The 461,373-nt window shown below is 45.3% G+C and carries 438 protein-coding genes, 8 tRNA genes, 2 pseudogenes, 3 CRISPR repeat arrays and 3 riboswitches (2 of these 454 running past the window's edge); of the genes and pseudogenes, 66 read left to right on the top strand and 382 right to left on the bottom strand.

Annotated features, from left to right (window positions below; translation table 11 throughout):
• Positions 1-840, bottom strand: the 5' portion of a protein-coding gene (locus AR1Y2_RS05545; RefSeq protein ID WP_137328081.1) for a LacI family DNA-binding transcriptional regulator. It extends 192 nt beyond the left edge of the window; the window shows 840 of its 1,032 coding nt (coding positions 1-840); its start codon is at positions 838-840; the stop codon falls past the left edge of the window.
• A 174-nt stretch (positions 841-1,014) separates the two neighbouring features.
• Here AR1Y2_RS05545 and AR1Y2_RS05540 point away from each other — a divergent pair, with 174 nt between their 5' ends.
• The 3 genes from AR1Y2_RS05540 (at position 1,015) to AR1Y2_RS05530 (ending at position 2,385) form a co-directional block, all read left to right on the top strand.
• Complete coding sequence (locus AR1Y2_RS05540; RefSeq protein ID WP_024728162.1) at positions 1,015-1,617, top strand: flavin reductase; 603 nt, start codon at positions 1,015-1,017, stop codon at positions 1,615-1,617.
• Positions 1,618-1,797: 180 nt separating this feature from the next.
• A complete protein-coding gene (locus AR1Y2_RS05535; RefSeq protein WP_137328080.1) occupies positions 1,798-2,064 on the top strand; it encodes a type II toxin-antitoxin system Phd/YefM family antitoxin in 267 nt (88 codons plus the stop codon).
• A 3-nt stretch (positions 2,065-2,067) separates the two neighbouring features.
• Positions 2,068-2,385 carry a type II toxin-antitoxin system RelE/ParE family toxin gene (locus AR1Y2_RS05530; protein WP_137328079.1) on the top strand — a complete coding sequence of 106 codons (318 nt, stop codon included), beginning with the start codon at positions 2,068-2,070 and terminating at the stop codon, positions 2,383-2,385.
• A gap of 13 nt (positions 2,386-2,398) precedes the next feature.
• Here the strand turns inward: AR1Y2_RS05530 and AR1Y2_RS05525 are convergent, their stop codons facing one another.
• From AR1Y2_RS05525 to AR1Y2_RS05500, 6 genes are all read right to left on the bottom strand, one after another.
• Entirely contained in the window at positions 2,399-3,262 is an 864-nt protein-coding gene (locus AR1Y2_RS05525; RefSeq protein ID WP_243118867.1) for a Cof-type HAD-IIB family hydrolase, read from the bottom strand.
• A gap of 153 nt (positions 3,263-3,415) precedes the next feature.
• The gene (locus tag AR1Y2_RS05520; RefSeq protein WP_137328078.1) at positions 3,416-4,822 is read right to left on the bottom strand and encodes an MFS transporter; all 1,407 of its coding nucleotides are present in this window, start codon (positions 4,820-4,822) and stop codon (positions 3,416-3,418) included.
• Positions 4,823-4,838: 16 nt separating this feature from the next.
• Entirely contained in the window at positions 4,839-5,780 is a 942-nt protein-coding gene (locus tag AR1Y2_RS05515; protein WP_137328077.1) for a sugar phosphate isomerase/epimerase family protein, read from the bottom strand.
• 29 nt (positions 5,781-5,809) lie between these two features.
• On the bottom strand, positions 5,810-6,727 hold the full coding sequence (locus AR1Y2_RS05510; protein ID WP_137328076.1) for a sugar phosphate isomerase/epimerase family protein: 918 nt from the start codon (positions 6,725-6,727) through the stop codon (positions 5,810-5,812).
• A 14-nt stretch (positions 6,728-6,741) separates the two neighbouring features.
• A complete protein-coding gene (locus AR1Y2_RS05505) occupies positions 6,742-7,755 on the bottom strand; it encodes a Gfo/Idh/MocA family protein (RefSeq protein WP_137328075.1) in 1,014 nt (337 codons plus the stop codon).
• 328 nt (positions 7,756-8,083) lie between these two features.
• A complete protein-coding gene (locus AR1Y2_RS05500) occupies positions 8,084-9,112 on the bottom strand; it encodes a LacI family DNA-binding transcriptional regulator (RefSeq protein WP_175403591.1) in 1,029 nt (342 codons plus the stop codon).
• A gap of 234 nt (positions 9,113-9,346) precedes the next feature.
• On the opposite strand from AR1Y2_RS05500, the gene AR1Y2_RS05495 reads away from it, so the two are divergent.
• On the top strand, positions 9,347-10,111 hold the full coding sequence (locus AR1Y2_RS05495) for a DeoR/GlpR family DNA-binding transcription regulator (RefSeq protein ID WP_137328073.1): 765 nt from the start codon (positions 9,347-9,349) through the stop codon (positions 10,109-10,111).
• 86 nt (positions 10,112-10,197) lie between these two features.
• Here the strand turns inward: AR1Y2_RS05495 and AR1Y2_RS05490 are convergent, their stop codons facing one another.
• From AR1Y2_RS05490 to AR1Y2_RS05470, 5 genes are all read right to left on the bottom strand, one after another.
• Positions 10,198-10,797, bottom strand: a complete 600-nt coding sequence (locus AR1Y2_RS05490) for a cytidylate kinase-like family protein (protein ID WP_137328072.1) — start codon at positions 10,795-10,797, stop codon at positions 10,198-10,200.
• A 210-nt stretch (positions 10,798-11,007) separates the two neighbouring features.
• Positions 11,008-11,607 carry a DUF3267 domain-containing protein gene (locus tag AR1Y2_RS05485; protein ID WP_243118866.1) on the bottom strand — a complete coding sequence of 200 codons (600 nt, stop codon included), beginning with the start codon at positions 11,605-11,607 and terminating at the stop codon, positions 11,008-11,010.
• 23 nt (positions 11,608-11,630) lie between these two features.
• Positions 11,631-12,395 (bottom strand): alpha/beta fold hydrolase, encoded by a 765-nt coding sequence (locus AR1Y2_RS05480; protein ID WP_137328071.1) that lies wholly within the window; start codon positions 12,393-12,395, stop codon positions 11,631-11,633.
• Between the two features lie 153 nt (positions 12,396-12,548).
• Positions 12,549-13,151: a cytidylate kinase-like family protein gene (locus tag AR1Y2_RS05475; RefSeq protein WP_137328070.1), complete on the bottom strand. Its 603-nt coding sequence runs from the start codon at positions 13,149-13,151 to the stop codon at positions 12,549-12,551.
• A 240-nt stretch (positions 13,152-13,391) separates the two neighbouring features.
• Positions 13,392-14,225 (bottom strand): AraC family transcriptional regulator, encoded by an 834-nt coding sequence (locus AR1Y2_RS05470; protein WP_137328069.1) that lies wholly within the window; start codon positions 14,223-14,225, stop codon positions 13,392-13,394.
• Between the two features lie 151 nt (positions 14,226-14,376).
• Here AR1Y2_RS05470 and AR1Y2_RS05465 point away from each other — a divergent pair, with 151 nt between their 5' ends.
• Positions 14,377-14,556: a hypothetical protein gene (locus AR1Y2_RS05465; protein WP_137328068.1), complete on the top strand. Its 180-nt coding sequence runs from the start codon at positions 14,377-14,379 to the stop codon at positions 14,554-14,556.
• A gap of 99 nt (positions 14,557-14,655) precedes the next feature.
• On the opposite strand, the gene AR1Y2_RS05460 is transcribed toward AR1Y2_RS05465, so the two are convergent.
• The 5 genes from AR1Y2_RS05460 to AR1Y2_RS05440 all read right to left on the bottom strand — a co-directional run bounded on the left by AR1Y2_RS05460 (position 14,656) and on the right by AR1Y2_RS05440 (position 22,963).
• On the bottom strand, positions 14,656-15,738 hold the full coding sequence (locus tag AR1Y2_RS05460) for a transaldolase family protein (protein WP_243118865.1): 1,083 nt from the start codon (positions 15,736-15,738) through the stop codon (positions 14,656-14,658).
• 374 nt (positions 15,739-16,112) lie between these two features.
• The gene (locus tag AR1Y2_RS05455) at positions 16,113-19,862 is read right to left on the bottom strand and encodes a phosphoribosylformylglycinamidine synthase (protein WP_137328066.1); all 3,750 of its coding nucleotides are present in this window, start codon (positions 19,860-19,862) and stop codon (positions 16,113-16,115) included.
• Between the two features lie 11 nt (positions 19,863-19,873).
• The gene (locus AR1Y2_RS05450) at positions 19,874-20,821 is read right to left on the bottom strand and encodes a M14 family metallopeptidase (RefSeq protein ID WP_137328065.1); all 948 of its coding nucleotides are present in this window, start codon (positions 20,819-20,821) and stop codon (positions 19,874-19,876) included.
• A complete protein-coding gene (locus AR1Y2_RS05445) occupies positions 20,818-21,756 on the bottom strand; it encodes a M14 family metallopeptidase (RefSeq protein ID WP_137328064.1) in 939 nt (312 codons plus the stop codon). Before AR1Y2_RS05445 ends, AR1Y2_RS05450 begins: the two co-directional genes overlap by 4 nt.
• A 4-nt stretch (positions 21,757-21,760) precedes the next feature.
• On the bottom strand, positions 21,761-22,963 hold the full coding sequence (locus AR1Y2_RS05440) for a cation:proton antiporter (RefSeq protein ID WP_137328063.1): 1,203 nt from the start codon (positions 22,961-22,963) through the stop codon (positions 21,761-21,763).
• 194 nt (positions 22,964-23,157) lie between these two features.
• Here AR1Y2_RS05440 and AR1Y2_RS05435 point away from each other — a divergent pair, with 194 nt between their 5' ends.
• The gene (locus AR1Y2_RS05435) at positions 23,158-23,475 is read left to right on the top strand and encodes a DUF1292 domain-containing protein (RefSeq protein WP_137328062.1); all 318 of its coding nucleotides are present in this window, start codon (positions 23,158-23,160) and stop codon (positions 23,473-23,475) included.
• Positions 23,476-23,592: 117 nt separating this feature from the next.
• Here AR1Y2_RS05435 and AR1Y2_RS05430 read toward each other — a convergent pair whose 3' ends face one another.
• From AR1Y2_RS05430 to AR1Y2_RS05405, 6 genes are all read right to left on the bottom strand, one after another.
• The gene (locus AR1Y2_RS05430) at positions 23,593-26,610 is read right to left on the bottom strand and encodes an EAL domain-containing protein (protein WP_243118864.1); all 3,018 of its coding nucleotides are present in this window, start codon (positions 26,608-26,610) and stop codon (positions 23,593-23,595) included.
• Positions 26,611-26,656: 46 nt separating this feature from the next.
• Positions 26,657-28,108: an extracellular solute-binding protein gene (locus tag AR1Y2_RS05425; RefSeq protein WP_175403590.1), complete on the bottom strand. Its 1,452-nt coding sequence runs from the start codon at positions 28,106-28,108 to the stop codon at positions 26,657-26,659.
• A gap of 117 nt (positions 28,109-28,225) precedes the next feature.
• The gene (locus tag AR1Y2_RS05420) at positions 28,226-28,786 is read right to left on the bottom strand and encodes a Maf family protein (protein WP_137328060.1); all 561 of its coding nucleotides are present in this window, start codon (positions 28,784-28,786) and stop codon (positions 28,226-28,228) included.
• Positions 28,787-28,851: 65 nt separating this feature from the next.
• Positions 28,852-29,421, bottom strand: coding sequence for a pyridoxal 5'-phosphate synthase glutaminase subunit PdxT (pdxT, locus tag AR1Y2_RS05415; protein WP_137328059.1), 570 nt, complete (start codon positions 29,419-29,421; stop codon positions 28,852-28,854).
• The gene (pdxS, locus tag AR1Y2_RS05410; RefSeq protein WP_137328058.1) at positions 29,421-30,296 is read right to left on the bottom strand and encodes a pyridoxal 5'-phosphate synthase lyase subunit PdxS; all 876 of its coding nucleotides are present in this window, start codon (positions 30,294-30,296) and stop codon (positions 29,421-29,423) included. Before pdxS ends, pdxT begins: the two co-directional genes overlap by 1 nt.
• 192 nt (positions 30,297-30,488) lie before the next feature.
• Positions 30,489-31,940, bottom strand: coding sequence for an alanine/glycine:cation symporter family protein (locus AR1Y2_RS05405; protein WP_137328057.1), 1,452 nt, complete (start codon positions 31,938-31,940; stop codon positions 30,489-30,491).
• Positions 31,941-32,130: 190 nt separating this feature from the next.
• Positions 32,131-32,223: riboswitch (glycine riboswitch) on the bottom strand.
• Between the two features lie 121 nt (positions 32,224-32,344).
• Between AR1Y2_RS05405 and AR1Y2_RS05400 the strand changes: the two genes are divergently transcribed.
• Positions 32,345-32,872: a DNA-deoxyinosine glycosylase gene (locus AR1Y2_RS05400; RefSeq protein WP_137328056.1), complete on the top strand. Its 528-nt coding sequence runs from the start codon at positions 32,345-32,347 to the stop codon at positions 32,870-32,872.
• Here AR1Y2_RS05400 and AR1Y2_RS05395 read toward each other — a convergent pair.
• Genes AR1Y2_RS05395 through AR1Y2_RS05365 form a run of 7 tightly spaced genes read right to left on the bottom strand, consistent with a single transcriptional unit; the run spans position 32,831 to position 38,673 of the window.
• Entirely contained in the window at positions 32,831-34,012 is a 1,182-nt protein-coding gene (locus tag AR1Y2_RS05395; protein ID WP_137328055.1) for a metallophosphoesterase, read from the bottom strand. The genes AR1Y2_RS05400 and AR1Y2_RS05395 overlap by 42 nt on opposite strands.
• A gap of 12 nt (positions 34,013-34,024) precedes the next feature.
• Positions 34,025-35,161 (bottom strand): aminotransferase class V-fold PLP-dependent enzyme, encoded by a 1,137-nt coding sequence (locus AR1Y2_RS05390; RefSeq protein ID WP_137328054.1) that lies wholly within the window; start codon positions 35,159-35,161, stop codon positions 34,025-34,027.
• A 19-nt stretch (positions 35,162-35,180) separates the two neighbouring features.
• Positions 35,181-35,801 (bottom strand): sulfurtransferase-like selenium metabolism protein YedF, encoded by a 621-nt coding sequence (yedF, locus tag AR1Y2_RS05385; RefSeq protein WP_137328053.1) that lies wholly within the window; start codon positions 35,799-35,801, stop codon positions 35,181-35,183.
• Between the two features lie 15 nt (positions 35,802-35,816).
• Positions 35,817-36,842 (bottom strand): selenide, water dikinase SelD, encoded by a 1,026-nt coding sequence (gene selD, locus AR1Y2_RS05380; protein ID WP_137328052.1) that lies wholly within the window; start codon positions 36,840-36,842, stop codon positions 35,817-35,819.
• 11 nt (positions 36,843-36,853) lie between these two features.
• Positions 36,854-37,090, bottom strand: a complete 237-nt coding sequence (locus AR1Y2_RS05375) for a DUF3343 domain-containing protein (protein ID WP_137328051.1) — start codon at positions 37,088-37,090, stop codon at positions 36,854-36,856.
• Positions 37,087-37,767 carry an MBL fold metallo-hydrolase gene (locus AR1Y2_RS05370; RefSeq protein WP_137328050.1) on the bottom strand — a complete coding sequence of 227 codons (681 nt, stop codon included), beginning with the start codon at positions 37,765-37,767 and terminating at the stop codon, positions 37,087-37,089. The genes AR1Y2_RS05375 and AR1Y2_RS05370 overlap by 4 nt, the downstream gene beginning before the upstream one ends.
• Before the next feature lie 3 nt (positions 37,768-37,770).
• Positions 37,771-38,673, bottom strand: a complete 903-nt coding sequence (locus AR1Y2_RS05365) for a deoxyribonuclease IV (RefSeq protein ID WP_137328049.1) — start codon at positions 38,671-38,673, stop codon at positions 37,771-37,773.
• 147 nt (positions 38,674-38,820) lie between these two features.
• Between AR1Y2_RS05365 and AR1Y2_RS05360 the strand changes: the two genes are divergently transcribed.
• Positions 38,821-38,905, top strand: a tRNA-Leu gene (locus tag AR1Y2_RS05360).
• A 90-nt stretch (positions 38,906-38,995) separates the two neighbouring features.
• Here the strand turns inward: AR1Y2_RS05360 and AR1Y2_RS05355 are convergent.
• The 16 genes from AR1Y2_RS05355 to AR1Y2_RS05280 form a co-directional block, all read right to left on the bottom strand.
• Positions 38,996-39,445, bottom strand: a complete 450-nt coding sequence (locus AR1Y2_RS05355) for a helix-turn-helix transcriptional regulator (protein WP_137328048.1) — start codon at positions 39,443-39,445, stop codon at positions 38,996-38,998.
• 16 nt (positions 39,446-39,461) lie between these two features.
• Positions 39,462-40,106 (bottom strand): SOS response-associated peptidase, encoded by a 645-nt coding sequence (locus AR1Y2_RS05350; protein ID WP_137328047.1) that lies wholly within the window; start codon positions 40,104-40,106, stop codon positions 39,462-39,464.
• A gap of 129 nt (positions 40,107-40,235) precedes the next feature.
• The gene (locus AR1Y2_RS05345; RefSeq protein WP_137328046.1) at positions 40,236-40,589 is read right to left on the bottom strand and encodes a PTS glucitol/sorbitol transporter subunit IIA; all 354 of its coding nucleotides are present in this window, start codon (positions 40,587-40,589) and stop codon (positions 40,236-40,238) included.
• 16 nt (positions 40,590-40,605) lie between these two features.
• Entirely contained in the window at positions 40,606-41,520 is a 915-nt protein-coding gene (locus AR1Y2_RS05340; protein ID WP_137328045.1) for a sugar phosphate isomerase/epimerase family protein, read from the bottom strand.
• 24 nt (positions 41,521-41,544) lie between these two features.
• Complete coding sequence (iolE, locus tag AR1Y2_RS05335; protein WP_137328044.1) at positions 41,545-42,438, bottom strand: myo-inosose-2 dehydratase; 894 nt, start codon at positions 42,436-42,438, stop codon at positions 41,545-41,547.
• Positions 42,439-42,457: 19 nt separating this feature from the next.
• A complete protein-coding gene (locus AR1Y2_RS05330) occupies positions 42,458-43,891 on the bottom strand; it encodes an MFS transporter (protein ID WP_243118863.1) in 1,434 nt (477 codons plus the stop codon).
• A 24-nt stretch (positions 43,892-43,915) separates the two neighbouring features.
• Positions 43,916-44,749 carry a sugar phosphate isomerase/epimerase family protein gene (locus AR1Y2_RS05325; protein ID WP_137328042.1) on the bottom strand — a complete coding sequence of 278 codons (834 nt, stop codon included), beginning with the start codon at positions 44,747-44,749 and terminating at the stop codon, positions 43,916-43,918.
• A 69-nt stretch (positions 44,750-44,818) separates the two neighbouring features.
• Positions 44,819-45,823 (bottom strand): Gfo/Idh/MocA family protein, encoded by a 1,005-nt coding sequence (locus AR1Y2_RS05320; protein ID WP_137328041.1) that lies wholly within the window; start codon positions 45,821-45,823, stop codon positions 44,819-44,821.
• A 392-nt stretch (positions 45,824-46,215) separates the two neighbouring features.
• Positions 46,216-47,244: a LacI family DNA-binding transcriptional regulator gene (locus tag AR1Y2_RS05315; protein ID WP_137328040.1), complete on the bottom strand. Its 1,029-nt coding sequence runs from the start codon at positions 47,242-47,244 to the stop codon at positions 46,216-46,218.
• A gap of 402 nt (positions 47,245-47,646) precedes the next feature.
• Positions 47,647-48,483, bottom strand: coding sequence for a class II fructose-bisphosphate aldolase (locus AR1Y2_RS05310; RefSeq protein WP_137328039.1), 837 nt, complete (start codon positions 48,481-48,483; stop codon positions 47,647-47,649).
• Positions 48,484-48,511: 28 nt separating this feature from the next.
• The gene (locus AR1Y2_RS05305; RefSeq protein WP_137328038.1) at positions 48,512-49,747 is read right to left on the bottom strand and encodes an MFS transporter; all 1,236 of its coding nucleotides are present in this window, start codon (positions 49,745-49,747) and stop codon (positions 48,512-48,514) included.
• A gap of 148 nt (positions 49,748-49,895) precedes the next feature.
• Positions 49,896-50,891: an electron transfer flavoprotein subunit alpha/FixB family protein gene (locus AR1Y2_RS05300; protein ID WP_137328037.1), complete on the bottom strand. Its 996-nt coding sequence runs from the start codon at positions 50,889-50,891 to the stop codon at positions 49,896-49,898.
• Between the two features lie 19 nt (positions 50,892-50,910).
• Positions 50,911-51,708, bottom strand: a complete 798-nt coding sequence (locus AR1Y2_RS05295; RefSeq protein WP_137328036.1) for an electron transfer flavoprotein subunit beta/FixA family protein — start codon at positions 51,706-51,708, stop codon at positions 50,911-50,913.
• A gap of 25 nt (positions 51,709-51,733) precedes the next feature.
• Positions 51,734-52,876, bottom strand: coding sequence for an acyl-CoA dehydrogenase family protein (locus AR1Y2_RS05290; RefSeq protein ID WP_137328035.1), 1,143 nt, complete (start codon positions 52,874-52,876; stop codon positions 51,734-51,736).
• A 149-nt stretch (positions 52,877-53,025) separates the two neighbouring features.
• A complete protein-coding gene (locus tag AR1Y2_RS05285) occupies positions 53,026-53,922 on the bottom strand; it encodes a LysR family transcriptional regulator (protein ID WP_137328034.1) in 897 nt (298 codons plus the stop codon).
• Between the two features lie 140 nt (positions 53,923-54,062).
• Positions 54,063-54,443 carry a BlaI/MecI/CopY family transcriptional regulator gene (locus tag AR1Y2_RS05280; protein WP_137328033.1) on the bottom strand — a complete coding sequence of 127 codons (381 nt, stop codon included), beginning with the start codon at positions 54,441-54,443 and terminating at the stop codon, positions 54,063-54,065.
• Between the two features lie 418 nt (positions 54,444-54,861).
• Here AR1Y2_RS05280 and AR1Y2_RS05275 point away from each other — a divergent pair, with 418 nt between their 5' ends.
• Positions 54,862-55,878 (top strand): YeiH family protein, encoded by a 1,017-nt coding sequence (locus tag AR1Y2_RS05275; protein WP_137328032.1) that lies wholly within the window; start codon positions 54,862-54,864, stop codon positions 55,876-55,878.
• Between the two features lie 143 nt (positions 55,879-56,021).
• Here AR1Y2_RS05275 and AR1Y2_RS05270 read toward each other — a convergent pair whose 3' ends face one another.
• The 25 genes from AR1Y2_RS05270 to AR1Y2_RS05150 all read right to left on the bottom strand — a co-directional run bounded on the left by AR1Y2_RS05270 (position 56,022) and on the right by AR1Y2_RS05150 (position 76,886).
• A complete protein-coding gene (locus AR1Y2_RS05270; protein ID WP_137328031.1) occupies positions 56,022-56,732 on the bottom strand; it encodes a tRNA threonylcarbamoyladenosine dehydratase in 711 nt (236 codons plus the stop codon).
• Between the two features lies 1 nt (position 56,733).
• Positions 56,734-57,150 carry a secondary thiamine-phosphate synthase enzyme YjbQ gene (locus tag AR1Y2_RS05265; protein WP_137328030.1) on the bottom strand — a complete coding sequence of 139 codons (417 nt, stop codon included), beginning with the start codon at positions 57,148-57,150 and terminating at the stop codon, positions 56,734-56,736.
• Positions 57,151-57,308: 158 nt separating this feature from the next.
• Positions 57,309-57,593 carry a hypothetical protein gene (locus AR1Y2_RS05260; protein ID WP_137328029.1) on the bottom strand — a complete coding sequence of 95 codons (285 nt, stop codon included), beginning with the start codon at positions 57,591-57,593 and terminating at the stop codon, positions 57,309-57,311.
• 142 nt (positions 57,594-57,735) lie between these two features.
• Entirely contained in the window at positions 57,736-58,335 is a 600-nt protein-coding gene (locus AR1Y2_RS05255; RefSeq protein ID WP_137330202.1) for a recombinase family protein, read from the bottom strand.
• Positions 58,336-58,398: 63 nt separating this feature from the next.
• Positions 58,399-59,232 carry a damage-control phosphatase ARMT1 family protein gene (locus AR1Y2_RS05250; protein ID WP_243118862.1) on the bottom strand — a complete coding sequence of 278 codons (834 nt, stop codon included), beginning with the start codon at positions 59,230-59,232 and terminating at the stop codon, positions 58,399-58,401.
• A gap of 44 nt (positions 59,233-59,276) precedes the next feature.
• Positions 59,277-60,560: a sn-glycerol-1-phosphate dehydrogenase gene (locus AR1Y2_RS05245; RefSeq protein ID WP_137328027.1), complete on the bottom strand. Its 1,284-nt coding sequence runs from the start codon at positions 60,558-60,560 to the stop codon at positions 59,277-59,279.
• Positions 60,561-60,756: 196 nt separating this feature from the next.
• Entirely contained in the window at positions 60,757-61,224 is a 468-nt protein-coding gene (locus AR1Y2_RS05240; protein WP_137328026.1) for a PTS sugar transporter subunit IIA, read from the bottom strand.
• Between the two features lie 13 nt (positions 61,225-61,237).
• Positions 61,238-61,537, bottom strand: a complete 300-nt coding sequence (locus AR1Y2_RS05235; protein ID WP_137328025.1) for a PTS sugar transporter subunit IIB — start codon at positions 61,535-61,537, stop codon at positions 61,238-61,240.
• Positions 61,538-61,552: 15 nt separating this feature from the next.
• Entirely contained in the window at positions 61,553-62,209 is a 657-nt protein-coding gene (gene deoC, locus AR1Y2_RS05230; RefSeq protein WP_137328024.1) for a deoxyribose-phosphate aldolase, read from the bottom strand.
• A gap of 35 nt (positions 62,210-62,244) precedes the next feature.
• The gene (locus AR1Y2_RS05225) at positions 62,245-63,492 is read right to left on the bottom strand and encodes a PTS galactitol transporter subunit IIC (RefSeq protein ID WP_137328023.1); all 1,248 of its coding nucleotides are present in this window, start codon (positions 63,490-63,492) and stop codon (positions 62,245-62,247) included.
• Between the two features lie 30 nt (positions 63,493-63,522).
• Entirely contained in the window at positions 63,523-64,416 is an 894-nt protein-coding gene (locus tag AR1Y2_RS05220) for an aldo/keto reductase (protein WP_137328022.1), read from the bottom strand.
• Positions 64,417-64,438: 22 nt separating this feature from the next.
• Complete coding sequence (locus AR1Y2_RS05215; RefSeq protein WP_137328021.1) at positions 64,439-64,732, bottom strand: PTS sugar transporter subunit IIB; 294 nt, start codon at positions 64,730-64,732, stop codon at positions 64,439-64,441.
• Positions 64,733-64,791: 59 nt separating this feature from the next.
• Entirely contained in the window at positions 64,792-65,724 is a 933-nt protein-coding gene (locus tag AR1Y2_RS05210; RefSeq protein WP_137328020.1) for a sugar-binding transcriptional regulator, read from the bottom strand.
• A gap of 213 nt (positions 65,725-65,937) precedes the next feature.
• Positions 65,938-66,693 (bottom strand): alpha/beta fold hydrolase, encoded by a 756-nt coding sequence (locus AR1Y2_RS05205; protein WP_137328019.1) that lies wholly within the window; start codon positions 66,691-66,693, stop codon positions 65,938-65,940.
• A 141-nt stretch (positions 66,694-66,834) separates the two neighbouring features.
• Positions 66,835-67,143 (bottom strand): DUF6442 family protein, encoded by a 309-nt coding sequence (locus tag AR1Y2_RS05200; RefSeq protein WP_137328018.1) that lies wholly within the window; start codon positions 67,141-67,143, stop codon positions 66,835-66,837.
• A gap of 84 nt (positions 67,144-67,227) precedes the next feature.
• On the bottom strand, positions 67,228-67,506 hold the full coding sequence (locus AR1Y2_RS05195; protein ID WP_137328017.1) for a GNAT family N-acetyltransferase: 279 nt from the start codon (positions 67,504-67,506) through the stop codon (positions 67,228-67,230).
• A gap of 21 nt (positions 67,507-67,527) precedes the next feature.
• A complete protein-coding gene (locus tag AR1Y2_RS05190; protein WP_243118861.1) occupies positions 67,528-68,670 on the bottom strand; it encodes a hypothetical protein in 1,143 nt (380 codons plus the stop codon).
• 90 nt (positions 68,671-68,760) lie between these two features.
• Positions 68,761-69,000, bottom strand: a complete 240-nt coding sequence (locus AR1Y2_RS05185) for a hypothetical protein (protein ID WP_137328015.1) — start codon at positions 68,998-69,000, stop codon at positions 68,761-68,763.
• Positions 68,997-69,608: a DUF1700 domain-containing protein gene (locus AR1Y2_RS05180; RefSeq protein ID WP_137328014.1), complete on the bottom strand. Its 612-nt coding sequence runs from the start codon at positions 69,606-69,608 to the stop codon at positions 68,997-68,999. Before AR1Y2_RS05180 ends, AR1Y2_RS05185 begins: the two co-directional genes overlap by 4 nt.
• Positions 69,601-69,918: a PadR family transcriptional regulator gene (locus AR1Y2_RS05175; protein ID WP_137328013.1), complete on the bottom strand. Its 318-nt coding sequence runs from the start codon at positions 69,916-69,918 to the stop codon at positions 69,601-69,603. The genes AR1Y2_RS05180 and AR1Y2_RS05175 overlap by 8 nt, the downstream gene beginning before the upstream one ends.
• A gap of 312 nt (positions 69,919-70,230) precedes the next feature.
• Positions 70,231-71,148, bottom strand: coding sequence for an Ig-like domain-containing protein (locus AR1Y2_RS05170; RefSeq protein WP_137328012.1), 918 nt, complete (start codon positions 71,146-71,148; stop codon positions 70,231-70,233).
• A 210-nt stretch (positions 71,149-71,358) separates the two neighbouring features.
• Positions 71,359-72,327, bottom strand: coding sequence for a carbohydrate kinase family protein (locus AR1Y2_RS05165; RefSeq protein ID WP_137328011.1), 969 nt, complete (start codon positions 72,325-72,327; stop codon positions 71,359-71,361).
• The gene (locus AR1Y2_RS05160) at positions 72,324-73,787 is read right to left on the bottom strand and encodes a glycoside hydrolase family 32 protein (protein WP_137328010.1); all 1,464 of its coding nucleotides are present in this window, start codon (positions 73,785-73,787) and stop codon (positions 72,324-72,326) included. Before AR1Y2_RS05160 ends, AR1Y2_RS05165 begins: the two co-directional genes overlap by 4 nt.
• Positions 73,788-73,797: 10 nt before the next feature.
• Positions 73,798-75,717 (bottom strand): sucrose-specific PTS transporter subunit IIBC, encoded by a 1,920-nt coding sequence (locus AR1Y2_RS05155; protein WP_137328009.1) that lies wholly within the window; start codon positions 75,715-75,717, stop codon positions 73,798-73,800.
• Positions 75,718-75,875: 158 nt separating this feature from the next.
• Positions 75,876-76,886, bottom strand: coding sequence for a LacI family DNA-binding transcriptional regulator (locus AR1Y2_RS05150; RefSeq protein WP_137328008.1), 1,011 nt, complete (start codon positions 76,884-76,886; stop codon positions 75,876-75,878).
• A gap of 152 nt (positions 76,887-77,038) precedes the next feature.
• Between AR1Y2_RS05150 and AR1Y2_RS05145 the strand changes: the two genes are divergently transcribed.
• On the top strand, positions 77,039-77,482 hold the full coding sequence (locus AR1Y2_RS05145; protein WP_137328007.1) for a MarR family winged helix-turn-helix transcriptional regulator: 444 nt from the start codon (positions 77,039-77,041) through the stop codon (positions 77,480-77,482).
• Positions 77,479-78,021 (top strand): flavodoxin domain-containing protein, encoded by a 543-nt coding sequence (locus tag AR1Y2_RS05140; RefSeq protein WP_137328006.1) that lies wholly within the window; start codon positions 77,479-77,481, stop codon positions 78,019-78,021. The genes AR1Y2_RS05145 and AR1Y2_RS05140 overlap by 4 nt, the downstream gene beginning before the upstream one ends.
• A gap of 176 nt (positions 78,022-78,197) precedes the next feature.
• Here AR1Y2_RS05140 and AR1Y2_RS05135 read toward each other — a convergent pair whose 3' ends face one another.
• From AR1Y2_RS05135 to AR1Y2_RS05110, 6 genes are all read right to left on the bottom strand, one after another.
• Positions 78,198-78,836 carry a YczE/YyaS/YitT family protein gene (locus tag AR1Y2_RS05135; RefSeq protein WP_137328005.1) on the bottom strand — a complete coding sequence of 213 codons (639 nt, stop codon included), beginning with the start codon at positions 78,834-78,836 and terminating at the stop codon, positions 78,198-78,200.
• Positions 78,837-78,856: 20 nt separating this feature from the next.
• Complete coding sequence (locus AR1Y2_RS05130) at positions 78,857-79,294, bottom strand: MarR family winged helix-turn-helix transcriptional regulator (RefSeq protein WP_137328004.1); 438 nt, start codon at positions 79,292-79,294, stop codon at positions 78,857-78,859.
• Between the two features lie 182 nt (positions 79,295-79,476).
• Complete coding sequence (locus tag AR1Y2_RS05125; RefSeq protein WP_137328003.1) at positions 79,477-80,466, bottom strand: bile acid:sodium symporter family protein; 990 nt, start codon at positions 80,464-80,466, stop codon at positions 79,477-79,479.
• A 231-nt stretch (positions 80,467-80,697) separates the two neighbouring features.
• A complete protein-coding gene (locus AR1Y2_RS17720) occupies positions 80,698-81,468 on the bottom strand; it encodes a hypothetical protein (RefSeq protein ID WP_243118860.1) in 771 nt (256 codons plus the stop codon).
• 220 nt (positions 81,469-81,688) lie between these two features.
• Positions 81,689-83,641, bottom strand: a complete 1,953-nt coding sequence (locus AR1Y2_RS05115; RefSeq protein ID WP_137328002.1) for a [FeFe] hydrogenase, group A — start codon at positions 83,639-83,641, stop codon at positions 81,689-81,691.
• 76 nt (positions 83,642-83,717) lie between these two features.
• The gene (locus AR1Y2_RS05110; RefSeq protein ID WP_137328001.1) at positions 83,718-84,677 is read right to left on the bottom strand and encodes a D-2-hydroxyacid dehydrogenase; all 960 of its coding nucleotides are present in this window, start codon (positions 84,675-84,677) and stop codon (positions 83,718-83,720) included.
• Between the two features lie 71 nt (positions 84,678-84,748).
• Here AR1Y2_RS05110 and AR1Y2_RS05105 point away from each other — a divergent pair, with 71 nt between their 5' ends.
• Positions 84,749-85,657 carry a PfkB family carbohydrate kinase gene (locus AR1Y2_RS05105; protein ID WP_137328000.1) on the top strand — a complete coding sequence of 303 codons (909 nt, stop codon included), beginning with the start codon at positions 84,749-84,751 and terminating at the stop codon, positions 85,655-85,657.
• On the opposite strand, the gene AR1Y2_RS05100 is transcribed toward AR1Y2_RS05105, so the two are convergent.
• From AR1Y2_RS05100 to AR1Y2_RS05085, 4 genes are all read right to left on the bottom strand, one after another.
• Positions 85,647-86,405, bottom strand: coding sequence for a DeoR/GlpR family DNA-binding transcription regulator (locus AR1Y2_RS05100; protein ID WP_137327999.1), 759 nt, complete (start codon positions 86,403-86,405; stop codon positions 85,647-85,649). The genes AR1Y2_RS05105 and AR1Y2_RS05100 overlap by 11 nt on opposite strands.
• A 25-nt stretch (positions 86,406-86,430) precedes the next feature.
• Complete coding sequence (locus AR1Y2_RS05095; protein WP_137327998.1) at positions 86,431-87,444, bottom strand: Gfo/Idh/MocA family oxidoreductase; 1,014 nt, start codon at positions 87,442-87,444, stop codon at positions 86,431-86,433.
• A 4-nt stretch (positions 87,445-87,448) separates the two neighbouring features.
• Positions 87,449-88,144 (bottom strand): deoxyribose-phosphate aldolase, encoded by a 696-nt coding sequence (gene deoC / locus AR1Y2_RS05090; protein WP_137327997.1) that lies wholly within the window; start codon positions 88,142-88,144, stop codon positions 87,449-87,451.
• A 302-nt stretch (positions 88,145-88,446) separates the two neighbouring features.
• Positions 88,447-88,998 (bottom strand): helix-turn-helix domain-containing protein, encoded by a 552-nt coding sequence (locus AR1Y2_RS05085; RefSeq protein WP_137327996.1) that lies wholly within the window; start codon positions 88,996-88,998, stop codon positions 88,447-88,449.
• A gap of 184 nt (positions 88,999-89,182) precedes the next feature.
• Between AR1Y2_RS05085 and AR1Y2_RS05080 the strand changes: the two genes are divergently transcribed.
• The gene (locus AR1Y2_RS05080) at positions 89,183-89,764 is read left to right on the top strand and encodes a LysE family transporter (RefSeq protein WP_137327995.1); all 582 of its coding nucleotides are present in this window, start codon (positions 89,183-89,185) and stop codon (positions 89,762-89,764) included.
• A 78-nt stretch (positions 89,765-89,842) separates the two neighbouring features.
• On the opposite strand, the gene AR1Y2_RS05075 is transcribed toward AR1Y2_RS05080, so the two are convergent.
• The 3 genes from AR1Y2_RS05075 to AR1Y2_RS05065 are packed head-to-tail and all read right to left on the bottom strand — an operon-like array spanning position 89,843 to position 93,375.
• Positions 89,843-92,119 (bottom strand): xanthine dehydrogenase family protein molybdopterin-binding subunit, encoded by a 2,277-nt coding sequence (locus tag AR1Y2_RS05075; protein WP_137327994.1) that lies wholly within the window; start codon positions 92,117-92,119, stop codon positions 89,843-89,845.
• Complete coding sequence (locus tag AR1Y2_RS05070) at positions 92,116-92,580, bottom strand: (2Fe-2S)-binding protein (RefSeq protein WP_137327993.1); 465 nt, start codon at positions 92,578-92,580, stop codon at positions 92,116-92,118. Before AR1Y2_RS05070 ends, AR1Y2_RS05075 begins: the two co-directional genes overlap by 4 nt.
• 3 nt (positions 92,581-92,583) lie before the next feature.
• Complete coding sequence (locus tag AR1Y2_RS05065) at positions 92,584-93,375, bottom strand: FAD binding domain-containing protein (protein ID WP_137327992.1); 792 nt, start codon at positions 93,373-93,375, stop codon at positions 92,584-92,586.
• A 445-nt stretch (positions 93,376-93,820) separates the two neighbouring features.
• A CRISPR array of direct repeats spans positions 93,821-94,306; the repeat unit is 30 nt; unit sequence ATTTCAATACAACTCTTGTTAATGTTTATC.
• Between the two features lie 602 nt (positions 94,307-94,908).
• Between AR1Y2_RS05065 and AR1Y2_RS05060 the strand changes: the two genes are divergently transcribed.
• The 3 genes from AR1Y2_RS05060 (at position 94,909) to AR1Y2_RS05050 (ending at position 98,602) form a co-directional block, all read left to right on the top strand.
• Positions 94,909-96,807 carry an acyl-CoA dehydrogenase family protein gene (locus tag AR1Y2_RS05060; protein ID WP_137327991.1) on the top strand — a complete coding sequence of 633 codons (1,899 nt, stop codon included), beginning with the start codon at positions 94,909-94,911 and terminating at the stop codon, positions 96,805-96,807.
• 42 nt (positions 96,808-96,849) lie between these two features.
• Positions 96,850-98,052, top strand: a complete 1,203-nt coding sequence (locus AR1Y2_RS05055) for an FprA family A-type flavoprotein (protein ID WP_137327990.1) — start codon at positions 96,850-96,852, stop codon at positions 98,050-98,052.
• A gap of 136 nt (positions 98,053-98,188) precedes the next feature.
• A complete protein-coding gene (locus AR1Y2_RS05050; RefSeq protein ID WP_137327989.1) occupies positions 98,189-98,602 on the top strand; it encodes an RrF2 family transcriptional regulator in 414 nt (137 codons plus the stop codon).
• A gap of 1 nt (position 98,603) precedes the next feature.
• On the opposite strand, the gene AR1Y2_RS05045 is transcribed toward AR1Y2_RS05050, so the two are convergent.
• The 5 genes from AR1Y2_RS05045 to AR1Y2_RS05025 all read right to left on the bottom strand — a co-directional run bounded on the left by AR1Y2_RS05045 (position 98,604) and on the right by AR1Y2_RS05025 (position 106,749).
• Positions 98,604-99,815 carry a Wadjet anti-phage system protein JetD domain-containing protein gene (locus AR1Y2_RS05045; RefSeq protein WP_137327988.1) on the bottom strand — a complete coding sequence of 404 codons (1,212 nt, stop codon included), beginning with the start codon at positions 99,813-99,815 and terminating at the stop codon, positions 98,604-98,606.
• A complete protein-coding gene (locus AR1Y2_RS05040) occupies positions 99,796-103,179 on the bottom strand; it encodes an ATP-binding protein (RefSeq protein ID WP_137327987.1) in 3,384 nt (1,127 codons plus the stop codon). The genes AR1Y2_RS05045 and AR1Y2_RS05040 overlap by 20 nt, the downstream gene beginning before the upstream one ends.
• A complete protein-coding gene (locus AR1Y2_RS05035; RefSeq protein WP_137327986.1) occupies positions 103,118-103,774 on the bottom strand; it encodes a DUF4194 domain-containing protein in 657 nt (218 codons plus the stop codon). The genes AR1Y2_RS05040 and AR1Y2_RS05035 overlap by 62 nt, the downstream gene beginning before the upstream one ends.
• Entirely contained in the window at positions 103,771-105,132 is a 1,362-nt protein-coding gene (locus AR1Y2_RS05030; protein ID WP_137327985.1) for a Wadjet anti-phage system protein JetA family protein, read from the bottom strand. Before AR1Y2_RS05030 ends, AR1Y2_RS05035 begins: the two co-directional genes overlap by 4 nt.
• Before the next feature lie 361 nt (positions 105,133-105,493).
• Positions 105,494-105,849: direct repeats of the CRISPR family, unit length 30 nt; unit sequence ATTTCAATACAACTCTTGTTACTGTTAATC.
• Between the two features lie 198 nt (positions 105,850-106,047).
• A complete protein-coding gene (locus AR1Y2_RS05025) occupies positions 106,048-106,749 on the bottom strand; it encodes a DUF6198 family protein (protein WP_137327984.1) in 702 nt (233 codons plus the stop codon).
• A gap of 149 nt (positions 106,750-106,898) precedes the next feature.
• Between AR1Y2_RS05025 and AR1Y2_RS05020 the strand changes: the two genes are divergently transcribed.
• A complete protein-coding gene (locus AR1Y2_RS05020; RefSeq protein ID WP_137327983.1) occupies positions 106,899-107,771 on the top strand; it encodes a LysR family transcriptional regulator in 873 nt (290 codons plus the stop codon).
• 27 nt (positions 107,772-107,798) lie between these two features.
• Here AR1Y2_RS05020 and AR1Y2_RS05015 read toward each other — a convergent pair whose 3' ends face one another.
• From AR1Y2_RS05015 to AR1Y2_RS05000, 4 genes are all read right to left on the bottom strand, one after another.
• Entirely contained in the window at positions 107,799-107,939 is a 141-nt protein-coding gene (locus tag AR1Y2_RS05015; protein ID WP_137327982.1) for a FeoB-associated Cys-rich membrane protein, read from the bottom strand.
• Positions 107,940-107,998: 59 nt separating this feature from the next.
• Positions 107,999-110,182 (bottom strand): ferrous iron transport protein B, encoded by a 2,184-nt coding sequence (feoB, locus tag AR1Y2_RS05010; protein ID WP_137327981.1) that lies wholly within the window; start codon positions 110,180-110,182, stop codon positions 107,999-108,001.
• Between the two features lie 93 nt (positions 110,183-110,275).
• Entirely contained in the window at positions 110,276-110,497 is a 222-nt protein-coding gene (locus AR1Y2_RS05005) for a FeoA family protein (protein ID WP_137327980.1), read from the bottom strand.
• A gap of 12 nt (positions 110,498-110,509) precedes the next feature.
• On the bottom strand, positions 110,510-110,725 hold the full coding sequence (locus AR1Y2_RS05000) for a FeoA family protein (protein ID WP_137327979.1): 216 nt from the start codon (positions 110,723-110,725) through the stop codon (positions 110,510-110,512).
• Positions 110,726-110,920: 195 nt separating this feature from the next.
• Here AR1Y2_RS05000 and AR1Y2_RS04995 point away from each other — a divergent pair, with 195 nt between their 5' ends.
• Positions 110,921-111,280 carry a metal-dependent transcriptional regulator gene (locus AR1Y2_RS04995; protein ID WP_137327978.1) on the top strand — a complete coding sequence of 120 codons (360 nt, stop codon included), beginning with the start codon at positions 110,921-110,923 and terminating at the stop codon, positions 111,278-111,280.
• Positions 111,281-111,316: 36 nt separating this feature from the next.
• Here AR1Y2_RS04995 and AR1Y2_RS04990 read toward each other — a convergent pair whose 3' ends face one another.
• The 8 genes from AR1Y2_RS04990 to eno all read right to left on the bottom strand — a co-directional run bounded on the left by AR1Y2_RS04990 (position 111,317) and on the right by eno (position 122,907).
• The gene (locus AR1Y2_RS04990) at positions 111,317-112,987 is read right to left on the bottom strand and encodes a sensor domain-containing diguanylate cyclase (protein WP_137327977.1); all 1,671 of its coding nucleotides are present in this window, start codon (positions 112,985-112,987) and stop codon (positions 111,317-111,319) included.
• Between the two features lie 83 nt (positions 112,988-113,070).
• On the bottom strand, positions 113,071-114,822 hold the full coding sequence (locus AR1Y2_RS04985) for an ABC transporter ATP-binding protein (protein WP_137327976.1): 1,752 nt from the start codon (positions 114,820-114,822) through the stop codon (positions 113,071-113,073).
• Entirely contained in the window at positions 114,819-116,615 is a 1,797-nt protein-coding gene (locus tag AR1Y2_RS04980; protein ID WP_137330201.1) for an ABC transporter ATP-binding protein, read from the bottom strand. The genes AR1Y2_RS04985 and AR1Y2_RS04980 overlap by 4 nt, the downstream gene beginning before the upstream one ends.
• An 81-nt stretch (positions 116,616-116,696) precedes the next feature.
• On the bottom strand, positions 116,697-116,828 hold the full coding sequence (locus AR1Y2_RS18160; RefSeq protein ID WP_282432136.1) for a hypothetical protein: 132 nt from the start codon (positions 116,826-116,828) through the stop codon (positions 116,697-116,699).
• Positions 116,829-117,066: 238 nt separating this feature from the next.
• Positions 117,067-118,929, bottom strand: a complete 1,863-nt coding sequence (locus tag AR1Y2_RS04975) for an AAA family ATPase (protein ID WP_137327975.1) — start codon at positions 118,927-118,929, stop codon at positions 117,067-117,069.
• 202 nt (positions 118,930-119,131) lie between these two features.
• The gene (locus AR1Y2_RS04970) at positions 119,132-120,790 is read right to left on the bottom strand and encodes an FAD-dependent oxidoreductase (RefSeq protein ID WP_207670575.1); all 1,659 of its coding nucleotides are present in this window, start codon (positions 120,788-120,790) and stop codon (positions 119,132-119,134) included.
• 10 nt (positions 120,791-120,800) lie between these two features.
• Positions 120,801-121,364, bottom strand: coding sequence for an alkyl hydroperoxide reductase subunit C (gene ahpC, locus AR1Y2_RS04965; RefSeq protein ID WP_137327974.1), 564 nt, complete (start codon positions 121,362-121,364; stop codon positions 120,801-120,803).
• Positions 121,365-121,623: 259 nt separating this feature from the next.
• A complete protein-coding gene (eno, locus tag AR1Y2_RS04960; RefSeq protein ID WP_137327973.1) occupies positions 121,624-122,907 on the bottom strand; it encodes a phosphopyruvate hydratase in 1,284 nt (427 codons plus the stop codon).
• 520 nt (positions 122,908-123,427) lie between these two features.
• Between eno and AR1Y2_RS04955 the strand changes: the two genes are divergently transcribed.
• Entirely contained in the window at positions 123,428-124,720 is a 1,293-nt protein-coding gene (locus AR1Y2_RS04955) for an MFS transporter (protein WP_137327972.1), read from the top strand.
• A 40-nt stretch (positions 124,721-124,760) separates the two neighbouring features.
• Here AR1Y2_RS04955 and ppdK read toward each other — a convergent pair whose 3' ends face one another.
• The 22 genes from ppdK to AR1Y2_RS04845 form a co-directional block, all read right to left on the bottom strand.
• Positions 124,761-127,388, bottom strand: a complete 2,628-nt coding sequence (gene ppdK, locus AR1Y2_RS04950; RefSeq protein ID WP_137327971.1) for a pyruvate, phosphate dikinase — start codon at positions 127,386-127,388, stop codon at positions 124,761-124,763.
• Positions 127,389-127,574: 186 nt separating this feature from the next.
• Positions 127,575-128,339: a DUF975 family protein gene (locus AR1Y2_RS04945; RefSeq protein WP_137327970.1), complete on the bottom strand. Its 765-nt coding sequence runs from the start codon at positions 128,337-128,339 to the stop codon at positions 127,575-127,577.
• A gap of 130 nt (positions 128,340-128,469) precedes the next feature.
• Positions 128,470-129,174 (bottom strand): C39 family peptidase, encoded by a 705-nt coding sequence (locus tag AR1Y2_RS04940; protein WP_137327969.1) that lies wholly within the window; start codon positions 129,172-129,174, stop codon positions 128,470-128,472.
• A gap of 165 nt (positions 129,175-129,339) precedes the next feature.
• Entirely contained in the window at positions 129,340-130,599 is a 1,260-nt protein-coding gene (locus AR1Y2_RS04935; RefSeq protein ID WP_137327968.1) for a DNA polymerase Y family protein, read from the bottom strand.
• Between the two features lie 127 nt (positions 130,600-130,726).
• Positions 130,727-133,696 carry a LamG-like jellyroll fold domain-containing protein gene (locus tag AR1Y2_RS04930; protein ID WP_137327967.1) on the bottom strand — a complete coding sequence of 990 codons (2,970 nt, stop codon included), beginning with the start codon at positions 133,694-133,696 and terminating at the stop codon, positions 130,727-130,729.
• Between the two features lie 181 nt (positions 133,697-133,877).
• On the bottom strand, positions 133,878-134,687 hold the full coding sequence (locus AR1Y2_RS04925; RefSeq protein ID WP_137327966.1) for an alpha/beta hydrolase: 810 nt from the start codon (positions 134,685-134,687) through the stop codon (positions 133,878-133,880).
• A gap of 91 nt (positions 134,688-134,778) precedes the next feature.
• Positions 134,779-136,761 (bottom strand): ferrous iron transport protein B, encoded by a 1,983-nt coding sequence (gene feoB / locus AR1Y2_RS04920; RefSeq protein WP_137327965.1) that lies wholly within the window; start codon positions 136,759-136,761, stop codon positions 134,779-134,781.
• Entirely contained in the window at positions 136,758-137,000 is a 243-nt protein-coding gene (locus AR1Y2_RS04915) for a FeoA family protein (RefSeq protein ID WP_137327964.1), read from the bottom strand. The genes feoB (AR1Y2_RS04920) and AR1Y2_RS04915 overlap by 4 nt, the downstream gene beginning before the upstream one ends.
• A 59-nt stretch (positions 137,001-137,059) precedes the next feature.
• The gene (locus AR1Y2_RS04910) at positions 137,060-137,860 is read right to left on the bottom strand and encodes an ABC transporter permease (protein ID WP_137327963.1); all 801 of its coding nucleotides are present in this window, start codon (positions 137,858-137,860) and stop codon (positions 137,060-137,062) included.
• 12 nt (positions 137,861-137,872) lie between these two features.
• Complete coding sequence (locus AR1Y2_RS04905; RefSeq protein WP_137327962.1) at positions 137,873-138,730, bottom strand: ABC transporter permease; 858 nt, start codon at positions 138,728-138,730, stop codon at positions 137,873-137,875.
• Positions 138,705-139,832, bottom strand: a complete 1,128-nt coding sequence (locus AR1Y2_RS04900; RefSeq protein ID WP_137327961.1) for an ABC transporter ATP-binding protein — start codon at positions 139,830-139,832, stop codon at positions 138,705-138,707. Before AR1Y2_RS04900 ends, AR1Y2_RS04905 begins: the two co-directional genes overlap by 26 nt.
• Positions 139,833-139,851: 19 nt before the next feature.
• Complete coding sequence (locus tag AR1Y2_RS04895) at positions 139,852-140,199, bottom strand: P-II family nitrogen regulator (protein WP_175403589.1); 348 nt, start codon at positions 140,197-140,199, stop codon at positions 139,852-139,854.
• Positions 140,200-140,216: 17 nt separating this feature from the next.
• Complete coding sequence (locus AR1Y2_RS04890; protein WP_137327960.1) at positions 140,217-141,296, bottom strand: ABC transporter substrate-binding protein; 1,080 nt, start codon at positions 141,294-141,296, stop codon at positions 140,217-140,219.
• A gap of 104 nt (positions 141,297-141,400) precedes the next feature.
• Complete coding sequence (locus AR1Y2_RS04885; RefSeq protein ID WP_137327959.1) at positions 141,401-143,125, bottom strand: ComEC/Rec2 family competence protein; 1,725 nt, start codon at positions 143,123-143,125, stop codon at positions 141,401-141,403.
• A 180-nt stretch (positions 143,126-143,305) separates the two neighbouring features.
• Positions 143,306-143,953 carry an HAD family hydrolase gene (locus AR1Y2_RS04880; RefSeq protein WP_137327958.1) on the bottom strand — a complete coding sequence of 216 codons (648 nt, stop codon included), beginning with the start codon at positions 143,951-143,953 and terminating at the stop codon, positions 143,306-143,308.
• Between the two features lie 21 nt (positions 143,954-143,974).
• Positions 143,975-144,631 (bottom strand): HAD family hydrolase, encoded by a 657-nt coding sequence (locus AR1Y2_RS04875; RefSeq protein ID WP_137327957.1) that lies wholly within the window; start codon positions 144,629-144,631, stop codon positions 143,975-143,977.
• Positions 144,625-145,419 carry an HAD family hydrolase gene (locus tag AR1Y2_RS04870; RefSeq protein WP_137327956.1) on the bottom strand — a complete coding sequence of 265 codons (795 nt, stop codon included), beginning with the start codon at positions 145,417-145,419 and terminating at the stop codon, positions 144,625-144,627. Before AR1Y2_RS04870 ends, AR1Y2_RS04875 begins: the two co-directional genes overlap by 7 nt.
• 204 nt (positions 145,420-145,623) lie before the next feature.
• Positions 145,624-146,073 carry a PTS sugar transporter subunit IIA gene (locus AR1Y2_RS04865; protein WP_137327955.1) on the bottom strand — a complete coding sequence of 150 codons (450 nt, stop codon included), beginning with the start codon at positions 146,071-146,073 and terminating at the stop codon, positions 145,624-145,626.
• Entirely contained in the window at positions 146,073-148,163 is a 2,091-nt protein-coding gene (locus tag AR1Y2_RS04860; protein WP_137327954.1) for a BglG family transcription antiterminator, read from the bottom strand. Before AR1Y2_RS04860 ends, AR1Y2_RS04865 begins: the two co-directional genes overlap by 1 nt.
• Positions 148,105-149,034 (bottom strand): class II fructose-bisphosphate aldolase, encoded by a 930-nt coding sequence (locus AR1Y2_RS04855; protein WP_137327953.1) that lies wholly within the window; start codon positions 149,032-149,034, stop codon positions 148,105-148,107. Before AR1Y2_RS04855 ends, AR1Y2_RS04860 begins: the two co-directional genes overlap by 59 nt.
• A 52-nt stretch (positions 149,035-149,086) precedes the next feature.
• Positions 149,087-150,361, bottom strand: coding sequence for an alcohol dehydrogenase catalytic domain-containing protein (locus tag AR1Y2_RS04850; protein WP_137327952.1), 1,275 nt, complete (start codon positions 150,359-150,361; stop codon positions 149,087-149,089).
• 21 nt (positions 150,362-150,382) lie between these two features.
• Entirely contained in the window at positions 150,383-151,726 is a 1,344-nt protein-coding gene (locus tag AR1Y2_RS04845; RefSeq protein WP_137327951.1) for a PTS mannitol transporter subunit IICB, read from the bottom strand.
• Positions 151,727-151,982: 256 nt separating this feature from the next.
• Between AR1Y2_RS04845 and AR1Y2_RS04840 the strand changes: the two genes are divergently transcribed.
• A complete protein-coding gene (locus AR1Y2_RS04840; RefSeq protein ID WP_137327950.1) occupies positions 151,983-152,402 on the top strand; it encodes a pyridoxamine 5'-phosphate oxidase family protein in 420 nt (139 codons plus the stop codon).
• Between the two features lie 61 nt (positions 152,403-152,463).
• Here the strand turns inward: AR1Y2_RS04840 and AR1Y2_RS04835 are convergent, their stop codons facing one another.
• Both AR1Y2_RS04835 and AR1Y2_RS04830 read right to left on the bottom strand, forming a co-directional pair.
• Positions 152,464-153,141 carry a fructose-6-phosphate aldolase gene (locus tag AR1Y2_RS04835; protein WP_137327949.1) on the bottom strand — a complete coding sequence of 226 codons (678 nt, stop codon included), beginning with the start codon at positions 153,139-153,141 and terminating at the stop codon, positions 152,464-152,466.
• Positions 153,142-153,189: 48 nt separating this feature from the next.
• Positions 153,190-155,595 carry a glycyl radical protein gene (locus AR1Y2_RS04830; protein WP_137327948.1) on the bottom strand — a complete coding sequence of 802 codons (2,406 nt, stop codon included), beginning with the start codon at positions 155,593-155,595 and terminating at the stop codon, positions 153,190-153,192.
• A gap of 233 nt (positions 155,596-155,828) precedes the next feature.
• Here AR1Y2_RS04830 and AR1Y2_RS04825 point away from each other — a divergent pair, with 233 nt between their 5' ends.
• A complete protein-coding gene (locus AR1Y2_RS04825; protein ID WP_137327947.1) occupies positions 155,829-156,725 on the top strand; it encodes a glycyl-radical enzyme activating protein in 897 nt (298 codons plus the stop codon).
• A 38-nt stretch (positions 156,726-156,763) separates the two neighbouring features.
• On the opposite strand, the gene AR1Y2_RS04820 is transcribed toward AR1Y2_RS04825, so the two are convergent.
• Positions 156,764-157,513, bottom strand: coding sequence for a DeoR/GlpR family DNA-binding transcription regulator (locus tag AR1Y2_RS04820; protein ID WP_137327946.1), 750 nt, complete (start codon positions 157,511-157,513; stop codon positions 156,764-156,766).
• Between the two features lie 203 nt (positions 157,514-157,716).
• Between AR1Y2_RS04820 and AR1Y2_RS04815 the strand changes: the two genes are divergently transcribed.
• On the top strand, positions 157,717-158,547 hold the full coding sequence (locus AR1Y2_RS04815) for a prepilin-type N-terminal cleavage/methylation domain-containing protein (RefSeq protein WP_137327945.1): 831 nt from the start codon (positions 157,717-157,719) through the stop codon (positions 158,545-158,547).
• A 136-nt stretch (positions 158,548-158,683) separates the two neighbouring features.
• Here the strand turns inward: AR1Y2_RS04815 and AR1Y2_RS04810 are convergent, their stop codons facing one another.
• From AR1Y2_RS04810 to AR1Y2_RS18155, 5 genes are all read right to left on the bottom strand, one after another.
• Positions 158,684-158,896 carry a glycine zipper family protein gene (locus AR1Y2_RS04810; RefSeq protein WP_137327944.1) on the bottom strand — a complete coding sequence of 71 codons (213 nt, stop codon included), beginning with the start codon at positions 158,894-158,896 and terminating at the stop codon, positions 158,684-158,686.
• Positions 158,897-158,915: 19 nt separating this feature from the next.
• On the bottom strand, positions 158,916-159,482 hold the full coding sequence (locus tag AR1Y2_RS04805; protein ID WP_137327943.1) for a glycerol-3-phosphate responsive antiterminator: 567 nt from the start codon (positions 159,480-159,482) through the stop codon (positions 158,916-158,918).
• An 87-nt stretch (positions 159,483-159,569) separates the two neighbouring features.
• Complete coding sequence (locus tag AR1Y2_RS04800) at positions 159,570-160,619, bottom strand: PTS fructose transporter subunit IIC (RefSeq protein WP_137327942.1); 1,050 nt, start codon at positions 160,617-160,619, stop codon at positions 159,570-159,572.
• Between the two features lie 19 nt (positions 160,620-160,638).
• Entirely contained in the window at positions 160,639-161,676 is a 1,038-nt protein-coding gene (locus AR1Y2_RS04795; RefSeq protein WP_137327941.1) for a 2-hydroxyacid dehydrogenase, read from the bottom strand.
• A gap of 484 nt (positions 161,677-162,160) precedes the next feature.
• Complete coding sequence (locus tag AR1Y2_RS18155) at positions 162,161-162,289, bottom strand: hypothetical protein (RefSeq protein ID WP_282432135.1); 129 nt, start codon at positions 162,287-162,289, stop codon at positions 162,161-162,163.
• Positions 162,290-162,783: 494 nt separating this feature from the next.
• On the opposite strand from AR1Y2_RS18155, the gene AR1Y2_RS18310 reads away from it, so the two are divergent.
• Positions 162,784-162,888: a helix-turn-helix domain-containing protein gene (locus AR1Y2_RS18310; protein ID WP_334295166.1), complete on the top strand. Its 105-nt coding sequence runs from the start codon at positions 162,784-162,786 to the stop codon at positions 162,886-162,888.
• Positions 162,875-163,120 carry a helix-turn-helix domain-containing protein gene (locus AR1Y2_RS18370; protein ID WP_334295164.1) on the top strand — a complete coding sequence of 82 codons (246 nt, stop codon included), beginning with the start codon at positions 162,875-162,877 and terminating at the stop codon, positions 163,118-163,120. The genes AR1Y2_RS18310 and AR1Y2_RS18370 overlap by 14 nt, the downstream gene beginning before the upstream one ends.
• A gap of 122 nt (positions 163,121-163,242) precedes the next feature.
• Here AR1Y2_RS18370 and metA read toward each other — a convergent pair whose 3' ends face one another.
• The 19 genes from metA to AR1Y2_RS04690 all read right to left on the bottom strand — a co-directional run bounded on the left by metA (position 163,243) and on the right by AR1Y2_RS04690 (position 185,071).
• Positions 163,243-164,148: a homoserine O-acetyltransferase MetA gene (gene metA / locus AR1Y2_RS04780; RefSeq protein WP_137327939.1), complete on the bottom strand. Its 906-nt coding sequence runs from the start codon at positions 164,146-164,148 to the stop codon at positions 163,243-163,245.
• Positions 164,149-164,168: 20 nt separating this feature from the next.
• Entirely contained in the window at positions 164,169-165,539 is a 1,371-nt protein-coding gene (locus AR1Y2_RS04775; RefSeq protein WP_137327938.1) for a ComEC/Rec2 family competence protein, read from the bottom strand.
• 12 nt (positions 165,540-165,551) lie between these two features.
• Positions 165,552-167,507: an NAD-dependent DNA ligase LigA gene (gene ligA / locus AR1Y2_RS04770; protein ID WP_175403588.1), complete on the bottom strand. Its 1,956-nt coding sequence runs from the start codon at positions 167,505-167,507 to the stop codon at positions 165,552-165,554.
• Positions 167,497-168,234, bottom strand: a complete 738-nt coding sequence (locus AR1Y2_RS04765) for a pseudouridine synthase (RefSeq protein WP_137327937.1) — start codon at positions 168,232-168,234, stop codon at positions 167,497-167,499. The genes ligA and AR1Y2_RS04765 overlap by 11 nt, the downstream gene beginning before the upstream one ends.
• A gap of 102 nt (positions 168,235-168,336) precedes the next feature.
• Positions 168,337-168,534 (bottom strand): heavy-metal-associated domain-containing protein, encoded by a 198-nt coding sequence (locus AR1Y2_RS04760; RefSeq protein ID WP_137327936.1) that lies wholly within the window; start codon positions 168,532-168,534, stop codon positions 168,337-168,339.
• A 42-nt stretch (positions 168,535-168,576) separates the two neighbouring features.
• Positions 168,577-170,178, bottom strand: coding sequence for an MBL fold metallo-hydrolase RNA specificity domain-containing protein (locus tag AR1Y2_RS04755; RefSeq protein ID WP_175403587.1), 1,602 nt, complete (start codon positions 170,176-170,178; stop codon positions 168,577-168,579).
• A gap of 2 nt (positions 170,179-170,180) precedes the next feature.
• Positions 170,181-171,248, bottom strand: a complete 1,068-nt coding sequence (locus AR1Y2_RS04750; RefSeq protein ID WP_137327934.1) for a GNAT family N-acetyltransferase — start codon at positions 171,246-171,248, stop codon at positions 170,181-170,183.
• Complete coding sequence (gene ispF, locus AR1Y2_RS04745) at positions 171,249-171,803, bottom strand: 2-C-methyl-D-erythritol 2,4-cyclodiphosphate synthase (protein WP_137327933.1); 555 nt, start codon at positions 171,801-171,803, stop codon at positions 171,249-171,251.
• A 496-nt stretch (positions 171,804-172,299) separates the two neighbouring features.
• A tRNA-Met gene (locus AR1Y2_RS04740) sits at positions 172,300-172,373 on the bottom strand.
• Positions 172,374-172,400: 27 nt separating this feature from the next.
• Positions 172,401-172,473 (bottom strand) — tRNA-Val (locus tag AR1Y2_RS04735).
• A 141-nt stretch (positions 172,474-172,614) separates the two neighbouring features.
• On the bottom strand, positions 172,615-173,904 hold the full coding sequence (locus AR1Y2_RS04730) for a C39 family peptidase (RefSeq protein WP_243118858.1): 1,290 nt from the start codon (positions 173,902-173,904) through the stop codon (positions 172,615-172,617).
• A 65-nt stretch (positions 173,905-173,969) separates the two neighbouring features.
• Positions 173,970-176,501 carry an AAA family ATPase gene (locus tag AR1Y2_RS04725; RefSeq protein ID WP_137327931.1) on the bottom strand — a complete coding sequence of 844 codons (2,532 nt, stop codon included), beginning with the start codon at positions 176,499-176,501 and terminating at the stop codon, positions 173,970-173,972.
• Positions 176,498-177,634, bottom strand: a complete 1,137-nt coding sequence (locus AR1Y2_RS04720; RefSeq protein ID WP_137327930.1) for an exonuclease SbcCD subunit D — start codon at positions 177,632-177,634, stop codon at positions 176,498-176,500. Before AR1Y2_RS04720 ends, AR1Y2_RS04725 begins: the two co-directional genes overlap by 4 nt.
• Positions 177,635-177,650: 16 nt before the next feature.
• The gene (locus AR1Y2_RS04715; RefSeq protein ID WP_137327929.1) at positions 177,651-178,478 is read right to left on the bottom strand and encodes a Cof-type HAD-IIB family hydrolase; all 828 of its coding nucleotides are present in this window, start codon (positions 178,476-178,478) and stop codon (positions 177,651-177,653) included.
• Positions 178,479-178,489: 11 nt separating this feature from the next.
• Positions 178,490-180,214, bottom strand: coding sequence for a single-stranded-DNA-specific exonuclease RecJ (recJ, locus tag AR1Y2_RS04710; RefSeq protein ID WP_137327928.1), 1,725 nt, complete (start codon positions 180,212-180,214; stop codon positions 178,490-178,492).
• A 78-nt stretch (positions 180,215-180,292) separates the two neighbouring features.
• Positions 180,293-182,551 (bottom strand): protein translocase subunit SecD, encoded by a 2,259-nt coding sequence (gene secD, locus AR1Y2_RS04705; RefSeq protein ID WP_137327927.1) that lies wholly within the window; start codon positions 182,549-182,551, stop codon positions 180,293-180,295.
• 13 nt (positions 182,552-182,564) lie between these two features.
• Positions 182,565-183,929 carry a thioether cross-link-forming SCIFF peptide maturase gene (gene scfB, locus AR1Y2_RS04700; protein ID WP_137327926.1) on the bottom strand — a complete coding sequence of 455 codons (1,365 nt, stop codon included), beginning with the start codon at positions 183,927-183,929 and terminating at the stop codon, positions 182,565-182,567.
• Between the two features lie 90 nt (positions 183,930-184,019).
• Positions 184,020-184,163 carry a six-cysteine ranthipeptide SCIFF gene (gene scfA, locus AR1Y2_RS04695; protein WP_006566408.1) on the bottom strand — a complete coding sequence of 48 codons (144 nt, stop codon included), beginning with the start codon at positions 184,161-184,163 and terminating at the stop codon, positions 184,020-184,022.
• Positions 184,164-184,216: 53 nt separating this feature from the next.
• Positions 184,217-185,071, bottom strand: a complete 855-nt coding sequence (locus AR1Y2_RS04690; RefSeq protein WP_137327925.1) for a PHP domain-containing protein — start codon at positions 185,069-185,071, stop codon at positions 184,217-184,219.
• A 73-nt stretch (positions 185,072-185,144) separates the two neighbouring features.
• Here AR1Y2_RS04690 and AR1Y2_RS04685 point away from each other — a divergent pair, with 73 nt between their 5' ends.
• Positions 185,145-185,507: a TIGR04086 family membrane protein gene (locus tag AR1Y2_RS04685; protein ID WP_137327924.1), complete on the top strand. Its 363-nt coding sequence runs from the start codon at positions 185,145-185,147 to the stop codon at positions 185,505-185,507.
• 22 nt (positions 185,508-185,529) lie between these two features.
• Here the strand turns inward: AR1Y2_RS04685 and AR1Y2_RS04680 are convergent, their stop codons facing one another.
• The 20 genes and pseudogenes from AR1Y2_RS04680 to AR1Y2_RS04575 form a co-directional block, all read right to left on the bottom strand.
• Positions 185,530-186,657, bottom strand: coding sequence for a 5-methyltetrahydropteroyltriglutamate--homocysteine S-methyltransferase (locus AR1Y2_RS04680; RefSeq protein ID WP_137327923.1), 1,128 nt, complete (start codon positions 186,655-186,657; stop codon positions 185,530-185,532).
• 66 nt (positions 186,658-186,723) lie between these two features.
• Positions 186,724-188,580 carry a recombinase family protein gene (locus AR1Y2_RS04675; RefSeq protein ID WP_007392129.1) on the bottom strand — a complete coding sequence of 619 codons (1,857 nt, stop codon included), beginning with the start codon at positions 188,578-188,580 and terminating at the stop codon, positions 186,724-186,726.
• Between the two features lie 54 nt (positions 188,581-188,634).
• On the bottom strand, positions 188,635-188,826 hold the full coding sequence (locus tag AR1Y2_RS04670; protein WP_001820669.1) for a hypothetical protein: 192 nt from the start codon (positions 188,824-188,826) through the stop codon (positions 188,635-188,637).
• Between the two features lie 71 nt (positions 188,827-188,897).
• Positions 188,898-189,128 carry a YdbC family protein gene (locus AR1Y2_RS04665; RefSeq protein WP_000659122.1) on the bottom strand — a complete coding sequence of 77 codons (231 nt, stop codon included), beginning with the start codon at positions 189,126-189,128 and terminating at the stop codon, positions 188,898-188,900.
• A 45-nt stretch (positions 189,129-189,173) separates the two neighbouring features.
• Positions 189,174-190,028: a ParB/RepB/Spo0J family partition protein gene (locus tag AR1Y2_RS04660; RefSeq protein ID WP_007392036.1), complete on the bottom strand. Its 855-nt coding sequence runs from the start codon at positions 190,026-190,028 to the stop codon at positions 189,174-189,176.
• Between the two features lie 8 nt (positions 190,029-190,036).
• Positions 190,037-191,002, bottom strand: a complete 966-nt coding sequence (mobV, locus tag AR1Y2_RS04655) for a MobV family relaxase (protein WP_007392109.1) — start codon at positions 191,000-191,002, stop codon at positions 190,037-190,039.
• 520 nt (positions 191,003-191,522) lie between these two features.
• Positions 191,523-192,555 (bottom strand): annotated as a pseudogene (locus tag AR1Y2_RS04650) (AAA family ATPase).
• A gap of 154 nt (positions 192,556-192,709) precedes the next feature.
• Complete coding sequence (locus AR1Y2_RS04645) at positions 192,710-193,183, bottom strand: RNA polymerase sigma factor (protein ID WP_007392105.1); 474 nt, start codon at positions 193,181-193,183, stop codon at positions 192,710-192,712.
• A gap of 84 nt (positions 193,184-193,267) precedes the next feature.
• Positions 193,268-193,693 carry an RNA polymerase sigma factor gene (locus AR1Y2_RS04640; RefSeq protein ID WP_036257229.1) on the bottom strand — a complete coding sequence of 142 codons (426 nt, stop codon included), beginning with the start codon at positions 193,691-193,693 and terminating at the stop codon, positions 193,268-193,270.
• 95 nt (positions 193,694-193,788) lie between these two features.
• A complete protein-coding gene (locus AR1Y2_RS04635) occupies positions 193,789-194,298 on the bottom strand; it encodes a sigma-70 family RNA polymerase sigma factor (RefSeq protein WP_024376807.1) in 510 nt (169 codons plus the stop codon).
• A gap of 490 nt (positions 194,299-194,788) precedes the next feature.
• Positions 194,789-194,959 carry a cysteine-rich KTR domain-containing protein gene (locus AR1Y2_RS04620; protein ID WP_004614788.1) on the bottom strand — a complete coding sequence of 57 codons (171 nt, stop codon included), beginning with the start codon at positions 194,957-194,959 and terminating at the stop codon, positions 194,789-194,791.
• A 54-nt stretch (positions 194,960-195,013) separates the two neighbouring features.
• Positions 195,014-196,933 carry a tetracycline resistance ribosomal protection protein Tet(O) gene (tet(O), locus tag AR1Y2_RS04615; RefSeq protein ID WP_137327922.1) on the bottom strand — a complete coding sequence of 640 codons (1,920 nt, stop codon included), beginning with the start codon at positions 196,931-196,933 and terminating at the stop codon, positions 195,014-195,016.
• A gap of 366 nt (positions 196,934-197,299) precedes the next feature.
• Positions 197,300-197,674 carry a TnpV protein gene (locus tag AR1Y2_RS04610; protein WP_003831705.1) on the bottom strand — a complete coding sequence of 125 codons (375 nt, stop codon included), beginning with the start codon at positions 197,672-197,674 and terminating at the stop codon, positions 197,300-197,302.
• Positions 197,675-197,776: 102 nt separating this feature from the next.
• On the bottom strand, positions 197,777-198,070 hold the full coding sequence (yajC, locus tag AR1Y2_RS04605) for a preprotein translocase subunit YajC (RefSeq protein WP_137327921.1): 294 nt from the start codon (positions 198,068-198,070) through the stop codon (positions 197,777-197,779).
• A gap of 59 nt (positions 198,071-198,129) precedes the next feature.
• A complete protein-coding gene (gene tgt / locus AR1Y2_RS04600; protein ID WP_137327920.1) occupies positions 198,130-199,257 on the bottom strand; it encodes a tRNA guanosine(34) transglycosylase Tgt in 1,128 nt (375 codons plus the stop codon).
• A 10-nt stretch (positions 199,258-199,267) separates the two neighbouring features.
• Positions 199,268-200,365, bottom strand: a complete 1,098-nt coding sequence (aroC, locus tag AR1Y2_RS04595) for a chorismate synthase (protein ID WP_137327919.1) — start codon at positions 200,363-200,365, stop codon at positions 199,268-199,270.
• An 18-nt stretch (positions 200,366-200,383) separates the two neighbouring features.
• Positions 200,384-201,295, bottom strand: coding sequence for a S1 RNA-binding domain-containing protein (locus AR1Y2_RS04590; RefSeq protein WP_137327918.1), 912 nt, complete (start codon positions 201,293-201,295; stop codon positions 200,384-200,386).
• 75 nt (positions 201,296-201,370) lie between these two features.
• Complete coding sequence (locus tag AR1Y2_RS04585) at positions 201,371-203,476, bottom strand: hypothetical protein (protein WP_137327917.1); 2,106 nt, start codon at positions 203,474-203,476, stop codon at positions 201,371-201,373.
• Positions 203,477-203,478: 2 nt separating this feature from the next.
• A complete protein-coding gene (locus AR1Y2_RS04580) occupies positions 203,479-205,272 on the bottom strand; it encodes a protein kinase domain-containing protein (RefSeq protein WP_137327916.1) in 1,794 nt (597 codons plus the stop codon).
• Between the two features lies 1 nt (position 205,273).
• The gene (locus AR1Y2_RS04575; RefSeq protein ID WP_137327915.1) at positions 205,274-206,023 is read right to left on the bottom strand and encodes a PP2C family protein-serine/threonine phosphatase; all 750 of its coding nucleotides are present in this window, start codon (positions 206,021-206,023) and stop codon (positions 205,274-205,276) included.
• A gap of 154 nt (positions 206,024-206,177) precedes the next feature.
• Here AR1Y2_RS04575 and AR1Y2_RS04570 point away from each other — a divergent pair, with 154 nt between their 5' ends.
• The 3 genes from AR1Y2_RS04570 to AR1Y2_RS04560 are packed head-to-tail and all read left to right on the top strand — an operon-like array spanning position 206,178 to position 208,017.
• Positions 206,178-206,525: a GntR family transcriptional regulator gene (locus tag AR1Y2_RS04570; RefSeq protein WP_137327914.1), complete on the top strand. Its 348-nt coding sequence runs from the start codon at positions 206,178-206,180 to the stop codon at positions 206,523-206,525.
• A 17-nt stretch (positions 206,526-206,542) separates the two neighbouring features.
• Positions 206,543-207,241, top strand: a complete 699-nt coding sequence (locus AR1Y2_RS04565; RefSeq protein WP_137327913.1) for an ABC transporter ATP-binding protein — start codon at positions 206,543-206,545, stop codon at positions 207,239-207,241.
• On the top strand, positions 207,235-208,017 hold the full coding sequence (locus AR1Y2_RS04560; RefSeq protein ID WP_137327912.1) for a hypothetical protein: 783 nt from the start codon (positions 207,235-207,237) through the stop codon (positions 208,015-208,017). The genes AR1Y2_RS04565 and AR1Y2_RS04560 overlap by 7 nt, the downstream gene beginning before the upstream one ends.
• Positions 208,018-208,086: 69 nt before the next feature.
• Here the strand turns inward: AR1Y2_RS04560 and AR1Y2_RS04555 are convergent, their stop codons facing one another.
• From AR1Y2_RS04555 to AR1Y2_RS04535, 5 genes are all read right to left on the bottom strand, one after another.
• The gene (locus AR1Y2_RS04555; protein WP_137327911.1) at positions 208,087-208,374 is read right to left on the bottom strand and encodes a hypothetical protein; all 288 of its coding nucleotides are present in this window, start codon (positions 208,372-208,374) and stop codon (positions 208,087-208,089) included.
• A gap of 1,052 nt (positions 208,375-209,426) precedes the next feature.
• Complete coding sequence (gene thrC / locus AR1Y2_RS04550; protein ID WP_137327910.1) at positions 209,427-210,914, bottom strand: threonine synthase; 1,488 nt, start codon at positions 210,912-210,914, stop codon at positions 209,427-209,429.
• Between the two features lie 156 nt (positions 210,915-211,070).
• Complete coding sequence (locus AR1Y2_RS04545; protein ID WP_137327909.1) at positions 211,071-212,210, bottom strand: M20 metallopeptidase family protein; 1,140 nt, start codon at positions 212,208-212,210, stop codon at positions 211,071-211,073.
• Positions 212,211-212,219: 9 nt separating this feature from the next.
• Positions 212,220-212,651, bottom strand: a complete 432-nt coding sequence (locus tag AR1Y2_RS04540; protein ID WP_137327908.1) for a DUF1700 domain-containing protein — start codon at positions 212,649-212,651, stop codon at positions 212,220-212,222.
• A gap of 37 nt (positions 212,652-212,688) precedes the next feature.
• Positions 212,689-213,294 carry a histidine phosphatase family protein gene (locus AR1Y2_RS04535; RefSeq protein WP_243118857.1) on the bottom strand — a complete coding sequence of 202 codons (606 nt, stop codon included), beginning with the start codon at positions 213,292-213,294 and terminating at the stop codon, positions 212,689-212,691.
• A 247-nt stretch (positions 213,295-213,541) separates the two neighbouring features.
• Between AR1Y2_RS04535 and AR1Y2_RS04530 the strand changes: the two genes are divergently transcribed.
• Positions 213,542-213,931 (top strand): thioesterase family protein, encoded by a 390-nt coding sequence (locus AR1Y2_RS04530; RefSeq protein ID WP_137327907.1) that lies wholly within the window; start codon positions 213,542-213,544, stop codon positions 213,929-213,931.
• A 73-nt stretch (positions 213,932-214,004) separates the two neighbouring features.
• Here AR1Y2_RS04530 and AR1Y2_RS04525 read toward each other — a convergent pair whose 3' ends face one another.
• Complete coding sequence (locus AR1Y2_RS04525; RefSeq protein WP_137327906.1) at positions 214,005-214,613, bottom strand: ECF transporter S component; 609 nt, start codon at positions 214,611-214,613, stop codon at positions 214,005-214,007.
• A gap of 125 nt (positions 214,614-214,738) precedes the next feature.
• Positions 214,739-214,888: riboswitch (FMN riboswitch) on the bottom strand.
• Between the two features lie 212 nt (positions 214,889-215,100).
• Here AR1Y2_RS04525 and AR1Y2_RS04520 point away from each other — a divergent pair.
• Complete coding sequence (locus AR1Y2_RS04520; protein WP_137327905.1) at positions 215,101-216,129, top strand: 3-deoxy-7-phosphoheptulonate synthase; 1,029 nt, start codon at positions 215,101-215,103, stop codon at positions 216,127-216,129.
• Here the strand turns inward: AR1Y2_RS04520 and AR1Y2_RS04515 are convergent.
• The 17 genes from AR1Y2_RS04515 to rd all read right to left on the bottom strand — a co-directional run bounded on the left by AR1Y2_RS04515 (position 216,100) and on the right by rd (position 234,029).
• A complete protein-coding gene (locus AR1Y2_RS04515; protein ID WP_137327904.1) occupies positions 216,100-216,663 on the bottom strand; it encodes a hypothetical protein in 564 nt (187 codons plus the stop codon). The two genes, AR1Y2_RS04520 and AR1Y2_RS04515, sit on opposite strands and share 30 nt — an antisense overlap.
• 151 nt (positions 216,664-216,814) lie before the next feature.
• Positions 216,815-217,348 (bottom strand): NUDIX hydrolase, encoded by a 534-nt coding sequence (locus tag AR1Y2_RS04510; RefSeq protein WP_137327903.1) that lies wholly within the window; start codon positions 217,346-217,348, stop codon positions 216,815-216,817.
• A 269-nt stretch (positions 217,349-217,617) separates the two neighbouring features.
• Positions 217,618-218,748, bottom strand: coding sequence for a mannitol dehydrogenase family protein (locus tag AR1Y2_RS04505; protein WP_137327902.1), 1,131 nt, complete (start codon positions 218,746-218,748; stop codon positions 217,618-217,620).
• A 42-nt stretch (positions 218,749-218,790) separates the two neighbouring features.
• Positions 218,791-219,498 carry a DeoR/GlpR family DNA-binding transcription regulator gene (locus AR1Y2_RS04500; RefSeq protein WP_137327901.1) on the bottom strand — a complete coding sequence of 236 codons (708 nt, stop codon included), beginning with the start codon at positions 219,496-219,498 and terminating at the stop codon, positions 218,791-218,793.
• An 81-nt stretch (positions 219,499-219,579) separates the two neighbouring features.
• A complete protein-coding gene (locus tag AR1Y2_RS04495) occupies positions 219,580-221,436 on the bottom strand; it encodes a PTS mannitol transporter subunit IICBA (protein WP_137327900.1) in 1,857 nt (618 codons plus the stop codon).
• A 68-nt stretch (positions 221,437-221,504) separates the two neighbouring features.
• Positions 221,505-222,305 (bottom strand): SDR family oxidoreductase, encoded by an 801-nt coding sequence (locus tag AR1Y2_RS04490; RefSeq protein WP_207670574.1) that lies wholly within the window; start codon positions 222,303-222,305, stop codon positions 221,505-221,507.
• A 681-nt stretch (positions 222,306-222,986) separates the two neighbouring features.
• Positions 222,987-224,495 carry a ribonuclease Y gene (gene rny / locus AR1Y2_RS04485; RefSeq protein WP_408608827.1) on the bottom strand — a complete coding sequence of 503 codons (1,509 nt, stop codon included), beginning with the start codon at positions 224,493-224,495 and terminating at the stop codon, positions 222,987-222,989.
• 119 nt (positions 224,496-224,614) lie between these two features.
• Positions 224,615-225,928, bottom strand: a complete 1,314-nt coding sequence (locus AR1Y2_RS04480; protein ID WP_137327897.1) for an alpha-amylase family glycosyl hydrolase — start codon at positions 225,926-225,928, stop codon at positions 224,615-224,617.
• A 29-nt stretch (positions 225,929-225,957) separates the two neighbouring features.
• A complete protein-coding gene (locus AR1Y2_RS04475; protein WP_137327896.1) occupies positions 225,958-229,095 on the bottom strand; it encodes an ABC transporter permease in 3,138 nt (1,045 codons plus the stop codon).
• A 9-nt stretch (positions 229,096-229,104) separates the two neighbouring features.
• Positions 229,105-229,809, bottom strand: coding sequence for an ABC transporter ATP-binding protein (locus tag AR1Y2_RS04470; protein ID WP_137327895.1), 705 nt, complete (start codon positions 229,807-229,809; stop codon positions 229,105-229,107).
• Between the two features lie 907 nt (positions 229,810-230,716).
• A CRISPR array of direct repeats spans positions 230,717-231,204; the repeat unit is 30 nt; unit sequence ATTTCAATACAACTCTTGTTTTTGTTTATC.
• A gap of 182 nt (positions 231,205-231,386) precedes the next feature.
• Positions 231,387-231,560 carry a DUF4250 domain-containing protein gene (locus AR1Y2_RS04460; protein WP_137327893.1) on the bottom strand — a complete coding sequence of 58 codons (174 nt, stop codon included), beginning with the start codon at positions 231,558-231,560 and terminating at the stop codon, positions 231,387-231,389.
• Positions 231,561-231,575: 15 nt separating this feature from the next.
• Positions 231,576-231,731 carry a dihydroorotate dehydrogenase gene (locus AR1Y2_RS04455; protein WP_243118856.1) on the bottom strand — a complete coding sequence of 52 codons (156 nt, stop codon included), beginning with the start codon at positions 231,729-231,731 and terminating at the stop codon, positions 231,576-231,578.
• Positions 231,732-231,793: 62 nt separating this feature from the next.
• Complete coding sequence (locus AR1Y2_RS04450; protein WP_243118855.1) at positions 231,794-232,177, bottom strand: DUF6512 family protein; 384 nt, start codon at positions 232,175-232,177, stop codon at positions 231,794-231,796.
• Positions 232,178-232,220: 43 nt separating this feature from the next.
• Entirely contained in the window at positions 232,221-232,586 is a 366-nt protein-coding gene (gene crcB / locus AR1Y2_RS04445; protein WP_137327891.1) for a fluoride efflux transporter CrcB, read from the bottom strand.
• Positions 232,587-232,589: 3 nt separating this feature from the next.
• A complete protein-coding gene (locus AR1Y2_RS04440; protein WP_137327890.1) occupies positions 232,590-233,147 on the bottom strand; it encodes a beta-class carbonic anhydrase in 558 nt (185 codons plus the stop codon).
• Positions 233,148-233,160: 13 nt separating this feature from the next.
• A complete protein-coding gene (gene ybaK / locus AR1Y2_RS04435) occupies positions 233,161-233,643 on the bottom strand; it encodes a Cys-tRNA(Pro) deacylase (protein ID WP_137327889.1) in 483 nt (160 codons plus the stop codon).
• Positions 233,644-233,870: 227 nt separating this feature from the next.
• Positions 233,871-234,029: a rubredoxin gene (rd, locus tag AR1Y2_RS04430; RefSeq protein WP_137327888.1), complete on the bottom strand. Its 159-nt coding sequence runs from the start codon at positions 234,027-234,029 to the stop codon at positions 233,871-233,873.
• Between the two features lie 132 nt (positions 234,030-234,161).
• On the opposite strand from rd, the gene AR1Y2_RS04425 reads away from it, so the two are divergent.
• Positions 234,162-234,806 (top strand): Crp/Fnr family transcriptional regulator, encoded by a 645-nt coding sequence (locus AR1Y2_RS04425; RefSeq protein WP_137327887.1) that lies wholly within the window; start codon positions 234,162-234,164, stop codon positions 234,804-234,806.
• A gap of 17 nt (positions 234,807-234,823) precedes the next feature.
• Here AR1Y2_RS04425 and AR1Y2_RS04420 read toward each other — a convergent pair whose 3' ends face one another.
• The 24 genes and pseudogenes from AR1Y2_RS04420 to AR1Y2_RS04310 all read right to left on the bottom strand — a co-directional run bounded on the left by AR1Y2_RS04420 (position 234,824) and on the right by AR1Y2_RS04310 (position 254,055).
• On the bottom strand, positions 234,824-235,327 hold the full coding sequence (locus AR1Y2_RS04420; RefSeq protein WP_137327886.1) for an O-acetyl-ADP-ribose deacetylase: 504 nt from the start codon (positions 235,325-235,327) through the stop codon (positions 234,824-234,826).
• A gap of 14 nt (positions 235,328-235,341) precedes the next feature.
• Positions 235,342-235,728: a hypothetical protein gene (locus tag AR1Y2_RS04415; protein WP_243118854.1), complete on the bottom strand. Its 387-nt coding sequence runs from the start codon at positions 235,726-235,728 to the stop codon at positions 235,342-235,344.
• A 75-nt stretch (positions 235,729-235,803) separates the two neighbouring features.
• Positions 235,804-237,279, bottom strand: a complete 1,476-nt coding sequence (locus AR1Y2_RS04410) for an ATP-binding protein (protein ID WP_137327884.1) — start codon at positions 237,277-237,279, stop codon at positions 235,804-235,806.
• Positions 237,269-238,587 (bottom strand): annotated as a pseudogene (locus tag AR1Y2_RS04405) (vWA domain-containing protein). The gene AR1Y2_RS04410 and the pseudogene AR1Y2_RS04405 overlap by 11 nt, the downstream one beginning before the upstream one ends.
• An 11-nt stretch (positions 238,588-238,598) precedes the next feature.
• Positions 238,599-239,570 carry a leucine-rich repeat protein gene (locus tag AR1Y2_RS04400; protein WP_137327883.1) on the bottom strand — a complete coding sequence of 324 codons (972 nt, stop codon included), beginning with the start codon at positions 239,568-239,570 and terminating at the stop codon, positions 238,599-238,601.
• Positions 239,571-240,265: 695 nt separating this feature from the next.
• Entirely contained in the window at positions 240,266-240,841 is a 576-nt protein-coding gene (locus AR1Y2_RS04395; RefSeq protein WP_137327882.1) for a helix-turn-helix domain-containing protein, read from the bottom strand.
• A gap of 301 nt (positions 240,842-241,142) precedes the next feature.
• Entirely contained in the window at positions 241,143-241,919 is a 777-nt protein-coding gene (locus AR1Y2_RS04390; protein WP_137327881.1) for an alpha/beta fold hydrolase, read from the bottom strand.
• A gap of 5 nt (positions 241,920-241,924) precedes the next feature.
• Positions 241,925-242,533, bottom strand: a complete 609-nt coding sequence (locus AR1Y2_RS04385) for a TetR/AcrR family transcriptional regulator (protein WP_137327880.1) — start codon at positions 242,531-242,533, stop codon at positions 241,925-241,927.
• Between the two features lie 73 nt (positions 242,534-242,606).
• Positions 242,607-243,350, bottom strand: a complete 744-nt coding sequence (locus tag AR1Y2_RS04380; protein WP_137327879.1) for a Nif3-like dinuclear metal center hexameric protein — start codon at positions 243,348-243,350, stop codon at positions 242,607-242,609.
• Positions 243,351-243,601: 251 nt separating this feature from the next.
• On the bottom strand, positions 243,602-244,087 hold the full coding sequence (locus AR1Y2_RS04375) for a ubiquinone biosynthesis protein (RefSeq protein WP_137327878.1): 486 nt from the start codon (positions 244,085-244,087) through the stop codon (positions 243,602-243,604).
• A 205-nt stretch (positions 244,088-244,292) separates the two neighbouring features.
• On the bottom strand, positions 244,293-245,669 hold the full coding sequence (locus tag AR1Y2_RS04370) for an FAD-binding oxidoreductase (protein WP_408608825.1): 1,377 nt from the start codon (positions 245,667-245,669) through the stop codon (positions 244,293-244,295).
• On the bottom strand, positions 245,670-246,332 hold the full coding sequence (locus tag AR1Y2_RS04365) for a methionine ABC transporter permease (RefSeq protein WP_137327877.1): 663 nt from the start codon (positions 246,330-246,332) through the stop codon (positions 245,670-245,672).
• A 1-nt stretch (position 246,333) separates the two neighbouring features.
• Positions 246,334-247,347 carry a methionine ABC transporter ATP-binding protein gene (locus AR1Y2_RS04360; protein WP_137327876.1) on the bottom strand — a complete coding sequence of 338 codons (1,014 nt, stop codon included), beginning with the start codon at positions 247,345-247,347 and terminating at the stop codon, positions 246,334-246,336.
• A 24-nt stretch (positions 247,348-247,371) separates the two neighbouring features.
• A complete protein-coding gene (locus AR1Y2_RS04355; RefSeq protein WP_137327875.1) occupies positions 247,372-248,223 on the bottom strand; it encodes a MetQ/NlpA family ABC transporter substrate-binding protein in 852 nt (283 codons plus the stop codon).
• A gap of 366 nt (positions 248,224-248,589) precedes the next feature.
• The gene (locus tag AR1Y2_RS18150; RefSeq protein WP_282432134.1) at positions 248,590-248,721 is read right to left on the bottom strand and encodes a hypothetical protein; all 132 of its coding nucleotides are present in this window, start codon (positions 248,719-248,721) and stop codon (positions 248,590-248,592) included.
• A gap of 88 nt (positions 248,722-248,809) precedes the next feature.
• A complete protein-coding gene (locus AR1Y2_RS04350) occupies positions 248,810-249,214 on the bottom strand; it encodes a VOC family protein (RefSeq protein WP_137327874.1) in 405 nt (134 codons plus the stop codon).
• Positions 249,215-249,276: 62 nt separating this feature from the next.
• Positions 249,277-250,191 (bottom strand): helix-turn-helix transcriptional regulator, encoded by a 915-nt coding sequence (locus AR1Y2_RS04345; protein WP_137327873.1) that lies wholly within the window; start codon positions 250,189-250,191, stop codon positions 249,277-249,279.
• A 177-nt stretch (positions 250,192-250,368) separates the two neighbouring features.
• Positions 250,369-250,441: transfer RNA gene (locus AR1Y2_RS04340), tRNA-Lys, on the bottom strand.
• Positions 250,442-250,484: 43 nt separating this feature from the next.
• Positions 250,485-250,556, bottom strand: a tRNA-Gln gene (locus tag AR1Y2_RS04335).
• 312 nt (positions 250,557-250,868) lie between these two features.
• The gene (locus tag AR1Y2_RS04330; RefSeq protein ID WP_137327872.1) at positions 250,869-251,798 is read right to left on the bottom strand and encodes an ATP-dependent DNA ligase; all 930 of its coding nucleotides are present in this window, start codon (positions 251,796-251,798) and stop codon (positions 250,869-250,871) included.
• Complete coding sequence (ku, locus tag AR1Y2_RS04325; protein ID WP_137327871.1) at positions 251,798-252,586, bottom strand: non-homologous end joining protein Ku; 789 nt, start codon at positions 252,584-252,586, stop codon at positions 251,798-251,800. Before ku ends, AR1Y2_RS04330 begins: the two co-directional genes overlap by 1 nt.
• Positions 252,587-252,687: 101 nt before the next feature.
• Positions 252,688-252,930, bottom strand: coding sequence for a hypothetical protein (locus tag AR1Y2_RS04320; protein ID WP_137327870.1), 243 nt, complete (start codon positions 252,928-252,930; stop codon positions 252,688-252,690).
• Positions 252,931-253,036: 106 nt separating this feature from the next.
• A complete protein-coding gene (locus AR1Y2_RS04315; protein ID WP_137327869.1) occupies positions 253,037-253,537 on the bottom strand; it encodes a hypothetical protein in 501 nt (166 codons plus the stop codon).
• Positions 253,538-253,551: 14 nt separating this feature from the next.
• On the bottom strand, positions 253,552-254,055 hold the full coding sequence (locus AR1Y2_RS04310) for a hypothetical protein (protein WP_137327868.1): 504 nt from the start codon (positions 254,053-254,055) through the stop codon (positions 253,552-253,554).
• 145 nt (positions 254,056-254,200) lie between these two features.
• Between AR1Y2_RS04310 and AR1Y2_RS04305 the strand changes: the two genes are divergently transcribed.
• From AR1Y2_RS04305 to AR1Y2_RS04295, 3 genes are all read left to right on the top strand, one after another.
• Positions 254,201-254,428 (top strand): helix-turn-helix domain-containing protein, encoded by a 228-nt coding sequence (locus AR1Y2_RS04305; RefSeq protein WP_137327867.1) that lies wholly within the window; start codon positions 254,201-254,203, stop codon positions 254,426-254,428.
• Between the two features lie 86 nt (positions 254,429-254,514).
• Entirely contained in the window at positions 254,515-254,775 is a 261-nt protein-coding gene (locus AR1Y2_RS04300) for a hypothetical protein (protein ID WP_137327866.1), read from the top strand.
• 16 nt (positions 254,776-254,791) lie between these two features.
• Positions 254,792-255,235 carry a hypothetical protein gene (locus AR1Y2_RS04295; protein WP_137327865.1) on the top strand — a complete coding sequence of 148 codons (444 nt, stop codon included), beginning with the start codon at positions 254,792-254,794 and terminating at the stop codon, positions 255,233-255,235.
• A gap of 136 nt (positions 255,236-255,371) precedes the next feature.
• On the opposite strand, the gene AR1Y2_RS04290 is transcribed toward AR1Y2_RS04295, so the two are convergent.
• From AR1Y2_RS04290 to AR1Y2_RS04100, 41 genes are all read right to left on the bottom strand, one after another.
• Positions 255,372-256,127 carry an N-acetylmuramoyl-L-alanine amidase gene (locus AR1Y2_RS04290; protein ID WP_137327864.1) on the bottom strand — a complete coding sequence of 252 codons (756 nt, stop codon included), beginning with the start codon at positions 256,125-256,127 and terminating at the stop codon, positions 255,372-255,374.
• A gap of 2 nt (positions 256,128-256,129) precedes the next feature.
• Positions 256,130-256,324: a holin gene (locus tag AR1Y2_RS04285; RefSeq protein ID WP_137327863.1), complete on the bottom strand. Its 195-nt coding sequence runs from the start codon at positions 256,322-256,324 to the stop codon at positions 256,130-256,132.
• Positions 256,325-256,340: 16 nt separating this feature from the next.
• Positions 256,341-256,625, bottom strand: a complete 285-nt coding sequence (locus AR1Y2_RS04280) for a CTP synthase (RefSeq protein ID WP_137327862.1) — start codon at positions 256,623-256,625, stop codon at positions 256,341-256,343.
• A gap of 44 nt (positions 256,626-256,669) precedes the next feature.
• The gene (locus AR1Y2_RS04275) at positions 256,670-256,918 is read right to left on the bottom strand and encodes a hypothetical protein (protein ID WP_137327861.1); all 249 of its coding nucleotides are present in this window, start codon (positions 256,916-256,918) and stop codon (positions 256,670-256,672) included.
• A gap of 19 nt (positions 256,919-256,937) precedes the next feature.
• Positions 256,938-257,828, bottom strand: coding sequence for a hypothetical protein (locus tag AR1Y2_RS17710; RefSeq protein WP_175403584.1), 891 nt, complete (start codon positions 257,826-257,828; stop codon positions 256,938-256,940).
• Between the two features lie 12 nt (positions 257,829-257,840).
• Entirely contained in the window at positions 257,841-259,481 is a 1,641-nt protein-coding gene (locus AR1Y2_RS04265) for a phage tail spike protein (RefSeq protein ID WP_175403583.1), read from the bottom strand.
• Positions 259,481-260,179, bottom strand: a complete 699-nt coding sequence (locus tag AR1Y2_RS04260; RefSeq protein WP_137327859.1) for a phage tail family protein — start codon at positions 260,177-260,179, stop codon at positions 259,481-259,483. The genes AR1Y2_RS04265 and AR1Y2_RS04260 overlap by 1 nt, the downstream gene beginning before the upstream one ends.
• On the bottom strand, positions 260,179-263,613 hold the full coding sequence (locus AR1Y2_RS04255; protein WP_137327858.1) for a phage tail protein: 3,435 nt from the start codon (positions 263,611-263,613) through the stop codon (positions 260,179-260,181). The genes AR1Y2_RS04260 and AR1Y2_RS04255 overlap by 1 nt, the downstream gene beginning before the upstream one ends.
• Positions 263,614-263,656: 43 nt before the next feature.
• Positions 263,657-263,833, bottom strand: a complete 177-nt coding sequence (locus tag AR1Y2_RS04250) for an MJ0042-type zinc finger domain-containing protein (RefSeq protein ID WP_137327857.1) — start codon at positions 263,831-263,833, stop codon at positions 263,657-263,659.
• Between the two features lies 1 nt (position 263,834).
• Positions 263,835-264,422, bottom strand: coding sequence for a bacteriophage Gp15 family protein (locus AR1Y2_RS04245; protein ID WP_137327856.1), 588 nt, complete (start codon positions 264,420-264,422; stop codon positions 263,835-263,837).
• 2 nt (positions 264,423-264,424) lie between these two features.
• Positions 264,425-264,823, bottom strand: a complete 399-nt coding sequence (locus AR1Y2_RS04240) for a DUF6673 family protein (RefSeq protein WP_137327855.1) — start codon at positions 264,821-264,823, stop codon at positions 264,425-264,427.
• A 63-nt stretch (positions 264,824-264,886) separates the two neighbouring features.
• Positions 264,887-265,411, bottom strand: a complete 525-nt coding sequence (locus tag AR1Y2_RS04235; protein WP_137327854.1) for a hypothetical protein — start codon at positions 265,409-265,411, stop codon at positions 264,887-264,889.
• A gap of 2 nt (positions 265,412-265,413) precedes the next feature.
• Positions 265,414-265,827, bottom strand: a complete 414-nt coding sequence (locus AR1Y2_RS04230; RefSeq protein ID WP_137327853.1) for a hypothetical protein — start codon at positions 265,825-265,827, stop codon at positions 265,414-265,416.
• 4 nt (positions 265,828-265,831) lie between these two features.
• On the bottom strand, positions 265,832-266,230 hold the full coding sequence (locus AR1Y2_RS04225; protein ID WP_137327852.1) for a minor capsid protein: 399 nt from the start codon (positions 266,228-266,230) through the stop codon (positions 265,832-265,834).
• Positions 266,231-266,620, bottom strand: a complete 390-nt coding sequence (locus tag AR1Y2_RS04220; protein ID WP_137327851.1) for a DUF6751 family protein — start codon at positions 266,618-266,620, stop codon at positions 266,231-266,233. It abuts the gene before it with no gap.
• On the bottom strand, positions 266,586-266,972 hold the full coding sequence (locus AR1Y2_RS04215) for a head-tail connector protein (RefSeq protein ID WP_137327850.1): 387 nt from the start codon (positions 266,970-266,972) through the stop codon (positions 266,586-266,588). Before AR1Y2_RS04215 ends, AR1Y2_RS04220 begins: the two co-directional genes overlap by 35 nt.
• A 10-nt stretch (positions 266,973-266,982) precedes the next feature.
• Positions 266,983-267,855, bottom strand: coding sequence for a P22 phage major capsid protein family protein (locus AR1Y2_RS04210; protein WP_137327849.1), 873 nt, complete (start codon positions 267,853-267,855; stop codon positions 266,983-266,985).
• Positions 267,856-267,872: 17 nt separating this feature from the next.
• Complete coding sequence (locus AR1Y2_RS04205; protein ID WP_137327848.1) at positions 267,873-268,487, bottom strand: hypothetical protein; 615 nt, start codon at positions 268,485-268,487, stop codon at positions 267,873-267,875.
• 224 nt (positions 268,488-268,711) lie between these two features.
• Positions 268,712-268,942: a hypothetical protein gene (locus AR1Y2_RS04200; RefSeq protein WP_137327847.1), complete on the bottom strand. Its 231-nt coding sequence runs from the start codon at positions 268,940-268,942 to the stop codon at positions 268,712-268,714.
• Entirely contained in the window at positions 268,939-270,468 is a 1,530-nt protein-coding gene (locus AR1Y2_RS04195; RefSeq protein WP_137327846.1) for a phage minor capsid protein, read from the bottom strand. The genes AR1Y2_RS04200 and AR1Y2_RS04195 overlap by 4 nt, the downstream gene beginning before the upstream one ends.
• Before the next feature lie 13 nt (positions 270,469-270,481).
• Entirely contained in the window at positions 270,482-271,819 is a 1,338-nt protein-coding gene (locus tag AR1Y2_RS04190; RefSeq protein ID WP_137327845.1) for a phage portal protein, read from the bottom strand.
• 14 nt (positions 271,820-271,833) lie between these two features.
• Positions 271,834-273,072, bottom strand: a complete 1,239-nt coding sequence (locus tag AR1Y2_RS04185) for a PBSX family phage terminase large subunit (RefSeq protein WP_175403582.1) — start codon at positions 273,070-273,072, stop codon at positions 271,834-271,836.
• A 52-nt stretch (positions 273,073-273,124) separates the two neighbouring features.
• Positions 273,125-273,640, bottom strand: coding sequence for a KGG domain-containing protein (locus AR1Y2_RS17705; RefSeq protein ID WP_175403581.1), 516 nt, complete (start codon positions 273,638-273,640; stop codon positions 273,125-273,127).
• A 261-nt stretch (positions 273,641-273,901) separates the two neighbouring features.
• Positions 273,902-273,974, bottom strand: a tRNA-Lys gene (locus tag AR1Y2_RS04175).
• Between the two features lie 46 nt (positions 273,975-274,020).
• Positions 274,021-274,488 carry a hypothetical protein gene (locus tag AR1Y2_RS04170; protein WP_137327843.1) on the bottom strand — a complete coding sequence of 156 codons (468 nt, stop codon included), beginning with the start codon at positions 274,486-274,488 and terminating at the stop codon, positions 274,021-274,023.
• 3 nt (positions 274,489-274,491) lie between these two features.
• Complete coding sequence (locus AR1Y2_RS04165) at positions 274,492-274,932, bottom strand: Panacea domain-containing protein (protein ID WP_243118850.1); 441 nt, start codon at positions 274,930-274,932, stop codon at positions 274,492-274,494.
• 405 nt (positions 274,933-275,337) lie between these two features.
• The gene (locus AR1Y2_RS04160; RefSeq protein WP_137327841.1) at positions 275,338-275,754 is read right to left on the bottom strand and encodes a sigma factor-like helix-turn-helix DNA-binding protein; all 417 of its coding nucleotides are present in this window, start codon (positions 275,752-275,754) and stop codon (positions 275,338-275,340) included.
• Between the two features lie 12 nt (positions 275,755-275,766).
• Positions 275,767-276,786 carry a nucleoid-associated protein gene (locus AR1Y2_RS04155; protein WP_137327840.1) on the bottom strand — a complete coding sequence of 340 codons (1,020 nt, stop codon included), beginning with the start codon at positions 276,784-276,786 and terminating at the stop codon, positions 275,767-275,769.
• Positions 276,787-276,811: 25 nt separating this feature from the next.
• A complete protein-coding gene (locus AR1Y2_RS04150) occupies positions 276,812-277,597 on the bottom strand; it encodes an adenine nucleotide alpha hydrolase family protein (RefSeq protein WP_137327839.1) in 786 nt (261 codons plus the stop codon).
• A gap of 496 nt (positions 277,598-278,093) precedes the next feature.
• Positions 278,094-278,546 (bottom strand): helix-turn-helix domain-containing protein, encoded by a 453-nt coding sequence (locus tag AR1Y2_RS04145; RefSeq protein ID WP_137327838.1) that lies wholly within the window; start codon positions 278,544-278,546, stop codon positions 278,094-278,096.
• Positions 278,539-278,700 (bottom strand): hypothetical protein, encoded by a 162-nt coding sequence (locus AR1Y2_RS17700; RefSeq protein ID WP_175403580.1) that lies wholly within the window; start codon positions 278,698-278,700, stop codon positions 278,539-278,541. The genes AR1Y2_RS04145 and AR1Y2_RS17700 overlap by 8 nt, the downstream gene beginning before the upstream one ends.
• A complete protein-coding gene (locus tag AR1Y2_RS04140; protein ID WP_137327837.1) occupies positions 278,693-279,103 on the bottom strand; it encodes a hypothetical protein in 411 nt (136 codons plus the stop codon). Before AR1Y2_RS04140 ends, AR1Y2_RS17700 begins: the two co-directional genes overlap by 8 nt.
• 1 nt (position 279,104) lies before the next feature.
• The gene (locus AR1Y2_RS17985) at positions 279,105-279,905 is read right to left on the bottom strand and encodes a hypothetical protein (RefSeq protein ID WP_243118849.1); all 801 of its coding nucleotides are present in this window, start codon (positions 279,903-279,905) and stop codon (positions 279,105-279,107) included.
• A gap of 4 nt (positions 279,906-279,909) precedes the next feature.
• A complete protein-coding gene (locus tag AR1Y2_RS04130; protein ID WP_137327836.1) occupies positions 279,910-280,263 on the bottom strand; it encodes a DUF1064 domain-containing protein in 354 nt (117 codons plus the stop codon).
• On the bottom strand, positions 280,264-280,893 hold the full coding sequence (locus tag AR1Y2_RS04125; RefSeq protein WP_137327835.1) for a putative HNHc nuclease: 630 nt from the start codon (positions 280,891-280,893) through the stop codon (positions 280,264-280,266).
• Entirely contained in the window at positions 280,893-281,513 is a 621-nt protein-coding gene (locus tag AR1Y2_RS04120; protein ID WP_137327834.1) for a Sak single strand annealing protein, read from the bottom strand. The genes AR1Y2_RS04125 and AR1Y2_RS04120 overlap by 1 nt, the downstream gene beginning before the upstream one ends.
• Positions 281,507-281,746, bottom strand: a complete 240-nt coding sequence (locus AR1Y2_RS04115; protein ID WP_137327833.1) for a hypothetical protein — start codon at positions 281,744-281,746, stop codon at positions 281,507-281,509. The genes AR1Y2_RS04120 and AR1Y2_RS04115 overlap by 7 nt, the downstream gene beginning before the upstream one ends.
• Positions 281,733-282,032, bottom strand: a complete 300-nt coding sequence (locus tag AR1Y2_RS04110; protein WP_137327832.1) for a thymidylate synthase — start codon at positions 282,030-282,032, stop codon at positions 281,733-281,735. The genes AR1Y2_RS04115 and AR1Y2_RS04110 overlap by 14 nt, the downstream gene beginning before the upstream one ends.
• Positions 282,033-282,142: 110 nt before the next feature.
• The gene (locus tag AR1Y2_RS18145) at positions 282,143-282,268 is read right to left on the bottom strand and encodes a hypothetical protein (protein ID WP_282432133.1); all 126 of its coding nucleotides are present in this window, start codon (positions 282,266-282,268) and stop codon (positions 282,143-282,145) included.
• Positions 282,265-282,492 (bottom strand): hypothetical protein, encoded by a 228-nt coding sequence (locus AR1Y2_RS04105; protein WP_137327831.1) that lies wholly within the window; start codon positions 282,490-282,492, stop codon positions 282,265-282,267. The genes AR1Y2_RS18145 and AR1Y2_RS04105 overlap by 4 nt, the downstream gene beginning before the upstream one ends.
• Positions 282,493-282,524: 32 nt before the next feature.
• Positions 282,525-282,737 (bottom strand): helix-turn-helix domain-containing protein, encoded by a 213-nt coding sequence (locus tag AR1Y2_RS04100; protein WP_243118848.1) that lies wholly within the window; start codon positions 282,735-282,737, stop codon positions 282,525-282,527.
• Positions 282,738-282,956: 219 nt separating this feature from the next.
• Between AR1Y2_RS04100 and AR1Y2_RS04095 the strand changes: the two genes are divergently transcribed.
• The 3 genes from AR1Y2_RS04095 to AR1Y2_RS04080 all read left to right on the top strand — a co-directional run bounded on the left by AR1Y2_RS04095 (position 282,957) and on the right by AR1Y2_RS04080 (position 285,546).
• On the top strand, positions 282,957-283,331 hold the full coding sequence (locus AR1Y2_RS04095) for a helix-turn-helix domain-containing protein (protein WP_137327829.1): 375 nt from the start codon (positions 282,957-282,959) through the stop codon (positions 283,329-283,331).
• 310 nt (positions 283,332-283,641) lie between these two features.
• Positions 283,642-284,271 carry a hypothetical protein gene (locus AR1Y2_RS04085; protein ID WP_137327828.1) on the top strand — a complete coding sequence of 210 codons (630 nt, stop codon included), beginning with the start codon at positions 283,642-283,644 and terminating at the stop codon, positions 284,269-284,271.
• A gap of 162 nt (positions 284,272-284,433) precedes the next feature.
• Positions 284,434-285,546 (top strand): tyrosine-type recombinase/integrase, encoded by a 1,113-nt coding sequence (locus AR1Y2_RS04080; RefSeq protein WP_137327827.1) that lies wholly within the window; start codon positions 284,434-284,436, stop codon positions 285,544-285,546.
• Positions 285,547-285,687: 141 nt separating this feature from the next.
• Here AR1Y2_RS04080 and AR1Y2_RS04075 read toward each other — a convergent pair.
• The 9 genes from AR1Y2_RS04075 to dpsA all read right to left on the bottom strand — a co-directional run bounded on the left by AR1Y2_RS04075 (position 285,688) and on the right by dpsA (position 294,181).
• Positions 285,688-285,760: transfer RNA gene (locus tag AR1Y2_RS04075), tRNA-Lys, on the bottom strand.
• Positions 285,761-285,812: 52 nt separating this feature from the next.
• A tRNA-Gln gene (locus tag AR1Y2_RS04070) sits at positions 285,813-285,884 on the bottom strand.
• 283 nt (positions 285,885-286,167) lie between these two features.
• The gene (locus AR1Y2_RS04065; RefSeq protein ID WP_137327826.1) at positions 286,168-287,658 is read right to left on the bottom strand and encodes an Ig-like domain-containing protein; all 1,491 of its coding nucleotides are present in this window, start codon (positions 287,656-287,658) and stop codon (positions 286,168-286,170) included.
• A 321-nt stretch (positions 287,659-287,979) separates the two neighbouring features.
• A complete protein-coding gene (locus AR1Y2_RS04060) occupies positions 287,980-288,852 on the bottom strand; it encodes a nitroreductase family protein (protein ID WP_137327825.1) in 873 nt (290 codons plus the stop codon).
• A 519-nt stretch (positions 288,853-289,371) separates the two neighbouring features.
• Positions 289,372-289,980 (bottom strand): cytidylate kinase-like family protein, encoded by a 609-nt coding sequence (locus AR1Y2_RS04050; RefSeq protein WP_137327824.1) that lies wholly within the window; start codon positions 289,978-289,980, stop codon positions 289,372-289,374.
• A gap of 30 nt (positions 289,981-290,010) precedes the next feature.
• Positions 290,011-290,622 (bottom strand): cytidylate kinase-like family protein, encoded by a 612-nt coding sequence (locus AR1Y2_RS04045; protein WP_137327823.1) that lies wholly within the window; start codon positions 290,620-290,622, stop codon positions 290,011-290,013.
• 218 nt (positions 290,623-290,840) lie between these two features.
• Complete coding sequence (gene asnB / locus AR1Y2_RS04040; protein WP_137327822.1) at positions 290,841-292,691, bottom strand: asparagine synthase (glutamine-hydrolyzing); 1,851 nt, start codon at positions 292,689-292,691, stop codon at positions 290,841-290,843.
• Positions 292,692-292,757: 66 nt separating this feature from the next.
• Positions 292,758-293,339, bottom strand: coding sequence for a dipicolinate synthase subunit B (locus AR1Y2_RS04035; RefSeq protein ID WP_137330193.1), 582 nt, complete (start codon positions 293,337-293,339; stop codon positions 292,758-292,760).
• Complete coding sequence (gene dpsA / locus AR1Y2_RS04030) at positions 293,339-294,181, bottom strand: dipicolinate synthase subunit DpsA (RefSeq protein ID WP_243118847.1); 843 nt, start codon at positions 294,179-294,181, stop codon at positions 293,339-293,341. Before dpsA ends, AR1Y2_RS04035 begins: the two co-directional genes overlap by 1 nt.
• A 156-nt stretch (positions 294,182-294,337) precedes the next feature.
• Here dpsA and AR1Y2_RS04025 point away from each other — a divergent pair, with 156 nt between their 5' ends.
• A complete protein-coding gene (locus AR1Y2_RS04025) occupies positions 294,338-294,706 on the top strand; it encodes a desulfoferrodoxin family protein (protein ID WP_137327820.1) in 369 nt (122 codons plus the stop codon).
• 298 nt (positions 294,707-295,004) lie between these two features.
• On the opposite strand, the gene AR1Y2_RS04020 is transcribed toward AR1Y2_RS04025, so the two are convergent.
• The 7 genes from AR1Y2_RS04020 to melB all read right to left on the bottom strand — a co-directional run bounded on the left by AR1Y2_RS04020 (position 295,005) and on the right by melB (position 303,778).
• Positions 295,005-296,267: a GHKL domain-containing protein gene (locus tag AR1Y2_RS04020; RefSeq protein ID WP_243118846.1), complete on the bottom strand. Its 1,263-nt coding sequence runs from the start codon at positions 296,265-296,267 to the stop codon at positions 295,005-295,007.
• A gap of 39 nt (positions 296,268-296,306) precedes the next feature.
• A complete protein-coding gene (locus AR1Y2_RS04015; protein WP_137327819.1) occupies positions 296,307-297,023 on the bottom strand; it encodes a LytR/AlgR family response regulator transcription factor in 717 nt (238 codons plus the stop codon).
• 527 nt (positions 297,024-297,550) lie between these two features.
• The gene (galE, locus tag AR1Y2_RS04010) at positions 297,551-298,546 is read right to left on the bottom strand and encodes a UDP-glucose 4-epimerase GalE (protein ID WP_137327818.1); all 996 of its coding nucleotides are present in this window, start codon (positions 298,544-298,546) and stop codon (positions 297,551-297,553) included.
• A gap of 17 nt (positions 298,547-298,563) precedes the next feature.
• Positions 298,564-300,066, bottom strand: a complete 1,503-nt coding sequence (galT, locus tag AR1Y2_RS04005; protein ID WP_137327817.1) for a UDP-glucose--hexose-1-phosphate uridylyltransferase — start codon at positions 300,064-300,066, stop codon at positions 298,564-298,566.
• The gene (locus tag AR1Y2_RS04000) at positions 300,056-301,084 is read right to left on the bottom strand and encodes an aldose epimerase family protein (RefSeq protein WP_137327816.1); all 1,029 of its coding nucleotides are present in this window, start codon (positions 301,082-301,084) and stop codon (positions 300,056-300,058) included. Before AR1Y2_RS04000 ends, galT begins: the two co-directional genes overlap by 11 nt.
• A 12-nt stretch (positions 301,085-301,096) precedes the next feature.
• The gene (locus AR1Y2_RS03995) at positions 301,097-302,377 is read right to left on the bottom strand and encodes a galactokinase (protein WP_137327815.1); all 1,281 of its coding nucleotides are present in this window, start codon (positions 302,375-302,377) and stop codon (positions 301,097-301,099) included.
• Between the two features lie 21 nt (positions 302,378-302,398).
• Positions 302,399-303,778, bottom strand: a complete 1,380-nt coding sequence (gene melB / locus AR1Y2_RS03990; protein ID WP_137327814.1) for a melibiose:sodium transporter MelB — start codon at positions 303,776-303,778, stop codon at positions 302,399-302,401.
• Positions 303,779-304,106: 328 nt separating this feature from the next.
• Here melB and AR1Y2_RS03985 point away from each other — a divergent pair, with 328 nt between their 5' ends.
• On the top strand, positions 304,107-305,126 hold the full coding sequence (locus AR1Y2_RS03985) for a LacI family DNA-binding transcriptional regulator (RefSeq protein WP_137327813.1): 1,020 nt from the start codon (positions 304,107-304,109) through the stop codon (positions 305,124-305,126).
• Positions 305,127-305,176: 50 nt separating this feature from the next.
• Here AR1Y2_RS03985 and AR1Y2_RS03980 read toward each other — a convergent pair whose 3' ends face one another.
• The 9 genes from AR1Y2_RS03980 to AR1Y2_RS03935 all read right to left on the bottom strand — a co-directional run bounded on the left by AR1Y2_RS03980 (position 305,177) and on the right by AR1Y2_RS03935 (position 313,718).
• Positions 305,177-306,232, bottom strand: coding sequence for an FAD:protein FMN transferase (locus AR1Y2_RS03980; RefSeq protein ID WP_137327812.1), 1,056 nt, complete (start codon positions 306,230-306,232; stop codon positions 305,177-305,179).
• A 15-nt stretch (positions 306,233-306,247) separates the two neighbouring features.
• Positions 306,248-306,748, bottom strand: coding sequence for a Gx transporter family protein (locus AR1Y2_RS03975; RefSeq protein WP_137327811.1), 501 nt, complete (start codon positions 306,746-306,748; stop codon positions 306,248-306,250).
• Between the two features lie 12 nt (positions 306,749-306,760).
• Positions 306,761-307,126 carry a NusG domain II-containing protein gene (locus AR1Y2_RS03970; RefSeq protein WP_137327810.1) on the bottom strand — a complete coding sequence of 122 codons (366 nt, stop codon included), beginning with the start codon at positions 307,124-307,126 and terminating at the stop codon, positions 306,761-306,763.
• A complete protein-coding gene (locus AR1Y2_RS03965; protein WP_137327809.1) occupies positions 307,123-307,851 on the bottom strand; it encodes an NAD-dependent protein deacylase in 729 nt (242 codons plus the stop codon). The genes AR1Y2_RS03970 and AR1Y2_RS03965 overlap by 4 nt, the downstream gene beginning before the upstream one ends.
• 141 nt (positions 307,852-307,992) lie before the next feature.
• Positions 307,993-308,457 (bottom strand): 6,7-dimethyl-8-ribityllumazine synthase, encoded by a 465-nt coding sequence (gene ribH / locus AR1Y2_RS03960; protein WP_137327808.1) that lies wholly within the window; start codon positions 308,455-308,457, stop codon positions 307,993-307,995.
• 32 nt (positions 308,458-308,489) lie between these two features.
• The gene (locus tag AR1Y2_RS03955) at positions 308,490-309,686 is read right to left on the bottom strand and encodes a bifunctional 3,4-dihydroxy-2-butanone-4-phosphate synthase/GTP cyclohydrolase II (protein WP_137327807.1); all 1,197 of its coding nucleotides are present in this window, start codon (positions 309,684-309,686) and stop codon (positions 308,490-308,492) included.
• 11 nt (positions 309,687-309,697) lie between these two features.
• Entirely contained in the window at positions 309,698-310,342 is a 645-nt protein-coding gene (gene ribE / locus AR1Y2_RS03950) for a riboflavin synthase (protein ID WP_137327806.1), read from the bottom strand.
• A gap of 4 nt (positions 310,343-310,346) precedes the next feature.
• On the bottom strand, positions 310,347-311,426 hold the full coding sequence (gene ribD, locus AR1Y2_RS03945; RefSeq protein ID WP_243118845.1) for a bifunctional diaminohydroxyphosphoribosylaminopyrimidine deaminase/5-amino-6-(5-phosphoribosylamino)uracil reductase RibD: 1,080 nt from the start codon (positions 311,424-311,426) through the stop codon (positions 310,347-310,349).
• A gap of 213 nt (positions 311,427-311,639) precedes the next feature.
• Positions 311,640-311,754: riboswitch (FMN riboswitch) on the bottom strand.
• Between the two features lie 386 nt (positions 311,755-312,140).
• Entirely contained in the window at positions 312,141-313,718 is a 1,578-nt protein-coding gene (locus AR1Y2_RS03935; protein ID WP_137327805.1) for an alpha-glucosidase, read from the bottom strand.
• A 177-nt stretch (positions 313,719-313,895) separates the two neighbouring features.
• Here AR1Y2_RS03935 and AR1Y2_RS03930 point away from each other — a divergent pair, with 177 nt between their 5' ends.
• A complete protein-coding gene (locus AR1Y2_RS03930) occupies positions 313,896-315,266 on the top strand; it encodes an MATE family efflux transporter (protein WP_137330190.1) in 1,371 nt (456 codons plus the stop codon).
• Positions 315,267-315,371: 105 nt separating this feature from the next.
• Here the strand turns inward: AR1Y2_RS03930 and AR1Y2_RS03925 are convergent, their stop codons facing one another.
• The 16 genes from AR1Y2_RS03925 to AR1Y2_RS03850 form a co-directional block, all read right to left on the bottom strand.
• Complete coding sequence (locus AR1Y2_RS03925; RefSeq protein ID WP_137327804.1) at positions 315,372-316,781, bottom strand: sensor domain-containing diguanylate cyclase; 1,410 nt, start codon at positions 316,779-316,781, stop codon at positions 315,372-315,374.
• Positions 316,782-316,911: 130 nt separating this feature from the next.
• Positions 316,912-317,295 carry a RidA family protein gene (locus AR1Y2_RS03920; RefSeq protein ID WP_330554849.1) on the bottom strand — a complete coding sequence of 128 codons (384 nt, stop codon included), beginning with the start codon at positions 317,293-317,295 and terminating at the stop codon, positions 316,912-316,914.
• Positions 317,296-317,384: 89 nt separating this feature from the next.
• Complete coding sequence (locus tag AR1Y2_RS03915) at positions 317,385-318,512, bottom strand: zinc metalloproteinase nas-26 (protein ID WP_137327803.1); 1,128 nt, start codon at positions 318,510-318,512, stop codon at positions 317,385-317,387.
• 12 nt (positions 318,513-318,524) lie between these two features.
• Positions 318,525-319,079 (bottom strand): signal peptidase I, encoded by a 555-nt coding sequence (lepB, locus tag AR1Y2_RS03910; RefSeq protein ID WP_137327802.1) that lies wholly within the window; start codon positions 319,077-319,079, stop codon positions 318,525-318,527.
• Between the two features lie 63 nt (positions 319,080-319,142).
• On the bottom strand, positions 319,143-320,429 hold the full coding sequence (locus tag AR1Y2_RS03905; protein ID WP_137327801.1) for an adenylosuccinate synthase: 1,287 nt from the start codon (positions 320,427-320,429) through the stop codon (positions 319,143-319,145).
• A gap of 117 nt (positions 320,430-320,546) precedes the next feature.
• On the bottom strand, positions 320,547-323,045 hold the full coding sequence (locus AR1Y2_RS03900) for an LTA synthase family protein (protein WP_137327800.1): 2,499 nt from the start codon (positions 323,043-323,045) through the stop codon (positions 320,547-320,549).
• A gap of 65 nt (positions 323,046-323,110) precedes the next feature.
• On the bottom strand, positions 323,111-324,241 hold the full coding sequence (locus tag AR1Y2_RS03895) for a chorismate mutase (RefSeq protein WP_137327799.1): 1,131 nt from the start codon (positions 324,239-324,241) through the stop codon (positions 323,111-323,113).
• A 1-nt stretch (position 324,242) separates the two neighbouring features.
• Positions 324,243-325,067 (bottom strand): 2-amino-4-hydroxy-6-hydroxymethyldihydropteridine diphosphokinase, encoded by an 825-nt coding sequence (gene folK / locus AR1Y2_RS03890; RefSeq protein WP_137327798.1) that lies wholly within the window; start codon positions 325,065-325,067, stop codon positions 324,243-324,245.
• Between the two features lie 14 nt (positions 325,068-325,081).
• Positions 325,082-325,888, bottom strand: a complete 807-nt coding sequence (gene folP / locus AR1Y2_RS03885; protein WP_137327797.1) for a dihydropteroate synthase — start codon at positions 325,886-325,888, stop codon at positions 325,082-325,084.
• Positions 325,889-325,897: 9 nt separating this feature from the next.
• Complete coding sequence (locus AR1Y2_RS03880; protein WP_137327796.1) at positions 325,898-326,371, bottom strand: HD domain-containing protein; 474 nt, start codon at positions 326,369-326,371, stop codon at positions 325,898-325,900.
• Positions 326,372-326,375: 4 nt separating this feature from the next.
• Entirely contained in the window at positions 326,376-327,653 is a 1,278-nt protein-coding gene (locus AR1Y2_RS03875; RefSeq protein ID WP_137327795.1) for a bifunctional folylpolyglutamate synthase/dihydrofolate synthase, read from the bottom strand.
• A 32-nt stretch (positions 327,654-327,685) separates the two neighbouring features.
• Positions 327,686-329,995: an endopeptidase La gene (gene lon, locus AR1Y2_RS03870; RefSeq protein WP_137327794.1), complete on the bottom strand. Its 2,310-nt coding sequence runs from the start codon at positions 329,993-329,995 to the stop codon at positions 327,686-327,688.
• Between the two features lie 102 nt (positions 329,996-330,097).
• The gene (gene clpX / locus AR1Y2_RS03865) at positions 330,098-331,399 is read right to left on the bottom strand and encodes an ATP-dependent Clp protease ATP-binding subunit ClpX (RefSeq protein WP_137327793.1); all 1,302 of its coding nucleotides are present in this window, start codon (positions 331,397-331,399) and stop codon (positions 330,098-330,100) included.
• A gap of 22 nt (positions 331,400-331,421) precedes the next feature.
• Positions 331,422-332,012, bottom strand: coding sequence for an ATP-dependent Clp endopeptidase proteolytic subunit ClpP (gene clpP / locus AR1Y2_RS03860; RefSeq protein WP_137327792.1), 591 nt, complete (start codon positions 332,010-332,012; stop codon positions 331,422-331,424).
• 31 nt (positions 332,013-332,043) lie between these two features.
• Positions 332,044-333,330, bottom strand: coding sequence for a trigger factor (gene tig / locus AR1Y2_RS03855; protein ID WP_137327791.1), 1,287 nt, complete (start codon positions 333,328-333,330; stop codon positions 332,044-332,046).
• Positions 333,331-333,462: 132 nt separating this feature from the next.
• Positions 333,463-335,466 (bottom strand): LTA synthase family protein, encoded by a 2,004-nt coding sequence (locus AR1Y2_RS03850; protein WP_137327790.1) that lies wholly within the window; start codon positions 335,464-335,466, stop codon positions 333,463-333,465.
• A 506-nt stretch (positions 335,467-335,972) separates the two neighbouring features.
• Here AR1Y2_RS03850 and glmS point away from each other — a divergent pair.
• A complete protein-coding gene (glmS, locus tag AR1Y2_RS03845; protein ID WP_137327789.1) occupies positions 335,973-337,793 on the top strand; it encodes a glutamine--fructose-6-phosphate transaminase (isomerizing) in 1,821 nt (606 codons plus the stop codon).
• Between the two features lie 304 nt (positions 337,794-338,097).
• On the opposite strand, the gene AR1Y2_RS03840 is transcribed toward glmS, so the two are convergent.
• From AR1Y2_RS03840 to fsa, 12 genes are all read right to left on the bottom strand, one after another.
• Complete coding sequence (locus AR1Y2_RS03840) at positions 338,098-338,586, bottom strand: hypothetical protein (protein WP_137327788.1); 489 nt, start codon at positions 338,584-338,586, stop codon at positions 338,098-338,100.
• Between the two features lie 101 nt (positions 338,587-338,687).
• Positions 338,688-339,557 carry a ribokinase gene (locus AR1Y2_RS03835; protein ID WP_137327787.1) on the bottom strand — a complete coding sequence of 290 codons (870 nt, stop codon included), beginning with the start codon at positions 339,555-339,557 and terminating at the stop codon, positions 338,688-338,690.
• A gap of 76 nt (positions 339,558-339,633) precedes the next feature.
• Positions 339,634-340,524, bottom strand: coding sequence for an ROK family protein (locus AR1Y2_RS03830; protein WP_137327786.1), 891 nt, complete (start codon positions 340,522-340,524; stop codon positions 339,634-339,636).
• 94 nt (positions 340,525-340,618) lie between these two features.
• Complete coding sequence (locus tag AR1Y2_RS03825; RefSeq protein WP_137327785.1) at positions 340,619-341,488, bottom strand: ketose-bisphosphate aldolase; 870 nt, start codon at positions 341,486-341,488, stop codon at positions 340,619-340,621.
• A 24-nt stretch (positions 341,489-341,512) separates the two neighbouring features.
• A complete protein-coding gene (locus AR1Y2_RS03820) occupies positions 341,513-342,367 on the bottom strand; it encodes a class II fructose-bisphosphate aldolase (protein WP_137327784.1) in 855 nt (284 codons plus the stop codon).
• 13 nt (positions 342,368-342,380) lie between these two features.
• The gene (locus AR1Y2_RS03815) at positions 342,381-343,463 is read right to left on the bottom strand and encodes a PTS fructose transporter subunit IIC (RefSeq protein ID WP_137327783.1); all 1,083 of its coding nucleotides are present in this window, start codon (positions 343,461-343,463) and stop codon (positions 342,381-342,383) included.
• 21 nt (positions 343,464-343,484) lie between these two features.
• Positions 343,485-343,799 carry a PTS fructose transporter subunit IIB gene (locus tag AR1Y2_RS03810; protein ID WP_137327782.1) on the bottom strand — a complete coding sequence of 105 codons (315 nt, stop codon included), beginning with the start codon at positions 343,797-343,799 and terminating at the stop codon, positions 343,485-343,487.
• A 230-nt stretch (positions 343,800-344,029) separates the two neighbouring features.
• Entirely contained in the window at positions 344,030-344,479 is a 450-nt protein-coding gene (locus AR1Y2_RS03805) for a PTS sugar transporter subunit IIA (RefSeq protein ID WP_137327781.1), read from the bottom strand.
• 22 nt (positions 344,480-344,501) lie between these two features.
• Positions 344,502-346,475, bottom strand: a complete 1,974-nt coding sequence (locus AR1Y2_RS03800; protein ID WP_137327780.1) for a BglG family transcription antiterminator — start codon at positions 346,473-346,475, stop codon at positions 344,502-344,504.
• Positions 346,476-346,663: 188 nt separating this feature from the next.
• Positions 346,664-347,602 (bottom strand): transketolase family protein, encoded by a 939-nt coding sequence (locus AR1Y2_RS03795; protein WP_137327779.1) that lies wholly within the window; start codon positions 347,600-347,602, stop codon positions 346,664-346,666.
• Position 347,603: 1 nt separating this feature from the next.
• Positions 347,604-348,425, bottom strand: coding sequence for a transketolase (locus AR1Y2_RS03790; RefSeq protein ID WP_137327778.1), 822 nt, complete (start codon positions 348,423-348,425; stop codon positions 347,604-347,606).
• 18 nt (positions 348,426-348,443) lie between these two features.
• Entirely contained in the window at positions 348,444-349,097 is a 654-nt protein-coding gene (fsa, locus tag AR1Y2_RS03785) for a fructose-6-phosphate aldolase (protein WP_137327777.1), read from the bottom strand.
• A 330-nt stretch (positions 349,098-349,427) separates the two neighbouring features.
• Here fsa and AR1Y2_RS03780 point away from each other — a divergent pair, with 330 nt between their 5' ends.
• Positions 349,428-350,507 (top strand): LacI family DNA-binding transcriptional regulator, encoded by a 1,080-nt coding sequence (locus AR1Y2_RS03780; protein ID WP_137327776.1) that lies wholly within the window; start codon positions 349,428-349,430, stop codon positions 350,505-350,507.
• Here the strand turns inward: AR1Y2_RS03780 and AR1Y2_RS03775 are convergent.
• From AR1Y2_RS03775 to AR1Y2_RS03735, 9 genes are all read right to left on the bottom strand, one after another.
• A complete protein-coding gene (locus AR1Y2_RS03775; RefSeq protein WP_137327775.1) occupies positions 350,504-352,108 on the bottom strand; it encodes an amidohydrolase in 1,605 nt (534 codons plus the stop codon). The two genes, AR1Y2_RS03780 and AR1Y2_RS03775, sit on opposite strands and share 4 nt — an antisense overlap.
• 70 nt (positions 352,109-352,178) lie before the next feature.
• Entirely contained in the window at positions 352,179-353,093 is a 915-nt protein-coding gene (locus tag AR1Y2_RS03770) for a diacylglycerol/lipid kinase family protein (protein ID WP_137327774.1), read from the bottom strand.
• Positions 353,094-353,160: 67 nt separating this feature from the next.
• A complete protein-coding gene (gene purB, locus AR1Y2_RS03765) occupies positions 353,161-354,591 on the bottom strand; it encodes an adenylosuccinate lyase (protein ID WP_137327773.1) in 1,431 nt (476 codons plus the stop codon).
• Between the two features lie 14 nt (positions 354,592-354,605).
• Positions 354,606-356,033, bottom strand: a complete 1,428-nt coding sequence (purF, locus tag AR1Y2_RS03760) for an amidophosphoribosyltransferase (RefSeq protein WP_137327772.1) — start codon at positions 356,031-356,033, stop codon at positions 354,606-354,608.
• A gap of 22 nt (positions 356,034-356,055) precedes the next feature.
• Positions 356,056-356,760, bottom strand: coding sequence for a phosphoribosylaminoimidazolesuccinocarboxamide synthase (gene purC, locus AR1Y2_RS03755; protein ID WP_137327771.1), 705 nt, complete (start codon positions 356,758-356,760; stop codon positions 356,056-356,058).
• A 135-nt stretch (positions 356,761-356,895) separates the two neighbouring features.
• Positions 356,896-358,095 (bottom strand): glycoside hydrolase family 3 protein, encoded by a 1,200-nt coding sequence (locus AR1Y2_RS03750; RefSeq protein WP_137327770.1) that lies wholly within the window; start codon positions 358,093-358,095, stop codon positions 356,896-356,898.
• An 80-nt stretch (positions 358,096-358,175) separates the two neighbouring features.
• Entirely contained in the window at positions 358,176-360,314 is a 2,139-nt protein-coding gene (locus tag AR1Y2_RS03745; protein ID WP_137327769.1) for a sensor histidine kinase, read from the bottom strand.
• The gene (locus AR1Y2_RS03740; protein ID WP_137327768.1) at positions 360,286-360,996 is read right to left on the bottom strand and encodes a response regulator transcription factor; all 711 of its coding nucleotides are present in this window, start codon (positions 360,994-360,996) and stop codon (positions 360,286-360,288) included. The genes AR1Y2_RS03745 and AR1Y2_RS03740 overlap by 29 nt, the downstream gene beginning before the upstream one ends.
• Before the next feature lie 94 nt (positions 360,997-361,090).
• Positions 361,091-361,735: a DNA-3-methyladenine glycosylase family protein gene (locus AR1Y2_RS03735; RefSeq protein ID WP_137327767.1), complete on the bottom strand. Its 645-nt coding sequence runs from the start codon at positions 361,733-361,735 to the stop codon at positions 361,091-361,093.
• Positions 361,736-361,885: 150 nt separating this feature from the next.
• Here AR1Y2_RS03735 and AR1Y2_RS03730 point away from each other — a divergent pair, with 150 nt between their 5' ends.
• Positions 361,886-363,925: a thioredoxin domain-containing protein gene (locus AR1Y2_RS03730; RefSeq protein WP_137327766.1), complete on the top strand. Its 2,040-nt coding sequence runs from the start codon at positions 361,886-361,888 to the stop codon at positions 363,923-363,925.
• Here AR1Y2_RS03730 and AR1Y2_RS03725 read toward each other — a convergent pair.
• Genes AR1Y2_RS03725 through AR1Y2_RS03715 form a run of 3 tightly spaced genes read right to left on the bottom strand, consistent with a single transcriptional unit; the run spans position 363,908 to position 366,718 of the window.
• Entirely contained in the window at positions 363,908-364,360 is a 453-nt protein-coding gene (locus tag AR1Y2_RS03725; protein ID WP_137327765.1) for an NADH-quinone oxidoreductase subunit NuoE family protein, read from the bottom strand. The genes AR1Y2_RS03730 and AR1Y2_RS03725 overlap by 18 nt on opposite strands.
• Positions 364,357-365,283, bottom strand: coding sequence for a tocopherol cyclase family protein (locus AR1Y2_RS03720; RefSeq protein WP_137327764.1), 927 nt, complete (start codon positions 365,281-365,283; stop codon positions 364,357-364,359). Before AR1Y2_RS03720 ends, AR1Y2_RS03725 begins: the two co-directional genes overlap by 4 nt.
• On the bottom strand, positions 365,231-366,718 hold the full coding sequence (locus AR1Y2_RS03715; RefSeq protein ID WP_137327763.1) for an FAD-dependent oxidoreductase: 1,488 nt from the start codon (positions 366,716-366,718) through the stop codon (positions 365,231-365,233). The genes AR1Y2_RS03720 and AR1Y2_RS03715 overlap by 53 nt, the downstream gene beginning before the upstream one ends.
• 225 nt (positions 366,719-366,943) lie before the next feature.
• Between AR1Y2_RS03715 and htpG the strand changes: the two genes are divergently transcribed.
• The 3 genes from htpG (at position 366,944) to AR1Y2_RS03700 (ending at position 370,483) form a co-directional block, all read left to right on the top strand.
• Positions 366,944-368,935, top strand: coding sequence for a molecular chaperone HtpG (gene htpG / locus AR1Y2_RS03710; protein ID WP_137327762.1), 1,992 nt, complete (start codon positions 366,944-366,946; stop codon positions 368,933-368,935).
• 190 nt (positions 368,936-369,125) lie between these two features.
• Positions 369,126-369,980, top strand: a complete 855-nt coding sequence (locus AR1Y2_RS03705) for an AraC family transcriptional regulator (protein ID WP_137327761.1) — start codon at positions 369,126-369,128, stop codon at positions 369,978-369,980.
• Positions 369,981-369,994: 14 nt separating this feature from the next.
• On the top strand, positions 369,995-370,483 hold the full coding sequence (locus AR1Y2_RS03700; protein ID WP_137327760.1) for a hypothetical protein: 489 nt from the start codon (positions 369,995-369,997) through the stop codon (positions 370,481-370,483).
• Between the two features lie 106 nt (positions 370,484-370,589).
• On the opposite strand, the gene AR1Y2_RS03695 is transcribed toward AR1Y2_RS03700, so the two are convergent.
• The 5 genes from AR1Y2_RS03695 to AR1Y2_RS03675 all read right to left on the bottom strand — a co-directional run bounded on the left by AR1Y2_RS03695 (position 370,590) and on the right by AR1Y2_RS03675 (position 376,137).
• Entirely contained in the window at positions 370,590-371,987 is a 1,398-nt protein-coding gene (locus tag AR1Y2_RS03695; RefSeq protein ID WP_137327759.1) for an MFS transporter, read from the bottom strand.
• 37 nt (positions 371,988-372,024) lie between these two features.
• On the bottom strand, positions 372,025-372,918 hold the full coding sequence (locus tag AR1Y2_RS03690; RefSeq protein WP_408608826.1) for a zinc-dependent alcohol dehydrogenase: 894 nt from the start codon (positions 372,916-372,918) through the stop codon (positions 372,025-372,027).
• A gap of 168 nt (positions 372,919-373,086) precedes the next feature.
• Positions 373,087-374,091, bottom strand: a complete 1,005-nt coding sequence (locus AR1Y2_RS03685) for a Gfo/Idh/MocA family oxidoreductase (RefSeq protein WP_137327757.1) — start codon at positions 374,089-374,091, stop codon at positions 373,087-373,089.
• A gap of 15 nt (positions 374,092-374,106) precedes the next feature.
• Entirely contained in the window at positions 374,107-375,000 is an 894-nt protein-coding gene (gene iolE / locus AR1Y2_RS03680) for a myo-inosose-2 dehydratase (protein ID WP_137327756.1), read from the bottom strand.
• 12 nt (positions 375,001-375,012) lie between these two features.
• On the bottom strand, positions 375,013-376,137 hold the full coding sequence (locus AR1Y2_RS03675; protein WP_137327755.1) for a Gfo/Idh/MocA family protein: 1,125 nt from the start codon (positions 376,135-376,137) through the stop codon (positions 375,013-375,015).
• Positions 376,138-376,370: 233 nt separating this feature from the next.
• On the opposite strand from AR1Y2_RS03675, the gene AR1Y2_RS03670 reads away from it, so the two are divergent.
• Positions 376,371-377,216, top strand: coding sequence for a helix-turn-helix domain-containing protein (locus AR1Y2_RS03670; RefSeq protein WP_137327754.1), 846 nt, complete (start codon positions 376,371-376,373; stop codon positions 377,214-377,216).
• Between the two features lie 136 nt (positions 377,217-377,352).
• On the opposite strand, the gene AR1Y2_RS03665 is transcribed toward AR1Y2_RS03670, so the two are convergent.
• The 10 genes from AR1Y2_RS03665 to AR1Y2_RS03620 all read right to left on the bottom strand — a co-directional run bounded on the left by AR1Y2_RS03665 (position 377,353) and on the right by AR1Y2_RS03620 (position 388,077).
• Positions 377,353-378,378, bottom strand: coding sequence for a sensor histidine kinase (locus AR1Y2_RS03665; RefSeq protein ID WP_137327753.1), 1,026 nt, complete (start codon positions 378,376-378,378; stop codon positions 377,353-377,355).
• Positions 378,371-379,054: a response regulator transcription factor gene (locus AR1Y2_RS03660; RefSeq protein ID WP_137327752.1), complete on the bottom strand. Its 684-nt coding sequence runs from the start codon at positions 379,052-379,054 to the stop codon at positions 378,371-378,373. The genes AR1Y2_RS03665 and AR1Y2_RS03660 overlap by 8 nt, the downstream gene beginning before the upstream one ends.
• Before the next feature lie 12 nt (positions 379,055-379,066).
• Positions 379,067-381,115, bottom strand: a complete 2,049-nt coding sequence (locus AR1Y2_RS03655) for an FtsX-like permease family protein (RefSeq protein ID WP_137327751.1) — start codon at positions 381,113-381,115, stop codon at positions 379,067-379,069.
• On the bottom strand, positions 381,105-381,875 hold the full coding sequence (locus AR1Y2_RS03650; protein ID WP_137327750.1) for an ABC transporter ATP-binding protein: 771 nt from the start codon (positions 381,873-381,875) through the stop codon (positions 381,105-381,107). Before AR1Y2_RS03650 ends, AR1Y2_RS03655 begins: the two co-directional genes overlap by 11 nt.
• Before the next feature lie 179 nt (positions 381,876-382,054).
• Positions 382,055-384,838: a fibronectin type III domain-containing protein gene (locus AR1Y2_RS03645; RefSeq protein WP_137327749.1), complete on the bottom strand. Its 2,784-nt coding sequence runs from the start codon at positions 384,836-384,838 to the stop codon at positions 382,055-382,057.
• A gap of 406 nt (positions 384,839-385,244) precedes the next feature.
• Complete coding sequence (locus AR1Y2_RS03640) at positions 385,245-385,523, bottom strand: DUF2325 domain-containing protein (RefSeq protein ID WP_137327748.1); 279 nt, start codon at positions 385,521-385,523, stop codon at positions 385,245-385,247.
• 62 nt (positions 385,524-385,585) lie between these two features.
• On the bottom strand, positions 385,586-386,023 hold the full coding sequence (locus AR1Y2_RS03635) for a flavodoxin (RefSeq protein WP_137327747.1): 438 nt from the start codon (positions 386,021-386,023) through the stop codon (positions 385,586-385,588).
• Positions 386,024-386,035: 12 nt separating this feature from the next.
• On the bottom strand, positions 386,036-386,596 hold the full coding sequence (locus tag AR1Y2_RS03630; RefSeq protein WP_137327746.1) for a DUF3793 family protein: 561 nt from the start codon (positions 386,594-386,596) through the stop codon (positions 386,036-386,038).
• A 145-nt stretch (positions 386,597-386,741) separates the two neighbouring features.
• Positions 386,742-387,578 (bottom strand): aldo/keto reductase, encoded by an 837-nt coding sequence (locus tag AR1Y2_RS03625; RefSeq protein WP_137327745.1) that lies wholly within the window; start codon positions 387,576-387,578, stop codon positions 386,742-386,744.
• A gap of 97 nt (positions 387,579-387,675) precedes the next feature.
• On the bottom strand, positions 387,676-388,077 hold the full coding sequence (locus AR1Y2_RS03620) for a tetratricopeptide repeat protein (RefSeq protein WP_243118844.1): 402 nt from the start codon (positions 388,075-388,077) through the stop codon (positions 387,676-387,678).
• A gap of 203 nt (positions 388,078-388,280) precedes the next feature.
• On the opposite strand from AR1Y2_RS03620, the gene AR1Y2_RS03615 reads away from it, so the two are divergent.
• From AR1Y2_RS03615 to AR1Y2_RS03605, 3 genes are read left to right on the top strand one after another with little or no spacing between them, the layout of a single operon-like run.
• Positions 388,281-389,054, top strand: a complete 774-nt coding sequence (locus AR1Y2_RS03615; RefSeq protein WP_137327744.1) for a nitroreductase family protein — start codon at positions 388,281-388,283, stop codon at positions 389,052-389,054.
• An 11-nt stretch (positions 389,055-389,065) separates the two neighbouring features.
• Positions 389,066-389,422, top strand: a complete 357-nt coding sequence (locus AR1Y2_RS03610) for an ArsR/SmtB family transcription factor (RefSeq protein ID WP_137327743.1) — start codon at positions 389,066-389,068, stop codon at positions 389,420-389,422.
• Positions 389,423-389,440: 18 nt separating this feature from the next.
• Positions 389,441-390,193, top strand: coding sequence for an EFR1 family ferrodoxin (locus tag AR1Y2_RS03605; RefSeq protein WP_137327742.1), 753 nt, complete (start codon positions 389,441-389,443; stop codon positions 390,191-390,193).
• 7 nt (positions 390,194-390,200) lie between these two features.
• Here AR1Y2_RS03605 and AR1Y2_RS03600 read toward each other — a convergent pair whose 3' ends face one another.
• The 7 genes from AR1Y2_RS03600 to kdpA all read right to left on the bottom strand — a co-directional run bounded on the left by AR1Y2_RS03600 (position 390,201) and on the right by kdpA (position 399,960).
• Positions 390,201-390,899, bottom strand: coding sequence for a response regulator transcription factor (locus AR1Y2_RS03600; protein ID WP_137327741.1), 699 nt, complete (start codon positions 390,897-390,899; stop codon positions 390,201-390,203).
• A complete protein-coding gene (locus tag AR1Y2_RS03595; RefSeq protein WP_137327740.1) occupies positions 390,883-391,980 on the bottom strand; it encodes a sensor histidine kinase in 1,098 nt (365 codons plus the stop codon). Before AR1Y2_RS03595 ends, AR1Y2_RS03600 begins: the two co-directional genes overlap by 17 nt.
• A gap of 11 nt (positions 391,981-391,991) precedes the next feature.
• The gene (locus AR1Y2_RS03590) at positions 391,992-392,690 is read right to left on the bottom strand and encodes a response regulator (RefSeq protein ID WP_137327739.1); all 699 of its coding nucleotides are present in this window, start codon (positions 392,688-392,690) and stop codon (positions 391,992-391,994) included.
• A complete protein-coding gene (locus AR1Y2_RS03585) occupies positions 392,683-395,391 on the bottom strand; it encodes a sensor histidine kinase (RefSeq protein ID WP_137327738.1) in 2,709 nt (902 codons plus the stop codon). Before AR1Y2_RS03585 ends, AR1Y2_RS03590 begins: the two co-directional genes overlap by 8 nt.
• A gap of 85 nt (positions 395,392-395,476) precedes the next feature.
• Positions 395,477-396,115 (bottom strand): potassium-transporting ATPase subunit C, encoded by a 639-nt coding sequence (locus tag AR1Y2_RS03580; RefSeq protein WP_137327737.1) that lies wholly within the window; start codon positions 396,113-396,115, stop codon positions 395,477-395,479.
• 20 nt (positions 396,116-396,135) lie between these two features.
• Positions 396,136-398,205 carry a potassium-transporting ATPase subunit KdpB gene (gene kdpB, locus AR1Y2_RS03575; protein WP_137330187.1) on the bottom strand — a complete coding sequence of 690 codons (2,070 nt, stop codon included), beginning with the start codon at positions 398,203-398,205 and terminating at the stop codon, positions 396,136-396,138.
• A gap of 24 nt (positions 398,206-398,229) precedes the next feature.
• Complete coding sequence (gene kdpA / locus AR1Y2_RS03570) at positions 398,230-399,960, bottom strand: potassium-transporting ATPase subunit KdpA (RefSeq protein WP_330554857.1); 1,731 nt, start codon at positions 399,958-399,960, stop codon at positions 398,230-398,232.
• Between the two features lie 267 nt (positions 399,961-400,227).
• Between kdpA and AR1Y2_RS03565 the strand changes: the two genes are divergently transcribed.
• Entirely contained in the window at positions 400,228-401,133 is a 906-nt protein-coding gene (locus AR1Y2_RS03565) for a DMT family transporter (RefSeq protein ID WP_137327735.1), read from the top strand.
• Here AR1Y2_RS03565 and AR1Y2_RS03560 read toward each other — a convergent pair.
• The 4 genes from AR1Y2_RS03560 to AR1Y2_RS03545 form a co-directional block, all read right to left on the bottom strand.
• Entirely contained in the window at positions 401,130-402,416 is a 1,287-nt protein-coding gene (locus tag AR1Y2_RS03560) for a homoserine dehydrogenase (protein ID WP_137327734.1), read from the bottom strand. The genes AR1Y2_RS03565 and AR1Y2_RS03560 overlap by 4 nt on opposite strands.
• Positions 402,417-402,579: 163 nt before the next feature.
• On the bottom strand, positions 402,580-403,239 hold the full coding sequence (locus tag AR1Y2_RS03555) for an alpha/beta fold hydrolase (RefSeq protein WP_137327733.1): 660 nt from the start codon (positions 403,237-403,239) through the stop codon (positions 402,580-402,582).
• 8 nt (positions 403,240-403,247) lie between these two features.
• Positions 403,248-404,384, bottom strand: coding sequence for a glycerate kinase family protein (locus AR1Y2_RS03550; RefSeq protein ID WP_137327732.1), 1,137 nt, complete (start codon positions 404,382-404,384; stop codon positions 403,248-403,250).
• An 18-nt stretch (positions 404,385-404,402) separates the two neighbouring features.
• Positions 404,403-405,491 carry a GGDEF domain-containing protein gene (locus AR1Y2_RS03545; protein WP_137327731.1) on the bottom strand — a complete coding sequence of 363 codons (1,089 nt, stop codon included), beginning with the start codon at positions 405,489-405,491 and terminating at the stop codon, positions 404,403-404,405.
• A gap of 152 nt (positions 405,492-405,643) precedes the next feature.
• Between AR1Y2_RS03545 and AR1Y2_RS03540 the strand changes: the two genes are divergently transcribed.
• Positions 405,644-406,072: a MarR family winged helix-turn-helix transcriptional regulator gene (locus tag AR1Y2_RS03540; RefSeq protein ID WP_243118843.1), complete on the top strand. Its 429-nt coding sequence runs from the start codon at positions 405,644-405,646 to the stop codon at positions 406,070-406,072.
• Positions 406,073-406,090: 18 nt separating this feature from the next.
• Complete coding sequence (locus AR1Y2_RS03535) at positions 406,091-407,512, top strand: MATE family efflux transporter (protein WP_137327730.1); 1,422 nt, start codon at positions 406,091-406,093, stop codon at positions 407,510-407,512.
• Positions 407,513-407,515: 3 nt separating this feature from the next.
• Here AR1Y2_RS03535 and AR1Y2_RS03530 read toward each other — a convergent pair whose 3' ends face one another.
• A complete protein-coding gene (locus AR1Y2_RS03530; protein ID WP_137330185.1) occupies positions 407,516-408,859 on the bottom strand; it encodes a citrate/2-methylcitrate synthase in 1,344 nt (447 codons plus the stop codon).
• Between the two features lie 154 nt (positions 408,860-409,013).
• On the opposite strand from AR1Y2_RS03530, the gene AR1Y2_RS03525 reads away from it, so the two are divergent.
• The 3 genes from AR1Y2_RS03525 to AR1Y2_RS03515 all read left to right on the top strand — a co-directional run bounded on the left by AR1Y2_RS03525 (position 409,014) and on the right by AR1Y2_RS03515 (position 411,703).
• Complete coding sequence (locus AR1Y2_RS03525) at positions 409,014-409,457, top strand: MarR family winged helix-turn-helix transcriptional regulator (protein WP_137327729.1); 444 nt, start codon at positions 409,014-409,016, stop codon at positions 409,455-409,457.
• 85 nt (positions 409,458-409,542) lie between these two features.
• The gene (locus AR1Y2_RS03520) at positions 409,543-409,929 is read left to right on the top strand and encodes a BlaI/MecI/CopY family transcriptional regulator (protein WP_137327728.1); all 387 of its coding nucleotides are present in this window, start codon (positions 409,543-409,545) and stop codon (positions 409,927-409,929) included.
• Positions 409,922-411,703: a BlaR1 family beta-lactam sensor/signal transducer gene (locus AR1Y2_RS03515; RefSeq protein ID WP_137327727.1), complete on the top strand. Its 1,782-nt coding sequence runs from the start codon at positions 409,922-409,924 to the stop codon at positions 411,701-411,703. Before AR1Y2_RS03520 ends, AR1Y2_RS03515 begins: the two co-directional genes overlap by 8 nt.
• Here AR1Y2_RS03515 and AR1Y2_RS03510 read toward each other — a convergent pair.
• Positions 411,681-413,699: a penicillin-binding transpeptidase domain-containing protein gene (locus AR1Y2_RS03510; protein WP_137327726.1), complete on the bottom strand. Its 2,019-nt coding sequence runs from the start codon at positions 413,697-413,699 to the stop codon at positions 411,681-411,683. The genes AR1Y2_RS03515 and AR1Y2_RS03510 overlap by 23 nt on opposite strands.
• 264 nt (positions 413,700-413,963) lie before the next feature.
• On the opposite strand from AR1Y2_RS03510, the gene AR1Y2_RS03505 reads away from it, so the two are divergent.
• Positions 413,964-416,084, top strand: coding sequence for a sensor domain-containing phosphodiesterase (locus AR1Y2_RS03505; RefSeq protein WP_243118842.1), 2,121 nt, complete (start codon positions 413,964-413,966; stop codon positions 416,082-416,084).
• Positions 416,085-416,170: 86 nt separating this feature from the next.
• Here the strand turns inward: AR1Y2_RS03505 and AR1Y2_RS03500 are convergent, their stop codons facing one another.
• Positions 416,171-418,081 (bottom strand): sensor domain-containing diguanylate cyclase, encoded by a 1,911-nt coding sequence (locus tag AR1Y2_RS03500; protein WP_137327725.1) that lies wholly within the window; start codon positions 418,079-418,081, stop codon positions 416,171-416,173.
• A gap of 21 nt (positions 418,082-418,102) precedes the next feature.
• Positions 418,103-419,089: a hypothetical protein gene (locus AR1Y2_RS03495; RefSeq protein WP_243118841.1), complete on the bottom strand. Its 987-nt coding sequence runs from the start codon at positions 419,087-419,089 to the stop codon at positions 418,103-418,105.
• A 168-nt stretch (positions 419,090-419,257) separates the two neighbouring features.
• On the opposite strand from AR1Y2_RS03495, the gene AR1Y2_RS17695 reads away from it, so the two are divergent.
• Positions 419,258-419,701, top strand: coding sequence for a hypothetical protein (locus AR1Y2_RS17695; protein WP_175403578.1), 444 nt, complete (start codon positions 419,258-419,260; stop codon positions 419,699-419,701).
• Between the two features lie 61 nt (positions 419,702-419,762).
• On the opposite strand, the gene amrS is transcribed toward AR1Y2_RS17695, so the two are convergent.
• From amrS to AR1Y2_RS03465, 6 genes are all read right to left on the bottom strand, one after another.
• On the bottom strand, positions 419,763-420,590 hold the full coding sequence (gene amrS / locus AR1Y2_RS03490; protein WP_137327723.1) for an AmmeMemoRadiSam system radical SAM enzyme: 828 nt from the start codon (positions 420,588-420,590) through the stop codon (positions 419,763-419,765).
• Between the two features lie 4 nt (positions 420,591-420,594).
• Positions 420,595-421,980: an AmmeMemoRadiSam system protein A gene (gene amrA, locus AR1Y2_RS03485; RefSeq protein WP_137327722.1), complete on the bottom strand. Its 1,386-nt coding sequence runs from the start codon at positions 421,978-421,980 to the stop codon at positions 420,595-420,597.
• Between the two features lie 21 nt (positions 421,981-422,001).
• Positions 422,002-424,905: a response regulator gene (locus AR1Y2_RS03480; RefSeq protein ID WP_243118840.1), complete on the bottom strand. Its 2,904-nt coding sequence runs from the start codon at positions 424,903-424,905 to the stop codon at positions 422,002-422,004.
• 10 nt (positions 424,906-424,915) lie between these two features.
• Positions 424,916-428,665, bottom strand: coding sequence for a diguanylate cyclase domain-containing protein (locus AR1Y2_RS03475; protein ID WP_137327721.1), 3,750 nt, complete (start codon positions 428,663-428,665; stop codon positions 424,916-424,918).
• A 167-nt stretch (positions 428,666-428,832) separates the two neighbouring features.
• Positions 428,833-429,528, bottom strand: coding sequence for a LiaF transmembrane domain-containing protein (locus tag AR1Y2_RS03470; RefSeq protein WP_137327720.1), 696 nt, complete (start codon positions 429,526-429,528; stop codon positions 428,833-428,835).
• Positions 429,525-429,986, bottom strand: a complete 462-nt coding sequence (locus AR1Y2_RS03465) for a LytTR family DNA-binding domain-containing protein (protein WP_137327719.1) — start codon at positions 429,984-429,986, stop codon at positions 429,525-429,527. The genes AR1Y2_RS03470 and AR1Y2_RS03465 overlap by 4 nt, the downstream gene beginning before the upstream one ends.
• Before the next feature lie 144 nt (positions 429,987-430,130).
• On the opposite strand from AR1Y2_RS03465, the gene AR1Y2_RS03460 reads away from it, so the two are divergent.
• Positions 430,131-430,913, top strand: a complete 783-nt coding sequence (locus AR1Y2_RS03460; RefSeq protein ID WP_137327718.1) for an HAD family hydrolase — start codon at positions 430,131-430,133, stop codon at positions 430,911-430,913.
• A gap of 252 nt (positions 430,914-431,165) precedes the next feature.
• Here AR1Y2_RS03460 and AR1Y2_RS03455 read toward each other — a convergent pair whose 3' ends face one another.
• From AR1Y2_RS03455 to AR1Y2_RS03435, 5 genes are all read right to left on the bottom strand, one after another.
• Complete coding sequence (locus AR1Y2_RS03455) at positions 431,166-431,735, bottom strand: hypothetical protein (protein ID WP_137327717.1); 570 nt, start codon at positions 431,733-431,735, stop codon at positions 431,166-431,168.
• A 56-nt stretch (positions 431,736-431,791) separates the two neighbouring features.
• Entirely contained in the window at positions 431,792-433,570 is a 1,779-nt protein-coding gene (locus tag AR1Y2_RS03450; RefSeq protein WP_137327716.1) for an ABC transporter ATP-binding protein, read from the bottom strand.
• Complete coding sequence (locus AR1Y2_RS03445; protein WP_137327715.1) at positions 433,563-435,293, bottom strand: ABC transporter ATP-binding protein; 1,731 nt, start codon at positions 435,291-435,293, stop codon at positions 433,563-433,565. The genes AR1Y2_RS03450 and AR1Y2_RS03445 overlap by 8 nt, the downstream gene beginning before the upstream one ends.
• A complete protein-coding gene (locus tag AR1Y2_RS03440) occupies positions 435,290-436,207 on the bottom strand; it encodes a cation diffusion facilitator family transporter (protein ID WP_137327714.1) in 918 nt (305 codons plus the stop codon). Before AR1Y2_RS03440 ends, AR1Y2_RS03445 begins: the two co-directional genes overlap by 4 nt.
• A 70-nt stretch (positions 436,208-436,277) precedes the next feature.
• Entirely contained in the window at positions 436,278-439,031 is a 2,754-nt protein-coding gene (locus tag AR1Y2_RS03435) for an ATP-binding protein (protein WP_137327713.1), read from the bottom strand.
• Positions 439,032-439,352: 321 nt separating this feature from the next.
• Between AR1Y2_RS03435 and AR1Y2_RS03430 the strand changes: the two genes are divergently transcribed.
• Positions 439,353-439,868 (top strand): ferritin-like domain-containing protein, encoded by a 516-nt coding sequence (locus AR1Y2_RS03430; protein ID WP_137327712.1) that lies wholly within the window; start codon positions 439,353-439,355, stop codon positions 439,866-439,868.
• Positions 439,869-439,877: 9 nt separating this feature from the next.
• Here the strand turns inward: AR1Y2_RS03430 and AR1Y2_RS03425 are convergent, their stop codons facing one another.
• From AR1Y2_RS03425 to AR1Y2_RS03410, 4 genes are all read right to left on the bottom strand, one after another.
• Positions 439,878-440,684, bottom strand: coding sequence for an MBL fold metallo-hydrolase (locus tag AR1Y2_RS03425; protein ID WP_137327711.1), 807 nt, complete (start codon positions 440,682-440,684; stop codon positions 439,878-439,880).
• Positions 440,681-441,466, bottom strand: coding sequence for an EFR1 family ferrodoxin (locus tag AR1Y2_RS03420; RefSeq protein WP_137327710.1), 786 nt, complete (start codon positions 441,464-441,466; stop codon positions 440,681-440,683). The genes AR1Y2_RS03425 and AR1Y2_RS03420 overlap by 4 nt, the downstream gene beginning before the upstream one ends.
• A gap of 153 nt (positions 441,467-441,619) precedes the next feature.
• Entirely contained in the window at positions 441,620-442,750 is a 1,131-nt protein-coding gene (locus AR1Y2_RS03415) for a DUF6070 family protein (RefSeq protein WP_137327709.1), read from the bottom strand.
• A 93-nt stretch (positions 442,751-442,843) separates the two neighbouring features.
• Positions 442,844-444,004, bottom strand: coding sequence for an amidohydrolase (locus AR1Y2_RS03410; protein WP_137327708.1), 1,161 nt, complete (start codon positions 444,002-444,004; stop codon positions 442,844-442,846).
• 173 nt (positions 444,005-444,177) lie between these two features.
• Between AR1Y2_RS03410 and nox the strand changes: the two genes are divergently transcribed.
• The gene (nox, locus tag AR1Y2_RS03405; protein ID WP_137327707.1) at positions 444,178-445,518 is read left to right on the top strand and encodes a H2O-forming NADH oxidase; all 1,341 of its coding nucleotides are present in this window, start codon (positions 444,178-444,180) and stop codon (positions 445,516-445,518) included.
• Positions 445,519-445,549: 31 nt separating this feature from the next.
• Positions 445,550-446,803 carry a [Fe-Fe] hydrogenase large subunit C-terminal domain-containing protein gene (locus AR1Y2_RS03400; protein ID WP_137327706.1) on the top strand — a complete coding sequence of 418 codons (1,254 nt, stop codon included), beginning with the start codon at positions 445,550-445,552 and terminating at the stop codon, positions 446,801-446,803.
• Positions 446,804-446,995: 192 nt separating this feature from the next.
• Here AR1Y2_RS03400 and AR1Y2_RS03395 read toward each other — a convergent pair whose 3' ends face one another.
• The 5 genes from AR1Y2_RS03395 to AR1Y2_RS03375 form a co-directional block, all read right to left on the bottom strand.
• Complete coding sequence (locus tag AR1Y2_RS03395) at positions 446,996-447,823, bottom strand: undecaprenyl-diphosphate phosphatase (protein WP_137327705.1); 828 nt, start codon at positions 447,821-447,823, stop codon at positions 446,996-446,998.
• A gap of 87 nt (positions 447,824-447,910) precedes the next feature.
• Entirely contained in the window at positions 447,911-448,174 is a 264-nt protein-coding gene (locus tag AR1Y2_RS03390) for a TfoX/Sxy family protein (protein WP_137327704.1), read from the bottom strand.
• Between the two features lie 93 nt (positions 448,175-448,267).
• Complete coding sequence (locus tag AR1Y2_RS03385; protein ID WP_137327703.1) at positions 448,268-448,726, bottom strand: hypothetical protein; 459 nt, start codon at positions 448,724-448,726, stop codon at positions 448,268-448,270.
• A gap of 62 nt (positions 448,727-448,788) precedes the next feature.
• Positions 448,789-449,250, bottom strand: a complete 462-nt coding sequence (locus AR1Y2_RS03380) for a GNAT family N-acetyltransferase (RefSeq protein ID WP_243118839.1) — start codon at positions 449,248-449,250, stop codon at positions 448,789-448,791.
• A 76-nt stretch (positions 449,251-449,326) separates the two neighbouring features.
• The gene (locus AR1Y2_RS03375; RefSeq protein ID WP_137327702.1) at positions 449,327-450,217 is read right to left on the bottom strand and encodes a deoxyribonuclease IV; all 891 of its coding nucleotides are present in this window, start codon (positions 450,215-450,217) and stop codon (positions 449,327-449,329) included.
• 51 nt (positions 450,218-450,268) lie between these two features.
• Between AR1Y2_RS03375 and AR1Y2_RS18140 the strand changes: the two genes are divergently transcribed.
• Positions 450,269-450,391 (top strand): hypothetical protein, encoded by a 123-nt coding sequence (locus tag AR1Y2_RS18140; RefSeq protein ID WP_282432132.1) that lies wholly within the window; start codon positions 450,269-450,271, stop codon positions 450,389-450,391.
• Positions 450,392-450,416: 25 nt separating this feature from the next.
• Here the strand turns inward: AR1Y2_RS18140 and AR1Y2_RS03370 are convergent, their stop codons facing one another.
• A complete protein-coding gene (locus AR1Y2_RS03370) occupies positions 450,417-451,286 on the bottom strand; it encodes an aldose 1-epimerase family protein (RefSeq protein ID WP_137327701.1) in 870 nt (289 codons plus the stop codon).
• A gap of 252 nt (positions 451,287-451,538) precedes the next feature.
• Here AR1Y2_RS03370 and AR1Y2_RS03365 point away from each other — a divergent pair, with 252 nt between their 5' ends.
• A complete protein-coding gene (locus AR1Y2_RS03365) occupies positions 451,539-452,234 on the top strand; it encodes a GntR family transcriptional regulator (RefSeq protein ID WP_137327700.1) in 696 nt (231 codons plus the stop codon).
• A gap of 42 nt (positions 452,235-452,276) precedes the next feature.
• Here the strand turns inward: AR1Y2_RS03365 and AR1Y2_RS03360 are convergent, their stop codons facing one another.
• From AR1Y2_RS03360 to AR1Y2_RS03335, 6 genes are all read right to left on the bottom strand, one after another.
• A complete protein-coding gene (locus AR1Y2_RS03360) occupies positions 452,277-452,627 on the bottom strand; it encodes a PTS glucitol/sorbitol transporter subunit IIA (RefSeq protein ID WP_137327699.1) in 351 nt (116 codons plus the stop codon).
• 14 nt (positions 452,628-452,641) lie between these two features.
• The gene (locus AR1Y2_RS03355) at positions 452,642-453,178 is read right to left on the bottom strand and encodes a PTS glucitol/sorbitol transporter subunit IIB (RefSeq protein WP_137327698.1); all 537 of its coding nucleotides are present in this window, start codon (positions 453,176-453,178) and stop codon (positions 452,642-452,644) included.
• 21 nt (positions 453,179-453,199) lie between these two features.
• A complete protein-coding gene (locus AR1Y2_RS03350) occupies positions 453,200-453,565 on the bottom strand; it encodes a PTS sorbitol transporter (protein ID WP_137327697.1) in 366 nt (121 codons plus the stop codon).
• A gap of 51 nt (positions 453,566-453,616) precedes the next feature.
• Complete coding sequence (locus AR1Y2_RS03345) at positions 453,617-454,246, bottom strand: PTS glucitol/sorbitol transporter subunit IIC (RefSeq protein ID WP_137327696.1); 630 nt, start codon at positions 454,244-454,246, stop codon at positions 453,617-453,619.
• A gap of 71 nt (positions 454,247-454,317) precedes the next feature.
• Positions 454,318-455,379, bottom strand: a complete 1,062-nt coding sequence (locus AR1Y2_RS03340; protein WP_137327695.1) for an iron-containing alcohol dehydrogenase — start codon at positions 455,377-455,379, stop codon at positions 454,318-454,320.
• A 157-nt stretch (positions 455,380-455,536) separates the two neighbouring features.
• A complete protein-coding gene (locus tag AR1Y2_RS03335) occupies positions 455,537-456,274 on the bottom strand; it encodes a glucosamine-6-phosphate deaminase (protein ID WP_137327694.1) in 738 nt (245 codons plus the stop codon).
• A gap of 369 nt (positions 456,275-456,643) precedes the next feature.
• On the opposite strand from AR1Y2_RS03335, the gene AR1Y2_RS03330 reads away from it, so the two are divergent.
• A complete protein-coding gene (locus tag AR1Y2_RS03330) occupies positions 456,644-457,339 on the top strand; it encodes a GntR family transcriptional regulator (protein WP_137327693.1) in 696 nt (231 codons plus the stop codon).
• Positions 457,340-457,400: 61 nt separating this feature from the next.
• Here the strand turns inward: AR1Y2_RS03330 and AR1Y2_RS03325 are convergent, their stop codons facing one another.
• A complete protein-coding gene (locus AR1Y2_RS03325; RefSeq protein ID WP_137327692.1) occupies positions 457,401-457,805 on the bottom strand; it encodes a transcriptional regulator GutM in 405 nt (134 codons plus the stop codon).
• Positions 457,806-458,080: 275 nt separating this feature from the next.
• On the opposite strand from AR1Y2_RS03325, the gene AR1Y2_RS03320 reads away from it, so the two are divergent.
• Complete coding sequence (locus AR1Y2_RS03320; protein ID WP_137327691.1) at positions 458,081-460,975, top strand: InlB B-repeat-containing protein; 2,895 nt, start codon at positions 458,081-458,083, stop codon at positions 460,973-460,975.
• A 55-nt stretch (positions 460,976-461,030) separates the two neighbouring features.
• On the opposite strand, the gene treC is transcribed toward AR1Y2_RS03320, so the two are convergent.
• On the bottom strand, positions 461,031-461,373 hold the end of the coding sequence (gene treC, locus AR1Y2_RS03315; protein WP_137327690.1) for an alpha,alpha-phosphotrehalase. Its footprint extends 1,301 nt past the window's final position; the window shows 343 of its 1,644 coding nt (coding positions 1,302-1,644); its start codon lies off the right edge, out of view — the gene reads right to left on this strand; it ends in the stop codon at positions 461,031-461,033.

The raw sequence follows: 461,373 nt of genomic DNA, 5'->3' as shown, positions 1-461,373 counted from the left end.
TATGACATATGGCCTCTTATCAAGCTTCAGCTTCTCAAAAGCCAGGCATACTCCAGCCTGTCCGCCGGATGCCACAAAGACTCCAGCCAGATCCGGTGCAATGGCCATTGTATTTTCGATGATCTTTTCCACTTCCTTTGTCTCATCAAAGCTGCTCTGGACGCCCAGCAGTTCCATTTCCGGATAGGAATTCTTGATCTCCTGCACGAAGCCTTCCACACGCAGACTGTTTACACTGTTGGTAAAGAATCCCGTGATCACGAGGACTTTGCCCTTTCCTCGTGTCAGCATTCCCATGAGCCCTGCGGCGGTACACCCGCTTTTCTTGTTATCCAGTCCCACAAAACATGCACGCTTGGTGCCCACGATATCGGAGTTAAATGTGACCACTGGGATCCCCTTTTCCTCCATTAAGCGGTTCAGCCGTTCCCTGACACACTCTGACTGCACCGGCATGATGGCAAGGCCGTGGATCCCCTCCGCTTCCAGTTCGTCAATGGCTTTTATCTGGGCTTCTTCATCTACGGATTCAATATCCTTCAATAAAAGCTCCACTCCCAGATACTCCAGCTCCCGCTCTGCATCACGGATCCCCGCTTTAACAGGGATCATAAAGGAGGCTTCTGAGAGCTGGGTGATGACCCCGATCTTTATATTTTTGTCTGCTTTCTGCGTGTTCTTTTTTGTCTTCCTGTTAGAATGATAGTCTAGTTCTTTGGCGATGGCCATGATCCGCTCTGCCACTTCCGGCTTGATTCTGCCCCGGTTATTAAGTGCCCGGTCCACGGTCCCCCGGGAGACCCCGGCACGCTCTGCAATTTCTTTGATTGTTCCTGCCATGTGCTTTCCTCACTTTTCCTTTTTATTTGACACATTGCACGCATTTGTTTTATTATAACCGCGCATTTCTGAAAAGTAAAGCAATATCCCATTCGGGCATTGCAAATGTGTCATAAAGGGATTATAATTCGAATATATTGACAATACTCATCAAGTATAGAAAGGGGTTTTTATATGAATCAAGCAGCAATGTTTCAACTAAGCTACGGTTTGTTTGTACTGTCAGCAAAAGACGGAGACAAGGACAACGGCTGTATCGTCAACACAGTCCAGCAGGTCACGACCACACCGAACCGTATTTCCGTAGCAGTCAATAAAGGCAATTACACTCATGATATGATCCGGGACACCGGTTCCTTTAATGTATCCATCCTGTCCGAGGAGGTTCCCTTTGATATTTTTAAGCATTTCGGATTCCAGAGCGGCAGGGATGTTGACAAGCTGAAGGATTTCTCCGGCTATGACCGTTCCTCCAACGAGATTATTTATTTAAGCCAATATGCGAACGCATTTCTCAGCGCTTCTGTGGCAGAGACAGTTGATCTGGGCACACACACAATGTTTATCGCCGATGTCACAGACGGAGAAGTCTTATCAAATATACCTTCTGTTACCTACGCATATTATCACAAGAATATCAAACCCCAGCCGCAGGAAACAAAGAAAACCGGCTGGCGCTGTAAAATCTGCGGATATATTTACGAGGGTGAAGAACTCCCCGCCGATTTTGTATGCCCGATCTGTAAACACGGCGCTTCTGATTTTGAACGAATCTAGCTAGAATAGGGTTGCTCTTACAATAAAATACCTCTAAAGCAGACACGGCAGACAGCCAAAACTGCTTTAGAGGTATTTTTATATCTTGATACAGATATCTTTCTGCCAAATTGACTATATTGTATAAAACAGTTATAATATAGATAGAATATTACTATCATCTTAAAAGGAGGAATCAGTATGAATATTCGTCCATCTGCGGCAATCCGTCAAAATTATAATGAGATTGCTGATATATGCAGAAAGACCTCCGAACCGGTTTTTCTTACCAAAAACGGTGAAGGAGATTTGGTTGTTATGGACATCGAAACCTATAGCAGAAGGGAGAAAATGTTAAAACTCAGAGAAGAACTTCTATCAATTGAGGAAGACCGGCTTGCCGGAAGATCCGGCTGCACTCTGGATGAGTTAGACACTTACCTTGATGATGTGATTACAGAGGTATAAAATATGACAGAATATGAAAAATACAAAGTCGTTGTTTCCGACAGGGCGGTAAAAATGTTAGGAACTCATATCCGTTTTATAGCACAGGTTCATAAGGAAGCAGCGACGGCTAAAAAGAAACAGATAACAGCCGCCCTGCATTCCCTTTCACATATGCCACAAAGATTTCCCTACTTTGAGGAAACGTATATTCCTTCAAACAAATATCATAAGATGTTTATTGAAAAATGGTATCTTGTTCTCTATCAAATTCAAGATAAAACAGTGTACATCGAATATATTCTCGACTGCCGGAAGGATTATAACTGGCTTATTCATTAGCACGAAACGCACTTTAATTTTTCAAAGCCAAGACTTCAATTGCCTTGGCAACTCCGTCACTGTTGTGATCGTCCGTTATATAATCCGCAATCTCTTTCATCTCATCACTGCCGTTTTCCATGACAACCCCGATCCCTGCCGCCTCGATCATTTGATAATCATTCTCGGCATCGCCGCAGGCCATGATATTTTCTTTCTTTAAGTCCAGGTGCTCCATCAGATGGGCCAGCGCATCACCCTTATTGCAGGAATGAAGAGAAATCTCCAAATTATTCTTTAAGGAAGCCACAACAGCATATAAACCACATTCTGTCAGTTCCTTCCTCGCCTTTGCCCGTTCTTCCTGGTCTTCAAAAAACAGCGTCATTTTTTCTGAAGTTCCGCCTTCCTTTTGGATAAATTCTTTTAAATCCTCTACCGGCGTCCTGGATGCACGGATCATCTCCTCGGAATACTCTCCCAGGTGAAATGATTCCAGCCTATAAAGCTCTTCTTTATAACAGTATACCTTTCCATCCTTTGCTATGCTCCGGAAAGCATGGTACGGATTGACCGCTTCCAAAAGCTTGAGGATCTGATCTGTGTCAAACTGGTTTTTGTAAATCGACCTCTGTTCGTGTAAATCATAAACCCTGGCCCCATTGCTCAGTATGCAGTATCTTAATCTCTTAAGATCCGTCAGTTCCTTCGGAAGCCCGTTCACTGACCGCCCGGTGGCCGGGACGATCTGAATTCCTCTGTCCATTGCCTCTTCTAATACTTCTACTGTCTTTTGTGTAACTTCCTTCTGGCTGGTCAGAAGTGTCCCGTCCATATCCATGGCGATCAATTTAATTTCCTGTTCTTTCATCCCGTCTCCCACTGTTCCTTTCAGCATGTTTTATACCCTTGAGAACCTCTTGCTAAATTCATCTGTTCCTGCTTCATTATACTCCAGATAAAACACCAGGAAAAGACCTCTCCGCTGATTTCATCACACAGAAAGGCCTTTTCGTCTATACAATCTAACAAACATATGAATCAAACAATTTTATTTATCTTCTTTTAACTCGATCTTAGCTTCCCGTTCCAGCAATTCTTTCATAACCTTCGGATATTCTTTATCCAGGTGATAGAAACAAAGGATGAAGATCATAATAACTCCCAGCACTGCAATCCCATAGATGAAAAGGTTTGAAATGGTACTCAGAGCCTGTGCGCTCTGGGCAGATGCATTTCCGCTGTATGTATTTGCCTCCATAATAAAACCGATGAGGGCAGAGCCGATCCCCTGACCGAACTTCTGTCCTGAAGTAACGGCCGACTGTATGGCACCTGCAGTACGCAGCCCTGTTTTCCACTGTCCATACTCAATGCAGTCTGCGATCATTGTAAAGATCATGCCCAGGATCGGTGTCATACCAATTCCTCTCAACAGACCGCCGAAGGTTACAAGGGCAATGCTCGTAGGGTTCAGCAGAAGGATCAAGGAACCTCCGATGATAAACAGGGCGCCCAGCATACACCAGTTTTTCTTGGTTGTAAAGTCCATGACCTTGCCAAGGAGCAGAGTCGCAATGATCGTGATCCCGTAGCATGCTGTATTTACATTTCCGATGATATTAGTATCACCTACGATCCATTTGCAGTAATAGGTGGCCATTGTCCCTGAAAAGGTCTGATACATGGCGAAGAATACGAAGAAAAGGAACAGCATGACAAAATATTTATTTTTAAATAATGCCGGTATGGCCTTTTTCAGCGGGATCTTTTCACCTGCCATGTCATCTTTCACCACAACTCTCTCCCTGACGGAAGCAAAGCAGAACAGCATCATAGCCGCTGCAAACACAGCGTAAATAGCAGTCAGCACAACCCAGTTTCTCTGGGAGTCCATTCCGCCTCCCGGCATCATGCCGAGAATCCTTGTAAAGAGCAGAGTTACCAGAATATTTCCAACCGGGCTCATTGCCATGCGGACAATGTTGATCTTTGCCCTCTCATCCTGGCTTCTGGTCATATAAGTCATAGTCGTGGCAAACGGCAGCTGAAACAGAGTATATACCACGGTCAGCATCAGATTGTAGGTAATAAAGATATAAACAGCCTGAGCCATCGGCGCAATCTGCGGAACTGTCATTAAAAGAACCGCTGCAACCGCATACGGGATGGACATTCTTAGCATCCAGACACGGGCCCTGCCGTATTTGGACCTGGTGCGGTCCACAATAAATCCTGCTGTGATGTCGGAAACCCCGTTAAACACCTGGGATATGGCGATGATCATTCCGATCACAGACGGTGAAACATGTGCCACATCTGTGTAGAACATGACCAGAAGACTGGTCGCTATGGTAAAGACAATGTTTGTAGAGATTTCTCCACATCCGTACGCAAACTTTTCAAATCCGGTAACACGGTCCTTCTGGGTCCATTTGTTATATCCGTTGAGATTCATTCCTTCACCTCTTCTCCTATTTGCTGATCGTCTGATTCAAGGCGTCAATGGAAGTGGCCAGTCCGGCTTCCACGCTCATAGTCAAGTCTTCCATCTCAAGTGAAACATGTCCGTCATACCCCATCATGTGACATACAGAGAAGAATTCTTTCCACCACTGAAGATCCTGTCCGCATCCCACAGCAACATAGTTCCATGTGCGGTTCTTTGTATCAGTTACCGGTTTGGACTCTGCCAGTCCATTGATGTCACACAGTCCCCGTTCAATTCTAGCATCTTTTCCGTGTACATGATAGATGCATCCCTCTAGTGCACGCACTGCGGCAATTGGGTCCGCCCCCATGGCGATCAGATGGGAAGGATCCATATTCATGCCGATCATCGGGTCAACGGCATCCCTTAATTTCAGCAGTGTCTCAGGATTGTAAACCAGCTGGCACGGGAATTCTTCGATGGCGATTTGTTTTACTCCATGCTTTTTACAGTGCTCTACAAACTTCTTCCACCAAGGGATTGCTACATCCTCCCATTGGTAGCGGACTGTTTCTACCATATAGTCCGGCCATGACACTGTGGATGTGATCCAGTTTGGAGTCTTGTCCCCAGGCGCGCCTGCCGGGAGCCCTGACATCATGACTAATTTCTCCACTCCCAGTCTGCCGGCCAGCACAGCGGTATCATAGATAGACTTCGTATGTAATTCTCCCATCTCTGCAGGTGAAAGAGGATTACCAGAACAGTTAAGGGCCGCGATCTCCATCCCTCTTTTTTCAATCTCCGCTTTGTATGCAGCCAGCTTGTTTTCATCCTCAAGAAGTTCCTGTGTAGGTACATGCTTGCAGCCTCCCCAGCCTCCCGCAGTCATCTCCACGGCGTCAATTCCTAGTTCTTTCACCTTATCCAGCATTTTGGTAAAGGATAAATCTCCTAATACATCTGTGCAAAGAGCTAATTTCATAATCTTACTTCCTTTCTTTTCTCTGATTTTTATTTTAACAGTTCCCGTTCAATGCGTTCTCTTGCTTCCGGCGCCTGTTTCTCCATCTTTTCCGGGAATCCGAACATGGATACACATGCGATGTTGTCTCCTCCGGCTTTCGGCGCATCTTCCCTTAACTGGCTGTTTGCGAAGTCCATCTCTCTTAACGTCTCAAAGATCCCGTCAAAGTCCACGTCTCCCTCTCCCATGGCTAAATGCTGGTGGATGGTCACATCCGCTTTTCCTCTTCCGTTTAACCACGGCGGGTTGGCGATATAGCGGCAGTCCATGGTCTGGTTGAACGTATCCGCAAACAGTACGTGGGTCAGTTCTTCCCCTGCGTACTGTAACATGGAGCGCACATCCCCTTTTCCCTCGTCATAGAAGAATCCATGTGGGGAAGAATACACATATCCAAGGTTCGGGGAGCGGAAGGATTTCACCAGATCACAAGTCTCATTGTTTAATTCGCAGAAGTCATACGGATGGGACTGGATCTCCACCCGGAGCCCTTCCCTCTCAATGATCGGCAGAAGTTCTTCCATAGAACGGAACCACATGCCGTTGCAGATCTCCTGCTGGTTGGGATCCCCGGACAGCTCCGTGTTGATTACTGGCACACCCATATCCACGGCGATCTCAATCATCCGTTTCCAGTTGGCTACTGCCATCTGTCTCTGCTCCTCTGTAGGTCCGGACCAGCGGTACACCACGATAAATGAGGAGATCTCCACTCCGGTCTCCCGGAGTGCTTTCCTGTATTCTGCCTCACATTCCCTGGAGAACAGCGGGTGTTTATAGAATGGATTGATCCTTGGATGCGGAGACTGTTCGATGTATTTATAACCCCAGTCTGCAACTTGATGCACCATCCGGTTGATATCCATCTGCTTTGCCAGCACATCCACGTCAAACGCTATTTTCATTCTTACATCCCTCCTTAATTATAAAAATCAGGTTTTTCTTCCATTTCAATTTTAACTACTGTCTGGTTATCTCTTGCTTTAGAAGCAGCCTTCGCTGTCACCTGTCCAACATATCCGTCCCACGCTGTCGGTCCGTCCACACGTCCTTCTTTTGTGGAATTGATCCATTCCTGGATTTCTACGTTGTAGGCATCTACGAATCTTGTGGACCAATCACTGTGGATTGCATGTCCACGGACAGCATTGGCGCATACCTCAATGTTAGACGGTTCAGGAAGATTTAAGATCGCATCCTCACAGCACACTTCACATTTAATATCATAGCAGTGCCCTGTGTTGACAAATGCCTCCACGTCAATTCTCACTCCTGATTTTGTAGTCAGGATCATTATCTGCGGATCCATCAGGTTTGCATGGGTCCTTCTTGTATTCTTAGCAAATACAACTTCTGCAGTGTCATAGTCTTCATCAAGAAGCCAGCGGAGTACATCAATCTCATGGATCATGGAATTTTCCACTGCCATCGGTGTGTCATAGCTCTCATCCACAGCAGGATTTCTGTGTGCACAATGCAGAAGAAGAGGTTCTCCATATGTACGGTTCTTGATCGCTTCTTTTAATTGACGGTATCCCTGATCATATCTTCTCATAAATCCGACCTGGACCAGCTGTTTACCCCCTGAGATCTCTGCCTCCACGATTCTTTTGCACGCCTCGGCTTCCGGTGCCAGCGGTTTTTCACAGAATACATAGATGCCTGCCTTGATCGCCGCCATAACATACTGCTCATGGTATGGGTCTATGGTTGTGACAATAACTGCGTCAATATCTCCGGAGGCGATCATCTCTTCCCCATCTTCATAAAACGTACATCCATAATTCTCCGCAACCTTTTTCCCGAATTCTGTATTGACGTCAGAACACGCTATTACCCTGCCGCCCTGCAGCTGGTCATTGATCCTCTCAATGTGCGTTCTTCCAATCGCTCCAACTCCAACAACTCCGATTCTCAGTTCTTTGTTATCCATAGTTCGTACTCCTTTATTATTCGCCATTTATGAGTTATATTAAAGAGCTCGTGCTCTTAACTTATGTTTTTATTATATCAGTTTTTTTTCAAAACACAATAAACAAAGTTCACAAGAATTTAACCTTGTTTTTGGTATAATTGTCCAGTTTCCAAATAATACTCTTGTTTTTGGCATGCAAAAAATGCGATTATATCAATTGTTATATATTTTTTTGATCATTTTAAAAGAGCTCGTGCTCTTTTTCTGGAGTAATTGTCTTTTATTAAGAATATGAAAAAACAAAAGAAGACCCGGGAATCTGTTTTCAGCATTCCCAGATCTTTTTCTATTCAATACATTCTTTTAAAATGATCTTCATGTCTGTATATAAGTGCTTGCGCGGCGGCTTCTTTTCATAGATCAGATAGTCCATCATCACGTCCAGGGCCTGGCCGCCCTGCTTTTTAAGCTCTGTTGCAATGGTCACGTCTACTACTTTTTCCTTGACCAGATCTAACACCTCCGGATAGTCTTCATAGCATATCACCTTGATATCTTCCCTTTTCTCCTGCCTCAGCACTTTGCCTACTTCCTTGACGCCTCCGCAGGTAATAAAAATACCATCCAGCTTCTTTTCTTTGTCCAGAAGCTTCTTTGTCTCCTGCACAATGATCGCAGGATCTTCGTCTGTACGGATGCTCTTGAGCATATGGATCTTCGGATACTCCTTCTCCAAAAGCCCCCTGAATCCCCCTTCCCTTTTGTCAAAAAAGAAAGACTGCCTGGCATCTCCGTCGCTGGTGAAAACCGCCACACTGCCTTTGCCGTTTAAAAACTCTCCCATGAGCCTGCCTGCAACCTTGCCTGCCCTGGAGCCATCCTGCCCGATAAAGCAGAACCTCTGGCTTCCTTTTATATCAGAGTTGACCGTAACCACCGGGATCTTCATGCTCATACAATAATTAATAGCATGGACAATCTCCTCGGAGTTGATAGGGCTTAAAATGATGCCGTCAACCTTTTTCTCAATCATCTGATGGATCAGCTTCAGCTGCCCGTTGATGTCAGGATACATCACACTGTGGTAGTCCAGCTGGATATCAAAAGACTGATAGGATGTAAGCTCCCGCCGTATCCCTTCCCTGACAATCTCCTCGGCATCCACCTTCAACAGGATAATGCCGATCCTTATGGTTTTTTTCTGCATTTTCAGAGCCTGTCCGATGGGATTTGGTTTATATTCGTATTCATCAATGATCCTCTGGACCCTCTGTCTTACCTCTTCACTGACACCCTCACGGTTATGTAATACCTTGTCAACCGTCGACCGGTGCACTCCGGCCATTTCAGCAATCTGTTTAATCGTAATCTTCATGCCCGCTCCCTCAATCATTATTTCCGTCTTACTGTAAACCTAGTATACCGCATTATACAGAAAAAATCTAATCCTCCCTGATAAAAAACAGGACGAAGTTTAGATCTTTAAACTTTATCACAACTTACCAAATGCTTCTTTTCAATTTACTCATAATATACTATAATAAAACAAAGCTTTTATTTTTATGACCAGACCAGGCCAAAATTCAAATAAACGAGAGGGAGTTTTCATATGCGTACAAAACGAATTGATGAAATAGAACAGTATATTACAAAAGAAAAGTCGGTTTCTTTGGATACCTTATGCGATATTTTCCAAGTCTCCAAAAACACCATCCGAAGAGATATTGACACGCTTGCAAAAGCAGGAAAAATAAAAAAAGTGTACGGAGGAGTCACATTAAATGACACTCTTCCGTCGAAAAAGCTGCTTCCTTTTGCAGAACGCCACGAAAAATTCGTAGAAGAAAAGAAGGCCATCTGCCGCCTTGCAGCCGATCATATAGAGGATGATGACATTATCTATATCGACACAGGAACAACCTGCCACAATATTGTGGATTATATTTCTGATAAACGATGCACCATCATCACCAACAGTCTGCAGGTTTCTTTGAAAGCTCTTCCTTATGAGAATCTGACCGTTATTTCCCTTCCAGGCTACTTAAAAAGGGAAACCCTCTCCTTTGTGGATGCGAAGATCTCTGAGTATCTTAAGGCTTTTAATATTGGCAAAGCCTTTATGGCATGCACCGGCCTTTCCATTGAAAACGGCCTGACAAACGCCTCCGAGGAGGAATATCGGGTAAAGGAAGCCGTTGTCTCCAACAGCATGCAGCGATATGTGCTGGCAGACCACTCAAAATTCGGCATCTTTTCTCTGATGACTTACTGCCCGCTGGATAAGATCAATTATATCCTTACGGACCAGCTTCCCCAGGAAGAGTATACAGATTTCTGCCGTTCCAATTCCATCACAGTGGAAACCATTGATTAAGAAGCCTATATTATAAAAAAAGGACAGCTCCGGGCAAAACCGGTTCTGTCCTTTTTTATCATAGCTAGAAAAGACATCACTTGTCATTACCTATGTTTTTCAATATACGACAAGATGACATCTGCTGCTTCTTCAAAACTGATCTTACCCATGTTCAGCGCAAGATCATAGTTTATCACATCGCCCCACTTCTGTCCTGTGTAGTAATTGTAGTAAGATTCTCTAGTCTTATCTTCCTTTTTGATGTCAGCCATAGGCACTTCCCGTCCCTCGGCTTCTGAAAGACGCTTCTGTCTGAATTCATCATCTGCATATAGATAAACAGATGTGACATTCTCAAAATCTTTTAAGATGTAGTCAGCGCATCTTCCGAGGAAAACACCGGACCCATAGCCTGCCAGCTTCTGTATGATCTTTCCCTGTTCTTTATACATCTGGTTATACACCGGAATATGACCGGGTGTTCCCATCATGACACTCAGGCCTTCCATATACTTAGAACTCTTCTTGTAATTAAGTTCCTCCATGGCCTGCTCATCCAGGGAGTCAAATCCAATCTTGTCTGCCGCAATGTATAAAATCTCTCTATTGTAATACCATACCCCAAGTCTGTCTGCCAAAATCCGCGCTACTTCAGTTCCACCGCTTCCATGCTGACGACTGATCGTGATCAATGTTTTTTTCATTTTTCAATTCCTTTCTGATTTACTTTTGCGGGTATACCATAAGATACCCATCTTATTTATGACTTATCACTATTATCATCCTTAATTTCCTGTTTCCGCTCTCATTATACTCAATTGATCCTCAGAATACTATAGTAAATTTTATTTTTAGTGAATTGATCATTGTTTATGTAAAAATCAGTCCGGCTCTTGTCAAGTTTATACAATACTTTATTTTTCAAATGAAATAAATCCGCAGTCGGTTGGGTGATCCAGGATCAACCCATTTTTATGCTTCAGAAGATAACATCCAATGGTAAGGTCCCCGCCTGCAGACAGCATATTCAGGACTGCAAGCAAAAAAACCGTATTATTGGGAACGATCATGGAAACTGCAAAAAGGCCCAGACCTAACACACAGAAAGGCAGATATAAGCCCACCGAATAACTGCCGAATTTCAATGGTTCTCTGCAGTGACAGTATGGAGTCAGCGAACTCCACATCACACCAAATGCAATACTTTTCCATCCATCTTTACAATTCAGACTCCACCCTAAACCATGAAGCAGTTCATGGACAAATATGGATGCAAAAAATAGTGCAAAAAAGAAGATCAGATTTCTTCCATTCATGGTCCACCCGCTTTCCCTCCAGCGGATGAAATATAAGATATAAGCTGCAACGCAAATTGGTCCGGCAGTAGCAAACGCCAAAACATTGGCCCTCAACACGGAAATGATCCCAGAGGATTCCTTATATCCTGCCTTTTTCATTTTTTCTCTCTGTCTCTCAAAATTTTCAATCCGTTCCTTCTTTTTGTCTCTATTCAAAACCTCTCTCTGCCTTTCCCGTATTATTTTGTTAAAAACTTCATACTCAACTGATAAAAATCACTTGGATTTGTAAGCATAGCAGGATGCCCTCCCTCAGGAAATAAATATATTTCTCCGTGTCCGATCTTTTTGAGTATATCCCCATAAACTTCTTCAAAAAAATCCGGAGATTCTGCAGATATAAATTCATCTTTCTTACTTCCTGTCAAAAGAATATCAGGTTTTAGGGACTGCAGTGGCTTATGAAAGAAGGTTCCGATCTCTTGGCTGTGTTTAAAGACAGCATTTGTGTCATTATCAACAACCTGTTTCCAGTCAGCACCATGCATACTGAGATAAAACATTCTTGTATTTTCATCCTGTTTAGACAGCGCTCTGTCAGCTTTGATATTTGCAATAAATGGTTCCAGAGGTTTTTCACCTTCAAAACTGTCTGCTATCACTTTATTGACAAGATGCGGAGCTTCTAACGCAGCATTGATGGCTGCCAGTGCTCCGCCGCTGCTTTCAATAATATTAGCGTTTGTATAACATTTTTCTCGTAAAAATGCAATGACCTGTTCTGCCTCGTAGAACCACAGATCTGCTGGAAATTCCTGCAATCGTTCAGATCTCCCATGCCCCAGGAAATCAATTAATATGACCTTAAAGTCGGATTGATACATTTTCACAATCTCACAAAACATATTTGAAGATGCCGTGTTCCCATGGAGGAATAATAAAGGCTTTCCTGCGCCGGTTTCCTCATAATACACTTGTTTGTTTTCAAACATAAAATGACTCAAGTCAAAGTCCTCCTGACGTCTTTCGATTTTCACCTTTTTTGAAACTTTTGCTTCGAGAACATTATAACCTGATACAGCAGACCCCACAAGAAAAAGAACACCACAAAAACCAAAGATTGGTTTTCATGATGCTCTGCCTTGATCTACCGTTGACTATTTCTGTCGTTTTTCTATGTACTCAAGAATCAAATCCGCACAGTTTTCAGGACTGATCTTCGTCATATTGACAGCCAGATCATAATTTTGTACATCGCCCCATTTCTGTCCAGTGTAATAGTTATAGTACGATTCTCTTGTCTTATCTTCCTTCTTCAATTCTGATTTTGTGACCTCATGGCCTTCCGCCTCAGACAAATGCCTTATACGGAATTCATCATCTGCATAGAGATATATTGTATAAACGTTATCCATATCTTTCAGCACGTAATCTGCACATCTTCCAAGAAAGACTCCAGAGCCATATCCGGCAAGCTTGCGAATGATCTTGGACTGTTCCTTAAACATCTGATTGTAGACCGGAATGTGTCCCGGTGTTCCCATCATAACACTCAGTCCCTCCACATAGCGGGAGCTTTTTTTGTAATTCAGTTCTTCCAGCGATTTCTCATCCAGATCATCCACGCCGATCTTCTCAGCAGCCATATATAGGATATCTCTGTTATAGTACCAGACATCCAGCTTGTCTGCCAAAACCTGCGCAACCTTTGTTCCATCACTTCCGTACTGGCGGCTGATGGTGATCAATGTTTTTTCCATAGTTTCTCCTTTCCAATCTCGGTTTTAGAAAATTATCATAATATATTCATAATTTGCAATAGTTATCTAACAATATTCAAATATATTATAAATATATATTCTAATTATACTCAATTTATCACCAAAAGTCTATCTCTTTTCCAAATTCCCGACTTAGTATACAGATAACCCATGGGAAAAACAATCTTTATAAAAGAAACAAAAGCAAGCTTGCTTATTCTTTGCAGGCTTGCTTTTGTTTTATGTCTGTCCTTTTCTCTCACTGCGGACTTCCCTCGGTGTGCTCCCATAGATTTCCCGGAACATTTTGATGAACAGTTTATAATTTTTAAATCCATGCTTCTCAATAAGATCCATGATCCCCTCTTCCGTGTTGCAGATATCATAGTATATGTGCAGCAGACGGACCTGGTTGACATATCTTGAGAAAGACACTCCCATATTCTTTTTAAAAAAGCGGCTGAAATACTCACGGTTCAGATAAAAATGAGAAGCGATCTCTTCCAGCGGGATCGGATCTCTGTAATGCTCTTCAATATAATCCGTGATTGCACCCAGACGTTTTAAAGCCCCTTCCTTCTCTGCAGTCCTCCCGATATCCTTTTCCCCGAAATGATTCAGCAGCTCATACAGAATCTCCATAGCGACTGCCTGGCTTTTTAGCTCATATCCCACGGGCTGTCTCACATACAAAAGGGGAAGCTTACGCAAAAGTCCGCAGACCGAATGGTATTCCTTTTCTTTTCCATGCTCCGCGCTCTCCCGGCTGCAGGACAGACGGAAGCTGTCAATGTCCTTGACGTAGTTCTTCATCCTTTTCCTGGAGAACTGGATTATGATCATCATGGACACTTCCGCACACTTCATCTCATGGATTTTATTGGAGTCAATGACCAGTAGATCTCCCGCTTTTGTGAGATACTCTTTCCCATCAAAGATCACAGATCCCGTACCGTTCAGCACATAGATCAGCTCGATGGCCGTATGCCAATGGGGAGGGGTATACTGTCCCTTGTTAGTCCAATACCTGATATCTATGCCTGTCCTTTCAAGTCTGTAGAGTGTTTCATACATATGTCAGCGTTTTCCTTTCCTATCATCCAGCCTCCATGTCAATATTGCCCTAAAAACTGGTCAAAAAATCATCTAATCAATCCTTGTATACAATGATATCATAGGAACCGTAAAAGAAAAACATCCATTTTAAAAGAAAGGAGGAACCGATATGACAAATACGAAAGCAGTACAGATGAGTGCAGCAAGCACTTCTCCAGCCAATACAGCAAAACTGTCCTTGAAGGAGAAAGTGAAAAAATATTTAATTGATAACTGTGATGTCATCAACGCCGGAATCACAGCAATGAACGGCGGTCATTACTATATAACGCATAAGAAGAGAATGTGAGGTACACATGCAGAACGATGAAACATCTAATGAACCAATGAAACAGTAAAACAGCAGGTATGATCCATAGAATACCTGCTGTTTTGCCGTCTATGTATTTTATTTTCTAATTGGTTCTCCAACCATCAGTTTTCTGATCACTCCGAGAAGGCTTTCATACCCTCCCAGGAACTGGTTAATGGTCTTTACAAAGGCTCCGTAGTGTACAAATTCTTCTGGTTTCAGGCCGTCTTCCTCATATGCCATAATAAAATCAGGGATCTTCTTCAGTTCATTTAGATATTTTTCCGGAACCGGGCGGTCCATACGCTCTTTTACTTCCACGTCGCTTCCGTTGATCTTCTCCTGCCAAGGCTGGGTGATGGTGAGCACCACGTCACCACCGATAAACTCTGACCAGTGGAAATAATTCCTGTATGCAGCGGCCAAAAGTCTTGTCTTATATCCGCGTTCCTGATAGATTTTATATGCATTCTTGAATGCTGCAACTCCCGCATACTCTAATGCGCACGGATCCAGGCACAGATTGTCCCGTTTCACTGCTTCTTTTACCCAGTCATCCGTGCGTCCCACCATGATGGTGCACACCGGTGTTATATTCTCGTTAGAAAGTCCCGCTTCTTCTCTCCGTTTCAATCCGCGCTCTACTGCCTCTGCCACTGCTATGGCCTGTGCCACAGTGAAAGATACGGTAGCGTTGATACTGATACCTGCGAAGGTAGCTTCCTCAAATGCCTTGATTCCCGCTGCAGAAGTCGGCATTTTAACCATGATATTCGGTGCCAGGTCCCCGAATCCGATTGCTTGTTCTGCCATTGCGTCTGCATTTCTGTATAATTTTGCGTTGGTCTGGATGGAGATTTTTCCTTTTTTATGATTTGTCTTTTCATAGACCGGATTAAGAAGTTTGGCTCCGCGCACTGCCATCTGTTCGATCAGGCGCCATGCAACCTCCTCCTCTGTTGCGTCCGGCATTTCATCGATCCACTTTATAAGAGTATCTTCCCAGAGATTCATCTCCTGATTTAATACATTTCCTACGATCACAGGATTGGTGGTAGCCCCGGTTGCTCCACGGTCGATGGCATACTCCAGTTCTTTTACCGCACAAGAATCGTTCCAGTATTCGGTCTGCGGGAATTTTTCACTAGTTTCAAACAGTTTTCCTTTTGCGTCTGACATAAAGAAGACTCCTTTCATGAGAAAGTCGTTGGTTACATAATGATTATATATTAGTATATCTTGGTGATATTTTCAATAGATAATCCTAATTTTAATCAACATATTATCATTTCATTTACATCAACCTTTACTTTTTCTCCAGAAACACAAGAATTCTGTAAGATTTGTTTATATTTCATTTAGAATTGTTTATTTTCTATCCATTGTTTCCTACGGTAATCCTGCTATACTAAAAACATACCTCATAAGACATGAAACACAGCATGTCCCTGAGGCAATCGTTTTTCATATATATTTTTAATCCTCTCTTTTCATTAAATATAAGAACCCCGCAGTGTATTCTGCGGGGTTCTTATTATGATACCGGGATCTGATTATTTAAAATAATTTACTCCTGAAAGGAAGATCTTTTGGTTCTTATTTCCGGCGATGTTATTGGAAACAAAACGTCCCATACGTTCTGAATGACCCATCTTTCCTAATACTCTTCCATCCGGACTTGTGATGCCCTCGATGGCATAATAAGATCCGTTTGGATTAAAGTCTTCGTTCATGGTCGGATCTCCATTTAAGTCAACATACTGGGTAGCCACCTGTCCGTTTTCAAATAGTTTCTTGATCACATCATCATTAGCTACAAAACGTCCCTCTCCATGAGAGACAGGAATGCTGAAGACATCTCCTGCGTTGACTTCATGGAACCATGGAGACAGGTTGGAGGTCACTTTTGTATATGCAATCTTTGAAATATGGCGTCCGATACGGTTCATTGTAAGAGTCGGTGACTGCTCTGACTGCTCTACGATCTTTCCTTCAGGCACCAGTCCAAGCTTGATCAATGCCTGGAATCCGTTGCAGATACCCAGTGCAAGACCGTCCCGGTTTGTCAGTAAGTCCATCACAGCCTCTTTGAGCCTTTCATTTCTGAATGCGGTGGCAAAGAACTTGGCAGATCCTTCCGGCTCATCACCTGCACTGAATCCTCCCGGGAACATGATCATCTGTGATTCTTTGATGGCCTTTTCAAATTCATCAACGGAATCACGGATTCCCTGGGCATCCAGATTCTTAAATACCTTTGTGATAACTTCTGCCCCTGCCTCTTCAAAAGCTCTGGCAGAATCGTATTCACAGTTTGTACCTGGGAATACCGGAATAAATACTTTTGGTTTTGCCACCTTATTCTTAGCAAAGTATGCCTTGCCCTTTGTATAATTTCTTGTATCCACCGCATCCTGGCTGCCCTCAGAGCGGGTCGGGAATACTTCTTCCAGGGGTTTGGTCCATGCATCCACAGCCTCTCTGAGAGGAACCACTTCGTTTCCAAGCACCAGTTCCGGAGTTGTTGTGATCTCTCCCAAGAGAAGGCTCGGAATGGCAAGTTTTCTGATATCCCTTGTATCCATCTCCACTACGAAAGATCCATAATGATTTTCTACCAGGTCCTTCAACTCAACTTCCTGGTCAAAGATGACGCCAAGACCGTTTCCAAACGCCATCTTAGCTACAGCCTCGATAGTTCCGCCGTATCCAATAGCATAGCAGGATTTGATGGCACCTTCCTCAATGAGTTTGTGGATACGTTTGTATACCTTTTTCGCCTCTCTGTAAATCGGCAGATGATAAACATCCCTTGGAATACAGATACGTACAAGGCGGTTTCCTGCGCGTTTCAGTTCCGGAGTGATCACATGGTTTCCGTCCGCCACGTCCACAGCAAAAGACACAAGTGTCGGAGGTACATCAATGTCATTGAAGGTACCGGACATGCTGTCCTTTCCTCCGATGGATGCCAGACCGAATCCGATCTGCGCATGGTATGCTCCCAGCAGAGCTGCAAACGGCTGTCCCCAACGCTCCGGATCTTCTCCCAGGCGCTTGAAGTATTCCTGGAATGTCAGACGGATCTTCTTGTAATCACCGCCGGCAGCCACGATCTTAGCAATGGAGTGTGTGATCGCATAGACTGCTCCGTGGAATGGGCTCCATTTGGATAAGTATGGGTCAAAACCATAACTCATCATGGTCACCGTATCCGTCTTGCCCTCAAGAACCGGAAGCTTAGCTACCATAGTCTGGACCGGAGTCATCTGATACTTTCCTCCATAAGGCAGAGTGACACTTCCCGCACCGATGGTGCTGTCAAACATCTCTACCAAGCCTTTCTTAGAGCAGACATTCAAATCCTTGAGTGTATTCATGCATGCCTCAGTAAAGGTCTTTGGAATCTCCTGGTCAAAGTAACTGCTGACACGGTGAGGGATTTCCACATAGACATCATTTTCCTGATGTGCTCCGTTGGTATCCAGGAATGCGCGGGACAGGTTCACAATCTCTTTATCTCTCCATGAAAGCACCAGTCTAGGTTCTTCTGTCACAACGGCCACGGCCACAGCTTCCAAATTTTCTTCCTCTGCATAAGAAAGGAATGCATCTACATCCTTCGGATCAAGAACCACGGCCATACGTTCCTGGGATTCAGAAATCGCAAGCTCTGTCCCATCAAGTCCGGCATACTTTTTCGGCACCTTATCAAGATCAATCTTAAGGCCGTCCGCAAGCTCTCCAATGGCGACAGAGACACCGCCCGCGCCGAAGTCGTTGCATTTTTTGATCAGAGTACTGACTTCTTCCCTGCGGAACAGTCTCTGGATCTTTCTCTCTGTAGGGGGATTACCCTTCTGCACCTCAGCACCACAGGTTTCAATGGATTCTTCTGTATGGACCTTGGAAGATCCAGTGGCTCCTCCGCATCCGTCACGGCCAGTTCTTCCACCCAGAAGTACAATGATGTCTCCCGGATCTGAACTTTCCCTGACTACATTCTTTCTCGGCGCCGCACCCATGACAGCACCGATCTCCATCCGTTTTGCCACATAATCCGGATGATAGATTTCATCCACAAATCCGGTCGCCAGTCCAATCTGGTTTCCGTAAGAGCTGTATCCGTGAGCTGCTCCGGTCACAATCTTTCTCTGAGGAAGTTTTCCCTTTAAGGTGTCCTTCAAAGGAACTGTAGGATCGCTTGCTCCGGTCACACGCATAGCCTGATATACATAGGAACGCCCTGAAAGAGGATCCCGGATCGCTCCGCCAAGACAGGTAGCCGCACCACCGAAAGGCTCAATCTCTGTCGGATGGTTGTGTGTCTCATTCTTAAAGCTTACGAGCCATTCCTCCTCTTTGCCGTCAATAGACACAGGAACCACAATGCTGCACGCATTGATCTCTTCACTCTCCTCCATGTCATTTAAAGCACCTTCTCTTTTCAGGCGGCGCATGGCCATCAGGGCCAGATCCATCAGACATACAAACTTGTCCTTTCTACCCTGGAAAATACTCTTGTGGTCCAGCATGTACTGCTCGTAGGTAGCCTCCAAAGGAGCACGGTAGAATCCTTCCTGAAACTTAATGTTCTTAAGCTCTGTGGAAAAGGTCGTATGGCGACAGTGATCGGACCAGTAGGTATCCAGCACACGGATCTCTGTCATAGACGGATCTCTCTGCTCTTCCTCTTTAAAGTACTTTTGGATATGGAGAAAATCTTTAAAGGTCATAGCCAGGTTCAACGAATCATACAGTTCTTTGAACGGCGTCTCTTCCATTTCCCTGAACCCCTCTACGGTCTTAACATCCTCCGGCTCTTCAAATTCCATCACAAGGGTATCCGGTTTTTCATTCGAAGACTCTCTGGAATCCACAGGGTTAATGCAGTATTCCTTGATCTGCTTTAATTCATCCTCAGTGATCTCTCCTTTTACCACATATGTAGTCGCACTCCGGATGATCGGTTCTTCGCTTTCGTTGAGCAGCTTCAGACACTGCTGGGCAGAATCCGCTCTCTGGTCAAACTGCCCTGGGAGGAATTCCACGCCAAATGCCATTTCCCCTTCTTCCATAGGAAACGCATCCTCGTAAATCTCGTCCACAGGAGGCTCACTGAACACTGTGCCCAGCGCCTTTTGATAGCTTTCCTCAGAAACATTTTCCACATCGTAGCGGATCAGAACACGGATCTTTTCCACATCCAGACCCAGATACTGCCTTACTTCCTCCAGCAGTTCCTTTGCTTTGATCGCATAGTCGTGTTTCTTTTCCACATAAACTCTCTTTACTTGTCCCATATGGTCCTCCTCTATTCGTGCAGCTTCTTTATGATTTGAAACGCGGAAGCGTTCTCCAAGATCATTGGATCCTTCTTCGCGTAAAAAACGATTCCGTCCACGTTGGAATGCACCTCAGAGATGATATCCCCCTCATAAGGGTCCAATATCTCTCCCAGGAGCTGTTCTTTGTGCACTTCTTCACCAACATTGACAAGGCGTCTGAAAAAGCCGGATGCTTTCGTCTTTACCTCCGCCATGTCCTCTTCTTCTATAATACTAGCAATATATCCATTATGGCAATTATATTTTAAAATTCCCATTCTTGTCAGGAACCTCAGAACAGCGGATACTGCCTGCTTTGCAGTCAGTTCATTGATGTGCCCTGTATCCCCGGAATAAACTGAAAATGCATCTGTCCCATTGATCTGCCAGTTGTAGTTTAATGTCTTGACATCAAAACTCCTGGATTTGCTCGTGATCACATAGGGCAGTCCGAATAAATTCGCCAGGCTTGCACTCTCCTTTCCGGTAGGCTGCATCCTGACATGGGGTATAAAATCCCCTTTCCGGTAAAAAGAAGGGAACTGAATCCCGTAGCGGTATCCCTTTACCTTCTCAAATATATTGGCAGCCAGACGGCTGGTAGGTTCTCCCTGGGGATTCCCCGGGAATTCCCTGTTGATATCACTGTTGTCGGAAACCCAATACCTCATCCCTACATTCATGGAGGAATTATTCAGGGACGGGATTACAAGGATCTCGTGGTCCCCGACGATGGCTCCGGATGTCTCCAGTTCCTTCAGTCTTTTGACCAACAGAGAGCAGATAAACAACTGCTGGAATTCGTTCCCCCTCATGGATCCGATAATACAGGCTGCCGGGTCTGCATCTTCTCCGGTGTTCCCAAAGCGGAATCCTTCTACCTTAAATTCTTCCCTCAGATAAGAATCTGTGGAATACAACGTCTCTTTGATCATACCCAGGCACCTCCCACAACTCTTGCGATCAGGGATCCTTCCGTCACCCCGGGGTGTTCTCTGACCGTCATCAGGATGCCGTCCACCGGCGCAATGATCTCTTCCTCCACAGCACCTAGAATGGGACTGGTGATGCTGCCGATGACCTCCCCCTGTCTCACACGGTCTTTCACTTTTTTGTGGGTCACAAACAGTCCGTTTGTCTCACAGTTCAGATAATGGATCCCGTCATCGTGAACAATCTGTGCCTGTTTTGGCTCTGCCGTCTCTCCCTGCCAGATACCCAAGACTTTCATAGTGGCAAAAACACCCTCTATGATCTGTCTGCAAAAGTCGTATTTAATCCTAAACGCAGCCCCTGATTCGGTGACCATACACGGTACTCCCCGCTTGTTCAGTGCATACGCAAGACTTCCTTCGTTCACCGTTGTCGAAGGATGGATCCAGATCAGGTCTGTGTTCATATATCCAGCCAGGCTGAGCAGCCGCTGATCCGCGTCACCGTTTAATCTCACCTGGGGAATCTCCTGCAGAAAAATATTGCTGGAATGTATGTCGATGACACAGTCAGAGTCCTCCATGTCTTTAAGCAGCTTAGCCGCCGTATACTCTCCAAGTTCCCCCGTCAGGTCTCCTGGAAATACAGTGCTGTAATCCTCCTGGGTGATAGGGATGCTTCGGCTCCTGGCATCCAGCCCCAGCGGATTGACCGAAGGATAAACATCCACGATTCCTGAGAGGGAATCGTAGTCTTCCTTGATTCTTTTGATGATCTCTCCGCAGATATACTGTCCGCCCAGCTCGTCACCATATAGGCCGGAGACAAGGCAGATCCTCTTTTCCTTTCCCGTCATCTCATCCGGATGCAGGGAATTCTTCTTAATTTTCAGTGTCTCCCGCACTGGAAGCTTTACTGATACCACTGTCTCAATCATGCTGTTATCTCTTTCCTGTCCTGTAGCTTAATCTGTTAAACCAATCTGAGAAAAATAGCTTCAAAAGGATCGGGGCCAAAAGTGTTGTGACCAGCACCATAATAACGATCGGAGCAAATAGGTCCTCACTGAGCAGTCCCACGTGGATTCCTTTCTGTGCAACGATCAGGGCCACCTCTCCCCGGCAGACCATGCCGGCTCCGATCTTCAGTGACTCCTTGTAGGAATATCTACAAAGTTTTGCTCCGACACCGCAACCGATGATCTTCGTCAATACAGCGGCAATACTGATCAGCACTGTAAAAATAATCAAAGTCTGGGTCATGCCGGCGACTTCCACCTTCAGTCCGATGCTTGCAAAAAAGATCGGTGTGATCAGCATATAGGATATACATTCCACCTTCCGGTGGATATAGTAGGTTTCTGGTATCCTGCACAGAATGATCCCAGCCAGGTACGCACCTGTGATATCAGCAATCCCGAACAATTCTGCCAAAAACGCTAAAAAAAGACAAAATGCCAACGCCAGCACCGGCACCCTTCTCCTGTGCACCTGCTCGTTGTTGACCTTCATCATAGACATTCTGCGGAAAAACTTGTACACAAAAAAACCGCCTGCCCCTGAAAGTACAAAAAACAGCGCCATTTTTCCTATGATCATCAAAACTCCTGTGACCTCCACAGTTCCGGCCCGCCCGATGCTTGTCATCACCGAGAGCAGGATAATCCCTAGGATGTCATCAATGATCGCCGCACCAAGGATAGCGGTTCCTACCCGGCCCTTGAGCTTTCCCATATCTTGAAGTGTTTCCACTGTGATGCTCACAGATGTAGCTGTAAGGATCACACCCACAAAGATGTTTTCCATCAGGTTCTTCTCAAACATGTAAGAGATGACGGCTCCCACTGCCAAAGGCACGACCACTCCGCACAGAGCGATCACCATGGCGGCTTTCCCGCTGCGCTTTAACTCCCTGATGTCCGTTTCCAGCCCCGCCTGAAACATCAGGACAATGACCCCAATCTCTGCCAGGCTCAGGATCGTATCAGAGGGTTCGATCACATTCAACACCACCGGCCCGAGGATAATGCCTGCGATCAGTGCTCCGACCACCGGAGGCATGTTCACTTTCCGCGAGAACAGGCTGAAAGACTTCGTCAATGCCAGTATCACCGCTATATCCAATAAGTATCTGTATTCTTCCATTATAAATAGCCTCCGCGCCAATATTCGATGGTATCGTATCACACAGGAAAACACTTGTCAAACCTATAACAATCTTTATGTCCCCTTGCTTTTTCCCTTATTATTTAGTATATTAAGAACAGCTCAAAAATGCAAATAAAATTAGTAGAATTTCTGTCAATTACCAGTAAAATTCTAAGAAAAGAGGTAGTCTAATGAGTGATGAAATCAACGTAGAAGCTGACGTATTTGAGGAAGAAAATCCAATCATCCATCTGGAAATGGAGGATGGGGTCCAGCTCGACTGCGCTGTGATTTGTATCTTCGGTATTGAAGAACAAGATTATATCGCCCTGGTTCCTGTAAAAGACCTTGAAAACGATGAAGAAGAGAGCGAGCTTCTCCTTTACCGTTATGAAGAACTGCCGGATGATGAAGTCCAGCTGGATAACATCGAGGACGATGAGGAATATGAGATGGTTTCCGCAGCATTTGATGCCATCCTGGAAGAAGAGGATGACGAAGAGGAGTAAGGCCTGAGCCTATTTCCTGTGCTACGAAAAAACCTTCGGCAACGGCTGATCAAAAGCCGGAGCCGAAGGTTTTTTATATCAAAGGGAATCATTTGACGATCAAGATTGTCAACCACCTTATGAGTGAGGGAATGGGAAGATAATGTGGGCCTGCCCATTTTGTTTTTCATTGTGCAGTTCCAGAAGTTTTCTCTTTTTCTGTTCATCAATCCCCTGCACCAGCAGGCTCGGTTTAGCAAAGTAGTATCCCTGGATATAGTCTGCTCCCAGCTTGACCACCGTCTGCATCTCCTCGTAAGTTTCCACGCCTTCTGCGATGATCTTGATCTGTCTTTCATGGGCATAATAAATAATATTCTTTACGATCTGCTGCTTATTATGGTCCTTATGAATATCCCGGATAATCTTCATGTCGATCTTCAGAAACTGTGCCGATACGCTCAGCAGTAAATGCTCACTGTTATATCCGCTGCCATAATCATCAATGGCGATACTTCCTCCCCATCTGCGCATCCGTTCTTCCTTCTTGGCCTGCATCTCACGGTTTCCGCGCTCCTCTTCCGTAATCTCCTGTACGATTAAATTCAAATATTCTCCATAATGGAATTCAAACCACTCCACATCCTTGTCGTCCAGATCTTGATTCGGAATAGAATTGATAAAGATCCTAGTCCCTTTTTTGACTGCTCTGCTCTGTATCAGATCCACAAAGGACTCCATAGATTTAAACCATGTGAGCCGTTCGATCTCATATAGCTTGGATTCCTGCTTTGCCAGAGAAAGGATCTCATAAACAGTTGGAATAGAATCCAGCCTGGACCGCATCAATGCTTCATATGCAAATGTCTCTCCTGTTGCCACGTCAATGATCGGCTGGAAATAGTACTCGATTAGTTCTTCTTCTATGAGATGATTCAGCTCTTCTTTATTCTGAAGCAGATATGCATCTTCATAATAGCTTTCACTGTCAAACTCACCGTATCTTCCTTTTCCTCTCTTCTTTACCTTATACATAGCAAAATCCGCATACTTAATAAGCATTGTATAATCCATCGTATTATCCGGATACCATGCGATACCGCCGGACATCCTCAGACGAAACTTCTGCTTGTTGGGAAGCACCAGATATTCTGCGTCCATTTTAGACCAGCAGCGCTTTATCTCTCCACGTATTTCATCCTTTGTATCATATCCGTAGAAAAATACAAAAAACTCATCTCCTGACATTCTGGCGACCACAGCATTCTCCGGCGTATAATTCTTAAGGCCCACAGCTGTCTTTTGGATATACTTGTCTCCAAAATCATGGCCATAAGTGTCGTTGAGAAATTTCAGATTGTCCAGATCGATCATCATCAAAGCAGCCTTTTTGAGGACACTCTCTCCCTGTTGAAACAGCTGGTCAAGCCTTGAGTTAAATGCCCTTCGGTTCAGAATGTTGGTCAGAAGATCATAATCTCTTTCATACTCCATTTTTTTCAGTTCCAGAGTTTCCTTCGTGATATCCTCTGCCAGTCCGACGATCTTATCTCCCCCATACTGAACGCTTAAGCGCACCCATACAGGATCTTTTTCTGTCGGTATCTCAAATATATAAATGTGGTACTGGTCATTCCGCTTGCTGATATACGGTGCAAACTGATGCATTTTTTTTGAGAATTCTTCCACCGACATATGATCCCACGTTTTATTGCAGTGGAAAACCCTGAAAAAATCATCTGTCATAAAGAATCGGTTTTCCTTCTGGTCGATTTCAAAACCGCCAATCTTGATGCTGGCCATCCGAAGAATCTGCGCAAACTTTCTGGCGGATTCAAATACATCCGAGCTCAGCTTTTCAAAAGAGGCTCCCAGCTCATCCAGTTCTTTGATCCCTGTTTTACTGAGAACAATCGGCCGGTTGGGGTCGCTGTTTTTTACATCGGAAGCCAGACTGATCACCGGCCGTGTGATCAGGATGCTGATGACCAGCACACCAATCGCGCTGGCAGTAAACAATGCCGCTACCACAATCACAAGAGTTTTGCTGAACTTATTGGAAAAAGCAAACAGCTCATCTGTGGGAACCACACCGATCAACGCCCATTTGTGTTCCACAAATGGGGTATTTGTATTATAGAGCTTCAAGTAATGAATATTGCTGCAAAGGATGTCAGAGTCTTCGCCGCTGATCGTATAAGCATTGTTATAATCTTCGGATGCCGTAAGCTGCATTTCTTTACTCTGCTTCATATACATATTGTACGCAGGGCCGCTGACCATTGCATTCTGAAACGGTTTTCCTTCCCCGCCGTCCTGCACTCCAAGGATATATGCGCTGGTCTTATTTTCACTGAGTTCGTTAAAAGAAATCAGCTTCTTAAGATAGTCCGTGGACAATTCTACGCCCAATACCCCGTAAACAGTACCGTCATCCAGTCTAAGAGGCACAGAATAGGAGATTACCTCCGAGGTGTTGTCCTTCAGTGTATAGGTAGGACTCCAATAACCCAAATCAGTTGTCTTAAGATCCGGATTCTCTACAGCTGCCATATAAGGCTCATACAAAAAGGAATAGTAGGGAGTATTAGAATCCCCGAATCCAAATCCTGAATTCCATCCGGTATCCATACCGATCTTCCATTTTTTCACCAGCTCTGAGGGCATCCGCTCAGCCAGAAGATCCGTGTTGTTTGCAGAAGGAGATGCAACAGGGTCGTAATCCCTGATGCAGATCCCCGGTTTGTTACGGTACTTGCCTTCCTTTTGATCTTTTGACAGGTCATCCGTATTCAGCACAACAAAAGCACCGGTCACCATATTCTGACGCATCAGTGAAATCAGTTCTTCTGTGCTTCCATCCAACAGTTTGGTATATACAGAACTGTTGCTTTGAATCTTTCGGAACCCTTCCGGGTCCTGTTTTTTCATCTTCTCCGCTGACTCATTGATGGCATTCAGGGCAGAATCCAAGTTAGACCAACGCTTGAGCATCTCATCCTCAATGTAGTTTTTCCGGTTGATAACGCGTTCATTAATGATATCTACAGAATTTTGATTCAGCCGCTTCATCACTCCGCCCCCAAACAAAAGCCCTGTAAGGACCGCTACCTGAAGAATGACCAATAGCAGCAGGGGTACCAATATTCTTTTCAAAATTGAATTTTGTCTTAACCGTCTCATACCCTGAATCTAAACCCCGTTAGCCTTCCAATGCTTTTAGTTCCTTTAATGTTTTTTCATACCACTGATCAAAATTTTTGTCCGTATTGTATTTTCCTACCGCTGCATCATAAGACATGCCGCCCTCAATGGCCTTTTCTACCGCTTTCCTGTCCTGACCTGCTTTATCTGACAGACAATATTCTAAAATATTTCTGATCTGGCTGCCGTTCTTTGCTGCCTTTGGCGTATACATCTTGTTGTTATTGACCGTGTTAACCGCCGTCTTGACTGTGTCTTTGATGTCTTCATTTTTTTCATCCTTCATTGCATTTTCCACAGTCTTTTCTTTATTTGCTTCTTTTTTCACCGGCAGATAACTGGAGGATTTGGCAAACTCAAAGTTACGTTTGGATTCAGTAAACCATTTTAAAAACTGGACAGATGCATATACTTCTTTGTCTGAGGATTTGGTTACAACCATTCCTGCACCCTGCTGCACTGCATAATCCTCGCCGTCCGCAAACTTTGGAACTTCGTAGGATTTCACCTGGATCTTATAATTTTTTTCATCATTGACCGTAACGGCTTTCGGATAATACGCAGCTCCTGAGCTGGATCCGGTAAAAGCGATCAGATTGCCCATCTTCATGTCATCGCTTCTGTATCTGCCGCTGGCAGTAAAATAACCTTTGATATAAGGGACATAATAATTATCCCAAAGTTTTCTCACGACCTTTTTATCAAAATTTACGGTACACTTGCCGTCTTCGATCTTCAAAAGATCCACACCCTGCTGCTTGGCACCCACAAAGAAGTAGTTTGCCATAGCATCTCTTCCATAAAATGCTTTTCCGTCATTTGGCTTCTTGGTTGCCTTATCTGTCCACTTGTAATACTTCTCAGCTGTTTTCACGAGACCTTCTATTGTACTCAGATCAGAAGTCTTGGCACCAGTCGCCTTGGCAAACTTATCCCAGTCTGTCTGGTTTACCGCAAGAACCTCTGTGGCTTTGGCTACAGGAAAGATCTTTAATTCACCCTTTTTGGAGAGTTCTCCTTCTTCAATATAGTTATCTACATATTCACTGATCTCGGACTTTGTCAGGTATTCATTCAGATCTGCCACAAGGCCAAGTTTGTTTACCTGATATGCGGTATCCGCGTAAGCCGCAAAAATATTCGGCATTTCACTTGCGCCGGCTTTTTTATTGGCTGAATTAAGTACCGTTTTCTCCAGGTCGTAGACATTTCCCTGGGCATAGGTCTCTACATAGATCCCTTGTTCCTTACCTTCCTTATTGTTGAATTGTCCCACCAGTTTCTCAAACGCTTCCTGCTGGGCTCCGTTGTAATAATGCCAGACAGAGATGACCGTCGGATTGTCCTTATCCAGTTCTACTGTCTTTGCCTCCTCTTTTTTTGTCCCGCATCCTGTCAGCAGTGACACTGCCATCAGGCAGGCAAGGAAATAAACCGCTATTTTTTTCATACTACTCCCCCTATTTGATTTATCATCAGTTCCTGTAAAAATATAATATAAGAATACCATATTTAACCTAAAACATCAAAAAAATTGGCAGCCAAACTTTTTTGTTTGGCTGCCATGCTATCTGTTCCATTTTTTTAACAAATGAAGAAATCTTGCAATCGGAAATCCCATCACATTATAATAATCTCCTTCGATGCCCCGGATAAAGCCTGCTGCCCTTCCCTGGATCCCATAGCCACCGGCTTTGTCCATCGGTTCCCCTGTGTCTATATACTCTTTGATCTCCTCCTCTGAGAGATCATAAAATTCTACAGAGGTCTCTTCGCAGAATACCTTTTTCTGCCCGTCTAAGATACAGGCAACCCCTGTACATATCTGATGCCTTCCGCCGCTCAGCAGCCGGAGCATACGGGCCGCATCCTCCTCGTTCTCCGGTTTGCCCAGGATCTTTCCGTCCTTGACTACTACCGTATCTGCGCCTACAACCAGACTGCCTCTTTCTGTCTGCCCTGCAATGTCTTCCGCTTTCATAAGTGCCAGTTCCATCACGGCTTCTCTCGGATCCTGCCTTGTAATCACTTCCTCCTTGCTGCTGGGGACCACAGAAAACTCCAGGCCGACCTGCTGCCATATTTCTCTCCGCCTCGGAGATCCGGATGCCAATATCAAAGTTTTCATTTCCTTCTCCTTTTTTGAATGCTCGATAAGAGTATTATAATTCAGCGGAGATGGTTTGTCGACTTTTAGGATCTCTCTGCCATATCAAGGAAATACCGATACACCCTGTTGTCATCATCCAGTTCAGGGTGAAAGGCTGTCACAAGCTGATTCTTCTGTCTGGCGGCGACAATACGTCCGTCTACAGAGGACAGAATGTCTACCTCTTTGCCAGTCTCCTGAATATATGGCGCACGGATGAATGTCATAGGGATTTCTGTCTCATCTCCAAAGCATCCACTTGCGCAGAAACTTCCAAGCTGGCGGCCATAGGCATTTCTCCTGGCGGTGATGTCCATTGTTCCAAGATGAGTTCTCTCTTCCCCCACGATGTTTTGCGCCATGAGGATCAATCCGGCACAGGTACCGAATACAGGTATTCCTTCTGAGATCATATGGATCAGCGTTTTTGTCATATTAAGCTCTAAAAGAAGCTTTCCCATGACTGTGCTCTCCCCTCCCGGCAGTATGATCCCATCCAGCTGTCTGTCTAAGTCTTTCCCGGAGCGGATCTCAAAACTCTCTGCGCCTAGAGCCTCTATCTTTTTCCGGTGTTCTATAAACGCACCCTGTAAGGCCAGTACTCCGATTCTCATTATCTGCCTCTTTCCGCCATTAGAAGCTGGATCTCATCCTCGTTGACGCCGACCATGGCTGGCCCAAGGCCGGAAGACAGTTCAGCCAGTATGGTGGGATCTTGAAAGTTTGTCACAGCCTTTACAATGGACTGTGCCCGCTTCTTAGGATCTCCTGATTTAAAGATACCGGAACCCACAAAAACTCCTTCTGCTCCCAGCTGCATCATCAGGGCGGCGTCCGCCGGGGTTGCCACACCGCCCGCTGCAAAGTTAACCACAGGAAGCCTTCCGTCTTTGTGTACCTTCAGGACTAGTTCATGCGGCACACTAAGCTTCTTTGCCTCATCAAACAATTCGTCCTCAGACATAGATACGATTCTTCTAATATCCCGGTTCATCCTTCTCATATGGCGCACAGCCTGAACGATATCTCCGGTTCCAGGCTCCCCTTTGGTCCGTATCATAGATGCCCCTTCATTGATCCTTCTAAGGGCCTCTGATAGATCCTTTGCTCCGCATACAAATGGAACATGAAACTTTGTCTTATCAATATGATATACGTCATCGGCAGGTGAGAGCACCTCACTCTCATCAATATAGTCGATCTCTATGGCTTCCAGAATCTGAGCTTCTGCAAAATGTCCAATCCTGACCTTTGCCATCACTGGAATCGACACTGTCTGCTGGATCCCCCGGATCATCTCCGGATCACTCATTCTGGATACACCGCCTGCGGCACGGATATCTGCCGGTATCCGTTCCAATGCCATGACAGCGCATGCACCGGCCTCTTCCGCAATCTTTGCCTGTTCCGGAGTGGTCACATCCATGATGACTCCACCCTTTAACATCTGCGCCAACTGTCTATTTAACTGGTAACGTTCATTTTTCATTGCTGCTTTCCTCCAAAGTTGTTTCCCTAAAAGTTCACGTATCAGACTGATATTGTAATTCATTATACAGTTTATTGGCATTGTCAAAATATCCAGTTTTTATATTTTTAATAGTACCAGTTTCTCAATAACCGCGTTGCAGGCCATATAACACAAAACACCCCCGGAGACCGGAGGCGTTTTACATTTGTTCTATTCAGCTGTCTGTTCACAGTTTGTGTCCACACCGCTGTTTTCTTGTTCAAATTTTAACTTGGCAAAGTATGCTTTTGTCTCTGCTATAACCACTGGGCTTAAGGCCGCCAATGCGATCAGGTTTGGAAGAGCCATCAGCGCGTTAAAAATATCCGCGATCTTCCATACCGCTTCCACGGTCATAAAAGGACCGATGAAGACAGCTAAGATATACAGGTAACGGTACCCCATTACGATCTTCATCTTACCGTTAGTGAGGTATTCCAGGCACCGCTCACCATAATAGTTCCATCCAAGGATGGTCGTAAATGCAAAGAATACAAGACAGAGCATTAAAATGAAGGACGGCACGACCGGCGGAAACGGCATTCCCATCTGGAATGCTTTTGTTGTCACCTCAACTCCCTCAAGGCCAACATTCCATGTCCCTGAAATGACGATACTGAGTCCTGTCATCGTACAGATCACGATAGTGTCAATAAACGTACCTGTCATGGAAACAAGGCCCTGACGCACCGGTTCTTTTGTCTGGGCTGCCGCTGCCGCGATGGGGGCACTTCCAAGGCCTGCCTCATTGGAAAAAATACCACGGGCAATACCGGACTGCATGGCTGCCAGCATGGTTCCCAATGCTCCCCCGGCCACTGCTTTGACTCCAAATGCGCTTTTTACAACAAGCACGATAGCTGCCGGCACTGCCTGTATATTAAAGATAATGATGCTAAGGGCAGCCAAGACATAGGCCACTGCCATAAATGGCACTACGACCTGGGAAACCGCCGCGATTCTTTTAATACCGCCAAGGACAACCGCCGCCACACAGATCGTGATGATCACGCTGGCAACCAGCACCATATAAGAATAATCCTTACCAAACAGGCGGATCATATGGGCATTGTTCGGATCAAAGAAGTTTTTTACCGCCCCGGAGATACCGTTCACCTGTGTAAATGTACCGATTCCAAACAAACCAACCCCTGCACCAAAAAATGCAAAGATCTTTGCCAAAGGCCGCCATTTTCGGCCCATTCCATTTTCTATGTAATAAAAAGGTCCTCCCAGCACATGGCCTTTTTCATCGATGGTCCGGTATTTAATGGCCAGAAGTCCCTCGGCATATTTGGTGGCCATACCGAAAAACGCAGCCAGGATCATCCAGAATAAGGCACCTGGTCCTCCGGCACAGAGCGCTGTTGCTACTCCGACAATGTTTCCGGTTCCGATGGTGGCTGAGAGCGCTGTGCAGAGCGCCCCGAAACTGGTCACTTCTCCGGATCCTCCGTCTTCATTTTTCACCATATATTTTAATGCCTTTGGCAAATGCCTGATCTGCAGGAGCCCCAGCCGGACTGTCAGATAGATTCCTACGGCTAAGATCAGTACGATCAGCGGGATTCCCCACACCACATCGTCAAGCCAAATGATAAAATTGTTTAGTTGTGATAACATGATTTTTTCTCCTCTTTCGTTTCCTGTATTCTTCTATAAAATATGTGATTTCTCCGAGGTTTTTATATTATAGTACATTTCAAAAGCAGTGCCTATAACGATCCTCGCGGAGCGTTTTTTATTTCATAGGGCACACTTTCCTATGGAATAAAAAAAGCCAAACCGAAAGTTTGACCTAAGAAAGAGTAAGCACGTATTCTCTGTCCTTTTGCCTGAGAGATAAACAGCGATGCTGTCGTACACCTTCGGCGCTCTTCCTTTGAGACTCTCCAGAGTGCATGTAGCATATACATACGTTAAGATATTAACACAGCTATTTTAGAATGGCAAGAATTTCTTTTCTTGCATCTGAGAAAGAAATCCCTTAACATAAATCTAAGAAAAATATGCAAAGGAGTTTTCATATGGAACATATGATTCATGAAATCAAACCTGTCTTTAACCACGAATCCAAAATCCTGATCCTGGGCAGTTTCCCTTCTGTAAAGTCCAGGGAGGGACACTTCTTTTACCATCATCCCCAGAACCGGTTCTGGAAGGTGCTGGCCGCCTGCCTTGGACAGCCTGTCCCTGGAACAGTGGAAGAAAAGACAATCTTTCTGCTGTCCAACCATATCGCCGTGTGGGATGTGATCGCATCCTGCGATATCCAGGGCTCCAGCGACAGTTCCATCCGCAATGTGACTCCCAACGATCTGAGCAATCTGCTGGCCCTGGCACCGGTGCGCACCATCTATACCAATGGCGGGACCTCACACAAACTGTTTCATAAATATCTGGAGCCGTCCCTGAACAGAGAGGCAGTAAAACTTCCTTCCACAAGCCCGGCCAACGCAGCCTGGTCTCTTAATCGCCTGGTCAGTGTCTGGGGTCCTGCACTCCGCCAGGGGTTATTTCCCGGTGAAGCGGACCGTGATCTCACAGATCTCTGACTTGGTTCCCACCCGCATAGGCGGTCCCCAGACCCCCGCACCGGATGTGACCACAGAACTCATAGCCCCTATTTTCTTATATCCACAGGAATTCTCCCACATGAGGGATGTAAGCACATTTCCCGGAAAGATCTGGCCGTCATGGGTATGGCCGGATAAGTCCAGATCCGCTCCCTCTTCTGACAGCTCCTTAAGCTCTTTTGGTTCATGGTCCATAACGATCACCAGTTTGCTCAAATCACAATCTGCCAGAAGAACTCCTGGATTCTTCCTTTCAACTCCCATTTTTTTCGCCTTAGATGGGTCTTTTCTTCCTGCAAGATAAAAACTCTGCCCTACCAGAACTGTTTTGTCATCCAAGACTTTGATCTTGGAACGTGTTAAGAACGCTCTCATCTGTCTGTCATCTGAGCTGTGCTTCTTTGTGCCGAATGTAAATCCGCCCAGGATCTTTTCATTGAGATCATGGTTGCCCCAGCATGCATATGTACCGTAGGTACTTTTTATTTTGGCAAGTTCCTTCTCTATCTGATCCGGATTCTTTACAGCCCGGTATTCATTGTCAAAAATATCTCCGGCAATGCAGACTAAATCCGGTTTTCCCTCATTTGTCTTTTCCACAACCCTGCGCACCTGCGAAAGTCCACTGTTATAGCCCAGATGCAGGTCCGCGATCAAAACGATCTTCAACTGATCCCTGCCTGGACAGGCTTTGTCCACTGTCACCTGGTAACTGGTGGTATCAACATGTCTGGCATGGACACTGCCATAGACAGTAAAGCACAGGACGGCTGCCAAAATAAATACACCTGCCCAAAAGGATATCCCTCGTTTCCTTTTCTGCCTCCTTCTGTTCAGGATCCATCCGATCATATCTGCAGCGGCTGTCAGTGAGACAGCGCAGAAAAACATCCCAATCCAATAGTTGCTGACAACTTTAAAAATCCTCTGCAGTTGGGACTGAGGCAGCAAAAATGCCGTCAGAAGGGATGTTGCCGTGCCCCAGTATAAGACCGTATATAGGATGCGGGGTTTCCTGGAATGAAACATACTAACATATACCGTGAGCCAATGAAGACCTCTTTTATATAAATAATAGTTCAGCAATAAATAAAACGGTGCCAAGATCACAGCCAGCATACATCATCACCTTCATCTTTCTTCTGCAATTTCTTTTACGGCCTTCACCACCTGCTCTGTCTGCTCTTCCGTATTAAAGCTGGAAAAACTGAAACGCACCATTCCCTGTACTTCGGTCCCAAAAGCTTTATGCATCAAAGGGGCACAGTGCCCGCCTGACCGGGTACAGATATCATACTCCTCCATCAGAATGCTGCTCACTTCCCCTGAGGGAAGTTCCTTTATATTCAGGCTGACGATGGGCGCTCTCTGCTTCGTTGTAAAACTTCCGTATACCTTTACTTCTGGAATTTGAATGACCCTCTCATAGAACATCTCTGCCAAGCAGAGTTCTTTCTCCTTAAGTTTGTCCATTCCCTTACTGCTGATATAATCGATTCCCGCGCCAAGGCCTGCGATTCCGTGGCCGTTTAAAGTCCCGGCTTCTAAAACCTCCGGCATCTGCTCCGGCTGTTCTTTCTCAAAGGTTTTGATACCGCTCCCTCCAACCTTTAAAGGCTCGATCAAAAGTCCCTGCCGCACTGCCATGCCTCCGGTGCCCTGGGGACCCAGCAGGCTTTTATGGCCTGTAAAGCAAAAGACATCAACATGGTCCTTCCTAAGATCCACAGGAAAGATCCCAGCTGTCTGCGCGCCATCTACGATCATCAGAATGCCCCGCTCGTGGGCCGCTTTTCCGATCCTGCGGATATCCATAAGATTGCCTGTAAGATTCGATGCATGTGTGCAGACGACCGCTCTGGTATTTGGTCGAAACAGAGCCTGTATATCTTCCGGGCAGACAGTCCCAAGCGTATCACAACCTGCTATGGAAAGTTCCACTCCCTGCTGTTCCAGCCGGTACAAAGGCCTCAGAACGCTGTTGTGTTCAAGGACTGTTGTCACCACGTGGTCCCCTGGACGAAGCAGGCCGCAGAGGGCTGTATTGAGGCTCTCCGTCACATTGGAGGCAAAGGCAATCTGAGAGGGGCCACAGCCGAACATTTCCCCCAGCTTCTCCCTTACCTGATATATGGTTCTGGAAGCGTCCAGAGCGGCGTCATGGATCCCTCTGGAACTGTTTCCCATGTGCCGCACGGCATCTGCCACTGCAAGAGCCACAGAATCAGGGCGATAATAACTGGTGGCCGCACTGTCTAAATAAATCATAAGCACCTCCCGGGATGATCTAAGGTTTGATGATCTTTCCTGCCTGCATCATAGTCTCTGCGATCATATACATGTTGGTCACTTCCCCGACGGCAAGCTGTTCTTCCAGTCCATAATGATTCAGGCAGGTCCCGCAGGTAAGAATCTCTGATCCCCCGGCTTCCAAGGTCTTTAAGTCATTTAATGTGTCTGCACCCTCACAGGAAAGCTTCGCTCCATTATTAAAAAGGAGGACGGTATCTGGTTTTTGCTCCAGCTGGGTCAGCGCAAACACAAACCCCTTCATCAGCATCTTTCCAAGAACCTCATCTCCTTCTCCCATCTTGTCAGAAGAAAGGACAACGACAATGTCTGAGAATTCCGCCGGTACTTCCATGTCCTGTACCTGAGGATTCTCTGACAGCTTATTGGCCTCTGTGCGTCCTGCCGTCATACTCACTTCAAAAAGGTTCGTATTCAGTTCCTTGGATAAAAAACCGTATCCCTTCTGCAGAGCCAGCTTTCCTAAGTTCTGCACCGCAATATCATTATCCACTGTCACGATCACCGTGCTGCCTTCCGGTGACTCTTCCAACGCTTTCTTGGCCAGGATCACCGGCATCGGACACTGTTTCCCCACTGCATTGATTCTTTTTTCCATCTTATGCTCCTTCCTTCATCGCACTGTGATCTTCTTCTCTCTTCGTTTCGTGATTCTACCCACGATCGCACACGGAAGTTCCAGTTCTTTTAACTCTTTTAAAGCACTTTGGGCATCTTCCTGTCTGACGCTGGCCAGCAGCCCTCCTGAAGTCTGGGGGTCAAATAATAATTCTTCCATCCAGAAAGGCACATTTAAAAACTCCACGTCACTACCCACTGCATTCCGGTTTCTCTGCCCTGCCGCTGTCAGGTAGAACTCATTTGCATAATGATCCGCACCTTCAATAAATGGGATAACAGACGAATCAATGTCCGCAGATTGAGCTTCCCCCAACATTTCAGACAAATGCTTCAAAAATCCAAACCCGGTCACATCGGTACATCCGTGGACCTCATAACCCGACAGGATTTCCGCCGCATATTTATTTAAGGTGGTCATAGAACGGACCGCCTGGTCATAAGCGGCCTTAGAGGCATCCTTCATCTGGCTGGCCGCCAGCACAATGCCCACACCCAGCGGCTTTGTCAGCAGAAGCATATCTCCGTCCTGCACACCGTTATTGGTAAGGATCTTGTCCGGATGAATGGTTCCCATCACTGACATTCCGTACTTTACATCTGAGTCCGCGATGGAATGCCCTCCTGCCAGGGTACCTCCTGCCTCCGTCACCTTAGAGTTCCCCCCAAGCAGAATCTCACCCAATATGTTGAGATCCATCTGCTCCGGGAAACATACGATATTCAGTGCTGTTTTCACTGTCCCCCCCATGGCATAAATGTCACTTAATGCATTGGCAGCCGCGATCTGTCCAAAGGTATACGGATCCTCCACCATAGGCGGAAAAAAATCCAGCGTCTGGACAACTGCCAGGTCCTCGCTGATTCGGTAAACCGCCGCGTCGTCTGCGTGATCGAACCCGACCAGGAGATTTTCGTCCTTATTTTTTGGTATCTTACTCAAGACATGGTCCAGCATTCCGGGTCCAAGTTTTGCTGTACAGCCGCCGCTCTTGCAGAACACAATATTCTCTTTTCCCATACATACTCTCCTTACAACAATATCTGGTAGATTCCTTCCGTCTCTATACCTTCCCGTTTGAGAATCTCCTTTATCGCAGTCTCCTCTTTCAGTTCCGCGCACCACGCCATTCCGCACCCAGCAGTGATCACCGGGGGCACTGCGATCAGACGCCCCTCAACACCGCTTATTCTGCAGTGCTTTTCCATAGCCATGGCACTGGTCGTATTGGGAAACGCAACGACCAGGCGGAGTCTCTTCTCTCTCATAGCGTAAATTCTTCTCCCGCTCTTGTTATCTCCCTTACGATTCCCTGATAAGCCCTTCCGTCATCACAGTTCAGATAGTGCCTTGATATCTTATATTCTCCAAAGGCATGCATCGGAAATACTACTTTGGGATGAATCTCTTCGATAAAATAGTTGATTCCCTTGCAGTATTTATCTTCCTGCCTCGGATCCAGCAGAAGAAATGCCAGATCGATATCCCGGCCCCTGAGCCGTTCTACTTCTTCTTTATAGGACCGGATCATATATTCATTGTCTTCCTCCGGCTCCCCGTTCCAGTACCACCAGTTTAAATCTCCTGCATGATAGATGGTTTTCCCTTCTGCAGTGACCAGAAATGCCACTCCTTCATCGTTCGATTTCAAAGTCTCCACCCGGATGCTGCCGATATCTTTAGTTTCATGTTCCCTGATTCTGGTTGTGTCTCCCAAAGCCTTTGCAGAGATATCCTCTGATAAAATATAGTGTATCTGCGGATAAGTCTTTTCCAGATTAAATATTTTGGGGTTGAAGTGATCCGGATGGCTGTGGGAAGCAAAGACATACACCTCTTTCTCCTTCGGCATATCAGGAATCTTCCCTTTATAATAGTCAAACAGCAACACCGTCTTTTCAAGTTCCACGCAAAAACCGCTGTGTTCAATAAATGTAACTTTCATCGTCTATTTACCTCCTGACTCCAAGATCTTTTCTTTCAGCTGTGGATCAAACACTCCCTTTTTGAGCATTTCAATCTCATATTTGTAAGGAGGATAAGAATTTTTTGTCCCATCTTCCTTGATATACGGGGTTTCCAGAATCTTCGGAACCTGCTCAAAATCTTTATGGTGTACGATGTGATTTAGTGCATCAAACCCTATTTCACCGAACCCGATATTTTCATGCCTGTCCTTTGCAGCACCCTTCGGGTTCTTGCTGTCATTGATGTGGAAAACCGCGATCTGATCCTTTCCCACAGCCCGGTCAAAGGAATCCATAACACCTTCAAAATCTTCAACAATATCCAATCCGCTGTCGCTGGTGTGGCAGGTATCAAAGCATACTCTCAGCTTTTCATTGTGTTTCACACCGTCATAAATGCGCTTCAGCTCGTCAAAATTTCTTCCAACCTCACTGCCCTTCCCGGCCATCGTCTCCAGTGCCACATACAGCGGCGTATCTCTTGTCAGAACCTCATTAAGACCTTCAATGATCCTGGCGATCCCGGCTTCTTCCCCGGCTCCCACATGTGCTCCCGGATGAAGCACTAAGGTACTGCTTCCCATGGCTTTCGTCCGTTCGATCTCCAGCGCCAGAAATTCTACTGCCAGCTCAAAGGTCTCCGGCTTTACTGTATTACCCAGATTAATAATATACGGCGCATGGACAACAAATGTCTCAATCCCCGATTCTTTCATAAGCTCTGAGGCCTCTTCAATCCTAAGCTCACTAACGTCTTTTCTTCTGGTGTTCTGAGGCGCACCCGTGTACACCATAAATGTATTTGCTCCGTAGGACAATGCTTCCTTTACAGATCCCAGAAACATTTCCTTGCCTTTCATCCCTACATGTGATCCTATTAACATCTATTCTCATTCCTTTTCTTTGATTTAATAAATTGCAGCTCTTATTATAAATCATAGGAGCCTAAATGTAAAAGGTATTATGTTCTTCAAAAAATACAAAAATTTAATTGCATTTCCATAAAATCCATGATATTATAACTGTGTTGTGCAGTCGTGGCGGAATTGGCATACGCGCTAGACTAAGGATCTAGTCCGGGCTAACTGGGTGAGGGTTCAAGTCCCTCCGACTGCATTCTTTTTATTTTAAAAGCTGATGCATCAATGAGTTCATCTCATTGGTACATCAGCTTTTTTGTTTTAAGTGCCCTCTGGCTTTGTTATGCTATTTCTTTTGTTTCCATACACTGGACATGATATCTTTTAATACCAGAAACGCATCGGTATCATTATAACCATAATCCCTTTTTAAACGATCCAGCATTGCTTTCAGCTGCTCGGCATACCCGCGGATTTGGACTTCCTTCTGATACGTGGATAGGATTGGATATTTTTTACCCCAGACCTTTGTCCAGTCGATCTTGTTCTGCATCTCTTCGCTTGTATTTTCAATGACCTGTTCTATTTCTTGTATATTTGGATCAAATTCTATCAGATCATCCAATGACAGACGATACAGTACAGCCAGGTTTTTAGACTGGCGGATATCAGGAAGGGTCTCATCTGTTTCCCATTTTGAGACTGTCTGCCTGCTCACACCTAATTTCCCCGCAACTTCTTCCTGGGATAATCCGCTTTTCTTTCTTGCGTTATATAAGCTATTTCCTAAACTCATATACATTACCTCCTCCTTATCTGTTATAAGATAAGTATAGGTTGTTCTCGTAAGAAACGCCACCAATCATATCTTGAAATTTCGCACGTATTCTTAACTTTCCGGATCGGGCCCGTCTCTGTTCCAGCTGTCCCGGTCTTTGATGCAGAAGAAATTCAACCGCATCATCGGAGAGTACCCATTGTTCTACCTGGTCTTTTTTAAGGACTAGCGGCATTCTGGAATGGATCTCTTTGACAGATTCATTGGCTTCTGTGGTCAGGATCACAAACTGCTGTCCTTTTTTGCTCTCACGAAGGATCCCTGCCATATACATGTCAGGCTGCTGCCTTTGATAGAAAGCATGCTTCACCTTGTCACGGCTCCATTCATAAAATCCTGCCGCAGGGATCACACAGCGGCTGCCCTGTGCATATTTTTTGAACATTCTTTTTTCCAGGACTGTTTCTGCCCTGGCATTGATGATCAGCCCCTTGCCGTCAAAGCGATCAAATCCCCAGGAACACAATTCCCCGGCCATCTCCTGTCCATATCTTAAAATGACCGGAGCCTGGCTGGAAGGATAAATCTCCCTTTTCCCTGCAAGACTTATGTCAATCATTTTTACTAATTCCTCCGCTTTTTTTACCGTTTCCTCATCGATAAAATATCTGCCGCACATCGTACCACTTCCTTTCTATCTGATTATTGTAACCAATTTCTATCCATCTTCATTCATATAGAACAAAGTGAACAAACCTAAAAAAAGAAATCCTGCCTGCTTTTTCTACTGACAAGATTTCTCCTATATTTATTCTATAATTGATATCCGGCTTCCTGCTTTTAATTCCGGCATTTCACTTTTTTCCACACAGATACTTCCTGGCAGACACTCTCTGTCACCGTTAAAGAATACCGTCAAATGGCCCAGTTTTCCAAGATTTTGGGCAGCAATCTTTCCTACTTCCGTGATCTTATATTCATTGTCATCAATGACCAGCCTACTCCCCGGTTTTATCTCTCCAACTACCGGATTGACTTCAACAAAATAACAAAAATCTCTCAAACTTACCAGTGCCGGTTCACCAAACGTGATCAAAAAACCTTTTTTGGCAAATGCAGACACATCACTTCCTACAGCCTTCACTGTTGTATGATAGATCATATGATTCATCCTTTCTTTAGAGAAGTTCCCGTTCAATACGTTCTCTTGCCTCCGGCGCCTGCTTCTCCATCTTTTCCGGGAATCCGAACATGGATACACATGCGATGTTGTCTCCTCCGGCTTTCGGCGCATCTTCCCTTAACTGGCTGTTTGCGAAGTCCATCTCTCTTAACGTCTCAAAGATCCCGTCAAAGTCCACATCTCCCTCTCCCATGGCTAAATGCTGGTGGATGGTCACATCCGCTTTCCCTCTTCCGTTTAACCACGGCGGGTTGGCGATATAGCGGCAGTCCATGGTCTGGTTGAACGTATCCGCAAACAGTACGTGGGTCAGTTCTTCCCCTGCGTACTGTAACATGGAGCGCACATCCCCTTTGCCTTCATCATAGAAAAAGCCATGCGGAGAAGAATACACATACCCAAGGTTCGGAGAACGGAAAGATTTTACCAGGTCACAAGTCTCGTTGTTCAGCTCGCAGAAGTCATACGGATGGGACTGGATCTCCACCCGGAGTCCCTCCCGCTCAATGACCGGCAGAAGTTCTTCCATAGAACGGAACCACATGCCGTTGCAGATCTCCTGCTGGTTGGGATCCCCGGACAGCTCCGTGTTGATTACCGGCACACCCATGTCCACGGCAATCTCAATCATCCGCTTCCAGTTGGCTACTGCCATCTGTCTCTGCTCCTCTGTAGGTCCGGACCAGCGGTACACCACGATAAAGGAGGAGATCTCCACTCCGGTTTCCCGGAGTGCTTTCCTGTATTCTGCCTCACATTCCTTAGAGAACAGTGGGTGTTTATAGAATGGGTTGATCCTAGGATGTGGGGACTGTTCAATGTATTTATAACCCCAGTCTGCCACCTGATGCACCATCCGGTTGATATCCATCTGCTTTGCCAGCACATCCACGTCAAATGCTATTTTCATAAAGCGGTACTCCTTTCTGAAAATCTATAAACCTGTTTTTTCTGCAATATATTTTCTTGCCTTTATTGCGTATTCCAGCGGATTGGCAACTGCCGGGTCCTGCTCAGCCTCCACTACCACATATCCTTCATATCCGCTTTTCTCAATGATGTCAAAGATCGGTGCAAAATCCACGTCTCCGTCTCCCGGTACTGTGAAGGTTCCTTCTCTCACTCCTTTTAAGAAGCTCCAGCTTTCTTTTCTGGACTGCGCCACCACGTCTGAGCGGAGGTCCTTTAAATGAATATGCTTTGTTCTGTCAATGTATTTTCCAAGCACTTTTATCGGGTCGATCCCTGCAAAGGAACAGTGTCCGCTGTCAAACAAAAGGTAAACCAGATCCGGGTCCACTTCTTCCATAAACCGGTCAATCTCTTCTTCTGTCTGGACTACAGTTCCCATGTGGTGATGGAAGGTCAGCATCATGCCCTTATCCTTGGCGATCTTTCCAAGCTTGTTCAGTCCTTTTGCAAGCAGCTTCCATTCCTCATCGTTCATCACATATTTCCCTACAAAGATAGGCTGGTCTTTTCCCTGGGTGCTGTAGCTCTGCTCGGAAACACCGATCACTTTTGCGCCCATTGCCTTTAGAAAATCTGTCTGTGCGATAAATTCTTTCTCTGTCTCTTCATACGGTCTGGAGATCAGAAAACTTGAAAACCAGCAGTTGCAGATTTCGATTCCTCTGATATCCAATGCCTTTTTTAAGGTCTTAATATCTTTTGGGTATTTTCCTCCGATTTCGGAACCTGTGAACCCGGCCAATGCCATCTCGCTGACACATTGCTCAAAGGTATTTTCTTTTCCCAGATCCGGCATATCATCGTTGGTCCATCCGATCGGAGCTATGCCCAATTTCACTTTATTTTTATCCAACATTTCTATTATTACCTCTTTCCTATAGTTTTCCTGAGAGTTCTCTCACCGTCAGTTCTGCTATCATTTCTTTATATGTCTTATCCAGCTTATAGCACAGTGCGATCAGCATCATGACAACCCATACCACGATCGGCACGTACAGATAAGTGGCTTTGATGACTGCGATGGCAGCCGGTGCCTGCTCAGCCGCTGTCTGGGCCATTCCGTTATATCCCACATAAGACAATGCTGCTCCGAGAGCGGCATTGGTGATTCCAGCTCCAAACTTTTGACCAAAACTCATGGAAGAGAACATCAGGCCTTCGATCCGTTTTCCTGACTTCCACTGACCGTACTCGATGGCGTCACTCGGCAGTGAATACTGAACTCCATAGAACGGCGACATTCCGATACCACGGATAATCGAGGAGAAAATTGCCAGTGGTACACTTGTGATGTTAAACAGGAAGACGATCTGCCCAGCAATCCCTAGAATACACCCGGCTACAATCATATTTCTCTTTCCATACTTCGGTATGAGCTTTGGCAGAAGAAGAATGACAAAGATCATCGGCACTTTCTCAGCCATAGATAAAGGCATGACCAGATTTACATCATTTAAAACATATTGGCAGTAGTAAGTAAGGTCAATTCCGAGAATGATCTGGTAAATGGTATAAAACAGCATCAATCCCAGGGAAATAAGAAAATATCTGTTTTTTATCATCAGCTTCAGGGCTGTGAACACTGGAAGTTTTTCTTCTGATTTTGCTGATACTTTTACCCGTTCTTTACAGCAGCGGAATGTGTTTAACAGAATGAGGACAGAGATGACAGAAAACACTGCTGTGACAATGATCCAGGCAAGCTGGGTGTTGTCAATTTTTACAGCCACCCAGTTGATGATCGGAAGCGTTAATGCCGTGACGACCATGCTGGCTGTAATGGAAAGAGACATACGGATATTGCTGATGGTCTCTCTCTCATGTTTGTCCCGGCTCATCAGAGAACCGAGGGTGTGGAATGGCTGGCTGATTCCCGTATACATGACTGTGTTTAATAAGTTATATGTAATAAATACATAAGCTGCCTGCACAGTTTTTGTGCCGTGCGGCACTGTCATCAACAGTACCGCGGCAATCGCATAGGGAATGACCAGTCTTAGGATCCAAACTCTGGATTTTCCATATTTAGAATGCGTCCGGTCAATGATGGTTCCCATGATGACATCAGACACTCCGTCAAATGCCCGGGAAGCAAGCATGATCATACCAATGACTCCTGCGGAAAGCCCGATCACATTTGTATAGAAGTAAACCAGCAGAGTGTTGGCCAATGTATATACAACCGTCAGCGCAGGGTCACCCACACAGTACGCAAGCTTCTCTGACATCTTTACTTTGGCAAACTCGCCTTCCAGTTCCTCATAATTTTCTTCCGCATTCATGTTCATCTTTAAAGTTTGTTCACTCATAGACATCTTTGTCCCCCTTATGCTTTATGCAAAGTATTTTGCTACGAAATCCCTTGTCACTTCAGCAGACTTTTTCACATTCTCGTCATGGGACATTTCATAATATTCTGGACGGAATTCTTCAATGGTACATACCCCGTCGAATCCGATCTTCTTTAAGGCAGCTGCGATTCCTGCATGATCTACCACACCTTCTCCCGGCCACAGGCGTTTATCATCACCGCATGATCCCAGAGGCAGATCCTCACAGTCATTCAGATGGTAAGCAAAGATCTTCTTTCCGTCCGCTGCTTCTAAATCTTCTAACTTAGAACACATCTCATGGAAATGGAAGGTATCCACTGTTACCCCTACATTGTCACGGTCTGTTGCTTTCACTACATCGTAAGCTGTCCCAAACTGGTTGATGGAGCAGTTCGGCGCCCCGCAGAATTCCAGTGATATCTTAATATCTTCTCCCACCTTATCGGATAAATAACGGAGACGTTCTACTGCTTCCTCTTTGATCTCTGTGATGCTCTTATCCTTTACATCAAAGGACGGAACAGTGATCAGCATCTTCATGCCGATGGCCTTGCACACTTCAATGATAAAATCAGTCTCTTCGTCAATCTCTTTTTCTCCGGCTTCGTCTCTCTGGTTAAAAAAGATCAAGGTATTATAAGCCCATGGTTTTAAATGATGGTTTTTAAACCAGTCCGCCAGTTCTTCCAGTGTGTGTTCTTTCAAATAATCCTTTACACAGTCAAATCTGATCTCGATGTAATCAAATCCGTATTTTTCACACGCTTCTAAGTCAGCCATCAGAGACTGTCCTTTACATTCCAGTGCAGTTGCTTCGTTAAATCCGATTTTCATTTCTATTCCTCCTGATTTATGTATTGATCTTATTTCCATGCCCTCGCGCAGTCCTGCAGTTTCTGCACCCTACTTATAAAATGCAGGTTTTTCTTCTGTGACGATCGGTTCAATCTGTCCTGTTTCCTGTGCTTTTACTAACGCATCTGCTGTAACAGCTGCCAGATATCCGTCCCATGCGGTAGGTCCGTTGATCACTCCCTGCTTCGCACAGTCAACCCAATTCTGAACTTCTGTGTCGTATGCATCTTCAAACCTTACAAAACAGTCTGTATCAATCGTTGTGGATACTGCCGCATTTTTTCTGATGCTTGGATAAGAAGGTTCCGCCATCTTGATGGCACCGTCTTCGCATACTACTTCGCAGTTGATGTCATATCCGAACTTGCAGTTGACGAATACTTCTACATCGATGCAGATTCCTCTCTTTGTGCGGAGCAGCATGATCTGAGGATCCTTTAATTCAGAGTGAGAGTATTTTGTCACCTTCGGCATAATGACCTGAGCGCTTTCATATTCATCATCCACTAACCAGTGAAGTGTGTCGATCTCATGAATCGCTGTATCATGTACTGCCATCGGAGTATTATAGTTTGTACCAACCTCCGGATTTCTGTGTGTGCAGTGAAGGATCAGCGGTTCACCGTATTCTCCTGACCGAAGCGCTTCTTTCACCTGAACATATCCTTTATCATACCTTCTCATAAATCCAAGCTGAATTAAATGTTTTCCTGAAGCAGCCTCCGCATCTACAATCTTCTTGCAGTCCTGCGCTGTTGTCGCCAGAGGTTTTTCACAAAACACCCTTTTTCCTGCTTCAATCGCCTGAAGAAGAGAGTCTGTATGTGCAAATCCTGGGGATACAATAAATACAGCGTCCACATCAGGATCATTGATCAGATCTTTTCCGTCTGTATATACCTTAGCTCCTCCTGCCAATGCCGCTGCTTCTTTTGCTCCTTCTTCAAAGACATCAGAAACTGCCACTACCTTTGCTCCCTGGATCTTGTTTGTGAGACGTTTAATATGATCTTTTCCCATGCCGCCACATCCGATTACACCTACATTTAACATTGTTCTACCTCCATATGCTTGTTATCTGATTATTTGTTTCATTTAGATTGTGAACTTATGATAACATTGAGTGCGCGTGCACGCAATAAACAACATGCACAACAATTCCAAACAAACTTTAGATAAATTCACCTGGACTATCTTTTCTGCACAAAAAATACAATACCGGACACCGATATTGTATCAATATTTATACATTTTGTATAACCACCCCAAAAAGTTTGTTAAGTTATGGTTATATTTTTATTAGTTTTATAACAAATGCTGTCACAACACCCATGCAAGATCCATAAAAAAGATGACGGCTAAACAGAAGGCGCCTCCCACAAGAGTTTTTCTTTATTGTCTGAAGGAGGCCTTTCCAGAGCCGACTGAAGACAATAAAGAAAAACTCATACATTGCATCTTGTCTTAATCACGATATCTGTATACCAGAACTCTCCTTTTCTAGTAGGATTTCCGCACAGAGTGTGGAATAATTCCATAACAGATTCATATCCCTGCACATAGGAGTTTTGCCTGAGGATAAAATTAATGACTCCTTTTCTTAAATTTTCCCGGTTTTCTCCCTCGTAATCGTGGGCGATCACTTTGATCTTTTTTTCCAGCCTGTACTTTTTCAAGGTGTCGCACACACCACTCTCCCCCTGGGCCGTAAGGTATATACCGGCCAGGTCCGGTGTCTCTTCCAGCTGTTCTTCCAGGAGCTTTCCCGCTACCCAGTCGTCATCATATGCGTATCTTGGCTCCATTGTCTGTATGCCCGGATAATGGTGTGCCAGTTCGTCCAGGAATCCTTTTGTACGCTTCATAGTTGCTACATTTTCCTGGGATCCGGAGAGGATCATCACTTTACCGTCCGCCGGAATAATCTCTCCCATAAGCCCCCCGGCCACTCTGCCGCTGGCATAGGAATCTTGTCCGAAAAAACAAAGTCTCTTTGTATCCTCCAGGTCAGAGTTGATCGTGATCACAGAGATATTTTCTTTTTCCACGTACTGATTAATCGTTCTCCTGAGCAGTTCATCGTCGGTTGGCACCAGTGCGATTCCCCTTACTCCGGCCTCTTTAAAATCATGCATGATCTTCAGCAGTTTCTTCACATCTCCTCCATGAATCCGCTCAACAAACACATGTCCTCCGAATCGCTCCACCTCTTCTTTTGCGGACTCTGTCCCTTCCAGCACGGCTTTCATAAAGGGAGTCTCCGCATATTGGATGATCACTCCGATCTGAAGGGCATGATTGGCCGTAGAGAGAGCCTTCGCCGCCATATTGGGCTGATAGCCCAGCTCCTTTGCTATTTCCTTGATCCGCTCTGCCACCTCCGGCCGGATCCTACCTCGGTTGTTTAAGGCCCTGTCCACAGTCCCTCTGGACACCCCTGCCAAATCTGCGATCTGTTGTATTGTAACTGCCATTTCCCTTCTCCTTTCGCGTTCCCGTGCACGCATCAATAGCTTTATTATAGCACACTGGAGCGGAGATGCAATTTCTTCATGTGTTGAATAAAGAAAAAATCCTCTGGAATACCCTGAGGACTTTTTCTATTAACAAAATATAATTTATTATGTGGAGCACACCAAGCCCGAAGGCATAGAATACGGTGTTCCCTGTGGGTATGTCATGTTCCACATGATTTCCGTTCGGCTCATAGAATGCCTCACTCCAATCATGCAGAACATAGACGTAGTGTCTGCTAGATAAGGATGACGGCGAAACAGAAGGTGCATCTACGATAGTTTTTCTTCATTGCCGGAAGGAGGCCTTTCCAGAGCCGACTGGAGATAATAAAGAAAAACTCACTGTGCTGTTGCCTATGTTTATCTGCAGTTAAAGATCTGGATATGGCGTTTTACGTTGTCATAGACACCCTTTACCATAGCTTCGTTCATATCGAAGTAATTATGTTTTCCTTCTGTCTCCAGATAGTTTTCCACTTCTTTTGTCAGGCTGTTAAAGCTTGCAGTTGCAATGTTCACTTTGCAGATTCCAAGAGAGATGGCTTTTCTGAAATCCTCATCTGTAATACCGCTTCCGCCGTGAAGCACCAATGGTTTGGCAGTAATATTGTGAATGTCTTCCAATACACCAAATTCCAAAGTCGGAGCTACCGGATAGTCCCCGTGGGCATTTCCAATGGCAACGGCCAGGGCATCCACTCCGGTCTGCTCACAGAAGACCTTGGCGTCCTGAGGCTTGGTGCACTGGATTCCATGGTCACTCTTTCCGTCTTCGCTTCCGCCTACCAGCCCTAATTCCGCTTCCACGGTTGCTCCGTACTGTGCTGCCAGAGCGACAACTTCTTTTGTTTTTCTGATATTTTCTTCAAACGAATCTCTGGATGCATCCAGCATAACAGAGGTAAATCCCAGTTCCAGCGCTTTTTTTACAGTCTCAATGTTAAGTCCGTGGTCCAGATGAACTGCCACATCCACCTTTGCCTCTTTTGCCGCCTGCACCATCATCGGCCCCATAAGATGAAGCGGTGAATGGGCGAGCCGCACTTCAGCGATCTGCAGGATGATCGGTGTATTCATCTCCTCCGCTGCCTGAATCGCCCCTTTGACCATTTCCATATTGCCCACACTGAATGCACCGCATCCTCTGTTTTCCTTTTTTGCCTGCTCTAATAACTGTTTCATTTTGACTAATGCCATGATTGATACTTCCTTTCTCTTTATTTTTTTACTGTAATTTTATCTGTGGTTTTACTTCCTGTTTCACATTTGCCTGTTCTTCACTTTTGATCTCTTTTTCCAGCTTTGTCAAAAACAGAAACGCCGCCGCGGAAAATGCAAAACCGATGAAAAATGTGGTGTTGACCGGAAACTGCTCTGCTGTAATAAAGTTTGTGATGCAGGGTGATAATGCCGTGACAACAATGATCCCAAACATCACGATCCCATAGTTCTGTCCCGAATGCTTCAGTCCAAAAATGGAACTTGACAGAGATGGAAAACTTCCCATAATGCCTCCGAAACAGCCGTAGATCAGCACGATTGCCAATGTGGTGAGCAGCTTCTGGCCTGACACGAGAAATGCCATCGCTGCCATGGAAAGAAGGATCACTCCCTTGATACATTGGATCCTGCCGATTTTATCTGAAAGGGAAGGGAGCACAAGCCTCATCCCTGCATTCAATATAGATCCCGCCATGACGGATCCTACCGCAAGCGCCGTGCTGACACCTCTGTCTGTCTGAAGTGTCTGCGATAACGGCGAGGTAAGATAGTATGCCATGAGACCGCACATCATGGTACACAGCAGGTAGTAAAATTTCTTTGTCCTTATCATTTCAGCGGAGGTGTACTGCTGTTGATCTCCATAGGAAACCGGTGTCTCCTTCTTTGCCGCCTCACTTGGACTTTTAATAAACAAGGTTCCCAGAATCCATGAGATTCCTATGAGAAGCCCAACTGTCAGAAATGCCAGCTTGGGACCTCCCGTCTCCAAGAGTGTTTTGCTCACCGGTGCCATGATAAGGCCGCAGATCCCATTTGCGGTGATCACCACCCCGGACGCAAATCCTGTCCTGTTCGGAAACCATTTCTGAGCAGTTGAAAGAATCGGTGCGTAGATCATTCCCGATCCGATTCCCTGCATCACTCCAAATGTCAGGTACATCCACACAGGTGAAGAAAGAAGCATATATCTTGAACTCAATACGCCGGCGGTAAAGACTGCCCCGCCTAAGAACATAGCGGGTGCAGGTCCCTTTTTATCCTGAAGCCTGCCTCCGAGAACGTTTCCCAATACAAAAAACATAGTCGGCAGATAAAAACAAATGGAGGCCTGACCGGTACTCCATCCGGCAGTTTTCATCACGTAAGGCTGATAAATCGACCATACATGGGGATAGCCTGTAAATAATATAGCAAAGGCTCCAAAAACCATCATTGCATTCCGTTTTTTCTTGTTCATATGACACTTCCCAACCTCTTGGTTATATTTTGATTATCTTTTGAGCTAATATTATCACTTTACCCATACGTTGTCAATAACAAATAAAAAGGAGGTTGTAATATCACCACAATATCACAACCTCCTTTTATATATAACAGTATGTATTTTATTTTCCTTTTACCGCCTTCACAGCTTCTGTAAGTTTCGGTACGATGGTATTTAAGTCTCCAACGATGCCGAGGTCTGCAATATCAAAGATCGGCGCATCCTCATCACGGTTGATGGCTACGATAAACTCTGAGTTCTCCATACCGGCTGCATGCTGGATCGCTCCTGAGATGCCGCAGGCCAGATATAATTCCGGACGCACAGTCTTTCCTGTCTGTCCTACCTGGCGGTCAGCACTGATCCATCCGGAATCTACACATGCTCTGGAAGAAGACACTTCACCTTCCATGACATCCGCCAGTTCCTCTAACACCTTGAACTTGTCAGCGCTTCCGATTCCGCGCCCACCGGAAACAAGGATCTTAGCCTCTGTAATGTCTACAGATTTATGTGCTGTCTTTACAGTTTCACGGACTTTTACATTCATGTCTGCATCAGAGAATTCTACTTTGAACTCTTCCACTTCACCGCTTCTGGATGCATCGTTTTCCAAGGCTTTCATTACTCCTGGACGGACTGTTGCCATCTGAGGACGGAAGTCTTCACACACGATGGTCGCCATGATATTTCCGCCAAATGCCGGACGGGTCATCATGAGGAGCTTTGTCTCTTCATCAATGGCAAGTGCAGTACAGTCCGCTGTCAATCCAGTATGGATCCTTGCAGATACTCTTGGGGCAAGGTCACGTCCGATGGAAGATGCACCATAAAGCACGATCTCAGGATCTTTTGCGTTAATCACAGCTGTCAGTGCCTTTGTGTATGGCTCTGTCACATAATCTGCCAGCATAATGTCATCTACGACAACAACTTTATCTGCACCGCAGGCAACTAATTCCTGGGCTTTTTCTTTTACGCCTGCCCCAAGCAGCACGGCAACGACCTGCTGTCCAAGATCATCTGCTAATTCTCTTGCTTTACCAATTAATTCGATTCCGACTTTCTGAAGTTCGCCGTCTCTCTGCTCAGCGAATACATATACGTCTCTGCTCATTTTATCTTCTCCTCCTCGCTTAAATGATGTGCTTTTCCTGAAGTTTATCAACAATGGATGCAACAGCTTCGTCTGCTGATAAATCTTTTAAAATAGTTCCTGCACCTTTGGCCTGTTTTGTAAAGGATTTCTTTACTCTTGTAGGAGATCCTTTTAACCCGATATTTGCCTGGTCTACAGTGTCTTCTAAGTCTGCAAGTCCCCAGACGCTGACTTCTTTTTCTCTGTATGCGTCAAATGCACCGTGGACTGTCATATATCTAGGTGTTGCCAATTCAGCCAAAGCAGTGATCAGGCAAGGAGTCTTTACTTCAATGATCTGATGGCGGTCTTCAAACTGCCTCTGGACGATCAAAGTGTCTTCCCCTTCCACATTCAGGGCTTCGACATAGCTCACCTGAGGAATTCCAAGATGTTCTGCGATCTGAGGGCCTACCTGAGCGGTATCTCCGTCAATCGCCTGGCGTCCTGTGATGATGACATCGTAATCCAATTTTTTGATCGCTGCCGCGATAGTGGAAGATGTTGCCCATGTATCTGCTCCTCCGAATGCTCTGTCAGAAACCAGAACTGCATCGTCACATCCCATAGCAAGTGCTTCTCTCAATGCCACATCTGCCTGAGGCGGTCCCATGGAAACAACAGTCACAGTGCTTCCCGGGCATTTTTCCTTTAACTGCAGGGCAGCTTCGATTCCGGCTTTGTCATCTGGGTTGATGATACTCGGAACACCATCCCTGATCAGAGTGTTGGTCTTTGGATCTAATTTTACTTCAGTTGTATCTGGTACTTGTTTTGCACAAACAACGATTTTCATCTCTTATTCTCCTTCCACTTTACGCTTATCTTAAAAGTCCGCCGCCGACGATCATCTTCATAGCTTCAGATGTACCTTCGTAAATCTCTGTGATCTTAGCATCACGGTACATTCTCTCTACCGGATATTCTCTGGAGTATCCATATCCTCCAAGAAGCTGTACGGCTGCTCTTGTCACTTCCACTGCCACGTCAGATGCAAACAGTTTGCACGCTGCTGCCAGAGGAGCATAGTTTTCATGATCGTCTTTTGATTTTGCCGCTCTCCATACCATAAGGCGCGCAGCGTCGATCTTCACTTGGAGTTCTGCGATCAGGAACTGTGTATTCTGGAATTTAGAAATCGGTTTTCCGAACTGTTTTCTTTCCTTTACATATGCAATGGCCTCGTTTAAAGCACCCTGTGCGATTCCTACGGACTGAGCGCCGATTCCGATCCGTCCGCCTGCCAGCGCTGACATAGCGATCTTATATCCTTTTCCCTCGCCCGCGATCAGGTTTTCCTTCGGTACTCTCACATCAACTAAAGCAACTTCACAGTTTGACGCAGCACGGATACCCATACGAGGGATATTCTTGCTGACTTCTAATCCCGGTGTATTCCTGTCCACGATAAATGCAGACATACCTCTTGTACCTGCAGTTTTGTCTGTAACTGCAAAAATAATAAATGTATCGGCAAAGCCTGAGTTTGTAGTGAACACCTTCTGTCCGTTTAAGATATATTCATCGCCGTCCAATACGGCATTTGTCTTCACACCGCTGGCATCGGTACCTGCTCCCGGCTCTGTAAGACCAAAGCATCCCACTTTAGAACCGTCAACCAACGGACGTAAAAATTTTTGTTTCTGCTCTTCTGAAGCAAAATCATTGATGCAGGAACAGCACAATGATGTATGTACGGAAATTGTGATTCCTGTGGAAGCATCTAACTTAGACATCTCTTCCATACAGAGTGTATAAGTTAAAACGTCTGCCCCTTCTCCGCCGTATTCTTTGGAATATGGAATTCCCATAAGACCGAATTTTTTCATTTTCTCAAGCAGTTCCATGCTGAATTCTTCTGTTTCATCCATGTCCCTAGCAATTGGCTTGATTTCTGTCTCTGCGAAATCTTTGAACATCTGCTGTGCAAGCAGCTGTTCTTTTGTCAATTTAAATTCAACCATTTTCTTTTTTCCTCCTGTTTGCTCTTACATTAAAACTTATTAGCATCCATACTATTAGCCCGCCAATACTTTGTAAGCTAAATATTCGTGAGCTAATAGTATCACTTTGTGAAAGTTGTGTCAACAGCTTTCGTTAATCTATTGTCTATTTATATTGTATACATGTCATCTTTGTGCAAACTGTTGAATATATCAAGGTAATCTTGTGAGAAAATACTATGACGACGCCATACAAATGTGAAGTCGTGTACGACAGAAAAATCTCTTAATTTAAGTTTTCTCAAAGTACCGTTTTCTAATTCTTCTCTCACTGCCGCTTCATATAGAAATGTAATGCCACAGTTTTCTGATACCAGCCTTTTTATCATATGAAGGCTGCTGATCTCATGTCTTATTTTAAAATCCTGGACATTCAGATTCCGTCCCTCCAGGCTTTTTTCCAAAATCTCACGTGTACCGGACCCAGGCTCCCTTGTGATCAATGGTTCACCCAGCAGATCTTCCAGTACATCCGGCTCCTTTTTAAACAGGTAGGAATTGCCGCACACTGCCGTGTACGCTTCCCTGGAATAAATCCGGTAGTCGTACTCTCTTTTTTCAAAATAGCCTTCCACCATTGCAAAATCAATCTGTCCACCGTCCAGCTGTCTGAGAAGCTCCTCTGTGTTTGCTATTTTCACAGACACCTCTGTATCCGGATTCTGTTTTATGTACTCTGCCACTGCCTTTGACAGGATAAAATCTCCGATGGTTAATGTTGCCCCAAAGTTGATCTTTCTTTTTTCCTGTTTCATCTCCTGAATGCTGCGTTTCAGATACATCTCATCATGGTGAAACGTCATTGCCGCATTACGGAACAAATCTCCTTCAGGAGTCAGCTGCAGTTTTTTCCCTTCCATCTCAAACAGCCTGATTCTGTATTCCCTTTCCAGCCATTTTATATGCTGGGATACCGCGGGCTGTGTAATATTCAGCTTCTTGGCGGCTTTCGTAAAATTCATCTGCCTGCACACTTCAAGAAACGTTAAAATCCTAAAATCCAGCATATGGCTCCTCCTGCTTATCCTTCTTTTATCGCTATCTGTATTTTAACACACTGCATCCAATTTTACATTTTCCCAGCAAAAAAGGACATCAAAATATATTTGAATGTCCTTGTTCCTGCACAGAAATATTGATTCATATATCATTGGGCATCTAGCTCATCTAACAGCCCTTTTAGTTTTTCCCCTTCTTCTTCAGATAATCTCCCGCTTAGAGCACTGATAAAGCTCTTGGGAGAACCATCAAACCAAATATCAAGCATCTCCTCCGCCTGATTCCTCCGATAATCTTCCTTTTGGACCACCGGTACGACATAAGAAAACTTCCCCCTGCGCTCAACCTTGACATATTCTTTTTCCTCCAGGTCAAACAAAAAAGTACGTACGGTTGTCCGCTTATAATCCTTGTCATATTTTTCTCTTAATTCTTCTATCAAAGTCAAAAATGGTATCTCGTCCTTACCGTAATTCCAAACACATCTCATGACGACCTGTTCTGCGTCTGTTAACTTTCTTTCTCCCATCAAATAATTCTCCTTATTCTTACACGCACACTTCATTGCCACTTCACTGTATTACTATAACATATTTTTTTGTTCACAGAAACCATTTCACTTCCTGTATTTTGATCACACCTTTCTAATGTTCAGGAGTTGATTAGAAAACTCTGGATCATGAATTTATTATACTCCAAATGCTAATGTCTTTTTATATAAATATTTTACCATGCTTTCCTCTTCTTATCAACTATTATCTTAGTTTATATTTCACTTAGGATTTTCTACAAAAAATGATCACACTTGCCGCACCAAACAATAACAAAATATTATCTTATTATAAAAATATATAATTTTGTATTATCATACTCTCATGATATACTCATTTCTGGAAAAAGAAAACTAAAATTAAAAAGATTCTGAAGAAAAGAAAGAGGTTTAAACTATGAATTTTGTAAGACAACACTGGTCTGGCATCCTGCTATGCATTGGGATCGCCGTCCCTGCATGGTTCCTCGGGAATTTATTTCCAGTTATCGGAGGTCCAGTTTTTTCAATACTCATTGGCATGATTCTGACATTGATAATAAAGGACAAAGGGAGTATGCGGCCCGGCATTGCGTTCACATCAAAAAAAATTCTCCAGTATGCAGTCATTCTACTCGGCTTTGGAATGAATCTGACAGATATACTGGCAAAAGGAAGGCAGTCTCTTCCCATTATTATATCTACCATCTCAACGTCCTTGATCGTGTCCTTCCTTTTATATAAGCTGCTGCATATGGATGCCAAAGTTTCCACCTTGATCGGTGTGGGTTCTTCCATCTGCGGAGGTTCCGCCATCGCAGCCACCGCTCCTGTAATCGAAGCAGATGATGAGGAAATCGCCCAGTCCATTTCTGTTATCTTCCTCTTTAATGTGATCGCGGCACTCGTATTTCCTGCCCTTGGAAGTATGCTGCACCTGTCAAATGAGGGGTTTGGCCTGTTTGCTGGTACAGCAGTCAATGATACCTCCTCCGTCACTGCCACTGCCTCTGCATGGGACGGTATTCATGGAAGCAATACGTTAAACGCCGCTACCATCGTAAAGCTTACAAGAACTTTGGCGATCATCCCGATCACCCTTGCTCTCGCTATTTACCGTGCCGGCAAAAAAGAGGAGGCACTGGAGGAACATGGAGCTAAATTCAGCTTAAAACAGGTTTTCCCAATGTTTGTCCTGTTTTTTATTCTTGCTTCCGTAGTTACGACCGTATTTTCCCTGCCTGCAGCTGTGACAGATCCGTTAAAGACATTAAGTAAATTCTTTATTGTCATGGCCATGGCTGCCATTGGGCTGAACACACATATCGTCAAACTTGTTAAAACCGGCGGAAAACCGATCTTCATGGGATTCTGCTGCTGGGTTGCTATTGCAGCGGTAAGTTTAGTGATCCAAAGCTTCATCGGCATCTTATAAGCTGTCCTATCGATTTACATCATAAAAAGAGAGGTAATCTATACCTCTCTTTATTTGCTGTTATAAAAATTTTAAAATCTGTATATGTTATCTATGCCAGCTAGAAAACCAATATTTCTGCTCCCATTCCTCTTTACCTGTCTTTACACTGACGTTAGATCTCTGATGACTTCCCCTGCTGCGATGAGCCCGGCCACGGAGGGCACAAACGCAACACTGCCGGGTACAGCTCTTCTGCCCTCTTCTCCGGACAGATCAACTTTGGGCTCCAAAGACTTTTCCTTAGAATAAACGACTTTCAGCTCTTTTACGCCACGCCTTTTCAGCTCTTTTCTCATAACCTTTGCCAATGGGCAGACTGATGTCTGGTAAATATCTGCCACCTCAAATCTTGTGGGATCCAACTTGTTGCCTGCTCCCATGCTGCTGATAACCGGCACTCCTGCCCTTTGGGCCTGCAGTACAAGTTCAATCTTAGCGGTTACCGTATCCACTGCATCCACTACATAAGAATACTGGTGAAAATCAAATTCGTCTGCGTTTTCAGGCAAAAAGAAGCATTTGTGGATGTTGACTTGTGCATTTGGATTAATCTCCAAAATACGCTCTTTCATCACTTCCACTTTGACTCTTCCCACGGTACTGTGGGTTGCGATGATCTGACGGTTGATGTTAGATACTGAGACAGTATCCCTGTCGATCAGATCAAATGTACCCACTCCGGTCCTAGCCAAGGCTTCCGCAACAACTCCCCCGACTCCCCCGACTCCGAATACAGCCACATGGGACTGCTTTAATATCTGGACTGCTTCTTCTCCCAAAAGCAATTCTGTTCTGATCCACTGGTTTTCCATATCACTCTCCAATAATTTTGACCAGCACACGCTTGTCCCGTTTGCCGTCAAATTCAAAATAAAAGATCTGTTCCCAAGTCCCAAAATCCAGACGGCCTTCTGTCACCGCCACGACGGATTCTCTTCCCATGACTGTGCGCTTTAAATGTGCGTCTGCATTATCTTCATAACCATTGTGCTGGTATTGGCTGTACGGTTTTTCCGGAGCCAGCTTCTCCAGCCACTTTTCATAATCGTGATGCAGACCAGTCTCATCGTCGTTGATAAATACACTGGCAGTGATATTCATAGCATTTACCAAGACCATGCCCTCTCTGATGCCGCTCTTATCAATGGCCTCCTGGACTTGATCTGTAATATTTATGATGCCCCGCCTGGAAGGCAGGTGGAAATGCAGTTCTTCCCTGTATGATCTCATAAAACCTCCTGAATGTCCTATTTACTATGAGTTTTTCTACATGATTGGAGTGAGGCATTCTAAGAGCCGAACGGAAATCATGTGGAAAATAGCATGCTTCTTGCTACATTATTTTAACGCATCCGATATTGTTCCGCAACAGTAAAGGTTTTTAAGATCTACAGCTTCTTAACCTCTATTTCGGTATAAAAGTTATCTTTGTTTTCCTCCAGGAACTTCTGTGCTTTTTGGGGAGAGAAAAACCGTACTCTCGCTCCTGTCAGGTACCGGACCGCTTCATTCCACTCCCTCAGGCTGTATTGGTCAGCCTTTACGGATCCCGCGATAAAACATGCCACCGGAAACCAAAACCCCGAGGGCAGATCGGACAGCTCCTGGCATCCCGCTTCTTTTACCAGATATTCAAGAAGTTTGTTGTTTTGATCCTTTTTCGTTCGTATCATTACTTCCCTCCAAAGAATGATAAAGTAGACTTTTTCGTTCGGCCAATGTATACTGAAAGAAACAGTTTTATCTCTTGTAATCTGGTCGTTTTTAGCAGTTTTATGTACAAAATGAACCGAATGATAATCTCTACCATTTCATTTATTTCTTTCTGCGCACCCATCTGAGAAAGGTATCCTGGGCAATGTGCAGCTGTTTGGCCGCTTTTCTGGAAGAAATCTCACCGTTTTCCCATTGTTGTTTTAATTTATCAAAGTTCTCCGGTATAGGCTTTCTGGGCCTTCCAAAATGGACTCCCCTTAATTTGGCCGCCCTGATTCCATCCATTTGGCGTTTTTTAATGTTTTCTCTTTCTGTCTGGGCCACATAACTGAGGATTTGGAGTACCAGATCTGCTATGAATGTGCCTGTGAGATCATCTTGTTTTTTTCTTGTGTCCAGGAGCGGCATATCCAGTACCACGATATCTGCCTTGATCTCCTTTGTGACGATCCTCCATTGTTCCAGTATTTCTCCATAATTGCGCCCCAGCCGGTCAATGCTCTGGATCACGAGGACATCACCCTCCTTAAGCTTTCTTACCAGTTTTTTATAATTGGGCCGCTCAAAGTTTTTTCCGCTCAGCTTATCTAAATATATGTTTTGTTTTTCCACCGCAAATGCTTCCAGGGCCAACAGCTGCCTAGTCTCATTTTGGTCTTTTGTGGATACGCGGGCATATCCATATACATTTGATGTTATAAAGATCACCTCCAATAAAAAAATAGTACCCTGGTTCACCAGGATACTATTTATTATGGATCTTTATCTTTCTTTTATAAACATATGCTCCAGATACTCGCTCTTGAATTTTTCAACAAAAAAATCGCATTTGCACAGGAACAGATAGTAGACATTCAGTCCGCATCCAGACATGGTCTCATAATTGCCCTGCCCCTTTGCTATGATCACGTCCGCGCCGTTTAATGCCTCTCTGGCCTCATGGCTGATCCTTTTCATACTGGTGCCCGCGATTCTGGTACCGTTTCCGATGACATTGGCCACATCAGGCATTCCCACCTGCCTGGCATCCTCCATGGATGCGTCGTTGGCCACGCCTGCCCCCCGGACAATCACCGTAACATGAAGATGAGGATAAAGTTTCTTTAATTCCTGGATCAGGATCTTATCCACCACGATCTCACCACAGTTATCTGTCACGTAGACAAGACTTTGTGCCGATGCGAGATCCTGACGGAAGGACTGGTAGACCTCCGGCTTAAGCCCCTTGATCCCATTGTTAAATAAAAGGTTTTCAAGCTGCTCGCTGTCGATCTCTCCTAGAGCTATGTAATCAATATAATTTCCCGCCTGAGCCGCCTGGACCGCAGTGACGATGGGATCTTCAGAATCTTCGATCCTCTGCTTGATCTCCTGTTCCTTTGAAAGCATCAGATCATTAAAATGCCGTTTCAGAGGATCAAAGGCAGTCTGAGTCCCAAAGTATTGTTCATACACTTCTGTAAACTCAGCCAGATATTCTGGCGGAGACAGTTCCATCTCCTCATCTTTTAAGATTTCCTTCACCTGATCAAGAAACTGCTGTTTTTTTTCTTCCTCGTGCTCCTGCTCCACTTTTCTTTGTTCACTGTTATACAAGCATTGCCTGCAAAATGTCCCTGTCCTCATACTATTCCTTTCCCTTATCCTCGAATCACTGACTCGTAAAAATCGTAAAACTTCAACAACCGCATAAAGGTCAGCCGCTGTCGGACATATGGGGATACTCTGGCTGTCCGTTCTTTCATCCTCTGTTCCAGTCCAAGATCCGTAAGCGAACATACTCCATTTACCTGATTAAGGTATGCTTTTAGCTGCTCATCCTCTGGCACTTGCTCCAGAATCTCTGTAAGCTGCTCCTCTTTTTGTCTCAAAATAGAAGGAGAAATTTCATCCAACAGATTCGGTTGATTCTCTTCTATTATAATATCATCCAATTTCCTGCCTGCAAAGCATTTTCGGATCAATTCCTCTTCAAACGGTACCGCATCCTTTAGCTTATAATCTCCCTTTTTCAGATATTCGGCTGCTTTGTGGTAGATGTCTGATGAGAGGACCAGTCCAACACCTACTTTTTCTCCGTGATAAAAATCAAGGTGAGAATTGACAGCCTCCATCTCCCAAAGGTGGGACATATGATGTTCTGTTCCCGATGCCGGCCTGGAATTCCCGGTCATCTGGATTGCGAGACCGGACAGCAATAGTCCATACATCAGCTGTTCATATGAAGCTATATTTCTCTCTTTCAACCCTGGAAGACTGCTGCACATGATTTCAAGGGCTTCCTCTTCCATCCGGCAGATCTCCTGGCAGAAATATTCTCCTGTAATCAGATGTGCGATCTTCCAGTCTGCCAGCGCAGTATATTTTCCAAGCAGATCTCCCACTCCCGAGGCCGTCAGCCTCAAAGGAGCTTCCTTCAAAATGTCGCTGTCTGCCACAATGATCTTCGGTGCACAGGAAGGAACCGTCTTCTTAAATCCCTGGAGCGTCATTGCGGCCACCGTGGATGTGTAACCGTCTACACTGGCTGCAGTAGGTATAGAGATAAATGGAAGATCCATATCAAAAGCACAGTACCTTGTAATGTCGTGAATGGTCCCCGATCCTGCGGCCACAAGCGCATCCGGCCGTCCTTGATCCTTTAGCTGGTCCATCACACGTCCAACGCTGGCCTCATCTGCATGAATATCCGCCCCCTTTAACAGGACTTTTGTAAGTCCTGTCAGTAAATCTTCTGCCTGTTTTCCAACAGCCTCATAGGTATTTTCATCGCAGATCATTGTAAGCTTTTTAAAACCAGTATCTTTTAAGATCCCGGGAAGTTTTTTTACGGCCCCCTCCTCCAAAAGAATCGTGTCGATTTCAATATTGTGTTCTTTTTTACAGGAACAAGCTCCCCTGAATTGGTTTAAATCAACCTTCATTTTAACCTACCTTTCATAGAGATAACAGGGACCTGCATCGCAAGTCCCTGAAAATTAGTGTCCGGTTTTTTCATTTTATGCTATAATACTATCTGTAAGAAAGAAATGCTCTGACGACGCTTCGCCCCAAATGAAGACTGTCTATGAGTGTTTCTTTTTTCTTTCTTCTTCATTATAACATTCATAACAAACCTTTCTACATATGATCTGTAAAAAATTGATTTAACAGTGTACTGATCTGCTCCGGTGATTGAAGGACCTTGAGCTGTTTCATCTCATGTTCATCAGAAATCAGCGAAACAAGTGTGCTCAGCACTTCAACCTGCTGGCTTGGCTCCTTGACCCCCAAAACAAAAGCAAATTTTGCGTTGACCTGAATCTCAGGCTCCCCCATGTGTGAAAACAAAACCGGTTCTTTAAATCTGACAAAGGAGATGGACGCCTCATTTACATGCTCCACATCTGTGTGTGGAATCGCGATCTCAAATGCTTCAGTCTTAAGCCCCGTTGGATATACTTCCTCCCGTTTTTTCAGTGCGTCAGCAAAGCTTTCTTTGACTGTACCTTTTTCACAAAGTCTGTTTCCGATCACTTCAAAAAACTGGTCTCGGTCTTTAAATGTCTCATCCAGCCAGATGAAATCTTCCCTGAAAATCTGCTCCATGCGTTCTCCTCCTTTATCTGCCGTCAAGGTTCTTTTCCACTTCTTCGTACAGTTTTCCGGTCCCCATCCACGGATACAGCAGACACAGTCCCTGAAGTACTGGGAGTGATGTGTTCAGATTTCCTGTAGCTGTGGAGATCACCATATCGCGTCCCTCTTCCAGGCCTTTTATGTCGGTAACCTCATATGTATTGACAATCGTCACCTCAGCCTTTATGTCTCTCTCCTTCAATCCTTCTTTTAGAAGACCTGCTGCTTTTTCGGCCTTTTCCTTTTTCATGCCTCCTGCCAGCAGTAAAGAAGTCTCTCTCATAACATCACGCTCCTCTTAGAATTCTTCCAGGATGGATTTGGTCTTGCTGATACCGATCCGGTCAGATCCCGCCTCGATCATCGCGATACAATCTGCCAAATTGTTGATCCCTCCTGCGGCTTTTACATGAACCTTCTCAGACACGGTCTCTCTCATAAGCTTAATATCTTCCGCTGTGGCTCCAGACGGTGCAAATCCTGTAGATGTTTTCACATAAGCGGCTCCGGCTTCTTCTGACAGCTCACAGCCTTTTTTGATTTCTTCTTTTGTGAGAAATGCGGTTTCCAGGATCACTTTGACGATACCCGGGGTAGCGTTTACCACTGCCTCAATATCTTTTTTCACATCCTCGTACTCGCCGTTCCTCAGAGCTCCGATGTCAATGACCATATCCAGTTCCACTGCTCCTCTAGCATAAGCGTCCACAGCTTCCGCTACTTTTGAAAAAGTGGTATGTGCTCCGGATGGGAATCCGATGACTGTTCCGATCTTGACATCTGTACCCTCCAGCACTTCTCTCGCCATGTCCAGATTGCATGGGTTGATGCACACAGACGCACAATGATTGTCTTTTGCAAACAAAAGCCCTTCCATGATCTCTTCTCTTGTCAGCTGCGGCTTTAACAGAGAGTGGTCTACTTTGCTCAATAATTCTTGTTTTGTCATTTCCATAATCTTTTTCTCCTTTTATTATAAAATGTGTGTGTTTAGCCAAATAGTGAGAATATCTTGACGAACAGCCACGATATCAAGTTTGCCCGGTCCAGATTTCCGATCTGGGAAGCTCCTGCCGGCATTTTGATTCCTGCGGTCAGTGCCATCTGGGTTTCAATAGGTGCAAGGTTGGTAGCCATGAGCAGCACACAGGCCATAACCACAGTTCCCACGATCAGCGCCCGGATAACATTTCCCTTGGACATGGCTGTGATCAGGCACACGATGAACGGGATGACCGCCAGATCCGCAAATGGCAGCAGCTTATTGCCAGGCAGGATGATCGCCAAAAATATGGTGATCGGCACTAACAAAAGTCCCACAGCGATAACAGACGGCTCTCCCAGTGACACTGCGGCATCCAGTCCGATGAAGATCTCCCTGTCCCCAAAATGCTTTGCCATAAACTCCCTGGCCGCTTCTGAAATGGGGATCAGCCCTTCCATCAGGATTGCAACCATTTTCGGCATCAGATACATGACCGCCGCCATCGTGATTGCAAGCTGTAAGATCGCATCAATTTTCTGTCCCCCTAGGAGGCCAAGCGCAAGACCGATGATCAGTCCCATGGACATTGGCTCTCCAAAGATACCAAAACGTTTCCGGATGGTCTCCGGGTTGGCATTCAGCTTATTCAGGCCCGGAATCTTATCGATCAGCCAGTTTAGAGGCACCACCAGCGGCAGAAATCCCAGTGCTGTCAAATGCGGAAAAGAGATGCCCGGCATTCCGAAAAACTTCTCCACATACGGCTGGGTGTAATCTGCCAGTATCAATGCAAGAATGGAAAGTGCGCTGGCTGCTACAATTCCCATGGGAAGGCTTCCACTCACCGTCGTCACTGCATACCCGACAAATGCAAACTGCCAATAGTTCCAAATATCCACGTTCATCGTCTTTGTAAGTTTCAGGGTCAGCATGGCAAAGTTGATGACAAGTCCAATTGGTATCATCAATCCTGCAGCCGCCCAGGCCCAGGAAATAGATGACATGGCGGGCCATCCGATATCAATGACCTGTAAATCCAGCCCCAGCCGTTGGGTCATAGCCTGGGCCACCGGTCCCAGCTGGTCTGTCAGAAGTGTGATGACCAGATTGATCCCGGTAAATCCGATTCCGATCGTTACTCCGGATTTAAATGATTTTGAGAATCCTGCCCTCATGATCAGCCCGAATACGAAGATAATGATGGGCAGCATGACCGTGGAACCTAATCCTAATATAAAATTCAATATTTCCATACAATTCCTCCCGTTGTACCTTTCAATCGTTTATGGTACCTTGTGGCCCTTGACTGCGGTCCAGACCATGAACCACTGTTCTGGCGTAAGCTTGTATTTCAACGCTTTAACCGGTCTTTCGGCCAAGCCGATCTCCCCTGATCCTGTGATCGGGATTGGCTTCGCCGGATGCGAGAACAGCCATGCAAAAGCAACTTCGTCTATATCCTCTGCACCGATCTCCTCCCGGATGATTTCCAGCACCTTACGAAGCCTTACCTCTTCCTCTCCTTCTCCTGTAAAGATTCTTCCTCCCGCAAGCGGTGACCAGAGCATCGGATGGATCCTCTCCTCCATGCACAGGTTCATCACTCCATTTTCCATGTTTTCCATTCGGAGTGGGGAAAGTTCGATCTGATTTGTGATTAAAGGCACTGTGAGATAAGATTTCAACAGGCGGAACTCGTCAGGCAGAAAGTTGGAAACCCCAAAGGTTCTCACTTTTCCCTCTTTTAACAATATTTCAAATGCTCTGCTAATCTCCTCCGGATCCATAAACGGGCTCGGCCGGTGCAGAAGCAATGTATCCAGGTGATCGGTCCCCATATATTTCAGTGACTTCTCAACCTGTCCGATAATGTACTCAGTGCCATAGTTATAATACTTGACACGTGCAGTCTCTGATTTATAGACAATGCCACATTTTGATATGATCTGCATCTTCTCTCTCAGATCCGGTCTCTTTTTGATGGCCTCCCCGAACTTTTCTTCCACTGTGTAGTCTCCGTAAATATCCGCGTGATCCATAGTTGTGATCCCCAGATCCAGACATTCCTCCATATAACGGATCAGCTCATCCGTGGAAAGGTTCCAGTCCAGGAGCCTCCAGAAGCCAAGAACGACTCTGGAAAACTCAAGACCTTCCGCCATAGTTACATATTCCATACCATACCTCCATACATTTGCCTTATTCTTTGAGCTTCTTCAAGACATCCAAGATCTGCTCATCCACTGCTTCCGGTTTGATTCCTGTCAGATAATTGATTGCAAACACTGACGGTGTGGTTACCGTATCCGGAACTCTTGTGCTGGCAACGATCAAGTCATATTCAGGAGCCATTTTTTCAACCTCCACGATCTTTACCTGCTGTACTTTAACAGCGAATCCATTGTCCTCGCACAAGTTCTTGACCCGGTTGGCAATCACTGTGCTGGTGGCAATACCGCTTCCGCAGGCGATCAAAATATGATATTCCTTCATCCTTCTACCTCCTTTCTCTTTTCTTCTTTATTTTTAAAACTGGATACCAGTCCTAAAAATCATTTACTCAGGTACTGTGCAGTATTCTGGTCTGTGATCAGAATATCAATGTACCCTGCCTCCAAAGCTGACTTTACAGAGGCATATTTTTCTTCACTCTCGACGACACAGATCTTATTTGGTATCTGTTTCAGCTGTTTCTCAGTAATACCGATACAGCGTTCTGTGATATTCTCACAGCAGATTTCACTGTCCTTGTCCAAGAATACAACAGAGACCACATCACAGATCGCGTCTTCTTTTCCCAGCTGCTTAAGGTCCTGTTCAGATATGTAGCCGGATTTGCTGATACTGCTGTCCTTGGCCAATGGATTACCGAGACTGAACACTGCATATTCTGCCTGGGATGTCTTTTCAATCACCTTCTTTACCTGCTCGTCGTTGATTAAAAACTCTTTTTCTTCTTTGCTGTTCACAAGAGCGGGAGCGATCAGTGACAATGATCTGCCTCCGGCTTTTTTCGCCAAAGTCGATGCAATGGTTGTCGCGTGCATATCCAGTTCGCTCTGTCCGTGTCCTCCGATGATAGGGGAAAACAATAGATCCGGATGATTCATTTTCTGGACATAATCCGGGATCAGCCTCATGGTGGAGCCCCATCCCACAGCGACTGTCACCCCGCCTTCCAGATGTCTCTCCAGATAGTAAGCTGCCGCGGACGCTACCTGTTCTTTTGAAGAATTCCCGATGGATGTGTCTATGACCACCACATCCTTTAATTCATACTTTTTCTTGACATCCTGTTCAAGCTCCGGATAGACGCCGGAGTAATCTATGATAATCCTTACAACCTCTTCCTCTTTGGCTTTCTGAAGAATCCTGGAGACCTTCATTCTGGACAACCCTGTCTGCTTTGCGATCTGCTGCTGGGTCATGTTTTCCTCATAATATAACTTGCTAATCAGTGTCATGGTTCTTCTCTGCATATCCATGTCATCACTCCCTTTTGTTCATTTGAACATATACTGTTACTTTGTTCATCCTTATGATATAACAGTTTTGTACAAAAGTCAATACAATTTGTACTTCCATAATTTAACTGTCCGATCACAAGGTATTTTAAATATAAAAAGAGACATGAGCCCCTGTATATTTCACAGAATCTCATGTCTTTTTTATTCATATGTGTATTTTGTAAAGCTGAATTATATCTCCAAAAAAAATCTGCGAATCTGCTCTGCCGCCTGAACAGCATTGGACGCAATGGCGGGATGGCCCCCTTTGTTAAACAAAATGATCCGGGATTGTTTGATCTGCTCTGCCATCTGCTCATATTCCTCTTCAAGGTCTTCCCTCACCATCTCATCTTCTCTGCTTCCCATGAACATTATGGGAACCGCCAAAGAGCTTAATGGCTTGTGAAACAAAGGCCGGTTTTCACCGGCGCACCAAAGCAGACATTCCGTATCCAGATCAACGACCATTTCCCAGTCCTCTCCCTGACACCATTCATAGAACTGTGCTGCCTCCTCATTCTGCTTCGCCTCCGCGCGTTCCTTTCTGAGATTTTCAGCAAAACCCAAGTGAAGTGTCCTTCCGTCAAAGCTGTCCGCAATAACCTTTCCGATCAGCTCCGGACAATCCAGGGCTGCATTGACTGCAGCCCACGCTCCGCCGCTGGTTCCAACCAAATGAACCTTTTCATAGTTCAGATGTCTCAGCAACGCAATGATCTGCTTTCCCTCCTGGATCCATACATCTGCTGGGAACCGGCCAATCCGTTCTGACCTTCCGTTTCCGAGAAAATCCATCCGGATTACTTTGAAATGTTCCGTATAAAGCGGAAGCAGCGGCTCAAACATCTTGGACGAAGCCGTATTTCCGTGCAGAAGTAAAACCGGTATTCCTTTTCCCGTCTCTGTATAATAAATTTTCTTTGAATGATAATTAAAATATGACATCTCTGCCCTCCTGATCTGCTGATTTTTCACCGTTCCAGTCAGACATCCAGGGCCTTAAAACAAGATAAAATTCATATAAGTAAAAGCCCTGCTGTCAGTGCTTTTTCATCCAGATTCCCATACACCTACCTCCTTCCTGCCTTAGATGCCCGCAAAATACCGGATCAAATTATAAATGATCAAAGCCAGGGATACTGCGGCGATGCATAACTGAGACTTTCTCCTTCTGTCTTTTAAATAACCGTAGGCCGCACAGCCAAATGCAGTTGTCCAAAACATTGCGAAGATATCCCCTGTGGGTATTCCGTGAGCGATATTCCAGATCACGATCAACAGGCCTACTGCCAGCGTGAACAGAATACTAAAAGACTCGCCTTCTATCCTGGTCTGCCGTTCTTTTTCTTCCTGCTGTTCCTTTTCTATCTGGTCAAATATCTTTTTTGCATTCATGACGTCAATCTCCTTCTGAAATGATCTTAAACCAGAAATGGAGAAATGACAAGCAGACTTTAAGTTTGCTTGCCACTCTTTGTATTATTTTGTTTTCAGAAGATTTTGATATTCCGGGTGCTTTTGAAACCAGCTGACTGCATAAGAACAAGTTGGAATTACTTTTATCCCCTTTTCGCCGAGCTGTTCTGCCGCCGCTTCCACAAGCTTTCCGGCAACTCCCTGTCCTCTGAGAGAATTGTCCACAAATGTATGGTCAATCAAAGCTGTATCTTTTGAAACTTCAGGAAATGTAATTTCTGCTATCGTCTTTCCCTTTTCATCTTCAGCGAAAATCCGATGTTCTTCATATTGAAATTCCACAATAGTCGTCTCCTTTTGAATTTATTCATAACCTATAGAATAGACACCATTTGTATTCTTTCCGATCTTGGATATTTTAATGTAGTAGGTACCTGCCCCGTTTTTCAGGCGGTATTTCTTTTCCTTTTGACCTGACAGCTTATAGGTCTTAAGCGGCTTTTTGCTGCCTTTTTTGTAGATCGTAATCTTTACTTTGCCGGAATTCATAAATACAGCTGTCTCGATATAACGTTTCTTCTTCGCAGTCTTTCTGTTCACGCGATACCACCGGGAAGCTTTTTCTGTATCCGTATATAGATCGATCATCTGGGAATCCAGCGTGATCTTCTTCGCTTTGGACTTTCTCGTCCTGTACTTTTTCGGAATCGGCGTTGGAGAATAACCGACCATATACGGTTGACCTGACTTTATTTTTACAGCAACTCTATAGCTGCCCTTAGAAAGTCCATAAATGGATTGAACCAAGACTTTTTCATTGGAAACTGCAGCTGTTTTAACCTTTGAAAGTTTCTTCCATCCGGATTTTGTCTTCTTTTGTATATTATACGATAATCCCTGACCACTCAGAGGAAGAGAAGGCTGTATTACCATAGCCCTTTTTTTCACTGTAAATTCATGATAGAAATAGCTTCCACTACCCGTCTGTAAATATAAATCATCTGACTTCATGGTTTTGACATGATCCATTGTCAAGATCGCTTCCACAGTAAAACTCTTACATTTATTAGGAAGTCTCAGTGAGTATACGGTTCCGGCTGGAACGGACTTTATCAAAGCGCCTTCCTTCTGGTATTCCCTTACCTCTTTTCCGGAGGCATCATACAAGGTTCCAAATACTTCGCCATCGTCATCAGATTCTCCTGCGATCATTAAGACTCCTGCCTGTTCTGCATATATTTTAACTGTCTTTCCCTGCCATGATGAATTATATGCATATCCATCCTTATCCGGGATCTCGGATAAACTGCGGTATCTCTTAACATGGATCTCCGGCTGGTTTTTCCCTGAGACCTTCTTTCCCGCTTTGAGAATCTTTTCTCCGTTTACTTTCAGCAGATCTGTTAAATCTGTCCTATCCTTTGCTGAAACCGGAATCCCAAAACTGCCTGCCGCTATCACAGCAGAGAGCAGAATTCCTATCAGCTGTTTCCATCTTTTCTTCATAACCATTCCTCCTGTTGACTTGTCTATTTGATTATTATATCAAAATCAAAGGAGATTTTTGTAACAAAACTATGTTAGATATATTACAAATCAGTCTGGCTCGCTTCCTCCGAATGTGAGCATGTAGACCCCTTTCTTTAGTTTGATCCCTACCCATGTACTGTGCTCTCCAACATGAATCGTCTGGTACCATTTTGGCTGTCCTTGTTCTTTCAGGTTTTCCCGCTGAAAATCTGCCATTCCCCAGCCAGCGCCGACCAGGATCATTCCAACAATCAAAAAGGCCGCTCCCAACAACATACACTTTTTCTTAAAACTGCTGATACTCATGCTTTCTCACCTCTTTTCCTGATAATAATACCAGCCAGCCATCGGCTGAACCTGGCAGTGACTCCCACAAAAATCTTTCCTAAAATCCAGGTCAGCAGACCAAACAAAACAAAGATTCCCGCGGATACCATTCCGACTCCAAGCTGTATGACTCCTGCCGCTGGGTTCTGGAATACTATAATGGCTGCGCCTCCCATACTGACTACCGAAAGCACCAGACCTGACACGGAGAAGGCCCCTGTGCACACCGGAATACACCAGATAACAATATATACCGATACTACCATCAAAGCCGCTGCCAATAAAAGGCATACCCCTGCCAGCATCAGAGATCCCCAAAGTGGAAACCCAAGGACCAGCAGAACAGCGATCAACCCTTTCATTCCGCCGGACAATTGTCTCCCCTCCTTGCCTTCCTGTTCCTCTAAGATCTCCTGTGCGATCACTCCCGGATTGCCGACTTGTTCCACTGCGTCTTCCTCTGAATAGCCGTCCTCCATATAATCATCGATGATCTCGCTGTAATAAGAAAGAGATTTTTCCCTCTCACTTTTGCTAAGACTTTTTAAAAGCCGCTCTAGGCTCTGTAAAAACTCTCCTTTACTCATTCTCCACCGCTCCTTTCACAAACTTATATATACCTGTAATCTGCTCCCACTCATCTAAAAATTCTCTTGTATGGTCTCTTCCCTTTTCTGTGATCCTATAATACTTTCTCAGCCTGCTGTTATGCTCCACCGTGTAAGTATCCAGATATTCGTTGTTTTCCAGCCGTTTCAGGATAGGATATAGTGTAGATTCTGAGATCTTAATACATCCCGATACATCTTTAATGATCTGGTATCCATAAGAATCGTCCTTACAGAGTGCTGCTAAAATACAAAACTCTAAAAAGCCTTTTTTTAACTGTGCATTCAATCTATCGCCTCCTTATGCATTATACTATATATTACATAGTATAATGTGTCAAGAGGTAATTAAGTTATTATTGAACAAAGCGGACAAGTCAGCGTCAACTCCCTAAATCCCTCAATCATGAGGGACTTGCTCCGCTTTGCGCGCCAAATGCAATTTGACGTAGTCAAATGATTTCCTTACGCATTCTGTGTGCATCCTCGCAGAGCGTTTTTTATGTCATAGGAGATTCCGTAGGAATTTCCTATGACATAAAAAGGCCATGGTTCTTTTACGAACCATGGCCTAACCTAAAATATATCTTTATTAAAAATCTTAATCCATTAACTCATATACAGCATTTCCATATACATCTACATAGGAGATATAAGTTCTTCCTCTAAAATCAAAGTTAAAGAAAAAGATGGAATCATCATCCGCATAAAACGATCCAAAAGCAAGCTCAACAAATGGCAGCAATACAGTCTCTCCAGGATCTACCCTGTAGTATTCCAGAAAAGACACACCATCTTCATCAGGATCACATAAATAAACATACTGATCCAAACTGCTGTATCTAGGATTTGTTACATATCCTAATTCATTTACAAAGATTCCTGTCCTGGACCGGTTGTTAATATTGATTCCTACTACCCGTGTATTTGCCCCATCGTCTGTATGTACAAATTGTACAGCAAACTTTGGAGATTCCTGCTTCACTGTAACTTTGCATTTAAATTTCTTAGAAGAAATCTTTGCTGTTATAGATACAGTTCCTGTCTTCTTGCCATAGATATATCCTTTGCCGTTTACAGTTACAATGCTTTTGTTGCTTGAACTCCATTTGACTTTCTGTGTATTTCCAGACACTTTGAGCTGATAATAGGTATCCTCACTGATTGATATAGAACTTTTATTTAATTTGGGAGTCTCAACCTTTACTTTGCATTTATATTTCTTTCTGCCGATTTTTGCTGTGATCGTAGCAGTTCCTTTTTTCTTGGCAGTTATTTTTCCCTTTTTCGAAACAGAAGCAACAGACTTTTTACTGCTGGACCATTTGGGCCTTTTCTTTGTACCTTTTACCTTTAATGTTTTGCTCTGCCCCTTAATCAATGTTATCTTTTTACTTGAGATTTTAATCTTTGCAGCATATACCTGCTCTGTTCCTGCAGTGATTGATGTAATACCAAAAGACAACACCAGCAAAAATGCTGTGGCCAATTTGAATATTCTTCGTTTATTTCCTTTCATGTTCTACCTCTTTTCTTTCGTATTGTCCTAAAAATTTTGTTATTATACCTAAAATCCCCCTTCCTATCTACAATTATAAATACTTATAAAATTGTTACAAGTCTTGACTTTACATACAAACACAACTTTTCTTTATATATAAGAAAAAACCATTTAATCCTGCACCCAGCAGTCTTAAATGGCTTTTTATTTTGATTCTAACTTATATTCTTATAGGCTGTTTCTGAACGCTTCCAGTTCTTCTGCCGTAGCCATAGCCGCCAATGCTCCCTCTTTCGTGGTCGTGTAGGCTGCATATGCATTTGCAAAATCCAAGTAACTCCTTAATGTATCAAAATCCACAGCTTCCAAGTCCGTGACATCATCTCTCAGAAGCTGGTATAAAAATGCTCCGATAAAAGAATCACCAGCCCCGGTAGTATCTCTCACTTCAATCGTATATCCCGGTGCTTCTGTCATTCCATTTTTAGTATAAATCTCTGCGCCGTCTTTTCCTTTTGTATAAATAACATACTTGGTTCTTCCGTTCAGCAGGTCAGAGACCGCTTCTTTTATGTCCGTATGTCCTGTGATGAACTCTAGCTCTTCATCTGAAATCTTAATGATATCTGCAAACGGCAGAAATTCATTGACCGTCTCCTTTAATTCCTGCAAGTCATCCCACAGGGAAAACCGGAGGTTCGGATCAAATGAGACGAGCACATCTTTTCCGTTGGCCATATCAATCAATTTTTTATGTGCCTCTTTCATTGGGGATTTTACTAGGTCAACACTGCAGAAATGGATCATTCCGCAGTCATCCAGAACATCCTGTTCAATATCGTACACACTATAACGCAGATCCGCGCTGTTCTTACGGTAAAACTTAAAATCCCTGTTTCCGTCTGATGCAAGAGAAACAAAAGCCAGTGCTGTCTCCGCTTCTTTATCTCTTTTAATCTGGCTGGTGTCAATCCCTGCCTGATCAAGCACCTCAACAATGTAATCGCCGAACGGGTCATCTCCCAGCTTGGTCAAAAACTTGGATGGAATCCCAAGTTTGGTCACCGCTCCCACGACATTGGCAGGAGCCCCTCCAGCCACTCTGGTAAATGACGGCACATCCTTTAATCTCTGTCCTTTGACTTCGGGTATAAAGTCAATCAGTGCTTCCCCGATTCCGCATAATTTTCTGCTCATTCTTTTTCTCCTATCTCTAAAGGCCGCAGGCAGTAGATCTTCATGGTTCCTGCACAGTCACCATCTATGCTCAGCTCGCCCTGGCTGCTGTATACTCTGGTGGTGAAAACTTCCTCACCGCCGTTTACAAAAATCTCTAGAGAAGTCGTATCCGCAAAAATCCTTAAGTCTCTCAGTTCCCCGATCCTAACGCTTCTGGTTGTCCTTCCGGCTCCGCAGTCACCCAGATCAAGTGTCAGCAGTCCGTCTCTGTAGGATAAGGTAACACCCTTCTTTAATGTCAGAACCGCATCGGTGCATTCAGTAAAATGGAATTCAGCCTCATAGAGCTTCAGATTACTTTCCATCCTGCCTTTATCAGAGAATGAACAAACCAATTCGCCCTTTCTCAGCTTCTCAATCTCACGGATTGGCTGCTGAATGAGCCTTCCATTCTTCATATGCAGTTCTCTTGGAATCGTCAGTGCATGCTGCCATCCCCGCTCCGTGGTAGGGTTGGTATACTGGGCATCCGGAATTCCCATCCATCCGATCAGGATCCTTCTGCCCTGTTCGTCCTCAAACGTCTGCGGCGCATAGAAATCAAATCCCCTGTCCAACTGCTGGAATTCATCATTCCCGCTGATCTCATATGACTTGTTTTCAAAATCATATTTGATCCTTATGGCTGTACACTGATGGACATTCTGATAGTTGATCCCTTCCGCCTCTACCCCCTGAGGGCAGGTAACCAGCATCATCTGTCCGTCCAGTTCAAACAGGTCAGGACATTCCCACATGTAACCAAATGGCTCCTTCGGAACGATCCTGTCAAAGTACTCCCAATGGGTTAGGTCCTTGGAGTGGAACATAAGAATCAGCCCCTGGCTGTTTTTATCCCTGGCTCCCTGAACCATATAATAATCGTCACCCTTCTGAATGATCTTGGGATCACGCACGTGGCAGCTCATATCTTGGGGATAGTCATCGGTTGTCATCAAAAGTTCCTTTTTAGAAAACTGATACCCGTCCTTGCTGGTTACATGAATAGTGTTGCTGCCTCTTCCTGAATTGATGTAATCATAATCATCCCTGTCAAAATACTTTAGATTCCCGGTGTAGAAGTAATGAATGGTGTCCCCTTTTACAAAGGCGGAACCGGAGTAGACGCCGTGGGCGTCAAACTCCGAATCCGGGAACAGGACCGGTCCTTCATCTACAAAGGAAACAAAATCTTTCGTCGTATAATGTCCCCAAAGCTTTAGTTCTCCAGTAGGTTCAAACGGGGTGTACTGATAATAGATATGGTAAGTCCCGCAAAACTGGCACAGTCCGTTGGGATCGTTGAGCCATCCCGTTTTCGGCATCAGATGAAACTTAAGCCTCATCGGATCTTTTGCTACTGCTTCTCTGTCGTTTTCATGTTCAGCATACCACTTTTCATAGTCTTCTTTCAATACTTTATTATACTTCTTAAACATGATTTCCCTCTTATCTAACAATCATTACCTGTGTGTTTGTATCTGCATCTGTCTTTGAGATGACTTCCACCTGGCCGTCGCCCTCCGCTAACATCATCATAGTCTGGGTACTATAGCCTTTTTCTTTCACCAGGTCCATATCAAATGTAAGGATCTTGTCTCCCTGTTTTAGCTTTGTTCCGGCTTCCACGAAGGTCTCGAAGCCTTCCCCTTCCATTTTCACCGTATCAATACCCGCATGGATCAGAAAGCTGTTTCCAGTCTCGGCCTGTATGGCAACTGCGTGCTTTGTCGGAAATATCATCGTAACTGTGCCGTCACATGGAGCATATACGGTCCCCTCAGAAGGATTCACGGCGATTCCGTCTCCCATGGCTTTGGAAGCAAAGGCCGGATCCTCTGACTCTGTGATCGGAAGCACCTCCCCCTTCATCGGAGAATAAAGCACGGTTTCTTTCACTTCTGGCTGTTTTGTCTCAATAGCTTCTGGTTTTTGCTCAACTTGTGGTGCCGGTTTTACAGTATCTGGTGTACCTCCAAGATTGTATTTCTTCCAGAAGACCACGGTAAGCCCTGCTGATACTGCCATAGAGAGGACCAATCCGATACCAAAGTGAAGGAAGTGATCCGGGTTCATGGAGATAAATCCAGGAAGCCCCGCTGCCCCAAGTGCCTGTGCCAGTGTTTTTGTTGCCGCCGCATATGCACTTCCCACAGCAGACCCGATGATGGCCGCATAGAAAGGATATTTTAATTTCAGTGTCACACCGAACATGGCTGGTTCTGTAATTCCCAGCAATGCTGAGACGCCTGATGCAGAACAGATAGATTTCATTTTCTGGTCTTTTGTGAGGAACAAAACTGCCAAAACTGCCGCTCCCTGTGCCACGTTGTTCATACTTGCTGTTGTAAAGATAAAGCTTCCGCCGGTGACTGCCTTAGCTGCCAGCAGCTGTGTTTCAATGGCGATAAAGCTGTGATGAAGACCAGTCATAGTGATCGGCGCATAGACCAATCCGAAAAGCCCGCCGCCGGCTGCCCCAAGTGTGTTGTATACCCATGTGATACCGTCTGCCAATAAGTTTCCTGCTTCTCTTAATACCGGTCCTACGCAGATGAAGGTCAAAAATGCCGTAACAATGATAGATAACAATGGTGTTGTAAGATTGTCAAGCCAGGTAGGCGTCACTTTATGAAGTCTTTTTTCAATCTGTGCCAGGATCCAGGAGACTGCTAATACAGGGAGTACCGTTCCCTGGTAGCCGATGGCCTGGATGTGGAATCCAAAGATATCCCATACCGGCGCCTGTCCAATCCCGATCTGATAAGCATTTAAAAGGTCCGGATGAACCATGATCATACCCATGGCCGCACCTAAGAACGGATTGCCGCCAAACTTCTTAGTGGCACTGAATCCGATCAGCACCGGCAGGAACGTAAACGGTGCATTTGCAAATGTATTGACTGCATCTGTAAGACCCTTCCACTGTGGATATAATTCAATGATTGATCTTCCGTCAAACAATCCTGCTGTTAAAATGTTGTTAAGCCCCATCAACAGACCGCCTGCTACAATGGCCGGGATGATCGGAACGAAAATATCACTCAGCATCTTTACAAAACGCTGTATCACTGATCCCTGTTTCTCTTCTTTTTCCTCCTCGCCGGCTGTGGAAGGTACATCCCCAATCTGTTTCTGTACTTCATCACAGACCAAATTCACTAGTCCGGAACCAAAGATGATCTGGAACTGGGACTGTGTCAAAAACACTCCCTTAACCCCCTCTAGGTCACTGATGGCATCCTCATTCCTCAAATCATTATTCTTCAGCTGAAAACGAAGCCTGGTCGCACAGTGTGCCACAGATTTAATATTTTCTTTACCGCCCACATTGGCGATGACCTGGCTTGCAATCTTTGCATAATCCATAGTTTTCCTTATCCTCCTTCTTAAATTTCCGGTATCGGTTCCATAATTGAATTATAGGACTTTTTTCTCTGTTCGTCAACACCTTTGCGGTATCGGTTCCACAAAAAATTGCACAAAATAAAAGGCCCCTTTTTAGGAGCCTTACACAAAAACGGGAGTTATCCCTTGTTATAATCCTTTAAATCCTCAAGTTTTACGCTGTTCCCCTGTATGAATTCATATTCTACGATCTGTTTCTTGGAAACCGGTTCCCCTTTTAACATCTTAAGAATCGTCTCCGCTCCCAGGTATCCCATACCATAGGAATCAAACTTTAAGGTCGTGAGCTCCGGAGTCAGCAGACTGCTCTCATCATATCCGCCGAACCCCACAACCGATACATCCTCCGGTATCCTTAAGCCCTTCTCCTGCAGAACTTTGTAGGCTCCGAATGCCAGACGGTCCGTGGCACAGATAATGGCATCCACCTTTTCTTCCTCAAGGATCTCCCTTGTGCACTTCTGTCCTCCGATAAAGCTGTAATCGCTTTTCGCCAGAACCGGTTCCACAATCCCGTAGGCCTTTAAACCGTCCAGAACTCCATCTTTCCTGTGCAGTCCTACTGCCACATCGGTTTCGTAGACGCCGATATATCCCACTTTCTTATGGCCGGTCTTTCCAATATATTCACCGACATATTTTCCAGCGTTATAGTCATCGTCAATAATAGAGATCCCTTCCTCATAATCCTGGGCCAGTACCACCACGGGAATCTGAGTCTCCTCAAAAATCTTCTTATGGTCCTTGGTCATGGCGATTGAACTGATCAGTATCCCGTCCACATTCAAATGAATCAGCTTCTGGATATTCTGAAGCTCCAGGTCGATATCATGATCAGAATTCTTGATCAATGTGGTGTATCCTCTCTCTCTCAGATAACGGTCAATGCTTGTAATGACACGGCTTGTAACCTTTGAATTCAAAGTAGGGACAACCACGCCGATCACACTGCTCTCTTTGGCTTTCAGCCTCGCAAATGTATTCGGTACATAATTGTACTGCTCGATCACCTTTTGAATCTTATCCCTCGTAGACTTTTTGACATATCCCCCATTAAAAAAACGGGAAACTGTACTTTTTGTTACTCCCGCCATCTCGGCCACATCAGCCATTGTTATTTTTTTTGGCATCGTGTATCCTGCCTTTCCTCATTCTTGACTTTATTGTAAGACGATTTGACAAATTGTGCAACTGTAAATACAAAGAGCTCTATTTTCACAAGGACTGCTGTTGACGAAATCATAATTATGTAATATATTACATATAGGAGGTGTAAGTATCTATGAAACTTAAAAATTATGATAGCAGACATCTGTTGTTTGGAACTTTATTTGCTGTTAACAATAAACTGCAGTCCATCGGTGACCGCTTTTATGAAGAAATTACCACAAAACAATGGTTCCTTCTGGCTGCCCTTTCTACATTTGAAGAGGCCCCCACTTTTAATGAACTATCGTCTCTAATGGGCAGCTCCCATCAAAATGTAAAACAGATTGCCCTTAAGCTCCAGCAGAAAGGCTATGTAAAAATAGAATCTGACGCTTCTGACCGGAGAAAAAGCCGGATCCACCTTACCGAAAAGTTCAAAGAACTGCAGCTGGCTTATGCCTCTAAGGAAACTCAATTTTTGGATCAATTATTTAAGGATATATCTGAGTCCCAGCTTCACACTGCACTTGAAACTCTGAATACCATGATAAACAATATGGAGGAATGTGACCTATGAAAAAAACTGCCGTAATATACTCTTCTGTCTATGGATCAACAAAAGAATACGCCCATTGGATCGCTGAATCTCTTTCCGCTGACTTATATGAAAACAAAAACCTGGACGCATCAGTCCTTAAGCCATATGATCTACTGATCTACGGAGGCGGTCTCTATGCCGGAGGTGTCAGCGGTATCTCACTGATCTCCAAGCATCCGGAATTGATACGGGACAAAAAAGTCTTTGTCTTCACATGCGGCGTTGCCGATCCAAAGGATCCCAAAAATGTAGAACATATTTTATCCTCATTAGATTCTGTTTTCTCAGCAGAATTAAAGCAGCTGATCTCCTTCTACCATCTGCGGGGCAGAATGAATTATGATCTTCTGAAGCCAAAGCATCGGCTCATGATGTGGATGATGAAAAAAATGCTCTTGAAGAAAAAGCCGGAAGAACGGACGGAGGAGGACAACGGAATCCTCGATACTTATGGGGCTGTCGCAGATTTTGTAGACCGGGACAGTATTTCCCCCATCATAGAGGAGGCGAAATTATGAGTTATTTACCACTATTTCCGTCGCGCTTTTGAAATGCGCTCCTCCAATAGTGGTGAATAACTTTCGAAAAGTGGCTCCTTTTTGACAGAAGCCCTTCTCCAGCAGACATTACGTCCATTTTCTACATGATTGGAGTGAGGCATTCTAAGAGCCGAACGGAAATCATGTAGAAAATGTCATACATTAAATAGCTTCGGTTCAACAAAATCCAAGATTCTGCCAAAGAATTTCGCAATGATCCCAACGGCCAGCGCTGCCACGATTGTACCTTCCCTGACTCCATGCAGATTGTGGAATAGAACAAATGACATCGCCCCGGCAAAAACAGTCATAGCCGCGTCAAAGCAGACCTTGGTCATCCCAAAGTCTGTGTTCCATGTGGACGAGACTGCTCTGACAAAGGATTCTCCGGGCAGCATAACCACATTGGCCAGCACTTCTATATACACGCCAAAACCAAGCACCAGGCATCCGGCCAGCAACGCCGCAAGTTTTACTATATAAGCTTCTGGCTGGAAGTTCTGGATCAACAGCATTGTAAAGTCAATGAAATATCCAAACAATACCGATACCGGTATCTGAAGAAGGTCCTCTTTTTTAAACCTTTTTTTCAGTATAATCATCTGCAGCATGATCAAAAACAGGCTTAATACAATGGTAAACTGCCCCAAAGTAAATCTGTATCCAAGACTCATCACGTATGGTATGGATGAGATTGGTGATGTTCCCAGATCTGCCTTTGTGATCAGGCTGACTCCAAAAGAACTGATAAATAATCCGATCAAAAATAAACTGTACCTCTTACATTTCTCCATATACCAATGTCCCCCGTTCTCTACTTATCTTTTTGCCCACCCATACGCTGAAGATTTTCATATATTGTAAAAAAGGATTCCATAAAACGGCTGATCTCTTCTCTTTCCATTCCCCGGAACGCCTCCCTCTCCAGCGCCTGAAACGCATCTTCTACCTCCTTCTGAAGTTTTCTCCCCTTTTCCGTGAGAAAAACATGCAGTGATCTTCGGTTGCCATTGAGCATCCTGCGCTCAATCATTCCCTTTTCTTCCATCCCTTGAAGTACTTTAGCTGCGGACGTAGGTTCTATCTGACATGCTTTTGCAATGTCCTTTTGTGTCATACCGTCAAAGTCTTTTAGATAGTCCAGTACTTTCGGCTGTCCCAAGGTAAGGTCTGAGGGCTTGAGATAGTCAAACAGCTTTTTATGAAAAATGGACTGGTTGACCATCAGCATATAATGAAAAGAATGTTCCATGATGAATTCCCTTCTTATCGTGAGTTTTCTCATTATTAGTATCCTTGTTATTATAGAACCTGATATCACAGGCGTCAAATGATTTCTTTCCACACTTGTCTGTATTACGAACGGAATAGAAAAAGAGCTTGTCCAATCTCTCTGTCATAAAACTTCTGAACAAGCTCAAATAATTTATTATGTTATGATTCTGCTTCTGCCGCAGCTTTTTGTTCTATCTTCTCTTCTTGTTTCTGATCTCTCTGAAGATAAATTCCGGCCAGTATCGTTCCTGAGATTGAATGCCATACACAGGAAACAGCGCTAGCCATAGCCGCCTGAGGTGCTGCCGCAAAGTGAGCTGTTGCAAGATTCGTTGCAAGACCTGCATTCTGCATGCCAACCTCAATAGAGATTGTACGTTTCTTTGCCGTGTTCATTCCAGTCAATTTACCGACTGCATAACCAAGTGCATATCCTAGACCGTTGTGAAGCAGTACTGCCACAAAGATCACAGCGCCAGATTTAAAGAAGTTTGCTCCCTGAAGCGCGATAACACCTCCGACAATAAGAGCAAGGCCGATCACCGAAATCCCAGGCATCACCAGCTGCGCTTCTTTAAATGCTTTCTTTTTTCCAAATAAGGTATTCAGGATAAACCCGAGTAAGACCGGAAGCAGCACAGATTTTACAATGGACATGAACATCGAAGCTGCATTGACCTCTATTCTCGCCCCCGCTAAAAAGAGCACCATCATAGGTGTCATAATCGGTGATAAAAGTGTAGATGCCGTGGTCATACCAACGGAGAACGGAACATCCCCATGGCATAAATATGACATAATGTTGGATGAAACCCCTCCCGGACAACATCCTACAAGGATCAGTCCAATGGCAATTTCATTTGGTAACCGCAGGATTGTTGAGATTCCATAAGCCAGGAATGGCATGATCAGGTACTGTGCTGCTGCTCCTATAAAAATGTCCAACGGGCGTTTTGCCAATACTTTGAAGTCCTCTGTTGTCAGTGTCAACCCCATCGTAAACATGATAACTCCCAGAACAAGACTCTGATTATTTCCCTGAACCCATGAGAAAATATCCGGGACAAAAAATGCTGCAATAGCTACTAAAATAACAAAAACAGATGTTTTACTGGACAGCACTCTGCTGATTTTTTGTAAGGTTTTCATATGTATCCTCCATCTTTCATAAATAGTTCTCTTGGATATTGTATTCTAATATACAAACCGTGTCAAGAAATGGGAATTACATATTCTGTTGAAAAAGTAGTAAAAAAAGACAAAGGCTAGTAAGCATAGTTAATTTTCATTATTTATTAGTCTTGATATTTTCTGGATTTATAATGATATACCCTGTAAGAATTCATTTATGTAATAGTATACTGGTAGTTAATTAAATTCCTATTTCCAGGGTGACCAATTTCCATACCAGGATCTTCGAGTTTTAAAATTATAGCCTGAGTCAGCCTGAATTTGCATACCTACGTCTCCATTAGCTGTAAATGCAGAAATGAGTACACTGTTAGGCTCACAATTAGTGCATCCAGTAAACGTCCTATAGACAAATACACCATTGTTTTTCAGTGTATTTGCATCTCCTGCAAAGACACCGCCATCATTTATTGAATCTATCTTTTTATTTATATTTCCTAAATCCACATTTAAATGGTCAACTCTGTCGTTCACATTGCTGATTGCTTTTGTATGAATCTCATACGATTCTATATTTACCAACCCCGCTGATTCTAGTTTCACTTCAAATGGTACAGTATTCGATGTATTGAAATAGAAATCCCACGTAATAGAAAAACCAGGACTTTCCGCTTCCGAAGGGATGTTTTTAGATTGTGATGCCTGTGCAATACAAAACAGGATCTCCCCTTCCTTTGGATCTGCTGCATAAAATCCTACCTGCCATAATTCATAACTTTCTTTCATTCCCCTATTTTCCAGCAAAACTGGAAGAATTGCAGTGTCTCCTTCTGTTCTGGCTGGCTGAAGTGTAATATCATATCCTCCCTCAGTGACACTTGTCTGCTGCCTCAGATCAACTACTGGTACTTTTTTTGAACCTGTAGCCACCCTTCTGATCTTTAATGACTCACCCTCTAAAAGCTTAGCCTGTAATGCCTTTCCTTGATCTGTCAATACTGTGTTTTCCCAAATATTCATATCCCTTACCCCCTGGTTTTTCACCTTTATAAAGCCAATGATAATATACGTCAAACTTCAGCTCCTCTTTCTTAGATCATGATCTCTATAAAAAATATAACATGATGACCAGGGGCAATGTGGACATGTTCTATGTAGTACAAAAAAGTGCATCGGATCCCACCAATGCACTTTCTTTGTACTATATTGAATTAACATACCCAAAAGGGCACCCCGTATCTTATAAACTAAAATACCTATCTAAATATCCTTCAAAAGCTTTCCCATGTCTGGCTTCATCCCTCGCCATTTCGTGGACTGTATCATGAATGGCATCAAGCCCTTCTGCTTTGGCACATGCGGCAAGCTCCGTTTTTCCTTCCGCAGCTCCATACTCTGCATCCACACGCATTTTCAAGTTCGTTTCTGTAGAATCAGAAACAACTTCTCCTAAAAGCTCGGCAAACTTAGCTGCATGATCTGCCTCTTCCCTGGCTGCCTTTTCGTAATATCGTCCGATCTCTGGATAACCTTCCCTGTGGGCATTTCTAGCCATAGCGAAATACATCCCTGCTTCCCTACATTCTCCTTCAAAGTTTGCGCGCAGATCAGCTATGATATCGTCAGGCGTACCTTTGGCAGCCCCGACCTCATGTTCTGCCGCCCATGTCTTTTCATTCTCCTGCAAAAGAAACTTATCAGCCCCCACATGACAGACCGGACATTCCCCAGGAGCTTCCTCTCCCCGGTGCACATATCCGCATACACTGCACACATAAGTTTTTTCAGCCACGGTTTCTTCGGCAGACTCCAGGTTTTTTGATTCTCCAAGTTCCTCACTCCTATCGTGATACATCGTATGAAGCATCTGCTCCGCCAGTTCACTGAGCGGCTCTCCGTAAAATTCTTCATACAATTTTTTGATCTGTTTGTTCTCATGGCTGGCCCTTATCTTCATGCCGCTGTCTCTATTATATAAGCTTTCGATTCTTTTTTCCTGTATGATTTCACCTTTGAATTCTTTATCCTTCGGCTGTCCTCCGCCGCCGATGCAGCCTCCCGGACAGGTCATCACTTCAATAAAATGATACTGTTTATCCGATGCCTTTACCTTCTCAATCATCTTTCTTACATTGGCTGTACCGTATACGACTGCCACATTGACAGTGAGCCCGTCAATATCAAGACTTGCCTCCTTGACACCTTCCATTCCCCGGACAGACTTCAGATCATAGAGCAATTCCGGTGATTTTTTCTTTGTGATGAACTTATATGCAGTCCTCAGTGCAGCTTCCATGACTCCCCCTGAGTTTCCGAAAATCACGCCTGCACCGGAGCCTTCTCCCATGAATTTATCAAAATCTGAATCTTCGAGGCTCAGAAAATCAATAGCTTCTTCTTTAGCCCACAGGGCAGCCTCTCTTGTAGTGATCACATGGTCCATATCCCTCATGTCCTGTTTTCCAAGGTATCCTCCTGCGTCCTTCATCTCTTCCCTGCGGATCTCAAATTTCTTTGCAGTACACGGGGTCAGTGCTACATTTACGATCTTCTCTGGATCGATCCCCATCATTTTGGCGAAATATGTCTTGATTGTAGGACCCTGCATACCGATGGGACTTTTGGCCGTAGAAATATGGTCTATAAGCTCTGGATAATATATCTCGGCAAACTTTACCCAGGCAGGACAGCAGCTGGTGAACTGAGGCAGCGGCTTTGTTCCCTCTGTAATCCTTTCAATCAGTTCGCTTGCTTCTTCCATAATGGTCAAGTCTGCACTGAAATTGGTATCCAGCACATAGTCAGCCCCCAGTGCGCGCAGAAGCGCTACCATTTTCCCCTGGACAAAAGCACCATCCTCCATGCCGAATTCTTCGCCCAGAGCTGCCCGGACAGAAGGCGATGTACTGACGACCACGATCTTCTCCGGATCCTTGACAGCCTCCTTGATCTCCTGGTATTCATAGGTCTCTGTGATGCTCTCCACTGGACAGACGTTGGCACACTGTCCACAGTTGATACAGACTGCCCGGTCCCCGGTCTGGGAAAGTGAATACGTTCCCAGCACAGATATGTAATCTTTACAAATATTCCTGCATTGGCCGCATTGAATGCACTTTTCTTCCTGTCTCATAATAGATGGATTGTCACAGTCGATTGGTACTCTTACATCTACTGGTAAATGTCTGCTCATTGGTTTCCCCCTTAAATAATATATAATTAGTAACGATTACTATTATTATATATTATTTCCCAGTGAACTACAATGATTATTTACAATATCCTGTCTGAAAATCTACCACATGACACAGTTCCTCTCCATTCAGATACCTTCTGACATTTTCTACTGCAATATCCGCAATAAAGTCCAGGGTCTGCGGCAGATGGAAATCTCCTGAGACATGGGGTGTAATCACCGCATTTTTAATATTCCACAGGCGGTGTTCCTGAGGAAGCGGCTCAGGATCGGTCACCTCAAGTCCCGCTGCATAAATATCCCCTGCGATCAGAGCATTGCACAAATCCTCCGTATTTACGGCATTTCCCCGTCCAGCGTTCATAAATATAGCTGACTTTTTCATCTTCTTAAACTGCTGCCTTCCAAAAACATTCCTTGTCGCCGGTGTGTTTGGAAGAATTGACAGGACCACATCCGCCTTGGGCAGCAAGTCATCCAGTTCCTCCATCGTATGCAGCTCATCGACCCCTTCTGGGCACTCCCCTATTCTCCGTTTGATCCCGATGATATGGGAATCAAATGCTTTCATCATTCTGGCAAAGGACAGTCCAATATTTCCAACTCCCGCGATCAGCACCTTATTTCCGGTCAGTGAAAGAACCTGGCCTTCATCGGACCAGTCACATCGGTTTTGGTTATCCCGGTACACATGCAGTTTTTTCTGTATGGACAAAAGCATGGCGAACATATGCTCACCCACAGCTTTTCCGTATGCCCCGGTGGCACTGGTCAGGATAGTCTTTCTGTTTAAAATATTCACTCCCATGTAAGCGTCTGTCCCGGAGGAATTCAGCTGCAGAAGCTCCAGGCGTCCAGACATGCCGATCATCCATGCGGGAACATTTCCAATGATGATATTGGCCTCCTGGACCATTTCTCTGTTCACATCCTCATAGGAGGAATAGGTAATGTCACAGTCCTTTGCAATCCCTTCCAGTTTTTCTTTATATGTATCACTCATTGGAACAACGGTCAAAATCTTTTTTCTCATTTTTTCGATTCTCCTCTATCCTGTTTGATTTTTTTATGTTTTATTATATCATAAGACATGGAGGAAAAAATATGAACCAAGAAAAGAAAGTTTTAATTATCGGCTCTTCTGTGGCGGATGTGATCATAGATGTGGAAAGACTGCCCAGGTCCGGCGAAGATGTGCATATTATAGATCAGCGGCTGTGTATCGGAGGCTGTGCCTTTAACGTATCCGATATCATCCGGCATTTCCAGATACCGCATTTGTTGTTCTCCCCGGCCGGCACCGGGATTTACGGCGATTTTATCAGGGAGGAATGGAAGAAGCGTGGGATCACACCGGCCCTTCCGGTCCCAGATTCCCCAAACGGCTGTTGTTACTGTTTTGTAGATTCCTCAGGAGAACGGTCCTTCGCCTCCTTTCACGGAGCTGAATATCTGTTTCAAAAAGAATGGTTTGATCTGATCGATGTCTCACAGTTTGACACGGTCTATGTGTGCGGCCTGGAGATTGAAGAAAAGACTGGGGAACATATCGTTGAATTTTTAGAACAGAATCCCGGTATTCAGATCTATTACGCTCCGGGTCCACGGATTGAAAAACAGCCAAAGGAGCTGATGGACCGCATTTTTGCTCTGCATCCTGTCGTACATCTAAGTGAAACAGAGGCGCAAACACTCACAGGCGCAGCAGACACAGACCATGCCGCCCGGGCAATCTTTGCAAAAACCAAACAGGATGTGGTCATTACGCTAGGAGAAAAGGGTGCCTACTGCCTGGAGCATGAAAACGGCCGCTTTCTGCCGTCCCGAAATGCAAAACAAGTGGACGCCACCGGAGCCGGTGACGCCCACATAGGAGCTGTTATCGCACTTAGAAAACTTGCCTGCTCTCTTCCAGAAGCGGTCCAAACAGCCAATCTTATCTCTGCTGCAGTGGTGGAAAAGAAGGGGGCATCCTTAGACCATGAACGATTTCTTCAATGTTTTAATAAATGACAGTGCCGAGGCTTTCAAACGCCTCCTTTAATTCATTGGGAAGGGATTCATCCAGGATAAATCCGTCAAAGGCTTCAATCTTTGCATAAGTACAAATGGTCCGTTTTCCTATTTTGGACGTATCGCAGACCAGATAACTGTGGTCGGACGCCGCCATCATTTCCTTTTTAATCTCTGCCTGGTCTATGTTGGGAGTGGTCGCACCCTTGGACAAAGAAACCCCATCCGATGACATAAATGCTTTCTCAACCGATATGTTTTCGAGAAACTTCATCCCCATGCTGCCCACAGTGCTCTCAAAGGCCGTCCGCACATGCCCGCCGATCAGGATCAAGTAAACTCCCTCTATCTTCTGGAGTTCCATTGCAACAGGCAGGTCATTGGTCACAACCGTCAATTTCTTTGCATCCTTTAACAGCTTCGCAAGCTCTAACATGGTGGTCCCGCTGTCAAGCAGGATCGTATCTCCGTCGGATATCATTGTTCTGGCTTTCTGGGCCGCCTTTTGTTTTTCCCTGAGATATTTTTGCTTTCTTGTGGCAATGGATTCTTCCACATTTAAAATATCTTCATTTAACAGAGCCCCGCCGTGGGTTCTCGTAAGCCTCCCGGCCTTTTCCAGTTCCATCAGGTACGTGCGGACCGTAGTTCCGCTTACTTCAAAGAGGCTGGACAACTCGGCACTGCTCACCCTCTTATTTTCCTTTAAAAGTCTCATAATCTCTTCTTTTCGTTCCTCTGCAAACATACGGTCCTCCTGTCAGTCTCTCCCTTTATAATGTCACAATCTTTTTCTCTACAATGGATTCGTTACCTGCTTTTACGATCCTCACGGCCATTTTTCCGTCCAGGCCGCTGCATTCCACCTCTGTATCATCTAAAATAGAACGGATAAAGCTCCTGTCTTCCGCTAAGTAGGCATCTTTAAATAAGAACTTCCAACTCCGGGTCGTCGGGCGTTTCAGCTCATGGTTTGGCGTACAAGTGAGAATCTTCTTTTCGTGGATATCTCCAAGACAGATGACTCCCTTTGTTCCAAGGATCTCCACTCGGGCATCATAGCCATACTGGACATATTGAGCCCCTTCCACACAGGCATGGATCCCGTTTTCAAACTCACCGGTCATGATCACGTTGTCATAAAAGTCAGGGTACTGCTCCTTGATCTCCTTATTTCTGAAATTCCCGCCGATGGCATAGACACTTTTCAGTTCACTCTCCGCAAACCAGCGGACCGTGTCAATGTCGTGGCTGCTGACCTCTGCTAAAGGACCGTTGCTCTTTTTGATATCATACATCCATTCTTTGGGCTTGCTGGGTCCTCTGGAATGGGACTTGACCAGAACGATATCTCCGATCTCTCCTTCTGCGATCATAGCCTTCGCCTCCTGGAAGCTCTCGTCGAAACGCCTCATAAATCCGATCTGAAGCTTGACCTGATGTTCCTCGGCTGCTTTGATCATCTCATCGCACTCTTCCTCGTTCATTGCCATCGGTTTTTCACAGAAAATATGCTTTTTGGCAGCAGCTGCTGCAACGGCAATCTCTTTATGGTACTTTGTGGGAGTCACAATATAGACAGCATTGATCTCTTCATTTTTCAGGACTTCTCTGTAATCTGTATAATACAGTTCAATCCCCAGTTCTTTTGCCGCACTTTTTGCGGTCTCCTCCATAGGATCACAGACTGCGATGATCCTTGCGTTTGGAACACTTCCCGTATAATTGTGTGCGTGGACCATGCCGGCCCTTCCTGATCCGATCAGACAAACCTTGACTTCTTTCATTGTGCTACCTCCCTTGACTCTGCATTTCTTTGACGATTTCAACACCTGCGCTGGTTCCAAGCCTTTCTGCTCCGGCCTCCACCATAGCAAGTGCAGTTTCTAAGTCCCGGATGCCTCCGGCAGCTTTTACCTTCACTGCATCTCCTACCACAGACTTCATAAGCCTTACATCCTCCACCGTTGCCCCGCCGGTACCAAAGCCTGTGGATGTCTTGATAAAATCAGGCTTTACTTCTTTTGCGATCTCCGCCACTTTTTTCTTTTCCTCATCGGTTAGATAACAATTCTCAAAGATCACTTTGCTGGTGACACCCGCCCTCCGGCACACCTCTGTGATCTGCTCCATCTCTTCTTTTATGTACTCATAATTCCTGTTTTTTACTTCCGCCACGTTGATCACATAGTCAATCTCATCTGCTCCTTTTGAAATGGCATCCTCTGTCTCAAAGACTTTGCACTCCAGTGTTGTCTGCCCTAAAGGAAAACCGATCGCCGCTCCCACATGCACCGGGCTTCCCTGAAGCAATTCTTTACACCGTTTTATCTGAGCCGGGTTGATGGCTACCATCTTAAACTGATACTGTTTTGCCTCTCCGCAAAGCTTTTCAAACATCCCATTGTCTGCAAACGCCTTTAAATTCGTGTGATCCACCATATTTGCCAACTGTTCTGCTGTGATCTTCATCTCTGAGCCCTCCATTTCGTTCACCTGCGTTTATTTTTGTTTCCTTGTGTTTATAGCTATATATTACCACAGGTAACATGATAGTGCAATACATAACCGAACAAAAGTAAACAAAAGTTTTTATAAGTACGATAGTTTTTCTCCATTGTCTCCAGTCGACTCTGGAAAGGACTCCTTCCGACAATGGAGAAAAACTATCATAGATGGTGCCTTTAGTATTGCAGCAACATGGTCCAGCAGACATTACGTTCATTTTCTACATGATTGGAGTGAGGCATTCTAAGAGCCGAACGGAAATCATGTGGAAAATGTCATACTTATGGATTAAATAATATCATGTGTAACTTGGCCGTTTCTTTTCCAATATTTTTGTACGAATGAATGGCATCGGCCTTAAAACGTATACTCTCGCCTTTTTTAACTATAAATCTCTGACCGTCAGCATAGATCTCAATTTCCCCTGTAAAGATTGTAATAAATTCTGTGGTCCCCTTTAAGTGGGGTTGAGATTCCCAATAACTGCTCTCATCTAATTCCAGATAATATACCGCAAATCTGCGGTTTTCATTATCCGGAAAAATTGAATAGTTTTTAACTTTTCCATTATCTTCGAGTATTGGCTGAATCTCTGATGTTTTTACAATCTCATATGGACTTTTTGGACGGACAGTCAAAGCGTCAAACGGCACTTTCATTCCATTTGAAATTTTCCATAAAGTAGATATGGTTGGGTTGCCATCACCTCGTTCAATTTGTGCAAGCATACTTTTGCTGACAGTGCTCAACTTTGCGAGCTCCTCCATACTTAATTTGTTTTCTTCCCGCATCCTTTTTATATTCTTAGCAACGATCATATTCATTGAATCCAAAATAAATCTCTCCTTCCCATTGACATTATAACGCACAAAATATATTATTATATCATACAAGTACAATATAATATTCGTTTTGTATTATTATACGATTTTGATCTTGTTTTGTAAAGCCAAGAGGAACCAGGTCAGAACAATGAGGCCACTACATTTTCATCACTTTAGCAGAAAGAGGTTATATATGTTCCATTTATTTGATTTTTTAATTTATTGTTTTATCACTGCCTATACACCGGGAGCAAACAATCTGCTTTCCATGAGTAATGCAATCCGGCTGGGATTCCGCCGGAGCATTCATTTTAATCTCGGCATACTAGCCGGATTTGCAGTTGTTATGTCTGTTTGTACGGCCTTTAGTGCAACCCTTTACTCAGTTCTCCCTAAAGTAAAAATCGTCATGCAGATATTGGGGGCAGCTTACATGCTGTACCTTGCATGGAAAGTTTGGAATAGTTCTTCTGAATTAAGTGCGGATGGTAGAAAAGAGGCTAGTTTTCTTTCAGGTATGATATTACAATTTGTCAATCCTAAAATTTACATCTATGCGATTACTGCAATGTCGCTCTATATCTTACCTGTTTATCATTCTACCACAGCCTTAATAGGCTTCACTGCAATATTGTCTATAATCGGTGCTTCTGGTTCTTTTGTATGGGCATTGTTCGGAGCGGCATTTTGTAAATTTTTCTCCAAACACATGAAGCTTGTTAACATCATTATGGCCCTTTTGCTTGTATACTGCGCTGCAGCCTTATTTCTTTAAAAGCCAGAAAGAAAAAAGAAGAGTTCTATAAAATTTCTTTCATAGACTCTTCTTTTCGGAACAAAGTTTTTTAGGTTTCTATCTTTTTTTCATTCCCATATAAATCTTTTCCGCTGTGATCGGAAGTTCTCTCACTCTTACTCCTGAGGCGTTATACACTGCCTCTGCGATGGCCGGATTTGGAGTATTAATCACGATCTCCCCAATAGATTTGGCTCCAAAAGGTCCTGACGGCTCATAACTGCTCTGGAATTCTACCCGGATATTTCCGGTGTCCAGTCTTGTAGGAATTTTATACTGCATAAAAGAATTGGCCGATGTCTTTCCTTTTTTATTGTAAAGAATTTCTTCATATAATGCCATTCCGATTCCCTGCGCCAGGCCGCCCTCTGTCTGAACCCTTGCAAGGCTTGGATTAATCACCGTTCCGCAGTCCACTACAGCTGCGAAATCAATAAGTTCTACGGCTCCTGTCTCCATGTCCACTTCTACTTCCGCTGCACCTGCCATAAACGGCGGGGGTGATGTAGGTGAAGAGTGGGACTCGCTGGCCTGCAGTGCCTCCTCATTGCCGCACATGACCTGGTTTCCAATATCTTTTAAAGATATTTCCTTTCCACTTTCCAGGTGGAAAACCCTTTTCCCGTCAAAATCTACCTCTTCCAACGGACATTCCAGATACTGGGCACCTTTTTTCAGAATCTTTTCTCTTAAGACTCCGCATGTCTTAACCACAGCCATTCCCGTAACATAGGTCGTGCTGGACGCATAGGATCCACTGTCATACGGAGAGACATCAGTATCCACCCCATGGACAATGATCTGTTCCATATCACAGTCCAGACAGTCAGCGGCCATCTGGGCCAGGATCGTATCGCACCCGGTTCCCATATCAGATGCGCCGATGATCAAACTGTAAAATCCGTCATCGTTTACCTTTATTGAAACTGCTGCCGTATCCACATTGGAAATCCCAGACCCCTGCATGGCAAGCGCCAGTCCGACACCCCTGACTTTCCCGTTTCCCATGTCTTTTCTCGGATATTTCTCATCCCATGAGATCATTTCCTTCACACGCTTTACACATTGGTCCAGTGTGCAGCTTGTGGCGGTCTCACCATAATAGGCAGGCATGATCTGGCCTTCTCTCACCATGTTCAGTTCCCTCAGCTTAACCGGATCCATTCCCATCTTATGGGCCAGTTCATTGACTGCGGACTCCACGGCAAAAATCCCCTGAGTAGCCCCATATCCCCGATAAGCCCCGGCTGACATCACATTGGTGTATACAACGTCATATGCAAAACGGAATGCCTCGGCCTTTCCGTACAGCGGGATCGACTTATGGCCGGAAAGCCCCACAGTCGTGGGCCCGTGCTCCCCGTATGCCCCGGTATTGGACAGTGTATAGACATCGATCCCCTTGATGATCCCATCTTCGTCTGCGCCGATCCGCACTTTCATCTCCATCTCATGCCGGGGACTGGATGCGATAAAGGACTCTTCTCTTGTATAGACAATCTTGGCAGGCTTGCCTGTTTTTAAGGTTACAAGTGCCGGATATACTTCGGTCACCACAGTCTGCTTTGCCCCAAAGCCTCCCCCGATCCTTGGCTTTACCACACGGATCCTGGACTTTGGGATATCCAGGGCATGGGCCAGGATCCTTCTCACATGAAAGGTAACCTGGGTGGAGGAAACCACATTCAGTCTTCCGTAAGTGTCCATATGGGTAACCGTGCAGAAGTTTTCCATCATTGCCTGCTGGTTGGCTTTCGTATGATAGGTTTCTTCCACATAATACTTACATCCATTCAGCACCTGGTCAATATCACCCTCTACCGTTTCATGGCTGGCACAGAGGTTCCTTTTGTTATCCGCTCCGACCTCGCATAAAGCCTTCCAGTTCTCTTCCGGATGCACCAGGATCTTTTGATCCTTGGCCTTTCTGAAATCCAGGACCGGCTCAAGTATCTCATACTCTGTTTTTACAAGCTTCATAGCCTTTTCCACTGCTTTTTCGGATACACCTGCGATGACAGCCACCGCATCCCCCACAAAACGCACCCGGTCATCTAAGATCCTGCGGTCATAAGGACTCGGCTCCGGATATGTTTGTCCTGCCATAGTAAACCTTTTGTCCGGGCAGTCCTCATGGGTCAGGATACATTCGATTCCCGGCACTTTCATGGCTCTTTCGGTGTCAATCTTCTTAATGACCGCGTGGGCATGCGGACTTCTTAAAACCTTTACGATCAAGCAGTCTTTCGGCGCCAGGTCATCTGTATAGACCGGCTTTCCGGTCACCAATGCCATAGAATCTACTTTTGGGACAGAGGTATTGACTGATCTCATAATGACTGTCCTCCTTTTTCTTTCATATAGTTCTGAATGGCGCGCATCTGCCCCTCATAACCGGAACAACGGCACAGATTGCCTGCCAGGTATTCTTTGATCTCATCCATGCTTGGATCTTCAAGCTCTCTGGTCATTGCGATCACGTTCATAATGAATCCCGGAGAACAATATCCGCACTGTTCCGCGCCTTCCTTTGCTAGAAAACTTCCGAAGTCCGCTGCTTCTTCCTGAATCCCTTCCAATGTTGTGATCTCTTTTCCCTCTGCTCTGGCTGCCGGCATGGCACAGGACAGAGACGGCTTTCCGTCTACCAAGACAGTACACAGCCCGCAGTTAGTAGTATCACAGCCTCTCTTTACGCTGTAGCATCCCAATTCTCTCAATAAATCCAGCAGCATGCAGTCCGGCTCAATGACAGCAGTCTGCTGTTTTCCATTTAACTGAAATTTAACTTTCATCCCTTATGCTTCCTCCAAAATCATCTTTGCTGCACGCTTCACGAGCACCTCTGCCACCGCCTGTCGGTACTCGCTGCTGCCCCTCATATTGCTTCCGAACTTCATTTCTGAAACTGCCTGCCCCGCTAAAGCTTCTGCCGATACAGGCTCCCCGCTGATGACAGCCAGTTCAGCCCTGACCGGTCTGGCTCCGATGGAAATATACCACGTGTCTTCTTTTTTGGAAACAGCGCAGGCCACCATTGGAAAATCAGTTTTGGTTGCCCTCTGGGATAAATAAACAATCTTTCTTTGATCCTTTTTAATGATGATCTTTTCCAGGATATCACGGTCCCTTTTCCTGCTTATAAACTCAGCAAGTGTTATTTTTCCTGCATGGACCAGGACTACTTCCGTATCCAGGGCCAGCAGACAGGTCAGCACGTCAGAAAATCCAAACCGGCCGTATATACTGCCTCCAACTGTAGCCTGATTCCTGAACTGTACACCTACGATATGGCGCAGACTCTCCCTGACTGCTCCGTCAAAACAGGCTTCCAGTCCCTGATGCGTCTCCAGGCCTCTCAAAGAACACATTGCCCCGATCTCAAATGCTTCTTCTGTTTCTTTTATATAGTCTAAATCAAGTCCGGACAAGTCAATGGCATTTTGTATGCGCGGTGAACAGAGCCTAAGCCACATCATCCCCCCAAGAACCCGGTTTGCCTTCTTCTGGTTAAGCTCATAGGCTTCCTCAAGACTTTCCGGCCTCAGATAATTTGCTATTGTTACCAATTCAATCTCCTCCATCGTCATTTGATAAAATCATTCTCTGTCCGACACTTTTCACCGTTTCCGGACAGAAAACACTAATTTATACTGTAACATAGAAATAAGAAAGAGTGAAAGAGTTTTTTTGAGAAAATCGCAGAATGGCACCTTCTGTTTAGCCGTCATCCATGTCCAGCAAACACTACGTCCATGTTCTACATAATTAGAGCGAATCATTCTAAGAGCCGAACGGAAATCATGGGGAAAATGTTACCTTTGTGTGCATTTTGCTTAGAGGGAGGTTTGAATCACCTTGGTAATGTAAAAAACAAAAAATCCGGCAATGCCGGATTTATAAATAATAGTTTCCCTAAATCTACAGAAGGTCAAACCTAAGTCTGCCATGGATACTATAGGGTAATGAATAAGAAAAGTCTGTCATCCAGCGAAGTATGACCGTAAGTTGATATTCGTGAGTTCCTGGGACTTAGCTATAATACAACTCTTGTTAATGATAATCGTAAGTTCTAACAATCAGTGCAATCGAACTTCATCATTTCAATACAACTCTTGTTAATGTTTATCGCTTGTACCCGATTAGAAAGTAGCTTTAATTCGTTGATTTCAATACAACTCTTGTTAATGTTTATCTTTGTAGCAGCACCCATTTCTTTTGCTTTCGCTGATTTCAATACAACTCTTGTTAATGTTTATCTCTTCTGCCGGCCGTCATCTTTTGTTTCCAGATGACATTTCAATACAACTCTTGTTAATGTTTATCGAGTTGCGAAACGGGCCGGTTTGGCGGTAATATTGCATTTCAATACAACTCTTGTTAATGTTTATCATCACTTCTGCTACAACAGACGCAAATGGAAACGATTTCAATACAACTCTTGTTAATGTTTATCAGTAAAGGATGCTGTATCCTTAATTTCCGCTGGAAATTTCAATACAACTTTTGTTAATGTTTATCCAACGCTTTTAAGCCATTCTTCTTTTTTATTATAGTCAGTTTTCCTGATAAAATCAATGTTTGCTCTCTTTTTTCCCAACCGATTTCATTTTTTTTAATTTTAATGCCAAAAACCCATTCATTGGCTTAGTTTGGGGATTCCCCGGGTCTTTTCAAATTTTCAGGTTGGGAAATCACCATTGTGGATCATATTCACTTTTAAAATATAAGATCACTCAATAATCTCCTCACCTAATTCTGTCGTCCCAGGAAAGCTTCCAACCAAAAGGCGCCACCTCCAACTATTTTTCTCCATGATCGGAAGGACACCTTTCCAGATTTAACTGGAGATAATGGATAAAAATCCTCGTGAATACTAACAGTATTTCTCCTCTTTTTTTGTGATACTATACAAACTTAATCAAGTTTATCTCAAAGCTATTTACTTCCACAAATCATAGGTATATACTGGAAGCAACATATACTTTACTTAATCAATCAAGTTTATATTTTCAACGTTTCTATCATAGTATTTTAAGTACCTTATCGTATGAAACACACCTGCCCAAAAGGCATGAGACCAGGGTGTGTCCCAGAGGGTACCGAATCAAAGGAGGCTTAATATGTTATTTCAAACAACCGAAGCTCATGAAGCCCTGCGCGCGAAAGTCAGGGAATTTGCAGAAACCGAAGTGAAACCTCTCACCTTCCTCTTAGACAAGGAAAATGAATTCCCAACAGAGGCTATTGAGAAGTTTGCGAAGATGGGAATGATGGGGCTGCCATATCCAAAAGAATACGGCGGGGCCGGGGCTGATGTGCTCAGTTATGCCATTGCCGTAGAAGAACTCTCCAGAGTGGACGGCGGAACAGGTGTCATTTTATCCGCCCATGTTTCCCTTGGAAGCTATCCGATCTTTGCTTTTGGAACAGAAGAACAAAAACAAAAATATCTGGTACCGCTTGCGTCAGGAGAAAAACTAGGCGCATTCGGCCTTACAGAACCTAATGCCGGAAGTGATGCCGGAGGAACTGAGACCACAGCAGTTCTGGAGGGGGACCACTACATACTAAACGGCGGCAAGATCTTCATCACCAATGCCGACAAAGCCGACACCTATGTAGTCTTTGCGGTCACTACCCCGGATATCGGAACCCACGGCATCAGCGCCTTTATCGTTGAAAAGGGCTGGGAAGGCTTTACGTTCGGGGATCACTACGACAAGATGGGCATCCGTTCCTCTTCCACCGCTGAGCTGATCTTTAACGATGTAAAAGTACCAAAAGAGAATCTTCTGGGCAAAGAAGGGGAAGGCTTTAAGATCGCCATGGCCACACTGGACGGAGGCCGTATCGGTATCGCTGCCCAGGCGCTTGGCATTGCCCAGGGAGCCTATGAAAACGCACTGGAATACTCCAAAGAAAGAGAGCAGTTTGGGCGTCCCATCTGCCAACAGCAGGCAATCGCCTTTAAACTTGCTGACATGGCTACCAAATTAAGAACTGCCCGCCTGCTCGTATACAGCGCTGCAGACTTAAAAGAGAATCATGAGCCATATGGTCTGGAATCTGCCATGGCAAAACAGTACACCTCAGACATTTGCCTGGAAGTCGTAAATGATGCTCTCCAGATCTTTGGAGGCACTGGCTATCTGAAAGGAATGGATGTGGAACGAGCGTACAGGGATGCAAAAATCTGTACGATCTATGAGGGCACCAATGAGATCCAGAGAGTTGTCATCGCTTCCCACATCATCGGAAAGATGCCGAAGACACAGACCACACGGAAGAAAGATCCTTTGACAGGCGCCCGCAAGAAAATGATCTTAAAAGACGGTTCCGCCCAGGAACGGGTTGAGACTGTGGTAGAAGCCTTAAAAAAAGATGGATATGACTTTACAGTTGGAATTGACTTAGATACCCCAATCTCCAAGGCGGACCGCGTGGTCAGTGCTGGAAAGGGCATCGGACCCAAAGAAAATATGAAACTCATCGAAGATCTGGCTGTGCAGGCCGGGGCTGCTATTGGTTCTTCCCGTCCGGTGGCGGAGACCTTAAAGTATGTGCCGATCAACCGCTACGTTGGAATGTCAGGTCAGAAATTTAACGGAAACCTGTACATCGCCTGCGGTATTTCTGGAGCCGGCCAGCATTTGAAAGGTATTAAAGATGCTACTACGATTGTGGCCATCAATACCAACGCCAATGCTCCGATCTTTAAAAATGCAGATTACGGCATCGTGGGAGATGTGGAAGAAATCCTTCCGCTGCTGACACAGGCCCTGGATAACGGGGAACCGAAACAGCCGGCTCCTCCTATGAAGAAGATGAAACGCGCTAAGCCTAAAAAGACCGTACCTACCTGGAAACGATATGTCTGTAATGGATGCGGATATGAATATGATCCGGCCAATGGAGATCCGGAGGGTGAGATCGAGCCGGGCACTCTGTTTGAAAAGCTGCCGGAAGAGTGGATCTGTCCGGACTGCGGTGAATCAAAAGACATGTTTATTGAAGTATAAATATCCCAAGGTTGGATTACAGATCAAAAGGAGGTATGATCCATGCATTGTGTTAGAAAAGTAACCGAAGATTTATATTGGGTTGGCGGCAATGACCACCGCCTGGCCCTGTTTGAAAATATCCATCCCATTCCCAGAGGAGTTTCTTACAACTCCTACCTGCTGCTGGATGAAAAGACCGTTTTGTTTGATACCGTAGACTGGTCCATTGGCCGTCAGTTCCTGGAAAACATAGAATATGTTCTTGGCGGAAGGCCTCTCGACTACATGGTCATCAATCATATGGAGCCGGACCACGGCGCTTCCATTGAGGAAGTGCTGCTGCGCCACCCGGAGGTGCAGATCATCAGTACAGAAAAAGCATTTATGCTTATGCGCCAGTTTGGATTTGACGTGGATGGCCACATGATCGAGGTAACGGAAGGCGATGTGCAGTCCTTCGGAAAACACGAAGTGACCTTCGTATCCGCCCCGATGGTCCATTGGCCGGAAGCTATGGTAAGTTTTGATATCACGGATGGCATCCTGTTCGCCGCCGATGCTTTCGGATCCTTCGGCGCCCTGGACGGAAAACTGTTTAACGATGAAGTAAATTTTGACCGGGACTGGATTGATGATGCCAGAAGATACTATACAAATATCGTAGGAAAGTATGGCCCTCATGTGCAGTCTCTGCTGAAGAAGGCCGGAACCATCGATATTAAAATGATCTGCCCGTTACACGGACCGGTGTGGCGGAGTGACCTGGGATATTTCCTGGAAAAGTATGATAAATGGAGCCGCTATGAGCCGGAGGAACAGGGTGTGATGATCGTCTATGCTTCCATGTACGGCAACACGGAGGCCGCCGCCCAGAATCTGGCGGCCAGGCTTTGTGAAAAGGGCATGACCAATGTTGTGATGTATGACGTTTCCAACACCCATGTATCCCAGCTAATCTCTGAGACCTTCCGGTTAAGCCATATTGTTTTGGCTTCAGTCACCTACAACCTGGGCATCTATCCTCTGATGCATAATTATCTGATGGATATGAAGGCGTTAAACCTTCAGAAGCGGACCTTTGCCGTCATTGAAAACGGCTCCTGGGCCTGCAAGTCCGGTTCCCTTATGAGAGAATTTATCGATGACATGAGAGAGATGGATGTGCTGGATGAGCAGGTAACCCTTATGTCCTCCATGACAGAAGATAATGGAGATGATATGGATACGCTGGCAGACGGCCTGATAGAATCTATGAAACAGTAAAAACCCATTTAAAAAAATCCAGGCCTGCAGAATTTTCTGCAGACTTGGATTTTTTCTCTGAAAGAATTTGCCCGGTTCCATTGACAGGTATTTTTTAGTTTGGTATATTTTCACTAAGATAAGGAGGGAGAACCGTATGCTGATTTCAAGAGAAACCGATTATGCCCTGCGGATTTTAAGGGCTTTAAGTGACGGAGAAAAACGTTCCATAGAAGAGATATGCAGTCTGGAAGCCACACCGAAGCAGTTTGCATACCGCATTATTAAAAAGTTAGAGAAAGCCGGATGGATCATCATTATGAGAGGGGCAGAGGGGGGCTGCCGGCTGACAGCCGACCTGCACGATGTAAGCCTCTATGACCTGATCCACGGCCTCGGAAGTGACTTCTGCATCAATGCCTGCTTTCAAGAAGGTTATGAATGCACCAGGGCTTCTGTCTGTGAAGACCCATGCCACATAAAAAAAGGCCTCATCAGGGTACAGGAATCCCTGGAAAAGGAATTAAAAGATGTCAATCTGCACAGTCTCATCTTCGGAACCCAGGACTAAATCAGTGACAGTGTTTTTTACTAATATCCACATCTTCTTTTGGTATTAGTAAAAAGCTCTCCTGTTCCAGTGCTTTGCCTTTTCTGGCCAACAGGTCTCTGAGTACAGTCAATTCAGGTATTTCACCCATATCCATACATTTCAGTTTTTTTAATATCCCTGGCTCCATGCAAACTGCATATGTTTCATATTTCCGGTAGGTTTCTGTGTCCATCTGACATGGTTTTACCTCGGGAAATATTTTCTGTTTGATATACGAATAAATCCGGATGCCTCCGTAATCCAGATCGCCGGAATGAAAATATTGAGTCCCTTTTGGCAGCATATCCCGCAGATTGATCAGAAATTCCCTCTCCTTCGGAGTAAAGAACCCATGACTATATATGATCAACATCTCTTCATCATACGGCATGGCCATATAATTTGCCTTATTCTCTATGGTCAGGACTCTTTTGATGTTTTCTCCCTTTTCCGGCATTGCGTGAGTCAGCGTCAGCGAATTCAGAACCGCACCAAACCGGAATTCCCCGAGATTTATCTTCTTCCCGTCCACTCTGATCCACAGAGGCCCCTTTAATGCCAGTTCCTGAGAATATTCCTCGATCAAAAGCTGGGACAAGATCTGGGTATCATTCATTCCCTCTTCTATCCCCGGGTGAAATTTTCTGGCAATGGAGAGCACAGTGCTCTGGAACTCATTTTCAAAAACCTTAGAGTCTCCCAGACAGTATTTACTGAACACTCTTTTATATAATGGCTCCTTTAACCGGTCCATCTCTTTAAGACATTGAAACAACAGATCCCTTTTTGAAAATTCGGAGGGAACATTTCCTTTTTCCAGACGTGTCAGACAATGGTTCAGGTATTCTTTTATCCACACTCCTTCAACGGATAAGGAAAACTCATCCACAGCCCGTCTTTGTTCTTCTATGACTTGTGACTTAGGAGGAATTCCCAACTGTTCATACATACGTGGAAGATCCCGGAGAGCATAGCAAATCTTACGGATATCATTCCCCACGCTCTCCCATTGAATGGTGATCAATCCCTGTTTCTCAAGCTCCTTTGCCTGTGTTATAAACTCTGTCTTTCCCACCTGGTCATACAGTTCCTGATGGACCAGGAAGGAGCGGTTTCCCTGCGCTCCTTCCTTCCAGTCCAAAGATGACCGTTCTGTTTTTTCTATGATAATGTTAAGCAGTTCCCTCTTCATTCTCCGCTTCCTCCAAAAGACTGTCAAACTCCCGTTTTTCAAATTCCTGGATTGATATGCTCTTTTTGTTTGGATTGGCGTAGACAAAGGTCTTGTCTACATTCTCCAGATAGTTCTGGATCTTGTCATTGGTGGCGCTTATGATGGCCTGGAATCCAAGTCCCCGTATCAGCTCTATACAGCTTGCCACCTTCTCTGCATCCATCTTTGAGAATGCCTCATCCAGGACCACAAGCCGTATGGTAGGGCTTCTTCTGATCTTAGGAGACAGATTGATCCGGTAGGCCTGGGCAAAGCTTGCCAGCAGTGCAACATAGAGAGGATTCTGCCCCTCACCCCCTGAGTTTTTCTTGATCATTCTGCTGAGTCCAATGGTGAGTTTTTCTTCTCCCTCTACAATCTGTTCCATATCAAATGAAAGGTAAGTCCTGTAATCTGCATATTTTTCCATGTTCCGTTTGGCCTCATCAAGCTCCTCCGGTGATGCATTCTCCGGCGGTATAAAGATATCGATCAGGTCGCTCATGACCTCCCCGTACCGGCTCTCATGTTCCATGGAAAACAGATTCATCTGATGGTCCATAGATGCGTCCAGCGTAGAAGGATCAATCTTCAGGGATTCATCCATAAACATCGGATAATAAATTCCATCCGGTCCCTTGTTTTTTGTGATACGGAACTGATATTTATCCTTTCCAAAGTCCAGTCTGCTTATAATGCGGTTCAGCTCGTCCCTTCTCTGATAAGCCTCCAGTATAGCGTATCTGATCTTGGAGATAAAATCATCCTTGAAATGTTCCGCCGCTGATCTGGCCTGCTCCCTGGCTCTTTCCTGATAGTCGGAAAGGTGGTCACATTCCAATGTGGACAGAAGTTTCTCATACGGCTCATTGTACTCGATCGCCGGTGAAAATGTCCGGTTGGGATATTCTCTTAAATAAGCGGACCGCAGTTCTACCAGTTCTCTGTACACTTCCTCTTTTTTCTCTTCTGCCTGTCTGATCTTTCGGATGGTCCCATTTTTCAGATTCTCGTAGTTAGAAGCGCTCCGGTCTTTCATGTAGTCCTCAAATGCCTGTTCCAGTTCTTCATTGAATTGGAAGCTCCGCTCCCGTTCCGTAAGCTCACTATTTGTGGAAAGGTGAAGCCTCTGCCAGTCTTCAATCTGTCTTTCCCGGTTCCAGACAGCCTTTGTCACTTCGCTCAGCAATTCCTGTTTCTTTGCCTGAAGTTCTTTATTTTCCCGCTGCCGTTCCTCCAATGCGTCGATGGATTCCTCTTTCATCTTCAGCATTTTGGTTTCCAGATGCTTTTTCTGCTCTGTTTTTTCCTTCATCACAGCCAAAGCTTTCTGCTGCTCTATGTACTCTTCCTCAGAACGCCCCAGAGTTTCCAGTCCCAGTATCTCTTCTGACTTCGACACCATATCCGCAAACGGCTGTTTCCTGGCCTCCAGCTGTTTTAACTCCTGATTAAGATCCTTGATCCTTTGCTTCATACTGCTCTCACCGATATAGGACCGCTTGGTATAGTCTGCTGGATTCAGCCTTTTTAACTGGAAATTCTTATAGAGCAGGCAGTCCGGTGTCACCCCTGTCCTCTGCTGCCTGAGTTCATCGATGGTATGACACTTGATAACCCTGCCCAGAAGCAGGTCCACAAAAGCACGGACATAAGGCTCCTTTGCGATAACTTCCTCAGCCAGCGCCTGGACTGCAACAACAGGTTTCTCTTTTTGAACCCGTTCTGTATCTAACACAGAGGCCCGGAAAAACTTATTTCCGTCCATCTCCCTGTAAACTTCCATGGCTGCTTTTGCATAGGCCGGCTCCACAACCATAGACAGCTTATTAGAGCCCAGATATCCTTCCACCGCTTTATGCCATGTCTCTGATTTCATATCCAAAAGGTCCGCAAGGATATGAACCTTTACAGCCTTGCCAAACCTGGTGCTTAAACGAGTCTGGAACTCATACCTGGCATCTTCCAGCTCTCTCGGATAAGCCTTGTTTCCTTTTTTCAGCTCGGCAAGTTCTGTTGTGATCTCCTTTTCCCGCTTTTTGATCCTCCTCAGTTCTGAGGAAGCCTCCTGCCGGTCATTCTCCACTTCTTCCCGGATCGTCTTTAAGCTGTGACGGAGTCTCCGAAGCTCCCCAAGACTTATATTTCCCTTACAAAAGCTTTCGATATCCCAGATCGTCTGGTTTGGTGTCACATCCAGGTCCTTCCACTGCTCCAGCTGGGCGCATGTCTGCTGCCATGCCGCCTTATTCCTTGTGAGCTGTTCCAGCAGTTCGTTTACACCTGTAAGCTCTGTTTTGAGATTCTCAAAACCACTGTTCGCGATCTGTTTTACCAGATCGTCATATTCTGCGGCAAGGACGGACAGCTCGTCAGACAGCTTTTTCCTGCTCTCCTCCTGCTGCTGTTTATCTCCCTCTGCCTTCTCCATCTTTTCCCTCAGATCCTTAATCTGCTCTTTTAATTGGAGCATCATGAGTTTTTCAAGACGGTACTGGCAGATCTCCACGTCTTTCCCCGCTTCAGTAAAATGGCCATAGCCGTCCCTGATCTCTTTCAGGCTTGTGATCTCCTTTAAAGTGTCCTCGATCTTTTTCCGCATTCTTCCGTACTGGAGGACACTTTCCTGCATATCCTCGATCTGAATATCCTGTTCCATGCAGATGTATTCCCGCACAAAATCTTCCAGCTTGATGTTCATTTTAAACGGTATGGCCCGCTTAAAAAGCCTTGGAAATTTATCTGCATCTAAACCTCCCAGATAAATATCGTAGAGTTGTCTCCTGAACCGTTCGTTGCTTGTACCGAAATAGAACTCCTCTCTGGCAAAGTTGGTCTGGATATATTCTCTCACTTCACTGGTGGCCATGGCTCGGCCCTCTTTCCGGTAGTGGTGTTCAGGGATCCCTCCCTTATGCCAGAAAAACAGCCTGGAGATTTCATTGGTGGCTGTCTCCACGTCAAAAACAACACCGACACATTCCTTTTCCCGGGTGACCGTCTGTTCAAGCTCCAGTACAATGGTTGTAGAAAAATTTTTGTTTCTTATATATTTGACCTCATTGTTGTCACCTACAGAGATCATGCCTCTCAGGTATTCGATCAGACTCCTGTCTGAGTCATCAGCCGCCGCCTTGTTGAAAAATCCCCTTCCGTCTGTATTGGCATAGAGGACGATCTGCAAGGCATCAATGACTGTGGATTTTCCGCTCCCGGAATGTCCCGTAAAGAAATTGATGCCTTCGCTGAAGGAAAGCACCTTTTTCTCAATATAATGCCAGTTATTCAGACAGATCTTCGATAGTGCTTTGAATGCCTGCTTGTTCTCCTTCGTCTTCTCCACGTTCGTCCTCCTCTGTAAATGTCTCAATCAGCTTCTGCACGTCATCCCCCAGCAAGACCGCATTAATACATGGGTATACGACCATCCGGCTTTCCTCGTTGAGGTCTTCCAGCACATCCATAGGTTCTATGATCTGATACCGTTTCAGCAGGGAAATGGTCTTTCTCATCTCTGTCGCGGATGAAAGGTTTTTCAGCAGATGAAAATCCCCGATCTTTTCGTTGATCTCCCCCAGAGATGTGTACACGTAGCTGCTCGTGGATGCCGCCTCCATCTGCTCATCATAAATAAGCTTAAGGATCAGCAGATAAATGGTGGCCAGCTTCGGAAGCTTTTCCCCCAGCACTGTCTCCCCCTGTATATAGAAAATCCCCATATGACTGCTCTCGTGCAACTCTAACCCTGCTATGGCAAAATATTCTCTTAGAAATTCCAGGTGCTGATTCAATATCCTGAAATCCTTCTGAAACGTAAATCTGCCGCTCCTCTTTTCGTATTTTCGTTCCAGCACGAAGGTCTGACGGAACAAGAGCTGGATGATGCGCTTGATATCGTCTTTTTCCTCATCGCTTAACCGTTCGTAATATTCGATCATGCCTTTCTCCTCACAAATAACAGATCCGGATAACGGTATTTCCCATTTTCCAGCATCGTTTCTTCTCTCTCCACTACCTGATAGCGGCTGTTCTTTCTGGTACAGTAGTCGTAGGCCAGGATCAGCTTTTCAAAAGCCTCATTATCGCTGATCTCCACATCCTTCATTTCCATATATCCATCCTTCATATGGCTCTCCAGGAATTCTTCAATCTCCTTTTTACTGTATCTGGTATGGATCTTATTCAGCTTTAATACTTCTTCTCTGGTAAGCTCCGGCATGTCCTCATCCGGTTCCAGCCTGCTGATAAAATCTTTTCTTTTTTTCCTTCTGTACAGAGACTTTTCTGAGAGGACTTCAAGCCGGGAAAGATTCATTTTTTCCGCCACCTTTGTAAGCCTCTCTTCTTTTGCCCTGTCTGTTTCCAAATGCTTTAACAGGCTCACGACCAATCCTTTCATATCCGCCTCGCCGCTGAGCATGTAGTTCAGTCTCGTCACCGTAGCCCGCACATACTTGGAATGTTCTTTGTCCATATTGGCGATCCTGTGCTCTATATCGTCAAAACCGCGCTCTATGGCATCCAGGGTTTCCAGCACATCTTCCTTTTCATCCCGGCCCTCTGCCCTGGCTTTGGCACGGACCTTTTCGATCCAAACTACGTCCTCCCTCATCTGCTGCAGACATCTCTTGATATCCATTTTATACAGATAGAAATTGTCATTGGTTTTCAGCATATGATACTTTTTCTTGACAATCTCCTCCACATATCCTTCCAAATGTTCTGACAGGACATCCCCGTAAAACTGCTGTTTTAACAGGCGTCCAAAAAACTTATCCATGTTATGGAGCAGATCCTGAAGTGCTTTGTTGAGTTTTTTTGTATTAATCAGGGCGGTTTTCAGCATGCCCAGGTTGATCCTTTTATCATTCTGAAAAGAAAATAGGGTAGCATACACGTTCTGGATATAAATCTCGGTGTCCTCCATCTGTGGATTCACCAGCTGTTCAAAAGCCTCCAGAAAAACAGCCGCATAGTCCGGGATCACGATGTTGGATGTGAGTGTGGCAAAATCGTCCAGCTTCTTCAGCCATCCGGTCTTTATGAGCCAGTTTAAAATCCGGTTGGGCGGAGTCTCCAACACATCCAGCTCTGACTCAAATTCTTCTCGTTGAAGCCAGATACGCTTGTCCGCGTTCCAGTCACTCAGGACCTGGATACAGACTTCCCTGCTCAAAAAGTAGTTGTTGTATTCATATTCTTCGCTGATCTTCAACAGCGCCTCTATGTAAAGATCCCGGTTCACAGAGCGGAATAAGCTCCAAAAAGAATCCGGAATATCGTATCCAAATCTCATAAATCCTCCTTTGTGTTATACCTTTTTATCATAACATAAAACCTATGAATTTTCACCAATGCTCCCGGCCTGGTTCAAAAGCAATCCTCCAAATTGGTGAAAACTTTTGTAAGTTAGTTCCTTGAGATATAAGGATGAAGAAATCAGGAAACTATAACATGAATATAGCAGTTTAGTACAACACAAAATCAGGGACAGAAATGTCCCTGTCCCTACATATAATAATTATTTAATTTAAATAAAGTTGGATAGTCTCTATTGTCCGTTTTGATATATTAAAATTAATTAGGATAACGAATTTTTACAACTCTTGTTATTGTTAATCATATCAAGATCTGTTTGATTTGTATTATCGTCAACAATTTCAATACAATTCTTGTTAATGTTAATCAATTTAGTACAGGATAGTGAGCAAGTTGTTGTTTTATTTCAATACAACTCTTGTTACTGTTTATCGGCCTGAATCCAGACTGGATTGATAAACCTATCACATTTCAATACAACTCTTGTTACTGTTAATCCCAGGCTTGCCACAGATAGCACACCCCTTATGCTATTTCAATACAACTCTTGTTACTGTTAATCACTGTATGACAGTTTTGAGAAAGATTACATTACACTATTTCAATACAACTCTTGTTACTGTTAATCATCAGTATATTTTTATATGTCAGACGATCATCCGTTATTTCAATACAACTCTTGTTACTGTTAATCCAACGTCTTTCCGTCATTCCTTCTTTTTATTATAGTCAGTTTTCTTGATAAAATCAACGTTTCCATCGTTTTTTCCCAACCTCCTTAAACTTTTAAACTTTTGAGCTTTTCGTCTATTATTGCCTTCAACCCGCCATTTTAAGCGCCTTCCAGCCATTTGCACGAAGGATCCGGTTGGGAAAACTCTCGATCCATTTCCTATCTCAGTGTTCTATAAAAACTAAATATAGGTCTCATCATTCTCTTTTTTGCTCTGTAAGAGAAACAGTAAAACTTGATGTGCCGGTCAAACCATTTCTGTATAACTGTAATGGTTTTTCCCGCAAACAGCGCGCATAAAACTGTGCCTGCCCCGATACCTTCCAGTCTGTTCAGAATAAACAAGGATATGATCAGTGTTGTTGTAAGGCAGGTGAGATCAAATGTTGTTTTGATTCTATTGTATGGTTTTTTCAGCAGCTTGGTCAGATCTCTCGGGAATGTATCGGTAGGGATGATCGGCATCAGACTGTTATTTGCAGTACAGATTCCAATGCACATCACAAAAAATCCGGTGATAAAATACAGACTTCTCATAAACCTGGAATCCGGAAGCATAACGAGCCATCCGCTGTGTAAGTCAATCATTCTGCCGAAGGCGATCCCCACGGCAAAGGAAAAACCATATTCCCATTGGATTTTTCTGCTCAGGATCATCAGTGAGAGAACCAGAAGTGTCTGAAACAGATAATTCCAGGTTCCAAAAGAAAGTACCGGAAAGGCAATGCTGAACACATAAGGCACAGAGGATATAGATGCAATCCCCATATCACTTTTTGTCATCAGAGCAACTGCCAGACTATTAAATATAATTGTAAAAAGTAATCCCAGCTCACCGGGAATTCTTAGTTTTTGATTCATTTTACTTCTCCTTCTTTCCTATATGCTGTATTATAGAAGCATCAATTCATTAAATCTATAACATGATCTGAATGAATTAATTCATAATCAGAATTGATTTCATTTATCATTCTTGATACTGCTTGATACAGTCAGGAAAGGAGTTTTCCATGAATCTTGAATATTTAAGGTACTTCTTAGTCCTTGTGAGGGAGCAACATTACGGCAGGGCCGCAGAGCAGCTGTCCATCTCCCAGCCTGGACTGAGCCACGCCATCTCTTCTCTGGAATCCGAACTGGGAGTTCCTCTTTTTGAAAAGAGAGGAAGAAACATAACGGTAAGCCGGTATGGAAAAATCTTTGAACAGGATGCAAAGAGAATTCTTGATACTGCACAGCAGAGCCTGCACAACTTCCACATGATCCAGAAAGGCGGAGGTCTGCTGAGACTTTCCAGCGCAGACTCTATGGCTGTCTCCATTGTCCCAAAATATATGTCTGAATTTAAACAGCAGCTGTCCGGGATGTCTGGTGATTTCCAGTTGACCACAGGACTGTCCCAGGAAATTATTGAAGATCTCAAAAAAGAAAACTGTGATATCGGATTCTGTGCCAAAGTAAAGCCAGAGTCTTCCCTGGAGTTTTACCCTATCCAGACCCAGCAGATGGTCGTCATAGTCCCTGACGGCCATCCTCTGGAAAATAAAGATAAGGTCACGCTCAAAGAAACCCTGCCGTATCCCCAGATCATCTTTGCAAAAGAATGCGGAATCCGTACGGATGTGTCAAAGCTTTTTGAATCCATTGGCTGTCAGCCTCACATTGCCTATGAGATCGCAGAAGACCGGGTCATGGTAGAATTAGCTGCCTACGGCTTCGGCATAGCCGTTATGCCAGAGCTTCCGTCCATACACAGACAAGGAATCAAGGCAATTCCATTGACGGAACCTTCCTGGGAAAATACCTTTTATATCGTTAGAAAGAAAAAGGATTATTACCCGCCTCTGGAACAAAAATTCTGGAATTTTGTCATATCAAAATAAAGGGCCTGAATTAGACTTACAGATTCCCTAGTGTCCGCAATGCCCTCCGCAGTTTTTACAGTCGTTTCCGCATTGAATTGACTTTCCTTTTTTCTTATCCCGCACCATGCTTCTGACAACCAGGCCTACGATGCCAAGAACAACCAAACCTACGATTAAAGTTCCCATGTTGAACCTCCTTTAAAGTCTGGGCCTGCACATTCGATGCAGGCCCATGTCTACCGGTTTTATTTTGCCCCGGTCACTCCATTTATGTCTACGTTTAACGTCTTGCTTTCTTTATACGGCCTCACTAAGAGATAGATAAATCCGATGACCAGTACAAAGGCTACCACTGTACCGATTCCAAAGGCTCCTGTGGTGATCAGTGTTCCGATCTGGTATACACAAAGTGAAACTACATATGCGAGAGCTGTCTGATATCCAATGGCAAACCAGAACCATTTTGCATTGTTCATCTCTCTCTTGATCGCTCCCATAGCCGCAAAACAAGGTGCGCACAGCAGGTTGAATACAAGGAAAGAATATGCTGCCGCAGTGGTCATACTTCCTGCGAGAGTTCCCCAGATTTCGGCACCGTCTTCTGCCACTTCCGCAAAGCCAAACAGGATACCAAAGGTACCTACTACATTTTCTTTTGCCACCAATCCTGTGATCGCAGCTACCGCTGACTTCCAGTTACCCCAGCCAAGCGGCGCAAAGATCCAGGAAACTCCGTTTCCGATAGCAGCGAGAATACTGTGGTCAAGTTCCATATCTGTGAGCATTCTGAACTGTCCGTCAATCCATCCAAAGTAGGTTGTAAACCATACAAAGATGGTGGAGAGAAGGATAATCGTTCCCGCTTTTTTAATGAAGGACCATCCACGCTCCCACATGCTTCTCAATACATTAGACACAGTCGGCATGTGGTATGCCGGAAGTTCCATTACGAACGGAGCAGGTTCTCCTGCAAACATTTTTGTTTTCTTTAAGATGATTCCAGAACAGATAATCGCTGCGATACCTACGAAGTAAGCACTCGGGGCCACCCACCATGCACCGTTAAACAGTGCACCTGCGATCAATGCAATGATTGGAAGTTTCGCACCACACGGAACAAATGTTGTTGTCATGATCGTCATCTTACGGTCACGGTCATTTTCAATGGTACGGGACGCCATGATACCCGGCACACCGCATCCGCTTCCGATCAGCATCGGGATAAAGGATTTTCCGGAAAGACCGAACTTACGGAAAATACGGTCCATGATAAACGCTACCCTGGCCATGTATCCGCAGGACTCAAGGAACGCAAGGAAAAGAAACAGTACTAACATCTGAGGAACAAATCCCAAGACTGCACCTACACCGGCAACAATACCGTCAAGAACCAATCCCTGAAGCCATCCGGCGCATCCGACAGCATTCAGTCCGGCTTCGATCACGGAAGGGATTCCTGGCACGCTGAGTCCGAAAAGTTTCCATCCGTCACCAAACACTCCGTCATTTGCCCAGTCTGTAGCCCATGTTCCGATGGTCGTAACAGAAACGTAGTATACAACAAACATGACAACCGCAAAGATCGGCAGTGCAAGAAACCGGTTTGTAACAAAACGGTCAATCTTGTCAGATGTGGTCATACTGTCTTTTCTGTTTCTTGTGAAGCATTTCTCGATAATAGAAGAAATGTATGTATAACGCTCATTGGTGATGATACTTTCTGTATCGTCATCCATGATATCTTCAATTTTCCTGATCTCGGCACTCACATCCGGAACCACCTTCATCTGTTCCTGGATCTTGTCGTCCTTTTCCAGCATCTTAATGGCAAAGAAACGTTTCTGCTCTGCCGGAATCTCGCTGCCCAGCTTCAGTTCCACCGCATCCAGCACTTCTTCCACTCTGGAGTCAAATGTATGTACCGGAGGAGCCGCCTTTTTGTTATTGGCAAGTGCTACCGCTTTTTCTGCCGCCTTTTTGATTCCGGTACCCTTTAGCGCAGAGATCTCTACAACTTCACATCCAAGCTTTTCACTGAGCTGCTTGATATGGATCTGGTCCCCACTTTTCTGGAGGACGTCTATCATATTGACCGCCATGATCACTGGGATTCCAAGTTCCATGAGCTGAGTTGATAAGTAAAGATTCCGCTCGATGTTGGTTCCGTCCACGATGTTTAAAATGGCATTCGGACGTTCCTCGATCAAATAATTTCTGGCAACCACTTCTTCTAAAGTGTACGGAGAAAGGGAATAGATACCCGGAAGGTCCATGATCGTGACATCCTTGTATCCTTTCAGCTTACCTTCCTTCTTTTCTACTGTAACACCAGGCCAGTTACCCACAAACTGGTTTGATCCCGTCAAAGCGTTAAACAGCGTTGTTTTTCCGCTGTTCGGATTACCAGCTAACGCAATTCTAATTGACATTTTGCATTTACCTCATTTCTTTTCATATATGCTTGTTTGCTTAAACTTATATATATTAGTTTTAACTAACCAATAAGTAAAATAGAGTAACTTTTACTCAACTACGATCATTCCCGCATCCGCTTTTCTCACAGATAATTCATATCCGCGCACTGTGATCTCTATAGGATCACCCAGCGGTGCAACCTTCCTCACAAAAACATCTACGCCTTTTGTAATTCCCATGTCCATGATACGGCGCTTAACTGGACCTTCTCCATTCAGCTTTTTCACTTTCACAGTATTTCCGCATGCAACTTCTTTTAACGTCTTCATCGTCTCTCCTTTTTAGTTCACCATAATCTTATTCGCCATGTCTTTTCCGATCGCCACTCTGGAATCTTTCACATTCACAATAACGTTTCCGCCAATGATAGATACGACAGTGACGATCCCGCCCACTACAAATCCGAGATTCTCCAGAAATCTTCTGGTTTCTTCCTTGCCGCCGACTTTACAGATGACATTTGCTTCCCCTTCACTCATCATAGTTAAAGGCATCATTTCTCCTTCTTTCTTTATTGGTATTGATTATCATTTCCGTTCCATTCACTAATTAGTATATTCTAACATCAGTTAGTAGTCAATATTTCCAATTGATACTTTTTATCATTAACTCTCAATTTGATGTTGTTTTGAAAATATGTTATACTTTTTCATGCTTAAATAAAATATAAAAATTAGAAATGAGGTAAATTCATGCATGCAAATGAATCTGCTGAAAATTATTTAGAAACTATATTAGTCCTGAGTCAATCACGTCCTGTAGTCCGTTCCGTGGATATCGCGACAGAGCTTGGATTCAAGAAGTCCAGTGTCAGCGTAGCGATGAAAAAGCTGCGCCAGAATGAACATATCACGGTTTCCCCAGAAGGATATATCTATCTTACGGAGTCCGGCAAAGAGATCGCGGAGATGATCTATGAGCGCCACAAACTTCTCTCATCCTGGCTCATAACACTTGGCGTGGATAAAGATATTGCGTCAGCAGATGCCTGCAGGATCGAACATGTTATCAGCAAAGAAAGCTTTGAAGCTATAAAAAAACACGTAAAATAAAGGAGGTGCCTTGCCGGCGCCTCCTTTTTATCTGACTTAACGCTTTGTCCTCTCTTTTGTTCCGTACATTTTGGCATCTGCTTCCCGGAACAGCTTATATACGAAAGCTGACTTGTCACTGCTTCCCAACGCATACCCTCCGGCCACATGAAGCCCTTCTGCATTCCCTTCACTTGATCTCTGGGTACTTTCTTCCAGATCGGCAAATGCCTTCAGGATCCGCTCTTCCGTTATCCCTTCCATAATGACAACAAACTCGTCTCCTCCGATGCGGTAACATTCTCCCAATTCTGAGAAAGCTTTTTTTATAAAACAGGCGGAATCTTTGATGAGGCGGTCCCCTGCCGTATGTCCGTAAGTATCATTGGTGTGCTTCAGATTGTTAATGTCAAACACCGCCACAGCAAACACTCCCAGTCCGCCCTTTAGCTGCAGGGCTTCCGCATCCCGGTCAAATGCCGCACGGTTGCCAAGTCCTGTCATAGTGTCCTTATACGCCAATATTCTGTAGGCCTCCGCCTCCGTACTAGTCTTGAGCAGTCCCACGCCCCTTTTCAGGCTGCCATAGCAGAGAAAAACATAAAACACGATCAGCCCGCAGCGGAAGAACAGTGAATTATCCCCGCTGTCCTGAGGACGGAATGCCAGCAAAGAGACCATGCCTCCCACAGCCAACGCGGTAATACCCGCCAGAACAAAAAAGGTGTCTCTGTTGCGGTAGCGAATCTGCTCCCTCAGACACAAAAAAATACTCAACACCGTAGCCGCCGCCATCAGGATATGAGTGACTGGCAGGATTTTGACCAGGTCAACGATGCCAGCCATATAGAACACCGCACAAAAAATCGCCTGGAGAATAAACAAAAGGCTCAAGAAGTCCAGCAGTTCCCTTCCATGGCGGCAGATCTGACGGAGAAAAAACAGAAATGGCACCGGCAGCAAAGTAAACAATAAAAACGATAGAATATACACCGGGGCAAACTGTTCTGTCAAAAACTGAGGGATCTTTGAATCTGTCAGGATCCATAGGGTAGAAATCAGAATAAAGATACCGAGAAACAAAAAATCCAGTTTGTTAAAGTCCAGCTTCTTCCAACGCAATAAAAAAAACACAAGAAGGAAAAACAGACCAAGCACCGTAGATAGCACCGAAAACAAAACGATATCCAGACAGTCATCCCTGATCATCTGCGTCACTGTGTTATGATTTCCCAGAATGACTTGGGGAAGCTTCCATTTTCCCGGGGTATACGGAGCGGTAATCTTAACAGCCAATGTTTTTCCATGCAGAACCTCCGGCAGATCTGTCACATTCCATACATTTCCCAGCATCCACCCTATCGGCCCTTTATTTTTTTTCCCGTAAGAGTATACCTTTTGTTTTCCAACAAATATTTCAACCATCTGGTGGTGATTTTCCATACAGAGCACAGCATCCTCCGGAACTGTTCCTGTCATATCCCGGTATATGGTCAGGCTTTTCCTGCCGTCGTCTTCTATGTATGCGGGAAGTCCTGGTATCTGTATTTTCTTCCCAGCTTCTATATAATACCAGCCTTTTGACAGGGTTTCGATCTCTCCCTCCTGATTGATTCTGATATTATCAGTCACAAAAGCCTTTTTACTGTAAAAGAAAGCTCCTATAACTATGACGAGAGACAAACAAAAAAGAAGGACAAGATAACGGCTCCTTATTTGTTCTTTCATTCTTACATCCCCCCGTCACACTTTTTGTTTATCTTAACATATGGAGGGCAAAAAGGCCAGCTTGCGCCGGCCCTGGTATCACTTTATACATTCAGTACAAATTTCTGGCTTTCTGACTGAAGTCTTGTCATGCGCCTGTAAATTCCCCCCTCTCTTTTTATCAGTTCTTTCGGCGTTCCCTGTTCCGCCACATCTCCTTCCTTTAAAACAATGATCTTATCAGCTCCCGCAACCGTTCTCATCCTGTGCGCTATTAAAAGCACAGTCTTCCCTTTTACCAGAGTAGAGATCGCTTTTTGGACTTTAGATTCATTCTCCACATCCAGAGATGCAGTAGCTTCATCCAGTAAAACTACAGGAGCGTCTTTCAGCAGTGCCCTGGCGATAGAAATACGCTGCCTTTCTCCGCCTGAGAGGGATGCCCCGTTTTCTCCGATGACTGTTTGGTATCCGTCCGGCAGCTTTTTAATAAAATCTTCGCACTGGGCAGCCCTGGCCGCTGCCATCACTTCTTCATCAGTGGCTTTTTTTCTTCCAATCCTGATGTTCTCCATCACTGTATTGTTAAACAGCACAACATCCTGGAATACAATTGAATAATTCTTTAATAGTTCTTCCGGATCGATCTTGCTGATATCCACTCCGCCCAGAGTGATCTTTCCCCTGGTTATATCATAAAATCTTGCCGCCAGCTTAGCCGCAGTGCTTTTTCCACCTCCGGAAGGGCCTACAAGAGCCGTCACTTCTCCCTGCTTTGCAGTGAAACTCACATCATTAAGCACTGCCTCTTCACCGCTGTAGGAGAACCCCACATTTTCAAAGCAGATGTCATAGCCTTCCGGTTCCATGTAGGTTTCTCCCTCCTGTACAGGCTCTTCCCGTACCTTCTTCATCCGTTCCACCACAAGGAGCGTACTGTATACGGCTGAGAGATTGGTAAGCGCACTGTTTAACGGATCATACACTCTTGTGGCGGCGATCAGAAACATCAGCAGCAGGAAGAAATCAATCTCTCCCTGTATCACCAGGCCGATACCGCACAGAACAGTGGTGGCGATCCCTATTTTCAGCACCATCTGTGATGCTGTCACAAACACCCCGTTGATCCATTCCATAGCGATGGTGGATTTCTCCACCTCTATGATCTTCTCATCCAATCCATTCAGATACTCTCTGCTCTGATTGTTAGCCCTCAAGTCCTGGATGTTTTCAATGCACTCCTGGATCCCATCGGAAACTGCCAGTCTTTTCTTTTTCTGCCTGCGTTCCCTGCGGTTGATGAAAGGCCTGGTGCCCAAAGTCAGCAGAAACGCAACAGGAACAGGCCAGAAGAGTGCAGCCGCCATCTTCCAGTTGACCGACAGCATACCCCCGGCTACTAAAATTGTAGAGATCACGGCTCCAAACAGTTCCGGTATAAAATGAGAAAATGCCTGTTCCATGAAAGCACTATCCGCCATGATTGTTGTTGTCAGATCCGAGAGATCACGCTTCCCGAAAAATGAAAGCGGAAGCTTCCTCAGCTGCTCTGCCAGTGAGATTCTCATATTGGCGCTTTCTGTGTAGGAAGCTAAAAAAGTCGCGTTGTACTGCAGGTACTCCAGAAAATAAATCAATACCAACATCAGCAGCCCCATGACTATATAAATTCCAAGTCCGTAGGATTTTATTTGAACACCAAAATACGGTGCAAACAGCTGGCTTAAAAATAGATATACAATTCCAACAGGAAACATAAGGCCGATATTAGTCAAAGTGCAGACTCCGACCGCTTTTGCCAGGTCTTTTCCACCCTGCTCTGTAAGAGCAAATTTCTTTTGCAGCCATTCTCTCATTTCACTGCCTCCTTTTCTACTTTCCATTCCGCAGCTGTCTGATATTCCTTCCACATTCCTGCGTAAATGCCGTCCTGTTCCATAAGGCTTTGATGGGTTCCCTGTTCCAGTGCCTGCCCTTCTTCCAATACAATGATCTGGTCTGCTTTCCTGATCGTGGAAAGCCTGTGGGCGATCATCAGCACGGTCTTGCCCTTTGTGATCTCCTGAAACGCTTTCTGGATCCGGTATTCATTATCCGGGTCCGCAAATGCAGTAGCCTCATCCAGCAGAATCACGGGAGCGTCTTTTAACGCGGCTCTTGCCAGCGCAATCCTCTGTGCCTCACCGCCGGACAGATAGACTCCCTTTGTCCCGACTACTGTCTCAAGTCCTTGCGGCATTTTGTCAATGATATCCTGACACTGGGCAAGCTTTATAGCTTCCTCTACCTCCTGTGCGGACGCGTCCGGCCTTGCCGCCTTGATATTATTTAACAAACTGTCTTTAAACAGATGGCTGTCCTGGAAAACAAATGCCACCTGGCGCATCAGCTCTTCTGTCTTCATGTTTCTGACGTCTACACCTCCGATCTGGATGCTTCCCTCATCCACATCATAAAATCTTGGAATCAGGCTCGCAGCGGTGGTCTTTCCCCCGCCTGATTTTCCCACCAGGGCTGTCACGCCCCCTTCCGGAATGACAAACGATAGGTCTTTTAAGGCTTCCTTATTTCCATCCTTATAAGAAAATGTCACATGTTCGAATATGATGCGGTAGCTGGCAGGAGACTCGGGCTTTTCCGGTTCCTCCAGGGGTTCTTCTCTTAATATTTCAAGAATTCTCCCAAGGGCATCCTTTGCCATCATGGTATTTTCACTGGTCCACATGATCTTGTTCATCATACTGACACCGATAGGCGTAAAAAACAGGTAAAACGTTAAATCCAGCAGGCAGTCTGTGTATGTCCTTCCCGCTGCCAGATTGCCGAGCAGCAGAAACCCTGCCGGGATCAGAAACAGAAAGACCGCATTGATGCTCACTGTATAGCTGCACATAGGAATCCTCATGGAAAGTGTGTAGTTCACTGCCCATTTTTTATACCTCATGATCGAATCATGAAAGCTCTTAAAGGAAAACACACTCTGCTGGAATGTCTTGACCACCGGGATCCCCCGCACATACTCCACAGCCTCGTTATTCATATCACCCAGAGCCGCCTGATACTGTGTCATACAGTCTTTCATTCCAGGCCCCATCATCTTTCCCAAAAACAGAACTCCGATGACCATGGGGATCAGGCTGATCAACCCAAACCGCCAGTCGAAAGTAAACAGCAGAACGAGGACAGCCACGGGAGTCACTAGAGCTCCTGAAAGATCCGGAAGCTGGTGGGCCAGAAATGTCTCTGTCTGTCCTGCTCCGTCATCGATCACCCTTCTGATCTTTCCGCTTCCTTTGGTCTTAAAGTATCCTATGGGAAGCCTGCCCAAGTGATGCAGGGCCGCTGTCTTCAAATTTCTGGCGGTCCTGAAAGCCGAGAGATGTGTACACATCAACGCCCCAAAGTAAATCAGCATACTGAGCAGTGAAAATGCCACAGCCATCCAGCCGTAGTGCACAAGCACGGTGCTGTCCGCCATTTTCGGCAGTGCATTTACCATATCACGTATGACCATCCATATATAAAGGAACGGTACCAGAGAAAACACCGCACTGATCCCGGACAGGATACATCCCATATAGGTGAGAAAGCGATGGTTCCCGGCAAAGGTCATCAGCCCCGGTTCCTTTTCCTCCGGCAGTGAAGTCATAATGTTCTTGAATTCTTTCATACTTATCATCCTCCTATTTAGTTAGTCCAGTCTAACTCATGGTTATATTTTTTGGGGCTTTTAAAGCCCCAGAACCGCACTCCATCCCGCATACTGAAAATCTTCGAGCACTTTCATATATTCCACTGCTTTTTCCAAGGGTATGTCGTGGGAAACCATCTCCGGAACATACCGTTTGGTAAATCGGCCCATTTCTTCTATTCTGCTCTTTTACAGGTTTTTTCATATAATCCTTATGAATTCTGTCATACCACCCGTAAAATCCTTCCGTGTTATATTTTAAACCCGCTTGATCCCTTCTGTCAATGAGATACGATGACAATATTTATCAATAATGGAGAAAAAGATAAGAGTCTCTTTTTCTCCATTATAAAAGCGCCTGTATCTTTACAAGCGCTTTCAAACTTCATCAAGCTGGTTCTCCTTCAAATTACTCGGTCTTAATCTTTATCTCTTTTCCAGAAAAAGCAATCCCCAGTTTAAGAATATTTTCAATACCATCTTCCCTCATTTCGAAATCATATCTCTTATTATCAATCTGAATTAAAGCTTCTTCCGCCAATGTTTCAAGTTCATCTGCTGCCAACCCCTTCTTCCACTTTAGTTCCATGATAATTCCTGGATACTTTTTCTCCCGTGGTATCAGGCTGATATCATATCTTCCATCTCCAGACTCTCTGTTAGATTTTATCTTATATTGATTATCCATCAAAGCAATTAACCCAAGAACTAATCCATGATAAAATCCTTCTGCTCCGGCATCGTAAAAGCTGATAGTTTTATCCATATACTCGGCGATTGCTGTTTGCAATTTCTTAAGATCATTTACATAAAGACTTTCTGCTATCTTGTTTGCAGTAGTCCTTGTGATTGCTCCAATCTGCAACAGATGAGACAGTATTTCACTTTTATAGACTGCCGCAATCTCTCGGTTTGGAATAGACACCTCACATAGGTAGGAACCATCGGCCTGCAGTTCTTTCTTTGGTATCTTCAAATAACCCGCTACTAATAACAGACTATAAATATTTGCAGGATCCTCAGAAAGAGATCTATAAACCACATTCTGATCAATTCTTGCAATGACTCTCTCTCCCTGCAAAAGAGCATATAGCCTTTCAGTAATATCATCTGTAGCTACCTTCAAAACATCCTCAAGGATTTCATTTTTTCCGGTATTCACCCAATATGCCTGGGGAATACACCCTTTTGAAATATAATTGATAACTGACCATGGATTATATATTTCCTCATTTCCAAAGAGATAACCATCATACCAATCTTTCAATTCCATTTCTTTGTCTAAAACTCTGTAGTAATCCAGCATCTCATGTACTTCTGAATCAGTAAACCCAAAGAAATTATCATATTCTTCATCCATTACAGAATTCACCGTTAAATTATTTAATCCACTGAAAATACTTTCCTGGGCAATTCGAAGGATTCCGGTAAGAAACCCATAAGAAAGATTCTTGTTATCCTTAAATGCTCCTGAGAAGAAATTTCTCATAAAGCCAATAATCTCATCATAAAAATTCTTCGAATATCCCTCCTGGATAGGAGTATCATATTCATCAATAATTATAATTGGAGCCTTGCCATAATGCTCAGTGAGCATCTTCGAAAGTTTTTGCAGTGATGAAGAGAGTTCTACTTCATTTGCCTGACCCCCTAGAATTTTTTTAAAGTAATCCAATTCATAGGTTTCCAGTTTATCACTTTCGCATAATTCCATATGTCTGCCAAACTCTTCTTGCAGTAATTCACTGATTTTTGCAAATGTCATATCCCAAGAATCAAACTTCACATCTTTAAATGTCAAAAACACGACTGGATATTTTCCTTGATGTGACCTGTATGCTTCGCCGCAATTCCAGATAGCTTTATCCTTAAAATATTTACTCGTATCGTCGTCCGAAATTTCAAAGAAAGCTCTAAGCATATCCATATTCAAGGTCTTTCCAAATCGTCTTGGTCTGGTAAATAGTGACACCAACGGTTTCTGATCCAAGAATTCTTTAATCAGCAAAGTCTTATCAACATAGTAGTATTCAGACTGCGCACGTACATAATCTGAAATGCCAATAGGAAGTGGTTTTTTTTCTTTGGCTACAGCTTGCTTAATGTATTTCCCAGATGAAACTCGACCATCAACAGGCTTTTTGGCATCATCAGGAATCTTCCATATTCTTCCATCCTTTATGGCGCCAGGTATCTTTCCCGATTTACAGAATGTTGTTACTGTACGTTCTGTAACGTTCCACACTTCTGCCATTTCTTTGCAAGTTTTCATCAATCTTCAACTCCAATCATAAATAAAGATTATTCTTTCCGTTAATTATAAGTCATATTCGGATAGATATCAATCATATTTAACTTTCTTCCGATATATGTTGAAGTGTTTTTCCTACCTTCTACCACGAAACAGGCTTCATGGGAATCCTAATGAAAAAAAGAGACTCTTATCATTTTTAGATAAAAATCTCTTTCTCATTTTATTTCTCTAAAAGACCGAGAATCTCTTCCACACTTTTCTTTCCGAAATACACGTCCTTTTCATCTACGATCATACACGGCACACTCATGATCTGGTATTTGTCTTTCAGCTCAGGATAATGGGCCATATCATAGATATCAGCCTCTATCCGGGGATTCTCCAGAGCAATTCTCTGCACAGCCATGACCAGTTCCGGACACATGGTACAGGATAAGGATACTACTGTCTGGATCTTAATGTTCCTGTCGATCTTTTTGATCCTGCCAAGCAGGTCCCGGTCAATTGCCTGTCCAGGACCGGCGGCATTATAGATCGCTATGATAAAGGAATTAAATTCATGCCCTCCGGGAACTCCGTGGAATGAGGTGCCAAGATAATTCCCGTCACCGTCACAGATCTGGATCGCCGGGTATTCCATACCTTCCGGATCGTCCTGTTCCAACTCACAGCGGATATGAGGGGACAGTCCCTCCATCTCTGAGGCAAAACCTTGCACTTCCCTGGAGATCGCACTGTCATCCGTATAGAACTTCAGGATCACATTCTTTTCCATCTTTTCAAAGACCGGTTTCAGCTGCCGCTTCATCTCTTCTGTCAGGAAACCGCTCTGATCCTTGGTCTCATCTGCAGGCACATCCACAGGTTTCTCCCTTTTTGGTGCCGGGATCTCTCGCTCCGGAAGCCTCAGCGCTTCATACATGCCGGAAAGATATTTTTCCAGTGAGGTTGCGGCCACTGCCCCGTCAGATACTGCTGTGACAACCTGTCTCAGATTTTTTACACAGATGTCACCAGCACCGTAAAAACCGTCTGCGCTTGTCTTCTGGTTGATGTCCGTCACCAGGTATCCGTCTTCGCTCAGCTCAAGGAAATCTTTAAAAAGTGCTGTGGCCGGTGCGTATCCCGCAAACACGAAAATACCAAAACTTTTTCCTTCCGGAGGTTCATACTTCCAGGTCTCGCCGGTTTCATTGTTTTTAAAGACTGCATATTGGAGTGTGCTCTCCCCTCCGGCCTCCACAATTTCTGTCTGGTAATGCACTTCAATCCCGGGATGGTTTCGTACCTGGTCCGCAATGGAGGCAGCACAGGTAAAATCCTCCTCCCTGACGATGACTGTAACTTTTCTGGCATACTTCGTAAGGAACATGGATTCCTCCGCAGCTGCGAAGCCTCCACCCAGAACAAACACGTCAAGGCCCGTAAAAAATTCACCGTCGCAGGTGGCACAGTAAGCCACTCCCCGTCCCTGAAATTTTGTCTCTCCCTCAAAACCGATCTTTCTAGGACTTGCACCAGTGGCCAGCACGATCCCCAGGGTCTCGAAGGTGCCTTTTTCTGTGACCACTTCTTTGATGTCCCCGTCCGGATGGATTTCGCTGACTTCTGCCATCATAAATTCCGCTCCGAAAAATTCCGCTTGTTTTCTCATGTTCTCTGTAAGTCTGGTGCCGTCGGTCTCAGGCACCCCCGGATAGTTAACCACCTCCGAAGTAATCGTGATCTGTCCGCCCATCTTTTCTTTTTCTATGACCAGCACACGGTATTTAGCCCTGGCGAGATAAATGGCGGCGGACAGCCCCGCTGGGCCTCCGCCTATAATGATGCCGTCATAGAGTTTGTTCATATCAAGTTCTTTCAACGTATCACCTTCCATTTATATTTAATTAGATCAATCCAACAAGATCAAGGCTTGGCTTTAATGTCTCCGCCCCAGGCTGCCATTTTGCAGGGCAAACTTCGTCACCGTGTTCTGCTACAAACTGGGATGCCTGTACTCTTCTGAATAATTCTTCCGCATTTCTTCCTACATTGCCGGCGATTACTTCATAGGCAACAATTTTTCCTTCCGGGTTGACGATGAAGCTTCCTCTCTCCGCAAGTCCATTTTCCTCAATCATAACATCAAAGTCCCTGGCTAATACACCAGTTGGATCTGCCAGCATCGGATACTGGATCTTCTTTATTGTCTTTGATGCATCATGCCATGCTTTGTGCACAAAATGTGTGTCACATGACACTGAATAAATCTCACAGCCTGCTTTTTTAAAATCTTCATATTTATTTGCTAAATCTTCTAATTCCGTAGGGCAGACAAAGGTAAAATCTGCCGGATAAAAAAAGAATACGGACCATTGTCCCATGATATCTTCTTTTGTGACCTCTTTGAATTCATTTCCCTGGTAAGACTGTACTTTAAAATCTGTAACTTCTTTCCCTATTAATGACATGCTGTTGTCCTCCTTTATTTTCAATTCCCTTATTGGTTAGTATTGACTAACTATCTGCAGTATATACGATTCCAGTTTTCAGGTCAATATCAATAATAACAATAAGAATTATTATCGTTTATACTCAAAATACTGTTCTCACTCCATAGAATCTCCGAAACGATAAATTTTATGAAAAAAACAGAGAGAGATACAGCAAAATATGTATCTCTCTCTGTTTTTTATGATTTGATAAACTCAGAATTTTACCATTTGAAGTCTAAAATGTTCCGACTCCCGGGTATACGGCACTTTCCCCCAGTTCCTCTTCAATCCTCAGAAGCTGATTATATTTTGCCACCCTCTCACTTCTGCTCGGTGCACCGGTTTTGATCTGTCCGGTATTAAGTGCAACAGCGAGATCTGCGATGGTCGTGTCTTCTGTCTCCCCTGAACGGTGGGATGTGACCGCTGTGTAACCCGCTTTATGGGCCATCTTAATAGCTTCCAATGTCTCCGACACAGAACCGATCTGGTTCAGCTTGATCAAGATAGAATTTCCGCATCCCATCTTGATACCTTTTCCAAGGCGTTCCGTATTCGTTACAAATAAGTCATCTCCCACCAGCTGGATTTTCTCTCCAAGCTCCTGGGTCATGTATTTCCAGCCGTCCCAGTCTTCCTCATCCAATCCATCCTCAATGGAGCTGATCGGATATTTCTCACAAAGTGATTTCCAGTGGTCCACCAGTTCTTCTGAGGTAAATTTCTTGCCACTCTTAGGAAGAATATATTCACCTTTGTTCGCGCCTTTCCACTCGCTGGAAGCAGCATCCATAGCCAGAACAAAATCACTGCCCGGCTCATATCCCGCTGCCTGAACAGCTTCCAAAATATATTCGATGGCTTCCTCATCACTTGCAAGGTCAGGCGCAAACCCGCCTTCATCACCCACGGAGGTTGCCAGCCCTTTGGATTTCAGCAAAGCTGCCAAGGCGTGGAATACTTCCGTACACCACCGGAGTGCTTCCCTGAAATTTTCTGCTCCCACAGGCATGATCATAAACTCCTGTACATCGACGGTGTTGGCCGCATGGGCACCTCCGTTTAAAATGTTCATCATCGGCACCGGAAGACGGTTGGCATTAACACCGCCCAGAAAACGGTATAATGGCAGATCCAGGCCTGCCGATGCCGCCTTTGCGCATGCAATCGAAACCGCAAGGATCGCATTGGCCCCAAGCTTTGATTTATCCTTTGTTCCGTCTACGCTGATCATCGCTCTGTCCACCGCGTAAGTATCGGATGCATCCATCCCTTTTAAAGTATCGTTAATGATCGTATTAATATTATGAACTGCCTTGGACACACCTTTTCCTCCAAAACGCTCCTTATCTCCGTCTCTTAATTCCAACGCCTCAAATTCTCCAGTTGAAGCTCCGCTGGGTGCTGTGCCCCGTCCGATTGTCCCGCCGGCTAAAAGAACTTCTGCTTCCACTGTAGGATTTCCCCTGGAATCAATAATTTCCCTTCCTATGACCTTTTCAATCTCTAAATAATCCATACTGTATCCTTTCTGTCGTGTCCCCTCTGCCCTGCGAAACACAGGGCAAAAGAGTTCTCCATGATTTATTCACTGTAGGTTAGCAATCGCTAACTATCTATAGTGTATCAGACGAAGCGTGCATTCTCAAGATTTCTAAAAAGGAATTATTCTCAATAAACAACTATCGTAGAAAACACCTTCTATTTAGTCGCCATCTTTATTCAGCAGATATTACATCCATGTTCTATATGATTGGAGTAAAGCATTCTAAGAGCCGAACGGGAATCATATGGAACATGTCATGAGTTATTCACCACTATTTCCGTCGCGCTTTTGAAATGCGCTCCTTCAATAGTGGTGAATAACTTTCGAAAAGTGGCTCCTTTTTGACAGAAGCCCTTCTCCAGCAGACATTACGTCCATTTTCTACATGATTGGAGTGAGGCATTCTAAGAGCCGAACGGAAATCATGTAGAAAATGTCATGAATAAAACACATTCCTACCGAGGATACTAATCATTAAAAAGACGGAGGAAACATGAAAAAAGTAAAATTACATTATGCATGGTTTATCCTAGCGGCTGTCATCCTTATAAGGGGATTTGCAGGCGGAGGTATCAATATGACTTCCGGCCTCTTCTTGTCTCCGGTTTCCCAGGAGATTGGTGTTGGAATTGGAAGTCTTTCCATCTATTTAAGTATCACCTCCATTGTCATGGTGTTTTGGCTCCCCTACGCAGGCCGTCTGATCAACAAATATGATATCCGAATCATGGCTGTGGCAGGAGCTGTCCTGCAGGCTCTCTCATTCGCCGGTTTTGGGTTCTTGAACAAAGTTTACGGATGGTACCTGCTGGCCATTCCCCATGCCATGGGCGCCACCATTTTAGTAAATCTGCTGGGACCTATCCTGATCAACCGATGGTTTTCAAAAAATGCAGGCACTATGCTCGGCATCCAGATGGCCTTTGTAGGCCTGTTCGGTGCAGTACTTCAGCCGGTGACTTCAAATATCATCACACAGTTTGGCTGGAGAACAGGTTATTTTTTCATAGGTGGAATTACCTTTGCCGTGGTACTTTTCACCGCTTTTATTCTTCTTAAAAACCGGCCGGAAGAAAAACATCTTCTTCCGTTTGGCGCGGATACTGAAACAGCAGGAAAAAACTCCAACTTCACCCAAAAGGACCAGCTGGAGATTCCAGAAAAAACTGCGCTGCATTCTGCCTCTTTTTATTTGCTGCTGCTTTTTATGATCGCTATCACCGGGATCGGTGTCTTTACCCAGCATATTCCTACCTATGGTTCCCTGTTGGGTTACAGTGTTAGGAAAACCGGATCGGCTCTGGCATATGCCTCCATCGGCAGTGCCATCGGCTCCGTTGCCATCGGGATCATCAGCGATAAGATCGGCAGTCTCAAAACCTGCTACGGAATGATCGGCATCGGCATCACTGCAGTGTCCGGATTTCTCTTAAGCCAGAGGAGCTTTGTCGTATTTGCTGTTTCCACTTTCCTTCACGGGCTGGTAAGCTCTGGTATCATGGTTTTAGCCCCGATCCTTACACTGAAATTTTACGGTCAGTCAGACTATGAAAAGATATTTGCCAAGATATCAATGGGCGCACCCATTGCCTCCATTGTGTTAGTTCCCGGTTATGGGTTTATCTACGATCTGACGGACAGCTACCGTGCCGTTCTATTTGGCATGATCTGCCTTCTGCTCCTGGCTTCACTGTGCATCACTGTCGGCTGGAAAAAACGATGTACGAAAGAAGGATGTCCACAATGGAGAAAAAACAGATATGATGGCAGGCAAAAAAGATCCTGAGCAATATGCTCAGGATCTTTTCTACTATACATTATACATCTTATTTTTTATCATTCAGCGCTGCCTGTGCTGCTGCAAGCCTTGCGATCGGCACACGGTATGGGCTGCAGGATACATAATTTAATCCAACCTTGTGACAGAATTCAACGGATGCAGGATCTCCTCCATGCTCTCCACAGATACCAAGTTTGATATCCGGACGGGTTGATCTTCCCTTTTCTGCTGCCATAGCGATCAACTGGCCGACACCATCCTGATCCAATTTGGCAAATGGATCTGATTCATAGATCTTGTTGTCATAGTATGACTCCAGGAACTTACCGGCATCATCACGGGAGAATCCAAAGGTCATCTGTGTCAAGTCATTAGTTCCGAAGGAGAAGAATTCTGCTTCCTCGGCAATTTCATTGGCCAGAAGAGCGGCTCTAGGGATCTCGATCATCGTACCGATGTGGTAATCAATGTCAGACTCATAATATGCTTTCACCTTCTCTGCTGTCTCAACAACAACATTCTTGACAAACGCTAACTCTTTCTTTTCTCCTACAAGAGGGATCATGATCTCAGGAACAATATCAAATCCTTTTTCTTGTTTCACTTCGATGGCAGCTTCCATGACAGCTCTTGTCTGCATCTTGGCGATCTCCGGATATGTGACTGCCAAACGGCATCCGCGGTGTCCCATCATCGGGTTGAACTCATGCAGAGATGCACGGGTCATGTTGATCTCTTCCACGGTCACGTTCATATCCTTTGCCAGAGCTGAGATCTCTTCCAGAGTAGTCGGAAGGAACTCATGCAGAGGCGGATCTAAGAAACGGATGGTGACCGGTTTTCCTTCCATAACCTCATAGAGCTCTTTGAAGTCCTTCTTCTGATAAGGGATCAACTGATTCAGAGCGATCTCTCTTGCTTCCTTGGTTCTTGCTAAGATCATACGGCGAATCTTCGGAATTCTCTCTGCGTCAAAGAACATATGCTCTGTACGGCAGAGTCCGATTCCTTCTGCTCCGAACTTCACAGCGTTCAGTGCGTCTGCCGGTGTATCTGCATTGGTACGGACTTTCAATGTCCTGATCTCATCTGCCCATGTCATGATACGGTCAAAGTTACCGCTGATGGTAGCTGGGATCGTGCGGATCTCACCATAGTAAACCTTACCGGTAGATCCATCAATCGAAATATAATCTCCCTCCCGGACAGTCTTTCCGCCCAGAACGAACAATCCTTTTTCTTCGTCTAACTGGATATCCCCGCATCCGGCAACACATGCAGTACCCATACCACGGGCAACAACTGCCGCATGGGATGTCATACCTCCCCGTGCTGTCAGGATACCTTCAGCCGCATGCATACCTTCGATATCTTCCGGTGAAGTCTCCAAGCGGACAAGGATAACTTTTTCTCCTGCCTCGTGGTGAAGCTTTGCAGTCTCAGCAGTAAAGTAAACCTTGCCGGTAGCAGCTCCAGGAGATGCTGGAAGTGCTTCCCCAATCGGAACGGCAGCTTTGATCGCTTCCGGATCAAAGCGCGGATGTAATAACTGATCTAATGCTTTGGCTTCAATCCTTGAAACCGCTTCTTCTTTTGTGATCATTCCCTCGTCTACAAGCTCACAGGCGATGCGGAGGGCTGCCGGTGCAGTTCTCTTACCATTTCTCGTCTGTAAGAAATACAGTTTTCCTTCCTGAATGGTAAACTCCATATCCTGCATGTCGCGGTAATGGTCCTCAAGAGTCTTGGCAATCTGCATAAACTGTTCATAACACTCAGGCAGGTCCTCTTTCAGTCTGGTGATCGGCTGCGGAGTACGCACACCTGCTACCACGTCCTCACCCTGTGCATTGATCAGGTATTCACCGTAAATCTGTTTCTCACCGGTGGATGGGTTTCTTGTAAATGCAACACCGGTTCCTGATGTATCTCCCATGTTTCCGAATACCATGGTCTGTACATTGACCGCAGTACCCCAGTCACCAGGGATATCGTTCATTCTTCTATAATAGATAGCACGAGGATTATCCCAAGAACGGAATACAGCCTTAATCGCTTCTAACAACTGCTCTTTCGGCTCCTGAGGGAAATCTTCCCCTAACTCGTTTTTATATATCTCTTTATAACGCACAATGACTTCTTTTAAATCATCTGCTGTCAGATCTGTATCAAATTTCGCTCCCTTGGCCTCCTTCATCTCGTCAAGGACAGCTTCAAATTTAGCTTTGTCCACTTCTTTTACAACATCTGCGAACATCTGGATAAATCTGCGGTAGGAATCATAAGCAAACCGTGGGTTGCCGGTCTTCTTTGCAAATCCTTCTACAGCTACGTCATTTAAACCTAAGTTTAAGATTGTATCCATCATACCAGGCATAGATACTCTGGCTCCGGAACGTACGGAAACCAACAATGGGTCTTCTAAGTCTCCGAATTCCTTTCCTTGGATATTTTCCAATGCCTTCATAGCATCGAAAATTTGTCCCTGTACCTCATCACTGATGTTTTCACCGCAGTCATAGTAATTGGTACATGCTTCTGTGGTCACCGTAAACCCCTGAGGAATCGGAAGTCCAAGTCCTGTCATCTCTGCCAGGTTGGCTCCTTTGCCGCCCAAGAGGTTTCTCATCTCTGCATTTCCCTCGTTAAATTGATAAACCCATTTTGTTGACATGTCTATACCTCCTAAAATAGTATGTTGTAACAATGTATGTCGTTGGACTAATTGTACCACAAAATATTTTGTTTGTTAATTATTTTTATACGTTTTTAACAATATATTTTCAATTTTATCACAAAAACTATTTATTTTCTCTAAATCGACATGTTTTTCTCAATTTCTTTTATCTTTCTTTAGTAACTATTGATAAAAAGGGAATCCCCGCAGTTCTTCTGGTGATGCGATACCGTTTTGCAGAGCCATTTCACGGTTGACCTTGTATAGTTCTGCCCACGTCGTCTGTCTGTACGGCACCACATAAAAAATGTCTAGAATTCCGCATGTAAACGCAGAAAGGATCATCCATCCGATGAAGGAAAGATCCAGCACAAAAGCGTCAAACTTCTGTCCGTCCATCATCTTCCTGCTGATCTCAAATGCCCTCTCCCTTGAGATGGAAGGATTCTCTGCCAAGATATACGGGATCATCGAATACGAATAGGATTTTACGATGCCCGGTATGATCAGCAGCAGGGTCCACAGCCATACAAATAAATTTCTTAGAAACATGGTCAACACGATGTTTGAATAATTTCCTCCCTGAAATGCCATGCCAAGGAGACCGAATCTAGCCTTTCTGTCACTGTTTTCCACAAAAAAACGGTTGCAGCCCACCAACAGGGGATTCCCGACAAATATCTTAATCAGTGTAAATCCCACAAAGAAAACCACAAGTATCCCCAGCAACGCCGTCAGGATCACCAGGAACTGTGGGCTGGTCAAAAGATCCATGGTTCCCCCGTCCCATCCCGCGTTCTCTATTTCATTCTTCATACCTCTGTAGGATGCATTCCCGGTCAGCTGGCCGTTGATGATCCCCGCAACCAGGGCTACCAGTACCACAATCCAGTAATTCCTCTTGATCGACTCTTTTCCTCTGCTTTTTAATTCAGCTCTCGTCCACATATTATGTCCTCCTTTTCTTGTCATCTTATGTGAAAGTTACAACAATTAGTATAACATTATCATTCGTACTTCGTCCATCTGAAGAAAAAAGCAGATGCCGTATTTCTAAACAGCATCTGCTATGATGATTCTAATTTTCTATATGTTTTTTCAGATCAACAGTGTTACCCACCTTCAGCAGGCCGTGGTCAATTCCTTTTTCCTGCTGTTTTTCTTCCGGTTTGGTATAGCTGATCTCCCAGAAAGGTCCTCCAGCGTCTGCGCCTTCTTTCCCCTGGCTTACGATCTTCTTTAATGACCATGTCTCAGCAGTCCTTGCACGGCTTCCCACATCGGCAACCTTGACCTTATCTTTTCCGACCATTCTCGTCACTACGATAAAATGGCCGTACTGTGTAAAGTCTCCAGGTCCCACCAAGGCTACTACCGGATGGCCGTTCTTCAGAGCTCTTGTAATGGCTTTATAATCGGTACCCAGGCCTTTGCAGTTTAATCCGTATTCCTTTGCAAGTCCCGGGATCACTTCATGGACACATCCTTGTCCATTAATGTACCAGCCTTTTTTATATGCGATCTTGCACATCTTCGGCACACTGACTTTCTTTCCAGTCAGTGAACTGTAACAGACTGCAATGCAGGTTGGCCCGCATCCCGCTGCTTTGATGGTGCTTTTTCCGATCTTCTTTCCTGGATAATCTGCCTGATTATAATAAACAACGTCAAGTTCTTTCTTGTCACCCTCTGCTGCCGATACATTTGTCACCTGTAAAAGCATGCCCAACATAACACAGCACATTACTGCACATACGATGCGTTTCATGTTCAGAATCTTCATTATCCTGTTTCCCTCCGATTCTATGCGCATTTTTCTCCACAATTCGAAGTATAACAAGGTTTCTCGCAAGAAGCAAGTACTATTTTTAATACTTTTGTAATATTTACATAAACAAAGCTGTGGATCCAGCGTCCTCAGCCAGCAGACATCTGTCTCTACTCCGCACTATATAATATATTTTCCATCTCCAAGTTTCTGCTCTCTTCCGGCGCTTCCAGCTCTCTGGTTCGTCTCCCCCTCTAGCAGTCTGGCACGTTTTACCGCGTCCATTCCGTATTTGTCACGGATAGCGTCAATAGATTGGTCCAGCTTTCGAAGCTTCTCCTTTTTCTGGTTTCCAAACAGATCCATCTGGGAAAATTCCTCTTTTGTGATGTCTGAGGCACGGACCCCAATCAGCCGGACAGGAATTCCACGGAAACTTTCCCGGTACAGTTCCTTTGCCGTCTGTACAATCTCATTTGTGATATCCGTGGGGGCGGGAAGTTTTTTCTGGTGAGAACTTCTGCGGAAATAGCAGTCCTTGATCTCCACTGTGATGCAGGAAGTCTTCACATGATCTGCCCTAAGTCTGGATGCCACGGACTCTGACAGAGACAGCAGGATTGGATCTGCCGCCTCAAAGGAAGTGATGTCTGACGGAAGGGTGGTGCTGTTGCCGTACCCCTTCGTATCGGCATGCTCTGCCTCCACAGGATCCCTGTCAATGCCGTTGGCATACTCATAGATCAGGATTCCGTGCTTGTTGCCAATATGAGACTTTAGAAGTTCTGGATCCATATGGGCCAGTTCCCCAATGGTCCGTATACCCAGATTGTGCAGCTTCTTTTTTGTAGCGGGGCCTACAAAAAACAGATGCTCCACAGGAAGCGGCCACATCTTTTCCGGGACCTCTTTAGGAAATAAAGTATGGACCTTGTTTGGCTTTTCAAAATCTGATGCCATCTTGGCCAGCAGCTTATTCGGCGCTACCCCGATATTCACGGTAAACCCAAACTTCTCATAAATCCGGTCTTTCAGCGTACAAGCCGCTTGATAAGGGCTCTCGTATCTCCCTACAGTCTCCGTCATGTCCAGAAATGCCTCGTCTATGCTGAACTTTTCAAGGACCGGGGAAAATGTCAGGGCCTCATTTAAAAAAGCCCTGGAGTACCGCTCATAGAGCTGATGACATGGCGGCCGTATGATGAGATCCGGACATTTGTTTAACGCCTCTCTGATGGTCTCCGCCGTTCGGATTCCCTTTTTCTTCGCTGGTATGGAGGCAGCCAGCACGATCCCATGGCGCTTGGACTCATCCCCTCCCACTATGGCCGGCACTTGCCTCAGGTCCACCTCATCCCCCCGCTCCTGCATTCCATAAACAGCCTCCCAGCTCAGATACGCAGAATTAACATCAATATGAAAGATCACTCTTGGCTTCATTCTTATCTCTCCTTTTACACTTCTGTCATTATACCATACCCGAACACACGTTTTCAACAAAAATGACTGCCCTGGAATTGGACCTTCCAGGGCAGTCTCCGGCTTTTGCTTTACAGCTGTTTTCGTCTTATTTTATCTTTACAAGATACTTCTTTGTAATGTTTCCGGATTTCATGACCACATAAACCTTTCCCCTTTTCCTGGCCTTAAATTTTCCCTTCTTGGAAATGGAAGCACGCTTGTTGGAAACTGACCATTTCACAGATTTCCTGGTGCCATAAGCCTTTGCCTTGAATGTTACACTGCGGCCTTTTTTCACCTTCTTATACGCTTTGGTTATTTTAATATAAGCTTTGACCGTTACCTTTGTTTTTAAAGTATAGGTCTTTCCGTTCTGCATCACACTAGCTGTGATATAAGCAGTTCCTGCTTTCTTTCCTTTCACATATCCAGACGAACTCACTGAGGCCGTCTTTTTATTGGAACTTTTATAAGAGACCTTAGCTCCTTTTCCTTTGTTTCCTATTGCTGCCCTATATCCCTTAGAGGCATAAATTACCTTCTTAGAGGTCATATAAGGCTTTTTCACAACTGATACCGTTGTCTTTAATATGTATGTTTTTTGATTCTGGACTACTGTAGAGGTGATCACTGCAGTTCCTGCTTTCTTTCCCGTCACATATCCGTAAGAGCTCACAGAAGCCACGGAAGCGTTGCTGCTCTTGTAAGAAACCTTGGAATCTGCTGTTTTGTTCTTAATGGATATGCGGAAACCTTCCTTCTCATCCAAGACCTTTTTTCCGACAGCAGACGGCGCCGCAGGCTCATAGACCTTCACTTGTTTTGTCAGCTGTACATTGTTTGCTCTGTACGTAATCGTGTAAGTGTCATCCACAGCTGTGAATTTTCTGCCACTAAGTGTAACTGTATTTCCTTTGGAATCCTTCACTTCTTCCGTCACTTTGACATTTGTATCTCCTGTGGAAATAATTTGTGCTGCTGCTTTCGGAACAGTATAGGAACTCCTCCGGGCCGCCGTAAAAGAAGCATCTTTCGGAATCGAGATCTCCGTGTCTGTCTCTCCCCAATAGAGTTTGGTGATCTCACCGATGGACAGTGCCCTGCTGTAGATCCTAGCGGATGCGATCTCCCCTTTAACAGGGTTTTGGATCTCACCGGTCTTATTTGTATCTGCACCCACAAAAAAATACTTGGCTCCATCTGCGGGTATTGTCCACTCTAAATCAGCTGTGACTGTATCCTTTAGTCTCCCGTTTATGTAAAGCTTTAGGACAGAACCGTCATAGGCCGCCACAGCATGAACCCACTTGGACTTATCGATCTGGGCCGTGGGTTTTTTGTAGCTGCCGCCGTGTCTGGACCAAAATTCCAAAGTCTTTCCGTCAGAATTCAGTTCAAAGCCTGCCCCCGCGCTTTCCTGGTCAGAAAATGGATTTCCTTTGCTGTCCAGTTTCATCATACACTCCATTGTGTAGCCTTTCTGCATCTTTGTATATTCATCAGACGTAAAATTGTAAGCAAATGCCGAACTGCCGTCAAATTTTGCGGTCTTTCTGCCGAGGACAGTATTCCCTACAATAACAGGGCTGCCCTTTGTAATCGTTGTATGTTTTGCATCAGACTGGTCATCTGCGGTACCAGTCTTAAAATCAACGTCCAAAAGATCTGCTTTTGGCGCTTCTTTCTTTAATTCATCATCCGTGAGCAGAGCCGCAGTCTTGATGTCCACTGTAAGTTTCTGTGTGCTCTCCTTCTGGAACGGATTGACAGCTGTAATCTCGATCCTATAATCCGTATCATCTGACAGTCCAGTCAAAGTCTTGGTCAGTTTCTGCTTCATAGGAGGGGCGTAGTAATCGGAAAAAGTCAGTTTATTCACATCCGTTTTACCAGTAGTTTTATTCATTGCCTTGATCCGGTAAGAATGAATCCAACCGTCGTCATTTTTGTCTTCGTTTCGTCCCTGAGTAAAGGTAAGATCAACAGAAGACTCTTTGACATTTGATGCCGTTGCTTTTGCCCCCTGCGGGAAAGAAGGCACTGCACTTTCCGTGGTTCTTTTCTCTGTAGTATAGGGAAATACCCGGTTCTTTACCATGTCAGGCACATTCAAACTCCATGGAGTTCCGATATATTTTCCTGCAGTCAGATCCATCCTGCGGATCGTCACCTGGTTCTTATCATCAACTTCTACCATCAGTGCCTGGGAAGCATTTTCACTGTCCGACGGCCTGGTGCCTTCCATCTTTCCTGACTCATTTTCAAAATAAGCCCCGATTGTACTATCCTGAATCGCAGTAAAACCAAGGTCCTGATTGATAGACCGCGGATCATTTAGTGTCGCATGAGAATGTCCGGAAAAGTTGATAACCTGAGGATATTGTTTCAGAAGTTCCTGAATCTTTCCAAAACTTCCATACCACTCATTGGTTACATAGGCCGTGTCCTTAAATCCATGGTGCTGTGCCAGAAAAATCGGCTTCTCTGGATCTTCTGCCGCTGCCTCTTCCAGCTGCTGCTTCAGCCATTCATAGTTATCAGAATAATCTCCACCATAGTTTTTGGCACTCATGGTGATGATATGATATCCGTCCCCCACAGTGATATTATTATTCGTATCCTGTTTATTGATTCCCTGCTTCAACTTCCCTGCCGCTGCTTTATAGCGCTCCACTGCCCCGGAAGCTGTATTGAATTCGTGGTTCCCCATCATCAGTCCCAGCTTCGTGCTGTCCTTAAGCTTCTCATTGAGAATATCCACCAGCTTATTGTATTCTCCCTCTGCTCCGTTGTTTGTTATATCCCCCACAAACACAGCCGCGTCCAGCTGGCTGTCTACACTGTAAAATGCGTCAAAGGCATTTTTCAGCTTCTCCGATGCGTCATCATTTCTGCCGATGTGCAGATCGCTTCCCACTGCAAATCGGACCTTCACACGGTCTCTGGAGATCTCCTGCCATTCCGTCTCCTGGGGTGCTGTCCATGATGCGGCTTTTACCGGGGCCAGAACACCTGCCGCCAGGAGCACCGCTGACATGGCGCAGGCTGCCGCCCGTTTCATTTCTCTTAACATCATTCCATCTCCTTTATCTCTCACCTAATTTCTGTAAAGCTTTTGAAGCCTCTTATATTGTAGAAGTATTCACAGCTTCTATCTGCCAGAAAAAGGTTAAGAGTCATTAAAAGATCGGAAAAGAATCGATTTGGAATGTAAAAAAAGAATCCCCTGTGTAAAACAGGAGATCCTCTGTGTTCCATCAGCTAAGATGTTTTTCGATCCACAAAATTGTGTCATCTATCACTTCATCTTTTTCTACTTCATTATATATCTCATGGAAAAGCTTTGCGTATATCTTGAGTGTTTTATCCCCGGAACGAATATCCCCGAACATCTCCCTTGAATCCCGTTCACTCACCAGACCGTCATTGGCACCGTGAAGGATTAACACCGGATCAATAAAACTGAAACTGTTCTTCTTCAGCCACTCCACACCATCGTAAATACTGTTCAACAGCGCCACAGAGATCTCTTTTTCCACCAGAGGGTCCTTGTTGTATGCCTCCACCACAGCTGGATCGCTGCATACCCCGTCTCCCAGCGCATTGGGTACATAAGTATCTGCCGGCATGTCCAGAGGAAGCTCCCCGGCACACTTTGTATGATATCTGGTCAGCGCTCCGGACAAAATAATACCGTCTGCCTTTCCGGGATATCTGGCACCGAAGCAGGCAGCCGCATAACCTCCCATGCTGTGTCCGATCACAAACACCGGAAGGCCCTGATTATGATTCTTGACTCTGTCCATCACTGCATTCACATCATCACTTATGGTCTCAAAATGATCATAATAGACCCGTCTGCCCTCAGACTTTCCGTGTCCCCTGTGGTCAAACCGGTAAACCATCAGGTTCTGTTCGTTGAGGCGTTCTGTCAGATACTCATATCTTCCTAAATGCTCACACAGTCCGTGGACAATGACCACTGCCGCTTTCGGCAAAGCCGTCACATCCTGCACCATATAAAGGCCTGTCCCGTCAAACGTGTGAAATGTAAATTCCTTTCTCATGGCATACCTCCCATCGTGGCTGGTTTCCTTGTATGTATCTATTTTAATACAATCCTCTGCCATTGAAAAGGAAATTCATTTGATATATGCACTATGTAATCATAAATAGACTGCCCACCTGGTAAACCACCACGGCCACAGCCCATGCAAAGATCATCTGAAAAGCCACCAGTCCAAGTGTCCACCTCGTGGATCCTGTCTCCTTTCTTATGGTCATCACCGTAGCCAGGCACGGAGTATACAAAAGACAGAATACCAGCAGGCAGTAGGCATTCAGCGAAGTAAATCCCATTCCAGACAGCATATGCAGGATATTGGCGTCAGACGAAGAAGATACCTGAAACAGGACCATAAAGCTTGAAGCTACCACTTCTTTTGCTGCCAGTCCGGAGATGAGCATGACTGCGATCTGCCACAGTCCAAGTCCCGCCGGAGCCAACGCCGGAACCAAGAACCTTCCAAACGACGCACCAAAGCTCTGGCTCATATCGCTGACTAAGCCGGTATGGTTCAAGTTAAGCAGCACCCACATGACAATAGATGCGGCGCAGATGGTGGTCCCTGCCTTGGAGAGAAAGTCTTTCAGCTTGCTCCATACATAGATGGCTATTGTTCTTTTATTGGGAGTCTTGTACTCCGGAAGTTCGATCAGCAGCGGCTGTTTCACCTTTCCCTTCAGAAGCTTGCTGTGAATAAATGCCACAAAAATCCCAAGCACTAATCCCAGAATATACATGGAATAAGCCACAGCCATGGCGGCTTTTCCGAAAAAAAGCTGGGAAAACACGAGATATATAGGAAGCTTGGCACTGCATGACATAAACGGGATCAGCATGATGGTCCTTTTCCGGTCCCGCTCATCCTCCAATGCCCTGGAAGCCATCACTGCCGGTACGCTGCATCCAAAGCCAAGCAGCATCGGTATAAATGCCCTGCCAGAGAGCCCCAGCTTGTCCATGACACTGTCCATGACAAATGCCACCCTGGACATATAGCCGCTGTCCTCCAAAAGACCCAGGCTCAAAAACAGAATAAAGATATTCGGTACAAAAGACAGTACGCCTCCCACACCTGCAAAGACTCCATCCTTGATAAGTGAAATCACCCAGGGGCTGGCGCCTATCCCCTGAAGTCCCCCCATTACATAGCCGCTCACATAATCGATGGCCATTTCCACATATCCTTTTAGAAAGTCACCAACAGTGAAGGTTAAGAAAAATACGACCGCCATAATACCGAGGAAGATTGGAATTCCCAAAATGGGATGCGTTAAAACTTCATCGATCTTGTCAGTAAATGCCGCCTTTTTCTCCTTATTGACCAGTACTTCATCCATAACCCGTTCAATGAAATGATATTTCTCATTGATAATATCATTCTCATAGGACCGGTCCACGATCCCTTCCACAAGGCTGCCGTACTTCTGGGTTACCTCGTCGTCCTGCTCCAGAAGTTTTATGGCATACCACCGGCTGTTCTCCATTTCTGGATAGTGTTCTTTTAAACGGAGCCGGATCTGTGTAATCTTCTCCTCAATCTGATCAGAGTAATCGAAGACCTGGCGGTCATTACCCTCTACCTTGTGATGGGCCACCGCATGCATGAGCACCTCAAGGCCTGTCTTTTTCCTGGCAGAGACTGGGACTACAGGTATGCCGAGCACCTCCGGAAGACGGTGAAGATCCAGCTCCATCCCGCGCTCCTTTACAATATCCATCATATTCAGCGCCAGAATCACTGGCTTGCCAAGCTCGATCAGGCATAATGTTAAATATAAGTTTCTCTCTAGAGCTGACGCATCTGCCACATCGACTATGACATCCACGTCATCCTGGAGAATATATTCTCGGGACAGCTTTTCTTCCATTGTATAGGATGTCAGGCTGTAGATACCCGGTAGGTCTACCAGTCGATACATATGGTTGTGGTATTTTAATGCGCCTTCCTTTTTTTCCACGGTGACACCGGGCCAATTTGCCACTTTCAGTTTGGCTCCTGTGTAGGCATTAAACAACGTTGTCTTACCGCAGTTTGGATTCCCTACAAATCCGACCTGCAATTCCTCTGCGCTCATGTTAAATCCCTCTTTTCTGTACGTTCCCTGACCTGGATCCCACTGACGATCTCCCTTCCGAGGGCAAACCGTGTCCCCCGGATTTTGATGATCACAGCTCCGTTACGCTTTTTGCGCATGACATAAATCTTTGATCCCTCTGTCATGCCGAGAGATTCCAGACGGCGTTTTGTCGCCAGTTCCAGTTGGATTTCTTCCACCAGATATTGTGTACCTGAATTTGTATCTGTTAATTTCATCTTTCGCTCCAAATTGATAATTGTTCTCAACAAAATAGTACGTCATTTGGTGCGTTATGTCAAGCTTCTTCCTTCTTTTCCATTCTCATCTCAAAAAATGTGGCAGCCAGCATCAGAACCACAGTTCCGAGAATCATCAATGTAGATAGCGCATTTACATCAGGTGATACTCCTTTTCTTACCATTCCGAGAATTCTGATTGGCAGCGTCATGCTGTCCGGGCCGGTTGTAAAAAAGCTCACGACCACATCATCCAGGGACATGGTCAGCGCAAGCATAGCTCCGGACAAAACACCCGGCAGGATCATAGGCAGTGTGACCCTCTTAAAAATCCTCCAGTCATTGGCCCCAAGATCTCTGGCTGCCTCCTCCACTGAAGGGTCAAACCCCGCAAGCCTTGAGCGCACGGTGATGACTACAAAGGGCATAGAAAATGTCACATGGGAAATGATCAGGGTCACCATGCTCATCTGCACTTTTACCATGGTAAAAAAGGCCAGCACCGCAATTCCCAGCACAATCTCAGGGATGACGATGGGGATATACAGAAGATTGCTGACTGTCTCTCTGCCTTTAAACTTATACCGGTACATGCCCACAGCACAGAGGGTACCCAGAATCACAGACAACAAAGTACTCAAAGCTACCACGATCAAAGTGTTAAAAAACGACTGCATCAGCTGCACATTTTCAAACATCCTCCCGTACCACTCCAGGGTAAATCCCTGGAAGGTCACATTAAGCTCAGACTGGTTAAAGGAAAATGCGACGACAACTGCGATCGGCAGATATAAAAACAGATAGAATAGACACGCATAGCAGAGCGCCAAGGGCCTTAATCCAGACTTTTTCTTTTTCATCACAACCTCCTTCTATACCATATCTTCGATACTTCCAACCCTTGAGTACAGCTTCATGATCACTATGGTCACCACAATCAGCGCGATGGCAAGCGCTGCCCCAAGAGGCCAGTTCCTGGCAGTCAAAAACTGATTTTTTATGACATTGCCGATGTTCATAGTTGTGGCTCCTCCCATCATATCAGTGATGAAGAAATAACCCAGAGACGGTATGAACGTCTGAACCGATGCGGCAAAAATTCCAGGCATGGTGAGCGGAAGTATAATCTTACGAAATACATGTGCTTTGGAAGCTCCCAGATCACTGGCCGCTTCCAAAAGAGAGTGATCCAGCTTTTCAATGGAAGAATAAAGTGGCAGCACCGTAAACGGGATCAACGCATATACCATCCCAAGAAGCACTGCTCCGTCCGTATAAAGCATTTGTAGTGGCTGGTGTATGATGCCCAGATGCAGCAAAAGTGTGTTTAAAATCCCTTCTTCTCTTAAGATGCTGTTCCATCCATAGGTACGGATCAGGGAGTTGATCCAAAACGGAAGCATAATCAGCAAAACACAGAAGGGTTTCCATTTCTTCTTTGTGTTGGAAATAATATAGGCAAACGGATAACCAAACAGCAGACAAAGTGCCGTAGTCTTTAAAGACAGCCAAAGAGAATCCATGAGGATCTTTATATATTTAGACTGGAACATTGTCTTATAGGCTGTCAGGTCAAAGGTATTGATAACACCTCCGTAAAGTCCCTTTTTCATAAAGCTGATGCCCACGATATATAAAAGTGGCAGCACTAAAAACAGCACCAGCCAGAGGATCGTAGGTGATACCGTTGCCAGAAACGGAATCTTATTGCTCTTCTTTTTCATTTTCATTCCCGGCCCCCTCTATAATTTCATAGACCCGGTCTTCCCGTGTGTGCATGACCACAGCCTTTCCAGGAAGCCAGTGAAGATATACGTTGGTGCCCACCGGGATAATCTCATCCTCTGGAGGATTTGTCATCTTGATCAGCTGGCTGTTTGGCAGCTCTATGATGGTTTTTATGATAGATCCAACAAAGATATGCTCCATTACCGTTCCCCGAATCGTAAACCCGTCCACCGGTTCCATGGATACTTTCATATTCTCAGGCCGTACACACACATAGACCATCTCATCGTAATCAAATTCCGGGGCGTCAAGCTCCACTTTGCCTGACTCCATCACAAGAGAGATCCTATGTCCCTTTTTCTCTTCAATATAGGCTTCAAATATATTGGACTCTCCAATAAAGTCCGCTACAAATTTGGTCTTGGGATGATCATAGATCTCCACAGGAGTGCCTAGCTGTTCGATCCTTCCCCCATTCATGACCGCGATCCGGTCGCTCATAGTCAGCGCCTCCTCCTGATCGTGGGTCACATAGATAAATGTGATCTGCAGCTTCTTCTGCAGTTCCTTTAATTCATACTGCATCTGTTTTCTGAGTTTTAAATCCAAAGCTCCCAGAGGCTCATCCAAAAGCAGCACCTTTGGCCGGTTCACTAAAGCCCTTGCAATGGCAACCCTTTGCTTCTGTCCTCCGGACATCTGAGACGGCATCCGTTTTTCCATTCCCTGAAGCTGTACAAGTTCTATCATTTCGTCGACTCTTTTTTTGATCTCGGCTTTGGGAACCTTTTTTTCCACAAGTCCGAATGCCACATTGTCAAAAACATTCATGTGGGGAAACAGTGCATAACTCTGAAATACAGTATTGACATTCCGGTGATTAGGAGCCCTGCCCGCCACATCTTCATCTTCTAAAAAAATCTGTCCCCCATCTGTCTCCTCAAATCCTCCGATCATCCGGAGTGTGGTTGTTTTACCACAGCCTGACGGGCCCAGAAGAGTTAAAAACTCTCCCTGGGCCACATCCAGATTCAGATGGTCAATGACAGATTTTCCTCCGTATATTTTTTCTATATCTCTTAAACGTACAATGACATTTTTCAACGAAGTTTCCACCACCCTTCTACAAAGTCTCTGCGCCCCGTTCTCCTGTACGGATACGCATCACATCATCCACAGGGGAAATAAAGACTCTTCCGTCTCCTACCTGCCCGGTTGCCAATTCTTCATGGATGGCTCCCAGCAGATCTTCTACGTCCTCTTCCCACACGACGACCATCACTACCACTTTTGGCAGAAGATTAATCTCAAAATTCATTTCCTCAAATTCAGGAATAAATCCTTCCTGGTATCCGCAGCCCATGGCTGTAAATACAGTCATACCCGAATAATCTTTCCTCTCCAGGATCTCTTTTAACTTTTCCAGCTTCTCCGGACGTATGATAATATCCAAACGTTTCATCGCTTTCATACTAATTCCTCCCCCAATCACTCTGTCTTTAATTTCGTATACAGATCATCATAGACACTTGCCGCATCCTTTACATCGTCAATATATTCTGCCCTTTTTAACTCTTTCTGATCGACATTTGCCCCGGGATTTTTCAGATAATGATCATCCAACAGCTTCTTTGTCCCGGTATTGATGCACACACCGTAGTATTCATCCAATACTTTTTTATAGTTTTCCGGCCTCAAAACGTAATTGATGAACAATCTGGCCTCTTTTGCATGCTTGGCTCCCTTGATGATAACAAAATTGTCCAGACACTTCTGGGCAGCCTCTTTTGTATAAATCACATCCAGATCCTTATTTTCTTCTATGGCCATGGCCGCATCCATGCTATACACAAGCCCCACTGCAACATCATTGGAGATCAACACGCTCTTGGGCGCATCCGCATCATAGACCTTGACATTCTTGGCAAGTTTCTTAAGCCATGGCAGGGTACTCATGATCTCATTTTTGTTTGTAGTGCTGGAGCTGTAACCCTTAACCTTCAGAGCCATTGCAGCAATCTCCCTGATATCATCCACCAGCACGATATTATTCTTAAGCTTCGGATTGGTGAGATCATTAAAACTCTTGATATCTACGTTAAGCTCTTTTAATTTCTTTTTATTTCCGCACAGAACGGTAAACGATGTCATATAAGGGATCGTATATTCATTGTTCTTGTCAAACGGCTGGTTTAAGGCGCTCTTGTCCAGGTATTTTACATTCTCGATCTCATCTTTCTGAATCGGTTCGATCAGATCCTGTTCTTTCATGGCATCGATCACGTAATTACTGGCAATGGTCATATCGTACTGACCGGTGCCTCCTGCCGTCAGCTTAGCCAGCATCTCTTCGTTGGATGTAAAGGTGGATTCTACCACTTTAATCCCGTATTCCTTCTCAAATCCATCCATGACACTCTGGGGGATGTATTCGGTCCAATTATAGACATATAGTTTCTTTGCATATCCGTCCTTTGTTTTCTCTTCTTCCTTCCCGCCGCACCCGGCCAGCAAAGATACGGTAAGTGCCATTAAAAGCAGCAGGACTGTCACATTTCTTTTTCTCATATCACTTCTCCTTTAAAATCTGCCATATTTAAAATGCCGTCAGCTTACACTGACGACATTCACTCTTCCTAACCTATTATCTACTATCTTTTTTCATTTGTCTATTATTTTTTTATATAAAATCCATTGGTTTTTCTTGTGGTGGTATTGCCGGATTTGTCAGTAAATTTCACATAGACACGAACCCACTTTTTCTTTGTCTTGTAAGTCACACTGTTTCCCGTCTTCCATTTATATTTTGAGTTCTTCTTTCCCTTGGGCACAATTTTATACTGAACCTTCGACTTTCCGCTGGTACCATAAGAAGCGGAAAAGGTAAGCTTAATAGATTTTTTATATTTTTTATTGTAACGGTTCTTGGCTGAAGTCTTGTAGGTCTTGATGCCTGACTTGCTGCCCTTGATCTTTGCACTGGACGGCGCGGAAGTATCCACCGTAAATCCTGGAAGCTTGATGACCGTGGAGCCAAGCCATGTATTATACTTCACATAAATCCTGCCCACAGAACCGTTCTTTACTGCCACAGAGCTGCCCGTCCGGTAGGGAACCGTTCGGTTGTCCTGTCCCTTCCTCACAAACTTGTATTGTACACTTTTCACTTTTGTAAACGGCTGCGGCACTCCAGAAAACTTGACCGTTATATTTTTCTTTTCGTATAACTTATAGCTGTTGGCTGCACTGTATGTTGTAGGCACCAGCTTATTTTTGCCATTGGACGAAACGCTGACGCTTTTCATAGTAGGGGAAGCCTTTTTGGAAGGATTATAATCACCTTCATAACTAGGAACATTGTTTCCTTTTTCTGTATTGACGGATAAGTTCATTCCATCAGAAGTTACAACAATCGTTCCTCTGTTGCTGGTCAGATAAACATCACTGCTCTCTAGGTCTTTTAAAGTTTTTGCTTTAGGTGATTTATTCTTATTATCATATCCATTGCTGACAACAGAAATAGACGCATTCACTTTGTCAATTAAATATTTATGATCAGAAGTATAATTTCCTACTTTGTCCTGCTCCAGAACGTCCTGCATTCCATGATGTGGAACCTTCAGAACTTGTGCAGACAAATCATATCCTTTTGAAACGATTTGCTGAATGGTTTCTTTCTGAGCGTCTCCTGTCATAAGAAAAGAATTCTTTCCATAAGAGATTTTGCATACAATGGAATACTTATTTTCCTGGCGTATATTCAGATCAACTTTTCTTCCATAAATAAAATCCATGTTCAAAGGACCGTAAAATGTGATTCTTGCTCCTCCTAAATATACAGATGAGCCTGCTGTTGGCACCTCATATTCTGTCTTTCCTTCATCTACTCTTTTTTGGATTTCTTCTTTCACTTCCTGGTAAGTTTCACTGCTGAACTCTGTATCTTCAATATCATCTGGGTCTTCATTCCCACTTGACTGATAGATTAATGAAAGGCTGTTTCCGTATATCTTCTCTACTTCAATAGATTCATCCTTTAAAACTTCTACCAAGCCACCAATATGATCCTGATGGGGATGCGTCAATAGTACAAATTCTAGTTTTCTAACATCATGATCTTTTAGATAACTATATAACCGTTTGCTTGTATCTACTATGGTTCCGTTTGTCCTAGTATACTTCTTTGGTCCCGCATCGATCAATGCATACTTAGCACTGCTTCCTTCCCCATATTGGAGCAATGCGCCATCTCCGGCCCCTACGTCAATAAAATGAATCTGAAATTTCTCAGCCGCCTGGACCTGCTTTTTCTCAATACTTCCCGTTGCAATCATTGTTGATACAACAAGTACCGCTGTCAGCAGATAACTGATCCACTTTTTGATGCCCGCTTTCATAAACAACCTCTTTCTTTTTGCATTCTCTAGTTTCCCTTTTACGTATATGCTCAGTAATTTCTTCTCCGTTTATAAAGATAACATGAATTTAATATATTTTCAATAAATCGTCACAGTTTTGTAACAAATAAATCTCCCCAGCAAGAAACTGGAGAGATTTTTTATTCTATAGCCTTCTGATTAAAAGCTTTTACACAATTCCAGAGTAATATCTTTCATGGAGGTGACGATATGGTCCACCGATTTTAATTCCTGATTGGCAACTTCCAGATTGCGGAATCCAATCACATTCATACCCGCACGTTTTGCAGCCGTAACTCCGTTATTTGAGTCCTCAATAACCAGACATTGTTCCGGCTTTGCTCCAAGCAGCACTGCCGCTTTTAAAAACACGTCTGGAGCCGGTTTAGGATGTCTGCAGTCCTTTCCGCTGACCAGCACCTGAAAGCATTGGCGGATTCCGAAGTAGTCCACAACCTGTTCAATTTCCTTTCTTGCAGAAGAAGAGGCCACTGCCAGAGGAATCCCTTCCTGGTGGATTTTCCGGATCAGATCCAAAGACCCATCAATGGCCTCATAACCTTCCTCACGGATCCTCTGTTCCCGGATCTCATCAGCACCCTTGACACACTCCTCCACAGGAATGTCAAGTCCCAGCATCTCTGTGGTGGTTTTCCACATATATTCTGAGGCTCCGCCGAAAAACTGCTCAAAATATTCTTTTGTGATGCTTTTGTCATACCGTGCAAGAAACTTGTTAGCTACAATATAAAACCCAGGCTCCGTGTTGACAATAACCCCGTCCATGTCAAAAATAACTGCTTCCACTCTTCTTCTCCATATCATCTTTTAGTTAAATAAACTCTGCAACGTTCCCAAGTCTGCTTCCTCCAAGGAATGCACAACCTTTTGGGCCGGCTCATGGGCCGGTTTTCCATATTCCGGATTACTGAAGCCGAGTACTTTCATGCCCGCCCTGCTGCCTGCGAGCACACCGTTGACGGAATCTTCCACGACCGCACAGTTTTTCGGATCCACACCCAGCTTCTCAGCCGCTGTGAGAAATATCTCCGGATCAGGTTTTGAATTTTCACAGTCCTCCCCTGTCACTAATGCATGAAAATAGTCAGACACACCTAAATCTTCTGTGATCCTGATAATATGATCCATAGGAGAAGAGGATGCCACCGCCAGCGGGATCCCCGCCTCATGGATCTCACGGATCAGTTCTATGGCTCCTTTAATCGGCGTAAATCCGTCTTCCTGGATCACCTCTTCATAAATCTCAAAGAATCGCCGGTTACAATAATCAACTGTTGTATCCAGATTCAGATATTCAATGGTGTCGGTAAAAAGTTTCTCCATCGTTGTTCCGAAGTAGCGGGCATTGTACTCCTCGTCTACGTATTCGTCAAATTCATCCAGCAATCTCAGCAGAGCTGTATAATACCCAGGTTCTGAATCTACAATCACACCATCCATATCAAAAATAACCGCTTTTAACATAAATCCCCCTTCAGTACTGCTTTTAACACCTTCAATACACCGTCTTCTTTATTGGAATCTGTCACAAAATTCGCAGCTTCCTTCACTTCGTCCCTGGCATTGGCTACCGCAAAGCTGTGGGCCGCCCGTTTGAGCATCTCAATATCATTGATATTGTCACCAAAAGCCAGAGTCTCATCTGCTGAAATGTTGTAATGCTCCTGAAAACGTTTCAGGGAGCTTCCTTTATTCACTCCAAGGTTCATACAGTCTACCCATTTTTCTCCTGCGCTTGCAACGTAGATCCTGCCGCCCCATCTGTCGTAAAACTCTTTTCCGACTGCTTCCTCTGCGTTTTGGTTGTGGAATACAGACACCTTACACACGCCTGCCTCTACCTTAAATAAGTCATCCACCATCACTGCGTTATAGCCGTAGTCGTCCTTCATATGGCGGTAGAGCATCTCCGAATCAAAATAGCTGGTCTCCCCGTCATTGAGGGCACAGGTACATCCCGGGATCTCCATGGCATCTTCCATAATACTTTTCACTATAAACGGATCCATCACATCCACATGCTTATATTCCTTAGATGTGATACAGGAACCATTTTCGGATAAAAAGATAATATCATCTTTGATCGGTTCAAAAAAACGCTCAATACTCTTTCTCTGACGTCCGCTGGCCGCTACAAAGAGTACTCCCCGCTTCCTGAACTCCCGGATCACGTCAAAATATTCCGGATTCAGATTCATAGCCGCTTCTTCCACCAAGGTTCCGTCAATATCAGTTGCAATTAGTCTAATCATGGGCATCCTTTCTGTAAACATTGATCATCATTACAGCAAGATGGTATCATATCAAAGCCTAAAATTCAATCAAACCATTTATAAATATTGTCAAATTTTCACCTGCCGGTTTCACTTCTCCAGTACAAAATCAGTTTTGCCTCCGCTTATCCAGATACAAAAATGGGCAGCCAATATGCTCTGGCTGCCCACCTTTTTTCATTATTATAAGCTGTTAAACATTTGATAGACTTTCTCTTTATCCCGGCACCGCACCAGCCGTTCTACCTGCTTTCTGTCACTGAAAATGTTGGCACAATGCATTAGGATTTCCATATGCTCATCTCCTATGGCCGCAAGCCCCATAACAACCTTGACCTGATTCCCATGCCAGTCAATACCCTCCGGATAGATCAAAACGGAGATCCCAGTCCTTAAAATCTGATCCCTGGCCTTCTTCTCACCGTGAGCGATGGCAAGCATATTGCCCAGATAAACAGAAAAGTTCTGATCTCTAGAAAGCATCCCTTTTATATAACCGCTTTTGATGTATCCGCTTTTCAGCAAAAGACTGCCCGCATTGATGATCGCTTCTTCCGGGGTGGCCGCCTTGCAGTTCAAAACAATATTTTCCTTCATCAGTACAGGTCTTTCTTCCTTGTCTCTATCTGTCATTACAATCCCTCATTTCCCTCTTCCCCAGCCACGCGATTTAAATAATCTTTGATCTGCCGTCTGAGTGCTGTGATATTATTGTTCTCCAGGTACTGAAGTATTTTCTCATCATTGACAAACCCTTCTGAAATAACTGCCAGTGTGTCCCTGATCTCCTTGTCCTCTTTTTTGTCCACGATCATCAGGACACCTTTGTCAAATCCCTTAAAATCCGGATGGGTACCGTGTCCATGGTCCAGTGTAAAAAACAACAGCACCGGCTTTCTATTGCCAGGAATGTTACAGTGAAAAATCAGAAAGTTCCGGTCTTTTAACGCCACCTGTCCATCCTTCTCCCGAAGGAGCACAGCGTCAAGACAGGCTTTTTTCTGGATCTCATCCATGTCGGTGTAGTCAAGAAGCCTGGTTACTGCCCCGGCTTTTCCCACGGAGGCATCCGCCGTAACAATCTGTAGGTCATCAAGCAGCTGCGGTGAGGTTGTTCTCCTGACGGTTCCCCTGTCTGGTATCTTATTTTGAATCTTTTGTTCCTTGAGTAGTTCAAAGTATACCTGCATCCTTCCAAAGTCCTCCTCTGAAAGCAGAGCCCCCACTTCAATAACCGGGATCTCCTGGTCCGGAAGCTTCAGCGTGGATACGATGATGTCAAGCCCCAGTCCCTCCTTTGCTGTCACCTGCTCCACAGACAGCGGAAATACTTTCACTGTTCCTGCAAACCGGTTTTTTATACTGGAGGACAAAAAGCTGGAGATTCCAATCCCGCTGGCACATACCACGGCCACGTTTAAGACAACAGACTGTTTGATCTGGGCTTTTTTCCGCTCTATGGCTGCGCCGAAATGAAAGGACAAATATGCGATCTCATCCTCATTGACTTCCAGATGATACTTCGTCTCCATTACCTGACAGACATGTTTACAGACGACAAAAATATCCCTGAAGTCTGTTTTGATCTGCTCCAACAGAGGATTTTCCAGTCTCATATGGTAATTGAGCCTGTGGAGCGTGGACCTTAAATGAGTCGCGAGACCTTGATACAGCACCTTGTCCTGTCTGAAATCGTCCCCCATGAGCTGTCCGAAAGCAGTGATTAAGTCATCCGCCACGATCATGCAGTCATATTCATCCAGCATTTTGGTCAGCTCATCCTGCTTCTCCACAGCATATTTCATTCTGGCTCCTTTTAAATGCATGAAGACATAAGCCACCTCTGATTCCGGCATCTTTATATGAAATTCTCTCTCAAAATATTCCGTCAGCTGTCTGGCTTTCTGATAATATGCATCTTTTTTAAGCCTTAAGAGCAGATCCTCCTCCATAGTGATGGTCTTTCCTGACAAAAGCCGTTCAATGGCAATGACGAGATGGATGACCAATCCTATATAGGAATGTCTCGTGATCTTGCTTAAAAATTCATCCTCACACTGCTTGAGAATAGAAATAACCTTTTCCAGGATCTCCTCATTTAAGAGATCCAGATTGCTGTTTCTCCCCAGACTGCGGAAATATTCTATAGCCTGGAATTCTCCTTCACTTCCCTGGAACTGCCCCACATCTGACTTCATGAGCTTTTCGTTTAAAAAATCAATGATGGCGTTTCTAAAGCTCTCCTCCTCACCTGTCACAGTGATACCAAGACCGGCTTTTTTCTCCAGGGAGAGCCGGTGCTCTTGAAACCACGGTCTGATTGCCTGGATGTCATTGCTGACCGTAGCCTCAGACACCATCAGCTTGTATGCGTAGTAGCCTAGTTTTTCTATATTTTTTCTCTTTAGAAACTCAATCGTTAACAAAGCCCGGCGCTGTTCCTTCGTGTAATAAAAAAGTGAAGAATCCCTGTCTGAGACTTCCATAAGGTATCTGGCCAATGCTTCTTTATCACCTGAAAGCCGGATTCCCTTTCCTGTTTTCGTCTCCAGCTGAACTCCCAGTCCAAAAAGCTCCTGATTGACGCCGCGTATCTCACGAAATAGAGTTCTAGTGCTGATTTTCAGTTTCTCTGCTGCCTGCTCCATCGGCAGAAATTCTTCCTCATCTAGTAAAATGCGGAACAGCTTGATCTGCCGAAGAGAAAAGAACTTCTGCTCCATCTCTCTCACCTCTGAATCTCAAAAGCACCTCTTTTGCATCTTCTTTTAACTTACGGTACGCTTCCTCCTGTACCTCATGATAAAACATATCTCCGCCGTTCTCCTTTAGTTTCTCATATACATGTCTGGCAGCGGCTTTCGACCAGTAAGAATGATAATTGATCTTTGTGATACCTGCCCTGATGGCCTCCTGTACCTGCGCCTGATCCACTCCAGATCCCCCATGCATGACCAGTCTGGTGCTCTCAGGCATCTTCTGACGAATCTCCCGCACCCGGTCAATATCCAGCATGGGCTCCTCCGCATAGATTCCGTGCACCGTGCCGAAGCAGACAGCCAGCGCATCCACCCCGGTGCGCAGTGCAAATTCTGCCGCCATGTCCGGGTCAGTGAAGGTCTTCTTGATCTCCTCTCTGCCTAAAAGCCTCGGTCCTCCGTGGGAATCTTCCGCCGTGCTGCTCATTGTCCCCAGCTCCGCCTCCACAGACAGACCCATCTCGTGGGCAGCCTTGGTAAACTCCCGGATCCTCTTTACATTTTCCTCAAACGGCAGGTCACTGCAGTCATACATAATGCTGGAATAACCGCACCGTATTCCCCGCATTACAAAGCTTAGATTAATACCGTGATCCAAATGTACACAAACCGGAGCTGTCGCTCTCTTTGCATACTCTACAGTCTGAGGGCCTATATTTTCAATGGGGATCAGGCTGTCATGCACCTGGACATGCCCGATGATCACCGGCACTGAGAGCTCACTGGCTGCATCCATGGCCGCCCTTGCCATCTCAAAGTTGGGGACATTAAAGCAGGGAATGGCATACCCGCCCTCTTCTGCCTCTTTTAATATGTTCTGTAAGTTCACTAACATGTTGTTACCTCCATTTTACCTGAATTTTTGATACTGTTCACTGGAAATATGTTCATTCATCGATCCATTTTCCGGCAAACAGGACTTTCTCCGCCTCTTTGCACCACACCCCATGGTTTTCTTTTAAAATATCCGCTATTTTCCGGTAAACCGGGTCTTCATCTGCATATTTTTCAAAATCTGTGAGTGCCATCAGCGGCAGATCCACGTGGGGATAAACCAGCTTCTTGCCTCCCGGAATATCCGGCAGGTTTAAAATAATGTCTGGCACCTCAGAAAGTCCCGACACATGGGTGATCATATACTCCGGTGTGAGCATTCCTTCTCTGGACAAATCAAACATTTCCCGGATGTCGTCCAAATTTCCTCCGCTGTTGCCTACATAATGAGTCCTTTTATAATGAATGTCGTAGAAATTGACTCTAGCTTTAAATTGTTCATCTGTCGGCCCCGCAAAAAAGTTCAGGCACCCGTTGACCGCCAGAAGGCCGCTGCCCAGCTCTACCAGGCTTTCCATTGCCGCAAAGACCATGATGTCATCATATCCTGTTCCCCCAGATAATACCCGGAGCTCCTGTTCTTCGTCTTCCATCTCCGACGGATTTACATACACAAGTTCCACGCCGTAGTCTGAGGCTTCCCTGGGACTGATCAGCTTTTCGGCTCTTTTGATCCTTTCCTCGTTGATCTCTGTCACCACAAGCTTCTTCGGCCTTGACGGTCCGTGGACCGCATAATCAATGGCTCCGATCCCCATCGGCCCGCAGGCTGCCATCAGAAGCATACTGCCGCCCTCTTTTGTGCCATGGATGTTGTCGTAGACAAACATATCCTCCATATAATCATGGATGCACGTATGGAAAGCACTGATGATGCAGGATACAGGTTCCCCCATGGAGGCAAAGGCAAAATAATCATCTTCATAGGTGAGAAGACAGCCAGATTCAATATAGCCGCCCGGAATAATCGTATAAGTCGCATTTCCCCCGAAAAACTCAAAAGAATAACCCGGAGCATCCTCGCTTCCCTTATAACGGATCCCCGCCTGCAAAAAACAGGAAGTTCCCGGCTCATATCTGCCTTTCCATTCCTCCCCCACTTTCTCAATGATGCCGGCCATTTCATGGCCGGTCACCACCGGAGTCTCGTGCACGTTCTCTGGTACCCTCAGGTGCTCCTTCCCTTTCATCGCTGCCTTATAAGTAGAAAAGCAGATCCCATTGGACATAACCTTGATCAGTATTTCATCATCCCTGATCTCCGGCAGTTCGGTTTCCCGGATCCGGATATCCTTCTTCCCATAAAGAGAAGCCATTTTCACACGCATACGATTCCCTCCCTCATCAATTTACTGCTGCTTTTTCAATTCCTCCACCAGCTGGTCATATTCCGGCGCCTCCACAAAATTGGATACCGCAATGATCCGCGCCGTGCTGTTATAAGATTTGGCCCTTTCCGCAAGGCTTGTGTGGGTCAGAATGATTTCCGCGTCTTCCGGAATCTCGTCCACAGAAGTATGGGCTACCTTAATGTTGATTCCTGCTTTGTTCAATTTGTTCGTCAGCGTTGCTGCCGCCATGGCGCTGGATCCCATTCCTGCGTCACAGGCAAACACGATCTTTTTCACTCCGCCGTCCAGAGAAAGATTCAGTGGATCAAAACTCTGGAAGCTGCCCTCATCCTCATCATCTTTGGATCTCTTATAAATAATAGAAGCCACGATGAAGGATACTGCCGTAGCCGCCGCAATTCCAGCCAGCACAGGCAGTGCGCCGCCTTTGGGTGCCATGGCCATATAAGCAAAGATACTTCCCGGTGTAGCTGCCGCCACAAGGCCGCTTCCAAGCAGAGAGTTGGTGAGTATCCCCGCGCTGCCTCCCAGGATCACAGCCAGGATCAAGGCCGGTTTCATAAGTACATAAGGGAAATACAGTTCATGGATACCTCCGAAGAACTGGATGATGATAGCCCCAGGTGCGGAACTCTTGGCTTCTCCTTTTCCAAAGAACCAGCATGCCAGCAAGACACCAAGCCCAGGCCCTAAGTTTCCTTCCAGAAGGAAGTAGATTGATTTTCCCGCCGTGGCCGCATCTGCCAGTCCCAAAGGTGTCAGGACTCCATATTGGATGGCATTGTTTAAGAATAAGATCTTTGCCGGTTCAATGATGATGGATGCCAGAGGAAGCATTCCTGCATTCACGATGGCTTTTACTCCGTTTCCAAGGGCATTGCTGGCTCCCTCAACCAATGGCCCCATGATCCAGAAACAGAGCATGACCAGCAGCATTCCTAAGATTCCGGCTGAAAAGTTATCATAGAGCATTTCAAACCCAGTGGGGATCTTGTCTTTTAACAGGCCGTCAAGTTTCTTGACCAGCCAGCCGCCTAAGGGGCCTGCGATCATTGCCCCGAGAAACATGGGGATAGACCCTCCGATGATAATTCCGAAGGTGGCAACCGCTCCGACCACCGCTCCTCTGGTGCCGTAGACCATTTTCCCTCCGGTGTAGCCCATCAGGACCGGAATCAGATAGTTGAGCATAGGGCTGATGACCGTTGCCATCTTTTCATTTGGAAACCATCCTCCCTGTAAAAAGATCGCGGTAAAAAATCCCCACGCGATCAGTGCGCTGATGTTCGGCAGCACCATGCCGCTCAAAAAACGTCCGAACTTTTGTACTTGCTGTTTCATAATGCCTCTCTCCTTTCTTTCAAAAGATTGTATTGTTGGTATGTCTTTATTATAAAGGATGTTTCAGGCAAATAGCTGCCTAAGCAATTCAACCTTGGCATGATTGAATGCTGTCAAATTTTTAGGCTGGCTTGGAGCAAATGTTTCTGCGTACAAAAAAGCCAAAAGCAACGTTCTTGTACATAGCTTTTTGGCGTGTTATCATGAATTAAAGAAGGAAAGGCCTGATAAAATATAAATTGGAGGGATAAGCACCATGTTAAAGAATCCAGCAGAAACCATCGGAAAGATGATTGATAAGGCAAGTACAAGTTTTATTTCCTACATCGATGAAGAAGGTTTTCCGGTTACGAAAGCCATGTTAAAGCCAAGGGAACGAGAAGGGATCACTACATTTTGGTTTACCACAAATACCTCTTCCAACAAAATAAAGTGTTTCAGAAAGAATCACAAGGCAGGTGTCTATTTTGTTGATAAGCGGTTTTTCCGGGGTATCAGTCTGACCGGAACAATGGAAGTCTTAGAAACACCGGAAGCCAAAGAAAGAATATGGCAGGACGGGGATACCATGTACTACAAAGAGGGTGTCACGGACCCTGACTATTGTGTCCTTAAGTTCACTGCGGTGAAAGGCAGGTATTACAGCAACTTTAAATCTGTAGATTTTGATATATAAATATTCCTATAGAAAAAGGACAGCCACTTAAAGTGTACCGTCCTTTTTCTGCATGAAACATCTATAATTGAGTAATATCCAAATCTCCGAAGGCTGCTCTCCAGTCAGTGTCAAAATCATCAACAGCCTTTCCGATGGCTGCCATTCCAAGGACATCGTGGAGAAGTCCCGGCTGTACAGTAGCCGCCTGAGCGCCGGCTTCAAACGCCGCATTGACCTGAGCGATGTTTTTAAAGCTTGCGGCCAATATCTTCGTTTTGTATCCATAGCGCTCGATCTGTTTCGCAAAACAGGAGATTGTGTTTTTGGAGTCAATGTCCATGTTCTCCATCCGGTTAAAATACGGTGCGATAAAATCAGCTCCGGCCTCCATGGCCAGATAGCCCTGGATCTTGGTATAAATTGCTGTAGCCGTGATGCCTGCCCCTTCTGCTTTTAACATACGCATGGCTTTCAGCCCTTCTTCTGTTGTAGGAATCTTGATAAAGACCTTATGATCAATCTTTTCCCTTATAGTTCTTCCCTCTGCTGCCATGGTCTCGGCATCCTTTGCCGTGACCTGGATATGCAGCGTCTTGTCTTCCCCTATCAATTCCCTGATCTCTCTGAAATGCCTGAAAAAATCAATCTTCCCTTCCTTTTTCAAGATGGACGGGTTGCTGGTGACACCAGTGATCGGGTAAAAATGACTGTATTCTTTAATTTCTTCTATATTTGCTGTATCAAATAAAAATTCCATGGTTAGATCCTTTCTAAATTCTATCAAGGTTTCTTCTATATCCAGTTTTTACAGTACCTGCTCGGTTCTCTCAATGATATCATCCTGGGTCTGTTTGGATAACACATTAAAGAATGCAGAGTAACCTGCCACACGGACGATCAGGTCTCTATGCTTTTCAGGATGTGCCTGGGCATCCCGGAGGGTCTCCCTGGAAACCACATTGTACTGGACATGGTATCCGTGAAGCCTGTTGAAGAATGTACGAATGATGTAGATCAGCTTCATTCTGTCCTCTTTCTTTGAAAGGATCTGCGGTGTTACCTTCTGGTTCAGCAGAACCCCGCCTGTGATATCTTTGGTCGGAAGTTTGGCAACCGTCTTAAACACCGCGGTAGGGCCGTTCTGGTCCATGGCATGGCTCGGAGAACACCCTTCTGAAAGAGGAGTATGTGCCTTTCTTCCATCCGGCGTAGCCAGCGTTCCCATTCCCTGGCCCACATTGGCTGAGATAGAAGAAGTTCCTGCGTAATAAGTTCCTCCGATGGGGCCTCTTTTGTATCTTGTATTGTGGTATTTTTTGATCTCGTCAATATAGACGTCATAGGCACTCCGAATCAGAGAGTCTACATAATCATCATCATTTCCGTATTTTGGAGCGGAAAGAAGGATATTCTGGATTCTCTCTCCCTCCGGTCCTTCAAAGTCATTCTGAAGGGCGTCCCACAGCTCCTGTTTTGAGATACTCTGGTCTTCAAAGACACATTTCTTGATGGCAGCAAGTGAATCCGCCATGTTGGCGATCCCCACCTGGAGTCCGCTGATGAAATCATAGACTGCGCCGCCTTCTTTCAGGGTCTTTCCTCTTGCAATACAGTCATCCACTAATGAAGAACAAAGCACATCCGGTACCGTCTCCTCAAGGACCATGTCACAGCAGGTTTCAATGATCACACTGTGTCTTGTAAAGTCACGTATGATTTTATCCCATGCCTTTTCGATATCTTCATAAGATTCCATGTCAAGGAAATGTCCCGCCCCTTCTGTAACCTTTACGCCAGATTCCGGATCTGTTCCGTCGTTCATGGCGATCAGCAGAGATTTTGGGAAGTTTAAAAAGCTCATTCCAGTACAGCGGTATCCCCATTTTCCAGGAACTGCTGTCTCTACACAACCGATGGCGCTGTAATTATAGGCATCTTCTTCCTTCACCCCTTTTTCAATAAAGGAAGGAATGATAATCTCATCATTGTTAAATGCCGGCATGCCGAATCCCAGGCGGACAACTTCAATACACTCTTTCATAAAATCATCATCAAGCCCGGCGTGGTAGCGGACCGTAAGGTTCGGCTGCGGAAGGTGGGTCTGGGCCACGCTTCTAAGGATCAGATAGGAAAGAGGATTGACTGCGTCTTTCTTGTCTGGCGTCTGTCCTCCGATAGTCACATTCTGGTACAGCGGGCTTCCTGCGCTGAACTGTGTGTGGGACCAGCTGCGGATCTTATTGATGGTATAAGTTTTCAGCCAGAGATTGGTCAACAGCTCACATGCGCTATCTTCTGTCTCAATACCTCTCTCCACGTCTTTTTTATAGTAAGGATACAGATACTGGTCCATTCTTCCGTAAGACAAGGAATGTCCGTTGGATTCAATCTGGAGCACCAGATGTACCAGCCACATGCTCTGTACCGCTTCTCTCATAGTCTCTGCCGGTCCATAAGGAACCTTTGAAAGAATACCGGCCATCTCCTTCAGTTCCTGTGCCCGTTTCGGCTCTGCTTTTTCTGCCATCTCAAGGGCCAGCTTTGCATAGCGGCCGGCAAAATCCTTCACGGCGCCGATGACGATCAGGATCGCCTGGTGGAAATAATACTTTTTCAGGTTTTCCATCTCTGTCAAGTCCAGCTTCTCCATTGCAGCTTTTGTCCGTTCTTCATAATCCTTCAGACCGCACTTCATGATCTTTTCATACTGGACAGCCAGATGTGCATCCCCTGAGGTGATATTTCCCTCCGCCTTGATGATCCCCAGATCGTAAAAAATCTTGCTGGAGGCGGGCATGGCCGCAAGTCCTTTGTCTTTTGTCGTATTGTGTTCCCAGTACGGAGCCAGTTCTCTCAATGTCTCCTTTGTGTCTTCTGTGATATAGAATACGTCTCCGTCCCGTTTCTCGAACTTGTCAAGTTCATCAACGACCCAGTCCATGGCATATTCCGGAAAGATCGGGGCAGACCGGTTGGCGGATGCCTGGTTTCCGGCAATCAATGTCTGCGGTTCGATGAAGATGGTCATATGCTCTAATATATTCTGAAGCATGTATGCCCTTTTTAAGATGACTGGCTGGTCCGCGTGCTCTTTGTAACTCTGTGTCGTATAGACAGCACGTTCCGCGCATACATACGGTTTTGCCTCTAATAAATCCTCCCTGAATTCATCCATGCGTTTTGTAAGCTTTCCGAAATGATTCTCTGCCATAATGATACCTCCCTGATATGGTTCGTTGATTCTATGCTCGCTTTTTTCATTTTCTTCTCTGTACCTTTAATATACGCTTCCATTTTCGTTTTGTCAATATTTTTATTACATTTGAAACTAATATATATTTTGTTAAAACTTATATTTACTTTTATTCATTCTTATGTTAAGGTTCTGTTATAGGAATAAACCAGTTGTTATTCCGCTTTGTTTCTGAAGAAGGAGGGTTTCAGTTGAAAGCAAATATCTTTAATATCCAAAAATTCAGTATCCATGATGGCCCCGGCATCCGGACCGTAGTATTTTTAAAGGGATGCCCGCTGCGCTGCCGCTGGTGTTCCAATCCCGAATCCCAGTCCTTTCACACGCAGATCCTATGGGATCCCGGCAAATGTCTGCACTGCGGCCTCTGTCAGCGGTCATGTCCCACAGAAAGTATCCGTTTTTCAGATGACAGCAGCTTCCACTTCCGCCACGAAAGCTGCGAAGGGTGTCTTTCTTGTATCAGACAGTGTCCAGGAAATGCCTTAAAGTATACCGGAGAAAAAATGTCAGTTGATGAAGTCCTGAAAGAGGTCATGAAGGATATCGACTTTTACGAGGAATCCGGCGGCGGTGTGACGCTGTCTGGCGGAGAAGTCTTGGCCCAGCCGGCATTCGCTGAGCTGCTTCTGTCAGAGTGTAAAAAGAAAGGACTGCATACGGCCCTGGAGACAACGGGGTATGCATCCCATGAAGTGTTTGTGTCTGTGACAGAATATGCGGACCTGCTTCTGTTCGACATGAAGCATCATGACAGCAAAAAACACCGGCTCTATACCGGTGTCCCAAATGAACAGATTTTAGAAAATATGAAATGGGCTGCAGAGCACGGAATAGAAGTCATTGCCCGAATCCCTGTCATCCCCGGCGTCAATGATTCCATTGAAGATGCACATGCATTTTGTGCTCTTTTACATGAAACCGGCATCAGCCAGGTAAACCTTCTCCCATTCCATCAGTTCGGTGAGAAAAAATATGAACAGTTACATATGAATTATGAAATGAAGGATGTAAAAGCCCTGCACCCTGAAGATCTCACAAAATACGCTGGAGTCTTTGAGGCAGCAAAACTTTCCGTCAAGATCTGAGGGACCTCCATATATAAGGAGGCCCCTGAGGTCTTTCTTTATTTTGCCGTCTCCACTGCAACCCTGTTTTGTTCAAGAATTTTCCTTGCATCCTCAGGAATCCCTGTGTCTGTGACCACCATGTTGATCTCATCCAGCCTGCATTGGAGTACGACGCCCTGCTGTGCAAACTTGCTGGAATCCGTCAAAATGATAGAATGTTTGGCCGACTCCGCCATATTTTTCATAGCCTCAGCACGCATCATATCCCCGCATGTGAATCCCGCCTGGGGAATAAATCCGTCTGTTCCCATAAAAAACTTGTCTACATAAAACTCTCTGGCACATTTTCTTACAAGAGGTCCAACCATGACCTCGGATTCTTTCTGATAATCGCCTCCCAGCAGGACAGTTTTTCCTGCGGCGGACTCTCTGATATGCCTTGCGATAAACGCCGAGTTGGTAATGATGGTGACATCCTTTTTCTTTCCCGCAAGATACTCTGCCAGCAGCGCACAGCTGGACCCCGACTCGATCATGACGGTTTCTCCGTCTGAGACAAGCTCTGCCGCCTTTTCCGCAATTTTTACCTTAATATCATAACGGACTGCCATGCGGTTGCTGATATCATCTGTATTGCAGATCACTGCATATCCATGTTCCCTTTTTAACAGCCCCTTTTCCTCCAGCGCATCCAGATCCTTTCGGATCGTCACCTGCGATACGCCGAGAGTTTCGGACAGCTGATTAACCTCTATCTTTTTCTGCTCATTGACCATTTCCAGTATCTTTGTCTGTCTCTCTGTCATGTCTTCACCTCTTTTTCTTTTATCATATCATATCCATATTTCATATACAATTTGATTTCTTTTCAAATAAAAGCAGGTTCCATGATACCGATGACGAGAAGGAATTCTGTCTTTTTCAAGAGATCCTGGCGTTTACCTATACCTGTTTTTTTAAAGATATGCTATACTTAAAGAAATAATGGGGAAAGGGGGCTGCATAAGAAATGGTAAAATCTATACGGAACAAAGAGGGATTCACTTTGGTGGAGCTGATCGTGGTCCTTTTAATCCTGGCCATCCTTCTGGCTCTTTTGATTCCTTCCCTGATTGGCTACATCACCAGCGCCCAGAAGAAAGCCTGCCTGGTCAACAAAGCAGGACTTTTGAGAGATCTCACCGCCGATGAGATCTATGAACTGGAAGGCTCCGGGAAGTATGACACTGCATATTTGAAGTCTCTGGCCAGTAAATCAGAGTACAAATGCCGCCAGGGCGGGGCCTATGACGTAAGCCGCGGCTCCGACGCAAGCATTGTCATCATCTGCAGGAAACACGATAAAGACTACGATTTTAACATGAATGAAGCTCTTTCCTATGTAATAGATAATAACCCTGAAATCGCCAAGCTGATCAAAGGTTATATGAATAAGAACATCGATTCCTCTTCCGGAACCGGAAAAGCTTATGAAAACCTGTTGAATGCCCTGGGCCAGGCGGGATTCAACGCAGGCCAGGCAGGCGTCAACTCCTGGTCTTTTCAGGGAAAAGGAAGCAGCTATTACCTATACTGGACAACTGAGGATATCACCACAAAGAGCCCCGGTGACAAGGTAAAAGTCATCCGATACAACTCAGCCAGAGGCACTTACACTGCCGGATATGTAGCTGTAAGACGCGAAACCTTGTCAGCTTCCGATTCCTCCGACGGCAAACCCCGTACCTATAACGTCCTTTCCAGAAGCGACAGTGACTGGGAGGAATATACTGGTGTGAAGCAGAGCGATGCAGACAAGAAAAATTATTCAAAGATCTATCAGATCTTTAAAAAGATGTAAGTAGACCTGAGCGTTATATATCGATCATATTTACTCCGGACAAAGAATAAGGGCGGCGGTCCAAAATCGCACGGCAAAGGGCAGATACAGTTTAAAAAACTGTACCTGCCCCAATATCTTTACACTGATAAATATTCTATTTCTTCGACTCCTCATCCCTGTCATTCTTCTTTTTGTCCATGCTCATACCTACAGCTACACCTATACACAGACCCAAACTGATTCCCATGGCCAGATTATGAAATATGCTTCCTAAGGCTACTCCAAAACATAAACCAAGGCTGACTCCCAATGAGATATAATTCTTATCTGTTTGACCGCTGACTTCTTTTTCCTCATCTTCGCCCATAACATATCCTTTCCACCGTTCAATTCATTTGATAGTTCCATAGCTTTGTATTGCTTGTTGTAATTCCATTGAAACCAGCCCGATACATAGTATCTACCATCTCTTTACTGTCAATAAACCCTCCTGCTATGTAGCAGCAGTCTTTGATCTGCTTGAAATAATCCAGAAATTCTGCTGCGTAATATGCCGGGCGCAGCTCAATGGCATCCGCTCTTGAAAGCTGTAAACTTTTTGAAGCCTGTTCCAAGGCAAAAGAATCCGAAAGAGTGATTCGCTGGATGGTCTTCATGCCTTCATTTTTGATCATTCCCAGCCGGATGTTCTGGAATCCCATTACACAGTCTACACGGTACATTTTCTTTAGGAACTCAAACGCAGTCTTATCGGTCCCCAATCCGCCGACGATCTCATGGTTGACTATGATTTTTTTATTAGCATCATGACATTTCTGAGACAAACTTTGCAGATTTCCTATATGGGCGCAGTTGCTCGTCAAAACCCACTCTTCTTCTGTACTCAAAGCCTCTGTAAAATATCTCAGGCTGCGTACCGCTGGTATTACATGAAATTTACCATCATCAAACATATAACTCCCTCTCTCATAGCCTTTTCTATATCATATCATTTATTTAAAATAATTTCAGGATTTTTTATATCATCATGAGTTTTCCCTCTATGGCTCCTGTTCCACCGGATGGCCGATAAAAATAACCAGTGCCGCTGAGATTAAAACCGCCGTTCCAAGACAGATCACAAATACAATCGGTTTATTCACCGCAAATAGGACAAATAACCCTCCATGAGGCGCCCTCATTGTCACACCAAGCGCAAAAGACATGGCTGATCCAATGGCTGACCCCACGCAAAAACAAAGAATACGTCTCACATCTTTCGCCGCATGGGGGATCGCAAATTCAGTGATCATACACAGGCATCCGGCAATACATCCCGGTATAGAGCTTCTGTCTTCTTTTGTAAAATAATTTTTCTTCACGAGCATCGCAACGGCCATTGCCATGGGAGGGGCCATAGCAGCTACAAAAACTGCCGCGATGGGAAGATAATTTCCTGTCTCCATACAGGCCAGCGAAAATGCATAGGCTACTTTATTACACGGTCCTCCCATATCAAAAGCGATCATGGCACCCTGTACAAGCCCTAAGATGATAATATTGCCTGTCCCAAGACCGTCGAGAAAATGGGTCAATGCAGTGGTTAAAGCTCCCAGCGGTCCTCCCAGCACATAGTGCATCAGCAGGCCAATCATTCCGCATCCAAGCAATGGGATGATCAGAGTGGGCAGCAATGATTTTAGTGATCTGGGCAGAGGCATTTTCTTCAGGCCCTCCACTAAACATCCGGCGATAATACCACCCACCAGTGCCCCTAAAAACCCTGAGGCATAGCCGATATTCCATGGATCCGTTGCTATCCATCCAGCATACATCCCCACACAGATCCCTGGTTTATCAGCGATGGAATATGCCACAAAGGCACCCAGAACAGGGACCATAAGTGTACCCAGGCCGATCTGGCCCAGATAATAAATTGTGGAAGCGAAGGTTTTACAAGGCCCTACTGCCGTCCCCACATCGTATCCCCCAATTGCAAAAGAGATCGCTACCAATATGCCTCCCGCTACAACAAAAGGAAGCATGTAGGATACACCAGTTGTAATGGCTGACATCACTGTGGCTTTGAATTCTAATAAATTATCTTTCAATATTTTTCTCCTTTTCTTTTTATCTATCATTTTCCTCTGTCATCCCTGTAAGGAAGTCTTTCAGCTTCTCAACACCAATTTCTACGCTTACAACCGGAGTGTCACTGGCCGTTCCGGCAAGGTGCGAGGTCAGTGTTATATTTTCAAGCTCTAAATATGGATGATCTGTGGGAAGCGGTTCTTGATCAAATACATCAATGGCTGCACCCCCGATCTCACGATCTTTTAAAACTTCCACAAGTGCACTGGTATCCACAAGCCCGGCCCGGGCTGTATTGATAAAATAGGCCGTTTTCTTCATCTTGGCAAATTCTCGTTTTCCCATGATTTTTTTTGTTTGGTCTGATAACCTCAGATGCATTGATACAAAATCGGACGCTTCTAACAACTGGTCTAGATCCACCACTTTCACACCGTCTTTTTCTATCATCTCCCTGCTGACAAAAGGATCATAGACCAAGATGTCACTATCAAATCCTTTTAGTTTTTTCGCCACCCTGGATCCGATCGCACCATAGCCTATCAGCCCAACCGTACATTTGTTCATATTATGGATGTATTTTTGATTCACATATGATTTTACCCATCTCCCTTCTTTCATATAGTGATGGCTCCTTGCTATGTTCTTATTTTCGGCTATCATCATGCCTACAGCTGCATCAGAAACGGCATCCGCACTTCTCCAGGATGTATTGATCAGCGGAATTTTACGCTTTGTAAGCTCATTGATATCCACATTTTCAATGCCTCCGCGAAGCACAACTGCTGCTTTCAGTTTTGGACAAGCCTCCAAGACCTCTTTGTTGATCGAGGTACAATGAACAACAAGAATCTCCTTATCAGGACAATTCTCCAGCAGAGTTTTGTAGGTCGGAGCCGCCTCTAACCCTTTTTGTTCCAGCAACAACATTCGATTGGTTACATCTCCCACGTCTTTCATTTCATCATCACTGACCATGGTAATACGAGCACCGAACTCCTCCAATTCTTTCATTTTACTCATAACCTCTTCTGTGATGTATCCATCATAGACGCATAATATTCTTATCTCTTTCATCCTGACAACCTTTCTGTAAACGAAGTGATTTGACGACGTCAAATGATTTCTTTACCCATTTTGTGTGCATAGTGCCCGCAGGGCTTTTTTGTTCCATAGAGAGGTTCAAAGATCTTTCCTATAGAACAAAAAAATGACAGAAAATTATGGCTGAGCCATAATCTTCTGTCATATTCAAATCTCTATACGACAATCATATTTTGTTTTAATTCAGGAATTCCTTATCGTTATGTTATCACAAAGATCTTGAATCTGTCAACGGCAGAACCAAGTTTCATCTTTGAGGCTCTAATGAAATTATCATAATAATGTATCTGCTTTCGTCTTTATTCTATCTCCTTTTCTTCAAGCCATAGAAAAGCGTTTTTCCTATACATAATACCATAGAGTATCTCTTTTCCTCCACTTTTTACTTTGTCATACTTTTTTTGTACATATGACTTTATCCTTAGTATTCAAAAACTCCAAATATTATTTTTCCTCTTTATTGTATCTTGTTAATCTCATCTGAAAAACATGCTGTAGAACCCGTTATCTCACTGCCGCTCACACTATAATATATAAAACCAATTGTAATTATTGTTACAACAATAATCCATTTATATTTTTTCATTGTTTTCTTCCTTTTTAAAACATCTTCTCATTGAGGCAAACTTTTTATTTGTGATCCGATCCATAAAAGACCATAGTTGACTACTTGCGCATAAAGCACTATCTACGGCTTGCCACTGCTCTTCACTTAGATTGATGTTGTCTATTTTTACTGTTTTTCCAGATATCTCTTTGGCGGCCTCCTCAAATCTCTGTTTTTTCTTTCTCTTTTAGATTCATTCTCGACAACAAATTAATAAAATCACACATATGACAAATCCCTTCTTTTGATTTTATATCAAGGTTATTATTCAAAAGCCAACCTATATATACAACATTGCACTCGGATTTTCATACATATTCAATATACGAGTATAATTTTACAATTGTTTTATAGAATAAAAGAGAGGAACTTTATATGATCAACTATAAACCTCTCTTCAAAACAATGTCAAAAAAACAAATTTCCTCCTATGCTTTATTTAAAAAGACTTTTCCAAATCAACTTATTATTCAATACAACAGGGAAACAGCATTAGTACAAACACAATTGACCAGCTTTGTAGATTATTAGAGTGCCCTGTCTCTGACATTCTTGAATATAAAGATGAAAAAGAATAATAAGACTATTCACAATCTAAGAGGTATATTCATGATCAGCTATAACCCATTATTTCGTACCATGAAAGAAAAAAATATAAGTTCTTATAAACTCTTAAAACGCGGGTTTTCGCGTTCGACCTATTATGCCATAAAACACGGGAAAGGTATCACGACAAATACAATTGACCAATTGTGTAAGCTTCTTCAATGTGAAGTACCAGATATCATAGAATATATAGAAATCAATTAACAATATAGAGTTAAAGAAAAAAGACAGATATAGCTTTTTAAAGTTATATCTGTCTTCACTAATTTCATCACATCCCATATATGTCCGCGAATCCCATAGAAAAACCTCATGAAAAGGTATTTCTACAAATCGTAAGGGGTCGCCTGATAAACGTAATAATTCAGCCAATTATAATACATAGCATTGGCATGGCATCTCCAAGATTTCACCGGTCCTTTTTTCGGATCGTCATCCAGATAATAATTCTTTGGAATCTCAGGATTAAGTCCCCGATTGATATCCCTTACATACTCCTGGTGCAGCGACATCACATCATATTCAGGATGCCCTGTGACAAAGATCTGGCTTCCGTCCTCGTTTAAGATCAGATATGGTCCGGTTTCCTCTGATTCAGCCACTACAGTTAATTCTTTACACTGTCTGATTGCCTCTCCGTCCACACCAGTGTTTCTGGAATGGGGAACAAAAAAGTAGTCATCAAATCCTCTCACCAGCAGAGTTTTTTTATGAAGGGGATGATGGCGGTATACACCCGAGATCTTTTGATCCAGCACATTTTTTTTCACTCCATAATGATAATACAATCCTGCCTGAGCGGCCCAGCAGATATGTAAGGTGGACGTAACATTCTTTTTCGTCCACTCCATGATCTCCGCAACTTCTTCCCAATAATCAACATCCTCAAATTCTTTCAGTTCCACAGGAGCCCCCGTTATGATCATCCCGTCAAATTTTTTATCTCTCACATCATCAAAATATACATAAAATTTTTCCATGTGGGATTCCGGTACATGCGTTGGTTCATAGGATGCCGTCTTTAAAAAAGTAATATCGATCTGCAATGGAGTATTAGAAAGACTCCTGAGCAGATGCAGCTCTGTATCCAGTTTATTTGGCATCAGATTTAAGATTGCTATCCTCAGAGGCCGGATATCCTGTGTCACTGCTCGGTCTATATCCATTACAAACACATTCTCTTCTTCCAGGATAGCCCTTGCCGGCAGGTCCGTATCAATTCTTATCGGCATAATTACACGCTCCTTTACTCTTATTTCTTCTTTTTTATCACAAATCCCTTTGTTTTAACCATTGTACTTCCGGAGATTGTATTGTACTTGATATAAAGGCTGCCTTTAAATCCTTTCTTTACCTTGACAGTCCTACCGGTCTTCCAGCGGTACCTGGTACTGCTCTTTCCCTTTTTCACCAGTTTATACTGAATACTCTTAATTCTCGTAAAAGACTGCGGTTTTGCCTTGATTGAGATTTTCAGCGGCTTTTTTTCTTTGACATTATATATATCTTTAGAATCAACGGAAACGATATCCAGCTTTTTCTTTCCATTGGACTTCACCGACATCTTTTTCAGAAGAAGAGAAGACTTTTTAGATGAAATATAGGTACTGGCTTTGGCAGGCTCATTTTTATTTCTTGAAGTACTGACACTCAACTTACTTCCGTTGGAAGCCACGATAATATTACCGTTATCGCCTGTAGTATAAATATTAGACTTGGAAAGTTCCCTAGTAATCAGACCAGAGGGCACTTTGTCTTTATTTCTATACCCATTGCTTATAATTGATATTGCAGGCTTCACCTTGTCAAAAAACTTTTTATGGTTGGACGAAAATCTGCCTTTTGCATCCTTGTTACGTACATCCTCATATCCGTGATGTGGAACCTTCAGCACCTGGGATTTGAGATTCAGTTTCTTATTTATCATGTTGTATTCAGTTTCCTGCTGGGTATCCCCTGCCATAAGAAACGAATTCCTTCCGTAAGTAATTCTGCACACCAGTGAAAATTTGTTAATCTGCCGGGAATTATAATCAACTTCTCGTCCATACTTAAAATTGCCCCGTCCAGGTGAATAAAATGTCAGCTTTGCTTTGCCTAGATAAATTGAGGACTTCATCCGTGGGACGACCACCGGTATCTCCCGCTTTTTAATCAGTTGATTGACAGTATGGTACGTTTTTGTACTATAAAAATCATCATCTCCCGAATAATGATTATAAACTGGCTGCTGTGTGGCATACACTGTTCCTACAGAGATTGACCGATCTTTCAGTATGGAAATAAATCCTCCGATATGGTCCTTGTGAGGATGTGTCATGATAACAAATTCCAGCCTTCGGATCTTATACTTTTTTAAATAGTTATGTACTCTCTGGCCTACATTGACCGTTTTGCCGCCCAGAAGCTGTGTAGTTTGAGGTCCTGCATCGATCAATGCGTATTTTGCACTCTTTCCTGAGCCATACTGAAGCATGGCACCGTCTCCGGTGCCAACCTCAATGAAATGCACTTTAAATGCAGATGCAGCTTCTGCCTGTTTTTCATTTCCCATAAACGCTGCTGCCGCGGACGTGACGATCATCACTGCTGCCAGCATCCATGAAATAATTCTTCGTTTCATCCTATATCTTCCTTATTTTATCATGTCCATAAATTCCTCTTCCGTTAAAATCGGTATTTCCAGCTCCCTGGCCTTTTTATTTTTTGATGACGAAGAATTCCTGTCATTGTTGATCAGATAGTCCGTCTTTTTTGTCACAGAACCTGTGGCTTTTCCTCCGAGTGCTTCGATCTGCTCCTGCAGCTGCTTCCGGTTTTCATAATGATTCAGGGACCCGGTGATCACAAAGGTCTTACCTTCCAATTTTTTCTCCGTGTCCGGCTCCTCCTGCTTCTGGATCTCCACATACTCAAGCAGGCCGTCCACAGTCTGTCTGTTATTTTCCAGAAGGAAATACTGGCTCACGGACTCACCGATGATCGGTCCGATGCCGTCGATCACCGTAAAATCTTCCGCCTGCGCAGTCCGGATGGCATCCAGGTCATCCCCAAAATGCCTGCAGATAAGTTTTGCGTTGGAAAGACCCACGTTGGCAATCCCAAGCCCATAAAGAAACTTGGGAAGAGTGGCTTTCTTGGACTGTTCTATGGCATCCACAAGGTTGGAAAATGACTTCTCTCCGAATCCTTCCATCTCCACGATCTCTTCTTTGTGTTCTTTCAGTGTGTACAAATCATAAAGCTCTGTTAAAAGCCCCTTTTCCATCAGCTTGTGCAAAGAAGCTTCAGACAACCCGTCCACGTTCATCGCGTCTCTCGACACAAAATGCGAAAAAAGCTTGATCTTTTTGGCACTACAGAATTGATTGGGACAGACTAGTGTCCGGATGCCGTTCTCTTCCTCAATCTCTGTCTTCCCGCCGCACGCAGGACAGGTATCGGGGATAGCGGCGTTGCCGCTTCTGGTATGGTTTTGGGCCAGCTGTGGGATGATCATATTAGCCTTGTAGACTGAAATCTGGTCTCCGACTCCCAGTTCCAATTCCTCCATGACACTGATATTGTGGAGGCTGGCACGGCTGACCGTGGAACCCTCCAGTTCCACAGGATCAAAGATGGCCACCGGATTGATAAGCCCTGTTCTGGAAGGACTCCATTCGATCTCCTCCAATGTGGTCTCCGCGATTTCGTCGGCCCATTTAAAGGCAATGGAATCCCTTGGAAATTTAGCAGTGGTTCCCAGGCTTCTGCCGTAAGCAATATCATCATAGATCAGCACAAGTCCGTCTGACGGCTGGTCATTGCTCTCGATCTTCTTAGAGAAAGACTCTACCTCAGAAGCCACTGTATCCGATGTGACAGTCACATAATCCACCATGTCAAAACCAAGGCCCTTTGCCCAGATAAACTTTTCTTCCACAGAATTATGGAAATCCACATCTGGAACATCAGCTACGGAAAAACCATAAAAACGGACATTCCGCTTAGCTGTCACCTCATTATTCAGCTGTCTTACAGAACCGCTGCATAGATTCCTTGGATTCTTATATCTACTGTCCAGATCTTCCAATTCTTCATTCATTCTTTTAAAGTCAGAATAGTGGATCACTGCCTCACCGCGTATCACCAGATTTCCTTTGTAGGCAATCTTTTTCGGCAGATTCACAAATACCCTGGCATTGTTGGTCACCACCTCGCCGACTTCCCCGTTTCCCCGGGTAACGGCCTTTGACAGGACTCCATCCTGGTAGGTGAGAACGATTGTAAGCCCATCCAGCTTCCACGAAAGCAGCCCCTTTTGATCTCCCAGCCATTCTGCCAGTTCTCCCACTTCCTTTGTCTTATCCAGGGAAAGCATTGGAGATGTGTGGGCCTCCTTTTCCAGGGACGTCAAAAGCTCATATCCTACATGGACAGAGGGACTGTCCGCCAGCACCGTATCTGTTTCTTTCTCCAGCTCCAAAAGCTCATCGTAGAGCTTGTCATATTCAAAATTACTCATGATCTCTTTATTTTCCTGATAGTAGGCTTTCGACGCCTCACTCAGGATCTGGATCAGTTCTTTCATTCGGTCAAACTTATCTTTCACAGGTCAGTTCCTCTTTTAACTTTTTTATTTCCTCCGGCGTAAGCTTCCGGAAGGATCCTTCTTTTAAACCACCAAGCCTGATATTCATAACCCGGACTCTTCTTAGTTTGGTAACCCTGTAGCCAAAATATTCACACATTCGGCGGATCTGGCGGTTTAAACCCTGGGTCAGGATAATACGGAAGCTGTCCGGTCCTTCTTTTTTCACACTGCATTTTCTCGTGACCGTGTTGAGATCCGCAAGAGGCACCCCGTTTCTCATCCCCTGTATAAACTCGTTGGTAATCCGTTTGTTGACGGTCACCTCATATTCTTTTTCGTGATAATTCCGGGCTTTCATGATCTCATTGGCCGCGTCACCGTCATTAGTCAAAAGGATCAGTCCCTGGGAGTCCTTGTCCAGACGGCCCACAGGATAAATCCTTACTGGGTAACCGACAGCATCGATAATATTGTTTTTTTCCTCTTTGCTGGATGTACACACAATACCTTTGGGCTTATGATAGGCCAGATATACAACCTGGCGGTCCATATGTACCGGTTTTCCCTCAAAGCAGACTTCCTGTCCTTCCATGACCTTAGTCCCCGGCTCAGCCAGTATTCCATCCACTGTCACTTTTCCCTGTTCTATATAAAAATCAGCCTGCCTTCTGGAACAAAGGCCTGCCTGGCTTAAATACTTATTGATCCTCACGGCGGAGGATTCACTCCGTCTTTCTTCCTTCATGTTCTCTCCTGTTTACTTCCAATTTTCGTACTTTACGATTGTACCACGATTGACTAAAAAATGCACGTGTCCATGGACGGTTCCCGGATCGTCCGGGGTATCTTACATCTCCTGTGCAAAATACCCCAGATCGCCTAAAACTTCTTTTGCCTTTTCTATCAAAGCGTCATCATCCTCAGGCAGAATAATGCTTTTTTCGTTCAGTTCTACTTCCGCCTCAATCCCTGCGTCCATCAGACCGATTTTGATCCGGTCCACACAATGGTCGCACATCATCTCGTCGGATTTTAAAACTTTCATTTCTTTCCTCCTTGTAGCCCACTCGGTGTTCTTGTCTTCTTGTCAGCGTTCCCACTTGTCGCAGAGCGCATTGATCTGATCCGCAAATTTGGCCAGGTCTTTATTGGCCCCGCCCTCACTCCTTCGAATCACAGACAGCAGGCGCTCACCTGCCGCCAAAAGCCTGGCATACACAGCGTTAGCCCTCTTGGTCCCTTTTCTGGCCTCTGGCACCTTCTTCGGTGCGACACGAAGGAGCCATTCTCCTGTCTCCAAGTCAAAAGTATCTCCGCTGTATGGAGCTTCTGCTTTCATCCCATACTCATGCTCCAGATATTCCGCAAAAATATCACAGGTCTCATCCTCTCCGTGGACGATAAAATATTTCTCCGGCTTTTCTTTAAATGCCGATGCCCAGACGGAAAGCCCTTGTTTGTCCGCATGGCCGCTCATACCTTCCAGGCGCACCACGTCGGCTTCGACTTTGATCGTTTCTCCGAACAGACGGACTTCACTTGCCCCTTCAACCAGAGCGCGCCCTAATGTCCCATAAGCCTGATAGCCCACAAATACAATTGTATTTTCAGGCTTCCATAGATTATGCTTTAAATGGTGACGGATCCGTCCTGCCTCACACATTCCGGAAGCTGAGATGATCACTTTCCGGTCTTCGTCAAAGTTAATAGCCTTGGAATCAATACTTGTGATGGATAGTTTTAAGTTTGAAAAGGTCAGAGGATTAATGCCCTGGTTGATCAGTGCCATGGCATCCTCATCAAATGTGTCGTGGATATTTTCCTGGAACACATTGGTGGCTTCCACTGCCAGGGGACTGTCCACATACACAGGAAAATCTCCGTGATTCTTTACCCTGTGCTCCTCCTTGATCTGACGGATATAATAGAGAAGTTCCTGGGTCCTTCCTACCGCAAACGAAGGGATGACCACATTGCCGCCTCTGTCAAAGGTCTTCTGTATCAGATCTGCCAGCTCTCCCACATAATCCGGGTGCTTCCCGTGGTAACGGTCTCCGTATGTGGATTCCATCACAACATAATCTGCACTTTCCGTATAGTGAGGATCCTTGATCAGCGGCTGATTATTATTTCCGATGTCTCCTGAAAAAACGAGTTTTTTCTGTACCCCTGATTCTGTCAGCCATACCTCAATGCTGGATGATCCGAGCAGGTGGCCGATATCCGTAAACCGGACGCTGATACCCCGGCTCACCTCAAGCTTTTCATTGTACTGGCAGCCCAGAAACTGTTCCATGACGCCCACTGCGTCATCCATCGTATAGAGCGGCGGTTCTTCCGGTTTTCCGGACCTTCTTGCCTTCCGGTTTTTCCATTCGGCCTCAAACTCCTGGATGTGGGCACTGTCACGCAGCATGATATCACAGAGATCTTTGGTGGCTTTTGTGGTAATGATATTCCCTCTGAAACCGTTGGCATAAAGCAGAGGAAGCAGTCCTGAGTGGTCAATATGTGCATGGGTCAGCAGCACAAAATCAAGATCCGCCGGATTGACAGGAAGTTCTGCATTCTCATATACATTTTTTCCCTGTTCCATCCCGTAGTCAACCAGAAACCGTTTCTCACATGCCTCCACATAATGGCAGCTACCCGTTACTTCATGGTCTGCACCGATAAACATTAACTTCATAGTCATACCTCCTCAGTGATATATACAGCGTCCATTGGTACCAGTTCCTGTAAACACGGATACGCTTTCAGGATTTCTTCTCCTTCGTATCCGAATACCGCTTTTGAAAATTCACCGATTGACAGCTCTCCCTCGGCCTTCTTCTCTGTCCTTCTGATCTTGGTCCCTTCCTTTGAAGTGGAAAATAAAAAAGTGCCGTTATTTTTTTCGATGACCGGATCTCTGACTGTCAATACAAATTCCTGGTCTCTTCTGCCCTTTAGGCAGCGGCACAGAGCTTCCAGACAGGTGATACGGAACATGATCTTCGGTACCTTTCTGCCATGTCTCAGGCATCCTGCAGATACTTGGATCTTCTGTCCGGGAAAGGCAGCCCTTAACATTTCAAGAAACCGCTCTTCCTCTTCGGCAAAACCCAGCCGTACATAGACGGCATCTTCCTCTCTGCCGTACGCAAACAGACCGCAGACCTTTTTCTGTTCCTTCCATACCATCAGACGTCCGTCCTGGCTCTTTGCTTCCGCGGCTGCCTGACGTAAATATGCCGCATCCATAACCGTATAAATATCATATGACTGCATCTGCTGATTTAAGAACTCAAGAACCGCTTTGGTATCCTCCTCCCGGAAGAATTCCAACTCTCCGGGGTATTTCCCTTCCTCTCCGGTAATCTCTGTCTCCGTCCAGTCTGAAACAAACACAAAATCAAACGGTTCGTAATAAGCCCTGTCCGCAGGCATCAAATATGTGAACGGTTCCCCATTCTCCGCCATATCATTGAGTGTCTTATAAAGCATCTTCCTCATAACGCCTTTTCTGCGCACTTCCTGTTTTGTGGCAACCGCCACAATGTAATGTGCGTTAAACTCCCGGTCTGAAATCTTCATCCGGTAAGGATTCAGATGGATCATACCCACAAGAGAATCTCCGTCCCATGCCAGGAGCACCTTGTTTTTGGGATAAACCAGATCAAAATAGTAATCTGCAAACGCCTGGGGGTCATGGAAAATGTCCTGATACATCTGACATATCAGTTCCCTGCGGCTTTTGTCATCATAAACAAGCTCCATCTATTCCCCTTTCTGACAGCCCGGGCATCCCTGGCACCCTGTCTGTCCTCCCGGCCTCAAAACATCTTCATAGATAAAATTGTCCACCGGTGTCAGCATACACACCGCATTGGCACTGATGCCGAGTCCTTCGCCTGTAAATCCCAGATGTTCTTCTGTGGTCGCCTTTACATTCACCTGCTTCCTTCCGATACCCAGAGCTTCTGCGATATTCTCTGCCATCTCCTCAATATAAGGCGCCAGCTTAGGCCTCTGCGCAATGACAGTAGCGTCTACGTTTTCAATGAGATAACACTCTTCCTCCACCAGTCTCCTGACTTCCTTTAACAGCCCGATACTGTCAGCACCCTTGTACTTTGGATCCGTGTCCGGAAAATGCTTTCCGATGTCTCCAAGTGCCGCGGCTCCGAGCAGAGCATCACTGATGGCATGCAAAAGCACATCTGCGTCAGAGTGTCCCAGAAGCCCTTTCTCGTATGGGACATGCACGCCTCCTAAGATCAAAGGGCGCCCTTCTACCAATTTATGCACATCATATCCCATTCCCACTCTCATATCCCATACCTCGCTTTCAAATAATTCTGTATATATTATAACGTAAACCATTTTTTTTATTATACCTTATCGTGCAAAGCTCGTCCATCCGAAGGATATAAAATACGGTGCGCCCTGTGGATATGAGTTTTTTTCTGTCTCGTCGGTCAGCTCCTCCAGAAGATATTTGATCCTTTTTCTACATGATTTCCGTTCGACTTTTAGAATGCCTCACTGCGCAATGCGCACCGCCTACGAGTCTTTACTTCAAGAAGAAAAACTAACGTCCCTTCGAATGCAAGGCCTCCGAACTGGTGAAAATGGACGTAATGTCTGCTAGAGATGCCTGTTGCAAGACAAAAGGCGCCACCTACGATAATTTTTTCTTCATTGTCGGAAGTAGGCCTTTCCAGAGCCGACTGGAGACAATGGAGAAAAACTCATAATTTAATACAAGATCCAAAAAAATTTTGCACAGAAAAAAAGACATGTTATATAACCATAACATGTCTTTTCATAGCGATGAGCAGATTCGAACTGCTGACACTACGGGTATGAACCGTATGCTCTAGCCAACTGAGCTACATCGCCATATCTTTATGCGTATCGCATAAAGAATGGGACCAATAGGGCTCGAACCTATGACCCTCTGCTTGTAAGGCAGATGCTCTCCCAGCTGAGCTATGATCCCTTGTCTCGCGACAAAAACTAGTATATAAAATAATGCGAAAAATGTCAACAAGTTTTTTTAAATTTCTTTAAAAAAATTTCCAAAGCCAAAAATACAGCCCGAAAATCCGTTCTTTTGGAGATTCGGGCTGCATTATATTTCTTACTGCTTTAGGAAATCAGAGAGGGTAGGTCCCTGGCTTTTTTCCATTGGATGTGTCATCTCCCAGAAGGTCTGGCCGATGGCTTTCGTCTGAAGTTCATCCACGATAGTCTTTAATGGATATTCCCTGGACTCCTCTTCCTTGATCTCCACCGATACCTGATCCCCGGCGTCAATGTCCAACAGCGTCACAAAGCTTTCTTTGGAGACGATGGCTCCCTGTTTCAGCGGCACAATAACACTCTGTCCCTGAGAGAGCACTGCTTTCAGATCATTGTAACGGTGCTTCTTCTGAAGCTGTTCCTTAGTCTCTTTCGCCTGTGCCTTGGCTTTTTTCGCCTTCAGTGTCGCTTTCTCTGCCTTTCCTGGTTTGTAGATCTCCCAGAATGGTCCTCCTGCAGATGCAGCCTTAGACTGTTCAATCACATCTTTCAAACGGTACTTGTATGTACTGCGCTGTCTGCTCCCCACGTCTGCCACTGTCACCTGATCTTTGTCATCAATAGCGACCAGTGCGATAAAATGTCCGCCCTTGGTAAAATATCCAGGACCCATGAGTCCTACCACCGGATGCTTCTTTTTCAGCGCATCCCGGATCTTTTTATAGTCAGTTCCCAGACCGTTGCATCCAAGCTGATAGTTCTTTGCCAATGCCGGCACCACTTCATGAACGGAACCTGCATTGCTGTAGTAGCCATGCTCATATGCCCAGATGGTCGTATCCAGCGGAGTCACCCATTTCTTCGTCAGCGAACTGATGCAGACTGCCATAGCAGTCGGTCCGCAGCCGCTGCTTTTAATACAGTAGCCATTTTGGTTCCATGCCGCATCTCCCTGGTTAAAATAGATAAATCCTGCGATGGTCTCCTTCTTATCCTTCATACTGAGGCGTGTGTCATTGTAGACCTTCGGGATAATATTAGAGACAACTTTTTCTTCCTTAAGCTTTTTGTCCTTTTTGAGCTTTTTGACCTTGTTCTTCTGTTTGATCTTTTTTGCTTTTTTCTTAGAAGTCTTGGCCGTTTTTTTCTTCTGCTCCGTCTTCTTGTCCTTATGGGTAGTCGTCTGCTGCTGCGCCGTAGTCTCCTGCTGTTGCTGTGCCGTAGTTGTGGCTTCTGTCCCGGCAGCTGTTGTTGTGCTCTCGGCGGTCGTTGTCTGCTCTGTTGCTGAGCTCTGTTCTGTTGTCTTTGCTGCTGTCGTTGCTTCTGCACCATATGCAAAAGAATTGCTGCCCACTACAAGGCAGCCGCAGAGTACAGCAGAGCAGATGGATTTCATGTGCTTGTTCATTCTGTATTCACTCCTTAGCTCACTCATTTATTCTCCATCCCCCAAGGTTCATTATAATCCTTTTCTCACAAATTCTCAATGATACTCCCTATATTTTTCCTCCGGACAACAATTTTTTGTTCAACCCTCTCAGAAAGTTCAGGAACATGGGAGATGATCCCGATCATCCGGCTGGCTCCGGAAAGTTCCTGAAGCGCTGACACTGCCTGTTCCAGGGATTCACTGTCCAGGGAACCAAATCCCTCATCCACAAAAAGCACCTCGATCTCAATACCGCCGGCACTGTTCTTTATAATATCCGAAAGCCCCAGAGCCAGGCAGAGGGCCGCCTTAAAGGATTCTCCGCCGGAAAGTGTCTTCACAGACCTTCGCCTTCCTGTGTAATAGTCCATTACCTCTATTTCTAAGTTATCCTTTTTCCTAGCATCCGTGACGGTCTCACTGCGAAACATCTCATACCGTCCCCCGGTCATTTTTAAAAATCTTATGTTTGCTGCCTTTAAAATATCTTGGAAGTATGTGATCAGTACAAACTGTTCAAAGGTCAGGCGAAGTCCGTTATCCCCTTTTAGCAGCCGATCCACGTCACCTACAATGCCGTATCTTTCCTCCAGCATTTCTTTCTTTTTCTGTTTCTCTTTCAGTGACTTGAGCGCCTGCTGTCTTTGGTGAAGGATCACGGCAAGCCTCTCCCTCTCATCCTCTGACCTTTTTATCCTTTCCTCCATGTCTCTCAGTTCGTCTTTCTCTATCTTTTGCAGATCCAGGCCAGACTTCTGCCTCTTCTTCTGCTCAAAGGACATCCTACGCTCACCGAGCAGCGTGCATGCCTTGGAAAGAGCTGTCTCAAGCGCGATACTCTCGGCGTCTTGCCGCTCCTTCCTGCTTTCATACTCCTGGAGTTCTTCCTCCAGGCGGTCATACTCTTCTTGAATATTTTCTGCACTGTCTGACATTTGCAGTTCTGTCTGGAAAGCTTTCAGCTGTCCTTCTGTCTTCACTGTGTTTTGCCTGATCTCGGCAAGCTTTTCTTCCTCCTCATCAAGAGAAAGCCTTTCCATAGAAATAACCTCAGTCTGTGTAACCGCTCTGCATTCCGGCTCATTGCCCAGTTCCTGCTGCCTTTTTTCCCAGTCTGCTTTTGCCGTGTGTTTCTTTTCCTTCAGCTCCAGCATCTTTTTATACCAGCCGTGAAGGTTCTCTTCGGCTTTTTCCGCCAGTTCCTTCTGGGCCTCCACCTGCTGCCTGTCAGGAACTTCCAAAGGAATTTGAGCGGGATCTGGGTGAGAGACAGAACCGCACACGGGACAGGGATGCCCTTCTTTCAGTTCTTTTGCCAAAATGCCGATGCTTCCCGCATAAAATGCAGACTGCACATCCATATAGGCCTCCTGTTCCTTCCTTCGGTGTTCCTCTGCTTTCCGGTACTGGTCCTCAGCCTGTTCAAACTGTCTGGCAATATTTTCATATTCTTCCCCGAAACGTCTTGTCTCTTCCTGTGCACGGAGCCATCTCTGCAGCCGTGCCGCCTCCACTCTTTTGATCTGCCCGGATTCCTGGTCCCTCAGTGCTTCATATGATGCTTTCAGCTGCCAAAAATGTTCCAGACGGCCCCGCAGCTCTTTTAAGACACCAAGCCGTTCCTTTTTCTGATCCATACAGGCTTTGAGACTTTCCGTCTCCTCTTTTTGCTGTTTGATTTTTCGCTGTTTTTCAGTAAGTTCCGACAGTTCCCTTTCCAGGCTGCTGATCTGGACTGTCAATTCCCCCAGCTCCTGTTGTATCTTCTCCGCCTGTTCAAAAATCTGTTTTTTTGAGTCATACTCATCTCTTTGCTGTCTGCTCTTTTCCTCCGCCCTCTTTGCAAACCTTTTCTTTTCTCTGAGTTCTTCCTCCAGATATGCAGCCACGGCTTTAAAGTCCTTTTTTTCTCTTGCCTCCCGGTATTCCTCTTCTTCCTCTGAAAGTTCTGCCGCCTCTTCCATTTTGCTGGTCAGTTCACGGATCTCACCCAGCAGGACCCTGGACTTTTCTCCTGCCAGTGCCTGAATCTTTTTGTATATCTGAGTATGAAAAATAGAGCGGAATACCTCCACCCGTTCGCTGGACCTGGCTACCAGGAGTTTTTGGAATTCTCCCTGAGCCAGCATGGAAATCTGGCGGAATTGATCATAGTTGATCAAAAGAAGGCGGGATAATTCCTCATTGACATTCGCTGTACCTGCCTTAACCGTTCCGTCCGGCAGTGTCAGGACTGCATCTTCCTTCTTGACCGTCATGCCGGAGCCTCTTTTTTTGGCCCTCATATATTTGGGATGCCTCTCCACACGGTATTTTTTATTTCTGTGGGAGAACTCAAGGATCACATAGGTATCCTCCTTCTGTGAGGCAAAGTCGCTCCTCAGGCTTTCCTTCGTCCGGACACTTCCACTGACCTCCCCGTAGAGAGCATAGGTCAATGCGTCAAAAATGGTAGTTTTGCCGGAGCCGGTAGGCCCTGTGACCAGAAAGAGGCCTCCATGAAGCCTTGAAAAGTCTATCTTGTTTTTCTCTGGATACGGACCCCAGCCGCATATTTCAAGGAACAATGGTCTCATCTGTCTGAACCTCCTTCCTCCAAAAGCTGTTTCAGAAAATCCATCCTCTTTTCTTCTGCCTCCCCGCTGGTCAGCAAAAGAAAGGCTTCCCCCAGTTCCAAAGGAGTTTTCTCCCGGACGTCAGCCGATATGCCGTTCCCGCCGGATCTCTGTCTCTTTTCTAAATTAAGCTCCATGATGTTGGGATAAGATGCACGGAGCTTTTCCATAGGATCCGCCAGTTCTTCCTCATCAGTGAGCACTGCACTGATATAATCCTCACAGTCAGCCGCCCCAGTAACTTCCGGATCCAAGAGATTCTCAAGCTTTCCTTTGATGCGGCGCATATCGTGCAAAGGAGTCAGCGGATAAGTCGTTACATTGACCTCTCCTTTTTGCTCTAGCTCGATGAGTGTCACAGATTTTTTATGGGATTCTTCAGAAAATGAGTACTTTAGAATAGAACCGCTGTAGCGGACCGAGTCCCTCCCCGCTCTCTGGGGGCCGTGGATATGCCCCAGTGCCACATAATCATAATCCTCGAACAGGGAATAAGATACCTGGTCCGCTCCGCCCACACTCAGTGAGAGCTCTGAATCGGACTGTCTCACCGGCTCTGTCCCCGTGACAAATTGGTGGGTAACCAGCACATTCCTCGCTGTCCGGTCAACTGGATGCCTCATTAAAACAGCGCGCATGGCCTCCTCATATGTTCGGATCTCATCATCTGGGTACAGAGCCTTTGCCTGCGCCGGCTTAAAATACGGAAGCAGATGAAGGATCAAGGTCCCGTACTCGTCTTCCATTTCAATGGCTGGAAACTCTTCTTTAAGAATCCCCTCCACATACACCTTCTGCCGGCCGAAAAGCTTCTGTCCAAACTCCAGACGCTCACCTGAATCGTGGTTCCCTGCCACAACAAATACAGGCACCAAGAGCTCTGAAACTTCCGTCAGGAACCAGTCAAACAATGTGACCGCCTCCGCGGGAGGTATGCTCCTGTCGTAAATATCGCCTGCCAAAAGGAGCCCGTTAACGGGCTCCTTTTTCAGCAGATCCAATACCTGCGTCAGTACATATCTCTGATCTTCTATTAAGTTCATTCCGTTTACCGACTTGCCGATATGCAGGTCGGCCATATGCAAAAAACGCATAATGCTCTGCTCTCCTCTAGTTCAGCACAAACCGTTCAATGGCACAGGCAACTCCGTCTTCCTCGTTGGACTTTGTCACAAAATCTGCCATCTCTTTCAGTTCGTCCATTCCATTTTCCATTACAACTCCAAAGCCTGCGGCTTTGATCATATAGGTATCGTTGGCAGCGTCACCGCAGGCCATCGTCTCTTCCATCGGTATGGAGAGATACTTGGCAAGCTGGGTGATCCCGTCGCCCTTGTCACATCCTATCTGGGTGATCTCAATGTTGTTAAAAAGCGCACTTGAAACACTGGCGATACCCAGGCCGTCCAGTTCCTTCATGACACGTTTCCGCTCCTCCAAGTCACCGAAAAATGCACTGACCTTTTCTATTCCGTCGCTGTTTTCCTCCACATAGGCCTCCAGATCATCGATCTTTTGCCTTGTCCTCAAGATCAAATCCTTCTGCTGGCCTTTGATATCAAAATCCTCCAGATGATTATAAAATTTCTCTTCCATATAACCCTGCCCGTTCCTGTAAATATCCCTGGTGCAGTTACACTGGGCAAGAGCACGGATCAGAGTTAGCACGGTCTCCTTCGGTATATGGTTCTTATATATGATCTTATCTTCCCAGGCATCATAAATGGTTGCCCCATTGCAGCAGATGGCATAGCGGATTCCTTCAATATCCCTGATAAAATCAGGAATGGCTTTAAAGATCCGTCCTGTGGCCGGTACAATGTGAACCCCTCTCCTCGCTGCCTCAGAAAGCACTTCCCTTGTGTGTTCAGAAATCTGCTTCTTGTCATTCAGCAAAGTTCCGTCTAAATCCATGGTTACTAACTTAATCTGGCTCATAACTGTCCTCCCTATGTAAAAAAGTAATGCTGTATCCGTATCTGCAGGCTCTCATTTCCCCTGTATACGTTAATGTCCGGATAATAGGTACAAGTGATGTACTGCTTTCCCTCTCCCATCTTCTGGCGGAATGACTCTTCTTCTTCAAAGATCATTCCGGTCATTCTTGTTCCCCTGTCACTCTGAAGTGACAGCCGGATTACATTTCTATTATCGCCGAATACCTGGATTCTTTCAATGAAAAGTTTTCTGTGTGCAAACAGAGGCCTTTTGTTTTCCTTGCCGAACGGCTCCAGCACAGCCATCTGTCGCACCAGCCCCATAGTGATATAATCAACAGGCATATCCACATCAATGGTCACCTTTTTTATAAAGTCCTCCTGCCCAAGTGTGCAGCATTCATTGATCCGTAACCGGAATTCATCCACTTTAGACTCATCAAGAAGAGAGCATCCAGCAGCCATGGCATGGCCTCCGAATCTGGTAAATACATCCTTCACCTCGTTCATGGCTTCAAACATATGATACGTCTCAATGGACCGTCCAGAGCCCTTGATCCCTTCTCTGCCTTTGGTCAGCACAAACACCGGCTTATGCAGTTTATCCTTCACTCTGCCTGCAATGATGCCCGCGATGCTCTCATGGCAGTCAGGCAGATAAATAACCAGTATCTTATCCCTATCATATCCATTCCGGCTGATCTGTTCTAAGGCATCCCTGACCCCGTCATTGGTCATTCCTTTTCTCTGGTCATTGAGTTCCTTTAACTCCTGGGCTGTCTCCAACGCCTCATCTGGGTCTGTTTCAAGAAACAGCTTCAACACCTTTTCTGCCGACTCCAGGCGCCCGCTGGCATTAATGCACGGACCGATAACAAATCCCAGATGATAAGAATTAACTTCTGAATCTTCCAGCTTATGTGCTTTTAACAGTGCCTGAAGCCCAATATTTTCTGTAAATCCGATCCGCTTTAATCCTTCTCTGACAAATATACGGTTCTCTTTCGTGAGATCTACCACATCGCAGACAGTTGCTATGGCCAGAAAACAGAGCAGAGGCTCCAGTTCTTTCTCCTCCCTGCCTTCTGCCCGGTAAAGTGCACTCATAAGCTGGAATGCCACTCCGGCTCCGCACAGCTGCTTGTAAGGATACTCACACCCCTTCTGCTTTGGATCCACTACCGCATCTGCCGGCGGCAGTATTTCCTGCTTCCGGCCGTCCTCCATCTGATACGGAACCTCGTGATGATCTGTCACAATAACATTCATACCGAGCTTTTTTGCCTCCGCCACAGGTTCAAATGCGGCGATCCCGTTGTCACAGGTGATGATCAGCCCGATGCCATCTTTTTTTGCTTGAAGCACCATGTCTGTATTCATCCCGTATCCGTCCTGGATCCGGTCGGGGATTGTGTAATCCACAGTTCCTCCGAGATTTTTCAGACTTCTCCACAATATATAATTTGAAATCACTCCGTCCACATCGTAATCGGAGATGATCCTTATCTTCGTTCCTGATCTAAGGGCTTCCTGAAGCAGTATGCATGCCTCTTTGACTCCCTTCATGGCCGCCGGATCTGATATATCTGAAAGAGTCCCTGAGAGATAACGGCGTATTTCTTCCTCATCTGTGATATCCCGGTTTCGGATCAGCCTGGCGACCACCGGATCGATGCCAAATTTCTTCCCGATCTGATCAAAATCTGCTTTCTTTTTGCTGATAAACCATTTTTCCATAAGTGACTTTTACTTCCCTTTCCGTGATGAAAGAAAACTGCAATCAAACCTTATGTCTGACTGCAGTTTTCAACTTCCCTATCGAATTCCTTTTTTCTTTTTCTTCTTTTTCTTTTTCGGCTTAGCAGCCGCATCCTGCTGACCGTCCTGTCCGGCAGACTTATCTTCTATAACCGCCTGAGGCTGTTTTTTAAATCCTGTTTTCATGAAGTACCAGAGCGGTCCTGTGATGCACACAGAAGAAAATGCCCCGCACACAACGCCGACCATCAAGGTCAGGGCGAACTGGCGGATCGATGATACACCCATGAGGAACAGTACAAATACCATGATAAATGTCGTCAGTGACGTATTGATGGATCTTGTCAGTGTCTGGATGATACTCTTATTGACAATACTCTTAAGCTGTGACTGGTCCGCCTCCTGCATATTCTCCCGTATACGGTCGAAAATAACGATGGTGGAGTTGATGGAATAACCAATGATCGTCAGCATACAGGCAATGAAGGTGCCTCCCACCGAAAGCCTGCCGATGGAGTACGCCGCAAATACGATCAATACATCATTCAACAGCGCTATGATAGCACTGGCTCCGAATTTCACATCCTTAAACCGGATGGCAATGTAGATCAGCATAAAGATACTTGCAATGACCACAGACACGATCGCATCTCTCTGCATCTCGTTGCTGATGGTGGAGCTGATATTTTCCGTTGTCACAGACTTGGCCTTAAAGTCTTTTTTCATGGTCTTTTCAATCTGTTTTCTCTGGCTTAAGTTCAACTCCACAGATTTGATGACCATCTGGTTGTTGGCTTTTACTTTCTGTCCTTGGACAGAGGTAGATTTGCTGACTTTTTCATAGGCGGATACAACCTTCTTTTCAAGGCTGTCATTTACTTTCACATCTTTATCAAATGTGATGGTGGAAGAGGTTCCCCCTGAAAATTCCAGATCAAAGTTCAGAGGGGTTCCCATCCTGGAACTGTTGATCGGAAGGAATGCAAGTCCGGCAATGATCACAATCAATGAAGCAGCCATACATTTTTTTCCTGCACCGATGAAGTCCCTTTCTTTGAGAGTTCTGGCCTTTCCATACAGCTTAGGGCTTCTAAATCCGAATTTATATGCAGCGGTGACTAAGAACCGGCTGATAACAAGTGCTGTAAACATGGAAATAAGAACACTCATCCCCAAAGTCTGGGCGAATCCCTTGACTGTTCCGGTTCCCTTAAACCAAAGGACTGCCACGGCGATCAGAGTAGTGACATTTCCGTCGATGATGGCAGATGCAGCCTTGTGGAATCCTGATTTAATGGCTGTCCCTACATTTTTGCCCAGAGCCACTTCTTCCTTGATCCTGGAATAGATAATAACGTTGGCATCCACGGCCATACCAATACCCAGGATGATACCGGCCAGACCAGGAAGGGTCAGTGTCACATTGAATCCGTTCAGGGCAAGCAGTGTCATCAATACATAGATGGCCAGTGCCAGGCATGCGATCACACCCGGAAGGAAATACAGTCCGATCATCAACACACACACCAATGCAAATCCGATAGCTCCGGCCTTTACGCTGGTCTGGATGGCATCCACACCCAGCTTAGCGGAAACCACGTTGGAACGCAGCTCCTTTAATTTTACCGGAAGGGAACCAATCCTGATGGATGAAGCAAGATTATCTGCAGCCTCATAGTTCTCCATCCCTGTAATGCTGCACTCCCCTTTTGTGATCACGCTCTGTACGTTAGGCGCGCTGATGATCTGGTTATCGTAGATGATATAAATAGGTTTTCCAACATTTTTCTTAGTGGCATCTGCAAATGCTTTGGTCCCTTTTTTGTCGAACTCCAGGGCTACCACATAATCCTTTGCCCCGTTATCTCCCTCAGTAGTCTGCGCTTTTGCTGATTTTACATTATTTCCGGTCAGCACCGTCTTCATAGACTTGCCGTCCTGGACCATAAATGCCAAAGTTCCCGGCTGTCCCAGTTCGTCCAGAATCTTATTTGCGTCTGTTACTCCAGGGATCTCAATATTGATCCGGTTTTTTCCCTGACGGTAAACCTCAGATTCGGTGCTGTAGCCCTCCACACGCTTCTGAAGTTTATACACAGTATCGTCGATATTTTTATCCGATACATTTTTGCCGTCTACCTCATAGGTGATGCTGACTCCTCCGGCCAGGTCAAGCCCCAGCTCAATGTTCTGTGCTCGGCCTATCTTATTTTTCCCGAGTCCTTTTGTGGTGATGAAAATTCCAAACACACACACAGCGACAAGCAGGATCAGCCCGGCGGCGTATCTTCCTTTCTTACTATTGTTTGTCTTCATAAGTTCTGCTCCTTTATTCTTCTTCACTCTGGTCTGCCAATGCAGCTTTCACCATCAGCGCACATTCCACACGCTTTCTCTCCAATCTACACCCTACATCGTAGGTGCCGTTGATCGTACCGTTGAGCTTATGGGAATTGGCGCTGCAACCTCCGCTGCAGTAAAATCTAGCGAAACAATCCCTGCAGTCTTCTTTGGAGTAAACGCTTGTCTTCTTGAATTCGGAGACAATATCCTGGCGGGTGACTCCGTCATATACAGTTCCCACGGCAAAGTCATCCTCTCCCACGAACTGATGGCATGGATATAAGTCGCCCCAAGGAGTCACTGCCAGGTACTCTGTACCTGAACCGCAGCCTGAAAGGCGTTTCGCCACGCAAGGCCCCCCTGTCAGATCGATCATAAAGTGGAAGAATGTAAATCCTCTGCCTTCCTTCTCTCTTTTGATGATCTCTTTTGCCAGCAGGTCGTATTCCTCCATGATTTTGGGCAGATCTGCCTCTTTGATCGTATATCTCTCTTCCTCCGGGCCGACAACAGGCTCCACGGAAATCTGATCAAATCCCTCGTCCGCCAGGTGCAGCACATCCTTAGAAAAGTCCAGGTTATCGTGGGTAAAGGTACCCCTCACATAATAGCTTTTTCCTGCGCGCAGCTTAGCAAATTTCTTGAACTTATCAATGATTAAATCATAACTTCCCTTGCCGTTTCTTGTAGGGCGCATGGTATCATGGACTTCTTTTCTTCCGTCGATGCTCAGTACCACGTTGGCCATCTCTCGGTTGGCAAATTCCATGACCTCGTCGTCCAAAAGGACACCGTTGGTGGTCAGAGTAAATCGGAATTTCTTGTTGTGCTCCTCTTCCAGTGATCTTCCGTAAGCCACCAGCTGTTTTACAACCTCAAAATTCATCAGAGGCTCCCCGCCGAAGAAATCTACTTCCAGATTCCTGCGGTTTCCTGAGTTCTCCACCAAAAAATCCAATGCCTGTTTTCCCACTTCAAAACTCATCATGGAGCGGTCTCCGTGGTACTCTCCTTCCTCTGCAAAACAGTATTTACATGCCAGATTGCAGTCATGGGCAATGTGCAGACAGAGTGCTTTTACCACAGTAGGGCGTTCTTTAAATTCTGTTATGTAATCCTCGTATTCATCCTCTGTGAACAGCACTCCCTGGCTTTCCAGACCTTTGATCTCTTCATAAACTTCCTCGATCTCTGCGTCCTTATAGCCGGAAAGTTCCTTTTTGATCTCTTCCAATGAGTGGCTAGTGTAGAGTCCAATAACTTCATAGCTCAGATCGTCCACTACATGAACTGATCCGCTCTCCACATCCAGCACCATATTATATCCGTTATTTTTGTATTGATAAACCACGTTGTTTTTTCTCCTTTATCTGTCCTTAACGAAAAGAGACGGTTCAAAAAGGAACCGCCTCTCTTTCTTACTGCTCTTTCCCGCCGTGGATTATTTGCTGTGCTCGCAGCTCTGGTTTCCTACGGTGCAGGATGTCTTGCATGCTGACTGGCAGGATGTCTGGCACTCACCGCATCCGCCTTTCTTTACTGTGTTCTGCAATGTTTTATTGGTTAGAGTCTTAATGTGCTTCATGCCAAGTTCCTCCTTCAATATGAATCTCTCTTATTCCCTTTTTAACTTGCCCATTATATCATATCCTTTTTGGAATTACAATAAGTTCTTAATTCCTCATAGAGGTGATCGGGCACCTTTAAATTCCCCCGTCCGGTCCCGATCTCAATATCCGGCTTATTGCTTCCATGGAAATCCGAGCCTCCGGTGGCCAGAAGCCCATACTTCCTGCACCATTCTGTAAGCTTTACAATCTGTCCGTAGTGATGGGAAGAATGGTATACTTCCAGTCCGCTCAATCCATAAGCAGTCAATTCTTTCACCAGTTCCTCGAGTTCCTGATTAGAAAAATGATACTGGAAAGGATGGGCGAGCACTGCCGCTCCGCCTGCATCCGTGATCAGCCGGACTGCATCCTCTGGGGCAAAGTAAGGTTTGGGAATATAATATTTACAGCCGTCTCCCACAAACTTTTTAAAAGCCTGGTCCTTGTTGCTGCAGTAGCCTTCCTCAATCAAAACTCGTGCAAAGTGGGCTCTTGTGATCACGGTATGTTCATTTCCGTGCAGAAGCTTTTCAAGTGTAATCGGAATCCCGTCCTCCTGGAATCTACGAATCATAGAAAGATTCCTCTGCCTTCTTCCTTTCCGCAGGTGTTCCAGGGTTCCAAGCAATTTTTTATCATTGATATCAATATCATAACCCAGTATATGGATCTCGTGTTTTTCGGCCTCACAGGATAGCTCGATCCCGGGCATAAACCGTATATCTGAAAGTTCCCCAGAATCAAGTATAGCTGGAATCCCCTTAACCGTGTCATGGTCAGTAAGCGCGATGGCATAAAGTCCTTTTTCTTTTGCCTCCCGCAGCACTTCCAGCGGTTTATTTGTCCCATCTGAGGCATCTGAGTGCAAATGTAAGTCAATCATTGTCTTTCCTTTCTCGCCTATAGTCATAGAATGAAGGCATCCTGCATAAAATTTTACTAAAAGGAGGCATCCCATGGAAAATAAAAATATTGGTATTTCACTCTTAAAAAGCTTAATTTTCTCCTACATACTGACAGGAATTATTCTATGTATTCTGGCTTTTATCATGTATCAGACCGAAGTCAGCACAAAAGTGGCGAACCTTGGCGTAACCTTTACCTATGTAGCCGCATCTGTATTCGCAGGATTTATCATCGGCAAAAAAATGGGAAAAAGAAAATTCCTGTGGGGCCTTGCCGTTGGCCTTCTGTATTTTGTCGTACTTTTTCTGATCTCTCTTCTTCTGGATCAAAATCAGACACTGTTAAGCGGAGAACGAATCACCGCAATGCTGTTATGCATAGCCGGAGGCACCTTGGGAGGGGCACTGGCGTAAACTTAAATGGCCGGCAGAGGGCTTATGCCCCTGCCGGTTTCTTCCATATATCATCCGCAATTCTCTTCATGATCCGGATCTTTTCCCACTGCTGTTCCTCTGTCAAAAAGCATTGTTCCTCCTCTGAGGCAAACCCACACTGCGGGCTCAGACAGAGCTGGGACAAGGATACATAATCTGAGGCTTCTAAGATCTTCTTCTTGATATCTCCATCCTTTTCCATCTCCGGAGATCTGGTGGAGAACAGTCCAAGCACGACCTTTTGATCTCTTATGTACCTGAGAGGTTTAAAATCTCCCGCCCGGTCGCTGTCGTATTCCAGGAAAAAACCGTCCGCCTCACATTCCCCAAATAATTTTTCTGCTACAAACTCATAACTTCCGGAAATGATACGCGCAGAATGAAAATTGCCCCGGCAGATATGAATAGCAACGGTCATATCTGCCGGCTTGCCCTTCAACACCTGATTGACCAGCCAGACATATTGCTCCACCAGATCCTCTATTTTAATCCCACGTTTCTGATAGACCTCCCTCCGTTCTTTTGAACAGAATTCTCCCCATGAGATATCATCAAACTGCAGATATCGGCAGCCTGCATCATAAAAGGCCTTTAAAGCCTTACGGTATGCTGTGATGATGTCCTCAAACAGATTCTTTTCATCCCTATAAGCAGGTATAGGACGGTATGTCTCCGGATGCACACAGCAGATCAAATGCAGCATGGCTGGTGATGGAATTGTCATCTTAGCTGTAGCTTTACCTGCAATAGACTTCAGAAACTTGTAGTGGTTTAGAAACGGATGATTGCCGAAACTGATCCTGTTGCAGATCATCAGTGTCTCGGGTTCTGTCTTTTCCTCCCTGAAGATCTCCGGTCTTTCTTTGTATTTTCTTCTCTCAATCCCGTTTAAATACCAAAGAAAATCAAGGTGCCACCACCGCCTGTGAAGTTCCCCGTCGGTGACCGCCTTCAGTCCGGCCTCTTTTTGTTTTTTTACCAATTCTCTGACCGCCTGGTTTTCAATCCTCTTTAGTTTAACGGCACTCATATCGCCCTGCTTATACTGCCTTTTGGCAGCTTTCAGTGTTTCAGTCCGCAGGAAACTGCCGACAATGTCATAATAATAGGGAAACGGTGTTCTGTACATGAATAATCCTCCTAGAAGCTTTCGCCAGTCCATGTCCTCTGATTCATACCCCTTCAAAAGTCGCCCTCAGTCGGTCATTTTTTGCGGACAGTTCATACATGCTATCCTTTTCTGTTCTCTGCTCCTGCGTTTGCTCTCGTTTGATTTCTCCCTCCGTATCTTCTTGGCACAAGCAGAACAATACCTTGATGCACCAGAGCCCGGGACATATTCAACGCCGCACACCGTACAGTTTTTAGCGGGCATTGCTGCCCACCGTTTTGTAGGTATGATATGTAATTCATCGACAAAGCCGATGAATTTATAGTAAATCTTGATTTCCTGCTTCACTGTTCCGTCTGCCATCTTCTCACGCTCCGAAACAAGTATCTTGTCTATGAGTGCGTTTATAACTGTTGCATCCAGTTCTTTTAAGCCTTGATAATTTCGGATAAGGGCGAGGAAGTCACGGATTCCCCGTGATTTCTCGTAGCTTTCATTAAGAGTTTCCGTCACCTCTTTCAGCCTTGCTTCAATTTCAAGCTGCTCTTTCTGGTATTTCCCCGACATCATCTCAAAATTCCGCTCGGTAATACGCTCCATGACCTTATCCTCGTAGAGAGAGGAAAACAGCCTGTCCAGTTCCGCAAGGCGTTTGTTCAGCTTCTTACGTTCTTTCTCTAATGCTTTCGCCCTGCTCTGGTCTGTTTCCGTGAGCCGCTTTTCTATGGCCCTGACCGCCTTTTCATCATTCACTGCCATATCCGCAAAACAGTTGATGTCGGCAAGAACGGCATTGAATAAATCCCTTGCTTCTATATTGTGGGCACTACACTCGCTTCTTCCGTTTCTTGCATAATTATTACATGAATACTGTACACAGTCGATAATCTCTGGGCGTTTCCTCCTGTGTACGTTCATTGCCCGCAGAGCACATCCGCAGTCCACACACTTGATAACGCCTGCAAAAATATTTACAAATCCTCCCTTGTTCTGTGGAAGCCTACGACTTGTAATAAGCTGTTGGACAATATCAAATTCCTCCTGCGTGACTATTCCCTCATGGGTATTGGGTATCACTTCCCATTCTTCGGGCAGCTTAGAGGGGCGTTTCTTGCTTTTCATATTGGCGGCAATCCGTTTGTAGCCTACAAGATTTCCCGCATATATCGGGCTTCTTAAAATGCTCCTCACGCTGTTTCCACTCCAAATATAGCGTTTGTCCTCGTTCCCCTCAAAATGACGTTCAAAGCCTGTTTCGCCACGCTCCGCCGCATAAGCGGCAGGGCGTAGGATATGCTGTTTATTAAGATGTCTGCAAATTTTGGCAACTCCATTCCCTTTTAATGCAAGGTCGAATATCTCTTTTACAACATGTGCCACTTTATCATCTATCAGCAGATGGTTGTGGTCGGCAGGGTCTTTGATATAGCCATAAGGGGCGGTAGTTCCCATGAATTTCCCCTGTTGAAACCTCGCCCGATATGCCGATTTTATCTTAACAGATATGTCAGCGGCATACATTTCGTTTAAAATGTTGCGGAAAGGCGTGATGTCCATAGCAGATTTATTCAAGGTATCTACGCCGTCATTGACCGCTATATACCTCACGTTATGCTCTGGGAAGAAAACTTCCAGATATAACCCACAATCAAGATAGTTTCTCCCCAGACGGGATAAATCTTTCGTAATCACGCAGTTTATCAGACCGCTTTCAATGTCTTTTATCATATTCTGGAAACTTGGTCTTTGGAAATTTGTACCAGAATAACCATCGTCCACATACGTTTTTGCTATGTGCCATCCCTGCTTTTTCACATAATCCGTGAGGATGGATTTCTGTGTCGCAATGCTCGCACTCTCGTTATCCGTACCATCATCTTTAGATAAGCGGCAATAAATGCCGACTAAATAGATTTTCTTTTCTTCTTTGATTCCCGCCATACTGTAAAACCTCCGTATCTGTCCTATCTGTTTTCATGTCCCATTGCGTACATTCTAAGCGGACAGCCCCTCATTGTCGAAGGTGTCGCCCTCGGCAATCTTCTTCCGAATATCCTCGGAGATAATCGGGACAAACGCTTCTGTAACGGTCTGTGTGCCGACATATTCACGGCTGATTATCATCTGCACTGGTGCTTTTGGCACGATACGCTTTCTCTTTTTATCTGCTTTCTTATCCTCGCCCATACTTAAATCTTCCTTTCCAGACAGGGCAGGGAAGAGTTTGGAAATGTCCCCGCCCTGCCAATCAGATACCATTAATCCTCGCTGTTTAATTCTTTCTGCAATGCTTTAAGGAGTGCCGCCGCTTCATCAGCGTTCAGCGTGATTCCCTTGCCGCACTTTTCACGGTTCGGGGAAAAGCTGCGGATGTCATACTTCGGCTCTTTCCCATTCCATGAAATGAGATTGATTTCCTTTGTGTAGCCACTGTCGCCCGTAGACAATACTGCGATTTCCTTTACGATTTCATACTGGATTTCTTTCATTCTCTCTACCTCAACTCTCTGTATTTACTTCCCGAAAAAAGAAGATTAGCGGCTGTCACGGTTGCGTTTCCTCTGCAACTCACGCTCCAAAAGTTTGATGATGGTTTCCTCCATCTGCTTCGGCGTTTTGTTCTTCGGAAAATATTTTTTCAGCTTGCTTGTGTTGATTTTCAAGGTTTCTTTCTGATTTCCCTTTTCCTCCGTCATAATCGCAAATATCATATCCATGTCAAGCCGCCCACTCTGGCTTAGGCTTTTCATCCGCTGTGCCTGTGAGAGTGAGGGCGTTGCTTCTTCGCTCTCCATCGTGGCAAAGAGGTTTTCCTGCTCGTCTTTCTTCAAGAAGGACAGTTCCACCGCAGGCGTGAGGGCGATTTTCCCCTCGTCCACCATCTGCAAAATCGGCGGTATCAGTTCCGTCAGGCGAATAAAACGCTGCACGGTCATCCTGCCCACGCCGAAGCCCTGTGCCACCTTGTCGTCCGTCCGCAACTTCGTCACAACTTGTGACGAGGTTAAGTCCGTGCGGAAACCCTGCCGCTTCATGGCTTCGGATTTCATCTTGTAAGCAAACGCCCGCTCCGATGGCAGGATATTCTCACGCTGCAAATTGCTGTCTACAAGGGTGATGATGGCTCGGTCACGGTCTAAGGGCAGGACAAACGCAGGCACGGTATTTATCCCTGCAAGTTCAGAAGCACGGACACGCCGCTGTCCCGCAATCACTTCATAGCCGTTCCCGTCCTCTTTCGGGCGTGTGATTATCGGCGTGACAATGCCAAATTCCTTGATGCTTTCCGCTAACTCTGACAGTGTTTCATCTTCTGCCACATGAAACGGATTGTCGGGGAACGGGTACAAGTCTTTGGTCTTTAACACCTTAAAATCCTGTTTCTTCATTCACATATCTACCTTTCTTTCGCTCTGCTTCTATGATTTTTCTGCAATTCTTCCAACACTTCGGGCGGTATTTTTGACAGCAGCCGCCCCATCTGCTCGTTGGTTCTCTGCAATTCAAATATCTTCTGATTCGCTTTCTGCACCTTTAGTTCCTGCTCGTACTTTTCATCACGCATACGCCCCGCATAGTCTGATTCCTGCCCAATTCTCTCTTTCAAACTGTCGATATACGCCTGCTGTTTCCCGATTTCCTTAGAGAATTTCTCCACGTCTGGCAGCCATGCAGAGAGTAAATCTAACGCTTTATCCCTTTTCTTCCCTGCGTTAAAGGCGTTGATGTCGGATAGGGCAGACACGATTTCTTCATACTGTTTATCAAGCCTACCGCCTAATTTATAGAGCCATGTGGGGACGTGTTTCCGCTTGGTTTCCATTGAGGACTGCCCCCGTTCAAGCTGATTCCACCGTGAGGACATCCGCTCATGGTAGGCGGTCTGCCACTCGGATAATGATTTCTGGTTGCCTAAGATAGCTTTCGCTGACAGCTTATTGTCTGGCGTAATCGGCACAAAGCAGAGGTGCATATGGGGCGTTCTCTCGTCCATATGGACGACAGCGGAGAGGATATTCTGCTTTCCAACACGCTCCGAAATGAAGTCAAGAGCCGTCTGGAAATACGCTTTTTGTTCTTCGGGCAGTAACTGGTTCATAAATTCTGGTGAAGCTGTGATGAGCGTTTCCACCATCATCACGCTGTCTTTCCTTGTCCTGCACCCCGCTTCGGCTACCATGCGGTTAATCTCTTTCTTGTAGGTGTACTTTGGTGGTGCTATGAGATGGTAATTGTTTTTAGAGCGTTCCATATCTATATCTGGGTTGCTTTTGTAGGCTTCTTTCTTCCGCTCGTTGTGGCGTTCACAAGCCGCAACGCCGCCCGCTTTTCGTTTCTGGAAACGCAGGATTGCATAAGGCATAGGCGGATTCCTCCTTTCTTTCGGCGGGTGACCGTCCTTTGGGGTGACAGCGGTGACGGTGGTGACAGCAGTTTTGGGATACCCCCTGCCGACTGCCGCAACTGTCACCCTCACCCCCTGCATGACGGTCATGTCGATGATGACGGTGTTTTTGGGATACCCCCCCCCTCGCAAGAGCCGTCACCGTCATGCCGCCATTCTTTTATCCGAAGCCGTAAGGCGTAGGATAGCAGGGCACAGCCCTGCCTTAAGGGAGTCCAGAGGGAACGTCTGGCACACGACTTTGCAGGGCAAAGTGTAGTGTGTTACACCCTGTAAACGCAGTCGGAAAAATCGGAATGATTTTTCTGACCGCAGGGGTGGTTTTACACGACCGAAAAGGGCGAGTAAATCTCACGCCTGCATTTTGCGTTTACGGGGTGTTCTCCCGTAGGGATGACAGCGGCAGGGTATCCTAAAATCACTGTCACCACCGTCACTGCTGTCACCCGCAGGGCAGAGCCGCCAGCTTTACATGGCTTTAAGCGTCAATGACAGTAACAGGGGGGTATCCTAATATCGCTGTCACCACCGTCACCGCTGTCACCCGCCCTCCTTGCAAGGGCAATCCGCCTGCCGTCTTTCCTGCGGCTGTACTGGTAGCAGATACGGTTCTCGCTTAAAAATGTGGTGCGGTATTCATTCAGCCATTTCGTAATCACCGTGGGTATGGTTTCCGTTTCCCCCATAGCGGCTAACAGTTCCGTTGCCGTGCCTATCCATTCTTCCTTATCCCTCATAAAATCCACCAACCGAAAAAGGACATCTGGTATCGTTTCTTTCGCAAGCTGCTCCTGCGTTTTCCGCTCCACAAGCTCCCAACGGCAATCACGGAAACGCAGCGTGTATTCCTGATAAGGCGTGTCCCTGCCCGTCACATACAGCTTGGCGGTGTCAGACGCACGTTTCTCCTTTTCCAGAACAAAGGTAGCGTCCGCACTCCCCGTTAATCCTGTCGTCCCAGACACCTTGTTGAACACGTCGCTGTCATTCTGCTTTCGGATGTGGTGTACGACAATGACCGCCAGAGAGTGCCTGTCGGCAAAGTCTTTGATGAGGGAGATGTCCCCATAGTCGCTTGCGTAGGCATTGTCTTTTGAAGCTGTACGGACTTTCTGCAAGGTATCAATCACAATGAGCCTGCTGTCTGGGTAATCTTTCAGATAATCCTCAAGCTGCACGATAAGACCGTCTGACAGCTTGCAGCTTGCCACGGCAAAGTGAAGCCGCCCGCTTGCTTCGTCCGTCAAGCGGAATAATCTGTCCTGTATGCGGCAGAACGTGTCCTCAAGGCAGAGGTAAAGCACGTCGCCCTCCATTGTCGGCATATCCCACAAGGGAAGTCCCTGCGACACGCATAGGCATAGCTTCAGCATGAGCCAGCTCTTGCCTATCTTCTGTGAGCCGCAGAACAGCGACAATCCTGTGGGGATAAGGCTGTCCACCACAAAGGACTGCTTCTCAAGCGGTTCATAAAGGAGCGTTTCGGCGTTGACTGTCTGTAACTTCTGCATGGCTTTCCTCCTTTCGGGCGGTGTCTTTGTTTTCGTTACACATAGGCGTTGACCTCCTTAGAAATAGATTTACTCCCACGAAAAAAAGTGAGAGTATGTAATGCCGCCAATCCCACACAAATAAAAAACAGATTTCTTTTTCGGGCGGTATCAGTCACGGTTGGAGATATTTCCTCATTTCCGCCTTTACTTTCTCCTTTGCAATCGCAACAGATTTCTGTATTGCTGAAGCGGTGCAATGCTCCATCGCAGCGATTTGGTAAAAATTGAAATCATGCTCGTAATAAAGCAGGAAACGCCGCCTTTGTATCTCTGGCAGGCTCTCAACCGCCTTACAGAGCGTTTCATTCCGTTCTTCTTCAATCATGCGTTCATCAAGGCTCTTAGGCACACGCAACGCCCGTCTGTAAAGGGTTTCGTCCCATACCTCGTTAAACTCCCTGTGCCGCTCGTCCCATTGGAGAAGATTCCTGTTCCTGCGTTCCATCTGCCGAAACTCCATAAAGAACTGTTCCGACACTTCCAACTCGTGGGATTTGCCCTGCCCGTCCTTAAAACTGATAAAATACCTTGTGCTACTTTCCGTGGATTCCTCCCGAAGCGTGTATGCCTTAACCCTGTATGCCATCCCGCTGTCCTCCTGCCAAAAAATAAGCGGGGAGATTCCACTCCCCACCCAGTAGCCCGCAGGATAATGGGATGTATTAGACGCTTACAAAATTTTCCGCAGCTTCTTCCGCAGATGGTCTAACCTCGCATAGATGGCACCAGTCGTCAAATGCACAAGCGGGGCAATCTCCTTTGTGGAATACCCCTGCATTTTCAGCAGGACGATTTTCAAGGTACGCCCGTCCACCGCGACTAATACTTGATAGAGATTTTCGCTCTCAATCTCGTCCAGTAACTCCGCAACCGTACCCACTTCCGTCTGCCACTCCCTGTCTGCCATGTCCTCAAGGTATTCCGCAACGTCATTCGTCCATCGGTAAAACCGCCTGTTGGAATTGAAGTCTGCCCTGTCCGCAATGCGTATCTGCTCAATGGTCGCTTCATCAACGCCGCACTCACGCAGCAGCTTTTCCTCCGCTTCTTTCCAGATACGCCATTTCCTGTCCTCCCGTCCGTGGTTATATGCCATGCTTCTTTTCCTCCAATCAGAATTGATTGAGAGGGCAGAGAAAAACCCCCTCATTTTCCCAAAGGAAAAAACAAGGGGGCTGAACGCCTTAAATTTTAATTTTCTATTATCTTTCTTAGTTTTCTTAGGATTCTGGCTTTGCGTTTGTTCACAACGCTCTGGGTTATGCCGAACCTCGCCCCGACTTCACGCTCAGAAAGTCCGTCAAAAAAGATTGCCTGTATCAATTCCTGTTCACTATCCGACAGCAAAGGCAGGGCGGCTTTCAGCCTGTCCACCATAACCGCATTGACAACGGTTTCCGCAATGTCCGCCGCTTCATCAGCGATAAAGTCTAAAGGCTTCCCCTCGCTGTCCGTAAATCCATCCAGAGAAAGCAAGCTGTTCTTCGTATCTAATTTTTTCAGATAACGCCACCGTTCCTTATCTCGGTAGAAGTCCGTGTATTGCTCCCTCACGACTTCAAGCAGACAGCCTTGAACGGGAATAAACAGCTTGTCCATGTAGGTCTGGTCGGATTCCCTGCGGCGGCAGAAATCCATGTAGGACAGTTCCACATATCTGCCGCTTTCTTTGATAAATACCTTTCTTGGTGCATATTTCACCATAAATACCTCCCATCTGAATTTTTGAAATGTAAAAAATCCAGATGGAGAGGCGGAGAACGACACCGCATATCAGAAACAGCCCTACGGCACTTTCCAACAAAAATCGACAAAAGAAAAACCGCAAAGGCTCTGTGACCTTTACGGTTATAGGAAATAGTAATTCTATTGTATGGAGATTGTACTTCTACTTTCAAGGCAGGAAGTACCGTTGCATAGGCAGAAATTTTTTTAACTGGTTTCCTGCCGTTCTCTGATATGCTATGTATTGATAAATTTTGCTTCGTATGAGCAGATAGATAACTGCCCGAAAAAAGGACATAAAAAAATCCCTCCAAATTTAAAAACAAATTCAGAGGGTAATTTAGGGTATAACAAAATAACCCACCCGAATATCGTTTTTTTTATTTGGTGAGTTTGTTCTTTCAAATACGAAACAAAAAGAGCCGATGATTCGTGAATTGTTCCACAATTTCATCGGCTCTGCGTCTTAAGCGTCTGGCTCTTTGATGACAGTTATCTTCAAGTTGTCAACTTTAATCAATCTTTCTTGTCTGCATTTTGGACAATAAAGGGGATAATTCTCCAAAACAGTGTCCTTCCTAATTTTATTACGGGTTTTGCTCCCACAAACAGGACACAATATCCATTCGCATTTCATCATAATTAGTCTCTAATCCTTTCAAATCTCATTTTATATGACTTTTGCAAGCTGTTAAGCTAACTTGTGGAACATATGCCGAACCTTATCTATACGGCTATTCGGGCGGCGGGGTTGGCAAATAAATTTACCAATAGCTGGCTGGTATCCTTTTAACTCTGTCAAGCAGACTCCCTGCCCATTTGTGAAATAAGTTAAATCGTTCCTGTATTCTTGAATACATCTAGCAGGGATTTCTCCTTTCAGAATGACCTCGTCATTCTTTATCTGAGTACTTACAATATCTGCACAATACCTTGGAGCATCATGATACGCCCGTGAGAGATATTCCTGCGGTGCATAAATTTCAAAGTGGAGATATGGCTCTAATAGTTCTGTCCCTGCTTTTTTTAAAGCCTGCTCCAATACGATAGGGGAAAGCAGCCGAAAGTCTGCGGGGGTACTTACAGGACTATAATACAATCCATATTCAAAACAGATTTTACAGTCTGTCACTTTCCATCCATACAGCCCCTGCTCGCAGCCATAAAGAACCCCCTCCATAACCGCATTTTGGAACGATTGATTTAAATATCCAAGTGAAACTCTGCTTTCATACTGCACTCCGCTTCCAATAGGGAGCGGCTCTATGGACAACCCGACAGAAGCCCAGAAAGGATTTGGCGGGACTTCTATGTGGATGGTATATTCTGCTTTTCTAAGCGGTCTTTCCATATATATAACAGTAGGCTCTTTTATTTCTGCCTCCACATGATATTTTTCCTCAAGGATGGCACAAATGACTTCCATCTGCACATTCCCCAAAAAAGAAAGTATAATCTCATGCGTTGTAGTATCCACATAATATTTTAAAAGAGGGTCGCCATCTGAAATTTCTGTAAGTGCCCCAAGCAATATTTCCCGCTGTTCAGATTTCTTTACTGCAATCGTTGTTTGGAGCATAGGGAGAGGATTTTCAATAAATTTTCTCTGCGGCAACAGCATTCCGTTCCCCAAAATACTGTTTAGCTGCAAAACATCATTTGGTAAAATTACAATATCACCAGAGCAGGCTGTATCGGATGAATATAATTCACCGTTTGTCGGAACACACATCTCTGTGATTTTTATTTTCTCTTTTTCAGATATTCTAATAACATCCCTCAAATGCAATGTTCCGCTATATATACGCACATAAACAAAACGCCGCCTTTTCTCTGAATATTCAATCTTAAAAACCTGCCCGCATAGTTCAGATTGACCTTCAGGCGTTGATGAATAAAATTTACTGGCAATCACTTCTATAAGCTGCCGAATCCCCAGATTGTTTTTAGCGCTTCCGTGATAAACGGGAAATAACGTTCCGTTTTGGAATCTCCTGTTTTCTTCCTGTTCCAGTTCTGACATTTTAAACGGTTTCCCTGACATATATTTCTCTAATAGTTCATCGTTTCCCATAATTACCGCATCCCACTGTTCCATATCGTCATTGTCCGTTACATTTATATGGGGATGCTGCCCAACCTTTTGCTTCACTATAATTTCCGAAGAAAGCTTTGCTTTCATTTCCCGATATACCATTGGCAAATCAATCCCCTCTTGGTCAATTTTATTGATGAAAAAAATTGTCGGAATCTTCATTGTCTGTAGTGCATGAAACAGTATACGGGTCTGTGCCTGTATGCCATCCTTTGCAGAAACTAATAATACTGCTCCGTCTAATACGGATAAAGAACGGTATACTTCCGCCAAAAAATCCATATGGCCTGGCGTATCTATAATGTTGACTTTTACATCCTCCCACTGAAAAGATGTCACTGCTGTCTGGATAGTGATTCCCCTTTGACGCTCCAAATTCATGGTATCTGTCCTTGTTGTGCCTTCATCTACGCTCCCTAGTTCTGCAATTGCACCACTGGTATACAATAAACTTTCCGTTAATGTTGTCTTTCCTGCGTCAACGTGAGCCAGAATGCCTAAGTTAATTATTTTCATGTGATTTTCCTCCTATCAACACCCAAAAAAGGGCATAAAAATACCCAGTGATAAATACTCCTATCACTGGGTAAATAACTCCAATAGCCCCAAAACACTTATATGTTTTCGGGCATATAAAATTACATGATAAAAGTATTCTTAAACTGGGTACAAAAAACTAAGCCCCATATTAAAAGTGAAACGGGACTGCTACTTTTTGTTCCCACTATCAAATTGACAGTTTATTTAAGAATACCTTGCCGCATATTTATTAACTCCTTGTATAATACTGAATCTAATTATATTCCTTAACCCTTTATTTGTCAAGCTGACAAACTAAAGCAGAAAAAGCGGCAGGATTTCCCCCTGCCACTAATCATCTGTTTATGCAAAAATAATTTCCTTTTCCACAATCTCCCTCGCACAAGCCCTTATGTTATTGAGGCATCCTGTCCATTCTAAGGCGTTTTCTGCCTTTAGCTGTTCCGTTATGCCCTGTGCCTGTTTCATACCCTCTATGAGCCTTTCAAAGCGTTCCTGTGCCTGTCTGTCAATGTCGGCAAGGTAAGCGTTAAGTCTGCCGCTTGTAAGAAGATTGGTGTATGTAACTTTACAGTGATGCTTCAGATAATCCAAATGCCGCTGTCCCCAGATGCCTATCGGCTGTTCTTCTTCGGCGGGTACAGTCAAACACGGTATTAAGTAATCGCCTTGCCTTTGATATTTGCCGCCCATTTCCTCAAAAATTGTCTTTGCCATTGTCTGTTACCTCCACATTCTTTTTTATTTTGAATGTCCGCAAAATCCGTCCTACATCTTTGGTACAGAAAGGACGGCGCAATGCAGCGCCGTCCCTGTGTATTAATCTTCTTTTGTTCCCTGGTTTGGTTTTTCGACCTGTGAAATCGCAGCGCGCTCCATAGGGATACGGCAGTGCTTGTCATTTCCAAATTCCACAACAATCGTTCTGTCATCTACAACATCCACTACAACGCCGTAAAATCCGCTGATCGTAAGTACACTGTCCCCTACTTCCAGAGAAGCAGCCAATTCCTTCATCTGCTGGTCTTTTTTCTTCTGTGGACGAATCATGATGAAGTACATACCTCCAAAAATTACGATGATCCACAAAATTAAGCCTAATTGTGATTGCATTTGTTTCTTTTCCTCCATTTAAAATAATAATATATCAAATTCAATTGCTTGAATCCTGATCACTTGTTTTCCATACCGAAAAGCTTTCTCTCTTTATACTCCTTGTAGCATCCCTGCTCGATGGCTTCCCGAATCTCCTCCATCATTGTATTATAAAAATATAAGTTATGCAAGACGCACAATCTCATTCCAAGCATTTCTTTTGCCTTGAGCAGATGCCGGATATAGGCCCTGCTATAGCTTCTGCATGCCGGGCATTGGCATCCCTCCTCGATAGGTCTGTGGTCCAGTTCATACTTTTTATTGAACAGATTCATCTTTCCGTGGTTGGTATAAACATGTCCGTGTCGTCCGTTCCTTGTTGGATAAACACAGTCAAAAAAGTCCACTCCTCTATCTACTCCCTCCAGAATATTAGCCGGAGTTCCCACTCCCATCAGGTAAGTCGGTTTTGCCTCCGGAAGAAACGGTACGGTTTCATCCAGAATACGGTACATCTCCGAGTGTGATTCTCCTACTGCCAGTCCGCCCAGCGCATAGCCGTCCAGGTCAAGACGAGAGATCTCTTTCGCATGATTGATCCGGATGTCCTCAAATGTCCCGCCCTGGTTGATTCCAAACAGCATTTGATGCGGATTGACCGTATCCGGAAGGCTGTTGAGTCTCTCCATCTCCTTTTTGCAGCGCACAAGCCATCTGGTAGTGCGGTCCACAGAATTCTGCATATATTCTCTAGTTGCCGGATGGGGCGGACATTCATCAAAGGCCATAGCAATGGTGGAACCCAGATTTGACTGGATCTGCATGCTCTCCTCCGGTCCCATGAATATCTTCCTGCCATCGATATGGGATGAGAAAGAAACCCCTTCTTCTTTTATCTTACGCAGCTTGGCCAGAGAAAAGACCTGAAATCCCCCGGAATCTGTAAGGATCGGGCGGTCCCAGTTCATGAACTTATGAAGCCCCCCGAACTCTTTGATTAAACGGTCTCCCGTTCTCACGTGGAGATGATAGGTATTGGAAAGCTCCACCTGTGTCTTGATCTGTCTTAAGTCATCGGTGCTCACCGCACCTTTTATTGCCGCGACTGTCCCCACATTCATAAAAACTGGGGTCTCAATCGTACCATGTACGGTCGTCAACCGGCCTCTCTTCGCTTTTCCGTCTTTTTTTATTAACTGATACATTTTCTCACCATTATTCGTATATTTTTTTCACAGAGTCCATGCTGGCACTCATGTTCATGAGCAGTCCGTCTGCAACAGTAATTGCCGCCATTGATTCCACGACTACCACCGCTCTCGGTACGATCATCGGATCATGTCTTCCCTTGACAGAAAGCTCTATCTCTTCACCGTCTTTTCCAGCTGTGGACTGAGTCTTGGCAATGGAAGGAGTCGGTTTGACTGCAGCGCGGAACACCAGAGGACTTCCGTCGCTGATACCTCCCAGAACTCCGCCTGAATGATTCGTCTTCTTTATAAATCTGCCATCCTGCCAGCAGTAGGCGTCATTGTTGACAGAGCCGTTGGATGATGCCGCCGCAAATCCATCTCCAATTTCAAATCCCTTGACCGCTCCAATGGAAAGTATGGCTTTGGCCAAGTTGGCATCCAGCTTTTCAAACACCGGGTCTCCGATGCCTGGCCTTAAGCCTTCCACAACACACTCGATGACACCTCCCATGGAATCTTTTTCTTTCATCATGCGGTCCGCATATTCCTGGACTTGAACTGCTGCTTCTTTATCCGGCATGTAAAAAGGATTCCTAAAAATCTCTTCCTTCTGAAACCGTTCTATATCTATAGAAATACCACCGATCTCTCTGGCATATGTGGAAATCGTGATCCCCAGTTCTTCTAACAGCTTGGAAGCCACCGCACCTGCAGCTACCCGTCCGATGGTCTCCCGTCCTGAAGACCTTCCACCGCCCCGGTAATCACGGATCCCATATTTGGCATCATATGTGTAGTCCGCATGTCCCGGCCGATAGATATCTTTAATCTGGCTGTAGTCTTTCGACTTCTGGTTCCTGTTATAAACAACCATGGAGATTGGTGTCCCAGTTGTCTTTCCCTCAAAAATCCCAGAAAGGATCTCTACCTGGTCATCTTCTTTTCTTGGTGTTGTATATTTTGACTGTCCCGGCTTCCTTCGGTTTAAAAACTGCTGGATCTCTTCCTGAGTAATCGAAAGCCCCGCCGGGCATCCATCCACCACGACTCCAAGTCCTTCCCCGTGTGTCTCCCCCCACGTTGTAATTCTGAATATTGTGCCAATACTTGAGCCTGCCATCTTTTGATTCCTCTCTGATTATAACTTAATATTTGCCAGCAAATCTCCAAGGCTAGTCTGTGCCTTTTCTTCTTCCTTATATTCTATACCAGTCTCAACTTTCTCAGCCTCTTTGGATTCCTCCAGCGCTTTCATGCTCAGGCTGATCTTGTTATCTGCAATCTTTAGCACCTTGACTTTGACCTTCTGGCCTTCCTCCACCATTTCCTTTGGACTCTTGATCCTTTTTTCACTGAACTGGGAAATATGGATCAAACCGCTGAGTCCGTCACCTAAATCCACAAAAGCTCCATAAGGCATGATATTTTCTACAGTGCCTTCCAGCACCATCCCCGGGCGCATCATCGCCATCTTATGGTTCAATTCTTCCTGTGCTTTTGCTTTAGCAACTTCTTTCGCTGACAATACAAGCCTGTTTTTGCTCTCATCCACAGTAATAATTTTTGCTTCCACTTCTTTTTTCAGCCAGGTGTTTAAATCTTCTACATAGTTCAGGGAAAGCTGAGAAGCCGGAATAAATCCCCTGATTCCTTCTACATAAACGATCACTCCTCCGTTGACAACTCCGCCTACGGTCAGTGTAAGTACTGTCTCCTCATCCATCAGCTTCTGTAAACGATCCCATGCGAGAACCTGATTGGCCTCCCGTTTGGACAGCAGGATATTTCCTTCCCCATCGTCAACAGACATTACTTTCGCCTTTACTCTGTCTCCCTCTTTTAGGACCTCAGGTAAAGTGACATTTGGATCATCACTGTATTCGGCTGCCTTTAGTATCCCCTGAGCATAGTACTTCAAATCGATGACTGCCTCTTCATCGCTGACACTTAAGACGTCTCCCTCAACTATATCTCCCTCATCCATCTTGCGGAAGGATGCTTCCAGTTCGTTCTCAAACTGTTCCATTGTTTCCTTTATTTCTTCTGCCATTTTAAATCTCCTTTCACGAAACCTCTGCAATAAGCCTCATTATAACACAGAATAAAGAAGATTTTAACTTGTTTCTTATGAATTTCGGGTCCGCCAGAAGAAAAACACAAGATAGAATGCTGTCAGGATATAGATGCCTGGGGCTATATACTGAAGGGTACTTTCAGAAATTCCGGAAGCTTTGGTATCTATTTCAAAGTTAACCGCTTTGCTGGACTTGCTCCCTGATACTCCCACAGCCTCTGCTTTGAGCCTGTGTCTTCCTGCGGCCCTGCACTGAACTATTGCCCGCCCTCCTGCAACCGGGATTTCTTTTTCATCTATCCACAGACCCGTCAGACGATCATTCTGATTCTGAACCTTCACCTGAATTTCTTTTTTGCCCTTATAAATACTTCCGTTTCTCACTCCTGATACCAGAATCACTGGCGGCTCTGCATCGTAGCTGAACACCAGTGGTTTTTCCACCGTGTTCACATGCCCGGTCAAATCCTTCACCTTTATCTTAACCTGATTTGTTCCGTTCTTAAGATACTGCCTGTCCACATACAGATCATCCCCTTTTCTCTCATACGGTACTGTCCGTCCGTTTACCGAAAACTCGGCCACGTAGGACGGTACAACATTCTTTATATGAAAACCGTATCTGGACTCCTTTTCCCCTGTGCTATTATTGCGCACAGTTTTTTGGACAGGTATGATCTCTGTTCCCTTACAGCTGACGGTAAAAGATACCTTTTCCGATGTCTTATTTCCGGCGCTGTCCCGGGCACGTACCTCAACACAATAGTATCCGTCCTCTGACAGCTTTTGATAGGAAATCTTAATCTGCTCTCCAGCCTGGCTTTTTTCCGTCTTCACTATTTTTCCATTCAACAAAAGCGAAATCTCTGCTGGACTTTCATCTGTACAGGAAACCTGAGGCTCTGCTGCGAAGCTGTAAATCCCAAAGGGCTTTACTCCCTGAATCTTAAGACTGGGACTTTTCCTGTCAATGAAAAAGTCTTCGGCAAAGGATTCAGCACAGTTGCCTGCCTGATCCTTACACTTTACGGAAAGCCTCTGTCTCCCCTCCTTGGAGAAACATACATCAGCTGTTGTTATATTCCCTTTTCTTTTTAAGTTCTTTATCTCCCCCGTAGTATCCCAGCGGATGCTGTCTATGTCCAGAAACTGATCTTTCATAGAAACCTTGATCCTGCATCCATCCCGTCTGTATGTTTGTCCCTGTTCCCGCTCAATAGTAACATCAGGTTGGGTTTTGTCTAGATAAATATAGTGACTCCATGAACTTTTGGACTTGTTGCCCGCCTCATCCTTCTGTCGTACCGTGACCTTATATTGTCCTTCCTCAGATAAGATCAGCCTGTTTCCCTCCACTGTCTTTGAATCCCCTGCCGTCAGGTCTTTGATCCTGATCCACGTCCTCAGGCGGGGACCCAGTCTCTTATTTTCTTTTACCTGGATCTTTACATCCTTTCGGTACCAGCCGCTTTTCTCTGCTTTCGCGCAGCTGACGTTCGGTCTTCCTGCCTGCTCCCTCCAGAAGTTCACGGGAACATGGACTGCTTTGCTCCGGTTCCCTGCTCTGGATACTGTCCTTACTTGATAAGTATGTCTTCCATTTGTCTGAACTTTAATGCCATCTTCTTTATATGTAGTCCACTGATCCTTTTTTGATTCTTTGTATTCATAACAGGAAAGACCGGAAAATGAACTGCCTCCTGAGAGCTTTATTTCAACCGGTCGATTCGTCCATGTTCCCTGCTCATATGGACCTGTATTAATCTCCGGCTCTTTTGGAGCTTTGGTCTCCAGGCAGAACTCCGGTACCGGATAGGATTCATCTTCATATACAACCGATACCCGATACCAGCCCTGCTGCCGGAAGAAGATACTGCCTTCTCTGTCAGACGTCCATTGAATATCTGATATATCCCATTTTTCTTTTCCGTCATTTCCCTCCGCAAAACAGATCACCTTCTCCCGTTGGACATCCTGCCTGCGCAGAGCAATCTTCAACTCTCTATCCTGTGTATAAAAAGTATCTGCCCCTCCATCTGCAAACTCCACTGCCAAAGCAGGTTCTTTCTTTTCTTCTGCAAAAACTGTATATCCAGCTGCCAGCGCCGCCACTGTAATCATAATCAGCAGTGCCAGTATCTTTTTTCGGTCCAACATCTCTATTCACTTCCCTCCCCGAGTATGGCGCCAAGTCTCCGAAACTCCGTATCCTTCCTGCCTCCAAGCTGTTCTGCCCTGCGATACATTTCAACTGCCATGTCCTTCCTGCCTTCACTGGCCAGATAAAAACCGTAATCTATGTATCCTCCCGGATCCTCCGGATATCGCCTGATCAACGCTCCGTACGCTTTTTCCGCCTCTTTTTTTCTATTATGCTCCGCCAGCATCCTGGCCTTTTTTCTCTGTATCCCTACCCTGTCTTCCTCTCTTTCCATAACATTCATATATTGATCCGCAGCTTCCAGCCATGGATCCAGCCCATATCGGTCTGCCGTTCGCTCATAAAAAGCTGCTTTTTCCCGCAAAACGGTCTTATTATCATAGGCATTCCCAGCTTTTGTTTCCATCTTCCTTATGAGGCTCCTCTGCACTTCGTCGATATCCTTAAATGTCTTTAGTTCCTGACCCTTTTGTCCATAAACCCTATATAGAAAATATATCTGCCGGAAACTGAAAGCCTTTTGTTCGAACCTTTCAAGAACCTTTTGCAGTTCAGCGGGCTTATATGTGCCGCCGCTAAGGATATCCGCAATCTCCGTGCAGGCCTGTCCAATCCCGGAAGGTTTCTGCTGCATCGACAAATATCTGTATGCCAAAGCAGGATCAGGAGAGTATCCGCCATCCCCCTCCTTCCCCTGTAGATACATCTCTCCCATGGTCATCAACAGATGTTCTTTTCCTGCGGCAGAAAATTCTTTTGCCTCTATGAATTCTGCGAGGACCTGCAGGCCTTCCTTTTCTTTTCCCACTGATTTAAAGTATTCTAAAAGACATTCATATGCAGATGCTCTTCCGGGTTGTTCATTTATGGCCATCTCAAAGTAGCGGACTGCCAGACCTGATAATTTCCCCCGCTCTTTCCCTGCCTCCTCCTGTGCCATGGACAGATAGCGGGTATATGCCGGCTGGCCTTTCTTCCCGGCAAATCCGATGTATATACTGATCATGACAGCAGCACATAACACTGCGGCACCGCACCGGTTCCTGAATCTCCTCACTTTTAAACGATGCAGCCTTTTTTGGACTTCTGCGGCAGATAACAGCCGGTCTTTTTTCTCTGATTTCATGCATCCTTGAAGAAGCCTGACAAATCCATTGGAAAGTCCATAGTTTCTATCATCCGCCCATTGATTCTCTGCTGGATGATTCCCTGTGGCCATATGATATAAAGTCACTCCAAGACTGTAAATATCACTCTGTTCGTCTACCTGTCCTGAAGCATCCATCTGTTCAGGCGGAGCATACCCCCGGGTCCCCTGTCTTTTGTTCCCTTCCTTTCCTAACTTCGCAGAGCCGAAATCAATCAAGGTTAGAGTTCCTCCCTTTGAAATCATCAGGTTTGCCGGCTTGATATCGCAGTGTATCACCGCCGGATTCCTCCCGTGGAGATAGCACAAGATACTGCAAAGCTGGATTCCCCACAGAACGGCCTGCCGCTCAGACACTCTCCCATGTCTTTTGATATATTCTTTCACTGTAATACCCGGGATATAGTTCATGGCCAGACAGACTGAATCCTTTTCCATGAACACTTCGATCAGCCTTGGAAGACCCGGATGATCTAAGTTCTTTAGGATCTCACCCTCCAAAAGACCTCCCAGCACTTGGCTCTTAACTCTCTTGATCGCAATATATTGGCTATGTCTTGAATCCCAGGCCAGATATACGTCACCCTCTCCTCCCCCGTCAATCTTTCTTAAAATGTGACAAGTTTCTGTAAAATCCCTGTTCATCTCATGATACTTTCACCACGATACAGGAGAGATTGTCCAGCTCTCCCCTTTCTTTTACCTTATCAAAACAGCTTCTGACCCACTGTCTCATCTCATCCTTGGATGCTTCCACCTCATAAATCTCTTCTTCCCTAAGCATGCCATAGAAGCCGTCGGTACAAAGTAAAAATTCCATGCCAGGCTTAAGCCTGCCGTTGTAGCAGTCTATGGTAATCTCCTTTGTGACACCGATACACTGCATCAGTATATGTTTTCTCGAATCTGTCTTTGCCTCCTCTTTGGTCAGCAGTCCCCGGCTCACTTCCTCCTGGACCAGTGTGTGGTCTCTGGTGACATACTTCTGCTCCCTGTCAAACCAATAGGCCCTGGTATCCCCGATATTCAGCACGAAAAAGCGGCGGTCTACGGCAAACAGAAGTGTCAGTGTACTGCCCATGGAATCTCCGTATTCTCTGCTTAAGAGAATCAGCCTGTGGTTGATCTTCTTGATGGCGGCCACCAGTTCCTTCTGTATCCTGGTGATCTTCATCTTTTGTTTCAGGAGAACCGGAAGTGTATGGGTAAACCAGCGATCCAGGGAACCCACAATATACCCGCTGGCAATCTCCCCTCTGCTAAGTCCTCCCATCCCGTCACACATAGCTGCCATCAGTATCTGCTTTCCGTATAATTCCTCTTCTTTTAAGAGATAAGAGTCCTGGTTGGAGTCTCTGCCGTTGCCCATGTCGGTCATCTCTACAATTTGAAACATAATGTAAATCCTCCTTTTTATTTCCATTTCTTGATTTGATTATACATTTATTTCCAATCTATGTCAAACGGGTTTTAAAAAATATTTATTGACTTTTTCTCAAGACTATTATATTATTGTACTAGATAGTTAATACAAGAAAGCGAGGTACACTATGGCATGGGAATTAACTGATGACCGGCCGATTTATCTTCAGCTGATGGAACATATCCAAGGCAATATCCTTTCCGGTATTTATCCCCTGGGAGGAAAGCTGCCTTCTGTAAGGGATCTGGCGGCTGACGCTTCCGTCAATCCCAATACGATGCAGAAAGCACTGTCTGAACTGGAACGGATCGGCCTGCTCTATTCCCAGAGGACCAGCGGACGATTCGTCACCGAAGATGAAAAGCTGATTCGATCACTGCAATCTTCGATTGCCGAAAAAGAAATTGCTGAGTTCTTAAAGAAGATGGAGCGGTACGGTCTGACAAAAGAAGATATCATCAACTTAATAAAATGACAATGAGAGGTATGTATATGAATTATATTCTTGAATGTAATAACCTTTCCAAGGTCTACTCTGGATTTCTAGCCTTGGACAGACTAAATTTAAAGATCCCTTCCGGGCGGATCATCGGATTATTGGGCCCTAACGGAAGCGGAAAAAGTACACTGATCAAACTGATCAACGGTCTTTTGACACCGACAGAAGGAGACATCCTTTTTGACAGCCAGCCTTTGGGTATTCACTCCCGGGAACACATTTCCTATCTTCCGGACCGCATGTATCTGCCGGAATGGATGAAGATCCATGAAGTATTTACTTATTTTGATGACTTTTATAATGATTTTAATATGGAAAAGGCACTTTATATGCTGAAGGATCTGGGAATCGATGAAAATAAGCGTCTGAAAGCACTGTCAAAGGGAACCAAGGAGAAGGTCCAGCTGATTCTAGTCATGAGCCGGAGCGCTAAGCTGTATCTTTTGGATGAGCCCATCGCCGGTGTCGATCCTGCAGCCCGAGATTACATCTTAAAAACCATTATTTCCAATTATAATCCGGATGCCAGCCTGATCATCTCCACCCACCTGATCAGTGACATCGAGACTGTCCTGGACGATGTCCTGTTTTTACAGAACGGTAAGATTACCCTGTCCGCAACAGTGGATCAGATCCGTGAAGAAAAGCAAAAATCTGTAGACCAGTTATTCAGGGAGGTGTTCAAATGCTAGGAAAATTACTTAAATATGAACTGAAAGCAACCGCCCGGTATTTTGTCCCTCTGCTGGCAACCTTCGGCGGAATCACACTGCTGTTTAAGCTGTTTATGGCAATGATCGGCTTTGGAAATGATCCGCTGCGCATGACATTCAGTATCTTTATCGTGACCATCTATGTGGTTGCTGTCATTGCTTTGTTCCTCATGTGCTTTATCATTTCGTTTTTCCGTTTTTACAAGAACTTTTACACAGATGAAGGCTATTTGAGCTTTACGCTCCCGGTTTCCATCAATCTCCAGATCCTGAACAAGCTTCTGATCAGTATTTTTTGGGTGGTGGTATCCACTGCAGCGTTCTTTCTCTCCATCTTTATCTTCCTGGCAGGTACGCCGTATTGGAATGATTTCTTCCACTTGATGTCCCTTTCCTTCCAGGAATTTAGCAAGATCGATGCAGGTATCAGATTCTTGTTCATCACAGAGACCTTGACCGCCTTGGTGCTCAATGCTGTGGCATCACCGCTGTTTATATATCTGTGTATCACCATCGGAGGACTTTTGCCAAACCACCGTCTGGCGGCGTCCATAGGAACTTACTTCCTTGCAACTGCGGCACTCTCACTGGTGACCAATATTTTTTCATCCCTTTTTCCGAACTTCATGAACTTTACAGGACTTGAAGAATTCTGCTATTATCTGATGCCTATGATGCTGATCGGCTGCATTATAGAAATCTTTGTTTCTTTCTTCCTGACAAGATACCTCATGGAACGGAAGACCAATCTTTAAGATCAATAAAGCCGGCAGGTGAGAAATTCTCACTCTGCCGGCTTTACAACTGCATTCACCTGAAATTGTCTAATCCTCTTCCTTTACCATTTCCAGATCTGCTTCCATGACTTTGATATCTCCACGGATTTTTTCGATTAGATTAAACAAATCAATATAATCCGCTTCCGGATAATCCATATGGGATTCAAAATACTGCCGTCCGACCTGCTCATACAGATCATCCAATTCACGCTTTGCAACACGGATATCATTTTTAATCTTTGCGGTATCCGCTACTTCCCTAGCTTTTTTTGCCGCTGCCTTCCCTGTAGTTGTAATTGTCTGTTCAATCTTATCAAATAAATCCTTTGGCATAATCAACGTCTCCTAACTAATATATTTTTCTTAAATTATACCTTATAAAGCGTAGCACGTCCACCCGTAGGGTATGAAATACGGGATGCCCTACTGGGTATACCTTATCGTGCGAAGTGCGTCCACCCGCAGGGTATAATATGTTCCACATAATTTCCGTTCGGCTCTTAGAATGCCTCACTCCAATCATGCAGAACATAGACATAATGTCTGCTAGATAAGAATGACCTCTAGACCAAAGATGCCATACTACATTGTTTTTCACTATTGTTGGAAGGATACCATCCCAGCGCCGAATAGAAATAATGGACAAAATTTATACCCTACCGTGCGAAGTACGTCACCCCCAAAGAATATAAGACATGGGATGCCCTTTTTAAATTTACCATTTTGTGCATTTTGCCCGGAGGGGTATTTTCTTAATATAAGGAGTTTTGTATAACTTTTGTACTGTAAATAACAAAAGTCCGGCAGTGCCGGATTTCTGAATGATGTTTATTAAATTGGGGGATCTACCTCTAAAATTTATAGGCAGTAAATCCTAGACCAGCCATGGATAATTGTAAACCCTTGTTAATATTAATCGCCGATAAAAAAAGCTACAGAAAAGTGCAGAATAACATTTTAATACAACTCTTGTTACTGTTAATCTTTCTTATGCGGAGACCTACGCAATTCTTTTCAAATTTCAATACAACTCTTGTTACTGTTAATCTACGCAGTATGCGAACTTAAAAGATTGCCTTGATGATTTCAATACAACTCTTGTTACTGTTAATCCAACGCTTTTAAGCCATTCTTCTTTTTCATTATAGTCAGTTTTCCTGATAAAATCAATGTTTGTTCTCTTTTTTCCCAACCGATTCCGTTTTTTTCAATTTCAAAGCCAATCCCCCATCCATTGGCTTAATTTGGACGTCTCCTGAGTCTTTTTAATTTTTGCGGTTGGGAAATAATCATTGCTCACTTTGCCTGCCTCTCTTAGAAACCATTCAACCAAAAGGGCATAAAAAGACAGCTGCGCGATTACAGCTGTCTTTCTACAATCTTCATTAAATATTCAATATTTTCTTTACTTCTTCTTCCATCTGTGCTGTCTCACATACAGTATCGTGGAGGATCGGTGCCGTCCTGATCTCCTCGATGGCGTTCGGCACGGCCACTCCTGAAATTCTATGTAATTCATCCACCAGCTCAAAATCAGACTTTTCATCATATTTGATATCAATGGCGTTCATCACACTTCTTGTGAACTTGTATGGGCTGGCTGTAGATGCGATCACTGCCGGAGTCTTATCGCCGCTGTCCTTGACATACTTGTCGTAGGCCACAGAAGCCACTGCCGTATGTGTGTCCAAAACATAGTTTTGCGCATCGTAAACCTGTTTGATCTTTTCCATTGTCTCTTCTTCCGTAGCATAAGCTCCAAAGAATTCAGAAAGCTGGTCTCTCATCTCTTTTGTGATCTCATATGCGCCGTCTGTTGTCAGTGCATTCATAAACTTCGCACACTGGTCAGCATCATTTCCTGTGATCCTGTAGATCATACGCTCTAAGTTGCTGGAGATCAGAATGTCCATGGACGGAGATGAAGTCACAACGAATTCACGCTTTCTATCATATTCTCCTGTCTGGAAGAAATCAAATAACACTTTATTTTCATTGGAAGCACAGACAAACTTGCCGATTGGGATTCCCATCTGTTTTGCATAGAAGGCCGCCAGAATATTACCGAAGTTTCCGGTAGGCACGACCACGTTCATTGGCTCTCCCGCTTTTACGGTGCCTTTGCTGACCAGCTCTGCGTATGCTTTTACATAATATACAATCTGCGGAACCAGACGTCCGATGTTGATAGAGTTCGCTGATGAGAACTGATATCCGTTCTCGTCCATAACCTTCGAAAGCTCCTTATTGGAAAACATCTTTTTAACCCCTGTCTGGGCATCATCAAAATTGCCGTTGATACCGATCACGAAGGTATTGTCCCCCTTCTGGGTCAGCATCTGCTTTTCCTGGATCGGGCTCACACCGGACTTTGGATAGAATACAATGATCTTAGTTCCCGGCACATCGGCAAATCCCGCCAACGCTGCTTTTCCTGTATCACCTGAAGTTGCGGTGAGGATGACAATCTCATTTTTTACTTCATTCTTTTTTGCAGATGTCACTAAAAGGTGAGGGAGAATGGAAAGTGCCATGTCTTTAAATGCGATAGTAGAACCGTGGAACAGTTCAAGATAGTAAGCATCTCCTACTTTCACCAGCGGAGCGATCTCCTTTGTATCAAACTTTTCATCATATGCGTTGGCGATACATGCCTTTAACTCTTCTTCTGTAAAATCCGTGAGGAATTCCTTCATCACTGCATATGCGATCTCCTGGTATGTCATCTTTGTCAGGTCTTCCACAGAAACCTGAAGCTTCGGAATGGAATCCGGTACAAAAAGCCCTCCGTCGTTTGTCAAACCTTTCAGAATCGCTTCGGAAGCTGTTGCTGTCTCTTCCCTGTTTCTTGTACTACGATAAACTAAATTCATAATTACCCGCCTTTTTATCTGGTTTTATATCATCTTCAAGGCCTTGTAACGGCCCCATTTTTCTTTGGCTATGATTATAGCATACTTGTGATTTGCGGTCTAGCACGAAATCCTGTACATTATGCCGCTTTCTCGTATTTTCTTTCCCTTTACCTGTCACTCTTCCATGGCGTAGGCAAGCATCAGTTTCACCCCGCTTAAAAGCGCGCGCTCATCCATATCGAATCGGCTGTGATGATTCGGAAATTGATCTTTGCCGCCGCCTACAAATGCAAATGCACCCGAGATCGTCTTTAAATAGTTGGAATAGTCTTCCCCGAGCATCATCGGCGGCACATGGACAAATTCATCCTCGGAAAATACCTTTTCTGCCCCCTGTCTGGCCCTATTTACTGCCGCCAGACCGTTTACCAGAGGCGGGTGGCTGGAAGGAGGATAATCTACAACCGCCTCTCCGCCCAACTGCCCCGCAGTGCTTCGGGCGATCTCAATAACACGCTCTTTGACCATCTGCTCCGTTTCCTCAGAAAATGTGCGGACCGTCCCTTCCAGTCTGGCATGGCCGGAGATCACATTTCTTGCTGTTCCAGATACCATTTTACCCACTGTGACCACTGCGGAATCCAAGGGATCCAGATTCCTGCTGACTACGGTCTGCAGATTCATGATCGTGGCCGCAGCGATCACTGTGGCATCCGTACACAAATGTGGCTTGCCCGCATGGCCGGCCCTCCCAGTAATATCGATCGAAAACCAGTCTGTTGCCGCCATTCTGGGGCCGGCCTCCACAGAGATCTTTCCTGCCTCAATACCGGAAAAAATATGAAGGCCGAAGATCTCATTTACACAGTCCAACAAGCCGGACTCCAACACCATATTGGCTCCCTGGGCAGTCTCCTCCGCAGGCTGAAAAACCAGGAGGATTTTTTTCTTTAATTCCTTTTCATGCTTTTTCAGTATTTGGGCAGCACCGAGGAGAACCGCCATATGTCCGTCATGACCACACGCATGCATGTATCCCGGACTCTCAGACATAAAAGGACACCCTGTCTCCTCTTCCACCCGCAGAGCGTCAATATCAGCTCTCAGAGCTATGACCCGGCTGCCTTCCCCGATCTCGGCGACCGCCCCTGTGGGGTTTAAGGATGTATACGGGATGTTCATCTCCTGCAGCTGTCTCTTTATATATCTGGTTGTCTTTTGTTCCTCAAAGGCCGTCTCCGGATGCCTGTGCAGATCTTGTCTGTATTGTACGATCTGTTCCATAGCAGCATTGACTTCGCGAATAATATCCATAGCTGTTCCCTACCGCTTTCCAAACACATTTTTGATAAGATAAATTAAAAGTAGAATGAGGATGAGCGGCCCGATAAAACGGAGTGCTACAGCAAATACACTGCCGACCAGGACAACCACGATGATCAGCGCAGCCAGGCAGCCTATTTTGGATAAAAATGAATCAAAAACAAAGACTTTCGATGAACTCTGTTCTTCACCTGCTGGTTCTTCATAGGTATCCTCATAGTAAATCTGCTCCCCGCCTTTCGTTTCAATGATCGATTTAGCAATCAGCCTGGGGCTTCCCAGTTCTTCTAAGATTTCCCGCTCAGTTCTGCCCGCTGCTTCCTGACGGCTGAAATAATCCCTGTAATAAGAAACAGAATCCTCAATCTCACTCTCCGCTACCTGTCCCTCCAGAGTCTCCCGGAGTTCCTTTAAAAACTCATATTTCGTCATCGCATGTCTCCTTTGGTATCTTTTTCTCTCTAAAATATCAGTAAAAGACCTCAGCCTCACTCAAAATGCGGAACTGACCGTCCCTGACTTCAGCCGTACTGATAGAACAATTCTTAAGCTTCGGTCCTTTCCAAAAGTCCCTGATCTCTCTTTGATACATATTAGTCAGCATCCCGTGGATGAAAGCTCCGTGGGTAAATAAGATCACACTTTCTGCTTCTTTTTCCATCGGAAGTATAAATTCCTCTAAAAATATCCTGGATCTTTCTACTACCTGAGCCGGAGTCTCCGCTCCTTCAATATAGGCCATCTGTTCCGGCCGGTCAAAGAAATCCAGAATCGGTTCTTCTCTTTCATATAATTCATTGATGTGTGCCCCTTCATAAGGTCCGAAGTTGGCCTCCTTAAGCCGTTCATCCTCCAGCAGAGGGATCCCTCTGCCCTCCAGGATGATCTCCCCTGTTTCTCTCGCTCTGCTCAGCGGGCTCGTGTAGGCCGCATCAAAATGGAAATCTTTCAGTGCTCTCCTGGTGAGCCTGGCTGCTTCCCTGCCCGCTTCACTCAGATCCACGTCTGACTGCCCCTGAATCCTCCGCACTTTATTCCATGGAGTTTCTCCGTGCCTCATCATATATAACTTCAATAAAATTCCTCCTCATCTGTTACCATACCTTATATCCGTCAAAAACTATTTTAACGTATTTATCAGCTTTGTACCATAGTATTTTCAGGACTTTTGTGACTTCGCTCTATGAGAAATATGTGCATTTATATACAGATTATTATAAAATCATAAAAAACTATGGCATTTTTATATTATTTTGCTATACTAAGTGTATAAAATGATACTAATCCTGAATGATTTGGAATAGAGTTAGAGAGGACAACTTATGAAAATTGAAATTGGAGACAAAATCACCCTTGCAGAAGAGGTCACTGACGAACTGACCGCCGCCCGCTGGGGAAGCGGAAGCCTTCCGGTTTATGCTACACCTGCCATGGTGCTTCTGGTAGAAAAAGCCGCTGTAAAGCTGCTGGAAGGAAAGCTTGATGACGGCATGACAACTGTCGGCACCAACCTGAACATTTCCCATGTTTCCGCAACACCCGTTGGCTGCAATGTCACCTGCCAATGCCACCTGACAGAGATCAACCGCAAGAAGCTGGAGTTTCAGGTTGAGATTATGGATGACAAAGGCCGCGTCGGTATCGGTACCCACGAGCGCTACATCGTAGCTGCTGATTCATTTTTAGACAATGCAAAGCAAAAGCTGAATTAACATAAATAAATACTATATGAAAGAAAAACTGCCAGTCCCTAACTCCAGGGCTGGCAGTTTTTAATATCGTATTTTAATGTTTTCCCTTAAGGATCGGTGAGATCCTCTTATAGACAAGAAATGTGATCACAACACTGAACATACCTTTGACAAAGGTGAACGGCATATTAAACCAGATCAATGCATCCCATAAGTTCTTGACATTGTGGTTGATCGCCTGGTAAGCACCGATGATCGCTTCCATCGGCATAAAATTCTCATAAACCGGATAGACGATAAAATAGTTTGAGAAGATACTCACAACCGCCATCATCACAGCTCCTATGAGAGCACCGATCAAAGCACCTTTCTGTGACTTATTTCTTTTGTAGATCAATCCTGCCGGAAGTACAAAGCAGACTCCCAGGATAAAGTTGGAAAGTTCACCGATTCCGCCGGAAGTGGTGTGCAGAACATTGACAACATTTTTAATAAAGCAGACTGCGATTCCTGATACCGGCCCCATGGAAAAGGCTGCGATCAGGGCAGGAAGCTCGGAAAAGTCCATCTTAACAAATCCAGGCATAATAAACGGCACGCTGAATTCAAAAAACATTAAAATGGTCGCCAAAGCTCCCAGCATTGCAGTTACTGTGATCTTTCTTACATTTACTTTACTCACTGTTACAGTTTCATTCATCATTTTCTTTCTCCTCCATTTAACAATGCTTTTATGATACGGAAACCTTCTGAATCTATCCCGTAAAATAAAAAACGCCCTTGTCACCAAAGACAGGGCTACACCGAACGATACAATAATACCGTCCTTCGTTACTTCTTCCATCCAGACTATACTGTTGGTTTGAGATTCACACTCAATCGGCCTTTCGGTTCGCGGACTCATCTCCCCCTAAGTGGAGTATCACCGCCAGTCGAGAATTGACGCTTCCTGCGTCTCACTCTGCCCTGAAGTTGGAGAATCTAATATTCTCTACTTCGATATGCAATTTTAGACTATGTTTATTATAGACAAATATTTCCCGTTTGTAAAGTGATCCTAATAACTTTTTTCTTTCATCTGCTGTTTTCCCTTCCCCGCTTTACAGCGCTGCGATAATTTGGTAAACTTATAACAATTGGCCTTTTAGGCCATCTACATACAGATTGAACTATAAAGGAGAGATAAGCTTATGGGTATGCATAGAATCAACAAAATGCCGTCTCCGGAAGAACTCCAGCAGGAATTTCCGATGAGCGATGAGGCAAAACGCATAAAAATAGAGAGAGATAAAGAAATACGAAAGGTTTTCACAGGGGAATCTGATAAATTTATCGTGATCATCGGGCCGTGTTCCGCAGACAATGAGGAAGCTGTCATGGATTATCTGGGCCGCCTTGCCGGAGTCCAGAAAAAAGTAGCGGACAAGCTTCTGATGATCCCGAGGATCTATACAAACAAACCAAGGACAAACGGCGCCGGATATAAAGGCATGATCCATCAGCCTGACCCTGAGAAGGCACCGGACATGGCTGCCGGCCTCCGCTCTGTGAGAAAACTTCACATTGATGCCCTGGAAGCCTTCCATATGCCAGCTGCCGATGAAATGCTCTACCCAGGAAACTGGCCTTACATGGAAGATATCTTGTCCTATGTAGCCGTAGGTGCACGTTCTGTAGAAAACCAGCAGCACCGTCTGACAGTCAGCGGATTTGATATCCCTGCCGGAATGAAAAACCCTACCGGAGGCGACCTCACCGTCATGATGAACTCCATCGTTGCCGGACAGGGCAGCCACAACTTCATTGCAAACGGCTACGAAGTGGAAACAGACGGAAACCCTCTGACCCATGCGATCCTTCGCGGTTCTGTCAACAAACACGGAAACAATGTGCCCAACTACCATTATGAGGACCTAACCCGCGTTGCCTACATGTACGAAAAGTTTGGCCTTGCAAATCCTGCGGTCATCGTGGATGCGAACCACTCTAATTCCTCAAAACAGTGGGACCAGCAGCCAAGGATCGTCCAGGAAGTTCTCCACAGCAGAAGCTTCCTGCCTGAGATCAAGTCTCTCGTCAAGGGTATGATGATCGAAAGCTACATTGAGGACGGAAGCCAGCCGATCGGAAACGGTGTCTACGGCCAGTCCATCACAGATCCATGCCTCGGCTGGGAAAAAACCGAAGAATTACTTTACAATATGGTTGAACATGTTTAAGATAGCCGGATTGATATAACTTTCCAATAAGCATCCGATTACCAGTAACAAAAGTTCCAGTTGGATTGAGAACTTCTTTAAGAAGGAATGACCTGTATCAAAGGTCATTTCTTCTTTTTTTTCATCCCTGACATTTCTCTGATACAAAAGGTACATAGACCCCCCGTAGCAGATATAGTGTGGAAACAGGCTCAAGATCACAATAAAAAGCCCGGCGATCCCCAGGTTCACCACCTGCAGTGACAAAATAGATCCCAGAAAAAAGGAAAGGCAGAACAGCCCGCCGTACAAGAGCACCACTGGTTTTAAGATAAATCCGACCAAAAACAGGATGCCGTACTGCTTTCCCCGCTTAAACAAAATATAGGGGAGCAGGCTGCTCCCTGATATGTACAGACCCTTGCCTCCCAGCACAAGAGAATCCATCTGCCCTCCGTATTCCAGGTAGTCTTTATACACCGCATTGGTAAAAAGGCTCCCGAGCACAAGCCCTGTCAGCACAAATACGCCAATGAAAAACTTTCTCCGCTCCATTTTGTCTCCTCCCTGATATCATTTGCCCCAAAAACCATACCCACAGCCTCGGGTGGGCGCGCTTTGCGCGTTAAGGTATTAGAAAAGGAGCCACATAAAATTATATGTGCTCCTCCGATGCATTATGTATGATTCTTTGGGTTGCAAGTGTTCAAGGCCTTTTCATATTCAGGTAAGTCATAATCCCGGAGATGGTTTTTGCGTCAACGATCTCTCCTTTAAAAATCATATCCTTCACTTTTTCCGGTGTCATCTCATACACATCAATAAATTCATCCTCATCCAGATTCTGCTCCGTCTTTTGCAGTCCGGTTCCCACAAAGATCGGAATCTTCTCATCACAGAAGCCGATTGCCGTCACGATGGTTATGAGATGTTCTATCTTTTCTGCCCTGCATCCTGTCTCTTCCTCAATTTCACGTTTTACACAGTCGTAACCGCTCTCCCCCTTTTCGATTCCTCCCGCCGGTATCTCATAGGTCATAGCATCCAGTGCGTTTCTGTACTGGCGGACCAGCAGGATATTTCCCTCCTCTGTCACCGGAATGATAGCCGCCGCCCCCGGATGCTTAACCAGATCCCAGGTCACCGTATTGCCATTCGGCAGGGTGATGATGTCTTCGTAAAAGCCTACCACCTTTCCCTGGTGTACAAGGTTTTGCTTTATCTTCTTATAATCGTTCATTTTGCTCCTTTCTTTCTGCAATATAAAACGGACCGTCCCTCTGTATACAGCGCGAAAACAGCATCCTGCCTGCACGGCAGAATACTGTTACAATTAACTTTCGTGGAGCAGCTCCTTTTGAATCACATCAACCTACATTTTATATGCCTTCTGATTAGTGCAATTCAAAAGAACAACAGGCGTCGTTCTACGATAGTTTTCACCAGTTCACGAAGCCTCGCATTTTAAGAGTTTAACGAAAATCATGTGGAAAATGGATTCCTTTTATTTTAACGGTTATACTCTTCGATCACACGCTGTACAATAGGGCTGTCTGGCTCCAGACCGGTATATTTGCACACCGCCTGCCCGATTCCCAGCTCCTTGATCTCCTTTTGGAGCTTCTGTGCGTTGGCATCCCTCGGCTCCGCATACTTAAAACCGGCCGCCATCCCTTTTGCAATGGCGTCAAAGCAGACTCCGTGTTTCAGACACAGCTGGGCTGCACCTGTGAGCCGGTCTCCTTTTGATAGCTTCCGGATCGGGTCATATCCAACACGGTAAATAGAATCTGGAAGCACGCCCTGAGCCGGAGCAAAATACACAAGATTGTGCAGTTCTTCCGGTGTAATCGGGTATTCCTTCATGACGGCTTCCGTCAGTTCCTCAACAACTTCTTTGACAACCTGCGCAATCTCAGGGTCGGCCTCTGACTCAGGAATCGTATGATATCCCTTAAGATACCCCATATATGCCAGTGTAGCATGAGGCCCATTGACCGCAATAACTTTGATGTCTTTTAACATCTCGATCTTGTCTGTAAGCTCCATCCACTCCACGTCACTGATATCATTGTTTACCGGCTGCTGGATCAGAAGAGAATTCACCGCCACCGTGTCGATATGTACATCATAATTACTGCTTGCATCCGTGCTTCTTCGTATAATAGAATCACGGATCACAACATTTTGGTCAAACCAGTTTCTTGCATCCTGGGATAAGTCTTTCTTGAAGGCCTCCGTGATTCCCGGGATCAGATAGTTTTTGTTTGTAATGCAGATCATTGTCAATTTGCGCTCCGGATGCACCTTAAAAAACTCTTCAAAGCACTTTGCCAAATACTCGGCCGCTTCCTCAAAATCTTCCGGATATAATGGCAGAACGATCACATCGGTCTCCAAAAAAGCTTCCATACAAGAATATGCTTCATCACATGTAAACGCTTGAAAATTTTTGACCGTACGGTTTTGAATCTCATCCACACGGTGCACCTTCACGTAGTAGCATCCGTGCTTCAAAAGTTCCTCTGAGACCCTCGGATCCTTATCCAGAAAGGTAATATTCCACCCTGCATTGTCGAATGTCTCTCCTACAAAGCCCTTTCCCAAACGTCCGGCTCCCACAATCAATACATTTTTCATTCTTTCCTCCAAATCTGTCTTCTGCCCACAGGCAGTTTCTATTTACTGGTCAGAGTCTGTGATCAGATAGGTAATATCTCCCGTCTTACATATCACATAGTTTGAAACAGACCCAATCTTTTCCCTTGTGACAAGTGCCGCGGTCTGGTATGAAACTGAGAGCATTTTCTGTTTTAGCTGGCATTCCTCCATGGAGGAATGACTGATGCCCACCTCATTGCTCATGCAGTAAATCCCCATAAAATATAAGTCCGGGTGCAGGGAGTCCAGCTGTTTGATGACTTCATATCCCAAAGTGGCCATGGATGATTTGTAGAGGTTCCCTCCCAGAGTGATCACGTCTACATTCGGATAATCCCGCAGAAGGAGAATGATCGGAATGCTGTTGGTAATGATCGTGCAACGGATATGCTGGTCCAGCTGCTTGACCAGCTGATAATTTGTCGTGCCGTCATCAATCAAGACCACAGATCCCGCTTTGATCAATTCTGCGCCTTTCTTAGCCAGACGTATTTTCTCCTCCTGGTTCAGGTCGATCCTCACGTCAAAATCTTCCTTCAAAGGCCCGTTTTTGACTGCCCCGCTGTGAACCTTTTTAAGCAGCCCCCTCTGATCCAGTTCTTTGATATCTCTGCGGATCGTATCCTCGGAAACTCCCAGTCTCACACTCAGTTCGCTTGCAATTATTTTCTTTTCCACGGACAGAATCTCTAAAATCTTATCCTGTCTTTCCGCCTTAAGCATCTTCATCGCTTCACCTTCTCCTATATTTGTTGTCTCATTAATGACATTATAACGAATCCTCCGAAAAAGGAAAAGCAAAAGCAGGTACTAAATGTTCTTTAATAACTCCATGATCTCTTTTTTATTCTTCGCATACCTCATCTTTTCTATGTTTTCCTCCTCGGCACAGATCAAAGCAATGTTGCTTAACATATTCAGGTGAGTTCCATCCTTGCCCGCAATGCCGATGACAACGTATGCCGTATTCCCATCCCCAAAATCAACTCCTTCCGGAATCTGGAGAACAGAAAGCCCTGAGGTGTAGATCTCCGGATCTGACGATTCGATTCCATGGGGGATCGCCAGATGGTTTCCGATATAGACAGAAAATCTTTTCTCCCTCTCCAGCATGTGTTCTATATACTTGGGCGACGTATATCCGTTTTCATTGAGGATCTTTCCTGCATACCGGATCGCCTCCTCTTTATCCTTGACCTTCACATTTAAAACAATGTTGTCCTCAGATAAGATAGGTTTTCCTTTTTCTTTTCCGTTTCTCTCCTCAATCACTTCCATCGCCTGGTCATAATCAGCCTCCTTAAGGAAATTTTTGATGGCAAGAAATTCTTTACCCTCATTGTCCACACTGATCCTGGCCCTCTCGATCAATCCTTCCAGCGTGATAATCATATCTGCCGCAGGGTCAATCTGGCTGGCTGATGAATTCTTTACTGTGATGTCCTTATATCCTTCCTTCTGCAGCCGGTTTTTCAGCACCGACGCCCCCATGGCGCTGGAGCCCATCCCGGAATCACAGGCAACAATAATATAGCGGATTGCTCCCCCTATAGAGGGTCTTCGGACACTTGACCGCTCTTTCGGCCTGTTTTCCTTTTTTCCCATGTTGACACCTGCCACGGCTAGATCTGCCTCTTCCTCCGGGGAACCCACAGTCTTTAAAATAAACGAACCAATCAGCAGTGCCACGACAAATCCGGCGGTGATCGCCACCACATTCGCCACTGCCGCATCCTTCGGTGTCATGATCGCAATGTTGATCAAACTGCCCGGAGACGGCATTCCCACAAGTCCTCCGCCTAACACGACCAAAAGGAACAAGGATGTGGCGAGTCCGCCCATGGTGGCAAAAATCATGATGGGATTTGCCAGCACAAACGGAAAATAAACTTCTCCGATTCCTGCAATCCCCGCGATGAACATTGCCATAGGAGCGGTCTCCTTCGCTTTTCCTTTTCCGAATACAGCGATGGAGCAAAGAGTTCCCAGCAGCGGTCCGCAGTTTGAATCCAACAGAAACATAAGGGATTTCCCCGCTTCCTGGGCTTGGGCAAATGCGATAGGTGAGATAATCCCGTGGTTTACAGCGTTATTTAAAAACAGCACCTGGGCAGGGCACATGAACACTGCCAGCAGAGGGATCAGTTTTCTTGTGATCAGGAAATTGATTCCTGCTGTTAAAAACGCAATAATTGCATTCACCACCGGCCCGATGATCAGATAGCCAAGGATAGCCAGTGCGAATCCAAGGATACCTAGGCTGAAGTTATTTATGAGCATTTCAAATCCCGGTTTGATCTTACCCTCCACTGCCCGGTCAAATTTCTTTAAAAGCCACGAGGACAGCGGTCCCATGATCATAGCTCCACTGAACATGGTGATGTCAGATCCCACAATGACACCCATGGTCGTAAATGCTCCGATCACGCCTCCCCTCTGGCCATGGATATTATAGCCTGCCGTATATCCAATCAAAAGCGGCAGCAGATAATTCAGTATCGGCCCCACCATCTCATTTAGTTTCTCATTCGGCATCCATCCTGTGGGGATGAACAGGGCCGCCAGAAGCCCCCACCCCACAAATGCGCCCAGGTTCGGCATCACCATGCCGCTCATGTGTCCGCCAAATTTACGGATCCTGTCCAGTACCCCTGCTTTTCTTTCCATATCCTATACCTCCGACTCTCATTTTCATAGGAACATGCATTGATATATCTTCTCTCATTATGGTGCTTTTACCGTGTGGATTTTGCCCCGCTTATGTTGACGGTAGTTCCGGATATGTAGCTTGCGCGGTCAGACATTAAGTAACAGATCAGGTCAGCAACTTCGTCAAGTTTTCCCGGCCTTCCCATAGGAATCACTTTTGCATAATCGGAGGAGATATGGTTCATATCCTGTCCTCTTGTGTATGCAAGCGCCTCCCATGCCGTGTCATTGTTCATCGGCGTTCTCTCATTAATGGACGGTGCCACTCCGACTACACGGATATTATAAGGCCCCAGTTCCTTTGCCCATGACATGGTATAGGAAAGAACCGCTCCTTTTGTGCCGGAATAACAGCTCTGGCCTTTTGATCCCTGCATTCCAGCCTCAGATGACATGTTGACGATGACACCAGATCTTTGCTTCACCATGAAGCGGGCAGCCGCCTGTGAACACAGGAAAACACCTTTTTGGTTTACGTTGACCATAAAATCGAAATCATCCTCCGTCATCTCATATTCCGGGCGCTTTCCGTAGAAATCTACCAGCAGTCTTGGACGGCTGACCCCCGCATTGTTCAGCAGTCCGTCGATTTTTCCGTATTTTTTTATGACCTGCTCCATCATCGCATCTACGCTGTCTTTTTTCGCAACGTTGCATTCCACAAAAAGGATGTGTTCATCATCTTTAAACTTGTCGTTATTTCTCAGATCGGCAACCACAACGTCTGCACCGTTCTTTCTGAGTGTCTCCACCACGTGCTCTCCGATCCCCTGGCTTCCTCCAGTCACGACCATTACTTTTCCACTTAAGTCCATCCAATTTTCCATGTCCATTCCCCTTTCTTTTTTGCATTATTCTGCTACTTCTTTCAGTCTTTGTGCATGTTTTTGCTTGTTTCTTCTGTTATGAGCTAATAATGCCAGCATATTCCCGCTTTGTCAAGCACATTTCCTGCATTTATTTGCATGTATTATCAATTAAATTTGCATATATCAACATTTATTGCGCTTTTATGCATTATTTCTGCGTTTTTTATTTTTGACCATCTTTGCGCACCAAATGCGATTTGACGCAGTCAAATAGTTTCCTCACGCATTTGTGTGCATAATGCCCGCAGGGCTTTTTTATTCTATAGGGAGGTTCGCAGAACTTTCCTATGGAATAAAATAAAGAACTCCTGCTATGGCATCTAAGCTTCATAGCAGGAGTTCTTTCTATGTTAATCAGCCGACTGAGTCCTGGTCAGGCCGTCATCCTGGCTGTTCAGCATGATGGCCTGAAAATACAAGAACAAAGTGGGCAAGCCCACTTCATCTCCCCATCCCCTCACTCTTTGAGGGGCTTGACAAGTTTGGGCGCCAAATGCGATTTGACGTGGTCAAATAATTTCCTCACGCATTTGTGTGCATAATGCCCGTAGGGCTTTTTTGTTCCATAGGGAGGTTCTAAGAACTTTCCTATGGAACAAAAAAAGCAGCAGATTGTTATCTGCTGCTTTTATATGTTGGTTATTTCGCGTAGTCCACAACCCGTGACTCACGGATAATGTTGACTTTAATTTGTCCCGGATAATCCAAATTGTCTTCTACCTGTTTGGATATATCTCTGGCCAGCAAAATCATATCATCGTCACTGATCTGCTCAGGAACTACCATTACACGAATCTCCCGACCTGCCTGTATCGCAAAAGTCTTATCAACACCCTGGAAGGAATCTGCGATCTCTTCCAGTTGCTTCAGTCTAGTCGTATAGCTTTCCAGTGTCTCACTTCTCGCTCCCGGTCTCGCTGCGGAAATAGCATCCGCCGCCTGGACAAGGCATGCGATCAGCGTCTCAGGCTCTGCATCCCCGTGATGTGACTCTACTGCATTGATGACGATTGGATGTTCCTTATACTTCTTGCACAGGTTCACCCCAAGTTCCACATGAGAACCTTCCACTTCATGGTCAATAGCTTTTCCAATGTCGTGGAGCAGTCCCGCACGCTTCGCCATCCTTACATCGACCCCAATCTCAGATGCCAGCAACCCGGAGAGCTGTGCCACTTCCATGGAATGCTTCAATGCGTTCTGGCCGTAGCTGGTGCGGTACTTCATCTTGCCCAGCAGACGCACCAGTTCCGGATGTATGCCGTGGACTCCAAGTTCCAGAGTCGCAGCCTCCCCGTCTTCCCGCATCTTTGTCTCCACTTCTTTTGTGGCTTTCTCTACCATCTCTTCGATCCTGGCCGGATGAATTCTTCCGTCCACGATCAATTTCTCCAATGCGATCCTTGCGATCTCTCTTCTGACCGGATTAAAGCTTGACAATACGACTGCTTCCGGAGTGTCATCAATAATCAACTCAACTCCTGTCATATTCTCAAGGGCACGGATATTCCTGCCCTCCCGGCCGATGATACGGCCCTTCATCTCGTCATTGGGAAGCTGCACAAGGGAGATCGTTGTCTCGGCTACATGATCCACCGCACACTTCTGAATGGCTGTGACCACATATTCCTTGGCTCTCTTTCTGGCGTCTTCCTTGGCTCTGGATTCCATCTCTTTTACGAGCATTGCTGTCTCGTGCTTTACGTCTTCCTTAACTGCTGATAATAGTTGTTCTTTTGCTTGATCAGAGGTCAGCCCAGAAATTCTTTCTAATTCCTGTAAGTGTTTGGACTTGAGCTCCTGCACTTTTGCCTTGTCTGCCTCAAAATTCTTCTCCTTGGCAGTCAGAGACTGTTCTCTGCGCTCCAGCAAATCTGCCTTCTTGTCAACCGTTTCTTCCTTGTTGAGAACGCGCTTTTCGTACTTCTGCAGTTCACCCCTGCGTTCCTTTGTTTCTTTTTCAAAGTCATGTCTCGCTTTTATAGTTTCTTCCTTGATTTCAAGTGAAGCTTCCCGCTTCTTAGCATCTGCTGCTTTGATGGCTTCATCTATAATATCTCTGGCTTTGCTCTCAGCGTTTCCAATGGTTACTTCCATGGCCTTCCTGCTTCTTTGATTGGCAACAAGGACGGAAATTGGCGCTACAATGACCAGAGTTGCGATAATGGCGATAATTATACTTGCCACAGGCCTCCTCCTTATTCAATTTTTTGTGCATAAAACACTTCTCTAATTTTATATGTTTTTGCACAAAAAGTCAAGAAAGCCTAACACTCTGGTTTAATTATCACAGCCTGATACGGTGGAATCAGAAGTCCTCCCCCAAAATCCACATCTTCTCCGGTCAAAAGGTCTGTCCCTTTTCCCGCTCTTGCGTCAAAATGCAGCATATAATCGTCAGGTCCCGCATTTAACGCCAAAATGAGTCTCTCTTCTCCGGTTTCTCTCTCAAATGCGATGATATCCTGTTCTGTACGGATCTCACGGTAACCGCCGCTTTTTAATGCCTCATGTGCGTCCCTTACCTTTGCAAGTTCCGAAATATAATCATAGAGATCTCCTTCTTCCAGATCTTCTGCTTTTACTCTCGGGCGCAGCGCGTCGTCACTGTCCGGCTCCTTGAAGCCCTCGATCCCCCATTCACTGCCATAGTAGACAGACGGAACTCCAGGCATGGCAAACATCAGCGCATAGATCAGCGGAAGATGCTTTTCTTCTGAAAGCTGGGTGGCGATCCTCATCACATCATGGTTATCTACAAAGCTGTACAGCGGAAGTCCCTGGTACAGTGCCCATGGATCTGGTCCAAACTGACGGTTCAGTGAATATCCGATCTCATGCATGTTGTGGGTATTAAAACTAGAATACAGGCCTTTATAGCACTCATAATTGGTAGCGGAATCCAGCATGTGATGGTTCACCAGAGTGCTGTAATCCCCGTGAAGCATTTCTCCGATGAAAACCATCTCCGGATTCTTATCCCTGGCGAAGTCCACCAGACATTTCATAAAGGTCCGGTTCAGCATGTAGGCCACATCCAGGCGGATCCCATCAATTTCAAACTCATCCATCCACAGGGCCACGGCTTCCAAAAGGTGGTTTCTCACAGCCTCATGATCCAGATTTAATTTTACCAGCTCAAAATGGCCTTCCCATCCCTCATACCAGAATCCATCGCCGTAATTGCTGTTCCCGTCAAAGTTAATGTAAAACCAGTCTTTATATTCTGATTCCTGCTTCTTTTCTAAGACATCCTGGAATGCCCAGAACTCTCTGCCCACATGGTTGAACACACCATCCAGGACAACTTTGATGCCCTGCTCATGGAAAGCCTGGCACACTTCTTTAAAGTCCTCGTTAGTTCCAAGCCTGTGATCGATCACTTTATAATCTTTGGTATCATATCCATGGCTGCTGGACTCAAATACCGGTGAAAAATAAATGGCGTTTGCTCCCATACCCTTGATGTGGGGAATCCATTCCTTTACTTCCAGGATACCATGTTCCGTTTCATCATCCACAAAAGCTCCAAGCGGAAAAATGTGATAAAAAATCAGGTCCTTCATAGTTAATTCTTTCATAGTCAATCTCCCTTCCTACCTTTGGGGTGTCATTCTGTGCTCTTTAAAGATTCTACCATGTTGATTTTCCGAAGCTGGAAAAACATCATAAAATTAATCAGTGCCGCAAAGCCAATGGTCAGCAGGACACTGTACAGATAACTGACCGGCATGATCGTTCTTCCGAACATGATCAGATCCACCTCCGCCGTCAGTATCACATACCGGTGGAGAAGCAGGCCCAATCCCGCTCCCACAGCTGTCCCGATGACGGTTAACAAAATATTTTCCCGATAGACATAGGCTGCGGTCTCCAGATCATAAAATCCAAGTACCTTGATGGTGGCAAGTTCTGCTTTCCTCTCCGCGATATTTATGTTGTTCAAGTTATATAATACTACAAAAGCCAGCAGTCCGGCAGAAATAATTAAGACAAATACAACAATGTTCAGATTATTCAGCATATCGTTCATCTCTTTTTCAAAATCGGAGATAAAGGAAACCGATGCGGCCCCATCCTGTTTCAGCAGTTCCCTGCCAAGTGTGGTCTCCAGCTTCTCTGACCTGTTTTTATTTTTTAACAGAATCTGGTTATACTCCGGCGCCTCGCCGTAAAGCTTCCGGTACAGGCCCTTTGACATATAAACATTATGGCGCATATAATTTTCTGTGATGTGTTCGACTTTTGCCCTGACTTTTTTTGTCTCTCCCTCCTTGAGGGTCACAGTATCCCCTTCTTTGATACCCAGAAGGCTGCAGACTTTCTCTGTCAGAATAATACCATTGTCTGAGAGCTCATAAGTCTCCCCGGATTTGCGGTCTTTGAAATGAATGTAGGACGTTATTTCCTTGACATTTTCCGGCACAGCCAGCGTCGCTGACTTGCTTTCCCCGTCAAATTCCACATCCACAGAAGCATTGTGAACTTTTGTGCTGCTTGGTATTGTATGCTGTTTTTGTATCCAGAATGCAATTTCCTGCTCTTTTTTTGCTGAAAGGTCCTCTTCCAGAGTGACGGACGCATCATACGTCATGATCTTCTGATACTGGTTCTTGGAAATGGCAAAAATAGAATCTTTCAGACCAAATCCCACAAGCAGCAGCGCCATACATCCTCCGATCCCAAAAACAGTCATGAAAAACCGTTTTTTATACCGGAACAGATTCCTCAAAGTCGACTTCCATGTAAAATTCAGATGCTTCCACAGAATACCGATCCGCTCCAGCAGGATCCTTTTGCCCTCTTTCGGGGCTTCCGGCCGCATCAGCTGGGCTGGTTTTTCCCTGAGCTCCTTATAACAGGCAAACATAGTTGCGCCAAACGTGATACAGACAGAGGCCGCGGACGCTGTCAATGCAAACCGTGTCTCAAACGGATGCTTAACCTGTCCAATCCCCGTATACATCATGGAGTAGGCCTCAATGATGATCTTGGGCAGGATCGTCTCTCCCACAAGCACCCCTACAATACTTCCTCCTGCTGTAGCCAGAAGGGCATACATCCCATATTTCTTCGCCACATCAAAGCCTGTATATCCAAGAGCCTTTAAAATACCGATCTGGGTTCTCTGCTCCTCCACCATTCTGGTCATGGTCGTAAGGCTCACAAGAGCCGCCACGAGAAAGAAAATCACCGGAAATACTTCTCCGATAGCACCGATCCTTTCGGTGTCACCTCCATATTCTACATACGACTGGATTTTGTTCCGGTCCAGCACATACCATTTGGGCTTTTTAATGTCCTCGATATCCTTTTTCGCATCCATTATCTTCTTTTTGGCCTTGGCAAACTTCCGGTCCGCTTTTTTCTTGGAGGAACGGTACTGTTTCTTCCCCTTTTCAAGTTCTTTTTCAGCGTCATTAAGCTCAGCCTTTGCCTCTTTGATCTTTTGTTCTCCACTCTGGAGTTCTTTTTCCTTTTTCCTAAGCAGTGAGGCAGAGTTTCTCAGCTTCTGCTTATTGGCCTTTAACTGTTTTTTGCCCTTCGCAAGCTTTCTTCTAGCCGCCTTTAAAGAAGTTTGCTGTCTATCCAGTTCCTTCCCGGCCTGTTCAAACTTCTTCTGCATCTCCGGCGGGATCTGCCCCATGGCCCCCGCCTGCTGCATCTGTTGTTTTAACTGCTCTTTTGCCTGTGAGAGTTGTTTTTCTGCTTTAGAAAGCTGTTTCTCATTTGCCTTGATCTCTTTCTCAGCCTTGGCAAGCTGTTTTCTGCCGTCGTTATAGCTGTTCCATCCCTTTTTAATCTGCTTTTTACCGTCGGAAATTTTAGCTTCCTGGGACTTTATCTCTTTTTTTCCCGAACTTATTTTATCTTCGGCATTGTCAAGCTTTTTCTTCGCCTTGGCAAGCTTTTTATCTGCTTTTTTCTTCTCCTTTTTATATTTATTCTCAGCCTTTTTAACTTTCTTCCTGGCTTCATTTTTGATCTCTTCTTGTCTGGCCTTACAGCGTTCCCCGGAAATATCTTTGATCTTTTTTTCTACTTTCTCAACCATATCGTCATACTCGTCAGTATAGGCCGTTTCCTTTGCTGCACCTTTTACGGACAGGTATAAATCCGTATACACATCCAGCTTGAAGTTCTCCTTTGGCACCACGGCAAAACCGCTGATCTGCCCATTTCCGATGGTTGCCGTTCCCCTGTCTCTGGACAGATAATAGGATGAATCCCCGACCCCGACAACTTTGAGGGTTGATTCTTTTAACGTGTCCCCAATATCATCATCCGTCCCGGAGGACAGGGTGATCGAATCTCCCACTTTGATATCGGAGTGTTCTACAACGTATGAATCAATCAAACACTCTCCATTTTTCTCCGGCATCCGGCCTTCTGTGACTTTGATTTGGTTGAGCTGGTCTGTGGCCGCCATAACCTTTAAGACCTTCTCTGTCTCATTGAGCTTACAGATCGTATCCACAGAATAACTAGGCTCCGCCACAGAAACCCCGGAGATTTCTTTGACCGCGCCTACATCCCTGTCCGTGATCCCCATGGTGCCCAGGACCTTAAGATCCATCAGCCTGCTCTCGTCAAACTGTGCATCTGCCGTGAGCTTCATATCCGGCTCCGTGACCCGCACTCCGGAAAAAAATGCAACTCCAAGGGCCACAATAAAAAAAATCGACATAAACCTTGGCAGCGTTTTCCGGACCATCATGAAATTATCTTTATGAAGTGCTTTCTTCATATGATCCACCTACCATTCTATCGTCTCTACAGATTGGGGCTCCTCATTGATCCGTATATCATGTACTTTTCCGCTTTTAATCTCGATCACACGGTCTGCAATCGGTGAAATAGCCAGATTATGGGTGATCACAATGACCGTTTTCTTTCTCTCACGACAGGTATCCTGCAAAAGCTTCAGTATAGACTTTCCGGTCTTATAGTCCAGCGCACCAGTGGGCTCATCACATAGTAAAAGCTTTGGATTCTTGGCCAATGCCCTGGCAATGGATACTCTCTGCTGTTCCCCTCCTGAAAGCTGGGCAGGGAAGTTTGAAAGCCTTTCTGAAAGGCCCACATCGGAAAGAATCTGTTCTGCATCCAATGGATTCTTGCTGATTTGAAGAGCCAGTTCTACATTTTCCAGTGCCGTCAGATTCGGCACCAGATTATAAAACTGAAACACAAAACCGATATCGTTCCTACGGTATTGTGTCAGCTGTCTTTTTGAATATTTTGCAATATCATTCCCGTCCACCAAAACTGATCCTGATGTGACGGTATCCATACCTCCCAAAATATTCAGGATCGTTGTTTTCCCTGCCCCGCTGGCCCCGATGATGACGACAAACTCTCCCTCATTAATGGTAAAATTAATTCCATCCACAGCCTTGGTAATGACCTGTCCTGTCTGGTATATCTTTCTTACTTCTTCTAATCGAATAAAATCATCCATGCGTTGTACCCCCGCGTTTGTTAAAAGATTTTCTTCATTATCTCCAGCTGGCTCTGGAAAAGCCTCCTTCCGACAATAGAGAAAAACTATCACAGATGATACCTTCTGTCTTTTCGGCCAGCTCCTCCAGAAGATATTTTATCTATTTTCCACATGCTCGGAGCGAGGCATTCTGAGAGCCGAACAAAAATCATACGGAAAATATCTCACTTAAATTTTAACATATTTGCACAAGAAATAATAAGTTTTTCTTCATTGTTTCCAGTCGGCTCTGGAAAGGCCTCCTTCCAACAATGAAGAAAAACTCTCAGAGGTGGCGCCTTTTGTCTTGTAGCAGCCTGCTCCAGCAGACATTACGTCCATTTTCACTAGTACGGAGGCCTCGCATTCGAAGGGACGTTAGTTTTTCTTCTTGAAGAAAAGACTCGGAGGCAAGGAGGTTCGATTCACTAAATTCTCGCCTCGCCTCTGGCTAACGTTCATTAAGTTCCTTCGAACGACCTTCTCACTAAGTTTAGCCTGCACTTTGTTTGTCTTCACTAAGTGCTCTAGGTCAGCGTCAGCGAGTTCCGAACGGGCCGCCGGAGAGGCTTTGCTGAAAGTTAGAAAATCTTACGTCCCTGAGACAGCAAGCCGGAGAACTGGTGAAAATGTAATACCTTATCGTGCGGAGCACGCTCACCCGAAGGGTATGGAACACGGGATGCCCTACTGGGCATACTTTATCGTGCGAAGCACGTCCACCTGTAGGGTATGGAATACGGGATGACCTTTTGGGTATACAAATTAAAATAGAAAAATCCGGTATTGCCGGATTTCGTAGAATTACTATATTGAAAATGTTTCTTACTGTTTATTAGATAAGAGAGTATTTGTTTATCCTATAAAGGCTTACGTTTCTGATAGAATTGAAGTACAACTTTTGTTTCTGTTAATCTATAAACCACGAGTTTTCTAAATCGTGGGAAGAGTTATTTCAATACAACTCTTGTTTTGGTTAATCCACAATGTACGTTTTATTTCTGTAATCGATAATTTATTTCAATACAACTCTTGTTTTTGTTTATCCCAGGAACAGTATGTGGGATCAGGACAGAACATGTTATTTCAATACAACTCTTGTTTTTGTTTATCTTTTTTAAAAGGCTTAGGTCTTTCACAGGAAGTCATATTTCAATACAACTCTTGTTTTTGTTTATCCGGGAAGGAAAAAACCGTACCATATGGGGACTATAATTTCAATACAACTCTTGTTTTTGTTTATCTTAATTGTGAATGTGGTCGGCAGTGGTTACAAGCATTTCAATACAACTCTTGTTTTTGTTTATCATTTTGGGACATCGCAAAAACAGAGATGGAAAATTTATTTCAATACAACTCTTGTTTTTGTTTATCCAACGCTTTTAAGCCATTCTTCTTTTTCATTATAGCCAGTTTTCCTGATAAAATCAACGTTCTCCATGATTTTTCCCAACCGTTTTCCATTTTTCTGCTTTTTCTCAGAATCAGCCTTCTATCCGCTATTCTAAGCGGTTCTTCAGCTTTTTTGCATATTCAGAGGTTGGGAAACTCCGATGTTATCTGAACTGGTTTGTTTCCGAATGGTATTCATATCCGATCCCAGAAAGTTTTGTACTGATCTCTTCCGGGTTCTCGCAGAGACTTTTGCACAGCTCTTCAAAGCTGTCATAATAATCCCTGAGCTGAGTGTTGATGTAACTTAATAAAATAACCGGATCCTTCGGCAACATTTCTCTGTCCCCTTTCTATGTCTCGACCACAAAAAAGCAATGTTCTTTTCCAAAGTCATAATAAATCTTATGTTTTTCTATATGATGAATCATATAAATAAGTCCAAAGCCATGTTCCATCAGATGCTTCTCTATGGCTCTCCATATTTCTTTGTCTTCCTTTGTTTCCACAAGGAGCGTCTCAGTCCCCCGCTCCTTGTCGCAATAATACAGCTTAATAAACAGACACCTCCCTATCTTCTTTTCCAGAAGAACGCATAGGAAACCAACACACTGATGGCAAAGATCAGTAAGTCCATGCCCAGCATATCTTTCTTTAGCACAGCGGTATAAGCATCAAACAGAACTCTCATGGCTATACACGCAAAACCGATTCCCATCAACAGACGGATCCAGTAATACCTGATATGTCCCTGCATATAACGGAACATCAAAAGCCCATAGATTAGATTTGGAAAAACCACCAGCTTATAATGCTCCACTACTTTCTCGCTGACTGGAAACAGCCACCAGAAAAACTCCGGCCTTCCGATCCAGTCGTAGATAAAATGCCACAGGCTGCCCACCACCGCAGTAAACAGGATTCCACCGAGAATGAATTTTTTGTTTCTTGACATTACAATCCCTCCTTTGGGATAGTATATGCACTTTTTACCATTGTTATCCTGTGACAGCCCGTCCTGCAAACACTGCCAGGACAGACAATATCACGCTCAATACAACATAAAAAATTCCTTCTCTCAATCTTCCCTCTGAAACCAGTGTCCCTGTTTCAAGGGCAAAGGTAGAAAATGTAGTAAAACCTCCGCAGAGCCCTGTTTTTAAAAATAGGACCAGATTTGGATTTCCTGTGGGAACTCTCCCTGTCCATCCGGCGATCATGCCGATCACAAGGGCTCCCAGCACATTGATGCCTAAAGTAACCACCGGGATCCTAAGCTGGGCCGATATAGGAATCAGTCCCAAAAGGTAGCGGAATACCGCACCGAGAAAACCTCCCAGCCCTACAAATATACACTGGACCATGAATTATTCTCCCCTGCACTCTTCCGTGGTCATAAGCTCGCCGGTTTCAGTGTTCATCACATACCCATAGATCTTGATATCCTCCGGGATCAGCGGGTGGGTGCTCAAAAGCTCCACAGTCTCATCCACGGAGTCAGAAACACAGTCAAAGCCTGCCAGCCAGGAATCAAAATCAATGCCGCAGTGACGGATAAAGTTAATCTTGTCCTCCTCGATACCCCGGTCGATCATATGCTGGATCATGCCTTCGCTGTTCATATGTCCGACACCGCAGTCTGTATGTCCGATAACCACGATCTCTTCGATGCCCAGCTCATAGACTGCGATCAAAAGACTCCTAACCACACTTCCGAACAAATGGCTTGTGACCCCTCCCGCATTTTTGATGATCTTCACATCACCATTTTTTAACCCAAGCGCTGCCGGCAGCAGCTCTGTAAGCCTGGTATCCATACATGTCAAAATTGCAATCTTTTTATCCGGATATTTGCTCGTCTTGTACTGCTCGTACATTTTATTTTTCACAAACACCTTGTTATACTCGAGAATATCTTCAATCATTTTCTTACCCTTTCTATTTCTTTACTAAGTCGGCAGTGGTGCCTTTGCAGGCCCTTAAATAATCCTCAGGTTTCAGCTCCGCCTGAATACCGCGCTTTCCGCCGCTGACAATCACAGTTTCCAAATCTTTGACGCTCTCATCCACCACGGTCTGATAGTCCTTTTTCATCCCTATGGCGGTGCAGCCTCCTCTTATGTATCCGGTGATCTTGTTGATATCCTTCACATGGATCATCTGCACTGATTTTTCACCCACAGCTCTGGCCGCCTTTTTAAGGTCCAGCTCCTGGGCAATAGGAATCACAAATACAAAATAATCTTTGCTCTTTCCCTCCGTGACCAATGTCTTGAATACTTTTTCATGGGGCTGTGAAAGCATATCCGCAATGGCTATGCCGTCAGTAAATTCCTTGCACTCATAGCGGTGGATCTCAAAAGGGATCTTTTCACGCTCCAGGATTCTCATCGCATTTGTCTTTGGCTCTTTTTTTGCCATGTTTCTTCCTCCCAACATCCAGAGAATGTATGTTGTTGTATATTATAGCACATTTTTTTGTGAGGACAATAGAAGACCAAAAGAGAGTTCTCCAGGAATAAGAATCATTACTTTGTTGTAACAAAGTATTCTATGGAACAAAAAAACGTCCCGCATTGTTGTGGGACGTTTTACATCTGCCAAGGAAGGCTGCATGCACAGCAGGATATGCTGTTTTGTGTTAAAACTTAAGCTTCTACAAATACATCTTTTCCAAGTCCGCAGATCGGGCATACCCAATCTTCCGGAAGATCTTCAAAAGCAGTTCCAGGTGCAATTCCCTGGCTTGGATCTCCTTCTTCAGGATCGTATTCATAACCGCATGGTTCGCAAAGATATTTTTTCATTTTTGGTACCTCCATATTTACAATTTATTTATATTATCTTTCATCTGTGACGTTAGTATACCACCATATCCATTATTTTTTCTGTTGCATTTGCAACATTTCTATGCCATATTTAAAAAAAGGAGGTTTTTTATGACGTATAATAACAATCCGCTGTTTACCGATATCACATCCAAAGACTGCCTGAAAATGCTGTCCTGCTTTCACTCTGAAGAAAAAATATTTTCTTCCGGCGAAACCATCTATCATTTTTCATCACAAAAACCAGTCATCGGAATTCTGCTCCACGGCGATGCCTCTGTGCTCCGCTATGAGTTCAACGGCAGCCGGACTATCTTAGAAAAGCTAGAGCCCAGCAGTGTTTTTGGAGAAATCCTGGCATTCCACTCCGAAGAATATGAAGCGATTCATCTTCAGTGTGACACGAACTGCAAAGTGCTGATGATCGACTATGATTCTCTCATGAAACCCTGCGCCAATGCCTGCGCCTGCCATACAAAGCTGATCCAGAATGTCACCTGGCTTATTTCCAAAAAGACCATGAGCTTAAGCCAGAGAGTGGAGGTCTTAAGCAAACGGTCGATCCGTGAAAAACTATACTGTTACTTTATGCAGGAATCCCTGCGGCAGAAGTCCCATACGTTCCAGATCCCATTTACCATGTCAGATTTGGCCGATTATCTGTCGGTGGACCGGAGTGCCATGATGAGAGAACTGAAAAAAATGAAAGAAGACGGCATCCTTTCTTCTGAAAAAAGAATGATCCGTCTCCTCTAATTCTATACTGGTTTTCATTAAAGTTCCAGCGCTGTTTCATATGCTTTTTTTGTCTTTTCATCAAAACAGACAAACTCAATACACTCAAAAGCCTGGCTTGTCTTACAGTACTCTTTTACTGTTCCAATAGCGATTGCCGCCGCTTTTGAGAGAGGAAACCGGAATAATCCCGTGCTGATGGACGGAAATGTCACATGACCGCATCCATGTTCCTCTGCCAGCTTAAGACAGCTTTGATAGCAGTCAGCTAACAGCTCTTCTTCACAGTCATCCCCGCCCCGCCAGACAGGCCCGGGCGTGTGGATCACATACTTTGCCGGAAGGTTGTACGCTTTTGTGATCTTGGCATCTCCCGTATCACAGCCGCCCAACGTGCGGCATTCCGCCATGAGCTCCGGCCCTGCCGCCTCATGGATGGCACCGTCCACTCCGCCGCCTCCCAGCAATGTGGGATTGGCCGCATTGACAATGGCATCCGCCGGAACTTTCGTAATGTCGCCAAGACTTATCTTTATCTCCATGATCCTATTCCTTTCTAGCGCGCAGACAACCCATAGAGCATTGCTACATAACAGGCAAAGTCTCCGATCCGTTTTCTCTGGTCCCCTAACTGTTTTCTCCAGGAAACATCAAGCCCCCTCTGTTCCATCATACCGCTCAGCAGATTCAGCGTATGTATGACATTATCGTGCTTTCTTGTCCTTCCATCATTGTCGCGCTGTCCCTTTCTGATCTGCTTCCAATTTGCCCGCAGATCAGCATAAACCGTCATTGCGCTCAGAGCCAGCTCCCAGAATTCCTCAAACTCTTCATCATCCTCCGGTGAATTTGAGAGGATTGCCTCGTATATCTCCATCGCTTCGTCAAACGGAAGGGGATTGGGCTGTGTCAGATAGTTCTCATACTTCAGATCTTTGTTCATAAAAAGGCTCCTTTCTTGGCATACTATATTACTAGTTTAACGTGCTTTGGAAGCTTTGTAAATCAATTTCAAACGTTATTTTTCAACCTCTTTTAACTGTTCCAGTATTCCTTCCTGCCTCTCGTCAAACAGCAGGCCTTTGTTGTATTTATAATAAGGATCGCAGCCATTTTCCCGGATAAAACGGGCGCTGTAAAAGTTTACGTTTAATTCTGTGATGAATACGACCATCTCCTGTCCCTCCCCGAAAGCTGCCTCCATGAAGTCAAATGCATTGAGAAGCGCTTCTGAGATATGCTCCACAAGCTGTTCTCTGTTTTCTGTCTCCGCCTTAAACCAGGCCCGGACTGCCTTTTCCTCGTCTTCCGGCTTTTCCTTCTTTAATTGTTTAACGTACAGTTCCAGCTTTTCTATAACTTGTTTCCAAATATGCTCTTCTTCTTTTGAAATCTGCTCCGCTTTCTTTCTCTCCTGAAAAGCGTTCTGTGCTTTTTTCAGAGTCTCTTCCAGGGAACCGTTTTCCATGTAATCCTTCAGCCAGGAAAACAGCTCTCCCACATAGGCATCGGTTTTTGCATATTTCACAAACAACTCATTTAATTTGCCATGGAGAAGATGCACGATGCTGAGCCGCTCATCAAACGGAGCAAACTTCAATTTCTCCAGCATATCTTCTGTAAAGGAACCGTTCAGGATCTCATCGATCTTGTAATCTTTCTTATATTTCCTGTAAAGCTCCAGATAATTTGCAAACTCTTTTGCAATGCCCATATGCCGGATATACTGGTAGATCACATCCCTGTCAATGGTCTTTCCAAGGCTCTCATATGCCTTGATAAACTCAGACAGATCTTCCCAGCCCCTGGCCGTGACAAACGCTTTTCCGTCTACGGTCGTCTCCATTTTATAAAAGTGATTCTGCCGGATCTCAAGATACGCCAAAACAGCCGGGTGGATCCCTGCCTTATATGCATACTCTTTCCAAACATCATAGTTGGCTTCCACGTCGATCATCTTGATACGGTCCAAAGTTACCACATCAAACTCCCGGACAGATTTATTGTATTCGGGGGGGTTGCCTGCCGCCACGATGATCCAACTCTCCGGCACCTTCTGGTTTCCAAACGTCTTACACTGCAGAAACTGCAGCATGGTCGGAGCCAGCGTCTCGGATACGCAGTTGATCTCGTCGATAAATAAAATTCCCTCATGAAGGCCTGTCTGCTCCATTTTTTCATAGACGGATGCAATGATCTCACTCATGGTGTACTCTGTCACAGAGTAGGAAACACCGCCGTAATCCTTTTCTTTGATAAACGGAAGGCCGACGGCGCTCTGCCTCGTATGGTGGGTGATCGTGTATGCCACCAAGCCGATCTGGCACTCCCTTGCAATCTGTTCCATAATCTGTGTCTTTCCGATCCCCGGAGGTCCCATCAGAAGGATCGGCCGCTGTCTGAGGGCCGGTATCTGATATTCTCCGAATCCGTCTTTTGTCAAGTATGCTTCCACAGAGTCTTTGATCTCCTGTTTCGCACGTTTAATGTCCATTTTGTTCTCCTTCTAACTCATCTTCACAAACAATCAGTTTCATCGCCCAGGCAGGAACCTGTGCGTCTTCGTATTCTTCTTCCATAAATATAAAAGCAGTCTCAAACGGAGGTTTTTTCTTAGGATAGATTCCCTGTCCGTCTGTGAAATATAAGACTCCTTTTAAACTGTAAAATTCTCCTTCTTCCATAAGTCTGTAAATATATTCAAAAGCAGGGCGGAAGTCCGTTCCTCCTTCTCCTTTAAGCTCCAGATGTTCCATGTATTCTTTCAGTTCTTTCTTATCCCGGACTTTTCTGTCTTCCTGGATCTTTTCATCACACTGGATAATATGGATATTCACTTTCTTAAGAAATGTCTCCTCTTCTTTTAAGATGCCATATGTCTCTTCTAAAAACTTCTTTACCAGTTCACCAGAACAGGACATGGAGGTATCTATGACAATGGCAAATTCCTCTACCTTCTTGACTTCTTTCCACTCCTGGGGCTCCACCAGAGGCATATTGCCATACATGCGCAGGCCATAGGTGTAAAACACATAGTCAAAAGAATCCTCGTCCACACCGATCTCCTCCCTGAGCACGGCAAACTTCTTTAAAAACTCCCGGTAATCATACCGCTCCCGATTCTCGATCTGCATCTGTTTGACCATATCCCCGGCATCCGCAGACATCTCCTGGGAAAAGGTTTCCATATCCAATTCCATTTTTTCGCTGATATCCTGCCACTGGTTCTGGACCTCCTGCTGCATCTTCGGCTGGTCTTTTGCAGGCCAGAAATCGTGGCTGTCCATGACAAACTCTTCTGTGATCCGCCGCAGTTCTTCTTCTGACAAGTCCCATTCCTTAATCCTTTTATAGATTCCTTCTGCCGTCAGCACCTTCAATTCTTTTCTAAGCCTTTTATAGATATCCTTCCGGAATGCAGTCCCATAAAGAGATACAACTCCAGTCTTCCACGATCGATGACTGACTCTGCAGCGATATCACAGCAAATATCCCACAGCTCTTTCTCCCGGTTTTTTTGTCCGGTGAGATGATGGAACAGACAGTGCAGAACCAGATGAAGATACATCCGGTTTACCAGCCTGCGGTCTTTTTGAAACAATTTTGCCAGATATCCGGGCTGAAAATAAATAGCTCTGCCGTCCGTGGCCATTCTTTCTGCTTCCGGATTGGCTATATAAATAAAACTGCTCAAGGCCAGGTCCATAAATCTCATATGAAGATAAAGCTCATCTCTGGATGCCATAAGGATCTGCTTTCCTGCCCCGATCAGGATCTCCTCTTTTTTTAAATCTTCCTGCATAGTTCTCCTAACTATAATTCAAATATTTTTTTCTTCGGAGGAAACAGGCGGAGCTTTTCGTTCATCAAATAACTCATACATTCCCCATCCTGTTTGTCGGCTGACTGTTCCATCGCCGCCTCCATGGCCGGCTCACTCCAAAGATTTTTCTCTGTCAGAAACCGCAGTGCCTCCAGGTCATGTTTTTTTACAAATCCCACGGCAATCTCCTGTGCGTGTTTCTTGATATATGCCGTATACTCGCCGTTTGGTCTGCTGCCAAGCCCGTATGGATACCTGAGTCTGCTGACTGCGATCTCGGATACAAGTTCCGGCCTTTCTTCTACCACAGCTGCTGAAAACAACTGGTCATATGCCTGGTAGTCCACTTCCCGTCTCATAAAGCATTGGCGGTATTTATAGCCTGACCCATTAAAATATTTTTCAATGATCCTGGCCGGTGTGTTTTCGACCGCTTCTTCATAAAATTCAGGAAAAACTAGTTTCGCAGTCTCCACAGAACCATCTTCCCTCCGGTAATGCAGAGTAGCAAACAGCTCATACCGCACCTCCCCGACAATCTCTTTCAGACAGGAGTTCTTCCCATGCTCACAGAAAATTTCCACTTGGCCAAGTTTACATCCGTTAAATACCCCGGTTCCAGTACCTTTCAGCGCATCTGAAAATGTCAGCTTCTTGAGCCGGCTACATCCATAAAACGCATACTTCCCTAATTCCTCCATTTGATTTGGAAGCTGGACGCTTTCTATCCTGTTTCCACAGAGAAGTTCTTTTTTATGGGCAAATAGGGTATCGTCATCTGTTTCATATATTTGTACATCTTCCTCTTCTTGTTTTTTCCACTCGGAAAATGCATAGTCCCCTAAGACTTTAAAAGGCTGTCCGTCCACTTGATCTGGAAGTGTCACAAAAGCGTCATTTCCGTAACAGCGGATAAGCTTAAGACCCTTTTTCTCTTTCTGGTAATGAATGGTCAGTCCCATTTCAAGTCGTATCCTTTCCGTTAGTTGCTTCTAATAATTACAGTCCTATTATACTACATTGGAAAAAAAAGAAAACAACCTTATTCTGGTGAAAATCTTTGTGTAATTTGAAATACCTTTTCTGCAAAAAAGGCAGCCAATTCTCATTCTGAATCAGCTGCCTGTGTTTTAAATTTCTTACTTCCTCTTTAAATTCCTGCTCTATATCTGCAAAATGAAATAGTTCATATTCCCCAAATGCTGACTGTAATCCGTTTATAAAGTTAAATAACCTATATCATTTAATTTCTATGCGATCAGTTAGCACTTAATTTAATACTTCTCCTTGAAATCATCTTCTTTTTTGATACAACTCTTGTTAATGTTTATCACGGGCCGCCAGCAGATGCATTACTCCTAGCTTCATATTTCAATACAACTCTTGTTAATGTTTATCCTAACACATTGTTATCGTTCGGATATTGTGTTGAAAATTTCAATACAACTCTTGTTAATGTTAATCCAACGTTTTTCCGTCATTCTTCCTTTTCATTATATTCAATTTTCCTGATAAAATCAACGTTTCCTTCTATTTTTCCCAACCGATCTCAATTTTTCTTACTACCCTCTCAGACAGCCCATATCTGGCTATTTTCCGTGGTTTCTTCGCAAGTTTTACTTTGTCCGGTTGGGAAAACTTTTGATTTACTTCCAGGTCAACTCAACAAATACATCATAGCTGCACAAACCGCCAATGTGATCAGTCCCGCACAGATCGCTAATGCCACCTTTTGATACGGCCTCTTGCCAGACTCCCTGTACTTTTGAATTTCATCCAAATGATTTCCTTCCATAAAGGCTGTAATTTCTTTATATGTTTGAATGTCATGCACCTTTTTCTGTTTTTCAATGCTCCAAGCATAGTACATTGTAATCCCAAACATTACAGCATAAATTGCGACCCCGATAAAATCCAAATAAAGAAACAACGGAACAGCTGATACGATCATCACCAGAAGCAGCACGGAATATACAATGCTGTCTCGGTTGAGTTTTTTAATATCCTCCATTTTAATTTGTTCTTTCATCTCATCCAAATCTCCTTTCACTAAAGTATCAAGAGAAATGTCAAACACAGAACTAAGCAGCAGCAAACTATGTATATCCGGATAATTCTTATCATTCTCCCAATTAGAAATAGTCTGCCTTGTGACAAAGACCTTCTCTGCCAATTCATCCTGAGACAGCTTTGCCTCAAGTCTGTACTTTTTTATCTGCTTACTGAAATCCATTTTGTCATACCTCCTGACTGCATTATATTATTAGTGGCTTGGATTCGCTATCAAAAGTGTTTTACATGGCTGATATCCGTTATGTAAAACACTTTTGTCATGACATTTTCCACATGATTTCCGTTCGGCTCTTAGAATGCCTCACTCCAATCATGTAGAAAATGGACGTAATGTTTGCTGGAGAAGGTTCCTGTCAAACAAAAGATGACATTCTGTGATAGTTTTTCTACATTGTCGGAAGGAGGCCTTTCCAGAGCCGACTGGAGATAATGGAAAAAACTATCGTAGGTGGCGACACATTTTATGTATCCTGTGACAAAAACGGTTCTGCGATTTTCATCCATTCGTCTGGCAGGTAAACTGCCAGATAGCCGTGTCCATATCTTTCTGCCTCATAGATCTCGCAGGACGGCACCAATTCTTTAAAACGCGCCGCCGATCTTTTTACACATTTCATCTCTTTGGATCCATACCAATACATGACCTGCGCAGTCACATTTTTTATCCGGTCATCGATCTTGTACTGAGCCATATAAGTGCGGTAGATGGTGAACATGGTCTTTTTTCTGAAATGTGGCATATCTCTCATATAATAATCCGAGATTTCTTTTGGCAGAGACATTTTAGGCATACACTTATTCAGAAATGCCAACTCCAGCCGGCTGGCGGTTTTGCTAAACAGCATCGGCCAGCAACATCTCATTACAGCAATACAGCACTTTGCAAGTCTGGGCTGAGGAAGGCAGAGGCTTCCGTCTATGATGGCTTTTTGCGCAAAGTCCGGCCTCTGGGATAATATTTCGATGACGATCTGCCCTCCCAGGGATACCCCTCCGATGGCGTAAACGCTGCCGCCCCAATGTTCGTCGATATATGTAATGATTTTCTCTGCACAGTCTTCGGTGGAGATATACTCTGTGCCATATTCCTCTCCATGTCCGTCCAAAGTCGGCAGGATCACATGATACTGCGGGGAAAGCATCCGTGCCTGCCTTAAATAATCCCACCACGCCTGTCCCCCTCCGTGGATCAGCACAACATGAGGCAGCCCTTTTTCTCCAAATTCATGAAATTTCATATCCATCACCTCTTTCGATATATGCTTTTCCAATGAGTTATCAACTCTTTAAAGTCTTTTTCTACCTGCTCAAAGTCCAGCTGACCTTCATGATATCTGCGGTATAAATAACCCTCGCAGGCCAGTGTGATCTCCTGAACCATCATCTTTACATCAATCTCTTCCCGGAAAAGACTGTGATCCATGGAATCCAGGAACTCCTGCTGTCCCATTTGATTTTCTTTGTCAATGAGCCTGCTTACATCCTTTTGTACTTCAGGATTTTGTTCATAATAGGCTTTCAGCGAAAATACCGATATATACGGATATTTCACTGAAAGAGAACATTTTGCCTTAAGATTGCGACAAAGCATTTCAAAAAAGTCATTGGTTTCCAATACCCCGTATTGTCTGGCGGCCTCTTGTGTCAGACACAGGGCATTGCTGACCAGAAATAAATATAATTCTTTTTTGTTGGTAAAATAGTAAAACAAAAGAGATTTTGATATTCCCGCCGCATCTGCGATGGCTGACATGGATGCCCTTTTATATTCATTTTTTGCAAACACCCGATAACCGGCTTCTATCATCCGTTCCCGCTTATCCTGGGGAAGCTGGTAAAATTTATCCTTCATTCATTTTCCTCCATTGACCGTTTCGTCCGACAAATCCAGCATATATCCATTGACCGATCTTTGGAAGACCCTTTTAATAATTTGGTTCTTTTATTCTCACAAGACGGATATCCGTACCTTTGGTGATCCTGCGAACCAGTGATTCCACTCCCAGTATTTCTGTGTTTGTATGGCTTCCCACAAGCAGATTCATTCCCACATGCTGTGCGTACTGCTGTGAATACAAGACATATTCGCCTGTCACGTATGTATCGCATCCCGCCTCTGCCGCAATCCTCATTTCGTTCGTCATATTGCCTCCGCCTGCAGCGACCGCTGCTTTCTTCACAGGCTTTTTATGGTTTTGATAAGAGCGGACTTTCTCCTGTAAAATCTCCTCCAGCCTTTTTGTAAACAACTCAAAACTAACGGGATCTGAGTCACCTGCGACCCCGCCATAGTACACTTCTGCATACGGCATCACCTTTTTAAGATTCTTGATTCCAAGAGCCTTTGCCAGCGAAGCACTTGTGCCAAACTCAGCGTCATCCAGCGGTGCATGAAAGTATGCATGGGTAATCCTGCCGCTGTCCAGCAGATCATTACAGCATTCTTTCAGGCCGTAAATAAATTCCCAGGAATCGTGATGGGTGATCAGAAAATCCACATCCTCCCGACTGGCCTTTTCTATGATCTCCTGAGTAAGGTTTGTGGCATATCCAATACACTTGATATCCCTGTCAATTTCATTATAAAATCCCCACTCCTGAGGAAACATCTCTAATTTCGATTCATCAAACATTTCTATCATGATTGCTTTTAGTTCACTGTACTTCATCAGGGTCTCCTTTTTGACTGTTTTTTGATTTTCATTATATAATAAAAACAAATGAACTGCCAGTTGCTGATCTTTTCCTAAATATTCTGGAAAAACGGACGTAACGTCTGCCGAAGAAGGGGCTCTGCCAAAAAAGGTAATCTAACAAAAGAATTATGACAAATGCAACATACTTGAAACGGTCTCAAAAAAACTGACGGTCCGGTTTTTGAATCAATCAAAACCAGACCGTCAGACATTTCTTAAGTTATTTATTTGTTCATTTTATATTCTTCTACTTTTTTAGTCTCAGTATTTTTCTTATAGATTTTTCCGTTGTTTTTATCAACGTAGAAATCTCCGTATTTTTTTCCGGAATCTTTGGATGTGTCATAAATCTCAAAATGATATCCTTTTGCACCGCTTCTGTATTCGGAAACATCTTTATCTTTATTTCTCACTTCGTACTGTCCGTCTCCGTCAGATCCGAGTTTATTAATCAGATAGTCATGGGCATCGTCGTAATTGTCAAAACCATTGGCTACATCATCTGCCAGGTCTTTTGCGCCATCAGCCACATCATCAGCTGCGTCTTCCACATCATCTCCCAGGTCATTGTTTGTTGCTGTTGTAGAAGCGCCTTCTCCTGTAGTCTCTGTGGTTGTTGCATCATTCTTGTTTGAGCATCCTGTAAACATTGCAGCAACACTTAATGTGAGAACTGCAACCATTGTAAGCATCCAACATTTCTTTTTCATTATGAACTCTCCTTTTCCTTTGGAATAATTATTTGATACCACTAGTGTTTCCAATGAAAAGGAAAATATACCTTAACAAAATTTTGTAAAATTTATAAATAATCTTATGCCTGCCGTTTACAATGTTTGCAATCCTACAATAGTTTATGTCCATTATTAGAGTGAGGCCCTTCCAGTGCCGACTGGAGATAATGGACAAAAACTCTTAATCAAATATTTTATTTGCATTCAATATATTTTTGGGGTCCAATGAAAGTTTCACCTGCTTCATCATCTGAAGATTTAAAGGATCCGTCGCTTTTTTCAGATACTTCTTTTTGCTGAGACCGATACCGTGCTCGCCGGATGTCAGACCGCCCAGTTCACTGCTCTTATCATAGGCAAAAGCAAGCACCTTTCTGCGGTCTTCCTCCCACTGCTCCTGTGTGCGGCTTCCCCGGACCACGCACAGATGGACGTTGCCGTCCCCCGCATGGCCAAAGCTGACCATCTGCACTCCAGTTTCCTGCTCCAGCCGGTTGATATATTCAATAAATTCTGCTGATTTATTAATAGGGACTACAATATCCACCGGTTCCTGCTCTGATTTTGCCTCAACGGCCTTCACAAGAGCACCTCGGATCTTCCACACTGCGTCAATCGTCTTCTGGTCCTCAAGCAGAAGCACATCCTTGGCACCGCTCTCTTCTGCCACTGCCTTAAGCTTCTCCACCCGCTTATAGATCTCTTCCGTATCATCCCCGTCAAATGTCAGAAGAATATAAGCCTGTGCATCTTTATAAGGGAAGGAAAGGCCGACATACTCTTCTCCCAGATTGACCACCTTTTTTTCCACAAATTCAATCGCCGTAGGGTCAAGATTTCCCCGGATCACGTTTAAGACGGCCCGGATGCCTGTATGTAAATCATCAAATGGAAGCAGGACACTCAGTGATGTCTGAGGCTTCACCGTAAGTTTTACAATGGCCTTCGTGATGATCCCCAGGGTTCCCTCGGAACCAATCATCAGATGCTTCAAAGACAACCCAGAGCTATCCTTTACTACCTTTCCACCCAGTTCAGCCACGCTGCCATCAGCAAGAACCACTTCCAGCCCACGCACATAATCTCTCGTGACACCGTATTTCACAGCGCGCATGCCGCCTGCGTTGGTGCTGATGTTTCCTCCAATGGTGGCAGTCTTCTCCCCTGGATCCGGCGGATAGAACAAACCCTCGGATTCCACTAATTTCTGAAAATCCTCCAGCACGACGCCTGGCTCGACGGTTGCCGTAAAAGTCTCCTTGTCGATCTCCAGCACCCGGTTCATCCGGGACAGATCCAGAACGATCCCTCCGTCTGCCGGAACCGTGGAGCCTACCAGGTTGGTCCCTGCACCTCTGGGAGTCACAGGGATTCCGTGTTCAAACGCATATTTCATAATATCGCTGACCTCTTTGGTTGACTCAGGAAAAACAAGAGCTTCTGCCCTTCCTCTCAGTCTGCCCAGAGTGTCCGATAAATATTTCTCTTCTATATTACTGTCAAAGATGACCCGCTCACTGTCGGGTATCACACAATTCAGTCCGTCCAAAGTTATCACCTACCGTTTCGTAAATTTTAACGCCACCTTATCTCCAAGCCACTGTCCAAGCTGGACAATGATGATCAACACGATTACCGTAAAGGTCAGGACTCCAGTCTCATAACGGTTATAGCCGTACCGGATAGCCAGGTCACCGATCCCGCCTCCTCCGACACTTCCTGCCATGGCAGAGTATCCGATGATGCTGACAAAAGTCACAGTCAGCCCGCGGATCAGGCTTGGAAGAGCTTCCACAAATAAAACTTTCCGGATAATCAGCCACACACTCGCCCCTGTAGCCACGGCTGCCTCCACAACTCCCTTGTCTACTTCGCTGAAAGAGCCTTCCACAAGTCTTGCATAAAATGCAACGGACGCAATAGACAAAGGTACTGCCGCTGCCGTTGCGCCGATGCTGGTTCCCACCAAGATCCTGGTCAGCGGGAGCAGCACTACAAGAAGGATGATAAACGGCATGGAACGGATAATATTAACGATGGTGCCGGCTATAGCATTGACAGTCCGGTTTTGATAAAACAAGGGATTTGCGGTCAAATGCAGCACCAGACCGATCAGCATACCAAATACCACGGCTGCCAGCATCGCGATCAGGACCATCTGGATGGTCTCTATGGTTGCGTTTCCAAATTCCAACTTAATGATCTCCATTGTTTCCTTCATCTTATCGTCCTCCCTCTATCTCTTCTAAGCGGTAAACATTTTCTCTCATATAATGAAGGGCTTTTTTTCGCTCGTCCTTTTTTCCTCTCAGGATCACGATTAACACGCCCAGCGGTTTTTTATGAATATAGTCAATCTTTCCATTGATGATGTCAATCACAACATCATATTGTTTGGAAACCTGGCTGATGACAGATGCATAGGCTTTTTCACCTGTGTAGCAGAGCTTCACCAATTCTTCATCCTCTGAGAGCTTCACCTCTTCCGGGACATGTACATTGAGTACCCTCTCCACAAGACTCCTGGTGATCTCTTCTCTAGGCTCCGCAAATGCTGAATAAATGTCACGAACCTCTTTGATCTCACCATTTTCCATAAATGCGATCCTGTCAAACAGCTTTTTGGCAACTTCCATTTCATGTGTGATGAACACAATGGTAATATTGTATTTTTCATTGATCTCTTTCAGAAGTGCCACAATCTCTTCTGTGTTTTCCAGATCCAGTGCGGACGTAGCCTCATCACAAAGCAGAATCTTCGGATCATTGGCCAGCGCTCTTGCGATCGCCACTCTCTGTTTCTGCCCGCCGCTTAAGTTTGCCGGATAGGAATCTGCCTTTTCTGGAAGATGTACCATCTCGAGAAGCTCTCTGACCCTTGCCTGGATCTTGTCTTTTGGATAATGGTTGGCATGAAGGGCAAACGCCACATTCTCGGCGATGGTAGAACCGCTGATCAAATTAAAGTGCTGGAAGATCATTCCGATGTCCAGCCGGACCTTACTCAGTTCTTTTCTTTTTAAAGAAGTGATCTCGTTCCCCTCGATCAGCACCTGGCCGCTTGTAGGCGGCTGAAGAAGGTTGATCACTCTGACCAGTGTACTCTTTCCTGCACCGCTGGGCCCTACGATACCAAAGATCTCTCCCTTCTCAATGGTCAGGTTTACATTCTTAACCGCCTGAAAATCCTGCTTATTCTGCTGAAATGTTACTCCAATATTCTTTAATTCAATCACAGTCTCTCACCTTTCTCTTTTCGTTTATTTTTCTCCGTATTTTTCTGTCCACCAGTCCGGTTTCTGGAAGGAACGGAAGCTGCTTTTTTGATCTGCCACTGCTTGATAAAACTCCTCAGACTCCACTGCTTCTTTCAGGTCTTTGCCAAGGCGGCCTTTCACGTCCTCAGTTTTTACTGCAATAACATTTTTGTATTGTTCTGCCAGCTTTTCCACAGCCAATGCCTTGGAAAAATCCAGGTCAGCGGCATATGCATAGTTCCCAGGCACCACTCCTATGGCAAGGCTGTCCAGACTCCTGGAAATCTGAGCCGCGTCCAGTGTAACAAACTTTAAATTCTTTGGATTTTGGGCTATGTCTTTTTCTGAAGCTTTGGTCTGATCGATTCCTTTTTTTAAAGTAATAACTTTTTCCTGGCTCAAAATTCCCAGTGCTCTGGCCAGATTGGAAGGATCATTAGGAATCCCGACCTTGTCTCCCTTTTTTAATTCTTTCAGGGATTTCAAGCTGTCTGAAAATATTCCGGCTCCAGCTGTGGGAACAGCAATCACTTTGCTGATCTTTAAATTGTTGTCAGCCGCAAATTTCTCTAAATACGCAGTGTGCTGCATTAAGTTCGCATCAATCTCTCCGTTAGCCAGAGCCTGGTCCGGAAGGACATAGTCGCTGAATTCCCTGACGGACACATGGTATCCCTTTTTCTCCAATGAAGGAGCAATAGCTTTCTTTACCATGTCTCCATACGGTCCTGCGCAGACACCGATGGTAATATCCTTTGCGGCGCTGGTATTTTTACTTCCGCATCCAGTCAATGCACTTAATGCCAATACTCCAATCATAACGATTCCTGTCAACTTTTTCAACGATTTTTTCATAATACGTTCCTCCATTTTTATGTAAATAACATTTCCTTTTCTCAATATGAAATCCCCATCAGCAAATATTCAGAAGATCTGCGGCCGTTCAGACTTCCTAAAAAAATTACAAGGACAAAATTCAAGAACAAAGTGGGCAAGCCCACTTCATCTCCCCAACCCCTCACTCTTTGAGGGGCTTGGCAACTTTGCGCGCCAAATGCGATTTGACGTAGTCAAATAGTTTCCTCACGCATTTGTGTGCATAGTGCCCGCAGGGCTTTTTTGTTCCATAGGGAGGTTTGCAGAACTTTCCTATGGAACAAAAAAAAGAAGACCATGCATGGTCTCCTCTATCACTGATCCGTTATGCTTTTTTATCGGCATTTAAGAAATATCCATACAAATATGATGTTCCGGTATTTGATTGTACGCAAAAGAACTGCACATGCTCTGCATCTGCATTTCCATACCCATCATATCCATCATGAGATTTTCATATGTCTTGATAAAATTCATAGCGGTAACTCCTTGTTTTAATTTCCTATCTTGCTTCTAGGTTATTTGAAATATTACACGGTATTATTGTATTTGTCAATACACTTTTTTAAGATTCTGGCCCCTGTCTGCCGAACGAACCGATCTCGATCAGGTTTCCTTCCGGATCTGCCACATAGCTTGTCCGCTGTCCCCAAGGTTCGGTCACCGGCGAAAGAACCGGCTTTGCTCCCGCCTCCACCACTCTTTTAAATTCTGTGTCCACATCCTCAAAAACGGGCACGTCAAAAGCCAGTTCCACCGTTCCGTTCATTCCGGCAGGATAGCTGTATGTGCGGGAAGTCATATCCTCAAAATCATTCCGCCCGAACATGATCAAACGCATATCTCCCGAAGAAAGCTCTGCATTGGGACTTGCGTCCCAGTCTGTGTCCATCCCCATAACGTCCCTGTAAAAAGAAACCATTTTCTCCATATCAGTGACAAACAATCCTGCAGCTGTCATTTTTAGCATCTCTGTTCCTCCTTTATTTCTGAATATTCTCAGTATATCAGCAGGAACCGGACATCTGTATGTCATGTTCTTTTGTATTTATTTAAGTTTTTCTCTAGATCAGCCACAAGATCGTCCACCAGGGACTTTGGCTCCATAACAGTCACCCGGCTCCCAAAGCTTAAGACCCACTGCTTCATGTTGTCATAACTCACAAAATCCCATTCAAAGACCAGGTTTCCCTGATCATCCTGTGAAAAACAGTCCACTCCATATTCCTCCACAAGGCGGTACTTAACTTCCTGTTCAAAAACCGCTTTTAACCGGACTGCATCCTGTCTGAAGTATTCCTGAAAATCCCTCTTTGTCTCACCCGGTTCCCTCACCTGATAGCTTTCCCGTGTCTCCTTAAGCTCCCACAGCCTGTTCAGTTTAAACATCCGGAAATCCTTCCTCTTTCTGCAATATCCATACACATACCAGGAGGACCACTGAAACAAAAGCAAATACGGCTCGATCTCCCGATATTCCTCCCCCTTGCTGTAATAATAACAAAAGGTGACGGTATGCTGTCTGGAAACTGCCTGCTTGATGAGTTCTATCTTTTCTTTTAAGGATTCCTCATAGTGGGAGGCCAGATCAATGAGAACAGCTCCCTCTGACAAAACGGTGTCCTCCGCATGTACAGACAGTTTCTCCATGAGCCTCAGAGTGACCGACGTCCTGGAAACACTGTCAATTCCCTGAAGTCCATCTAAAACCGCCCTCAGTTCGTCTTTCGTGAGTACGGTGCTGTCCAGCTTATAACCTTCCGCAATACGGATCCCTCCTCCGTAGCCCTGTTCAGTGATCAAGGGAATGCCTGCCTGGCAGATGGCATCGATGTCCCTGCCGATGGTCCTTCTGGATACTTCAAATCTCTCAGCCAGTTCAGGTGCCGTGACTCTGTCATTTCTGAGCAGCAGCGTGATAATCCCGATCAGACGGTCAATTTTCATATGAATACCTCCCAAGTATTATGATAAAAACAAAGTGGCAAGCCCACTTCAACACCCCAACCCCTTACGCATTTGTGTGCATAATGCCCGCAGGGCTTTTTTATTCTATAGGGAGGTTCGCAGAACTTTCCTATAGAATGGAAAAAACTCCGTTTCAAAAGAAACGGAGTCCTACGATGAGCGTGCGGGGATTCGAACCCCGGACAACTTGATTAAAAGTCAAGTGCTCTACCACCTGAGCTACACACCCTGATTATGTGATTGTAAAAATCCTGATGAAACAGGACTCAAAACTGGGCTAGCTGGATTCGAACCAGCGGATGCAGGAGTCAGAATCCTGTGCCTTACCACTTGGCGATAGCCCAACAGCTTTATTAATATATCACAGCAAAAATCTTATGTCAACAACTTTTTTACTTTTCTGGCAAAATATATGAAATAGATCTTTACCCTGATCTTCCTCATACGGAACTGAGCGTGCGGGGATTCGAACCCCGGACAACTTGATTAAAAGTCATATACTCTAAACCGCTCTGGACGGCTTGTTTTCGACATCTATAAAAATTTAATGGAACAAAAATGGAACATTTGCTCCGCAACTTTTTATATAATACCACAGCGTTTATTCTATTGCAACATATTTTTTATAAAAAGCCCGGCAGATTGCCGGGCCACTTTTAGACTTTTATATTTCTAGGGTCTACATCCGTACGGAACCCCTTAAATACAGGCTGTCGCAAGGCCCCTTTTGTATTAGGCATATACTGCACGATGCAAACATGGTCCGGGGTTACCCAGACTGCATTTTCATTACCAGACCCGACCGGAAAGATGGATATAGAGCTTTTTCCCTGCGGCACTAATTCTTCTATAATATACTTTGTCACGCCACTCGTAACGTGTCCCTTGTACAATAAGATTCCTTTTTGATATTTCCCTAATATAATGCTGTAAGTATTCTGCGCTTTTCTTATATATCCTGCTACAACGAAGTCCTCGTCTGCCATGCGTTTGAACTTTACCCAGTCCTTAGAGCGTTTCCCCATATGATATAAACTATTTATATTCTTTGCAACGACACCTTCTAACTGCTGAGAGGCAGCAATTTCATATAATCGTATTCCTTCGCTCCTAATATATCTCGAGATAGCCATCCGTTTAGTCTCTGCCGGAATCATCTTTTCTATTTCCAATTTTCGATCTAATAAGGATTCTTCTAATAAACTTTTTCCTCCACTGTATAAGCAATCATATACTACGAAAGAAGCCGGAAATCTCTCTGCTGCCATCTGAATCTTGAAATGATCTGTTAACATAGTTCTTCTTTGTAATTCATAAAAGTCTGGCACTCCCTGCCTCATGACTACGACCTCACCGTCTAATATACATTGATCCCGAACCTGTTTATAAACGTACTGAAGCTCCGGAAACTTAGGCAACATACTCATGTTTCTCTTATTCCTTAAATCTATTCCGCCTTTGTCCATATAGGCGAGGCAGCGAAAACCATCTAGTTTAAGTTCATAAATCCAGTCTGGATTGTCGAAAGGATCCCCCTGGTGCGCTATTAACATAGGAGAAGCTGATCTGTCTTGGAAAATATCCATTACTCATTTCCTGCCTTTTTATGTGGGCCGGACATCTCCAAACTTTTCTGCAATGCCTCCATCAGATCTATAACATTACCAGCCGGATTTCCATTGTCTTCTACTGCCAGCACATCATTGCCCTGGATCTTCTGCATTATCGCATTTCGTAATCTTTCTTGATACTCGTCTTTATATTCAGCAGCAATGAACGGTTTGGTCATGTTTTCTACTAGCATCTTGGCCATATCTAACTCATTTTTGTCTAAGGCCATTTTAGGTACCTTCTTAGGAATTTCTGCAATTTCATCTTCATAATACAGCGTCTTTGCTATAAGCCCGTCTTTTAATGGATATAATACAATCAGTTTTTCACTTTGACCAATTACGGTTTTAGCCAGAGCTATTTTTTTTTGAGAAAGTAGTGCTTGTCTTAATAACTCAAACGCTTTTTCAGCCCCAACTTCGGGAACAGCATAGTAATCTTTCTCATAGTAAATCATATCTATTTCTGTCATCTTAGAAAACTGTATGATATGAATGGTTTTGTCCTTCTTGGTCTTTATTTTTTCTATCTCATCGTTTGTCATAGTGACATACTTATTTTTTTCGTACTCATATCCTTTGATTATATCGTCCGGCATTACTTCCTTTCCGCAGTGACTACAATACTTCTTATACTTAATCCGTGCGCCACTTTCCTTGTCAAGTTGATTGAAATGTATGTCGTTATCCACGGTGGACTTATACAATCCAACTGGAATCAACACTAATCCCATGCTTATACTTCCTTTATGCGCTACTGCCATATTTTTAGCTCCTTTTTGATTTTTGCCAGTAGTATTTGCATAAAGAGATATAAATATTTGCGCACAAAAAAGCCCGGCTACCTGCCGGGCCTATACACTATTTATAATAATTCTATGTCAGAGATCCTCACAACCGTATTAAGAGGATCACTATTTTTCTCTATTACGTCAAAACAGTAATTGATCCAATTCGAATCGGTGAGCTGTATGCTCCAGGAATCTTCCGGCACTTCTCCTGTGCCGTCCCAGATCTCAGCCAGGGTTATTGCCCCCCCTATTTTCACATCAGGGAGATTGTTATTAAACTGATCCATCGCTTTTGCTTTCTCTACTATATTAATCATCTTTCTTACCTCCGTCATTTTCTTCTATTTTATCATATTGCTTGAATCGCTGATAGTTCTAATCTTCAAACTCTCTGCCTTCGTAACCTCCGGGGCGGGTGGATGCTCAAATAGTTGTAAGCATTTTTTGGAAAACCTCATCTTCTTTGAGGTCTTCGTTATCTTCCAAAAAATTCTCTATTTCCATATCCTGTACCCAGTCTAGGTCTGCATCCCACGTATAGATTATTGTTTCTTTTTTATTTTTAAATTGGCACGAAGAAAATGTATAATAGGTACCACACAATCCCCCATTTCCGTACATCAGAAATCCTTTGTCTCTCTGCACTTCTTTAAGTACATCCAAGACATCTTTTTGACGCTCAATCCTCATGGCTTCGTTATAGTCGAAGCCGGACATTTGTGATTCTGCGATATCCCAAAATACATTTTTTGCCTTTATATCTTCGTCTACGCTTCCCTTATCTCTAATAAAATACTTATCATAAAAATAATTAAACCGACTGGCTTGCCTAAGCTGTTCCTTTGTAAGACCAGCATCCTTAATTTGTCGGGCAATCGCCTTTTCCCTAGATTCGATTTCCTGATTTAGATCTATAAATCTCATTTTCGTTCCCTCCTTTACTTACCGGAAATACTTCCGCCCCATAAATATTGACTATCCATCCATAATTTATCTAACTTGTGATCTACTTCTGAATCTATATCGCGATATTTCTCGCTGTAGGAGTTGAGGATTTGCATCTGCTCCCTGTGCCCAATCGGTTTTCCGGTCTTTTCTCTGATTATCCTAGTTTCCTCCTGAATATTAAGTTCCATTAAATTGGCTATCATGTCAAACTTATACCCATTTCTAGTGAGGCCTCTCCATCCATCGATAAACCATTTTGCAGAATCTTCGGACTGAAATTTTTCTTTTGCAAAAGAAAAGTCGTATTCTTCGCAGATTTCAAGTCCTTTATTTCTTATATCGTTCGCCCATGCAACCTGTTTTTCTGATCCTCTTAATGCTATCATCTTTGCTTCCCTCCATGCTTTTTTTAATGCGGAGGAAATGGTTTCTTTAAATCTTTTTACCAGCACCCATGCTCTTTTCATAATTTTTGATAAATTGTATTTCTTCATCTTCATTTCCTCCTTATTAACTCGTTTCCTTTACTGTAATTACAGTATACCCTACTATTAGGGTTATGTCAATACCTTTTTACCCTAATATTAGTTGTTTTTTTCTCTTCTATATTGTATAATCAAAATAAAAAGGAGGAACGACATGATTAATTACAAAATAGATGTTTTAGAAACATTAAAAAAGTGTGGATATAATCAGACTAGGTTACAGAAGGAAAAGCTTTTACCTAAACAAACTATGACGAATATAAAAGCCGGGAAAAGCATTACTTTAGAAACTTTAAATAAAATATGTATTATGTGTAAACTACAGCCAGGGGATATTATAGAAGTCATCCCTACGGATGAGGAAAAAATAAAATATTATTAGATTCGCTTGACGCTACCCTAATTATAGGGTATACTATAGTTACAGTAAAGGGAACGAGTTAAACAAACATTAAGGAGGATGTTAAAATGAAGAAAACAATAGATTTATTAAATGAAGTAGTAGAACTTGGTTTCGATAGAGAAAGAGCTTTGAGAGATATAGACGCTTGTCTTGACCAGATTTTAGGGATTGACGAGGAGACTGGCGATCGACCTTCCCCTTTGACGGAAGAAAAAATCGAAGACGAATTATATAATGACATATTAGACGGCTTCAAAGCCGAAAAGGAAATGAATGAGTTTGCAAGAGAATCGCATAACGATTTTCTGGACGGACTTCAACTTTAAAAAAGGGGAAAAACATATGAAAATAAATCATTATACGATAAACACTCAACATAATAGAGTATCATGCACGGAAGAGGTGCAAGAGGAAACAATCGAATATCTAACAAACTTGATAAAAAACACGGATGAAGGAAATCCTATTGAGCTGCTCGACGGTGCAACAATGCTTTTGACAACTGAACCGGGCGCTTATATTGCAACAATCAAAGTCGGTGATGACATTGTGTTAGCCACCGCAGGTGCTTCTAATAAAATGCAAGCAAAAAAAATATGGCAACTGATGCTTGAACTCGCAAAGCCGACACTGCCAAATAAAATAGAATTATTCCCGGTTCAGCCGCCTTTCGTTTTAGATCTTATTTTCCCTGGCGCAGTATTCCATCAAAATGTCCTTTCTTGGACCGGGGATTTTACTCAGTGCCTTGGACACTTGTTGTTAGACAAAAACAACAAGTGGTAATTGACAATAAAGGGCGAGAAAAGTATAATAAAATAAACGGCAGACCCATATTGGGATTTAAAGTATAAAATAATGCTATTCACATTTAATTCTGCTATTTAAAAAAGCCCCGGAGCAATCCGGGGCTTTTCTTCTGCTATTTTTTCCGATTTTTATACAGCGCCGTGCAGGTCTTCTTTCCTGCATAGCTGCCTTTCTTCCAGCCAAGCTGTTTCCAGTACTGTTCTAATTTCTTCTGCGTTGCAGGCCCCCAGATGCCGTCTGTTGCAATATCTGCCCCGGATGTAAGATCATTTAGTTTTCCCTGGAGCCAGCGAATTGCATTTTTGCCGGAATCCTTTTTTACTGCTGTGTACTTCTTTGTTGCTGCTTGCCCGCCGATTGCCTTTTTAAAACTATTCCAGCCTGAATTGTCTGTACCAGCCCAATATGCGGGACATTCCTTTCCGTTCACGTCCCAGTGGCGGATCACATGAGATGCAGGGACACCATATTTTTTCATATAATATTTAACAAGGTCAATGGTCATAGCTTTTGTTTTAGTGGAAACAGTGACCTTTCCATCTCTGATTGTGTCACACATCTCTATTGAAATACTGTTCGCATTTGTGCATTTTCCGTAAAACTTTCCTGCTGCTCCGGAAAGATCATATTTGCCGCCCACTGCCCAGGCTATATTGCGTAGCGGTACAGACTTTACTACTATATTATCATCTACAAAGCAGTGTGCAGACGCCTTTACCACGTTATTCCTAAAGTATTTCCCGTTGTTTTCTGCCGTATCACCGTCATTTGCCGTGTAATGCAGAACGATATACTCTATATCCTTAAGATTCCGTCTGCCACCATAGTTCCGCTTATCAGCCCATACTTTCTTCCATTTAATACCCATCTTTATTCCTCCTCCGGAATCCCGGCCACAGAAGTCAGCAAGGAAATAACACCAGCCAATGCTGCTGTGGATAATACCATGCGCCAGTCAACAGAAGACAGCGCCGCCGTGGTCCCTATCGTTGCTACTGCCGTCTGTGCAACAGTCTTCACTGCTCTGATCCCCGCTGCACGTCCCCACTTTTTCCAATCTCTCATATTTGTACCTTCCTTTCTACTTGTCGATGATACTCTCTAAAAGTTCATCTCTGATTTTCTTCATGTTGTCAATTCCGTTTCCGGTGATCTGATGGTTCAGCATAGCAGCAAGGCATTTATTCTGCTGCTTCTGCATCTCCTCCAGATTGACCAGCCTTTTATAGTCTTTGACCGAGTGATCCTCCAACTTTTCCACTCGGTTCTTGAATTTAAAGGCCGGGTGCACGACCTTATAGATCACTGCCCCGGCCCCGCCGATGATACTGATACCTCCGCATATTGCTAAGATTTCTTGTAGCACTTCCCTCTCCTTATGTCTGCAAAATAAAAAGGCCCTTCGGCCCTCTACTGCTGCTCTGTCGTCTCTGTTGCTCTTGCGTCCTGTGCTGCATAAAACTGCTGCGTAAACTCTTCGATCTCCTGCCGCACCGCTTCTTTGTTTGCTTCATAAAGCTTGCTGTCTTGGATGTTCTGCGTTACGTTGTCTCCCTCGCCGTCTTCTGCCACAGTGGCATTCAAATATACCACCGTGCGGTCGGAATCCGGGACCTTGATCTCTCCTGTAAGCGTGATGCTTCTTTTAGTTTCTAACATGTTTGTCCCCTTTCTAATTTTAATCTTCTGGAAATGAAAATGCGATTGCTGCCCAGCTAACGCTTCCTTTTATCGCTGTTGCATCTTCCATTTTCCTCAGCCATTCTAGTTTTACGGTCCCATCGAACCCGAAGAGGTATCTTCCTACTGTAGCGCCTGTCGCAGAGTTTATATGATATATGTCGTATTTCGGTCGGAATCCCGCAGGCAACGTACATATTTTTACATTTGTGTTCTCAGCAGAACTTCCCCCTGCATATGTTCGATCAATCCCATAGTTGCCGTAAACATGCACAATTCCATTTTTCTTTCTATACATGATACTTGTTCCGATCTCCGGTTTTTTTGTATATATTCCACACGCATTTGTTCCAATGATTGGTTTCCAGCCTGTGTCAGAGGTTTTGTTTTGCAGCGCCGTATTTACATCGCTGATCGTCGATTGTAATTCTGTACAACGAATAACGAGAGTATTTATAGCAGCTACGAGACTGCTTTTATCTACTGTCTTAAGATTTTCTAAAATGCCATCCGCTTCATTTAAGTCATTCAAGTGCTCGACTATATATTCTGAAATCGAATTGTACCTATCAAGATCTATCTCTGTCCCCCGGTAAATCGCATCAAGGCGATCTTTTAAGTTCGCATACTGCGTACTGTCTCCAGCCAGTCTTGCATCTACTACTTCTGCAACAGAAGGGTTCGCTTGTGACATTTCTTCAAGTAAGTTATCATATTTTTTGTCTAGCAAGTCCTGTTTTCCTGTATATATATCTATGACTGCCTGCTTGGCCTCCATATCTGCCTTGCTTTCCTTGTTGATTGTATCAATACCGTCATGGATGCTTTGTCTTACATCCTTTCCTAAAACAGCATGTAGAATGTTCTGCAATGCTTCTTGTACTGTCATACTCGCTCCTTCCTATCCTATTCTTTTCCACATATATACAGTTATATAAGGAGGCAGATTTTTCCCTGCGCCATTCTGACCTGTGCTGTTAGTATTATGCGCCGGAACATTATGATAATGATTTCCATCTACCATGATTGCACTTGTACTTTTTCCGTTATTTTTGTCTGAAAATCCAAGGCTGCTTGCTGTAGAATTGCCAGAAGCAAACACCCCACTCCTCACGTAAGCATCGTGATCGTGCACTCCTGCATTGATTGTGTTTTGTGCATTTACACTGTGTATATGAGCGATCACGGCCGCATCCTTGTTTCCTCCAGGCTTCTCCACCGAATTAAACTCCCCCTGACTTGTATCTACTCCCACGATAGTCCGTCCTGTTGCAAATGCTGTCCAGCTGCCACCGAAAAATGACGCAGGATTCGCATTGTTTACAGAGATATAGATACTGCCGACCGGGTAGATCTTATTTGTAACTGCGTCCATCTCTACCTTTACTTGCTCAGCCTTGTTTGCTGCGTTATTTGCTGTGTTCACGGCGTTGTTAACTGCAGGTATAACATTTTGGATTCCTGAATTATAAACATTTTGGCTTTCCACAAGCGTCTTAATTGTAGAGCCAAGGACAATACTAGAATCCTCCGGTTTTTTAAGATTCTGGCTTTTTTTGCTTACCTGCATATAAGAATTAATTCCATGCGGCATGGATACAACCGGGATAAAATCTCCGACAGAAATTTCTTTTACATCGTAACCAAGGTCTTTCAGATCGACAGCGGTAAGTTCAATCGAAACAATTAAGTTCTTTAATGCTTCTACTTGCTCCTGTCCTTTCTGTTTCAATGTATTTGGGCTTTCAACATCCGAAAAAGAAACAGTGCCGTATATTTTCCCAAAAGTATCCACGGCTGACTGATCGTAGAGATAATCCACTCCATTATTTACGCTCGCTATCGTGATTGCTTTACCAGTAGCGCTGTTTGTTGCTCCTAAAGGGATTATGCAAGTTTTTATATCCTCGGCCTTTATATACTTTGTTATATCAAGTATATTTTCTCCATATCGCACCGACTGCCCTTCTCTATCCTCATAATCTTTCAAATAGTCAATATAGTATTTCCCGTTCTGCTCTCTCGTCCTGATATATCCGCCATAGACATTCAACAACTTATTTTCAATGTCGGCCCTGGTATCTGGATAACTATTCTCTGTTACTTTTACAGAATCACCTGTCATTGTGATATTCCCAATCTGAAATTGCTTATCAGGCTCAACCTGTGAATTATGAGCATTAATAAGCTGCTTGAACCGGTCCGCCGGCGAAACCGTAGAAGAATAAGGCCGCTGGATTGTGTCTAACAAAAAAGCGAGGTCCCCCTCGCATGTGACTGTTTTTTCTCCATCAAAGTCTGTTTCTTCATTCAAAATACGGCATCTAAAGATCTCTTTCTCATTTCCATTATCATCGAACCATATGATATGCAATTTTGATTTTAACTTTTCTAAATTGTTATACATCGGATTGTCTGGATAGATCACAAAAGAAAAAGAGCCGTTTTTATTCAGCTCTGTATCTAACTTGGGATCACTGATCTGCAGATCTTTATCCCATGGGTGATAGATATATTTGTCATTTAATTTTACCTTATACACTATAAACTTCCTCCTCGATATTCTACACTCACAGTCCCGTTCCCAGTAAAGGTCAGCACATTATCTCCTTCTATTAAAAGAAGATCCGGCGCCTTGCTCTTTCCTGCAGGAAGACTGTAGGTCTTTCTGTTGTGTGTCACACTCATCGAAACACTACAGTCAAATTCAGGGATCACTGGCATAGATCGCCCTGGTATATGCAGCTCAAGAGATCCAGAAACAGCCAGGTCTTTATATTCTCTTATGATCCCGTCCTCAAAAGAAAAATCATCCCACAGCCAATCTTCTGTAGAAGAATACTTTTCGTATTTATAGGGATCACGGTTCACTTCAATTTCAACCTTGCTGTATTTCTTGTTTATTTTATCTGTGTCAATTTTTACCCTTCCTTCATAGAAGAAAGTCTTTTCATTTCCAAGAATCACTTTTTCTCTTTTGCCATGCAAAGCATTAAAAATTTCACTGCCCTTGCGGAGCCAAGTGCCATAATCTCCATCTACAAAATCGAAAGTAAGTTTCATTGTTGTGTTTTTGTAGGTTGTGTATCCGGTCTGTACCTCTGTCAGATCAAGGTCCCCGTTTCTTCCAGGGACCTCTTTAAACTTTGTATCTGCCTCCGGTGAACCAACTTCCAGGGTAAGCAGCCTCATGCCCCATTCGGCAGCCAGGCTATATTTTCCTATCTGAACATCAAACATCAATTTCTCCTTTCGACTTTCCCTTGCTCTTTTCCAAGCTCTTTACTTACATGCGGAGCTATAAGCTTTCCTGTTGTTTTTCCATCCAATTCAACTGTACCGGTTATCTCTGCGTTTACCTGAACCGGACGGCTATCTTCTAAAACAACCACTTGTGCACCGCCCGATGGCCCGGTGTAGGACGGGACATCCGGTGTAGGATACTCTACACTTTCCACTTTTGCACGCATAGCAGCAAGGGAGGTATTAATTTCTTTTTCGATCTGCACCGTAGCTGCCGGCATGTATTTAGAAAAGGCAGAGCTAAGACCAAGCGGAAGATATTTTCCTACCTTGTCTCTTACTACCCGGGACGGGGATTTAATTTTCAGCTGTTTCTTCATGTCCTTAATGATCTGATTGCACATCTGCTTAACTGCTTTGGACATATTTTTTGTCTGTGACTTCATGCCGGACGTAAATCCAGCCATAGTGTCCTTACCAATCTGATTCACCTTCTTCTTTAGTGCGTTCAGATTTGTATTTAGTTCTTTCTGGTAGTCCTCTTGAAGTTTATCCAGGTCACTTTTAAAGAAGCTCTCTCCAAAAGATTCAGAGCCATTATAAATCTTATTCCATTTATTTATATAATCATTGAATTGTTTCGGATCAAGAGATTGCAGGTATTCCATGTAATCATTTGCATCGGAAACGCCCATTCCCAGGATTTCATCCATTAATGAATCCGGAATTTTGCCTTTCAGGGATTTGATCCGGTTTTGGTAATTTTCAATAGCTTCAATATTGCCATCCAGATCGTATAGGCTGCCTGTATCACGCATCTTTGACACCATATCACTCTGCTTTTGCATGATGTCGTTATACTTTTCTTGGAACTTTTCTGAAAGTTCTTCGATAGTTTTTTCAGCTTCTTTTACAATCGCTGCCGCCTGCTTCTTTACTGAGTTTGTATAAGCCGTAATCATTGCTTTTCCAAGGTTCGTGTAAGAGCTTGTCATTGCTTTCTTTTTCGCCTTGGTTTTTTTAAGCTCTTTTTCAAGATCTTTTGTGCTTTTCTTGTCTTTTTTTGCCTTTTTGATCTGCTTGTTTAGACTAGCAATTTTCTTATCATATTTCTTACTTTCTTTATCGCTACCCTTTTTTATCTGAGTATTGATCAGATTCTTTCCGGCTGTTGTAGTCTTCTCCACCTGAGAATCCATAGAATTTGACAAGTTCTCGACAAAGGTTTTCCCTATCTCTGAGAAGTTACCCTTTTTGCTTGCCGATTTTGCGGACTTTATAGCAGCATTGCAGAGACTTTCCATTGTCTTTTTTAGATTCTTCTGTTCAGCATTTATACCGGAAATAATACCGGTCACAATGTGCTTTCCGACTTCTTTCTTAAATACCCTAGATGGTGACTTGATTCCAAGAGATTTCTTTGCAGATTTTAAAGCATTTCCTGCAACATCTTTAAGTTTATTGAATAATGCGCCTGCAGCCGAACCAATTCCTCCTATGATCCCCTTTATGATGTTCCTTCCAACGTCTGCCCATTTAATGTTTCTGAATGCCGTTGCTGCTTTATTAGCCAGACTTTTGGCGGTGCTTGCCATTTTCCCCGCAAGACTTATAAGTCCAGAAGCAATCTTTTGTACGATTTGTTTCCCGACAGACAGCCAGTTTATTTTTGTGATATTCTGCATTATCGCCCTGGCCAGAAGTTGTGCGTTTAAAGTTGCTTTACTGACAAACATCGAAATTCCAGAAGCAATTTTAGATACAAGATTTTTACCGACAGAAAGCCAGTTTGTCGTTGTGATCTTTGTCCATAAACTTTTCACCAAGCTATTAAAGGCAGATACCACACTACCTTTTGCGGAAACAATTCCATTTTTCAGACTTGTTATCAGAGCCTTTCCGGCGCTTAAAAGGTTTATGTGAGTAAAGACATTAATGATTGCAAGTACAATTTGTGGAAGTGCCGCAATCAGCTGCGGAATTGCTTGTATGATCCCCTGAACAAGATTCACTATTATCTTTGCCCCAGCCGCAAGTAATTGCATTAATCCTGTGTCCAAGGCAGCACATAAGCCGTTTATAATCTGCGGAACGTATGTGATCAGCTGCGGTATTGAGTTTATAATCCCCTGCGCAATCGCTGTGATGATCTGTATTCCTGTACTGATCAGCTGTGGCAGATTTTGAATAAGGCCCATCGCCAGCTGTCCGATCATTTCCAGTGCCTTTGGTATCAAAGTTGGAGCATATTGCGAAATAGAATCTCCCACCTGCTGTATGATCTGCATTCCTGCACTCATAAGCGCTGGCGCAGCCTGCATAATTCCTTGTCCGATTGACGCAGCTATTGGAGCAATTGATTTCAGGATCTTCGGTATGCTCTGAGTTATTCCATTAGCTATGCTCGTTATGATAGAAACTGCGGATTGTGTAATCTCCGGCGCATGTGAACTGATCGCACTCGCAATCATAGGAATGAAAGAAATTGCGCTTGTAATAAGTGACGGAAATTTAGAAAGCAAGCCAGTTGTAATATTGGCTATAATATCCGCTCCAGCTTTAAGAAAGCGGTCCCCACCACCTTGAAATGCCTGCCATAATGCATTTAAGACTTCCGGTATCGTCTCAGCAAGCCTGGGAATAATCTCTCCAAGATTTTTTCCTATATTAACTGCGGCGGTTGCAAGAGCATCCGCAAAATCCTTAGCAGACCCAGAGCCATTCAAAAAGTTGTCATATGCCGCCTTAGCTGCATTCATTGATCCTTCAATCGTTGTTGCTGCCTCTTTTGCCGTTGTTCCGGTAATACCCAAATCGCCTTGAATGACATGGATCGCTTCATAGACGTCTTTCAGATTGCTTATGTCATACTTAACCCCGGATAACTTAGATGCATCCGATAACAGGCGCTCCATCTCTGTCTTCGTGCCGCCATATCCAAGCTTCAAATTATCAAGCATGGTATAATTCTGCTTTGCAAATCCCTGGTACGCATTTTGGATATCCACCATTGCTGTACCCATTTTATTTGCATTATCAGACATGTCAATCATAGCCATATCTGCGACTTTTGCAGCCTTTTGAGTATTTCCAGATGTGCTTTGTAACAATGATGCAGAAAAACTTGTTACATTTTTCATGTACTCATTTGCGCTCATACCCGCTGTCTTAAATGCATTATTCGCATTCTTAATAACCGTTTTCGCGCTATCCTTAAAAAGAGTTTCCACTCCACCGATATTCTGCTCAAGATCAGATACAGAATCAAGAGATTGTTTTGTCATTACGCCGAAAGCAGCGGTTACGCCAGCAATCGCTCCCGCCGTTACGGCAAGTCCTTTTTTTGCAATTCCGCCCAGCTTGCTTATACCTGCATTAAAACCCGCCTCATCTATCTTTGTATTAAATTTTAAACCGCCATCGTACCCCATGCGTTATCTCTCCTTTCGGACAACTGCACGGCTCAATGGCTCTCTAATGCATCACCTGTCTTCCTTCATTAATCTTTATTTCAACTTCTTTCCCACACTTTTTACACTTCAAAAAAACACCGCTGCTTTCTGCGGTATTGTCATAAATTATTAGGTGTGCGTGGCAGTGCGGGCAAACGTACCACTCTCTTGCAAATGGTATTTTCTCCTTTATCCCCATATCACCACATCATATTTCCAAAGGCGTCACCGATGTCTTCATCTGTCGCACTATTTTCTGTTATTGCAATCTGCCTCTGGATCTTCATGATCCTTTCTCTTTCTGCCTTGTCTTTAATTTTTCCAGCATCAATACTACGGTAATTCATTCGTTTTTTTAGTTCACACTCTTCGTTCATACCGTCAATCAACATGCGGAACTTCCACCAGTGCATATATTTTACCGTTGTTAGATCAATGCCATAACATTCCAGAAAGCCTGATAATATAAAAGGTGCGTCCTGCGTGTAGGACAGCACCTGTTTTTCTTGTCTCTTGCTTTCTTTTGTATCACTTTCGGTATCTGCATGATTCTCTTCTCCCCTGTAATCTGTCATAAAGATAGAGAGGGCTTTTAGGCAGTCATGGAAGTTGGCTTGAGGAGGATCTATAAACCACATCAGTATTAGCTCTGCCTTTTCCATTGTGTCTACCTCATCATCCCGGAGTAAATCTATCAACTTGATATACTCTCTAAAATCGGTCACTATTTTATACCTTCTCCCGGAAATCAATACATGCTCTGGAAATTTTTCATATAGAGGGTTCATCTCTAGTTGCCACGATATTTACTATTGTTTTTCTTGTGTTTACCTGGATAATATTTCTGGTTCTTTGCGATTCGTCTCTGATTTATCATCTTTACCTGCCTGATTGTAAAGCCAACAAAGTCATCTGCGATTTCTTCACATACCCTTATATTATGTTTCCCATTGAATATCTTGTTCCCGGTCCCCGGTCCGAACAGACTGTCAAACATGCGATAATAGACGTTACAATAGTTTCTTACAAACTCCACTGTTGCCCCGACTTTCTCCAATTCCTTCTGTTCTTTATCCACTGTTTCAAATGTCTTCATCATTTTTTCTAATACGTCGGCATCTGCTAAATCAAATTCAAATTCATTTCCGTTAATCTCCCAAATACGGATGTTGTCTTTTTCCCGGCTCATGGCTCAATCTCCTTCATTTCTTCATTTACTGTTTCGGTAGGCCCCTCTGGTTCTGGGGCCGTTTCAGGGTTTGGAAGTAGGTGCAGCTAAGAAAGTGCAGCTTTTCTGGTCTTCCGCTACCTTTGCATATCCTTTTATAATATTATCCTTGACTGCAAAACTGCCAGAGTATTGCAGTGCATCTGTACCATCTCCGGAGCTGTCTGGCAGGATAGAATAAGTTCTTTTTCTTGCAACATACTCATCATCTGCTTTTGCTTCTCCTTTGTCAAAAAAGTCGACAACTACGATTTCTCGTGTTTCGCCCTTCTGTTCATCGTCCTGTACGGTTGCCAGATCTTTTAATACCGGATCGCCCTGGTGATGATCAAAGCCATATTCAAGGGCTGTTCCGTACCCGGTTACATCGCTGTCCTGGCTGTCTTTATCTACGTACTGCCGCTCATAAGTGACCGGATTCTTTGATTCTGTAAGAGAAGTAAAGTGCTGCATCCGGTCAAACTGCGTTACCTCCCCATCTCCATCTACCGCAGGAACGCCATAAAAGGCCACCCGCTGGCTTCTTCTTACTAATTTTGCTTTCTCCATTCTTATACCTCCTGGGTGTAAAGAAAGCGACATTGAATCTGATAGCTGGCATAATCCGGCTCCATGCCGAATAGAAACCCGCTGTTTGTAACTTCAATGTCGCTTATATTTTTTTTGTTGTCATTTAATTCAGGGAAATTCCCTTCTCTGTTCTGTGCCTCAATCCATTCCGTGAAATCTGCAAGAAATCCACTATTTTCTATGGCTTCTCGCTCGTCCCCTGTGAAGCGCTCCTTTGTGCTAAATGCAAAGGCATATTGCCGCTTGGAACCTCCATCCACGTAGGTTTTTATTACCGGATCAACCGGCAGTGGATCAATGGAGTATCCAATTTCCGCCCCGGTATAATCTACCCTTACATGACCCTCTTTCAAGATTGGGCACGTAAGAATAAAATCCCGGACCGCCTCAATCAACTTTTTAGCCTCCCCTGGCAACCTTCTCAGCTCCTTCCAGTATCTTGTCTTTATTTGCTGCTTTCATGCGTTCAAACCACTTTGGCCCACGCAGCCCTTGCCCGCTATGCTCATAATACTGCCTGCGGGCATATGGAGCATTGTAGGATACTTCTCCGGAGCCGATGACCGTGCAAAGGGTTCCGCTTTTAATTAATGCACCAGTCAAGCGTGGCGTTAGAGGATCGGAAAGCCTTAACACCTCGCTGTCAACGAAACATTGCGCTTTTGATAGATTCCCTTCAATCCGAGGCGCCATACCTCCGGCCCATTCCAGTTTTGCCATTACTGTTCCTCCTGATGTCTTCTGCGTGTAGATCTGTCCACGTGGCGTCTTTACCACAAACTTTTTCTGTTGTGCCATCTACTCGCCCCCGATCCTGAAATGTGGAATTGTTGTATTTGCACGGTTATCTGACCAGCTTGTAATCCGGCAGCTTCTGTTAGGCAAATCAGAAGGTTTTACTATGTCAGGGCCTTTTCCCTGAATCACATAGTCATCCTTTTGTATTGTCCATACGTCAGATGCGCCCTCCATATCTTTGTATATCGCGGCATCCATGTAGCACAATTCATATTTCCCAGGGATACGTATTTTGAACATATCCTGATTTCTCAGTCCATTGTCGTCCTGCACAACCTTATTGTCAACTTTCCAGTGACACTCCGGTATATATGTTTTGTACCAGGTATCCATTCGGCTTTCAGGGTCATATTTTTTATTGTAAATTGTCAAGTCTGAATTTATGATCACATCGCACACCACCTTGATAAAGAAGCCCGGTCATCCACAAATTTTTTTCTATACACTCTTTTATTTCTTCACTGAAATTTCTTGTGTCATTGTATGTTATAGAATCTCCATCATTTGTTTCTGATTTCACATTAAAGTTCATTTCTTCTTTTTCATGTAAAATCTCCGCTACCTGGCAAGCCGTTATTTGAATATCATCAGCCCATTTGGGAATCAGTGATTGTATCCGCCCCAAACTATTGTTTCTGATTTCCATAGATGCAGAAAGCGCATACCGTGAAAATATTTCCTCCGGTATGGCTGATCCTGCAAAACTCGTCTTGTAGAAATCATATGTTACAAATGCAACCATGATACACCTCCTATCGAGATGCCTCTGTTTCTGTACGTTTGATATAAACCGTCTCTGGTTTTGAAATCATTCTTCCCCAAATCTTTCGCCCCTGGACCGCAGATGCACCAATGAAAGTTCCAGAACCAGAAAGATCCTGTAAATGAACCTCTACGGCCCATTCGTCTACTCTATGACACCAGTTTGGATGTCCTGCGATAAATTCAGTCGTGGTGACCTTTCCTCCAGTGGTTTCTGTGTCCTCATACAACAAATTATTTGATTCAAATACAGCGAACCCCGCTACTGATCCTACTGCTCCAGCATTTTTCATTTCCTGAGATAAATCTCCCTGCCGAATAAAATGGTCGTCTAACATCAAAACTGACTGAAATTCTGGGGAGACAATTAGCCATCTTCCATCCGATGGGACGCCTTTTCTTCCAAGGTATGCTTTAGCCTTTAATATTTCCTGATATGCTGTTTTCTCAGTCGCTGCCGTCTTAGTTTCTGTGACCTTTGTCCCACTTGTTGTTTCGAGACAACCAATTGAATCTGCGTCCATCTCAAGTGCAAGTGAATACCCCGCAGAATCTAAACGATCAGCTGTCAAATTGTCAGGAACAGATGCAGCATCAAAGCCATCAATCAGTTCATTTACTGCTTTATCTCTGTCAATGTTTAAATCCGCATAAGAAGTACTTCCGGTTTCAATTTTTATTCCGGTTTCCTTATTATAGTCTTTTACTTTTACTTCCGTATCTCTAACAGGAATCTTTACTTTTCCTGCCTTTGGATTTCCTTCATAATTGTTGTTAAAAATGTAATTGTCTCTTGTTACGAGCGTCTGTCGCAATTTTGCGTCTACCAGTGCAGAATAACGCACTTGTGATTCATGTGCCATTTTATACCTTCCTTTTCTTAATCAATCTTTAAGCCTGGGTTCTTTTTCAGAAATGCAGCCTCAACTCCAGAAGTCTTTTCTTTCGCTTTTTTCGTCTGTCTCTGTCCCCATGCTTTTTTCGGTTCCTTATCTTCCTCGTTTTCTGATGACTTTGTAAAATGAGGGTACTTTTTCACTACCTTTTCAATTGCATCCTCTATGTCTGTGTCATCATCAAGATACGAGTGTGCCAGAGCGATTACATCATCTACGCAATCTTTTGAAATGTCATGCTCGTAGCATAAGATCTTCATCTCTGCTTTCTGTGCCCTGACTTCCGCTTGTTTTACAGCGTCATCATCTTTTGATTCGTTTTTATCGGATTCATTATCATCCTTTTTTTCTAAAGACTGCTTTCGTTCCCACTTTCTACGCTCTCTTTCCAGACGTTTTTTGATCGCCTTATCAATATCAGCTTGTGTAAACTTCGCCTCTTCATCTCCGTTTTCGTCCGCTTCATCGTCGTCCTGGTCGTCACCATCACTGCCGGCATCACCATCGTCCCCTGCATCACCGCTTTCTGCAAAAAACTGCAAGTTCATAGGAAACTTCCGTGTTTCCATTTTTTCTTTCATTAATTCATTTTTTCTCATTTTTTTTACCTCCGTTTACTGTTCGTCAACTACCGTAGACAGTTTTAGGTCATAACTACGTTTGGACATAAAAATAACACGCCTTAGCGTGTCGATGCAGCTTAACCCTGCTGCTGGGAGATACCGGATCACCATTCTTTTCTATTTCTTGTTTTCAATTGTTTGCGCTCCTTTCCTTAAAAATCGGCGTAAAAATACCGCCGGTCCATTATTGACTGGCGGTATTAAACTAATTCAATCTGTAATGTATCACAAATTTCCGTTAATGAATTTCCGTCATAGAATGGATCATTCATCAAATCGTTTATATCTGTATATGTCTTTGCTACATTACCAAATCCTACTTGAAATTTATCCACGGACCATGGATTGATACACGCAAATTTCCCGTTGTACTCAAATGTAATGTCCTGCGTCAGTTCAAGTATCTGTTTTTTTAACTCTGACCTTTTCATGACAGATCACCATGCTCCTTCCTTTCAATTTGGTTCATCTCTCTGGTGTATCGCTTCTTAATCCTTCCTTTTTCCCATCTGTATATATGGACATGTTCTCCGTTTTCGCCATAATTATGAATTTTTTCATTTCCGTGATTTCCGGAATGAATCTGTTTGACCATATGGCCTTTTCGGTCATAGATTGTTCGATTCTTGTATTTTACTCCAGACTTCTCTTCCATGGTTTCGATAACAGCATTCTGCCTATACTTTCCAGGGATTTTAACATGTTCTTTCTTTGTCCAGTCGTCTGTTGTAATGATGATTCCATCTTTATTGTACCTGATTTTTTGGTACTTCACAATGGAATTATCCCGAGGGAGAACCCGACCTTTCATATCAGAATAAATTCTCTGTCTTTGTTGCCTTAGCCCCATTTTATTAGAGAACTTCGTATATTCATAAAGCTGATTATTGTATCTGATCTGGTCATCCAGTATCTTTTCTTTGTCTGTACCCGCTTCTTTCAACAATGTTATTTTTTCACGCTGAGCACGCATGGCTGTTTCCATTTTCCTTTGCTTCTGCGTTGCCTGGTATGTAGTATATTGCTTTCCGCCGTATTCCTTCGGAACATCCTCTTCTTTATTTTTGCTGTTCAGCCATTCATCTGTCCAGCTCCTTACCGAAATACCGGGAACAAATGGATAATACATATGATAGCAGTTTGCACCAAGCAATCCAGTCACAGTATATAGCCCGCAGACAGTCACAAGCTGTTCTTTTGTCCACACCTTGCCTTGCCAGATTCTATGTTCTGGCCTTGCCCCTCCGTGCCAATCTACTTCAAAGTGATCCGTTCCAAGCTTCTCGGCATTCATATCTGCCATTTTCCCAGATAGTTGTGAGATTCCGGTCATGATAGCTCTTCTAGCTGCTACATCTACCCGGTTGGACCATCCAGTCTGTGCATAATGAACGGTTCTCAGACCACTATTCGTTAACTGTGTTACGGTTTTTCTGATTGTGGATTCATAATCGAATACCCCTGACGCAATATCCATCATGGCTGCATCGAGAATATTGTTATAGGTCTGTGCAACAGATGTAAAATGCAGTTTCCCTGTCCAGGCATCCGGCATCATGAAACCTAACGATTTTGTAATGTTGAATAAGTCTGTATTGCTTTGCCGCTGGAATCCTTCTACTAACTGTTGCAACTCTAAATTTTTGTCAAATGGTATAAATTCCTGATTGACCTGCTCATATAGGGATTTATACCTCACATATTGACTGTTTATTACATTATCATATGCCTCAAAAGTCATTGCATAGCTGTCATCAAGGCACTTTTTTATTTCCTTTTCTATCTGCTCTGTAGAGTTTCCAAGTAAATGGTACTTCGTAAGTTGCCAGTCGGCAGTACTGGTGATTTCTCCAGTTTTCTTTATCCGGCGTACAATATCCCTTAATATTCGTTCTTCCAGATCAAGAAACCTTTTTTCTGCCCCATGTGACAATCGCTCTGAATACTCTCGATTCATAAGCTATCACCACCTATTCAATGATCTGAGCTTGTTGCGGAAGATTCTTCAAAGCCTCTTCTCTTGATTCCCCATACCATTTAGCCCGATACTCTTCTGGAGCCATAATGCCTGCAGCTAGGTCTTGACGGTCTTGCTGTCTCTGTGATTCTTTATCGGTTATAATGCTGTCATCAAATTCAATAGAAACGTCCTGATCTCCAGCACCGGACAGAAAAGCGATAGCGTTTACCATGCGGATTAATGCATCCTTTATGACTATTTCATGTTTCATCAGATTTTGATACAGCTCTGACTTCTCTGAAATAACTTCGGTTGCTGTCTTCGCCGTTCCGTTTTCAAAACGGTATCTATCGTTTCCAAGCCCACATTTCATGCTCAGAAGGTCAAGCATTCGCTGTAAGGCTTGTTCATGCTCTGCAGCCCTCAATGACATGTTGATTTCCTTTATTGATTTTGGATCTGTGTCATTCGTCTGATAAGAATAAAACTCTGTATCGTTCGGATCAAAAATGGGATTCACCGTCCCGTCTTCTTGCATCTGGATCTTTGCGAAAGTCGTAGGAACAATAATCCTTTTCTTCCCAAGTCGAAACTCATTACAGTAAGAATCATATACCAGATCAACTGCTTTTAGCTGATCAATGCCGTTTGCAAAGCAGCTCACACCCATTGGGCTGTCAAAGTCAATATTATTAATTATGTTTGGCGTGATAATCTGGAACAATGGCTTATCATAACCTGTTAATACAGTTTCCTCTATGTCATCCGGAAGGTCTAATTCCTTTCCGGATTCAGAACAAATATAGTGGTTCTCAATTACATATTGTGTCCCATCCTTCTTATGTATCTGGATATAAAATGCTTTCTCCCCGGATACGACAACAGGGCTTGCAAAGGCGCATTCTGTGATAATTCCATTGTCATGTGCGATTGGTCGTATCATTTCCGCTCTGATGTAATCAATAACTACTTGTTCATCCTGATCAAGATATTCCACAAAGGCCGCAGTGCCAAAAGCAAACATCATCTCAATCAATTGGTTCCCTTTAACCAGGAAGTTGTTATTTTCAAATATCTGGTTAAGGGATACGGAAAATTCACTTTCTGTGGTGATCGTGACCTTTTCATTCAACAATAGATTAGCCCAGTCCTCGCAGATCCTCTTTGCCATCTGCATTGACATGCGATCCTTACCAACTGTTTTCACTCCATTATAAACATTATACCGATGAAATTTCTTAACGTATCCCTGGTACCAGTCTTCCCACTCTGATAGATGTCCTAGCGTCTTATCTGCTTGTAGCACATATCCACTTGTTTTTAAGAACTCACTTACAATATCTCTCATTTCATCACCTGCCTTTATGCTACTATATACATAATGTCGCTCATAATAGTTTCTGTGCTGTACTCCGTACTATCAAGGCTGTCTACGTTCATTTGACCATCATCAAGACGTACATCCTGATTAGGCTTGCTGTCATCATAAACAGCCTCCTCAAACGCTTCTTTAATATGCGTGCAGTGTTTCATAATCTTCCATCTGCCCTGCGCAATCATGGAATTGTAAAAGGCAATCCGGTCATTGATTGGCCCTTTGATCGCATTCTTAATATCTATTGCCACCCGTTCCCTGATTATCGCTGCTTCTAGACCACTGATCAGCGTCTGTTCTGCGCTGTCACAATATGCTTCGTGGACTTTGTATCTGCTCTGTGCCCTCTTTACAAAGTCTATAAAATCATTTTCTAACTGTTTTGGATTTATCCTCTTCTTGCAGTAATACTCATCAAGCACAACCATCTGTCTGTATCCCTTTGTAAATCCTGTCAAGGTAAAAGAATGAGCTGACTTCGTACCTCCGAAATCAACTCCAATGATTGCATGTATAATTTGATTATCCCTGAGCCATTCTTCCGTAATCAGGTATTCATCTACATGATCTGCAAATTGCTGATAGATAAGGCCATCCGCCGCCACCCATTTTCCAAGGATAAACCGCTTGTAAAAAACACTGCCAAGAGGCCACGCATTTTTATAAAAATCCTTTTTACTTTGCGATAATGTAAGGTTATCCTCCATCGTGAAATGCAGATGATATACCTTTTTCTTGCTGTCTTTCTCTGCGGCTGCTTTTATGAACTCTTCATTGATATAATGATGCGGCCCCTCCGGATTGCAGTTCATCCATACCTTTGATCCATCAATAGAGCACCGGCCTATCATCTGATCAATAAATGACTTCGGAAATAAAGCTGCTTCATCTGCATATGCTCCGGCAGCAGTCAGGCCCTGCAAGGCATCCTGGCTGGCCTCTGTATTCGCCCCGTACAGGTAGTAAGTATTATCGCCAATCTCTATATGCGCATCCGATCCAGACCGGATGTATTCATATGGCCACCCCCATGCTTCTAAGATCTGTTGCATTGGTTTTACAACATTCTTTTTCAATGCTCCCATGGTCTTTCCTGCCAGAATAAAACTCTCCCCGGAAAACATCTCCTGGGACCAGATCAAAAACCCGCAGATACATGCAATCGTTTTCCCCGACCTGATAGATCCATCCGCTATGACAAAATCGTTTTCTGATGTCCTTGTCACTGGACGCCACCAGTTTATAAGTCTTTTCTGTTGACTTGAGAATGGTTTGAATCTAAATTCCGCTGCTTTCTTCTGTTTCTTTGGCATCGTCAACACCATCCTCTTCGTTAAATAAAGTATCCATTTCTTCTTGTGTCGGCCTCATGGCTTTCAAGAAGGATTGGATGCCTTCTGTATTGTCTGTATTTCCAGCCTCTTGGTCCCTGGCTCTTTTATCTCTATCTATCTTAATCTGTTGTTCTTCTATATCCAGATCAGACTTTGTTGTTTGCCCGATTGTGTCCCTGATCGCTTCAAAGGCTTTTACGTTTCCAGTCATCGCATTTTTGATTAGTGCGGCTGTTACGGCGGATTCAAGAGTATTTTCCAGTCCTAGTCCATCTAATATTGGCGCAAGTTCCGGATTATCTACTTTGGCAGTTAACAAGGCATTTAATGTCCTTCTAAGATCTGCTTTTTTTCTCCTGGCCTCTCCTGATGCCCTTCCACCTTTCTTGGCTATTTCTCGTAGTTCGCTCGTGCTTCGACTGTCAAAGCCCTTCCCTTTTAAGTTTTCTTCATTCGCCACAACACCACCTTCCTATCTATCTGTAAATAACGGAGAATGAAGGGATCGAACCTCCACCACGCCTCCAGGCTCTCCATACGGGCTAAGCCCGTAGCAATGTCTTTTGTGTGCCATGCCGGACACAGCAAGTTTGTTTTACGTCTCTGTTCTCCGCTCTGACGGTTGTTTTTATCGTGGTCGCTCCACGCCTGCATTCTTAGAATATGTGTTTTTGTATAGGATAGAATGCAGAAGACCCATTGCGGTTTGCAGTTGCAAGAATGGACACCCAGGGAATCGAACCCTGTACCTGCGGCTTAAAAGGCCGTTGCTCTACCATATGAGCTAGATGTCCTAAATTTTGTATCAAAAAAAGCACCTACAAATGGGTGCTTCGTAAATTATGTATGTCGTTTTGCTGATTTGTATATTTCGTGATCCTCATCATACCATATTACACGAAAAGTTCCATCCTCCAATATCCCATACAACCTATGCGTTCCTGTCAATCGAAGCGAAAACGCCTCCGAATACTCCTCAAGTTTTAGCTCTATCCATCTTTCCTGGGCTTCCTTGATAAATTCGTCGACGTTTTCAAAATGATTATTATTTCCTGTTCTTCTTCCTCCGGTTGCCTTTATGATTTCTCCCCAAGTCATCCCTTCATAATCTTTCATCTTTTCAATAATGTAAGGATAAATGTTGTCGCATTTCTGCAAACTCCATCTTTCATGCTCTACATCCATATCCTTGAAGACCCATTTAGGTGTTTTATCATAATAACTTTCAGGATTCTCAGTATTTCTTGCTTCTTTAATCCCTTTCGGTTTTTCAGAAACTTTTACCTTCTTCTTTTTGTTCTTTGACACTTGCTAAAGACCTCCATAGTAACTTTGCATGCTTTCCTTTGTAATTACTTCATTACAATATGCCCCTGGCGCACATCCTGCTCTTGCTATCTTCCAAGGAGCCTCTTTATGCGTAAGCTCGCTAAGCCACTGTGGTTCTTTATCTCCATAATATTCTAACACGTTATCCATAGTTTCCAGTTCATCTTCTGAAAATACATTTTGTATAGATCCACTATCCGTAAATATGTCTTCGTCTACCACAAACATTCCTCTATGTTTTTCAAATAATTGGGGACAAACTGGACCATTTGCCCATGCTTCAAACTCTTCATCAAATAACGGTACATCATCCCAAGCTAATGACCATGCCTGGCAATAATATGTGAGCTTCTCTAGTTTCATCGTTGTCATAGGCCCTTTTTTGTGCAAGATATACTTTGCTACATCCAATACCCTTGCCATATCTTCCATCCTCCTTTATAAACTGCTATCACAATATGTTGTATAACAATTCATACTTTTATTATACTAGATTATCGTCAAATCACAACAAAAAGTTGTCATATTGAATGTATTTTAAAACAAACGTAATATTTGACATTTTTATTATTTCACCCTTTTTCTTTATTATACAAACACTTGTACGGGCATTGTGGGCAATTATAGTACCTAAAAACCCCGATATCATAAAGATACCGGGGAAAACAAAATAATTATAGAGGTTTCAATATGCCTTGCGTTTTGGTTTATCAGGGGCGCCGCCGTGACGCCCCGTAAAAAAGCTTAAGAGGAGTGCAAGAAAAATAACTGCTATAGTTATTCTAGTTGCTCTATTATAATTATATCACTCCCATTGTGTTAATTGTGTTAATCTTTCAAATATTCGCTAATTATCTGTGAAATACGGCTACGACTGTACCCCACTTGATCCGCAACTTCCTGCTGTTTCTTTTCTTCCAGGAAAGTCATCTCAAATATCTGCCGGGCTGTACTGTCTGGTATAGCCGCAATGAACTCTTCTATCTCTAACACAGCACCCATAGCCGTGATCTTCCGTGATGTTTTCATCCGAATTAGTTTTTTTATTTGGTCTGATTCCCCCGGTTCATCCATGTATACAGTTGGTCGTGTCTCTATGTATGGAAACTCAGGGCTTGATCCTTTTACTTTGCCCAAGACCGTTGGTATATTCTTCTGTCTGTCATAGAGCTGGTCCAGTTTTTTGTCGATTAGATCTATTTCCCTTTTGAGTGCGCCGTGCTGCTTAAGTTTCTTCTTTGTCACACCGGTCCCTCCCTATTTAATCTTTGCCTGTTCAATGTTTCTGATAACAACCGTACTCCCTCCGCCCGGTTCTTCTACGATCTCTACATTCTCTTTAGTGATATATTCCTCGATTGGTATCTTGATCTCGATTCCGGTATCCGTCTCCACGGTGATATATTCTAATCCCTTGACCGTATTCTCTTTTCCAACAGTGAACTTGTCATACTGCATGTCATACCGCTCCATCCGGTCATCAAATAGCTGCTTCTTTTCTGCATCGCCTCCAAAGATCCGGTCACCGATCTCATTGATACGGAACTCATTCTTTTCAGCAAATTCTTCTCTCAGCTTGCTTTTTGCATCCAGGCGGTTCTTTAAAGGCTCATTTTCATAACGGTTGTTGATGTCTGTAATGACTTTGTTCAGGATCTGGAACTTTTTCTTGGGCGCCATATCTGCATGGCACTTGAGGAACCGCTCTGATATGTAATTGATCTTATCCCCTGCGAGCATCTCATATTTCTTTTCTACCAGCTGTACGTTATATTCCAGAAGATCTACGATGACGGCTTCTGTGAGCTTCGCCCCGCCTAATGGCATGATCCGTTGTTTCACGATGTCGTTGACTTCATTCTCTGCCTCTTTATGTACGTATGTCTCCTTATAGTTCATCTTGAGCATTGCCAGGTATACGACACTATGCAACTGGAAACTGACCACGACTAGATCCGCCGCCGGGATGGTGATACTGTCGCACATGATGTCAAATAGGCTCTCGGCAAGCACCCGGCTGGCCTCTATAAAGCTATCGTCTTCCTTTTCCTGCATTTCTTCCAGCAACGCCGGGATCGGGGAAATACTACCGTCAAACTGACACTTCTTTGTGTCGTCGCTGTCAAGGATCTTAAAGATGTGCCCCCGAATAAACTCCATTAAGTCCGGCCCCATATCCAGCAGGTCATTAGACAAGCCAAGATATCCGTTATGGCTGTCAAGGATATGTATGATCCCTTTTCTGATGATGATATCGTCTCTTTCTATTTTCTGCATAACTATTTACCTCCTAAATCTCAGTTTAACCATCATAGCAACTACAAGGGATTTCGTTTTCCTCATAAAATTGGCACATACTGATCTGGCTATCTTCCCATTCCATGTAGTTTTTCCATGCAAAACTCCTTCCAAGTCCTTTTACTTTAATAAGCTGGTTCTGCGCATTGTCCTCTATTGTGATTGCCCTATTAAATAATTCCGGATAGTCCCGTCTTAGCGCCTTGATTTCGGTCTTTTTCATAGATGGGCAAAAGAAACAGCTGCTCTTTCCTGGAAGTTCAAGTCCTTCCTCCTGTATAGCCTTAATACAATCCTCTCTGTACCAATCCCAATCAATCAATGCATAAATTTTCTTATATTTCTTGTCTTGTAAATCAATAGCAAATGCATGTTCCTTTCTTCTCACTTCTCCTGCATCATACCCAATATACTTATTTATTTTCTTCCCTGTCTTCCATATTTCTTTACATTCAGGGTGATGGTTGCAATATTTATCCTGAGGCCCGATCTTGTGTTTTAAACTACATTTCTTCCATCCATATGCTATGCTAGGAAGAGAATGGGATTTTAAGCACTCTTCTTCTAATGTAAACACATTCCCTTCTTTATCTACATTTCTCACAACTGTAATTTGCGGTAATCCATGGATTTTAAGCCACTCATTAAATCTACTTACATGCTTATATGTATGTGGATGTTCTCCTCCTGTATCTGAAAACAAGATCAGGTCAATAGGAATTTTCCTTCTATACATACCAATAATCATTGCAGTACTATTCGTTCCTCCACCAAATGATACAATGTTCATGTCCTTCCTCCTAAATTCTAATTTTCCCACTCTTTATGTAGCCACTCCATTTTGCAATCATTACAGCAATCATGATTATTACTACCGTCATATTTGCAATCAGGGTTATATGTATATGGACAGGCTATATAATCGGTAATCATGCCGTATTCGTCCATATCGTCTATCATTTGCTTTATAGCCTCGGCGTTTATCATATTGCCCTCCTTCCTGCCCGCAAAAGCGGGCTGTAAAACAGGATGCCTAAATGTTTTCTTGTTACGTGTGATATATAAACTCTACTGAGTAAATACCTATAACAGTTCGTTTATTGACTTCTTTAATTCTCGCAGGCAATCCGGACATAAATGTATCGCTGTCTGCCCCGCTAAAATTTTGTAAATTGTATCCGTTCTTTTACCGAGACCTTCACCGTCATAATTCTGTGCCAGGCACGAATTACAACAACACATTGTTTCGTCAATATCAATTTGTAGTTTTTTCAATTTTCCCTCCTTCACTTTGCCCATGTGACATATGCTGCGGAAGACGACGGATATACAATTCTAAGCTTTTTCCCGTTCACCGTCCTTTTTCTTTCCTTGAAAATGCTTCTCTCTCTTTTGCTTCTATCCTCTATCTGCCTTTCTTTTTCCCGCTCCTCCCAGTATTCTTCGATCCACCTGTCCAGATATTTCGCAGTAATACCATACTCCTGCATGATCTGCTTCTTATCTTTGCCAAGGATGTAATCTATTACAGACCTCTGTTTTATTTCCTCTGGGTATGTTTTTGGTTTAAACCTTCCCTTGCTGTCCCGACCGCTTTCGTAATACTGAGTTGTCCAGGTATATACAGTACTCTCTGCGATACCGTATTTCTCCGCAACCTCTTTCCCGGTCATGCCACGCTCTCGTCGGTCTTTTGCAACCTGCTCCTTTAAGCTATCAGTAAATCTGCTTCTATTCATTGTTGTCCTCCACAAACCACTTTATTTTTCCAACATCGAAATTGGCAATCTCTTTCTTGAATATGCAATCGGCCCCTGTCACACAAAACATCGCAAACCTGATAAGAGGGTCCAACTGCTCTTTTTCCTGCTTACTGCAAATGACTTTAATCATCTTCAATCACCACCCTGTACGTTCCGGCACTGGCCCCGGTTTCCCGGTCAAAGACCCGCCTCCCGGTCTTCTCGACCAATCCTCGCTCTTCTAGGCCCTTTAGTCTAGGGGCAACGGACTGCCTCTCCTTGCTGTAATGTATCCCTGACAGACACATGCCAATGGCGATCTGATGGGCTGTTAGATCCCGTCCCTGCTCTTTTAGCCATGCATAGATCCTGTTCTCCATGTTTCTTTTGTCTCCGGCGCTTAAAGCCTCCCTGCGGCATTCCTTTGCTGTCCTCTCCGCATAATATTTCTTTGCGCTGTCCGGCAGGTCTTCTGGAATCTTCCGTTTCCTTTTCTCCTTCGGCGGCTCCGGCTCCTTACAGCCGATGTCTCCGAAAAAGCTAATCTGCTCCATGCTATCCTCCCAACTGCTTCTCAAAAAGCTGTTTTTCCAACTCGTCATAGTCATACTCTCGTTCCTCAAAATTATGGAACTGGTTTGTTTTCTTTGGCTCTAGTTTTGTCTTACGTTCCCGTTCTTTTACGGCATCAACAACCCACTTCCGAATACAAAGATAATGGCTTTTAGCCTTATATCCCTTCATCTCGATATATTCGTCAAGGAATGTGATGGTCTTCTGTGCCATCTCTTCCCCGTATTGGGAGGCTAATTCTTGTCTTTCACTATCTTTCAATCGGACATGCTTATATGCGCCGTACACGTGTTTTACATTTTCTTTTTTATCTTTTTTTATACTTCCTTTTGTTATAGTGTCCCCTCCGCTCGATCTTCGTTCGACCTTCGCAGACTTTTCGTTGTGACCTACGTCAGTACCTTCGTAATTTCTAAAATCCTGATAAATGTCGTAATTACGTATGGTTACGACCATTCCACGTGTCACCTTCGTTGTCTCTATCATAGGGCCGTTCGTGTTACCCTCATCTACACCTTCGCCGGGATTTCGTAGCCAGTCCAAAACTCCTGAGATCTGTTTCTTTGTAGGGGTTTCTTTCCGGTACCCGACATAGTAAGAACATGCCTCCTGAAGCTCTGGTATAGAGAGAAACACTTGGCCCCGTTTCAGTTTTTTACCGTCTGTAAAGTTTGCCTTTGACAATATGTAAATCCAAACTTTTAGATATAGCGGTGGTTTCCGGTATATCTCACTGTCAAGGATCTTCTTAGACAGAATGATATAGCCCCCTTCCAGTCTCATCAGATCATCTCGTTATTTTAAATTTATAAGCGTCTCCATATTTTTTGAGGAACAATTTCTTCTTTAATTTGAAAACATCAGTCTCCATTCCCTTTACATCCTCAAGGACCGCTTTACCAGATGCTTTATCAAAGTAGGCAAAATCCGCTTTATACTTAATTGCCCGGATGGTTTTTCCGTCATGCACAAATTTGTCCTGGAGGATTACCTCCGGTTGCAGTTGCAGATGTGAGATCTCTCCTGCCCTTTCGAGAAGTTTCAATTCTGCATATCTTTCCGCCTCTCTCTTACTGTCAAAGGTGATCCCGTCAAGCTCCGTCTTCTTATTTCTGTACTTGCTGTATCCTTTCCACGCCATTTATAACTCCTTTACTACGATTCCATATACTTTGTGTTTCTTCTCAAAGTCATTTAGTCCGATTTTATGCACCTCTGTGTGGTGCTCCCGGCAAAGGCAGATCTTCTGGTATTCTCTATCATCCACCCGCCGCCGGTCATTCCCCATGCCGATGGCATCGACATGGTGGATCTCTCCCGGCCTGCCACAGACAGCACACTTCTTATGTTTTATGCAGTAGTAGAGATACCTGCCTATGTCGTCCGTCCGGTTTATTGCCAGATCAGAAAGTTGTATCCCATGCTCAAGAGAAAATTCTATGAGCGTGGATATGAACTCACGGGCCAGATCGACAGAGCAGTTAGACAAAGAAAAATGATCTTCTCCGGTACGGATTATAAATTCATACTTCATAAATTCTTTCATGTCCTCCGGGGAATACCCGGTCCACTCTGCCATGTCACGGATCGTTGCATAAGCCTTTTTCCTCTGCATAACAGATATGGTCCTGCCATCGTCAAGCCTCATTTCAGCCACTTTAATGCGTTTGTCTAAGATCGTATCAAAGAGGTTCTTTCCCGGGGCTAAAACAAGCATTTCCGTTCCGTCTTCGCTCTGCCTTATGCCTTTTATCTCAATTACTTCATTCACTATTCATCGCCATACTTTTCTTTCAGGGTGTTGAGCATATTTCCAGCATCAACATCGGTCAATGAATCCCATGTTTTATTGTTGTTCGTAATCCATTTGTCCAGATCAAGCCTATGCTTCTTTCCTATTGATTTTATTGCCTTTATCTGCGCTTCACTGGCTTTTATCCCTTTCTGTTCTGGTATGTAAGATGCAAACGGACCAGTTTCCTCTTTCAGCCACAGATCAAATCCTAATCCCGTATTGATCGCAACACATTTTACAAAAGCCCTGCACATGCTATTCCACGTACGAAGTTGATTCATAGAATTGTCTTTCACAGGATTTTTCCCATTTAAAACAGGGGTCTGCATATAATACACGCTATCGTCAATAACTACTTTGATCTTTGTCTCATAACACCGGTTGCTTACTCCACTTTTATCTGTAAAGACTTCTTCCGTGGGCCTCAGGCTGTTTCCGGTCTTTTCATTTTCAATCACTTCCCAATATGCTTTTTCTGCACCATATTCATGCAAAAGCGTAATGCACCTAGCCCAATTCAAATATAAAAATCCGTCTCTTTCCTCACAATATGGAGCCACATCTACCTTCCTAAGTTCGTCATAACTTTTTAGCATCTGCTGTACCTCCTTAGAAAATTTGTCTCTGACTGTATGTGTTGCTGTGTGATCTCGTCTACGCTTTCCATCTCATCCCCGTCCGGGTAATGATGCCATCCCTGTTCCCAACGGAAAAACCAGTCCAGGAAAGCATCTTCCATTAATACGCCCCCGTTTTGGACCTCTTCAAGCGCATACTCAAACGCCTGCTCCTCAGGAATCCGCCTCCCGTCTTTTTCATAAAATCCCATTCTTATTCTCCTTTAATAAAGATAGCAATAGATCACGACATTTCGTAAACTCCTCATTATCCAGCTCTTCGTCAAGGCGAAAATCATAAGCAAATGTCGGACTAGCAAAAGAACTCCACCCATTCAAAAAGACTTCAATTTCTAACATCGCCACATGGCCTGAAAATCGAAAAAATACTGTAGCTCCAGATTTTTCTCCTCTCTGTCGTCTTTCTATTGTCCCGTCTTCCCCTCTCTGCACATCCATGCAGAGTTTGCAAAGGTATAAATATTTATCTTTCACCATTTTAAAAATCCTCCGTGTGTGCTATAATGCACATAGACATATTTTTTATTGTTTCTTGCCCCCGTTGGAGTTGCCGCTCCGAAGGGGCATTTTTAATTTGCTGTTGCATTTCAGATTCCTTTCTTCCATGCTGCTCCTGCTGCCCAGCAACACACCGCCAGTATTCCATGACCACTCAGGGACAAAAAGCAGCCTGCCGCATATAAGCCTTGTGACATCCTCTGTTCTAAGTTCACATGACGCCCCCTCTCTGCATTGCCCTGTTTTCTATTGCTATTTGTTTCAGCCGCCACCGCTCGAATCCTATTGTATCGAACATAATGGGGCTATTTTTCTTCATCGGGCTTATTTTGTATGCGAATGTCTGACCCTTTTCCCGGTAAGCTCTATCCAAAAGCTCCTCCGGGAATCCCATTTTTAAAAGCTCTTTTTTTCGCATCATTTTGCTTGGATACTCCATGGTTATTACCTCCAGACATTTTTAACATTTATTCATTTATTTGTTGTTTCTTCTTCAAGGAAATATTCGATTGGAATATCTAAAAAATCAGCTATTCTTTTAATTTTATCTATCTTTGGAGTGTATCTTCCAAATTTCCAGTTTGAGAGTGTTGCTGTTGATACTCCAGTCTCTTTAGAAAGTCTGTATGGCGTAATATTGCGTTCTCTTAAAACTGTTTCAAGATGATTGTATGATTCTGTCAAAGTGTTACCTCCTTCCATAAAAATTAGATATAATTTATTGACATTAGCTAAGCTTTCTTATATAATAAATACACGATAATTATTTTTATAAGTCACTTTTTAATCTTAGCTTTATTGTCATATAACTAATATTTATTAGCTATGTTTGTATCTTATCATAGCTTTATAAGTGTGTCAATAAAAATAGCTAATATTTTTTAATTATTTTGAGGTGCAGTCATGTATGAATTGTTTCAAAAGTTATTAGATGCCAAAGGAGTTACGGCATATAGAGTTTCAAAGGAAACCGGAGTATCTACATCTACATTGACGCAATGGAAAAAGGGGGTTAGCCAACCAAAACCAAACAAGTTACAGAAAATCGCTGATTATTTCGATGTCCCGCTATCATATTTTTATGGCGAAGAAAATAGCGAAAAAAGAGAACCATATTATATAAACGATGAGACAAGAGAAATAGCGCAGGATATATTTGAAGACAAAGAGCTTAGGCTTTTATTTAATGCTGCAAGAGATGCTGAACCAGAAGACTTAAAGGCTGTACATGCAATGTTACTCGCGCTAAAAAGAAAGGAACGTGGTGACCTTGATTGATTACCAGATTAGACTTGTGCAATTTCCGTCTGGGAAAGTACACGAATCAGTTACCGAAAATGAAGACGGAACATATACAATTTTTATTGACTCTTCTTTAAATTCTATTGAACAAAGGAAACAATTCCTACATGCTATAAGACACATAATGGAAAGGGATTTTGAAAAAACGGATGTTGACAAAATCGAGAAATGCGCACATTACGTTTTTGAAATTTCTGACGAATTGTGTCCTACTTTTTAAAGTTATCAAAATACACTTAATTATAGAGGGATGTAACTTTAAATTTCACATATAAGGAGAACAATTATGAGAAAAAGAGTATTATTAGGTTGTTTAGTTGTTTTAACGGCTGTTTTTTTATCAGGTTGTGGCAACGATAATGGAAAAAAAGTTGAATCAAAAAAAGAGGTGGAAAAAACAGCTGAAAAAAGCACAGAAACAGACGATAGTAAAACGGGTGAAATTGTAGAAGAGAATGGAATGAAAAAAGTTCCCGTAATGACAGATAAGAAGCTGAATATGAAAGGGAAAACCGGTCCTATAAAATATTCCATTGACGGCATCCAGGTTTCTAAATTCACTGCTACCAACGATGAAATGGCAAAAGCATTAGAAATAGACAAGGACAAAGAAATTGCGTTAATAGCACTTAATGTGTCTGCCGAGAATACAAGTGACAAAACTATTAATTTTTATTTAGGCCAGGCAACAATCACAACAGATACTAAAGAACAAGTCGAACCTGACGTTATGTTGAGTGAAAATATAGATGGTGAATTTTTAGGAAAAGTTAAACATGATGGCACAAACATCTACATCTTAAAAAAATCTAAGGCAGATAATATTAATAAAATTAAGTTATTTGTTGACGCTCCATCGGACGAAAATTTTGAAAATGCAGGAAATAAGGTTGAACTTGAGTTAAAGCTTAAATAGCATAAAAAACCGCCCGGCGGCAACCAGGCGGCAAAAACTACATAACTCCGAAGAGATACGCATAACTCAAATATATTGTATCATCTTCGGGCAGCTGTCACAAGAAGAACATACGTTTTTGTGGGCTGTTATTTTTGTACGATTTTTTAGGAGGATGATAAAATGGCAACAGCAAAATACAAGCGGGGCAAGGATGGATATTTCAGTACGAATGTGTGGGATGGGACGTATACCGCCGCCGGAAAGAAACATCAAAAGCACTTGCGATCTAAAAAGAGTAGCAAGGATCTGGAACGGAAAGTAAAGGAATTTGAAGACAATGTAAAGAAAAGAAAATCTGTAAAGACTACGGATACAACATTTCTAGAATATGCCCGGATGTGGAAGGATGTGTACAAGGGCCAACGGGAAGATGCTACAAAGGAAATGTATGCGAACATCATAGAAAAGCACTTCTCTGCTCTGGAAACAATACGGCTGCAGGACATAGACCGGATACACTTGCAGATGCTTCTAAACAATGCAGAAGGAAAATCACGGACGCAACAACAGATATACATGGTCTTTAAACAGGTATTAAAGTCTGCGGTTGCAGACCGCTTGTATTCAGCAAATGTCTACGAAGATCTGTTTAAGAATATAGAACCGGTAAAATACAAGCCAAAGGAAAAGCGTCCATTGACGGAGAACGAACGTGAAGCCGTTTTTAACGCCGATTTCAAAGAGCAGGATAAAATATATGTCTACATCGTCTACGGCTGCGGATTGCGCCGTGAGGAGGCCCTGGCGTTAACCATTTTTGATATAAATCTAAAGCAAAGGACTGTATCTGTCACAAACGCTCATTCACTTGTCTACGGAGAGCCAAAGGAGAAAGCGCCGAAATCTGGAAACGGTTATAGGACTGTTCCAATTCCGATCTCTGTATTCCCGGATGTGGAGCGATACATACAAAAATTAAAGTCGAACGGAAAAACCTATCTTTTCACAATGCGTAACGGGAAACCGTTATCTAAGAGTAGCTACGATAAAATGTGGGCCAGAATATTGAAACGGATGCAGGAAGTTTCAAAGGAACAGATTACAGGACTTACTTCCCACGTGTTCAGGCATAACTTCTGTACGAACCTCTGCTACCAGATTCCGAAAATCTCTATCAAGAAAATTGCACAGCTCATGGGTGACACAGAGGCAATGGTATTAAACGTATACAATCATATTTTAATGGAAAAAGAGGATGCAGAGGCCGCCGTGAATGATGCTATGGGCAGGTAGAAAAGTGGAACAAAAATGGAACATTGGAACACGAATGGAACATTTAGAAGGTATTACTTCCGGTTAAAATCGGTTACTTTAAAAACACATAAAAATAGCGCAAACACTGTATTTATCAGCGTTTGCGCCATATTTTCAAAGTGAGCGTGCGGGGATTCGAACCCCGGACAACTTGATTAAAAGTCAAGTGCTCTACCACCTGAGCTACACACCCATATAAAAATGTCATAATGATTTCAGAAGGTTCCGCCTTAAGCGGAACCTAACTGGGCTAGCTGGATTCGAACCAGCGGATGCAGGAGTCAGAATCCTGTGCCTTACCACTTGGCGATAGCCCAACAGCTTTATTAATATACCACGGAATTTCGACAAGTGCAATGGTTTTTTTTAAATTTTTTCAAAAACAAACCGTATTTCTCCATAATCTCCATCCGGCTTTGGAAAGAGCTCATACCGGTTATTTTATTCTATTTTTATTTTACTATACAAGTAATTTACAGTAGTTAAATAGTTCCCTTACACATTTGTGTGCATCACCCCGGTAGGGTTTTCTTTTGAAATTGGAAAGAAATGCAGTAAAACCCGTTCTTTTTGTTTCACAACATTTCTTTCCTAAATGGTTTATTTTACAGTTACACTGACCTTCGCATACTTTCCATTTTCACTAATGACATAAATCGTTGCCTTGCCGGCCTTCTTCGCTCTGATCTTTCCTTTCTTGCTCACCGTGGCAACAGAACTCTTTGAGGTAACATAGCGAATTTTTGCACCGTGGTCTTTGGGCTGTTTCTTTCCATTTGGAACACGGACCTTTGCTTTGATAGCCTCCGTCTTGCCTTTCTTAAGCTTAACTGATTTCTTCTTTACAGAGACAGAGGAAGCATTTGCATACCTTGAGGTAGCCCTCATCAATACATGCACTGTATTGGATTTTCCAATATTCTTTTTCTTTCCATTGATCTTCTTATACGGTCTTACATAAAACTTATAAGGAGCATTTGATTTAAGCTTCCGTTTTCCAATCTTCGTGATGACAGCCTTTGTCCCCTTCTTCACTGTCTTTATGTATTTCGGTGAGGATTTTTTCCCGCACTGATTACCATAGATTCGGTATCCGTCTGCGCCTTTCGTCTTGGTCCATGACACTTGTACCTTTCTAGAGTTCTTCGCTGTTCCAGTCGCTATAATCACTTTCTTTGTAGTATCTGCCCCTGCAAGAGTGATTTCACGTGTTTTTGCACCCGGAGCCAGATTAGTAGTATTGGTACCGGCTGTAGGATACTGCACTTTCACCTTGAATTTTCCGCCCTGTCCGTATGCTTGGGATAATGCTATATAATCTGTATCCACCTTACCCCATTTTACATCCTTACTGTTTTTCTTATTGACATATTTTGCATAGACGGTAAAATCTGACTTTTTAATGATCTGATTTTTCTTATAATTCTTGGTGTTCTTTACATAAATCTGTTTTAAAACATACTCACTGGCTGAAGAACCATGATATAAAAGAATCGGCTGTCCTGCAACTCCTCCGTTGTTGCATCCATACCGGGAATACTTTCCGTCTTTTGTGTTGATGTTGTTTCCCGTGAAGGTCTCATTGTACGCAATCGTTCCATCACAGCTGTCAAACAGCTTTACAAATTCCGGATTATCTTTGCTCATCAGGGCAAAATAAGTATCCCCTTTCTGCAGCTTATTATAACTGTTATCGGGAGTATTGTACCATGTAGGACTGGTAACCTTATCCCCAAGCTTCACTGGAAGCAGGCTGGAACTTACTGTTACCCATGTGTTCTGTTTCAGCACCCTCTTGTAGTCTGGCTTTTGCGGCCCATAACCGTCTGCAAGCCTCAGTGCATAGTAAGTGTTTCCTTTCCTAAGCTGCCCTGCCGATTTTACATAAGAGCCTACCTTGATCATCCTGGCACCTTTTGCATCGTTCACAGTGATCGTTTCATTGGCTTTGCCATCCATGTTGGCATCCACTTTTTTACTGGAAGCCGCGGATACCGATGCCGTCATTCCCCCCAAAGTTGCAAACGCCATGGCTGCTGATAAGGCCAACGCCATACCCTTTGCCACGAACGAACTGCTCTCTTTCCTCATACTGATTCCTCCTTATTATGAAATTTTATTCCGACAAATTCAACGGATAAATACCTTCACGGAACGAAACCTTTTGTCAGACAGAGTGATAAAATGGATGTAATATCTGTCAAAGAAGGTTCTTTTCCAGACAAAACGCATCCACTCCGTGAAAGCTTTATTTTATTCTAGCACAAGAAACTTCAAGAAATATTGACTCGGAGATCTGTTGTTATTTGTTGTTGATTGGCTTTCTGCATCTGAACAAAAAAATAAAGCCGGACTATTGTATAGTCCAACTTTAAATTCTCAAGCTTTGCTGGTCCTCACCAGCCAAATATCTTACATATTACAGGATGCGACGATCTTATAATTATCTGGAATATTGTACTTGTTCTCCACAGGTACCAGGTTCCAGTTGATCTCACATAAGGTCTCTCTCATCACCTTTTTGCAGTACAGCATAACGATACCTGCATCAATCTGTTCTTCATAAAGATTGGTTTCCTCATCATCCCTGACTGTCAGGATCAGAAGTCCGCCGTCGATGATAAATCTCCAAGGCTGCCGATTTAAAGTGGATGGAGCCATTCTCGCATAGTTCAACGGCTCATAAACAGCTCTGTTCACCAGTTCATCCACCGAAGCTTTGTTGCCCCAAGTATCAAGATAAACAATCTCCTCCAAAGGCATCCTCGGTGAAGTCACACTGTCTTTTACCTGGAAATCAGCGTTTGCATAACCTTTCCCCAAGCTGACATTCCCTGTAACCTTTTTAAACCGTTTCTTTCCATATCCCAACGCCATGATCGCCACCACTTCTTTATCAGTGACAATGTTTAGTTTTTCAATAACGGTACGGCTGTCTTTAAACGTGATCCAGCAGGAATCTACTCCCAGGGAATGAGCCTTGATAGAAATGGATTCACCTACATATCCTCCGTTTTCAATATAGTGGTCTTTTTTCTCAGACAAAACAATCATATAATGCGGAGCATTAATCAAAATACCCTTATATCCAGCATATCCGTCCAACTGGCGGTAAACAGTGTCGTTATCCATAAACCGGATATCAATCCCAATGCTGTCATCCAGGCGCTCACAAGACTGTGCAAAATCCCGGATCTTCTTAACCGTAGCGGCATCAACTTCCTTCTCTTTATAGTCTCTCACGGAGTTTTTGCTTTCAATTAAATCTTTATATTCCATCGTCATATAACCTCCCAATATCTAGCCTAAACAATAACCAAACTGCTCTTTATATTATACCTTATCGCGCGAAGCGCGTCTACCCGAAGGGTATAAAATACGGGATGCCCTGTGGGTATACCTTATCGCGCGAAGCGCGTCTACCCGGAGGGTGTAAAATACGGGATGCCCTGTGGGTATGAGTTATTCACCACTATTTCCGTCGCGCTTTTGAAATGCGCTCCTCCAATAGTGGTGAATAACTTTCGAAAAGTGGCTCCGTTTTGACAGAAGCCCTTCTCCAGCAGACATTACGTCCATTTTCTACATGATTGGAGTGAGGCATTCTAAGAGCCGAACGGAAATCATGTGGAAAATGGACGTAACATCTACTAGATAAAAAATGAACTGATATTACCATACGATAGTTATTTAGCACTGTCGGAGGAGTGCATTTCAAAGCACGACGGAGATAGTGGTAAATAACTATCGCCGCGCGTCTACCCGGAGAAAAGAGGCAGATGGTTTTCCACCTGCCTCTTGATTCTATTCCTCCAGATAGGATTCTATGACTTTTACAGCTTTGTCGATCCCGGTCCTTCCGGTATTGATAACCAGCTCATAATTGCTCGGGTGGCCCCACTTGATCTTTGTGTAGTAGTTATGGTAAGAAGCTCTTTCCTTGTCCACCTTTTTCATCATACGTTTTGCTTCCCTTTCGGAGACATTCTCCGTATCCATGATTCGTTTAATCCGCACAGATTCAGAGCTGTGGATGAAGAAAGAATGGCTGCCCGGAAGTTTCTGCAGGATAACGTCCGCGCACCGCCCCACAAAGATACAGGACTTCTCCTGCTCCGCGATCTGGCGGATGGCGATGGACTGGATCACAAACAGTTTTTCCGGTGTCAGGATGCACTCATCCATCGGCGTTGTAGCCGGATGTCCGATGGGCACTCCAAAAATATAGGCGTAATCCCCTGACTCTTCTCTCTGGGTCACGTATTCTTCCGACACATCTGCCATCTTCGCCACTCTGGCGATCAGTTCCTTGTCAAACAGCTTGATACCCAGATCCTCTGAGAGCTTCTCCGCAATCTCGTGGCCTCCGCTCCCATATTCTCTGGAAATGCATATAATCGTGTTCGGTCTCATAGCACCTCTCCTTTCCATGCGAAAACCACTCTATCGGTCTACATAATATGTAATGAGATCCACCGCATTTTCCATGCCCAGTTTTCCAATGTTGAGAACCATGTGATAGTTGCTCGGATGGCCCCATTTCACTTTCGTATAATAATTGTGGTAGGAAGCCCTTTCCCTATCAGTTTTCTTGATCAGCTTCCTAGCCTCCTTCTCGGTGATCTGTCTGAGATCCATGATCCTCTGGACCCTGTCATCAAGAGGGCTGTGCACAAAGACAGAGATACATTCTGCCTGGTTCTGCAAAATAACATCCGCGCATCGTCCCACAAAAATGCAGGAGCCTTCATCCTTTGCCATCTGCCGGATGGCGATGGACTGGAGGGCAAATAATTTCTCAGAAGTCACCACAAAGTCACGGGTGATATCCGTAGCCACATGCCCTGACGGCATCACACCAAGGAAACCCCGAAAGTCCCTCACTTCTCCCTGTTCTTCCACAAAATCTTCGGGTACATTGCCCATCTGGGCCACCTTTGTAATGATCTCGCTGTCGAACAGCTTAATACCCAGCCGCTTAGACAGGCGCTCTCCCAGTTCATGGCCTCCACTTCCGAATTCCCTGGAAATACATATGATCCTGTTCTCTTTCATAAACATCACTCCTTTGCTCATAAACAGCGATTGCTAACCTCATGGATAAACCCTTCCCTCTGCCTCCGAAACGGAGGTATGTCTATGCCTGCAAAAGATGTCATACGGCTGATAAGACCGATCGATATCTTATTTTTATTATACCATGATACGGAGCAAAAAACATAAAAATGCATGAGATTGTTCCTCTATCAAAACAATCTCATGCATTTTTTTATTTATACGAGAGCAATCCGATAAGTCTGCAGCCAGTAGTTGACCTGGAGCATAAAGGCCACCATCTGCGGTCCGGCCATCAGCTGTCCGTACCATGGTTTTCCGTAGTCTGAAGGACTTTTTAAAAACTCTTCCGTTTTCTTCTTGTCGATCAAATCTCTGATCGGTGCATTTGGATCGGCGATCACTTCCCTTAACCGATCTCCCAGCATTTTTTCATACTCAGGATGGTAAGTCTTCGGATACGGGCTTTTCCTTCGGTACAAAACCTCATTAGGAAGGTCTCCTTCCCCGGAAGCTCTCAAAAGGCCTTTGACCATGCCGCCCGGACATTTCATTTCCCAAGGCACATTCCACATGTATTCAACGATCCTGTGGTCGGCAAATGGTACTCTGGCCTCCAGACCGGAATACATGCTGGTCCGGTCCATCCGGTCTAAGAGGGTCACCATAAACCATTTCAGATTCAGGTAAGAGATCTCCCTCCTTCTGCTCTCTGTGGGATCCTCCCCTAAAAGCCTCGGAGTTTCTCCGATGGTCTTTTCGTAGGCTCTCCTGGAATGGTTTTCAATATCTGCCACCTGGAGCACATCATCGCTTAAGAGGGCTTTTCTTGGTTCCATATCCATGGACCATGGAAACGCATGGGCCTCAAAGCACTCTTTTTTATGGAACCACGGATATCCTCCGAAGATCTCGTCGGCACATTCTCCCGTCAGAGTAACCTTTTTTGTCTCGGCAACTTTGGAACAGAAATAGAGAAGAGAAGACTCCACATCCGCCATACACGGCAGGTCTCTTGCATCCACGGCCCGGTACAAGTTTTCAATCTGCTGCTCGTTATTGCATTCCAGGTACGTGTGATTTGTTCCGGCCGCCTCCACCATCCGGTCTACCCACGGTCTGTCCTGGGATGGCTGGAAGGAGTTGGCCTTGAAATATTGGTCATTGTTCACAAAATCAAAAGAAAAGGTATTTAGCTGTTTTCCCTGTTTACCCAGTTCTTTGGCGCATATGGCCGTCACAAGGCTGCTGTCCACACCTCCGGATAGAAAAGTACAGATTGGAATATCTGAGAGCATCTGCATCTTAACCGCATCGTGTACCAGGTAGGACAGCTTCTCTACGGTCTGGTCGTAAGACTCCTCATGGGGCCTGCTCTCAAGCTGCCAATAGGTGTGATCTTTCAGTCCGTCCATACTGTACTCAAGAAAATGGCCCGGCAGTACTTCCGAAATGCCTTTGAATACTCCCTTTCCATAGGATTTCGCCGGTCCTAGGCCAAAGATCTCCCCGAGTCCGTCCCTGTCAATGACTGGCTCAATGCCTGGGTACTGAAAAATGCCCTTGATCTCAGATGAAAATACCAATGTCTGCCCCGCAAAAGAATAAAACAGAGGCTTCACACCCAGCCGGTCTCTGAACAAAAACAGTTTCTTTTCCGCGGAATCCCAGATACTGATCGCAAAGATGCCGTTCAGCTTCTCTACAAAAGCAGGACCGTGGAGGATGTATCCAGCCAGAATCACTTCCGTGTCACTGGTTGTCTTAAAGATTGCCCCCTCGTTTTTCAACTCCTGTTTTAATTCCTTCATGTTGTAAATCTCACCATTATATACAATGACAAACTTACGCCCGGATTCCTCCCTGACCATGGGCTGATGTCCGGTGTATAAGTCAATGATTGAAAGACGTACATGGGCCAGGCCGCACCCATTTTCCAAAAACGTCCCTTGATCATCAGGACCCCGGTGCTTCTGGACCTGGTTCATACGGTCCAAAATCTCTTCCCACTGCCCTTTGTTTTCCTGATACCTGTTATGAGGATTACAAAATCCTGCAATACCACACATATGTGCCACCTCTTCAATTATTTTTATACAGGCTCCGCAGTAAGACATCACTGGGAGCCTGAAGTTCTATCCCCGGATAACCGGCTGATATTGTCTGCCCTCCAGCGCTTTTTCCACAGTCGGGATCAAAAGGCTGGTATCGGCGATCATGGAGTTCGGTTTTTTAACCGGATCGTCCTGCCCAAATGGAACAAAATAGATATTTTTCATGTTCATCAAGGCACCGATGTTCTTCATATTAATTCCCAGAGCATCGTTGGTTGATACAGAGATCACCAAAGGTTTATCATTTCTTAAATGTGCCTTTGCTGCCATCAGGACTGGAGAATCCGTAATGCCGTTGCAAAGCTTCGCCAGCGTATTGCCAGTGCACGGAAAGACCACCAGAACGTCAAGAAGACTTTTGGGACCAATCGGTTCAGCCTGTGCAATGGTTTTCATCGGCGGAATTCCTGTGATCTCTTCGGCTTTTTTCAGAAAATCTCCGGCTTTTCCAAACCGGCTGTCTATGCTCTGTGCAGCACCTGAAAAGATCGTCTGCACCTTTGCCCCTTCCTCCGTAAGCTTTTCAAGCTGGACAAATATTTTCTCATATGTGCAGAATGAACCAGTCATGGCAATTCCTATTTTCTTTCCTTTTACACTCATCATACATCCCATTCCGTAATCATTGTTTCTGTCAGAATGGCAGCCGCAGAACACGCCGCATATTTACCGGGAATCCCAAGGCACAGCCTTGCGTCGATTCCCAATTCTTCCGCGGCCTCAAAATCCACACCGCCGGGAGCGGACGCGATATCCACAATCAGGACATCTTTTTTGGCAAACTCCAGACATTCTCTGTCTAAAACCAGAGCGGGGATAGTGTTGAATATGAAATCAGCCTGGGAAATTTCCTGTTTCAGATTTTCCAGGGAGACTGCATTCATCCCAAAAGATTCTGCCTGGGCTCTCTGCGTTGGTTTCCTTGCAGCTACGGTCACTTTGGCCGACCATAGGTTTAATTTTTCAGCCAATACACTGCCACAACGGCCAAAGCCCAGTACAAGACACTGGCTTCCCTGGATCTGCAGCGGTGAGTCGAACACCGCTTCTGCCACTGCCCCCTCTGCCGTTGACACGGCATTTTTTACTGCCACGGCATCCATCTTCATAAAATCATGCACATCAACACCTATATGCTGGCAATAGCCGCAGAAGTCATCCGGGATACATCCCGCAAAGATGCTCTGCCCTTTTGTCAGACAACGTTTTACATCCTCTATACCGAAGTCCTCACGGCACGCCATGGAAACCAGATTCTCACGGTCCTTGGAAAAAGGAATCGGGCCGATCAGTGCCCTGGCATTCACCACAGCTTCTTCCATGGAATCCGCCTGCTTCTCACCGGACACGATCCCATAAGTGATGACAGAAAAACCTCTTTCGGAGAGCTGTTTTGCCATATAAGCCTGCCTGAGATCTCCGCCGAGAACTGCAAAATCATACATTTTATCGCTCCTTTCTGCTGCCATCTAACTATAGTATATGTATTTCTCCCTTGGTATGCTTCATTTTTTTCCACATTTTACAGACAAATAGGTCATATTCTGTTATATTAATACTTATAACTGGGGTCATTGTTTTCAAAGAAGGGAGTTTTTATTATGAAGTTTTTTATCTGTGAACACTGTAAAAATATCATGACATTAGTCCAGGACAGCGGCGTGCCAGTCATGTGCTGCGGCCAGAAAATGACGGAACTTGTTCCAGGGACTACGGATGGCGCTGCAGAAAAGCATGTGCCTGCCGTTACAGTGGAGGACCGGAAGGTCAGTGTAAAAGTAGGCGAGGTGGAACATCCGATGATGGAAGCCCATTACATTATGTTCATCTGTGTCGAAACCAGCATGGGAAATCATATAAAGTATTTAAAGCCTGGAGAAAAACCGGAGGCAGAATTCTTCCTGGCAGACAATGAGGAATTTGTAGCCGCATATGAATACTGCAACCTGCATGGATTATGGATGGCATAACCGCATAACAAAAGGAGGCCCCTCTGATGTATCAGAAATGCCTCCTGTTTTTATGTCTCTTACTATATGTATACCCTCAACCTTTTGTTTATCCTTTGTAATAAGTGCTTTATCCCCGACTAGATGATTAGAACGGCCATGGCCATCTCATGCATGTCATTGATTTATCCCCCTTTATACTGCTTTGCTTTCGGTAAGAAATTCGGTAACAATACACACTATAAGAGGTCTTATTCCTAGTTTCAATACAACCGCGGGGAACGACGGAATAATTGAATAAACGTTGTATTTTTTTCCATTAAATAGCATCTAAAAGGATAATATTCACCTGAAATATATGATTTTCACAGTGGTAAGAAACACTGCCATTATACTTCTCCACGATTTCTTTAATATTCTGGCTTCCGATTCCGTGCTTCTCCTTATCATGCTTTGTAGTCATTAATCTGCCTTCTTCAAAAATGACTGGTTTTAGGGTATGGTTGCTTTCTTCTAAAAGCAGATGGTGTCCCTTCACTTTAATTGTTACATTGACCGTCTTTTCCTTTACATCCTTGACGGCTTCCGCGGCATTTTTCAAAAGATTTGAAAACAGGATACAGATCTCCGCGTTGGTCATATTCAGCTTGCTGGGAATCCTGCCTTTCCAGTTTAGATCCATCTTTTCACGCTGGACGATATCATTTACCACAATATCCACCACGTCATTGCCGGTAGATACAAGAATATTCAGCCTCTGGATACCGCCGATCAATTCGCCTAAATATTCCTTCGCCTGATCATATTCTCCCTTTTCAAGAAACCTGCCCAGACAGCCCAGCTGGCTTTTCATATCATGCCTGATCTTTTTCGTCATCTCCTCCTTTTGAAGGAGCAGTTCATAATACTTTTTCTGTTCGTTCAGCAGTCTTTCATTCCAGAGCATCTGTTGTTCAAACTGTTCCTGCTTCTGCCTTACACTGCAGATCCTTATAATAATAGTACTGATCCCGATCAGCATCAGCAAAAATCCAAGCAGGATCTCAAGCCTCTTTCCAAAAGACGTCCAGTTCTGGAATCCTTCAGACAAAAATGGTCCGATACATGCAATGACTCCGATGAGCACCATCGCTCCCAAGGCCACATCACTGTACGTATATTGGATCTTATTCACCTTGAATCTTTTCCTGATCGTTATAACGATCAGGATCATGATAAAACTAAATATTTCTTCCACATCCGCAAAATGATTGCTGGCATAGGCCGTCTGAAAATCCATTTGAGCAAAGAATATGATAAACAAACCAATCAGAAAGTCCATGATGGATATTCCAAGCCACGTAAAGATGGGAAGAAAAAACTTTTTGAAATAGATCCAGCCGGATACAATAATAAAAAGAACGATCACCTTATTGACCGAAAAACCAAATCTGTAACACAAGACAACTCCTAAGACTGCCGGGATCTGAAAAACTACGGCTTCCCTTTTCCGCGATGGTTCAACCCCTAAAATACCTCTCATGATCAAGATCATTTTCCAAAGCTCAATCGCATAAACATATACCCAATATAATTCTCTCACTTTTCACCCTCACTGTCCATTTCCTGGAAATGGATTAGTTTATATCACTTTTGCATATTTCGTTATGTACTCAAAATAACGGTTTTTGACTTCTTTTTGTTTTCTCTTGGAAATCTGAAATTCCTTTCCACAGTCTAAGACAAGCTTGTCCTTGTTATAGTGTTCAACAAATTGGAAATTAATGATATATCCCTTATGAATCCGCTGAAACCTCTCATCCAAACATCCCTCAATCTTCTTCAAAGAAAGTCTCACAATCAGATGCCCTCCCACAAGGAACACCGCAATTTCATCACCCAACGCCTCAATCCACCGGATCTCCCTAAAATATACGAATCTGCTCTCTTCCTTTCCTTCCAGCATGATTCCTTCATTGTCATTCATGTCCTTTAGCGCATCTTCCAGAGCCTCCAACAGGTCCTGTCCGCTCCCGCTTTTATATAGATACCGGAAGGCCTGAACCTTAAATGCTCTCTGTACCCATTCATCATGGCTCGTTATAAAAATGATCTTGCCGGGCTTCTGCTGGCGTTTCCATTCCTCAGCCACTGAAAATCCATCCATATCGGGCAGTTCAACATCCAGCAAAATAATGTCAAACTCACCATCTGAGTTAAGAAGCGCTCCGCCTCTTTGGAAACAGGTAATCTCTGCTTTTTGGTTTCTGCTGTCCAGAAATTGGAGACATTCATCTTCTAAAATATCCAAGTAAGTTTGTTCATCATCACAGATTGCAATTTTTAACGTTCTCTCCATCTACAGTCCTTTCTATATATAAAGTAAAACTTAATCATATTTTACCTCTTTCCTAACCCAAATGCAAAAAAGAACAGGAATGTGCATTAAAAAATGCATAATTCCTGTTCTTTTTATATATTGTCATAAAAATATTACAATTCAAATAAGATAGCCATAAACTATGTTCATGAAAAAATAGGTCTCGTCCGACAGGTTTTTCAGATTACATTTTCTAAGGGTTACTAGGTGACGCTGCTAAACAGCAAAACCTGCCAGGCAACTGACCTTATTTGTATTTATCTCTCAACAAAAGTATAAATCCATGTACTGGATTAGTCAACATATTTTATAAGAACTGTGATATACGTGCAATTATGGCAATAAACGCTTCATCATTTTCTATTATTTTACTCTTCCTCCCGCCGACCTTAAACAAACAGAACAAAAAGGGCAAGCCAGCCTCATCTGAAATAAAAAAACAGGGGTTCCTGCTCTGGCTTCTTAGCATGTGCTTTTGCCTGCAGACCCCTATTTTCCCAATCTGTTTATTTTGTTTTATATCCTTCCGGATGTGTGCTGTGCCAGTTCCATGCACTCTCAATGATCTCATGGAGATTGGCATGTTCTGGATTCCATCCAAGAACCTTCTTTGCTTTCTCACTGGAAGCGATCAGTACTGCAGGATCTCCTGCTCTCCGTCCTTCTTCCACTGCCTTGATCGGCTTTCCGGTCACTTCTTTTGCAGTCTCGATGACTTCTTTTACTGTAAATCCAATGCCGTTTCCGAGATTAAAAATGTCGCTCTCATTGCCTTGCATCAAATACTTCACTGCCAGGATATGTGCCTGAGCCAGGTCGGTCACATGGATATAGTCCCTGACACATGTGCCATCCTTTGTTGGATAATCGGTTCCAAAAATACTGATGGCATCCCTTTTCCCATTTGGAACCTGAAGGATCAACGGGATCAGATGGGTCTCCGGATTGTGTGCCTCACCGATCTCCCCGCTTTTGTGGGCTCCGCATGCATTAAAATATCGGAGAGATACGAACCGAAGTCCATGTGCCTTTCCCACCCATTTAAACATCTTTTCCATAGAGAGCTTGGTCTCACCGTAAGTGTTGGTGGGCTCTGTCCTGTCTGTTTCCAGGATTGGAGTTTTTTCCGGCTCCCCATAAGTTGCGGCCGTGGATGAAAAGACGATCTTGTCTACACCGTGGGCCACCATGGATTCCAGCATAGTTTTTGTGCCGCACAGATTGTTGTCGTAGTATTTCAACGGATTCGTCATGCTTTCCCCAACGAGGGAGTTGGCCGCAAAGTGAATGACCGCATCAATGTCAGTCTCCTGATCCAGAACGCTGTCCACAAAAGCTCTGTCTCTTAAATCACCCTGATAAAATTTTGCCTTTGGATGAACTGCCTCTTTATATCCTGTCTCCAGGTTATCGATGATGACCACATCTTCTCCTGCATCGATCAATTCATAAACTGTGTGGGACCCAATGTATCCTGCCCCGCCTAATACTAAAATCTTCATTCCTTCTTCCGCCTTTCTTAATGCTGATCCAACGTACAAATGAATCTCTCAAACTGTTCCCTGCCCTTTTTGGTACACTTATAAACACCTGCATTCTCAAGGACCTTCACAAAGACCCGCCCGATCTCCTCCTTCAGGATCTCCATGACATTGTCTTCGTTGATCTCCTTATATTTTGACACAAACTGCTCTGCCCAGTCAACATGCTTTGCCAGGCACTCATGATCTTTCACAGGGGTTTTGTCTACAAGACAGTCTGCCAGAAGTTCCATCTCCTGCTTGAGTCTGGACGGCAGCACCGCAAGGCCCATGACTTCGATCAGCCCGATGTTCTCTTTTTTTATATGATGGTATTCTTCATGAGGATGAAACAGTCCCAGTGGATGTTTCTCTGTGGTGATATTGTTCCTCAGAGTCAGGTCCAGTTCATAGGTATCCCCTGTTTTTCTTGCAATAGGGGTGATGGTATTATGCGCTTCCCCCTCTGTCTTTGCGTAAATGTGGGCGGCTTCGTCCGTATATGCCCTCCAGACATGCAAAATATGATCCGCCAGATCGATAAGACGCTCCTGATCCTTAGAACGGATCCGCAGCACAGACAGCGGCCACTTCAGGATCCCAGTTTCCACATCCTCAAATCCCCGGATTGTGTAATGTTTTTCTATCTTAGCCTTTGCCATGGCAAACTGGTAATGCCCTCCCTGAAAATGGTCATGGGACAATATGGAACCTCCCACAATGGGAAGATCCGCATTGGAGCCAAGGAAATAATGAGGGAACTGCCGTACAAAATCAAACAGCTTTACAAATACAGTCCGGTCAATCTTCATGGGTATATGCTCCCCGTTAAATACGATACAGTGCTCATTATAGTATACATACGGAGAGTACTGGAATCCCCATCTGCTGCCGTTGACCGTGATCGGAATAATCCTGTGGTTTTGGCGGGCAGGATGGTTCATACGTCCTGCATATCCTTCATTTTCCATACAAAGCTGACATTTTGGATACCTGCCCTGGACTGCATTTTTAGCTGCCGCGATGGCCTTTGGATCTTTTTCCGGCTTTGACAGATTGATGGTGATATCAATGGTTCCATATGGGCTCTCCACAGTCCATTTCCAGTCCTTTTTCACCCTGTATCTGCGGATATAGTCTGTATCCTGGCTGAACTGATAGAAAAAATCAGTGGCTTCCACGGGACTTTTTTTATACTTTTCCCTGAAGTTCCGGATCACCTGGCTTGGTTTCGGGACCAGAACCCCCATCAGTTTGGTGTCAAACAAGTCTCTGGTCACAATATCATTGCTTTTGATGATATACCGGTCATAGGCAGCATCTGTCAACTCATGGAGCACTTTCTCCAGATCCACCTCTCCATAAGGTTCCTCCGGCTCCTCATAGCCATCCAGATGAAAGATCTCCAGAAACTGATTGATGGTATAGGTCCGGTCCTCAGGCTCGATCAGCTTTTTTTCTAATCCATACTGTACCAGTTTTGCAATATTATCATTTATCATCTTCATGCACCTCAAACTTATAAGCGGTAAACACTGCATATCTATCTTCTTTTCTAAGGATCATATCCGGATGCTCCTCCAGATTAATGGAATTTGGAAGAAATTCTGTTTCCAGACAAACCCCGTCCCTGTTTTCATTGGCTTTTCCTTTCTTTCCGGGAAATCCCCCTTCCAGAAAATTGGATGTATAGAGTTGTACGGCAGGGAGATTTGTAGAAACTGTCACTTTCCGTCCCGTGCCTTCATGAAACAGCGTAATCTGATCCCTCTGGCTGCTGAACAGATACGGATGATCATATCCCCCTGCAAACTTCAGCTGTTGATGGTCTTCCTTGATACGTCCCCCAATTTTATGAAACTTTCTGAAATCAAATGGAGTACCGTCTACATTCATCCTCTCTCCGGTCGTACAGCCGTCTTTATCAATACAGGCAATCTTGGACGCTTTTATTTTCAGCATGTGATCATATATTTTTTCTTTTCCGCCAGACAGGTTAAAATAGGTATGGTTGGCCAGGTTGACAATGGTATCCTTATCTGTGGTTCCATAGAGTACCATAGTCAGCGTATTTCCAACCAATTCATATGAAACATGGACCCTCAGGCTGCCTGGATACCCCTCCTCCATATCTCTGGACAGATAGTTGAAGATCACCCTGTTTTCTTTTATTTCATAGTCCCAGATTTTTTTGTCAAATCCTTCTCTTCCTCCATGGAGATGGTTGGGTCCGTTGTTGACTGCCAGATGATATTCCTGTCCGTTTAGGATGAACTTTCCGTCCTTGATCCGGTTTCCCACCCGTCCCAGGATTCCTCCGATATACTTCTCATCTTTTTTGTAATCGTCTATATTCTCAAGTCCCAGCACCACATCATCCACATTTCCGTCTTTATCTTTCATCAGGACCGACAGAATATGGCATCCTAAATTGGTGACGCTCACTGTCAAATCCTTTCCCTTCATCTCAATGATATCAATACCATCTGTTCTTTGTTCGGTTACCTTGATCTCTGTCATTGTCCTGTCTCCTTACAAAACTTTCATTCCGCCGTATTTTCGGACTTTTAAGATATGGCATGCTCCTTCTCCGAATACGCTGTCCATAGTTTTCTGATAGAGCGGGACAATCTCATTTGGCACAAACGCCTGGATTGTTCCCGCAAATCCGCCTCCGTGGACACGGCTCACCCCTTTGTCTCCCAGTATGACATCGCTTACGGCCAGTCCGATGGACACACTCTGATGATTGACTTCGTGGCTGGAATACACATTTTGGAGATACTTAAATGAGGAATCTCCTGAATCCTTCACCAGTTTTTTAAACAGGTCAAACCGTCTCTTCTCCAGGGCCTCGACTTCCTGTCCGACCCTTTTGTTTTCCTCAAAAAGGTGCATAGCACGCAGTACCGCACGGTCTCCGAGGATTTCACGGATGGCGGGGATGTTCAGATAAAAATCTGTCTTGTCTACTTTTCTTAACACATCTTCCTCAAAATAGCGGGCCACCTGTTTCATCTCAGACGGTATCATGGCGTAATCCTCTGTCAGATCCACATGGGAGCCTTTTGTGTCCACAATGCAAAGACTGTGGCCGAAGGATTCAAAGTCCACTTTTACCTGTTTTACTTCCGGTTTCTCTGGATTTTCAAAATCGATATAAATCATCCCGCCCACAGAGGACGCCATCTGGTCCATCAGCCCGCACGGTTTTCCAAAATACTCATTTTCTGCATATTGTCCTGCCTGGGCTAAGAACACCGGATCTATGTCCATCTGGTTGTACAGCCCTGAAAGAATCGTGCCGATCAAGGTCTCATAAGCTGCGGAGGAAGACAGCCCTGCACCGATCAGAACATCGCTTGTGATATAGGCCCGGAAACCCCCGATCCTATAGCCTTTCTGCCTCAGTCTGTCGGCAACACCACGAATCAGTGCCATGGACGTCTCTTTTTCTTCCTCTCTGGCAAGCAGGTCATCCAAATCCACTTCCATCAGGTCATATCCGTCGGAAACAACCGTGATCCTTCCGTCTTCTGTCTTAGAGGCCACTGCGATGGCATCCAGGTTAATGGAAGTAGCCAGTACCTTCCCATACTGATGGTCTGTATGATTCCCTCCTACTTCACTCCGGCCGGGCGCTGAATAAATCTCCACATTCTCCGTCCCGAACCTGTCTTCATATTCCTTTAGCGCTTTTATGTACCTTTTTGTCTGACTGTCCAGCAGTTCCTCATCCACGTAGATGTCTCTCAGCAGATCCCTGTAAATCCCTTTTTCAAATTCCTCTATCAATACACTTGTCTCTTTCATCTATATCACTCTGGCAGGGCATCATGCTTCTGCCTTAAATCTCCTTTCCTGTATTGTCTCAATCACATGTTTCATAAAGCTGTCGTTGAGCTTATATGCTTTTTTATAAACTACATAGGCCACCAGCATGGAAACCGCAGGCACTGCACACATCAGAACACGGATAGAATTCATCGTCAGAAGGCTCTGATCCGGGCTGTTTGGGATATAACCGGTCTGCTGGAGTGCAAATCCGATAAAAAGAGAGGTCAGCGCTGCCGTAAACTTTACGATCAATGTCTGCAAAGAGAAGACAACTGACTCATTTCTTGTTCCCAGCTTATACTCCCCGTAATCAACCACATCGGATAAGAACACGGTGGCACATCCAAGCTCCAGTCCTGTTCCCGTCTTTACAATAATTCCTGCAATGGCAGTCAGCACGATATTCTGTGGGCACACAAATCCTACAGCCAAGAGCAGCGCCAATCCCACAAACGGAAGAATACAGGCCAGTAGAAAGGATACCTTTCTGGAAAGCCTGGCAGCCACTTTCGGAAAGATGATAAGTCCCACCACTTCTGCGATAGAGGCGCTGATCATAAACGCGGACAGCATTCCTGCATTTCCACACACATATGTAAAATAGTAAACTGCCACCCCCATAATAAACTGGATGCCTACGTTATACAGCAGGATCAGACCTACTGCTGACTGCAGCTGGTCATTCTGCTTGATGATGGAAAATACGCCCCGAAAAGATATTTTTTCGGACGGCACATTTCCGCCGTCCTTTACTTTCAGGTTAAACACGGCAACACCAATGGTAAAAATAAACATTCCGGCGATAAACATCGCAAACCTGTGATATCCGATGTAACCTCCTCCCAGCGCCCCGATGATCTGCACTCCGAATCCTGCAATGATCAGTGACTGGCCAAGGCTGGCAAAGATACGCGGAAGTACGGATACCACTTCCCGCTCTCTTGGATCCGAGGTCAGATTTGGGATGATGGACCAATACGGAATATCCATGATCGTATAGGTCATGCCCCACGCCACATAGATCACAGCCACAAATACACAGAGTGCGTTACCTGACAAATGAAAATCCGTAAATAATACAACGAACACGACAGAGTTGATCAGAGTTCCGACGACCAGCCAGGGAACAAATTTCCCCCACCTTGTCCTAGTGTTGTCCACCAGCATGCCCATGAATAAGTCGTTGAATGCGTCCCACAATTTTGCTACAAAAAATACAATACCGATGAAGGCCGGTGATACCTTTAAAATATCTGTGAAATAAATCATTGAGAATGTTGCGATCATTCCGTAGATTAAATCCTTGCCAAGTGCTCCGAAGGCAAACGTATATTTCACCCTGCCCGGTACCTTTTCACTGCTTTTTCTTGTTTCCATACATAAAGCCTCCTGTTTTCATATCTTAATATCGTTCCTATGACATTTACCACATGATTTCCGTTCGGCTCTTAGAATGCCTCACTCCAATCATGTGGTACCCCCCGAAGGGAGTGAGATACGGTTTTCCCTTTGGGTATGGCTTTATGGTAACACCGTTTAGTAAATAATTCAATATTAGTTTACTAAAATATTTACCAAATTTAATAACTATCTTTTAGTAAACATCGATAATAAATTTATAACCACCGGCTGGACGGACTCCATGCAATAAGGTATACTATAGGTTAATATATAGAATGTTTTTCGTTACTAAAGGAGAGTTTGTATGGCCACTATTAAAGATATTGCTGCCAAAGCTGGGGTTTCTTCCGCCACCGTTTCCCGGATTTTAAATCAGGATGACACATTAAGTGTCACGGACGAGACCCGAAACAGAGTTTTAAAAATTGCAGATGATCTTAAGTATCATAAGAAGGGAAAAGGGGCATCAAAGAGAACCACCATCGGAGTTTTCCAGTGGTACTCCCTGTTCCAGGAACTTGAAGACCCTTACTACCAGAACATCCGTGTAGGGATTGAGAAGTATTGTGCCGACCAGAACATCGAAGTGATCCGGGCATTCCAAAGTGATCCGGACTATACAAAAACCTTGAGTGGTGTAGACGGGCTGATTTGTATCGGAAAGTTTGCCCCCAGGGATATCAAAGCTTTTGAACAGATTACTGACAATATCATCTTTATTGATATGCGTACTTCCAGGATTTCTTTTAACAATATTGTGCTGGATTTTCATCAGTCTGTGATCGATGTGATTGATTATCTTACAGAATTGGGGCACCGGGAGATCGGTTACCTGGGCGGAAAAGAGTACATTGACGAAGACACGGTTTATTTTGAACAGCGGAAGGAAACTTTTATGAATTACTGCCGGAATCTTGGCATTCGCTACGAGCCGTATTTAATGGAAGAAGAGTTTAGTGCGGAATCCGGCTACCAGATGATGAACCGGCTTATAGAGAACGGAACGCTTCCCACTGCAGTCTTTGCCGCCAGCGATCCCATCGCCATCGGAGCCATGCGCTCCCTCTATGAACACGGCTATAAAATACCGGACGATATTTCCATCATAGGGTTTGATGATATCAGTGTTGCTGAATTTTCAAACCCGCCTCTCACCACGGTGCATGCACCGTCTGAGTATATGGGAGAGTACGCAGCCAATTTTGTTGCCAAGCTTTACAATGAAGTTCCAAGCGAGTACAAAACCCCGGTGCGTCTGACTCTGCCCTGTACACTGGTCAAAAGAAAGACCTGCGGGAAACCAAGAAAAAACTGCCGGAGGTAATCACAATTACCAATCCGGCAGTTTTTTCTTTACTAAATTATTTACTTCTTTCAGGATGATTGCGATAAGGTGTATTCATTGTCAGTAAGCTGGAAATCCAGTCCGCTGCTCACATAGACATTTTTCTTCTTATCCACAAAAATAGCTTTGGCGCCATACTTTTTCAACAGAGGCTGGCTTTTTTCAGGTCCCAGCACAAAACATGCTGTAGACAGTCCATCGCTGACAATTCCAGAATCGCACACAATGGTACAGGAAGTGATCTCTGTCTTGGCCGGATATCCGGTTTTCTCATCCAAGATATGAAAATATCGTTTCCCAGTCTTTTTATCCACAAAGTATTTCTCATAGTCTCCGGAAGTGGAGATAAAGGTTCCGCTCTTAACTGTCACCCCCCCTATGGCCTCTCCCTGCTGCCCATTTGGATTCTGAATCCCAACCTTCCAGTCTTCCCCGTCCGGTTTCTCTCCATAGACAACGATACTGCCTCCAAGTGCTACCATTGCGCCTGTCACACTCTTATCCTTCTTTAAAAATTTTAATGCCTCATCCGTTCCAATCCCTTTTCCAAATGCTCCAAGATCAATCTTTATAGATGAATTTTTCTTGACTGTTTTATTCTTGTCATCAAGCTCCACATGCTCATATGCATTGCTGATGACACCTTCCTTCAGCAGTGCATTGATCTTTTGGGCATCGGGAGCGGAAGGATTTTTAGACTCAAAGTCCCACATCTGCGTCAGGCTGCCGATGGCAGGGTCTGCGGCGCCTCCGCTGTCTTTGGCAATCTGCAGGGATTTTTTAAGCCAGGTAAAAAGGGGTTCTGACAGTGACACTTTTCCCCTGTTTCCCCGATTTAATTTTGCCACGCCGGAAGATTGTTTTCTCCAGGACAGCTGCCCGGTCTCCAGCTGTTTCATCTCATCGATCATCTTCTGCTCAATCTCATTAAGATCCTGGCTGTTTCCATATAAGGTCGTATTGGTCACAGTCCCCATGGCATAATCCACATGGGAATATTTCTGTATCTCTTCCTTCTTCTGGCAGCCTCCGGCCGCAACAGCAGCGATCAGGATCACCATAGCTGTACATAATCTCTTTTTCATGTTTTCCTCCTGTGGTTATCCCTGCGCAAAAAGGGCTGGCGGTATCTTTTTTACAAGCCCTGCTGTCAATGCCCCGATGGCAATACCGGCGACGGTTCCTGTCACCAGAAGCACCGGTGCATAATAATAGATTCTTACATTCTCCATCAGTAACACGGCGACACTGAGCTGCCCCAGGTTATGCGCCACTCCGCCGGCAACACTGAGTCCCACTGCTGAAAACCCCCCTGTCTTTTTTAAAAGAGCCATGACAGTGATACTCAACACGCCGCCTGCAAGACTGTAGACGATGGTCATTGGATTTCCGAACAAAAAACCTGCCAACAGTATTCTCAGCACAGAGATGAATAAGGCCCGTTTCCAAGTAGTAAAAAATAGCAGCACCATGATCACTCCGTTGGCCAGTCCAATCTTGATCCCCGGAATTCCCACCGGGATGGGCAGAAGTACTTCGATGTAAGAGACTACGATTGCCAGAGTTAAAAACATACCGTCCGCAGCAATCCTCCTGGTCATTGCCTGAACTCCTTAATTTGTAATTCCGTCATATTCCTTCTCCTTCGTTCCGTCCTTGATCTCCACAACCACCTTATGGGGCAGGCAGACGATCGTCTCCCCGGTTTTATCAATGGCTTTATGCCGTCTGCAGATCTGATCGCGGCAGTCTGCCTTCGTAACCGATACTTTTTTGTGTTGAATTCGGACCACATTCGTCCCGTTCTTGCTTTTCACTGTGTAGACCGCGTCCTCAGAGAGACTGCCGGACCACACTTCCTTCCCATTCACTGTTACCACGGCCTTCTCACCGTCTTTCTTTGAAGAGTACATAAATAAGAACCCAGCTGCCGCTGCGGCAAGGACAAGACCGATCAATATCAGATCCTTTTTCTTCATGGGTTCACCTTGATCTGCCCTAGAACCTCTCCGATAGGGTCCGTTATGCACAGCTCTGCCTGACGGTCCCTGCCCGTAGCATCCCTGTTGATCAGTACCAGATGTTTTCCCCTGAAGTAATCGATCATTCCCGCCGCAGGATATACCACCAGCGATGTTCCCCCGATGATCAGCATATCCGCCTTGGAAATAGCATCGATGGCTCCCCGCATCACAGATGCATCCAACCCTTCCTCATACAGTACAACATCCGGTTTGATCAGTCCCTGGCATTCATCACAGTGCGGGATACCCTCGCTCTTTACCACATAGTCTATGTCAAAAAACTTATGGCATCTCTGACAGTAATTTCTGTGAACGCTTCCATGCAGCTCAAAAACCTTCTCACTTCCTGCCTTTTGGTGCAGTCCGTCAATATTCTGTGTGACGATCGCTGTGAGCTTTTCCGCCTTCTCAAGCTCGGCCAGCTTTAAATGGGCCGGGTTTGGCTGGGCTTGTGGAAACAACATTTTCTTTTTATAAAAGTCATAAAACTCTGCAGTTTTCTGTACAAAAAAAGTATGGCTTACGATAACTTCCGGAGGATACTGGTAAGTCTGGTTATAAAGTCCGTCAGTACTTCTGAAATCCGGGATATTGCTTTCTGTAGACACTCCTGCCCCGCCAAAAAACACAATCCTGCTGCTTTCATCTATCATGTTCTGAAGTTGTTCAATCTGATCCATTGCGATACCTCCCTATGTATTTGTGGACATTTTGCCCGAAAAGCCTTTTTTATTCATAGGGAGGTTCATAGAACTTTCCTATAGAAAAAAGGCCGCTTATTTCCTGTTTTATTTTACAGGAAATAAGCGGCTCCGTCCAGTTTAACCGATCTCTTTGAGCAAATTTACCATTTCTATGGCTGACAATGCGCAGTCATATCCCTTGTTACCTGCCTTGGTGCCGGCGCGCTCGATAGCCTGCTCAATATTCTCCGTTGTCAGCACTCCAAACAGTACCGGGATCCGGCTTTCCATAGACACATGAGCAATGCCCTTGGACACTTCATTGCAGACATAATCATAATGTGATGTAGATCCTCGGATGACGGTACCCAGACAAATCACAGCGTCATATTTTCCTGAATCGGCCATCTTTTGGGCAGCGATTGGAATCTCAAACGCTCCCGGGACCCATGCCACCGAAATGTCATCCTCCCGCACATCATGCCTGCGCAGTCCGTCCAATGCTCCACTAAGCAGCTTGGATACGATAAATTCGTTAAATCTGGCAGCCACGATTCCCACTTTCATCTCTTTCGCAACTAATTTTCCTTCTAAAATATTCATATCTTTTCTCCTTTTTGATTGTTTGCCGCTGATTAATACGTTAAGTAATGTCCCATCTTTTCCTGTTTCGTCTTCATGTAAAACCTATCATAATCGGTAAGCTTGATCTGGATCGGCACCCGCTCTGTGATCTCTAAGCCAAAATCTCCAAGCCCTTCGATCTTGGTCGGATTGTTGGTTAAAAGCCTTAACTTGGATGCCCCCAGATCCCTCAAGATCTGGGCTCCTATGTAATACTCCCTCTGGTCTTCCTCAAAACCAAGAGCCAGATTCGCCTCCACCGTGTCCATTCCTTGATCCTGGAGAGCATAAGCTTTTAGTTTGTTGATCAGGCCGATGCCCCGCCCCTCCTGTCTTAAGTAAAGCAGAATACCCCGCCCTTCCTCCTCAATTCTCTGCATGGCTCTTGCAAACTGGTCTCCGCAGTCACAGCGCAGAGATCCGAAGGTATCTCCTGTCAGGCACTCTGAATGAACTCTGCAGAGTACTGGATTTCCATCCGCCACATCGCCTTTGACCAACGCCACATGATGCTCTCCGTTTAACTGGTTGACATATCCGTATGCTCTGAAGTTCCCATACTTTGTGGGCATAGGGGTCTCTACCTCCCGGCTTACGAACACCTCATGTTTTTTGCGGTAATTCTGCAGCGCTTTTATGGTGACCATCTTAAGGCCGAATTTTTCGGCCAGCTGCATAAGCTCAGCAGTCCGCATCATGGTCCCGTCTTCTCTCATGATCTCACAACAAAGTCCGCTTTCTTTCAGGCCCGCCAGTTTCATCAGATCCACCGTGGCTTCTGTGTGCCCGTTTCTCTCCATGACTCCACCGGCTTTTGCAATCAGAGGAAACATATGTCCCGGACGCCTTAAATCCTCCGGCCTGATGTCATCCTGCATACACTTTATGGCCGTGACGGAACGCTCCACTGCCGAGATGCCTGTGGTGGTTTCCACATGGTCGATACTCTCTGTGAATGCAGTTTCATGGTTATCCGTATTCTGTCTTACCATAGGTGAAAGACCAAGCTTCTCTCCCATAGCCGCGCTCATGGGCATGCAGATCAGGCCTTTTCCATGGACTGCCATGAAGTTGATGTTCTGCGTATCCGCAAATTCTGAGGCACAGATAAAATCCCCCTCATTCTCCCTATCTTCATCGTCTGTGGCAATGATGATCTTTCCCTGTCTTAAATCTTCCAATGCTTCTTCGATCGTACTGAATTTCATTTCTTATCCTCCTAAAATCCTGCATTTATCAACATTTCCTCTGTCAAACTGCTGCTTTTTTCTTCTGTCTTTGGTTCCAGCAGTTTCTCCACATATTTTCCGATCATATCATTTTCCAGATTGACCGCTTCCCCCGGCTTCCTGAACCCCAGTACCGTCTGCTTTAAGGTATGGGGGATGACCGAGACTTGAAACCAGGAAGTCCCTGTCTCTGCAATGGTCAGGCTGATCCCGTCAATGGCGATAGAACCCTTTTTAATACAGTAGCGCAGGATCTCAGGCCGTACCTCAACTTTGAACCAGACTGCGTTGGCATCCTGTTTCACTGACAAAATCGTCCCGGTTCCGTCCACATGCCCTGCCACTATATGTCCGCCGAACCGGCCCCCGGCACTCATGGCCCGTTCCAGGTTGACCGGGTCTTTGGGGCGCAGGCTTTCCAGCGTGCTCTTCTCAAAAGTCTCGTTCATCACATCTGCCATAAATCCCTGGCCGTCAAATGCGACGGCAGTCAGACAGACGCCATTGACTGCAATGCTGTCCCCTGTATGTAAATCTTCCAGAATCTTTGATGCACCAATCCTGATCATGGAAGACTGTCCTCCCCTCTTTACGGATATGACAGCTCCCAGTTCTTCGATAATTCCTGTAAACATTGTTTCACCTCACTTCATATTCCAGCAGAAGATCTTCACCAATCTTGGTGATCTCCGGCCCATCTAACATTACAGCATCGCTGATCCTTTCAATCCCTTCTCCTTCTACCGGGGATCTGGACTGTTTTCCTCCAAACAGTTTAGGAGCGACATAGGTATATATCTTTTTTACAGCTCCGGTCCTTATAACCGAATCGTTAATATCAGCTCCGCCCTCCACAAGGACACTGTCGATCTTTTCTTTTCTCAGTGCCCGAAACAGCTCCATCAGATCCAGTTGCCCTTTTTTCTCCGGACAGATCAGAACCCGGCAGCCAAGCTCCTCCAGCTTTTCAGCTTTCTTTGTTCTCTCGCAGGCGGCCACGATGGTCGGGATCACTTTGGCACTCTGAACGATCTTGGAAGAAAGCGGGATCCTCAGCCTGCTGTCGCAGATCACACGCACCGGATTGTTCCCGCCCCTTACTCTGGCATTCAGCATAGGATCATCACAGAGGACGGTTCCGATGCCTGCCAGAATGGCCGCATACTTGTGTCTGAGAGTATGGACGTGCTCTCTGGCTTCCTGTCCGGTGATCCATTTGGACTCTCCTGTTTTTACAGCAATCTTGCCATCCAGAGTCATAGCATATTTTAAAGCTACATAGGGTGTCTCGTGGCTGATGTAATGAAAGAAGATGTCATTGATCTTTCTACACTCTTCCTCCATGATTCCTGTTTCCACCTGAATCCCGTGTTCTCTGAGGATCTGGACACCCCTGCCGGCTACCTTAGGATTCGGGTCCATGTTTCCCACATAAACCCTGCGGATCCCATGTTCCATGATGGCCTCTGTACAGGGCGGTGTCTTTCCGTAATGGCAGCACGGCTCCAGTGTCACATAAAGATCTGCCCCCTGGGGATCCTCTGTACAGTTCTTAAACGCATTTCTTTCTGCGTGCAGGCCTCCGTATGCCTCGTGGAATCCCTCCCCGATCACCCGGCCGCCTTTTACAATAACCGCACCCACGACCGGGTTGGGGTTCGTATATCCAATTCCTTTCCTGGCCAGACGGATGGCCCGTTTCATAAACTGTTCCTCCATAAAAGAAAAACCTCCTTTCAAAGAATATAGAAAAGCCCCAAAATCCTGCATCACAGGACTTCAGGGCTTAAAAAAGCTAAAGTTCATTCATGGATCTTGTTGTATTACGCAACAAAACCAATAAAAATAAAAAAACTGAGACTTATAACAGCAGATCAAATACACCAAATGCATCTGACCTACGCTGTGCGTAAATCCCAGAGTTCGTTTATCATTTATCTTCTTTCATCCAGACTATACTGTCGGCTTCGGAGTTTCACCGAATCATGCCTTGCGGCTCGTGGGCTGTACCACCGGTAGGGAATTCCACCCTGCCCTGAAGATCCTATTCAATTAATATTATTTATTATAACCTATTATAAACGTATGTCAATACTTATTTAAACAACTTTAAGCAGCATTGTTAAAATCTACAACAGCAATTTCTGTAATGATGACTTTTAGTTTTTCTAAAATGTTTTCAATTTTCTGTAAGGTAACACCATTTAGACATTCTTCACCACATTGATTACATTTTGTACATGGCACGTTCTTAATGAAACCTTGTCGCGCGTTGCGCGTCCACCCGAAGGGTGTAAAATACGGGATGCCCTGTGGGTATAATATAACAATTATTGTATTCTGTCATATATGTTGTAATAGCCTTTTCTACATTTCCTTTACATAAAAAACAAGTCATAATGATTGCTCCTTTCTGGTTTTGAAATCATTCTCTTACTTTTTTATCACAATAACTTGAAATGGTTCTAAAAATCCTTGTATAACCGGCTGGTTACTCAATAAGATTTTTCCGTCCACATTTTTGATCTCCTGTCTTATTTTTGAAAAGTTACACAGCACAAGGATCCTTGTAAAACCGTCATTTCTCTCATATGCCACAACATCTTTTCCATATTCTCTGTGCGGTTTAAAACTGCCCTGCACCAGACAAGATTCCCGTTTCCGCAGGGCTGTCATCTCCTTGTAGAAACTTAATACAGATTTTTTATCATTTTCCTGTCTCCCGGCTTCTTCCCAATCGATCATCTGCCTTGCATTGTCCCTGCTTCTTAAATTAATATAATACAGTGCCTCCTCTTTTGTACACCCATCTGACAGGGCCGTTTCATACTGCCCCCTGCTCTCAATGTCGTCAAAACTTTCAATGGAATCCCTCCACACATTTTTGACACCCAATTCCTGCCCCTGGTAAATAAAAGGCGTCCCCCGCAGAAAAAAATACATGCCCGCCAGAACAGTGGATGCCTCGTAAGTCTGGTCCTCTTTAAACGGAAAAAACTTATTTACTGCCCTTGGCTGGTCATGATTTTCTATAAACAGACCCTGCCACCCGGTTTTCTGGATTTCCTCCTGGCTCTCAAACAACAGCTCCCTGAACTCTTCCATGGTCCAATCTTTTCTTTTATGCCATTTTTCATCGTTTCCCTCAAGATCAAAGTTGGTGTAGTGGAAGTCAAACATCATAGAAAAACAGCCCTGATCCCCGATATAATTTCCGAGTTCAGAATACGGCACATCCACCGCTTCTGAAACCGTGATACACCCGCACGGCTCAAACACCTCTTTTCTCATTTCCTTCAGGAACTTTTGGATTCCCTCTACATTTCTTGTATAGGGAAAACAGCTAGCCAATCCGTCTTTTCCATCAGGTTTTATTACAGAGGCATTCAGATCTTTCTTGATAAAGTTAATGGCATCCACCCGGAAACCGGCAATTCCTTTGTTCATCCACCACCGAATCATTTCATACAGCTCAGATCTCATCTCTTTGTTCTCCCAGTTGAGATCCGGCTGCTTCTTTGAAAAAGAGTGAAAATAGTATTCATCGGTTCCCGGTACAGGTTCCCAGACAGAACCGCCGAACACTGATCTTAAATTACTGGGCGGACACCCGTTCTGGAGTGTCTCAAATATATAATAATCTCTGTATTTACTTTGTGGATCTGCCAAAGCTTTGCGAAACCATTCATGTTCATCGGATGTATGATTGAGGACCAGGTCCATCATAATCTTTATGCCTTTCCTGCCGGCCTCATGGATCAGCTGCTCCATCTCGTCCATGGTACCGAACATAGGATTCATGCTGTAATAATCCGAAATATCATATCCATTGTCATCCATAGGGGATGCGTATACCGGGCAGATCCACAGCATCGTGATCCCAAGATCCTTTAAATAGCCAAGCTTTTCTGTGATTCCCTTCAAGTCTCCGATGTCATCCCCGTCACTGTCACAAAAGCTTTTTGGATAAACCTGATAGACGATTTCCTCTCTCCCTCTGTAATTCTCCATTGACTGCACCTCTCTTTCCTTCTCTCCGGGTAGACGTACTCCGCTTAATAAGGTATCATGTTCTCATCGGTCTTTTTTCCCTTCCCTGATTTTGGAAGGTCAGCACTAAAAGACCCTATTGAATCATATGAAGGAGTGATATTTTTGAACACCAACAATGAAACTGCACTGGGCACTATGCCGATAGGAAAACTGTTGTTTCAGCTGGCCGTCCCCACTATCGCCGCCCAAGTCATCAACGCGCTCTATAACATGGTAGACCGGATCTATATCGGCAGGCTGCCCGGAGGGGAAGGACCCCTTGCCATTGCCGGACTCGGCATTGCATTCCCGATCATCATGATCATTTCCGCATTTGCTTCCATGATCGGTATGGGAGGCAGCCCAAGAGTTTCCATCAAAATGGGACAGAAGGACCATGACGGCGCGGAAAAGATTCTTGGGAATGCGGTGACTGCTCTGACTATTCTGGCCGTTCCTCTTACCCTGTTTTTTTATCTGGGAAAGGAATCCCTGCTCTCCATGTTCGGAGCCACCAAAAACATCCTGCCTTACGGCAATGATTACCTGAGTATTTATCTGATCGGTTCCATCTTTGTCATGTTCTCCCTGGGCCTCAACAGCTTTATCACCTGCCAGGGGTTTGCCAAGACCAGTATGCTGACCGTGTTGATCGGGGCTCTGCTGAACATTATCTTAGATCCGATCTTTATCTTTGGTCTGGGTCTGGGAGTCAAAGGTTCCGCCCTTGCCACCGTCATATCCCAAGGGGTATCGGCCCTCTGGGTCATCTGCTTTCTGACAGGAAAACGGACAGACCTTAAGATCAGAAGAAAGTATCTGCGGCCTGAGCTAAAGGTACTGCTCCCTGTGATCGCCCTGGGGATCGCGCCATTTATTATGCAGTCTACAGAAAGCCTGGTTCAGATCACCTTAAACTCCGGCATGAAACGATACGGAGGCGCCAACGCGGATGCACTTGTTTCCATCACCACCATTGCCATAAGCTCCATGCAGTTTCTATCCATGCCTGCGCTGGGTCTGGCCCAGGGCGCACAGCCCATCATCAGCTACAACTACGGAAGCCGGAATATGGACCGGGTAAAAAAGGCCTTCCGGCTTTTGTTTACCATCACCGTGGCCTATACTTCCGCAATATGGGCACTCTCCATGGCAGTGCCCCAGATATATATCTACCTGTTCTCCAGCGGGGAAGCTGCCCGTGGACTGGCTGCACTGGGAAAACCTATGATCCGTATCTTTATGGGCGGTTTTCTGTTCATAGGAGCACAGTACGCCTGCCAGAACACCTTCATGGCACTGGGCAGGGCAAAGATCTCACTGATCATGGCTCTCCTGCGAAAGATCATACTTCTGATCCCTCTGGCCCTGATCCTCCCAGTCTTTTTGGGAACCACCGGAATCTTCACCGCAGAACCCATCGCGGATACACTGGCATCTGCTATCACCACCGGGGTTTTCTACTTTACCTCAAAAAAACTGTTGAGACATCCGGAAGAACCAGACATCACTCCTAACATGGAATGATGTTATCTGGCTTGTCGGCCGGTTTCTCCAGAAGATATTTCATCCATTTTCCACATGATTGGAGTGAGGCATTCTAAGAGCTGAACGGAAATCATGTGGAAAATGTCATAATATCACATACTGGTTCTTTCCTCTTATTTTCGCTTCATACAGGGCGCTGTCCGCTCTTTCGATCACCTGGCCGTAAGAGTCGCCGTCTTTTATCAACGTAATCCCTATGCTTATATTCACATGGTTCTCCGCTGTCACTGACCTAAGTACCCTTCCGGCGATCTCCTCGATCTTTTTTCTGTCTTTTGTTCCGTAAATCAGGCAGGTGAATTCATCTCCTCCATAACGGCTGACCACATCTTTTTCACGTAGACTCTTCCGAAGGCAGCTGGCCACCCCGGTCAGGACCTCATCTCCTCTTTGGTGGCCGTAAGTGTCATTAACCCCCTTAAAATCATCAATGTCCAGAAAAAAACATGCAATGTATCTCCTTTTGCTTTTCAGGTCCTTTTCCAAGATCCTCTGGAAGTTCTTCCGGTTCAGGGACCCTGTCAGCGCATCTTTTGTATTTTCCTTTTTCTCGCTGCGGTGCAGTCTAAAAAACCGAAGACTAAAAATAAAGAGCAGAATTGTAATCATGGTCCCTTTTAGCATCAGAAACAGGGTCTCTCTTTTAAGAGAATAGAGAGTTTCCTCATAGGTCTCTGCCACTGCAAGAGTACAGATATACCAGTCACTGATTCCTGCTGGTTCATAGTAAAGCATCCGTAGTTTTCCATTGTTGTGGTAATATAAATAGCCGCTATTCCCTTTTTGGATATTGGCCTCCATGGCAGGCAGTTCACTGCTGTCATCATACTTCATAGTATCCAGCATCTCATACATCGTATGAAATTTCTCCATGCCTTTATAGGATGCCGCCACATTGCCCTTTTTGGAAAACACGAGTACGGCTCCCGTCCCTTTTAATTCTTTTCCGTTTAACATTCTTCCCAGTTCCATAGTACTGTACTCCAGGCATACTGCACCCTTGACTTTTCCGTCTCTGACCAGCGGAACACCTATGATAATAGATTCTGTTCCTTCCTCTTTGTCCATGAGTACCTTTGAGATGCTGCTCTGATCTCTCATCAGACTTTTGTAGTAAGTTCTGTCTGCGATTTTTTGTCTTTTATGATCACTGTAGTAAATATTGCCTTTCTTGTCTGCAACTCCGAGCTTCAGCCCCTTTGAGTCAAACCTTCTGACTATGTCCCACCAATTTTCCTGTCCCGTTCCGTCCGGCACATCACAGATCATTGCCAAGCTTTCCAGCCAGTTCTGGTTGTCTTTGAGAAGAGACTGCAGGGATGCCTTTGCCGTATCATTGGTCGTCTTTAAGTCAAGCCTGGTCTGGTCAGCAATTTTAGTATCCATTTTCCGGTAATACTGCACAAAAGAGAAAATAAAAAAAGAGAGCAGCCCAACGATAAGCAGCAGTATGATCATCGTATTCAGCTGTCTGTTCCCTTTCTGTTTCTCCATTTTACCCCCCTGGCTCAGTGTTCTGGCTAAGTATTGTCTCCATTATACCCCTATATTCTATGACAATCAAAGAAAACCTCTCTCCGGGAACTATAAATTCCCCGGAAAGAGGTTATCCTTCAAATACAGATTATTCAGCCACTGCGATGGCTTCGATCTCAAACAGCGCACCTTTTGGAAGAGCCCCTGCTTCCACGCAGGAACGGGCCGGTTTATTGTCCCCGAACCGTTTCTCATAAATTGCATTGATTGCCGCAAAATCGTTGATATCATTTAAGAATACGGTTGTCTTGATCACATGATCCAGAGACAATCCAGAAGCCTTCAGTACTTCGTTTAGATTTGTCAGAGCCTGGTCTGCCTGTGCCTCCACTCCTTCTGGGAGTGTTCCTTCTTTTGGATCCAGCCCAAGCTGTCCCGATGTGAATACAAGGTTTCCTGTTTTTACTGCATGGCAGTAAGGTCCCACTGCCGCAGGAGCTTTGTCTGCATTGATCGTTTCACGTGTCATCATGATCTACCTCACTTTCTAAAAAATATTAAGGTTCATACAATTTTTTTGTGCTTCTATTATAACACAGGCCTTTGCGCGCGTCCATGCCTTTAGTTTCCTATAATAACATTAAGCTTTGCATTCTGTTGTTCGATCTTCTTGGCAGCCTTCTCACTTACCGCATCCTTCGTAGGGTAATAATCGATATAATAAAACAGGCTCTTGCTCAGGTTCTTGAAGGTATATGTATTTTTTCCTTTCCTAAGTTCCGCCATCTGAGGTTCTCCCTGTTCATCCATATTGTTCAGGGACAGAACCGGCTTCAGCGACAGATCTGCCTTGGAGAGATCCTCAAAGGTCACAGTGAGCTTTCCGTTCTGTGTCTGAAAAACATTGCCGATGACAAGGTTTCCAAAAGTACCCTTTGCCCCATCGGTGCCCTTCATGGCATCCACATCAAAATACAGTACCCCTTTGCTGCTGAATTTCATAAAACGGCTATCTTTAAATGAAAGCTTTGACGCGTCTGTCTCCTGATCCAGGTTCACAAAACCTTTAAACAGAGGAATCACAGTCTTCCTTTTTGTCTTCACGTCATATTGGACCAGAGACAGATTTTTAAACATCTGGTCTTCCTTCATATAGACACCGGACGGATAACCGAGAAAATCCACTGTGCTGTTATTCTGGATCAATGCATTGGAGTCATTCTGTCCTTGGCTCATCAACTCCTGGATCACGTCCTCCTTTGGCCTGCCCGCAAAATTCTTTTGTTCTTTCTGCTGAATATCACCTTCATAGATGTCATCAAAGGCTTTCTTTTTATCGGACAGTGTCATTTTTTTCACATCAAAGAAATAATCCTCGACTGTGTCCTCTCCCTTTGTTCTGAGAAGGCGCACCACTGTGCCATCACTGGATACAATAATCTTTGTTTCCGTCTCACCATCCTCTGAAAACAGCTTCATTTTTTCCAGATCCAGAGCAGCAGATATCTTTTTCTCTTTCATATCGTAGACATAAAATCCCGCAGAGTTGTGAAACATCACTGTGCGGTCCGAAGCATAATCCAGCTTAGGGAAATCAGATACCTCATCCTTTTTGGTCGTCTCCCCTATAAATGTCTTTAACTCCTCTTCTGATGAAAACGGTTTTAATTCTGATTTTTTGGAACATCCTGCTGCCATGAAGGCCAGCACAGCCGCGAATACCATAAGAATCCTGATTTTTCTTTTCATGAGCTCTCTCCTTTATTTGATCCATTTCGGAGATGGATAATATCTGAAACTTGCCTTCCCTATGATCTCCTCTCTGGTCACATAGTGGGTCTGCCACTCTCTCGCATCGTTGGAGCTGTTCCGATTGTCGCCCATGACAAAATAACCGTTGTCCGGCACCTTATACGGTCCGAAATCATCCACGGGCTCCTCTTTGATATAAGGCTCCTTCAAGGGCTTTTTGCTTTTGTTGATATATACCTTCCCGTCTTTGACTTCGATGGTCTCACCCGGAAGCGCAATGACTCTTTTAATATACCATTCAGTTTCATCATCCGGGTATTTAAAGATGATCACATCCCCCCGTTTTGGTTCGCCGAACAGATAAGCGGTCCTGAATGCAATGAGTTTATCTCCTGTCATGATCGTATTTTCCATGGATCCGCTTGGAATGCTGGCGTTGACAATGACAAAGTTTGTGATGAACAAAGTGATTGCCAGGGTCGCAACGATGCACACGATCCAACTCCTGACTTCTTTTCTGAAGTTTTGTTTCTTTTTATTTTCCTGCTCCTGTTCCTTTTCCATGATGCCTCCTTACTTGGACAAAAAACCTCTTTGTCATATCTACAAAGAGGTTTTTCCTTATTTCTAGTCTGTATATCCTCTGCGGATAATCTCATGTCTTCCGGGTCCGTTGGAGATCAATGTGATCGGATATCCGATCTTCTCCTCGACGAACTCTATATACTTTCTGCAGTTTTCCGGAAGGTCTTCATACTCTGTGATACCGCGGATGTCGCTCTTCCAGCCCGGAAGCACCTCGATCACCGGTTTTGCTTTTTCCAGTTCCCCTGTAGTCGGGAAGTCAGTGGTCACTTTGCCGTCAATGTCATAAGCGACACAAACCGGAATCTCCTCTAAATATCCAAGGACATCCAGAACAGTAAAGGCCACATCTGTGGTTCCCTGCATCCTGCATCCGTACTTGGAAGCTACAACGTCAAACCAGCCCATCCGTCTCGGACGTCCGGTCGTCGCACCAAATTCACCGCCGTCTCCACCGCGTTTTCGGAGTTCATCGGCTTCTTCCCCAAAGATCTCACTGACGAAAGCCCCCGCACCTACGGCGCTGGAATACGCTTTGACAACTGTGACGATCTTTTTGATCTCATAAGGCGGAATACCCGCACCGATAGCTCCGTATGCAGCCAGTGTGGAGGAAGACGTCACCATCGGGTAAATACCGTGGTCCGGATCCTTCAGGGAGCCAAGCTGTCCCTCTAAAAGAATCGTCTTATCTTCTTTCAGTGCATTGTGCAGAAACAGTGAAACATCGCAGACATACGGCGCTACCATCTCCTTGTATTCCATCAGAGTGTCATACAACTCGTCCGGGTTCAGGAGAGGTTTGTGGTACAGATGCTCAAGCAGTACATTCTTTGTCTCACAGATCTTTGTCAATTTTTCTTTTAATGCTTCCCCGTCAAACAGTTCGTTGACCTGGAAACCGATCTTAGCATACTTATCAGAATAAAACGGCGCAATCCCTGATTTTGTGGATCCGAAAGATCCTTTGCCCAGTCTCTCCTCCTCGTATTCATCGAACAGGATGTGGTACGGCATCACGATCTGGGCCCTGTCAGAAACCAGGATCTTTGGTTTCGGCACTCCCTGTGACACAATCTCCTCAACCTCCTTAAAAAGGACTGGAATATTCAGCGCCACACCGTTTCCGATAATGCTGGTTGTATGATTATAGAATACACCGGAAGGCAGCGTGTGAAGCGCGAACTTTCCGTAGTCGTTAATGATGGTATGCCCGGCATTCGCTCCTCCCTGGAAACGTACGATGATGTCAGAAGTTTCCCCCAACATATCTGTAATCTTACCTTTTCCTTCGTCGCCCCAGTTGGCTCCCACTATTGCTTTAACCATATGTGTATCCTCCTAATTATCAATGACGTGTCTTCGCCATTTTCTTTTGCATAAAGCGAACAACATTTTAATATTATATTGTTTTTTCCAATGTGTCAAGAATCCGCAGGGAGATTCCTACTTTTCTTTCACAGAAAAGAAAGAATCTACGCGGTGTTTATGATCCAGAAGGGAATTATACTGCAGATACTGGTAATTTGTAAGCCATTTATCTTTGTCTTCCTCATTCTGAGTCTCTACGTTCTTACCGTCTTTGGTAACATATCCATTGGCGTTGATGGCCGGAATCTGTTTCTGAAGTTCCTCCAGATATTGATTATATGGAGTGAGCTTTAAGTTTGTCTGCTGAAGCATCAATGTGGACAGGTAGTTGGCGCTTGTGAGATTTACGTTGTCCTTCTCTTTGATGTCATAATTGGCCCAGATCACAAACGGAACCGTATACTTTTTCTGCATCTCCTTGATATTTAGACTGTTTAAGTCCTTTCCATAGAGAAGTTCATAGAAATCATCTTCAAGCTTCGGCTGATGATCTCCGAACATGACCACGATGGTCGGCTCTTTCTGGGTTTTAAAGTAATCGATCAGCTTCTTGAATGCCCGGTCAGATTCGTGGATCAGGGACAGATAGCGCTCAGCGGTTTCCGTCTTCTTCTCATCCTTGATGGTGATCTCCTGTTTAAAGTTATCATCCGGGATCAAATATCCTCCGTGATTCTGGATAGTTACGTTGAACATAAACAGCGGATTGTCCGCTTTCTTTTTCTCAAAGGTTTCTATGATCTTGTCATAATCAGATTCATCGCTGACCCAGCCTCTGATTCTTTTTACCTTGGATTCATCCAGAGATGTCTCGTCCAGGAAATTATCAAATCCAAGAAGAGGATATACACTCTGCCGGTTCCATGCATTCGGTTTGTAAGGATGGAACGCCGTTGTCTCATATCCCTGTTCCTTAAGCTGGGAAGCGAGGCTCGGCACCTGATGTTTCACAAACTGGGTATAAGCATTTCCGTTCAATGGAAGAGAGGAAACAGAGTTTCCAGTCAGGAACTCATACTCAGAGTTGCTGGTTCCGCCTCCAAAAACAGATACCAGCATATTTCCTTTGATCGTATTTTCTTTCATGGAATTAATATACGGCATCACTTCTTTGTTAGTCTTGATCTTATTGACCACATTCAAATCAGAGAAGGTCTCATTCATGATCACGACCACATTCGGTTTTTGTTTCAAGGACTTGTTCTGTCCTGTGGTCACAGTGTAATTTTTAGCAATGTCCTTTACTTTATCTACACTGTATCCTTCCGGTTCTGTTCCAAGCAGATACTGGACATTTAAAAGGAAGCTTAAGACAAATCCATTTCGTTTGTATCCCTTTTTCTGGTTGAAGAATTCTACCTTTACATTCTTCGATTCCAAAAAGTTGACTCTTGTGCAAAGGAAACTCTGTCCCGCCGTGAGCGCAGCCACAAGGACCAGTGCCACAAGGCGCTGCTTCCAACGGAATGCCTTTATAGTATCCAGCTTCCATGCGATGATCACCAACGCCAGACAGATAATGGTTGCCACAATGGCAGCCTTATTGTAGGACAGAGTGTAGTGGTCCGCCACGTCCATGGCTGTACCGAGCGCCCAGATGTCCGCCGGTGTGATCGGTGTTCCCCTGAACTGCATGACAAAGTAATTTCCGATGGCGCATCCGTATAATAACAAGTCTCCAACAATAATCGCATACTTTGTCCGGTTGAAAATCAGCAGCAGGATTCCGAAGATGATATAGAACCAGATCACATTCAGTGCATATGAGAAGATTCCCATGACACTGATCGGATTATAAAATACCTTTTCCACCATATAAAATGCCAGCCATGGATTGATAATAAACAGTGCCCATGACAGCCATTTATTCCATTTTTCTGGAATATTCAACTGGATCAGGAGCAAAACGATCAGCCCAAGTGCAATGGCGATGGTCAATCCGATAGCCCACATGTCAACCTGTGTTGTCATGACTCTGGCACAGAGCCTGACCTCTGTTTTCTTTCCGTTCTTTACGAGAGGCTGGAACACGGATCCCATATCCTTTGAAATGTAGATGTACAGCGGATCCTTTTTCTTGATCCCGATGCCTTTGATCACATAAGTATAGGTTTCGCCCTTCTTTAACTTCTGGTTGACGATCACCTTGTACCAGCGGTCATCATGCAGTTCTCTGCGCCTCATGGTCGCTTTAATCTCAGTTTTTCCGTCTACCTCTTCTATGGTCGGGGTGATATGGAATACAACGTTTCCCTTGGAATCTTTGATCTTAAGGTCAATGCTTCCGGGCCTTGCGTCCCCATAATTTCTTCCCACACGGAAATCTAAACGCTCCGCCGTGTTGAAATTGGCCTTGAATTCCTGTTCCACAGTGTCTCCGTCTGCGATAGCAATCTTCTCCATGCCGCTTTCCGGCACACCTTTGGCCACACGCTCCGCAAATTGATCTTTGTTCTTTATACAAAGCACACAGAATAAGATCAGGCATGCAATAATAAAGTATTTACCAAACTTATGGATAAAGTTATGGATTTTTCCTAGCTTATCTTTGAAACCATTTGATTTACTGTTCATGTTTACTTCCCACCTAATTTGTATTTTTTATGATGATCGGATCATCCTGTCCCTCTTCAATGTATTTAAAAATTCCCAAGTATTTTAAAGTCTTTGACCTCTGCCCGGATCCCGGTCAGAGCGTTGCGGATGCCCGGCTCATTTAAGTTGCCGGCTACATCAATGTAAAACCCGTATTCCCACTGCCTGTTCGGAAGCGGCCTGGATTCAATGTTTGTCATACTGACGTCATTAAACATAAAATGCGCCAGAATGTTATAAAGAGATCCCGTCTCATGGGGCAGTGAAAAACTGATGCTTACCTTCTTTGCGTCTTTCCGGTACTGCTTTTTCTTAGACATCACCACAAAACGCGTGCAGTTATTACCCTCGAAATTCACTTTCTCTTTTAACACATCCAGCCCATAGAGCTTTGCAGCCCGCTCGCTGGAAATGGCCACCTTTGTGCAGTCATTGTCATCCGCCACTTTCTTGGCGGCCACTGCCGTATTTCTGATGCGCACCTGGTCCCATTTTGTCTCATCCAAGAACTCCTTGCACTGCATCAGTCCCTGCGGATGGGAATAGACCTTTGTCACTTTAGAAAGATCCGTACCCCGGATCCCCACAAGGGCATGGTTGCATTCCACAGTCTCCTCTCCCACCACGCATACGTCATGATTTAGGAGCAGATCGTAAATACCGCTGACCGTTCCCGCAGAAGTATTCTCAATAGGAAGGATCCCATAATCCGCTTTTCCCTCATCTACAGCAACAACAACATCTTTGAACTCCTCTGCCGTAAAATGACTGATGTCTTCTCCGAAAAACTGGACCATAGCCTGTTCCTGATACGCTCCAGGGATGCCCTGGTACACCACCTTTGTGTCACTGTTGATCTCCAGCCGGTCCACCTGTTTGAACTTTTTGCGGACATAGCTGTCTTCCTCTGACAAAAGACTGTATTGATACCGGCGTCCGATCGACATGAGCTGTAAAAATAATTCCTCGGTCCCCTTTTTAAGGAACTCTGGTCCCACTTCTTTCGTCAAAGTCTCTATCTTCTCTTGTTCCCTTTTTCTGTCATAGATGGGTTTCCCGGTTCCTTTTTTATACTCAGCCACTTCTTCGGAACACTGCATCCGTTCCTCAAACAGCCGGACGATCTTTTGGTCGATCTGGTCAATGTCCTTCCTTATATCAACTAAATCTCTCATATTAACTATCCTTCTCCTCCAATGCATCTTTTAGTTCCAGAATGGTCCGGTTGAGCACCGGATGTCTCACATGGGGTGCAATCTCCGAAAGCGGTTCCAGCACGAACTGCCGCTTGGGTATTTCTATGTGAGGGATTGTCAGGTGCGGTTCATTGAGAATCAGGTCATCGTACAAAAGAATATCCAGGTCTAACGTCCTGGGGCCCCAGTGTACGGTACGTTCTCTTCCAGCCTTATTTTCCAGTCCTAAAAGAAACTCCAGCAGCTCCGACGGATTCTTTAATGTGTCAAGCCCAATGCATCCATTGATAAATCGGTCCTGGTCAACGTTTCCGTAAGGTTCTGTCTCCATCAGACTGGACACCCGTACAATGCGGGTATCCTCTTCCTGTCCGATTTGTTCAACGGCACGCTTAATATATTCCCTGCGGTCTCCCATGTTAGAACCAATTCCAATATATGCCCTGTGCCATTTTCTCTCAATCTTTACAGAAACACTTTGGATTGGGAGTCCAATGGGAGCCCACGGCTTTTTGACTTCTACCTCTGCTTTCTTTATAAGCGTAAACTCCATCAGCAGACGCTCTGCGATGGTCTCCGCCACCCGTTCAATCAAGTCAAACGTGTTCCCTTCCATGATATCACGGATCCTGTGGCACACTTCCCCATAGTTGACTGAGTACTCAATCTTGTCGCTGACCCCGGCCCGTTTAGTATCCGTATAAAGCACCGCGGACACCAAAAACTTCTGCCCCAGCACCTTTTCTTCCTTATATACGCCGTGATTGCTGTAAATCTCCAGCTCTTTAATTATGATCTGATCCATATTTCTATGCTCCTTTAACAGCGGCAGATCGCCTCAATCATAGAAAGGGCACGCCTGTTTTCTTTGACATCATGAACCCGGAACATCCGGCAGCCTTTCATATATCCGCTTACCGTGGTTGCCAGAGTTCCCTCTACGCGCTCATCAGCCGGCAGATCAAGCGTCAGTCCGATCATGGACTTTCTGGATGTACCCAAAAGCACCGGCACCTTAAGATCCTGCAAAAGTTCCAGATGATTCATCAGCATCAGATTCTGTTCCAAAGTTTTAGCAAAGCCGATCCCCGGATCTAATATAATGTTCTCTTTTGCAATTCCCGCATCTTCTGCAAGCTCCATGGTCTCTTTTAGGTCTTTTAGCACATCGCTGAGATAATCATCGTAGTCTGTATCTTTCCTGTTGTGCATCAGACAAACCGGAAGTCCTGCCTTTGCTAGAAGCGGCGCCATGCTGCCGTCCCATTTCAGCCCCCATATGTCATTGATCATATCGGCTCCGGCATGTATTCCCGCCTCTGCCACCTGGGATTTGTAGGTATCCAGGGAAATAACCGGGTTAAACTCTCTCTTTAAGGCTTCGATCACCGGTGCTGTCCTCTCAATCTCTTCCCCTGATGTGATCTTCTCATGGCCTGGACGTGTGGACTCACCGCCTATGTCAATGATATCTGCCCCTTCGTTCAGCATACGCTCGGTATGCTTTAAGGCCTGATCTATCTGAGTATATTTTCCTCCGTCAGAAAAGGAATCGGGGGTTACATTTAGTATGCCCATAATATACCCTTGATGTTCCATATCAAATTCTTTGTTTCCTATCTTCATATTAAACTCCTAATATCGGTAACCGTTATTTTTCTTTTCCTCAGGCCAGTAACACTCTTTTTTTGCCTTGCAGTTCATACAGTCCCTGGAAAGTTTATCTGCCCTGTAAAAAAGACAGGAAAGTCTGTCACTGTCCGGTCTTCTGTGTGATTCTAAGAGGGAAAGGATGGTTTTCCTCTCCTCTGGCTCATAGGGAGAGTCAAAAAGAATATCCGATGCGATCAGCACTCCCGCCTTCACATGAGGCGTTCCTTCCGTATACTGCTTTCCTCTCCCGATATCATGTAGAAAACCTGCGGCATAAATCACATCTTTTGGTATATCCAGGTGCTGTTCCAAAACAAAAATATAGGCGATCCTGGATACCGCAAGAAAGTGTTCTGTATTATGCGGGCAGAAGATCCGCCCCTTCTCTGAGTCCTGAATCTGCCGGTACGCTTTTTGATATTCAGGATGATTGATAATATATGAAAGCCTCTCCACCGATTCAACCTCTCAGTTCCTTTAAAAATGATAATGTCCCGAATACAACAATGACGTCATCCTGTCCACAGTGATTCCTGACTTTCTGATAGCATTCTCTAAGGCTTCCTCCCGCTGTCACGCAGTTGTAAAATGGCCTTGCTGCCTCAGCCAGTTCTTTAGCAGGCAGAGCACGGTCACTTTCAGGAGTCACTGTATAGATCTCATTTGACATCGGAGACATGATCTTTAGCATCTTTAAATAATCCTTATCCGACAATACTCCCATTATATAGATTATTTTTTTATTTGTAAAATTCTTTTCAAGAAATTGTAAAAGGCTTTGTGCTCCGTCCGGGTTGTGCGCTCCATCGCAAAAAACCGCAGGAACCGCTGAAATACGCTGTAATCTCCCATCCCACACAGCATTCCTGAGTCCATCCCTTATGGAATCCTGCAGAAAAAGATAAGAATTTTTTAAGATTTGAAGCACCTCCAGAGCGGTCACGGCATTATAAATCTGGTGCCTCCCCAGCAGTCCGATTACCATATTCCGGTACTCTGTCCCGTCTGTACAGACATAAGAAAACTCAGCGCCGTCAAGAGATTCTGAAAAAATCACAAGTCGTTCCGGATCAGTGAACGTGACGGGTGAATGTTTCTGCTTTGCTTTTTCTGTGATCATCCCATTGGCCTCTGCATTATTAAAATAAGATATAACAGGGCAGCCTTCCTTGATGATCCCTGCCTTCTCCCCAGCAATCTCTTTTATCGTGCTTCCCAGATACTGGGTATGGTCAAACCCGATGGATGCGATGACGGTACAGAGAGGTTTTGTGATCACATTGGTTGCGTCCAGCCGGCCTCCGAGCCCCGTCTCCAAAAGCACCACATCCACTTTTTTATCGAGAAAATAAAGAAAAGAAAGAGCGGTCTCCATTTCAAAGACGGTAGGATGTTCTTTTCCATCCCTGACCATCTCCTCCGAGGCTTTTTTTATTTTCTCCATATAAAAGCACAGGTCATCCTTTGAAATGATCTGGTCGTTGATACGGAACCTTTCTTCATAGCAGAAAGAAGCAGGAGAGACGTATCGTCCTGCTTCATAACCCTGCTCTTTGAATACTGACGCAAGAAACGCCAGGATGGAACCCTTTCCGTTGGTGCCCGCAATGTGAACGATCTTCAATCGGTCCTGTGGGTTGTTAAGCCGTCTTAAAAGCTCTCTGATATTATCAAGCCCTAACACACTCCCAAATTTATTAGCCCGTCCGATAAATTCCATTGTCTCCTGATAGTTCATTAAGGTTTCCCTCCTGCGTCTTATCTTTTTGTCTATTCAGATAGAAGAGCTTCTTTTATGACGTCCTCAATCTTCTTCACAGATATGATTTCTATGTTATCTGTGATCTCTTTGTCAAATTCTTTGACATCCTTTTCATTGGCCTTCGGAACCAGTACCTTTGTCATGCCAGCACGTTTTGCGGCCAGCATTTTTTCTTTCAGTCCTCCAATAGCCAGCACCTGTCCCCTGATGGTCACTTCACCGGTCATGGCTGTTGTTCCCCTGACCTTTCTTCCCGTGATGGCTGAGAGCAGGGCGACTGTCATGGTAATTCCTGCAGACGGCCCGTCTTTCGGAACCGCTCCTTCCGGGATATGGATGTGGATATCATGGGTGTCAAAGAAATCATCCTTGATCTTGTATTTTGTGCTTTGGCTCCGAATATAACTCACCGCAGCCTGTGCGGACTCCTTCATCACATCTCCCAAAGATCCTGTAACAATGAATTTGCCTTTTCCAGACATCGTGTTCACTTCCACATTCAGCATAACACCTCCGACGCTGGTCCATGCCAGGCCGTGGACAATACCAGTCTCATCCTTAAGGCTTTCCTTCTCCAACTCATAAGGTGCATTGCCAAGATAATCTCTGACTGCTTTCTTTGTCACGGTCACCTTTTTCTTCTTGCCCTGGTAAATATCCTTTGTGACCTTGCGGGATACATTGCCGATGGCCCTCTCAAGGCTTCTTACTCCCGCCTCTCTAGTATAGCTGTCGATCAGCAGTCTCAGGGCGTCATCTTTCCAGACGATCTCTTTCGGCGTCAGACCATTGGCTTCCATCTGCTTTTTCACCAAGTAGTTCTTTGCGATATGGAACTTCTCATTCTCAGAATAGCTGGAAACTTCAATGATCTCCATCCGGTCCAAGAGCGGCTTCGGAATCGTAGACAGGTCATTGGCAGTGGCAATGAATAGTACATCGCTTAAATCTAAAGGCACTTCCAGATAGTGGTCGCGGAAATGTTCGTTCTGTTCTCCGTCCAGAACTTCTAAAAGTGCGGAAGCCGTATCCCCTCTTTGGTCCTTTCCGACCTTATCCACTTCATCAAGGAGCATCAGCGGGTTGCGTACCTTGGCCTGGCGGATGGCCGCCACGATCCTTCCAGGCATAGCTCCCACATAGGTCTTTCTGTGGCCTCTGATCTCAGACTCATCCCGGACACCGCCCAGGGAAAGCCTCACATACTCTTTGTGGGTAGCCCTTGCAATGGATCTTGCGATGGATGTCTTTCCGGTTCCCGGAGGACCCACGAGGCAGAGAATGGCCGCGTCCTTTTTCTGGCTCATGGCTCTGGCCGCCAGATATTCCAGTACACGTTCCTTAACCTTCTTCAGGCCGTAGTGGTCTTCATCTAAAATTGTTTCTGCTTCCTCAAGATCCATGGAATCCTCGGAAAGCTTTTCCCACGGAACATCCAGCATGATCTCAATATAAGTCCTGAGTACAGCGCTCTCCGCCGCGCTGTTTCCCATCGCCTGAAAACGTGAGATCTCTTTTTTAATCTTATCCTTTACTTCATCATCCGCTTCCATCTCAGAGAGCTGGCTTAAGAATTCATCCGCCTCATCTGCGATATTGGTCTCTCCAAGCTCTTCCCGGATTACTTTAAGCTGTTCTCTGAGCATATACTCCCGCTGGTTGTCATCGATGCTTTCCTTCACCTTTTCCTGGATATCCAGTCTCAGATAAGCCAGCCTTAGCTCCTGTTCCAGCAGCACCAGCATAAGGCTGCAACGCTGTTTCAGATCCATCTCCTCCAGAAGCTTCTGCTTATTCTGCAGGGAAAACGGCAGATGGGTTGCCAAGTGGTCTACAAACACTTCTAGATCCGTCTGCATTAAAATATAGCTGTATACATTGGGGTCCATCTGATTCCACACCCCTGTATATTTCTCAAAACTTTCCTTCAGAGCACGGAATACCGCCTCTTTTTCGTCCTCTTCAAATACTTGCTGCTCTGTATGCTGATAGGCAACTTCTACCCGGAAGATTGGCTCTTCTTCACAGATCTCTGTAATCTCAGCACGGAACATTCCCTCTGCGAAAACCCTTATGATATTCTGGGGCAATTTTACGACCTGCCGGATCTTCGCCAAAGTACCGATCTGATAAAGATCATAAGATTTCGGGTCTTCCATAGCCGGATCAATCTGATTATTCAGGAAAATCATCTGATCGTTCTGCATGGCTTCCTCAATCGCACGGACTGACTTGCTCCGTGAGACATCAAAATGAATCACCGAATTTGGGTATATGTATTTGCCTCTCAGCGCAAGCATCGGTAATACTTTCTTCATCTGCTTCTCCTTCGTTAATAATATAGTCATTTATGCCAAAAAAACTGCCTCAATAGCAAGAAATTCTTGTATTAAAGCAGTTTTTGACTTTTGGTCGAATGATTATGCTATCTCGCCATTGCTCTTCTTCGTCCTCTTTTTAACGCCTGACGGCTTTTTTGCCCTATCTACGGAACGCTCGATCTCCGGTTCTGCCCCGGATTCCACTGTTTCCCTTGTAATCACACATTTGGACACTTCTTCGTCAGAAGGAACCTGATACATTAACTCCATGATAACATCTTCCATGATCGCCCTTAAGCCCCTGGCACCAGTCTTTCTTTCCATGGCCTTTTCTGCGATCGCTTCCAGAGCCTCGTCCTTAAACTCCAACTCCACTCCATCCAGCTCAAACAGCTTCTGATATTGTTTTACCAGTGCGCTCTTCGGCTCTTTGAGGATACGGACAAGTGCTTCCCTGTCCAGAGGATTTAAAGATACATTCACAGGAACCCTTCCTATGAACTCAGGGATCAACCCGAATTTTACGAAGTCCTCCGGCAGCACCTGCTGGAGAAGGCCTCCGATATCTTCTTTCCTTCCATTCCCGATCTCAGCGTTGAATCCGATGGATTTCTGTCCGATCCTGGACTCTATGATTTTCTCCAGACCGTCAAAAGCTCCTCCGCAGATAAACAAGATATTAGTCGTGTCAATCTGGATAAACTCCTGGTGAGGATGCTTTCTTCCACCCTGAGGCGGAACAGATGCAACCGTTCCCTCAATGATCTTCAACAAAGCCTGCTGTACGCCTTCCCCAGAGACATCTCTGGTAATGGAAGTATTTTCTGATTTTCTTGTAATCTTATCGATCTCGTCAATATAGATAATGCCGCACTGAGCACGTTCAATGTCATAATCCGCAGCCTGAATGATCTTCAGCAGGATATTCTCAACATCCTCTCCAACGTAACCAGCTTCAGTCAATGCTGTTGCGTCTGCGATGGCAAACGGAACATTCAGCATTTTAGCTAACGTCTGAGCCAGCAATGTCTTTCCTGAACCTGTAGGCCCCAGCATGATGATATTGCTCTTCTGGAGATCAATATCAGAGGAGTCTCCTAGCAGGATTCTCTTATAATGGTTATAGACAGCTACCGACAGTACTTTTTTTGCTTCATCCTGCCCGATCACATAGTCATCCAAAAACGCTTTGATCTCTTTCGGTTTATTTAAATGGATCTCCGTGTCATCAATATACTGTTCAAACTCTTCGGCAATGATATCCGCGCAGACTTCAATACATTCATCACAAATATAGACGCCTTTTGCTTTTGGCCCGGCGATGAGTTTTCTCACCTGGTCCTGCGTCTTATTACAAAAAGAGCAACGGAGCTGCTTTTTGTCATCACTGTGATTTACCATAGAATTACCTCGCTCTTTCTAATTATGATTCCCTCTTCTTGTCAAAGACAGCATCAATCAGACCATACTCTACAGCTTCCTCTGCGGACAGCCAGTTGTCACGGTCCGTATCCCGTTCGATGACTTCTATTGGTTTTCCAGTATTCTCACTTAAAATGCGGTTTAAGCGCTTTTTCGTCTTTTGCATATGCTCTGCGGCAATCTGGATTTCTGTTGCCTGGCCCTGGGCTCCGCCCATCGGCTGATGAATCATGATCTCTGCATTCGGGAGCGCCATACGCTTCCCTTTTGCTCCTCCTGAGAGGAGGAACGACCCCATGCTTGCTGCCATTCCCATACAGATCGTGGAAACGTCACATTTGATAAAGTTCATGGTGTCATAGATCGCTAACCCTGCTGATACAGATCCCCCTGGACTGTTGATATACAGGCTGATATCCTTTTCCGGATCTTCCGCTTCCAGAAAAAGAAGCTGGGAGACAATCAGGCTTGCTGAAACATCAGTAACTTCTTCTCCCAGGAAGATGATTCTTTCTTTTAATAAGCGGGAATAAATATCGTAAGAACGCTCTCCACGACTTGTTTGTTCAATGACATAAGGTACTAAACTCATCTTAAATCCCTCCCGGTTTTCAATCTGTCAATTATTTTGCCTGGCTGGAACTGATCAGGAAATCAACTGCCTTCTGAACAGCAATGTCATCCATCATCTGTTCCTTCTGGCTTCCCTGTACCATTTTTTCTAACTGCTCTGTTTCCATCTGGTACATACCAGCCATCTTTTCTAATTCTTTCTTGAAGTCTTCTTCGCTGGCTTCAATACCTTCTGCTGCAACGATCGCCTCTAATACGAGACGAGTCTGAATTCTCTTTAATGCCTGAGGTTTTAATTCATCTGCAAACTTCTGGGCATCACTTCCTGTATACTGAAGATACTGTTCCATGTTAAGGCCCTGGTAGCTGAGTCTCTGTGCAAACTCATCTGCCATCTGCTGTACCTGCTCTTCGATCATGGCATCTGGGATGTCCATAGATGCATTTTCTACTGCCTGGTCCACTAAAGCGTTTTCTTTTTCTGTCTTGGCAGCTTCCTCTTTCTGTGCTCTGATGTTCTTTTTGATCTCTTTTTTGTAATCTTCCAAGGTCTCAAATTCAGACACCTCGGATGCAAACTCATCGTCTAATTCCGGAAGTTCTTTCTCTTTGATTCCTTTAATCTTCACCTCGAAAACAGCCGGTTTTCCTGCTAATTCAGGCGCATGGTACTGTTCCGGGAAAGTCACATTGATCTCTGCTTCATCACCGATGCTCTTGCCGATCAGCTGTTCTTCAAAACCTTCGATAAAAGTTCCTGATCCAATAACCAGAGTCTGGTCTTCTGCAGTTCCTCCCTCGAATTTTTCACCGTCAACAGAACCTGAGTAGTCGATCAAGGTAATGTCGCCGTCTTTGATCGGACGGTCTTCTACTGTGATCTCTCTGGCATTTGCTTCCTGTTCCTTTTTGAGCTGTTCCTCAATCTCTTCTTTTGTTACGCGGATCTTCTTGTCTTCCACTTCCAATCCTTTATAATCTCCCAGAGTTACTTCTGGTTTGATCGCGATCACTGCAGTAAAGATGAAAGGTTTTCCTTTTTCCAGCTGAACCACATCGATATCCGGTCTGGAAACGATATCTAAGTCAGAATCTTTCATTGATTCACTGTATGCTTCCGGAATCAGGATATTCGCTGCGTCTTCATAAAAAATTTCTACTCCATAAGCTTTTTCAATGAAGTTTTGAGGTACCTTTCCTTTTCTGAATCCCGGCACGCTGAACTCTGATTTCTTCTTATTATAAGCTTTTTTAATCGCTGCATCTAATTTATCAGGTTCTACTTCGATTGTCACTTTCACCATATTATTGTCTAACTTTTCAACTTGTAATCCCATTCTTACAAATCCTCCTAAATATCATTATCTTTGTTGTAGTTTTATACAAACATTAAGTCATTATACCATGACGTTTCCGGCCTGTCGACTGGAAATACAGATTTTACGCCATTTCTGTCAAATAAAGCCTTCTTATTGTTTCAGACCCTGATAGACATATTCGTTGGATGTCTGCAGGACTCTCGGTGCCTTGCTCACGATCTTCACCGTAAAGGTATCACCCTTCTTCAAATCTTTCTTGGATACTTCCAGCAGGTGATCATTGTGGAATGTTGTATTGATCTTCGCATCCGCTGCATAGACTTGGCAGAAGTTCGTGAAGTTGTTTCCTTCTATAAATGTGCTGTCTTCTGTCTCGTATGCCTTTGTCACATTGACCTTTTTAATTCCAAACATAATGTCTGAGGCTGTAAACGGATTCTTCTGGTCCCAGACATACTGCTTGCCATACAGCATATCATACTGAAGCGTTTTCATATCTTTCTGATAATTCTTTGTACCTTTGCGTGTCTGGTGGAAACTGTTCATGACTCCGTTTTTGATGTTGAGTTTTCCAAGGATCTCTGATCCCAGCTGATAAGCCTGAACCACACCGTCCTTTTTCTTTAATCCAATGTTATCCCAAATGAAGTAGCTCGTCTCATATTTGTTGCCATAAGTCAGATCCTTGTCATCCACATCCAGACTCGGAAGGTGATCTCCATACATTACAAGAACTGTATCCTCACCGCGCTTTTTTAGTGCATTGACCAGATCTCCCACAAATTGGTCCATCTGATAAACCTGATTGGCGTAGTAAGTATATTTATTCTTTAATGCTTCATCCTTTACACCGCTGACAACTTTGATCTTCGGATTCTCTATGATCTCTGTTTTTGGATAATCTCCATGTCCCTGCACAGAAATTGTATAGATATAGTCCTGTCCCTTTGTTGAATCCAAAGCATTCAAGATACATCCGGTAAGAATGCTGTCTTTTGCCCATCCGTTTTCTGTCCACTTCTTAATATTCATGCATTCTTTTGAAGTAAACGTGTCAAATCCCAGCTGTGAAAATACTAAATCCCTGTCATAAAAAGCGGCACTGTTGTTATGGATAGCATGTGCCGTGTAGCCGTCCTCTTTTAACAGGGTAGCCATGCTCTCCGTTGTGGTGGACTGCAACACTGTCTTGTAAGGATATTCCGCCGCACCGAAGTGATCGAGGTTCATTCCTGTGATCGCCTCAAATTCTGAATTAGCAGTTCCGGCGCCGTAAGACGGCATACTAAGCTGCCCTGAAGAATATCCTTTCATATACTTGTGGAAGTTCGGAAGGGGATCCTGGTTGAACTTGACCCCTTTCACCTGGGTGATATCAAAGTGGGACTCCAGCTGCACAAAAATAATATTCGGCTTTTTTACTTTGCCCTTTTTCTTTGCCTGTGCCTCCTCGGTCCTTTCCTCGATCTGATCGACCTTTTCTTTTGAATAATTGGAAGGTTTATCTATCCCGTTCTTTAATGCGGTGATAGAGAAACAGTAAGGTGTTCCGTAATCCCCGTAGGCAATCCGGATATTGCCGATCCTGTCCGTGAGCATATTGCTCCTGAATCCATAGACAGTGGCGCCTCCGAACCCGGCAAATATAATAGCGACTGCGAGAATGTTCCTTTTATATTGAAGATTCTGCTTTTTAGGAAGATATAAAAATCCAACCACAAGCAGGACTAATACAATTAAAATCAGTGCCCCCATAAAAACGATCGCTGCCGGCGAATAGTAATTGGTCATTACCGGAAGAACTGACTTCATCAGAGTTACATCCACATAGGTGAATGGGGTGTTTCTCGCACTGAGCATCAGGAAATTGACAATACCGATCACAGACCAAAGCAGCGTCACTATAATGTAAGTAAACAGCCTTCTTTTCACGATCAGTACCACAGAATAAGTTACAAAAATGATAAACGCACTGTACAAAAACATTTTGGTCCTGTCGTTGACAAACCCGAAAACTCCCTGGTCAAAGGTCTGGCGCCCGAGAACCTCCAATAAAAAAGCCATGCCGAAAGCCAGCACGATATTACACAGGACCGGTACCTTCTCTATCCACCTTCCGATCTGTTTTACTATATTCTTTACCAAAGATTTCATGATACTCTCCTTACTTTGATTCTATCTTCCAAAAAGTCATACAGTGTATTATAACATTGTCATTCCAAAGTATCTACTCTTTAATTATGAAAAAATTCTTAAATACCTGCACCTGATTGACAGAACTCTGTATCCATGATACGATGCCCAAGGAAACTTTTCTTATGGTTTTTTGTAAAGTTTCTAGTCTTGAAAAAGAAAGGAGTTATAGATATTTTAAGCGCCATGCACCTTCTGGAACGGAACCCTGTTTATCAAAGATAAGGAGGATTAGAAGGTTAACGAGGTGGAAAGTGATCGAAAATTCGGCGGATGCTTTCCCGTGGCTTTGGACACGTGATGTACAGAAAAAAACTGTGAGTAATCGCAGAACAAAGGCTGTACAGCCAAAGATATAAAAACCACACAAAACCTAATAAATGAAAGGACACATGGCCGCTTTTTCTGAATTTAAAGCGACGTTTTATTTGTGTCCGCATAAAATTAAATAAAAAGGAGATTTCAACATGTGTGGAATTATTGGATTTACAGGGAAACTCGAAGCAGCAGATATCTTAGTAGGGGGCCTTACACAGCTGGAATACCGCGGATACGACAGCGCCGGGATCGCAGTTAATGAAGGTGGGTCTACAAAGATTATCAAAACAGCGGGAAAGGTTTCTAACCTCCGTGAAAAGGTGGATTCTTCTGATGATCGCAGCGGAACATGCGGGATCGGCCATACACGCTGGGCTACCCACGGAGGTGTTACAACTACCAATGCCCATCCCCATGTAGCAGGAAATATCACTTTGATTCACAATGGGATCATCGAAAATTACAAAGAACTCGCTGCTGCCCTCAAGGCTCAGGGACGCACTCCGGTTTCTGAGACTGACACTGAGGTAGCCGCTTTATATCTGGACTCTGTATATGATGGAGACCCATTTGCAGCAATGAAGAAAGCAAATGAAATCCTTGACGGAGCTTACGGTTTCTGCATCATGTTCAAAGACCATCCAGGAGAGATCTACTGCATGCGCAATTCCAGCCCATTGGTAGCTACCTCCACAGATGACGGTGCTTTTATCGCTTCTGATATGGTAGCGTTGCTTCAGTATTCTAAAGACTACTTTGTTGTGCCGGAAGAACACATTGTCGTGATGAAAGAAGACGGCATTACACTTTATGATATGGATCAGAATGTCGTATCACCTAAAATGCTTCACGTTGACTGGGATACTACCGCTGCACAGAAGGGCGGATATGATTACTTTATGCAGAAAGAAATCTACGACCAGCCGGAAGCACTGACAAACACTGTTATGCCGAGACTTCACAACGGTCTTGCAGATTTCAGCGCTGACGGTATTTCTGATGACCTGTTTAAAGGCATCAACCGTGTCATCGTGACCGCATGTGGTACCGCAATGCACGCAGGATTAGTGGGCCGCCACTTGATTGAATCTATGGTGCGCATTCCTGTCACTGTGGAACTTTCTTCTGAGTTCCGTTACATGGATCCAATCCTGGATGAACATACGTTGGTTGTGATCGTTTCCCAGTCCGGAGAAACAGCCGATTCCCTTGCTGCCCTGCGTCTTGCCAATGAACGCGGTGCAAAAACCCTCTCCATCGTCAATGTCAAAGGATCCAGCATTGCAAGAGAAAGCGATCAGGTATTATATACACACGCAGGACCGGAAATTGCTGTTGCCAGCACAAAAGCATTCTCCGTACAGTGCGCAGGATTCTATCTGATTGCACTGAAACTGGCAGAACTGAGTGGTAAATTTACGGAGGTAGAATTATCAGAATATTGCAAAAAATTTGAAGAGGCCATCGCCACTGTGTCAGAAGTCCTGGAAATGGACAGCTACATCAAAGATATCGCAGAAAAGATCAAAGACACCTTCTCCGCGTTCTTCCTGGGCCGCAGCCTGGATTATGCCATCGCAAGCGAGGGATCCCTGAAATTAAAAGAGATCTCTTACGTTAACTCCGAGGCATATAATGCAGGAGAATTAAAACACGGAACCATCTCTCTTGTAACCGAGGGCGTTCCAATTATCGCGATTGCAACACAGGATCATGTGCTGCCAAAGATCATGGCAAATGTGGAAGAAGTCAAAGCCCGCGGAGCCCATGTCATCATGGTAACCGACAAAGATATGTCAGACTACGAAGGCGTATACGATGACCTGATCCAGGTACCTGCCGTAGATGATAGATTCGGAACCTTCGGAGTTACCGTGGCACTACAGCTTCTCGCATACCACGTGACCGTATTCAGAGGAAACGACGTAGATCAGCCACGAAACCTCGCCAAATCCGTAACAGTAGAATAGACATTGGCATTGGCATTGAGCACTTAATGAAACCGAGCCAAAGGCGAAGGTTGAATTTAGTGCGAAAGCCGTTACCGAGACTCAATGAGACCGAGCCGCAGGCGAAAGTCGAATGCTTAGTCGAGTGTAACTTCCTTTGCTCACTTAATGAAACCGAGCCAAAGGCGAAGGTTGAATTTAGTGCGAAAGCCGTTACCGAGACTCAATAAAACTGAACTAAAAAAACCACCAGCATACTTGGCTGGTGGTTTTTGCTGTCCGTACGGATTAGAATTATACGGGAAAGAAGGGTCAATCAGAAGTATTACTTCACTTCTTTAAGACATCTAATTTCTTCACTATGGCTGATGATGACGTCCTTCATCACTGAGAGCATCCTCGTATTTTGTTCTACCTGCTCACTCAATCTACGAAACTCCGCATGTGGTATCCTATCTTCATAGAGAGCATTTAACTGAGGGATCAACTCATTTTCTACGCGGAAACATGTTTTCTTAACCGAGGTAAGATCCTCCTCCATTGAGGTCTGTCTATCTTCTACTCCTGTCAATCTATCCTCTACCCCTGTCAGCCTAACTTCTACCCCTGTCTGTCTATCCTCTACCCCTGTCAGCCTGACTTCTACCTCTGTCAGTCTATCCTCTACCCCTGTCTGTCTATCCTCTACCCCTGTCAGTCTGTCTTCTACCCCTGTCAGTCTATCATAGATCGGCTGAAGTTTAAGGTCTAGTTTCTCATCCAGTTTTTGGTCCATTATTTCTTCAATCTTTATAAGTAATGTATTGTCGTCCATTCTCCGACCTCCTTCTTTTGTGTTAAGTCTATTATATCTCTTATGCGCAAAGGAAACAACATATTTTTCCATTTTAGTTATATTCAGAAAATTTCTAAGATTCAAACTTCTTCTGCAAAAGGAATGGACGGTGCCGCTCCCTTACGGGATACCGCAATGGAGGATGCTTTCGCACACCTTTTTAAATTATCCGCCGGACACATACCGTCAATGATACCCGCAATGAAATAACCGGTAAACGTATCTCCTGCCGCAGTGGTATCTACCACATCTGTCGGCACACAGGCCTGTTTAATCCTCTCTGTTCCTTTCTGATACACAGCGCCTTCCTCCCCCAGCGTCAATACGATCTCTGCTGCTGGAAACTGTTCTGCCATCACATTCAGTATTTTATCCGGCTCTCTCTTTCCTGTCATCTGGAAACCTTCAACTTCATTAAGCATAAAAATAGAGATTTTAGAAAAGTCACAACAGTCCAGCGCGTTATTATAAGGTGAGGGATTACACACAATTCGCAGCCCCCGTTCAAAAGCTCTATCAATAAGATAATCCAACAGATTGATCTCATTCTGAATCAATAGAAAATCTTCTGGTCTAAACTGCTCCAGCGCCTTATCCATTTCTGTCTTAGACTGCCTCATATTTGCTCCCCCAAAGAGCAGTATTCCGTTTTGCGCATTCCGGTCCACTTGTATGACTGCATGTCCGGTCTCTCCGTCAACCGTGCGCACAAAAGCAGTATCCACCCCGTATTCATTCAGCACATCGAGGAGCATCTGCCCGTCACTTCCAACCGTACCGCCCTGAAAGACCTTCACCCCGGCTTTTGCAAGTGCAATGGACTGGTTCAGCCCCTTGCCGCCGCAAAACGTCTCCCTTTTGTCTGACGCCTGTGTCTCTCCAGGCTCCGTGATGTGGTCCACCTGATATACAAAATCATAGTTTAAAGAGCCATAATTTAACACCTTCATAAAGCTACCTCCCAGACCCGTTTTTATCTTATTATAACATCTGTCAACATAGGAAGAAATGAGTTTTTCTTCTTTATTACGGTGTGTGAAATACCAGATACGCCGCGCCAATCAGACCACAGTCTTCCCCAAGCTGCGCTGGTACAACATGAATATGATCTCTCAATGCTGTGTATACCTTTTCCTCTGCCCTACTCTGAATTTCTTCAATAAATCCAGGAATCTTTAAGGCAACGCTTCCGCCAAGTATAAACAAATCGGGATCCAGAACCCCATATAAGATACCAATAAAATTTGAAAGGAATTCATATGCATCCTCCATAATCTCCTTTGCCGCTGTGTTCCCTTTTTCTGCAAGCTGATAAACCTCACCGGCATGCTTTACAGAAAGTCCGGCTTCCTTTGCTCTCTTGACAATGGCAGTCCCACTGGAGATGGATTCCACAGATCCTTTTTTCAGATCTCCCTGGAACGGACCGTTCCTCCACAAAACGGAATTGGCCACCTCCTGCGCAAATCCCCTGGAACCATGATAGATCTTCCGGTCTATACAAAATCCTGCCCCAATTCCGGTAGAGACCGTCAAGAACTGAACATATCTGCTATCCTTACCCGCACCTGCTGCCGCTTCCGCCAAGCACGCCAGATTTGCGTCATTTTCCAGGTATACCGGAACTCCCAGAGCTTCTTGAAGTCTCTTTTCTATGGGCAAATTATGCCAGCCCGGAAGATTGGGCGGGGTCAATACAATACCTGCCATCAAGTCCAATGGCCCCGGGCAGGAGATGCTGATGCCCTCCACTTTTACCTGAAAGCCACGAATGATGTTCTTTATTCCGCAAATCGTTTCCCCAGCCTCCTCTTTGTCCGTCAGAAATTGTTCTCTCTGTATAATATGAAAGTGTTCATCGATCAAAGCCACCCTTGTATTCGTTCCACCCACATCAATGCCAACTGCATATCTCATATCTCTCCGCCTTTCTTAGATTTGTTAAATAACAAGTTTTCTGTGAAATGAAGAAAAGAGCAGCCGAAGCCGCCCCTTTCCTCAAACGATCGTTTTACCCATAATAATATTTTACTTTATCCCTGGAATCAAAAAGTACTATTTTATCCGCCACCACTGCCTTGCAGGCTTTGATCGGCTCTGGATAAATCTCCAATGGTTCCCTGTATTCTGGATGCTCCTTTAAGACCTCCCGGCATTTTGCATAAAAGGCTGCTTTGATGTCACTGGAAATGTTGATCTTAGAGATTCCGATCTTCACTGCTTTTGCAATCTCTTCATCCTTATTGCTGGATCCCCCATGCAGCACGAGAGGGATATCTAATGAATCCTTTAATGTCTGCAAAATATCCAGCCGGAGTTCCGGTTTCCTATCACTCGGATAAATTCCATGAGCCGTTCCGATTGCCACCGCCAGGGTATCAATGCCCGTCTGCTTCACAAAATCATTTGCCTGTTCAGGATCCGTATAGATGACACCGGTGGTGCCGCCCTCAATTGAATTCCCTGTGGTTCCGATGGTTCCTAATTCGCTCTCCACAGAAACTCCCACCAGATGAGCCACCTCACATACCTTTTTTGTAACCGCAACGTTCTCTTCATATGGAAGCGTTGATGCGTCGATCATAACAGAAGTGAACCCTGCCCGAATGGCCTGCATGACTGTCTCAAATGTGTCTCCATGGTCCAGGTGAATAACCACCGGCACATCAGTTTTAGATGCTTCGTAGATCATACTTTGAACCAGACTGTCCTCCACAAAATGAAACTCATCGGGAGACATTTCCAGGATCACGGGACTCCTTAACTCTTTTACTTCCTGCATGACCGCTTTTAACAGCTGGTCGCTTCCGATATTAAATGCAGGCACTGCAAACCCTTTTTCATCTGCTACCTTCAGCAAATCTTTCATATTCATCAACATTGTACGATTCTCCTTATCTTCTTTTTATAATGATTTTCCTTCAGACTTTGACAATTTAATGTACTTTTTTACAAGCTCACGACTGTCCTTTTCTGCCTGGTGCATCATGACCCAATAATTAATATCCGGATCTTTGTCCAGCTGTCTTTTGATGCTTTCCACATTGGCATTCATAAAATCACATCCCACGTTTATTTTATTGATCCCATATTCCACGCATTTACGGATATTATCATCCCCGGATCCGCTTCCTCCGTGAAGAACAAGAGGCATTTTTGTCTTTTCTTTAATGTTCTTCAGTATTTCAAAATCAAATGCGGGTACAAATCCTTCCGGATAATTCCCATGGGAGCTCCCGAAAGAGATTGCCAGTGCGTCGATTCCGGTCTCTCTGGCAAAACGCAGCGCTTCGTCCGGATCTGTCTTCATATCATCATCTGTATAATGGTCTCCTTCACTGACTCCCATACAGCCGATCTCCCCTTCCACGCTGGCGTCAAATTGGCTTGCAAAGTCCACGATCTCTTTGGTCATCTTGATGTTGCCTTCCAGGTCATAGGCAGAAGCATCTACCATCACACTGGAATAACCGTCAACCAGAGCTTTCTTTAATAAACCAGGGTCCTCACCATGGTCGAAATTCAACGCCACCTCCACGCTGGCTCTCTGGGCCAGTTTTTTTACTATAGGAGCGATCAGACTGCTGTCGCAGTGTTTTACCATATGCTCCTGAACAATATTCACAATGACAGGGGCCCTTAAAGACTGGGCTGCCTCAATGACTGCTCTGGCTGTTTCTATATTAAAGCAATTGATCGCCATGACTGCATAGTTTTCTTCATTGGCACGGCTCAGCATTCCCTTCATGGATACATACATTTTCTTCTACTCCTTATGAAATTTTAATATCTGAGAAATCAATATCTTCCTCTTCCTCCGTGTCGGCCTGGTTTTCCACAGGTTTCTTTTTCAGTATGAACAGAAGGATTCCCGTGATTACGGAACCGATAGCCAGCGCCAGACAGAACTGCAGCGGCTTATTCATGGCCGGAACAATAAACATGCCTCCGGATGGCACCGGTGATTCCACACCCCACATCATAGATAGGCCACCGCCGATGGCAGCTCCCACTGTACAGGAGAATACCACACGTACCAAATCGTTCATGGCGATTGGGATGACCCCTTCCGTGATCATACAGATGCCCATCGGGAATGCGATCTTAATATTATCTTCTTCCTCTTTATTATACTTCTGCTTCTTCATAAATTTTGACGCCGCATATGAGAGAGTCACTCCGAATGGGGGCACCATAGATGCCAGGATCTTCACTGCCTCCGGCCCCTGGACACCTTCCAGCAGCAAGCCGTCCGCAAACAGCGAGGCAACTTTGTTGACGGGGCCTCCAAAGTCAAAGGCCGCCATTCCTCCCATGATGGCACCAAATACAAATTTGGCGCTGCCCTGCATACTTGTCAGGAATTCTGTCAATGCGTTGGTCAGCCATACGATCGGCACTCCAATGACAAAAAACATTAAGAGCCCAACCACAATCGACGCAATGGTCGGAACGATCATCATCGGCATCAGGCCCTCCGCCCATTTCGGGACTTTCAGCTTATCCTTCAGCCAGAGTACAAAGAATCCAACAATATAGCCTCCCAGCATGCCTCCTAAAAATCCGGCCCCGATTTCTTTGGCGATACAGCCGATCAGCAGACCTGGGGCAATTCCCGGCCTGTCCGCAATCGAGTAAGCAATCGCCGCAGAAATCACCGGCGCAAGCAGCCCCATCCCCAGCACTCCGAGGCTGGTTAAGGCGGACGGCACAGAAAATGATTTTGCATAATCTTCAATGACAGAACCGCCGGTGAGATTTCCAATGGCGATCAGCAGACCAGAAGCCACAACCAACGGCAGCATGTAAGAAATGGCGGTCATGGCATGTTTTTTTAACTGTAATTTTTTTAGCATCGTTGTCCTCCCTTTTCTTCTCTAATTTTTCATAACTTTTCCCTGGATGGTCAGCAACAGTTTCTTCGGGGCTTTGATCACTGCCTCTGTCGGAACCTCCACGATAGGCAGGCCCTTGAAGCGTTCTTTTCCGCCGACTTTGATGTCCGCCGCGATCAGCGCCACATCAGCTTCCCTGATCTGTTCCAGTGTCACCTCATCTTCCGTCCCTATGGTCCCCTGTGTTTCAATATGCGCCTCAAATCCAAGTTCCTGCGCTGCCCTTACAATTTTTTCTTTTGCAATATATGTATGGGCGATTCCTGATGTACAAGCTGCAATTCCTACAATCTTCATTTTCTGTATCCTCCTTTCCTTCTGGCTGATGAACTTTATCCTGTGAATAAATCATACTATAGTTTGTGTCCCTGTGTTCATTAACTCCGGGCTTTTTAATGCGGAACTTCTTTTCCCTTTCCCAAAGAAAACGGACAGTTTTAACACTTTATTCCGGTAATATTTTATAAGCAATATTAAGAAAAAAACAGCTCCAGGAAAACCGGAACTGTCTGTTCTTTCATCAACTTTTATGAAAATACTTTCTTTAAATCTTCCACACTTTCTGCCTCAAGCAGTGTGTTCACAGCCTCATCGTTCCCCAGAGTCCTGGCAACTTCCGCCAGAAGTCTTAAATGGGTCTTGGCGTTCTCATTGTCATTTCCCACCGCAAACAAAAAAATGAGTTTTACCCCTTTTCCGTCTAAAGTCTCCCACTGGATCTCCTGGTCCAGCTTTCCGATGGCAATCCCCACCTGCGTGACCGAACTACTTTTTCCATGAGGAATGGCTACAAAGTTTCCGATCCCGGTCTGTCCTTGAGCTTCCCTCACATAAATATCCGCCACATACTCATCCACATCTGCGATATATCCCGCCGACTTTAGTTTTTCTGCCAGATATAAGATTGCCTCTTTTTTATCCCCTGCGTTCATATGCAGGTCAATGACTCTCTCATCCAACACACTTTTAATATCCATCCTTGTCCTCCTTTTCCTTTCACTACTGAATAAGATATTTATACACTTCAATCGTTGATTTCATGTTCCTTAACATTTTAATCTTCTCCTCTGTATCGATCAGGGACACATATTCCTTGTAAAACAACTGGATACGGTGAATCTCATCTCTTGTATTCATTTTAAAACCGAGCAGAAATACAATCTGGATCTGTTCCCCATCCCATATAACCGGTTTCTCTAAAAAAGCGATCGCCACCTTTGATTCATTCACAGCGGTAGGGGATCCATGGGGAAGGCTGATTCCATTCCCGATGGTCGTTGTTGTCTTGCTTTCACGTTCCATCACAGTGTCATAAAAGTCATTTTTTACGACACCCTTTTTTTGCATGGCTTCACACATGATTTTTAAACACTCTTCCTTGGTCTGAACGTTTAGACCTGTGAAGATCAGTTCCGGTGAAAACAGCAGGCAGCATTCGGGAGAGAATGGGTTTTCATTCTCGATCAGCTGGGAGTTCATATCATCCAGATGATTCCTTAGCCTGATGATTCCGTTTTCACTTAAAATGTTCGGGATCACAGCAACCCTTTTATCCTTTGTCTTCATGATCTTTGAGGAAATGATCAGATCATAGTCCCAATAATCCTCTGTCTTATAATCGTGGGTGCTGACAAATACCAATTTTCCAATCTCCGGTACAAACTTTCTTATCCGTTCTTTGATCAGCTGGGCATGGCCCATGTTGGAATCCGTGATCACTAATGCGTTATACTGATGCTTTTTCCTTTCCATGGCTGCCTGGATATACAACACGATGTACCCGATCTCATCTTCTGTGATCTGCAGGTTATAACTCTCCTCAAATAAAATGCTGATGACCCAGCTGGCCCGGAATACGTTTTTATACTCCTCTTTAATAAAATCAATCAGAGCATTATCCTGAGGTGTTCCGTATCTTAATCTGAATATTGTGGGACGCAGATGCACGATCAGACTTTCCTTCACCTTCTGATCAGCGGTCAGGTCCACTTCCAGCACATCCCCGATCATTTTTAACATCCTGTCTACAAATTCCACCAGCTTATTATCATACTTTTTTACCTGCTCCAAAGTAACTTCCACTTCAGAGATACCGATAAATTTTGAACACAAGATCTGAATAGACAAAAACAGAATATCCTCAGACAGAAAATGTACATGGAACACCTCCTCCAATTTTTCAAAAATAGCCACTGTAAAAGCATATTCCGTATATTTTTTTAGGATCTTAAGCTCCTCCTGATAGTAATCGCTCACCAGGGGAATTTCCAACTCCTTTCGTTTGTACGCTAAACAGCAATAAATTAAAATTTCATAATAAGAATCATCCGTAAACCGATATTTCCACTCATTTTCGGTCTGGATAATGCACTTTTCAACTGCCCGCACATCAATGTTCGGAAAGAAATAACTGATGTTCGCCCGGATATCCTCCACATCCGATTTATCCATGATCAGATTCTTTAATGCCACCCTGTATTCATTTTCCTGGCTTTTGAGCCGGTATCCCTTACCTCTTTCATTCACTAATATGATATGGTATTGGTTCAGCCATTCTTCACATTCTTTCAGCACCTTCAGCATAGTGGGAACGCTCAAATACAGTTTTTCCGATAATTTCTGTGTTGTCAGTGTCTGCCATGGACGAAGGTTAAAAAATAACTTCAAGGTTTCAGTCATCCGCTCTTCAGGATCGTAATTTCCCACCTGATATTTTTCCCTCCTGCCAAGGATTGCTTGGATCTGCCCTTTCTGCTCATTGGTTGCCTCCAGCCATATCCCAACCCTTGGCTTGCGCCGGATCTCTCCCAGATTGTTCTGTAATAGAAACTCATTCATTCCATCTAGCTTGTTCCTTACAGATTTTTCAGAAAGGCCTACTTCCCGAGCAATTTTTCCCGCTGAAACAATCTTTCCATCCATAAGGCAGTCAAAAATCTGTTTCTTATAGAATTTATCTTTTGAACGTCTCATCCCTTCCAGGCTCCTCTCAATAAAAATGAAATCTTTTTTACACCTCCTTTTTTGTTATTTCAAGTATAGCATAGAAAAATTTGCCCAAATTATCGAGTCCGGACATTTTAATGCGGTAGAATTTTCCTAGTAACAAAAAAGAGACCTCCGAAGAAGTCCCTTTTTCATGAAGCTAATATGATGATTCTCTATACAAAAGCTTTTACGCTCTTATAGATACCCTCGCTGTCCAGTCCGAATTCTTTAATCAGGGCAACTGCCGGTCCTGAATGTCCGAATACGTCCTGTACGCCAAGTTTCAGTACCGGAGTCGGTGCTTTTTCACTCAGTACATCACATACCGCGCTTCCAAGTCCGCCGATCACAGAATGTTCTTCCACTGTGACCACTTTTCCGGTCTCTTTTGCCGCTGCGATCACCAGCTCGTCATCAAGCGGCTTCACGGTTGCCATGTTGATAACCTTTGCGTTGATTCCGTCTGCAGCAAGCTTCTCGGCAGCTTCAAGGCTTTCACCTACGCAGAGTCCGTTTGCGATGATGGTCACATCGGTACCTTCTCTTAACACGGTACCTTTTCCGATCTCAAATTTGTAGTCTGCTGTGTCATTGATCACAGGCACAGCCAGACGTCCGAATCTCATGTAGACAGGTCCGTCAAGTTCTGCCGCTGCCTTTACAACTGCCTTTGCTTCTACATCGTCTGAAGGAACAATGACTGTCATTCCAGGGATCGTGCGCATTAAAGCCACATCTTCACAGCACTGATGGGTAGCACCGTCTTCTCCGACAGAGATACCGCCGTGGGTAGCGCCGATCTTTACGTTCAGGTGAGGATATCCCACACCATTTCTTACCTGCTCATATGCACGGCCTGCAGCAAACATTGCAAATGTACTGACAAACGGAATCATTCCGCTGGCAGCAAGTCCCGCTCCCACTCCAACCATATTGCACTCCGCAATACCGCAGTCAATGTGGCGTTCCGGGAATTCTTTCTTAAATACACCAGTCTTTGTAGCGGCAGCCAGATCGGCATCTAACACTACTACGTTTGGATTTTCTTTTCCTAATTCAACCAGGGCGTTTCCATAGCTTTCTCTGGTTGCGATTTTCTTTACATCTGCCATCTTAACATCCCACCTTCTCTAATTCATTCAATGCCTGTTCACACTGTTCATCATTCGGAGCAGAACCATGCCATCCAACCTGATTTTCCATGAAGGATACGCCTTTTCCTTTGACTGTCTTCATGATGATGGCGGTCGGTTTTCCTTTGCACTCTTTTGCTTTTTTGAGTGCATCAGCGATTTCATCAAAGTTATGTCCGTCGATATTGATTACATTGAAGTTAAACGCTTCAAACTTTGCGTCGATCGGGTACGGAGAGCAGACATCATCAATCTTTCCGTCGATCTGAAGGCCGTTGTTATCAACAATGACAACCAGGTTGTCAAGCTTTCTGTATCCTGCGCTCATGGCAGCTTCCCATACTTGTCCTTCCTGGATCTCACCGTCTCCGAGAAGTGTGTAAGTGCGGTAGTCTTTTCCTTTTAATTTTGCAGCTAAAGCCATTCCCACTGCTGCAGAGATTCCCTGTCCCAAAGATCCGCTGGACATATCAACACCAGGGATTTTCTTCATGTCAGGATGTCCCTGTAAGTAAGAATCAATGTGGCGCAGTGTCAGTAAATCTTCTTTCGGGAAAAATCCTCTCTCTGCAAGAGTGGAGTAAAGTCCAGGTGCAACGTGTCCTTTTGATAACACGAAACGGTCCCTGTCTTCCATCTTAGGATTTTCAGGATCAATGTTCATCTCTTCAAAATATAAATATGCAAACATATCTGCTGAGGATAAAGATCCCCCCGGATGTCCGGATTTTGCAGCGTGTGTCGCTTTAATGATCCCTTTTCGGATCTCATTGGCTGTTTTTTGTAATTCTGCCACTGTCATTTTTTCTCCCAACCTTTCTTATTCTCCAAATACTGCTTTGTAATCTGCCTGGAATTTTGCGATTCCCTGGTCTGTCAAAGGATGATTCATCATCTGCTCAATGACATTGTAAGGGATGGTAGCAATATCAGCGCCCATCTTAGCACATTCGATGACATGGATCGGATTGCGGACACTTGCACAGATGATCTGAGTGTCGATTCCGCCTGCCTCAAAAATCTCTACGATATCAGCGATCAGGTCTAAACCGTTCTGGGAAATGTCATCCAGTCTTCCTAAGAATGGAGAAACATATGTAGCTCCTGCCCTTGCTGCAAGCAGTGCCTGTGTCGGGTTGAATACGAGAGTCAGGTTTGTCTTTACTCCCTCAGAAGATAATACTTTTGTAGCCTTTAATCCTTCCACTGTTGTAGGGATCTTAACTACCATGTTCGGATGAATTTTAGCGATTTCTCTTCCTTCTTTGATCATGCCTTCTGCATCCGTTGTTGTCGCTTTTACTTCACCGCTGATAGCTCCGTCTACAATAGAAGTGATTTCTTTGATGACATCCTCAAACTGTCTTCCTGATTTTGCGATCAGAGACGGGTTTGTTGTAACACCGCAGATCACTCCCATGTCATTGGCTTTTTTGATATCTTCTACATTTGCTGTGTCTAAAAAGAATCTCATATTATCTTCCTCCTAAAAATGAATTGCTACACTTTTGCTCTGGTATCATTTAACCATGGATTCCTTTCATTTGTCAAACGCCAAAACCCTAGTGTTTATGCGATTTCAAAGGAAATTATTAATAATTTTCATCTTTATTAATAACCTCTGGTTTTTGATTATTGTATACCAGATTGATGTTCTCAAAAAAACCTCGATTTTATCTGTTTTTTCTTTTCTGTTTATGATATGATTTTTTTAAAGACTAATAAATACCGTTTTATTATTAATATTTTCATTTTTTATTAATGAATATTAATTAATTAATATTTTTTTTGATTAGGAGGATTTATGGCTTCGAAAAAGAAGATCACCACAAAAGATATTGCAAACTATGCAAATGTTTCCCAATCCGCAGTTTCCATGATCCTGAACCAGAAGAGCAATGTGTCCTTTTCAGAGGAGACCAGAAAGAAGGTGTTAAATGCAGCAAAGGAACTGGGTTATGAAAAGAAGAAAAAAAAGGATACCCAGCTGATCGGGCTTTCTAAGGTCATTGTCATCATGTGCCCGTTTCTATCCAACCACTATTATTCTATTTTAGTGCACTCTATCACAGAGCGCGCCCATGACTACGGATATGTGACATTTGTGGCCCCAACCTTAAGAAATCCCAACACTGAGCAGTTCTACCTGAATATGATAAAGGACTTTGACGCGTCGGGCATTGTCTATCTCTACCCCACTTCCTGGCTGGACGATGTAAACCAGCTGTCCAAACAGATCCCTGTGATCAACATCGGTGACAAAAATGACGACATCATGTTTGACTCTATTCATGTAAGCAGCACCAAACCGGCTTATCTGGTAGCAGAGCATCTGTTGTCCCTGGGCCACCGGAAGATCACCTATGTGTCCACACCCATGAGCACCATCGAGCGTTCCCGCTCCAAGCGTTTTGAGGGGCTAAAAAAAGCCTTTTACGAACACGGTTTTGATCCCGGGAATGTGACCTGCCGTTCTGTCTCCACCGGGGAATACAATACTCTTTCCCCCAACATGCTGGAGTATTCCTGCGGCTTTAACCTGACCAAAGAAATCCTCACGGAAGGGACAGACTCCACTGCCTTTGTGGCCTACAATGATATGGTGGCATTGGGTATCTTAGACGCCTTGTTTGATATGAAGTATAAAGTCCCAAATGATTTTTCAGTGTGCGGTTTTGACAACATCCCTATGGCGGACATGCGCCGGATCTCCCTGACTTCCGTGGAACACTCTATTGAGGCCAAGGGAAGGGAGGCTGTGGACATCATCGTAAGGCACAGGGAATCCCAGTCCAAGAACAAACCCAGAAGCTTTGTGACAAAGCTTGAGTTTGAACCATTTATCGTGAAACGCAAGAGTACCGGAAAGGCCAGGAATACCTAACCTCTCCGGTACACAGTCCTGCCCTCCTTCACCGTCTCTTCCACCTTGATCTCTCTCAGCTTCTGGGGAGGGGTTTTCAATGGATTTTGAGATAGGATCACCAGATCCGCAAGCTTTCCTTCCGTTATACTTCCTTTTTGGTCTTCCTCGAAATAGGCATAGGCTCCGTTGATCGTCACTGCCTTTAACGCCTGGTAAATGCTCACTCTTTCTTCTTCCCCAAGCACGGTCCCTTCTCTGGTGGTACGGTTCACTGCGCACCAGACCGTGTGCAGCATGTCCGGAGGGATTACCGGTGAGTCTTGGTGGAAATTCACACAGAGGCCCTGCTCAAACGCCGATCTCGCCGGACTTATGACTTCTGCCCTCTCTTTTCCCAGGTTCTTTAGATGGATATCTCCCCAGAAGTAAACATGGTCCACGAACATGGACGGGATCATTCCGATCTTCTTCATCTGGGAGAGCTGTTCCTTTCTCACCGTCTGACAGTGGATCATCACCGGCCTTAAATCCTCATTTTCTGCCGTTTTCGTCTGCTTCATGGCAGCTTTCCAGCCTTCGATCCATTGCTCGGAAGCTGCATCCCCATTGCAGTGGGCCAGGATCTGCATCCCGCTGTTTATAGCATCGGCGGCATATCCTTTCACTTCGCTGTCCTCCATGGCTGGATATCCCCGGTACTCTGTTTCCCCCTCATACGGTTTGGAAAGCCAAGCAGTCCTGCCCTGGGGCGAACCGTCCAGGATCACTTTCCGGCCTCCCAGCTTCATATGGTTCCAATACCGTTTCTTAAGGTCCGGATACTTCTGTTCCACCTGTTCTGGATTCTCTCCCACCAGAATATAAGAGACCACATCCACCAGCAGGCTGCCATCCCCAGCCGCCTCGTATAAGCTCTCCACATCCTGGGCGGACGCGGCGCCATCCTGTACTGTTGTGATCCCATGGGACAGGTAAAGCTCCTGGGCTTTGTGTATCTGCGCTTTCGGATCCCTGGGCACCTTGCTGTACACCTGGTCAAGAAGCAGCTTCAGAGCTTTTGTCTCTTCCGCATAGCCATCCGGCTCCATGGAACCCGGCACCCGCCCGAACCTGGAACCCTCCACATCTTTTGTTGTGGCATCGATGCCCGCGGTCTTTAAAAGCGCGGAGTTTGCAACTCCCATGTGCCCGGAAGCGTGCAGGATAAAAACTGGTACCCGCCCGGATACCTGGTCCAGTACGGTCTTGTCAGGATGCCTCTTTTCCTCCAGAAAATTATGATCATAACCCACACCGATGATCACTCCGTCTTCCCCGGTTTTCTGCTCCTTTTGATATGCCAGCAGACGCCCTTTGATATCCTGAAAATCTGTACTTCCTGACAGATCTGCAAATTGGGAAAATTGGGCCACAAGGGAAATATGGCTGTGGCAGTCAATGAACGCCGGCATCAATGACTTTCCTTTCAGATCGTTCATCTCTGCTCCCGGAGAAAGGCGTTCTGCCTCCTTGAGGCTTCCCACAAACGTTATGACTGTTCCCGATACGAGGACCGCTTCCGGCTCTTGTCTGTCTTCTTCCATTGTCAGGATGTCTCCGTTAAAATATATCTTGTCCATCTATTCTCTTCCTTTCTGTAAACCGTTCTCCCTGATAGGATTTACAGACTGAGGCCATTTTACTCCATGATCAGCCCAAAAGCTCTAATCCGCGGGTATTGACCGATATGGTCACATGACTGGACTGTCCCGGCACTTCCCCATCCATATGATAATACTGGGGCTCATCCATATAAAACTCCGCTTTGCGGCAGCGCAGGCTGTATACTCCAGGACACCCTTCATGTTTTCCCGCCGGCACTTTCGTAAGGAGAGGTATCATCTTTCTTTTTGATATCCCCGCCACGATACACAGGTTCAGAAAGCCATCGTCCGGAACCGCGCCAGGAGAAAATTTCAGTCCTCCGCCCTCATAGGGCAGATTATGTATGGACACAAACAGGACATCAGAAAACAGCTGTTCCCTGGCGCCGTCCAGGATCAAACGCATGGAAAACAGCTTTGCCGAAAGAAGCCCTCGGAGTCCGATTTCCAGATAGGTGAGCTTGCCAAGATGCAGTCGGTTTAAAAACTTCTTACTCTTTGCATGATTGACCATGTGACAGACCCTGGCATCATATCCAATGCCAGAACTGACAAGAAAACTCCCAGATCCCTCTTTGCTTTGGAGATCTCCTACATCCAGAGGCCGTACACTGCAGCTTGAGACGATGGACCGAACCCTTTCTATAGGATCGATTGAATACCCTATTCCCCTGGCAAAGTCATTTCCGGAGCCTGCAGGAACAAATGCCAGTTTGGCTTCTGCTCCTTTCTCCATTCCCGAGGCGGCTTCGTGCAGGGTTCCGTCGCCGCCCACCACTGTGATCACATCCGGACAATGTCTCCTGGTGATCCGCCTGACATATCTCTCGGCATCCCCCTGTCCTCTGGTCAGCATCTCACGAAAGTCAATGCCCTCCTCCATAAGATATTTCTTGATCTCCTCCCAGAAACGCATCCCCTTACGGGAGCCTGCGTTTGGATTGACAATAAAATAATACATATTCCTCAAACCTTCCTATGGAACAAAGAAAAGCCCCTTTAAAAAGGAGCTTTTCGTCATATATAAATTATACCGTGATCTCTGCCGTCAAACCGAGCAGGTCTTTATTTTCCTCCAGGATCGGCTGGATGACTTCTTTTACGAATTCTTCTGTCTGCTGCGGTGCACGTCCTACGAAATTCTTAGGTTCCATGATCGCTTCCAGCTGCTCAATGGTCATTCCGAAAGAAGGATCCGCTGCGATCCTTTCTAACAGGTCGTTTTCTTTTCCTTCTTCTTTGACGACCTTTCCTGCGGCCATAGAATGTACGCGGATCTTTTCATGAAGTTCCTGACGGTCCCCCCCTGCCTTTACTGCGTCCATCATGATGTTTTCCGTTGCCATAAACGGAAGCTCTTTCATGAGACGGCTCTCAATAACCTTCGGGTAAACCACAAGGCCGTCCACTACGTTTAAGTACAGGTCCAGGATGCCGTCGATGGCAAGGAACCCTTCCGGAACGGAAAGACGCTTGTTGGCGGAGTCATCCAGGGTCCTCTCAAACCACTGGGTGGATGCAACCAGGGCAGGATTCATGGCATCAGCCATCACATAATCAGCCAGGGATGCCATACGTTCGCTTCTCATAGGATTTCTCTTGTATGCCATAGCGGAGGAACCGATCTGGTTTTTCTCAAACGGTTCTTCTACTTCTTTCAAATGCTGGAGAAGGCGGATATCGTTGGAGAACTTATGGGCAGACTGTGCAATACCGCTCAGCACATTGAGCACTCTGGAATCGATCTTCCTTGAATACGTCTGTCCGGATACCGGCTGGCACTTGTCAAATCCCATTTTTTCTGCGATCATGCCGTCAATCTTTTTGATGGTCTCATGGTCTCCCTCAAACAGTTCTAAAAAGCTGGCCTGGGTTCCGGTTGTTCCCTTGGAGCCAAGGAGACGCATATTGTCGATCACATGGTCAAGGTCTTCAAGGTCATATACAAGATCCATCAGCCAGAGACTTGCACGTTTGCCCACTGTGGTCGGCTGGGCCGGCTGAAAGTGGGTAAAGCCAAGAGTTGGAAGATCTTTGTATTCCAAAGCGAATTTTGAAAGCTCATCGATGACATTTACAAGCTTTTTCTTCACGAGCTTTAACGCCTCTGTCATGATGATGATATCTGTGTTATCTCCCACATAACATGACGTCGCTCCCAGATGGATGATTCCTTTGGCATTTGGACACTGCTGTCCGTAGGCATAGACATGGGACATAACATCATGGCGCACCAGCTTTTCGCGCTCCTTGGCAACGTCATAGTTGATGTCCTCCACATGTTCCTTTAACTCGTTGATCTGTTCTTCCGTGATAGAAAGACCCAGTTCCTTCTCCACCTCTGCCAGGGCGATCCACAGTTTTCTCCATGTCTTGAACTTCATATCCGGAGAAAAGACATACTGCATTTCTTTACTGGCATAGCGTTCGGATAACGGGCTCTGATATTTATCGTTCATGAATTAAAATCTCCTTATTTATCATAATCTCCGCGGATATTTTCCTTCGGCGGCTCAATCGGATATGTTCCTGTAAAACATCCTCTGCAGATCGGAAGTCCTTCTGAGAGCTCGTCAAGTCTCTCGGTCCTCAGGTAACCAAGGCTGTCTGCCCCGATTATATCACAGATCTCATCGATGCTGCGGTTATAGGCGATCAGCTGTTCTCTGGCCGGGACATCCGTACCAAAATAACAAGGCCACAAAAACGGCGGGGAACTGATCCTTACGTGGACTTCCGAAGCTCCTGCATCTCTGAGCATGGATACGATCCGGTCACTGGTAGTGCCCCGGACAATGGAATCATCAATCATGATGACTCTTTTTCCTTTTACCGACTCCTTTAATACATTCAGCTTCACCTGGACACTGGATTCCCGGCTGCTCTGCTTCGGCTTAATGAACGTCCGTCCAACGTAAGTGTTCTTCACAAAGGCGGTCCCGTACGGTATGCCGGATTCCAGGGAATAACCCAAAGCTGCGGCGTTACCGGACTCAGGCACGCCCACCACCACGTCGGCTTCTACCGGTGAGTCCACTGCCAGATACTTGCCGGCCTTGAGCCTGGACTCGTAGACACTGACTCCATCAATGCAGCTGTCCGGCCTTGCAAAATAAATATACTCAAATACACATCTGGCTGCTTCTCCCTTTGGTAGGCACATGCTGCAGTCCGACTGGATACCGTCCTTTGTGATAGTCACAATCTCACCCGGCTCCACGTCGCGGACAAATTCTGCTCCCACGGTGTCCAGCGCACAGGTCTCAGAAGCTAGAATATAGGCATTGTCTCTTTTTCCGATACAGAGCGGCTTAAAACCATATGGGTCCCTTGCCCCGATCAGCTTTCTCGGAGACATAACAACCAGGGAATATGCCCCTTTGACCTTTCGGATCGCTTTTGCCACCGCGTCCTCCACACTGTGGGTATTCACCCTTTCCCGTGCGATGTGGTAGGCGATCACTTCCGAGTCAATGGTCGTCTGAAAAATCGCCCCGGAATATTCAAGTTCATGCCTTAACTCCAGAGCATTGATCAGGTTGCCATTGTGGGCCAGACCCAAAGTTCCTTTGACATAATTTAATACCAGGGGCTGCGCGTTCTCAGGGCAGCTTTGTCCCGCGGTGGAATATCTTACATGGCCGACACCGATGTCACCCTTCAGTTCTCCCAAAGACTCCTGGGTGAAGACCTCGTTGCAAAGCCCCATCCCCTTCTTGGAAGCCACCTGTCCCTTCGGACCATTGGTATCGGAAACTGCGATGCCACAGCTTTCCTGTCCCCGGTGCTGCAGTGCAAATAAACCGTAATAAATTGTAGAAGCTACGTCGTTGCCGTCAAAATCATAGACTCCGAAGACACCGCACTCCTCTCCTAACTTGTCAAAACGTTCTCTGTCCATTATCAAGCCTCTCTATTAAATATTATAAACCAAGTCTTCTGTATACTTCCTCGTATGCTTCTTCTACGTCACCTAAATCTCTGCGGAAACGGTCCTTGTCCAGCTTCTGGTTTGTCTCTAAATCCCACAGACGGCATGTATCCGGAGAGATCTCATCTGCTAAGATCACTTCATCCTTATAGCGGCCGAACTCAATCTTAAAATCAACCAGTTTGATGCCGATCTTCTTAAATTCTTCGATCAGTGCTTCATTGACTTTAAATGCATATTCTTTGATCTGTTCTACTTCTTTGCGGTTGGAGATACCGATTGCATAAGCAAAATATTCGTTGATCAACGGATCCCCGAGATCATCGTCTTTATAACTGAATTCAAAGGTAGGCTCTAATAATTCAAAACCTTCTTCAATTCCGAGTCTCTTGGAAAAACTTCCTGCTGCCACATTACGGATGATGACTTCAAGCGGCACGATCTCAACCTTTTTCACAACAGTCTCACGGTCACTGAGTTCCTGCACATAGTGAGTAGGCACACCTTTTTCTTCCAGCATCTTGAACATATAGTTGGACATACGGTTATTTACAACACCTTTTCCGACAATCGTTCCCTTTTTTTCACCGTTGAATGCTGTCGCATCATCTTTATAGTCGACAATTAATAAGTCCGGATCTTCCGTCGTAAAAACTTTTTTGGCTTTTCCTTCATATAATAATTCCTGTTTTTCCATGTTTTATCTCCTTTATTCTTCTGCTTCTGCTGCACTGCCTCCAAGCCGGAGGCTCCTCACAAATAGTATCACATATAAAAAACCAGTGCAATATCTTCTATTGCACTGATTTTTATTTTTCGAAATACAAAAAAATTATTGATTATCCTCTAGAAGCTTGGTATCCGGGGGGATCACACCTCTCTTAAGCTTCGTATAAATGATCCGTCTCACGGCCTTATCCACTACGGACTCCTTGATTCTGCCGTTCTTCACCGCGCTTTTGACTGCCTTATATGCCTGTCCCAGATCCTCAGGCATGACAACGATGTTCACTCCTGCTTTCACTGCCTTCACAGCAGCTTCCCCGGAGCTGTAGTTGTCGGTGATAGAATTCATATTCATGGCGTCGGTGAGGATCAGTCCGTCATACTCCATCTCATCCCTTAAAATGTCAGAGATAACCCTCTCGCTTAAACTGCAGGGCTCCTTTTCATCTGTCACATTGGTAAGAATCAGGTGAGACACCATGACCGCATCCGAGTCCGCGTCCATACCGCTTTCAAATGGAAGAAACTCTTTTTTCCTCAACTCCTGGATCGTCTGCTTTGTCTCTACCGCTCCACGGTGGGTATCCCCCAAAGCGTCACCACTTCCGGGAAAATGCTTCAGCGTGGCTGAGATCTGCTGCTTCTGCATACTCTTTACCAGTGTCTTTACAATGGATGCCACTTCCTTCGCATCGGAACCAAAGGACCGGTTTCCAATCTCCGTATTGTCCTCATTGGACAGAACATCTGCCACCGGAGCCAGATTCATATTGACCCCCAGGTCTTTGAGCTGCTTGCTCTGTTCCTTTCCCATCTTGGCGATCTGCTGGTCCGTATAGGTCTCCCCGATCTCCCTGGCCTGAGGAAACTGGGTAACTGAATCCGGGAGTTTAGAAGCAATCCTTGATACCGTCCCTCCCTCCTCATCTGCCGCTATAAAAAGCGGTACGTGGGAAGCATTCTGGAGATCCTGCGTAAGTTTCTTAAGCTGCTTTTCGGATTCCACATTCTTAGAAAACAAAAGAATGCCTCCCACGGGATACTTCTTCATAGTCTTTTTCATTGCAGTTGTAACCTTAGTCTGTGACTTGCTCCCGGAACTGTCTAATGAATAGACGGATACCATAAAAAGCTGTCCGATCTTTTGCTTTAACGACATGTCCTTTGTGATATCCTTGGCCATTCCCTGCAGAGTAGCTTCGTCCAGATCCTCTGTTTTTGTATAATCCTTTTTTCCGTCAATGTTGCAGCCGCACAATAAAAGACAGAGGGCCAGCATCATGCATATAATACGTCTTCTCATCATAAAAATTCCTTTCATAATGAAATCATTATAGCATGAATCGGCACCTCTGTCATTGTCCGTAATGTTTAAAACTTTGTGTCCTACGGAAGCGTCGGGAACAGGATCATGGCTTTGAACTGGTCACCGTCAATCTCGATCTTAAATTCTCCCCCGCAGTTGGCTGTAAAGCTGTCTGCGATGGAAAGTCCCAGTCCGTTTCCTTCACTGGTCCTAGATTTCTCACCTCTGTAGAAACGCTCCATAATCTCTTCCTCTGTAAAATCCATCTCATAGGCAGAGGTATTCTGAACCGTCAGACATACTTTTTGACCTACATTTGAAATAGTGACAAAAATTCTTGTTCCTTTCAGAGAATACTTCAGCGCATTTTCCAGTACATTCTGCACCACACGGTACATGCGGTTTACGTCGCCCTTGAATTTTGTGTGATCCGCCTCACACTGGAACCGCACCTTAAAACCTGCCTCCTCAATCTGGTCACTCATATCCTCTAAGGTCTGCTCCATCAGCTTCTTTAGATCCATTGGTTCTAATGTGACCTTGGCTTCCCCGCTGGTGGACTTTGCAAGCTCGAACAGATCAGCGATGGTATTTTTCAGCCTCTCTGTTTTCTGGTTTAAGATCATCACATAGTCTCTTGCTTCCGGAGACAACGTTTCATCTCTTTTGAGCAGGTCCACGTAGCTGATGATGGATGTGAGAGGTGTTTTTAAGTCATGGGATACATTGGTGATCAAGTCGATCTTCATGCGTTCCCCTTTCATCTGGTCTTGGAGAGATTTATCCAGTCCGCTTCCGATGTTGCTCAGCTGTTTGGATGCATTATAATAGAGGGATTCTCTCGGGATGTCCGCTTCTGCTTTCAAATCTCCCTCAGAAATGCTCTCGATCTGCCGGATGAGTCTGCCTAAATCTTTCTGCTGCTTTGCCAGCTCATCAAAATGCTCTCCCAGATACTTCATCCCCAGGACGCTGATGCAGATGGCGATCACTGCCAGCAGCGGGGACCCCCCTATGATAAACAGTCCCGCAAAAAAGATCGCAAGCATCAGGTATTTTCCCTTCCGGTAGATAGAAAGACGCTCCACCGCCAGACGGTCCGCAAACTCCAGTGCCTGTTTCTCTGCTTCTCTTCTCTGTCTGTTTCTCCGGTACCATCTCCGAATCGTGCCCACACAGAATGTATGCTCTAAGAATGTACCGTCCTTTAACCGCCACACCGTAGTCTGCAGACAGATGGAGAGTATGATTCCGATCACCAGCAGCACGATCCCCGCAAATGTCATAATCGGGATCAGTTCTTCCTGCTGCAGGGCCCCGATGGACGCAGCCGCAACGGTTCCTGTCCCCATGAAAATCCCAAATCCTATGATACAGAGGATCACTTCATACCAGATGCGGTCCAGATTTTCAAAGAACCGGGCACGGCTTTTCTGAAGTGCGAACAACACGGACAGAGCAAGAAGTCCCAGAACCTCCGCTCCGAGCAAAATAGACATCCTGACCATCAGGGCTTTCCTCAAATCAGGAAATGTCTTGTAATGCTGGTCCAGAGCCTTATAAAATCCGTCATAGAATCCAACCTCGATCACTGCGGATTCCAGTCTCTGCTGCTTGGCATCATCAATATAAAATGTCTGAGGCAGAGAGAGACTTCCCCCGTTCATGCTGCTCCCGCTGATATTAAAAAAATCAGACGGGGACATGAGATTTTCTTCGTACTCATCATAGCTGTTATTGGTTTCGGCATTGCTGGAATACTTGGCTTTGATACTTTTGTTGGAATTGAGCCCGTATCCAAGAGTATCATTTCTGTTGATCACGATCTTTTTTATAAACTTTGGTTTCCTCTTTTCGTCTTCCTCAATTCCAAACGTTTTTGTCCTGGCTTTTTTACCGTAAGGCTGAATTGTCAGCTTCGCCTTGACAAAGATCTCTTTTTCCAGGCTGGACGGAAGCTCTGAATCGACCCCGTCATAATTACTGTCCGAGAGATTGTTTTGTACCACCCATCTGTTTAAAATACGCTGTACGGCCTGCACATAGTAATCGGAATCTTCCATCCGCTCACCCTTTTTGATCGTTGCAAAGTCCAGTCCGTCATTATAATTATCCATGGAATGCATCTGATAAATACCAAACAGCACTCCGCCTACCATGGCTATGATCACCGCAGCGATCAGCCCGCTGTTAATCCATCTTTTCCATCTTGTATCCAATTCCCCATACCACCTTTAAATATTTTGGGTTCTTCGGATCGATCTCGATCTTTTCACGGATCCTCCGAATATGAACCATCACTGTGTTTTCTGTTGCATAAGCTGCTTCCTCCCAGACTCTCTCATAGATTTCCTCTGCTGAAAAGACTCTGCCGGGATGCTTCATCAAAAGATTCAGGATCTTAAACTCTGTAGCTGTCACCTTCACAGGTTCCCCATCCACGTAGATACATTTGCCGTCCAGGTCCAGTACCAGTCCTCCCAGCGTGAGTTGGTTCTTGTTCTGCTCCGATGCCGCTGCCTTGCTTCCCAGCTGTAAGTATCTGCGTAGCTGGGATTTCACCCTGGCCACTAACTCATCCGGGCGGAACGGTTTGCTGATATAATCATCGGCTCCCATTGAGAGCCCCAGGATCTTGTCGCTTTCCTCCGTCTTAGCGGATAAAATGATGATCGGGATGTTTTTGCTCTCCCTGATCTTCATGGTAGCTGAAAGTCCGTCCATACCCGGCATCATGATGTCGATGATCAAAAGATGGATCTCCTGCTCCATAAGCACATCCAGCGCTTCCAGACCATTGTAGGCAGGTACTACTTCATAACCTTCCAGTTCCAGGCGTTTTTTGATCGCCCCTACAATCTCTCTGTCATCGTCTACTACTAAAATCCTGGGTTGTTTCATAATCTTCCTCCTCTTTCCTTCATGATCACAGTGTATCATCCAATTCTGAGTTTTCCTTTAATACAATTCTGAAAAAAATCTTACAATCGTTTTTTCATTTCTTTTTCTTCGGGGCATAATCCTTCATCTCTGGGATTGCCCCTCCTGCCACAGCCCAAAGGTAAAGACTGGCCACAGTGCCACAGGGACTGTATCTCCTTGCGTATTTTTGAAATAATTTCGGTGTGATGGCCCTGTGGTGGTAGAGCATTCTCATTCCCCTCTGGATCGCCAGATCAGAATAACTTACGATGTCCGGCCGCTGCATGGAAAATGTCATCAGCATCTCCGCCGTCCAGACTCCCACCCCGGGAAGCTTTGTAAGCTCCTGTTTGACCTGTTCATCTTCTGCTTCTGAAAGGCCCCGAAGATCCAGGCTTCCGTTTAAAACACGTTCCGCCGCGGTTTTTATATATGCCGCTTTTCTGAAAGAAATTCCGAAGCTCTGCAGCTCTTCTTTCGTACACTGTCCTACCTTCTGGGGTGTGACTTCTAAAAGCCCCTCTTTCATCCGGTTCCAGACCGTAACCTGAGCCTTGGTAGAGATCTGCTGTCCCACAATAGAATTCACCAGTGCAGCAAACAATTCAGTGTGAACTTCCCTTTTGATCATGCCGATCCGGTCAATGGCCTGTCCCAGCACCGGATCCCTGGCTTTTAAATGGTTGATTTCCTTTTCTCCGTATATAAAATATGCCATGATTCTTTCTCCTTTATACTTCTTTCTATTATAACAGAACCTGATGTCTGGATGAAACAAAAAGGAACTGCATATTCTAAAGCCATACCCGCCTGCTAAATAGCTTTGTATTCCAATATAAAAACTAATAGTGACTAGAAAGGAGCTTTTATGCCAAACAGTAACCCTAACAAATTAATCCATGAAAAATCCCCTTACCTGCTTCAGCACGCCCATAATCCGGTGCACTGGTACCCATGGGGAGCTGAAGCTTTTGATAAAGCCAGGTCGGAAGACAAGCCAGTCTTTTTGAGTATCGGATATGCATCCTGTCACTGGTGTCACGTGATGGAGGAGGAATCTTTTGAAGACCCGCAGGTGGCAGACCTTCTGAACAAAGATTTTATCTCCATCAAGGTGGACCGGGAAGAACGCCCGGACATTGACGCAGTCTACATGTCTGTATGCCAGGCCATGACCGGGTCCGGCGGCTGGCCTATGTCCGTCTTTCTCACTCCGGACCAGAAACCATTTTTTGCAGCGACCTATCTTCCGAAAACATCCAGATACCATCTGACCGGCCTTATAGAACTGCTGCCTCAGATCTCTGCTCTGTGGAAACAGGACCGGTTCCGTCTGCTTCAGATCGGAAACGAGATCACGGAACATCTGAATACTGCTGGAACACCTTACGGGACTGTATCCCTTACAGAAAAGGAGATCTCAAAGGCTCTGGATGCCCTGAAAGACTCCTATGACAAGTACTTCGGAGGTTTTGGAACCGCTCCTAAGTTCCCCACACCTTCAATTCTGCTCTTTCTGCTTCAGCAATACCGCCAGACCGGGGATCAGGACAGTCTCCTGATGGCAGAACACACTCTGAAACGGATGTTCCAGGGAGGCATCTTTGACCATATCGGCGGCGGTTTTTCCCGTTATTCCACCGATGCACAGTGGCTGGTGCCCCATTTTGAAAAGATGCTCTATGATAATGCATTGCTCACCCAGACGTATACCGAAGCTTATCTATCCTGTAAAGATCCTATCTTCCCAGAGACCGTAGCATCCACTATCTCCTATGTCCAAAAAGAGCTCTCCCATCCGGAGGGCGGTTTCTACTGCAGCCAGGACGCGGACAGCGAAGGGGAAGAGGGGAAATATTATACCTTTTCCGTGGAAGAGATCCTGGAGGTTTTAGGTGCAGAGAAAGGAAAAGCCTACTGCCGCCGGTACGATATCACGGACTATGGTAACTTTGAGGCAAAAAACATCCCTAATCTGCTGAAAGAATCGGACGTTTTCATCAGCCCGGAAGAATTAAAGCAGATGAAACAATTCCTTTATGAGTACCGGAGAAACCGGACCAGCCTTTTTACAGACAAAAAGATCCTGACTTCTTGGAACTGCCTGATGATCTCTGCCCTCTCAGAGGCGGCATCTGTGTTCGGCCGGAGTGATTATCTAAAAACAGCCAGGAAAGCGGAAGCGTTTCTTGACCGCTATTTGAAAAAGGAAAACGGCCTTTTATTTCTTCGGTGGTGTGACGGGGAGGCGGCCTATGACGGACAGTTGGATGATTACGCCTTTTACTGCCTGGCCATGCTTTCCCTGTACCGCGTTACATTTTCGGATGATTACCTGAAAAAAGCGATACAGGCGGCCGGTCATATGATCTCCCTGTTTTACGATGCCCAACACGGCGGATTTTTTTTGTATTCCAAGAAAAGCGAAAAACTCATCGCCCGCCCAAAAGAGCTTTACGACGGTGCTCTGCCATCCGGAAATTCTGCCGCCCTTCAAGCGCTCTCCATGTTGTACCACATGACCGGAGACAGAAGATACCGGGACTGCATGGATCAAACCTTTGCCTGCTTTTCCGCTGATCTTTCCGCAAATCCCTCTGCTTACTGCAGCGCTTTGATGGTACTGTCCACGGAGTTCCTTACTTCCAGGCAGCTGGTCATCACATCAAAAAAAGAGAGCCTTCCCGAAGAATTCCAGAAACTGCTCTCAAAGTACCATCCGCTTGACCTTGCGGTTTTGGTCAAAACGGAACAGAACAAAGACTATCTTGCCTCCATCGCGCCATTTACAGAAGAGTACCCTGTACAATCGGATAAGGTATCCTGTTATCTCTGCCAGAATCAGACCTGCAGTGCCCCGGTCTATGATGCCCGGAGTCTTCATGACCTGTTACAGGCGGCGGATTAAGTCTGCCGCCTGTTCCGGTGTCATATGATGGCATAGTTCCCCGTTGACCTTTATGTTCGGTCCTTTTGCACACCTGCGGGTACATCTCCCTTTGACAATCTTGACAGAGATCCCTTCTTTCCGTTCTTTTTGTGCGCTCTCCTGCTCCAAAGCCCGCAGAATCTTTAAAGCATCTTTTGACCCGCAGGACGGGCCGGTGCATACATGAATCTCATGTACGGCTGAAACCTCCTTGAATCCAGGATATTTCTTTATAAATGCCGAAAGAAAAGACGGCTTGACCCCAAGCCGCTTTGCCGTTTCTTCCTGCACTTCTTTAGGAATGCAGCCCAGGACCTGCTGGAGCTCCTGGAGCGCCCCTAAGATCTCCTCCTGTCCGGCAGGTTTTCCCTGCCGTTCATAAAACTTTAAGATCTCTTCTGCCTGCTGATTCATGGCATCTCCTTTTTGCTCTGCTCAAAGCTTCCCCGGTCTGTGACCATATCCAGCACCTTCAGTTTCTGGTCCCAGAAGGTATAGCGCACCTTGCAGCAGAGACTTTCCTTGATCTTGCGGTCCATGGCTCCCTGCTCCGGTGCATATAGTTCCCGGCCCGTCCCGGACAAAAGCTGAGCCCGTAGCTTATAATCCCCTTGTTTGATGACAATCCTGGATTCCCAGTCCGTCTTCACCCTGGCTCCCAGATAAGTGGCCAGCTTATACTCTTTTCCGTACAGATCAAGGGCTGCCAGCACTCCGTTAAAATGAAGCCCCAAAGCCGGTATCTTGGCCGCTGCCAGCATAAGGCTGTTTTTTCCGCTGTCGGGAAACAAGCTCTGGGACCACACATATGCATCCGGAAAGGAGCCGCCCCAGTCTTTTTCAATATATCCTGTCCCCTGGTCAAAATTCATCCTGTCCCCGTTTAAGGTAAGACTTCCATACAGTTTATGCCGCATACTGAGAATGCCATGCCGGCACTGCATGCTGGGCATAAACCGAAACGGTCCCATGATGTCTGAGGATAAATGATGGATATTTTTATAAATGATCCTTCCCTCCAGGTCCAGCCCATCCTCATGAATGTTCAGATAAATCCCCTTTTCAGAAAAAATGCTCGCCGACTGGTCCTCTTTTCCCGTATTCAGTGTTACATGAAATTTCTTATCTGATCCGTAAAATGCATCCGCCGGATAAGAAAAATACCAAGACTGCTCCTTCGTGATGATCTGCAGGGAGGAATATGCCCTGCCTTCCCTGTCAATATGATAGGCCGGTATGACGGAAAGCATCTGACTGCCTTTTTGATGTTTTAAATACCAGCCCTCAAAGTATCCCTTCTTTTTCTTTGTCCCCTGAAATGCATGCGGGTTGTTCATGTGTTAAATCCTCCTTTGCCGGATTATCGATTAAATTTCCTTTATAGTCAAATCTGGAGCCGTGACACGGACAGTCCCAGGTTAATTCCTCTGGATTCCACTGGAGCACACACCCCAGGTGAGGACAGGTGAGAGATACCACAAATACCTCTCCGTTCTCATCTTTGTATGCTCCTGCTTTCTTCCCCTCGTATTCGATCAGGCCGCCCTCTCCTTTTTTGAGCTGGTCCGCTTCCTCCTTAGGGATCTTAAACCTCTCCAGTATAAATCCCCGGGCAGTCTGGGCGCTCTCCTTTGTCAGAGCCTTTGCTGAAGCTTTCACATGAAGTCTCTGAGGCGAAAATACATGAGAGAAGGCATTGTTTCTTTCTATTATATAGTCGGTGATCAGAAGAGCCGATGCCATGGACGAACTCATGCCCCATTTTTTAAATCCCGTGGCCACAAACCATCCCGGCCTGGAATAGGAATAGTATCCGATATACGGGATTGAATCGATGGTCATGCAGTCCTGGGCGGACCATTCTGTATCCACCCGGCAGTGCTCCCAATACTGTCTGGCAGTAAGCTTAAGCATTTCATACTGTCCTCCCAGCGGGTTTTCTCCAGTTCTGTGACCTCCGCCTCCCAGCAGAAGGTACGGTCCGTAAGAACGGAAGGACAGGCTGTCACCAGCATCAATCCCCAGATACATATGCTCCATCTGTTCTGTCCCCGTAAGCGCCACCACATAGCTCCGTTCCTGGTGCATCCTGAGAAAATAATAGCCAGGTCTGTTCATAATCGGATAATGTGTGGCGAAGACGATATTCTCAGCTTCCACCGTACCGTGTTCCGTGATAATGCGGTTTCCCTCAACCTCATTCACCATCGTGTGCTCATAGATCTCCAGTCCTTTTGCCGCCGCTTTTAAGAATTTCAGCGGATGAAATCTGGCCTGTCCGGCATACCTGACCGCCCCGGCTACAGAAAACGGCAGTTCTGTCTGGTCCGCAAAGACAGCGGGAAGTCCAAGGGACTGGGCCGCATGCACCTCCTCCTTCAGCGCCTCATCCCGGAACCTGGAATACAGAAAGGAATCACACTCTTTAAAATCACAGTCAATCTGAAGATCGTTTATCAGCTCTTTATACTTTCTCACCGCAGTCTGATTCATGAGGGCATACTGCCTAGCCTGATCCTTCCCAACCTCCCGGATCAGTTTTTCGTAAATCAGACCGTGGGATACCGTGATCTTGGCTGTTGTCCCTTTGGTCTGTCCGCTGCCGATCCTGTCGGCCTCCAGCACCAATACTTCCCGGCCTTCCCTGGCCAGAAAATACGCTGTCAGGATCCCGGCCATCCCTCCGCCGATGACTGCGGTTTCAACCTTTTTTGTCCCTTTTAGAGGAGGATAAGACGGCATATCCACAGTCTTTTCCCAGATCGTATCCATAAAAATCCCTCCTTTCATTGATTTTTCTTTTTAGGATGGCTAAAATGCTGCCGTACTATTCATTCCGATATTGTTAGCACTCTTTATGATTGAGTGCTAATTTTCTCTTGACTTTCCCCTTCTATGGCTCTACAATATTATGCAGAACGGCAGATTCTTGTCCTGCCGCAGAACATAAAGAAAACAACGATCAATAGAAATAAAATGCAAAGGAGTGTGTATATCATGGCACAAAAACATGGTAACCTTTCAATTAACAGTGAGAACATTTTTCCAATCATTAAAAAATGGCTGTATTCTGACCACGACATCTTCGTCCGGGAGCTGATCTCCAACGGATGCGATGCCATCACAAAGCTTCGGAAGCTGTCCTCCATGGGTGAATTTGAATTGCCGGAGGATTATAAAGAAAAGATCGAAGTCGTTGTGGATGCCAATGAAAAAACAATGAAATTTATCGACACCGGTCTGGGTATGACTGCCGATGAGATTGAGGAGTACATTACACAAATCGCATTTTCTGGCGCTACTGAATTTTTAGAAAAATACAAAGACAAAACAGACCAGGATCAGATCATCGGTCACTTCGGTCTGGGCTTCTATTCTGCTTTTATGGTAGCCGACAAGGTAACCATCGACAGCCTCTCTTATAAAGAAGGAGCTCTGCCGGTACACTGGGAATGTGACGGCGGAACAGAATATGACATTGAGGACGGTACCAGAGAACAGATCGGTACACAGATCACTCTGTTTTTAAATGAAGACAGCCTGATGTTCGCCAATGAATCCAAGGTAGAGGAAGTCATACAGAAATACTGCTCTTTCATGCCGGTGGAGATCTTCTTAACCGATGCCAACAAGGAACAGGAATTTGAGACCATCGACGAATCAGAGCTGACTGAGGAAGATGTGGTTGTTGAGCATATCCATGAGGATGCCAAGACGGAAGAGAAAGAAAACGAAAACGGCGAGAAGGAAACTGTGGAGGTCTCCCCTGCAAAGGATCTTGTAAAGATCAACAAACGCCCGGTTTCATTAAGTGATACCCATCCTCTCTGGATGAAGCATCCAAACGACTGCACAGACGAAGAATACAGAGCATTTTACCACAAGGTATTCTCTGACTTTAAGGAGCCTCTGTTCTGGATCCACCTGAACATGGACTATCCGTTTAATCTGAAAGGAATCCTATACTTCCCTCAGATTAATTCAGAATATGATTCTATCGAGGGAACCATCAAGCTGTATAACAGCCAGGTATTCATCGCCGACAATATCAAAGAAGTGATTCCGGAATTCCTCATGCTCCTAAAAGGTGTCATTGACTGTCCGGACCTTCCTCTGAATGTTTCCAGAAGTGCGCTTCAGAATGACGGATTCGTCAAGAAGATCTCCGACTATATCTCTAAAAAGGTAGCGGATAAACTGACCGGCATGTGCAAGACTGACCGGGAGACCTATGAAAAATACTGGGATGATATCAGCCCGTTTATTAAGTTTGGCTACATCAAGGATCAGAAGTTCGGAGAAAAGATCAAGGATTATATTCTGTTCAAGAACATGGACCAGAAATACCTAACCTTAAGTGACCTGGCTCCAGTGCCTGCTGACGAAAAAGAAAAGACGACCATCTACTATATTACGGATGAAGTACAGCAGAGCCAGTATATCAACATGTTCAAGGAGCAGGGACTGGACGCCGTGATCCTGAAACACAACATTGATTCCGCGTTTATCTCCCAGTTGGAGCAGCAGAGCCAGAACCTGGCCTTTAAGCGGATCGATGCGGATGTGGAAGGTGCGCTGAAAGAGGATTCCGATGAGGATCTGACGGATATCACAACAGCCCTGACAGAATTATTCAGAAAAACTCTGGGCAAAGAAAACCTGGACGTCCATGTGGATAAGCTGAAAAATGAGGATGTATCCGCAGTCATCACCCTGTCCGAGGAAAGCCGACGGATGCAGGATATGATGAAGATGTACGGAATGGCTGGCATGGATCCGTCCATGTTCGGAGGGGCAGAATCCCTGACCTTAAACGCCAACAACCAGCTGGTTCAGTATCTGTTTGAACACGGAGATGCAGAAAACACACCGATCATCTGCGAACAGCTGTATGACCTGGCAGTTCTTAGCAACAAACAGCTCCCTGCTGACCAGATGACCAAATTTATTGCCCGGAGCAATAAGATCATGCAGATGCTGACAAAATAAGAGAAGTTTTTTAGATAACAGAGGATGGCAGATGAATTCTGTCATCCTTTTTTACTGCCCTTTTTTAGTTTTATATCGAATGCCAGAGCTCTCTCAATCTATCCTTCCGGTGCAAAAAATGAGAGGACATCCATCTTTATAAATGATAATATGGAACCACTGAATTATAGACAAGGAGGGATGAAAAGAATTGAACTGGGAAGAAAAACTGCAGAAGATCATCGATCACATTGAGCACCATCTGCAGCGGAAGGAAGAGCCTGTCGACACTGAAAAGATCTCAGAGATTGCCGGATGCTCCTTTAGCTTTTTTCAAAAGGTCTTTTCCTACATGAACGGGATCAGTCTCTCTGAGTATATCCGTTTCAGAAAGATGACCCTGGCCGGCTATGACTTAAAAAGTACGGATATGAAAGTATTGGAGATCAGCTGCAAATACGGATATGAATCTCCCACATCCTTTACAAGGGCATTTCAGCAGTTCCACGGGATTACACCGACAGAGGCAAAAAATAAGAATGCCCGACTGCAGGTCTATCCTAAAATGCAGACTTCCTCAAAGCACTCTTTTTGCTGGAGATCTGAGAAAAAAAGTGCTTTCCGCCTCATTGGAAAAAGTGTCCGGGTATCAGGTTCCCCTGAGAAAGCGATTCCGGAATTTTGGAGCCAGTGTCAGAGAGACGGTGTATATTCCCGGCTGGTCTCAATGGATTCAGGGAATCCAAAAGGAACGTTCGGCCTGTGCAGAATTTGTGATGACCTTTCCGGTCTGATGGATTATTCCATCATGGTCACCTCCGAACAGCCTCTTCCTCCAGGGTTTCATGAACTTGTCATTCCTGAGACCGAATGGGCCGTCTTTGACTGTATAGGTCCTGTGCCCGGGGCAGTCCAGGCCGGCTGGAGGTATCTAAACGACGAATGGCTGGATGCATATCCTTTCCGCCATGCCGGGTGTCCGGAGCTTGAATGGTACAGCAGCGGGAATCCCTATGACACTCATTACCTGAGCCAGATCTGGATACCGATCATAACCGAATCATAAAAGGAGAAACACATATGGATGAAAAATTTCAGTCATTCCTCGAAACCGTAGATGAAAATAACAGGGACTTTGTAACAAAGCTGCATGATATTCTGCTGGAGCATCACTGCAAGTGCGAGATCAAAACTGCCAAAAGCGGCTATCTGGTTTCCTACATTCTACCTGAACCCAAGCGGACACTGGCCAGCTTTGTATTCCGCAAGGCAGGCATCAAGCTGCGTATTTATCCGGAGCATATAAAAGAGTATGAGAGTTTTCTTGACCTTCTTCCTGAAAAGATGAAAAAGGATATACGCAAAGCATCCGTCTGTAAGAGAATGGTCAACCCGGAGGACTGCAACCCAAAATGTATTATGGGATACCGCTTCTCGATGGATGGAGAACCCTATGAAAAATGCCGTTATATGGCTTTCATGCCCTTTCTGAATGAAGAAAACAATCCATTTATCAGACAGTTTCTGGAACATGAACTGCAGATGAATTCTAGAAATCATTCTAAATAACACAAAAAAGAAGGTATCACACCTTTTCTTGTGATACCTTCTGCAGGCCCATGGTTTTCCTGCGCCATAGGGCCTTTTATCCGTCATGTCATATTTTCTAAGCCTGTTATAATTGTCCCTGTTCTTCCCTCTTTGCCAGGTCTCCCATGATCGTATCATACCGTTTGTCCAGCTTATAAAGAAACAGCACAATGATGACAGTCACCCACACAAGGACAGGGCCGAACTTATATATGTTCAAAATCATGGCCAGAGCAGAACCCGGCTGGGCAGTGCTTCCAGCGGCTGAGCTTATGTAGCCTGAAATACCCAACAGGCTCGTCATCGTGGCTGCCGCAAGCCCGTTTCCGATCTTTGTCCCCACGGAACCGCAGGCAAAGATCAGGCTTTCCTGGCGCACATGATGCTTCCACTGTCCGAATTCCACCACATCACCCAGCATTCCAAAGATAATGGAATTTAACGGTGCCAGACAGAGCGCCCGGATCACACAGCTGAACAACAGCCAGACAAAACTTTCAGGGTTTAAAAAGAATACCAGCTGTCCTGCCAGGGCACAGACTGCCCCAAAAAGAGACATATTCCTCTTTCCAAATTTCCTTAACAGCAGGGGACAGATGCACGTAGCCCCCATGAGTACCAGTGTCTCTGTAAAATACAGCACGCTGTACATCCAGCTGTCATTATAAAGTATATATTTACAATAGTACGGAAGGATCGTTCCTGTCAGGCTGTAAATGACATTCTGCATCATCCACAGGACCAGTACTGCCCAGAAGTACTGGTTTGTGAGTAAATACTTCATAGACTTCAGTATAGGCTGCTTCTCCTTTTTTGTCTCCGCCGCCGGTATATGGACATTTTCTTTGCAGTTGATAAAGCAGACCAGCAGCAGGATCAGCGCGATCACCGCCCAGATCGTGATCGTCTTGACCCAGGCAGCCTGGTCATTGCCCAGGATCTTTACAAGCGGAAGCGAACAACCCACCGCCATGATCCGCCCGAACGGGGACATCCCCATCCTCACAATGCTCAGCATATCACGCTCTGTAGAATTTCTGGTCATCATGGCAGACAGACTTCCATAGGGCAGGCTCAGCATAGTGAAACATACGGTATTACACAGGTTGTAAGTGATAAAAATGTAGACCAGCTGCAGAAGATCTGTGGTCATGGGCACTGTGAACAAAAGTACCACAGAAATGGAGTACGGCAGCGCCATCCACAAAACCCACGGCCTTGATTTTCCCCATTTTGAGTTGGTCCGCTCCACAACAAAGCCCATAATGATGTCAGAGCATCCGTCAAAAAGCCTTGAGACCAGCATTACCACACCGATGGCCGCCACGGAGACACCCACATAATCTGTATAAAATATCGTGAGCAGGCTTCCGATCATCCCGTAAACCACATTGATCGCCACATCGCCGGAGCCGTAGGCAAAGCGCACCCTCCAGGGGATACTTTTAAAACTATTGTCAGTTTCCGTCGTCTGTTTCTCCATATCTTTCCTCCATAAACAGTTGTTTTCCGGCGATGGCTTATTCGTTGGCAAACGGATCCAGGATCACTTCCAATGCTTCTCCTTTCTGCATTGCCTTTAACCCTGTCTCAAAATCTTCCAAGGGCAGCTTGTGGGTAATCATCTTTGTAAAGTCTACTCTATTGCTGGACAAGAGATTTGCCACATTTTTCAGGGTGTAATTGCCGATAAAGTTGCCATAAACCGTGAGACCCCTTGCTGTGATATCGTTCTGGCAGATTTCCTGTCTGGCGACGCCGTTCTGTCCGAAGAGCAGAATGCTTCCTCCGCTTTTGACTGCCATGAGAGCGTCGTTGATCAGCACTCCCACTGCATCGATGACGATATCTGCCCCGTTTCCATCTGTCTCATTCAACACTTCTGTCTTTAAGTCCTCTTTGGCAGGATTGATCACCCGGTCTGCTCCCTGGGCTTTCGCATACTCCGTACGGAAATCCGATACCTCAGAAACAAGAACTTTTCCGGCTCCGCAGGCTTTCATCAATGTGGTAAAGTATAATCCGATCGGTCCGCCTCCAAGTACCAGGGCGGTATCTCCAGGCATAACTTTCAGCTTTTTCACTGCGCCCATGACACAATTTAACGGCTCTGCAAAAATGGCCTGATCAATTGGAATCTCCTTTGGAATCCGCACCATCTGTTTTTCAGGAGCCACCGCATACTGGGCGAATACTCCGTCTTTATGGACACCCATGGAGCCCATGTGCTTACACAGGTTGCTGTTTCCGGTCTGGCACGGTGTGCAGACTCCGCACGGCACATTGTTATCCAGGATGATGTGGTCTCCCACTTTCAGATCCATCACGTCACTGCCTATTTCTGTGACCTCACCCACACACTCGTGTCCAAGGATGATTCCCTTGTTTGCCTCGATCCCAGGCGGGTTGCGCAGGATATGTACATCTGTGCCGCAGATGCTTGCGGCCAGGATCTTGATCTGTACATCGTCTCCGTGGCAGACCTTTGGAACAGGCCTCTTAGTATATTCAAATTCTCCTAAATCTTTAAATACGATTGCATTCATTTTATCACTCATCTTTTTCTCCTTCCAGATCTCCGTTTATTTTTCATCCAAATATGCCTGATGCAGTTTCTGACAGAACTTAAGGCTCATCGTGCCGTCATGGGCTGTCGTCTCCGGGCTGCGTCCGTTCTCTATGCAGTCCACAAAATTCTCCAGTTCATTATAAAACGCGTCTCCCCAGCGGTTCATAAAGTCCTCCTGGCATTCCTCCACATATCCTTTCTCTGTAAAAGAAGACACATAATTTTTCCTCGGCACGCTGTTTACACGGATGGTGCCTTTTGTTCCCACGATCTCTGATTCCACATGGCTGCATGTGGCAGTTCTTCCCACCTGGATGTATGCAGTTGCCCCATTGTCCATCTTGGTCAGGGAAAATCCGTTGTCATAGTCGTCATATTCCTCCAACCCTTTGCACACATAAGCGCCTCCAAAAGCATGGCAGTCCTCGGGATCCCCTTCCAGGAACCACCGTGCAAGGTCTGTGTCATGGCTGCCCATCTCGATAAACCACGGTACATAGATTCCGTTTTTCACACCTTCTAAGTGGGCGTCCAGCACAGTGGACGGATCCAGACTGACCCCTTTAAACAGGATCGGTGTACCGATCTCACCGTTTTTGATCTTTTCCTTTGCCTCTGCATAAGAAGGATCAAATCTTCTCATAAATCCCACAGTGAAGCACTTATCTGAATTTTCTCTTACTGCCTCTTCAATGGCCAGGCAGTCCTCCACCTTTTTCGCCAGCGGCTTTTCACAGAAGATATGCTTTTTTGCCTTGCAGGCAGCAACCACCTGATCCTTGTGGGCGTCTGCCCCTGTGGCGATCAAAACCGCGTCGATCTCTGGATTTTGAAGCATCTCACCGCAGTCCGTATAGCCGTAAGGAATGCCGAATTCTTCCTGGACTGCTTTGACCTGGGCCTCCCTCATATCACATACGGCGATGACTTCTGACTGCGGGATACGGCAGTGAAGGTTCCGGATACGCATGCGTCCCATATTTCCTGTTCCTATAATTCCAAATCTGATCTTTCCCATAGCTTTTTGTCCTCCTTACAGACCGGTTTTTTCTCTGATATAGTTTCTTGCCATGACTGCGTATTCAAATGGATTAGCCTTTGCCGGATCCTGTTCCGCCTCCACGATGAACCAGCCCTCATAGCCAGCCTTGTCAAGCTCCGCAAAAACACCGTCATAATCCACACATCCGTCTCCCGGAATCGTAAAGCATCCTTCCAGCACTGCTTTTCTGAATTTAAAGCCTTCTTCATATGCCTGATTCATTTTATCCCTGCGGATATCTTTCAGATGCACATGTCCGATTCTGTCACCGAACAGTCTGGCTGCTTCCACCGGGTCCTCATCTGAAAACGTAAAATGACCAGTATCATAGCAGAGAAATACATATCGTGGATCTGTATGGTCCATCAGCCGTTTTGTCTCCGCAGTGGTCTGTACCACCGTAGCCATATGATGGTGAAAGCACAGTTTAAACCCACGGTCTGCGGCGATCTTTCCCAACTTGTCAAGTCCTTTGCACAGCAGCTCCCACTCCTGGTCTGTTGCCTTTGGCTTGTTGTCTCCAAACATAGAGGTCTCCTCTGCAAACAGACATCTTGTCAGTTCACAGACATTGATGCGGGATGCCCCCACTGCCTCCAGAAAGTCCAGCTGTTTGATAAACGCCTTTTCATTGTCTTCGTACGGTTCGGAGCAGAGAAAGGAAGAAAACCACTGGCTGGCGATTTCCATATTTCTCAGTTTTAAAGCCTTATTCAGTACTTTGGGATCGGTTGGGAACTTTCCTCCCACCTCAGTGCCCTGGAATCCTGCCAGGGAAGCCTCGGAGACCATCTGCTCAAAGGACAGGTCTCCCCCCAACTGAGGCATATCGTCATTTGTCCACCCGATGGGTGCGATTCCTAATTTAACATTTTGAAACTTCATGGTTCTCCTCCTTTAGCATAATTCCCACTGTCTGCTCTTTACAGATTTCAGAACAGCGCTGATAACTCCGTCCACTTTTGCGCCCATAGAAAAACTTCCCTCATAGCTGCCGCCATTCATGGCCTGCATCAGCTCATGTGCCTGCAGTGTCTTCATATCGTCAAAGGCAATGGCGATGCCTCCTGCCGGCTGAAAGTATTTGAATCCGTTGTGCTCCGGATTTAAAAGAACTGTGCGGAAACCGCAGTCCCGTCCGTTGTCCTTATCTGCATCTGCCTTGAAATAAACCTGTACCTCACACATTCTCTCCAGATCATAAACCACGGTACCCTCGGTTCCCTGGATCTCATAATAGAAGTAATTCTTTCTGCCTGTGGCAACCCGGGATGCTGAGATATCTCCGATGGCTCCGTTTTTGTATTTTACAAGGAAGGTGATCAGATCATCATTCTCTACTGTTCCCATCTCGTTTTTGCCTGGAAGCGGACGTTCTGGTATGACAATAGAATCCACGGCGTTCACCTCTTGTATGTCCCCCAGGATCATCTGGGATACAGAGAGCAGATGACTTGCCAGATCTCCCAAGGCACCGGAACCGGCAAATTTATTTACATGTCTCCATGTGATCGGCTGCTTCGGATCCAGCAGCATATCCTGGTCGTAGGTTGCATGGATTCTCATGATCTTACCCAGTTTTCCGCTCTGCACTAAATCCTTTACATATTGGTTAGCAGGGTTCATGAGATTTGAAAATCCACAGTAATTGACCACGTTCTTTTCTGCCGCCAGGTCCGCAAGGATCTGTGACTGTTCTCCAGACAGGGACAGCGGTTTCTCGCAGAAGACATGTTTTCCGTTTTCTAAAGCCGCCTTCACCATCTCAAAGTGCATGCTGTTGGGAGTGGCCACATCCACCAGATCTATGTCCGGGTCTTTTACAATGTCGGTCCAGTCCGTTGTATAACGGTTGTAGCCTAAGGACTGAGCCATGTTCTTTACTTGTTCCTCGTTCACATCAGAGATCATCTCAAACACTGGCACGTCATCCCCGAATATCATTTTTGCGTTGTGGAATGCGGTTGTATGTGCCTTCCCCATCCATCCTGCTCCGATTAAACCAATACGAATTCCTTTCATTTTCCGATCCTCCTATACAAGATTGTGTTTTCATCCATAATAATATATTGTTATTTTCCGCAAGAGACCAGCGCACTGCAGCAACGGCTGTACCGCTTTCTGATCATGATAAAATATGCCGGCAAAATCATGTTTGACTCTTTACATGTTGTATTGTACAATAATCCATACAACAAATCACTATACAGGATTGTCAGGAAATAATAAAAAATTGCTTTTCAAAGGAGAAATGTATGATTGGAGAGACCGGAGTATTAAAAGACTCAGAGCGCTACTATTATGAACCTGATCCGTTTACCGCTGAGCATCTGTTTTATTCTCCCCACGGAGGGGCCTACCACTGTGACAAAGACTACTCTTTAAGCAGAAATTCTCTGGATGTAAACCAGATCATTCTGGTTGATTCAGGAACCCTCACAGTAGAGTACGAAGGGGAGACAAAAACAGCCCATTCGGGCATGATCGTGCTTTTAGACTGCAGAAAACCCCACAGATATTATTCCGGCGGAGATGATCTGCGCATGAGATGGTTTCATTTTACCGGCAACACAAGCCATGCCTATACGGATCTGCTGCTGGACCAGCAGGGATTTGTCATCAGTTCCGCCGACCTGATCCCTGAGATCGAGCACTGCTGCGAGCGGATTCTCATGCTGTATGGCAATGCGGAACCGTCTCCACATGTGGCCTCAGTCTATCTTCACAGACTGCTGGCCTTACTGGCCATCACCTCCAAAGAAAAAAAGAAAAGCGAACTGGAGCTTTCCATTGAAAAAACAGCAGAATATATGAAAGGGCACCTGGAAGAGAAAGATATCTCTCTGGAAGTTCTTGCGGAAATGGCAGGTCTCAGCCATTATTACTATTTGAGAAAGTTTAAAGAAATCTACGGACTGACGCCTCACAAATATCTCTTAACCCAGAGGCTCAGAAGCTCAAAAGAATTGCTGACCACAACCTCCCTGAGCATTGAGGAGATCGGGCTTACATGCGGCTTTTCCAATCCATCGCATTTTATTATGGCTTTCCGGAAAAATACCGATATGACGCCGTTTCAGTACAGAAACTTTTGGCGTTAAAAATTCGAGTGCCAAATGCGATTAGCGCAGTCAAATGATTACCTTACGCATTCTGTGTGCATCCCCGCGGAGCGTTTTTTTGTTCCATAGGGAGAACTTTCCTATGGAATAATAAAAAGCCCCCTCTGTGGGGGCTCTAAACTTTACAGAACCGGAATGTGATTTCAAATCCACCGGCATTCTGTTCCGGGATCCCGATCTGGATTCCAAGGCTGTCTGCCGTCTGTTTTGCCAGATAAAGCCCCATCCCGGTGGAGTTCTTTTTCTTTTCACCAGTATCTCCCGTAAAGCCTTTATCAAAGAGAAACGGCAGGTCATACGGCTTGACTCCCATACCATTATCCCGGACCGCCAAAATGATGTCCCCCGTCTCTTTATAATACTTTGTATATAGATGGATGCTGGCCGTCCCCGCTTCATGCACTGCATATTTGATGGAGTTGCTAACTGCCTGGCGGATCAAGAAAGAAAGACCCTTTCTGTCTGACAGCACACTGACATCTTCCACATCATTTATAATGGATATTTTCTTCTCTTTCAGCAGATTTTCATAACCTTCCAGCACTTCCCCGCAGATCTGAGGCAGTGGCAGCCGCTCAAATATATAATCTGTACATGCCGTCCGAAGTCTTGCATAGTACAGCATTCTCTCAACGTTCTCTTCCATATCGGTCCTTGCATATTCCATCCTCTGATAGACAACGGGCGACATCTCATCCTTCCGGTTGTCCAGAACAAAGGTCATCAGTGCCAGCGGCGTTTTGATTTCATGAGCCCATGACTCGATGTATTCTTCATATTCCTGGATGTCCGCCTCCTGGTCCCTGATCTGCCGTTCCATTTTTTCAAACAGGGTCCCCATCAGTTTCAGCGCCTCTTTTTCCTGGCCATTCATCTGTTGAAATATCATCCGGTCCTTTAAGATGCCTGGATCTTCTATAAGTCGCAAAAAGGCCTGTTCTTTTTTCCGGTCTCTTCTGTCCAGCCAAACTCCCAGACATCCATATAAAATAATGGTGGCCAGGATCACGGAAGGCAAAATGGCATAAAAACCTGCCGCATCCTGCAGCCACAAAAATATACAGAATATGAGATCCAGGGCCAATGTAAGCACCAGCCATTCTTTATATTTCACGACAATACGGATCAGTCTGTCAGTCATCCTTTTCTCCAATCTGGGCAAGGCAGTATCCTATGCCTCTTTTGGTCTCTATTTTGCAGGGCAAATGCAGCTTGTTCATTGTTTTCTTTAATCTTGTCATATTTACCTGCAATGCATTCTCATCGATGTACTCCGTAGTCCCCCAAAGTGTCTCAAAAAGCATGGATTTTGTCACCGTTTCATCCGGATGCGCCAAAAGAAGTTCCAGGATCTTCCCCTGGTTTTCGGGCAGGATCGCAGACTGTCCGTCCATATACACCGTGTAGGTCTGCCGGTCCAGCCTGATCCCTTTTAACTCTGCGAACCGGTCCCTGTCCTCAGATCTGCGTAGCAGATTTAAGATCCGGGCAGTCAGCCTTTCCTTATGGCAGGGCTTTGTCAGATATTCGTCCGCACCAAGTCCAAGGGCGTGCAGCTCATCCTTTAACTGGTCCCTGCTGGTCAGCACAAGGATTGGTACCGTACTTCTCTGCCTGATGGATTTGCAGATCTCAAAACCAGTGATACCGGGAAGATTCAGATCCAGGAGCACCAGATCCGGGGACCCATCCAGGATCTCTCTGGCAGCATCCACAAAGGATACGAGACACTCTGTCTCATATCCTTCCTTCTCCAAAATCGACACAAGCTCTTCCCTCATAAAAAGTTCATCTTCCGCGATCACAATCCTTTTCATCTCATCCGCCTTTCAGCCGTCGTCTCTCTTTAGCTCTGCCTGCCTTAAAATCTGTCGGTCACTCTTTTTCATAACAGCCAGTATATAGCCTAATTCTACCACACACAAAATAAGAATCATAGGCACGGCTGCCGCTGTCAAAAGCCCCCCTTTTCCCTGCAGGTCAGCAAAGGCAAAGCCTGTGGCCAGTGATCTGACCCCGAACAGGCTGCCTGAGGCAGCAACAGATACTGGAAGCAGGAAGAACCATTTGATCTGTCTTCTCGCTGATTCACACAGATATTTGATGTGGCATCCAAGGTGCAGGACTGTCCGGTATCTCTTTGCCGTCTGCTGCTGATGCATCAAAAACTGTACTCCCAGCACTGTATTGGCGATCAGCAGAAAGACCGTACCCAAAAAGATGGTCGTATAGCTGGCTGCCACCGTGTAAAACAGCTGTCTCCCCATACTGTTCAGGTAGCTTTCGTACTTCAGGGAAGTCTTATCAAGCTTCTCATTGATGTCCATAATCGTCTGCATAAGCCCTTTCTCCCTTACCACATCCCTCTTCAGTACTGCGTTCCAGTAAGAGTCATAGGTTCCGCCTGTCAGCTGCTCAAATACCTGGTCCGGCACAATGAGTCCATAGCTTATGGTGATCAGACGGTCCGTTACAATATTCTCCTGGCAGAGTGTATCCGACAGCTGGTACCTGTCATGATTCATTTCTACACTGGGACGTTTTTTCAGGGCACGCTTTATGACTCTGTCTGAATCCTGGTTTGTATATTCCCGGCTGTTATACAGGGCTGCCTGACGGTTGTTCAGACGTATCGGCGGTTCTTTCTTCAGTTTTAGAATACGGTTATACCCGGTAAGCGAAATCAGATAAGGCTCGTTAAAATACTGCAGGTTGTTTAAGAGCACGGTCCTGCCCTCGGAATCCTCCTGTGTTCTCACAGCTTCCCGCAGTTCGTCTCCAGAAAAAGTTCCCTCTTCCCTACTCCCTTTGAATAACCCTGTTTTCACTTGGAATGATTCCTGCATATAGGAATCCACTTTTATCCGGGCCAGTTCTTTTTTGATCTGTCCGGGCTCCCCCTCAAAGGTATAATCGATGACTCGCTGGTTTTTCAGGCCGGAATTTAAGCTGACAGAAGATCCATATCCAAAACAGCAGAGTGCAGCCAGCAAAAGCAGTGAGGAGACCGCTATGGAATCCGGCCGGAGCACAATCGTCTCCTGGATCTGGCGGAACGTGAAAACTGTCAGCCCCTTCTCGCTTCGCCTCCGCCTCAGAAACAGATCAAATAGGATTCCGATGCCGCGGAAAAGAAGGAAAGTCCCTGTGATCCCCAGAGCCATGGTAATGCCCATCTGACCTGCCGACTTCCATGCGTTTCCTTTCACAGCCTTGGCATAGGCGGCTGCCAGCATAAGGAGACTCACTGCCAGCTGTATGGCTGTCATATACCTTTTATGCACCTTATGCCGTTTATCCTGGGATTCTGACAGCAGCTGGGTGATCTCCTTCGCCGCGATGCTGCCGCTTTGAATAAGCAGCGCTGCCAGCCGGATGACAAGGTATCCGGCCACGGTCCAGATGGCTGCCTGGAAAGAAAACGTAAAACGGTGCCCCACGATACCCAGTCCTACCGCTTTTGCGGTAATCAAGCTGATCAGTTCCGAAAGCAGCACTGCAATGGGAATTCCCGCTGCCAATGACAGAAGACTGTTCCATATATCCTCGGCCAAAAGCATGGAAAACAGTCTTTTGCGTCCCATTCCAAACATCAGGTACATGCCAAACTCATGGCTCCTCTGCTCCAGCTGGTATTTCCCTGAAAAATATACGAGGAAAAACAGAAAGAACAGAGAGACCATATAGAGTACAGGGATCAGCAGAAACAGTCTGTCAACGGCATCGCTCTCCATTTTTTTCAGGAACAGCATCACATCCTGGTTCTCTAAAGACAGAATCACATAGAACGCAACGATGGATATTACAAGGGATATAAACAGCAGTCCGTTATCCTTCCGGTTCCGCCTGCTGTTTTTTCTCACGATCTCAAAGAACATTGGCACTTCCCCCTCCCAGCTGGGCCAGCACGGCTATGATCCTCTCATAGAACTCCGGCTTGGATTCCCCCGGAGTCTTTTTCCTAAGCTGATGAAAAATGACTCCGTCCTGGATAAAAAGAATCCTGGAACAATAGCTGGCTACATTGGCATCGTGTGTCACCATAAGAATGGTGGATTTCTGCTCCTTGTTCAAATCAGACAGTTTTTGCATCAGAAGCTTGGCATTTTTAGAGTCCAGTGCCCCCGTAGGTTCATCTGCGAGCAGAATCTCCGGATTCAACAAGAGCGCTCTTGCCGCTGCCACCCGCTGCTTTTGACCTCCGGACAGCTCCGATGGAAACTTGCCCAGAATGTCACTGATCTCCAGACAGGCTGCCAGCTCATGCATACGCTGCTTCCTGCCTCCTGCATTATGGATCGCTGCCGGCAGCATGATATTTTCTTCGGCTGTCAGATTGTCGATCAGCTCAAAGTTCTGAAACAGATATCCCATCTGTCTCCCTCTATAAACATCCAATTCTTTTCTGGTAAGCCTGCTGATCTCCTGTCCGTTTAAGAAGATCTTACCGCCGGTGGGACGCGAGGCCGTGGAAATGCAGTTTAGAAGAGTGGTCTTTCCAGACCCGCTGCTTCCCATAATTCCGATGAACTCCCCGTCCACAACCTGAAAACTGATTCCGTCCAAAGCCTTTGTAACATTTTCTTTTTTTCCATAATACTTTCTAAGAGACTTTATCTCTAATTTTTTCCCGGTCATTTTCTATCCTTTCTCACAGTCAGAAACCTCTGTTATTCGTCTGACCCTATTATACAAAATAATACCGTGAGAAAACACTTACACTTCCTGTAAGGTTTTGATGGAAGGATTTTTGGCAAAACAAAGCTGCACACTGAAAACAGCAGGCGGGATCGTGTTTTCCTGCCTGCTGTCTGTCTTTATTTTGTTCTCACGGTCTTCACCTTCGTATAGGCGCTGTAAACCTTCTTTCCTTTTACAATCCGATAAGAACGCAGCTTATAATAATACTTATGGTTTGCGGTAATGCCGATACTTGTATAGCCTGGGATATAGGCTCTGGAATCCTTGAGCATCTTATATTTCCCGTCTTTGCTCCTGGCACGGTAGATCCGGTAACCGTGGCCGCCATCTACTTTCTTCCAGACCACCCTGATGCTTCTTCTGCCGGGCTTTAACGTAAACTTGGGCGCTTTTGTCCTCGGCACTGCTTTCACTTTTTTAGAGAAGCTTCCATAGACGGTCTTTTTGCCCTCTTTCTTATAAGCGCGCACCTTGTAGTAATAAGTCTTTCCTGTGGTCAGCTTTTTGTTGGTCCAGGAGCCGGCTTTGGTCGTCTTCACCTTTTTATACTTTCCGTTCTTTTTTGATGCCCGGTAGATCTGATAACCTTTGACTCCTTTCACTCTCTTCCAGGAAAGCTTCACTGTCTTATAGGTCGTGGAGGATTTCACATTTGGTGCTCCCGGCACAAGCTTCGGAAGTTTCTCCATTTTCATAGCGTGACCGCAGATTTTACAGGAATACGTCTTCACACCTGTCTGGGTATAGGTTGGTTTTTTTGTTACGACACCCTTGTTTTTCTGATGGGGTGCATAGCCGTTCATATTCCTCTTATCCTTCACCGGACAGGCCGCTGCTTTGCATTTGTGCCAATGATGCGTATCGTCGCTGCTCCAGTTTGACAGCCAGTTATGGACATGATCCATTGTTACAGTGATCTTCGCCGCTTTGCTGGTGCTGACGGCAGTTTTCGCTCCGGTTGCCTGGTTATTTTCATTGGTCACAATGCAGTAATAGTACCTGGTACCGACGGTATCGGTCGGCGGAGTATACGATGCTTTGTCCTCTCCAGTCAGCTTCGTCCCGCCTGCCGTCACATTACGCTCGCTTTGGTACCATTGATACTCCAACGCCCCGCTATCGCCCACCCGGGCCTTAATCTCGAGTGCCGCTGCCCGGGTTCCTCTGTTGTAGAGGATTTCCTGTGTACTCAGGTCAGAGGTGATTTCAGGTTCCAGTGCATCCGTCTTCTGATAACTCGGTTCACTGCCTGAAGGATAGTTAATCGCAGCCAGTCTGGGAAAATATCCAATCCGCTCACCGGCTGCCGCATTAAGATCACGGTCTTCCGTAAAGATCCAGACGCCCGGATCGAATCCCTTCATCTTCTCACTCGCCCGGCCCGGACCGGTTCCGGTCATTTCCTGGCGGGTCAGGGACATTCCGTCCTTGTTTATTTTTGTAGTCTCCGTGAGAACTTTGTCTCCCCGTAGGCCCGCCATCTTCGCATCACTGTTTCGGTAGCTGTTCCTTATCTCACCATCAGACGAATTCGTTCCCAATAGGCCCCCATATAGGCTCATACAACTATCCGTAGTATAATTATTATCAGGATCATCAACAAAAGACGCGGCATAGACATCACCTCTTCCATAGCAGCTTTCTATAGCCGCCCGAAGATTAGACCCAGCCAGACCTCCCGCATAGGCCTTTACTTCTTGATTGTTAGCGCCATCCTGCGTTAGCGGTTTCGAGTTGTAAGCATAAGCAGCAGCCTTGCCACTTCCATAGCTGTTTTTTATACTTTTTGTTCGATCTTCCTTAAAAGCCGTATCACTCTCATTATACCCAACCAAGCCTCCCGCATAGGCCTGAACGCTTATCTTACCTGAATTTAAACTTGTACTATAGGCATCGCCGCTTCCAAAGCTGTTTTCTATATCAAAACTATTCCATCCAGCAAGACCTCCCGCATGGCTTATTGCACCTCCCACCCCATCAATAGCAACATAGGCATCGACGTTTCCATAGCTGTCTTTTATTTCACACGGTAGGGGTTCAGTCTGTTCCCCCTGAATCCCTCTTATACTGCTTCCAACCAGGCCTCCCGCATCACCCCCAGTACCTATATCTTTTCTATTAAGCTTAGAGGAAACACAGACTGCGCCGCCGCTTCCATAGCAGTTTTCTATGTGAACTCCCTCCCTCATAGTTCCAACCAGGGACCCTGCAGCAACATAGTTTTGCCCATTCGTAACCTTCACCATTACATAAGCGTTTTCAATTCCCAGATTCCGGATGGTTCCAGCCTCCACACGGCCAAAGAGGCCCACAAATGTATCATCCTTCGGGTCGTTTAGTTTCTCATAAACAACCATCCCCTTTATTGTATGTTTATCTCCGTCAAAGCTCCCCCTAAAAGGTGTTTTGTTCGACCCGATCGGCGCCCACGTATTGGAAACTTTCTCTGAACCATCCGACGTCTTGATTGTAGCCTTAAATGTTTCGTAACGTATATCTGGGTCTGGGGCTCCCGTCGTCTCTTTCTCAATCTTCAGGGGCGTTCCTTCCAGATCAATATCGCTCGTTAATTTGACGAATTTACCCTTGAAGTCACACTTCGGCTCATTCCTCACTACCGCGGAAAAGGCTGCAAGTTGCCCGGCGTTATTGATTTGCAGAGGCTCCTCCTTCGTGTAGGAAGTGTTATACTCATTTTTGATTTTATTATAAAAATTAGTATCATACCGATCCCTATAAGAAGTCCCTGTCTCTGCATCTACAGTTATGCTCTCCAAATACCTCCCCATCGAGCTGTCCGCCCCATAGATATCCTCCGGAAAGCTGAGTAAAACCGTTGTCACCGTCAGGCAAACCGCCATCATGATACACAAAACTTTGTTTCCTCTTTTCTTTTTCATCGCCCGCATCTCTCCTTTCTTTTCCTTGTTGCCGCATTCCACATTGTATTCCAGTTTTTCCCAGCAATCCTCGCAACGAACTTTCCCGTAAGGTGTCTGCTTTCCAAGAAATAAAATGGAGCGTCTGAAAAGGGTCCGGTTCCAAAATCCGTCAACTCCCATGACTTTGGAAATCCGCCCCCTTTTCAGGCGCTCCAGTCTTCTCTTTTTTCATCTCAAAACGGTGCCTTATCCTGCTCAGCAGCATATCCCTCTCCTTCTTTTCCTGTCAATTCTTTTTTCTATTACCTGAAAAAAAGACTTCTGTTCTTAATCATTATACAATAAAAAAAGGGATTTTTCTATCAGCCGGTATGAGGTTTTGGATAAAAATTTTTCTGCATTCAATCTGGCAGTATGAGGTTTTTCATGAGCACTGCGCTAAGATGGATTCCAAAGCCGCCTCACTGCTGCTGTGGGACCGCACGATTTTTGCCTTACTCCTTTTCGCCTCGCAGAGGGCACATTTCACCATCTTGTGGGAAACTGTATTGGTGAATAGAACAACTAAGTCAGGACTGCCTACCTGTTTCCCCAGTTTCGCGCTCATCTGGGTAAACACCTTTGCTTTGCAGTTATACTCTTTACAGATCCTTTTATACTGACAGACCATCCGGTCATGTCCTCCAATGATCACAACACTCATAAGAAACCTCCTCTGTTTGAAAAGGAGCCGGCAAAACCGGCTCCGGAATATCATCTCTTCTTTTACTCTGCCGCCGCAGCCAATGCTTTTCCGAGACTTACACAGTCTGCTTTTGCATCGTCGTCCGGAGTCTCATGGGCGATCAGGCCTTCCCCGTCGATCACCTTCGCACCGGCCCCTGTCATGCGGTCAGTCCAGTCACGCATCCATTCTCCGTCTCCCCATCCATAAGAGCCGAAAAGCGCAATCTGCTTTCCTGAAGCAAAGGCTTCCACTTCCTCAACAAAAGGTTCCATTGCTGATTCCTCCAGCTGCTCCACACCCATGGACGGGCATCCCAGCGCGAATGCCTTTGTCTCTTTTAATATGTCCGCAGAAGCTGATTCCACATCCAAAAATTCGGGAGTTCCTCCTGCAGCTGTAACTCCTTTAGCGATTGCCTCCGCCATGATACCTGTATTTCCTGTGCCGCTCCAAAATGCGATGAATACTTTTGCCATGATAGCTCCTTCCTATGCCGCAACGGTCATCTTTAAGATACCCCTGCCCTGCTGATACAATTTCCAGTAGACTTCTTTACATTTCTTATATTTTTTAAACAGTTCAAGTGCTTCGCATTGATCGCAGTAAACCTTCCACATTCCGCAAAGCCTGCAGTTCATCCCTCTGTTCTCAATAAATCCCAGAACATCCCCCAGCGGATAATCTAAGAACACACCGATCTCATGAGGAAAATCATCTTCCAGAAGCCTGCTTTTCAAATGGCGCAGACATTCTCCTGGCTCTGTTCCGGGATAGCCGAAATCAGCGAGCAGCTCCGCAATGCCTTCCTCCCTGAGTCTTTGATCCAGGTCCTTTTTCCGATACACATAAACCAGAACGGATCCTTCTCTCCAATCAAGCGCCTCCAGAAACAGCCCAAAAGGATTCAGCCTTTCATTCCAGTCACATATCTCCTGCCTGGCATCTGCACTTTTCTGATGATGATAATTAAATAAACTGCCGCATTTCATGCCCGCTAATGTAGGGGCACATTGCTCTACAATTAAATCTGATAAGGTTTTCTCTCTCATGCTTCACCTGCTTCATTTTTACACCGCGCGATGGTTAGTTCTAACTAACTGTAAACATCATATCACGTCGTCGAAAAAAAGCAAGGGAATATATGAGAGTCATTCTCATTTATTCCCTTGCTTATAAATTCTAAACCCGCTGTTATTAAAAATTAATATGATCGCTGTCCTTGTATGACCCCTCGCAGTTGGTGATGGCATCAATGGCTCTCATATCCTCATCACTGATCGTAAAGTCTAGATGTAAATTATCCTGGATCCTTTCTCTGGTCACGCTTTTTACAAGAGGCACCGTTTTATGCTGCATCGCATACTTCACACAGAGCTGTGCCACACTCACGCCGTTTCTCTCCGCCACTTCTCTGATCTCCTGGCACTGAAAGACTTTTCCATTTGCCAGCGGACTGTAAGCCTCTACAACAATGTCTTTTTCTTTACAGTATGTCCGGATCTCCTCCTGAAGACAGCTCGGATGAAACTCAATCTGATTGACCATCGGCGGGATCTCACATACTTCCAGGATCTCATCGATGTGATGGGGTTTAAAATTACTGACACCGATAGCCCCCACCTTCCCCGCTTTGTACAACTCTTCAAAAGCCTTCCAGGTTTCCCGGTTCTTCTCTATATAATTGTCATGAAACTTTACCGGCACGGGCCAATGGATCAGGTACAGATCCAGGTAATCCACACCCAGGTCCGTGACCGTGTTCTCAAATGCGGCCAGAGTGGACTCATATCCATGATCATCGTTCCAGAGTTTGCTAGTCAAAAATAAGTCTTCCCGCTTGATCCCGCTCTCCCGGATGCCTTTGCCCACCCAGACCTCATTGTGGTAGGCTGCCGCCGCATCGATATGGGTATAACCACATTCGATGGCTGTCTTCACCGCATTTACCGTGATCTCATCGCTGGGCGCCTTCCATGTGCCGAAGCCGATGGCCGGCATCTGTTTTCCGTTTGAAAGTGTCACTGTCTCCATAAAAGCAAAACCACCTTTCCTGTATCAGACTGCATTGACGTTTATCTTTATTATAGCAGACTTTCCACAGGTTTTGTTTAATGAAAATCTGTCCCCTTTACGCCAGTTCCCTCCTTACCATATGGCCTACGCCGTATTCGTCATAAACAGTCTCATATCTGGTTCTTTTATTTTCATCTCTGCAGTCAGATTCGTCAAAAGCACAGCTGCCCTCCGGGTAAAGATTGCAGAACCGCTCCATATTCCTCCTTGCAGGCACATACGTGGGGTCCAAGGCCCAGGCTGCCCGGAAATGTTTCATGGCTTTTATGTGGTTTCCGTTCTTCTCCAGCAGAATCCCCATCAGGTTGTGCGGCTGCGGTGCATGGGGATACTCCTTCATAGCCTCCGTTATTTTCTCTTCACAGACGCCGTATTCTTTATTTTCAATGAGATGTCTGACCTCCTCACATAACATTGTCAAGCTGTCTTTTTCTTTCTTACGATTTAACATCATCATCAAACTCCTTTCCTTTCTTTCTACCTTTATTATAAAAAGAATACTGTGAGCCGGATGTGAGGAAATGAAAAAAGATGTGAGATTCTTGTGAGGAATCCAACATGATAAAAAACAGGAACGGTAAAGACTTTCTTTCCCAATGTTGAAATCTGTATTTCCTTTGTTATAATGGTTCATAATCTTTAACGAAAGGAAGGAATCTTATGAAACCTCATAGAGTAAATATTGATGCTGACAAATGCATTGGCTGTGGATTATGCGCAAAGACATGTCCAGAACATAATATCGCCATAAAAAACAAAAAAGCGGTGGTCTTATTAAAAGACTGTCTCATGTGCGGACATTGTTCCTCTGTATGTCCGAAAGAGGCCATCTCAATCACCGGCTACAACACAAAACAACAGACGAAAAAAAATACTGCCCGTCTAAATCCTGATGAAGTCTTAGATGTGATTCGTTTCCGTCGGACCGTCAGACAGTTTAAAGACAAAAAAATACCGGATTCCGTGATTGCCCAGATTCTGGAGGCGGGAAGGCTCACCCATACTGCAAAAAATATGCAGGATGTATCTTTTATTGTCCTTGACAAAGAAAAGAACAAAGTAGAACAGATGGCAGTCCGCCTATTCAGAAAAGTCAAACCTATCGCAGACTTGTTTAGTCCCATGGCAAGAAATAATAAAATCCATGATCATTTTTTCTTTTTTCAGGCACCCACTGTTATTGTAATTCTTGCAAAAGACAAGACAAACGGGCTGCTTGCCGCACAAAATATGGAATTCGTTGCGGAAGCCAACGGGCTCGGACTGCTATACAGCGGTTTCTTTACATCCGCCGCGAATATTTCCAGAAAGATAAAGAGAACATTAAAAGTTCCCAGAGGGAAATGTGTTGCAATGACTCTGGTTTTAGGATACCCCAATGTAAGATTTCTGCGCTCTGCCCAGCGTGAGAAATTAGATGTGAGATATATGTAGAGGACGGAATCATGGAACAAGATTGTAAAAAAAGATTAAGCCAGATCATACAAGGTTTCACAGAGTGCAAAGATGCCTTCACCGCCATCGGTGATGAGACAAGACAGCTGATCTTATTCGTACTTTTAGAAAGTGACCTGTCTGGGATCCGTGTAGGGGAGATCGCCCGGAAAACGCATCTCACCAGACCATCTGTCTCTCATCACATAAAAATTTTAAAAGAGGCGGGAATCGTTGCCGTGAGAAAAGAGGGGACAAAGAATTATTATTATATAAGCTCAGATGAAACCCGCTGGAAACAGATTGCCGGGCTTATCAACCTTATATATGAGAGCGTTAAAAATAACAGCCATGATATTTCCAGGTAGTCAATAGGAGGAAACCTTATGATCTTATATTTTTCAGGAACAGGTAACAGTGAATATACAGCAAAGCGGCTTGCCCAGGAGTTACAAGATGAAGCAGTCAATCTGTTTCAGAAAATCCGCAGCCGCGATTACGGCGGTTTGTCTTCAGAGAAACCCTGGGTTATTGTCACTCCCACTTATGGATGGAGAATTCCCCGGATTGTACAGGAGTGGATGTCTAATACAAAACTCAGCGGGGCCAGGGATATTTACTTTGTTATGACGTGCGGGGGAAGTATCGGAAATGCGGCTTCCTATATAAAGAAGTTATGCTCAGGCAAAGGATTAAGCTTTCAGGGATGTATCCCTGTCATCATGCCGGAAAATTATATTGCTCTTTTTCAAGCGCCGGCACAAGAGGAGGCACTGGAAATCATTAACAGAGCGGAACCAGTCATAGCTGAGACAGCGCACCTGATAAAAAACAGGGAGACATATATACAGCCTGCCATCACTCTGAAGGACAGATTAAGCAGTGGTATCATAAATGACATTTATTACCCTGTCTTTATCCATGCAAAAAAGTTTTATTCCACAGAAAAATGCATCTCCTGTGGATTGTGTGAAAAGGTCTGTCCGCTAAATAATATCTCTGTTACAGATGGAAAGGCTGTATGGGGAAACCATTGTACCCACTGTATGGCATGTATCTGCCGCTGTCCTGCCGGGGCAGTAGAATATGGCAGCCACACCAGGAACCTGATCCGGTACCGCTGCCCCAAACATAGTTAGGTCTTTTTCACTCATCTACCAGCCGGTAGCCCACTCCGATCTCCGTTATGATATACCTCGGTTTGGCCGGTGTCTTTTCTATTTTTCTCCTGAGGGCCGCCATCAGGGCCCTCAGGGCCTGAGTGTCCCTTCCATAACCTTCACCCCATATCTCCCGGATGATATAGGTGGTAGTGAGCACCCGACCCATATTTTTAAAGAGCAGGACCAGAAGCTGATATTCCATTGGTGTCAGATGCAGAATCTTCCCATCCAGGGAAACGGCCCGTTTCTGGATATCCAGCCGCAGTCCGCCCACTTGAAAGGACGTCTGTTCCTTTGCTTTTGTTCCCTTATAGTAATGGCGGAATGCCACCCGGATCCTCGCCAGCAGTTCCGTGGCAGAGAATGGTTTGGTCAGGTAATCATCGGCACCTGCATCCAGGGCCGCAGCCTTTTCCCTGTCCTGGTCCCTTGCCGATACGATGATCACCGGCATCTCCGACCAATCCCTGACGTTCTTTAAAACATCCATACCGTCCATTTTCGGAAGGCCCAAATCCAGAAGCATCATATCCACAGGCTCTGAGACAAGCGCATTCAGGGCACTCTCGCCGGAGTTTGCCGTGATACATTCAAAGCCCTCACGCTTCAGGGCATAACTGATAAAATTGCGGATCTGGGGATCATCCTCCACAATAAGAATGCGTTCATGATAATGCTCCATTGTTTCTTTCCTCCTTGTTCCATGGAACCGTAAAAGTGAAAACAGCACCTTTGCCGTCCGGGCGGTTTCCTGCTTTTATCGTTCCTCCATGTGCTTTTATGATCGTATCACAGATAGCAAGGCCGAGGCCGATCCCCTGTTTGGAATCTGTTTCTCTTGTACTGGAAGTATAAAAGGTCTCAAAGATCTTCGGAAGATCCTCTTCTGAGATTCCTTCTCCCCGGTCCGCCACTGTGATCGTTACCATGCCTTCGTGTTCCGGGGCTTTTACAGAGACAGTGACCGGCTCCTCCGGTCTTGAATGCTTTACCGCATTGTCCAGAAGATTTACAAACACCTGCTCCATGAGCCTGGCATCCATGGGAATCAAAAGAAATTCCTCCGGCATTTCTACCTGGATCTCATGCTCGGGAGCCCTTTTTCCAATGACCGCAATGGCTCCCCCAATGACTTCCTCCAAAGCTTCCGGCTCTTTTTTAATATTCAGCCGTCCGTCCTGGAGCCTTGTGAGGCTTAAAATATTTTCTACCAGGGAATGCAGCCAGTCCGCATCCTTGTGAATTCCCGCAGCCATCTCATGGCACGGGTCGTCTTTGTCTGTCATACCGATGAGCATTTCAGAAGTACCCATGATGCCTGACAATGGGGTTCTCAGATCATGGGAGATGGCCCGCAGAAGATTCCCCCGGTACCTCTCCTGCTCTATCTCCGCCTCCTTCTCCTGCGCTCTCACCGCGTCCTCCTTCACTCTGGTTGTCAGGGCGCTGGTAAAGATGGCGGTAATGGTCATGATCACAAATGTGATCAGATACCCCGGATTATAGACGGCAAAAGAGTAGTATGGCCTTGTGAACAGCCAGTTAAATAGAAACGTGGCGATGACGGAGGCCGTAAGCCCAAACACGTAACCCTTTGTGAATCTGGATGTCATCAGCACGGACAGCATGTAAACGATCACAATGTTGGATTCCTGAAACTTCATTTCCCTGAAAATGATCCCCACGGCGGAAGCCAGCAGGAGGAACCCTGCCATGACCAAGAACTGCCAAAGCATTGGCTCCTTGTCTTCTTTTGTCTGCATAATGTCCCTCCTTAACCTATCTTCAGCATCCGGTAGCCGATCCCCACATGGGTCTGAATATATTTGGGATGGGAGGTATCCGCCTCGATCTTTTTCCTTAGGTTTGCCATATAGACCCTGAGCGATGTCACATCACTGTCCAGGGCGCTTTTCCACACATGGTTTAAAATATAATTATGAGTCAGAACCTTGCCCACGTTTCTTGCCAAAAGGCAGAGAAGCTTGTATTCAATGGGCGTCAGGTGGAGCTCATTTCCGTCCAGGGAAACGCAGCCAGAACTATAGTCAATCACAAGGCCGCCGTTGAGAAACACAGCCTCCTCCTGGGAGTTTTCCGTAAAATCTTTCATTCTTCTCAGGCTGACTCTAAGCCTTGCCAGCAGCTCCTCCACGTTAAACGGTTTTGTCAGATAATCGTCGGCCCCTGCGTTGAGGGCGTCGATCTTGTCACCGTCATCGCTTCTGGCACTGACGACAATGATCGGCATCTTAGACCAGCTCCTCACCTTCCTGATGATCTCCATGCCGTCCATGTCCGGAAGACCCAGGTCCAGGAGCATGAGATCCGGTGTCTGGGAAACCGCCTCCACAAGGGCCTCCTGACCCCGGGATGCGGTGTGGTAGCGGTATCCCTCAATATCCAGTGTGGTGGTGATCAGATTCTTTACTGCTTTGTCGTCCTCCACAACGAGGATCAATGGTTTATCCATGTACAATTACCTCCTCAGCCTGCAGCTCAAATGAAAATACGGTACCTTTCGGCTTATTATCCCTGACACTTATTGTGCCTCCGTGAGCCTGGATGATGGATCTGCACAGGGCAAGACCCATGCCCATACTCCGCCGGCTGTCCGCTGCGATCTTATTTCCCGTATAAAACATATCAAACAGCTTGGCTTTTGCCTCATCGGAAATACCCTCCCCGTCATCAGACACCTCAATGACCACCTTCCGGCCCTTCTTCACTGCTGAAATATCAATGTTGGAGCCTTCTTTTGTATACTTGATGGCATTGTCTACCAGGTTGATGATCACCTGGATCATCAATCTGGCATCCATATCTGCCATCATCATATCGTCATCCATATGAATCTGGACATGATGTTCACTCTTTCTTCTGTCGATATGTTTCATCGCTTCCAAGATCACTTCCTCCACGATCTCCGGCTCCTTTTCAATCTTCATGGTTCCATTTTCTATTCTGGTGACGGACAGCAGATTCTCCACCAGATTGATCAGCCACATGGCATCATCATAGATGTCCGTGTATAACTCCTGCTTCTTTTCTTCAGACAGGTGGTCCGAATTCTGCCTTAGGACGCCTGCGTTTCCCGAGATGCTTGTGAGCGGTGTCCTCAGGTCGTGGGAGATGGAACGGAGCAGGTTGGCCCTGAACTCTTCCCTCTGGGCCTTTAATTCCGCCTCCTTTTGTTTTGCAGCGATCTGGTCTTTCTCCAGAGCCAGCCCGATCTCATCCAGCATGGAGATCATAAGCTCTTTCTCAAAGGTCTCAAGCTTAGTCTTCTCAAGGCAGATCCCGATGACCCCGTGTACGTTCTCGTCACTCCTCACTGCCAGATATAGGCCGTTGGAACCTGGAAGAGTGTCCGTGGTGGCCCCTGCATGCTTATTATTTTTCTGCACCCATTCTGCCACAGCCTTCTCCTCATGGGTCAGATATTTGCTCAGGTCCGTCCCAGCATCATCCCCAAAGGCTCTTGGCTCCAGAAGTTTACCGTCCTCAGCCTCGTAAAAAATAATAGCACGGTCTAAAAGTCTTGTCATCTGTCTGGAAGAAAGCTCAATGATCGCCTCCCGGTCATCTGCATTTTGAAGCCTGCGGTTTGTCTCCAGCAGAATGCCCGTGCGGTAGGCCTGGATGGATGCGGCTCTGGCCTGCTGCTTTACCCTTGTCATAAGATTTCCTGTGATCAGGGCGGACAAAAGCATGATAGCAAAGGTCACCGGATAGCCGCTGCCGTAGGCGTTGAACGTAAACACCGGCTGGATGAACAGAAAATTAAAGACTAAAACACTGCACACAGAAAATATAAGGCTGTAAAATCTGTACTCCGTTACAAGTGCAGTGATGAGAGTTCCCAGAATATAGATGGTGATCGTGTTGGACTCGCTGAAGCCGATGCTCTGAAACCACAAGCCCAGGAAGGTGACCGCCAGAAATATGCCTGTCGTCTTCAGCACATCCTGTGTGGTCACCCTGACCTTCTCTTTCTTCCAGATTACCTTTTTTGCTGAGTCAGGTGCGGCCTGTTGGTCCGGTATGATATAAATATCCAGATTCGGCGCCAATGCTGAGAGCCTGTCTGCAAAGTTATGTCTGGCTGAAAAAACCCTCCGATTCATAGACCGCCCGATGACGATCTTGGAGACCCCTGACGCCTTTGCATAACCTGCGATCTGTTCCGGGATATCCTCCCCGAAAATGGTAGTGATCTTGGCCCCCAGCTGTTCGGCAAGGCGCACATTTTCCACCAGCCTCTTTTCATCTTCCGGAGAAATCTTATCCGCAGCCTCTGTCTTTACAAAGACCGCCGTGAACTTTCCGTGAAATGCCCTGCTCATTCTTGACGCAGTGCGGATCACACGCTGGTTGGAAGGGGACGGTGACAAGCAGATGAGAATATGTTCATCCGTATAATATCCCTCTTTTCCCTCCTGCTCCTTCTGCTGTTCGGAAATATGGTTCACCCTATCCGCTGTCCTCCTGAGCGCGATCTCTCTCAGCGCCACAAGGTTGCTCTCTATAAAAAAGTTCTCCATGGCCTTTCCGGCCTGGGTTTCACGGTAGATCTTTCCGGCCTTCAGACGCTTTAAGAGGTCCTCCGGCTCTATATCCGCCAGTTCCACAGAATCCGCGTTGTCAAACACACTGTCAGGAATCCTCTCTCTCACGATCACTCCTGTGATGGACGCCACAATGTCGTTCAGGCTTTCGATGTGCTGGACATTGACTGTGGTATACACATCAATCCCTGCCTTCAAGATCTCTTCCACATCCTGGTATCTCTTTTTATGCCGGCATCCCACGCCGTTCGTGTGAGCCAGCTCATCCACCAGCACCAGCTGCGGATGCCTTTTGATGACACCGTCCAGATCCAGCTCCCGAAGCTTCATGCCGTTATATTCAATCTCCCTTACCGGTATGACTTCAAGACCCTTAAGCAGAGCCATTGTCTCAGGTCTGGTATGAGGTTCGATATATCCTGCCACGGTATCAGTCCCCTGTGCCAATGTCTCATGGGCTGCCTTTAACATAGCGTAAGTCTTCCCCACCCCAGCGGCATAACCAAAAAATATTTTAAGCTTGCCCCGCTCTCTTTTCTGTTCCTGTTCTTCCTGGCGGATCTGTTTCAAAATCCGATCCGGATCCCGGCGTGTTTCTTCTTTCATTTCATTTCCTCCCTAAACACATAGAACCTTACCATGGATTATACTCCATGGTAAGGCTTTATTCTATCCATCAAAGACAGATTCTCTATGATTTTAAAATTCCTTCCAGAGCCAGATTGACTTTCAGAACATTGACATTTTCTTCCCCAAAAATTCCAAGAAATTTGTGAGTGGTATATTTGTCGACGATCTTCTGAATTTCCTTCTCTGATTTTCCTGTGGTCCTGGCAAGACGTGGAATCTGATACTTGGCTGCTGCCACAGAGATCCCAGGATCCAGTCCGCTGCCGGAACAGGTAACCAGGTCCACCGGCACCTTCTTGCCGGCCTGCTCTGGATTTGCCTTTTTGATCATAGCAACACGGTCAGCCACCAGCTCTTTCATCCGTTTTTCATCGGTCTTTTTCCCTTTGGTTTCCCCTGCAGGTGTCAGGTTTGACGGCGATGCATACATGACCGGCCTGCCGTCCTTGTCTGTGAATGTCTCTGTATCCACGTTCATGATCCTTCCCCACATATGCTTTTCATCGTTGAACTGCTGGGCCAGAAGCTCACACCCATATTTCTTTCCGTTGACTTCCACGATGCTTCCGTTGGCCTTATCTGGAAACAAAAGCTGTGCGATGCCGGTGATGGCTAATGTATAAAACAGTCCGCATATGATGGAAAAGATCAATAAAATCAACGCCGCCTTGGGCAGATAATCCTTCACTATATTCTTCATAACTCAATAACATCCTTTCTTTAGACCAGACCCATCGCAACAATGATAATGTCGATGATCTTGATGGAGATAAATGGTGCGATGACCCCGCCGAGACCATAGATCAGCAGGTTCCTTGAAAGCAGGGCTCCCGCAGACACCTCTCTGTATTTGACCCCCTTTAATGCCAGAGGGATCAGCGCAATGATAATCAGCGCATTATAAATGGTAGCGGAGAGTATGGCGCTCATAGGACTGTGCAGGTTCATAAGGTTCAATGCCTGCAGTCCTGGATATAATCCCACAAACATCGCCGGAATAATAGCAAAGTATTTTGCTACGTCATTGGCAATACTGAACGTGGTCAGGCTTCCTCTTGTCATAAGGAGCTGTTTTCCAATCCTGACAATATCGATCAGTTTCGTGGGTGAGGAATCCAGGTCCACCATATTTCCCGCCTCTTTTGCGGCCTGGGTCCCTGTGTTCATGGCCACTGCCACATCAGCCTGCGCCAGGGCCGGGGCATCGTTGGTCCCGTCACCAGTCATGGCCACCAGATGGCCTTTTGTCTGCAGTTCCCTGATCATATCAAGTTTGCCTTCCGGAGTTGCCTCTGCAAGGAAATCATCGACTCCTGCCTCTGCCGCGATAGCCGCCGCAGTCAGCGGGTTGTCTCCGGTGATCATCACTGTCTTGATTCCCATTTTTCTAAGATCCGCAAACTTTTCTTTGACTCCTTGTTTGATGATGTCCTTTAAGTAAATGACTCCAAGGATCCGCTCATTTTTTGCCACAACCAGAGGTGTTCCCCCTTTTCTGGCGATCCCGTCCACGACTTCCTGGCACTGGGGGCTGAAGATCCCTCCTGCTTTTGTCACATACTCTTTGATGGCATCGGCTGCACCTTTTCGGATCTGGATGCCGTCATAGTCCACCCCGCTCATCCTTGTTTTTGCCGAGAATGGTACAAACTTCATGTGAAGTTCGTTTAAGTTTCTCCCTCTCAAGCCAAACTGTTCTTTTGCCAGCACTACAATGCTCCGGCCCTCCGGCGTCTCGTCCGGAAGGGAAGCCAGCTGGGCCGCGTCTGCAAGTTCTTCGGTACTGTTTGTGTCTACGGGGATAAATTCACTGGCCTGGCGGTTTCCGAGAGTGATCGTGCCGGTCTTGTCAAGCATCAGGGTATCGACATCTCCGGCCGCCTCAATGGCGCGTCCGCTCATGGCCAGCACATTGGCCTGGTTCAGCCGGCTCATCCCCGCAATGCCGATAGCTGAGAGCAGCGCTCCGATGGTGGTCGGTGCCAGGCACACCAGCAGTGCCACCAGAGAGGTAACGGAGGTCGGATTTGGGACCCCTGCCTGCTTTGCTGAAAACACGGAGTAGGAATACAGGGACACGGTTACCAGGATAAAGATAATGGACAATGCCACAAGGAAAATCTGCAGTGCGATCTCGTTTGGGGTCTTCTTTCTGGAAGCCCCCTCCACCATGGCGATCATCTTATCCATAAAGCTTTTGCCCGGTTCACTGGTCACTTTTACTACGATCCAGTCGGAGATTACTGTCGTTCCTCCGGTCACTGCGCTCCGGTCTCCGCCGCTCTCACGGATGACCGGGGCGGATTCGCCGGTGATGGCGCTCTCGTCCACGGAGGCTGCTCCGTCCACCACATCTCCATCGGCAGGGATTTGTTCTCCCGCCTTGATCAGCACGAAGTCTCCTTTGTTTAACTGGGTGGAAGGGACCACTGTCACTTGATCCTTCCTATCGGCAGATGGGATCTTATTGGCTGACACATCCTTTTTGGACGCGCGCAGGGCGTCTGCCTGTGCTTTTCCCCTGCCCTCGGCTATGGCCTCCGCAAAGTTTGCAAAAATCACGGTGAACCACAGAATGACAGCAATAGCCAGGGTAAACCCGGAAGGAGCGTCCTTTATGCCTGCCAGCGAGATAAAGAAGAGAACGGTCGTCATCACTGCGGATACATAGACCAGCATCATGACCGGATTCTTTACCTGTGTCTTTGGGGCAAGCTTTGCAAATGAATCTTTTACGGCTCTTGAAAGCATACTTTTGTCTGCCAGAGCACTTTTCTTTTTTGTTTCCATCATATTAACCACCTATTCTAAATTCTACATCTGAAGAAATTCTGCAATCGGTCCTAGAGACAGTGCCGGAAAGAAACTCAGCGCTCCCACGATCAATACGACCAGGATCAGTAAAAATACAAACATGGCATTGGTTGTGGAAAGTGTGCCGGCTGTCTGTGCAACTTTCTTTTTCTTGACCAGGCTTCCCGCGATGGCAAGAACCGCAAAGATCGGAAGAAACCTTACAAACAGCATGACCAGTCCCAGGCTCACGTTTAAGAATACGGTATCTGCTCCGAATCCCGCGAATGCCGAACCATTATTTCCTCCCGCAGATGAATAGGCATACAGGACTTCTGAAAAACCATGGGCTCCCGGATTGTTTAAGCTGTCTGCCACCTGTGGGAGCAAAGTTGCGATGCCGCTTCCGACAAGGATCGCCACCGGGGTGGCAAGGCAGACCAAAACTGCCATTTTCATCTCGTACGGTTCAATCTTTTTGCCCAGAAATTCCGGCGTCCGCCCTACCATGAGTCCCGCGATGAAGACTGCCAGAATCGCAAAGCCAAGCATTCCGTAAAGTCCGCATCCGGTGCCTCCGAAGACCACTTCTCCCAGCTGCATCAAAAGCATCGGGACCATACCACCAATCGGCGTATAACTGTCATGCATGGAGTTGACTGACCCATTGGAGGCCGCTGTGGTAAATGCCGCCCATGTGGCCGACGAAGCAATTCCAAATCTGGACTCTTTTCCTTCCATATTTCCGCCCGGCTGATCGTTGGTGCCAAGATCCACTGTCTGTTCATTGGCCAGCTGGGGTGTGCCCATCTGTTCGTTGTAGCCGATCACACCCAGCGATACAGCAAGCATCAGGAACATGGCCATAAAGATGGCAAATCCCTGCTTCTTATTTTTTACCTGTCTACCGAATGTAAAGCACAGGGCTGCCGGGATCAGCAGGAGAGAAAGCATCTCTACCATATTGGCCAGCGCCGTTGGATTTTCCAGCGGATGTGCGGAATTGACACCGAAGAAACCACCTCCATTGGTCCCTGCCTGCTTGATGGCAATCTGGCTGGCCGCCGGACCCTGGGGTACGATCTGCTGTGTCACCTCTGTGCCGTCCTCTAATGTAATGGGCTCTACCAGATCCACCGTCTCATAGGAATGAAAATTCTGTACCACTCCCTGGGAGACAAGGATCAGGGAAGATACGATACATAACGGGATCAGTATGTAAAGTGTGATTCTCGTAAGATCGACCCAGAAACTTCCCAGGCCTTTAGCCTTGACTTTGATGAATCCCCGGATCAGCGCAAACAAAACTGCGATCCCCACTGCGGCGGATAAAAAGTTCTGAACAGTGAGTCCCATTGCCTGGGTGAAATAACTCAATGTGGATTCACCGCTGTATGCCTGCCAGTTGGTATTGGTTATAAAGCTCACCGCATTGTTAAATGCCAGATCCCATGAAATTCCCTTCTGTCCCTGGGGATTCCATGGAAGAAATCCCTGGAACATGTGCATCAGCATCAACACGGCCAATGCCAGGATACTGAACATAAACACGCTTCCCGCGTACCGCTTCCATCCCATCTCTTCATCTTCTTTTACATGCAAGATCTTATAAATGCCACGCTCCACTGGGCGCAGGATCTTTGATAAAAATACCGTTTCTCCATCCATGATCTTACCGATATATTTTCCAAGCGGAATCGCCAGCGCGACCAGGATAACGAGATAAAGCACGTATTGTAATATAGCTTCCATCACATATTATCTCCTTTCAACAAGACTATGACTAAATAGACAAGCAGTGCCAGTGCTGCGGCACCGATCAGACAAATGACTGTATTCATTTTCATATCCTCCTTATGATTTAACAGCTTATCACACAGGAAATAAAATTAGTGTTAAGGTAGATGGGGAAGGCATTAAGATTGTATAAAGACGTTTTTCTCCATTGTCTCCAGGTGGACGCGCTTCGCGCAATAAGGTATACTATTCCTGATTATTGTTTGGAAAGTGAGAGTTGTTATGAGATTTTTTGAAAAGCATCCGATGTCCATGATCGTCATCGGGATTATTGGGATTTCCCTTTCTGCTATTTTTGTCAAGTATTCTTCTGCACCTTCGTCTGTGACCGCCGCTTACCGGTTGTTTTGGACGGTGCTTTTGATGACGCCGGTGGTGCTGGGCAAAAAAAGCTATCGGAAAGAACTTCGGCATACGGATCGGAAAACCGTGTGGCTCTGTGCAGTCAGCGGAATTTTTTTAGCCCTGCATTTTACGTTTTGGTTTGAATCCCTGAACCACACCACTGTGGCAAGCTCTACCGCCATTGTGTGCACGGAGGTCATCTGGGTTGCCCTGGGATTTACTCTTTTTATGAAAGGTTCTCTGTCCCGTACTGCGGTCATCAGCATTGCTGTCACCCTGGCCGGCAGTCTTCTGATCGCTTTTTCCGATTCTTCCGGTGCCCACGGCAGTCTATACGGGGACATACTGGCCCTGGCCGCCGCCGTGTTTGTGGCGGTGTACACTCTGATCGGAAGGATTGCCCGGACCGAGATGTCCACCGTGAGCTACACCTATATTGTCTATGGCTTCTGTTCGTTATCTCTGCTGCTGATCCTGCTGGTCCAGAGAACTTCTCTTTTTGGGCATGGAAAAAGCCCGGCAGTCGTCGGGCTTTTGTTAAGTATATTTTCCACTCTGCTGGGACACAGCATCTTCAGCTGGTGCCTGAAATTTTTCTCTCCGGCCTTCGTATCGGCCTCCAAGCTGTGTGAACCTGTGGTAGCATCCGTGTTCGCGGTCTTTTTGTTCCAGGAGCTCCCTGCCATCTTGCAGATTCTGGGAGGCCTCATCACCATCGGCGGTGTACTTCTGTATTCTAAGGCTGAGGCCTCAGAGGCAAAATCAGCCGCCGGGGCTGATTAGTACACCCGGATCACGCTGGATACCTTTTTCGTTGTCTCCATCTCCGCAATGTCTGCCAGAGCGTCAGAGAAATTCTGTTCTTTCACCTTGGCAGTGATGACAACCAGTTCCGCCATGTTATCTCTGCTGTTCTTCTGGATCACCTGAGAGATACTGACGTTATGTTTTCCGAGAGTATCCGCAATCTTCGCCAGCACACCGGCTCTGTCTTCCACCTGCATTCTCAGGAAATACTTGCTCTCGATCTCATTGATCTTTTTGATCGGAAGTTCCTTATAGCAGGTGCAGCTGATCCTTCCATTGCAGTGAAACTGGATATTCCTTGCCACGTCGATCACATCGCCCATGATGGCGCTGGCAGTTGGCAGCTCTCCGGCTCCTCGTCCATAAAACATGGCATCATCCACTGCATCCCCGTGGACAAACACCGCATTAAAGGAGTCATCCACCTTAGCCAGCGGATGACTGCTGGGGATGAGCATCGGGTGGACACGCACCTCAATGCCTTCCGGTGTGTTTTTTGCCACACCCAAAAGCTTAATGGTGCAGCCCATCTCCTTGGCGTAGGCAATGTCTCTGGATGTAATCTTGGTGATCCCTTCTGTATAAACATCAGAAAATGTTACCCGGGAGTTAAATGCGATGGAAGCCATGATAGCAACCTTCCGCCCGGCGTCGTATCCTTCGATATCGGCTGTCGGATCTGCCTCCGCATAGCCAAGCTCCGTGGCGAGCATCAGGGCATCGGAAAACTCCATCCCTTCCTCTGTCATCTTGGAGAGAATAAAGTTGGTGGTTCCGTTTACGATCCCCATGACCTCGGACAGATGGTTTCCCGCCAGACACTGTTTTAACGGCCGCAGAATCGGAATTCCGCCGGCAACGGCCGCTTCAAACAGCAGGTCGCACCCATGTTCAGACGCCGTGTCTAACAGTTCCTTTCCGTGTTCCGCGATCAGATCCTTGTTGGCAGTGACTACATGCTTTCCTGCCTTTAATGCCGCGTTTATGTATGTCCTGGCAGGCTCTATGCCTCCCATCACTTCCACAACGATCTGAATATCATCATCCTCAATGATATCCTCAAAACGGTCTGTGAGAAGGCACTGATCGATCCCCTCCCGTTTCTTTGTCTTATCCCTGACAAGGACCTTTTTAACGGAAAGATTTGCGCCTATTTTATGAGGCATCTCTTCCCTCTGGGCTTCAACCAGCTTATAAACCCCGATGCCCACAGTGCCTGATCCTAACAGGCCGATCTTTAATGTCTTTAATTCTTCCATCCCATACCTCTTTTCTCTAAATATCAAAATCAAGCATCCATTTTTGTTTCTTTAGTATACCCACAGGGCACACCGCATTTTATACCCTTCGGGTGCACGTGCTCCGCACGATAAAGTATATGCTCACCGGCACTTCTTTGCAATACCCTTCGTCCCTAAAACTTCAGCGCAGCAGCTCATGTTCTATGATGGCGGCCAAAGACAGATTATGCACCACATAGCTCTCATGGCTCTCGCCTTTTAGGATCCGCAGCCTGGCCCTCGGGATCTGCCTTGCGATCTCTTTGGTCTGGCTCTCCTTGACCAGATCCCTGCTCCCGGCGAGAACCAGAGTTTTTGCCCTGATATTCTTAAGCTGGCTTCTCGTAATAGACGGCTCTGTGAGCATCAGCCTTACTTTCGGGTCCCTGTTCCAAAAATATGAAAACTTCAGCGGGATCCTGAGTTCCGGCTTCAAGCCGTTTGGATTCAGGTTTGCTCCGCTGACGATCAGGTGGGATATAAGCCCCGGCCTCCTGGATGCCAGCAAAAGCCCCACGATACCGCCGTCGCTGAACCCGTAAAAAGCAGGGCTTTCAATACCAAGCTTTCGGATAAACTGAGCCATGTCAGAAGCCATGTCCATATAATGAAGCTCCCCTGTGCCGGAACTCTTTCCGTGTCCTCTGGAATCCGGCAGGTAAACGGTAAAGTTCCTGGACAGAGGCTTTATGATCTCTCTGAAGATCGTATGGTCTTCTCCGTTTCCGTGCAGCAGGATCAACGGCCTTCCACTGCCATACCTTTTATAATACATCTTAATGCTGTTTAATTGGACAAACATAACTCCTCCTAATTTCCGTAAGCCCTGACAAGGCGCAGGATATTTTCCACCGCAAACGCAATATTCTCCTCTGTATAAAAACGGCTCTCTGAAAAATCCTGGGGCCTGCGGTTGATGGGAAACACTCCCGTAAGCCCTTTCTCATAAATCCCATCCATGCCTTCTCCCACTCCTCCGACCACGGCCACTGACGGTATCCCCAGAGCCTTGGCTCTTTTGGCTACTCCATCCACAACTTTTCCGCACAGGCTTTCTCCGTCCAGCTGTCCTTCCCCGGTCATGATGAGTTTGGCATCCCGGGCAATGTCGTTAAAATGCACCATATCTAATACTACTTCAATCCCCATTTTCAGTTTGGAGCCTAAGAACGCCGCCATGCCGGCTCCCATGCCTCCGGCTGCCCCCGCCCCCGGGATATTGGCCACATCCAGGTTAATATCTTCTTTGATCCTCGTACACAGATGGATCAGGCCCTGGTCCAAATGCGCCACCTGCTCTGTGTCCGCTCCTTTATGAGACGCACATACATGGGCCGCTCCCCGGAGTCCGTACAGAGGACTGTCAATATCACACATAGTGATGATCTCCACCCCGGAAAGCTCCTTGGCAAGCCCTGTCTTGTCAATATAATGGATGTCCATCAGCGTTCCCCCGTTGGGGATAAAAGCCTTCTGCTCTCTGTCTAAAAACTGCACCCCCAAGGCAGATGCCATGCCGCATCCCCCGTCGTTGGTGCAGGAATCACCGAGGCCCACGATAATGATCTTGGCCCCCCGCTGGGCAGCATTAAGAATCAGCTGTCCCACTCCGTATGTGGTGGTGAGCTCAGGGTTTTTTGTTTTTCCTGCCAGCGGAATGCCCGCGCAGGAGGCCATCTCAATGACAGCCACTCTGCCGTCATCCACCAGACCGTAGGATGCCTGAACGTCATGAAAATGGGGATCCTTCACCTCTGTCTGCACCCACTCTCCTCCAAAAACCTTTAAGAACACACTGACACTTCCCTCCCCGCCGTCAGCTGCAGGGATGGCGATCACCTCACTGTCCGGATAAACTTCTGAGATCTTCCGGCTCATGATCCGGCATACCTCCAGGGAACTTGCGGTTCCCTGAAAAGAATCTGGGATACAAATAAACTTTTCCATGCAAAATCCTTCTTTCTCTTACTTCATCTTACATTGATTTTTCCCCAAATCCTTTGCCTGATACATCATATCGTCTGCTTTTTGGAAAATTTCCTGCGGATGCACAGCTGTATCCGTACACTCATAGATCCCGCAGCTGAATGTGACCTTTTCTCCCTGTAAGAATGGATAAGAAGAACATGAAAATTCAATCCTGATCTTTTCCATCAGTTCCTTGGCTTTTTCCTTTTTCATGCCCGGAAAGATGACCGTAAACTCCTCCCCGCCGTAACGGCATGCATACCCTTTTGGGCCGCAGAAAGTCTGGAGTAAAGAAGACAGCCGGATCAGGACCAGATTGCCGTTTTCATGTCCGAAGCGGTCGTTGACTTTCTTAAAATCATCAATGTCGATCACCGCCAGTGTGACAGCCTGCCCGGAATCCCTGCATTCCTCCAGCTGGTTATTTAATATGGTATAAAACGCCGTATGATTATAGAGCCCGGTGAGAGGATCTAAAAGGATCCTGTGCTCTAAACGTTCCAGGCGGTGATAAGTCTGGCTCAGGCGTTTCAGCTGTTCATTGTTGTATTCGATGATAATGCGGGTAAATAAGTAGGTGAAGATCAGAAATGCCACTGTAACTGCCACCTCAAACATATAATCAACATCCCCGCTCTTCTCGTGGAAAGCCGCGTAACAGGCGGATATCGCCATGCCTCCCAGAGACAGCCCCGTGATCATCTTCGTCAATAAAATATCGCCGAAAAGACCCGAAATAATAATCACCAGGCTAAAAAAGCAGATGACCACCACAAAATCATTGTGGACACAGGCGATGCAGAGACAGATCATAAGGCTGCTGAAAAGGGTGATAAAGTTCCTGTTTCTCTGCGAGATCTTCTCTCTTTTCAGGAGAAAATGACAGAGCAGCCAGCTGCCCATGTTGATCAGAAGCGGCACTATAATATATTTTACCAGATAGACATCAAACCCCACATACATCTTTCCCGCCTGGCGGATTCCGAAATAGAGCCCGAATTCCAACACCGACAGCGCCAGGATGATGACCAGGTTCAGCTTCATCAGCTGCCCTTTCCACTTTGCATATGAGATATTGTTTTCCATAACAGCCTCCCATTCTTTTTTCACGGTTCCTTCCTATCTATCATACACTACATCAACCCAAAACCCCAGCTTGTTGACAATATTTTTTACCAGAGTTATCATAAATATATCTACTATTGCGCACGCAACGATATAAAAAGGAGTCGATAGAAGTGAAAGGTTTTTTAAAATGGATATCCACGATCTCCCGGTTCTCAAAAATGCAGCTGGACAAAGAATTCCGGGAATATGGCTTCAACGGAAGCCAGCATATTTATATATTAAAGATTTGTGAGGAGCCGGGAGTTGCCCAGGAAGATCTGCTCTCCGCCTTTAATGTCAATGCCAGCAATGTGACAAGAGCTTTAACCCATCTGGAAAAGGAAAATTATATCGTCCGGATACAGAATAAAGACAACCGCCGCTGCTACAACATTTATCCCACTCAGAGGGCAAGGGATGTGTATCCAGTCATCAAGGATGCCTTAAAGCACTGGAATTCTAAGATCCTTGAAGAGTTTACTGAGGAGGAAAAACACCAGTTTATTGAGTTTCTGGCCCGGGCCGGAAACCATATGTTAGATTTTGTGTATCACAGATAAGAAAGAGAGATAGAAATTATGGAACAACAGCAGTCAGTACAGAACAACCCCCTCGCCGTTGAGAGCACGGGACGCCTTATCGCCAGATATTCCGTGCCAAGCATCATCGCAATGCTGGTGAGCTCCCTGTATAACATCGTCGATCAGGTCTTTATCGGCCAGGGAGTCGGCATGCTCGGCAATGCGGCCACCAACGTGGCCTTTCCTTTTGTCAATATCTGCATTGCCCTTGCGCTGCTCATCGGCGTGGGCGGTGCCTCCAATTTTAACTTGAATATGGGAAGAGGCGAAAATGAAAAGGCAAAAAGCTTTGCCGGAACTACCATCTCCCTGCTCATCCTGTCAGGAGTCGTATTAAGTGTTCTTTCTCTCCTGTTTTTAAAGCCGATCCTGCTCGCTTTCGGCTCCACAAAACAGGTGCTTCCCTACGCCCTTACTTACACCAGGATCACTGCGCTGGGCTTTCCGTTTCTGATCGCCACCAACGGTTTCTGCAACCTCATCAGATCCGACGGAAGTCCCAGATATTCCATGGTCTGTATGGTGACCGGCGCTATCATAAACACCTGCCTGGACCCCTTGTTTATCTTCGGATTCCACTGGGGCATCGCAGGCGGAGCAGCCGCCACCGTCATAGGACAGATCATCTCCTGCTTCATGGCTGCCGTTTACCTGACCAGGTTCCGGTCCATGAAGCTTACAAAAAACTGTTTAAAGATCAAGGCGGACAATGTAAGATCCATCGTGTCCATCGGTGTTGCCAGCTTCTTTAACCAGATTGCCATGATGGCGGTCCAGATTGCCTTAAACAACACCTTGACCTATTATGGTGCCCTGTCTTCCTATGGCAGTGACATTCCTCTGGCCTGCGCGGGAGTCATCATCAAGGTCAACGCTTTTGTCATGGCATTTGCCATCGGCATCGCCCAGGGATGTCAGCCGATCCTGGGATTCAATTACGGCGCCAAGCTGTATGCCCGGGTGCGGGATACCCTGAAAAAAGAGATCATCATCGTGACGTTGATCTTCTCCGCCGCCTTTGTCAGTTTTCAGCTGATCCCGAGACAGATCGTGAGTATTTTCGGGGAGGGAAGCCCTGCGTACTTCCACTTTGCGGAGCGCTACTTTAGGATCTACCTTTTTATGGTGTTCATCAATGGACTCCAGCCCATCGTCTCCAACTTTTTCAGTTCCATAGGAAAAGCCTGGAAAGGGATCTTCCTATCCCTCACCAGGCAGATACTGTTCCTGCTTCCGTTAATCTTGGTGCTTCCTATATTCTTAGGCATCGACGGTGTCATGTATGCAGGCCCCATCGCGGACGGCATCGCCGCAGTCACTGCGTTTTTCCTGGGCCGGCATGAATTTATGGCCATGCGAAAGCTTGAGCTGTCAGCGGATGTTCTCCCGGAAATCGATGTCTCACCGGCATCCCGGTAAGCCTTACCGGTCTTCCATGGGAACATAGGGCTTTTGTTCCACCACACTCTTATATGCAGGCCGTATGATCTTATCCACGTTGGTGAGCTCCTCCAGCCTGTGGGCGCTCCAGCCCACAATCCTTGCCATGGCAAAGATCGGCGTGAACAGCTCCAGCGGTATATCCAGCATACTGTAGACAAAACCGCTGTAGAAATCTACATTGGCGCTGACGCCTTTATAGATCTTGCGTTCCTGGGCGATGGCCTCTGTGGCCAGCTTTTCCACTGAGGAATAAAGGACAAAATCATCGTCCCGGCCTTTTTCGGATGCCAGTTTTTCAACAAAGCTCTTAAAAATCATGGCTCTTGGGTCAGAGATGGAGTACACCGCATGGCCCATTCCATAGATTAAACCCTTCTTATCAAAAGCTTCTCTGTTTAGAAGCTTCAGCAGATATGCTTTGACTTCCTCTTCGTCTTTCACATCTTTTACACTTTTCCTGAGATCCTGCATCATCTGGACCACTTTGATGTTGGCTCCCCCGTGTTTAGGGCCTTTCAGGGATGACAGGGCTGCAGCAATGACAGAGTATGTATCAGACCCAGCGGAGGTGACTACGTGGGTCGTGAATGCGGAGTTGTTTCCTCCGCCGTGTTCCATATGAAGCACCAGTGCGATATCCAGCACTTTCGCTTCCAGTTCTGTGTACTTCATATCCGGGCGCAACATTCTCAGGATATTTTCCGCTGCGGAGAGCTTCTCATCCGGTCTGTGGATATAGAAGCTTTCCTGCTTCACATAATGGTTATACGCATGATAGCCGTAAACGGCCAGCATCGGGAATACACTGATCAGCATCAGGCTCTGGCGCAGCACATTCGGCATGGAAATATCGGCTGCCTTTGGATCATAGGAGGCCAGGTTCAGTACGCTCTTGGTCAGGGAATTCATAATATCCTCATTGGCGGCTTTCATGATCACGTCCCGGGTGAAGTTTCTCGGCAGTGTCCTGCACAGGGACAGCATATTCTTAAATTCTTCCAGCTGGCTTTCGTTTGGAAGTTCCCCAAACAGCAGCAGATATGCCGTTTCCTCAAATCCAAACCGGCGTTTCTGCACAAAGTTCCTGGTCAGATCCGTAATGTCATAGCCTCGGTATAAAAGCTTGCCGTAGCACGGCACTTTTTGTCCATCGATCTCCTCGTATGCCTGGATGGATGAAATATTCGTAAGCCCCGCAAGCACTCCTGTGCCGTTTTCATCCCGCAGTCCTCTTTTTACTCCATATTTTGAATATAGATCTTTGGGGACTGTACAGCTCTCTGTGCACAGCTTGGAATAGGTATTTGTGTAGTCTTTGATCATGCTGCTTGTCTTCTTATAACTCACTCTGGGTACCTCCTTTACATTTCCTGGTATTTCTTCTTATCATACCTCAACGATTGATATTTGTCAACCATTGACACTTGTCAAGGAACTGTCTATACTATAGATATAGAAAAAAGGAGAGGATAAATCAATGAACCAGTCAGAATCGAAGGGAATCGCAGTATCTCTGTTCGAAATCTTTCCACTGTGCCGCAAACTGATCTTTTGTTCCGTGGACATGAAGGAACTGAATCTGACCAAGAGCCAGCTGTCCATTTTGTTTGCACTGGAAGTAAAACCGGGCCTTACCATGTCAAAGCTGTCCAAGTTTATCGCGTCATCCAAAGAACAGACAACCCGTGCGGTAGCTCCTCTTGTAAAAGAGGGATTGGTGGAACGCTATGTGGATGAAGAAAACCGCAGATACGTCTATATCCGGCTTTCTGATCAGGGAATCCGAATGATACAGGAGGCCAAACAAAGCTTCATCCGTCACCTGAAACTGTCTTTCGACCGGCTTTCAGAAGACGATCTTGACGAATTAAAACAGGCTGCCGAGACAACACTGAGAATTCTAAAAAAGCTGGAACCATAAATACCGTGGTTCCAGCTTTGCTTTTTTTATGATGTTATGTTATAATTTCATATACTACATTTGTAAGATTAAAAGGAGACAACCAATGAAACCGATTCCCCAGATTTCAGATGCTGAATATAAAGTGATGAAAGCCGTCTGGTCCCATACGCCGGTCAGTACCCCGGAAGTAACCGAAATGCTGGCCGCCTCAAATGGATGGAGCCCTAAGACGGTCCAGACCATGCTCTCAAGGCTGGTAAAAAAGGGTGCTCTCACTTATGAAAAGCAGGGCAGAGCCTTTTATTATACCCCTCTCGTGGAGGAGAATGAGGTGCTCAGTAAAGAGAGTTCTTCTTTTCTAAATCGTTTTTATAACGGCTGCATCAGCTCCATGGTCTCGAACTTTCTGGAGGAAGACAGGCTGACTTCCCAGGAGATCGACGACCTGAGAAAGCTCCTAGACAAGGGCCTGACTGAGGGGGATGAATAAGATGTACGCTTCGCTGATGAAAGAGTTCCTCATCCACTGCCTGCTCCTTTTTTTGGCCCTGCCTGTGATTCTGGCTGCCAAAAAGCTTTTAAAGCGCTGCCTGACTTTGCAAATCCAGCATTCCATCTGGTATTTGTACTGTTTCGCCGCGCTCTTTTTCTTTCTGCCCATCCGGCTTCCGTCCTTTCTCTCCTCCTCTCCCCTCCTAAACAGCTTTGTCCGCAATACCCGTCAAGGCTCTTCGGTCCTCTCTGCTTCTGCTGTATCCGGCTCCTCCAGCTGGATGAAGGACTACGCCGTGTCTGTCCGGACGTCCATATCCCCTTCCTTCCTGACCGCCTTGTTCTGGATCTGGTTTGCCGGAACTGTGACCATGGCTGTGATCCTGCTGTACAGCCGCATCCGTTTAAACCGGCTGGGCCGATCCATGGCGTTTATCAAGAATCCGGAAGCTGAACGTCTTTTTCTCCAATGTAAAAAGGATCTGAAGATCCGGCGCAGGATCCGCTTTGTGCTCTCAGAAAAAACGGACAGCCCCATGGCCTTCGGCCTGTTTTTCCCGGTGGCCGTATTTCCTAAAAAGTGTCTATCTGCCTTCTCTGAAAAAGAGCTGTCCTACATTTTCTATCATGAACTGAGCCATTACAAGCGGGGCGACTTAGTCTGTAACATTGTCTGCTGCATCATCCGGGCCTTATACTGGTTTCATCCAGCGGTCCTATACTCCCTCAGAAAAATGCGCACAGACCGGGAGATTGCCTGTGACGCAGCTGTCCTGAACTGTATCGACCAAAAGGAATGGAGAAATTACGGACATACCATCTTAAACTTTGCCGGATCTCTTTCCTCCGTGGAAGTTCTTTCGGTTTCCTCCGGCATCGGCGGCAGCAGATCCCAGCTTAGACAGCGGATCACAGCTATCGCCTCCTACCGCAGGGCATCAAAAAAGAAACACCTTGCGAGTATAGTGTTTCTCCTGGTTTTTGGACTGCTGTTCTCCTCCTTCTTCCTGAAGAACAACATAATGGCCGGATCCGTCTCCAAAGCCCCGGACCGCCCTTTTATAAGCCTGGACCTCTCCTCTCATTTTTCAGGAAAAGAGGGCTGCTTTGTTCTGTATGACAAGAAGAAAGCACGGTACAGCATCTATAATGAAAAGATGAGCCGGCAGAGGGTCTCTCCGGATTCCACTTACAAACTATACAGCGCCCTGGCAGCCCTGGATGCCGGTGTGATTTCCCCAGAGAAAAACAGCCTTTCCTGGGATCATACAGATTATCCCTTTGCGTCCTGGAACCAGGATCAGACCCTGATAAGCGCCATGGAATCCTCCGTCAACTGGTACTTCCAAAGGCTTGACCAGAAGCTTGGATCAGCCGCTGTACAGAGAAATTTAAAGCGCATCGGATACGGAAACGCAGATATATCCGGAGGTCTTTCTTCCTTCTGGCTGGAGTCTACCTTAAAAATCTCTCCTCTGGAACAGACAGCACTCCTTAGGGATCTCGACCAGAACCGTCTGGGTTATTCCAGAGAGAGCGTAGATGCCGTAAGACATTCAATCAAACTGTCTGCCGGTACCGGGCGTGTCCTCTATGGCAAGACCGGTACCGGCAGAGTAGACGGCCGCGACAAAAACGGCTGGTTCATCGGCTTTCTGAAAACAAAAGACAATACCTATTATTTCACACTGAGGCTCCAGGGAGAGGACAACGCCTCCGGGCAGGAGGCGGCAAAGACCGCCTTGGAGATCATCGGGACTCTTTCTCTTTGATCACGGCTTTTGTCTTTCCTACAACATAGCCGCTTCCACCCCGGTCTTTCACATCCTCCGCCATGGTGATCAAAAGCCATGGCTCTTTTTCTTTCTTATCCACGGTAAATATACTAAACCATCCGAGCTCTGTGCCGGTGGTATCGTCCTTGCTGGCCTTGATCTCCGCTGTCCCGGTCTTTCCCGCCAGCTTTACGCCGGACGTCTTCGCCCCATGTCCTGTTCCGTTTGGATGCTCGATGACCTGGACCAAGTCCTCCTTAAGAACGCCCGCCGTCTTTTTGGAGAATGCATCCTTGATCCAATATTCCGGCTCCAGTTTTTCTTTATAGAGCAGGTAAGGACGTATCATGCTGCCTTCGTTGGAAAAAGCAGAATAGATCGATGCCAGATGGATGGGATTTACCAGAACCTGGCCCTGTCCGTATCCGCTGTCCGCCAGCTGGATCTCTGTGTCAATGCTCTTTTTGTTATTAGAAAACTGTGAGACTGCTGTCTTAATGTCGAAAGGCATCTCTGTCCCAAAGCCCAGATGTTTGGCCTGGCTCACATAACCTTTGGCCCCGATCTTTAACGCCGCCTTTGCAAAATAAATATTGTCCGAATAGATCAGTGCATTTTTAAGCACTGCATTCTCATATGTATGCAGCGTAGTCACCTTATAGGATCCCCAGCTGCTGTCCTTCTGCCAGGACAATCCGCTGTATCCAAAGTCCTGATTGGGATCCAGTTTTCCCGTATTCATGCCCATGCCAGCCACCACGGGTTTAAAAGCTGAGCCCGGTGCCCATTTCTGGCGGAAGCGGTTATATAAGGGCTTTGCTTTGTCACTGTTCAGTTTTTTCCATTGGCCAGAAGAGATCCCCAGCACAAAATCATTGCTGTCATAGGACGGAGTGCTGACCAGAGCCAGTACTTCCCCTGTTTTCGGGTTCATCATCACAGAACAGCTCTTATCATTTTTATACTGCTCATAGATCTTTGTCTGAAGCTTTGCGTCGATGGTCGTATAGATTGCTTCCCCGTTCTTTTCTTTTTTTACTGCCAGCACTTTCTTTTCTCTGCCGTCTTCGTTGAGAATCGAGATCTTATATCCGTCTGTCTCGTGAAGCCGGTCCTCGTACAGCGCCTCAAGGCCGCTTTTCCCCACCAGCTGTCCCTGCTCATAGCCTTTGTCTCTGAGGTTTTTCAGGTCATCTGCGCTGATCTCCTGTACGTATCCGGTCAGATGGGAGGCTGCCTTTCCGTACGGATAGACCCTGGTATCCTCAGAGGAGACTAACACACCCGGTACCTTCAGCAGCTGTTTTTCTATTTTTTCTTCGCTGGCCATTGTCATCTTTTTGACCGGCACAAAAGAATCTTTTGTGACCCATGAAGCGTTCAGCTTTTTGTCTATGTCCGCTTTCTTCATATCAAGAAGCCTGGCCAGTGCTGCCACTGAGGTTTTCCTGTCCTTCATCTTGCCCGGGACGATGCCCACGGATGCGGCCTTTCCTTTTCCGGCCAGCAGCTTTTTGTTCCGGTCATAGATCTCTCCCCGGTTTCCTTTCAGTTTCGTCACCCGCACCTTGTCCGTAAATTCCATATCGGGAAAGATCATACTGTCATCCCATTTTAAACGGTAATCCCCGCTCTCCTTCTCAAAATAAGCTTCATTTTTAAAGGAGATACGGCCTGCCAGGGTATCCATGGACATACGGTAGGTAACCTTATTTCCTTCCGAATCTTTATCCACAATAATCTTAATATTTTCTGCCTCTATCCCCTGATAGATCTTTTGATTCCTCTGGATAAATTCCTTTTTTGAAATTTCTTTCCTGCTGCTCTTATCTAAAAGTCCGTACATGGACTCATAATCCTTTTTTCCAATACAAGCTGCATACTCAGAGAGCACATCCTCCGGCTGTCCGGCCCCGAACCTGCTCCAGAGAAAGTACCCAAGAACAGCCAGGATCACGGCTGCCACAGGGATCAAGATTCTTTTCTTATTCATTCAGACCTCCTTTTACATTGAAGTTTCAGTTACTCAGATATTATCTATATCTTACACGTGTAGGATATATGTGTCAAGGAAAACCGGATTGTCCAGAATTTAACTGCCGATCCATGCCTTCTTTCGCAATAAACGACTATGCAGTTGGTAAATACTGTTGTATAATGGAATATAACCGAACGGGGAATAAGGGATAAGTTTTGGGAATGATCACAGGGGAGAAATGACATATTATAATTATTATTAGAGGGGCAGGGGATTACTTTGTTTAAATTGATTGATGAAATTGCAGAGGTGATCTACGTCGCTGACGTGGAAACCTATGAAATGCTGTACTTAAACAGCTCCGGAAAACGTTTGTTTCAAGTGGACAGCTATGAAGGTGAAAAATGCTACCAGCTTCTTCAGGGCAAGGATCAGCCGTGTGAATTCTGCACGAATCACCTGCTGTCCTACGATTCAGTTTATACATGGCGGTTTACCAATGAAATGACGGACCGCCATTTTATTTTAAAAGATAAACTAGTAGAATGGGACGGGCACGTTGCCCGGATGGAGATCGGCTTTGACCTGACAGAACAGGAAGAACAGGAACAGCTTTTAAAGAATAAAGCCAAAGGGGAAGAGCTGGTGCTGGAGTGTTTGAGAATCCTCTACCAGACCAAAGAACTGGAAACAGCCATCCAGATGATCCTGGAAAAGACCGGGAAGTTTTTGTCCGCCGAGAGAGCGTACATCTTTGAGATTGAGGGCCAGTTTATGAATAACACCCATGAATGGTGTGCCGAAAATGTCAAACCAGAGATCGACCAGCTGCAAAACTTACCTGCCGATCTTATTGACCGCTGGCGGATTGAATTCGAGAACAACCGGTGTATCTTCATCCGAGATATGGAAGAACTCCGTACGCAGTCACCGGAAGAATACAGGATCCTTTCCTCACAGGGGATAAAACGGTTGATCGCAGCCCCGCTTTTTACCAATCAGCACCTGGCCGGATATATCGGTGTTGATAATCCTCCTGATGATTTATTTGAACAGGTGGAACCCATATTGGAGACTCTCAGCTATTTTCTGTCTTCCAGTATGGACCAGATGCATACATACCGTATCCTCAAGGATTTAAGCTACCATGATACACTGACCGGACTCTATAACCGCAACCGCTTTAACGAAGACCTGGAGTATTACGCAAAACAGCGTTTAGAAACTGTAGGCGTCATCTATCTGGATCTGAATGGACTAAAGGATATCAACGACTCAAAGGGACATCAGTTCGGTGACCAGATCCTGAAGGATTCTGCCAAAAAGCTTCAAGTCATCTTTTCAGAGCATACGATTTACCGTATCGGAGGGGACGAGTTTGCCATCCTCTGCATGAACACGGATAAGGAAAACTTCATGCGCACCATAAGGGAGCTGAAATATTTATTTTCTCACTCTGTAGACTGCAGCGGTGCCGTGGGATACAGCTGGTCTGAGAATCCATCTGACTTCCAGGCACTTCTGACTGAAGCTGATGAGATGATGTACACGGATAAAAAAGAGTTTTACCGTTCCAATCCCAACTCTTCCAGATACCGGAACTACTTTGACGACCGGCTGAACTTAAAGAGTGTGGACCAGCTCCTAAAAGCCATCGAGGACCAACGTTTCTGCGTCTATCTGCAGCCCAAGGTTCTGTGCAGCACCCAGGAAGTCATCGGTGCCGAGGCTCTGGTCCGATATATCAGCAAAGACGGGGCCATAGAACCGCCGATCTACTTTATTCCTGTGCTGGAATCAGCAATGACCATCAAATACGTGGACTTCTTCGTATTTGAAAGGGTTTGTCAGATCATCCAGGACTTTATAAGATCCGGATCCCCTGTCTTTCCTATCTCCGTAAATTTCTCAAGATTTACGCTGCTGGACGCTGACTTTTTAAAAACGATTCTGACGATCTGTGACCAATATAAGGTGCCCCGGCATCTTTTGGAGTTTGAGATCACGGAGAGTGCCGATTATACAGATGAATCATTTCTGGATGATATGATCCGGGATATCAAAAATGCCGGTTTTTCCGTAGCCATCGATGATTTCGGCGTAAAGTACGCCAATCTGTCACTGGTGCTCAACAGTGACATCGACACACTAAAACTAGACAAAAGCATGATCGATTCCATTGAGAGCAACGACAAAGCAGTGATGTTCGTCCAGGCACTGGCCTACATCTGCAAGACCATGAATATCCAGTTTATCGTGGAGGGTGTGGAGACACAGGATCAATTTGAGATCTTAAAAGCGCTGCGCTGTGAAGGCATCCAGGGTTATCTGTTCGGACGCCCCATGCCGCTTTCAGAATTCTGCCGTTTCCTGGAAGAGAATAGAGAGCTGCCAGAATAAGTACGAAATCAATCATAAAAATCCGGAGAAGTGATCAGCTTTGACCTTCTCCGGATTTATTCTTTTACAGGTACCTTACAAACAATTTATTTGCCACACTCGCTTAAAAAGCCCTTCCCGCTGCGTTTTGTCTCATACATGGCCATATCAGCGTCTTTCATGATTCTTATGTAGCTGTCGCCCTGGGATACCCACACCAGACCGGATGAAATCTTTATACTGCGGAGGTCCCCATCCGGAAACAGGATCTTCTTTTCTTCGATTCTATTATAGAAGTCTTCTATGGCCTTCCGTATGTCATCTTTGGAATTATATCCGTGTAAGAACAGGCAGAATTCATCTCCAGAACGCCTTCCCGCGATTCCATGGGGGCCGTTGAGCGTGTCAAGGAGTCCTGCGAATGTCTTCAGATACTGGTCTCCCCAGTCGTGCCCATAATGGTCATTGACCCCTTTAAAACAATCTAGATCCATCATGATCATAGCCGCCGTTTTGATATCACTTTCCAGCAGGCGTTCCGTGGTCCTGTGAAATATACTGATATTACAAAGACCTGTCAGGTGATCATAATCTCTTTCATGCTCGATCCTTCTCTTTTCCCTGATATCCTCCGTCACATCCACAACCACGCCGAATGTACTTCCCTTTTCTCTTGTCATATGGATCCGGATCCACTGGTCTGGGTCTTTGCTCACATAATAAATCTCCTCAGCTCCGGCCAAGGGATCGTTCATAATCTCCTGCAGTCTGGCTTCAAAAGCTTTCCTGTTGCAAAAAAGCTGTTCAGCCTCCTCTTCACTCCACCTTAGAACTCTGCGGAGCCTCTCTGTGGCCATCACATGGTCCGAATCCTCATGATATTCAAATACGCCAATAGGAAGATCCACTGTATCGATCACTTTTGTGACTTTTACAGACGCTTCCAGAACGCTTCCTACCATCTGGTTGATCCCCTGGCTCAGCTGTCTGAATTCAGGGTTGCTGTCCTCCTCTACCACGGTTTCAAGATGGCCCTCCGTGATCCGCTTCAGATCATAGGCAATCCGATGAACGCCGTCGATGATTTTTTGCTTTAGAAGATAGTTGATCATAATGAGCATTATAACGGATGTGAGTAACAGATATAGAAATGATATGCCCATCTGTTCCCCGCTCTCCGCATACAGGGCCTTGGCGGTCACCCCAGTCCCTAATAATAGATTGCCATGCCTTCTCAGCACATAAAACTTCTTCCGGTCTCCGCTTCCGTAAAACTTGCCATCCCTGAACTGCCTCATCCGCCGGTCAGAATAATTAAATTCTGACATGACCTCCTGCATCCTTTTTCCTTCTGAGTGGGCAACCATCTTTCCATTCTTGACATTGACAGCAAAAAGTACATATCCCTCGTCCGCAGGCACTCTGGAAATAACATAAGAAAGCTCGTTCCGTTTTTTCGCCCGCAAAAGCCGGTCAGGTGCGATCCCCACCTGCAGAATGCCGGGCTCGTCCCGACGTTTGACTCCAATATACTGAAACATCTTTTTCTCCGCTCCATTGGGCTGTACCTTCTGGATCAGATAATCCCTCTTTCCGTTCAGGATCGAAAGGAATTCCTTTGATTGTTTTGTGCTTCGGAAGTCCATTCCTATATACTTCGGAACCGTTCCGGCTGTCAGAATCCCGTCACTGTCCACTGCATGAAGTTCGTCTACACTGAGCATTTCTTTTATCTCATTTAATTTTTTCCGGCTGTCTAGGATGTCCGGTTCTTTTTCTACTATATACGCAAATGCCCTGGCCCTTGTGAGATAATCTTCACTGAGTCCATCGGACAGATTTTTTAGTTCCGCATCGCTGTTGTTTAAGATCTGAACCACCTGGTCCAGCTTTTCATTTGAATTCCTGACCATGTTATTTCTGGCGCTCCTGCTCTGCATCAGCCATCCAAAGATCAACATAGCCGCCAGTGCTCCCGCTATTATCAGCGAAATATATCTAAGAAATATTTTCTGCATCCCTTATTAATTCGCTCCCCTTTACTCATCTATGATTTCTTCCGGAGTAAATCCCCGGTACTTCCATTGCCGCGTACTTCGCTCCCACTGAGAGTAGCAGCGCAAAAACTCTTCCTTCTCCTGTTCTCCGCCTAGATGGATTCCAGCTTCCCCCATCAGATAGATTGCCTTGGAGATACCGCCGCCCAGGAGAAGATTGTTCTCAAGTCCTGTCATCAAATCTGCAAAAGAAAGAGGATTGTGCTTTCTCTTTTCCAAAAAAGTCCGAAGCCTATTATATTCCGGGGCATCCACATTGACATACTCCTCGGCGTACAGATCGATCTCCGATTCATCCGGCATGTAATACGGCAGGTTCTTAACCTCATTCATAAGCTCCAGACAGAATCTAGTATCCGGGACCTTGCGCGAGATCACATACCGCCCCTCCACACGGTATTCCCCGTAAGTCTTCTCCGTGAACTTCAGGAACTTGGAGAGCTCTCCCTTCTTCAGAGGAACGCTGTGAAACTCTTCCCACAGCTTCATCAGCTGCTTCTTCTCATACACACCGTATAAATGTGCCAGAGCCTTGGCATACCGGTAAAACTCCTGATTGTGGACAACGGTTTCCCGGTTTTTCGCGTTGGACAAAAACCTGATGATCTTGGCCTTGACCTCGTCCGGAACAACAAAGGACCTTTCACCCTGTTCCGCAAATACAAAGAGCCATCCTCTTTTCTGGTAGGTCCATACCTCTGGACCCTCAGCCCCTTCCGGCTCCTCCAGCAGCACTTTCAAGCCGTTTAGATCCTCTGACGAGCTGTACTTTAAAACCGCCGGCATCTGATCCAGAATCTCAGAACCCAGCCTCTGCGCCAGCTCCGCCTTCCTGTACCGTGAACCATCCAGCCCATAGAAAGAGGCTGTCTCCGAAAGCTGGCTCTTTGTGTAACAGTGAAGACACTCTGACAGGCCTTGTGCAGAGCTTTTCAGAATGGTCCACTTCATTTCATTTTTCTGCTCCATCTTGCACCTCGTTTCTAAACTGAACATTCCCTTTTCTTTATTTTACCATAGAACTTGTGTCCTTCCCACCAGTATACAGTATACTTTCCACTTCTGCCCCGTGAAATGTTTCACACATTTGCCACGGGAACATAACATAATAGAAAGACAAATTCTGGATGTGATGTTTTGAACCATTTTTCTGTCTCCAGCCAATCCACAGGCAGCCATATTGCTTCCTGTGCCCAATACAGCGTAGATTCCGATACTTCTTCCGGCAGCCTCCTTCCGCTGTTTCCTGTTTTTGAAAGCGGAGGACAGGTCAGACAGTCAGATGCCGGGACAGCCATACTGATGCCGTCTTCTTTCTACTTTGTAAGCTATCACTTTATTGCCAGTCCTGGCAGCTGGAAATACTTCCGGATCCTTCCGTGCATCAATGGAACTGACGCCCTGCTTTATGCATCTTTCGCTCCTGCCAACTCAGACGGTATTGCGTCTGCCTCTGCCTGCTTTCTTACCGATCAAGCGTTATCGCTCCCTGTTTCTTTAGGCTTCCATGTAAGCTATCCTGAATCATCAAAACCATTCAACATCGTGGGATCCGTTAGCATCGCCTCTTACGGATGCTGATCATCACAAGATTTTGTAATAGCAAAGGAACAGTGGGACGCTTTGCCGTCCCGCTGTTCCTTCAGCAGTTCCCTGTGAATACATATTTTAGCCAGGTGCGCGCTGTCTCTGCCAGCCGATACACCTGCTGAACTTCCGTGGCACCACGGTCCATCATTCTCCATCTCGGATAAAACCTGGATACATGGAGAGGGATCTCAGGATCCACCGAAGCGATCCATGCGGCCATCTCTTCCATCTCCTCCCTGGTATCATTCTCACCCGGAACGATAAGAACCGTCAGCTCCACATGACAATGATCTGCGGCTCTTCTGATAAACCTCTGAACAGTTTCAAGATCTCCTCCGAGCTTTTTATAATATTCCTGCCGGATCCCTTTCAGGTCGATATTCATTGCATCCATATAAGGAAGCACTGCATTTTCTACAGCTTCCGGGAAGGCCCCGTTGGTCACAAGAACGTTTTTCATCCCGTATTGTCTGACGATCTTTGCCGCATCCCGTACATACTCGTACCCGACCAAAGGCTCGTTATATGTGTAGGCGACCCCGATGTTTCCACGCTTCCGAAGCTCTGATGCCTTGGAGGCCAGTTTCTCGGGAGACAGAAAGACAGTCTCCGCCTGGTCTGCGTTTTTCATAGAAATATCGAAGTTCTGGCAGAACGGACAGGCTAGATTGCATCCGAAGCTGCCCACAGACAGTATGAGGCTGCCGGGATGATACATGGAAAGCGGTTTTTTCTCAATAGGGTCTAACGCCAGAGCTGTCACTCTGCCGTAATTCTCACAAACAAGCATACCGTTTACATTTTTCCTGGCTCCGCACCGGCCGAATTGCCCTGGCTTTAACCTGCAGCGGTGCATGCATACTGTACATGTCTCTTTCATCTTCTCACCTATGCCTTATAACCTCAAACCGCTCTATCTGTACCGATTCCTCTTCCCCGATCCCAGCTTTCTGTTTTGCGATCTCAATCTGTTCCTCCACAGTATCCACTCCGGAAAGGTTCGGCAGCAAAAGGCCTCTCCTTCCTCCCCTCGAAACGATGATACCATATTTTTTAGCATCTAATTCTTCAAATGATGTTATCTTCTGGGTCTTTCCCAGTACATCCACACTGTACTCTAACTGGTAAAGTTCCTCTGCTTTTACCGGTGAGAATCTGGGATCCCTGGCCCCGGCACTGACTGCGTTCCATATGATCTCCTCCGCCACCGTTGACTTTGTGGCACAGATGGTGCCAATGCATCCCCGGAGCCTGCCCTCTTTTTTCAGTGAGACAAAAACACCGGCCCGTTCCTTCAGGAGATCATGGGAAAGGTCCTTCGGAACTCCAATGACTGTCCCGTTCTTTACATAGGACTCCAGGGACAGTCTTGCCAGCCGTACAAAACTGTCCTCTCTGGCCCGTCTCTGCTCTGCTTTCTTTTGCTGCTTCTCCAGATACTTGTCCTTAAACTTTCGTTCCGGATTCTCTCCCAGCGGTTCATAGGTACAGACTCCATACCCTACGCCGAAAGGACCTTCATAGGACAATCTCTCTGCTTTCACATCCATTCCGTCCAAAACACCTGCCATGATCGTAAAAGAACGGTGCCCGCACTCCCCGGCCTTCTCTAAAAATTCTTCATCAAATTCAAAAAGTCTCTGGAAATCTCCGCCGCCCATGGCTTCCATGATCTTTTGGTCATATGCCGGGCCTTCCTTGCAGAATCCATAAGGCCCGTCATCCAATAGACGGTGTGACAGGTCCCCGCTGGCAATGAACACGGTCTTCCTGCCAAGCTGAGACGCAGCTTTCCTGACATACTGTCCCATCGTATAATGATCGGTCAAAGAAAGCCCAGAAAGACTGATCCGGACGGTTTCATAATCCTTATATCTCTGGTTGATAAAATACAGTGGGATCATTGTCGCATGGTCCAGCTGCGCTTCCTGCTCCCCATCCGTTCCGGCCATGAAACCATCTTTTACTGCCAGACCAGATATAGTGTCTGTCAATTCCCGGTCATAGACCGTATGAATGCGGGTGCTGCTCTCCCCGAACTGTCCAAAATCCCCCTGCGCCTCTGTCCCCGGAGAAATGTGAAAGTAGTCCGTATACATGACAGAGTGCGGGGTAGCGATGACGATCGTCTCCGGAGCCATCCCGGCTACCCTTTCTGCAACCTCTTTGTATGCCTGCACAGTCTTTTGTACCGCCTGCTCATTTCCGCGTCCCACCGAAGGAATTATAAGCGGCGGATGCGGCACCATAAATGCACCAATTACTGCCATCTTCTCATCACCCTTTCCAAATTAAATGCCAGTAAGTTTCCTTAATTCCTCAAGCATGACCTGGATATCCAGCGGCTTCACAAGATAGCCTGTCATACCCGCTTTGTATGCTGTCACTTTATCTTCTTCAAATGCGTTGGCTGTCATGGCTAAGACCGGTATCCTCGCGGCTTCCTCGGTCCCCAGATCCCGGATGGCCCTGACGGCCTCCAGCCCGTTCATGACCGGCATACGGATATCCATCAGCACTGCAAGATAGTATCCTGCCGGGGCCTTCTCAAACATCTCCACGCAGATCTTTCCGTTCTCAGCTGTGTCCACCGCAATACCGTATGCTTCCAGCAGAGATTTGGCCACCTCCCGGTTGATCTCGTTGTCCTCTGCGATCAGGACACGTTTTCCTTGCAGACTCTGGTTCTGGACCTTCGGCGCATGAACCGTCTCAGCGCATGAACGAAGGCTGCTGAATGCCTGGCACAGTGTGGATTCAAATAACGGTTTAGATATAAAACAGTCTGCCCCTGCCTCCCTGGCCTCCTCCTCGATTCCCGTCCAGTCATAGGCAGATATGATAATGATCATAGTCTCAGGCCCTACCAGTTTCCGGATGCGGCGGGTTGTCTCAACTCCGTTCATCTCCGGCATTTTCCAGTCAATCAGCGCAACGTTATAGTATTCTCCCTTCTCAATAGCCATTTTTACTTCCTCTACCGCCTGGCAGCCTGTCTCTACCCATTTAGACTTTGCCCCCATGCCGGAAAGTATCTGGGCTGCCTGCTGTCCCACAGACATATCATCGTCCGCGATCAGGACTTTCATGTCCTGCAACAGCTCCCTTGCCTTCCGTTCCCGTTCGGCCTCCTGGTCATCACTGACCAGCCCAAACGGCAGAGTAAACAGAAATACTGTTCCCTTCCCTTTCTGGCTTTCCACTTCGATGGTCCCGCCCATCATCTGCACCAGATTATAAACAATGGAAAGCCCCAGTCCGCTTCCTACGTTATTTCTTGCCCCCTCCGGGGACTCTTGTTCAAAGGGCTGGAAGATCCTCGGCATAAATTTTTCCGAAATGCCCACTCCCGAATCCTTCACCTGGAAGCTTAAGTATGCATATCCACCGGAACGTCTCTGTTCTTCCACTGAAACTGTAATATTTCCTCCATCCGGAGTAAACTTCAATGCGTTGGACAGCAAGTTCATGAGAATCTGTTTGATCCGCAGGGCATCGCCCATATAGTACCTTTCCAAGGGCTCTTTGTGGTAGATCTCCAGCTGGATTCCCAAATCTACAGCCTGAGGATAGATAATCTTCACCAGATCCTCAAAGAATGTTTGAAACTCGAACTTTTCTTTGACAATCTCCATTTTACCGGTCTCGATCTTTGACATATCCAAAATATCGTTGATCAGCGACAAAAGATATTTGGAGGATGCGTCGATCTTGCTCATACAGTTCTTGACATTTACCGGATCATCCAGCTTTAAAAGCCCCAGGGTGGTCATCCCGATGATGGCATTCATCGGTGTACGGATATCATGGCTCATCCGTGACAGGAAATCTGACTTGGCCCGGCTGGCTTCCTCAGCAGAAGACAGGGCGTCCCGCAGAAGCTGTTCCTGCCTTGCCTTTTCCACCCTTTGCTGATCCAGCACTTTTACTAGCTGGATCACCAGCATATCGTCATTTACAGGATTGTCCACACTGATCATGTGGGCAGAAATCCAATGATATTCACCATCAATTCCCAGCTGCCGGAACTCCATATAGATTTCCTGTTCTCCCTGTGAAAACCGCTCCATCATTGCCTCCTTAGAAAAGACGGAACAGTAATCTTCACGGTAAGCCGGATAAACCATGGGCAGCATCTTTGCAAACATATCCTCATAATTGCCTCTCCGGTCGTCAAACGGGCAGGTCTGCGTCTCAATAAAACAGTTGTATGTATTCTGGGTAAGATTGATGCTCATGATCATCGGATATGCGGTGCAGGTAGCCGCTCTGAGACACTGATTTTCAATCAGGCGTTCTCTCTCCTGCGCCTTCTGCAGAAGTTTTGTCTCAGTTACGTCCGTATAGATTGCTTGGATCACCTCTGTTCCCTCTGTGTTGATCAGACGTTCCATAACCACATTGATCCATGCACTTAGGCGGTCCCCGCCCTGAGGACGGCATTCCCTCGTGTAATGCACGATCCCCCCGTTTAGTTTCAGGCTGTCAACCATCTCCTCGATCCTGGCCCTATCCTCATCCAACACCAGGCAAAATGGGGTTTCCACCGACTCCCTGTATTCCCGCTCGGATGAAAAGCCGTAAAACTCCCATGCCATACGGTTTAAGCTGACAACCCGGTGTGAAGGATCCGCTGTAAACTGTATGATTCCACACGGAAGGGAATCATACAGCTGCACGAGAAATCTGGTCTTTCTCTCAGATTCCTGTTCCTTTTCTTCCAGCTCGCTTTTCATTTTGTCAAAAGCTTCTTTTCCGGCAGTTTCCGGGAACAACTCCCCCTCCTGGATATCTGAGTAATCCACAGAATTATGGATATGAAGGGTCTCAAAGAATTCCCCCTTTTTGCGAAACAAAAATGTAGCCCTTTGGTGTGTCTTAAAATAAAGTCCGGTGCCTTCCTGCGGCTCGATCCAGCTGTCTCCCTGGCATAGGACCACATCTTTTGATACCTTTCTGGATACATACCGCTCACCGAACATCCTGCAGCGCACCAGTTGATCCTTTCCTGACCGGAAACAGTCCGCCACACACTCTCTCCCTTCTGCCTGCTGCTGCGGTCCCGCACCCAGCCAGACAATATCCTCCGCAAATGTGGATATCAAAAACTCCACGTCCGCTTCGCAAAAATATGATTTTAATATTTGATCTGCAAAAGCTTCTGCCTGATGCAGCATATGATCTCTTGGCATCATGTGTTCTCCTTTAACTATCTTTGTAACGAGAAATATCATGGCAGGATAACATACACGCATCCTGTTCTCTCCACCGGATCAGGGATGCATCCGCCACTGTCCAAACCTTCAGGACTGGATTATAAACCTCTATTGTTTTGTTCCCGGTCTCCCTGATATTTCTTGCAGGGCACTCCGCACATGGTTCTGTCCGTCCAAAGAATGCCTCGTAGCAGTACATTCCAGTTTTCACGTCCGGTGCAATTTCTAATGTCTTTTGATTAATATACCTCATCCGGTAGCTGTCAGGGTCGATAATATAAATCCAGGAGTTCTGGTTATCCAGCGCTGTCTTTAAACTGAACGCTGTTTCTTCCGCTCGATCCTGAGCTCTTTTTTTCAGCAGAAAGATGGATAGAAGCTTTGCGATCAGCGTTAATGCACTGATCTGGTCTTTTGTCCACATCCTTCTGATAACACATTCGTCAAAGCCCACAAATCCTTTATAGACCCCTCCGTCCCTGATGACACACTGAAGGGTGGATTTAGTCCCTTGAGGGGTCAGAACTTCCCTCTGATCCCGGGGCAGCAAGGAGATATCGGGACAGTAAAAGATCCCGTTCTCGTTAAAATTGTCCTTGTACTGGTTTGACAGCATCTTATATGAAATCTTCTGCCTGAGCCCCATCTGGGGATCAACTCCCTGATTACACCATTCAAATGTATTGCTGTAACTGCTTCCATCCTCAGATTCCTCATAAATATAAGCCCTGCTCACACTGAAACGCGATCCCGCCATCTCAAGAATCGAACTTACTGCCCTCTCCAGATCTTTCTCCTCATAAATCTTTCGGAAGATCTGCTCGATCAGGTCATCCGTCTTCTTTTCCTGTTCCCCGGCCGGATCAATCCTTGTGCTGGCCGTGGCCGCCGGCTCAGGAAATCCAAGTCTCTGCTCTGTCAGCGAGCTGTCAAAAAGACAATAGCCATTTTTCCCTTTGGACTTTGTGTGATAGAGTGCCAGGTCACTGCGCCTGAACAGCTCCTCGAAGCTGGTGCCGTCCTCCGGGCAGCACGCAATGCCAATACTGCTGGAAAAATCACATGGGGTCCTATCCTGTTGGAACATAGACTGAAAAGAGTCCCTGATCTTTTCCGCCCTGTTTTTTAATATATCTACTGTTCTTATATCTTTCATAAAGATTAAAAATTCATCGCCTCCGATCCTGGAGATAATGTCCTCTTTTCTGAGAAGATTTGTGAGCACCGATGCAGTCTCCTGAAGCACAGCATCCCCGAACATATGTCCATACCGGTCATTGATCATCTTAAAATCATCCACATCGATGATCATCATGGCCGCCATCTCCTCAGGATTCCTGTTCTCAAGATAGTGATCGATCTCCTTTCTGGCGGTGCTCCTGTTATAGAGCCCGGTAAGTTCGTCTCTGGAAGCCTTGTCTTCCAGTTCCTGTGACGCCCTCTTTTCAGCATCAATATCCGTCATGATACCGACAGCTTTAAATGCCCTTCCTGACCGGTCAAACTGGGCTGTAGCTTTGGCTTTGTACCAGCGGTAACTCCCCTCCCGGTCCGCGAGCCTGAACTCTATCTCCCCGTAAGGCATGCTGCCGCCCATCTGGCTGAGTAGTTTTTCCACCGGCTCCAGGTCTTCCGGATGGATGTGGGACTGTGTCAGGAGCCTGGTGCTGGCCTCATCCATGACCGGTGTATAGCCGAACTTCTTTTTCCAATTGGACGAGTACAGCATCTTATCCTTTATCATATCCCACTCAAAGATTACGTCATTAGACTGGTCCATGATGATCTTATGCCTCTCCAGCGTCAGCCTCAGTTCCTCCTGAGCCTGCTTGGACTGGGTCACATTGATCAGCGTCCTGAAAATATGCTCTTTGCCATCGCTCCCTGTGACCAGATGGCTTTTATCCAGGACCCATATGACCTGGCCGTCCTTTGCCACCACCCGGTACTCCAGTTCAATAGCATTTCCCACATTCAGCTGTTTCTTCGTCTGTTCCAGCACTTCTTCCCGGTCTGCCGGATAAATTAGTTCCAGATAGCGGCTGTGAAATCTCTCTTTAATCTCTGCCGCTTTATATCCCAGCAGATTTTCCAGCCCCTCATTGATCTGGAGCAAGGTAAAATACTTATCATTCAAACACTGCTGTATCCCTCCCAGCGTCTGTCCAATGGCTCCCACTCCCGGCATACGCACAGCCTGGTGCTCCCCCGCCTCATCCGAATGACGGATGTCCTTCCATATGAGAAGCACTTTTCTCTGAAAAGGATGACCGTCGGAAACCCTCATAAGGGTACACTCACACCAGCTGTATGTCCTGAGGCTCTCATTGTAAACACGGAACTTCCTGCTCTCCTTCAACAGGCCGTCCTCGAAAAACCTTTCCAATCCCGGGCCGAGGAAGTCAAGCGCAGGATTCCGGTCCTCCGGGTGCAGGGAGCCTTTGACAAAGTTCCTGATACTGTCCTCGAACCCATCTCCCGTTTTCAGAGCGCTGAAATTCCCATTCGCTGTATACACCATATGATAGATACCAGTGCCGATGTCCACTTCCATGACAGTTGAATCCACATACCGCAGAAGGGTAAAATACTTGGCCTGGCCCATTTGAAGCGTATCCATGGCCTCGGCATAGTTTGCCTTTGATGAGGGTTCCGGCTTTAGGGTATCGGTCCTGGAAATCATTTTGTCCGCATATTTCCTTGAATACTGGGCAAAAATATCCTTTACGTTTTTAAAGCACTCTAGAAGTTTGGGAGAAAAGGTTCCGCACTCTCCATTCAGGATCATGGTAAACGCCTGCTCCGGCGCAATGGCTTTTTTATACACTCTGTCTGTTGTCAGAGCATCGTAGCAGTCCGCGATCCCCGCCACCTGGGCACAGATCGGAATACTGTCTCCCTTAAGCCCGTCAGGATATCCCTTTCCATCCCAGCGTTCGTGATGGTACCGGCAAATATTATAGGCATATCTTAAATACTTCCGGTCACTCATCCGGTCCAGCCCCGCAAGAATCTCACATCCCTTGACAGAATGAGTCTTCATGATCTCAAACTCCTCTTTTGTCAGTCGGCCTGGTTTATTTAAAATGGCGTCAGGTATGGCGATCTTGCCTATATCGTGCATGGAGGAGGCGCTGACGATCATCTGGATATCGGCATCTGCCAGACCGTATTCCGGGTAACTGACCGCCACATCCTCCAGCAGTGCCTCCGTAAAAATACGGATTCTGCGGATATGCTGTCCTGTCTCCGCGCTGCGGTACTCAATGATAGAAGACAGTGCGTCAATCATAGCAGAATTTGATTCCCTCAGCTTTGCCGCCTGTTCCTCGATCAGCTCTTCCTGATTCAGCCGGTGCAGATTCAGCTCCACAATATTCTGGACACGCCGCTTCACCACATGTGGCTCAAACGGTTTCATGATGATCTCAGAAGCTCCCAGATCAAAGACCTGAACTTCATTTTCCACGGAATCCTCTGCCGTTATGACCACCACTGGAAATTCTGAGAGCAAGCCGTCCTGTCCGATCTCTTTTAGTACCTGATATCCGTCTTTGACCGGCATGACCAGGTCCAGCAGCACAGCCGCGATCCTTGCGTGATACTGTTCTAACAGGACCAGTGCCTGCTGCCCATTTTCTGCCTCCAGAAGATTATAATCTGTCTCAAACACACCACGTAATATGACACGGTTAATCTCCATATCATCAACGATTAATATTGTGTCTCTTCCTGCCATGATTCTTCCCCCGATATTACACTCCGATTATGATTCATCTAAAATTTTCCACTATATTGTTAAGTATAACACAAATCTTAGAGATAAACGTAAAAAACAGCCGGATCACACGGCTGTTTTTACCCTATTTAAAAAATAATGGAATGCAGGCAAAAAAAGCTACTCTGTTACACATAAATGACCGTAACTCCTCCGAAATTGATCCCCCCTGTCAGATGTACGTTGACGGTCCCATCGCTCTGGCTTCTGTTTTTTTCATCCACAGCGCCGGCAAATGCACTGACGTTGTTGATCACCGTCCAATGCTTCGGGATATAAAGCTCCACACCCGCAAAAGAGACATCCAGATTGATCTCCGCCTTACCGCCTCTAACCTGGGCATTGTCAAAATACGCTTTGATAGCTCCGAAGCTGGCGTCAAGTCTGGCATACTTAAAGTCATCAGAATTCACATATTTGACCGTGGAGCCAAAAGACGTCCTGTGATAAACCGAGGTTCCGTCGTCCTCATCAATGACTGACTCAAACGGCTCATCGCTGTGCCATTCCTTCCATCTTCTGTGCCTTGAAGGAAACAGCATATGGCATCCAATACTTCCCAGCAGCGCAGCTCCCAGCACCGGCCAAGGTGTAATGGCAGTGATACCAAGCGGTCTGGCATAAATGATACATATAAACGCGATAGAAAACAAAATCCCTGTATACTCCAGATGCAGCAGGCTTTTGATCAGCATTGCCGCAAAGAATATGGTCAACAGAAGGCTGAAGACGCTGATATCCTTAAGATAACCCAATCTGCTGCAAAGAATGAATATGGCTCCCAGAATAAAAAATAATCCCCAAAAAATCTTTTCTTTTTTCATTTCCCAATCCTCTTTTCTTCTAATTTTTGTTTTAACGGTTTCAGATAAAGCCTCGATACATAAACCTGCTTATGTGTGTTCTCAAACTGTATAACGCCTGAAGCAGACAATCCCCGGCTGATAGAATATATCTTATGGGTGTTGACCACTGCTGACTTTGAGATCCTCATAAAAGAACCCGGCAGCATCTCCTCCAACTCATACAGACGGTACCTTGTCTCATAGATATCATCCGCCGTATGCACATGGATGGTGTTTCCGTCTGTCTCAAAAAACAGGACCTTGGAGAGTGGAAAATAATACTCCTGCTCACCTTTGGAAAACACGATGGTCTGCATCTTGGACACGGTTTCCTGGACCGCGTTTTGTACCTTCCGGATCTTATCATCCAGGTTTTGGCACCGTATGACGACCTCTTCTTCCGCTAAATTTTCGTCAATCTCAATTCGTATCTTCATCTTTTCATCTCCACGTCTTTCATTATATCAGAGCCTGCCCCGCTGTACACGCAAAACAGCCAACAGGTTAAAATTGCTTGGTAAGTGGCACATTTCCCCTCATATATGGTATAATATCTGCAATCAGAATGGAGGTAGCATGTTATGTCCAATAAAATATTATTTTTTGACATCGACGGGACACTTGCAGACCAGGAAGGTATCCTTCCCTCGAACAAAAAGGCCCTTAGGGAGCTGAGATCCAATGGACACACTGTCATGATCGCATCTGGCAGGCCTGCGGGATATATAAGGCGCATGTTTTCCGGCCTTGCAGACGGATTTATCGCTGCCAACGGAAGGCGCATAGAACATAACGACAGCATCCTGCTGGACAACAGCTTCACCATCGATGAACTCAAAGAGATCATCAAACTGTGCAAAGCCTCCCAGTGTGCCTACTGCCTTCTTGGAGACGGCATCGTTTACCACGGGAACCCTCTTTACCTGTACGGACATACAAGACCCTATGAATCCATCGATGTCATCCATGAGAACCAGTGGGATATCCACGATGTGAAGGCCTATGCGTTTGACATTATCTACAAGGATAAAGATCACTTAAAGACCATCAAGCGGAATTTTGACGGCAAGTATATCATCAATGATCACTTTGACGGCTCCGCCGATGTGTCCAGCGTCTCGTTTAACAAAGGACATGCCGTGGCCTACGTGACCAATGCCCTTGGATTTTCCCAGGATGACAGTTACGCTTTCGGGGACGGGGACAACGATGTCCATATGTTTGAAGCTGCAGGGACTGCGGTTGCCATGGAGAACGGAACCAGCGCCGCAAGAAAAGCCGCCGACTATGTCACTCGGCACTTTAAAGAGGACGGCATCTTTCATGCCCTCAAACATCTGAAGGTCTTAAACAGCCTTCTATAATCTTACAACGAAACGAAAGCGGGCAGGTCCGCTTCAACTCCCTAAATCCCTCAATCATGAGGGACTTGTTCCGCTTTACGCGCCAAATGCGATTTGACGTAGTCAAATAATTTCTTCACGCATTTGTGTGCATAATGCCCGTAGGGCTTTTTTGTTCCATAGGGAGGTTCGAAGAACTTTCCGATGGAATAAAAAACGGGGCTGCCCACTGAATACAATTTGTTTTCAGTGGGCAGCCCCGTATTTATTATATTAATTGCTGAGCTTTACAATGGATAAGGAGCGGTTCATATATCCTAAGGGAAGGAAATTTGAACTGATGCCTGCTCCCACTTCATCTCCGGCTGACAAGGCAGCTTGAACGACAAACGTTGAACTGCTCCGGTTTAATATCATAAAGTAAGTGGAGATATCGCCGAAAGCTGCATCTCCGTTGACTGTAATCAGCGCGGTCAAATATGGTTGATCCGCATCCGGCTCGGCTGTAGCCTCGGCGCTGACTGATAAAGATATCTGATAAACCCCGCTTTCTCCGACTACTAACCCATTGCCGCTTTGACTGACTGTCACCGTATCTGATAACGGTCCAGCCAAATTAAACGGCATGCTCTCCAGCTCTGCCCCGGGTACTTCTATCGTGGTTCCCCTTAGGGAGCCAAATCCTAAACCAGGATCCGGTGTGGGATCCGCTGGTTCGCTGCCGCCGCAGTTACAGCCGCAGTGTGTGCATCCTCCGCCACAGGGATTAGGATTACAATGATATTTATTACATTTATCCGCCATAATTTCGTCCTCTCTTGTCTGGTATATGAAAGCGATCATAAATCAATCACCTTCACAATATTGTATGTGTACAGACAAGAAATGGTGCTCATAAATCACACGGAAAACTGTGAGTGGTACAATTGTTCATAATATCCCTTCTTTTCTAAAAGCTCCTGGTGGGTGCCGGTCTCAACGATCTGTCCTTCCTTCAAAACAAGGATTAAATCTGCGTTTTTTATGGTGGAGAGCCTGTGGGCGATGACAAAGCTGGTCCTGCCTGCCAAAAGTTTGTGCATGGCCTCCTGCAGCATTTTCTCCAGCCTTGTATCCACGGACGAGGTGGCCTCATCCAGGATCAGAATCTTAGGATCTTTCAGCACAGCCCTCGCGATGGTCAGCAGCTGCTTCTCTCCCTGGGAGATATTGCTGCCCTCCTCATCAATCTCCATATCATATCCTTTTGGAAGCGTGCGGATAAAGTGGTGGACATTGGCCGTCTTGGCCGCGTCGATCACCTCGTCCTTTCTGGCGTCCAGTCTTCCATATCTGATATTTTCATATATGCTTCCCGAAAAAAGCCAGGTATCCTGGAGGACCATACCGAACATGCTCCTTAAATCTTCCCTTTTCATGGTTCTGATGTCCACACCGTCGATCAGGATCCTTCCGCTGTCCGTGTCATAAAACCGGAGCAGAAGGTTAATGATGGTCGTTTTTCCCGCTCCTGTAGGACCCACGATGGCCACCATCTGCCCGTTCTTGATCTTGATATCCAAGTCCCGGATCACCGGTGTATCTCCGTATCCAAAGGATACATGGTCAAACTCCACATTTCCCTTGATCTGTGTCAACTGGACGCCTGGATCTGGATCAGGGACTTCCTCCGGCTCATCCAAGATCTCAAATATTCTCTTAAGACCCGCAAAAGCTGCCTGGATCTGGGCGGAAAGCTGCGCCACCTGAGAGAGAGGTTCGTTGCACTGCCAGATATAACGGATAAATGCCTGAAGATTTCCCACCGTGAGCATCCCCTGGATTACAAAGACTGTGCCCGAAACTGCCACGCCGCCGATGCACAGGTAAACACTCAGAGAGATGAGCGGGCTCATAATGGAAGATATAAACTGTGCCTTCAGCGCATGTTTCTGGAGTCTTCCGTTAATCTCCCGGAACCGCTCCTGGGAAGGCTTCTGCCTGCCGAACAAAAGGATCTCATTGTATCCTGTGTAAAGCTCCGTGATGGCTCCGTTCAGTTCTCCCAGCGAATCCTGTTGGGCCTTGAACTGTTTCTGGCTCCTTTTTACCACAGCGATGCTGATGAGTATGCTGACAGGGATGATCAGAACCACCAGCCATGCCATCACCGGCTGGATGGTAAACACCATCACAAGGACCAGAACCAGGGTCAGTACGCCGCTGACCACCTGGATGAAACTCTGCTGCAGTCCGTTGGACACAGAATCAATGTCGTTGGTCACCCGGCTTAAGGTGTCCCCGAAGCTGTGGGTATCAAAATATTTGACCGGCAGCCTTCGGATCTTATCCTGCACCGCGTTCCTCATATCATGCATGGCACTCTGGATGGAATTGGTCAGCAGGAACATGCTGATGATCTGTGTTCCCATCTTAATGATATAAATCACGGCCAGAATCAAGAGAATCTTAAGGATCACATCAAAATGGACCCCTGCCCCGGGGATCTTCCCCGCGATGTCCGATGCATCCTTAGCCAGCTGGGTCGTGATCATTCCCTCGATCCTCGGCGCCGATGTCATGGCGGCCACACTGATGACCGCCGTCACGACAGTCCCAAGGAACCCCCATTTGTATGGAGCAATAAATGGTTTTAATTTCTTAAGGACCGCTCCTGCCTGCTTCAGTTTTTTAATCATCGGCCAGTTCCTCCTTATCCAGCTGGGATGCGGCAATCTCCTGATAGATCTTACAGCTCTTTAATAGCTCCCTGTGGGTGCCGGATCCTACGACCCGTCCTTCATTGAGCACCATGATCTTATCCGCATCCATGATGCTGGTGATCCTCTGAGCCACCACCATCATGATAGCGTTCCCCAGTGTCTTTTTCAGTTCTCTTCTCAGTTTTGCGTCGGTCTTAAAATCCAGTGCAGAAAAAGAATCGTCAAATATATAAACTTCCGGTTTTCTCACAAGCGCCCTGGCGATGGAAAGCCTCTGCCTCTGCCCTCCGGATACGTTTGTGGCATTCTCCGTAATCTGGACTTCAAACCCGCCTTTTTCCATGATGAAATCATAGGCCTGGGCTGTCCGTGCAGCTTCCTCCATCTCTTCCATGGATGCATCTTCTTTTCCGAACTTCAAATTATCCGCAATGCTGCCTGAGAAAAGAAGCGCCTTCTGCGGGATAAAACCGATGGAATTTCTCAGGGATTTAAGGTCCATCTCCCTGATGTCTTTTCCGTTGACCAACACCCTTCCGCCGGATACATCATAGGCCCGCGGCACAAGGTTGATCAGTGTACTTTTTCCTGAACCTGTACTGCCGATAAAGGCAATGGTCTCTCCCTTTTTCACGGTAAAAGATACATCGGTGAGCACCGCCTCTTCTCCGTCAGGATATGCAAACGTCACATGGTCAAATTGAATCTCATCAACAGGGATCTTCCCAGCCGTATCATTTGGACTGCCGTCCACCGCAGGCACTGCGTCAAATACTTTGGAGATCCTCTTTGCGCTGACAGCGGCTTTTGGATACATCATAAATACCAGGCAGAACAGCATAATAGAGAACATCACATGAAACAGGTAATCCATAAAGGCTACCAGCTGTCCGATATTCAGCCCTCCCTGCTGAATCATAACGCTGGAAATCCAGTAGATGAGCATACCAGCCAGATTCATCAGGAAATAAAAGGCCGGCTGTGTCACAGACATGAGCTTAAAGAGCTTTTTGGAATATCCCATATAAGCACTATTTGCCCCGTCAAACCGTTCTTTTTCATGCCGGTCATTGGTAAACGCACGGATGACCCGAATCCCGCTGATATTTTCTTTAGAGATCCGGTTGATCCATTCCAGCGAGGACTGCTGGCGTTCGCTCAGAAGCTCCGAGCGTTTTGCCACAATGATGACTCCCACGATGATAAAAGGGATCGTCCCTAAAATGACCATCGAAAGATTTAAGGATGCCTTCAGCACCAGCACGATGCTCCCCACTGTCATCACAGGAGTCATCAGTGCCGTCCGAAACAGGATGTTTAAAAACATCTGGATCTGGAAAGCATCATTGGTTGTCCTGGTTATCAGAGATGCAGTGCCGAATTCCTTAAATTCTCTGTGCGAGAATTCCTGTGTCTTTTCAAACATATCATTTCGGATATCCCGTGTGATGGACGTGGACAGATAAGCACAGCAGTAGCCGAGAAGAATGGTCCCTGCGGTCCCCAGAAGGGAGACTAAGAGGATCACCCCTCCCATCTGAAAAATAAACGTTGTGTCTTTTGCCGATACGCCCCTGTCGATCATCCACGCCACGATGGTCGGTATCCCTAGCTCAACCAGGGCAAAACCGAAGACCGAAAATACGTTCAGCGCGAACATCTTTTTATAATTCTTCAAGTATGATAAAATCAGTTTCATTTTGTCTTTTCCTCTTTTATTCCCCCATCCTCATTCTTGACGGGATTTACATGTACCATACAATGTTTCACTGGTGCAAAATTTTCCTCTATTTTCAGGTGGACTTTCTCCGCAGTTTCATGAGCCTGTTTTAAGGTCAGAGAGCCGTCCATACAGATCTCCACATCTACATATACTCTGGCCCCGAACTTTCTGGTACGGATATCGTCAATTCCTTTTACCTCGGGCTGCCTTAAGATGACCTGTCTCATCTGTTCCACAGTCTCCCTGCTGCAGGATTCGTCGATCATCTTGCAGATAGAATCTGCAAAAATATCGTAGGATGCCTTAATAATGAAAATACAGATCACTACACTTGCCAGCGGATCCAGCACCGGGAAACCTATCCTCGCACCCAGGATACCAATAAAACTTCCCACGGAGGACAGTGCATCTGAGCGGTGATGCCATGCATCTGCCATCAGTGCCCCGGAATCTGTTTTCACTGCCGCATTTCTGGTATACCAGTACATTCCTTCCTTGACCGCAATAGAGATTAGGGCAGCCACCATGGCCAGAGTTCCCGGCACAGTAAGCTTATCATAGCCACCTCCGAAGATCTTTTGAAGCCCGGCGGCCCCTATGAAGATCCCGGTAAGAAAAAGCACTGCCCCAAGGAGGATCGCGGCCACACATTCCATCCGTTCATGCCCATACTGATGCTTTTCATCAGCTTCCTTGGAGGCCATAGCAACGCCTGCCAGAACAATGACAGTGCTGAACACATCCGATGCGGAATGGGCTGCATCCGATATCATAGCACCGGATCTGGCCGCCACTCCTGCAAACAGCTTAAATGCAGACAAAACCAAGTTTACAAGAATGCTGTTAACGGAAACTCTCATTGCCGTTTGTTCGATTTTCAGTTGCTTCATGTGCCTCTACATCCTTATTATCTCAATGCTTTTATAATATGCAGCGCCTTTCCACAAGGTTCCTTCACAGTCAGTACCCCAGGCATTTCCAAAGGACTTTATAGAGCACTCTGGCCTCCACAGGTTTTGTCAGGTACGCGGTCATGCCGGCTTTTTCCGCCTGAAGCTGCTCGTCTCTGAACGCATTGGCGGTCATAGCGATCACCGGTACCGCCGCATCCTCCCTTTTCAGGTTTCTGATGCGCCTGACAGCCTCCAGCCCATCCATCACCGGCATCCGTATATCCATTAATACGGCCTGATAGTATCCTATATCAGAATCTGTATACTTGTCTACCGCATCTTTTCCATCTACAGCAGTTTCTGTCTCCAGTCCGGCCATCTCAAGCAGCGTCACTGCGATCTCCCGGTTCAGTTCGTTATCCTCCACGATCAGGATTTTCTCTCCCCGAAAGTGGAATTTCTCTTTGGTCTCTGTCTCCCCATCTTCTGGGATTTTCTCCTCTTCCTCAGCCTTCAGCATTGGAAGTGTTACATCAAAACAGCTTCCCTCCCCGAGACGGCTGGTCAGGGATATCTGACCGTTCATCAGATGAACCAGATTCTGGGTAATAGACAGCCCGAGACCGCTGCCCTCAAATACCCTGCCTGCCCCCGCATCTTCCTGCTCAAACGGCTGAAAGATCTTCTTTTGAAATTCCTCAGAAATACCGATACCGTTGTCCTCCACCCTGATCCTGATGACATCCGCTTTCCGGCCTTCCCGGATCCGCTCTGCACTTACCCGGACGGTTCCTCCCTCACCTGTATATTTCACAGCATTGGTTAGAAGGTTCATCAGTATCTGGTTCAGTCTAAGGGTATCCCCTAGATAACAGTGATCAGTGCCGGATCCTGTCTCGCAGAGCAGCCTCTGTTTTTTTTGTTCTGACTGCTCCCGGCACATATCTGCCGCGCCACGAATCAGCTGCCGGATCCAAAACGGCTCAGCGACAATGTTCATCTTACCACTCTCAATCTTTGACATATCCAGTACGTCGTTGATCAGAGCCAGCAGGAAGTCTGCTGATTCATGAATCTTACGTAAACAGTTCCTGACCTGTCCCGGATCGTCCACACTTGCCTCGGCGATGGCCGTCATCCCAATGATGGCGTTCATCGGCGTACGGATATCATGGGACATCCTGGAAAGAAAATCTGATTTGGCGTTGTTGGACTCTTCCGCCAGGGCAAGAGCTCCTCTTAGTACTTCCTTCTTCCTCTCTTCTTCCTTCCTCACATCGTCCACGTTTTTAAAGCAGACCATGACACGGGTCTTCTGCGCATCCCGGTCTAATAGCTGGATCTGTGTATCATACCATCGGTAGGCCCCGTCTTCACATAGGTACAGGGTTTCGGACGACACAGATTCCTGTCCGGTTTCAAAGAAGTGGATCAGACTTTTTCTTCCAAGCTTTTCATCAAACTCCTGATAGTAATCCGGATGAATTCCATACTGCCGTTCATCCATGACCCCATTTTTAATCAGCTTGGTGATCATCGGTTTTTCATCGCTTGGGATATCCTTCCAGACCTGGATCTCCCCTGTGTGAAGTTCATACTCATAAATCGCGTCATAAAATGCATTAACTGCCGAGATAAACCTGTGCTCGGCCTGCTCTTTTTCCTGTTTCGCCTGTCTTAACTCGTCGATGTCCCGGAATGTTAGAAGTATATTATATTCGTCATTCTCATGATTTTTTATGGCAGTTCCGATCATCTCGCACCACCGGTATTCTCCAGCTCCATTTTTTCTCCGGACTTGTGTAAAGAACTTTCTCTGTCCAAGATCGATCTGTTCCTTCATGAAGTCCAGATTAAAGAAATCAAAAAATCTCTGCCGGTCCTCAGGGTGAATCAAAGCCATGGCATATTTCCGGTTATCCTCCGCAAAATCTGCGGCTTGTGTTGTCTCCAGAGTTGCTTGCGTGGAATCGTCAGCTTTGTGCACCATGTACTTTCTGGTCTTTAAGTCTAGTACGATCAGCTCTCCGTACATGGTAAGAATGCTGGCGGCCATGATCTGGGATTCCCTCTCCAGTTTTTTTAATTCCTGAGCCCTTGCCATCTCATCGGATATATTTTTTAAGGTTCCTATGACCTTTTGGACCCTTCCATTCTCTCTTAGGGCATCCCCCTGCATCAGCGTCCACGTGTAGCTGTCTTCTTCTGGGTACCTAATGCGGATCTGGGCACTGTTGATCCTTCCGTTCATCATGTCCTCCACCAGTTTCTGGTCATCTGGATGAACGATCTTCAACCCCTTCAGATTCTGCATATATCCCTGAATCGTATATTCTCTGCCGCCCATCTTCTGGCTCTCATGGCTGGTAAGTGTATCCTTCTCTGGCAGGTACTCAAACAAGACATCCACAGAACTCTCCGCCGCAAGACGATACTCCAGCTGTTTCTGAATCTGCTCCGTCACGTCGAATACAACGAATTGATAGATAGGATATCCTTTTTCCTCGCCAGTCTTCTTGCCCTCACAGTGCACCCACCTGATGGAATTGCAGGCCGTCTTCAGACGGAACTCCGCACTGACCGGATCACCATTTGCAGCCTTTTCATAGAACATGTCCATGACCCAGCCCCGGTCTTCATCATAAAGACTGTATCCTCCGTCCTCCTGGAACCGCTCCTGTTTTCCATAAGAGAGAAAGAACTCCGGGCTTCCGCTGAGTACTGTGAAATCCTCATCCAGACGGATGACCACAGTCTCACCTAGAAGATTTCTGTTATCGTATTCAATTTTTACATTTTCTCCTGCCGTTTTGTCTTCCACGCCCTATCCTCCTTCAACACCACATCTGCTTTCAGTCCGTTTTATTATACCCAGAAGGGCACCTTTTGTTTTTATAAATTTCATCTATTCTCTAACGAACTGTCAGTAAGCCTGAACGAATTTGTAACGTTTAGAGAAAACACACAAAACGAAAATGATAGAAGCAAAAGGAGCCGCTTTACCAAAGTTATTTGCCACTATTGGAGGAGCGCATTTCAAAAGCGTGACTTAAATAGTGGTAAATAACTCATAACATAGATTCACTGTTTCCCTGCCTTGGCATACTATAAAAACAACTGAAACAGCAAAGGAATTTTTCTTATGACATTTTCTGATTCTTACAAACCGGCAGTCACTGACTCCCGTCCTTATCCGCCTATTAAAGTTGCACGCAGAAACCCACGCTATGCTGACATGATCGTGCCTGCGCTGAGAGCCCAGTCCAGTGAGCTGACTGCGATCACCACATATATTTATCAGAACTGGATCTTCTTTCAGAAGCATACTTCCCTGGCCGAAACCATCTCAAAAATCGCCAACGTAGAAATGCACCATCTGCAGATGCTTGGAACCCTTGTGACACTTCTGGGCGGTGACCCCAGTTTTGCGCAGGACACCTGCCAATGCTGGACTGGAAATGCTCCCGGCTACACACACAATATCCGGAAGGCCATGAAGGACAACGTAGAAGCAGAAGAGGCAGCCGCCAACTTTTATCTGGAGACTGCCTCTAAGATACAGGATCAGTTTGTCTGTGCCGTGCTGAATCGTATTGCTATGGACGAGAAGATACATGCAAAAATCTTCCGCCACTATTTGAACAACTTAAGCTGCTGAGCCCAGTCTTCAAAGCTTTAATACTTCCAGATCATCCGGCACAAAAACATTTCCTGAAAATATCAGTTCTGCCTCTTTTGTATATTGCCTTTTTCTGTTTGCCAAGTCGGTATCCTCTGTATGATAAAGCACCAGATTCTTAACCCTCAGTTTCTCGGCCAGATTGCCCGCATCCAACGCCGTGCTGTGGTGCTTTTCATACGGCTGGAATATATCCCGCATGCCGTACAGACAAAACGCCTCACACATCAGCCAGTCGGCACCTTCCACGTAAGCTCTGCAGACACTGTTATACGGCTCATCCCCCAGGCATGCCAGAGAGATCCCGTCCTGCCAGTCTGCCCGGAATCCAAACTGTCTGGCCTTCGTAGACTGAATATCAAAAAACCGGACTGTGAATCCGGACATCTCCCTCTTCTCTCCGTCCTCCACTTCCTGGATCAGGATCTTGCTGTCCAGAAGCCTTAAAAACTTTCCGGCAAGGGTGAGACGGCAGATTTCTTTTAAGATATGAGCGGCCTCCCTATGGCAGTAAATCGTAAAACGTCCGTAATATGTTTCAGAGATCATCATGGATGCGATCTTTCTGACCATCCACACCGCTCCCAGTATGTGGTCCGTGTGGGCATGAGTCAGAAACATGTGACGGATCTGCCCGAACGGTATCTCCGCCCTTTCGATCTGAGCAAGGATCCCGTTTCCTCCACCGGCATCCACCAAGAGATATTCGTCCTCATGATGTATAGCAAAACACGTGTTATAGCACTTGGTGACCATGGCGTTTCCGGTGCCCAACAAGATCAATTCCGGTTTCATAACATCAACTCATTTCTCTTTGGATTGGCACAGGCCTTTTTCAGCTTCATGGACGCGGCCATCAGGACAGGCCTGCTGACACTCCGGGCATGCTGCGGACATACCGCAATACACCTCATGCAGGAGATACATTTGTCTCTGTCCGTCTCATCCGGCTTTTCCGGGGAAATCGCTCCCACTGGACACTGTACTGCACAGACTCCACATTTTGTGCACTGCTTACCGGCAGACGGCTTCATAGGGACCCCGTTGTATTCTCGGTACGGCCGGTTTCCTTTTACGGACAACGGACTCAGCTGTTTGGGCTCCTCTGCTGCTTTGAGTTTCGCCTGAATCTTTTCCGCGTATTCCTGTAACTCTTTTTGATCCAGTTCATCCGGCCTTCCCGCCGCATACTGCCGCATGATGGAATGCTCTGCCACCGCCGCCACTGCCGCTGCCGGGACAAACCCCTGTTCCTCTGCCAGGTCTTTTAACTCCAACAGGGTATCGTCATAATCGCGGTTTCCGAACACGGCCACAAGAACGATCGGTGCCCCGTTTCCTTTCATATTACGAAATCTTTGGACCGCAGGAGCCGGAACGCGTCCCCCATAGGATGGGACGCCGAAATAGACAATCTCATCGCTTTGAAATTCATAATGCTTTCCGGCATCTGGGTAACGTGAAATGTCGATGGCCTCGCACGACTCCTCTCCCCAGACATTCCCCAGAAGCTTTGTGATCTTCTCTGTGCTGTATGTAGGGCTGAAAAAAATAATCTTGGCTTTTGATATCTCCATACCGTTCACTCCTTACCTGAAGAGACTTATCATCGCTGCACTCCGGAAAAGAAAACCTCCGCCGCAGATTTTCCTGCGGAAGAGGCCTCTTTTCATTTGTTTTATTATATCAGATATTCTTATTCTCCGATAGCCTTTATCTGTGTATCTTCTCTATGCTTCTGGATGCCGTTTCTGGTTCCTTTTTTGATAAGCCGGCAGCTTATCCCTGTGTTCAGAAATGATGGTATTCTTGACAAACCAAACCCTGCCATCTTTCTGCTTTTGCAGTACCACCTGATGTGTAAATGCCTGGTCTGTACCTTTCTGTTTCAGGAGAGCATCCACCGTCAGGACTGTCATACCTCCCCCCTTATGTTCAACGTCCACAACCTCCGGCACTGGCATGGACTGGGGAGTCAGATTCCAGCCCCTTAACGGCTCCCACAGATAAGTGCTGTCCTTCTCACTGTAATCTGCGTACTGCCTGATTTCCTTTTTTGAAAACGGCAGATAGTCCTGCATAACAGCTTCAAACTTTTCAGACGTTATCCTGTCCACGCTGTTGTCATCCTGAAAGTATCGGTGATGCTTCATATAATAAAAATACTCATACAAATCATTTAAGTACAAGTTTTTATGATTCTTTCTGTCCCAGTCCGTCAGAAACAGGTTATTTCCCCGGTATCCCACAGGACTTATGTACTCTCTGTTAAGCCTCCGGCAGTCATCACTGAGAGGCAGCACCCTGACCATACAGTGGGTATCCATCTCCTCGTTTTCTGTGGGAACCGTCTCCCAGATCAGCCACCCCTTTTTTGTATACTCCCATTTGGCAGCTGTTTTGGTGTCTATATAGGAGACAGCCGGCTGCTGCTTTTTATCCCAGTCCAGATAAGCATCGGTCACGCTCATTTTTTTGCCCTGAAACTTCATTTCGTACCTATGAAGGCCTCCGGATGAAGTGACACAGTAAAATACAGCCTGTCCTTTCTTTCCTTCTTTGGCCTTCTTAAGCCCTCTCGTTACCTTCTGTATGTTCTTCATATTACAGTCATTTCCCATGCAGGCTGATGTATACCCATTCCTGCCCAGCTGGTCCACGATCCTGTGAACTTCCTTTTCAGACAGGACAGTATTCTTCCCTCTGCCCTTCTCCGCCTTTATATAAATATCCCGGTAACTGCCTGCAGCCTTAATAAGCTCCTCTCTGACTGTTTCATTTTTGTCTGTCTTTTTCTCTGCGCAGGCTGACAGTGTACAGAGACTTAAGATTAAGATCAATAGCCAAATATTCTGCTTCATTGACGCTCTCCTTTTTCTTGTTTTACAAATCTTACATCTGTAATATTTAAATGTCAAGAAGAAAAGGGTTCTTAAATTAAGAATTTAAAAACCTTAGCTGTGATCTCCTTCCCGGTAAACAACTTCTCCGTCAATGATTGTATATATAGTCTTTGTCAGGGTGTTGACCGGGTTGCCGGAAAAGACAGCGATGTCCGCATCCTTTCCAGGCTCCAGGCTTCCGACCCTGTGATCTGTCCGGCATATCTTTGCGGCGTTGATGGTGATGGCCCTTAACGCTCCCTCCATGCTCATCCCCTGCTTCACCGCCAATCCCGCACAAAGAGGCAGATAACGGATCAGGGATACCGGATGGTCTGTCATAATGGCTGTGAGCACCCCTGCTTTTTCCAGAATCCCGTTGGTTTTAAAGCTCATGTTCTGTACTTCGATCTTAGATCTTGCCGTCAGATCCGGTCCTATGATCGCCGGGAAGCCGGATGCGGCAATCTCTTGCGCCACCAGGTGTCCTTCCGTACAGTGGTCCAGTGTCAGATCAATATCAAACTCTTTTGCGATCCGGATCGCTGTCAGGATGTCATCAGCCCTGTGGGCATGGGTTTTTAATGGTATCTTCTTTTCCAGAACCGGTATCCACGGTTCCATGCGGAAATCTTTCTTTTCCAGTTTCCCTGCTTTCCTGTCCTGCTGATACTGTTTCGCCTGAAACAAAGCTTCTCTTAAAATTGCTGCCGTCCCCATTCGGGTGGAAGGCATCAGCTCCCTTCCGCCGTACTCGTTTTTGGGATTTTCTCCAAACGCTGTTTTTATGGCTGCCGGTTCAAGCACTGCCATCTGATCGATACAACGTCCGTGCGTCTTCATAAACACAGACTGGCCTCCTACCACATTAGCGCTTCCCGGTCCTGTCATCACAGAGGTAATCCCTGCAATGATCGCATCATGAAAGGCAGGGTCCATGGGATTGACGCCGTCAATAGCCCGGATCTGAGGAGTGACAGGGTCTGTGACCTCATTGCAGTCATCGCCGGCCTCTCCCCGTTTCTCCTCGATGATGCCTACATGACAGTGAGCATCAATCAGTCCCGGCATAACCCAGGCGCCGGCAGCGTCGAGCACTTCCTCGCCGTTCTCTGGCTTGGGCGCCTGCTCCACGCTGCCCAGCTCTTTGATGTATTTCCCTTCTGTACTCAGATATCCCTGTTTGATTTCTTCCCCTGTCATCGGCAGAATCCTGCCATTTATAATGAGCATAAACTGTTTCCTCCTGAGGATTATATTTACTAAAAGTATTGTCTTAAGTTTTGCCCAAAGCTAAAAAAACAAACATCTTATCACCTTTTCTTCCAAATCACAGATAATTTTTTTATTTTTTGGAATACTGAATACCAGAAGAAATATTATTTGAATCAAAGGAGATTAGGACTATGCCAAACAAAATTATTGTCGTCGGCGCAAACCACGCCGGCACCGCGGCACTGAATACAATTCTGGATCATTATAAAGATGTGGATGTCACCGCATTTGACGCCAATTCCAACATCAGCTTTTTAGGATGCGGGATGGCTCTGTGGATTGGCGGACAAATCTCAGGTCCTGACGGTCTGTTTTATTCCAGTAAGGAGATCCTTGAAGGAAAGGGAGCCAAAATCTATATGGAGACCTCGGTCAACTCCATTGATTTTGATAAAAAGACTGTCTATGTAAAAGATGCGTCCGGCAAAGACAAAGAATACTCTTACGACAAATTGATCCTTGCCACTGGTTCAACCCCTGTAGGACCCCAGCTTCCGGGCATGAGTCTTGACAACGTCCAGTTTGTAAAGCTCTACCAGAACGCCCAGGAGGTCATTGAAAAGCTCGGAGATACCTCCATTAAAAAGGTTGCTGTAGTGGGCGGCGGTTATATCGGAGTGGAACTTGCCGAGGCTTTCCAGCGCAATGGACGGGAAGTGACTTTGATCGACTGCGCCAAGACCTGCCTCTCTGCCTACTATGACGAGATGTTCTGCAAGCGTATGGAAAAACAGCTTTCTGACCACGGAATTCACCTGGCATTTGAAGAAAAAGTGGAACGCCTGGAAGGAAATACGAGGGTTGAAAAGGTCATTACAGATAAAAACAGCTATGATGCGGATATGGTCATCTTCTGTGTGGGATTCCGTCCCAATACAAAACTTGGAAACGGCCAGCTTCGACAGTTTAACAAAAACGGAGCCTATGAGACGGATCTTATGCAGCAGACAAGCCATCCGGATGTCTATGCCGTGGGAGACTGCTCTACCGTGTACAACAACGCCATCGAGGATACGGATTATATCGCACTGGCCACCAATGCGGTCCGTTCCGGGATCATCGCGGCCCACAATGCCTGCGGCACGGAACTGAAATCTCCGGGAGTCCAGGGCTCCAACGGCATCAGTATCTGGGGTTTAAATATGGTAAGCACAGGTCTCTCCCTGGACCGCGCAAAAAAACTTGGTTTTGATGCCGCCGCCACAGACTATGAGGACTGGCAGAAAGCCGGATTCATGGAAAAGGACAATTATAAAGTGGTCATCCGTATCGTCTATGACAAGAAGACCCGGCGGATCCTGGGCGCCCAGCTTTGCTCTGACTACGATATCTCCATGTCCATCCACTTATTCTCCATGGCGATACAGGAGAAAGTCACCATTGATAAGTTAAAACTGTTTGACTTGTTCTTCCTCCCGCACTTTAACCAGCCGTATAACTATATCACCATGGCGGCGCTGAACGCAGAATAACCGCTGCTTTTTCAGAACAGGAGGAAACAGATTGAAGACTTTTCAGGAATTATATAAAGAATTATTAAGAAACCAGATGAAAGACGAAGACATCAACGATGAGGATTATGATCCGCACCATCTCGACTGTCTCTTAAACCCAGACCAGTATGCTCCGGTCATCCACACGGATTCCTGCCAGGAATGCGCCTATGACAGGGCCTGCAAAAACAGCTGTATCTTTGACGCCATAGAAGAAAAAGACGGAAAGCTTACCATTGATCCGGACAAATGCGCCGGCTGCGGTGTCTGTATCGAGGCATGCAGCCTGGATAAGCTTTCCGAGAGCAAGGATATTTTTCCGGTACTCAAGGAGATCCGCAATGAAAAAAAAGATGTGTATGCACTGATTGCCCCGGCTTTTGTGGGACAGTATGAAAATGCCTCTCCAGGTCAGCTCAGAAGCGCCCTGAAAGCCGCCGGCTTTAAAGGTATGGTGGAGGTCGCCGTATTTGCTGATATCCTGACATTAAAAGAGGCACTGGAATTTGACAAGCATATCAATACGGAAGACGATTTCCAGCTCACAAGCTGCTGCTGTCCTGTCTGGATCGCCATGATCCGTAAAATATACAAGGAGCTCATGCCCCATGTGCCGGGAGCCGTATCCCCTATGATCGCAGCCGGCCGGACAGTGAAAAAGATCCATCCGGAGGCGGTCACCGTCTTTATCGGGCCGTGTATGGCAAAAAAGAAAGAGGCCAAGGAACCAGATATTAAAGATGCGGTGGACTATGTGCTCACCTTCCAGGAAGTACAGGATATATTCGACGCAGCAGACATTCATCCGGAAGAACTGGCAGAAAACGACCGGGAACACTCCTCCAGAGCCGGCCGAATCTACGCCCACACAGGCGGTGTCAGTGAAGCCGTAAAATCCACAGTGGAAAAACTCCATCCCGGAAGAGAAGTCCCTGTCCATCCACAGCAGGCCGACGGAGTACCGGCGTGCCGGAAAATGATCGAACAAATCCAAAAGGGAGAGACAGACGCCAACTTCTTCGAGGGAATGGCCTGCAACGGCGGCTGTGTAGGAGGTCCTAAGATTATCATCGACAAAGAAAAAGGAAAATCCAACGTGGAACAATACGGGGAAGAAGCTCCTTACCGAACACCTCTTGACAATCCTTACGTGATGGAACTGCTCCACCGCCTTGGGTTTAAAACCATGGAAGAGTTTGTGGAAAAGAGTGATATGTTCACTCGGGATTTTGGAGAAAGTCATCCTCAATCCCAGAGCCATTAAAATATGTAATTTCTGCTTACGCAGGATGTTACACAAGACAAAAGGTATCATCCTGCATAAGTTTTTCCTCCGATTAGGACTTGGCCTCTTTCCTCATTTCTGGCAGGAAATACTCAATCTTAGGAGGAATTTTTTCTACCCTTAAAACTGCAGTACACAATTTTGCGGACTGCAGGCAACCACTATATCCAGTTATGATAAAACTGCAAAATAAATAATAACTACGATACCGAGCAGAATCCGGTACACACCGAAAATCTTAAAGTCATGCTTGCGTATATAGCTCAAAAGCATACGGATGGCCAGAATGGATACCACAAAAGATACCGCAGTTCCCACAAGCAGGAGTATCCACTCCGTCCCGGAAAACATCCCTGACTTAAGAAAGTATTTGATGAGCTTGAGCCCGCTGGCTCCTGCCATGACCGGAACAGCCAGGAAAAACGAAAATTCACTGGCAACATAACGTGAACATCCCAAAAGAACCGCTCCCAGGATTGTCGCACCACTCCTGGATGTACCCGGTATCGCCGCCAGCACCTGAAAACAGCCGATAAAGAATGCGGCTTTATAAGTGAGTTCCTTCAGAGAACTCATAGACGGGCGCCTCTTTCTGCTCTCAATAACAATAAAAGCGATACCATAGAGGATCAAGGTTGCGGCGATCACATAGACTCCTGAGAGATAATCCTCCAGTACCATATCTAGCGGAAGCCCCACAATGATGATCGGTATACACCCGACGATAACCTTTTTCCACAGATTGTATGTCTCCCTTTTTTCCTGTCTGCTTTTCCGGGGCGAAAAGGGATTCAGTTTATGGAAAAATAACACAAGCACTGCCAGTATTGATCCAAACTGTATCACAACCTTAAATACCTCAAAAAACTCCGGGCTCGATGCCATAGGCCATATTTGGTCAAACAAAATCAAGTGGCCGGTGCTGCTGATGGGTAACCACTCCGTGATACCCTGTATAATACCAAGGACAGCAGCCTTTACTATTTCAATCAGATTCATGAACATTCTCTCCTTTATAAATTTAGAATAACGATTCTATTGTATTTCACTTTGCCAGAAATTACAATGAACAATTCTGACACAATACTAATGTTCATTTTTTATACCATTAAAAAATTCTTTCAGCTCCTGCCGTACATCCTGGGACAGATCTTTTTTCTTCACTCCCTCAATGGCGGCCTCGATCCCCCACAGGCGGTGGAGGCACGCAGACTCATCAAAAGCCCGGATCTTCAGCCACGCCTCCCGGCTTCCGGTCTCTATGAGCTGTTCTTTGGTATAGATTCCCGCTTCATTAAGCTGTTCCTCCAGCTTTTCACCAATGTTCGGCAGTTTTCTTAATTCTCCCATGATGTTTCCTCCTTCTACTGTTTCTCTCGATTATATTCTACTTGAAAAAAGAAAATGAGGCGAAACCATCTGCCGTCTTCTATGCATTTCCATTTACAGCCACGCTGTGACAATGATAAAGATTCCAATGATAATCTGGAAAATGATAAGTCCATAATTTTTGCGGTCTGTGATATAAAGATACGGTTCATTTTCGCAGATATAAATGGGATATGTATGTCCGCTCTCATAATTCTTTGCCATATTCAATGGAACTTCTTCATTGCTTTCATTTTCATAAGAAACACCGCCATAAGTATATCGGAATGTAGGTATCACCGTCTGCATTTTATTGCTTCTTGATTCCCGGCTTTTTATAAATGTCCCATAAATCTGAGTCCCACACATACGAATCTTGATTAGATCAAAGATACTCATACAGATGCCCTCAACTCCAACCGTACACCAAAGCAGCGCATGCAAAAGCTCTGTGTCTTCCATATACAGAGCATAGGTTCCCGCAAGGCCTCCGGCCAAAGGGATCAGGCCCATAAACATTTTCTTCCAACGCAAGAACTTCTTCTCCTTTATACCAAACGGAAGAAGAAAAAAAATCCCCACAGCATAACATATAATTAAACCGATTTTTCCTCCCATACTTGACAGTATTCCTCCTCTCCTGTGACAGGCTCCCTATGGATCCCTTCTTCCAAAAAACCTTCTCTTTTGTAAAATCTGTATGCCGCCAAGTTCTTTTTATATACATGAAGGGTGAGCTTTGGGTTTCTCCTTTTGCAATAATCAAGCAACGCTTTTCCAATCCCTCTGGATCGCCTATCCCTTCTCACAAAAATCCCTGCCAGATATCCGTCCGTCACTCCTGTAAATCCTGCTATTTTTCCATCCTTATCTTCGTATACGAAAATATCGGCTTTTTGGATCGCTTCTCTGACTATACTGTAATTCCTTTTCCAATAATCATGTGAAATAAAATCATGGGCATCCAGATTAGAAGCCAGCCAGATGTCCATGACTGGATCCAGGTCTTCACATTTCATCTTCCTGATCATCCCTTGCGCCGTCTCTCCGATTCTCATAAAAACCTCCTATCCGACAGTTTTATTATAAAACACAGTGAGACAATTGAAAAGAAGAGGATACGGAGTACTTACTTTATGTCATTCTGCTCCACCTATATTTTCCCTTTAAGCACCTGATTTCCTCTGCATGGCCCGCAAGATCTGTCGGTGTCTCTAAAATGAACGGCAGCCGGTACAGCGCCGGATGGTTTATGATATCTAAAATGGTCTCTTTGCCAATGTGTCCGCTGCCGATCACCGTGTGCCGGTCCTTGTGGCTTTCTCTCACATTCATGCTGTCATTGATATGAAATGCTTTTAATAATTCCAGGCCTATGATCTGATCAAAATGGCTGAGTATTTCTTCCAGGTGATCCACAATATCATATCCGGAATCCCAGAGATGACAGGCATCCATACAGATCCCTATGTGGTCTTTTAATTCAATCCGGTCCAGAATGCCCTTCAATTCCTCAAAGCTTCTGCCTACCTCGCTTCCTTTTCCCGCCATCGTCTCCAGAAGAATCACAGTCCTCATCTCCGGAAACATAATAGAGTTCAGTGCGTCCGCGATCTGTCCGGTTGCAGTCTCCAAAGACTGTTTTAACCGGTTCCCCGGATGCAGGTTATAAAAGTTCCCCGGCATAAGTTCCATGCGCTGAATGTCTTCTTTCAGCATCTGGGCTGAGAGTTCCCTCAGATGTCCGTCTGAAGAACAGAGATTTAGGGTATACGGAGCATGGGCAAGAAATGACCCAAATTCATTCTTTTTTAGAATTTCCAAGAACTCTCCAATCTCTTCCATGTTGATCTTTTTCGCCCTTGCCCCTCTTGGATTCCGGATGAAAAATTGAAAGGTATTAGCGCCAATCTCAATAGCGTTGCGTGCCATCCGCTGGTATCCGCCTGCCACAGAGAGGTGGGTACCGATCTTTAGGTTTGTATTTGTTTGATTATTTTTTATATTTTCAATCTCTCGTTTCATATAAATAGTCTCTGCAATCCCTATTTGTTTATGTGCAAAAGAGGCAGCAAAATGAAAAAAACAAGATTAGAACAGGGTCGGGAAAACCTGCAGATCGCTCCCGACCTGGTACTCCAGAGAGAAGCTGGATCCTCAGAAGAGGGAACTGAAAAAGGGAACAGAACCTGCATATAAGCAGGGACTGTCCCTTTTTTGAGGATTATAAAATCTCTATCGTATAAGACCGCTTGCTGCTTTCCCCCGCATCCAGGGACTGAATCAGGTACTTATGCCGGATATCCTGCACTCCCTGCCCGACAAAATCATTGATGCCGCACCAAGGCTCAATACACAAATATTCCGCCTGATCAATGGCGGACGGCATGGTCCAAACAGCCGCTGCCGGAAATCCCGGAAAACACACTTTCAGGTGATAATCTGCCTTTTTACAGTCCAACGTCATGGACGAAATCCCGTCTTCAAAGACCAGCGCATCCTTCCGGAGCAGATCAGGGGTGAGCCAAAGTTCCCCTGCCTGCTTTGCCACCGGGTATGTCTCTCTGGTCACCAGCCTGCCTTTCACCCGGTGTGTGTTTAAGTCCAATGCCCGGTCAAAGATCAGGCGGTAATCGGAAAGTCCAGTGTTCTCCGCCAGCTGAAATCCCGGATGGGCGCCGATGGAATAATACATGGTGCTGGACCCTGCATTGAGAACTGTCCATGTGACCGTCAGCTTCTTTCCCTCCAGCCGGTGGGAAACCTGCAGGCAGAAACGATAGGAGTAAGATGCATAGGTATCCTCGCTGCTCGTAAGCTGCATCACGATCTCGCTGTTGTCTATATGCACTAAGGTGAAATCCATATCACGGGCAAAACCATGTGCTCCCATTTTATAAGTTTTCTCACCCACCGCATAGGTTTCGTCATAGAAGCCGCCGATGGAAGGAAACAGGAGAGGGCTGTGCTTCGGCCACACCGGGCCTGCCTGCCATATGTACTCACGCTCTTTGGTCTTATCGTACATTTCGCAGAGCTCGCTGCCATGTTCTAGTATCGAGATGCGGCATACTTCATTTTCTAATTGATACACTTCAATGTTCCTCGCTTTCTTTAAAACGTCTGGATTTTTGTTAGGAGATATAGTATAATGAAGCGGCAAAAATTAAGAATTTTTTACCATTTTTCCTTCTCAAAGTCTTTAATCTGATGAATATGGACATACTATGTGCTTGAGATGTATATTTTTTAATCTAAAGAGGCTGCTCCATCACATATTTTAGCATTACCGGAGGACTGCATTTAAAGTAAGACAAAGAAACATTTCCGTTTTGGAGGATTGTGAATGAATCGAAAATTTATGTCGGTCAAAAACTGTATTCTAGAAAAAATTGACAAGATGTCACCCAATGAAAAACTGCCTTCTGAGCGCGATCTTATCGAAGAATTTGGCTTCTCCCGCCCCACCATCCAAAAGGCACTATCAGATTTGGAAAATGAAGGTATCATTTACCGAAAACCACGGCAGGGCTCCTTTGTCGCTGACCGCCGCCTGCACAAGTCTCTGGATTCTCTTCAAAGTTTTCCGGAAGACCTCCGTTCCTCAGGGGATATCCCCTCCACGAGGCTGATTGATTTCGAGATCCTGGAAGCATCTGAGACTGTAGCCAGAAAGCTTCAGATGAAAGTGGGGGATCCCGTTTACTACCTCGTGCGTCTGCGCCATAAAAACGGTGATCCAATCATTTATGATTACTCCTACTATGCTCCGTTTGCGATTAAAGATGCCAGCTGTGAGGTATTAGTTGATTCTATCTACAGCTTTATGGAAAAAAAGGGAATGAAGATTTCCATGGCAGAAAAGACCGTGGATGCCATTCTTCCTCCAAAAGAGATTGCCGATGCATTAGAACTCCGAAAGGATGAACCTGTCATTAAGATCGAAATGATCGCCTACCTTTCAGATGGCCGCCCTTTTGAATATACTCTTTCCCATAAAAATCCAAAAAAATATTTGCTTGAAATAAAATCCTACCGCTGATAGGTAAAGGTGCCAATCACATGCCTGGCACCTTTTTTATTGTCATTCTATACTCACAGAATCTCCGGTCTGATAGTCCGGGTATTCTCCTTCGACATGTACAGTCCCTGGAAGCGCGGCCTCTTTGGCCCCGTCAAACCGGACTGTACAATGCCCAAGCTCTGAAAATGTCTTCGATGCTATATCACCCACCGCAGTGACTGGATAGCTGTTTTTTCCAATACATAGAGTATCTCCCGGACAAATGGAAACCGGCTTCTTAGGCTCAGTGATGAGCACGCTGTAATCTTCCAGTCCTCCATTTGCGCACTGTCCAAAGAATATCAGCATGTTTTCACCCTTGAATTCACGTGCCTGTGCTCCAATCCCTATAATCTTTGTCTCAAATTTCATGCTGCTTTCCCCTCCTAAAATACCAGCTGACCGATGATAACAGCAATGATGATCTCAATTGGCGCTACTAAAAATTTAGAGAATAATACAGCGGATACCCCGACTTCTACTGTCTCTGGTTCTGCTTCGCAAAGTGACATGCCGACTGGAATAAAATCTGCTCCGCAAGGCTGATGGATCGCAAATACCGTTGGAAGCGCCATCGTTAGTGGCACGGCACCTGTACTGATGAGACCGCCGATCAGCGCACCGATGACCTGTGGGATAACTGCTCCGGGTCCGATGATCGGAGAGATCAGAGGAAATGTGATGATCAGGCCCATGACAACCAGCCCAACCGGAGATGTCGCCAGTCCTGACAGCGCATTTGCTATGATATTTCCAACCCCTGTACTCGTGATCAGCGTAAATACTGTGGACACAAAAATCAGAAATGGGATGATGGTTTCCAGACAGAGCTTAAATGAATTCCTGGCCGCCTGCACAACTGTCATTACAAATTTTCCGATCGCCGAAGCCACTGTTGTCATAAATTTAGAAACTGCTTTCATAATTTTTCCCCTTTCTCACACTCAATCTTCAGCGGTGACATTTTTTACAGTAGAACCGGACACATAAAGCCCCTCTTTGCAAAATGACCCAAATGGTCCGCTTGGCCCTGTGGGATTTAGATTTATCGTCTTGAGACCTTTTTTGGGAAACATCCCAAGCCGCAGGCTGCCCCCGCAGTTTACAATGACACATGCAGTCTCAGCATCCGGAACTGGCTTGCGAAATCCGTCCACAGCTTCTCCACCAATAATCTCAGCAATTTTTTCTGCCAATGGATGGATACCCACACCGGTCATACATACAACCTTTGTTCTTTTACCTTCTGCGCTTATTTCCAGCGGAGTACCGAATCCTCCGCCTCCTTTTGATACGATAGCTTTTCCCATTTCTTTAACCTCCTGTATAATTGATAGATGAATGAAACACAGTACTGTATCCTAGTATGCTTCTCCGTGTTTTCTGGCTTCCACTTCTTCCCAGTCGATCCCTTCGCGTTTTGCAAGAATTCCATTGACTTTCTCAATTGTAAGCCCGATCAGGGAGGAGGTGCATAGACCGATCAAGAATGTACATACTGCCAGAACGCCTCCAGCCTGTGCCCCATACATCTTGACAACTCCCTCATAGACTCCCAGCCAAACATACATTTCCGCCGGGTTTACGTGCGGGAACAGGCACATCATCGGAGCCATGTTGGTACGGTTTGCCACCTCAAAGAAAGCGGCTTTGTATTTCTCTTTCAGATAACGGCCGAACGTAAATACAATCGGGCTGCCCACAAAAAAGTTCCCTAGATACGGGAGAATGGTATATCGTGTAAAGAAATTTCCCGTCAGTTTTTGCGCGAACCTATCAAAGCGTTCCTCACCGATCAAACTCACGATCGCATTAAGTACAGTCAATGCGATCAGTGCCATCGGAAGGATGCCAAGCATGTTATCAAGGAACGTAGTTCCTGCAGCCTTGAAGAATCCTGTCAGGCCTTTTGCCACGGTAACGAATGCTGTAATGATACCTGGAAGCTGAAACGCCGTTTCATTTGCCGCTGATGCAAGTTGTGTAAGCATATATTTTTCCTCCTTTTGCTTTTGGAGGGGGCAGGCAGCGCCCCCTTAAGAATTGTTTTACGAGTACAACATTAAGCTGTGCACTTGTCAGCAGTCTGACCGTCAGAGACGATACCGAAGTCCTTTTTATATTTTGCGACCGCCATGTCAACCCACTCTTTTGTGATAGGCTTCGCATTAATAATGGTATAACGCAGACCCTCCCGCTCTGTGAAATCACGCAGCGTCAGAAGGCCGGTGCAAAGCTGGTCCTCAGTGATTCCCAGACCTTCCAGAGTCACATCGATTCCCAAACGTTTCAGCATCATGACCGCCCTCTCATGCTGGTTGTCCTGGAATAAGGACATAAAGTAGACTGTCAGGCCGATGATCTGCCCGTGCAGGAAAGGCTTTTTACACACATACTCCATATTGTCAAAAAACGCATGCTCACTGGCGCTTTCCCACATCGTATGGTTCATTTTGGCACTGTATTCAGCCACCCAGCGGAAGGCCTCACACATAAAATAAATTCCGTCATCATTGACTTCACGGATGTTGTCAATATTCTCAGATAACATTCCAAGCAGATATTGGGCACCATCGCAGATCTCCTGTGAGAACCTATGGCTTTTTGTTACCATACTGTTCAGTCTCCAGTCATAGGAGGCAGTCAGGCACGCCAGCAGATCACCCGCACCTGAAATGTTTAAGTACTTTGGAGCCCCTTGAATAATGTCAAAATCAATATAGATCGCTTCTGGAAAAATACGTCCCATGTATGTAACGACATTCTTCACTCTCATGGCAGATTTATAACAGAATGCCGCATTGACAGACAGAACTGTCGGAACACTATGAATTTTCTTACCCAAATGTTCCGCCATCCACTTTCCGGCATCGATGGCCATTCCCCCTCCCATTGCAACAACAGTATCTACTCCATCATATTCCTTGATATCCTGTTCCAGGGTGGAAACTTCAACGTCCTTTACAATGTAAACTTGATGGTTATTTTTTAATTGTTCTTTATATTTCTCATAGACAAATCCGTCGGCTACGACAAGATAATTGTTTAAATCAGCTGTCAATTCAGGTAAAAGATTTCTTCCATAGACCAGGTGGAACTGATCTCCCACATGTGGAAATATCATTTTCGCCGTCCTCCTTTTTTAGAAGTATTGATTGTAGTGGCTTTCTATGTTAGACTTATTTGAGATATCATATGGAATTGATATTCAATTCCGTATCTTTCAAATGTTGATTCTGTCAGAAGCCTGTGCGAGAGGCTTCTGACAAGATCTCTATGACTTAGGCTTGATAGCCGGCAGCTTTGGCAAGTTCTGCATCGATGACGATTGTGACGTCTCTGTGCATCTTGAGCATGGTTGCCGGTATTTTGCATGTAATCTCATCATCTGTAAGAAGAGCTTTGATCACTGGAACCTTATTTTCTCCTGTGGCAATCAATACAATCTTTTCAGCCTTCATGATGTCCCCAATGCCCATTGTGATCGCTTCTTTCGGCACATCATCCGGTGAATCAAAAAAACGGGAGTTTGCAGCGATGGTGCTATCATCCAATTTTTCAATATGTACTCCTGATGTAAGCTTTTCGCCGGGTTCATTAAATCCGATATGCCCGCTCACACCAACTCCTAACAGTTGTAAATCTATCATCTTATCTGCGTACAATTTTTCGTTAAACAGCGCAATCTCATCTTCTGCTTTGGTTAATCCAGACGGTACATACGTTTTTGTTTTATCTATCCCTGCCGGATCAAAGAAACGGTCAGCCATATACTGGCGGTAGCTCTGCGGGCTTTCCGGGTCCATTCCGATGTATTCATCCAGGTTGACGGAAGTAATCTGGGAAAAATCAACTGTTCCTTCCTTATATGCTTTTACCAGGTATGGATAAACCTGTTCTGCCGTTCCTCCAGTCGCAAGACCCAGCTTTGAATCTGATTTTTTCTGAACCTGCGTAATAATCTCATTTGCTACAGCCTGGCAGGATTCCTCATAATTTTTTGTCACGATCACTCTCATAATGATGCTCTCCTTTTCTTTAAAGATTAATAATTGACTTGTGGATATGTCCACGATTAGATTATACTGCACACGTCCAGATATGGCAATAGCTTTTTGTTAAATTTAATTATATTTTTTCTGTTTTCCTTTTAATATTCATCATATATGCCTAAAATACTGTATAATCAAGCCATTTTAGAATAATAATTGACCAAGAAAACAAATGATGTTATACTACTCCCGAGAATTCATCTGGTCATGTCCAATTCAAATCCTAACCTTTTACCTGGACTTGTCCATAGTTGATTCTCTCACACTACACTGCCAATAAAAATGAAATTCACTATATCCTTTTAGGAACATCTATAAAACATAGGAGGTTTTAAAATGAACCGAAAGTTTATGTCCATCAAACATTGCCTGCTAAAAAAGATCAGCAAAATGTCACCGAACGATAAGCTTCCCTCTGAGCGGGATTTAATCGAAGAATTTGGAGTTTCACGTCCAACGATCCAAAAAGCCCTATCTGACCTGGAGATTGAGGGCATTATTTACAAGATTCCGCGTCAGGGATCCTTTGTATCAGATCTGCGTCTGCGCAAATCTCTGAACAAGCTGAAGAGTTTTGCAGAAGATCTCCGTTCAACCGGGGATACCCCCTCTACCCGCCTGATCTCCTTTGAACTGACGGAGGCCTCAGCTGCAGTAGCGAAACAGCTGGATCTGGCAGAAGGGGATCCCGTGTATTATCTCATTCGTCTGCGTTTTAAGAATGGAGACCCAATTATTTATGACGACTCTTATTTTGCGCCGTTTTCGATCAGTGGGATCACTTGTGACGTGTTGATCGATTCTATTTATCAGTTTATCGAATCACACGGCATGAAAGTCTCCATGGCAGAAGAAACCATCAGCGCTGTGCTGCCGCCACAAGATATCGCAGAAGCATTAGAACTTCAAAAAGATGAACCTGTCATTAAGATTGAGATGGTTGCTTATTTATCGGACGGGCGTCCATTTGAATATACCATCTCTCATAAAAACCCAAGGAAGTATCTGCTGGAACTGCAGTCTTTTCGTTAAAAAGGACAGGAAGAAACCCTATCATGAGTTTCTTCCTGTCCTTTTTTACACCAGTATCTTATTACGCTGCCTCTTTCTGGCCCTGTTCTTCCAAACCCTTTTCCAGATACTCAGCTGCCATGTATTTTGCTTTTTCGAACTGGGTTCGCTTTTTCTTATACTGTAAATTTTCGATGATTTCACGGTAATTCTTTTCACCCAAATCCAGATCTTCTTTAAATCCTGAAAATACAAAGTTCCCGCTTGTCTTATAACCGCACAAGATATTTCCTTCCTTATCCGTGACCAGCACATAGGCACGGTTCCCCTTCCAGTGGCGCGCCAGACCTACACTGGACACAGGCCCCAACTTACGGATCTCCAACAGCTGCTTATTCAACCTGCGGATCTGGGGCAGTGCCATCAGTTTGCTCACGACGACCATGACTAAAAAAAATAGGACAACACCAAACAAGTTACCATTCATAAAGACTTCCTCCTTTTGCATTCCCAGAGAATCTGAACACACACATATCTTATGGACATATCCATTCGATTATCAAATAAAGTTTAGTATATATCAAGTTTATAGGTTTTATATTTATTAATAATATATTGAATCTTCTTCTTGGACCTGTCCAGTTCTTGTCTTTATTGTATAATAATCTATCGTCGAATGCAACCGTTTTCTGTCATATTGATAAATCACGTTTGTACCACTGTCCGCATATACTATAACAGAACGATTTTCGGGTGGACAACATGGCACAAGTCTCAACACAGCGGGAACTGCAGAGCGCCCTCAGCGCAAAGGAAAGCCTCATACAGGTGACCGCTGGTTTTCCAATCTCTTCTCAGATCAACATAACCTACGGGGTAACCATAGAAAGCCTTACATCAAACAATATTTTTACTCTCACAAAAGATGCTTCATATTTCAGCTACCTCTTCCGGGTCAGCGGCGGCTCCCTGACGTTTCAAAATATCATCATCGATGGAAACAAATCGTCCCATGAGATTGGCAATACGGCCAACCGCTCCCTTGTCTATGTCACGGGAGGCTCCCTTCACCTGGCTACAGGATCTGTTCTCCAGAATAACAATGCGGCATCCCAAGGCGGGGCTGTCAATCTCACCAGCAGTGTTTTTGCAGCAAACACACTTGTCATGGATGGCAATGCAGAGATCACCGGCTGCCACACAGTCTCAAACGGCGGCGGCATTATGGTCAATTCCATGAACTCACAGGACCGCTGTACCATTGCGGGCCAGTCTCTTATCGACGGCAATACTGCAGTCAGCGGCGGCGGCATCTTCTGCCGTTCCTATACAGAGGGTGTATCTTCTTCTCTTTCCATAGGAGGTGAAGCCCATATTACCAATAATGCCGTTTCCGGTGCCGGAGGCGGGGTCACCTTTTCCGGCTACAGGGACGGAGCCAGTGCCCCCTCCCTTCTTACACTGTCCGGTAACTGTCTGATCTCCCAAAACCAGGCTGGCAGCGGCGGAGGGATTTACTATTATGCCTCCAATTCAGGGGATCGGCTGAGCATGACAGAAAACAGTTCTGTAACAAAAAATACGGCTTCCCAGAACGGCGGAGGAATCTTTATGACTGTTCCTTCAGGAAGCGGCTTGATGGACGTAGACAATGCATCGGTCTCCGGCAATTTGGCTGGGACCGGAGGCGGCATCTATCTCCTGGCTGACGCCGATGTTTCCGTCACAGTCTCCGGGGCCGGATTTGAAAGCAACAGTGCCGCCGGGGGAACCTCTGGTTCCGGGGGCGGACTCTGGATACAAAATCAATCCAGCCAGGCTAAGACAGATGTTTCATTTGACAGCGTCCGGCTTCTCAATAACCAGGCATCGGCCGCAGGCGGCGGCATGTTTCTGGCAGGAGGTCCGGGAAACTTGACGTTCAAAGCAGACGGAACCACTGTGGGCGGCAATCTTGCCGGATCCAACGGCGGCGGGCTCCTTGTGAGTAGTTTGGGTACTGCCTCTTTGCAATTCGGCCAGACGATCCTAAAAGATAATACGGCAGACGCCTACGGCGGCGGTATGTACTATGCAAACTTAGCAGCAGGGACTTCTGCCCAAATCGCAATGACAGACTCTACTGTTTCTGGAAACACTGCGGGCCAGGAAGGCGGCGGCCTCCGCATCGGCTCCAATGCCGGAACACTTAAGACCACTCTGACGGACTGCACGGTCTCAGGAAACACTGCCCGCGAGAACAGCGGCGGCGGTATCTGGAACGGTGGCAGCCATGATACCCTGACTCTTGCCGGATCTTGCATCGTGACTGAAAACAGTACGGAACAGGGAAACGGAGGGGGCATCTATTTCAACAGCGACAACGGCTCCCTGTTTTTAACCGGTCAGACCAAGATTACTTACAACCGGGCTGATGCAAAGGCCAGCACGTTCGGAAACCACGGCGGAGGTCTATGCATTGTGCCCGGAAAGGTGACCATCCAGGATGACACTGAGATCGCATACAACAGTGCCCTTGGCTATGGAGGCGGACTGAGCGCCTCTGAGCAGACCAGTGTTTCCATGACGGGCGGCAGTATCCACGACAACCGTTCTTCAGAGTACGGAGGCGGTGTGTGGAATCATGACAGAAGTGTCTTCTCTTTGACAGGCGGAAGTGTATATAATAACCAGGCAGAATATGGAGGCGCTTTTTACAACAATCTGGGCGGAATCCTGTCACTGACTGCCGGTTCCTTGTATGCCAACCACGCCACCGTTGGAGGAGGCATCTACAATGCCTCCTCTTCCGATACGACAGTCATAGGTTCCAACGTGTTTGGCAAAGACCGCCCGAATACAGCTTCTTCCTATGGGCAGGATATCTACAACGAAGGCTCTCTGTATACGGGCGGGGAACGCGAGATTTCTAACGGAGTCTATCTGGATAACCGGTCCGCCGTTGTAAAGATCCAGGGCTCCTTAAGTACAGGATCTCTCATACAGTTGGAAAACTCAGGGTATGTGACTCCCAATGCACAGGGTACCCCTATTGTGGTGGGGGAAGGCACAGCTTCCTATCCTCTTCTCACCCAGACTGATGCCGATGCTTTCCGAAAGCCTCCTGCCGGATTTGACGGCTGGGAAATCCGCCTTAGTGAGGATAGGACCCAGGTTCTGCTGGCACCGGTCAATTACACGATCCACTACGAAAACCTGATGGGTGCCTCCCATACGAACCTTTCGTCTTATACGATCAATACCCCGGATATCCGTCTGAACGCACCCGGTCCTCTTCCGGGCTACCGTTTTCTCGGCTGGTTTGACGCTCCTTCCGGGGGCAGCCGCATCACTATCATTCCCCAGGGAAGCACCGGGGATTTGACACTCTACGCCCGTTGGGAGGCAGTCAGCTCTTATACTGTCTCTTACCACGGCAATGAATCCTGCTGTCCTATGGCTCACTGTGTCCCATGGCCTCTCACGGTGGAGGAAGGCAGCAGCTTCCTCATATCAAGACAGCGCCCAGTAAGGAAAGGGTACCGTTTCCTGGGCTGGAATACAGACCCCTGCGGCAATGGCATCTCCTACCTTCCGGGTATGACTGTTCCGGGCATCCAGGCAGACCTGAACCTCTATGCCATGTGGAAAAAATGCTGTTCCTTTTGTATGAACTGAATCAGCCAACGAGAAAAAGACAGCAGTCCAAACTGCTGTCTTTTTCTCTGTAATGTCAATATGCTTCTATCGCCGCCGTCTCATAAGGTCTCAGGATTAAAGCCCCCTGCCCGGTCAACAGCTCTCCATAGTTCCCAAGTACAAGTCTGTACTCCTTGGCCCCGCTTTCTAAAGGCAGAACAACCTCTTTTTTTGTCAGGTTATGAAAGGCCAGTATTTCTTCCTGATCATGAAAGCGCCTGTAGGCCATCACATCCGGGTGCTCCCTGAAAAGAAATTCAATCTGTCCGTCTGCGATCACAGATCTTTCCTTCCGCAGGCGGATCAGTTTTTGGTAAAAAGCATACACTGAGTCAGGATCCCTTCTTTGTGCTTTTGCATTGATGGTTTGGTAATTG

This window comes from Anaerostipes rhamnosivorans (assembly GCF_005280655.1).
Taxonomy (GTDB): Bacteria; Bacillota; Clostridia; order Lachnospirales; family Lachnospiraceae; genus Anaerostipes; species Anaerostipes rhamnosivorans.
Note: the sequence above shows the minus strand (reverse complement) of the source record. Positions and strands in the feature narration are given on the sequence as shown.

Coding starts and splice junctions, on each gene's coding strand:
- AR1Y2_RS05540 (WP_024728162.1), top strand. CDS start 1,015: ATGAATCAAGCAGCAATGTTTCAACTAAGCTACGGTTTGTTTGTACTG.
- AR1Y2_RS05535 (WP_137328080.1), top strand. CDS start 1,798: ATGAATATTCGTCCATCTGCGGCAATCCGTCAAAATTATAATGAGATT.
- AR1Y2_RS05530 (WP_137328079.1), top strand. CDS start 2,068: ATGACAGAATATGAAAAATACAAAGTCGTTGTTTCCGACAGGGCGGTA.
- AR1Y2_RS05525 (WP_243118867.1), bottom strand. CDS start 3,262: ATGCTGAAAGGAACAGTGGGAGACGGGATGAAAGAACAGGAAATTAAA.
- AR1Y2_RS05520 (WP_137328078.1), bottom strand. CDS start 4,822: ATGAATCTCAACGGATATAACAAATGGACCCAGAAGGACCGTGTTACC.
- AR1Y2_RS05515 (WP_137328077.1), bottom strand. CDS start 5,780: ATGAAATTAGCTCTTTGCACAGATGTATTAGGAGATTTATCCTTTACC.
- AR1Y2_RS05510 (WP_137328076.1), bottom strand. CDS start 6,727: ATGAAAATAGCGTTTGACGTGGATGTGCTGGCAAAGCAGATGGATATC.
- AR1Y2_RS05505 (WP_137328075.1), bottom strand. CDS start 7,755: ATGGATAACAAAGAACTGAGAATCGGAGTTGTTGGAGTTGGAGCGATT.
- AR1Y2_RS05500 (WP_175403591.1), bottom strand. CDS start 9,112: ATGAAGATTACGATTAAACAGATTGCTGAAATGGCCGGAGTGCACCGG.
- AR1Y2_RS05495 (WP_137328073.1), top strand. CDS start 9,347: ATGCGTACAAAACGAATTGATGAAATAGAACAGTATATTACAAAAGAA.
- AR1Y2_RS05490 (WP_137328072.1), bottom strand. CDS start 10,797: ATGAAAAAAACATTGATCACGATCAGTCGTCAGCATGGAAGCGGTGGA.
- AR1Y2_RS05475 (WP_137328070.1), bottom strand. CDS start 13,151: ATGGAAAAAACATTGATCACCATCAGCCGCCAGTACGGAAGTGATGGA.
- AR1Y2_RS05470 (WP_137328069.1), bottom strand. CDS start 14,225: ATGTATGAAACACTCTACAGACTTGAAAGGACAGGCATAGATATCAGG.
- AR1Y2_RS05465 (WP_137328068.1), top strand. CDS start 14,377: ATGACAAATACGAAAGCAGTACAGATGAGTGCAGCAAGCACTTCTCCA.
- AR1Y2_RS05460 (WP_243118865.1), bottom strand. CDS start 15,738: ATGTCAGACGCAAAAGGAAAACTGTTTGAAACTAGTGAAAAATTCCCG.
- AR1Y2_RS05455 (WP_137328066.1), bottom strand. CDS start 19,862: ATGGGACAAGTAAAGAGAGTTTATGTGGAAAAGAAACACGACTATGCG.
- AR1Y2_RS05450 (WP_137328065.1), bottom strand. CDS start 20,821: ATGATCAAAGAGACGTTGTATTCCACAGATTCTTATCTGAGGGAAGAA.
- AR1Y2_RS05445 (WP_137328064.1), bottom strand. CDS start 21,756: ATGATTGAGACAGTGGTATCAGTAAAGCTTCCAGTGCGGGAGACACTG.
- AR1Y2_RS05440 (WP_137328063.1), bottom strand. CDS start 22,963: ATGGAAGAATACAGATACTTATTGGATATAGCGGTGATACTGGCATTG.
- AR1Y2_RS05435 (WP_137328062.1), top strand. CDS start 23,158: ATGAGTGATGAAATCAACGTAGAAGCTGACGTATTTGAGGAAGAAAAT.
- AR1Y2_RS05425 (WP_175403590.1), bottom strand. CDS start 28,108: ATGAAAAAAATAGCGGTTTATTTCCTTGCCTGCCTGATGGCAGTGTCA.
- AR1Y2_RS05420 (WP_137328060.1), bottom strand. CDS start 28,786: ATGAAAACTTTGATATTGGCATCCGGATCTCCGAGGCGGAGAGAAATA.
- pdxT (WP_137328059.1), bottom strand. CDS start 29,421: ATGAGAATCGGAGTACTGGCCTTACAGGGTGCGTTTATAGAACACCGG.
- pdxS (WP_137328058.1), bottom strand. CDS start 30,296: ATGAAAAATGAACGTTACCAGTTAAATAGACAGTTGGCGCAGATGTTA.
- AR1Y2_RS05405 (WP_137328057.1), bottom strand. CDS start 31,940: ATGTTATCACAACTAAACAATTTTATCATTTGGCTTGACGATGTGGTG.
- AR1Y2_RS05400 (WP_137328056.1), top strand. CDS start 32,345: ATGGAACATATGATTCATGAAATCAAACCTGTCTTTAACCACGAATCC.
- AR1Y2_RS05395 (WP_137328055.1), bottom strand. CDS start 34,012: ATGCTGGCTGTGATCTTGGCACCGTTTTATTTATTGCTGAACTATTAT.
- AR1Y2_RS05390 (WP_137328054.1), bottom strand. CDS start 35,161: ATGATTTATTTAGACAGTGCGGCCACCAGTTATTATCGCCCTGATTCT.
- yedF (WP_137328053.1), bottom strand. CDS start 35,801: ATGGAAAAAAGAATCAATGCAGTGGGGAAACAGTGTCCGATGCCGGTG.
- selD (WP_137328052.1), bottom strand. CDS start 36,842: ATGGGAAAAGAGAATATTGTGTTCTGCAAGAGCGGCGGCTGTACAGCA.
- AR1Y2_RS05375 (WP_137328051.1), bottom strand. CDS start 37,090: ATGAGAGAGAAGAGACTCCGCCTGGTCGTTGCGTTTCCCAATACGACC.
- AR1Y2_RS05370 (WP_137328050.1), bottom strand. CDS start 37,767: ATGAAAGTTACATTTATTGAACACAGCGGTTTTTGCGTGGAACTTGAA.
- AR1Y2_RS05365 (WP_137328049.1), bottom strand. CDS start 38,673: ATGTTAATAGGATCACATGTAGGGATGAAAGGCAAGGAAATGTTTCTG.
- AR1Y2_RS05355 (WP_137328048.1), bottom strand. CDS start 39,445: ATGAGTTTAGGAAATAGCTTATATAACGCAAGAAAGAAAAGCGGATTA.
- AR1Y2_RS05350 (WP_137328047.1), bottom strand. CDS start 40,106: ATGTGCGGCAGATATTTTATCGATGAGGAAACGGTAAAAAAAGCGGAG.
- AR1Y2_RS05345 (WP_137328046.1), bottom strand. CDS start 40,589: ATGATCTATCATACAACAGTGAAGGCTGTAGGAAGTGATGTGTCTGCA.
- AR1Y2_RS05340 (WP_137328045.1), bottom strand. CDS start 41,520: ATGAAAATAGCATTTGACGTGGATGTGCTGGCAAAGCAGATGGATATC.
- iolE (WP_137328044.1), bottom strand. CDS start 42,438: ATGTTGGATAAAAATAAAGTGAAATTGGGCATAGCTCCGATCGGATGG.
- AR1Y2_RS05330 (WP_243118863.1), bottom strand. CDS start 43,891: ATGAGTGAACAAACTTTAAAGATGAACATGAATGCGGAAGAAAATTAT.
- AR1Y2_RS05325 (WP_137328042.1), bottom strand. CDS start 44,749: ATGAAAATCGGATTTAACGAAGCAACTGCACTGGAATGTAAAGGACAG.
- AR1Y2_RS05320 (WP_137328041.1), bottom strand. CDS start 45,823: ATGTTAAATGTAGGTGTAATCGGATGTGGCGGCATGGGAAAAGATCAT.
- AR1Y2_RS05315 (WP_137328040.1), bottom strand. CDS start 47,244: ATGGCAGTTACAATACAACAGATCGCAGATTTGGCAGGGGTGTCCAGA.
- AR1Y2_RS05310 (WP_137328039.1), bottom strand. CDS start 48,483: ATGGCATTAGTCAAAATGAAACAGTTATTAGAGCAGGCAAAAAAGGAA.
- AR1Y2_RS05305 (WP_137328038.1), bottom strand. CDS start 49,747: ATGAACAAGAAAAAACGGAATGCAATGATGGTTTTTGGAGCCTTTGCT.
- AR1Y2_RS05300 (WP_137328037.1), bottom strand. CDS start 50,891: ATGAGCAGAGACGTATATGTATTCGCTGAGCAGAGAGACGGCGAACTT.
- AR1Y2_RS05295 (WP_137328036.1), bottom strand. CDS start 51,708: ATGAAAATCGTTGTTTGTGCAAAACAAGTACCAGATACAACTGAAGTA.
- AR1Y2_RS05290 (WP_137328035.1), bottom strand. CDS start 52,876: ATGGTTGAATTTAAATTGACAAAAGAACAGCTGCTTGCACAGCAGATG.
- AR1Y2_RS05285 (WP_137328034.1), bottom strand. CDS start 53,922: ATGCTGGATTTTAGGATTTTAACGTTTCTTGAAGTGTGCAGGCAGATG.
- AR1Y2_RS05280 (WP_137328033.1), bottom strand. CDS start 54,443: ATGGGAGAAAGAAAGTTAACAGACGCAGAACAGGTCGTCATGAGATGT.
- AR1Y2_RS05275 (WP_137328032.1), top strand. CDS start 54,862: ATGAATTTTGTAAGACAACACTGGTCTGGCATCCTGCTATGCATTGGG.
- AR1Y2_RS05270 (WP_137328031.1), bottom strand. CDS start 56,732: ATGGAAAACCAGTGGATCAGAACAGAATTGCTTTTGGGAGAAGAAGCA.
- AR1Y2_RS05265 (WP_137328030.1), bottom strand. CDS start 57,150: ATGAGATCATACAGGGAAGAACTGCATTTCCACCTGCCTTCCAGGCGG.
- AR1Y2_RS05260 (WP_137328029.1), bottom strand. CDS start 57,593: ATGATACGAACGAAAAAGGATCAAAACAACAAACTTCTTGAATATCTG.
- AR1Y2_RS05245 (WP_137328027.1), bottom strand. CDS start 60,560: ATGAAGGTTGATTTAAACCAATTCAGGGGAGCTTGTTCCTGTAAAAAA.
- AR1Y2_RS05240 (WP_137328026.1), bottom strand. CDS start 61,224: ATGGAGCAGATTTTCAGGGAAGATTTCATCTGGCTGGATGAGACATTT.
- AR1Y2_RS05235 (WP_137328025.1), bottom strand. CDS start 61,537: ATGAGAGAGACTTCTTTACTGCTGGCAGGAGGCATGAAAAAGGAAAAG.
- deoC (WP_137328024.1), bottom strand. CDS start 62,209: ATGGAAATGACAAAACAAGAATTATTGAGCAAAGTAGACCACTCTCTG.
- AR1Y2_RS05225 (WP_137328023.1), bottom strand. CDS start 63,492: ATGGAAATATTGAATTTTATATTAGGATTAGGTTCCACGGTCATGCTG.
- AR1Y2_RS05220 (WP_137328022.1), bottom strand. CDS start 64,416: ATGGAATATGTAACTATGGCGGAAGGTCTTGAGTTTTCCAGAGTCGTT.
- AR1Y2_RS05215 (WP_137328021.1), bottom strand. CDS start 64,732: ATGAAGGAATATCATATTTTGATCGCCTGCGGAAGCGGTATTGCCACC.
- AR1Y2_RS05210 (WP_137328020.1), bottom strand. CDS start 65,724: ATGGATATGCAGAGAAGAACCATGACACTGATTAGCAAGTTATATTAT.
- AR1Y2_RS05205 (WP_137328019.1), bottom strand. CDS start 66,693: ATGTCATATTTTAATTATCATTCAAAGAAAATTTATTATACAGAGACG.
- AR1Y2_RS05200 (WP_137328018.1), bottom strand. CDS start 67,143: ATGAATGCAAAAAAGATATTTGACCAGATAGAAAAGGAACAGCAGGAA.
- AR1Y2_RS05190 (WP_243118861.1), bottom strand. CDS start 68,670: ATGAAGAAAAGATGGAAACAGCTGATAGGAATTCTGCTCTCTGCTGTG.
- AR1Y2_RS05185 (WP_137328015.1), bottom strand. CDS start 69,000: ATGAGTATCAGCAGTTTTAAGAAAAAGTGTATGTTGTTGGGAGCGGCC.
- AR1Y2_RS05180 (WP_137328014.1), bottom strand. CDS start 69,608: ATGAGTAAAGGAGAGTTTTTACAGAGCCTAGAGCGGCTTTTAAAAAGT.
- AR1Y2_RS05170 (WP_137328012.1), bottom strand. CDS start 71,148: ATGAAAGGAAATAAACGAAGAATATTCAAATTGGCCACAGCATTTTTG.
- AR1Y2_RS05165 (WP_137328011.1), bottom strand. CDS start 72,327: ATGAGCAGAAAATTATGCGGAATCGGGGAAGCACTGATTGACTTTATA.
- AR1Y2_RS05160 (WP_137328010.1), bottom strand. CDS start 73,787: ATGTTTAAGAAGTATAATAAAGTATTGAAAGAAGACTATGAAAAGTGG.
- AR1Y2_RS05155 (WP_137328009.1), bottom strand. CDS start 75,717: ATGGATTATGCAAAGATTGCAAGCCAGGTCATCGCCAATGTGGGCGGT.
- AR1Y2_RS05150 (WP_137328008.1), bottom strand. CDS start 76,886: ATGCCAAAAAAAATAACAATGGCTGATGTGGCCGAGATGGCGGGAGTA.
- AR1Y2_RS05145 (WP_137328007.1), top strand. CDS start 77,039: ATGAAACTTAAAAATTATGATAGCAGACATCTGTTGTTTGGAACTTTA.
- AR1Y2_RS05140 (WP_137328006.1), top strand. CDS start 77,479: ATGAAAAAAACTGCCGTAATATACTCTTCTGTCTATGGATCAACAAAA.
- AR1Y2_RS05135 (WP_137328005.1), bottom strand. CDS start 78,836: ATGGAGAAATGTAAGAGGTACAGTTTATTTTTGATCGGATTATTTATC.
- AR1Y2_RS05130 (WP_137328004.1), bottom strand. CDS start 79,294: ATGGAACATTCTTTTCATTATATGCTGATGGTCAACCAGTCCATTTTT.
- AR1Y2_RS05125 (WP_137328003.1), bottom strand. CDS start 80,466: ATGAAAACCTTACAAAAAATCAGCAGAGTGCTGTCCAGTAAAACATCT.
- AR1Y2_RS17720 (WP_243118860.1), bottom strand. CDS start 81,468: ATGAATATTTGGGAAAACACAGTATTGACAGATCAAGGAAAGGCATTA.
- AR1Y2_RS05115 (WP_137328002.1), bottom strand. CDS start 83,641: ATGAGCAGACATTTACCAGTAGATGTAAGAGTACCAATCGACTGTGAC.
- AR1Y2_RS05110 (WP_137328001.1), bottom strand. CDS start 84,677: ATGAGAAAAAAGATTTTGACCGTTGTTCCAATGAGTGATACATATAAA.
- AR1Y2_RS05105 (WP_137328000.1), top strand. CDS start 84,749: ATGAACCAAGAAAAGAAAGTTTTAATTATCGGCTCTTCTGTGGCGGAT.
- AR1Y2_RS05100 (WP_137327999.1), bottom strand. CDS start 86,405: ATGTTTGCAGAGGAACGAAAAGAAGAGATTATGAGACTTTTAAAGGAA.
- AR1Y2_RS05095 (WP_137327998.1), bottom strand. CDS start 87,444: ATGAAAGAAGTCAAGGTTTGTCTGATCGGATCAGGAAGGGCCGGCATG.
- deoC (WP_137327997.1), bottom strand. CDS start 88,144: ATGGAGGGCTCAGAGATGAAGATCACAGCAGAACAGTTGGCAAATATG.
- AR1Y2_RS05080 (WP_137327995.1), top strand. CDS start 89,183: ATGTTCCATTTATTTGATTTTTTAATTTATTGTTTTATCACTGCCTAT.
- AR1Y2_RS05075 (WP_137327994.1), bottom strand. CDS start 92,119: ATGAGATCAGTCAATACCTCTGTCCCAAAAGTAGATTCTATGGCATTG.
- AR1Y2_RS05070 (WP_137327993.1), bottom strand. CDS start 92,580: ATGAAAGTTAAATTTCAGTTAAATGGAAAACAGCAGACTGCTGTCATT.
- AR1Y2_RS05065 (WP_137327992.1), bottom strand. CDS start 93,375: ATGACGATGGAGGAGATTGAATTGGTAACAATAGCAAATTATCTGAGG.
- AR1Y2_RS05060 (WP_137327991.1), top strand. CDS start 94,909: ATGTTATTTCAAACAACCGAAGCTCATGAAGCCCTGCGCGCGAAAGTC.
- AR1Y2_RS05055 (WP_137327990.1), top strand. CDS start 96,850: ATGCATTGTGTTAGAAAAGTAACCGAAGATTTATATTGGGTTGGCGGC.
- AR1Y2_RS05050 (WP_137327989.1), top strand. CDS start 98,189: ATGCTGATTTCAAGAGAAACCGATTATGCCCTGCGGATTTTAAGGGCT.
- AR1Y2_RS05045 (WP_137327988.1), bottom strand. CDS start 99,815: ATGAAGAGGGAACTGCTTAACATTATCATAGAAAAAACAGAACGGTCA.
- AR1Y2_RS05035 (WP_137327986.1), bottom strand. CDS start 103,774: ATGATCGAATATTACGAACGGTTAAGCGATGAGGAAAAAGACGATATC.
- AR1Y2_RS05030 (WP_137327985.1), bottom strand. CDS start 105,132: ATGAGATTTGGATACGATATTCCGGATTCTTTTTGGAGCTTATTCCGC.
- AR1Y2_RS05025 (WP_137327984.1), bottom strand. CDS start 106,749: ATGAATCAAAAACTAAGAATTCCCGGTGAGCTGGGATTACTTTTTACA.
- AR1Y2_RS05020 (WP_137327983.1), top strand. CDS start 106,899: ATGAATCTTGAATATTTAAGGTACTTCTTAGTCCTTGTGAGGGAGCAA.
- AR1Y2_RS05015 (WP_137327982.1), bottom strand. CDS start 107,939: ATGGGAACTTTAATCGTAGGTTTGGTTGTTCTTGGCATCGTAGGCCTG.
- feoB (WP_137327981.1), bottom strand. CDS start 110,182: ATGTCAATTAGAATTGCGTTAGCTGGTAATCCGAACAGCGGAAAAACA.
- AR1Y2_RS05005 (WP_137327980.1), bottom strand. CDS start 110,497: ATGAAGACGTTAAAAGAAGTTGCATGCGGAAATACTGTGAAAGTGAAA.
- AR1Y2_RS05000 (WP_137327979.1), bottom strand. CDS start 110,725: ATGATGCCTTTAACTATGATGAGTGAAGGGGAAGCAAATGTCATCTGT.
- AR1Y2_RS04995 (WP_137327978.1), top strand. CDS start 110,921: ATGCATGCAAATGAATCTGCTGAAAATTATTTAGAAACTATATTAGTC.
- AR1Y2_RS04990 (WP_137327977.1), bottom strand. CDS start 112,987: ATGAAAGAACAAATAAGGAGCCGTTATCTTGTCCTTCTTTTTTGTTTG.
- AR1Y2_RS04985 (WP_137327976.1), bottom strand. CDS start 114,822: ATGAGAGAATGGCTGCAAAAGAAATTTGCTCTTACAGAGCAGGGTGGA.
- AR1Y2_RS04980 (WP_137330201.1), bottom strand. CDS start 116,615: ATGACTTCACTGCCGGAGGAAAAGGAACCGGGGCTGATGACCTTTGCC.
- AR1Y2_RS18160 (WP_282432136.1), bottom strand. CDS start 116,828: ATGGGCCGATTTACCAAACGGTATGTTCCGGAGATGGTTTCCCACGAC.
- AR1Y2_RS04975 (WP_137327975.1), bottom strand. CDS start 118,929: ATGAAAACTTGCAAAGAAATGGCAGAAGTGTGGAACGTTACAGAACGT.
- AR1Y2_RS04970 (WP_207670575.1), bottom strand. CDS start 120,790: ATGGAAGGTGATACGTTGAAAGAACTTGATATGAACAAACTCTATGAC.
- ahpC (WP_137327974.1), bottom strand. CDS start 121,364: ATGTCATTAATAGGGAAAGAAGTTACAGATTTTAAAGTACAGTCTTAC.
- eno (WP_137327973.1), bottom strand. CDS start 122,907: ATGGATTATTTAGAGATTGAAAAGGTCATAGGAAGGGAAATTATTGAT.
- AR1Y2_RS04955 (WP_137327972.1), top strand. CDS start 123,428: ATGAAAAAAGTAAAATTACATTATGCATGGTTTATCCTAGCGGCTGTC.
- ppdK (WP_137327971.1), bottom strand. CDS start 127,388: ATGTCAACAAAATGGGTTTATCAATTTAACGAGGGAAATGCAGAGATG.
- AR1Y2_RS04945 (WP_137327970.1), bottom strand. CDS start 128,339: ATGTGGACGAGAGCTGAATTAAAAAGCAGAGGAAAAGAGTCGATCAAG.
- AR1Y2_RS04940 (WP_137327969.1), bottom strand. CDS start 129,174: ATGAAGATTCTGAACATGAAACGCATCGTATGTGCAGTAATGTGCTGT.
- AR1Y2_RS04935 (WP_137327968.1), bottom strand. CDS start 130,599: ATGAAGCCAAGAGTGATCTTTCATATTGATGTTAATTCTGCGTATCTG.
- AR1Y2_RS04930 (WP_137327967.1), bottom strand. CDS start 133,696: ATGATGTTAAGAGAAATGAAACGGGCGGCAGCCTGCGCCATGTCAGCG.
- AR1Y2_RS04925 (WP_137327966.1), bottom strand. CDS start 134,687: ATGAGAAAGGAATTTACATTTCACACGTTTGACGGGACAGGCCTTTAT.
- feoB (WP_137327965.1), bottom strand. CDS start 136,761: ATGAGCGCAGAGGAATTGCAGGTCGGATTTGTAGGGAATCCAAACTGC.
- AR1Y2_RS04915 (WP_137327964.1), bottom strand. CDS start 137,000: ATGAAATTAACAGATACAAATTCAGGTACACAATATCTGGTGGAAGAA.
- AR1Y2_RS04910 (WP_137327963.1), bottom strand. CDS start 137,860: ATGAAAAAGAAAAAGTCTGGATTAAGGCCCTTGGCGCTCTGCTATGCG.
- AR1Y2_RS04905 (WP_137327962.1), bottom strand. CDS start 138,730: ATGAAAATGAAAAAGAAGAGCAATAAGATTCCGTTTCTGGCAACGGTA.
- AR1Y2_RS04895 (WP_175403589.1), bottom strand. CDS start 140,199: ATGAAAGCGATGAAACGTTTGGATATTATCATACGTCCGGAGAAGCTG.
- AR1Y2_RS04890 (WP_137327960.1), bottom strand. CDS start 141,296: ATGAGAAAAAGAAATGTGACAGTCCTGCTGCTTTTAATGGCACTTACC.
- AR1Y2_RS04885 (WP_137327959.1), bottom strand. CDS start 143,125: ATGAAAGCGGGCATCAAAAAGTGGATCAGTTATCTGCTGACAGCGGTA.
- AR1Y2_RS04875 (WP_137327957.1), bottom strand. CDS start 144,631: ATGTTAAAAGCGGTTATTTTTGATATGGATGGTGTGATTGTAGATTCA.
- AR1Y2_RS04870 (WP_137327956.1), bottom strand. CDS start 145,419: ATGATTAGACTAATTGCAACTGATATTGACGGAACCTTGGTGGAAGAA.
- AR1Y2_RS04865 (WP_137327955.1), bottom strand. CDS start 146,073: ATGACAGATAGAGACAAGGAAGAAAGACCTGTACTGATGAAGGAAAAT.
- AR1Y2_RS04860 (WP_137327954.1), bottom strand. CDS start 148,163: ATGGAGCAGAAGTTCTTTTCTCTTCGGCAGATCAAGCTGTTCCGCATT.
- AR1Y2_RS04855 (WP_137327953.1), bottom strand. CDS start 149,034: ATGTTAGTGAACTTACAGAACATATTAAAAGAGGCAGAAGAGGGCGGG.
- AR1Y2_RS04850 (WP_137327952.1), bottom strand. CDS start 150,361: ATGCGTGTGAAAATGGCTTCTCTTTATGGGAAGAAGGATATCCGGATC.
- AR1Y2_RS04845 (WP_137327951.1), bottom strand. CDS start 151,726: ATGAAACAGCAAGTACAAAAGTTCGGACGTTTTTTGAGCGGCATGGTG.
- AR1Y2_RS04840 (WP_137327950.1), top strand. CDS start 151,983: ATGTTAAAGAATCCAGCAGAAACCATCGGAAAGATGATTGATAAGGCA.
- AR1Y2_RS04835 (WP_137327949.1), bottom strand. CDS start 153,141: ATGGAATTTTTATTTGATACAGCAAATATAGAAGAAATTAAAGAATAC.
- AR1Y2_RS04830 (WP_137327948.1), bottom strand. CDS start 155,595: ATGGCAGAGAATCATTTCGGAAAGCTTACAAAACGCATGGATGAATTC.
- AR1Y2_RS04820 (WP_137327946.1), bottom strand. CDS start 157,513: ATGACAGAGAGACAGACAAAGATACTGGAAATGGTCAATGAGCAGAAA.
- AR1Y2_RS04815 (WP_137327945.1), top strand. CDS start 157,717: ATGGTAAAATCTATACGGAACAAAGAGGGATTCACTTTGGTGGAGCTG.
- AR1Y2_RS04810 (WP_137327944.1), bottom strand. CDS start 158,896: ATGGGCGAAGATGAGGAAAAAGAAGTCAGCGGTCAAACAGATAAGAAT.
- AR1Y2_RS04805 (WP_137327943.1), bottom strand. CDS start 159,482: ATGTTTGATGATGGTAAATTTCATGTAATACCAGCGGTACGCAGCCTG.
- AR1Y2_RS04795 (WP_137327941.1), bottom strand. CDS start 161,676: ATGAAAGAGATAAGAATATTATGCGTCTATGATGGATACATCACAGAA.
- AR1Y2_RS18155 (WP_282432135.1), bottom strand. CDS start 162,289: ATGAAAAAATATAAATGGATTATTGTTGTAACAATAATTACAATTGGT.
- AR1Y2_RS18370 (WP_334295164.1), top strand. CDS start 162,875: ATGAAAAAGAATAATAAGACTATTCACAATCTAAGAGGTATATTCATG.
- metA (WP_137327939.1), bottom strand. CDS start 164,148: ATGCCGATAAGAATTGATACGGACCTGCCGGCAAGGGCTATCCTGGAA.
- AR1Y2_RS04775 (WP_137327938.1), bottom strand. CDS start 165,539: ATGAAACGAAGAATTATTTCATGGATGCTGGCAGCAGTGATGATCGTC.
- AR1Y2_RS04765 (WP_137327937.1), bottom strand. CDS start 168,234: ATGAAGGAAGAAAGACGGAGTGAATCCTCCGCCGTGAGGATCAATAAG.
- AR1Y2_RS04760 (WP_137327936.1), bottom strand. CDS start 168,534: ATGAAAGTTTTAAAATCCGACGAGATGATGTGCGACCATTGTGTGGAC.
- AR1Y2_RS04755 (WP_175403587.1), bottom strand. CDS start 170,178: ATGAAGTTAATGTTTATCGGTGCAGACCATGAAGTAACGGGTAGCTGC.
- AR1Y2_RS04750 (WP_137327934.1), bottom strand. CDS start 171,248: ATGGAGCTTGTTTATGATGACAAAAGCCGCAGGGAACTGATATGTCAG.
- ispF (WP_137327933.1), bottom strand. CDS start 171,803: ATGAGAGTGGGAATGGGATATGATGTGCATAAATTGGTAGAAGGGCGC.
- AR1Y2_RS04730 (WP_243118858.1), bottom strand. CDS start 173,904: ATGAACAAGCACATGAAATCCATCTGCTCTGCTGTACTCTGCGGCTGC.
- AR1Y2_RS04725 (WP_137327931.1), bottom strand. CDS start 176,501: ATGAGACCATTGTTCCTTGAAATATGCGGCTGGGGTCCGTATCCAGAG.
- AR1Y2_RS04720 (WP_137327930.1), bottom strand. CDS start 177,634: ATGCGTTTTTTGCATATGGCCGACCTGCATATCGGCAAGTCGGTAAAC.
- AR1Y2_RS04715 (WP_137327929.1), bottom strand. CDS start 178,478: ATGAGCCAGATTAAGTTAGTAACCATGGATTTAGACGGAACTTTGCTG.
- recJ (WP_137327928.1), bottom strand. CDS start 180,214: ATGGAAAAATGGTTTATCAGCAAAAAGAAAGCAGATTTTGATCAGATC.
- secD (WP_137327927.1), bottom strand. CDS start 182,551: ATGAAGACAAACAATAGTAAGAAAGGAAGATACGCCGCCGGGCTGATC.
- scfA (WP_006566408.1), bottom strand. CDS start 184,163: ATGAAGCACATTAAGACTCTAACCAATAAAACATTGCAGAACACAGTA.
- AR1Y2_RS04690 (WP_137327925.1), bottom strand. CDS start 185,071: ATGATTGACTTACATTTGCACTCAGATGCCTCAGATGGGACAAATAAA.
- AR1Y2_RS04685 (WP_137327924.1), top strand. CDS start 185,145: ATGGAAAATAAAAATATTGGTATTTCACTCTTAAAAAGCTTAATTTTC.
- AR1Y2_RS04680 (WP_137327923.1), bottom strand. CDS start 186,657: ATGTACAGAACACCGTTTCCCTATTATTATGACATTGTCGGCAGTTTC.
- AR1Y2_RS04675 (WP_007392129.1), bottom strand. CDS start 188,580: ATGGCGGGAATCAAAGAAGAAAAGAAAATCTATTTAGTCGGCATTTAT.
- AR1Y2_RS04670 (WP_001820669.1), bottom strand. CDS start 188,826: ATGGGCGAGGATAAGAAAGCAGATAAAAAGAGAAAGCGTATCGTGCCA.
- AR1Y2_RS04665 (WP_000659122.1), bottom strand. CDS start 189,128: ATGAAAGAAATCCAGTATGAAATCGTAAAGGAAATCGCAGTATTGTCT.
- AR1Y2_RS04660 (WP_007392036.1), bottom strand. CDS start 190,028: ATGAAGAAACAGGATTTTAAGGTGTTAAAGACCAAAGACTTGTACCCG.
- mobV (WP_007392109.1), bottom strand. CDS start 191,002: ATGCCTTATGCAATCCTGCGTTTCCAGAAACGAAAAGCGGGCGGCGTT.
- AR1Y2_RS04645 (WP_007392105.1), bottom strand. CDS start 193,183: ATGGCATACAGGGTTAAGGCATACACGCTTCGGGAGGAATCCACGGAA.
- AR1Y2_RS04640 (WP_036257229.1), bottom strand. CDS start 193,693: ATGGCATATAACCACGGACGGGAGGACAGGAAATGGCGTATCTGGAAA.
- AR1Y2_RS04620 (WP_004614788.1), bottom strand. CDS start 194,959: ATGAAATGCGAATGGATATTGTGTCCTGTTTGTGGGAGCAAAACCCGT.
- AR1Y2_RS04610 (WP_003831705.1), bottom strand. CDS start 197,674: ATGGCAAAGACAATTTTTGAGGAAATGGGCGGCAAATATCAAAGGCAA.
- yajC (WP_137327921.1), bottom strand. CDS start 198,070: ATGCAATCACAATTAGGCTTAATTTTGTGGATCATCGTAATTTTTGGA.
- tgt (WP_137327920.1), bottom strand. CDS start 199,257: ATGTATCAGTTAATAAAAAAAGACGGAAAAGCGAAGAGAGGCCGGTTG.
- aroC (WP_137327919.1), bottom strand. CDS start 200,365: ATGGCAGGCTCAAGTATTGGCACAATATTCAGAATTACAACGTGGGGG.
- AR1Y2_RS04590 (WP_137327918.1), bottom strand. CDS start 201,295: ATGGCAGAAGAAATAAAGGAAACAATGGAACAGTTTGAGAACGAACTG.
- AR1Y2_RS04585 (WP_137327917.1), bottom strand. CDS start 203,476: ATGTTGGACCGAAAAAAGATACTGGCACTGCTGATTATGATTACAGTG.
- AR1Y2_RS04580 (WP_137327916.1), bottom strand. CDS start 205,272: ATGAACAGGGATTTTACAGAAACTTGTCACATTTTAAGAAAGATTGAC.
- AR1Y2_RS04575 (WP_137327915.1), bottom strand. CDS start 206,023: ATGTTTCAAATTGTAGAGATGACCGACATGGGCAACGGCAGAGACTCC.
- AR1Y2_RS04570 (WP_137327914.1), top strand. CDS start 206,178: ATGGCATGGGAATTAACTGATGACCGGCCGATTTATCTTCAGCTGATG.
- AR1Y2_RS04565 (WP_137327913.1), top strand. CDS start 206,543: ATGAATTATATTCTTGAATGTAATAACCTTTCCAAGGTCTACTCTGGA.
- AR1Y2_RS04560 (WP_137327912.1), top strand. CDS start 207,235: ATGCTAGGAAAATTACTTAAATATGAACTGAAAGCAACCGCCCGGTAT.
- AR1Y2_RS04555 (WP_137327911.1), bottom strand. CDS start 208,374: ATGCCAAAGGATTTATTTGATAAGATTGAACAGACAATTACAACTACA.
- thrC (WP_137327910.1), bottom strand. CDS start 210,914: ATGAATTTAGTTTATCGTAGTACAAGAAACAGGGAAGAGACAGCAACA.
- AR1Y2_RS04545 (WP_137327909.1), bottom strand. CDS start 212,210: ATGGATATTATTCGCGAAGTCAATGCTGCTATGGAACAGATCGTACAA.
- AR1Y2_RS04540 (WP_137327908.1), bottom strand. CDS start 212,651: ATGACGAAATATGAGTTTTTAAAGGAACTCCGGGAGACTCTGGAGGGA.
- AR1Y2_RS04530 (WP_137327907.1), top strand. CDS start 213,542: ATGAAAATTGAAATTGGAGACAAAATCACCCTTGCAGAAGAGGTCACT.
- AR1Y2_RS04525 (WP_137327906.1), bottom strand. CDS start 214,613: ATGATGAATGAAACTGTAACAGTGAGTAAAGTAAATGTAAGAAAGATC.
- AR1Y2_RS04520 (WP_137327905.1), top strand. CDS start 215,101: ATGGGTATGCATAGAATCAACAAAATGCCGTCTCCGGAAGAACTCCAG.
- AR1Y2_RS04515 (WP_137327904.1), bottom strand. CDS start 216,663: ATGGAGCGGAGAAAGTTTTTCATTGGCGTATTTGTGCTGACAGGGCTT.
- AR1Y2_RS04510 (WP_137327903.1), bottom strand. CDS start 217,348: ATGAACGATTATAAGAAGATAAAGCAAAACCTTGTACACCAGGGAAAG.
- AR1Y2_RS04505 (WP_137327902.1), bottom strand. CDS start 218,748: ATGAAAAATGTATTGATTGTGGGAGCCGGACGTTTGGGAAAGGGCTTT.
- AR1Y2_RS04500 (WP_137327901.1), bottom strand. CDS start 219,498: ATGAAGATGCTTAAGGCGGAAAGACAGGATAAGATTTTAGAGATTCTG.
- AR1Y2_RS04495 (WP_137327900.1), bottom strand. CDS start 221,436: ATGGAAAGAAAAGCAGGGGTACTGGACAGGATCCGTAAATTTGGCGGA.
- AR1Y2_RS04490 (WP_207670574.1), bottom strand. CDS start 222,305: ATGGAAAATTGGATGGACTTAAGTGGAAAAGTAATGGTCGTGACTGGA.
- AR1Y2_RS04480 (WP_137327897.1), bottom strand. CDS start 225,928: ATGAAAGAATTAACTATGAAGGACCTGATTTTTTATCACATTTTTCCG.
- AR1Y2_RS04475 (WP_137327896.1), bottom strand. CDS start 229,095: ATGAAGAAAGCACTTCATAAAGATAATTTCATGATGGTCCGGAAAACG.
- AR1Y2_RS04470 (WP_137327895.1), bottom strand. CDS start 229,809: ATGGATGATTTTATTCGATTAGAAGAAGTAAGAAAGATATACCAGACA.
- AR1Y2_RS04460 (WP_137327893.1), bottom strand. CDS start 231,560: ATGTTGCCGAAGGATCCGGTTATTTTATTAAGTTACATCAACACTCAG.
- AR1Y2_RS04450 (WP_243118855.1), bottom strand. CDS start 232,177: ATGTCAAGAAACAAAAAATTCATTCTCGGTGGAATCCTGTTTACTGCG.
- crcB (WP_137327891.1), bottom strand. CDS start 232,586: ATGGTCCAGTGTATATTTGTAGGGCTGGGAGGTTTTCTCGGTGCGGTA.
- AR1Y2_RS04440 (WP_137327890.1), bottom strand. CDS start 233,147: ATGATTGAAGATATTCTCGAGTATAACAAGGTGTTTGTGAAAAATAAA.
- ybaK (WP_137327889.1), bottom strand. CDS start 233,643: ATGGCAAAAAAAGAGCCAAAGACAAATGCGATGAGAATCCTGGAGCGT.
- rd (WP_137327888.1), bottom strand. CDS start 234,029: ATGAAAAAATATCTTTGCGAACCATGCGGTTATGAATACGATCCTGAA.
- AR1Y2_RS04425 (WP_137327887.1), top strand. CDS start 234,162: ATGACGTATAATAACAATCCGCTGTTTACCGATATCACATCCAAAGAC.
- AR1Y2_RS04420 (WP_137327886.1), bottom strand. CDS start 235,327: ATGGAGATAAAGATAAGTCTTGGCGACATTACGAAAGTTCCGGCGGAT.
- AR1Y2_RS04415 (WP_243118854.1), bottom strand. CDS start 235,728: ATGAACAAAGATCTGAAGTATGAGAACTATCTGACACAGCCCAATCCC.
- AR1Y2_RS04410 (WP_137327884.1), bottom strand. CDS start 237,279: ATGGACATTAAACGTGCGAAACAGGAGATCAAAGACTCTGTGGAAGCA.
- AR1Y2_RS04400 (WP_137327883.1), bottom strand. CDS start 239,570: ATGGGACTGACCATTCATTACCAGAAAGAGAAAAAGGGTCTTAAGCTT.
- AR1Y2_RS04395 (WP_137327882.1), bottom strand. CDS start 240,841: ATGGATTTCAGTAAGCAGATAAAAAAGTACAGACTTGAGGCAAAGCTG.
- AR1Y2_RS04390 (WP_137327881.1), bottom strand. CDS start 241,919: ATGAAATTTCATGAATTTGGAGAAAAAGGGCTGCCTCATGTTGTGCTG.
- AR1Y2_RS04385 (WP_137327880.1), bottom strand. CDS start 242,533: ATGAAGGATAAATTTTACCAGCTTCCCCAGGATAAGCGGGAACGGATG.
- AR1Y2_RS04380 (WP_137327879.1), bottom strand. CDS start 243,350: ATGAAGTACAGTGAACTAAAAGCAATCATGATAGAAATGTTTGATGAA.
- AR1Y2_RS04375 (WP_137327878.1), bottom strand. CDS start 244,087: ATGAAAAAGAAATGTTGGATGCTTACAATGGTTGCAGTTCTCACATTA.
- AR1Y2_RS04365 (WP_137327877.1), bottom strand. CDS start 246,332: ATGAAGGAAACAATGGAGATCATTAAGTTGGAATTTGGAAACGCAACC.
- AR1Y2_RS04355 (WP_137327875.1), bottom strand. CDS start 248,223: ATGAAAAAATCGTTGAAAAAGTTGACAGGAATCGTTATGATTGGAGTA.
- AR1Y2_RS18150 (WP_282432134.1), bottom strand. CDS start 248,721: ATGAATTTTATCAAGACATATGAAAATCTCATGATGGATATGATGGGT.
- AR1Y2_RS04350 (WP_137327874.1), bottom strand. CDS start 249,214: ATGCTAAAAATGACAGCTGCAGGATTGTTTGTCACTGATATGGAGAAA.
- AR1Y2_RS04345 (WP_137327873.1), bottom strand. CDS start 250,191: ATGAAAATTGACCGTCTGATCGGGATTATCACGCTGCTGCTCAGAAAT.
- AR1Y2_RS04330 (WP_137327872.1), bottom strand. CDS start 251,798: ATGGATATTTTCCAAGACAGATCAGCTTCTCCTATGTTAATAGCGCAC.
- ku (WP_137327871.1), bottom strand. CDS start 252,586: ATGGCAGTAGCGCATAAAGGAAGTATAAGCATGGGATTAGTGTTGATT.
- AR1Y2_RS04320 (WP_137327870.1), bottom strand. CDS start 252,930: ATGATTAATATAGTAGAGAAAGCAAAAGCGATGGATCAGTTTAATAAC.
- AR1Y2_RS04315 (WP_137327869.1), bottom strand. CDS start 253,537: ATGAGATTTATAGATCTAAATCAGGAAATCGAATCTAGGGAAAAGGCG.
- AR1Y2_RS04310 (WP_137327868.1), bottom strand. CDS start 254,055: ATGAAGAAATACAATTTATCAAAAATTATGAAAAGAGCATGGGTGCTG.
- AR1Y2_RS04305 (WP_137327867.1), top strand. CDS start 254,201: ATGATTAATTACAAAATAGATGTTTTAGAAACATTAAAAAAGTGTGGA.
- AR1Y2_RS04300 (WP_137327866.1), top strand. CDS start 254,515: ATGAAGAAAACAATAGATTTATTAAATGAAGTAGTAGAACTTGGTTTC.
- AR1Y2_RS04295 (WP_137327865.1), top strand. CDS start 254,792: ATGAAAATAAATCATTATACGATAAACACTCAACATAATAGAGTATCA.
- AR1Y2_RS04290 (WP_137327864.1), bottom strand. CDS start 256,127: ATGGGTATTAAATGGAAGAAAGTATGGGCTGATAAGCGGAACTATGGT.
- AR1Y2_RS04285 (WP_137327863.1), bottom strand. CDS start 256,324: ATGAGAGATTGGAAAAAGTGGGGACGTGCAGCGGGGATCAGAGCAGTG.
- AR1Y2_RS04275 (WP_137327861.1), bottom strand. CDS start 256,918: ATGTTAGAAACTAAAAGAAGCATCACGCTTACAGGAGAGATCAAGGTC.
- AR1Y2_RS17710 (WP_175403584.1), bottom strand. CDS start 257,828: ATGACAGTACAAGAAGCATTGCAGAACATTCTACATGCTGTTTTAGGA.
- AR1Y2_RS04260 (WP_137327859.1), bottom strand. CDS start 260,179: ATGTTTGATGTTCAGATAGGAAAATATAGCCTGGCTGCCGAATGGGGC.
- AR1Y2_RS04255 (WP_137327858.1), bottom strand. CDS start 263,613: ATGGGGTACGATGGCGGTTTAAAATTTAATACAAAGATAGATGAGGCG.
- AR1Y2_RS04250 (WP_137327857.1), bottom strand. CDS start 263,833: ATGGGGATAAAGGAGAAAATACCATTTGCAAGAGAGTGGTACGTTTGC.
- AR1Y2_RS04245 (WP_137327856.1), bottom strand. CDS start 264,422: ATGAACCCTCTATATGAAAAATTTCCAGAGCATGTATTGATTTCCGGG.
- AR1Y2_RS04240 (WP_137327855.1), bottom strand. CDS start 264,823: ATGAGCCGGGAAAAAGACAACATCCGTATTTGGGAGATTAACGGAAAT.
- AR1Y2_RS04235 (WP_137327854.1), bottom strand. CDS start 265,411: ATGGAGAAAGCAAAATTAGTAAGAAGAAGCCAGCGGGTGGCCTTTTAT.
- AR1Y2_RS04225 (WP_137327852.1), bottom strand. CDS start 266,230: ATGGCACAACAGAAAAAGTTTGTGGTAAAGACGCCACGTGGACAGATC.
- AR1Y2_RS04215 (WP_137327850.1), bottom strand. CDS start 266,972: ATGGTTGCATTTGTAACATATGATTTCTACAAGACGAGTTTTGCAGGA.
- AR1Y2_RS04210 (WP_137327849.1), bottom strand. CDS start 267,855: ATGGCACATGAATCACAAGTGCGTTATTCTGCACTGGTAGACGCAAAA.
- AR1Y2_RS04205 (WP_137327848.1), bottom strand. CDS start 268,487: ATGAGAAAAAATGAATTAATGAAAGAAAAAATGGAAACACGGAAGTTT.
- AR1Y2_RS04200 (WP_137327847.1), bottom strand. CDS start 268,942: ATGAAAAGGTCAGAGTTAAAAAAACAGATACTTGAACTGACGCAGGAC.
- AR1Y2_RS04195 (WP_137327846.1), bottom strand. CDS start 270,468: ATGAATCGAGAGTATTCAGAGCGATTGTCACATGGGGCAGAAAAAAGG.
- AR1Y2_RS04190 (WP_137327845.1), bottom strand. CDS start 271,819: ATGAGAGATATTGTAAGTGAGTTCTTAAAAACAAGTGGATATGTGCTA.
- AR1Y2_RS04165 (WP_243118850.1), bottom strand. CDS start 274,932: ATGGCAAGGGTATTGGATGTAGCAAAGTATATCTTGCACAAAAAAGGG.
- AR1Y2_RS04155 (WP_137327840.1), bottom strand. CDS start 276,786: ATGCAGAAAATAGAAAGAGACGATATCATCATCAGAAAAGGGATCATA.
- AR1Y2_RS04150 (WP_137327839.1), bottom strand. CDS start 277,597: ATGAACATTGTATCATTTGGTGGAGGAACGAATAGTACTGCAATGATT.
- AR1Y2_RS04145 (WP_137327838.1), bottom strand. CDS start 278,546: ATGAATAGAAGCAGATTTACTGATAGCTTAAAGGAGCAGGTTGCAAAA.
- AR1Y2_RS17700 (WP_175403580.1), bottom strand. CDS start 278,700: ATGATTAAAGTCATTTGCAGTAAGCAGGAAAAAGAGCAGTTGGACCCT.
- AR1Y2_RS04140 (WP_137327837.1), bottom strand. CDS start 279,103: ATGGAGCAGATTAGCTTTTTCGGAGACATCGGCTGTAAGGAGCCGGAG.
- AR1Y2_RS17985 (WP_243118849.1), bottom strand. CDS start 279,905: ATGAGACTGGAAGGGGGCTATATCATTCTGTCTAAGAAGATCCTTGAC.
- AR1Y2_RS04130 (WP_137327836.1), bottom strand. CDS start 280,263: ATGGCGTGGAAAGGATACAGCAAGTACAGAAATAAGAAGACGGAGCTT.
- AR1Y2_RS04120 (WP_137327834.1), bottom strand. CDS start 281,513: ATGCTAAAAAGTTATGACGAACTTAGGAAGGTAGATGTGGCTCCATAT.
- AR1Y2_RS04115 (WP_137327833.1), bottom strand. CDS start 281,746: ATGGGATTTTATGAAAAAGACGGGAGGCGGATTCCTGAGGAGCAGGCG.
- AR1Y2_RS04110 (WP_137327832.1), bottom strand. CDS start 282,032: ATGGTGAAAGATAAATATTTATACCTTTGCAAACTCTGCATGGATGTG.
- AR1Y2_RS04105 (WP_137327831.1), bottom strand. CDS start 282,492: ATGGAGTATCCAAGCAAAATGATGCGAAAAAAAGAGCTTTTAAAAATG.
- AR1Y2_RS04095 (WP_137327829.1), top strand. CDS start 282,957: ATGTATGAATTGTTTCAAAAGTTATTAGATGCCAAAGGAGTTACGGCA.
- AR1Y2_RS04085 (WP_137327828.1), top strand. CDS start 283,642: ATGAGAAAAAGAGTATTATTAGGTTGTTTAGTTGTTTTAACGGCTGTT.
- AR1Y2_RS04080 (WP_137327827.1), top strand. CDS start 284,434: ATGGCAACAGCAAAATACAAGCGGGGCAAGGATGGATATTTCAGTACG.
- AR1Y2_RS04065 (WP_137327826.1), bottom strand. CDS start 287,658: ATGAGGAAAGAGAGCAGTTCGTTCGTGGCAAAGGGTATGGCGTTGGCC.
- AR1Y2_RS04060 (WP_137327825.1), bottom strand. CDS start 288,852: ATGACGATGGAATATAAAGATTTAATTGAAAGCAAAAACTCCGTGAGA.
- AR1Y2_RS04050 (WP_137327824.1), bottom strand. CDS start 289,980: ATGAGACCGAACACGATTATATGCATTTCCAGAGAATATGGGAGCGGA.
- AR1Y2_RS04045 (WP_137327823.1), bottom strand. CDS start 290,622: ATGAAAGAGAACAGGATCATATGTATTTCCAGGGAATTCGGAAGTGGA.
- asnB (WP_137327822.1), bottom strand. CDS start 292,691: ATGTGTGGTATTGCAGGATTTTGTAATCCTCATAACAGGTATCAGGAA.
- AR1Y2_RS04035 (WP_137330193.1), bottom strand. CDS start 293,339: ATGAGTGTAAAAGGAAAGAAAATAGGAATTGCCATGACTGGTTCATTC.
- dpsA (WP_243118847.1), bottom strand. CDS start 294,181: ATGTATGATTTTGCAGTTCTCGGCGGAGATCTCAGGCAGGCTTATATG.
- AR1Y2_RS04025 (WP_137327820.1), top strand. CDS start 294,338: ATGAAGTTTTTTATCTGTGAACACTGTAAAAATATCATGACATTAGTC.
- AR1Y2_RS04015 (WP_137327819.1), bottom strand. CDS start 297,023: ATGGAGAGAACGTTAAAAATTGCAATCTGTGATGATGAACAAACTTAC.
- galE (WP_137327818.1), bottom strand. CDS start 298,546: ATGAAGATTTTAGTATTAGGCGGGGCAGGATACATTGGGTCCCACACA.
- galT (WP_137327817.1), bottom strand. CDS start 300,066: ATGATAAATGATAATATTGCAAAACTGGTACAGTATGGATTAGAAAAA.
- AR1Y2_RS04000 (WP_137327816.1), bottom strand. CDS start 301,084: ATGACAGAGATCAAGGTAACCGAACAAAGAACAGATGGTATTGATATC.
- AR1Y2_RS03995 (WP_137327815.1), bottom strand. CDS start 302,377: ATGAAAGAGACAAGTGTATTGATAGAGGAATTTGAAAAAGGGATTTAC.
- melB (WP_137327814.1), bottom strand. CDS start 303,778: ATGGAAACAAGAAAAAGCAGTGAAAAGGTACCGGGCAGGGTGAAATAT.
- AR1Y2_RS03985 (WP_137327813.1), top strand. CDS start 304,107: ATGGCCACTATTAAAGATATTGCTGCCAAAGCTGGGGTTTCTTCCGCC.
- AR1Y2_RS03980 (WP_137327812.1), bottom strand. CDS start 306,232: ATGAAAAAGAGATTATGTACAGCTATGGTGATCCTGATCGCTGCTGTT.
- AR1Y2_RS03975 (WP_137327811.1), bottom strand. CDS start 306,748: ATGACCAGGAGGATTGCTGCGGACGGTATGTTTTTAACTCTGGCAATC.
- AR1Y2_RS03970 (WP_137327810.1), bottom strand. CDS start 307,126: ATGAAGAAAAAGGATCTGATATTGATCGGTCTTGTCCTTGCCGCAGCG.
- AR1Y2_RS03965 (WP_137327809.1), bottom strand. CDS start 307,851: ATGGATCAGATTGAACAACTTCAGAACATGATAGATGAAAGCAGCAGG.
- ribH (WP_137327808.1), bottom strand. CDS start 308,457: ATGAATATTTTAGAAGGAAAATTAGTTGCGAAAGAGATGAAAGTGGGA.
- AR1Y2_RS03955 (WP_137327807.1), bottom strand. CDS start 309,686: ATGAAATTCAGTACGATCGAAGAAGCATTGGAAGATTTAAGACAGGGA.
- ribE (WP_137327806.1), bottom strand. CDS start 310,342: ATGTTTACAGGAATTATCGAAGAACTGGGAGCTGTCATATCCGTAAAG.
- ribD (WP_243118845.1), bottom strand. CDS start 311,426: ATGGAGGAACAGTTTATGAAACGGGCCATCCGTCTGGCCAGGAAAGGA.
- AR1Y2_RS03935 (WP_137327805.1), bottom strand. CDS start 313,718: ATGGAGAATTACAGAGGGAGAGAGGAAATCGTCTATCAGGTTTATCCA.
- AR1Y2_RS03930 (WP_137330190.1), top strand. CDS start 313,896: ATGCCGATAGGAAAACTGTTGTTTCAGCTGGCCGTCCCCACTATCGCC.
- AR1Y2_RS03925 (WP_137327804.1), bottom strand. CDS start 316,781: ATGGAGAAACAGAAAGGGAACAGACAGCTGAATACGATGATCATACTG.
- AR1Y2_RS03920 (WP_330554849.1), bottom strand. CDS start 317,295: ATGATGACACGTGAAACGATCAATGCAGACAAAGCTCCTGCGGCAGTG.
- AR1Y2_RS03915 (WP_137327803.1), bottom strand. CDS start 318,512: ATGAAAAGAAAAATCAGGATTCTTATGGTATTCGCGGCTGTGCTGGCC.
- lepB (WP_137327802.1), bottom strand. CDS start 319,079: ATGGAAAAGGAACAGGAGCAGGAAAATAAAAAGAAACAAAACTTCAGA.
- AR1Y2_RS03905 (WP_137327801.1), bottom strand. CDS start 320,429: ATGGTTAAAGCAATAGTGGGAGCCAACTGGGGCGACGAAGGAAAAGGT.
- AR1Y2_RS03900 (WP_137327800.1), bottom strand. CDS start 323,045: ATGAACAGTAAATCAAATGGTTTCAAAGATAAGCTAGGAAAAATCCAT.
- AR1Y2_RS03895 (WP_137327799.1), bottom strand. CDS start 324,241: ATGAGAGATTTAGTTGATATAAGGAAGGACATTGACCAGATCGACCAA.
- folK (WP_137327798.1), bottom strand. CDS start 325,067: ATGGATCAGATCATAATTAAAGAGCTGGAGATTTACAGCAATCACGGC.
- folP (WP_137327797.1), bottom strand. CDS start 325,888: ATGAAGATAGGAAACAAAGAATTTGATATGGAACATCAAGGGTATATT.
- AR1Y2_RS03875 (WP_137327795.1), bottom strand. CDS start 327,653: ATGAACTATCAGGAGACAATGGAATTTATCGGACGGGCTAATAAATTT.
- lon (WP_137327794.1), bottom strand. CDS start 329,995: ATGAAGAAAGTATTACCGATGCTTGCGCTGAGAGGCAAATACATATAC.
- clpX (WP_137327793.1), bottom strand. CDS start 331,399: ATGGTAAATCACAGTGATGACAAAAAGCAGCTCCGTTGCTCTTTTTGT.
- clpP (WP_137327792.1), bottom strand. CDS start 332,012: ATGAGTTTAGTACCTTATGTCATTGAACAAACAAGTCGTGGAGAGCGT.
- tig (WP_137327791.1), bottom strand. CDS start 333,330: ATGGGATTACAAGTTGAAAAGTTAGACAATAATATGGTGAAAGTGACA.
- AR1Y2_RS03850 (WP_137327790.1), bottom strand. CDS start 335,466: ATGAAATCTTTGGTAAAGAATATAGTAAAACAGATCGGAAGGTGGATA.
- glmS (WP_137327789.1), top strand. CDS start 335,973: ATGTGTGGAATTATTGGATTTACAGGGAAACTCGAAGCAGCAGATATC.
- AR1Y2_RS03840 (WP_137327788.1), bottom strand. CDS start 338,586: ATGGACGACAATACATTACTTATAAAGATTGAAGAAATAATGGACCAA.
- AR1Y2_RS03835 (WP_137327787.1), bottom strand. CDS start 339,557: ATGAAGGTGTTAAATTATGGCTCTTTAAACTATGATTTTGTATATCAG.
- AR1Y2_RS03830 (WP_137327786.1), bottom strand. CDS start 340,524: ATGAGATATGCAGTTGGCATTGATGTGGGTGGAACGAATACAAGGGTG.
- AR1Y2_RS03825 (WP_137327785.1), bottom strand. CDS start 341,488: ATGTTGATGAATATGAAAGATTTGCTGAAGGTAGCAGATGAAAAAGGG.
- AR1Y2_RS03820 (WP_137327784.1), bottom strand. CDS start 342,367: ATGTATGTATCCATGAAGGGAATGCTGAGCCGTGCCAATGAAGAAAAC.
- AR1Y2_RS03815 (WP_137327783.1), bottom strand. CDS start 343,463: ATGCTAAAAAAATTACAGTTAAAAAAACATGCCATGACCGCCATTTCT.
- AR1Y2_RS03810 (WP_137327782.1), bottom strand. CDS start 343,799: ATGAAGATTGTAGGAATTGCAGCTTGTACATCAGGAATCGCCCATACA.
- AR1Y2_RS03805 (WP_137327781.1), bottom strand. CDS start 344,479: ATGGATATTAAAAGTGTGTTGGATGAGAGAGTCATTGACCTGCATATG.
- AR1Y2_RS03800 (WP_137327780.1), bottom strand. CDS start 346,475: ATGAGACGTTCAAAAGATAAATTCTATAAGAAACAGATTTTTGACTGC.
- AR1Y2_RS03795 (WP_137327779.1), bottom strand. CDS start 347,602: ATGGCAGATGTAAAGAAAATCGCAACCAGAGAAAGCTATGGAAACGCC.
- AR1Y2_RS03790 (WP_137327778.1), bottom strand. CDS start 348,425: ATGACAGTGGCAGAATTACAAAAAACAGCCAATGAGATCCGAAAAGGG.
- fsa (WP_137327777.1), bottom strand. CDS start 349,097: ATGAGATTCTTTTTAGACACAGCAAATGTAGAAGATATCAAAAAAGCC.
- AR1Y2_RS03780 (WP_137327776.1), top strand. CDS start 349,428: ATGGCTTCGAAAAAGAAGATCACCACAAAAGATATTGCAAACTATGCA.
- AR1Y2_RS03775 (WP_137327775.1), bottom strand. CDS start 352,108: ATGGACAAGATATATTTTAACGGAGACATCCTGACAATGGAAGAAGAC.
- AR1Y2_RS03770 (WP_137327774.1), bottom strand. CDS start 353,093: ATGTATTATTTTATTGTCAATCCAAACGCAGGCTCCCGTAAGGGGATG.
- purB (WP_137327773.1), bottom strand. CDS start 354,591: ATGAACGATAAATATCAGAGCCCGTTATCCGAACGCTATGCCAGTAAA.
- purF (WP_137327772.1), bottom strand. CDS start 356,033: ATGGACAGAGAACGTTTTGACAAGTTAGGAGAGGAGTGCGGTGTCTTC.
- purC (WP_137327771.1), bottom strand. CDS start 356,760: ATGGAAAAACAGGAATTATTATATGAAGGAAAAGCCAAAAAAGTTTTT.
- AR1Y2_RS03750 (WP_137327770.1), bottom strand. CDS start 358,095: ATGATGAGAAGACGTATTATATGCATGATGCTGGCCCTCTGTCTTTTA.
- AR1Y2_RS03740 (WP_137327768.1), bottom strand. CDS start 360,996: ATGAAACAACCCAGGATTTTAGTAGTAGACGATGACAGAGAGATTGTA.
- AR1Y2_RS03735 (WP_137327767.1), bottom strand. CDS start 361,735: ATGGCATATTTTATATACGGAGAAAAGGAAATCAACCATTTAAAAGCC.
- AR1Y2_RS03730 (WP_137327766.1), top strand. CDS start 361,886: ATGCCAAACAGTAACCCTAACAAATTAATCCATGAAAAATCCCCTTAC.
- AR1Y2_RS03725 (WP_137327765.1), bottom strand. CDS start 364,360: ATGAATCAGCAGGCAGAAGAGATCTTAAAGTTTTATGAACGGCAGGGA.
- AR1Y2_RS03720 (WP_137327764.1), bottom strand. CDS start 365,283: ATGAACAACCCGCATGCATTTCAGGGGACAAAGAAAAAGAAGGGATAC.
- AR1Y2_RS03715 (WP_137327763.1), bottom strand. CDS start 366,718: ATGGATACGATCTGGGAAAAGACTGTGGATATGCCGTCTTATCCTCCT.
- htpG (WP_137327762.1), top strand. CDS start 366,944: ATGGCACAAAAACATGGTAACCTTTCAATTAACAGTGAGAACATTTTT.
- AR1Y2_RS03700 (WP_137327760.1), top strand. CDS start 369,995: ATGGATGAAAAATTTCAGTCATTCCTCGAAACCGTAGATGAAAATAAC.
- AR1Y2_RS03695 (WP_137327759.1), bottom strand. CDS start 371,987: ATGGAGAAACAGACGACGGAAACTGACAATAGTTTTAAAAGTATCCCC.
- AR1Y2_RS03685 (WP_137327757.1), bottom strand. CDS start 374,091: ATGGGAAAGATCAGATTTGGAATTATAGGAACAGGAAATATGGGACGC.
- iolE (WP_137327756.1), bottom strand. CDS start 375,000: ATGAAGTTTCAAAATGTTAAATTAGGAATCGCACCCATCGGGTGGACA.
- AR1Y2_RS03675 (WP_137327755.1), bottom strand. CDS start 376,137: ATGAAAGGAATTCGTATTGGTTTAATCGGAGCAGGATGGATGGGGAAG.
- AR1Y2_RS03670 (WP_137327754.1), top strand. CDS start 376,371: ATGATTGGAGAGACCGGAGTATTAAAAGACTCAGAGCGCTACTATTAT.
- AR1Y2_RS03665 (WP_137327753.1), bottom strand. CDS start 378,378: ATGACTGACAGACTGATCCGTATTGTCGTGAAATATAAAGAATGGCTG.
- AR1Y2_RS03660 (WP_137327752.1), bottom strand. CDS start 379,054: ATGAAAAGGATTGTGATCGCGGAAGATGAACTTTTTATGAGGGAAGAG.
- AR1Y2_RS03655 (WP_137327751.1), bottom strand. CDS start 381,115: ATGTTCTTTGAGATCGTGAGAAAAAACAGCAGGCGGAACCGGAAGGAT.
- AR1Y2_RS03650 (WP_137327750.1), bottom strand. CDS start 381,875: ATGACCGGGAAAAAATTAGAGATAAAGTCTCTTAGAAAGTATTATGGA.
- AR1Y2_RS03645 (WP_137327749.1), bottom strand. CDS start 384,838: ATGAAAAAGAAAAGAGGAAACAAAGTTTTGTGTATCATGATGGCGGTT.
- AR1Y2_RS03640 (WP_137327748.1), bottom strand. CDS start 385,523: ATGAGTGTTGTGATCATTGGAGGACATGACCGGATGGTCTGTCAGTAT.
- AR1Y2_RS03635 (WP_137327747.1), bottom strand. CDS start 386,023: ATGGCAAAAGTATTCATCGCATTTTGGAGCGGCACAGGAAATACAGGT.
- AR1Y2_RS03630 (WP_137327746.1), bottom strand. CDS start 386,596: ATGAGAGAGAAAACCTTATCAGATTTAATTGTAGAGCAATGTGCCCCT.
- AR1Y2_RS03625 (WP_137327745.1), bottom strand. CDS start 387,578: ATGGAGACAGTGACACTTTCAAACGGAAAACAGATGCCGGCCATCGGC.
- AR1Y2_RS03620 (WP_243118844.1), bottom strand. CDS start 388,077: ATGATGATGTTAAATCGTAAGAAAGAAAAAGACAGCTTGACAATGTTA.
- AR1Y2_RS03615 (WP_137327744.1), top strand. CDS start 388,281: ATGAAACCTCATAGAGTAAATATTGATGCTGACAAATGCATTGGCTGT.
- AR1Y2_RS03610 (WP_137327743.1), top strand. CDS start 389,066: ATGGAACAAGATTGTAAAAAAAGATTAAGCCAGATCATACAAGGTTTC.
- AR1Y2_RS03605 (WP_137327742.1), top strand. CDS start 389,441: ATGATCTTATATTTTTCAGGAACAGGTAACAGTGAATATACAGCAAAG.
- AR1Y2_RS03600 (WP_137327741.1), bottom strand. CDS start 390,899: ATGGAGCATTATCATGAACGCATTCTTATTGTGGAGGATGATCCCCAG.
- AR1Y2_RS03595 (WP_137327740.1), bottom strand. CDS start 391,980: ATGCAGACAAAAGAAGACAAGGAGCCAATGCTTTGGCAGTTCTTGGTC.
- AR1Y2_RS03590 (WP_137327739.1), bottom strand. CDS start 392,690: ATGGATAAACCATTGATCCTCGTTGTGGAGGACGACAAAGCAGTAAAG.
- AR1Y2_RS03585 (WP_137327738.1), bottom strand. CDS start 395,391: ATGAAAGAAGAAACACGCCGGGATCCGGATCGGATTTTGAAACAGATC.
- AR1Y2_RS03580 (WP_137327737.1), bottom strand. CDS start 396,115: ATGAAGAATATAGTGAAGGATTATCTGCCCAAGGCGGCGTTGATTTTA.
- kdpB (WP_137330187.1), bottom strand. CDS start 398,205: ATGGAAACAAAAAAGAAAAGTGCTCTGGCAGACAAAAGTATGCTTTCA.
- kdpA (WP_330554857.1), bottom strand. CDS start 399,960: ATGGAAGCTATATTACAATACGTGCTTTATCTCGTTATCCTGGTCGCG.
- AR1Y2_RS03565 (WP_137327735.1), top strand. CDS start 400,228: ATGAGATTTTTTGAAAAGCATCCGATGTCCATGATCGTCATCGGGATT.
- AR1Y2_RS03560 (WP_137327734.1), bottom strand. CDS start 402,416: ATGGAAGAATTAAAGACATTAAAGATCGGCCTGTTAGGATCAGGCACT.
- AR1Y2_RS03555 (WP_137327733.1), bottom strand. CDS start 403,239: ATGTTTGTCCAATTAAACAGCATTAAGATGTATTATAAAAGGTATGGC.
- AR1Y2_RS03550 (WP_137327732.1), bottom strand. CDS start 404,384: ATGGAAAAGTTTATTTGTATCCCAGATTCTTTTCAGGGAACCGCAAGT.
- AR1Y2_RS03545 (WP_137327731.1), bottom strand. CDS start 405,491: ATGGAAAACAATATCTCATATGCAAAGTGGAAAGGGCAGCTGATGAAG.
- AR1Y2_RS03535 (WP_137327730.1), top strand. CDS start 406,091: ATGGAACAACAGCAGTCAGTACAGAACAACCCCCTCGCCGTTGAGAGC.
- AR1Y2_RS03530 (WP_137330185.1), bottom strand. CDS start 408,859: ATGATCAAAGACTACACAAATACCTATTCCAAGCTGTGCACAGAGAGC.
- AR1Y2_RS03525 (WP_137327729.1), top strand. CDS start 409,014: ATGAACCAGTCAGAATCGAAGGGAATCGCAGTATCTCTGTTCGAAATC.
- AR1Y2_RS03520 (WP_137327728.1), top strand. CDS start 409,543: ATGAAACCGATTCCCCAGATTTCAGATGCTGAATATAAAGTGATGAAA.
- AR1Y2_RS03515 (WP_137327727.1), top strand. CDS start 409,922: ATGAATAAGATGTACGCTTCGCTGATGAAAGAGTTCCTCATCCACTGC.
- AR1Y2_RS03510 (WP_137327726.1), bottom strand. CDS start 413,699: ATGAATAAGAAAAGAATCTTGATCCCTGTGGCAGCCGTGATCCTGGCT.
- AR1Y2_RS03500 (WP_137327725.1), bottom strand. CDS start 418,081: ATGCAGAAAATATTTCTTAGATATATTTCGCTGATAATAGCGGGAGCA.
- AR1Y2_RS03495 (WP_243118841.1), bottom strand. CDS start 419,089: ATGGAGCAGAAAAATGAAATGAAGTGGACCATTCTGAAAAGCTCTGCA.
- amrS (WP_137327723.1), bottom strand. CDS start 420,590: ATGAAAGAGACATGTACAGTATGCATGCACCGCTGCAGGTTAAAGCCA.
- amrA (WP_137327722.1), bottom strand. CDS start 421,980: ATGGCAGTAATTGGTGCATTTATGGTGCCGCATCCGCCGCTTATAATT.
- AR1Y2_RS03480 (WP_243118840.1), bottom strand. CDS start 424,905: ATGATGCCAAGAGATCATATGCTGCATCAGGCAGAAGCTTTTGCAGAT.
- AR1Y2_RS03475 (WP_137327721.1), bottom strand. CDS start 428,665: ATGGCAGGAAGAGACACAATATTAATCGTTGATGATATGGAGATTAAC.
- AR1Y2_RS03470 (WP_137327720.1), bottom strand. CDS start 429,528: ATGAAAAAAGAAAAGATTTTTTGGGGATTATTTTTTATTCTGGGAGCC.
- AR1Y2_RS03465 (WP_137327719.1), bottom strand. CDS start 429,986: ATGAAGATACGAATTGAGATTGACGAAAATTTAGCGGAAGAAGAGGTC.
- AR1Y2_RS03460 (WP_137327718.1), top strand. CDS start 430,131: ATGTCCAATAAAATATTATTTTTTGACATCGACGGGACACTTGCAGAC.
- AR1Y2_RS03455 (WP_137327717.1), bottom strand. CDS start 431,735: ATGATCGCTTTCATATACCAGACAAGAGAGGACGAAATTATGGCGGAT.
- AR1Y2_RS03450 (WP_137327716.1), bottom strand. CDS start 433,570: ATGATTAAAAAACTGAAGCAGGCAGGAGCGGTCCTTAAGAAATTAAAA.
- AR1Y2_RS03445 (WP_137327715.1), bottom strand. CDS start 435,293: ATGAAACTGATTTTATCATACTTGAAGAATTATAAAAAGATGTTCGCG.
- AR1Y2_RS03440 (WP_137327714.1), bottom strand. CDS start 436,207: ATGAAGCAACTGAAAATCGAACAAACGGCAATGAGAGTTTCCGTTAAC.
- AR1Y2_RS03430 (WP_137327712.1), top strand. CDS start 439,353: ATGACATTTTCTGATTCTTACAAACCGGCAGTCACTGACTCCCGTCCT.
- AR1Y2_RS03425 (WP_137327711.1), bottom strand. CDS start 440,684: ATGAAACCGGAATTGATCTTGTTGGGCACCGGAAACGCCATGGTCACC.
- AR1Y2_RS03420 (WP_137327710.1), bottom strand. CDS start 441,466: ATGGAGATATCAAAAGCCAAGATTATTTTTTTCAGCCCTACATACAGC.
- AR1Y2_RS03415 (WP_137327709.1), bottom strand. CDS start 442,750: ATGAAGCAGAATATTTGGCTATTGATCTTAATCTTAAGTCTCTGTACA.
- AR1Y2_RS03410 (WP_137327708.1), bottom strand. CDS start 444,004: ATGCTCATTATAAATGGCAGGATTCTGCCGATGACAGGGGAAGAAATC.
- nox (WP_137327707.1), top strand. CDS start 444,178: ATGCCAAACAAAATTATTGTCGTCGGCGCAAACCACGCCGGCACCGCG.
- AR1Y2_RS03395 (WP_137327705.1), bottom strand. CDS start 447,823: ATGAATCTGATTGAAATAGTAAAGGCTGCTGTCCTTGGTATTATACAG.
- AR1Y2_RS03390 (WP_137327704.1), bottom strand. CDS start 448,174: ATGGGAGAATTAAGAAAACTGCCGAACATTGGTGAAAAGCTGGAGGAA.
- AR1Y2_RS03380 (WP_243118839.1), bottom strand. CDS start 449,250: ATGAGAATCGGAGAGACGGCGCAAGGGATGATCAGGAAGATGAAATGT.
- AR1Y2_RS03375 (WP_137327702.1), bottom strand. CDS start 450,217: ATGAAACGAGAGATTGAAAATATAAAAAATAATCAAACAAATACAAAC.
- AR1Y2_RS18140 (WP_282432132.1), top strand. CDS start 450,269: ATGAAAAAAACAAGATTAGAACAGGGTCGGGAAAACCTGCAGATCGCT.
- AR1Y2_RS03365 (WP_137327700.1), top strand. CDS start 451,539: ATGAATCGAAAATTTATGTCGGTCAAAAACTGTATTCTAGAAAAAATT.
- AR1Y2_RS03360 (WP_137327699.1), bottom strand. CDS start 452,627: ATGAAATTTGAGACAAAGATTATAGGGATTGGAGCACAGGCACGTGAA.
- AR1Y2_RS03355 (WP_137327698.1), bottom strand. CDS start 453,178: ATGAAAGCAGTTTCTAAATTTATGACAACAGTGGCTTCGGCGATCGGA.
- AR1Y2_RS03350 (WP_137327697.1), bottom strand. CDS start 453,565: ATGGGAAAAGCTATCGTATCAAAAGGAGGCGGAGGATTCGGTACTCCG.
- AR1Y2_RS03345 (WP_137327696.1), bottom strand. CDS start 454,246: ATGCTTACACAACTTGCATCAGCGGCAAATGAAACGGCGTTTCAGCTT.
- AR1Y2_RS03340 (WP_137327695.1), bottom strand. CDS start 455,379: ATGATATTTCCACATGTGGGAGATCAGTTCCACCTGGTCTATGGAAGA.
- AR1Y2_RS03335 (WP_137327694.1), bottom strand. CDS start 456,274: ATGAGAGTGATCGTGACAAAAAATTATGAGGAATCCTGCCAGGCTGTA.
- AR1Y2_RS03330 (WP_137327693.1), top strand. CDS start 456,644: ATGAACCGAAAGTTTATGTCCATCAAACATTGCCTGCTAAAAAAGATC.
- AR1Y2_RS03325 (WP_137327692.1), bottom strand. CDS start 457,805: ATGAATGGTAACTTGTTTGGTGTTGTCCTATTTTTTTTAGTCATGGTC.
- AR1Y2_RS03320 (WP_137327691.1), top strand. CDS start 458,081: ATGGCACAAGTCTCAACACAGCGGGAACTGCAGAGCGCCCTCAGCGCA.